Source organism: Acinetobacter sp. TR11, assembly GCF_027105035.1.
GTDB lineage: Bacteria > Pseudomonadota > Gammaproteobacteria > Pseudomonadales > Moraxellaceae > Acinetobacter.
The window spans coordinates 805,681-1,267,053 of sequence record NZ_CP114256.1; the positions used below are offsets into that span (position 1 = coordinate 805,681).

Consider the following 461,373-nt stretch of genomic DNA (forward strand, 5'->3'; position numbering starts at 1 on the left):
GATCCTTCCAGATCCAAAATTTAGCAGCCAAACAATCGCTAAATTCATGAACCACGTAATGCAAGATGGTAAAAAATCTATTGCTGAAAGTATCGTTTACGGTGCTTTAGACCGCGTTCAAGAAAAAAACAAAGTTGACCCAGTTGAATTTTTCGAGACTACTCTTGAAAAAGTTCGTCCTATGGTCGAAGTAAAAGCACGCCGTGTTGGTGGTGCTACTTATCAAGTACCTATGGAAGTGCGCCCATCCCGTCGTACTGCCTTGGCTATGCGTTGGTTAGTAGATGCTGCTGCTAAGCGTTCTGAAAAAACGATGGCTTTACGTCTTGCTGGTGAGTTGCTTGATGCAGCTGAAGGTAAAGGTTCTGCGATCAAAAAACGTGAAGACGTGCATCGTATGGCTGAAGCCAACAAAGCCTTCTCTCACTACCGTTTCTAAGCGGATAAAACAGTCCCTAATCAGGAGAATATTCATGCGTACAGCAGCTAGATTCAACATTGTTTTCTATCAAAGTGGGAGCTTTGCGGGTATTTAAGTTGCCTGCTTGAATATTTGTACGCATCAATTTAATTGATGCGTCCTGTTTTAAATATAACATTTAGGAATGTAGACATCATGGCTCGCCAAACTCCAATTAGTAATTACCGTAACATCGGTATCTCTGCGCACATTGACGCAGGTAAAACAACTACAACTGAACGTATTTTGTTCTACACAGGTGTATCTCACAAGATTGGTGAAGTACATGACGGTGCAGCAACAATGGACTGGATGGAACAAGAACAAGAGCGTGGTATTACAATTACCTCTGCTGCGACAACTTGTTTCTGGTCTGGTATGGGTAACCAATTTCAACAACACCGTATCAACGTAATTGATACACCGGGACACGTAGACTTCACGATCGAAGTTGAACGTTCTATGCGTGTTCTTGATGGTGCGTGCATGGTTTACTGTGCTGTAGGTGGTGTACAACCTCAGTCTGAAACTGTATGGCGTCAAGCAAACAAATATAAAGTGCCTCGTTTAGCATTCGTGAACAAGATGGACCGTACAGGTGCAAACTTCTTCCGTGCTGTTGAGCAAGTTAAAACTCGTTTAGGTGGTAATCCTGTACCTATCGTTGTGCCAATCGGTGCTGAAGATACGTTTGCAGGTGTTGTTGACCTGATCGAGATGAAAGCGATTATCTGGGATGAAGCATCTCAAGGTATGAAGTTTGAATACGGCGATATTCCAGCTGACCTCGTTGATACTGCTGAAGAATGGCGTACCAAGATGGTTGAAGCTGCAGCTGAAGCTTCAGAAGAATTAATGGACAAGTACTTAGAAGAAGGTGATCTTTCTAAAGAAGAAATCATCGCTGGTCTTCGTGCTCGTACATTAGCATCTGAAATTCAAGTAATGCTTTGTGGTTCTGCGTTCAAAAACAAAGGTGTTCAACGTATGTTGGATGCTGTAATTGAATTCTTACCATCGCCTACAGAAGTTAAAGCGATCGAAGGTATTCTTGACGATAAAGATGAAACTAAAGCATCTCGTGAAGCATCTGACGAAGCACCGTTCTCTGCACTTGCGTTCAAAATCATGAACGATAAGTTCGTAGGTAACTTAACTTTCGTACGTGTTTATTCTGGTGTTCTTAAACAAGGTGATCCGGTTTATAACCCAGTTAAATCTAAGCGTGAACGTATCGGTCGTATCGTACAAATGCACGCGAACGAGCGTCAAGATCTTGAAGAAATCCGTGCGGGTGATATCGCAGCGTGTGTAGGTCTTAAAGACGTTACGACGGGTGATACATTATGTGATGAGAAGAACATCATTACTCTTGAACGTATGGAATTCCCAGAGCCAGTAATTTCATTGGCTGTTGAACCAAAAACTAAAGCTGACCAAGAAAAAATGTCTATCGCTTTAGGTCGTTTGGCTAAAGAAGATCCATCGTTCCGCGTTCGTACAGATGAAGAATCTGGTCAAACAATTATTGCTGGTATGGGTGAACTTCACCTTGACATCATCGTTGACCGTATGAAGCGTGAATTCGGTGTTGAAGCGAACATTGGTAAACCAATGGTTGCTTACCGTGAAACGATCAAAAAGTCTGTTGAACAAGAAGGTAAGTTTGTTCGTCAAACAGGTGGTAAAGGTAAATTCGGTCATGTATATGTTCGTTTAGAACCTATGGATGTTGAAGAAGCTGGTAAAGAATACCAATTCGCTGAAGAAGTTGTCGGCGGTACAGTACCTAAAGAATTCTTTGGTGCGGTTGATAAAGGTATTCAAGAACGTATGAAGAATGGTGTATTGGCTGGTTACCCTGTTGTGGGTATCAAAGCGACATTATTCGACGGTTCTTACCACGATGTCGACTCTGACGAATTGTCGTTCAAAATGGCAGGTTCTTACGCATTCCGTGATGGTTTCATGAAAGCAGATCCTATCTTGCTTGAACCAATCATGAAAGTTGAAGTAGAAACTCCAGAAGACTACATGGGCGATATCATGGGTGACTTAAACCGTCGTCGTGGTATGGTTCAAGGTATGGACGATCTTCCTGGTGGAACTAAAGCAATTAAAGCAGAAGTTCCATTGGCTGAGATGTTTGGTTACGCGACTCAAATGCGTTCTATGTCTCAAGGTCGTGCGACTTACTCTATGGAATTTGCTAAATATGCTGAAACTCCACGTAACGTGGCTGAAGGCATCATCGCTAAGTTCCAAGCTGGCGGTAAAAAAGGTGACGACGAGTAATCTTTCGATTACTATATTACCCAACTAAAATTTAGTTAAAAAACCAAGTGCTCATGGGCGACCCTCATGAGCAGTTTATAAAGGAAGATCATCATGGCTAAAGCCAAGTTTGAACGTAATAAACCACACGTAAACGTGGGTACAATTGGTCACGTTGACCATGGTAAAACAACTTTAACTGCTGCGATTGCAACTATCTGTGCAAAAACTTACGGCGGTGAAGCGAAAGATTACTCACAAATCGACTCAGCTCCTGAAGAAAAAGCACGTGGTATTACAATTAATACTTCACACGTAGAATACGATTCTCCAATCCGTCACTACGCTCACGTAGACTGTCCTGGTCACGCCGATTATGTTAAAAACATGATTACTGGTGCTGCTCAGATGGATGGCGCGATCCTTGTGTGTGCTGCGACTGATGGTCCAATGCCACAAACTCGTGAACACATCCTTCTTTCACGTCAGGTTGGTGTACCATTTATTCTTGTATTCCTTAACAAGTGTGACCTTGTTGATGATGAAGAATTACTTGAATTAGTAGAAATGGAAGTTCGTGAACTTCTTTCTACTTATGACTTCCCAGGTGATGACACTCCAATCATCCGTGGTTCAGCGCTTCAAGCATTAAACGGTAATGACGGTCCTTACGGTGAAGCATCAGTTCTTGCACTTGTTGAAGCGCTTGACTCTTACATCCCAGAACCAGAACGTGCAATCGACAAAGCATTCTTAATGCCAATCGAAGACGTATTCTCTATTTCTGGCCGTGGTACTGTTGTAACAGGTCGTGTTGAGTCTGGTATCGTTAAAGTTGGCGAAACAGTTGAAATCGTTGGTATCCGTGACACAGTTGTAACGACTGTAACTGGCGTAGAAATGTTCCGTAAACTTCTTGATGAAGGTCGTGCGGGCGAGAACTGTGGTGTTCTTCTACGTGGTACTAAGCGTGAAGACGTACAACGTGGTCAAGTACTTGCTAAACCAGGTACAATCAAGCCGCACACTAAATTCGATGCAGAAGTATACGTACTTTCTAAAGAAGAAGGTGGTCGTCATACTCCATTCCTTAACGGTTACCGTCCACAGTTCTACTTCCGTACAACTGACGTAACTGGCGCAATCAAGTTACAAGAAGGCGTAGAAATGGTTATGCCTGGTGACAACGTTGAAATGTCAGTAGAGTTAATCCACCCGATCGCAATGGACCCAGGTCTACGTTTTGCGATCCGTGAAGGTGGTCGTACTGTAGGTGCTGGTGTTGTTGCTAAAGTAACTGCATAATCGCTTAGAGTAATAAAAAAACACCCCTTTGGGGTGTTTTTTTATGTCTATTGTTCGACAATCTATCTTTAATAGTGTCCTAAACTGATACCTTGCTGTCCTAAACTGCACTTAATTCATCGCAATAAAACCGTAATATAAAACACAAGAAAATGAACAAAAGTACTAAATGGAAATTTTCCATTTAAAAGGAGTCAGAAGCATGAATGCTAAAGTAAATATTTCAAATCGTGCAGGTGCAAGTTTTCCAGTACGTCGTATGAATTTTGATTTTGATCAAGTGCCAGAATATTGGATGGATGGTTCGGCTGGCTTAACTCATTTCATGACTGGTTTGTCTGCATTATTCCCAGATGGCGAGAAATTATTTATTGATGCTGTACGTGCTGTACGTTATCACCCAACTATTAAAGATAATGCAGAACTACAAAAAGAAATCAGTGCTTTTATTGGTCAAGAAGCAATGCACACTCAAGAGCATGTAAATTTTAATGCTTCTGCACAAAAGTATGGTCATGATGTTAGATCTTTAGAGCAGATTACAGGACGTTATATCCAATTTGCGCTTAAGAATTTTTCAAAAATCGTTAAACCGTTTGGTATGACAAGAGAAATGGTTGATCTAACGGCAACTACAGCGCTAGAACATTTTACTGCAACGATTGCTTCTGAATTGTTACGCAATAAACACATTCAAGATTTAATGACAGATGAGACCATGTCATATATGTGGTTCTGGCATGCAGTTGAAGAAAATGAACATAAAGCAGTGGCTTACGATGTATATGAGTCAGTATTTGGAACTGGATTGAAAGCATATAGTTTACGTACTACAGCACTTGTATTTGCTATGGTTTTAATCTTTATTCTTCAATCTTATTTTACTTTACGTCTACTTCAGCAAGATAAAAAACTAAATCTGAAAGAATTAGGCATGATTTACAAATATGCTTATAGTCCATCAAAAGGGATTATTACAGGTATGGCGGGTGAAATGTTGGCTTACTTTAGACCACGTTTTCATCCAAATGATTTAGATACCGTAAAATTACTTAAAGATTGGAAGGCGAAATTAGGTTTTTAAATTAAAACATCCATTAGCTAAACCTATGTAAAAAGAGCAATAAAATTGCTCTTTTTTTATTTTGAATATTACATTGAATAGACTTTTTTAAATCATACTGACATGTCCTAAGATGATGCTTTTCTGACCTTATCTGCACTTATTTAATGCGTTCAAAGAAGCGTATAAATAAAGCATAGATAATTTTTAATCAAATATATCCATTGGGTAGGAGAATAAGGTATGAATGCTAAGGTCAATATTTCAAACCGCGCTGGCGCTAGTTTTCCTGTACGCCGAATGGATTTTGAATTTGGCGAAGTGCCGCGCTATTGGGCAAATGGTGATGCTGCTTTAACACATTTTATGACTGCACTTTCAGCACTGTTCCCAGAAGGTGAACAATTTTTTGTGAATAGTACCCGTGCAGTTAGAAATGATCCAAAACTTACTGATCCTCGATTACAAAAAGAAATTAGTGCTTTTATTGGTCAGGAAGCGATGCATTCTAAAGAGCATTTGGCATTCAATGCAGCTGCTCAAGCTTATGGTTATGATGTGCGTAAATTGGAAGCACAAACGGGTAAAGTCATTCAATATGGAGTTGCTATAATTACTAAATTATTAAAACCATTTGGTTTTACAAAAGAGATGATTGGTTTAACGGGTACTTGTGCCTTGGAGCATTTTACATCAACGATTGCTGAAGAATTATTGTCTAACCCAGATATTCAATCCATGTTTATGGATGAGACCATGTACCATTTATGGATGTGGCATGCAGTTGAAGAAAATGAACATAAAGCGGTAGCATTTGACGTTTATGAAGCGATGTATGGGCAAGGATTTAAAGCTTATTTTATGCGTTCATTAGCTTTAGTGATTGCAATGGGTTTAATTTTTATTACCCAGTCATATTTCACGGCGACTCTTTTAAAAACTGATGGCAAACTTACATGGCGAGATACCAAATATATGCTCAAGTTCATGTATGGCTACAAAGGTTTTATGACACGTCAAATTCCAACGTTATTGGCATTTTTAAGACCAAAATTTCATCCGAATGATGATGATACAACAGCTTTATTGAATAAATGGCGTGCTGAATTAGGCTTTAATATGAGTTAATGAAAATGGGCAATTAAAATTGCCCATTTTTTTATTCAAATTTACAATCAAATTGCTGATAATCTGCGTCAATATTTTATAGAGTGATAGATCGTGATTCGATTGATGCAAGAGCGCGATGTAGACAGTGTTGTTGCAATTGAGCGTTTAGTACAAACACATCCTTGGTCGAAACAACAATTTCAAGAATCTTTAGCTTCATATCAGTGCACGCTCTATGAGCAGTCGAATCAGGTCGTTGGGTTCTGTATTTTGCAGCCTGTTCTAGATGAGGCCAATTTATTACTGATGGCGATTCATCCAAGCCAACAGGGCAAAGGTCTTGGATACGAGTTGTTAGATTATTCAATTCAACTTTTAAAAAATAATCCGATTCAAATTTTTTTAGAAGTACGTGAAAGCAATCTTGCTGCAATTCGTTTGTATGAAAAAACGGATTTTCATCAAATAGACTTACGCAAAAATTATTATCCCAATTTAGATGGTACAAAAGAGCATGCTGTGATTATGGTCAAAACATGCACTGATGATTTTGCCGCTTTATTTAATAATTAAGTTATCCCACTCCGATGGTAGTGTCGTCATTAATGAATTTCCAAGTTGATGAATCTCTTTTTCTGAGAGTGGGCGGTTAAGGCGGCGCCATTGCCCATCTAATAATAATTCCAGTGGCGTATATTGTGATTTATAGTTCATTTTAGCTGAGTGAGGCACCCAATACCCTAAATATAGGTAATCTAAATTTAAAGTGCTGACATATTCAATTTGTTTAAGAATCGCAAAAACACCAAGTGAACGACGTTGTTCTTGAGGATCAAAAAAAGTATATACAGCAGAGAGACCATCATCCATTAAGTCACAAGTAGAAACGGCAATAAGTTTCTGATCATCCCAAAGTTCGATGAAAAAACTTTCTGTACAACTGTGAACGAGGAATTTTTCAAACTGATCTAATGTCGCTGGATACATATCGCCATCTGCATGACGCTCGTTAATATAACGTTCATACAAATTATAATGCTGTTGAGTGGCTTGCGAAGTTGGCAAGATACTCATTGTTAAATCTTGATTACGCTTCCATGCCTTTTTCTGGCTGCTATTCATTTTAAATTCTTGAATCGGAACGCGACAAGATAAACATTGACGACATAAATTGCATTCAGGGCGATAAACAAAATCACCACTACGTCGAAAACCGACACGCGAAAGTTCAGACAATGTCACCACATCAATACGCTGAATCGGGTCTAAAAATACCATCCGAGCTGACTTATTATCAAGATAACTACAGTCGTGTGGCGGTGTTATATAGTACTGTAAGTCATTTAAAAGGGACTTGGGTTGGTATGATTTCATTAATCTCCCTCCAAGGTGTTAATCCATTAACCGTCTAATTTTGCAAAAACTGCTATTGTTTTACTTGAAAATACACGTTCTTGATAACTTTTCCAATTGATAGAGGGGGCAATAATTACATCTTGTAACGATTTTAGGTAAACTTGGCGAGAAAGTGTACGCGCACCTAAGCTTAAAAGATGGTCATTGACCAGTTGGCAATCAATCCAAGGAAGCTGATTTTCTTGACCGATCAACATGAGTGTATAGAAAGCCATTTTAGAAACGTCGGTTTCAGTACTAAACATGGACTCACCAAAACAACCTTTTCCAATCGTTACACCATATAGACCACCAACCAATTTTTCTTGGTGCCAGACCTCAATGCTATAGGCATAACCCGCCTTAAATAGAGAACAATAGCCTTCGATTATATCTTCACTAATCCATGTTTCATTCGCATAGCTGCGGGGGAGTGAACATGAGCGTATTACATCTTCAAAAGCATGATTCACTGTAATCCGATAATCATGTTTTTTCATATTTCGAATTAATGATTTACTTGGTTTATATGCATGAGGCTCAATAATGCAGCGTGGCTCTGGACTCCACCAACAAATCGGTTCATCTTCGTTAAACCAAGGGAATAGACCGTGTGTATATGCTTCAAATAAGGTAGAAGGGGAAAGGTCTGCACCTATGCAAATAAAGCCATGTCCTTCTAGATCGGCTTCAATAGGATCTGGGAAAATATATTGTGATAAAGGCAGCGCTTGCATAGTTGCTAAAGTGAATAAGAATGATTCTAAATTAACGCAACTAGAGCGCGTTGACAATCTATTCTAAATTGTCAACGCAAGAGAATGTGGAGATTAGTTTAAATTATCGAGATATTTTTCAGCATCTAGTGCTGCCATACAGCCTGATCCTGCTGAAGTGATCGCTTGACGATAGATACTATCTGCTACATCACCAGCTGCAAATACACCTTCAATAGAAGCGGCTGTTGCATTGCCTGAAGTACCACTTTGAACTTGAATATATCCATCACGCAAGTTCAATTGGTTTTCAAACATGCTGGTATTTGGCTTGTGTCCAATTGCAACAAAGAGACCTTGAACTTGAATATCTTGAGTGCTTGCATCTTGTGTGGACTGAATTCGAACAGCAGTTACACCCGTTTTATCACCCAAAACTTCATCGACTTGATGATTCCAAATAATACTGATCTTACCTTCTTTCTCTTTTGCAAAAAGATGATCTTGTAAAATCTTTTCAGAACGCAAACTATCGCGACGGTGTACTAATGTGACGTGAGCAGCGATATTGGAAAGATACAGTGCTTCTTCAACGGCAGTATTACCACCACCAACCACCATGACATTTTGGTTTTTATAGAAGAAACCATCACAGGTTGCACAAGCACTTACACCTTGACCCATAAATGCAGTTTCAGATTCAAGACCTAAATATTGCGCAGTTGCCCCTGTTGCAATAATAAGAGCATCACACGTGTATTCTTCCATATCGCCTTTTAAGACAAATGGACGAGTTTTAAGATCTACTTCGTTGATGTGATCATAGACAATTTCTGTACCGAAACGTTCTGCATGAGCTTGCATACGCTCCATTAACACAGGACCAGTTAATCCTTCAGGGTCACCAGGCCAGTTATCAACTTCAGTAGTCGTTGTTAATTGACCACCTAATTGCAAGCCTGCAATCAGTGTCGGTTTAAGGTTGGCGCGCGCTGCATAAACTGCCGCGCTATAACCTGCAGGACCAGAACCCAAAATAATTAACCGTGAGTGACGAGCGCTCATTAAAGAACATCCTTTTTATATTGAAACTGTTAAAATTATACGTTAATCCACATCAAAGTGGGGTGGATAATATTGATAAACCTAATCGAATTGAGCTATATCATGGAGAGCATTTACTGATATTTCATCAATGTTTGCAACAACAATGGATGTTAACAACAACAGTAAACAATCGTGCATCTTTTTTGTAAGAACGAGTGCATAATATAAAACTTATTGATCAAGGTCAGTTAGACCTTAATCGATACCTACAAATAACAAATTGGGTTACAGGACTGTATATGGCTGCGGTGTCAAGTGTTTATGCACAACGCTTTTTAATGACATTATTTTTGATTTCTTTTGGCATTTATCTATTTCTTGCCACAGTAACCTACACACCTTTTGATCCAGGTTGGATGCATATTTCAAGTGATACGCAACAGGTCTCAAATGCAAGTGGTGTTGCAGGTGCTTGGATTGCAGATTTGTTATTCGGTTTTTTAGGGTGGGCAAGTTTGTTCATTCCTTTATTTCTATTTATCGAAGCAATTCAAGTATGGTGGCCTAGAAGTTTTTTAAATCGCCCATTCCGTTATGCAGCACAGTTCTTCTTGATTCTGTCCATTTCTAGTTTGTTGTATCTACATTGGAATGTCCCAGCAGATACTTTAGAAAATGCAGCAGGTGGTATTATTGGTTATGAGTTGGGTCAGAGCCTTTCTCAGCTTTTAACCATCTATGGCGCAACATTTTTTTTACTCGCTTTTAGTATTTTATTATTCACTTTAGCTTTTGGTATTCAATGGAATAAAACTTGGGCAACATTAAAAAATACGCCAGCATATTTACAAGATTTGTTTTATAAAAATATACCTCAACACGAATCTGCTTATGATTTGACTGAACAATTAGTCCCAACAGAAACACCAACTATAAAGCAAAAAGCTCCACTCCAAGCGGCTGATTCAAATATTGTAGAGGCGAATGATGCATCCCAAAATACACAGCACAGCATTGCAGCTAAAACAGCATCGACAGACAATTCACATCATCAATTATTAGCCGAAAAACTATTTGCTGATGTTGTTGCCAAAGAGCAGCAAAGTGTTCAATCACAAGAAGTATTATCAACAGAAGATTTTGAGCAAACTTTAAAACAAGCACATCAACTTGCAGCCGATAGTCAGCGCTTAATTCAAACAGGTGAAGTATGGCGTGCATTACAACATGATGATGTGAGTCATAAACAAGAAATTGATGCACTTTTGCGAGCGGCAGATGATGCTATAAATCCTTCATCTCAATATGTACACTCAGCAACGGAAGTTTCTTCTGTAGCAGTGCAACGTCCTCATCAGAGTCCAGTCGATTGGAATGATGACCAAATATTCGATGAATTATTGGCTGCTGTTCCTAATAGTAAAACGGCTACGGATGTACATAAGCCATTTATTCAAGAACCGCGATCAACGGCTAGAAATGAAAGTGATGAAATTGACTATGATATTGAGTTAGATTCAATAGAAGTTCAATCTGTACCGCAAGCAACGGCAGTTCAGTCGCATCATACGATCAAAAACATGATCTCTGACGATAAGCAAAGTATTTTGGATGAAGGCTTTGATGAATTTGAAGATTTGTTCATTGAAGACAAACAACAGCAATCTGTATTGCAAACTCCGAGCTACGCGCAGTCTTCGGCTTTTGTAAAAGCACCTATTGAGATTGAAACGCCTAAAGAAAGTTTATCAAAAGAAGCATTTATTGAAGCATGGCAAGAAACTGCGGGTAAAATTGAAGAAAATTTTGATATCGAAGATGATTTTGATTTAGATGCGCCGTTAACAGATTCATTTGGTCGTCCAATGTCTCGTGCGATGCAAGTGGCTCAAAAACGTCGTGATTTACCAACTTTGCCAGGTTTAGAATTATTGGACAAGGTAGATCCGAATAAAAAGGTGAACTTTACAGCTGAACAATTAGCTCGTTTGTCTGAACTTCTAGAAATTAAATTACAAGAGTTTAACGTCAAAGCTCAAGTGATGGAGGCTCAACCTGGGCCTGTCGTGACACGTTTTGAACTAGATCTTGCACCGGGTGTAAAAGCATCTAAAGTGACCAATATTTCACGTGACTTAGCACGTTCAATGTCAATGGCATCTGTTCGTGTGGTTGAAGTGATTGCTGGAAAACCTTATATCGGCATTGAAGTCCCAAATAGCAGCCGTGAAATGGTTCGACTGATTGAGTTGTTAAAGACACCTGCATTTGAAGACCCAGCGGGTTTACTTTCGATGGCGATGGGGAAAGACATTTCAGGTAATCCTGTGATTACTGATTTGGGCAAAGCACCGCATATGTTAGTTGCGGGAACAACTGGTTCTGGTAAGTCAGTAGCTGTTAACTCAATGATTTTATCGATGTTGTTAAAATACACGCCTGATCAATTGCGTTTAATTCTAATCGACCCAAAACAGCTTGAATTAGCTAACTACAATGATATTCCACATTTATTAACACCTGTTGTTACAGATATGAAAGATGCTGTAAGCGCATTGAATTGGTGTGTCAATGAAATGGAGCGTCGTTATAAGCTAATGTCTTTTCTAAAAATTCGTAAATTGGCTGACTATAACCGCAAAGTGGAAGAAGCGATTGCCAATGGCGACGATTTGATTGATCCAACTTGGAAAGCTAGTGATTCAGTTGTAGGGGAGCGTGCACCACGATTAGCTCCTTTACCATCGATTGTGATTGTTGCAGATGAATTCGCTGACATGATTATGCAGGTTGGAAAAAAAGCTGAGGAGATGATTACTCGGCTTGCTCAGAAATCTCGTGCAGCAGGTATTCATTTACTACTTGCAACACAACGTCCCTCAGTTGACGTCATCACAGGCTTGATTAAAGCAAATATCCCAACACGTGTTGCATTACGTGTAAATAGTAAAATTGACTCTCGAACAATCCTTGATGCAGGTGGGGCAGAAGATCTATTAGGGCACGGTGACATGCTATTCTTAGGGCCAGGTAAAATCGAACCTGAGCGTGTGCATGGTGCGTTTATTAGTGATGATGAGGTGAACCGCATCTGTGACGCTTGGCGTGAACGTGGTGAACCAGATTATGTCGATGAAATCTTAACCCCATTTGATGAAGAACCAACTTCACGTGGTTTTGAAGATGGTGATGGTGACCCAAGTCGTGATGCACTTTATGATCAATGTGTTTCTTTTGTTTTAGAGACACGTAAGGCTTCAACTTCATCGTTACAACGTAAATTTAGTCTTGGCTATAACCGTGCGGCGCGTATCATTGATCAGATGGAAGAAAATGGGATCGTGAGCTCGATGGGAGCAAACGGTAAGCGCGATATTCTCGTTTAATAAGAATATTCCACTAATAAAGCCCCTCTTTAGGGGCTTTATTGTTATAGGTTTATCAATTTTATATGGTAATAATCACGTTTTTTATTTAAGCTTATTGTTTAAAAATTCAAGCTAAAGGGTGAGCCATGTTTGTTGCATTATGTACACTCATTTTTATTCATTTTTGTGCGCTTATCACTCCAGGACCTGATTTCTTCTTAGTTTCTCAAACCGCTGTCAGCCGTTCTCGTAAGGATGCGGTATTGGTTGCATTTGGTATCTGCCTGGGGGCGATGGTCTGGTCACTTTTAGCCTTGATGGGACTGAATATTATTTTTGAAAAGATGGCTTGGCTAAAACAAGGCCTTTTAGTCGCTGGTGGTTTATATTTATGTTGGTTGGGATACCAAATGCTTCGTTCAGCTTTTTCAAAAGGTGAGCAAAGTATCAAACAGATAGTATTACCTCAGTCGCCTTATTTGTTTTTTATGAAAGGTTTACTCACTAACTTATCGAATCCTAAAGCAGTGATTTATTTTGGTAGTGTATTTTCATTATTCTTAGCCAATCCTTTATTTGATCAGCATCACTCTTTGCTTTTTATTATTATTGCGATAGAAACCTTGCTATGGTTCTTAGTGGTAGCCTTTGTATTCTCATTACCTACATTTAGAACAGCATATCAAAATTTTGCAAAATGGATTGATGGTATTTCTGGTGGGATTTTTACCTTACTGGGCGTTTATTTGATTGGTAGTCGATAAAATAAAGAGATAAAAAAGCCTGCTTTAAGCAGGCTTTTTTATCTTAAGCAAATTTTGCTAAGACTTCTAAGAAACCATCTTTCTGACGTGGAAATTGAGCTATCACGTCATGAATACGCTGTCCTTCAGGATTAGTCGCATTTAAATCGCGACCATCAGCTAAAAATTTGGTAATCAAGCGCTCATAGTCGAAAGGGCGCATATGTTTGAACGCATGATAGAGTACATGGAAGTCAGCATTAACATCTGCTGGTGGAAGTTGGTTGAGGTAGGCAAAAACACGCTCATCTGACCATTCTTCATTGAAAGTTGCTGGCTGTGATAATGCCATGACAATCTCCTCAGTCTTAAAATAATAAAGGCAAAATACGGGACTGAATAATTAACAAAGCATGGCTTTGTTCAGTCGCAATGTATTTTGCCTTTATTTGCGAAAAATCGCTAATGAAAAAACTTCTATCGATCTTCAGGTAAATTGATATTCATTTCTAACATTTCGATATTTGCTTCTGAACGAACTTGCATTTGAATATGCTGTTCATCTACGCCACGAACGTAACGACTGACCACTTGCATGATTTCTTTTTTCATTTGGTCAATTTTGTCTTGGCTTAAGCGGCGGCCTAAACCTTGTTCAGATGCAACAATAACTTTTAAGCGATCTTTGGCAGTTTGTGCACTTGATGGTTTTTCATCACTGCTAAAAAGTTTACTCCAGAATCCTGCCATAATTACGCTCCAAATAGTCTAGCTAACCAACCTTTTGGCTGTACTGCAATGTGTCGATAAGGACGATCTTCGCCAAGGAAACGAGCGACTAAATCATCGTAGGCTTGACCAGCTTTTGCTTCGTCATAAAGAATAACAGGCTTACCTTCATTCGATGCTTGAAGTACGCTTGGACACTCAGGAATAACACCCAAAGTCGGCACACGTAAAATATCTTTAGAAATATCATCAATCGTTAACATTTCTTGTTTGTCAGCACGTTCAGGGTTGAAACGTGTGATACAGAGATGTTTACGGATACGGCCTTCGTTGTGTTCAACTTTTTTAGTTTTACTATCAAGCATACCAATAATACGATCTGAGTCACGCACTGATGAAATCTCAGGGTTTGTCACAATGATTGCTTCATCAGCATGATACATTGCCAAGATCGCGCCACGCTCAATCCCCGCAGGTGAATCACAGATAATATAATCAAACTCTTGAGCAAGCTCATCAATCACACGAGCAACGCCTTCATCACTCAAAGCATCTTTATCACGTGTTTGTGATGCAGGGAGAATGTACAAGTTTTCGATTTCTTTATCACGAATCAATGCTTGTTGTAAGCGAGCTTCATTATTGATGACATTGACAAAGTCATAAACGACACGGCGTTCACAGCCCATGATCAAATCGAGATTACGTAAACCTACATCGAAATCAATCACAACAGTTTTATGACCACGTAGGGCTAAACCTGTTGCAAAAGATGCGCTTGTTGTAGTTTTACCTACACCACCTTTGCCTGACGTTACGACAACAATTTTGGCCACCGAATCCACTCCTATTTATGGTCATACGGCCCTAAAAGGGCTTTTTGGGTGTTTAATAAGTTAAATTAAAACTGTAAGGCTTCAAATTCAAGCTCTTGCTTGTTATTTAAATAAATATGTACGGGTTTTTTGATCATATCTTTAGGAATATCATCTGCGACACAATATGTCCCTGCGATCGAGATTAACTCTGCTTCTAGTGAGTGACAAAAAATTCGAGCTGAAGTGTGCCCACCTGCACCTGCAATGACTCTACCACGAGCATTGCCATAAATGTGAATATTTCCAGACGCAATGACTTCAGAGCCACTATTCATACCCGCATTCAATATAATATCACCTTGATCCTGTACCAAACATTGTCCAGTACGCAAAATCTCATCATGATATGAGGTGATATGCGTAGTCGGTGTTTGTTTTTGTGGTGTTTGTATTTCTGGAGTTTCAGTATTTTTTTCAGGTGCTTGAGCAACGACTTGCTCTTTTGATGCTTTGATACGCTGTAATGGTTGATCAGCAGGCAGTACAGGAAATTGAATCGCCCGTGCTTCATCACCCAAGATACCATCAATCACCGCCATTGGTTGTAAACCAAGATCGATGAGTAGTTGAATTAATGCAATCAGCTCTTGTTCAACGGTACTGTCAATAATGACTAAAGTTCCAAGATAGGAACCTTCATTGAGGGTGCTTGTAAGTTGCTGGCGGATCGCATTATGGTCATTTGTGTCGAATGTTAATCGACTAAAATTCACCATTCTGCCCGTAATCCGTATATCAGCCATAATTTATCCTTAAGGGCTTTTTTAAGCACTCTATTGTGTTAAAGCATGTTGTAAATAAAAGCAAATGCTAGAACAAATTACAGGAATTCTCTAGCTAGATTGGTAAATTTTCTTGTAATCATTCTGCTTTTTTATCCAATTGATCATATTCATGCAAGGTTTGCTGCCATTGCTTGATTTTTACTTGTTTTCGTATGGCTGCGAGGCTCTCAAATACAACTGATTCAACCAATTCTTCTAAGTAGTGATTATCAATATTTAGCTCACTGATTTTTTCTGCGATCAATTGATAATTCTCATTTGGGTTGTGTGCAGAGCCTGCTGTAAAAGGTTCAATCAAACCAATACTAATATTTTCACCTAAACGTTGCCCAATACTTTGAATCTGTTGTTCAATTCTTCCACCAACAAGAGGAATTAAACGTAATAACTGGGTTAGTTCAGGCGTATCTTCAATCGCTTGATTGACAATAATGCCAACTTTTTTCGTAATCATTGGTTGTTGTTCTTGCAATGTTTTTGCTAAGGATTCTTGTAGTAAAGAAGATAGCGCCACAGTAAACAATTGACGATGATGATCAACGAGATCATGAATAATTTTTTTATGACTCGAACTGGTTTCAAGTTCTTGTCGAACGCCATCTATGACCGAAATGACAACGCGATCAGAGAGTTCTTCCATGATGACACTATAGTAAAACGCTGCTTTAATACGAATGTTATCAGGTACAACCTTATACCCAAGTTCATGTAGGCGATAGGCAATGATACCTGCGCGGAATAAACGTAGAAAACGTAAATGGGGAATAATCGCTAAGATTTCATACCAATGAATAAATGGAAAAAACCACCAACGAGCATGGTGTTTATTCACAATCGCAATTGCCCATCGCACGGCAAGTTCAGTGATTAAAAAAATAATAAACCATGCTTCGGTGATAATCACCCAAGGGTGCAAGTAACTACGATAAAACTCAAGCACATTAGGTAAATGGATTGTGTTAAAAAACCATTCGCCAATATTACTCATTAAAAAAAAGTTCATGCCTAAGCAGAACAAATTAAAAACAATAATAAACACCATGAAAATGTCATAAACAAGAAACAGTTTAAAAAACTTACTGTTTGGATTTACAAGGCTATATTTAGAGTTTTGTTTTGAGTCCTGCTGAGTCATGTGGTGAGTCAATTCCTAATGAGACTATTGATAATATTTAGATTTCATTTGTGAAATCAGTTGGTCTTTCTCTGTCCAAATTTGGTCGACCCATTGCTGGAAGCGTTCGCGGTAGATTGGATCATCTTCATAATTTCCACCAAGCACCCAATCTGGAATTTCTATTTTACGCAAATCTACAGCAATACGTGAGACATCACCTAACCAAAAATCACCATAATCTGGTGCACCATCAGGATAGACAATGGTCATATCAACCAAAGCATCAATCTTATCGCCTAAGATGTTTAAAGCCAATGCCAAGCCACCTGCTTTTGGCTTAAGTAAGTTTTGATAGGGTGATTGCTGTTTTGCTTGTTTTTCGGCAGTAAAGCGAGTGCCTTCAAGATAATTGAGTAGTGTAAAAGGCTGACTTAATAATTGTTCACAGGCTTTACGTGCTTCTAACATATCGCGATGTTTCAGTTCTGGGTTTTTAGCCACTTGTTCCTTTGAGTGACGTTTCATCATTGGGAAACCCAAAATCTTAAAGGCTTGCCCAACAAAAGGAATAAAGATGAGTTCCCACTTGGTAAAGAAGCGGGTGAGTGGCATACGTGTGAGACCAAAATATTGATTTACTGTGGTGTCCACCCAACTTTGATGATTACAAATCATCATATAACGACCTTGTAAATTCAGATCGAGCTTTTCATCAATACTAATTTCCCATTTAAGATTTGGTAAGACTTTTTCAATCAGTTGATTATTTATGCCAATCCAACTATTCGCCAACTGAATATTGGTTTCATCTACCTTTTTTGATTTTTTGAATAGCTTGGTGATACCTAATGTCAGGATAGGGGGCCCATGTAAAAAAGTACTTCCTGTGATCACAGAACCAACAGTAAGTCCTTTACTTACCCTTTCTAATAACGATGCTTTTTTATTTGTGGTAGACATAAATCAAACCTTGAGTGCTAATTTTCGATAAAACAATTCTTTTAACTATAAACAACAGATATTTAAATACAACTGTATATTTTTAAATGTTCACAATTTTCATATATTCCAGTACTTATAGATACAAAATCTGGGAAATTAAAATTTTTACCATAGAAGACTTAGATGATTACTTAATTTTTAATAATGTGATATATATCTCATAAGTGTGATTTTATGCAAAATAATAAACAGTGGAGAAAATGTGAGTATAAGATCAAGAAAAGTGCATCAAAATATTACAAAAATATAAATAAACTGTTTATTATTAACAAAATATCAATGGTCTGGCTTGATTTTATCATTCATTATTTGTTCAGACAACAAAATACATAGACAGGAGCTACGCAATGCGTGCATTAGTAATTTCAACATTAGTAGGGGCTGGATTGGTACTTTCTGGTTGCCAAACAATGAGTGGCCAAGGTAACGATATTGGTGGTGTTTCATACGACAAAGCTGCTTTAGGTGCTTTAATTGGTGCTGCTGCGGGTTATGGTGTATCTAAAGGTAATGCTAACTCATCATCTCAAAACAACCGTGCAATTGCAATTGGTGCGATTCTTGGTGGTGCAAGTGGTTTATATCTCGATAACAAAGAGAAAAAATTACGTGAGCAAATGGCAGGTACAGGTGTTGATGTAGGTCGTAATCCAGATGGTTCTGTTCAATTGATCATGCCGGGTAGCATTACATTTGATACCAATAAATCAAATATTAAACCTAACTTCTACGGCACTTTAAACAAAGTTGCACAAGTGTTGGCTGAAGATAACAAGAGTGCGATTCTTGTAACAGGTTATACAGATAATACAGGTAATGATTCAATCAACATTCCATTATCTCAAGCACGCGCTCAGTCAGTTAAAAATTATTTAGCTGGTCAAGGTGTTTCAGGTGGCCGTATTGATGCGCAAGGTTTAGGTTCTTCTAATCCAATCGCTTCAAATGCAACTGCTGCTGGTAAAGAACAAAACCGCCGTGTAGAAATTAGTATTTATGCAAAACAGTAATTATTACTGATTTAAAAGAACCACCTTCGGGTGGTTTTTTTATTGTGTCGAACAGCTTGCGACAAGCTATGGCGTGTTATTTGTATAAGGCATCATAATTTATACATATCCCAAGATTTACTATTGGGATTCTAAAACAGAGATGTCTATAATCATGCTCGAAAACGTGAGAGGTATTCCAAGATGTCATCTGCCAGTCAACTCAATGACAAGCAACTTGAAGCGATGAAATATGTTCAAGGGCCATTGTTGGTGCTTGCAGGTGCAGGTTCAGGTAAAACCTCCGTAATTACTCGAAAAGTTGCTTTCCTCGTACAGCAATGTGGTATTCCAGCACATCGTATTACTGCTATGACCTTTACCAATAAAGCTGCACGTGAGATGAAGGAGCGTGTCGGTAAATTATTGTCTCGTGAAGAAGCTAAAGGACTCTCAGTTTCGACTTTCCATACTTTTGGTCTGAATTTATTACGTTTAGAATTAAAAAACTTACCTCTTAAAGCCAACTTCTCGATTTTAGATGCAGACGACTGCAAACGAATTCTGATGGACTTAATGCAACGTGACAATTTATCAGGTGCAGAGAGTAAAGAACTCATCGCAAAAGCAATGAAAAAAATTTCAGATTGGAAAAATGATCTAGTCTTACCTGAGCAAGCCCATTCAACTTGTGAAACTGTTGATGATGTACAGTTGGCGCATTTGTATCAACTTTATGAACGTAACCTACGTGCCTATAATGCAGTCGATTTCGATGATTTGATTGTAATGCCTGCTCGCTTACTTCAAGAAAATGCTGAAGTCAGAGATAAATGGCAAAACCGTGTTCGCTATTTACTGGTAGATGAATATCAAGATACCAATACTGCACAATATACACTTGTAAAACTTCTCGTTGGTGTGATGGGGCAATTCACCGCAGTAGGTGATGATGATCAATCTATTTATGCATGGCGTGGTGCAAAGCCTGAGAATATGGCTTTATTAAAAGAAGATTTTCATAATTTAAAAGTCATCAAACTTGAGCAAAACTACCGTTCAACCAGCCGTATTCTAAAAGCAGCAAATGCTGTGATTGAAAACAATCCGCATATTTTCGATAAGAAATTGTGGAGTGACAAAGGGCATGGCGAAAATATTCGTGTGATCACGTGCCTAAATGATGATGATGAAGCTGAACGTGTTGTTAAAGATCTCATCACGCATAAATTGATGAATGGTAAAAATTGGAAAGACTATGCCATTTTATATCGTGGTAATTTCCAAGCACGTGTATTAGAAACGCAGCTACGTCAAATGCAAATCCCATATAAATTATCGGGTGGGCAATCGTTCTTTGCTCGTGCTGAGATTAAAGATGTGATGAGCTATTTACGCCTCATTATTAATCCTGAAGATGATAGTGCTTTCTTACGAATTATTAATACACCGAAGCGTGCAATTGGACCTGTCACTTTAGAGAAACTAGGACTATTTGCACAAGAAAATACCTTATCATTATTAACAGCTTCTTCTGATCAACGACTGTCGATGGTATTGCCTAAGAAAGCTGCGACTCAATTACATGAGTTTGCTGACTTTATCGCAACATTTACCCGTGAATTACTCGACGATGATGAGCCAATGCCAAAGGTTCGTCAGATGATTAACGAAGCAGGTTATATCAATTATATCCGTGAACAGGCAGCGACGCCTGCTCAGGAAAAAACCAAGCTTGACAGTATTGAAAGCCTTTATAGCAGCATTCAAAATTTATTGAATCGCACTGATGATGTCGATGAGAAGAATATTGAAAGTGTGATTCGTAAACTGGTATTGCTCGATATGTTAGAGCAGCAGCAAGAAGAAGAAGACACGGATAAAGTGAACTTATTGACGCTACATGCTGCAAAAGGATTGGAATTTCCTTATGTGTATATGATTGGCTTGGAAGAAGAGCTATTACCACATAAAAACTCGATTGCTTCAGAAACCATTGAAGAAGAACGCCGTTTAATGTATGTGGGTATTACCCGTGCTCGACAAGGGCTTACCTTGACACTTGCTGAGCAGCGCAAAAACGGTGGTCAAATGCGTCAAATGACACCAAGCCGTTTCTTAGACGAATTACCACAAGATGATCTAGAGTGGCATGGTCGTAAAAAGAAACTCGCACCGAATGTTGATCCGAAAGAGCAAGCTCAGCAATATCTCGCGAATTTAAAAGCATTATTGAAACGTTAAGAAATAGTCAGTAGGAAGTTGTAATGAAAGTCCAAGTTAAAGTATTAGATGCTCGTTTAGGTCAAGAATGGGCATTGCCTTCATATGCCACAACGGGTTCAGCAGGTTTAGATTTACGTGCCTGTTTAGATACTGCAATTGATATTGCGGCTGGTGAAACGGTCTTAGTCAAAACAGGTCTAGCAATCTATATCGAAGATCCAAACTTTGCTGGTTTAATTTTACCGCGTTCAGGTCTTGGTCATAAACATGGTATTGTATTAGGAAACTTAGTCGGTTTAATTGATTCTGACTATCAAGGCGAGTTGATGATTTCGGTTTGGAATCGTGGGCAGAATACCTTCCGTTTAGAGCCAGGTGAGCGTTTGGCTCAATACGTTTTAGTTCCTGTGGTACAAGCTGAATTTGAACAAGTGCAAGAATTTGTTGCGACTGAACGTGGTGCAGGTGGTTTTGGACATACAGGTCAACACTAATACTGCTTCCATTATCAATTTAAATGCAATGCTTTACTGAAAAGCGTTGCATTTGTCATATTGATTGTTCCCTAGATTTGTATTAAAAAGCAGCTGATGAATTACTTTAATTTTTCTGAACAAGGGTTAATTAATTTTTTAATAGTTCTGTTTTTTTGAGTCAGCTAGTGATTATAAAAATAGGGGTTTACTGTGGATATAAAACATACATTTCCTCTGAATGTTTTTCGCGCTTATGATATCCGTGGAAAACTGAGCAACTTAACGCCTCATGTGATTCATTCAATTGCCTATGCTTTAGCACAACAATATAAAAATGCAGGACAAGATCGTGTTGTAATTGGCTATGATGCACGTCTAACCAGTCCGACTTATGCCAATATTATTCAACAAATTTTTCAAACACAGGGTTTAACAGTTACCAACATTGGATGTTGCTCATCCCCCATGATGTATTACATTGCTCGTGATTTTGGGGGAAATGGAATTATGGTGACTGCAAGCCATAACCCTAAATCAGATAATGGTATTAAATGGATTTTAAATGGTGAACCCCCAACGCCAGACGTGATTCAACAGGTTGGACAACTTGCACAAATTTCTTTGCCAAATGTTCAGCAAATGATTGATTCTGATCATGTGCTACATCAAATTGTGCCTTTGTATTGTTTGCAGTATCAGCAATCCTTATTAGATGATATTCAATTATCACGCCCTTTAAAAATTGTATTGGATGGTTTGCATGGATCAGCAGGTCGCTGTGCAAAACTGGTTTTAGAAAAGTTAGGTTGTCAGGTCATTGCTTTACGTTGTGAAGCCAATGGGGATTTTCCTGATCATGCCCCAGATCCCTCGCATGCTGAGCATTTAACAGATTTACAAGCAGCCATTATTTTAGAAAAAGCTGATCTAGGCATTGCTTTAGATGGTGATGGTGATCGCTTGGTGTTACTCGATGAGCATGCACATATTATTAGCCCAGACCGCTTATTGTCTTTATTTGCACAAATCTGTTTACAACAGCATCCACGTAAAGAAATTGTATTTGATGTGAAATGTTCTCAAATGGTAGCTGATACCGTACAACGTTTGAATGGACAAGCTAAAATGATTCGTACAGGAAGTAGTTTCTTGCGAACATATTTATCTCAGTCCAAAGGCAGTGCAGTATTTGGTGGTGAATATGCAGGTCACTATGTATTTAATGATGGTCGCGGTTTTGGTTATGACGATGGTTTATATGCGGCGCTAAGAGTCATGGAATACCTGACTCAATCAGACAAAGCAAACCTTTCTGCTTTATTAGCAATTTACCCTGAACGTTATTGTACTGAAGATACCTATATCAGCACCCATGATATAAACCCTAAACAAGTTTTAAATGATATTGAAATTCTAAGTCATCGTTTAGGCGCTCGTTTAAGTAAAATAGATGGGGTAAGGCTTGATTTTGACGATGGTTTTGGCATTATTCGAGCATCTAATACAGGTGAGTATTTCACGGTTCGTTTTGATGCAGATAATCCAAATCGATTACGTGAAATTCGCCAAGAATTTGTTTCTATGATGCAAGGTCAATATCCGCAAATTGCACAAGAACTCGCACAGGCTTAATAAGGAGAGGCGCATGTCACACGAGCATATCGGCATTGATAAAGCAAAAATTTTGATTGAAGCTTTGCCGTATATTCAACGTTTTGCAGGTAAAACGTTGGTTGTAAAATATGGTGGCAATGCAATGACTGATCCAGAGCTAGAAAGCTCTTTTGCTCGCGATATCGTGTTATTAAAAACAGTAGGTTTAAATCCAATCGTCGTACATGGTGGTGGTCCACAAGTTGATTCACTGCTTAAACGTTTAGGGCAAGAGTCTGATCGTATTGATGGGATGCGCGTCACCGATCAAGCCACGATGGAAGTGGTTGAAATGGTTCTCGGTGGTAGTGTTAATAAATCGATTGTCAATCTGATTAACCAACACGGCGGTCGTGCGATTGGTTTGACAGGTAAAGATGGTAATTTACTTCGTGCCCGTAAACTGCTTATGGAAAAACAAGAAGCTGATGGTTCAATTTCTCAAATTGATTTGGGTATGGTCGGTGAAGTGACTGGTGTTAAAACCGATGTACTGGAAATGTTTACTCAAGGGGATTTTATTCCTGTGATCGCACCATTAGGTGTGGATGAAGAAGGGAATACTTATAATATCAATGCTGATCTCGTCGCTGGAAAAGTTGCAGAAGCATTAGGCGCTGAGAAATTGATTCTTTTGACTAATATCACAGGCGTATTAGACGAAAATAAAAACTTATTAACTGGATTGAGTACACAAGAAGTAGATCGTTTAATTGAAACGGGTGTGATCTATGGCGGTATGATTCCTAAAGTCGGTTGTGCATTAGACGCGGTCAAAGGTGGTGTCGTGAGTGCACATATTGTAGATGGTCGTGTACCTCATGCAACATTATTAGAGATATTTACTGACCATGGCGTTGGTACATTGATTACCAATCGTGCGAAGCATTAATTTTTGAAAAGTTTGCACAACCTCATAGAATGTGTAAGATCACATATCTTGTGTATAGGTATTTCTTTACTTTTCAAGGATGAATAGTAACAAAAATCTTTTGTTTGACTGACGGCACGTCCTTGATACCGCAGTCAAACGGGCGGCATCCATGCCGCCTCCGCGATAGTTAATAGATGTTGATATTGAATTTAAGTCATGATCTGTTCATCTTTTATTCATTGAAGTGTCATTGAAGCGATTTAAGGTAACTCTAGACATAAGGAGCTTTCATTATGCTAGAAAAATTAAATCATTATCGCCAGACATTAACTTCACCTTTACGTCAAAAGCCGTCACAAAACCAATTCCGTTTTGGGTGGGTGGATAATCTAAAAGAATTACAAGAAGTACAACGTTTTAGAGCAAATCAATTCTCTCATCAATTTGGTATCTCTTTTGAAGATGGGCTAGATCAAGATCTCTATGATTTTGGTTGTGAACATGCGGTGTTACGTGAAAAATGGACGGGTGAAATTGTTGCCTATACACGTCTTAAATTGTTTCAAGGTCATGAAATTGGGCAAAGTTATAGTGCTAAAGAGTTTGATGTCGTTCCAAACTTTTCACATTTGCCAAGTATCTTGGAAATAGGGCGGACGTGTGTACATCCGCAATTCCGTTCTGGAAAAGCATTATCAATGCTCTGGTTGAATTTGGTGCCAAAGGTACTATGGTCTATGCGTGCGAAGTATGTGATGGGATGCGTGAGTATTCATCTTGAAGATAACTTGGCGCGAGCTTATTACACCCATCGTCAAATTCAGCAATTGGCTGAGCATCAAATTATTGATATTCGCTCAAAACGTGCATTCGAACCTGAGAGACCAGAATATAGTTTCCCACAAGATGAACGGATGCCAAAATTATTTGATACATATCTAGGTATGCAATCTAAGCTCTCTAAACAAGCATTTTATGATGAAGATTTTAAATGTTTGGATTATTTTGTTTTCTTAGAAATTAACAAAATTGCCACTTCTTTTGTGATGAATAAAATGGTGCAGAGATAGTTATATCATTGTTAGGCTAATACTGAGCACATATTGAGATTTACAAGATGTCTGTACCTCATGCACAATAGGCACAGATGTTAGATAGTTAGAAGATATGTGCCAGCTATTAGGAATGAATTGCGCGACTCCGACGGATATTACCTTTTCCTTTCGTGGATTTTCTCAACGAGCAGGGGTCACGTCTGATCATTGTGATGGCTTTGGTATCGCATTTTTTGAAGACAAAGCATGTCGTTTGTTTGTTGATAATCAATCTGCGGTTGAATCACCAATTGCAGATTTAGTTCGTAATTATCCTATTAAATCTCGTAATGTGATTGCACATATCCGAAAAGCAACACAAGGCAAAATTACGCTAGAAAATTCACATCCATTTCTACGTGAGTTATGGGGGCGACATTGGATTTTTGCGCATAACGGTGATCTACACGATTTTAATCCTCAGCTTAGTGGTCGCTTTGAACCTGTCGGTAATACAGACAGCGAACGTGCTTTTTGTTATTTATTAGATCAAATGGTTGAAGCATTTGGATATACAGAACCGTGTATAGAGAAAGTTTTTTCTCTATTAGAACGGATTTCACCTGAAATTGCTGAGCATGGTACGTTTAATTTTTGCCTATCCAATGGGCAAGCATTATTTAGTTATGCGACAACTAAACTGCATTGGTTAGTAAGAGAATATCCATTTCAACCTGCGCATTTAATTGATTTAGACGTCAAAGTAGATTTTAGCGAGGTAACAACACCTGAAGATCGTGTTGCTGTTATCACGACGGAACCACTCACACATAATGAATCATGGACTGCATATCAGCCAGGCGAAATGATTTTATTTCAGCACGGGAAACCCATTAAATATGCACTCACACGTGTTAAACGTCTCATTCGAGAAGCAGAAAATCCAAACCTAAAACGCGTGACGAGAGCGGATCAATATTAATAAGTATAATAAAAATTAATAGATGCTATATCATTTATTTATAGTATCTATTCTTAACTATTTATATTTTAATGAAATTATAATTATTTTTCTCGAATTGGTTAAAAAATACTTGAGTGTTTTAATCGGTTAAAATATTTAATTAAATATAAAACAACAGGTTAATTTATTTTATTGAAAATATTTGAAATCTGACAAAAATACTGTGTTTTTATTTAATTGTTTAGCCGATATTATGTCCTTATTCAATAAATCACATTGGTTTTAGGAATCGATATGGGCATGAAATGGTCTACCGAATATAATACAGGAATAGAGGTAATCGATGATCAACATCGACGTATTCTGGATTATATTAATGAAATCGCTGATTTAAAATATTCCCATGATCGTGTCAAAATGAAGAGTGTATTAGACAATATTATTGATTATACACAGTCGCATTTTACCTTTGAAGAAAGCTTGCAAGAAGAAGCAAATTATAAATATCGTGTGCCACATAAACGTGTGCATGATTTATTTATCAAAAAGATAGAGACTTATCGTGAACGTTTTGAATTAGGGCATGAAATTGATAAAGAATTGCATGAAGCACTTTCAAAATGGTTAATCAATCATATTCGGCATGATGATGCTGATTATGTAGGTGCTGTTAGAGAAAATATGGTTGGCATTATTAAAGAAAATGAAAAGAAAAAAGGCAAGAATTGGTTTTCTCGGTTCTTTGCTTGACAATAAAATAATAACAATAAGACCTCTTATGGTAGAAAAATAATAAGGTGAAGATGAGTAAAAAATAAGAGGTCAGATTTACATAATAATAACTAGGCGCGGCAAGTCATCTTTATGGTGATTTGCCTTTTTCTTTGGGTATCTTTTGTTTTGATTTTCAGACGTGACAAAGGCAAAATAGATTGAATATTTCATTGTAAGCTCCATAAAGAAGCACAATGAGTTCAAAGCTTTTTAAGGAATGCAGTATGCAGGACACAACTCTGTCACGCTGGCTTACACCAGTGATGGCGTTTTGCTTATCTTTTGTCATGATTGGCACATTAGCACCAACTGTGGGTATTCAAATTGATCGTCAATTTGATTTTTGGTTATTGTGGCTAGGAACCATGCTTTTATTAGCATTACCGATTGGTTTTCTTGAAATTGCCTTAGCGAGACGTTCACAGATGACCGCGTTACAAGCACTTTCTACTTTAACGCGTGATGCTGATGCTTCCCCGAAATGGCGTTTAGTAGGTTGGTTCGCTGTTGTTTTTGTTCCTTTCTTTGCAGGCAGTATGATAAATACCTCTGCTCACATTGTGACTGAGCAGCTTGCATTAAATCTTCCTGTTCAAATCCTTTTCGCTGTTTTTGCCGTTATAGCGCTTGGTTTATCTTTTATACCGCGCCAATTTTTAATTGGACTTACAACAATTGGAGTCATTGCTGCTTTTATTGGTGCAAATGTGATGGGAACTCAGTTAACGACTTGGCACTGGACAGGTATTGAGTTTAAAGAGTGGGGCAATGCTACAGTGCTTGCTTTAGTCGCAAGTGGTCTAGGTCTAGGATTGTATTGGCAAAGTAGTTTAGCGACAGTGAAGAAACAACAAGCGGTCACAAGTTCAGTCTTTCCGATCTGGGTCGCGCAGCTTATTGCTGTCATTGCATTTGGTTTCTTCTCTACCCAAGCGCAACTTCCAGCATTAGCGTGGGTTTTTGCTGCGATAATGTCTGCTGCATTATTGATCCAATTTGCTAAAGAGCAGTTAGCACAACGCCAACTTGCAATCATTATTCAATGGGGCATTATTCTCGCGGCAATTGCAGTTTGGTCTGTGCCACAAGTTGACCAAGTTTTTAATACTCTATTGATGATTTGGGGACTAGTGATTTGTTTGATTTATGCAGTTTTTGCAGGCTGGATTATGAAGATTAGCCATCTTCGTAAAGCTATGGGTTTTAGTAATGAATTATTTTATAACGTATGGCGTATTGCGGTACGTTTAGTTTTACCGCTTTCAATTTTGATTGCGATTGTCGCAGTTATTGGGCAAGTTTTATAATGGAACAGAAACAAGTTTGGGTTGCATTTGCGACACCTGAACAGCAATTTGTGATTGCCGTTCCATTCAATGAAGGAATGACTGCACAACAAGCGATTGATGCAAGTGGTTTAGCAGAGCAGATAAAACTTCCAGAGATTTTAAATCTTGGGGTATTTGGTAGTAAGATTGAGGTAGATACTGTTTTGCAAGTGGGTGATCGCGTAGAGATTTATCGTCCATTGACGATTAATCCTAAAGATATTCGACGCAAGCGTGCCGCAAAGAACCCTGTTGGGCGTTTTATTAAGGGTAATCGTTTTAGACCATCAACTTCATAAATAAAACCCCTCATGAATGATTCGGTGAGGGGTTTCTTTTTTGGAAACTATTTATAGTTTATAGTGGTGGCGCAGTCAGAATCGCTTCTTTTGATGCTGGTAAACCAGGTTGTGATTCAGGAATCGTATCTAAACCTTCTAGACGTTCTACATTACCATTCGCATCGAAATAAACTTTTAAGTGTTGACCACGCACTGCTGGTATTTTTGCTTTTTTCGCATAAGTCCCTGGGGTGTAGTTGTAGATATAGTCCCAACGTTGTGGATTTAATGGATCTGTAACAGTTGGACTACCCAGTAAGAAACGGACTTGCTGAAAGCTCATGCCGACTTGTACTTGTGATGCTTGTGCTTTAGTTAATGGTGTTCCCTGTGGAATATCGACTTTATAAACACCAAAGACTGAACAACCGCTAAGTACTGAAGTGACGAATAACGCCAGCATGATTTTTTGCATTTTGCTACACTATCCTGATAAATGATGATGCATTTGGTTCAAGGATAGATCATACTGCATCTAAACTCTATTGCCTATTCCAACTTAAGATTTGTTGAGAGACCTTTTTAAATGCCTATTTCCAATCAAGACTTACGCAAAGCTGGACTTAAAGTTACCCTTCCTCGTATTAAGATTTTGGAATTGTTAGAAAATTCAAAACAACATCATTTAAGTGCTGAAGATATTTATAAAACTTTGCTTGAACAAGGTGAAGATGTTGGTTTAGCAACAGTTTACCGAGTGTTAACACAATTTGAAGCGGCTGGCATTATCCAACGTCATCATTTTGAAAATAATCATTCAGTTTTTGAAATCATGCAAGAAGATCATCATGATCACCTTGTTTGCTTAAATTGCAACAAAGTTGTTGAATTTACGAATGATATTATTGAGAAAGAGCAGCATGCTGTTGCAGATCAGCATAATTTTGCCTTAACAGGTCATTCATTAAACTTATACGGTTATTGTAGTGATTCTGAATGCCAAGATGCTTATCGTAAAAAATGAGTTTGATTTAGTTAAAGCTTAGTACTTTACTAAAATTAAACAAATAAAAAGGAAGGTTCTAAAAAACCTTCCTTTTTTAATGTCTTAATTCGAATTATTGACCATCAAAGGTAATATTTCGGCTCGCACTCAATAACTGATCTGTACCTTCTTCTGAAAGTTTAATTGTGAGACGTAAGTCATTAGGTGAGTCAGCATGTTTAAGTGCATCTTTATACGTAATTTCACCTGCTTTGTATAAATCAAATAATGCTTGGTCAAAAGTCTGCATCCCCAATTCTCGAGAACGCTTCATGAGATCTTTGATTTCGTGTACTTCACCTTTGCGTATGTAGTCTGCCAAAAGTGGTGTATTAATCAGAATCTCAATTGCTGCGCGACGTGAATTACCATCTGGCGTTGGAATCAACTGTTGAGCAACCATCGCTTTCAGATTGAGTGATAAATCCATATGCAATTGAGGATGACGATCTGCTTCAAAGAAGTGAATAATACGATCAAGTGCTTGGTTCGCGTTGTTTGCGTGTAGTGTTGCGAGCACTAAGTGACCAGTTTCAGCAAAAGCAATTGCATAGTCCATGGTTTCACGAGAACGAATCTCACCAATTAAGATCACATCAGGTGCTTGGCGAAGCGTATTTTTTAATGCGACTTCAAATGAATCTGTATCAATCCCAACTTCACGTTGAGTGACAATACAACCCGCATGTTGATGTACAAATTCAATCGGGTCTTCAATGGTAATGATATGACCCTTTGAGTTTTGGTTACGGTAACCAATCATCGAAGCTAATGAGGTTGATTTACCTGTACCAGTTGCGCCTACAAAAATAATAATGCCACGTTTGGTCATGGCAAGTTCTTTCAGCACGCTAGGGAGCTTGAGTTCATCCATGGTTGGAATGACAGTCTCAATACGACGTAAAACCATCCCAGGCATATCACGCTGTTGAAAAGCACTCACACGGAAACGTGCCGTTTTTTCACGATTGACAATCGCAAAGTTGCATTCACGTGTTTCAGCAAATTCTTTACGCTGCTTATCTGACATAATTGAATGAAGTAACTGACCAACGACTTCACCTGAGAGTTTAGATTTTGAAACAGGCACAATTTGACCGTTGATCTTCATTGAGGGTTCAACATCTGCAGTGACAAATAAATCAGATGCACTTTGTTGAATCATTAAATTGAGTAAATCATTAAAGTCCATGATATTTCTCTAATCCGTTTATTATTATAGGAATGACTCAGGTTGTTTTGCTGCAGTACGTGCAACTTGAGGGCTAATAACGCCTTTTGAAACTAAGGTCTTAAGACTTTGGTCAAGTGTAGTCATACCGTAGTTTGCACCCGTTTGGATGGCAGAATACATCTGAGCTACTTTATTTTCACGTACAAGGTTACGAATGGCTGGAATTCCAATCATGATTTCATGCGCTGCAACACGACCACCACCATTTTTCTTCAATAATGTTTGAGAAATAACGGCTTGTAGTGATTCAGAAAGCATGGCACGAACCATATCTTTTTCTTCGGCAGGGAATACGTCGATGACACGGTCAATGGTTTTAGCTGCAGAGGTGGTATGTAGGGTACCAAAAACCAAGTGACCTGTTTCAGCCGCAGTTAACGCAAGTCGAATGGTTTCTAAGTCACGCATCTCACCGACAAGTATGATGTCTGGGTCTTCACGAAGCGCAGAACGAAGTGCGGCATTAAAACCATGAGTATCACGATGCACTTCACGTTGGTTAATCAAACATTTTTTAGATTGGTGTACAAATTCAATCGGGTCTTCAACTGTTAAAATATGGTCATAACGGTTTTCATTAATATAATCAATCATCGCAGCGAGCGTCGTTGATTTACCAGAACCCGTAGGTCCTGTAACCAAAACGATACCACGTGGATAATCACAAATTTCTTTAAAAATTGAACCTAAACCAAGGTCTTCCATGGTTAAAACTTTAGATGGAATGGTACGGAATACTGCGCCAGCGCCACGGTTTTGGTTGAATGCGTTCACACGGAAACGTGCAATATTAGGCACTTCAAATGAAAAATCAGTTTCGAGATCTTCTTCATAATCACGACGTTGTTTATCATTCATGATGTCATACACTAAGCGGTGTACATCTTTATGTTCTAGTGCTGGTAAATTAATACGACGAACTTCACCATCGACACGAATCATTGGTGGCATACCTGATGAAAGATGTAAGTCTGAAGCACCGTTTTTAACTGCAAATGCTAATAATTCTGTAATATCCATGATTTCCCCGAAACAATCAAAATGCCTCATTCTTTTATAGAATAATATACGGCTTTCACTCTGTGTTACCAACATATTATAGAATGTGAGAGAAAAAAAGATTTTGTAAGTGAGAACTGTGTCAATGAATAAATCTGAGCAATTCCGTCAATCTGTTTTAAATCAAATAGAGCAAGCCTGCCAGCTGGTAAAACGTGATCCTTCTACTGTGCAATTGTTGGCTGTTTCAAAGACTCATCCGAGCCAAACCTTACGAGAAATGTATGCTGTTGGTCAGCGTTGTTTTGGTGAAAATTATTTGCAAGAAGCCTTGAATAAAATTGATGAGTTACAAGACTTAGATATTGAATGGCATTTTATTGGTCATGTACAACGCAATAAAACCAAGCATTTAGCAGAAACATTTGATTGGGTGCATGGAGTTGATCGTTTGATTATTGCAGAACGTTTATCCAACCAACGTTTAGAAAATCAAAAACCATTAAATATCTGTATTCAGGTAAATATTGATGGGCAAAATTCTAAAGATGGTTGCCAACCAAATGAGGTTTTAGAATTGGTTCATCAAATCAGTCAGCTTCCAAATATCCGTTTACGTGGATTGATGGTGATTCCTGCACCTGAAAATTATTCTGCATTTATCGATGCCAAAGCCTTATTTGATGAAGTTAAGTCTCAGCATGCACAGCCGCAAGACTGGGATACATTGAGTATGGGCATGTCTGCCGATCTTGAAGCTGCGATTGCAGCAGGTTCAACTATGGTCAGAGTAGGAACAGCATTGTTTGGTGCACGGGATTATTCAAATATTTCATAATGAGTTAATTACTTCTTTAGTTCAGAGAATAGAGAAGTAATTACAATTATATAAGATTTATACACTGTTGAAAAAAATGGCTTAATTTAGAATAATTCGTTGATCACTTATATGATGCTCATATTAAGCGATTAAAAATTATTTGCTCATAATGATAAGAACTCAATTTAGGGTTAATTTAAAATGAAAAAAATCTATTTCTTAATCTCATTTATTTTATGTTTATTTTTAGCTGCTTGCAGTAAAAAAGAAAGTGAAATCGTTACTGAGCAGAATGCTCAAGTTGCGGCAGATGAAAAACTGGGTACAAAATGGGGAGATGAAGTCACTTCACATGTGACTGAGGTGAATTTGACGCGTTTATCTGAACAGCCGATTGCTGAATCACAAGTCCGTTATGCTAATAAGCAATACCAAGGCAAAATGGTGAATAGTATTTCTTTGGCAGCAGGGAAAATTAGTTTTTCTGTTGTTAATGATAATAATCAAGAGCTTCCCTTATATAGAGATGGTCAAAATTATTATCTTTCAGGTAAAAATGGCCAGAGCTATCAATTAAAATATGAAAATCATACCGACAACACTTATGAAGTGGTTGCAAGTGTAGATGGTATGGATGTACTAAATGGAAGTACTGCTTCACGCAATAATTCTGGTTATGTATTACATCCGCACAGCGCAATTCAGATAGAAGGTTTCCGTAAGAGCGACTCCGCAGTGGCATCTTTTACTTTTAGTCAGCCTGAAGATGCTTATGCTGCAAATTCGGATCATGGTTCAATTCAAAATACAGGCATTATTGGAACAGCAATTTATCAACTTGAATCTCCTGATTCAAAAGATGACATAAAAGATTCATCTCAATATGCACCGCCACCTAAAGCTTTTCCTGCGGATAAAAATAATTAAATAAATCAACCATATTGATGAATGTTTTGGTTGATTGAATCTATCCCACCACCTCAATCCGACTTGAACCTGATCCAATCGGTTGCACCTGAATCTGCACAGGAATACGCTCATGCATTTCTTGAATATGGGAAATTAAAATGACTTTACGCCCTTGGCTTTGCAGTTGGTCTAAGGCATTCATCACCATATGCAACGAAGAGGCATCCAGACTCCCAAAACCCTCATCAATAAACAGGGATTCGATTTTCATAGAACCAGAGGCCATATTGGCAATCGCCAAAGAAATCGCAAGGGCAGTCAGGAAAGACTCACCGCCAGACAGGGAGGCCACTGAACGAGTTTCTCCATCCATATCGTGGTCGATAATCGCCAAACTAAGTGAGTTATCCAAACGTTTTAAAGTATAACGCTGGGACAACATGCTGAGTTGTTGGTTGGCATATTCAAGCAGAATATCCAGATTATATTGCTGGGCTAAATCACGGAAATTCTTACCTTTGGAATCGCCAATTAAACTGGAAATCTTATTCCAACGGTGTTCCTGCTGCTGAATCTGTTGGATTTGATCTGCAAATTGTTTTTGTTTCGCTAAGTTTTGCTGATGCAATTCGATTTGAACTTTATATTGATCTCGTTGTTCAGCCAAAGTTTGCATATTTTCAATAAGTGTAGTGAGCTTAGAAATTAATATTTCAAATGCAATTTCAGGTTGATGTTCAAGGTGTTGTTTGAGTTGTTCTTGAACGGTTCTCATCCCTGCTTGTAGATCCGCATAAGTACGTTCAACTTTTAAAATATCTTGTTTTAATTGTTGTTCTTGCTCGTGAGAAATCGTACTTAGTTGTTCTAATATTGCATATGTAAAATCAGTATTTTGGTTTAACCATTGCTGAACATGGGTGGTCGCTTGCTCAGCTTGTTTTTGCAGTTGAGAGTTATGAGCAAGACATTCTTTTAGTACATTATTTGTAATTTCAAAATCTTGTCGGATTTGATCAAAAATTTGACGTGCATTTTTAAATTGCTTTTGTAGATGTTGTTGGTTTTGATCAAAATCGTCTAACCATTCATGTGGCTTTTCAACGGTATTTTGCGTGATTTCAAAAATAACTTGGATTGCAATATCGCTATTTTTTTTGCCTTCAATGGTTAAATTTTCAATATGCTTTGCAGCTGAATGAATTTTTTCCTGACCAAATTTAATTTGCTGTACACATTGTTGATGTTGTTGAGTGGTTTGATCGAGTTGTTTGTTCAGATCATTTCGCTGTTTTAATGTGAGCTGACGTTGTTGCAAGCAGTTTGAAACGTGTTCTGCGGCATTTAATGTAGATTGCATCCACATTTGTTTTTCTGTGTCATTCAACAAACTTACGATATGCTGAATATTTGATTCGGCTTGTTGAACATTCGATAAATGCTGCGTGGTTTGTTGAATCGATTGTACAAGCTCATGACGTCGCTTTTGAGCATTTCCATGTGAAGTTAAACAGTCTTCAAGCTGTTTTTGAGTTTGTTGAGTATGCTCTTTTTGAGCCTGAATGATTTGAGTTAACACATCATGATTTTTTGAAAAATCAAAGGTGATATGAAGCGTTATAAGTTGCTGTTCAAGCTCAGATTGAAGCTGTAGTCGTTGAGCTGTGAGAGTAGCCAGTTGTTTTGAATTGGCATCCATTGATGCTGTTTGCTGAGTGAATGTTGTTTGTAACTTTTGCCAAGTTTCAAACGCCACTTTTTCAAACTCAAGTGCTTGATGCTCTTGTTGTTCTTGTAGTTTCAATAACTCATCAGAAAAAGCTTCCTTTTCAGCATATGGGTGATGTTTGCTGCCACAAACTAAACAAGGTTCACCATCGACCAAATCCGCTCTCAGTTTTTCAATATTTTTAGTATTCAGTAAACGTTGCTGTTGCAAGATTTTTTGCAGTTGTTCACGTGCATTTTTTTGTTCTTGGTAATTCGTTTCGGCAGTTTTGAATTCAGTTTGAGTCTGTATAATTTGCTGATTTAGCGTATTTTCCCAGCTCGTTAATTTGCAATTTTCAGCATCAATCTGTTGAAAATTGTGCCATTGATGTTGAATCACATTGAATTGATTTAACTTTTGTACAAGCTGATCACGCTCGATGCCTAATGTTGTAATTTTTTGATTAAGTGCATCATCTTGACCGAATTGTATTGTTATTTCTTCAAGTTGTTTCTGTTTTGCCAAAAGTTGCTGATTGGCATGTTGCACATCACCATAATTTTTTTCAAATAGAGCGTAACTTTGAATAAAGCGTTGAATTTGAGAGATGTGTGCTGAAAGGGAATCATCCAAAGAACCAAAATGATTGGATGTTTCTAACTGCGCCGTATGTTGAGAAATACTGAGTTGTAATTGTTTAAGCTGATTTTGAACTAATTGTTCCTGATCAAGATGGGGAATCTGTTGATTCTCTAACTCTTTAATATCACTTTGAGCTTTACGAAGTTGCTCACCCAAAAGACGACGGTCAGCAATACGATCGCGTACCAATTTAATTTTGTCTTGATGCTGAGTCTCAAATTGTTGTAGTTGATTGTGCTCAGTATCTATTTTTTCAAAGGCAAATTTTTCAGTATTGTATTTCTGTTCAACTGTATTGAAATCTTGCTGTGCTTTGAGCAATTGAGGTTGTAATTTGCCAAGATCAGCATTGAAATTCTTATGTTGAATGAAATATGGATGAATAGAAGCAAAGCGTTCAAGTTGGTGTAATTGTGCTTTTTGCGGGGCGAGTGCCTCAATATGTTGTTGTTGAAGGTGCAATTTTTGCTGACGATCTTGAATATCAGCTTCTAGTTTTTGTTTTTGCTCGAACCACTGTTGTTGTTGATTGAGCTGAACTTTGTCAGCTTCCAACTGTTGAACCTGTTGTTGTATCTGTTGGAACTGACTTTGTAATTCGGCAATTTCTTCATCAGAACGGATTTCAATATGACCGAGCACATTTTCCAGTTGCTTGCGTTGATCAGCTATTTCTTTGGTCTTCGCATAAGCCAGTTGTCCAATTTTGGCAAAAATACTGGAATTGGTCAGATATTCGAGTAATTCACCTCGCTCATTATCACGTGCCTTTAAAAAAGCGGTGACTTCAGACTGCGCCAACAGTACCGCACGGGTGAATTGCTCAAAACTCAGTTGAGTAATCTGTTGAATATGCGCTTCAACTGCTTTGGTTTTATCTGCAATCACCACGCCATCGGTCAGGCATTTGAGTGAGCGTTGTACACTTTGCAATTTGCCACTGGCATTTTCACGGGCACGTTTAATTTCCCAACGTGCGAGGTAATGTTTCTGATCTTGTGCCACAAAACACAGTTCGGCAAAACCATGCCCAGTTCCACGACGTAGAACCGTTAAAGGGGAGTTTGTGAGTAGTTCAGAACCATCGACATCTAACAGCTTGCCGTCACTTTCTTTAAGGCGGGGAATTTTATTAAATAACGCCAGACACATGGCATCTAAAATTGTAGATTTACCTGCACCCGTTTTTCCGACAATGGCAATCAGTCCTGCATTTGCTAAAAGCTCAGTTTCAAAATCAATAAAATGTTCACCTGCAAGCGATGCCAAATTTTTAAGTCGAATTGATAAAATTTTCACGGCAAATCCTTAAGCAGTTTGGTCATCTTCAAGTTTTTTCTGTGCTTCAGCAACGAGACTTAAAAAGTCTTTGGTCACTTCATCATCAGCGTGATAGCCCTTTTTCTCCCAAATTTGCTGAAATAGTTTTTCGGGTGTCGGAGGTTCTAAGCTAATACTCTGCTTGCTCTCTGCATTGCTTTCATTGGATAGATATTGTCTGGAAATGCGAACCAGTCGATAGCGATCTTTGGGCAATGCATCTTCAAATTGTTGTCGTAAATTGGGCTGTGGTGGCGTCGTGGTGTGATATTCGATATCGACATATTCACGTTGTTCAAGATTTTCGATCGGTTCATTTGGTAGATTGCGAAGGCGTTGCATGACTACGGTGAGTTCATCTTTAATTTTATGCAGTTGAATACTTCGGGGTATTGGCAAAGCTTCAAAGCTAAACGCGTCTTCATTTTTTTTAGGATCAATGGTGACTTCAACCACTTGATGTTTATAGTTGATTTCACTAAATGAAAGTGGAATGGGTGAGCCGCTATAACGAATATGGGGATGTTGTACTTTTTGTGGTTTATGCAGATGTCCAAGCGCTACATAATCAATACTGTCATCAAACAGCGTAGTCGAAAGCGCTTCTTCATTGCCAATAATAATGGGGCGTTCAGAATCCGAAGTTTCTCCACCTTGCATGTGGGCATGTGACATCAGGATTAGGGCTTGATCATCGGTTTTACGACGTTTGGCTTCCTCTATTAATTGTTGGTGTAGGTAGGCAATCGCATTTTGGCTATTGGTGGTGTGTTCATTAAAACCTGTGATTTCAGCTGAACGCAGGAATGGCAGGGCAATACACCATGCCACAATCTGTTTTTGTTGATCATAAATCGGCAAAATGAGACGTTCTAAATTAAGCGTTTTATCTTTGTTCCAACGAATCACACCGACTGTTTTGGCATTATATTTTTCTAATAAAGGTTCAACTTGTTCAATGCGATAACCTGAGTCATGATTGCCAGCAATCATTAAGGTTTGCATCTGTGGGGCAAGCTCATGGGCATCGGCAAGAAATTGATAGAGTTGTTTTTGTGCCTGTGAGCTCGGGTTGATTACATCAAAAACATCACCTGCGATGAATAATGCATGCGGCTGTTTGGCTTTGATCTGCTCAAGTAACCAAGCCAAGAATTGTTCATGTTCGTAGTGGCGGGAATGATTATAAAAAAACTGCCCCAAATGCCAGTCAGACGTATGAAAAAAACGCACGGTCATAAATGAATCTAATGATGAAATGAATGAGAATAAGGTAGCACGGATTCAATCAAAAAGCAGAGCTTCGCTAAGTAGAAAATACCTACAAGATATGCCTTGATCATTCTTAAACGATCAACTAGTTTGGTATCAAAGACATCATTATAAAATGAGGAAATAGAAAATGAGCTTAGGAAAAGTCAGCCGCGAAATTATTGATCATATTATGTTGATTGGCTTAAACCGAGTGGCAAAACGAAATGCCTTTGATAGTCATATGATTGCAGATTTATCTTTAGCTTTAACCGAATATGAAAATAACCCTGAATTACGCTGTGCTGTCATTTTTGCACATGGTGATCATTTCACGGCGGGTTTAGACCTTGTTGAATTACAACCCAAAATCCCTCAAGGAATTTTTAGTTTCGAAGAAGGTCAAATTAACCCTTGGGGTGTCGGTGGTCGGCATCGAACTAAACCTGTGATCGTAGCTGTGCAAGGGATTTGTTATACCGCTGGGGTCGAATTGATGTTGAATGCAGATGTCGTCGTCGCTAGCGAAGACACGATTTTTGGTCAGCTTGAAGTGCTACGTGGAATTATGCCTTTTGGTGGCGCAACCGTACGTTTTGTGCAGGCAGCAGGGTGGCAAAAAGCCATGCCATATTTATTGACAGGGAAAACCTTTGATACTCAGAAAGCCAATGAATTGAATCTCGTATCTGAAATTGTTGAAAAAGGTAAGCAGCTTGATCGCGCTATTGAGATTGCACAAGAAATTTGTATTGCTGCGCCACTTGCATTGCAAGCATTGTTGGCTTCAGCAACTGATGCGGTCACTCAGGGAGAGGTTTTTGCATTTCAGAATATGGACAGTTACCTTAAGCCATTATTTGCATCGCAAGATGCTCAAGAAGGCGTACGTGCCATGCTTGAGAAACGTCCACCACAGTTTAAAGGTCAATAAAAATAAACCGACAATTCATGTCATTGTGAATTGTCGGTAAATATTTCTAAAAATCAGAAGAAAGAAGTCGTGATCTGTTCCACTTCATTTGTTTCGTGAAACCAAATGAAAATGGATTCTGCCAATACATTTTGATTGAAAGCTTCTGGAAGAAAAATCAAATAATCACCGCAGCCATTGTGAGCGAAAGCAACTGCTTGTTCAGGGAAGCCATGCCATGTTCTTGCAAGTTTGGTTTCATGAACAATATGGTTGCATGTACGCATTTTTCTTTTTTGATCAGACTCATCAAAGAATGGAAAAAGTTGCCAATCATCTTCTGCAAGAAATAATTCACCACCATTTTCAATCATCATTTTATTTTTAAACGATGTAGGAAAAGTAAGATTCAATACTTGTTCAGCCGCAGTTATATACTGTTTGTCTATTGGGAATGGCATAACGATTTATCTTCGCTCAGGTTTATATTGTGATTGTATTCTTTTCAATGCATGAAATAGGTAGTGGTGTCTTTCTGGAGAGAGTCCAAGACCAAATGTGATAGGCTGATTTGCCTCAATGACAATTTGAGCTTGCTGTTTATTGGATGAGTTCTTTGAACGGTTTTCTCTAATTCGACTAACGTCATGCCAATTAAAGTATTTTGATTTTCCTATTCTGCCAATTCCAGTAAAAACACGTCCACCTTGTTGATTAATGGTGAGCTCGATTTTACCGAATAGCATCATCAGTGTAAGTGAACCAAAAATGATGGTTCCAATCAGAAAGGGGATACCAAATAAACTTTGTAAAAGGCTAAATTGTTGTTTTGCGATTTGAGTACCATAAATGCCACCCAATGAGCCACCAGACCAAATCAACATAAAGGGTACTAAAAAGAAGGCAATCGGGCTTCTTAGTGTTGCACCCAATTTTATTTCTTGCAGATTGTTTTTATACCAAGTACCACGTGGTGGTTGATTGATATCAAACGCATATGTTGGCGTATCAAAATTTTCAGAAACACGAAAAATATGATTGCAAACTTGGCATTTCCCCATATCCGTTTGGATATTGATATTTTCATTTACAACGTCAACCTGACAGTTTGGACATTTCATTTTTATAGTGCTTAACTTGCTTAATTTTATGAATTTTAGTATAGCATTGTCATTTTGCATTCTCATCAATTTCATATCGAGCAAAGACGTGATGATCTAAATTCAGGAAATAGCTTTGCCAATAACAGTTACAGCACCCAGTGGATGGTATGGCATCGGGCATTGCAATATACTGTCGTGAACACTTTTGTTTTAATAGGATAATATTCAATTGAAAGATTTTCTATTTTCCTAATAGTCTTAACTGAACACAGATGTGGATCGCATTGTGAACTTGAAAATTGAATTTCAATAGATATGACATGGTTTATATTCTGATTCTTTTATTTTTGAGCATTATAAAAAATAAAAACCGACGATTCGAGTGATGATAAATCGTCGGTCAAAATCTTTTTCAACGGCTTTGGCTGCTAACAAAGCCATTGTTAAAGATGGAGAGTCATAATGAAAGGTCACCGAAAAATATTGCGGATGCCGTGCAATGAACATTCGGTTGCTGCGACCTTGTACCCTATATAACGCTGCTAGGTGTGGATTGGTTGACATAAAAATGAAAAAAAAGTGAAAAAAATTTATAATTATTTTTGAAGTAGATTAGATTTGGTTTATTTACATGATTTCATTGCGTTTGTATTACCTTTGGTTTTTTATTGTGTGCTTGATTTCTAGCCTAATCGCTGGAGTCATCGCTGCAATTTTACCTAATAGCATTGGAGGAGTGCTTACAGCTATTCCTTATTTAATTGCAATGATTTTTGTTTTATTCAAATTTCTAAAAAAACAACATCGCGCACCAACCCTCTCGGAAAAGAAACGATTAAGCCTTGGATTTAGCCTCATTTTTTGGGGTTACAATGCATGTAGCTTACTTTTAGGATTGTTTATTTTTGCACGTAAAGATCCCGACGTTTGGCAAAATTTTATTTTATATTTCAAGCAACCCATGTTTTTAATTACTGTCGTTGCAATTTGGTTGATGATTGCAGCACCGTTATTTTTAATTACATATTGGTTTTATGGCGCACAAGCACAACGGATGGCGAACAAGATGTTTAAGGTATGAGTAAAGTTCACTTGTAATTCACCTGTATTCTGCTAAAACTTTTAATAAGATTCATTTTTGATAGATCAATCCATGAAAAAAATGACGGTATTGGTGACAGGTGCAAGTGGGTTTATTGGTTCTCATCTTTTACCTTTTCTATTGAAAAATAATTTTCAAGTGATTGCACTGACACGACAAAAAAATAAAGCTTCTTATGATTCAGATTTAACATGGGTGAATGATTTAGATGAAATCAAAGTCATTGAAATTAATTATGTGATCAATTTGGCTGGTGAAAATATTGGTCAAAAACGCTGGACTAATCAAAGAAAAAAACAACTGATACAAAGCCGAGTTGATATGACTGAACAGCTTTATCAATGGTTACAGCAAAAAAGTATTTTCCCCCAATGTATTATTTCTGGCTCAGCAATTGGCTATTATGGTATTGATCCTCAAGAGCATTGGGTGGATGTTTGTGATGAAAATATGCCTCCGCAAGCAATTTTTATGTCTGAACTTTGCCAAGCTTGGGAGCAAACTGCATTAAAATTTAATCAACAAAATACTAAAATTATCCGTTTAGGTGTTGTGTTTGGTAATGGTGGTATTTTGCCGCAGATGTTATTACCCATCAAATTAAATGTGATTGCCAAGATTGGATCAGGTCAGCAACCTATTGTTTGGATTCATATTCAAGATGTTTTATCTGCTATCCATTTTTTGATGCAGCTTGAGGCTTCGCAAAAAGTATATAATTTAGTCGCACCTGAAAAAATAAATCAGCACGCTTTTGTTAAAGTTGCTGCAAAAATTCTCAAACGTAAGCCTTTACTTTCGATGCCTAAATGTGCCTTTGAAATGGCTTTAGGCGAACAATCACAATTAATTTTAAATGGCCAATATGTAATACCGCAGGCATTATGCAGTCATGGTTTTAAATTTCAGTATCCAAATTTAGAGCAAGCCTTAACTGAAATATTATTGGATCACTAAATTTTTTTTCTTCAAACGACTTGGTGAATATGCACTTGGGTCAACAATTGGTGCTTGTTTTAAAATGAGTTGGCGTAACAATTGCGCTGAACCAGCCCCCATACATAGACCATTGCGGAAATGTCCGAAATTTGCCCATAAGTTGGCTATATCAGGCATTTCACCAATATAAGGAATGCCCTGAGGTGAACTAGGACGTAAACCTGCCCAGCGGCTCACGATGGGGAATTGTTTTAACTCAGGCACCATGTCTAAACATGCATTTAAAATATCTTGCTGTGTTTGCTTATCCACAGCCGTACTAAAACCACAGTCAGCCATACTCGAACCACAGACAATATGACCATCTTGACGTGGAATGAGATACATCACACGGTTCATACACATGGTAGGCAACCAGTTTTCAGGTGTTTTGAACAGCAGCATTTGTCCCTGTATCGGATGCACAGGAATTTTTCGATGTATGTGTTCTTCCCAATATTGACTCCATGCGCCCGAGGTCAGAACAACATGATCAGCATGAAAAACTTGACCATTTGGGGCTTGTATCCCGTGTACTGTTTTATTTTTAACAATCAGTTGATCAATTGGGCAGTGTTCAAAAAAACGAACTAAGGGGTGCTGTTTAAGATAGCTGATGAGAGATTGTAATAAACGAGGATTACGTACATTCGACAGTTGTGGGAAATGAATGGCTTGTTCAAATTGTTCTGAAATATGAGGATTTACTGCTTCAAGTTGTTTCCGATCTAACAAATCACACTGCTGCATTGGCTCATGATGAGTTGATGCGTAATTGAGTCCAACTTCAAAATCTTCTTGATCAAAAATCAACATACCTGTGTCGTGGATTTGAAAATCAATTCCCGTGATAGGCAGAAGTTTTTCATTCCACATTTGATACAGCGATTTACCGTATTGTGCAAGTTGGTTGACTTCTGGTGCATATCGCCACGGGTACATCGGGGAAAGAATTCCACCGCCTGCCCATGAGGCAGCCTGACCTGCTTGTTGTTGATCAAAAATATCAACAGAGCAACCTTGTTCAGCAAGTTCTAACGCTGACATCAAGCCGCTAATACCCGCACCAATAATGGCAATATGCATAAAAAATTAAACCAATTTAAAAATTCACCTCTTTGATATTAAAGAGGTGAGGAGTGTTTTAGCTCAGCAAGGGAGATTGCTATCTCATCTCTTTGAGTTTACGCGCTGCTTCTTCGGCAAAATAGGTCCAAATACCATCTGCACCCGCACGACGGCAGCACATCAATGACTCTAAAATCACGCTTTCAGATAACCAACCATTTTGAATCGCTGCTGCAAGCATGGCGTATTCACCGCTGACTTGGTAGACAAAAGTCGGCACGCCGAAGGTATCTTTCACTTCACGAACGACATCCAGATAAGGCATGCCCGGTTTTACAATCACCATATCTGCACCTTCCTGAATATCAAGTGCAATTTCATGTAATGCTTCGGCACGATTGCCGATATCCATTTGATAATTATATTTATTTGCACCTTTTAAATTACTTGCTGAACCCACTGCATCACGAAAAGGACCATAGAAGCTTGAAGCATATTTTGCTGAATACGCCATGATATTGGTATAGATAAAACCATTTTGTTCAAGTGCTTGGCGAATCGCACCAATGCGTCCATCCATCATGTCACTAGGAGCAACAACATCAGCACCTGCTTGCGCATGACTTAAGGCTTGTTTGACTAGGCATTCAACCGTTTCATCATTTAAAACATAACCCGTTTCATCAATAATACCGTCTTGACCATGTGTGGTATAAGGGTCAAGTGCGCCATCGGTAATCAATACCATTTCTGGTAATTCTTTTTTCAGTAAGCGACAAGTGGCTTGAACCAAACCATTTTCATGCCATGCAGCTTCCGCCGTTAAACTTTTGTCTTCTTGTGGCGTTACTGGAAATAAAGCAAGCTTTGAAACACCGAGTTCGAGCAAATTTTCTGCTTTTTTGAGTAATAAATCAGCAGATAGACGCTGCACATTTGGCATGCTTGGAATATCTTGAGTTTGTTGTTGTCCCGGTAATACAAATACTGGATAAATCAAATGATTAGCTGTGAGTTGTGTTTCACTGACCATGGCACGAAGTTGGTCATTTTTACGGATACGGCGCATGCGAGTCGCGGGAAAAGCGGGACGATTGAACGTATAAGTCATAACAATCTCGATGTTCAGTATTACACTATAGGAATAATTGAAATATTTAAGTCATGCTAGGGAGAGCTTAGCGGCTAAGTTCAATTAAATATCCTCGCTATTGTAGCCCCATAATTTTAGATTTGTACAAAATAATGGGATGTTTATCGTTCCTTTGGATTTAGACAGCGTATGAATGATGTAAAGAAAAACTGGACAGGCAATATTCAGTTAGGTGCTAAAGCCGATCATGACGTGGTATTAAAGCAGCTTTGTAAAGCATTTAATTCTTCACCATTTTTTAAGCATTGTGGCATGAGCATGCGCGTTGTTGATGATCAAATTGAAGGTTATATCGAGATGCAGCCTGAGTTGGTCGGTAATGTAGCCTTCCAAATTTTGCATGGTGGTGTTGCTGCGACATTGCTGGATAGTATTGGTGGCGTGGTTGCAATGGAACAACTTTATCGCCGTGCAACCCCTGAAGATTTACCTGACACGATTAAGAAAGTATCGCGTTTAGCAACTGTAGATATGCGTGTTGATTATCTTGCTCCGGGTCGTGGTCAGTTTTTTACTGCGCGTGCGGAAACATTACGCTTAGGACGTAAAGGCTGTACCATGCGTATGACGATGCTCAATGATGAAGCTAAACCAATTGCAACGGCAATCGCTTCTTACGCCTTTTAAGTATAGTGTTCGATATGAAAGCGTCTTTTGACGCTTTTTTATTGTTTAAATGAAAGTGAAGTAAAAATAATTATCAAAATATAAGAATTGAACGCATCAGTTATTTTTTTTATTCTCGTCATATGATTTTTTATCGTTAAAATGCGATTTAAATTTTTGTTTGTATTTTGATCTTAGGTTTTAACAATTGGTTAAGTTAAAAAAACTAGACTGATCGGCTGATTAAACCAAAAGTTAAAAATCCCTTTAATTTTCAGGAATAACATATGACTGACGCCCAAGCTAATCAACAAGATATTGCTGCTAATTCGGCATCAGATGATGCAATGAAAGCAAAACGTAAAAAGTTTTTAGGATTTTTCGCACTTATTCTTATCCTTGCAGCAATTTTGTATGCTATTTGGGCGTTGTTCTTTCATCATGCTGTCAGTACCGATAATGCCTATGTTGGGGCGGAAACGGCACAAATTACCTCAATGGTGAGTGGGCAAGTCGCTGAAGTTTTGGTGAAAGATACCCAACAAGTTAAAAAGGGTGATGTTCTCGTTCGTGTAGATGAGCGTGACGCCAAAATCCAGTTGGCACAAGCACAAGCCGAATTGGCAAAAGCGCAGCGTCAATACAAGCAAAGTCAAGCCAATAGTAGCTCATTAAATTCTCAAGTTGTGGTTCGCAATGATGAAATTAATAGTGCACAAGCACAAGTAACTAAAGCACAAGCAGATTTTGATAAAGTTAACTTAGAATTAAAGCGTCGTAATGAACTTGCTGCTTCAGGAGCGATTTCTAAAGAGGAATTGAGCAAAGCGCAAAGTGCTGTATCGACAGCACAAGCAAGCTTAGATTTAGCCCAAGCGGGTTTGGCGCAAGCAACTTCAAGCCGTAAAGCCGCAGAAAGTACACTTGCTGCAAATGAAGCATTGATTCAAGGGGCAAATGAAGCATCAACACCTGATGTTTTGGTTGCAAAGGCCCATGTTGAGCAAGCAACGCTTGATTTAGAGCGTACCGTTATTCGGGCGCCTGTTGATGGTGTGGTGACACGCAAGAATATTCAAATTGGACAACGTGTTGCACCAGGTACTGTGATGATGTCAGTGGTGCCTGTATCTGCGCTGTATGTCGACGCAAACTATAAAGAAAGTCAGCTTGCTAAAGTGAAAGCAGGGCAGAAAGTAACGCTTCGTTCAGACCTCTATGGTGATGATGTTGTTTATCACGGTGTTGTTCAGGGATTTTCGGGTGGAACAGGAGCTGCTTTTGCTCTTATTCCCGCACAAAATGCGACAGGAAACTGGATTAAAGTGGTACAGCGTTTACCTGTACGTATTACACTTGATCCAAAAGAACTTGCAGAACATCCATTGCGTGTAGGGTTGTCGATGCAAGCGGACATTGATCTCGCATCGAAGTAATCAGCCATGAAAACGCAGAATCCTTTTGCAGAACTTAGCGGTGGGCGGTTACTGCTCGCCGCATTCGTCATTGCACTTTCCAACTTTATGGTGGTGCTAGATACCACCATTGCCAACGTTTCAGTCCCCCATATTACAGGGAACTTAGCTGTTTCTAGTTCACAAGGGACGTGGGTGATTACCTCTTACGCCGTTGCTGAAGCGATCTGTGTTCCACTCACAGGTTGGTTAGCTGGACGTTTTGGCACAGTCAGAGTTTTTGTTTTTGGGCTAATCGGCTTTACTATCTTTTCATTTTTATGTGGTTTAGCAACCTCATTAGAAATGTTGGTATTTTTCCGTATTGGTCAAGGACTTTGTGGTGGTCCACTCATGCCACTCAGCCAAACCTTGTTAATGCGAATTTTTCCACCAGAAAAACATGCACAGGCAATGGGACTTTGGGCAATGACCACTGTCATTGGACCTATTCTTGGACCAATTTTGGGTGGTTTAATCAGTGATAATCTGTCTTGGCACTGGATTTTCTTTATTAATATCCCTGTGGGAATTTTCTGTGTATTGGCAGCCATCCGCTTGCTGTCTGTAGCAGAAACTAAAACTGAGAAATTACGAATTGATGCAGTTGGTTTAGGTTTGTTAGTGCTTTGGATTGGTGCTCTACAATTGATGCTAGACCTTGGGCATGAACGAGATTGGTTTAACAGTGCTAGTATTATTGTTTTGGCATTGACAGCAGTTGTTGGCTTTATTGTTTTCATGATTTGGGAACTCACAGAAAAGCATCCTGTGGTTAACCTGTATGTATTCCGTCATCGAGGTTTTGCCGTTTCTGTTTCAGCATTGGCATTTGGCTTCGGTGCATTCTTTGGCAGTATCGTTTTAATTCCGCAATGGTTGCAAATCAATTTGGGTTATACCGCCACGTGGGCAGGATATCTGACTGCAACTATGGGTTTTGGTAGTTTGACGATGTCGCCAATTGTTGCGAAGTTATCAACCAAATATGACCCAAGAGCATTGGCTAGTTTTGGATTAGCATTGTTGGGTGTGGTTACGGTCATGCGAGCTTTTTGGGTTACAGATGCAGACTTTATGTCGTTAGCATGGCCACAAATCTTGCAGGGTTTTGCAGTGCCATTTTTCTTTATTCCACTGTCAAATATTGCGATGGGTTCTGTCTTAGCTCAAGAAATGGCTTCTGCCGCAGGTCTAATGAATTTCTTGAGAACAATGGCAGGGGCGATTGGCGCTTCAATTGCAGTGACAATTTGGGATGATCACACGAAAGTAGCTCGTAGTGAAATGGTGAATAATTTGCACCCACAAGAAGTGCAAAATACGTTGCTTCAAAATGGTTTTTCACCTGATGCAACACTCGCCACGATTGCAAATTTAGTTGATAAAGAAGCGATTACAATTTCAGCTAATCATGTGTTTATGTTATTAGCAATTGTATTTATTTTTGCGAGTGCATTAATTTGGATGAGTCCAAAACCTAAAGCAATTACGGGTGGACCTGCACCACATTAATTTTGATAGATAATCAATTTTTCTTTAAAAAACTCGGATTGATTCATCCGAGTTTTTTATTTAAATCTGATGTGAGTGTTTATACCGTCCAGTGGCTTTGTTGCACAAAGATTTGAAATGCAAAGCGTCCCTAATTGAGCCAAATTTAAGGCGTAACTTGGGTAAGGGGCGGCGTTTTATTTCTTCTCTTTTCATTTCTTTGTATCCCTGCGGTTTCAATTTTTCTTCAAGGATACACGTAGGGATACACGGCGAGCAATATTATATAAAGTTATGATCAGTTATATATAGGCAAGAAAAAAGGCTTAAACCATTATAGTTCAAGCCTTTTAGTCTTATATATCCCCATATTCGGGCATATAAATTTGATGGCGTCAATTGAACTAAAAACATAAAAACTTGAATTTTATAATATTTTTAATTTAATAAAAATTATGTGATACATATAGTGATACAAAGTCGATTTAATTAACTATGAAACCTGAGTTTATACAATTATCCCAACTTTTCACAAAATCTGTTTCATGATAGTAAATACTAGCTTTCAAATTATCTTTTAATGCCTTTTTCATTTCTAATGAACGTCCATCAAGTTGGTCATCCGTATATTCAAGATAGTAATATTTGAGTAAATATGAAAACCCTGAGCCATCTCTAATTGATTGACTATCCCCATATTGATCTGCAAACTTTGCCAAATTAGCGAAATCAAAACTGCTAGAATTGTATGACCACTGACCTTTGACATAAATAGTCAATAAATTCATAAAAGTATCTAAAAATTCTTTTTCAGACATTCGGCTAGGATTCATTGATTTTTGTTCCATAGCTAAGTAAATGACAGCCATTACTGTAGATACAGAATGATTAAGATGGTTACTTATTAAAGCTAATTTCTGTAGAATTCTAGTGAGATCTCTCGAATTAAGATTAAATACTGCGGATAAAATTAAAATATCATTATCATTTAATCTCAATCCGAATTTAGTAAGATAGGTTCTAATTACTTCAATATAAGTGCCACTCTCCCTTTTTGGGAATTTAATGTTCAAATCAATGAATTTTTCTAAGTAACTATTTGCTGATCTAAAGCCATAGAAACTGTTTATAGATTCTTCTAATTGAGACTTATTTGTTGAGAGAATAAAAACAATATTTGGAATATCAAAGAAGTGTTTAATCCGCTCAATCAGTTTAATTGAAAACTCTGGCTTACACCGATCAAGTTCATCCACAATAAAGACCAAAGGTTTTTCTAGATCTTTAACAAGCTTCGTAAGCTCATCTTTAAAAAAACCAAGTTCATTTTTACTTTTATTATAGTCTTCAACTAAATTTGTGAGATGTTCTCTTAGCTTTTCTTCTAGTAATTCACCCGCTTTTTCTCCAAATTCTCCCGTACCGTCTTTAATATCTTTTAAAGTTTGTGTAACTGTTGAACTAAAATGTCCAGCACCCATCAATGTCATTGTTAATGACCACAAAAGCATAGGCATATTAGGAAGAATTGCATGATAGGCACTAACTAACTTTTCTTTAAAATCATCCGAAACAGTTTTATCAGCTTTAACAGCATTAAGGATTTCCATTGATAAAATTAGAAATGGATCTTCCATAAAATCATGCATAAAGGCATCAATATAAATAACCTTGTACTCATTGGCTTCTAAACCAGCTTTCCAATTTTTGACAAACCAAGTTTTTCCTGCACCCCATTCCGCATCTAATGCAATTGTCGCCCCACATTGCAAGTTAGAAATGAAATGAGTTAACTTTTCACTTAGTTGCTTACGTCCCCATAGATCTCCTTGAAATGGTACTGTAATTTCTTCCTCACGATCTTTGATAAATTTAGTTGCTACATTCATTCTTATTCCCCCTTTTAAGTATTGCTCAAAGTATAAGATATCCATCTAAATCGCAATTTTTTTGAATGGTATACACAGACCATGTTGTTAATTTTATAAGACTTCACTCTTTTAGATAAATTATAGTTAACTAAATATTAAGTTTAAGCATGTCCCTATGCTTTCCCATTTAAATCAAAGCTTATATTTATTTAGACAAGTACCTTTAACAAATCCTTGAAAGAATGCTCCATTGTTTTTTAATCGTCCTTGCATAAAATCATTTTTTTCAATTTCAATCATGCCGTTATTCAAAGTTTCTTCAACACTTTTTAAAGTGCCGACAACAGGCTCAAGATTCAAATTTTTATGAATCGTTTGAATGTTAGAAAAAGCTTGCTCATGTCCAAATCCATTTGCCACTCTATTAACGTAATAATCATAGGCAAAATCACAAAACTTAGTAGCTAACTCATTATATTGTTTAATTTCTATTTTACTCATACTTTCTTTTTTTAACCTAGCTTCTGCTTTTGCTTGTTCATATTTTTGTTTAGCTTCAATTTGACGTTCATCTTCGAGACGTACTTGCTCAGCTTTTTCTTTTTTAACCCTTTCTTCTTCCTCTTTTTTTTGTTTTAAAAGCCTTTCTTGCTCAAGTTTTTCTTGTTCTCTAAGTTTCTTTTGACGCTCCGCCTCTTCTCGTTTTCTTTTTTCTGCCAACTCCAATTCTTTACCGCCACATCCAGTCGATACGTAATATAGATCATACATATATACTAAAGCGCCATATTCAGCAGATCGAATAAATGGTAATTTATCGTATGCATATAGAAATGGTACAAACCCCTTGTATGCCCCATACTGATTTTTATAATTGATTTCACCACACACTGATTTTTTACCATCTAAATTGGTTACGACACGAACTTTTCTAAATTGTGCTGAGAATGGATCATCAATATTATCTTTAATTTGTGTCTTAGCAGTATTAATCAAACCTGCATCATTAGCTTGTACATTTGAAATTGCCAACAAGACTAACGCAGTTAAAAATAGTCTACGCATATTTTCCATTTGAAATTTAACTTGAAATATAAAGTATATATCTAATAATTTGTATCTTGCCATAACAATAATAAGAATAGTGCTTATATAAGTTATTAGGCAGAATCATTTCATACAAAGCGCCGTGAACCTTACCATTACAAGCCTACGGCGTTCTTGTAGCTATAAATTAACTACAGCAATTTTACGAGTAATGCTTAAAGTTCTTAGCCAAGTTACAAACTGCATTCACCACCATTCTGTTCAATTCGGCATTCATTTCTATATCTGGAGCCAACTTTCTCCAATTCCGTTGTGAATCCAAATATGCTTCTTTCTCCATCCCATAGACATCAATTTTGTTCATATAGACACACACTTGATGACTCGATGCTTCTGCTTTTAGATGTGTAAATCTAAGCCCTTTAAAGCTCTCCAACAACAATTGTCTGATGTTTGAAAATGAGTTATTCATCCGTGAGAGTACAGGCTTTTTAATATTCTTCTCCGCACGAATTCTCCATTCACTTTCTTTCAACGGCGTACCATTTTGATCAGTCTGCTTTTGGTATATATGCCAATACTCATCAGCTAATCTATGATTGATGCCAATATTGAAACCATCTTTTAACTTTCTATGGAGCACAATCGGATTAACAGGAATCGGGACAAATACGCCTGTTTGCGTTTTAAAGACTCTTAAATTATTTGCAGTACTAGGAAGCCTGAGGGACTTTAGAAGCGCCGTAGCAAGCCCTAGATGCTTATATCCGTAGAAGTCTAAAGCGACCTCTAACTCTACAATTTTCATACTCTGATGAAGCAAGCCAAAATGATCTAAACATCTCAGCCGTTCCTTTAAAAGCTTAAGCGAATTCATGTCATGCAAACGAATTACATAGCCATTCAAGCTGTCTTTGATGTAATGTCTAATCCCAGTTTTCTCAGTTAAAAACTTTTTAATATCATGTCGAGTAGAAGGTTTTGTAGTTTCAAAATAAAGATCTAAAAAATCCACTTTCGCTCTGATCTTAATATTCATAGCCTTAAAATCGTAGCTATTAATATTGGAATAGATCTTTGTTTCTAACTCATCAGCTTGTTTGGCATTTTCTGCATATCGTTGCTCTAAAGCTTCCCATATATCGAATGACACCGCCTCACCCACATGGAAACTAAATCCACTCTCACGATTCGATTCTTCACATCGGTCAGACCTTGCTTTTAATAAATTCAGCTCAAACCGAATTTCATTTAACTTGGCATAAAAATCCGTAAGGGTAAGTTTCTCTTCATCAATTTGAGACAACAGATTCATCAAAGCCTGATATTCATCACCAACTTTCAAATTCAACATAATGCACAACCTATTTTTTAAGTAAAAAAAACGGTTCAATCCATTGAACCGTTTCGCCATCAATATTCCTTAATTAATCAATCAAAGAACTCTCAAGCCTTTTAATTTCTGCATCCACATCTTCGTTTAACTTATCTAACAGACGATTAAATGACTCACTATCTTTAAGAGATCCCGTCATTAATTCATCAAAGTTCGGCTCAGGAATTAAGTGCTCTAACTCCTCCCAATTAATTTCCAAATTAAGATCTTGCCAATGATCTGTTGCTCTAACTTTATCAAGTACAGTCAAAGCAATCTTTGTTGCCACGTGTTTTTGCATGTCCATGATTATCTCCTTTAGGACTTAATGTTTTGTGTGAGTAGTTGATGCTCGAATGAATGCATCAAGTGTTAATTGGGTATAAGCAACTTTGCTATTTCTTAGCTCGAACCTAAGCTTGTAAACTTCTTTAGAAGTCCGATTATTTGCCAAAAATGAATACCACTGCTTCTCAGTTTTAAAAGGCAACTTTTTGGCTAAATACTCTGAGGCTTGCGGTCTTGTGAACCATGTATTTTGATAATTCACGATTGCGCCTTTCTTTTGTTATGCCATTCAACTAATTCGGCATAGCTAAAGAACACTGGTGCTTGTCTTGATTCACCGTATTTAATCGCTCGAGGGAACGAGGGATCTCTGCGCATGAGCATTCGCAAGGTGTCTCTCGACACATCTAGCATTTGACATGCTTTTGAATATGAGATTTGGAGGGGATTCATTTGCTAACTCTCACCTTACTTGATGTGAGAATTCTGAAATAATTTTTTAATGTAGGAAATTTAGTTGCGTGGGAAGCTCCCACGCAATGCCATTTTATTGTTTATGTTCAGCAAACAATTCTTTTAATTCTTTCCATTTTCGAATTGTATCGGGGTCAGGGATAGTTACATGCCCCTTAATTTTTAATTCAGATTGCTTTTCTAAAATCCTAGGCAAATTTTTTGTCAAAAGAATATTCACATTAAATCCCAATTCTTTTTTTGTTATTAAGGGATTTTTTTTAATTTCTTTCTTAGCAAACCACAAACCTATATCTTTAATTGTCCTTGCTTTTTTAGTATGACCTATAATTCCATCAGTATTAGGCTTTCGAACAGGAGAAGGAATATTTTTGATCTGTTTTAGATCAAACAATAAATCTAAGACATTAATTCCCAAGCCTAAATTAAAGCTGTTTAATACTTTAGCTAACTCAATTGGATCTTTTGAGATGGTACTACAATCTAGAGATTTAAAAGGTTTATCTAAAATTACATACTGAGAAGAGCCCCTCATATAACCTGTCGTTGATGCAATCTTGATATTGCCATTAATTTTCTGAAAACAATTCAGAAGCTCATTCAGATTAAGCGAATCTATGCCTACTTTATAAATCTTTTGATCATCATTCTCAATTCCTAATACAAAATATTCATCATCTCCGCCTAACTGACTAACTTGCAGAAAGTGATTTTTATACTTTGAATCAAACTTAATTAAAACATCTAAATATCCATTGCTAATATAGTGTAGGATAGTGAATTCATTTGAAGTTTGCTTTGTGGCTTTACCGATTTCCGTTATAGCATCCAAAAAGTTTACCAACACTCTTTCAACCTACTTTCTTACTAAACTGAATTACTTTCATATCCGCCAACTCTTCAAGATAGTCAGCGTACCACTGCATTAAGCGAGCACGATCTTCTAAATATTGAGCTTTGTTATATACGCCCGCCACACCATCTTTAACGTGCGCTAAAGCAGATTCAATGTGGCGCTCATCAAAGCCTCGGTTATTTAAAAGCGTACTAGCAATATGCCTGAAACCATGTGGAGTCTGACGCCCCTCATACCCAAGACGGCGCAATGCCATAATGAAAACCGTATCCGACTTAGGCTTATTCTTATCTGATCGACTCGGGAAAAGAAAATCTGATTCTGAATGAATGCTCTTAAGTTCATTAAGCAATTCAATTGCCTGTGTAGGCAAAGGAATTGTATGCTCACGGCGTTTCTTCATTCGAAAATCAGGAATAGTCCAAAGCGCATTTTCTAAATCAAATTCTTCCCATTTAGCTTCACGTAATTCACTCGGCCTACAGAACAACATAGCTAAGAGTTGTAAACCGATACGGCTATCTAGTGTAGGATAATTATTGATAGCTCGTAAAAGTGCAGGCAATTCATTTTCAGACACATGCGCCATATTCTCTTTTTTACCTTGAATAAGGTATTTCTGCATTCCTTCTAGCGGATTGTAGTCAATGCGACCAGTGACTTTTGCATAGTCATAAATGTCACGACACATTGCACACATACGCTTAACTTGCTCATAAATCTTTTGTTCAAGCTGAATGCGCTTTAGATACTCCATCCATTCAATCGGTCGGATAGAAACAAATAAGCGTTTTCCGAACATTGGGAATATATGCTTCTCTAACGCACCTTTGTTACGTGTCATGGTATCGGATACCCATTGCGTTTGCTTGGTATCAAGCCATTCACGAGCTAAAGCTTCAAAAGTAGCATTATTGGTTTCAAGCTCTTTTATCTTTCGCTCTTGCTTGCTGACAATAGGATTTTCGCCATTGCCGATGTCATTCAATAATTCTTGAGCTTTCTTTCGAGCAAGTTTGCCTTTAATCGCAGGATAACCACCTAACCCAACCCAAGACCATTTCCCATCAGGCTTTTTATATCTTAATTGCCAAGACTTGTTTCCATTCTTCTGTACAAAGAAATACAGCCCATTGCCATCTAACTCCCGATAATCCTTATCTTCAGGTTTTAGATTTTCCAATACGGTATCTGATAAAGGGCGCTTTTTAATATCCGAACGCTTCATTTTGTATCACAGTGGTTTCAATTATTTATCAATGATACACGATGTGATACATGATACAAACTCATATACTCGGTTAAGCTCAGTTATATACAGGCATAAAAAAAGGCTTAAACCCTTTAGATTTAAGCCTTTCCGCTTCATATCACATCATATTCAGTTATATAAAGCTAGGTATTTGGTGGAGATGGCGGGAGTTGAACCCGCGTCCGCCAGCACTACACTCGAGAATACTACATGCTTAGATATCGTCTATTGTTTTAACACCAAGCGACCCGACGAACAGGGTACAAGGTGCGATCCTCTAAGTTTGGTATAAAGCCCCGAGGCTTGACCTTATACGGACTTGTGTGCGTGCGCTTCGGTCGGGTTCACTGACCACAAGTATTCAGTGAAGCGGACAAGCTGCCCTTAGGCAGCTAGAGCGTAAGTTTCGTCGTTTGCGACTATTAAAATGCAAATTTTATTTACGAGAGAAAATGCGCTCTCGGCATGCATCTATGAGCTTCATCACCAGCGTCGAAGCCAATAACATCCCCATATATGAACGAACATCATAGCATAAATATTGAAAATTTAAATCTAAATTTACAGGCTTTGAGGTTTGTGGTTGAAAACTAATCTAATTGAAATCATAAATTAATAGCATATCTTTAAAGAATTAGCTTTTTAAGGTTTAGTTAAATTGGAACTTCAAAGACGGAATATGCATTTATATCCCTTCATTAAAACAATTGCATATCACTCGGCAGCTTAGGTTAATGCCATCCACCACCTAAAGCCCGAATAATATCTACACTGGCAATCATTCGACTACCATGAAGCTGTGCAGCGAGTTGCTCTTGCTGCAAGATACTCCGATCCGAATCAATCACATCCAGATAGTTGATACTGCCTTTAAAATAACGCAAATGTGAAAGCTGATTGGCATGTCGGGATGAACAAGTGCTTGACCATGTGCCTGTATGTACTGATACAGAATACATTGATCAGGCAGTTCATATACTGATTAAATCCTTATTTTACATTTCAAACTGTTTGGCGGTTTTGATTTGGGTGAGGGTGATACTGAAAGTCCTACTTTCGGCGGTTTTGGTTTAGGTGATGAACCTTAAAAGAATGTCTTTTCACTCTTAATGTATTTTTATGAAATAGAAAGCGATAAGTATTTTTATCGCCTTTTTACATTTTCAATACTAGTTATATACAGCGCTACAAATTTAAAGAAATATGAATATGCGAACATATTCAAACTGCTTAGTTTTTAGGATTTTAAGGTTCATAAAAATTTTTATCAGTTTTTAGCTGTTTATTTTATCGGACTTTTGCCTGTATCACTTATGAGTTTTTTAAAATTAACTAATTTAAGATATGTGGATTCAAGCGATGATACTGTTTTTTAAGTGTTGAATTGCAGTATATGCATTCTTTGTTTGATCAACCAGTTGGAATCGTTTTGAAATTCTATTCTCAGTTACTTTAAGTAGAACAAAGTTTAGGTATTCATCGTAATAACGGGAGTTTTATGTTTTCACCCTATATCCATGCATTTGCATTGTTTTTTTCATTATTGAATCCGTTCCTGATGAGTGTCTACATGGTCGGGATGATTCGGAATACCGATGTAAAAGTATTTAATAAAGCATTGATTCAAGGGAGCTTAATCGCTTTTGCTGTTTTTGCATTATTCGCATGGGGGGGCGAGAATATTTTTAGTCGCTATCTAAATGTAAGATTTGAATCTTTCCAAATATTTGGTGGATTAATTTTTCTTGTAATTGGTTATCGTTATGTGTTTCAGGGTGCAGAAACAATCGGTGAAATGCGTGGCGCTCCTGAGCATTTGGCAGGTACGATCGCTATGCCTTTTATGATTGGACCGGGAACAATTAGTGCTGCGGTTGTCACAGGCGTGAGTGTTCCATTTGGAGGAGCAATTGCTGTGATTGCCCTCACATTGGCGTTAACTTGCAGTATTCTTATCGCGATGAAATACGGACACGATCATTTACGCTACAAGCATGCTAAGTATATTGATCGTTACTTTGACATTATGGGGCGTTTATCTGCCTTACTGATCGGTACAATTGCTGTCGATATGATCGTTAATGGTGTGATGGGACTCATTCGATCTACAAATTTAAATTAAATTATCAGATATAAAATTTTGTATGATCAGTATTTATTTGGTTGATAACACATTGTTAATTTTAGATAAAATCTAATAAAAAGAGGTTGTATGTAATCCTACTGAAATAATGTTTCGATCTATCATAAAAATAGTTGATGATGTTTTATACATTTATACGTATTTTTACGTTGAGGAATGAACGATAATACACATGTTGTATTCTCCTATGAGTTCTCCTATGTATCCATTAGATCAATTGAACCAAGCACCTGATGATCAGTCAGAGCTTACAATGTCAGTTTTAATGACACCTGATATGGCAAACTTTTCAGGTAATGTTCATGGTGGAGCAATTTTAAAACTGCTTGACCAAGTTGCTTATGCTTGTGCAAGCCGTTATTCAGGCAGTTATGTTGTGACATTGTCTGTTGATAAAGTTAATTTTAAAGAGCCAATTTACGTTGGTGAATTAGTCACATTTTTAGCGAGTGTTAATCATGTAGGACGTACTTCTATGGAAGTCGGCATTCGTGTAGAAGCACAAAATATTCAAAAGCGTACAATCAGACATACCAATACATGCTATTTCACCATGGTTGCTGTAGATGAGGAGCGTAAACCTAAAGTTGTTCCGATATTAAAATTAGATACGGATTGGAAGCGTTGTCGTTTCGAAGCTGCAGAACAGCGTAAGGACCTACGTTTACAAGAAGTACAGCAACCTTCTTGCAGTATCTTCAAGAAATCTAGCCAGTGTTGATTTATTCATTACATTCCTAGTGATCTAAAAAAAGATCGAACCGCAGCATGGTTCGATCTTTTTTTATTTGTAAAGATGAGTCAGATCATTACAAATGTTGTTCTAAAGGGTCTGGAGGAACCTGAAGATCAAATTATTTACTAACGGTCGGAGCAGCCGTTGTTGCTGCATCACTTGCTGTTGTGTCTGTTGTAGCTGGATTTAAAGTTTCAGGTTGCTCCTGAGTTGATACCACGACTTTCTCTTCGGTGGTTTTGGTGCTATGTGATTTGTCATGAGCCGAAGCTGCAAATGTTGTTGCCGCTGTTAAAGCAAATGTTGTCGCAATTAAAGTCTTAATGAGTTTCATGTTTGGCATCCATATTTGAACTTAATTAAAAAATTACAGCTTCAATTCGAGAGATGAATCAGAACAAATCTTGAATTTCTGCATGAGGTTTATGCTAAGTGCCTAAGTTTTTTATAGCAATATTCTTAACAATCTTTTACGCCAAGCTTAACAATAGCGCATCATAAAACGCGGTTTTGTGATGTGCTTGTAAAGTTAAATGCCTGAACCTATCAATAAAATGTATATAAATATGTATTTTTGATTAAAAAATAATCTACAATTTTACGTGTTCTAAACAAGATCTTTCTTTTGCAAAGAGTTTAATAATTGGATAAAACATTTAAATTTTAGTTTTAAATAGTATTTTTAGATTAATTTTGTGATTAAATTATCTTTATTTTTGTTTTAATTGAATTATTTCGTAAATTTAATTCTTTATTTTATTTCGCATATTTTTCACTTTAGAATGAAATAAATTTTTAATGCGAGTAAATCGTGAAGTTCATTGCTCCCAAAATTGTTCCTACTCACATTATTTCTGGTTTTTTAGGTGCAGGTAAAACAACGCTATTGCAGCATTTATTAACCCAAAAGCCTGAAAACGAAGTTTGGGCTGTTCTAATGAATGAGTTTGGGCAAATAGGTGTTGATCAACAACTGATTACCCAACAACAAGGCTATGCTGTCAAAGAACTACTTGGTGGATGCTTGTGCTGTAGCAGTCAACTTCCTATGCAAATTGCACTGGCTCGCTTACTCAGTGAAAGTAAACCTGATCGTTTATTTATCGAACCAACGGGGTTAGGTCATCCTGCACAATTACTGGAACAACTGACCGAGCCGCATTGGCAAAGCAGTTTAAATATGCGTGCTTTGGTAATCGTTGTGGATGGAAGTCGTCTACATGATGAAGATTGGGTTAAACAAAACTTATATACCGATCAACTGAAATCTGCACAAATCGTAGTCCTCTCACATATTGATTGTATGTCAGTAGCAGATCATCAAGCCTATGCAGCTTTAAAACAAGAATATGACACTTATGTCCAGCATTGGATTGAAGTTGAGTGTGGCAAAATTGAATTATCTCAGATTGATATTGTGCAACAACCTGTACAACGTAAGATCCAACCTTTACTCAAGCTACAACAAACACAGGCTATCGAGCCTCTGTTAGAAATAAAACAACTTCCATATCATTATGTAGAAACGGCTCAAGGTTATACCGTTGCAGGTTGGAAATTGCCTAAACGCTGGCAATTTAAATTTTTTGAACTCTTAGATTTGTTGTGTACGCAACAAAATTGGATTCGCATCAAAGGCATATTTAATACGGATCAAGGTTGGAAAAGTTTTAATTTTAATCCTCAACAATTTAACTATAAGTCTGCCGAAGAGAGTATTGATAATCGAATTGAAATTATTTGCCAATCCGAACAAGATTGGTTGGTGTTTGAAACACAATTAATAAATTGTCGTCTTGATCTAACTGATGCTCAAAATGATTAAAGCCAACATTTTTTGTAATAAAATAGAGTATGCTTAGCGCCAAATTTGAGTACACCGTATTTAAGAGTATTTTTTATGGCGCTAAAAGCAACAATATATAAGGCAGATCTGAATATTGCCAATATGGATCAGCATATCTATGCAGATTATCAGCTAACACTTGCCTTACATCCGTCAGAGACTATTGAACGTTTGATGGTTCGTATTCTTGCTTATGCACGTTATGCCGATGAGCGATTAGAATTCACCAAAGATTTGTTTGAAACGGATGAGCCTGCGTTATGGCAAAAAGATTTAACAGGGCTTTTAGAAAATTGGATTGAAGTCGGTTGTCCATCTGAAGATAAAGTGAAAAAAGCTAGTGCTCGCTGTAAAAAAGTGGCTGTGATTACCTATGGCTCACAAGCTGCTGATTGGTGGCAAAAAAATACCAAGATTAAGACGTTGAGTAATGTGGAGGTCTGGCAATTAGCGCCTCAGACTACACAGGCACTTGAAGGCTTATGTGAACGCACGATGCAATTACAGCTTAATATTATGGATGGAGAGTGGACTTTGTTGAGCGATAAAGGTCAAGTCGATATTCAATGGTTACAATTGCAATAAATCAGGTTGGGAGTAAAAGATGAGCGCTGAATTACAAATTATTGATTTAAAAGTAGGTGAAGGTAAAGAAGCTGTTAAAGGTGCTTTAATCACAACACACTACACGGGGTGGTTAGAAGATGGTACTCAGTTCGATTCTTCAATTGACCGTGGGAATTATTTTGAGACTGTGATCGGTACAGGGCGAGTAATCAAAGGTTGGGATCAAGGCATCATGGGAATGCGCGTTGGTGGGAAACGTAAGTTAATCGTACCTGCACATTTAGCTTATGGTGAACGCAAAATGGGAAAAATTATTCCAGCAAATTCAAATCTGACTTTTGAAATTGAATTATTTGATGTTAAAACGCGCGACGAGTGATTTAGTCTCAATGATGCAAAGCATGATGGTATTGATTTGATTGCTTAATTCATGCTTTGCAAAAAAAAGTACAAAAACAATACAAATCAAAAAAATGATTTAATTCTAATATTTTGATTTTTAATATTTTTATTTTAATGTGCTTTTTTCAACAATCTGCTTAAAATGATTGATTCTGTAGATGGTTCTGTATATCTTTTAAAGAAAGGGCAATGTATTCTGAATCAAAGTTTTTATAATAAATGTGATGTTAATTTACCTTTTGGAAAAAATTGCTTTTAATGTTGCCATCCATGATCAGCAGATTCATAAACATGGCGAGGTAAATTATAAAAAATCTATGCTTGTGTTAACGAGCATCAAAAAATTGAGTGAGTGAGGCAGCTATGAATGATTATTTGGATATTACCGCTTCTGAGCTATTAAAAGAATTACATAATTTTTTCTTGATTAATACTTATAATGGCGCTGAAAATGGTTTTTGGGTCAATGAAAAAGCATTGATTGATAAGGATTATTGGATGGATGGAGAGAACAAGGTCGAGATTCTCCGAGAGTTGAGTCCTTCACATCAGCATTCACATCCTGACTATCGAATTACCTTATTATCTCCATTAGAAGGGAATGTCGTCTTGCTACAATACGATGGCGTGAATAAAAAAATTCAGACATTCCGTCGTGGTGAATGGGTAAACCGCTTATATAAATATTTTTATCAAAAAGAACGTTATTATTTACAACAACTTTCTGAGCATCCAAATTTTCAGCTCATTGAATATTAAGCTTATATATTTAGCTCATTAGGTTCTTAATACGTATCGTGTTAGGAACCTAATCACATATGGCTAAAATATTGATGTATATTGCGATAAAATTTATAAAATATTTTTTTAAGATTATTTTCAGTTTTTAAAATTATAAATACAATCCTTGCTCCCAGCTGACTCGCTAAAAATCTTATTTGTCCACAAATTGTAAGATGATTCATGCATGATTCGCGCTCAGCCATTTTCGAATATTGAGAAGATATCTCTATGACAACACGTTTAGTGTCTCCGACCTTAAAAGCATTTTTAGGTCTAATGATTGGTTTAGTTGCGACTACAGCAACTTTTGCAGAAAATTCCAAAATTGATGCGACAACGTTAACCGTCATTGGTTATCATGAAATTACCGACCATAAAGATGCACTCATCCCAAGTTATGCAGTAACAGCACAACAATTCAGCGAGCACATCGATTGGTTACAAAATAATGGTTATCACTTTATCAATGTCGATCAACTGATTAAAGCACATCAGGGCAAATACACTTTACCAACTAAACCTGTGTTATTGACAGTAGATGATGGTTATCAGTCTTTTTATCAAAATGCCTATCCAATTGTACGTGCGAAAAAAATTCCAGTTGTATTAGCAGTTGTCGGTTCTTGGTTAGAACCAAAAGCTAATCAGAAAGTGGACTTTGGTGGGGAAGAGATTACGCGCAATAAAATTTTGAGTTGGAATGAACTCAAAGAAATGCAAAATAGTGGCTTAGTTGAGATTGCAAGTCATAGCTACCATTTGCATCGAGGAGTAAACGCAAACCCTCAAGGTAATTCAGAACCAGCAGCGATTACTCGAATTTATGATTCAAATACGAAAACTTATGAAAGTGATGCAAATTATCAAGCACGTGTTTATCAAGATTTAAAGAAAAATAATGAATTATTGCAGGCACACGGTTTACGTTCACCACGTGTCATGGTTTGGCCTTATGGTCGTTATAATATGCAATTAGTTCAAATTTCTAAACAATTGGGTATGCCGATTACCATTACTTTGGACGATGGTGCTGATCATGCAAAACAATCGATCCAAAATATGGGGCGTATTTTAATTCAAGGAAATATGTCAACCAATGCCTTGGCACAAGAAATAAAGAACCGCGAACTGAATTTGAACGATAATAATCGTCCGCAAAAGATCATGCATGTGGATTTAGATTACATCTATGATCCAGACCCACAACAACAAGAGCGTAATTTAGGTAATCTTTTAGATCGTATCAATGGAATGGGAGTCAAGACAGTTTACTTACAAGCATTCTCAGATCCTGATGCAAATGGCTCTGCGGATATGGTGTATTTCCCAAACCGTCATATTCCAATGCGTGCGGATTTATTTAACCGAGTAGCTTGGCAAATTCAAACACGTACGCCAGTACAGCGTTTGTATGCTTGGATGCCTTTACTTGCATGGGAATTACCTAAATCAGATCCAGTGTCAAAGGATTTAGTTGTCACGCAACAAGCAAAAGCGGGCGAGCATTTGAATATGGGATATATCCGCTTAAGCCCATATTCACCAAAAGCAAGACAAACCATTAAAGAGATTTATCAAGATCTTGCAAAATCAACGCCATTTGATGGTCTATTATTCCATGATGATGTGACATTGTCGGATTATGAAGATGCAAGTCCTCAAGCCTTAGCAGCTTATGCAAAGCAAGGTTTACCAACGGATCTTGCTCAAATACGGGGCAATGATGACAAATTGCAGAAATGGACAGCATATAAAACGCGGACATTAGACGATTTTGCAATGGAGCTTGCTGGTAAGGTGCGTCAATATCAACCTTATTTGATGACGGCACGTAATTTGTATGCGCAAGTTGCCCTTAACCCGTATGCCGAAAATTGGTACGCACAATCTTTGGAAGAGTCATTAAAACGCTATGATTTCACAGCGATTATGGCAATGCCTTATATGGAACAATCGGATAATCCCGAAAAGTTTTATACGGATATTATGAATCGAGTGAAACAATATCCAAACGGGATTAAAAAGACAGTGATGGAATTACAAGCGATTAACTGGCGTAATGATCAGAAGATTCCTTCAGAAGAAATGGCAGCAACAATGAAGTCGCTTTATCAACAAGGTGCGATGCACATTGCATATTATCCTGACGATCCGATTAAAGAACACCCAGATGTAGAAACTATGCGTAAGGCTTTTGCTTTAAAATCATCACAATTAGTACCATAACGGAGTAATGTGTCGATGAGTATAATTGCTTTATTATGGGCTTATGCCATTAAGTTTGTGTTTTATTATCCATTATTTATGTCTTATTTATGGATGGTAGGGGCAATTATTTTCTACTGGAAAGAGCGCCAAGATCCTCCATATCAGCAGCCAGAAACTTTGCCTGAATATCCTAAAGTTGCTGTACTCGTTCCTTGTTTTAACGAGGGTGATAATGCAGAAGAAACCATTAGTCATGCTTTGCAATTAGATTATCCAAACTTTGAAGTGATTGCGATTAATGATGGTAGTTCTGATAACACGGGCGAAGTGCTGGATCGTCTCGCGGCGCAGCATGAAAAATTACGTGTTGTGCATCTTGCTCAAAACCAAGGTAAAGCGATGGGACTGCAAGCGGGTAGTTTAATGACGGATGCTGAGTTCTTGATTGGTATTGATGGTGATGCGTTACTAGATCCTCATGCAGCACAGTGGATGATGCGCCATTTCCTCGAAGATCCAACTGTGGCAGCCGTAACAGGGAATCCACGTATTCGTACACGTTCAACATTATTGGGACGAATTCAGGTTGGTGAGTTTTCTTCGATTGTTGGCATGATTAAACGAGCGCAACGTACTTTTGGTCGTTTATTCACTGTCTCTGGTGTGATTACAGCCTTTCGTAAAAGTGCTGTACATCAAGTTGATTATTGGTCTCCCAATATGTTGACTGAGGATATTGATATCACTTGGAAATTACAACGTGCTGGTTGGGATGTTCGTTTTGAGCCAAATGCTTTGGTTTGGATTTTGATGCCAGAGACTTTTAATGGTTTATGGAAACAACGTTTACGTTGGGCGATGGGTGGGGCACAAGTTCTGATTAAGAATATTGATGTGTTCTTTAAACCAAAACTTAATTTTCTCTGGCCATTAATGTTAGAGCTTTGCTTAACATTAGTATGGTCATATTTGATGCTGATTATGGCTGTCATGTGGTTGTTACATTTCGTATTTACTATACCAGCCCTTGCCGTCGTCAGTTCGCCATTTTTACCATACGGTAGCGGAATTTTATTAGGTGCGACTTGCTTAATTCAGTTTGCTTTAAGCAAATGGATGGATAGTCGTTATGAACCAAGCTTAGGGAAAAATTATTATTGGATGATTTGGTACCCGTTTGTATTTTGGTTAATTACGATTACTGCTACAATCGTCGCCTTTCCAAAAGTGCTATTTCGCGCTGAAGAAAAACGCGCCCGTTGGATTAGCCCAGATCGTGGAATTCGCTGAGTCGCAAGATTCATTTTGCTGAGACTAGAAATGAAAGCAAATAGTTTGATTATCGATGTACGTCGCCAACTCCCATGGCATAAGCGTTATTTTTCTACGACCACAACAGCAATGATGTGGGCAGGTTGGCTGCTATTATGGCGACCATTTATTTTGGTTTGGGTGTTAATTGAACTGCAAAAAACGCATCTTGCACAACGTTTAATGGCTGCATTCAGTCAAGGTCTTGAGCACGGAATTACAGCACTTTTCATGTGTGCGGTAGCATTATTATTATGGGGGCTTTTACCTTCAAAACGCGTACATAAAAAACATGCAATTGAAAAAGCACTACCTGATTATGCACGTTATTTTGAGTTGCCTGAACAAGAAATTCAAGCTGGTCGCCAACAAAAAGTAACCACGCTGCATCATGATGAAAATGGTAAGATTATTCGAGTTGAGTGAAATTTATTCGATTGAGAAGTATAAATGCCTTAATTTTAATTAAGGCATTTTTCTATGCTTGTCTTAAATTTTAGACATAAAAAAACCAGCTTACGCTGGATTTTATTTGCACCATGTTTCATTAGTTGAAAAATGGTGCCCGAGGCCAGACTCGAACTGGCACGCTTTGTGGGCGGGGGATTTTAAATCCCCTGTGTCTACCGATTTCACCACTCGGGCATGTCCGCAATAATAGAGGAGACTTTAAAACTTGGCAAGAGTAAAAAGCATTAATTGCTTTCTTTTCAATCAATTCATGTGTTTATCAGATAAAAATTAAGCATTGTCATATAATTTTCATGATTATTTCATCAAACTGAGATCAAACTTTCATTTATACAACTTAGTTTTAATTACTCAAAGTAATAAAATTAAGGTAGCTATCCAAATGACAGCAAAAATTTCACGACGGGAACTCATTCAAAAAAGTTTATTCGGTTTTGGGGCATTGTCTTTATCTGCGGGATTTACAGGATGTAATGACAGTTCAGATCAAGAAACAGCGACATTACAAGTTAATTTTGAACATGGCGTTGCCAGCGGTGATCCACTACAGGATCGCGTGATTTTGTGGACACGCTTAACACCAAGTGATAGCAGTGCACGGTTGCAAGTCACTTGGGAAATTGCGTTAGATCAGCAATTCAAGCAAATCATTAAAACCGATAAAGTCACTACCGCTGCTGCACAAGACTTTACTGTAAAGGTAGATGCAATTGGATTAAAACCAAATCAAAGCTATTTTTATCGTTTTAGTTTTGGCGATAAGATTTCACCTATTGGGCAAACCAAGACTTTGCCAACCAGTACATCTAAAGTCAGTTTTGCAGTGTGTTCATGTTCGAATTATCCAGCAGGATATTTCTATGTTTACCGTGAAATGGCAAAACAAAATGTAGATGTAGTGATTCATCTAGGCGACTATATTTATGAGTATGGTGCTGATGGTTATGCGACAGAAGATGCAACGAAATTAGGGCGTACGCTTCCTGCGGATAATAATAAAGAAATTATTAAATTAGATGATTATCGCAAACGCTATGCTTTATATCGTAAAGATAAAGACTTACAAGCTTTGCATCATCGTCATCCATTTATTGTGATTTGGGATGACCACGAGTTAGCCAATGATACTTGGAGAGAGGGTGCTGACAATCATACTGAAGAAACAGCAAATGCAAAGAATGAAGGTAAATTCTCTGAAAGAAAATTAGCAGCATTACAAGCTTATTTTGAATGGATGCCAATTCGCCCAATTGATGATCAGCATATCAAGATTTATCGACAATTTGATTTTGGTAATCTCGTTCAGCTCACCATGTTGGATACACGCATTATCGCGCGTGATAAGCAATTAGATTATGCAGATTATATGACCGCAAATGGTTTGTTGAATGCTGCAAAATTCCAAGCGGACTTAACCAACCCTGCACGTACTTTGATGGGATATACCCAACGGGATTGGCTACTCGGAAAACTTCAACAATCTAATGCGACATGGAATGTTTTGGGTCAACAGATTCTGATGACTAAAATGCTGGTACCTGCTGAGTTACTGTTTGCGTTGGCAGAAATTACTGCGGGACATCCGAGTGATGAAACTTTGGAAAAAATGAATGCACAGATTACAGAGCTGATTACGCTGAAATTCCGTTTGCAAAAAGGTGATCCGACGCTGACTGCACAAGAAAAAGCGCGTGTTTTAACAGTTGCACCTTATAACTTAGATGCATGGGATGGTTATTTTGCTGAGCGTGAAATTTTATATGGAACTTTGGCACAGCTAAAGAAAAAAGTGGTGGTGTTGGCAGGAGATACCCATAATGCATGGTCATCGAATTTATACAGTAAAGATGGTGCTTTTGTCGGGGTGGAGTTGGCAACCAGTTCAGTATCTTCACCGGGCTTGGAAAAGTATTTAAATATTCCACTAGCGCAGCTACAACAGTTTGAATTTAACTTCACCACATTAATTGATGAGTTGAATTACTGCAACCTGAATCAACGTGGTTACTTAATTGTTCAATTTGATGAAACTCAGGTTCAGTCACAATGGATTTATGTCGATTCAATTAAGAAAGCTGAATATGTTGTTGATACAGCTAGACAATATCAGCTCAGTTTTGATAAGAATTTGTTGCCAGTGAAAACGGCACAGCAAGTTGCGTAAACGATTGATACATCGAGCCAAACATTAATGTTTGGCTTTTTTTATTTATTAAATTACAGACATAAAAAAACCAGCTTAGGCTGGATTTTTATTTGCACCATTTTTCATTAGTTGAAAAATGGTGCCCGAGGCCAGACTCGAACTGGCACGCTTTGTGGGCGGGGGATTTTAAATCCCCTGTGTCTACCGATTTCACCACTCGGGCTTTAAAACCAAATTTGGAGGCGGGGGTCGGAATCGAACCGGCGTACACGGAGTTGCAGTCCGCTGCATGACCATTCTGCCACCCCGCCATCATTTGGTGATGCACATATTAGCAACCTTTAGAAAAAAAACAATAGTGTTTGCCGTGAATATGCACATAAAAACAACATCTAAAAGAATATTGGTCAAATTATCATGTATTATTTACGCAATTGATTCATACCCACTTTGGAGATGCGCTGTGGCATTGGTTTTAGACGGTCGTGCGTTGGCAACACAAATCGAAGCTGATTTGTTGGTTCGTGTAGAAGCATTAAAAGCAAAAACGGGACGTACCCCAATTTTGGCAACAATTTTGGTTGGTGATGATGGTGCATCGGCAACGTATGTGCGTATGAAGGGTAATGCATGTCGCCGTGTCGGTATGGATTCACTGAAAGTTGAGCTTCCAAAAGAAACAACAACAGAGCAATTATTGGCTGAGATTGAAAAATTAAATGCTAATCCAGATGTACACGGTATTTTGTTGCAGCATCCAGTGCCTGAACAAATTGATGAAAGAGCATGCTTTGATGCGATTTCATTGGCGAAAGATGTTGATGGTGTAACTTGTCTTGGTTTTGGTCGTATGGCAATGGGTGAGGCAGCTTATGGTTCTGCAACTCCAGCAGGCATCATGACGATTTTAAAAGAAAACAAGATCGAAATCGCAGGTAAACATGCCGTAGTTGTTGGTCGCTCAGCGATTTTAGGCAAACCAATGGCAATGATGTTGTTACAAGCCAATGCAACCGTAACAATCTGCCATTCACGTACTCAGAATTTAGCTGAATTGGTAAAACAAGCAGATATTATTGTCGGTGCGGTGGGTAAAGCTGAGTTGATTCAAAAAGACTGGATCAAGCAAGGTGCAGTTGTTGTTGATGCTGGTTTCCATCCACGTGATGGTGGTGGTGTCGGTGATATTCAATTGGTGGGTATTGAAGAGATTGCTTCTGCTTATACACCAGTTCCAGGTGGTGTAGGGCCGATGACGATTACGACTTTAATTCGCCAAACTGTAGAAGCCGCTGAAAAAGCCTTAGGTTAAATATCCACTTTAAGCCCTTCTGAATAGAGGGGTTTTTTAAGAATTAAAGAAATATGAGTTGTACATTTCAATTTGCGAAAGCACCTGAACAATTGCTTAAAGCCCTACATGACGTTATTCCAAACACAGAATTACTGGCTCAGCAACTGCCCGAAACTCCAATTTCATTGTGGCTCATTCCACCTGTTTTTCCAACTGATCGTTTGGATGATGAGGTGATTCGTCGTATTTGGAATGAGACGCCGTATTGGATTTTCTGTTGGGCATCTGGTTTAGCGATGGCACAGTGGCTACTCGCTGAGCCACATCATGTTAAAGATAAAGTGGTCTTAGATTTTGGTGCAGGTTCGGGTGTAGTTGCAATTGCTGCAAAAATGGCAGGTGCTAAGCGTGTGATCTGTTGTGATATTGATCCAATAAGTCTTGCGTCATGTCGTGAAAATGCTTTGTTGAATGATGTTGAACTTGAGTACTTGGATGATTTATATAAAGCCGAGCAAGTGGATGTATTGCTCGCTGCGGACGTGCTGTATGACCAGTGCAATCGTTTCTTCTTAGATGAGTTTCTTAAGTTCGCACCTGAAGTTTGGGTTGCCGATAGCCGAGTTAAAAACTTTAGTCACCCTCAATATATGAAAATTGATGAACGCAGTGCAACGACTTGGCCTGACTTAGATGAATCCAAAGAGTTTAGAAATGTGAGTTTTTATAAAACGCTGTGATTACAGCGTTTTTTTTAAGCATCAAAAATGATTAAACCAAAATTTTTGATTTTGAGCATTTGATAAATTAGGTTTTATGATAATGACTCTTTGCGATGATGATATGAGCATACCAGTTTACTTTTGGCGAAGATTTTTTCCGCTGTAGATCAGAATAAACTGGTGGGGACTCTGAGTGTACTGAACTGAAAGGAATTCAGTCTTAGTTTGAATAAACTGTATTTATCCATCTTTAGACAGATCTGAAGATGTTTGCTGATAATAAGATAAAGCAATCTTTTAAATGAAAGACATGGTAATGAATAATCTATTGTAATCAAATACCATATTACAGATATGGTATTTGATCTTTGATTTTGTTAAGAACAAGTATAGCGAATGACTTTAAGTGTAGTCGGGCGTGCTTCAAGTGCTTGGCGTGTTGCATATCCTTCACTGTTATTGAAATCAGGTGAATTAGAAAGTCCAAAAGTTGCACGACTATTTCCAAGTTTTACAGCGTATTGTTCTTGTTGTGTAGGATTCATAATTTCATTGACGCTGAGTATTGAAATTTTATAAGTTTTTCCTATGCCTAAAACTTGATTACAAGCATGTTGTAATTTCTTTTGATCTAAATCTTGATTGGTACGTGCTGCAAGAGTATAAGCAATCGTGGCTGAAGTTGTTGTTTTATTTTCTATTTGATAGCCCGTCACGCCGTTAAATTTGTGTGGTGTACTTTGACATGCAGTGATAACAAGTGCACTTGTAACGATAATGAATAAATTGGTTTTTTTCATATCAATGATCCTATTATTTCCATAATTAGTATGGCATAAAATAAGGTTGTTATTGTGAGTAATCTTTACAACTCGGGTTATTCATCGTATTGAGGTTCAAAGTTAAAGAAAGAATTTTCGTTTTCGAACAATTTTGCATATAATCTGCCAAGTTTTTTATTTAATACAGAAGTCGTTGCTTTATTGCAGTATTTTTGCCCGTTTTAACGGGCATTTAGTTTATTGGTCTGCGATAAGGCAAGTCTGGATAGGTGTGTCATGATCTCTACAGATAGTCAAAAAAAATATGTGGTTGCGTTTGACCAAGGTACAACAAGTTCACGAGCAATCGTGTTGGATCATGATGCAAATGTTATCAGTATTGCTCAGCGTGAATTTACGCAAATTTACCCACAGCCAGGTTGGGTTGAGCATGATCCTATGGAAATTTGGGCAACTCAAAGTTCTGTTTGGGTTGAAGCGTTGGCGCAAGCAGGGATTTCAAGTGATCAAATTGCTGGAATCGGGATTACTAACCAACGTGAAACCACGATCATTTGGGACAAGAAAACTGGTAAGCCGATTTATAATGCTATTGTTTGGCAAAGCCGTCAAAGTAATGAAATTTGTAATCAATTACATCAAGATGGTTGGGATGATTATGTTCGAAAAGTAACGGGTCTAGTGATTGATCCATATTTTTCAGCAACAAAAATTAAATGGATTCTTGATCGTGTTGAAGGAAGTCGTGAGCGTGCGGAGCGCGGTGAGCTTTTATTTGGTACGGTGGATACGTGGTTGATTTGGAAATTGACCAATGGTCAAGTTCATGTGACTGACTATACCAATGCTTCACGTACAATGTTGTTTAATATAGAAACATTGGAATGGGATGACAAACTTTTAGAAGCCTTAAATATTCCTAAAGTCATGTTACCTGAGGTTCGTGGTTCTTCTGAAGTGTATGGATACACACATACCATTAGCGGTCAAGAAGTTGGAATCCCAATTGCAGGTATTGCGGGGGATCAACAAGCGGCATTATTTGGACAAATGTGTGTAGAGGTTGGGCAGGCTAAAAATACCTATGGGACGGGTTGTTTCCTGCTGATGAACACAGGGAAGCGTATTGTTCAATCTGAACATGGTTTACTGACGACGATTGCATGTGGTGCAAAAGGTGAAGTGAACTACGCTCTAGAAGGTGCTGTGTTTAATGGTGGATCATGTGTGCAATGGCTGCGCGACGAGCTTAAAGCAATCAATGATTCTTATGATTCTGAGTATTACGCAACCAAAGTAAAAGACAGTAATGGCGTGTATGTTGTTCCAGCCTTTACAGGTTTGGGTGCGCCGTATTGGGATCCAACCGCACGTGGTGCAATTCTCGGAATCACACGTGGTGTGAGTATTGAACATATTATTCGTGCGACACTAGAGTCGATTGCTTATCAAACACGTGATGTATTAGATGCAATGCAACAAGATTCTGGCGAAAAGTTGCGTACACTACGCGTAGATGGTGGTGTAACAGCAAATAACTTCCTGATGCAATTCCAAGCGGATATTCTTTCGACTTCAGTTGAACGTCCAGCAATGAAAGAAACCACGGGAATGGGAGCTGCTTTTTTGGCTGGTTTAGCTGTCGGTTTTTGGTCGGATTTAAACGAGTTGAAGAGTAGGATGTCAATCGAACGAACCTTTACACCAGAGTGCAGTCAGGATCAAACTGAAAAACTGTACAAAGGTTGGCTAAAAGCTGTCGGACGTACTCGAGATTGGGCAGAAGATTAAGCTAAAATAGTCGGATATAATATGCCGTAAATAACACAGGATTGATGAGCATGAGCTTGATACTACGCCAACAAAAAACCATCGAATTAGTACGAGAGCGTGGTTATATTAGTATTGAAGAACTTGCTCAACATTTCGATGTTACACCTCAAACTATTCGTCGTGATATCAATCAATTGGCAGATGAAGGGCTATTACGGCGTTATCATGGCGGCGCTGCGCATGATTCGAGTGTTGAAAATACTGAATATACAATGCGTGTCGGGCATATGCTTGAGCAAAAAAGAACAATTGCTGAAGCTGTTGCTGCTGCTGTTCCAGATCATGCTTCATTATTTATTAATATTGGTACAACAACTGAAGCAATTGCTCATGCCTTACTCAATCACACGGGCTTAAAAGTTATTACTAATAACCTGAATGTTGCAAAAATCCTCAGTACCAAAGAAGACTTTGAAGTGTTGATTGCCAGTGGTCGTGTGCGTCCAGATGGTGGCGTCATTGGTCAAGCAACCGCTGATTTTTTTAAACAGTTTAAAGCGGATTATGCGCTTATTGGGATTAGTGGAATTGAAGAAGATGGCACATTGCTTGATTTTGACTTTCAGGAAGTGTGTGTCTCTCAAGAAATTCTTTCAAGTGCACGCCAAGTTTTTTTAGCTGCGGATAGCAGTAAATTTGGGCGTAATGCGATGATTCGACTAGGCTCACTTAAGCAAGTGGATTGTATTTTTACGGATCAACAACCGAATGAAGAATTTATAAAAACCATCCGAGACTTAGATGTTGGTTTGATTGTTGCTAAATAAATCTTCATTTTCGAAAAATTGTTACTTTTCTTGAGTTAATCAATTTAACTCAAGATATATTCAATAAAAATTATATTTTTCTTATAAATAAATGCGATTACTGTGTTTCTAAACTTTTAGTCTCTCCACTGAATTTTACCATTTATCTAAAAATGTCGATAGATTGGCATTTTTTGATCTATTTTTCATTGTTTATTTTCGATTTATATGTTTAAATTTTCATTATCGAAAAATAATGAAAATTTGCGGTGATTTATGCAAACTTCTCCTCAGACAAACGAAAGAATTTATGACCTTGCTGTGATTGGTGGTGGTATCAATGGTGTTGGTATTGCGGCTGATGCTTCAGGACGTGGTTTGTCGGTATTCTTGTGTGAAAAAGACGATTTAGCCAGTCATACTTCGTCTGCAAGCAGTAAGCTTATTCATGGTGGTTTACGTTATTTAGAGCACAAAGAATTCCGTTTAGTGCGTGAAGCATTAGCTGAACGTGAAGTGCTATTGGCTAAAGCTCCACACATTATTCGCCCAATGCGTTTTATTATGCCGCATCGCCCACATCTTCGCCCTGCATGGTTGATTCGCACGGGTTTGTTCTTCTATGACCATTTAGGTAAGCGTGAGAAATTATTGGGTTCAAATAATGTCTATTTTAAAGAAGATAGCCCTTTAAATTCTGCGATAACACGTGGTTTTGAATATTCTGATTGTGCGGTTGATGATGCTCGTTTGGTCGTGCTCAATGCGATGCATGCCCGTGAAAAGGGTGCTGATATTGTAACTCGTACTCGTTGTTTGTCTGCACGAAGAGATGGGCAGTATTGGGTTGTTGATTTAGAAAATGAACATGGTCAATTCCAAATTAAAGCAAAGGTATTGGTCAATGCTGCTGGACCTTGGGTCGCACAATTCATCAAACAAGATTTAGAGCTCAAATCACCTTACGGTATTCGCTTGATTCAAGGTAGTCATATTATTGTGCCGAAGCTGTATGAAGGCGACAAAGCATTTATTATGCAAAATGATGATCGCCGTATTGTGTTCGCAATTCCGTATTTAGATCAATACACCATGATTGGAACTACAGATCGTGAATATCAAGGTGATCCTGCGCAAGTACAAATTACTCAAGCAGAAACAGACTATTTGCTTGAAGTGAGCAATGCACATTTCAAAAAACAACTTACTCAAGCGGATGTTATTTGGACATTTGCTGGGGTACGTCCACTTTGTGATGATGAATCGGATAATCCTTCTGCAATTACGCGTGACTATACTTTAGCTTTATCTCAAGAGAACGATGAACAAGCGCCATTGCTTTCAGTATTTGGTGGAAAGTTAACGACTTATCGAAAATTAGCTGAGTCGGCTATGCAGCAGTTAAAAGCATTCTTCCCTGAAATGAAGGGGAGTTGGACTGCAACAGAAGCTTTACCTGGTGGCGAAAATATGGAGTCTGTTGAACAGTTGATGCGCGAAATTCGTGCACAAGTCACTGATGCATCAGAAGCTTTAGTTAAGCGTTGGGCATCAGCTTATGGCTCACGTATTTGGAATATTCTAGGCGAGAAAAGTTCTGTTGAGCAACTTGGACAGCACTTTGGGCAAGGTTTGTATGCACGTGAAGTGGATTATTTATGTACTGCTGAATGGGTAACTACCAGTCAGGATGTATTGTGGAGACGTTCTAAACTAGGACTTAATTTCACGAAAAAAGAAACTGAAGCTTTGGATGCCTATCTGATTGTAAACACTCATAGCAACGAAGCGGCTTAAAAAATCGTATAGCAGTATCAAAGCCCTGTCTAAAAAGCCCTTTATCTAAATAACCTGAGTTCGGCGAACTCAGGTTATTTACTGATGGAAGTGCAGGGTTGTTTTTTGGAGTGCGAATGTTGTTATTTATTTGATGCATTGATGATTTAAATTATTTATTAATTGATACTTGATTTTAGAGTGTTTTGATAAAAACCGAACATGGGAAAATTACTCATTTGGTTATTTGGGGGCTGAGTGGGGTTGTTGTCGTAGCAGCTAATTGCATGCAATTAGCGCTCCGTTAAATAGACACGAGGCATCCATTTAACGCCTGAGTTAGGTGCTCTTAAGTGCATAGTTCCCATCATTTGTGGAAATATCTCCATAGCTGTTAGCTGGGTAATAAAGGAACGATCCTAAATAGCAAAGCTCGTTTCCGTTCTTAATAACTAGCTCATAAGAATGCCCATCTTTCCACTTTCCAGATGCTTCTAGTACTAAATAAGTATCTTCTTGAGCAATTGAAGTTTCGTCAATTTTCATTCCATAGAAATTGATATATTTCCATATATCAGACTTTGATTCCAATAAAGGTTCAATCAAACCAACAGCATGCTTAAAGCTTTCACAAGCAAGGAAAAATGCAGATTCGATCTTAGACTTAAGATCTTCATTGAAGTTTAACGACTCAATTAGATTTAAGTGTTGATGATTGATTTCCCGGAAGTCATCAATGTGTAATCCTATGTATTCATTTGTTAGGGGAAACCATACTTCTCCTTCCAGAGAATAATCACTCATTTTCAAATTTTTTACGGTTTCCATAGATTCCTCCTTGTCCACCTAACTTAAAATTAACTGGCACGTCCCCACAGCAAACTCAAACCTGAGACGTACCTCAGAACGATAAAAAAAGACACTGTAATTGGTTGGGTACTTGTCGCTGTTGATGCAGAAGTTAGTTTTGTTAGCGGTTATTTGAAATTTTTTTCTCAAGATATTCAATTCCTTTTAGAATTTCATTTCTATTTTTTGATAATTTTAACCATTTCGGCAGCCTACTTTCTAAATTAGCATTAGACCAACCAGTCTGTTGATTTTCTTGCCTCTCTCTTAGTGATGCGCCTATATAAGACTTCAGCCAAGATAGATGTTCAAGATTGTAAGCCCACAACTCCTCGCCACAACAAGCTACATTAAGCCACAAAGGAAAGTGAAAACACCAATCTGTGTTTGCTCCTATCCCTAAAACTCCTTTCTTATAGTTTTCAGCATTATTAGAAAACATCCTTACACCAGCTTGAGTGCAAGACCAGTCTTTAACATATCCACAATTCGAGCAACTAATCCTTGTTATTGTTTCATCTGGCGATGCTGCAACTATCGCCATTTTTTGACATTTTGGACAATGCACAAAGAAATGAGTAGCAAAACTCTCTAAGAAAGTTGAACCATCCTTGAATCTATTATTCATAAAAATCTAACGCCGAGTTATGCTAAACTTTTCATTTCAATGGGAAATGAAGACCGCTTTTCAAGATTTTTTAAATACTCCAATACCGATTCTGGCAACATTAAACCATGCGATTGCGCCCAAGTAAAAACATGATACGCATAAATATCAGCGATAGTAAAACATGAGCATATATACCCAGAGCTAGAGATTTGCGAATACAAAGGCTTTATATTGTTAGTTACGCGCAGAATTGATTCAGCATAAGTGCCTTCTGGCCAAGTATAAAAAGCCTTTAAAGAAGATGCTTGCTGAGCAACCCAAAGATATGACTCAACTTCTGAAAGTAAGTAGTAGATAAAATTACGAAACCTATAGATTTCCTTTGCATCAAAAGGAATAAGATCAGCTCTTGAAGCAAGAGAAACAAGGTACTCCATGATTGCTAGTGATTCTGTGTAAAGCTCGCCGTTGTGTTCAATAGCAGGAACTTTCCCCAATGGATTAAACTTTTTTATTTCCCTTGGTGTAATACGAATAACTTGGTGCTCTAAACCAAGTTCATTCAAAAGCCAAAGAATGCGCTCCGCTCTTGATCGAAATGTATAAGCATATAAAGTTAACAATTAAATCTGTTCTCTATTCGTGGTAAGCATAACGTTGAGTTAGGCGAAGGTCGCCATAGACAACAGGGCAGGGTCAACCACATAGTCGCCGTTGGTAATTCAACGTGGAAAACCGAAGTCTAGTTTTATGCGCGGCGGAATGTTGTTGAATGGCGTGGATGAATTTCTTGCGCCATTGTTGCCAACCACGATGAACGTAAGTGGCGAAGAATGCGTAGGGATGCCCCCTGACGTTCTGTCCCTCAAGTACTTGCCTAAGCATGTCGAGGTGCTCTGCATTCCAAGCCCACAGCGTTCTTCCACCGACGGAGACTTGGTGGTACGGAGCAGGCAGTTGAGCGTAATGTTGATTGACCAGGCGCAGGAAACAATTTGTGCAGCGGATTGAAAATATGGGTTCATCCCAAGATGGAGACGTGTCTCCAACGATTAGAGTGCCCTGATCGTAGAGCGGCTCGGTGGCGACAGCGCATCCGCCACAACTGGGGCAGACAACTTCAATTTTCGTTGGGCGTTGCTCATGGTCGTAACGCACGTGACTACTCCCACCGCCAGTGCGGGATGACTTCCTTGGTTTCCGTTCAGTGGGTAGACGCATAACTACCCGCGTAAGGCGCAAGCACCCTACAACAAAATAAATAAAAACTCAGTAATCACTGAATCCAAAAATAACATAATAAGTGGCTGGGTGCTTGTCGCACTTGACGCAGAAGTTAGAAACGTACAAGGCACAAACACACATTACACCGATAGTAAACCTAAACAACATTTACACCAACAATACTACTAAAAATTTGTCTTTAAAATAAAACCAGTTATAAAAATAACTTTACAAAGCTTCTACTTTTGCCACATTTGAGCATAAACACCCACAGACATCGTAAGTTATATTCTAATTTTCGGCATTACTGTTGTTAAACTTATTTTTTGCTAATAAATAAAGCATAAAACCAAAAGGCAATAACAACCAAAGTACGCCCCAACCTATAAAAATATAGGCCAAACCAACACCGCCTAATCCCAAAACAATTAGACCAAATATCATCTGTATTGCCAGCTCACCAAAGAATTCTTTGAGAGCTTCTTTGCTTTCAGCCTTCATGTAATTATCCATTCACTCTGTAAATTCTAACTACTCTTATGCGGCAGAAGTGACACATAAGATTCCAAATTCTGTTGCATAAGACACCTGATTGATTAAAAATTAGGCAAAAATAATTGATTTATTTGAACTTAAAATTATCATTAAATAATAAAAATAACAAGGATAATAAAATGCCAGTTCAACAGCCCAAATTGCTTGATTTAGTTAGGCAGCGTATCCGTTATAAGCATATGAGTTATAGGACTGAACAGGCATATTGTGGTTGGATAAAACGCTTTGTTATTTTCCATAAGATGCGCCATCCGCGTGACATGGGGCGTATGGAAGTGGAGTCTTATTTATCACATTTGGTGAATGTAGGTAAGGTTGCTCAATCTACTCATCATCAAGCACTTTCAGCTTTACTTTTTTTATATAAAGAAGTGCTGAATATCGAGCTGCCTTGGCTGGATGAGTTAGATAGACCAGCCAAGCCCAAACGATTGCCTGTCGTATTGACACATCAAGAGGTACAGGTGGTTCTTGAACATCTATCAGGCATTCATTTGTTGATGGCTAAATTGCTGTATGGCACAGGAATGCGATTAACTGAATTATTACAGTTACGCATTAAAGATATTGATTTTGAGCTACAAGAAATTGTCATACGTCAAGGTAAAGGTGATAAAGATCGTATCACCATTTTACCTAAATCTATTCAGCAGGAGCTTAAACTGCAAATAGAACAAGCTAAGATTCTGTTTAATGAGGATCGAAAATACAATAAATCTGGTGTGTATCTACCTAATGCTATTGAGAAAAAATATCCAAAAGCAAATGTCAGTTTATCTTGGTTTTGGGTATTTCCTGCATCCAATGAATCTACTGATCCAAGGACAGGAGTTTTTAGACGGCATCATATTTATCATCAAGGCTTGCAACGCGCATTCAAAATTGCTGTGCAGCAAGCAAATATCACAAAATTTGCTACACTGCATACTTTAAGGCATAGCTTTGCCACACAAATTTTGCGAAACGGCTATGACATCCGAACCGTCCAAGAGTTATTGGGGCACGCTGATGTTAAAACCACAATGATCTATACCCATGTACTTAATCGTGGTGGTTTGGGGGTGAAAAGTCCATTAGATTCTTTCTGAGAAAACCTGATGTTCTTTCCTTAGATCATTGTTTTAACGATGAATCAGATATTTACCAACATTATTCTAGCGTGATTGATTTCGCACTATGAATTTTGGTATTTACGACCACCCAAAGCGTTATTGTTTTCTCAACTATTTATAAATGTATTGCACTTCTTTACTAAATCCGTCAAATAAAAAGGTCGCCGAAGCGACCTTTTCAAATCTCTCCTAATCCCTCTTTAATCAAGAGGGAAACTAGAGTGATTAAGCAGATTTAACAGCTGCTAATAATTCATTTTGACGATCTTTCAGCGCTTGCGGTAAGCGGTCACCAAGTTTAGTGAATAACTCAGTGTGGCTTTCAAGCTCTTTGATCCATTGATCTTTATCTTGAGCTGTAACAGTGTTGAATTGCTCTTTAGAGAAATCAATACCAGTCCAGTTCAACTGTTCGTAAGTTGGAACATAACCGATTGGAGTCTCAGTCGCTTCAGCACGACCTTCACAACGATCAATGATCCACTCGAGAACACGCATGTTTTGACCGAAACCAGGCCATACGAAATTGCCTTCAGCATCACGACGGAACCAGTTTACGTTGAAGATTTTTGGTAATTTATTACCAGCAGCTTCTGCTTTAGCGCCAACTTCTTGGCCAAGTTGTAACCAGTGACCGAAGTAATCAGCCATGTTATAACCAGCGAAAGGAAGCATTGCAAATGGGTCACGGCGAACAATACCTTGTTGACCAACAGCAGCAGCAGTTGTTTCTGAACCCATTGTTGCAGCTTTATAAACACCATCAACCCAGTCAAAAGCTTCAGATACTAAAGGTACTGTATCTGCACGACGACCACCGAAGATGAATGCAGAAATTGGTACACCCGCTGGATTTTCCCAGTCAGCATCGATAGAAGGGCATTGACCAGCTGAAACCGTAAAGCGAGCATTTGGATGAGCCGCTTTTTCACCTTCAACGTGAGGCTGACCTTTCCAGTTGGTTAAGTTTGCTGGAACTTCTTTAGAAAGACCTTCCCACCAAATTTCACCGTTATCTGTTACAGCAACGTTTGTATAGATAACATCTTTAGTTAATGTAGCCATACAGTTCGGGTTGGTTTTGGTATTTGTACCAGGTGCAACACCGAAGAAACCCGCTTCTGGATTGATTGCATATAAACGACCATCTTCACCTGGTTTGATCCAAGCAATATCGTCACCTACGGTTTCAATCTTCCAACCTTCGTAACCTGCTGGTGGAATTAACATTGCAAAGTTCGTTTTACCACACGCAGAAGGGAATGCTGCAGCGATGTAGTGTTTCTCACCTTGTGGATTGGTTACGCCTAAAATAAGCATGTGCTCAGCTAACCAACCTTGCTCACGACCCATTGCAGAAGCAATACGTAAAGCTAGGCATTTTTTACCAAGTAAAGCATTACCACCATAACCAGAACCGTAAGACCAGATTTCACGAGTTTCTGGGTAATGAACAATGTATTTTTCATTGTTACATGGCCAAGCGACATCTTTTTGACCATCTTTCAATGGAGCAGCAACGGTATGCACACATGGGATAAACTCACCATCTGTACCTAATACGTCATAAACTGCTTTACCCATACGCGCCATTTTTGTCATGCTGACAGCAACGTAAGGTGAATCTGTTAATTCAATACCGATATGAGCAATATGGCTGCCTAAAGGACCCATTGAGAAAGGAACAACGTACATGGTACGACCTTCCATTGCGCCATCAAATAAGCCGTTTAATTTCGCACGCATTTCAGCAGGCGCAACCCAGTTGTTTGTTGCACCAGCATCTTCTTGATTTTCAGAGCAGATATATGTGCGATCTTCAACACGAGCAACATCAGAAGGGTCAGAATTTGCAAGATAAGAACCAGGATGTTTTTCTTGGTTAAGTTGTTGCATGGTGCCGTTAGCGATCATCAAGTCGATCAGACGTTGATATTCTTCCGCGCTTCCGTCACACCATTCGATTTTTGCTGGTTTGGTTAATTTTGCAATTTCTTCCACCCATGCAATAAGCTTAGGGTGACGAACGAATTCTGGTGCGTTCACTTGGGTCATGGTGATGCCTTTTTAAAGTGTGTACGACGTACAGTTCTATTCATTGGATGACAATGAAAATAGATGAAGTAAAAAAAGTGGCTGTATTAAAGCATAAAATCGTAAAAAAAATAAGACTACCGTGCTTGATAGAGTCTTAATCTAAGAGTGTATATTTATGGGTAAAATATTGTTTTTGCTTAAATTGATTATTTTCTAGTCCTATATGTAATTTTTTTATGTGTATTATTTTTATTTTAAATTATTATTAAAAACAATTAGATAGGTTTGTTTATTTTTTTGAGAATTATTATTGATAAATTGAATAATGCTCATCCAAAATTTACATAAACAAACTTTTAATTGTTGATTTTATAAACAAAAATACTGGTGATTTATCTTTAAGGCTGTTAGGTATGACTCAGAATTTACGGCCCTTGTCCATAATTTACAATCAAAAATCTGGCTTTCATGCAGCACAGCAAGAAGACCAGTATGAAGCTCTTATGGCTTTTTGGAGTCAAAAAGGATTTGAAATTCAGGTATTTGAATTAAATTCGCACATTAATTTTGATGAAATGATGAATAATGTTTTATCTCGACATCAACAGGAACAGGCGCGTGGGGTAGTTGTTGCTGCAGGTGGCGATGGTACATTAAATGCCGTAGCAAAAAAGTTAATGCATACCAATATTCCAATGGGAATAATGCCCTTAGGTACGTTTAATTATGTTGCACGTGCTTTAGATATTCCGATTGATGTGGCTCTAGCAGCAGAAGTAATCGCAGTGGGTCAACCGCGCGAAGTTCATGTTGCAACGATTAATGATCAAATTTATTTGAACAATGCCAGTTTAGGTTTGTATCCTTTATTCATTAAGAAGCGTGAACTTTATAACCAGTATTTAGGGCGCTTTCCTCTACATGCCTATACTTCGGCGTTAGATGTGTTACTGCGCGAACATAAATCATTAAAACTCGCACTCACAGTGGATGGGAAAAAATATCCTGTAGCTACTCCACTAATATTCTTTGGTAATAATCAGTTGCAATTAGAGGATATGAAATTAAGAGTTGCCGAATGTGCTGCAAAAGGCAAGTTAGCTGGAGTTGTTGTTGCTAAAAGTGACCGAATCAGTTTATTAAAAATGCTATGGAGACTTGTTCAAGGGGAAATTGATCAAGCATCGGACGTCTATTCTTTTTGTGCCGAACAAATACAGGTTGACTGTAAAAAGGCCAAACTTACTGTTGCAGTCGATGGGGAATTAGTGGATATGCAACCACCTTTAACGTTCTCAGTAAAAAAATCAGCCTTGAAAGTGATGGTTCCAAATGTTGTTACACCTATCTGATCTACATTTTGGTACTGAGCGTGAAGAATGTATTCAAGCGATACAACTGTTTTGCCAACAAAAATGCCCAGAGGCAATTGTAATCAGTGGTGATTTAACCCAGCGTGCGCGTTTCAAGCAATTTTATGATTGCCGTCAGTTTTTAGATTCTTTGCATATTCCATATCTTGTTGTGCCGGGTAATCATGATATTCCGCTTTATCATGTCTGGAATCGCTTCTTCTCTCCATTTGTACGTTACCAAGCGTTTTTTGGCCGTTTAGAGTCTACTTTAGAAACGGAGCATTTTTATATTGTTGGCATGAATAGTATTCGTCGGAGATACCATACCCGAGGGCATATTTCCCTTGAGCAAATTTATGAAACGGATACCAAGCTAAAAAATGCACCCACAAATAAAATAAAATTGGTCACTTTCCATCAGCCTTTTTATACCTTCCCAAATGAGCATGGAGATAAAGATTGTCCTGTGCTTGCTAAAATTGCATTAGAACGTTGGGGTGAGACAGGGTTGTTTGGTTTATTACATGGGCATCTACACAAAGTTGCAGTTCATGATTTAAATCAAATTTTTCAATTGGGATTTAACCATCCTATTTTAGATATTCATGCTGGAACAGCAACTTCAAATCGTTTGCGTTTTGGGTTTTCAAATAGTTTTAACTTGATTTTAGATGACGGAACAATCGAGCATTACTGGTTTGATGAAAAACAGAAAATTTTTCTTCGATCATGAAATGCTGCTTAATTCAGCAAGATCATGTGATTGTGTTTAAAAAAACATCTTTAAATAGATTTTTTTTTAATTTCCCCCTTGAAGCCATTTTTTTTAACCCCACAAAAGTGGCATATCAAAATTTTATATGTGTTGCCATGAATTGGCGACATACATTAATCAATAAGACTAAGTCTGATGGAGTTAAATATGAGCAACATTCGTCCATTACATGATCGTGTTGTGATTCGTCGCGTAGAAGAAGAAACTAAAACGGCTGGTGGTATTTTACTTCCAGGTTCTGCTGCTGAGAAACCTTCTCAAGGTGAAATCATTGCAGTAGGTAATGGTCAGATCACTGACAATGGCGTTCGTGCTTTAGACGTTAAAGTAGGTGACAAAGTATTGTTCGGTACTTATGCAGGTACAACGGTAAAAGTAAGTGGTGAAGAACTCTTGATCATGAAAGAGTCGGACATCTTAGCTGTGCTTGAAGGCTAACTCGACACATAACTCAAATTTATTTTCAGATTCAGTATTTAAAAAGATTCGGAGTTTAACATGTCAGCTAAAGACGTAAAATTTGGTGATTCAGCTCGCTCAAAAATGATTGCAGGCGTAAACGTACTTGCAGATGCAGTAAAAGTAACTTTAGGTCCTAAAGGCCGTAACGTTGTGATCGACCGTTCTTTCGGTGCGCCACACATCACTAAAGATGGTGTAACAGTTGCGAAAGAAATTTCTTTAAAAGACAAGTTTGAAAACATGGGTGCTCAACTTGTTCGTGAAGTTTCTTCTAAAACCAATGACATCGCAGGTGACGGTACAACAACTGCAACTGTTCTTGCTCAAGCAATTTTAAATGAAGGGATCAAATCTGTAACTGCAGGTATGAACCCAATGGATTTAAAACGTGGTATCGACATCGCAGTAAAAACGGTTGTTGAAAATATCCGTACCAATGCAAAACCTGCTGATGATTTCAAAGCAATTGAACAAGTAGGTTCAATCTCTGCGAACTCTGACACAACTGTTGGTAAACTTATCGCTCAAGCGATGGAAAAAGTAGGTAAAGAAGGTGTTATCACTGTAGAAGAAGGTTCTGGCTTCGAAGACGCTTTAGACGTTGTAGAAGGTATGCAGTTCGACCGTGGTTATATCTCTCCATACTTCGCGAACAAGCAAGATACTTTAACTGCTGAACTTGAAAATCCGTTCATTCTTCTTGTTGATAAAAAAATCAGCAATATCCGTGAATTGATCACAGTATTAGAAGCTGTTGCTAAAACAGGTAAACCACTTTTGATCATCGCTGAAGATGTTGAAGGCGAAGCGCTTGCTACACTTGTTGTGAACAATATGCGCGGTATTATCAAAGTATGTGCAGTGAAAGCCCCTGGTTTTGGTGACCGTCGTAAAGCAATGCTTCAAGACATCGCGATCTTGACTGGCGCGACTGTGATTTCTGAAGAAGTCGGCATGTCTTTAGAGCAAGCTTCTCTTCAAGACCTTGGTACTGCACACAAAATCACTGTATCTAAAGAAAACACAGTGATTGTTGATGGTGCGGGTAATGCAGCACAAATCGCGGAACGTGTTCAACAGATTCGTGCGCAAATCGAAGAATCTACTTCTGAATACGACAAAGAAAAGCTTCAAGAACGCGTTGCTAAATTAGCGGGCGGTGTTGCAGTCATCAAGATTGGTGCAGCAACTGAAGTTGAAATGAAAGAGAAAAAAGACCGTGTGGATGATGCACTTCATGCAACTCGTGCAGCAGTTGAAGAAGGTGTTGTTGCTGGTGGTGGTGTTGCACTGGTACGTGCTGTAAACGTATTGGATGGCTTAAAAGGCGCGAACGAAGATCAAACTGCAGGTATTAACATTTTACGTCGTGCGATTGAAGCGCCACTTCGTCAAATCGTTTCGAATGCAGGTGATGAGCCATCAGTTGTAATCAATGCAGTTAAAGCGGGTGAAGGTAACTTCGGCTATAACGCTGCAACTGGTGAATATGGCGATATGTTGGAAATGGGTATCCTTGACCCTGCTAAAGTAACGCGTTCTGCACTTGAGCACGCAGCTTCTGTTGCTGGTTTGATGTTAACAACTGAATGCATGATTACTGACATTCCAGAAGATAAACCAGCTGGTCCAGATATGGGTGGTATGGGTGGTATGGGCGGAATGATGTAAACTGCTCACTGATATCTTAAATTTTTGTAATTTAATATGATTTAAGATATTGATATTTAACTTACTCATGATGTTACTCACATATGAGTTTGTTACAAAAAAGGTCACAAATGTTATTTGTGACCTTTTTAATTTTATAGGCCTACTACATCTCTTAAAAAAGACGTCATTATATTAGATAAGAATTTAACTATTGGATGAATGAGAATATTCAAAAAATGCGCCTGAGAAAAATCAGGCGCTTTTGACTTAGAGCAACATCTATTTCATTCTAACGTAAGAATTGAGTTTTCCTCATTTAGAATACAGGTAAGGACATAGCTATTAAGCCAGTAGTTTTTACGTCCATCTTTTATTGGTCTTTTCACGCGACCGGTTTTAATTCGATCATATAACTCTTTTTCAGATATATTCATTCTTAATGCAAATTCCGCAGTTGATACACGTCGCTCTGTATTAGTAAGGTCTATAGATATAACCATTAAATCTCTCCTACAATATAATTTTAAGAGGAAATCTCTTGAACTAAAGGCTATCAAATTAATTAAAAAAAAGATGAGATATGTTTAAAAAAATAAAAAAAACTTATTTTTTTATTATATCAGTAAATAATCTTTTGTTCGTTGTTGGTAATAACAACGTCGACTGCTTAGCTCATTTAAAATAAATGAGCTAACGTATACTACTTTTTCTTTTAATCTATGGATTTGTTATAAAAAGGATTTTTGGGGTCAGAAAAAATAATATTTTTCTTATTATTAAAATCTATTCCTTCTTTTGAGAATTTAAATTCTTTAACTTCTGATTCTAAAAAAAGCTCTTTTCTAAAATAATTTTTAATTTGATAAAGCTCTATCATTTTAAGCGTATTCTCAAGATAATTCATTTCAATATTTTGTGATTTAAAAAATGATATAAGCACACTGCCGATAAAAAATTTCTCATGATTCTCTTTCTTCCTATCTTTTATCTTCTGATCTCTTTGCTTATACGAATTATTCAAAGTTTTTTTAATTTCATTGTGTGCTTTTTGCTTAATTTCAGCTGGAATTTTTCTATTGTAATTTTTTAGCATCCTTAGTGCTATTTTTAATCTTTCATCAGTTTGAGAGAAAGGGTCTTCATATCCACTAAAATCAACAATGTCCTTTTCAATATCAGAGCGATCACTCTTTTTGATTGAGCAGATAGTGTCCATTACTTCTTCTAATCTATTTAATTCTAAAACTTTATGATATTTATTTCTCAAATTTTTAATGTCTTCTTCTGTAAATTGATTTGCAGTTTTTGAACGAATCAATTGTAGTATTAACTCATCTGAATGAGTACGTTTTGCTATTTGCCTTAAGTATGTTTCAACACTTAAAATAATTTCATCTACTGTTAATCTAGCTCTAACCATTTTTAAACCATCTGTATTTAAGAAAGTTTTGGTATATCACAGAGTCTTAAAAAAAATCGTCATATGTTGAGTTTTTCAAAAAAAATACTCTTCTTTTAGTTTTAACTGTTAATTTTTGGCTGTTAATGGTGGGACAGATAAAAAATCTTTTTTGCGAATGCAAAAAAGATTTTTTATATCTCGTTTCCGTGTCTTTTAAATTTCGCTTCGCTCTCTTTAAAAGACACTTCTCCTCGTGCTGCGCAGCACTTTTAGTTTTAAGCAATTGATTATTATATAATTTATGCGTTACTCATGTTTTAGATTTACTGTTTCTACATACAAACAAAACACACAACTAAGTTATTGTTTTTATTATGTAAATTGAAATTATGGGAGTGGCATTGCTCATGCGTTTTAATTGAAAAATATTTTTTTTCATTTTTCTTCACGAAACGAATCATGAATTTTTAAAATTTTGTAGGATCCGATATCCCAGTTAAATTAATATCGGAAGTAAAAATGTATTATTTTCATTTAAGTCACAACGTTAAAGGTGAGAGTCAAATAAAATTAAGTGATGGTGATTCAAAATGTCGACTCTCAAAAAGTGCATATCACTATATTACGCGTACTTTATATTTTTCAAAGCATAAAAGTGAGATTGAAGAACTTGAATATTGTGCGTCTTATAATATGCCGATTTGGTCTGAAAATAATCCTGCAAAGTTTTGGTATGCAGCAGATCAATATACAAGTGAGACTAGACGAACCTCTTCACATATTACAATCGCTTTGCCCAAAGAACTGGATAAAAATCGCCGTATAGAGTTGTCTGAAAGATTAATGTATGAATTTTGTGGTCAATATAAAATGCCATCAACAATCGCAATTCATAATCATGTGGCTGCGCTCGATGGGCAGTCAGAACAGCCACATTTACATTTATTATTTTCAGAAAAAAGTATGTTGGATAATATTCAACGTTCTCCAGAGCAGTTCTTTAAGCAATATCGTCAAAAAAATCCTGAAAAAGGAGGTGCATTAAAAATCACGGCTGATGTGCTTGGATTTGGTCGTAATATATTATTTCACTACCGAACACAAACTGAAAAAATAATAAATGAATTTTTAGAAAAATATGCACCCACAAAAATTATAGAAATTCATGGTATTGAAATCGAAGTGAGCAGTGCAGTATCGTGCTTATCTAATGAAGATTATAATAAAAAACATGGAACCCATTTAAAAGATGTCCCACAAATTCCGAGGTCATTACTCTATAGCACTGATCCTGAAGATCAAGACAAGGTAGCAGAATATAGAAAGAACATTCGGGAAATTCGTCAAAATAATCTGTATGAACTTTATAAAAATGAGTATGAGCTAGCGTTGGCTAAAAAACGTGAACAGGAAAATCAGAATAGACCCCAACTTGTTCAATCTAAAAAATTTGATTTTGACTTCTAATATATTCTCATTAATAAACCAAAGATGATGACTGCTCACAAGCAAACTCAATGGAATGTATTATTCCTTCTTCAGCCTTTAATTAAATCAGTTGATCTGTTTATATACTTTCTATGGACGGATCAACTGAATTGGTCTTAGTGCAATTTGACCTATTTCTTAAAATAGTTTTCCATCTGCAATTGTTCAAGCGTATGCCATTGATAACGCTCATGCCCTGCAAAATTTTGTTTGATATATACAATATGTTGAAGAATTCGCTTCTGATACTTTAACAGTTGTTGAATGCGCTGATCATCATAATCAATATCTACCCGTTGTTGCCTCAGTGCTTGATAAAAGCAGCGATAGTCCATATCCATATTTTTTAATATTTCCTTGGATGCCGCAGGGTGGAGTGGTTGGCTTAATCCTGCAACTGAATAAGATTCACGCATGACAAGGTCGGGGCGTATACGGGATTCCTTTGCCACTTTTAATGTTGGTGCAAATCTATTTGATCTAACCTTGATATTTTGAAATGCCTGTTGAATCGAATTAATTAGTGTGCTCGGTTGAACAGTATGTGCTGGTGCTGACTTTTGTAATCTTGGTGCAGCGACTGGAGCAGAAATGGGTGATTTCACTTTAGCCTGATGATCTTGTTGACTGTCGACTTTGATGAATTGTTTGAGTTTCTTATAGTTAATCGTATAGAAATTGGTTTGTAGCCATTTATTCTGTGCCAACTTTTCAATCACTAAAATTCCAGCCCGTTTTAATTTAGCCACAATTCTTTTAATCGTTGAGATGCTATATACACCGAGCGTGGTTTGCCACTGTTCATAACTATGGAACCAATACTTTTTTCCATTAAAGGTTTTTCCTTCGTTATTTTCTAAAAAGTAATGCAGCTTCTGTAAAAAATTGGCGGCAGCCACGCCAAACGCTTTGGCAAGCGTTGGCGAAGCAATCAGAGGATAGTCTCCAGAAATCAGGAGGTTATTATTCTTATTGGTTTTGGACATGATTCGCCCCACGTAGCACACGTTGTGCACGTTCAATCATCTTGTGACGCTGATGTGTACGAAATGCCCAGAGCGACGATAAATTATTATTTTGATTGAGCTTTGCAACTTCAAGAATTTGCTCATCAGTCATTTCATGAATACATTCTCGAATGATTCGATGGGCTTGTTCAAGTTCTTTGAGTAAGGAATTGGCGGTGTCAACAGCAATATAAAGATTGGCGAGTGTTTGACGCTGAGGATTTGAAATTGATTTGCCAAGTTCAACAATCAGTTGCGAGGCTTGTTTTTTAGGTGTGCAAGTGTTTGCACCATGAAGAATTGCGTTCATAGTCGTTTCCTTGTAGATAAGTTTTAACACTTACCGCCAGCACTTTCCTACGGTGATGGTGGCAGCTTAACAGGAGTAGGAAATACCGTTCTACAAGGTACGGCCAGCATAAAGCTGTCCTGTCAAGCCGCCATAACGACAGCTAAACAATAGACAAAAAAATAGTCGCATAAGCGACATTTGTTTGCGCTTGTAGATATTATCAGGTTTCCTACGCCTGAACACAGATTTTGCTGTGTAGAGTTAGCTTAACTGGGTATCGCTTGAGCTGTCAACGCTTTGACTGGATCTTTTTACATATCTTAACATTAAATAATTCATTGATTCTGCTGGAGATATTTTTAAATTTCTGACGGCTGGGAATTTGATTGTGAATCATGTTTATGGTGGAGTATTGAGCATAAACTTTAATGTTTGCTGTGTTTTTAAAAGAAGTGATGCAAATGATGATCAGAATTTTAATCCATCAAATCGAGGCTGATTCGCTAAAAGAATGAGTTAAATAAATCATCGATTGTTCAGGGCTTCAACAACCATTAAGACTTTCTCTAAGCCTTCTCTGGTTTGAATTTGCTGAATGGGGACACCATCAGTTGCGGTATTGAATGCATTCATAAAATAATCAATCCATTCAGAATCACCGCCCGTGAGTGTTGATAAACTTTGATAAAGTCGTATCAGCAATAATCCAGCTTCACTATGTGCAGATGCGGGTTCTAATACAGCTGAGAATTCGATTTGGCTCATCGACGTGAGATCGAGACCCATCACGGCAGCAAGTTGTGTTTGGCTAAGACCGAGTAAATCCGCGGTATTCAATACGGCTTCTGCTAAAAACGTTGCTGTACTAACAGAGTTCATTCAATCGGCCCGCTTAGCTTTGCTGATTATTTATTCTATCTTATTTACAGCATATAACTGAAGAAGAGGGAACTTCAGTTTGCTCGCTTTAAATCAGCCTTTGCAAATTTCAATCTTCTCATTAACAGCTCATTAGGCATTGATTCATATCTATTGGTTGAATGTAAAAGCTGAGCTGCGCCTGATTTAATTCTTTATTTTATTGTTTTATTTTAATAGAGAACAACAGTCCATTTTAGCCTCATCCATCAAAGCAAAATGAGCTAATCGATCGGACGAATTTGACCTTATGGGAAAAATCAAAGACTTAATGCGATTACATTTGGCGAATCTAAATGTATAGATTTTAGTGCTTTGTAAAATTGACTAAAGCGCTGGATAAAATTAATAAGGGCTCGCTGGCCTACATTGCCAGCGGGTTTTAGCAGACCCTTCGTAAACAAAGAAAGAGTACAAAGTTTGACTTTGTATTCTGCTGTACCCACTCGTCCCTCTTTTCTCTATGGTAGGACGGAAGGGGGACGTCTTTGTACGTGCTGGATTCTTTGTTTACCAGTCTGCTAACCCTCTTTCGTTCTGCCACCATTATTTAGCAGTAATCGGTAGGACTTCTTTTCTAAACAAAGGAGCTTCTTATGCTGTATCAAACTTTTTTGATTTGTGCCTCACCCCATGTTCAATCTTGTTGTGCTTTGCAACGAGGGCGATACGGCTAATTTTTATTATTCGTCTGTATTCAAACAATATTTTTACAAGAACAATCCAACGGTGGATGGCTAAGTCACGCCTATAAAAAATAAACCTTTTTATATCTGCTGGTGATTGTGCATTGCATTGAACATGCGGGAAACAACCATGACTGAATTAAGCAAACCCAAAATCATACCCATTGAACACCGTCCACAAAAATCTAAGCTCTTTATAAAATGTGTGGTCTTACCCATCGTGATCTTTCTCATCGTTGCCAAAATCTTCTCTTTTGGTGCTTTCGGTTACATCTTCTTTGGCTTTGACCTGTTCTGGTTTGTGATCCTTTACTACCTTTATGAATATGGAAATACCTACTTTGACGGGATGACTGAACAACTCAAGCGTCAAGGAGAAACTTTTAACTACCAAAACCGTGGTGTCTGGATTAATAGCCAAGATAAAACCATTATTCTGTTTGATCAGCCTGATCAACGCCTCGTGAAATATCCCTTTGATTACATCACCTCCGTTGGACACTACAACTTAGTCGAAGATAACTTTAGAACCACGACCACTGTGATTAGCAATCCAATGATGGGAACGCATGTCAATCAACAGGTCCATCGCACACCGATGAAACGAGAGTTTCAAGTCAATATTGGTACACGAGATCCATTCAAACCGAATTACAGTCTAAAAGTCCTATTTCCATGGCGTAGTCCACAAATGGCCAGTGAAATCCGTCAGCTACTATCAGCGGATCATTATCAATAACCGATGTTAAACGATTAAAAATAAATAAATATTTTACACGAGCACTTCTTGCGGGTAGCCAAAGCCCGTAGGAGATGCGAGGATGATTAAAATGAAATTTAGATTTAAACCACTACTGATCAGCAGTATGACATTGTTGATCATGCAGACTGTGACGGCTCAACCCGTGTCTATATCTAAGCCATTCACCTTAGAGCAGGGCTTAACTTGTCTGGATTGGGCTAAGAACGAACAATCCTTGAGTAACCACTTAGCCTTGATGGGCAACGAAATGAAATGGTCATCTGGAATCACCTCATTACAGCAACAATTTCAACAGCAGTACCGCAAACAAAAGAACAGCGTCATCAATGATCCTGATGATGAAAATTTCTGTGAAGATTGTCCTGAAACAGAAGTTTATTTACCCAACAGCAAAAGCAATCCCATCAAAAAGATTGAAACCTTAGTGCACGTCAGTGTTGCAGGGGCAAAAACTGCAATCTATCGTGCTGATGACATTAATACTACCAAACAAAAGATCGAGGATGGATTAAATATTCAATTTAGTCGCTATAGCGGACAACAATTAAAAAGCTTTAAACAGCAGTGGGATAAAGCTTCAATGCATGATGATCAAAACAGAAGCAAGACCCACAAAGTCTTTCAGCAATATCCACATTTAAAGGTCTTTGATGGAGAAGTCTTCCACAATCAAAAGGTCTATACCCCCAAACAAATTTATATCTATAGCCAGCCCTATAAACGAGATGTATCTGATCCGAATGACATGATTGCTTTTATTAGCCTTTATGACAATCCAGTAAATCCATCACAACACATCTTACAGTGTGGCTTTATAGACAATGTGTTTTAACAACTAAATTAAGAGTCTATTCAAATGAAAAAATTAATATTTGCAGGATTATGTTTAAGTCTTTCAACCTTGGCTAGTGCAGGCGTAAAAGAAAGCTTAGTTGGTAAACGACTAGTCTTAGATTTACCCGATGTAGAATGTGCAGGCTTATCCTTTTCCAAGAATGGAAAAGATGCTGCAATGTATGCAGAAATAGGGCAATGCCAAGATCCATTACCATTAAGAGTAAGATGGTTGGATGACAAGACTTTCATTCTGATTGAGAAAGTACGAAGCAATGAAGTTTCTCCACCACGTACTTATTTATACCGAGTAAAAAGTTACCAGAAAAATGGTGTTGAATTGACGGATATCTCGACAGGCTGGGGAGATCATAAAGATACGACCATCAGTTATTATTTTAAATAAAGAGAAGGATTAGCAGCTTAGAGAATTCGTTAAAAACAATGGATCAACGATAAATTAAAGGTTTAAAACAATGAACTACTACGCAGAGGACCCCTTCTAGGTAATGTGACCTGGGAGGCAATATGAAAAAGCTGAAATTTCGGTACCTACAACCTGAAAATACTCACCCTAATGACGGTATACGAGAACGATACCCTCATCTGAGAAATGTGTATCATAAAAAGTTCAGCACACGTCAAGAACGTAGTTTTTATTTTCTTCATTTGATTGAATATAAGAACTATCCTTTAAAACTTCGTGTTGCACGAGGTACGGGCTTGCCTGATGAAAGGGATGATCTGCCAGCTTATGTCTATACAGTAGCAAAAAGTTGGAAGCATAATTCAAGAAGGCGAAAGCAATATAAAAGTTAGAGGGGATGAAGATGTTCAATTGGTGAAACTATTGCGTGGAAATTTTGGTGTTTGTATAAGCTGATTAAATGGAACGCTATGTTGTACTGAAAACTAAAGTTTTGAGTTCTTACGATATAAACACAAGGGGGGAGCTGTTCACCTCAAGGGGCACTTGTTTTAAAACTTTAGCTGTGTAAAGCAACCACTCAATACATTGGTTATGTGATTTTGCACGAACTTTGTAATTTAGCCGAACATAACCAGAATGGGCTTTTCTATCAACATATGAGTCAGCCAGTACTTTCTATAAAGAATTGCTTCAAAAAACTTCTAAGAGTATGTTTGAGATAAATACAAAATTATGGACAGTAGATTTCAGTTTTAACCAGTGTTGATCAGTCAGGATTGTACGGAGCATAGCCAGAAGTAGATTTAGTTTGACGATTGAATTTTAGTTTCTCGCTATTTTTTACACAGTAAATGTCAACAGACTCTAATTTAGAGTAACTTGAATATAAACTTATGAACTGAATTTACTTACTTTGTGCTTGAAAATAAGAATAGAAAATAATAATGTAAGTCATTGATGATATTGATATATAAAATAAATGGAATTACTTGATAATTACTATAATGAGCTCTGTGACCTCATCTATAATATCACTTTAGAGAAAAATGGCTGGTGATCCTAGACAGTATCGTGGACAACCGATCCCTCTAAATTCTTGAAATATTTCTGTTCAAAGGCTTCTGGACTTAACCAGCCATTTGCAGAATGCCTTCTGATTCGATTGTAGTAAACTTCAATATACTCAAACAAGATAGCATTTGCCTCTTTTCTCGTAGAAAATACACTGCCATGTACTACATGCCCCTTCAGGGTATGGAAGAAGCTTTCGGTCACTGCATTGTCCCAACAGTTTCCTCGTCTAGACATGCTTTGAATACAGTTATTCGTCAATAATAGCGCCCTAAAATCACGACTACAGTACTGACTACCTTGATCCGAATGCACCATGACACCCGTTGGATAACCCTGACGAGCCATTGCATAATTAAACGCATCACACACCAATTGGCGGTCTATTCGATGGCTGGTTTGCCAACCCACAATACGACGGCTGAATAGATCTAGCATCACACATAAATACAGCCAGCCTTCTTTAGTTCGGATATAGGTAATATCCGTTGTCCAAACTTTATTAGGCTGAGTAACTGTAAATTGACGATCCAACAAGTTAGGCGCTGTAGGCAAACGATGGTTTGAATCAGTCGTATGCTTGTATTTACGTGCAATCCTGCTACGTAAACCAAGCTTTTTAAGCATTCTTCCAACGGTTCGTTCGCTCATGCTGTAACTTAAATCATGCATGTCATGTACTAATGAAGGTGCACCCAATCGTGCATGATGCTGCCAATATACGGCTTTTAAATCATTATATTTCTGCGCTAGATTGGCCTGGCGTTTTCGCCAGGCATAATAGCCTGAAGTGCTGACACCCAGGCATTTACAGGCAGAAGATACAGTGACTTCATTCACATCCATATCTTGAATTACCGTGTACTTTTCTTGGCATGATCTGTCAGAAAGTACACATGCGCTTTTTTTAAGATGTCATTGGCTTCCTTGAGCTGTTTGACTTCTTTTTCTAATTCCAAGATCCGCTGTTGTTCAGGAGAAAGTTGACGTTTGCTTGAACCTACTGGATTGGCTTCACGAATCCATTTATCTAAGGTTGAATAACCCACACCTAATTTATGGGCGATTGCAGCTATAGGCTCGTGGGAGTTTGAAAGTGCATGATCAATTGCTTGCTGTTTAAATTCCGGACTAAAACGTTTAGCCATTTCTTGGATCTCCAAAGATTGAAGTTACGTTATCTTTAGAGGGACATGCTGTCCATTATTTTGGCTAGGATCACTTTTTTCCAATGACATTTTCAGCGATGAAGATACCTTCCTTTTTTACTGCAATACCGTCAAAAAGCCAAATATCAGAATTTCCAGCCCCATAAGCCCATTTCATTGAGAAGGGGATTTCATCCTCTCTAAGTATGAGCTCAATTACTTCAAGGCGATGACTTATATCTTCTAATTCATAAAAATCAAGATCGCCCTTAAATTTATTATTCATGTTTTTAAATCTCATTAGACTTGTGTTTCAAAACTATAAATATAGCTATAAGTGATACATGTAGGTGTGTCAGTTGTTTATGAAACAAAGCCCCAACTATCTACATGATCAGCCCACCATTGCATCATAGTTTTACGATCATTTAACCATTGAGCATGATTGTATGTCGCCCGTGTTTTATTATCCGAAACGTGGGCAAGCTGTATTTCAACCCAATCCTTATTAAAACCATTCTCATTTGCAATTGTTGAAGCTGTTGCTCTTAGGGCATGCATGCTGAATTCTAATTTCATATTATGAAGGGCAGTATTTAATGTAGTTTTACCCATCATTTCACCATCTTCACCTGCAAAAATATATTCGCTATTGGGGTAAAGAGCAAATTGCTCTTTAATGATTTGTATGGCTTGATTTGATAAAGGGACAACATGCATTCTGTTCTTTTTCATATTACGCTTTCCAGCCAAAATATCAGCCTGTGATACTGCTGGAATAGTCCACGTCCTATCTTCAAAATTAATATATTCCTTTTTGCCTCGACGTATTTCAATGCTTCTAAGCCATGTATATGTTGCCACTTTGATAGCATTCCTTGTACTAGTAGAGCCACCGTATGTATTGAGCTTAGACATAAGTTCTCTTTTTTCAGATTCGGTCAAGGGTCTGGCATGAGTTACTTCTGGCTGCTTTATGTAGCCTCTAAGGACGTAGGTAGGGTCAATAGAAATACGTTTTGTGATAATCGCATATTCCATGACTTCACCTATTATTTGCCTAACAAAAATTCCCTTAACTTCCCCTGTACCTCTTCCTGATTTTTTGATTCTTGCCATAGTACTATCAAGAACATTTTTAATATCAATCGAGTCGATCTCATGAATAGGTTTATTACCGATAAGAGGATAAACATCTTTCTCAAAATAACTGCTGCGGCGTTGTTCCCATTCCTTTGATTGTTGAGTTTTTCGAGAATTCATAAATTCGTTGGCGACTAAAAGGAATGTACCATTATTTGCTTTGATTGCTTCAAGGCGTTCTTTTTTCTGGTGGCTTATTGGGTCTACTCCTTTAGCGAGTTGTTCTCGATATTCCATTGTTTTCAAGCGAGCGTATGTTAAAGTAATTTCGGGATATTGACCGATTGTGAGCATTTTTGCTTTAGTAAGAAATCGGTAGCGATAACGCCAGAATTTGCTACCAGATGGGCGGATTTCTATACAGAGTCCTGAATGATCAGCCACGCGGTATAATTCTTCACGTGGCTTTAAGCTTTTGATTTTAAGATCGTTTAGCATGTGATGTGAGTAACGGTATTTTAGAAAGTGCTTACTCACAATCTTACTCACAAAAATTGGTAATTGCATGTATCACATTGTTATGGAAAGTTAGAATAAAAATATATTTAAATCAATTGGATAGATTGTAATGTAATTTGTATTTAGTGAAGGTTAGATTATTAATTGGCATGATGTAATTACATCTTCTTCCTAGATTAAAAAAATCCCTGCTAATGCAGGGATTTTTTTTATTTATAATGACTTATCGAAATAAAATAATCATCCATGTAAAAAATATAATCGCAAGAGAAACAAATTGCGCAGCACTGCCCATGTCTTTTGCATTTTTAGAAAGTTGGTGTTTTTCTAAAGAAATACGATCAACTACAGCTTCAATTGCTGAATTAAATAGTTCAACAATAATTGCAAGCAAACAAACAGCCACCATGAGTGCTTGTTCTAGGGCTGATACATGAACAAAAAAACTGATTGGGATCAAAATCAAATTAAGTAAAAGGACTTGTCTAAATGCAGCTTCATGACTAAACGCTGCTTTAAACCCTGCAAGGGAATAGCCTGTTGCATTAAAAATACGTTTGATACCACTTTTGCCTTTGTAGGGAGAGTAAGGCGTCATAATAAAACTGCTTATGAAGAAAACACTACTATTATAAAATTAAAAATAAGACAGAGGATTGGCAATAAGTCGCATGATTGCATTAAAAATGTAGTGTTTATGGCCATTTTAACTGCAACATTCAGATTTGATTTGTCAATTTCCTTTGCGCTAAGGATAATAAGCACATACAAATCGATGGAAAGTATTGCATGAAAATTATCGCAGATGAAAATTTGGCATTTACCGATTATTTCTTTGCGGAATTTGCAGAAATACAGCATAAAGCAGGGCGTACACTCACGCATGTAGATGTACAGGATGCAGATGCACTTTTGGTTCGGTCTGTGACCAAAGTGAATCATGCCTTAATTGATCAGACCAAGATTCAATTTGTGGGTAGTGCGACAATTGGTACAGATCATCTAGATATTCAAGCTTTGGAACAGCAGCATATTGCATGGAGTAATGCTGCGGGCTGCAATGCGCAAGCCGTTGCTGAATATGTGATTACTGCTTTATTGCATTTGAATATCGACTTATTAGAACAAGAGAAAGCTTTTACATTAGCAATTGTTGGCTTAGGCAATGTAGGGAGTCGACTCGCAGTGATGGCTCAATTGTTGGGTTGGAATGTGATTGGATATGACCCTTATGTGCAATTAAGTCATATTGAAAATGTTTCATTTCATGAGTTGTTAAAACGGGCAGATGCGATTTCAATTCATGTGCCTTTAACCTTAGCTGGTGATTATCCAACGCAACACTTGTTTAATGATGCTACGTTTGCTGCAATGAAAGCATCCGCAATTTTGATTAATAGTGCGCGTGGACCCGTGATTCAACAATCTGCATTGATGAGCGATATTAAAAAAAATAATCGTAAAGTTGTCTTGGATGTCTTCGAGTTTGAACCAGAGATTCCAGCGCAATTGCTGGATTTATTGGCTTTAGCAACACCACATATTGCAGGGTATAGCCTTGAAGGCAAAGCGAGAGGAACGCAGATGATTTATGAGGCATTTTGCGATAAATTTTCTTATGAAGCCTCAAAGCGTTTTGAGAGTCAATTGCCTCAAGTAGAACAATATTTCGGGCAGCAGGATTTAAAAGCTGCGCTTAAACAACATCTCACTCAGATTTACGATATTGCTGAAGATGATAAACAATTAAGAGCTTGTGTTCAAAATGCTAAAGTTGAACAAAAAGCATTTGATTTACTTCGTAAAAATTATCCTTTACGCCGTGAATGGGCGGCACACGGTGGACCAAAAGCATGAGCCAAGATATGAAATCCTATCAACCGACTTGTTCTATTGAGGCATTAAAAGCACGTGCAGAGATGTATCAAAAGATTCGTCAGTTTTTTGCGGAGCGTAAGGTATTAGAGGTTGAAACGCCTGTTTTGTCTCAAGCAGCTGTAACCGATGTTCATTTGGCATCTGTACAAGTACAACGTCATATTCATGGCAAATTAAATACCCAATACTTACAGACTTCACCTGAATTTCCAATGAAACGTTTATTGGCCAGTGGTAGCGGAGCAATTTATCAAATCTGTAAAGTATTCCGTGATGATGAGCATGGGCGTAAGCATAATAGCGAATTTACCATGCTGGAATGGTATCGACCAGGTTTAGATTTAAAAGGTTTAATGCATGAAACAGCGGATTTACTAGAAGTGTGTTTGGCACATCGTTTTGGTGAAGTTCGTCCGTATATTTTGAGTTATAAGCATGCTTTTCAAGATCGTTTAGATATTAATCCTTTACAAGCGACTTTAAAACAACTTAAAGAAACTGCGAATCGTGTAGGACTCAATCTTGATTTAGGAAATGATCGCTTGGGTTATATGGATTTATTGTTTTCGCATTTCGTTGAACCAAGTTTAGGCTTTGATGCACCTGTATTTTTAACTGATTTCCCGCCTGAAATGGCATCTTTGGCTAAGGTGAAAACAGATGAGGATGGTGAATTAGTCGCAGCACGCTTCGAGGTATACATTGAGGGTTTAGAGCTGGCCAATGCCTATGATGAGCTTTTAGATGCCAAAGTTTTAGCTGAACGTTTTGATGCCGATAATATCGAGCGTGCTCAACAAGGATTACCCATTATTCCAACGGATCAACATTTGTTAGCAGCGTTACCAGACATGCCAGCGTGTTCAGGAATTGCACTTGGAATTGATCGTTTACTGATGGTTGCGATGAATAAGATGAAAATTGATCAAGTGATTAGCTTCCCAGCGGAGATCGCTTAAAAACTTTGATCTTTACATGCTTATAAAAACTGCATCAATAATTGAATTAACTCACTTTGCCGATGCGTTTTGGTTTTCTTGAAAATCGCTTGTAGATGTTTTTTGACAGTATCAGCCTGAATATCGTGTGAGAGAGCAATTTCTTTGGTGGTTTTACCCTCAAGTAATTGCTCACATATTTTGTGTTCTACAGGTGTGAACATAAAAAGCTGAGTACATATTTCTCGTTGATATTTAGGTTTATGTTTTAAACCAGAAAATGTGGCGAGTAAAACTGGACGTAGACCAAAAATCTTGTGAGTTTTTTCTGGACTTAATAAATCCAGTGTTAAGAATAAATGATCATCAACCATCATAATTTTGCTACGTTCAGCGTAGCTTAAGTCATGATGGCGCTTATGTTGGCGTTCTAGCTCAATCAGGTTTAACTCAAATTGTTGTTGGCTACTATCATTAAATACAAAACGACGTTGTTTGATTTGGATCAGTTTACTATTTTCCAATAGCTGTTTTGCTTCTGTATTTAATTCAAGAATATCTCCATTCAAATTAATAATCGCAATTGGCTGATTCATTTTTTGAATTAATTGTGACCCGAGTAAGGTCATTGTCGAGTATTCAAAATGATGTCGATATTGTTGAATTTTCTGCTGTAGTATCGGTAATAATTCATAAATCGGCTGTAATTCAGAACAACTCAAAGCACCTCGTTCGGGGCTAGTCAAAAATGAAAGTATGATACAAACTTTATGATCATAAAGAATTTGTATTGCTGAACAAAAACGTAAATTTAGAGGTTTTAATACTTGTTGATAGACTTGAGTTTGAAGAATTTCATCTTCTGTGAAATGTTGAAAACAATGCATCCAACCTTGCATTGGAGCCACTAACATTTTGTTTAAGCGAGGATCATCATCTATATCTAAACGAATTTGTTTTAGTGCGGCTTGTTCAAGTTGATGTTCATCAAAATCAACGCCATGATGAACACTAAAAGATAGCGCTTGTACTTCAAGATCAACTGCGAGTAGTTGAGAGGCTTGTAGATTAAAATGTTGATTCAGTTGTTCTAATAAAATAATCCAATCATCAGCATGCTGCACCTTATTTAAGATTTCCATGACAGTGCTTTGTTGGCTTAGATCCATTCAAAAATCTCATTAAAATAAATAGAATACATTTCCATGTAGTTTATATGGGTTTTAATTAAATGAAATCAGTAACTGAAATATATTCTAGTTTTATTTATACAATTTGATGAGATGAATCATTTGAAAGAAAAAATTGAATAAACTTTACGGTTTGATAAAAATGCCTAAGCCTTATCAAAGCCTAGGCGAGATTGAATTTAACAACGTCCTTTTTTAGCCTGTCCTGGAGGACAAAAATCACCATGACGATCATGGTGATTGTCTGGGTCAACAATCCACGCTGCCATGAGGAGTATGCACTGCACAGGCAGATAAGCTAAATGTGATTAAAGTACTGAAGCAAAGCGGTATTATTTTCATCATTACATCCTATTTTTATTGCTTTCTTATTTACTTTAAATTGATCCAAACTTTTCGACTAGCGTAATGACGCATGTTTTGAATAGAGATTTGAATCATTCGACTGTACGTAAAATAGTTCTAAATCCCACATGGGTTGCTGCCAAATCAAACTCTTGTGGATAACGACTACTGTTTCGATAGCGGGCGCAAAAGTTGGAGGCACATAAAAAAGAACCGCCTTTAAGTACATATTGCGTTGCGGTACTATTTTTTTGACGCAGTTCCGCATAATTACCCATGTGTTGATCATGTGCGCCGTGATAAGCAGAAGAGGTCCATTCCCAGACATTGCCAATCATATCGAATAACTTAAAAGCATTAGAAGGATAACAGCCGACAGGCGCCACACTTTGAAAATGGTCCTCAACGCTATTCTGGAAAGGAAACTCACCTTGCCAATAATTGGCTTGTGGATGTTGATGTGTATCTTGTGGCGCTTGGTGTAAAGGAGTATCGCTTTTCGAACCTGCTTTGGCGGCATATTCCCATTCTTGCTCAGTAGGTAAATCCCGACCTAACCAAACAGCATAGTGCTCAGCATCATTTTTAGTGACATAGCGAACAGGTTCAGAAGGAAGAGGGGCTTGACCTGCTGCACCATTAGGATTTTTCCATGTGTAATCTGATTTCAGCTGCCACCATTGGTTTGGAGTGTTCACATTCGGTGAAAATACCGCAGCCTGTTTTTGTTTTTCTGCATCGGTGATGTAGTTTGTAGCTTTCACAAAACTAGAAAATTGGGCAACCGTCACTTCAGTTTGGTCAATCCAAAAACCATCTACTTGACGTTGTGGTTTGCCAAAATTCAATTCATCAGGATAGGCAAGATTTGAACCCAGTTGAAACGAACCTTTAGGAACCCACACCATCCCAGAGGTTTTACTGTTTTGCCATGCATTGGGTAAGCCTGAATATTGTTGGCATTGTTGTAATGTGCCAAGTTGTGTCTGTGTCTGTGTCTGTGTCTGTGTCTGTGTCTGTGTCTGTGTCTGTGTCGTGGTTTGGGTATGTGGATGACGGCTATCAGGCGTAACTTTACTACAGCCTGTCACAAGGGACAGGCTACAGATTGATGCGAATAAGAAAATAAACTTCATTTAATGTTGTATTCCTTGACGCCATTTTGTTGGGTGTATTGGTTATACACATTCACCAATTCTTGTAACTTGGCTGGATTATCCTGAGCAAGGTTTTGGGTTTCTCCGCGATCATTTTTGAGGTTATACAATTCCCAAGACCCAGTTCCTAGCTCTGATTTGCCTTGTAATGCAATTTTCCAGTCGCCTTGACGAGCATATTTACTACCATGTAGTTCATCTGCGAAATTAAAGTTCACTGGGCGAATGGCTTGGGCTTTATTGTCGAGTACAGGTTTCCATGAATAACCGCTTGGCGTATTGATTTGACGGCCTTTGTATTGACCTTGTGGGACGGCAATATTTGCGTAGTCGAGCACGGTTGGGAACACATCCAATACTGAGGCAAAACCATGATGCGTGGCTTGAGCCTTGGTTTGATAGGGTAGTTTTACAATTGCAGGTGCGGTAGTTGCACCTTCGCCCGCTGTATCTTTCCATAAATGAAATGGCGCAGCGCTGACTTCTGCCCAGCGTGGTCCAACATAGTGATAAGAGCTTGATGTACCTACGTTATTTACGCTGTTATCAAAACCTGATTCCGCTCCATAATTGCCACGAATAAAGCCTTCTGCACCATTATCCGAAACGAAGAAGATTAAGGTATTGTCATATAGATTATTACGTTTCAGATATTGAATCACACGACCAATATTGGCATCCAAATTTTCGACCATGCCTGCATAGATTTCCATTCTGCGCGCTTCTAAAGCTTTTTGCTCAGTTGAAAGCTCATTCCACTTGCCATATTTTTGCGGTACATTTTGTGTGGCGATTGGTTCAGCTGCTTTAAAGTTTGTTGGAATTAATCCGAGTTGTTTTTGGCGGGCTATGCGTGCATCGCGGATTACATCATAGCCTGCATCATAAACCCCACGATAACGGTCACGATATTCAGCGGGTGCTTGCAAAGGCCAATGTGGTGCGGTGTAAGCAGCATAGGCAAAGAACGGCTTGCCTGAGTTTTTACCTGATTCTAGATAGCTGATCAGTTTGTCGGTGAAGTAGTTGGTAGAGAAGAAATCATCAGGTAAGGATGAAATCGGAACTTGTTTGCCGTCTTCTGTATAAGTTGCATTACGCTTATAGGCATTCGGTGATTGTTTAAAATGTAGATCTAAGCCTTGTAATAGGGTAAATGAATGATCAAAACCTTTGGCATGTGCATTGGTTGCATCGGTTAAACCCAAGTGCCATTTACCACTGATATAGGTTCGGTAGCCATTGTCTTTCAATACTTCTGCAATAGAGAGAGAACGCTCATTCAAATAGCCCTCATAACCAGCTTGACCTTTTAGATGCTTAGGTGTGAGTTCAGCCATTGCACCAATTCCCGCTAGATGATGGTCAGTCCCCGAAATCAATTGCGAGCGTGTTGGTGAGCAGGTCGGGGCAGTATGATAATCCGTTAAAATACGACCTGCTCGGGTTAGTTCATCAATATTTGGTGTATGAATTTCCCCACCAAAAGAGCCTAAATCGGAATAGCCCAAATCATCTGCCATGATGAACAAAATATTGGGTTGCTTCTTGGTTTCAACCACAGTATTTGAATTATCAGAATCATTGCTGCAAGCTGAAATTGACAAGCTAAATAATGCAATAGAAAGTGTGCTAAGGAGACAGTTACGAGACATTAGAATCGACTTAATTTTATAGAAGAATTATGGCGAGTTTAGAGCGATGATTTTTATGATAAAAATAATTAAAATTTGATTATTAATCTTAAAAAAAGAAAAGCCCCAAAAAAGGGGCATGTATGATAAAAATTAAAATGGTATTTGAGTGAGTTGATTTAAAAAGTGCGGCAGTACTTTAGGTTCTAATAAAATTGTCATGACAACACCATACGCTGCTCCCCATAAGTGAGCACTATGGTTGATATTTGTGTTGCCTCTTTTGCCAGACCAAATACTATAAGCGACATATAAAATGGCAAAAATAATCGCAGGAACGGGAATAAAGAAAACGAAAATGAGCTTCCATGGTTGAAACAGAATATAAGCAAACAATACTGCAGAAACAGCACCAGACGCACCTAAACTTGCCCAATGAATATCATGTCGATGTTTAAAATAACTTGGTAAAATTGCTGCAATTAATCCACCTAAATAAAATAAGACAAAGCCTGTGTCATAAAAAAACTGACGATAAAAGCTTTCTATAATATTGCCAAAGAAGAACAGCGTGATCATGTTAAAGAGTAAATGAGTACCATCAGCATGAACAAAACCATGTGTGATAAAGCGGTCATACTGTCCACGTTGCAGTGCAGGTGGCCAAAAAATTAAACGATTCATCACCGTTTGATTTGAGAAGGCTAACAAGGAAATCACAACTGTAATGATGATCAGTGTCACAGTATGACTAAAGGGTAGATGTAACATAAATGTTTTAAAATTGATCAGTGTCTTAGCAATAATGCCATCAAAAACTTAATAAACAATGATCTTGCATAGAATTCCTACAAAAATGGTTGATTTTTTTTTATTACACTCCATCTTCGGTTAAGATAACGACATCAGCTTGAGGAATATTGTTATGTCGACTGAGAACACCAACACTGCCATTGCAGAAGAAATCCCAAACCTTTTGATTACTCCCTCTGCGCAAGAGTATTTAAGTGATTTATTATCAAAGCAAAATACTCCAGGGATTGGCGTTCGTGTTTTTGTAGAGCATCCAGGTACACCGCGTGCAGAATGTTGTATGGCATATAGCGCACCTGATGAAGTGGTACCAACAGACTACAAACAGGAATATCCTGATTTTCCTGCTTATGTTGATGCACCATCCATTCCATATTTATTAGATGCTGTCATTGACTACAACAAAGATCGTTTTGGTGGTCAATTAACTTTCCGTGCACCAAATTCGAAAGTGCCACGTGTTGGCCCAGATGCATCAATTGAAGAACGAATTACCTATATTTTACAATCTGAGATCAATCCAGGTTTAGAAGGTCATGGCGGTAATTGTAGTTTAGTTGAAGTAAAAGATGATCCTGAGCATGGTCTTACAGCTGTGTTAAAATTTGGTGGTGGTTGCCAAGGTTGCTCAGCGATTGATGTTACCCTTAAACAAGGTGTTGAAACGACTTTACAACAGCATGTTCCAGAATTAAAGCGTGTGGTTGACCAAACTGATCACTCTCAGTCAGAGGGTGCGTACTTCAAGTAATAAAACTTGAAATTTATTGCATTATAAAAGCCCTGAATAGGGCTTTTTTTATTGTTTATTTAGTCAAATTTTATTTGATCATTATGTTCGTGAATGTGTAAGTTGAATTAAATAATGAAAATACAAATAATAATTATTATCATTTATATTGAGTTTTATTGTTTCTTTGTTAGAATCTAGCGTAGTTTTTTAGCAAATCTTATGATTTATCTTAATTAGGTGGGAATATGTCTAATAAAATAGCACGCCATACATTACTCGCGACTTCGATTCTGAGTGGCATGATGACGTTTGCATATGCAGCAGAAACTACAGTTAATCAAAGTGGATTGGTTGAAAAATCAAATGAAAACGATGTTGTTAAACTGGAGACAATTGTTCTAACAGCAGAGGAACAAATTAAACAATCTCTCGGAGTTTCTAAGATCACTGCCGAAGATTTAGAAAAAATTCCAGTACGTAATGATATTTCTGAATACGTTCGTCGTATGCCAGGCGTTAACTTAACAGGGAATAGTGCAACAGGTCAGCGTGGAAATAATCGTCAAATTGATATTCGTGGTATGGGGCCTGAGAATACACTCATTTTGATTGATGGAAAGCCTGTTTCCTCACGTAACTCTGTACGCTATGGTTGGAAAGGAGAGCGTGACACACGGGGAGATTCAAATTGGGTACCAGTAGAAGCAATCGAGTCTATTGAGGTTTTACGAGGTCCAGCAGCAGCTCGTTATGGTTCTGGAGCGGCGGGTGGTGTCGTCAATATTATTACTAAGAAAGTAACGAATGAGACACATGGTTCCATTGAGCTATATAGCAATCAACCTGAAGATTCAAAAGAAGGCGATTCTACTCGAGCAAGTTTCAATCTAAGTGGTCCAATCATTAAAGACATTTTATCTTATCGTTTATATGGTAATTACAATAAAACTGATGCAGATGCAGTAGATATTAATAAATCAATTGGCAGTCAGGCTGCTGGTCGAGAAGGGGTTAAAAATAAAGATATTGCTGGGCGCTTAGCTTGGCAAGCAACTGATGAACAAACAGTATTGCTTGATATTTCTTCTGGTCGCCAAGGCAATATTTATTCTGGAGACTCTCAATTAAATTCAAATGCAGAAACCGATCCAATTCTTTCTCAACTTATCGGGAAAGAAACCAATACCATGTATCGAGATAGCTTGGCGCTAACTCATGAAGGAGATTGGGATTGGGGCAAAAGCAAATTGGTTGCGCAGTACGATAAAACACGTAATAAAAGACTTCCAGAGGGTTTAGCAGGAAGTGTTGAAGGAAAAATTAATAATTTAAATGATCGTGTTACATCTAAACTAGACACTTTTAGATTGAATGGTGAGCTAAATATTCCACTTGAGTATTATCTACCCCAAGCATTGACCTTAGGTGTCGAATGGGTGGAAGATAAATTCACTGATCGGACTTCTACAATACAAGGCAAGGATCAAAGTGGTGCTGGCTATGGCGATCAGCTTGCTAAAGGTGATCGTAGTAAAATGGAATCACGAATTGCATCGGCATATATTGAAGATAATTTCAAACTTACAGATATGACCGATGTTGTGGTCGGTTTACGTTTTGATGATCACAGTAAATCAGGCTCAAACTGGAGTCCAAGTTTAAACATAACGCAAAAACTAAATGATCATTTTACTTTGAAAGGGGGGATTGCCAAAGCCTATAAAGCCCCGAATATGTACCAAAATGCTGAAGGTTATTTATTAAGTACCAATGGTAATGGTTGTCCAGCAAATATTGCTTCGCGCTGTTTATTACAAGGTAATGGCGATTTAAAACCAGAAACTTCAATCAACAAAGAAATTGGGATTCAATTCCAAAAAGATGTTGTGAATGCTAGCTTAGCTTGGTTCCGTAATGATTATAAAAATAAGATTGTTGCTGGAACAGACATTGTTGGGACTGTGAATGGTTCAAGTACAAGTGCAAATGGAGGGGTTACGCAAACGACTTGGAATATTCTTCGTTGGGATAATACACCAGAGGCATTGATTCAAGGGTTTGAAGGGAGTTTAGGACTAGATTATGGCAATATCCGCTGGACCAACAATTTCACTTATATGATGGACTCTAAGGATAAGAAAACAGGAAATCCTTTGTCACTTGTTCCAAAGTATACGATTAACTCAATTTTCGATTATGACATTACGGATCAATTGGATGTGAATTTTGTTTACACTCAATATGGTCGTCAAAAATCACGTCAATTCGCAGAAAATAGGATTGAAGCAGGTGTGGGTTCAGGTGGTACAAGTAGTGCGATTAAGCCAAGTGATGTAAAAAGTTATAGCTTAGTCGGTTTAAATATGGGCTATAAATTTAACAGTCAATTCAGCACTCGTCTTGGTGTAAGTAATTTATTTGATAAACAAATTTTAAGAGATAGTAACTCAATCAGTCAAACATATAACGAACCGGGGCGGGCTTATTATGCAAGTTTAAAATATTCATTCTAAGCAAACAACGATAAAGCAAGGCACTTTAAGTGCCTTGTTTTTTTAGTATTTCATTGACTTGTTCTGAGTAATAAAATTTTTCTAGATGTGCGCGTGCACGTTGTTTTAAATATCCAGTTTGAATCACTTGCTGTAGCACGGGCGTGAGTAAGTTATTTAATTCATTCTGAATTAAATCTTCATCAATATTTAGATCACGCAGTAACAAATCGAAAGTTCTCTCTTGGTTTCTTGCGTACCACGCATAGACTCCATCATGAATCTGCTGTTTCAAGTAAGGCGTTTGGCGAATATGATCCCAAATTTCATGACCTAATCCCACGGTTTTAGGTAAGTCTTGAACTTCAAAGTAGTTTCGTAATACTGAAATCGGCATCAGTTTAATTTTATGCCAAAGATTTGCTTGGAAGTGATAGAGCTTGTCATCATTAAAATGTTGATTTAAAACTCTTTCACTCATTTGGCTGATCTTTAAAATATTCTTTTGTAAATAATGTCCAATGGTCTCATTGAGATTTGAATCTGTGACTGACTCTAAAACGGATTTACCCATTTTCATAAAATGCCCTACGCCAGGAACGCGTTTAGACATGACTGAATTATCTAGATAATCTTGAATTGAATGCTGGATAAGCTGCGTAATCAAGGCTGAAAAGGCTGGATTATTGACGATAGTTTGAATTAAACGTTGCCGATGTCCCGCTTTTCCTGCAACGTATTGTGCAATTGAGTCGATGGTCAATACAGGAATAACCTCTTCAATCCTGGTGGTATCATTGAGTGGATGAATGAGAGCGAAACGAATATGTTCAGCAATTTGCTCAATTAAAAATGAACTGGCTGGCGTAGCGAGAATTTGTTTCTCGATCAGTTTAAATATTTGTTCAAATGACCAAATATGTTGTAGTTGTTGTAAACGTAACCAATGATAGAACTGTTTAAATTCATATTGAATGGTTTCTGATTGTGCAAACTCTTGATCTAGAAAATCAAGTTGTGCATCTATTAATTGTTCTATCATTGGATGTTTAGACATAAAATCTCAAATTCTTAATTAAGTTTATGGTGAAGGGGCAGTTGCAGGCTTTTGTGTTTGGATCTTGCTCAAGAACGGTAAATATTGTTGAACGACCAATTGATCTGCTTCCAAGATGGGCATATGCCCCACATTATCTAAAATCACAGGTGCTTGCGCATTTTTCAATAATGATTTTAACTCAGGTGCTACTTCGACATTAATAATTTTATCTTGCTTACCCCATAAAATCAGGGTGGGAGCATCAATTGATTTTGCAAGCAGAGCAAAAGAATCTGGAGTAAACAATTTATTGAGTGCGATCACTTGATCTACCATCTTCTGTGTTTGCTCAACTTGACCAATCATCATTTTTTCCTGTGCTTGAGCAATTTCTTTTGGAATAAATGGCGGAGCATACATCGCCTGTTGCGTCAAGAAATTAAAGTCACCTTTTTTACTGACGATCATATTTTTCACATGGTTCGGATCTTTGAGATAAGGTGTTGTTGCTGACTTATATACACCTGCCGCATCAACCAAGAATAGGCTTTTCGTTTCAAAAGGATATTGACCTGCGTATAGCATTGCAATCGATCCACCAAGTGAGTGACCTGCAATATGTGCTGGACCTGTCAAATTTGCGGCTTCGATAAAACGACGTAATTTTTCAGTCACATTCGGAACTGAATAATCAAAGTCTTTAGGAACTTGCGTTTCGCCACTTGCAGGTAAGTCAGGGATAATAACATGGTAATTTGCCGTTAATGCATGTGCGACACGATTCCAGTTATCACGACTACCTGCTAAACCGTGAATTAAAATGACGATCGGTTTTCCTGCTTGACCACCTTCACTATATGACCACGTAATATCGCCCACTTTTAATGTCTTGGTTTGTAAGCCAGCCCAAGTACGTTCTTGTTGTAATAAGTTTTGAAAACTCATTTCTATTTCAGCAGCTTGAGTAGAACTTACAGCAATAGTTGCTAAGCTGAATGAGAGCAAAGTGGCAGTGATCGTTTTTCGGAATGGTGTTGAAAACAGTGTTTTGGTCATGATTGTTCTATCCTTGATTTATTTTTAAACCAATTGATTATTCTAGAAGTTTGGAGTGGAGTCATTTGCATAATCTACAGATGTATGGAAATTCTTGCCAATGAAATCATAAATTTTCCACGATTTAACTGATTAAAAGATTACTCATCAATGATGATAGTTTCTATTTTTGTCAGTGACTTTCGAAGATGCGCACATTAAACTATTTGCTCATGTCAATCATAGATGGATGTACGCATGCTCACCGCTCAAGAAGCCTTAGAACGTTTAAAATCTGGTAATGCTCGTTTTGTTAAAGGGGAAACGACCCAGCAAAAATTGCTCACTCACCAAGAGCGTGCTGAAATGGCAAGTGAACAAAATCCTTTTGCTATCGTCTTAGGATGTTCTGATTCGCGTGTACCTGCCGAAATGGTATTTGATCAAGGTTTAGGTGATTTATTCGTTATCCGAGTTGCTGGAAATATTGTTGCACCCTCTCAGGTTGGTAGCGTTGAATTTGCAGCAGAGCGTTATGATTGTGCAGTCGTCGTCGTATTAGGTCATAGTCACTGTGGTGCAATTCAAGCAACCATTGGTACTCTAATGAATCCTGATCAACCGCCGTCATCAAATTTGATGTCGATTGTGAACCGAGTACGTCCTTCAGTAGAAATTTTGATGCAAACTGACTTAAAAGATGATTTGAAAAAATTATCTGCACATGCAGTTCGCTCAAATGTATTTGCTTCTGTTAATCAATTACGTCATGGATCAACCGTGTTAGAAAACTTAATTGAAAAAGGTAAAATGATCGTGGTTGGGGCAGAATATTCGCTTGAAACAGGTGAAGTGACGTTCTTTGATTTTTAATTAAAATCGAAGACTCTAAAAAATAAGAGGTGCCTAAAGGGCACCTTTTATATAGGGATAAGCCAAATTTAACAGGATAGGTTGGGCTTTGGCGTTTGGGTGAATTTGATCATTTTGGATTAAATGTTTATGTCCCGCGACACCTTCGAGGAAGAAGGGAAGTAATTTGATTTTAAATTGCTGACTTACAACTTTATAATTATTTTCAAAAGCTGTGCTATAGGCTGTCCCATAATTTGGTGGTATTTTCATACCGAACAGTAAAACTGAAGCTTTCTGTTTTTGGCTGAGTTGTACCAATTCTGCTAAATTTTTTTGAATCATTTGGGGCGGTTGACCACGTAAGCCATCATTTCCACCTAACTCAATTACAACAATTTCAGGCTGATAAGTTTGTAATAATTTAGGCAATCTTGCCAAAGCACCACTTGTAGTTTCACCACTGACACTTGCATTGACCACTTTATGCTGTTTCGGATACTGTTGATCTAAACGCTGTTGTAATAGGTTTACCCAGCCTTGTTTGGCATCTATGCCATAACCTGCACTGAGACTGTCACCCAAAATTAAAATAGTCTTTGCTGAAACGAGTGTTGGTAATACGCCAATCGTGATGATTCCAAATGTTTTGGATAGCGAAAATAAAACTTTAGATATTTGCATTGCACTTCAAATTTGTCCTAAAGGATACGTGACATCATGCCACAACCGATTATTTCTGCCCAAAAAGTTACACAAAATATCCACATTAATCAGCAAAGATTAACCATTTTGAAAAATATTGATTTAGATATTTATCAGGGGGAACAGATTGCGATTACGGGGCGTTCAGGTTCTGGCAAATCAACATTATTAGGCATTTTAGCGACGCTTGATCGACCGAGCATGGGTGAGTTATGGGTCTGTGGACAAGCGGTACATACCTTAACAGAAGAACAGCGTGCTCAAGTTCGCTTAGAAAACATTGGTTTCGTATTTCAATCTTTTCAGCTTTTACCGCAGCTCAGCGCACTCGAAAATGTGATGTTACCCTTACGTCTTCAACCTGATTTCAATTTTAAACAAGCTGAAAAAAAGGCATTACAATGGTTGGAACGTGTTGGATTAGTTCGTCAGGCACAGCAAACCCCTAAAGTTTTATCGGGTGGTGAGCAACAACGTGTTGCGATTGCTCGAGCCTTAATTGCTGAGCCTAAGATTATTTTTGCAGATGAACCGACAGGTAATCTGGATGGACAAACCGCAGCAGAAATTGAGCAACTGTTATTTGATTTAAACAAAGAGTTAGGAACAACTTTAATCCTTGTAACGCATGATCAAAGTTTGGCAGCCTTGTGTCAACGACATGTCAAATTGCTTGACGGTCAAATCCAAGAAATTGTAAAAGTGCAGGAGGGCGTATGAGTTCAGTCCTCAAGCCACTGCTTTTGCAAAGCTTCCGTACAGGAGGATTGTATTTACTGATCATTGCTCTGTCTTTGGCAATCAGTGCCACCACTGCATTAAAATTTAGTAATACTCAAGTCCAAAATGCAGTTTCATTGCAAGCTGCTGAAATGCTAGGTGCAGATTTAGTTTTGTCTGATAATGACCCTATCCAATCAAAGTGGATACAAAAGGCCCAACAACTTCATCTAAAACAGACACCTGTCACTTTGTTTGGATCAATGGCACATACCCAAGATCAATTTGTAATGGTCAATGTCAAAGCTGTCGATGAACATTTTCCACTGCGTGGTAAATTAGAGATTCAACCGAGAGCGAAATCTATTCAACAAGGTGAAGTTTGGTTAAGTCCAAGAGCAATTGATCTATTAAAAGTAAAAGTGGGGGATCAGGTTGCAATTGCTGATGGCAAGTTTAAGGTAACAGGTATTATTGAGCATGATTCTAATCAGGAATTGGGCTTCTCAGGTTTTTCACCAACTGTGATTATTCATCAAGCAGATATTGCGAAAACCAATGCTATTCAGGTTGGGAGTCGGATTGATTATCGTCTGTTGATGGCGGGTGAGCCAAAACAAGTTGAAACATTTAAGACCGTTTTTAAACAAGAAACCAAGCATGAATCTGATCCCAAAGTTGATCAAAATCGTGGTCAGCAAGCAGAGAATAGTGAACAAAGTTCATTGAAACTACGTGATGCGAGTCAATCCAATACTCGTTTGATGAAACCCATTGAAAATCTGGATACCTTTCTACAGCTTGCCAACCTTTTAACGATTCTGTTGTGTGGGATTGCGATTGCTTTAACTAGCCAACGTTATGTGCAACAAAATCAGGATCATATTGCTTTGATGCGTTGTCTCGGTGCGAGTAAACGACAGATATTAGTCGCTTATATGATATTGCTTGCGATTGTCAGTGCCTTATCAATTGTGATTGGAAGCTTAATCGGAATTGCGTTGGGATATGGTTTGTTGCAATTGATGTTGCAACTGATTCCACAATTACAACTCAGCTTTGCTATTGCTGATTTGCTTATGGCATTACCCATTGCAATTTTTACTAGTGTTATGGTGTTAATTGGTTTCATTTTGCCAAGCATTTGGGAGTTACTGAATACGCCACCAATTCGTGTTATTCGTCAGCAAGAGCGTTCACGTAAATCCTATATCATGATGTTTAGTGTCGGTATTGCGAGTTTGGTCATATTTAGTTTGGTGCTGAGTGATAATTTAAAATTAAGCTTATTGGTCTTATCTGCCATATTAGTACTTTGTGTGACTCTATTTGCTGTGATTTGGTCATTACTGAGAGCAATTAAGCAGTTGAAACATCCTTTATCTGCTTATGTTCGAATCCCACATCAGACAGCCTTGCAAATTACTGCGCTTGCATTAGGTCTCAGCTTAATAACGGTTCTAAGTGTTTTAAGAACGGATTTATTAGAGCGTTGGCAGCAGCAATTGCCTGAAGGTACACCGAATCAATTCGTCTATGGTTTACCTCCTTTTGATATGCCACAGTTCAAACAACAGCTTGAGCAGAATAAGTGGCAAACGACGCCTCTTTATCCCAATATTCGGGGGCGATTAGTTGCTAAAAATGGACAGGCATTTAGCACTGAATTAATTCAACAAAATAATTCTTTACGGCGTGAGTTGAATTTGACACAAGCGGAACTTTATCCAAAAGATAATCTTATTACTCAAGGGAATCCAAAGTTTACCCAAGTTGGACAAGTGTCGGTAGAAGAAAAATTGGCTACTGAATTGGGGATAAAAATAGGCGACCAATTAAGTTTCAGTTTGCCTGAGGGAACATTACAAGCCACCGTTATTAATTTGCGTTCTGTTGAATGGGAAAGCTTTAGCCCTAATTTTTTCTTTATCTTTTCGCCCAAAACCATGGATGAAAATGCAGGAAGCTATTTAGGCAGTTTTTATGTTCCTACTGCAGATCAGCCAAAAATGGTGCGCTTGATTGAACAATTTACCAATACCGTATTTATTGATGTTGGGCGTGTTTTAGATGAAGTGAAACGTTTAATGAATATATTGGTTCAGGTGGTGACAGTACTGGCAATATTGGTTGGATTGTCTGGAGTTTTGGTTCTTATTGCTTGTCTAAATGTTTTAATGGATGAGCGCCGTAAAGAAGTGGCGTTATTACGATCTTTTGGTGTCGCAAAAAATAAATTAAAACAGATGCTCAGTTTAGAAATCGGTTTTATTGGCTTGGTGGCAGGAATTGTGGCATGCCTTTTTGCTGAAGTGATTAGTGCGATTGCCAGTTACAAGATGCAAATGGCAATCCAATTTCATCCTGAAATTTGGTTAATTTTACCGCTCAGTATGATGCTGTTATGTATGCTGATTGGTCGTTATCGACTGAGTTATTTATGTGATATTCCACCGTTACAGAGTTTGAGAGAGATGAATCAATCTTAAAAACTTAACTGGTTTTGACGCAGGATTTCACTCCATAAGGGATGAAGTCCTGTGCTTAACTCATTACAGTAAACATAAAATCCGAGCGTTAATAAACTAGCTAAAACCAGTGCAATGATTTGTAAGATAACTCGATGTTGAGTTTTATGACTGAAATACCAAGAGCCTGCAAGTAAAGCACCCATGATCATTCCACCGATATGTGCTGCATTATTAATACCTGAAACAGTAAAGCCAAAGGCAAGGTTAATAGCCATAATCAATAATAATGACTTTTTATCTAACCAAAAACGTTGTTGGGGTAAAGGTGGAAATAAAGAAACAGTTGTGAGCGCAGCACCTAAACCCATCACTGCGCCAGATGCACCAGCACTGATATGTGGAATGAGGGACGATTGAAGTCCCGCAAGGCGATCAAAATGTTGTAATAATTCATAGCCGTCACGAATACTGAGATAACTGGAAAGAACGCTACCCATTAAACCCGCGAGAAAATACAGCGCAATATAATAACGACGACCAAAAAGTGGTTCAGCAACACTCCCGAAAATATACAGTGCCCACATATTCAGCATTAAATGGATCAGACCGAAATGGAAAAACATACTGCTAAACAGACGTTCGGGCTGTCCAGAGAAGGTGAGTGGTGTAAAATCTGCTCCCCAAGTAATTGCATCCATAGGGGAAGGGTCGGTAATATTCACACCTGAAAGAATTTGCCAGCCAAATAAACCAACATTGATGGCAATTAATAATGCTGTAAACCACCATATCTGTATTTGCAACTTTTGAGTAATTTGTGGTGGAGTGGTTTCAGTCATATGTTTATGCAAGTTATTACGATATAAAAATAGCTTAGCATGAATTTGTTGCCCAAGGAGTGATGCGCTTTAATGAAAGCCTTTTTAGCACGTGCAGTGATGTTGATTATCGGTATCATTCTTCTCATTCAGCTTTGGATTTTTAGTAGCTTGGTGTGGTGGAGAACGCAGCCCGTTGAAACAACGATGTTTATGCGTTGGGATTACCTGACTGACTTTAAGCCAATTCAACAAGACTGGCGTGATTATGATGATATTAGTGATAACTTTAAGCATGCAATTTTGGCTGCTGAAGATGCTAAATTTATTCATCATCATGGTTTCGATTGGGCTGGGATTCAATTTGCATTAGAGCGTAATAATGAAAAAGGGGAAGTCGTTGCAGGCGGTTCCACGATTTCTCAACAGCTCGCAAAAAACTTATTCCTTTATAATCAGCGTTCATTTATTCGTAAGGGGCAGGAAGCTGTTGCTACATGGATGATGGAACGTATGTGGTCAAAACGTCGAATTTTAGAGGTTTATATGAATTCGGTCGAGTTTGGTCAAAATATCTATGGTGTTGAAGCTGCTGCACAATTTTATTATGGTAAGAGCTCGAAAAGTTTAACGCGTGAGCAAGCTGCTTTTTTAGCTGCTTTACTACCAAATCCTAAGTATTATCAAGACCATCGTAATGATCATAAGTTACAGTTTCGTAAGCGTGTGATTTTAAGGTATATGAATAGTACACAAATTCCACAATAATTCAGATAAATTAAAAAAAGCTCAATATTTTTGGGCTTTTTTACCAAATTGACATAATTTTGCAGCATACTTAAACCGTGTTTTGATGAATGATAAAGCGACAAGGTTCAGTATGAATACTGCAGTGACGACAACAACGCCAATAGAATATACTTATAATGATCGATATATAAATCGTGAACTTTCAATTCTCGATTTTCATTTACGCGTACTTGAGCAAGCAGTTGATCCTCTCCACCCATTATTAGAAAGAATGAATTTCCTGCTTATTTTTTCAAGAAATTTAGATGAATTTTTTGAAATTCGTGTTGCAGGAATGATGGAGCAATTAACTTTAGGCAATGAAAGTCGTACACCAGATGGTTTGACCCCTAAGCAAGTGCTCGATCAAATTTCTAAAACAGCACATGCTGCAATTGAACGACAATATCGTATTTTAAATGAACAAATTTTACCAAAATTGCGTGAGGAAGATATTTGTTTCTTACGTCGTGGCGAATTGACCCCAGCACAATCTGCATGGATTAAAAAATATTTCCAAGAACAAGTTGCACCCGTTTTAACACCGATTAGTCTTGATCCAGCACATCCATTTCCACGTTTAGTCAATAAAAGTTTAAACTTTATTGTAACGCTGGAAGGTAAAGATGCGTTTGGTCGTCAGATTGATCTTGCGGTTGTGCCTGCACCTCGCTCTTTACCCCGTGTGGTTCGTTTACCCGATGAGCTTACGGATGGTAAAGAGCATCATGTCATGTTATCTGCCATTATTCATGAACATGTTTCAGATCTATTCCCTGGTATGACGGCAACAGGTTGTTATCAATTCCGTGTGACGCGTAATGCCGATTTAGCCTTAAATGAAGATGTTGAAGATTTAGCAAAAGCTTTAAAAGGTGAGTTGAGTTCACGTCGTTTTGGACGTGCCGTTCGTTTAGAGGTTACGCATAATTGTCCAAAGCATATTTATGAATATTTGTTGGATGAATTTGATTTAGAAGAAGAACAGCTTTATCGCGTAGACGGTCCTGTAAATTTGGCGCGATTACTTTCTAATTTTAAACGTCCACATTTACGCTATGACTCACATACACCAGTGGTTCCAAAAGTATTTAAAAAGACTGAAAGTATTTTTGCTGCGATGCAAAAGCAAGATATTTTATTGCATCACCCATTTGAGTCATTTGCACCTGTAATTCAATTATTGCGTGAAGCAGCACGTGATCCGCAAGTTTTGGCAATTAAACAAACACTTTATCGTAGTGGTGCAGACTCAGAAATTGTTCAAGTCCTTGCCGAAGCAGCGCGCAATGGTAAAGAAGTCACTGCTGTGATTGAGTTACGTGCTCGTTTTGATGAAGAGTCAAATATCGAAGTTGCCAATGTGCTGCAAGAAGCGGGTGCTGTCGTTGTATATGGTATTGTCGGCTATAAAACCCATGCCAAAATGATTTTAGTCGTGCGCCGTGAGAATAATAAATTAGTACGTTATGTACATTTGGGTACAGGTAACTACCATGCCACGAATGCACGTATTTACACCGATTATGGTTTAATGACGACAGATAAAGATCTGTGTGAAGATGTACATCGAATTTTCCAAGAGCTTACGGGCATGGGGAAAATGGCAAAACCGAAAAAGTTATTGCATGCACCATTTACATTACATGCTCAACTAATCAACTATATTGATGAAGAAATTGCGAATGCCAAAGAGGGTAAATCGGCGCAGATTATTGTAAAAGTGAATGCGTTAACCGAAGTACAACTCATCAATAAGTTATATGAAGCATCGCAAGCAGGCGTACAAATTGACTTAATTATTCGTTCAATTTGTTGCTTACGTCCGGGTCTCCCGAACTTGTCAGAGAATATTCGTGTTCGCTCAATTGTGGGAAGATTCTTGGAACATACACGAGTTTATTATTTTAGTAATAATGGTAATCCTCGTATTTATTGTTCAAGTGCAGATTGGATGGACCGTAATTTATTTAATCGTGTAGAAGCATGTTTCCCGATTGAAGATCCTGCACTGAAAAAGCGTATTTATCAACTTGGTTTAATGAATTACCTTAAGGATAATCAGCAAGCGTGGTTATTACAAGGTGATGGTGTCTGGGATCGCGCTAAACCAGCACAGGGTGAGGAACCGCACAACGCGCAACACACGTTACTTGATGCGATTAAATAGATCTAAAAAACCGACCTTAAGGTCGGTTTTTTGTAAATATAGATTAGTTGGTTTTAATTTCTAAGACCAACTGATTGACTAAATCGGCAGCTTCCAACTCTCTAATTTGTGCCACATTGCTCCCTGCCCAAAATGCGCCATAACTAAAATCTTGGTGAGTATTTGCAATACTCATTAGTTGTTTAGCTAGATCATAAGTATAAGGATAGGCTGGCGTTTGAGGTCGATTTGGTGAGTCAATCAGTGTATGCCAAGTCCCCACTAAACCACGTGCTGGACGACCCGATAAGCTTGAACTGATTTGTGTAATCGATTGACTGAATAAAGCTTTTCGATAGGCTGCATTCGCACTCGAACTTTTACATTGCACAAATGCTGTACCCAATTGAACAGCAGCAGCACCTAATTTCAACATCGATTTTGCTTGATCACCATTCATAATACCGCCAGCAGCTACGACAGGTAATTTACAATGTGTTGAGATGAGTTGTACGAGATCACTGGTTTTAATTGCTGCATCAAAAGTTTGATTAAAAATGCCTCGGTGTCCTCCAGCTTCAATCCCTTGAGCAATAATAATATCAATACCCGCCGCCTCAATTGCTTTGGCCTCGATGAGATTGGTTGCAGAAACCATGGTGATAATTCCTGCTTGTTTTAGTGCAGAAATTTGATGAGCTTTGGGAATGCCGAAATGGAAACTGACAGCTTTGGGTTGGGTTTGTAAAACAATATCCAAATAATCATCGCTGTCTAAAAAGCTAGGATATATACAATTCAGTTGTTGGGGTGGTTGTGCATCAAATTTTTCAAAATGAGGGCGTAGGTAGTTGATCCATTGTTGTGCTACATCTTGATCAAGCTGTTCAGATTGATGACAAAAGAAGTTCACCTGAAAAGGTTTATCAGTTAATGATTGAGTTTTAATAATCTGTTCTTTAGCTGCTTCAGGTGTGTTTGCACCTAACCCAAGAGCACCAAGAGCGCCTTGGTTAGACACCTCCGCTGCAAGTTCAGGTGTGGAAACACCAGCCATTGGTGAAATAAAAATGGGATGTTTAATTTCTAATAATTCTAAAATAGTCATATTCTTTACCTACATCATTTTTATTCAACATAGCTTAAATGCTTAAAAAATGGCAAATAATAATGGCTATTTCTTTAAAGAATGATCAAAACTTATGTTATTTAAATAGATATAAAGATGCTTGGCTAACTGTGTAGCCAAACATCAAAACATTGGATTAAGAATAAGCCAGCATGAGCAAAGCCTTAAATATGCCTGCGATCAAAGCTAGACCTAAAAAGCCAACAAACCAAAGCCCAATAAACCATTTTACTTGTGAAGATTTCATTTGATTTAACCTCAATGATAGCCTTGGTCACCAACACGAACTTTATCTCTAAAAATCCAGTAACCCCAAAAGGTGTATGCCAAAATGATAGGAATCATCACGACAGCACCAATTAATGCAAACATTTGACTATTTCGTGGCGCAGCAGCTTCCCAAATCGTAACTGATGGGGGAATGATGTTGGGCCATAAAGTAATCACAAAGCCTGAGTAGGCGAGGAACATCAGCACTAGTGTGTAGAGAAAAGGCTTATGTTCATTTCGGTTTAGGCAAGCTCGCCAAGTTAATACGGTAAAAATAATCACCAAGATTGGAACAGGGCTAAAATAAATCAGTTGTGGCACAGTAAACCATTTCGCTGCAATTGCAGGTTGGCTATAAGGTGTATATAAACTGACAGCAGCAAAAATAATGAATAAAGCAATAATTAATTTTGGCATCAGCTCATACATTTTCTCTTGTAGACCATCATCAGTTTTCAAAATTAACCAACCACAGCCTAATGCAGCATACATCACCACCACACCTAGGCCTGTAAACATAGAAAATGGGGTAAACCAGTCAAAACTACCACCAACGTAGATTCCATTTTCAGTTTTTAAGCCCTGAATATATGCACCTAAAATCATTCCTTGGAGAAAACTAGCAATCGTGGAGCCTCCGATGAATGCCAAGTCCCAGAGTGCTTTGGTCCGATTGGCTTTAAATCTAAACTCAAAAGCGACACCCCTAAAAATAAGGGCAATCACCATGAGCGTAATCGGCATATATAAGGCAGAAAGCACAGTGGCATAAACGATTGGGAAGGCAGCAAAAAGACCTGCTCCTCCTAATACCATCCATGTTTCATTGCCATCCCAAACAGGCGCAACCGTATTCATCATGACATCACGTTCTTGTTGATCCTGAATAAAGGGGAACAAAATACCGATCCCAAGATCAAAACCATCTAGAACAACATATATCAAAACACCTAATGCAATAATCATTGCCCAGATCAGTGAAATATCCATGTTTATTCTCCTTTCTCATGATCATTAGATTCAAGACGTTCATCTACAGCACTGAGAGGGCGCATTGGTGTTTTAAAATGCCCAACACCACCTTGTTCCTCTATAGGTGTATGAATAAATTGTGGTCCTTTATGCATGAGTTTGAAGATGTAATAGATGCCTGTACCAAATACAACAGTATAAACAATGACAAAAATAATCAGGGTAATACCGACTTGATCAGCTGATACGCTAGACAGCGCATCTTTAGTTCGTAACACACCATAAACAACCCATGGTTGGCGACCTAGCTCGGTCGTAAACCATCCTGCTAACAATGCGATATAGCCTGTAGGTCCCATGATTAATGCAAATTTATGGAACCACTTTTTCTCGAATAACTGTTGCTTCTTGCGAAGTAAAAAACCAATCAAAGCGAGTAGAACCATGAGTGTGCCGAGACCCACCATGATACGGAAACTCCAAAATACCAAAGTCGAATTTGGACGATCTTCTGGTGCAAACTCTTTAAGACCTTTAACTTGACCATCTAGACTGTGAGTTAAAATGAGACTACCTAGATAAGGAATCCCAACTGCATATTTGGTCGTTTCAGCTTGCATATCAGGGATACCAAATAAATACAGAGGCATCGCTTCATCTACATTGGTTTCCCAATGTCCTTCCATTGCAGCTAATTTCGCTGGTTGATGCTTTAAAGTATTTAAACCATGATGATCTCCAATCAAAACTTGTGCAGGTGCAGCAAATAGAATCATCCACATAGCCATAGAAAATGATTTTTTAACTAAAGCATCCCGACGACCACGTAATAGATGCCAAGCAGCAGTGGCTGCAACAACCAAAGCTGAAACTAAAAAGGCTGCAACAGCCATATGTGCAAATCGGTAAGGGAAGGAAGGATTGAATACGATGGCAAACCAATCAGTCGGCACAATAATGCCATTTTCTATTGCGAAACCTTGAGGTGTTTGCATCCAACTATTTGAAGATAAGATCCAAAACATTGAAATACATGTGCCTAAAGCAACCATAAATGTAGCAAAAAAGTGTGCCTTTTCACTGACACGACCCCAGCCAAATAGCATGACGCCGAGAAAGCCAGCTTCTAGGAAAAAGGCAGAAAGCACCTCATAGGTTAACAGTGGGCCAGTTACACTGCCCGCAATCCGAGAAAATTCACTCCAGTTAGTGCCAAACTGATAGCTCATGACTACACCTGAAACGACACCCATACCAAATGTGACTGCGAAAATTTTTAACCAATATTTATATAAATCTTGATAAATCGGATTGTGACTTCTAAGCCATTTCCACTCTAGTACAGCGAGAAAACAAGCGAGACCAATCGAGGTTGCAGGGAAAATAATATGAAAGGAAACCGTAAAAGCGAACTGGATTCGTGCCAGTTCTAATGCCGTTAAGCCTAAATCCATGATGAATCCTCCATTTCTCTGATCAAAATATTTTGATTAACAGATTGAAAGAGTGCTTTTTTAAGGGTGTGTGTAACACGCTCTTGCTGAAAATCAGCAAAAGAAAAATGATTAAGCATAGATAAACTCACATTCTCAATAATTGATTAAATAAATGAATACATTGAGAAAGTAGAGGGCGGGGCTCGACCTTGAGGGATGAGAAATAGACGTTGTAGTGAAAAGAAGAAACCAATAAATACTTGATACAAATGCAAGTAACGGACTTGTACACGCACGAATACTTCTTTAATCCCAAGTGTGGGTGGTGCAACTAAGTGTCCATAAAAGAAACAAAAAGGACATTGGTGATTTAGATCGTGATGGTGCTGATCAGAATGAGAATCTGCTTGAGGCTGATCTAGATGCAAACTGTGGTGATCAGTATGTAAAACTTGTTCCGAATGTAGATGTAATTTTTGTTTTATTTGGGTAGACAGAAGCAAAACAGTCTCACATGCAGGGGAAATTTGATATTCCTCTGGCAATAAAGGCTGTAAAAAAACAGCGATCTGTAATGCTATTGTTGCAAAAGCCAACAATATCCTAAGTCGATGTATCAAGACACTTCTCTACATTGGACATTTCAAACCAGAAAGTTAGTTTTTGGTTAATTCAGACCATCAAACTAGGCTTTCTGCTATATGTCATCATACACCTAATTTTGAAAAAAATCTTAATGATGCTTGGGATATATTATTAATTTGTAGTTTGATTGATTGGTCAAAATAAAATGGCTATCTTACAAGGGTTGCACATTAAATAATGAGCCCACCCAACTTGAAAATGCCATTGCGATCACGCCCCAAATCACTATTCTTAGGCTTCCTTTAAGCATCGATGTGCGTGCAAAATAACTCGATAAAGCGCCTAGAACTGCCAAAGACAGAACACCCGTAATTAAAACAGTTTTTGATACCCATTCATTTGAACTTAATAAAATAGCGAGCATGGGGAGTGCTGCACCACATGAAAATGATGCGGCAGAAGATAATGCTGCTTGAATGGGATTTGCAGCCGTATTTTCGTGAATTCCAATTTCATCGCGAGCATGTGCGCCAAGTGCATCATGTGCAGTTAATTGAGTTGCAACCTCATGTGCAAGTTCAGGATTTAAACCCCGTGAGATATAGATTTCAGTCAGTTCTTTTAATTCAGCATGAGGGTTTTTCTCAAGTTCTTTAGCTTCTCTTCGAAGATCAGATGTTTCTATATCTTCTTGTGACTTAACCGAAATATATTCTCCTGCAGCCATAGATGTAGCACCTGAGATTAATCCTGCGATACAGGTAATCAATAAAGTATGAGAACTAACACCGCTTGCAGCCACCCCCATAACTAAACTCGTGACGGAAATGATTCCATCATTCGCCCCAAGAACTGCGGCACGCAGCCACCCTGAACGTTGCATAACATGAAGTTCTGAATGATGTGAATGTGACATAGGCTTACTCTTAATTAATTAATATTGTTAAAAATATTAAAGTCATTTATCTGTGATTATTGCTAAATTTTTCAATGATTCATCAACTTATCATACTTATAAAATAACTTATATTCACGATACTGTGATGATCTCTTGGTTATAATATGTGAATAATTTGATATTTTAATGCTTTTATTCTTCTTCTTCGAAGTTTTCGTTGTGAACCATAATTATTTGAAAATAAACCTTCATACACACATTATTTAACTTTAGTGTAAGAAGGCTATTGGACTAGTTTATGATAATGCTTGGAAAGCTTGAATAGCACGCTCTCGACTGGTTTTTAAGTCAACAATTGGATGAGGATAATCTAATTTCAATGCGGTATTTTGGGCATAAGGCTCATGAATGCGTTTGGCATCTAGTTGAGTTAGTTCTGGTACCCAACGTCGAATATAAACGCCATTTTCATCGAACTTTTGCGATTGGCTAATTGGATTAAAAATTCGGAAATAGGGAGCTGCATCAGTTCCAGTGGATGCACACCATTGCCAACCGCCATTATTTGCAGCTAGATCGCCATCAATCAGGTTTTGCATGAACCATTGTTCACCTTTACGCCAATCAATTAATAGATTTTTAGTTAGGAACATGGCACAAATCATGCGAACTCGGTTGTGCATCCAACCTGTAGAAAGAAGTTGACGCATACCCGCATCAACAATTGGAATACCTGTTTGTCCTCGTTTCCATTTTTCAAAACCTTCGCTATCATCACGCCATTGAACATTCTGTGTTGCAGCTTTAAAAGGCAAGTGCTTAGAAACTTGTGGAAAATCAAATAATATATGTTGATAAAACTCACGCCATAATAATTCATTTAACCACGTTTGTTGTCCTTCGGACTGGATAACAAAATCACCTTGTTGATGTCTAAATGCTGCTTGAATGCACTGACGAATTGAAATAATTCCAATATTTAAATAAGCAGAAAGTTGACTAGTTCCTTTAACCGAAGGGTAGTCCCGTAAAGCGTTATATTGAATAATTCGTTTTTCAACAAACTGATTGAGTAGGTTTTTCGCATGTTTTTCACCCACTCGCCATTCACTCGCATTTTTGTCTTTAATTTTGTCAGCATAGTGGTTTTGGATGTGCTGTAAATCTGTTTGGTGTAGTTGACAAAAATCAAACTCTAAGGTTGCTTGGGTTTCTGGGATTGGATAACACTGAGGTAAACCGAGCTCTAAGCGCTGATAGCAACTTTTTTTGAAAGCACCAAAAACTTGATAGGGTAGATTCGATTGAGTTCGAATACTTGCAACTGGAAACAGCGTTCGATCTTGAAACAGTATAAGTTCTTTTTTTTGACGATTTAAACTTTGTTGTACTTCATTATCGCGTTTGAGTTCATTGAAGCCAAATTCAATATTGGCATACACATTTTCAAATGGTAATTTTTCTGCGAGATCAACAAAAAACTCCGCAATGTCATCCCAAAGAGGTACAGTAAATATGAGTAAAGGGATCTGTAGTTTGGAAAGTTCTGTTTTTAGCTCTAAAAGTTGGCGTAAATAAAAATCAATTTTAATATCCGCATCGTCATGACGTTGCCATTGTTCAGGTGACAGAATACAAATCGCTATACATGGACCATTCTGACGGGCATGCCATAAAGCAGCCTGATCACGGACGCGCAGGTCTTGGCGGAACCAGATTAATTGATAAGTATTTGACATAGCAATTCTATAAAGTTCTTTAAAAATTATTATTTATATTTTATAGGTGCTTATGTGAAGAAAAAGCAAAGCCGAGGCTTTGCTTTTTGAGATGTTCTAATTCAAAAATGAATTAGTGGTGGTGACCACCTGCACCGTGAACGTGACCGTGATCTAATTCTTCTTGAGAAGCATCACGGATTTCAACGATTTCAACTTCAAATGTTAAATCTTGACCAGCAAGAGGGAAGTTTGCATCAACAATAACGTTTTCGCCTTCAACTGCTTTAACAGTTACGATTTGAACGCCATCATCAGTTTGAGCTTGGAATTGCATACCCGCTTGGATATTGTCTACACCTTGGAACATTTGAGCTGGAACTTCTTGTACGAGGTCTGGGTTATATTCGCCGTAACCTTCAGCAGCTGGAACAGTTACAGTAAATTTTTCGCCTACTGTTTTACCAAGAAGTGCATTTTCTAAACCTGGAATGATGTTGCCCGCGCCGTGCAAATATGCAAGTGGTTCACCTTGAGATTGATCAAGTGTTTCACCCTCAGCGTTTGTTAAAGTGTAGTGGAATGAAACCACGTGGTTATTTGCAATAGCAGTCATGTTGTTTGATCCATTCAATCAATTTAGGTGTACATCATAAAGTGAAAAATAGATTTTGTTGACTATTTTCCACTTTTTGAAACTATTTCGTTATAAATGGGAACGAAATAGAAAATTTCAACTCAATAAAGTTTAATTTTTGGACGTACACGACGTGTCAGAAAATCTTTCATGGTCAGCATTCCTGCTTGGGTATAACCATGAATATTGGCTTGATGTAATCGATACAAAGATACATACATTGTTTTGGCAATAAAACCTTGTACGCTTACATCACCGAGTAATTCTCCAACAGCCTGATTACTGCTTAATGAAACCAAAGAGCCTTTGTCACTGAAATTAAACATAGGTTGAGGTGAGCCAGATAAACGAGCGGCCATAGCATCTACCAAGAATGTCGCTTGTTGGCTGGCGACCTGTGCACGTGGTCCTAATGGAGGTTGACGTGCATCAAGCTGACAATTTGCACAATCCCCAAAGGCAAATACATTTGGATCTGAATAAGTTTGTAATGTCGCATAGACCATTAAACGATTAATTTTATCGCGTTTAAAATCTGTAAATGACTCCAAAACTTTAGGTGCTTTGACACCTGCCGCCCATACAGTAATGTCCGAATGCAAAACATGACCGTTGCTAAAATAGACATTTGATTCATCGACTTTTTGCACTTTATGTTGCGTCAGAATGTTGATGCCCATTTTTTGTAATTGTTTCGCGCTATGTGTAGCTGTTTTTTCATTGAGTGCAGGCAAGATACGATCTGAGGCTTCGATCAAGGTAATTTTAACTTGCTTTGGATTAATTTTCTTTAACCCATAACGATAAAAATTCTTCGTGGTTTCAATTAGTTCAGCCGCTAATTCAACACCTGTCGCACCCGCACCCACGATACCAATATTCAAGGCACGTTCAGTTGCTTGGTTTTGCGCTTCAATATAAAGATGGAATAAGTCCTGTTGGAAAATATCGGCTTGTTTGCGACTATCTAAGAAATGACAATTTTCACGTACACCTTCAGTTCCGAAGTCATTTGAAACTGAACCAACAGCTAATATCAGTGTGTCGTAGCTAAGACTCTGAATAACAGGAGTATGTTCTTTAGAAAGTTGAGGAGGTGAAATCGTAATTTGTTTTTGATCTTTATTTACGTTGATTAAGGTTCCAAGGATGAACTCAAAATCATGTTTTTCTGCGTGAGCAAAATAATTGGTTTGTTCTTCGTGAGGATTTAGTGAGCCAGCGGCAATTTCGTGTAGGAGAGGCTTCCATATATGCGTGAGATTTTGGTCGATTAGGGTAATTTTGGCTTTCTTTTTCCTGCCAAAACGTTCACCTAATTGTGTTGCAAGCTCTAAACCACCTGCGCCACCACCCACAATCACGATATGATGTAAGGTTTTGCTCATGATTAACCTAATTATTTTTGTGAAAGGATGGTTGGATTATGCCATCCTTTTTTCAACATTGTATGATTAATCTTGATAAAAATAGTAGGTTTTTTTATCCTTGATTTAAAGGATAAATTTTGGCAGCTTTGACATCATTTGTTGAAAAAAACGAGAATAAGTTCGCAAACCAAATCATAATTTTTTGAAAAATATTCGCTTCCTCAATTTCCACGTTATTTTCAATTTGTAAGCTACGAATTAACTGATTATTTTGATAAACCGTCACTGTGGCCAAATTCATGACTTGCGTCAATGGTGCTGTTAAATGCTGTTCATTGAGTTTGATATTGACGTGTGTTTTTGTCGTTTCAAGTGGTTCAATGGTTTTGATTTGCTGGTTTGTATCAAGCAAATGTATACGTTGTGTGAGTAAATCAAAACTATTTAAATCAATTGGTGTCGCTTGATCGTATAAAGATGTTGTTACGATAGTGGGTTGTTGAGTTTCAACTTTGAAAATTTTTAAAGTTGATTTGATGACAGGAAGTTCAGCAATTAGCTTTTGTTTTGGAATCACTTCTTCATCGCGTGTGTATGTATACGCTAAATTCATTAATTTATGCGCGACTTCAGCCCGTTTTACCGCACTTGGTGTTCCAAGTACCACTACAATCAAACGACGCTTATCAACATGTGGATTTAGAGTAGGGCGCTCAGCGGTTAAAGCCAAGTTGTAACCTGCCGCCTTGGTATAACCTGTTTTTAAACCATCTGCTGTTGGATCCATTTTTAATGCAAGATTTGTTGCACGGTGGAAACGTTGGTTATAGCTAAAACTTGGCATTTTTGAATAATGTAAATATTCAGGTGTCTCTTTTACGATCGCTTTTGCTAATAAACTCAAATCTGCTGAAGTTGAGTAATGATCTGTCATGGTGATACCCGCAGGATTACTAAAATGGGTATCTTTCATTCCTAAGGCTTGGGCTTCTTTATTCATTCGTGCAACGAACTGTGGAACACCACCTGAAATTTTTTCAGCAAGCGTAACTGCTGCATCATTGGCAGACATGACAATCAGTCCTGCTAAAAGTTGATCAACAGAAATTTGTTCACCAGCTTTTAAATACATTTGGGATTCATCCCACATGACCGTACTCACCACAGGTGTTGCGGTTAATACCTCTTCCTTACGTAATTTACCAGCTTCGATTTCTTTCAAAGCAATATAAGCCACCATCATTTTGGTGAGCGATGCAGGCGAACGTTGAACATGACTATTATGTTCAGCAATGATTTGACCTGATTGAGCATCTACGATCGACCAAGCTTGCGCTTCAACCGTTTCAGGAGCGATATTAAGTAAATTGGCATGTACTAAATTGGCACATAACAGACTAAACAACGTAAAGAGCGAGAGGAGAAATTTCAAGAGAACACCTAGTGCAGCCGATCCAATGGCATGGAAAGCGAAAAAAGCATGCTATGACTTTTTTGTTGCAGAATCCAGCAACTTTTGCCAACAATTAAGACATCTACGCATGACTTTGTAAAAAAATGCTAAGCTGTGTGAAACTGTTCCTATTTTTATGATCTAAAACTATGTTGCACTATCAAATTGAGTTTGACGATTATCGCCAACATCTTATTCATGTCACACTTCGTTTCCTCGCTAATCCGAACCAAGAACTTTGGTTACCGACATGGATTCCTGGCAGTTATTTGATTCGAGAGTTTTCAAAACATATTGAATCAGTAAAAGCATCTGATGAAGCAGGGCGGTTACTTAGTATTAAGAAAACGGAAAAGAACCGTTGGCAATTATTCAATACAGATCATGAATTGATTACGGTTGAATATGATGTCTACGCTTATGATTTGTCGGTACGAGGCGCATATGTTGATCAAACTCGCCTATATGTAAACCCTGCTTGTGTTTGTTTAGGTTTAATCGATCAAGAACAATCACCATGTGAAGTTGAAATTTTCTTACCGCATGAATTAAAACACTTTCAAATTGCAACAGGTTTAACTGCTAAGAGTTTGGTGAAAGGACGCTATACTTTAAAGGCAGATAACTACGATCAGTTGATTGATAGTCCATTTGAGTTGGCAGAGCAAAGCCGTTTTAGCTTTGAAGCAAATGGTATTCCGCATGAGTTTGTGATTTCAGGTAAACACAATACAAATCTAGAGCGCTTACAAACTGATATTCAGCAAATCTGTCAGACTGAAATTAAGATGTTCGGTTCTGCACCGTTTCAAAACTATACCTTTATGACTATGGCAACGGGCAATAGTTATGGCGGTCTAGAGCATTGTAATAGCACTAGTTTGATTACACCACGTGATGATTTGCCGAAAGCAGATGAAGCTGAAGAACCGTCTAAAGATTATCAACGTTTCTTAGGTCTGTGTAGTCATGAATATTTTCATTCATGGTTAGTGAAGTTTATTCGTCCTGAAAATTTTACGAATTATGATCTACATAAAGAAGGCTATACGAGCTTATTGTGGATTTTTGAAGGCTTTACTTCTTATTACGATGATTTAATTTTATTACGCAGCGGCGTGATTTCTCAAAAATCTTATCTGGATTTACTTAAAGCACAGATTGAGCGTTATTTGCAAAACCCAGGGCGCTTTATTCAGTCTGTTTCAGAATCTAGTTTTGATGCATGGGTTAAATTCTATCGTCAGGATGAAAATTCAAATAATGCAGCAACCAGTTATTACAACAAAGGTAGCTTAGTTGCGCTTTGCTTAGACTTGGGCTTACGTTTACGTGGTTCAAACTTAGATGCCTTGATGCGCCGTTTGTATGAAAATACCCAAAATGGCATTCAGGTCAATGAACGCACGATTTTTGAATTGTGTAATGAATTGACAGGGGATAACTGGATTGAACAAATTAATCATTTGATCAATACCACTGATGAATTGCCATTGGATCAACTATTCCCTGAGTTTGGTTTGAGCTATATCGTTAAAAATGACAAAGCATTACCTTTTGGCTTAAAAGTGCTAGATAAAGCGGAAGGTGTCATCGTGCAAAATGTTCGCCGTGATAGTGCTGCTGCACAAGCTGGTTTGTCTGCTAACGATGTCATTATTGCGATTGATGGTATCAAAGCATCAGAAAAGTTGTTGGCGAAGTATGCAAAACAAAAAGGCACATTTACAGTTTATGCATTCCGTCGTGATGAGCTCCTACAGTTTGAACTGCATGCTGGAGAGAATCCTCTGAATTCGGTTGAGTTAAAAGTTGAGGATCAAACCAAATTAGAGGTTTGGTTGAAAGGTTGATGCAATTGATAGCGTTGTACGCACCGTTAGCATAAATCGTTGTGTGAATGAGGGAACAGATTCAGTGTCCCTCATTTGTATATCAAAATTTGGTGGTGTTTCAAAATGTATGCTGATCATTTTAACATCACTATACAAAACTGTGGTTAATGTAAAAGAATCCAAGATTAAAAGCTTTTACATGATTCAATACCTTCTTCGAAAAACAGCATGTTCTTCTTACTGCTCGCCTTATGCGGTGTCTTAATCGGCAGTTGTTTCCTTCTATCCCGACTGTATAATATTTCCCTTCTTGGTCCGGCTTAAAAATTTTGATGAAACTTTCCCAATGATCACTCGATATACAATCATAAGTAATACCCAGTTCTTCTAAACGGTTTTTTAGCCTTTGTGCTGTATGAGCATCTCTTCCTCCCCATACAAAAGCCACTATTTCTCCGCTACTTCTATCATAGACGTACTGTAGCCAATGCTTATCTTTCTTGTTGCCTACAAATGTCCAAAATTCATCAACTTCCAAGCATTTATAATGAGTTCTTTGAGGAATTATTTCATGATTTGATTGTGTAAGCGTTTTAAGTATCTTGCCAATACTAAACCTCGTAATCTTTGCAATATCCCGAATGCCACAACATCGCACAAGCATAAGCAAAATCAATTTGACCGCTTTTGAATGACAGCCTAAATACGTCAAATTATGGTCACCCACAAACTGCCTATTACATTCTTTACAACGATAGTTTTGCTTACCATCGTGTTTAATGCCATTCTTCTTTATACTTGTACTCTGGCATCGAGAACAATGAAGTTCTATTTCGATTTTCACACATTTAAATATAGCTGAATTGTTCCTCGTTGCCTCCTTTTCTTATGAGCATACTTTTTAGAACACCACCAGAAACTAAACAGCTAGGTTATTACAAACTCATTCTTGATATGGATTATCAATTTTTGGATGAATTTTTTGTCATTTTTGAAAATCTATAATGAAAATTGAGCAGACAAAAAAGATTGAAAATAAAGAAACACCTAGATCAACTGATCATTGCTAAAATATAGGTTATTAGAAATGGAGAAGCTTGATGCAGTTGATGCCATTACCACAATGTCAGTTACAGTGTGGTCGTTTTACATTGGATTTATCCCAGCCACAGATTATGGGTATTCTTAATGTAACACCTGACTCATTTAGTGATGGCGGAAAGCACCATCAAAAAGATAAGGCAGTTCAACATGCCTTACAAATGATTGAAGATGGGGCAAAGATTATTGATATTGGTGGAGAATCTACACGTCCAAATGCATCGCCTGTAGAGCTAGAAGAAGAAATTCAGCGTGTCATTCCTGTGGTTGAAGCATTATCCAATTATGATGTAATCATGTCGATTGATACCAGTCAGCCTGAGGTGATTCGAGCTGCCGTGCAAGCAGGTGCGCATATCTGGAATGATGTTCGTGCTTTAACTCGTCCACAAGCTTTAGAAACGGCGGCTGAATTAAATATTCCTGTGGTGTTGATGCATATGCGTGGTGAACCGACCAATATGAATCAGTTGGATCAATATCAGGATGTGACTGAAGATGTGATTCATGAATTACAGCAGCGGCTTAATCAAGCAATTGCGGTCGGGGTAAGCAAAGAAAATATTATTATCGACCCAGGTTTCGGTTTTGCCAAGAATGCACAACAGAATTTTCAATTGCTGAATGAGTTTTGGAAACTGAATCGGATGGGGTATCCGATCTTGTCAGGGTTGTCGCGTAAGCGTTTTATTGGAGAAGCTCTAAACGGTGTACCTGCGCAGGAACGTGCCGTTGGAAGTGTCATGGGGCATCTACTGAGTATTCAGCAAGGCGCTAGTATTGTTCGAGTGCATGATGTTAAAGCCACTAATGATGCGATAAAAATTTGGAATGCGATGCGTTTAGCTCAGTAATTACAGAGAAATAATGAAGATAAAGATACATTCCAATACGATGTATCTTTATCTTTTTGCATACAATCACTTCAATCTTGTCATTCATTTAAAAGACATAAAAATTGGGGGATTTTAATATGCATCAATCTACAAAAATACTGACCTTAACCTTGCTAACTTCCATGATGATCGCCTGTGGTAATCCAGTAAAGGAACGTAGCCATGTAGTCGCTCCTGCGTCTTTGGTCATGTCTAATATGGCAGCGGATAGTACTCGAAAGATGATTGCTCCTGCTGCTTACATGGCAGTAATGCCTAGTCCAGAAAGAGTGCGACTAGAACAGAATACTGAAAAATATCAAAAGAATGAGGTCAATCCTATTTATCGGGTTGCAGATCAAGCAGTTTCAACCTTTAGTATTGATGTAGATACAGGTAGTTATACCAATACACGCCGTTTCTTGAATGATGGACGTTTACCACCTGTTGACGCCGTTCGTGCTGAGGAAATGATTAATTATTTTGATTATCAATATCCGCAGCCAAATAATGTACATCCATTTTCAGTCAGTACTGAAACTGTCGACTCGCCGTGGAAAGAAAATGCCAAACTGATCAAAATAGGGATTCAAGCCAAAGATTTAAGCACCAAACAATTGCCGCCTGCCAATCTGGTATTTTTGGTTGATGTTTCAGGCAGTATGGATGCAGCAGATAAACTTCCATTAGTTAAACAAACTTTGCGTTTACTCACTGAGCAACTCCGACCTCAAGATAAAGTCACCATCATTACTTATGCGAGCGGCGAAAAATTGGTATTAGAACCGACAGCTGGTAATGAAAAAGATAAGATTCTAGCAGTGATTAATACATTACAAGCAAGTGGTGCAACGGCAGGAGAACAAGCGATTCAACTGGCTTATAAGCAAGCAGAAAAAGCCTTTGTGAAAAATGGTATTAACCGCATTTTACTGGCGACAGATGGTGATTTTAATGTGGGTATTACTGACTTTAGTACTTTAAAAGGCATGGTCGCTGAAAAACGTAAAAGTGGTATTTCCCTCACAACATTAGGTTTTGGTACTGGAAACTACAATGAACAGCTCATGGAACAATTGGCGGATGCAGGAGATGGTAATTACAGCTATATTGATAATAAAAATGAAGCGAAAAAAGTGGTACAACGTCAGCTTTCATCGACACTTGCAACGGTTGCTCAAGATGTCAAAATTCAGGTTGAATTTAACCCCGCGACGGTAAAAGAATATCGCTTAGTCGGCTATGAAAACCGTATGTTGAAACAGGAAGATTTTAATAACGATAAAGTTGATGCAGGTGATATTGGAGCAGGGCATAACGTAACAGCAATTTATGAAATCGTTCCAGTTGGACAACAAGGCTGGCTCAATGATTCACGTTATCAGGCATCGACAAAAACAGATACAACGAAAAAATCTGAATATGCGTTTGTAAATTTGCGCTATAAATTGCCAAATCAAGAGAAGAGCATTCTTTTAAACCAAGTTGTAAAAGCTGAAAGTAAGTCCCTTGCTCAGGCCAATAGCGATACTCGTTTTGCCATTGCAGTGGCTTCCTATGCACAGCAGCTAAAAGGTGGGCAATACAATGCTGCTATGGGCTGGGATCAAATTATTCAGTTAGCTCAGCAATCTGCAAAACCAGATCCTTACCAAATGCGTGAGGAATTTATAGAGCTTGCCAAGATCGCAAGAAGTTTAAGCGCTAAAAAAGACTAAATTATCTTTTTAAAAAGCGGTCGGAAAGATCGCTTTTTTTATGTCTAAATATCGTGATTTGTATGAGATTATGTTATAAGCATGGCGTTTTATTGGCATATTATTTTATTTATGTTCGAAGATCTCCTTCTCCCCATGTTTGATGATGAATATTATCCTGATATTCTCGTTGCCGAAGTTAAACAACAGGTTAAACACTTTTCCAAAAAAGTGAGTCGCTCAGGTTTAACTGAAGCAGAAATATATCATTTTGCTCATCATACAATGATCGCAATTAATGAGATGAAACCCCAGTTTGAAGACCTAGATTCAAGTTTAGATGATACGGCTGCGGATTACATTGCTGAAGCTATGATGATGATTGTGCAAGAAGCAGGTTATTTTGAGATTGAAATGGAACAATTGATTGCAAATCGAGAGTGGTAAAATTCACTCTCGATGTTTAGAAATTATAATTATTCCTTATTTGAAATATCACTCCAAAATTTAGGTAAAGTAATTTGACCTGAAATCCATGCTTCAATTTTAGGTTGTTTAATTTTTTGATAATAAATACTTTCGGTCTGAATCAGTAAGCCTAAAGTATCGCCTTTATTTAAACGTCCATTAATACTAGGTAATTCAATAGTTTGATTTTCTTTCGATGCTGAATCTTTATTAGAAATAACTTGGTCAAAAGTATGTTTTTTGCTTGGATTCAATGCTGTTGTTTGATCATTTAAAATAGCATATTTACCCGTTTTTCCAGATTTAATGGCCATAGAAATAAACAGTGTTGGTTCTACTTTATTATTTGGCGTTTCGATCTTTAAAGTGAGTTGTGGTGTACCCGTGATATATGCCAATTCAGTTATTGTATGGATCGGAGCAAACACAGCTTGCGAATTCTGAGGTTCAATCCAAGTTTTATTTAAGGTGTAATGTGTCGTTGCATCTAAATCTTTGAGCTGCTGAACGGGGCTTTTATCAACACATAACTCAGGTAAATCATTTGTTGTGGCTTGGTCTTTGAGTTTTTGATCAAACCATCCCACGATCGTGTCTTGTAATTTATATTTTTTTTGATTTCCACAGGTGACAGATTTACCAATATACCAAAAAGGAGTATCACCCAATGGAGAATGCTGTGCAAATGGTTGTAAATGTCCGCCTTGTACGCCGAGTAAATGGACTTCATGCTGCGCTTTCTGAATACATTGAGCCGCTTTAACGCCTTCATTAAAAGGAAATAAAACATCTCTAAATCCTTGAATGATGAGCGCATCTGCTTGAGGGGCTTGTGCAGTTTCACAAAACCAACTGGCTTGATGCGTTTTTAGAAAATGATAGGTCGATTGTTTTAATTGTCCTTGCTGCGTATCTTGATAAGCTTGTTTAAGTTCTGGATCAAATTTGTTCCAATTCCACCAATCCCCAATCAAATTTAAGAAACTTAGCCAATCTCCTTTTGGAACGCCATTGGGTACAAGGCTATCGACGATATCGTACCAAGTTGTGATTGGTACAATTGCTTGTAGGCGAGGGTCTAAAGCAGAAGCAATGTATTGCACACCGCCTGCATAAGATTCGCCAATCATACCTGTACGAACACCATTTTGGTTTTGTGCGAGTTGTGGCAAATTTTTTTCAGCCCAGTTCATAATGCTAATCACATCTTGAGCTTCTTTTTCAGGATCCGTTAAGCGGATTTTACCCTGACTATTTCCATGACCACGTTGATCATAGCTGATTACCCAATAGCCATTTTTCCACGCTGTTTTGGCTACTTGACCAGTCGGAAGTAAAAAACCGTACAGACTGAGTTCAGGTCGTTTCATGCGAGATAAACCAAAACCATGGGTATGTAGCAGCAAAGGAGCTATTTGTCCTGCTTTTAAATGAGGTTGATACACTGTAAAGGCAATGATTGTTCCATCGGATGTGATTGTTTTTGCTTGAAAATAACGTTGTTTTAATTCTGTTGGTTGCGATTGAATTTTTTGAGGTTGAATTGTCGCATTGACACAACCTTGTAATAGCAAAAAAATGCCAAAGCAAAGCCATAAAATATTTGAACGCATAGATTCTTTCATCCTTGAGCAAATCTGTGGGAAATTCTAACTGGATGGTGTGTAGTTTACTGTGTCAAACTCGCCGAGACTATAAAAGGATAGGTCATTTTACCGACCTACCAGTTTTATTCTATTTTATCTGACGTGAGTTGGAGCGATAAGCATATAAGAATAACCCTGCACACAAGAAAATTAAACCTAAAATTAAGTGTGAGTTCAGTGGTTCATGATTGAAAAATATGCCCCATACACTTGCCAATACGGGGGTGATAATTGTAATTAACATGACTGTGGTTGGGTTGAGTTTTTGAATCAGATTGAAATAAAAAATCATCGCCAAAACTGATGAAAATACTGCGCTATACAACAAAGCAAGACTGACTTGTAGACTTGGAAACTGTACTGGTGCTTGAGCGATAAAGAAGGGTAATAAACACAGATAGCCAAACCATGAAATTAGCGTTGATCCTGTCGTTTGAATAATTGGGTGAATCTCCGCACCAATTTTTGCAACGAGAAACATGGAGATCACATAAAGTAAGACGGCAATAATTTCATAGCTAACACCAATGATATCCATTTGAATGTGATCAGAACCTATGCCCAGCGTGAGTGATAAGCCTAAAATGGCAATTATTAGCCCATACCATTGGCGTTTTAGAAAATGCTCACGTTTTAAAATAAAAACCGCAATCAAGCCAGACCATAAAGGTGCCGTTCCATAAATAATCGAGATCATTCCTGATGAGACTTTACTTGCACCCATATAGCAAAAAGCCATTGAACCAAATAATCCAAGCGCACCCGCCGCATAACTCATCATGGCTTTAAAGTTCAAGATAAGTTTAAGTCTGAAATAAAACAGACAAAGCAACGCAAGTGGAATGGCGAGGCTGAATCGAAGAAATAAACCCCAAGCCCAATGAATTTCATGCACAGTCCAGACGGCTGCCAATGGTGTAAATGACCAGATCAGCACAACTGCAATAAATTGACCGACTGTAGCTAGGCGAGGGTGAGTAGGGGCTACAGTCGGTTGAATCTGTGTCGTTTGTATAAAATTCTTTTGCTGAAACTGTGTCATGGAAATGCTCCTGTTGTCGTTGTGATTGCAACGCTGTATTTGAGTAATTAAAAATGAAGGCAATAAAAAAGGTCGCTCTTGAGGCGACCTGTACTTTTCAAATGATGCGCTTGTTAAATTGTCATCGGATGAAAGAGATATGCAAAGTCACCGTGCATAAAAATGCAGACACGTCGCCACATTGGATTGGCGGGAATGCAATCCTTAATGTGAATAAGACGAGTGGGTGAAACCTTGCGAATCAACATGAGAGAAATTTTAAAATAAGCTTTACATTTTTATAGCATAAGGCTTGAGTGAAAAATAGCCTTTGGCTTTAAAGCTTTAAAAATATGGCGAATAGAAGCGCATCAGATCAAGATTTTTTGGCTTGCTTAAATAAAGAATATTTCCATAATGTTGTCATTCGGATTTTCAAAGTAGTTTGCTCTTGTCTTCTTTAGAAATTATTGCCGTTATTATTAGTGTGATCGGTGTTGCACTCACGATAAAACGGAATATGTGGTGTTGGTGGTTTAATTTTTTGGCATTTATTTTATATGCTTACCTTTTTTTCACCTTTAAATTATACGGCGAAACGATTTTACAATTCTTATTTATGCTGATGAATTTCTATGGTTTTTATTATTGGCTGAAAGGTAAACGCCAAGACCATGAGATTCGGATTGAACCAATTGCAGCCAAAACGGTATTGATGCAAATGTGTTTAGCAGCAATTGGTGGATTATTATTTGGTTTAACACTTAAACATTTTACCGATGCTGCTGTACCGATCTTAGATGCGCAACTTGCTGCATTTAGTTTATTGGCAACCTATTGGACGAGTCGTAAACATATCGCAACGTGGGTACTTTGGGTATTTGTCGATATTGTCTATGTCGGTATGTTTATCTATAAAGAATTATTTTTAACTGCAGGTTTGTATGCTGCTTTTGTTTTGTTAGCAGCTTATGGTTGGTGGCAATGGGAGCAAGTTAAGCAGAAACAGTTGATGTCTCAAACATAAATAAAGGCAGTCAAACTGCCTTTATTTAGGAGTCTTGGATTATTTAGAGGTACTGAGATAACTTTGTACCGCTTGACGACCTAGCGCAGGGTCATCCGTGAATACACCATCTACGCCAGCCTTGAAGTAAAGTTGCATTTCCTTGATTGAACCTGTCTCACAACGCTCGGCTGCTTTGGACGTATCCTTACTACATTTTAAGCTGTCTGGTAGGAAATTATTTTCAGGGCGGAAGGTATAAGGATGTACTTTTAAATTGACTTTATGGGCATCTGCGATAAAAGAGGTGGTCTGTGTCATTGCGGCATCTTTAAAGACATAGACTTTCCATGGACCCACACCATTGGCGTAGGTCGAAACATCTTTGAGGCCTTGTGCCGTTGCTAGATCTGCATAGGTTTTAGGATTGTTTTGTGCAACATAATCTGCTGGTCTTGCTTCAGGCGAATCATAGAGCTGAATCAATTGTGCATGCTTAACACTCTTATGTAAATCGAGTTGGTTTTTTAAATATTTTAAATTTCCAACTTCAAAAGACTGTAAATAAATAGGGGCAATATCCCGGCTATATTGGTATTTGGATAAGGTTTTTAACAAAGTATCTTCCATTGCCAAATTTTGTTTTTGGAAATAGGTCGGGTGTTTGGTTTCTGGATAAAGACCAATAATTTTGCCCGTTTTTTGATAATGCTTTGCAGCTAAATCAATGATTTCATCGAGTGTCGGGATTTCAAATTGATCATTATATTGCGTATTGGCAGCACGATACTGGGGAATACGCTCACGTGCTTTGAGCTGTTTTAGCTCGGCCAAAGTAAAATCTTCAGTAAACCAACCTGTTAAACTCACGCCATCAATGGTCTTGGTTTTTTTACGGTCTGCAAACTGAGGAAGCGTTGCAACATTGGTTGTGCCGCTGATCTCATTTTCATGGCGAGCAATCAATATGCCATCTTTGCTTGATACCAAATCTGGTTCAATAAAATCAGCACCATCATCAATGGCTTTTTGATAGGATGCAAGTGTATGTTCTGGTCGAAGTGCGCTTGCGCCACGATGTCCGATGACCAAAATTTTCGGTAATTGATAACTCGATTGAGTGCTACTGTTTTGATCATTATTGTCATCATTACAACCCACAAGGCTGATGAGGCTAAGACAAACAACTGCTTTTTTTAACATTATGACGCTCAAATGTTTTTATTAAAGTCGTTAGTTTGTCGTGGAAATTTGTCAAGTGGATGACAGTTAAGTGATCGTTTTATGAAAATAATGAATTTTTTCAACTGAATGTTTGAAATTCAATATCTCATTTCAGGCTTTGATAAAGCGGGGTATGGAGGAAGATTATGACTTCTGTTTCCAATAAGGCCAATTTACTTCAGGCGTAAAACGATAATCACGATCTAACCAATAAGATTGCGGTGAAGCAGTTTTATTTTTAAGTCCCATGATGTGCATTAAATTGTTATCGAGTTCTGCTGTATTGAGCATTTTGTCTTTATTGACACCCGTGACTTGCATATTGTCATACCACATAATCACAGGAACTTGGTATCCTGCTTTTGTATTTGGGCTGTGACCAGCATAGTCAATTTCATGACCAACTTCATTTCCGTGATCTGAAACGACCATAAAAGATCTAAAGTCAGAATTATTATCAGCCTTTAGATCATCTAAAAATCTGGCAAGCAAGGAGTCTTCATATAACACTGCATTATCATAATCATTGCGTAGTGAACGAACCCAAGGATCAATATTGCGATTCTTGAGGTCGAGTTCGACAGCATCATTACTGTCTCCAGTAAATTTATTAAACGCTAATGGGTAACGTTCTTGGTAATTTGGATGTGCACCAATCAAATGAAGAATAATCAGTTTTTTAGGATCTGGATCTGCAAGAGCTTGTTGATAAACGGGAATAAGCTTTTCATCTAATGAATTACTACTTCTTCCTGATCGTGTATTTTTATAAACAGCCTTATCTGCATAAGAACCAAATAATGAAGATAAATAACTATCGTCTTGATTGCTTAACCAATAAATTTTATAGCCCGCTGCTCGAGCGTAAGCTAAAACGCTTTCTGAAGAATATTGATCATGTGCAGATGCAGGACTTTCAGTCAATAAAACACGTAGTGCATTAATCGTTGAAGGAGAAGGTGAAAATGCATTACAAAAGATTTTTAACTCATCCAGTTTTTTTGCTAATTCTGGAGTCGTCTCACGTTGATAACCACAAACACCTAAATTTAGACTTGTTAAACTCTCTGAAAGAACTAATACATGTGTTTGTTTCTCAACCTGTTTTTTTGTCAGAGTTAAATTTTGTTTTGCACTGATGTCCCATTGTCGGTGTACATTTTGATGCTGTTTAATTCTATTTTTAAAATCCTGAAGTTTTGTTTGATAGTCTGACCAAAAAATGATGGGATGAACTTTACGTGATGGCTTCATTAAATAGCTTGTTATTGTTAATAAAACAAGTAAAACGATACAACTACGATAAATTCGACTCTGCCACATTTGATCAAGATGGTGAGCTTTAATCAGTTTGAAAGTAGAAATACTGTAAATAATTAGCAAGCAAAGTAGGCTAAAAATCACACTTAAGATTGTGCTTAAGTGTAGTTGTATGAATTCCCGCGTTTCCTGCTGACTGGTATTAGCAATTGCTTCAATAATAAAATAGGCTTCATTATCACTATTAAATAAAAACCACGTACTCGAACGTAGTAGTACATCAAGCCAAGTCGCAAACCACCATAAAACTGTAAGTCCATACCAATATTTTTTTTGTGTTTTAATGGCAAGCAAAATTAAACCTACACCTGGCAAAGAAAGAAATCCCAGTCTTAGACCATCAGACAAATTACCAGCAATACTGAGTATCCCCCCAGTAATTAATGCGGGCAATAGAATTAGGAGCAGAATATTAAAATGTTTAAAACTGGCCTTCATATATGCCTAGAAAAATAAGGGAGCAACAGGGAGCGTGCTACTATCGGTTTAAGTAAGTGGAGTGTCAATCTAAAATTAAGAAGTATTTGATTGAATAGTAAATTAAATTTTTGATCCCATTTTTTTTCGATGAAATATGCTGATGATCAATAAAAAAATCCATTATTTCTCCGTAATTTTCGCTTTTTGCAATGATATGTTAATAAGGATGGTGTTTCCTTGAAAGCTCGGTAATGATCGTAGATTGAAAGAGCCTCTATTTTCCTATCTTTTTGAAAAGATTGACTGTTTCCACGATGGAATGAGCAGCCATGCTATCTAAATTTTTTATTGAGCGTCCAATTTTCGCAGGTGTGCTTGCCATTATTGTTATGGCATTAGGAATACTCGCAATTCTGAATTTGCCAGTTGAACGTTATCCTGATATTGCTCCACCGAAAATTACAGTATCGACCAACTATAGTGGCGCTGATGCCAAAACAGTTGAACAAAGTGTAACTCAAGTTTTAGAGCAGCAAATCCAAGGTCTCGACCATTTACTGTACTTTAGTTCAACCAGCGATGCAGCTGGTCGTAGCCGTATTACGATTAGTTTTGAAAATGGCACAAATCCCGATACAGCACAGGTTCAAGTACAAAATAAAATTAGTGGCGTGATACGCCGTCTCCCAGATGCGGTACAACGGCAGGGAGTAAATGTCACTAAGTCCTTGGGTGATACCTTTATGGTAATTGGACTGTATGACAGCACAGGGCAAGCAAATAATATTGCGTTGTCTGATTATCTATCTACGCATGTCCTTGATAATTTAAATCGGATTGATGGCGTCGGTGAAACAGATGTTTTTGGATCGCAGTATGCAATGCGAATTTGGCTAGATCCAAATAAATTGACTCAATATAATTTAATTCCAAATGATGTCGTTACCGCGATTACTACACAAAATACACAGGTTGCAGCAGGTGCGATCGGAGATTTGCCTGTTGTTCAAGGTCAATACTTGAATGCAAAAGTAACAGCAGGTTCTCGCTTAAAGACGATTCAAGATTTTGAACAAATTATTGTGAAATCAGATGTATCTGGAAGTTTTGTTCAATTAAAAGATATTGCTCGAATTGAATTAGGGGCAGAAAATTATCAATCTTTTAATACGATCAATGGTTATCCAGCTGCAGGTCTTGGCATTTCTTTATCTTCGGGTGCCAACGCAATTCAAACATCTAAACTTATTCATCAAACTTTAGATGAACTCTCTAGCAAGCTTCCAACAGGGTATAAGATCGTTTATCCAAGAGATAATACTCCCTTTGTGCAAGAATCTATTAAAGAGGTGATTAAAACACTTGTCGAAGCAATTGGTTTAGTTATTTTAGTCATGTTTCTTTTTCTTCAAAGTTGGCGCGCGACGCTTATTCCAAGTATTACTGTACCGATCGTGATTTTAGGGACTTTTGCCGTACTTGAATTACTTGGATTTAGTATTAATACCTTAACTCTTTTTGCATTGGTGCTTGCGATTGGTTTGTTGGTTGATGATGCAATTGTTGTAGTAGAAAATGTTGAACGGCTTATGCATGAGCAGCATTTGTCACCCAAACAAGCAGCCGTTGAATCTATGCAAGAAATTAGCGGTGCATTGATTGGAATTACGATGGTGTTAACAGCCGTTTTTATTCCAATGTCTTTCTTTGCTGGTTCAATTGGAGTTATCTATCGTCAGTTTTCAATCACTTTGGTTGCTGCGATGGTCTTATCTTTAGTAGTCGCCTTGGTGCTTACACCCGCTTTATGTGCTTTGATTTTAAAGCCAAACCATCAACCTAAGTCATGGGCGATTCGGTTCAATAACGGGATAGACACACTTAAAAATAAGTATTTATCTCTAGTGCAAAGCATGCTTCGTTATAAAATCTCTGTATCTGTGATTTTTATTGCATTAATTGCCGTATTTGCTTTGTTCTATAGCAGTCTGCAAAGTAGTTTTTTACCAAAAGAAGACCAAGGAATATTAAGTGTTCAATTTAAATTAGTGGATAGTGCACCACTTTCAAAAAGTCAGGAGGTCGGTGAGGCAATTCGTCAGTATTTTCTTCAGAATGAAAAAGCAAATGTCAATTTAGTGCTTATTCGCTACGGACGAAACAATTCTGGTACAGGGCAAAATCTTGGACAAGGCTTTGTTTCATTAAATCATTGGGAAGACCGCACTGGGAAGAAAAACTCTGCTGAAGCTATTCGCAAGAGAGCACTTAAATATTTTAGCCAATTTCCCGATGCACAGATTAATGTGACATTGCCTGCTTCTGTAAATGGATTAGGCGCAACAGATGGAATGGATTTATGGATTCAGGATATCAATGGGCAAGGTGAACAATTCCTTGATCAAAGTTTTAAACAGTTGCAACAGCTGGGACAAAAATATTCAAGTTTTGAAAACTTAGATAAACAATCCACTGATAGTAAAGCTACTTTGAATGTGAAGATTGACCATAAGCAAGCGATGGTAAATGGTTTAAATCTAAATGAAATTAATAGTACTTTGTCGACCGCATGGGGTGGGACATATGTGAATGACTTTATTGACCGTGGTCGAATTAAACAAGTTATTTTACAAGGTGATGCACCATTTCGTTCTAAGCCTGAAGACTTATATAGTTGGTCAGTACGTAATAATCAAAATCAAATGGTTCCTTTTAGTTCATTTTCAACGACATCATGGGGAGGGACACCAAGCATTGTGCAACGCTATATGGGATACAGTGCTTTGCAATTACAAGCTAACGTTGTCAGTGGTCAATCTTCAGGCCAAGCCATGAAAGATATTGAACAGTTGGTGGGTCAACAAGAAGGCTTAGGTTTGCTATGGACTGGGCTTTCTTATCAAGAGCAGCAATCGACTAATCAAGCAATTTGGCTATATTTAATTTCTATTGCATTTATTTTTCTATGTTTAGCCGCGTTGTATGAAAGTCTGCGTATTCCTATGGCTGTGATGACCGCAATTCCTTTAGGGATTGGCGGTAGTATTATTTTTGCCCATATTTTTGGTTTACCAAATGATGTTTACTTTCAGATCGCTTTACTTACAACAATTGGCTTATCCTGTAAAAATGCAATTTTGATTGTTGAATTTGCAGCGATGGCACAAACACAAGGAAAAAATGCCATTCAAGCAGCACTACAAGGTGCAGGGCTGCGTTTGCGTCCTATTCTAATGACGTCTTTTGCATTTGGCGCGGGAGTTATTCCACTGGTTTTTGCATTTGGAGCAGGGGCTGTAAGCCGTCAGGAAATTGGTATCAGTGTTTTAGGTGGTGTGATATTCGGGACAGTGTTGGTACTGATATTTATTCCATTTATGTTTGTACTTGTTGCTAATATCTTTAAACCTAAAGAAGAAATTGAAATTTTTAAATAAAAATAATGAAAGCCAAGCAATAGAAATGAATTATTCATGGATTCATTTAAGACATGAATTGTTCATTTTTGTTGTGTAAGTTGAGAATATAAAAAAATATTTGTAGTATGGCTCTGCCGTATAAACGGTTTAACTAGGTTTAATGCCCTAAATGGACACGCAGAGTTGTAGTTTAATCCAAATTACACATTTTTATATTCATCAAAATCTGAATGAAGCTTCTTATTCGACAATAAAATAATTTGTTGCGTTTAGCCTTTCATTGCAGATGATTTGTAGTGAAGAGGCAGAAATGAGCTACAATAACTTTTTATATTTATTAAGCGACGCACTCAAAAATAATCATATTGATCTTGCACTTGCATCAGTTAAAACCTTTCAAGCCATCGATATTGCAGATGTATTAACACAGCTTTCTGCTGAACAAAGTCAATTGCTGCTCACACATTTATCTGATCGTGCCTATGTCTTTTCCTATCTTCCTCCCAGTGAACAAGTCAAACTCGCCCAAGCCATGCCCAGAAATATTTTGGCTGAAATTATTGGCGAAATGTCCTCGGATAAACGTGCGGACGTGTTCAAATGTTTGGATCAAGAACAACAAAATGCGTTGTTGCCTGCTTTGGCACAAGCAGAACGCGAAGATATACGTCAACTATCTTCCTATTTAGAGGGAACGGCAGGCTCAATCATGAGCTCGGAATATGCGACTTTAAAACCGAATATGACGGTCAATGATGCGATTAAAATGCTGCGTCTCGAAGCTCCTGATACCGAAATGATTTATTTCGCTTATGTATTGCATGAAGCACGCAAAATTCTCGGGGTTTTATCTTTAAAGCAACTGATACTTGCGCCTGAAGAGCAAAATATTAATGAGCTCATGGAAACCAATGTCTTAACCGCTTATGTGGATACAGACCAAGATGAAGTGGCAAAAATCATTGCACGTTATGATTTATTAGCACTGCCGATTATCGATCATCAAAACATGATGGTCGGAATTGTGACCTATGATGATGCGATGGACGTGGCCAGCGAAGAGGCCACCGAAGACTTCTTAAAAGTTGGTGCGGTCAATGCATCATCTAAACTTAGTATTAAGTCAGCACCCATTTTGCAGCTTTATCAGAAGCGTGTTTTTTGGCTGGTTTTCTTGGTGTTTGGTAGCTTGTTGTCAGGGATTGGTATTGCTCATTATGAAGATGTGATTGCAAAAAATCTTGTATTAGTATTCTTTTTACCACTATTGGTGGGAAGTGGAGGCAATGCTGGTTCGCAATCATCGACCCTTATGGTGCGTGCTTTAGCGACAGGTGATGTGCAATTTAAAGACTGGTTCCATCTGCTCGGACGGGAATGTTTGGTCGCTTTATGTTTAGGGGGAACTATGGCGGTTGCCGTGTCATTGCTGGGTTATTTCCGTGGTGATGAGATGGTAGCTTTAGTTTTGGCGCTGAGTATGATGGGCATTGTATTGATGGGCTGTCTAATAGGAATGAGTTTACCGTTTATTTTAAACAAAGCTGGACTCGATCCCGCCAGTGCTTCCGCACCCTTGGTCACCTCGATTTGTGATGCGACAGGTGTGTTGGTGTATTTATTCATCGCCTCGATGATTTTATTCTGATTGGTAATAATAATTGTACCGACAAAATCGAAAATCTGCTTTATTCTCAAGCATAAACATGGTTTTTAGGTTAAGTGAATGACTGCTCCAATAGAACAAAAAAAATTAACTCAGCAGCAAGCGATTGCTGTTGAACGTGATTTAGCAAAATTTGCCAATACCATGGACAGTTTGGTTCGGATTCCGTTCACCAAACAAGGTGTTGGAGCCGATGCTGCACTGAGCACCATTCCATTTGCAGGTGATATCGCAGGTTTTATTCTAACCCTGTATGCATTTAAAAAGGCGAGGGAGGTCGGTGTACCACAGCATAAATTGAAGGGTGTGGTCAAACTGGCGATTATGGATATGTTGGTCGGTTTTGTACCGATTGTCGGTACCTTATTTGACGTATTTATTCGTCCAAGTCGCAAGACACTGGAAATCGTACATGACCATATCCGTGAGGAATACCAAGTGCACAGTGATATTCATGTGGTGCATCCATTCTTGCATGAATCCCTAGAACAAAAGCAGAAAACTTCAGCTTTCTGGCGTAATCCGATCGTAAGTTGGATTTGGTTACGTATCCCAGATTTATTGGGTATTGCCGTACTAATTTTATTGCTTGTTGCAGTTTGGGCAGGTTTTAGTTATCTGTGGCAGTTTTATCAATCTTTTCAAACACACTAGATTTTAAGCAAAAATAAAGCCTCCATAACGGAGGCTTTATCATTTATCTGATACTGATTATTGAACATTTAATTGCTGTATAGCGGCAACACGTTGTTCAATGGTTGGGTGAGTTTGGAATAAAGCCGCTAAGCTAAAGCCTTGTTCCTTACCTTCCGCAATTGCAAATGCTTTCATTTCTTTTGGCATTTGATCTGGCATTTCTGACTCTGCCTGTAAACGAAGTAGAGCAGAAATCATGGCTTGTTTGCCTGCTAAACGTGCACCAGCTTCGTCTGCGCGATATTCACGTTGACGCGAGAACCACATTACAATCGCAGAGGCCAAAATACCAAATACGATGTCGAGTACAATCGTAATGGCAAAATAAGCAAGACCAGGTGCTTCACCATCTTCACGACCGAATACATTACGGTCAATAAAGTCACCTGCAATACGTGCAAAGAACATCACAAAGGCGTTCACTACACCTTGAATCAATGCAAGGGTCACCATGTCGCCGTTGGCAACGTGACCGATTTCGTGCGCAAGTACAGCACGAAGTTCATCTTTGTTCATACGCTCAAGTAAGCCTGTCGAAACAGAGACTAAAGCATCATTTTTATTCCAACCTGTCGCAAATGCATTGGATTGGTAAGAAGGGAAAATACCCACTTCAGGCATTTTAATACCTGCACGTTGAGAAAGTTGTGCCACTTCTTGTAGTAACCAAGCTTCTGCTTGACTACGAGGAGCATTTGGGTCAATTAATTCAGTTCCAGTGGTTTTTTTCGCCATCCACTTCGACATGAATAAGGAAATTAAAGAACCCACCATACCAAAGACAAAACAGACGACTAAAAGGTTGCCTAGATTCAAGCCACCCGCGCCATGGTAACTACCGACACCGAAGAGTGACAAGATAATGCCAGCTACAACCAGTACCGCGAGGTTGGTCAGCAAGAACAAACCAATCCGCATCATTGAGAAAATCCTCTTATAAATAAAAACTGATCTGATTTATAAATTATAAATCATAACGCTAATATGCAGGGCGAACCCTAAAAATTCAAGCAAAAAATGAGCGTAGATACATTAAGCTAATAAAACAATAGAAGTGTTTTAAGAAGGGGGAAACGACTAATTTATTTGAAAAAAACAAATAAAATCATGATGTGAGAATAAGTGATTTCTTTGTTTAATCACTTACTCGGATTCGTGCAGAGGCAGTTGCATTGGCTGTGGTATATGTGGCTGGTGCATCTGTAAAAGTACCATCGGCCAATGTGATAATTTGACGGCTATATTGTTTAGGTGCGGACATAGCTTCTGAATTTGAAGATGTATAATTTGCCGATTGAGCAATCACTTGAGTGTTTGCATTATTAGAACTCGAAGTTGAACTTAGACCTGATGAATAGAGATTTTGAAAACGACTCGTGACACGACGGACATAATCTTGTGTTTCACGAAATGGCGGTATTCCACCGTATTTATCAATATTGCCTTCACCAGCGTTATAAGCAGCAATAGCAAGTTGCGTATTGCCATTAAAACGTTTTAACAACCAACTTAGATATCTCGCACCACCAAAAATATTTTGTTGAGGGTCGTAAGCATTACTCACATTAAAACGACGTGCAGTTGCAGGCATCAGTTGCATTAATCCTTGAGCACCGACAGGGGATCGCGCATTAATATTAAAACCTGACTCAGTATGCATAACGGCTTTAATCAGACCTTCTGAAACGCCATGCTGTTGCGATGCTTGACGGATCATCTGATCAAAAGCATTTTTATTACGACTATAACTTGGTAGAACAGAGGCTTCACTTGCCCCCCAGTTACTATAGCTATGAATATTGCTATCAGGATAATAGGTCGCTTTAATCACTTTTAGGTGATTGTATTCAGCTTTCTTTTTATTGGTCAGTAAAGTTGTACCATTATCATCTTTAAATTGATAAATGGTTTGACCAGCATAACTAGATACTGTCGTATTTAAAAAACCGATTGTCCCCAAAAAAAGGACGAAAATATATTTTGTTTTGTCCATCATTATAATATTCACAAAAGATGAGCATGAGTTCTTCACAGCAGTGTAACAAAAAAAAGCATAAAAAAAACTTTAGCTACAATTTTTTTATTTCCACTGTCTTACAAAAAGCAAGTCGATTTGTGCGAATGTTCAGCAAAAAAAATTAAATTATTTTTTTTAAAATCTAAGTCTTGACATATTTAAAACATTGTTTTTATTGAATAAAAATCATTGGTTAAAAAATGATCAATTTGATTGTAAGCCTTGTTCTCACATAAAAATACTTTGTCAATAGTGAAGAAATCCACAATTTTATCCACAGCTTTTGTGGAAAACTGTGGAAAAGTTTGAAATGTAAGCAATCCAGACCGTTTTGACATAATTCGGTCAGAATTTTACCAGTATGAAACTTAAATATGACGATTGCACGAAATTGAAAAATTCTTTAGGTGCGCATCTTTTCGGAATCGGATAAAATCTCGCGGTATTTTTGTTTATGAGTAAATCACGTCTATGTACGCGCCAGTGGAGTCCAACCAAGGATTTAATTTTAAGCCTGAGCTTCCGACGAGTTCGGCATATTATCGCCTGTTGAAAAAGCTTCGTCGTCAAGTAGGGCATGCAATTCGTGATTACAACATGATCGAAGATGGCGACAAAGTCATGGTCTGTGTGTCTGGTGGTAAAGACAGTTACACGTTGCTTGATATTTTATTGCAGTTTAAACGTATCGCGCCGATTAACTTTGATGTTGTGGCTGTGAATCTTGATCAAAAACAACCAGGGTTCCCAGAAGATGTTTTACCACGTTATATGGAAGAAAATAACATTCCATATTACATTCTTGAAAAAGACACTTATACGATAACTAAACGCCTAACGCCTGAAGGTAAAACCTACTGTGCGGTATGTTCACGCCTACGCCGTGGTTCGTTATATGGCTTCGCACAAGAAATCGGTGCAACCAAAGTTGCATTAGGTCATCACCGCGATGACATTATGGCAACTTTCTTTTTAAATTTATTCCATGGCGGTAGCTTAAAAGCAATGCCACCAAAACTTCTTTCTTCAGATAAAAAGAATATCTTGATTCGTCCTTTGGCTTATGTCGAAGAAAAAGACATTATTAAATATGCTGATCTACGAAAGTTCCCAATCATTCCATGTAACTTATGTGGTTCACAAGAAAATTTACAACGTGCAATTATTAATGACATGCTACGTGAATGGGATAAACAACATCCAAAACGTTTACATAGCATCTTTGGCGCCTTACAGAATGTATCGCCTTCACAATTGGCTGACCGTGAATTGTTTGATTTCGAAGCCTTAGATGGGCAACGTGAATTTGATATGAAAGACCCTGAAGAGATGAAAAATCGTCTTGATGTAGTGAACTTGAGTTTTGCTGCTGAATAAAATGTAAAACTTTTTGAAAAGGCACTTATTTAAGTGTCTTTTTTTTTATAAAAAAGAGCGAAAAAGTGAATTCTTCGTACAAAAAGCCATAGCCTAAAATAAAAATTACGTGCTATAACAGGGCACAAGCAAATTGCTTCATTTAATGTTATCTGGATAGATGACACAAGAAATTGAACAAATATATTTGAGGAATAATCATGGCTGCATTTTTAACTGATGATTGGTTTGCAACTGTTGAAAAACTTACTGCTGAAGCGGGTGATTTAAATTTACCACCAACACTTGCGAATTTAGCGATTAATTTAGTTGTAACAGATGCAGATGGTAATACCGAATTGGCTTTAGATGCTGGTAAAATCCAAAAAGGTTTGTCTGCAAATGCTAAAACAACTTTAAACATGGATGCTGAAACATTACGTAAAGTATTCTTAGAGTTTGATATGGCTGCTGCGATGCAAGCGTTTATGACTGGTAAGATCAAAGTACAAGGCGATATGTCTCAACTTATGGCTTTACAAACAGCGAAGCCAAGCCAAGAACAAAAAGATTTATTCAAGAAAGTACTTGAGCAAACTGCTTAAGTACTTTTCTCATAAAAAAGCTTACCGAGAGGTAAGCTTTTTTATTTTCAACTTAGACATCAATACGACTGTTGGTCTTTAAATGTTCTAAGTAAGTTCGAATACGTGTTACATATTGAACTGCTTGTTTATATCGACCATTTCGCGCTTGGTTACGCTGTAAGTAATCATATAAATTTACCCATTGATTTGGGTTTTTCCCTTGGGTTTTGATTCGGTTTTGAATCTGATTGACTGCACCTGGTCCCATGTTATAGGCGACCAAAGCATACCAATTACGGTCTGGATAAGGGACATTCGAAAACTGATCTAGCATCAGATCAAAATATTTCGCACCACCTTGAATACTTTGTATTGGATCAGATCGGTTGCTCACACCCATTGCTTGAGCGGTACTATTGGTCAACATCATCAAACCACGTACGCCAGTGGGAGAGACTGAGGTGGGTTTCAGATAAGATTCTTGATAGCCAATAGCAGCGAGCAAATGCCAATCTAAATTATATTTAGAGGCACTTTGTTTAAAGCTTGCTTTATAAATTGGCAAACGCTGATTCAGGTCTTTTTGAATCGTAGACCATGCTTCAGGTTTAACCACATTGCGATTATAAAAGGAAGCAAGTTGTTGGGTTGTACCAAGCAGTTTGCTTTGACAAACAAATCCACTTGCAGTGAGCGTTAACGGATCATCAGCTTGCTTAAGTACCCAATTGAGCTGAGGATTTAATCCATTTTTACTTAAAGTAGCTTGATCACCACAACTTGCAGAAAAAGACACAAGTTGTTTACTTTCAATGGCCGCTAAATTTGCAGTTGTCATAGCAAGATTAGCTTTACCTTGAGCAATCCATTTTAATGCAGTTGCATTATCAGGAACCGTTTTAAAATCGAGTTTGACATTTAAACTCTGGGCATAATTTCGTGCTAAATCGTAGCCAAAACCATGCAAAAATTGCCCGTCTTTAAATACAGTTGTTGGGTTTTCAACAGCAACTACCGTTAATGTATTGGTTGTTACAACTGTATTATATTGATGTGATTTTTCTGCGTTCAAACTATTAAAGGGAAGGATTGCAATTCCTAATACCATCGTTTGAAAGGAAAGTTTAGAAGATAAAGAGTTAAGGCTAGGCCTCGACCCAGAACTTGAATTACTGTGCATGTTGTCTCCGCTACAGGTAATTTATGCCCAAAAAGTTCAGCAAAACAAAGCTTTAACTTTTAAAAGTTGATAAATTCAATAAGGGTGGGCAAGTCATGACGCCATTCAAAATGACATAGGATTAATGGGAGAAATGATGTTCGTGTTACACATCATTCACAAAGTGTACAAAAAACAAACAAAATCAACTTAGGGGCGCATATTAAGCGCCGAAAAAAGGATTGTCAAATTTTGATCAATAAAAAAATGAGAAATACCTCACAAATGCATGATTTGAAAAAGAATAAAATTTATACACTGTTGTCATGCTAAAATAAGGAATACAATGCAAAAACTTGTAAATAGAATGTTGTTTTAACGTATTTGAACCCATGAAATCGAACTTAATTACGCGAACTGGACATGATTTATTGGTTGCCGAGTTGAAAAGACTATGGCATGACGAACGACCAGAAATTACTAAAAAAGTAAATTGGGCTGCAAGTTTGGGGGATCGTTCAGAAAATGCAGATTATCAATACAATAAACAAATACTCAGAAAAATAGATCGTCGTGTCCGGTATTTAGGAAAACGTCTAGAAGAATTAAAAATTGTCGATTATATGCCTGAGCAAGAGGGCAAAGTTTATTTTGGGGCATGGGTTGAGATTGAAAATGATGACGGAGAACAAAAAAAATTACGGATTGTTGGGATAGATGAAATTTATGATCATCATCCCCAGCATATTTCGATTGATTCTCCAATGGCACGTGCATTATTGAGCAAAGAGGTGGATGATGAGGTGGAAGTCATTACTCCATTAGGAAAAAAAGTGTGGTATATCAACTCAATTTGCTATGAAAAATCTAAAAATGTTTAAATTTTTACTGTTTTGATTTTATTTTGAGCATTTGATTGATTATTTTGAATAAAAGATTTGCCAATTCTAATTTTTATTTATATGATAGCCGCCATTGGAAGCGTGGCAGAGCGGTTTAATGCACCGGTCTTGAAAACCGACGAGGGTGTGAGTCCTCCGTGAGTTCGAATCTCACCGCTTCCGCCAAATATCTAAATAAGCCCTTGTTTTTACAAGGGCTTATTTTTTATCTGTGGTTTTACCCCTCAACCTATACCTCATCAAACTTTGGATTTAATTACATTTGATATTCCCAAGTTTGAAATTCCGTTGGTTGACTAGAAACTTGATTTAGTAATTGTTTTCAACTTATAGCAAAGTTGTGGTAAATGATGGTTTTATATGCTCTGATTCATAGTAGTAATGATTCAAAGGATAGAGCATATGTTTAAAAAATCTTTTCCATTCCTTGAAATTGATATCAGTACGATTGTTGCTTTTAGCGAATGGTTCAAAGCGTTTATCATGCAGGTCATTGGCAATGGTGATAAGTTGAATTGAATCCTTTTCGTATCTATCGCGAAATTGACTTAAATCAATATTGAAGTTAATTTCTGCATTTGGTTTAGCTTAAACAAGAATATTGACCTAACATTGGTCTGTCATTGTTCTTTGAATACATAAAATTTTATCTAAACCAATGTGATGAATGTGGTAGACAAATTTTTGATGTAATCGTTTCGCTGCTTGCTGTAGTAGTTTTATGTCACAGCCTAGGACATTAATCTCACAGTAAATTTTAAAACTAATTCGTGAGACTAGTGCTGAATTGTACTGTCTGAATAGCCGACCAAGATGACGAGTGCTTTCTTGGCTTAGTAACCAGTGTCTTCTTTTTCTGCTCTAATTTAACCCCATTGCATCCTATATAAAACGTAGATGTCTTATTACTTAATATGATCATTACTGATCAGAGAACTTTCTTTAGTTTGATAAATTCAGTTTGATTTAAGCTAATTCAGTTAACTTAAAAATACGGTAAAGCCGTACAAGTATAGTTACACCTTTCGCCACATTTCCAGATGTGGCTTTTTTTTAATCTGCTTAACTTTAATTATCTAATACTGTAAATATTCTGTTCCGTTTACGATGGTTTGTTTAAGTCAAAAAATTTTGGGTGGTGTTCTAAAAAGTATGCTCATAAGAAAAGGAGGCAACGAGGAACAATTCAGCTATATTTAAATGTGTGAAAATCGAAATAGAACTTCATTGTCCTCGATGCCAGAGTACAAGTATAAAGAAGAATGGCATTAAACACGATGGTAAGCAAAACTATCGTTGTAAAGAATGTAATAGGCAGTTTGTGGGTGACCATAATTTGACGTATTTAGGCTGTCATTCAAAAGCGGTCAAATTGATTTTGCTTATGCTTGTGCGATGTTGTGGCATTCGGGATATTGCAAAGATTACGAGGTTTAGTATTGGCAAGATACTTAAAACGCTTACACAATCAAATCATGAAATAATTCCTCAAAGAACTCATTATAAATGCTTGGAAGTTGATGAATTTTGGACATTTGTAGGCAACAAGAAAGATAAGCATTGGCTACAGTACGTCTATGATAGAAGTAGCGGAGAAATAGTGGCTTTTGTATGGGGAGGAAGAGATGCTCATACAGCACAAAGGCTAAAAAACCGTTTAGAAGAACTGGGTATTACTTATGATTGTATATCGAGTGATCATTGGGAAAGTTTCATCAAAATTTTTAAGCCGGACCAAGAAGGGAAATATTATACAGTCGGGATAGAAGGAAACAACTGCCGATTAAGACACCGCATAAGGCGAGCAGTAAGAAGAACATGCTGTTTTTCGAAGAAGGTATTGAATCATGTAAAAGCTTTTAATCTTGGATTCTTTTACATTAACCACAGTTTTGTATAGTGATGTTAAAATGATCAGCATACATTTTGAAACACCACCAAATTTTGATCTCTGAGTAGCCTAAGCAAGTTTACATCCTAGAAAGACCGCTATCGTATAAAATGAATTATATAAAATTGTAGATCAATCACTTATGTTTTAAGGGAGATTAAATTTCTCCCTTGTTTAGATCATTTTCTTATAATACTTCATCTTAAAAAATCACAAATTTTTCATCTATAACATCTTAATATCATCCAAATATTTAAATTCTGATAACAGATGATTGATAGTCATCTATTGCATGAATTTTTGAGTTTAATTCTAAAAAGTAAGGATGATTTTGTGATTCAGACAGCTCAATATCTCGATGGTGATATATCTAGAATTATTGAAATGGCTTGGGAAGACAGAACCCCATTTGAAGCGATCTCACGTGAATATGGTTTGAATGAATCAGCTGTAATCCGACTTATGCGGCTTCATTTACAAACCAATAGCTTTAAGCTTTGGCGGAAGAGAGTAAGTGGACGTAAGACAAAACATTTGCAGTTACGTTCACCTGAAGTGTCTCGTGGTTATTGTACACGCCAATACAAGCATCATTGAATAAGATCAGTGACAAATTAGAAGTTTTCGTTCATAACTAATTCTACAGTATAGATTTTATTTATATAGATCAATTGCATATCACTAAGGTAAAGTAATGTCTAATTTATCAATTGCTTATATTTTTCAACAACAGCAGCTTTTAGTGGATCAAGATTTCCAACTTCCTCAAGTCGAAAGATTGCATAACGATCTGGCGTTATCAAGTGATCATAAAGTGATTGCTCGAGATTTATCTGAAAATGAAACTATTCCTGAAGGATTCGATTTTGTACCGATTCGTCAATTAGTCCAGTTTTGGAATAAGACGCAATTTGAGCAAGCAAGTCGAGCTATACAATTACTTGAATGGCGACGTAATCATCAGTTTTGTGGTCGATGTGGAACTAAAACCACCCAGAGCATTGAGCAGTTTGCGATGGTTTGTTCAAGTTGTGGCTATACACAATATCCAAAAGTGAATCCATGTGTCATTACGATTATTACACGTGGGGATAATGAAATTCTACTCGCAAAAAATGCACGAAATAAAACGCAAATGTATAGTTTGATCGCTGGTTTTGTTGAGGTAGGGGAAACATTAGAAGATGCCGTTCGACGTGAGACATTTGAGGAAGTAGGCCTACATATTAAAAATATAAAATATTTGGCAAGTCAGCCTTGGCCATTTCCAAGTAATTTGATGGTTGCATTTAAAGCAGATTATCAAGCGGGCGAAATTGAATTACAGCAAGATGAGCTTAGTGATGCTCAATTTTTTAAATTTGATCAACTTCCAGAAATCCCATTTAAAGGCAGCATCGCCTATGCCATGATCATGCATATCATTCATGGTACAGCAGTCGCCGATGATACGAGTGATGTGTGTTGACAAAAACGGAGAGTTTAACTTGGTAAACTAAACATACTCATCAGGAGTTTACCATGAGCAAAAAACAAAAGATTTATACGACAGAATTTAAAGCTGAAGCAATAAAAGCCATTGAGGAAAATAAAGGTAATGTTTCCGAAACAGCGCGACAACTCGGTATTTCCATGCAAACCTTATCAAATCGGTACAAGAAAGCAAAGTTTGGGACATTAGCAGGAACACAAGAATATTTGCCCGATCTTGTTGCTCTACTCGAAGAAAATAAGAAACTCAAACAACAACTCAAAACTGCGGAAATGGAAAAAGAATTTCGGTGGTTTTTCAAAAACTATGCTGAAAAAAACAAGCTGAACTTTGATAAAATAAGGAAATGCAAATCACCCTACAAATCAAATGTCCAGCCTGCCTGAGTAACCGTATAAAGAAAAATGGCAAAAAGTGGATGGCAAAAATTACCAATGTAAAGATTGCAAACGTCAATTTATTGGTGACCACGCACTGAGCTATCAAGGTTGTCATTCAGGTATCACGACAAAGATACTCCACTTAATGGTAAGAGGTAGTGGTGTAAGAGATATTGAAGAGGTTGAACGTATCAGCATTGGCAAAGTATTGCGTACTTTAAGTCAATCAGAATATCAGCTTCATGCTCAACAAAGTTATTACGAATGTCTTGAAGTAGATGAGTTTTGGACGTTTGTGGGTAATAAGCAAAATAAACAATGGCTGATTTATGCTTACCATCGCGAATCTGGAGAAATTGTTGCTTATGTTTGGGGTAAGCGGGATTTAGCAACGGTTCAACGTCTTAAAGCTAGACTTAAAAAGCTTGGGGTTCAATATACTCGAATTGCGAGTGATCACAGGGATAGTTTTATCACAGCATTTCAATGTTGCAAGCAAGTGATGGGTAAGTTTTTTACCGTCGGTATTGAAGGTAACAATTGTAGAATTCGTCATCGAATCAGGCGTGGATTTAGGAGAAGTTGCAACTTTTCTAAAAAGCTCGAAAATCATTTTAAAGCCTTTGATTCGACTTTCTTTTACATTAATAACGTATTTGTTTAACGCCAGCATACTTTTTGAAACACCACTGGCTTTTTAAAGTTGGCTGCATAGAATCTCCCAAGTCGAAGAGTCCTGTTTTTTCAGCACACATCAATACCAATTGTTACGATTGTTTCGGTCAGGATGGATATAATTTAAACAGAGTATTTATTTTCTAAATAACCAATCACCTTTTATATACTGAGATATATGCAGATTTAGGTGTCTATTGGTGTAAATTATGCACTTCGTTTAAGGTGATTTTAATTCCATCTTGAGCAAAGAAAATTTGATATTTGATAGATCATCGAAAGAGTAAGGTATGCCCGCAAATCCTAGTAAAATCCAGAAACCTTTATATATTCCCTATGCTGGGAACGCTCTTTTAGAACTTCCACTCTTGAATAAAGGTTCAGCTTTTTCGACTGAAGAGCGTGAGCAGTTTAACTTACATGGACTGATACCTAACAATATCGAAAACATCGAAGAACAAACGCAACGCTCTTATCAGCAGTACTTGTCATTTGACAATAACTTGAATAAGCATATTTATTTAAGAAATATTCAAGACACAAATGAAACACTTTTTTATAATTTATTGAGTCAGCATTTAGATGAAATGCTACCGATTATTTATACCCCAACAGTAGGGGAAGCATGTCAGCGTTTCTCGGATATTTATCGCCGCCATCGCGGAATTTTTATCTCCTATGGCGAACGTCAATACATCGATCAAATTATTCATAATGTGAATAAGAAAAATGTCAAAGTGATTGTCATTACCGATGGTGAGCGCATCCTTGGTTTAGGTGATCAGGGTATTGGTGGTATGGGAATTCCAATTGGAAAATTATCTCTATATACCGCATGTGGAGGTATTAGTCCTGCTTATACGTTACCGATTACGATAGATGTTGGTACAAATAATCAAGAATTACTCAACGATCCAATTTACATGGGATTGAAGCAACCTCGAATCAGAGGGGAGCAATATTACCAATTTGTCGAACAGATTATTTCTGCTGTGCGTGAACGTTGGCCGAATGTGTTGATACAGTTTGAAGATTTTGCCCAAATTAATGCAATGCCATTATTGACTCAATATCGAGATAAAATTTGCTGCTTTAATGATGACATTCAAGGAACTGCAGCAGTTACAGTTGCCAGTCTAATTGCTGCATCTAGAGCACTTGGTAAACAACTTAAAGATCAAACCATTACTTTTGTTGGTGCTGGTTCAGCAGGATGTGGTATTGCTGAGCATATCGTTCGGCAAATGATGGATGAAGGGTTGAGCGATCATGAAGCCCGTTCACGTATTTTCATGGTTGATCGCTTCGGTTTAATGACTGATCAACAGCCCAATTTACTCGACTTTCAACAAAAACTCGCAACACCTGTGAATGCAATTTCAGAATGGGAATATGCAGGACAAGAGATTGCGCTACTTGATGTCGTAAAAAATGCTAAACCAAGTATTCTGATTGGTGTATCAGGGCAAGCAGGTTTATTTAGTGAAGAAGTGATTAAAACTTTGGCTAAATATTATAAGCATCCGATTGTTTTGCCATTATCTAACCCGACTTCTCAAGTAGAAGCTCAGCCAAAAGATATTATTGAATGGACGCAAGGTGCTGCAATCGTTGCGACAGGTAGTCCTTTTGCACCAGTATATTTCCAAGGTAAAACTTATACGATTGCTCAGTGTAATAATTCTTATATTTTCCCAGGAATAGGCTTGGGTGTGATTGCGTGTGGTGCAAATCATATTAGTGATGCAATGTTGATGGCTGCAAGCACAGCATTGGCAGATTGCTCACCGCGTTTAAAAAATCCAGCTGCAGATCTATTGCCAAATATTAATGACATTCATCAAGTCTCCAAATTCATTGCTTTTAAAGTTGCAAAAGCTGCTATGGCAGATGGATTAGCAGTACCCATGAGCAATGATGTGCTGAAAAATGTGATTGAAGATAATTTTTGGACACCTGAATATCGAAATTATCGCCGAGTTACTTTTTAATTGAGCAAGGTTTAGTCCGATTGCTGAAACGTAAATGTAATTCTGTAATCTAGAACAAAACAAAGCAAAACCTGACTGATCTTGAATGATCTTTCAGGTTTTTAGCTTATTATTTCTTTCATAAAACTATCTGTTATATTTTTTTTATAAAATCTGTATCTACCTTTATCATCTGTATTCATTCAAAGTATAACGAGGTTGATATGAATGGGCTAAATATGAGTTTTTTAAAAAAGAAAAATAATGCGAGTTTTGTGTTTTTTATTATCACACTCTATGCTTTTATCGGTTTTGGTTTAGGCTATATTATTTGGGAATATTTTCTTTAAAATCAGCTTCAAGCCTGATTTATAGGACTGTTCAGCTATTGATTTAATACAGCAAATTTAAGCTTGCGAATCTGTTTCGCTACAATGATCAACATCTACTGGATGCTGCTTGAGTTATATTCATCCAGCCATTCAAAATAATGAATAATATTCATAGCTCTTCATTAGAATAAATCATTTTATTCATAGATTTTTGTTCTGTACTCTAAAAATAAGCCGTATTTTAAAAATTAAATAAATGATGATTTGGGACGATGATCATCACATGTTCATCTTTTGAAATAATAAAGAGTGTCTGAATGAAAAAACTCGATTTTGCAATTATAGATCCGCATATCCATCAATGGGATCCATACCATACTCCACATTCTGCTGCCTTGTTGGTTAAAGCTTTGGGGAATTATCCCCGTGTGATGGATAAAGTTGTGCGATTCGTTAAACCGAAACCACTTTTAGACACGCTAGGATTAACTGAATATGCGTTGAGTCCTTATCTCCCTCAAAATTATCATGAAGATATGCGACATCATGCGATTGAAAGCGTAGTACATGTCGAAGCAAATTGGCATCATCATAAAGGCTTTGGTGTTGTTGAAGAAACCAAATGGATTCAACAATTAAATTTTAAAGACCAAAATTTAAAGCTAGGTGCAATTATTGCCACTGCTGACCCGCGAGATCGAAAATTTAAACAGATTTTAAAAGCGCATCAAGATGCCAGCCCTCTATTTAAAGGTATTCGTAAAATGGCTTCTTGGCATGAGGATTCTGGTATTTATCGTTGGTGTGATCAAGCACATTTATATCAGTCTAAAAAATTCCTTAAAGGCTTTGAACAACTTGCCAAAATGGATTTATCTTTTGATGCGTGGACTTATTCAACACAAATTTCAGAAATTACAAAATTAGCGAAACAATTTTCTCAAACACCTATAGTCGTTGATCATTTGGCAACACCCGCAGGGCTTTTTGGTGCTATTGGCAAAAAAACTGGTCAAACACCTTCACAACGTGCCGCAATTTTCCAGCAATGGCAGCATGATTTGGCAGTTTTGGCTGAGCAAAAAAATGTTTATGCCAAGATTTCTGGACTGATGATGCCCGTGTTGGGACACCGATTTTATCAACAATACCGTACTGCAACCGTCTATGAAATGGTGAATTTATTAACACCATTGATTCAGCATGCAATACAGGTATTTGGTCCAGATCGAATCATTTTTGCTTCAAATTTTCCTATGGATAAAGCAAATGCAACGCTAAGTGATTTGATCCAAGCTTATATTGAAATGATTACACCTTATGGTGATCAAGCGATGTATTCCATTTTTAGACAAAACGCTGCCAATTTTTATCAATTAAATTAGAGTCATCATATGAAAAGTTTTAATCAAAAGGTTGCTGCAATTACGGGTGCAGGTTCTGGAATCGGTCAACAACTTGCAATTTTATTAGCACAGCAAGGCGCTGATTTAGCTTTGAGTGATGTGAATGATCAAGGTTTAGCTGAAACATTATCTTTAGTAAAACAGTATCCTGTGAAAGTCACTTTAACCAAACTAGATGTTTCTCATCAGCAAGCTGTACGTGAATGGGCGGAGAATAGTTTCAAAGATCATGGCAAAATCAATTTGATTTTTAACAATGCTGGCGTTGCATTAGCAAGTACCGTAGAAGGGATGAGCTATGAAGAAATGGAATGGATTTTTAATATTAATTTTTGGGGTGTTGTCTACGGCACAAAAGAGTTTTTGCCTTATTTAAAGCAAAGTGGTGAAGGGCATATTATTAATATTTCTAGTTTATTTGGACTCACTGCGCAACCTTCTCAAAGTGCTTATAACGCAACAAAGTTTGCAGTGCGTGGTTTTACCGAATCATTACGCCAAGAATTAAATATGCAAAATAATGGTGTCAGTGCGACTTGTGTGCATCCAGGTGGTATACGAACCAATATTGCTAATAGTGCTCGTATGAGTGACAGTATCCGTTCTTTGGGTATGAATCCGGCAAAGGCTAGTCGATCATTTAATAAAGTCCTGAAAACCCCACCAGAAGAAGCTGCAAAAATCATTTTAGAGGCGGTCAAACATGACAAAGCTCGGGTATTGATTGGGAATGATGCCAAGATTTTAGATTTGATTCAGCGGATTACACCAACTCATTATTCTCAAGCATTAGATTTTTTAACCAAAAAAACTTTGAAAAAAAGTTAAAATATTCTTCAATTTAAGGATGCTCATTTAATTTGTGTGAGCATCCTAGTTAATTCATTTTAATGTGAATCATCATCTATCATTATGTTTTATATGTAGACAGTAAAATGCTGGTTTCACTATTATAAATACCTGAAATATTTCGAATTCGTTCGAGTGCCTTGTCAAAATTTTCTAAACTGTCGGACTGTAATTCAACCAAAATATCCCATTTCCCGTTTGTAGTATGTAGGCGTTCAACGGCTGATTCTAGGCGTAATTCACGAATAACCGCTTGCGCTTTGGTTCCTTCCACCATGATATTCATCCAAGCACGGATAATATTTTTTTCCACATTTGGGCGGAAGCGTACAGTATATCCCGTGATGATGCCCGTCGATTCCATATATTCAATTCGCTTTTGTACCGTTGCTCTTGATACACGTGTTTTTGCAGCCAGATCTGTAATTGAGATCCGAGCATTATCTTTGAGTAAACCTAAGAGAATATGATCAATATTGTTCATTTTGATACTTGCTATTAGCAAATTGATAAAAATTAATTCATTTTAATCATTATAAAGAATTTTGTGAATCAATTTGATTCTTAATAATAATCAATATACGAAGCCCCAAACATTTTTTTCGAATGAATCAAGAGATCTATGTTGACACGGAACGATGGGGTGAGCGGAAACCTTTGCAGTAAGGGAATCTGTAGATAACAGGGACAATTGATTAATTAAGGAAAAGATGATGTCTTTATCATATGCGGCTCAAAATGGTAGTGCTTGGCAAACCTTTCTCACTCAAGTAGATCGTGTAGCACCTTATTTGGATGCCGACCTCAGCAACTTTATCAACACACTGAAAACACCAAAACGTACGCTAATTGTTGATGTGCCAATCGTGATGGATGACGGCACAATTCGTCATTTTGAAGGCTATCGTGTACAGCACAATCTCTCTCGTGGTCCTGGTAAAGGTGGTATTCGTTATCACCAAGATGTTGAATTGAATGAGGTCATGGCGTTATCAGCATGGATGACCATTAAAACTGCGGTGCTTAATCTCCCATTTGGTGGCGCAAAAGGTGGTATTCGTGTTAACCCTAAAGAACTTTCAACACGTGAATTAGAGCGTTTAACTCGTCGTTTTACTAGTGAAATTAGCCCAATTATCGGCCCACAAATTGATATTCCTGCACCTGATGTTGGTACTAATGCCAATATCATGGGTTGGATGATGGATACTTATTCAAGTATTAAAGGTCATACGGTTACTGGTGTTGTAACTGGAAAACCTGTGCATTTAGGTGGTTCACTCGGCCGTGTTCGTGCAACAGGTCGTGGCGTATTTGTTACAGGTATGCAAGTTGCAGAGCGTATCAAATTACCTATCGAAGGTAGCAAAGTTGCGGTTCAAGGTTTTGGTAACGTAGGTAATGAAGCTGCTTATTTGTTTAATCAGGCAGGTGCAAAAATTGTTGCTGTGCAAGATCACACAGGCACAATTTTTAATTCTGAAGGTTTTAACGTAAAAGCATTACAAAAGCATGTTGCTGAACAGGGTGGCGTGAAAGGTTTTGCTGAAGCTACTGTGATCTCGGATGAAGAATTCTGGGATGTCGATATGGATATTCTGATTCCAGCAGCATTGGAAGGTCAGATTACGGTTGAACGTGCACAAAAACTCAAAGCGAAAATTGTGCTTGAAGGTGCAAACGGACCAACTTATCCAGAAGCAGATGATGTATTCGTTAGCCGTAACATTACTGTAGTTCCTGACGTAATTTGTAACGCAGGTGGTGTAACCGTCAGTTATTTTGAATGGGTTCAAGATATGGCGAGTTATTTCTGGAGCGAAGATGAAATTAATGAGCGTCTTGATAAATTAATGATTCAAGCCATGAGTGATGTGTGGAATACCGCAGCGCAGAAAGAATGTAGCTTACGTACTGCAGCTTATATTTTAGCGTGTGAACGTATCCTTAAAGCGCGTAAAGAACGCGGTATTTTCCCTGGTTAAAACCATTCATACAGTTAAAGCAAAGGGCTTGTTGAGTGTTCAACAAGCCTGAATATCCAAACAGGAAGTGAGTAAGTAAAATGAGCGATGTCGCAATTACACGTAGCAATTTTAATGATTGGATGGTGCCTGTTTTTGCTCCAGCAAATTTCATTTTGGTTCGTGGCGAAGGTTCTCGTATTTGGGATCAAAACGATAAAGAATATATTGATTTTGCAGGTGGTATTGCGGTTAATGCTTTAGGTCATGCACATCCAGTTGCGGTGAATGCTTTAACAGAACAAGCTCAAAAACTTTGGCATATTGGTAATGGTTATACTAATGAGCCAGTATTACGCCTTGCAAAACAATTGGTTGAAAGTACATTCGCTGACAAAGTGTTTTTCTGTAACTCTGGTGCAGAAGCGAACGAAGCAGCATTAAAACTGGCACGTAAAGTCGGTTTAGTCAGTGGTAATCCAAATAAAAATCATATTGTTGCATTTAAAAATGCATTCCACGGTCGAACTTTGTTTACCGTAACAGCAGGTGGACAACCTAAATATTCTCAAGATTTTGCACCTTTACCGGGTGGAATCGAGCATACGGCATTTAATGATTTAGATGCTGCTAAAGCTATTATTACTGAAAATACCTGTGCGGTGATCGTAGAACCGATCCAAGGTGAAGGTGGTGTGTTACCAGCCGACATCGAATTTTTGAAAGGCTTACGTGAATTGTGCGATGAGAAAGGCGCTGTGCTGATTTTTGATGAAGTACAAACAGGCGTTGGTCGTACAGGCTCATTGTATGCCTATATGAATACTGGCGTAACTCCAGATATTTTAACGACGGCAAAAGCCTTAGGTGGTGGTTTCCCAATTGGTGCAATGATTACTACAGATCATTATGCCAACATGTATGCGGTGGGTGATCACGGTACGACTTATGGTGGTAATCCATTGGCTTGTGCAGTGGCTGGTGCGGTGTTTGAATTTATCAATACACCAGAAGTTTTAGACGGCGTTAAAGAACGTCATCAATATTTCATCGATGCTTTGAATAAAATCAATGCTGAATATGGTTTATTCAAAGAAATTCGCGGTCAAGGTCTATTAATTGGTTGCGTACTGAAAGATGAATATGCAGGCAAAGCAAAAAATATCGTGACCTTAGCGGGTGAAGAAGGCTTGTTGGCGTTGGTTGCAGGTACTGATGTCGTACGCTTTACTCCTTCACTCATTATTCCAATGGAAGATATTGACGAAGGTTTAAATCGTTTTGCTCGTGCCTTAGCACGCCTCTAAATCTTGTTGTGAGCATCTAACCATGATGATTGTTAGACATGCAGCGCATCGGGACTTAGATGATATTTATCGTTTAGCGCAAAGAGCAGGAGAGTCGGGCATTGGCTTGACCTCCCTACCAGAAAACAAAGAAATTTTAGCTGAACGTATTACACGTACGACTCACACTTTAGCGGGTTTAACCGAAAAGTGTGAGGCAAGTTATTTGTTTGTTTTAGAAGATACCAGTATTCACAAAATTGTGGGTGTGAGTGCGATTGAAGTTGCAGTTGGTTTAAAAGAACCATTTTACAACTTCCGTGTAGCAAAACAGGTGCATGCCTCTAAAGCCTTAAATGTGTATAAGACTTTAGATACTCTTTTTTTAAGTAATGATCATACTGGTTGCAGTGAACTCTGCACTTTGTTCCTTGATCCTGAATACCGCAAAAACCAAAATGGTAAATTTTTATCAAAAGTACGTTTTCTGTTTATTGCTGCCTTCCGTTCTTTTTTTGAAGAAAGATTGATTGCTGAAATGCGTGGTTTCTCGGATCAAAATGGACAATCACCATTTTGGGATTCGCTCGGTTATCTATTTTTCAATATGGATTTTGCAGCTGCGGATTATTTAAGTGGTGTAGGACAAAAAGCGTTTATTGCAGAACTCATGCCGAGATTTCCAGTCTACGTTGATTTGTTGACCTCAGAAGCGCGTGCTGTGATTGCTGAAGTACATCCACATACATTGCCTGCGGCAAAAGTGTTGATGTCAGAAGGGCTTAAATATCAAGGTTATGTGGATATTTTTGATGCAGGGCCAACACTGGAAGCCAATATCGCTGAACTACGTGCAGTCAAAGAGAGTCGTTTGCTCAACGTTAAAATCACTGAGCAAGTTGAAACGACAGAAACTCATTTTTTGGTTGCGAATGACCAATACCAAGATTATTGCGTGTTGTTGATCAATAACAAAATCACTGAAAGTGACACTTTGCAGATGACAGCAGCACAAGCACAAGCACTGAATATTGCTGAACACGATCAAGTACGTGTTTTAGCATTAGAAAAAATGGAGAAGAACTAATGTCACAAGGTGCATTATTAATTAATGGTGCTTGGATCCAAGGACAAGGAACCGCATTCAGTAAAACCAACCCGGTTAACAATCAGCAAATTTGGGCAGGTCATGAAGCCAGCCAAGCTGATGTTGAGCAGGCATGTCTTGCTGCTCGTCAGGCATTTCCTGCTTGGGCACGTATGCCTTTAGAAGATCGTATCGCAATTATTGAACGTTTTGCGAGTCTACTTGAGCAGAATAAAAATGAATTGGCTCAAGTGATTAGCCAAGAAACCAGTAAACCACTTTGGGAAACATTGACCGAAGTGCAATCGATGGTTGGCAAAGTCGCGATTTCAATTCGTGCTTATGATCAACGTACGGGTTTCAGTGAAACTAGAATGCCAGATGGTATTGCTTCACTACGTCATCGTCCACATGGTGTTTTGGCTGTATTTGGTCCATATAACTTCCCAGGCCATTTGCCAAATGGTCATATTGTTCCTGCATTGATTGCAGGTAATACCGTAGTGTTTAAACCAAGTGAACTCACCCCTTGGACTGCGGAAGAAACGGCAAAGTTATGGCAGCAAGCAGGTTTGCCGAATGGCGTATTGAATATCGTACAAGGTGGGCGTAGTACAGGTGAGGCACTTGCTGCGGCTGAACAAATTGATGGTTTGTTGTTCACAGGTAGTGCGAATACAGGTTATCACTTGCATAAGCAAATGGCGGGCACACCTGAAAAAATCCTTGCTTTGGAAATGGGTGGCAATAATGCCCTCATTATTGATGAAGCAAGCAATATTGATGCGGTCGTGAATTTAGCTATTCAATCCGCTTTTGTTTCGGCAGGACAACGTTGTACTTGTGCACGCCGAATCATTGTCAAGCAGGGTGCAAATGGTGATGCTTTTATTCAACGTTTTGTGGAAGTCGCGAAAAATCTAGTTGTTGGTGAGTGGAATGCTGAACCACAACCATTTATGGGTGGTGTGATTTCTTCTCGTGCTGCTGAACAAATGTTAGTAGCACAAACTAAACTGATTGCTTTAGGCGCAAAACCATTATTAGAAATGACACGTCCACAAGCAGACAGTTCATTGTTGACCGCAGGTATTTTAGATTTAACACAGGTCGATGGTATTCCTGATGATGAATACTTCGGTCCATTGACGACGATTTATCGCTACAACACTTTTGATGAAGCATTAAGCATCGCCAATAACACTCGATTTGGTTTGGCGGTTGGTTTGGTTTCACCTGACCGTGATTTATTTGATCGTGTGTTAGTTGAAGCACGTGCGGGTATTGTGAATTGGAATAAACCATTGACTGGTGCTTCAAGTGCAGCACCATTTGGTGGAGTAGGCGCTTCTGGTAATCACCGAGCGAGTGCCTTTTATGCAGCAGATTATAGTGCTTGGCCAATGGCATCATTGGAAAGTGATAACGTGACGCTTCCTGCAAAATTATCACCGGGCATTGTGCTCTAAGACGGATCGCATCGGGACACATGGAGAATAAAATGTCTGGTTATGAAATCAATTTCGATGGTTTAGTTGGTCCTACGCATCATTATGCGGGCTTATCATTTGGTAATGTGGCTTCAACTAAAAACCGTAATAACGCATCAAATCCTAAGCTTGCTGCAAAACAAGGCTTGAAAAAAATGAAAGCCCTTGCAGACTTAGGGCTTAAACAAGGCGTGTTTGCACCACAAGAGCGTCCGCATGTGCCAACATTGCGTCGTTTAGGCTTTACAGGTAGTGATATTGATGTAATTGCTCAAGCCATGCGTACTGCACCTGCTTTGCTATCATCATTGAGTTCAGCTTCATCGATGTGGACCGCGAACTCGTGTACGGTATCGCCATCGGCTGACAGTGCTGACGGGCGAATGCATTTTACTGCTGCAAACCTAAATAATAAGTTCCATCGATCAATTGAGCATCATACAACGACTCGTATTCTTCAAGCGATGTTCAAGAATGATGTCTATTTCGCGCATCACGAAGCATTGCCAGAAGCTGCTTTATTTGGCGATGAAGGTGCAGCCAATCATAATCGTCTAGGCGGTGCTTATGATCAGGCTGGCGTGCAAGTTTTTGTTTACGGTCAACAACAACTTGGTGGTACGGTTGCACCACAAAAATTCCCTGCACGTCAAACGCGTGAGGCGAGTGAAGCGATTGCGCGTTTACATCGTTTAGATGCAAAGCGTACTGTATTTATTCAGCAAAATCCTGACGTGATTGATCAAGGCGTATTTCATAATGATGTGATCGCCGTGAGTAACCAACAGGTGTTGTTCCATCACCAACATGCTTTTTTAAATCAAGCTGCAGCCTTAGATGAAATTCGTCACAAGATGGCCGAAATTGAACAAGAGTTTGTTTCGATTGAAGTGCCTGAAAGTCGAGTGAAGGTTGAAGATGCTGTTTCAACTTATTTATTCAATAGTCAAATCTTAACCCGTGCTGATGGTGGCATGAGCATCGTTGTACCAGAAGAATCTCGTCAGAACTCAGCCGTTTGGAGTTACTTAAATGACATGATTCAAATGGGAACACCAATTGACGACATTAAAGTATTTGATCTGCGTGAAAGTATGCGGAATGGCGGCGGACCTGCATGTTTAAGACTTCGTGTTGCTGTAAACGAAGCTGAGTTGAATGCAGTCAATCCAAACTTGTTCATGAATGATGCTTTGTTCAAAACACTGAATCAGTGGGTGGATCAGCATTATCGTGATGAGTTAACGCAGGATGATTTGGCTGATCCAAGTTTATTGATTGAGAGCCGTACTGCGCTAGATGAACTCACTAAGATTTTAAATTTAGGCTCGGTTTATCACTTCCAAAGATAAAACAGCAAATAACAGCTTTTAAGGATGAAAGTACATGGTTGATCTACTCGCATTGACTTTAGCGCAACAGGAACCTGAGCAAATGCAGGGTGAAACAGTTGAGTTTACATGGCAATGGCTAGGTGAAGGGTTACTGCAATGTACACCTAAAACAGCGTATAGAAAAACCATGGTGCTTTCTGCTGGAATTCATGGTAATGAAACAGCACCGATTGAATTATTGTCTCGCATCATTAGTGACCTATTTGCTGAGCATTTAAAATTAGCGGTGCGTGTACTCTTTGTTTTAGGTAATCCTAAGGCAATTCGACAAGGTGTTCGTTATCTCGAAAATGATATGAACCGAATGTTTTGTGGTGCATATCAGCAGTTAGCACAAGATGATGAAACGCATCGAGCAGCACAATTAGAACAGTTTACTTCAGAGTTTTTTGAGCAAAGTCAGTTTGAAGCACAGCGCTATCATTATGATATGCACACTGCAATTCGTGCATCATTACTGCCTGTATTTGCATTATTTCCCTATCAAACACAGCCCTATGATGACTTCCTGATTCAAAGTTTGAATGCTGCGGATTTGGATGCTTTGGTGTATCACAATGCGGTTGGAAAAACCTTTACTCATTTTACTGCTGAACGATGTCAAGCGGCGAGTAGTACCTTGGAGTTAGGCAAAGCAAAGCCGTTTGGTCAAAATGATTTAGCTGAATTTGCGAGTACGGATCAGGTTTTACGTGCGGTACTTTCAGAGCAGGCTTTGCCATGTAGACAAAAGCCAAGTATTCGCCAATTTAAGGTGGTGGACTCCGTTCTAAGGCAGAGTGACGATTTCCAATTGCAATTAAGTGCTGATGCACCTAATTTTTCGACCTTTCAGAAAGGTGAGGTGATTGCAACTCAGCAAGCAGGCAATTATGTCGTCGATAATCAACAAGTTTGGATTTTATTTCCAAATCCAAATGTGAAGATGGGCTTGAGAGCTGGACTGGTTTTAAAGGAAATTGGGTAGCATACACTACATCGACTTTTAAAAAATGGATGTGATACGGAATAGGCGTAAATGGAGTTTGAATATGGATGTTCAGTAGAAAACAAAAGATCGGAAAAAATATCCATTGGATATTCATTTTTATGAAGTGGAAAGCAAGGACAGGTTGTCATAAAAAGATAGTTGGAGTGATCGTGTATGATTAACAATATGGAAGTGGGTAAGCCGCTAAAACGTGCCATGACGAAACGTCATTTGGTGATGATTTCATTAGGTGGTGCAATTGGAACGGGCTTATTTTTAGGCTCAGGTGATGTGATTTCACAGGCAGGTCCCATTGGTGCGATTCTCTCTTACCTGCTTGGTGGTATCATTGCCTACATGGTGATGCTGTGTTTAGGTGAGTTGGCAGTACAGATGCCAGTTTCGGGTTCATTTGGTGAATATGCCAGAACCTATATTGGACCAGGCACGGGCTATATGATCACATGGTTGTATTGGTTGACGTGGACTGCAACATTAGGTACTGAATTCACAGCTGCAGCTTTACTCATGCAGGAGTGGTTTCCTTCCATATCCATGTGGACATGGACCTTATTATTTGCAGCACTGGTCTTTACGCTGAATGTGAGTTCCACTCGGTTATTTGCTGAGTCGGAATTTTGGCTATCTTTGGTTAAAGTTCTCACCATTATCTGTTTTATTGCATTGGGCCTAGCCGCTATTTTTGGCTTGATCTCCTATCATGGTCATGAGTCAGCACCGCTGTTTAGTAAATTGACCGAGCATGGTTGGTTCCCAAATGGTATTTACCCAATTTTTGCCACAATGCTGATCGTTAATTTTGCATTCTCTGGTACAGAACTGATTGGGGTTGCCGCAGGGGAAGCTGAAGAACCTGCGAAAACGGTACCGAAAGCAATTAATGCTGCAATTTGGCGTTTATTGATTTTCTTTGTTGGTACGATTGTGGTGATTTGTGCATTACTGCCTTATGAAATGGCAGGACTCAATGCAGAAGGCGTAAGTAATAGTCCATTTGTAACGGTATTTAATTACATCGGCATTCCATATGCAGAAGATATTATTCGTTTTGTGATTATTACTGCACTTTTATCGGCTGCTAACTCAGGCTTATTTGCTGCTTCTCGAATGATGTGGTCATTGTCAGCGCAGAATCAACTTCCTAAAGTGTTTGCTAAATTGACACGTTCAGGTACGCCAATTATTGCCATTATTGTCACCATGTTTGGTGCAATTCCTGGTTTATTATCTGAACAATTTGCGCCTGAAACCATTTTCAAAAATTTACTAGGTGTTGCTGCTTTTACCATGGTTGTGGTTTGGATCTCAATTTGTGTGAGCCAATTTAACTTCCGTAGACAATGGATCAAATCAGGTAAAACTGTCAAAGACCTTAAATTTGCTGCACCATTGTTCCCACTCACACCAATTCTAGGTGGAGTATTCTGTGTCATTACTTGTATTAGTATGGTGGCAGACCCTTCAATGCAAGTAGGTTTTGTCTGCTGTGTTTTATTTATGATTGCCTGCTATGTAAGCTACTATATGTTTTATAAAAACAAAGCTTAACTGTACAATTTAATATTTCATAAAAGACGAATCCTTACTCAGAATCTTTGAGTTGAGATTCGTCTTTTTTACTTTAGGAAATGATCATTTGGCTGTTTATAAAATATAAAAAACTTCAAATAGAGATGACAAAAAAAGAGCAAGTGCCGTAGTACTTGCTCTTTTCATTTGATTTAGGATATTTACTTATAGGTAAAATCGCTACTCATATTTTAGAAGAATCCAGCAGGTTTGGTTGAATAACTCACCAATAAATTTTTGGTTTGTTGATAGTGATCTAACATCATTCTGTGGTTTTCACGACCAACGCCTGATTTTTTATAACCACCAAATGCAGCATGGGCAGGATAGATGTGGTAACAGTTTGTCCAAACACGGCCTGCTTCAACTGCTCGACCAGCGCGGTATGAAGTATGTGCAGAACGAGCCCAAACCCCAGCACCTAAACCATAGATGGTGTCGTTTGCGATTTTGATGGCTTCATCAAAATCTTTGAAAGTTGTTACAGATAGAACTGGTCCAAAAATTTCTTCTTGGAAGATCTGCATCGCGTTGTGTCCTTTGAAGACAGTTGGTTCGATATAGAAACCTTCACCTACTTCTTGTCTAGCACCACCACCCGTAAGAAGTTCAGCACCTTCTTCTCGACCCGTGTTAATACAACGTAGGATTTTTTCCTGTTGTTCTTGTGAAGCTTGCGCACCAACCATTGTTTCAGTATCAAGTGGATGTCCAACTTTGATACGTTTCACACGCTCAATGGCTTTTTCTAAGAACTTATCCGCAATACTTTCTTGAACCAATGCACGAGATGGACAGGTACAAACTTCGCCTTGATTAAGTGCGAACATTGCAAAGCCTTCAAGTGCTTTATCAAGAAAATCATCCTCTTGATCCATAACATCTTCAAAGAAGATATTTGGAGATTTTCCACCGAGTTCTAAAGTCACTGGAATAATGTTTTCAGTGGCATATTGCATGATTAACTGCCCAACTTGGGTTGAACCTGTAAATGCAATTTTGGCAATACGAGGACTAGTGGCAAGTGGACGACCTACTTCGGCACCATAGCCATTCACAACGTTTAATACACCAGCAGGTAAAATATCTTGGATTAACTCTAAAACGAGTAGAATGCCTACAGGTGTTTGTTCTGCTGGTTTTAAGACAACACAGTTACCTGCGGCAAGTGCTGGAGCAAGCTTCCATGCTGCCATAAGGATTGGAAAGTTCCACGGAATAATTTGACCAACAACGCCTAAAGGCTCGTGGAAATGGTAAGCAATCGTATCTTCATCTATTTCTGAAATGCCACCTTCTTGTGCGCGAATACAGCCTGCAAAATAGCGGAAGTGGTCAATTGCCAATGGAATATCGGCAGCAAGTGTTTCTCGAACAGGTTTACCATTATCCCAAGTTTCTGCAACTGCAAGATATTCTAGATTCTGTTCTAGTCTATCTGCGATTTTAAGTAAAATATTTGAACGTACGGTTGGTGAACTTTTGTTCCACTCAGCTTTTGCTTTGTGTGCTGCATCTAATGCGAGTTCGATATCTTCAGCTGACGAACGCGGTATTTTTGTAAATACTTTGCCATCGACAGGAGAGACATTATCGAAGTATTCTCCTTTTATAGGTGCTATCCATTGACCGCCAATAAAGTTCTCATATTGAGCTTTGAATTGAACCTTTGAATCAGGTTGATTAGGATCGACATAACGCATATATATATTCCTTTGCTTATAATTGATCTGTTAAGCATCTACAGCTTTGGTATAAGGTACTTTTGTACGCTATTTGATTAGGATATAACTGGGAAGGTTGGAGAAAGGTTGGAAACCGTGGTCATTAGTAAGGGATACACAAATGTTTACAAAACGAGACCTATTACAACAACGAACATCAATTGATCAACTTAAGCGACACAATAGTTTGTCGCCGCAAGGTGCTGAAATGTTAGGACAAAGTATTGCCAGTTCTTGGCAACGCTCAGCATCTTCTGCTATTCCAAAGGAGCGCTTGGCAGCTCCTTTATTGGCACAACATAAGAAAGCAAAAACGACTTTAGATTTAGCATTAGAGGCTTGTTCAAATGATCTCAGTCATATTGCGGCACAGTCATCTATGGTCATCGCCGTTGGAGATGTTGGGAGTACAATTATTTGGACCGCATCGAGCACGCAGATGCAAAGCGCCGCTGAAAAGGTACATTTTATTGCAGGCGGTCAATGGGCAGAAGAAGAGGTTGGGACGAATGCCTTAGCGCTGTCTTTAAAGACTCAACAATCTAGTTGTGTGTTTTCAAATGAGCATTATATGGAGTCTGTACATGACTGGGTTTGTTATGCTGCACCAGTGATTGACCCATATTCCAAACAAGTGTTAGGTGTCGTGGATTTATCTACAACTTGGAAAAATCACAATACGCTCGGTGTATTGGCTGTTGAGCGTTGTGCATCTATTATTCAAACTGCTCTGATTGAACAGCAACGTCAGCGTTTATATATTCGCGCTTTCACTTCACCGCAGGTCATGTTTAATAATAAATCTTTAGTTCTAACACCACGCCAGATCGAAATATTGGCAATCTTGGCACTTTGTCCAAATGGCTTGAATCTGGAAAACTTGCATCAAGCTTTATATGGCGAACGTAAGGTGAGTGTTGGAACTTTGAAAGCTGAAATGTCGCAATTACGTGATATTTTAGGCGGAATGTTGGGTTCACGACCTTATCGTTTACTGGCAAATGTAGAGGCTGATTTCTTATATGTCGAGCAGGCACTCGATTCAGGTTACATTGCATCAGCACTACAATTGTATAAGGGTATTTTCCTATCAAAAACAGAAAGTCCTTTCCTGTGCGCATGGCGAGATTGTCTTGAATCACGTCTCAGTGATATGATTTTTAAAACCAAAGAAATTGATGTATTGCTAAAACATGTTGCTCATTTTCCTGAAGCAATTGACGCCGTTGAACGCTTAATTGAGTTGTTACCCTTAGACCATCCTGCACATCAATCTTTAAATAAATTTAGAGATATATCCTAGGGATAGTTTTTTAATTCCATATGTTTTCATGATTGATGTCATTGGAAAAGCTTGTAACCTGTTATGCGGCATGAAAATATCATGAGTCAACTTTTATGCTGATAACGTAATAACTGGCAAAATGTCAGTACTTTTTATGCTTAATTTTTTATTTGAAATAACGGTATAAAGCATACGCTATCTTTTCATTTCTATGCTGAATATTAAGAAAAAAATAGCGAGAATGATTGGTGCAGTCTCGCTATTTTTACAGTGAATATGAACTACACTTAGTTTTCTAATGTGTTTTTATAGATTTTTCCATCTTTCATAATGATCTTGAAATTGGTTTCTGGATCAGCCACTAAATTGATATTATCCAATGGATTACCCTCTACCAAGATGAGATCTGCATACGCACCTTCAGATATCTCACCAAGTTTTCCATCCTGATAAGGATTTCTTTTGCCGCTTAAATAGAGCAGTTGAGCATTATCGTAGGTTGCCATTTTTAACACTTGGTATGGTGAGAACCATCTTGTCATTTTAGCCAGTTGTTTGCCTTGTTTTGCTGCTAAAGATGGGTCAAACAAGCAATCTGTACCCCAAGCCAATTTCACATGATATTTTTTTGCTAAATTATACGCATTATCTGTCCCTTGGGTCATTTCTAGCTGTTTTTTTCGATTGGCAGAGCCTTCAGGAAAAGGGATTGCTTCTTCATCATCTAGAAAAGGTTGTAGGCTCCACCAAACGCCTTTTTCTGCCATTAATTTTGCTGTTTTATCATCGAGTAATTGACCATGTTCGATAGATTTTACCCCTGCATCAATTGCCGTTTTCACTGCATGGGGAGTGTAAGCATGCACTGTTACATAAGTTCCCCAATTAGCTGCTGCATCGACAGCGGCTTTAAACTCTACTTCAGTATACTGAGATACATCGAGTGGGTCATAGTTGGAAGCAACGCCTCCACCTGCCATGAGTTTGAGCTGGGTTGCACCTTGTCGTAGTTGCTCTCTAGAACGAATTAAGACTTGATCTGCGCCATCTGCAATCGCTGCCATACCATTCCGTTCTTGATAAGACAGTTCTCCAATTTTGCGAGGAACATCGGTTGGGAAACCAAAATCACCATGACCTCCCGTTTGGGAAATAAAAGCACCACTTGCGAAGACTCTTGGCCCATTGACTAAATTGTTATCTATCGCTTTTGCCAAAGAAAGCGCACCGCCGCCCAAATCACGAACAGTCGTGAAACCTCTTAATAATTGTTTCTCGGCTGATTTTGCTGCGAATAAATTGATAAATGCAAAATCAGAGAGTAATGCTTGTTGTTGAGGAATACTGTCGAACATCAGGTGTGCATGGTTATCAATTAAGCCAGGGATTAAGTATTTGCCTTTGGCATCTATGATTTTGGTCAGTCCACTGCGATTTGTGATGATGGCATCAGCGCTAATTTTTTTGATTAAATTACCTTCGATGAGTACATTGCCCTTTATAATTTTATTATCTTTACCATTAAATATATTAACGTTATTTAATAACACCACCGTTTTGGCGTCTTGTGCAAAAGTAGTACTGCTACTCATCAGGGCAAGAAACATGAGTGCAGCGATTTTTTTTAGGTCATTGAATTTATCAAAAATTACTATTCTATTCATTTGATTCTACTGTTTTTAATGATTAGTGATATCACCTTAGCATACTGCTTGTTGTGAATAAATAGTGTGCAGATAATTGATATTGTTGGAGTCAAATCATTTAATTATGAGGCTCTAAAAGTATGGCTAAGCGTTATTAGATAGCAATTATAGTACTTACATTTGAGTGTTTGCGTTTAGAGCACAAGTATTTTTCTAAATGTGTATTTTTCAATAGCATCAAGACCTATTTCAAAACTAGACATTCTCATATTCAGTCTAGCGAGTGAAACTAAAGGCAGTGAATTTTTGCTTATGTATGCAGCATTTTTACGTATTGGATTAAACGTTTGAGAGCGATGAGATTAAGTTTGCAAGTCAACTAAACTTTGTGAATAAAAGCGATGTAAATATCTAATGGTTAAAATATTGGTGGGGCTGGTTAAAAAAAAGGGAATACCTTTTCAGGGATATTCCCAAAATCAAGTAAGCCGACGGTCGGAGAGATTCGGCTTACTTTTCGGGGAAAGCTTGAATAATTACAATGCTGCTTTAAAAATTTCAACAACTTGAGCGTGTGTTGCTTTACGAGGGTTGGTCAGCATACATGCATCTTTTTGAGCATTCTCTGCCATAATTGCAAGGTCTTCAGTTTTCACACCAAGTTCAGTTAAACCAGATGGAATGCTGATAGATGATGAAAGTTCACGAATCGCATTAATTGCTGCATATGCTGCTTCAGTCTCGGTGAGTCCATCTGTGTTGACACCCATAAGCACCGCAATTTTTGCATAACGGTCTTGGCAAGCAATTAAATTGAATTCACAAACATGAGGCAGGAGTACAGCATTACATACGCCATGCGGTAGGTTGTAGAATCCGCCTAATTGATGAGCCATGGCATGGACATAACCTAGAGATGCGTTATTGAATGCCATACCTGCAAGGTATTGTGCATAGCTCATCGCATCCCGTGCTTCAATATTTTCACCATTTGCGACAGCTGGGCGTAACCATTGACTAATCATGGTAATCGCTTTTTCTGCACAGGCATCAGTGATAGGATTTGCTGCAGTTGATACATAAGCTTCAACAGCATGTGTAAGTGCATCCATTCCCGTTGCAGCGGTTAAACCAGCAGGTTTAGCCACCATCAGTTTAGGGTCATCAATTGCGATGAGCGGAGTACAACGCCAGTCTACAATTGCCATTTTCACATGCGTATCTGTATTGGTAATAATACAGAAACGAGTCATTTCTGATGCAGTACCCGCAGTGGTATTAATCGCAATAAGTGGGGTCATTGGTACTGTACTTTTATCAATACCTTCATAGTCACGGATATGACCACCACCTGCTGTAACAAGCCCAATCCCTTTTGCACAATCGTGTGAGGAACCACCACCTAAAGAGACAATAAAATCACAGCTATTGTCGTTATAGGCTTCTACACCATTATGTACATTGATGTCAGTGGGGTTGGGTTCCGCGCCTGGAAAAATGTGGCTGTCAACGCCTGCATCTTTTAAAAATTGTGCGATTGTGTCTGCGACACCAAATTTAAATAAGCCTTGATCAGTTACGATCAGTGCTTTTTTTGCACCAAGATTCTGTGCTTTCGCACCGATTTCTTTTGCACAGCCTGGTCCAAAGAGAGATACACAAGGGATGTAAAAACCGTTAGTTTGATCTGCAATATTTTTAAAAGCCATGGAGCGATTCCTTCTTCCATATTCCATTGTTTGTTATTCAGTGATCTCATCACTGTAGGCTCAGTATGCAAGGCTTAAAATTTTTTCCTACCTACCAAAAACCTACCAAGAAATGTCCCAGACTGTTTAAATGAAATAATATAAATTTTTATCTCAGCGCAATCGATGCATATTAGAAAATTAAATATCTGTATTTTTACTGAATATTGATGTTTTTAAATAATTGTTTTTTAATGTAATAAAGAGTAAATCTCACATTTTATTCACGGTTTTATCTCTATAAATTGTTTAGTTAATTTTGATAAAATCAAGAGGATAAAATGAAAGCTAAAACTTTATTGGGCATGACAATATTGTCTGCTGCAATGACTGCTGTTGTAATACCAATGCAAGCAAATGCTGAAAAACCCTCTGCTGTCGATAAAATTGATGTGAATCAATATGCTGGAAAATGGTACGAGATCGCTCATTTGCCAATGTATTTTCAACGACACTGTCTAAGTGATACGACTGCTGTGTATACACTTAATTCTGATAAAACCATTGGGGTTTTAAATAGCTGTAGAACTAAAACAGGGCAAATGGATAGTTCACAAGGTGTGGCTTATCCTGCTAATAGTGGGAATAGTAAATTGAAAGTTAGTTTCTTACCTAAAGGTTTACGTTGGCTGCCATTTACGAAAGGCGATTATTGGGTTTTACGCGTAGATCCTGAATATAAAGTTGCATTGGTAGGTGGGCCATCGACGAAATATTTATGGCTTCTTTCTAAGACACCAACAATTGATGACGCTACTTATAATTCATACCTTGAAACAGCTAAACAACAAGGTTACGACTTATCTAAGCTCATCAAAACTCCTCATCGGACACCATAAGTTCTTAAAATTTAATCAGGTATCTCAGTTGGATACCTGATTTTTACTATTAATTTTAGCTTGTGATTTACATTTTTTAGAGCAATATTGAACTTCATTCCAACATCGTTCCCATTTTTTACGCCAAGAAAATGTGAGGTGGCAATTTAGACAAACTTTCTCGGGTAAATGTATTTTTTTATGCATTTTTAGAGTTCTTCGATTTGATTTTGAAGATGGGAGGCACGTTTTAAAATACGATTTTGTTCAGATAATTCTAATTTATCCCATTGCTTATACATCATTGTCATCCGCGGATTTGAACTAAAAAAGACTCGATTTCGATGTAGAAAGTCCCAATATAAACTGTTGAATGGGCAACTATCATGATCAGTTTTGGTTTTTACATTGTAATGGCAGTGTTGACAGTAATTAGACATTTTATGAATGTAATTACCTGATGCTGCATAAGGTTTACTTGCAACAAGACCAGCATCTGCAAATAAAACCATTCCATGAGTATTTGGAAGTTGTACCCATTCAAATGCATCAGCATAGACACTCAAATACCATTCATTGACTTGCTTGGGTGAGATGCCATTCAATAATGTGAAATTACCAATCACCATCAAACGTTGAATATGGTGAGCATAAGCATTTTCCAAAGAGTTTCTTAAACATTCATGCATACATTGCATTTTTGTTTCAGCAGTCCAAAAATAGCTGGGCAAGTCTCTTTTAGCATTTAATTTATTGAGATCACGATAATTCGGCATGCACAGCCAATAAACGCCGCGAATAAATTCACGCCAACCTAGTATTTGTCGAATAAAACCCTCAGCAGCGTTCAACGGAATTTGGTTATTGTAATAAGCTGATTCAGCAGCATCACAAACTTCTTTGGGTGACAGTAATCCACAGTTTAGGTAGGGAGAAAGGAGGCTATGGAACATATAATCTTGTTGGTTGACCATAGCATCTTGATATTGACCAAAATGGACTAATTGATATTGGATAAAATGGTCAAGGGCTTGAAGAGCCTGTTGACGTGTAGTTGCCCAGTTGAAATGATCAATTTGACCAATATGATCTTGAAACTCTGCTTTAACTAAAGCGATCACATCTAAATCAATCTGGTCACGAGTAAAATATAAAGCAGGAGAGATAGTGGGCGTTCCATTCCACTTTTGACGATTATCACTATCAAAATTCCATTTTCCTCCAATTGGTTTATCCGCTTGCATCAAATAGCCTGTTTGCTGTCTTAACTTTCGGTAGAAAAACTCCATCCGTAGGACTTTGGTAGTTGAACTCCATTGTTTAAAAGCTTGAATCGAAGAGAAAAAACGATCGTCTATAAGGATTTGTACGGGAATGTTGAGCTCTTTTTCCCAACTATTTTCGATTTGATATTGTAAGCGGTATTCTCCACATTCGGTTATGACTAAACCTTTTGCATCTTGTTTATCTAATTGAGATTTAAGAAATTGAAGAAAATTGTTTGTTATTTTTGAACGGTCAAAAACTTGATAACGAACAGTCCATCCTTGTTGTTTAAGATGTTTGGCGAAATGCCGCATTGCACTAAAAATGAGTGCAATTTTCTGAGGATGATGTTTTACGTAGGTGGTTTCTTCAACCAGTTCTGCCATTAAAATCACATCTTCATGCTTATCAAGTCGTTTTAATGTAGCGATTTCTTCAGAAAGTTGATCACCTAAAATTAAACCATAGCGCATAAGCTTTCACGCTTAAAAATTTGAATATAGTTTTTCGGTTGTAAAGTTCTTGTGAATACTGCAATTCTTTTAATTGTATTGGATTGAGAGCTTTTAAATTAAGCAATATGGGCATTTAAATCAACAGCTAAACTTGAATATAGACTATGAAATATTCTCAGTGAAATAAACAGGTGACATCAAACGTGCATCTAATTTTTGACCGCAACAATTACAGCTCAGCGTTGGTTGAATGACATTGCCACAGCTTTTGTGTAAGTAGCGAAGTTCTGGGAACTGTTTATCTTCATTCTGCCATAAATTTCCCCAAACACTCATCGAGACAATGATGGGATAAAGTGCTAACCCTTTTTCTGTCAGTTTGTATTCATAGCGTTTGGGAGCTTCGTGGTAAAGCACTTTTTCAAAAATCTTGTTTTCAACCAAGCGGTTAATACGCTCAGTAAGCAAGTGTCGCGTGATACCCAACTGTTTTTGGAAGTCATCAAAACGTCGTGTTGCCATAAAAGCATTACGAATAATTAACAAGGTCCAACGATCACCAAAAATGGATAATGTCCTTGCAATTGGACAGTTCATTTCGCCGAGTTCATGCCATTTCATTGCTTACACCATCGGTTTGTCTTTAGAGGAAGCAAGCTGTCATTTTAGGACAACTTTAGCCACCATCACATCTACTTTATTGACAAGCTATTTTAGCATAGTTATTTTGTTCGCATAAGTTCCTTTTTGGAACTTACTATTTTAAGATGAATTCTTGAGGTGAGTTATGTCTATGTCAGTGTTGAAAGAAAAATCAAAGCAAAAAACACCTGCATCATTCCCAGTACGTCGTATGGATTATGAGTTTCAGGATATGCCCAAGTATTGGTGTAATAATGAGCCAGCGTTTACCCATTATTTCACGGGTTTGTCTACATTGTTTCCAGAAGGAGAGTCTTATTTTGTGCGATCAGTTCGTGCCTTACGAGATCGAATTAAAAATAATGAACAGTTAGATCGTGATATTGGTGCATTTATTGGTCAGGAAGCCATGCATTCCAAAGAACATCATGCATTTCATCGAAGTGCGCAGCAGTATGGTTTAGATCCTGAATCATTAGAAAAAACCACAGGGATTATTCTGAAAGCGATTGAGCGAACCTTTCCCAAAAAATGGAATTTATTGGTTACCGTAGGTTTGGAGCATTACACCGCCGTTCTTGTGGTGGAAATGATGAAAGATGTGAATGAACTCATGACCGATGAAACCATCCGTAATTTATGGTTATGGCACAGCGTTGAGGAAACAGAACATAAAGCAGTTGCCTATGATATGTATGAATATTTATATGGCAAAGGATTGGCTGCTTATATTCCGCGAGTTGCTATTTTTACCTTTAGTTTAGCCATGATTACCGTCATGTCGACGGCATATCAAGTCGTGCTTTTGAAGCGTGATCAACAATTATTAAACTTAAAATCATGGCGTAAATTTGCACAACATGGCAGAGAAAAATATAAAGTTTTCATTCCTAAATTTTTAGATTATTACCGTTTTAATTTTCATCCCAATGACAGCGATGAGTCTGAAATCGTCGCAAAAACCAAAGTAAAAATTGGATTATCCCAAGTCGAAAATCATTTACCTGTTTAAGTTCGAGGAATAAACCATGCAATCACAAGCATCAAAAGCAAGTTGGGCGATGATTCCTCGACAAGTGAAATTTGAATGGAATGATTCGCCCTTACATTGGATTCCACAAGATCCATTAGCCAGTCATGGTGTTAATCATTTTAGTTTTACCTTGGTTCGTGGCGAGTATTTTTTCTGCCGCATGTTCAATAAAGCATTGCCATTGATTGAAGATGAAAAACTAAGAGAAGATACGAAAATTTTTATCCGACAAGAAGCTATTCATTCTCAAGCACATAAAAGCTCAATTGACGCATATTTAGTTCGTTATGGCGTTGATGTAGAGCAGCAATATAAACGTGTCGTCAATCTATTTGATCATGTTTTAGCTGACAAACCTTTAGGGTTTAAGTTACCGAAATCATGGCAAAGACCTTGGCTGAATGCACGTGTTGGGCTTGTGGCTGCTGCAGAACATTTTACCTCTGCAATTGGTGAATATGTTTTGACTCGTTCCGATTGGGAAGCTCGTGGGGGTGATCCTGTGGTCAGTGATTTATTCACTTGGCATAGCGCCGAAGAAGTTGAACATCGCACGGTGGCTTACGATGTTTATCAGCACATTTCTGGAAATTATCTATTGCGTATTGCGGTGATGGCAGTGACAGCACCTATTTTTACTTACCTGATGGCAGCGGGTACGGTTCAGCTTGCGCAAGATGATCCATTGATTCCGAAGCAGCAAAAAAGCTTATGGCGACCTGCGTTTTGGAAGGCTTGGCATCGTTCGGATTTAAATGGTTATATGCCCGGTCCTGTATGGTTTTTTACCACCAGTTTACGGTTCTTTAAACCCAATTATCATCCGTTCTACGAAGCTTCAACCGAGCTTGCGCAAAGCTATTTGGCTCAATCTGCGGGTGTACTTGCTCATCAGCAAAAAGCAGAGACTTTGACACAGGTGCAGTCATGAATCATTTTGAAAAAACCAAGCATTATGTGCTTTCAGGCAATATCTGTTTAGCTGCTTATCATTGGGGGCGTTTAGATGCGGATCGAGAAACAATCGTATTGGTACATGGTTATCCTGACGCTGCTGATGTCTGGCAGTTGGTTGCCGAACGTTTAGCCGTTGATTTCAATGTGGTTGCTTATGATGTAAGAGGCACAGGATTATCTGATATTCCTGAAACCACGCAAGGCTATGCTTTTGATTATTTAGTACAAGACTTATCCCAAGTCATTCAAGCAATGAGTCCAGATCAAGCTGTTCATTTAGTTGGTCATGATTGGGGCGCTTTACAAGCTTGGGAAGCCGTATTAGGGGATCGTTTAAAGCCTCAAATTGCGTCTTATACCGCATTAGCACCGAGTGCGGATCATGTGGGTTGGTGGTTTCAGCGTCAATTGGCTCGACGAAATTTTCAAGGCTATTTAAATGTCGCTAAGCGCATAACCGCATCTGGTTATATGGCGATGTTTCAGATGCCGATATTGCCAGAACTGACGTGGCATTTAGGTTTAGATAAGTTGTGGTCAACGCTTGTGGGTTATTTAGAAAATACCACGGTCGAAGCAAGCCCAACACAACTGAGAAATGCAAAGAGCGGTTTGGGGCTATATCGTCAGAATTTAGTAAAACCACTTTTAAATCCTTCACGTCGTCGTACCACCATTCCTGTGCAGATGTTGTTGATGAATCAAGATCCGTTTGTACCCTTATCGTTGAGTCAAGGGATGCAGGAGTGGGTTGAGGATATTCGCTATGCCGAAGTGAGCGCAGGGCATTGGGGAATTCTAAGTCAACCACAGCCGATTGCAGAAAAGATTCAGCAATTTGTGCAATCCATTTCACAGCGTAGATCAAAGCAAATTGCTTAAACACTTTATTTCACATAGAAAATGAGATCAAACAGATGAAAACTCCAAATCAAATGACGGGTTTAGAAATCATGCAGGCATTTCAACAAGGTTTAGTGCCGCCACCAGGAATTGCTAAAACAATGGGTATGGAGGGTGTTGCTGAAGTTGAATATGGGCGGATTGTATTTATTGCGATTGCAGATGAACGGCATACCAATCCTTTAGGGGGCGTACATGGTGGTTTTGCTGCAACAGTATTGGATTCGGTGACGGGTTGTGCAACGCATACTGTGCTAGCAGCAGGTGAGGGTTATGGTACGACGGATTTAGCCATCAAAATGTGCCGTCCAATGCCATTTAATAAAAAACTCATTGCTGAAGGAAAAGTGATTAATGTTGGACGCAATTTGGTGATTTCTGAAGGTTATCTGCGTGATGAGGAAGGAAAATTATATGCCCATGCCACAGCAACCAATATGGTGATCCGTACTTAATCAATGTATTAGGCAGTATGTAGGTTCTGAATCGAAACTAAAATAAATTGTTGGAGATGAAAGATGCAAACCAATTTTTACGCTCGTCATTTCAATAAAGTAATGACTTTAATGGGATTGGGTTTTATTTCTTTTTTTGGTATTGCTTTATTCGCCATACTATTTGGTTGGACTGATCATTTATTAAAAAATGAGGTCGGAAGACTGATTTTACGTTTAATTCGATGGGGCGGTGTAGAACCACATGCTGAACACTATGAAGCCATGATCTCGATTATTTATGTTGTTTGGGGATGGTTTCTGCTCAAGATTGCCAAGTTTCCTGAGAAAAATATCGCATTCTTGGATTTTACCGCAATCGCAAATATAGGTCATTTCGGATTAATGACAGCAATGGCATTGGTCATGCCGAATGAAAAAATACATCTATTGGGCGATTTGCTTTTAGGTTGGAGCATATTGGTGTTATTTATCGTATTTTGGCTTCCGACTCGCCGAAGTATTTTGCAAGAAACACAATAATTGACAGGAAAAAAGAATGAAAAATTCAGTTGTTTTACATCAGTGGGAAATTTCACCGTTCTGCCAAAAAGTTGCTCGAATGTTGAAGTTCAAAGGCATTGCCTATGAAACCGTCAATTATAATGGGGTTCTAGGTGCGAAAGTGCCGATGTTGAGCAAAGTCGGTAAAGTACCTGTATTGGATATTAATGGTCAACGGATTCAAGACAGTACGCGTATCGCTCGTTATTTGGATGAGACTTATCCTGAATTACCTCGTTTATATCCAGTAGATCCTTTGCAAAAAGCCTATGTTGAACTTTGGGAAGATTGGGCGGATGAGCTGCTATATTTCTATGAAATTCATTTCCGCGTGAGTGATGCTGACGCGCTTAATCATGCTGTGGCAATGAGTGCTGAAGGTCGTCCAAAGCATGAAGTTATTTTGATGAAACCGTTACTAAGAACCTATCCAGAATATTTTCTATGCAAAAGTAGCCTTAAAAAGGCTAAATTAATGAACTGAAGGCTCGTATTTAGGTGCTTTTCACAGTTTTTCCAAAGCCTTCTACATTTTTCTAACCAAGCAAATGATCTTTCCACAACCCAGCGTTGTGGTATGACTGCAAATTTATGTAATTCACTTCGTTTAGCAACTTCAACTCGCGCTCTGATTAAATCATTAACAGCCAAAGAAAAGGGTTCGCCTGTATAACCACCATCAACAAGTACAACCTCTACATTTTGTAAGGTGTCTCTATGTAAAGTTATGGCATCTAATGCACCTTGACGATCTGTTTTATCTGCTGTCGTAATAAATATTCCATGAGGCAGACCTTGAGTATCAACAATGATATGTCTTTTAATCCCTGAAACTCTTTTACCAGCGTCATAGCCTTTATTACGTGCGGTATCTGTGTTTTTTACACTTTGTGAATCAATGATGATAAAGCTCGTTTGTTCTTTCCGTCCATTGTTGATACGGGCCTCGCCAACCACATTTTTTTAAAGCCTGCTCAAGTATGCTAGGTTCAGTTTCTGATGGTTTTCTATTCCAAATCGAGAAGTAATAATGCACAGTGCTTTTAGGTGGAAAGTCTCGAGGAAGCATACTCCATTGACATCCACTTTTTAGAATATAGAGCAAGGCGCAAAACACTTCATAGACATCAACGACTCTTGGACGCGTTTGTTTTCTTCCGCTCAATAGTAACGGTTCAATTTCTTTAAAGGCTTCTCGACTAATGTCGCTGGGATATGGTTTTCTCATGGGGGAGAATTTAACAAATTATTTTTCCAATTGCCAAAAAAGAATGAAATTAATATTGGATAGGTTCTAAAATCAGCGCTGAGTTTGCAACTAAAAATGCAAGGTACAGGACGTATGGCAAAAGCAGATATTGAAGCTGAGTTTATACGACATTTAGAACGCATCGAATTGGTTTTAAGCAATACAGGTTGGCTCGTTGGGGATGTGCAAACACTAGCTGATATTGCAGTTGGTTCACAGCTTTTGGAAATCGTGCGGACGAGTAAAGTATGGGGTGCAAAAATTAAGAGCTATTCACATATTGCACAATGGATTGTCCAATTATGAGTGTGCCAAGTAACAGCTTAAAGCTCACCAATCCGATACCATGTGCAGTGGTGATTGGTGTAGGCGCTCAGCAAGGCATTGGTGCGGCAGTGGCACGACGTTTCGCACAAGCAGGTTTAAAAGTCTATGTGGTCGGGCGTACTTTGCAAAAAGTTGAAGATGTCGCTGCTGAAATTCGATTACATGGTGGAACGGCAATCGCGAAATCTTTAGATGCGGAAGACCCTGTCCAAATTCAGATTTTGTTTGACTCGATCAATCATTCAGATGAACAGATTGCAGCAGTGATTCATAATGTCGGTGGTAATGTTCCTTCAATTTTCCTAAAAACGTCGCTTCAGTTTTTTACGCAAATGTGGCGTTCTACTTTTTTATCTGCCTATTGGGTATCGCAAAGTAGCCTAAAGATTTTTGAACAGCAACAAAAGGGCACGTTGATCTTTACTGGAGCAAGTGCCTCAATGCGAGGAAAACCATTTTTCGCAGCTTTTACCATGGGGAAGTCAGCATTAAGATCATATGCTTTAAATCTTGCACAATGCTATAAATCGCAAAATATTCATGTGGCGCATGTGGTGGTTGATGGCATGGTCGATGGTGATCGTGTCAATAAGGCTTTATTTGGCTTAGGGCGTTTGGCTCGGTTGACGCGTGGAACGGGTGGTTTAAATATCGAAGCAATTGCTGAAAATTATTGGATGCTGTTTCAACAAAGTAGTGATTTGTGGACACATGAATTGGATCTACGTCCGTATCAGGAGCGATTCTAAGATGAAGAAAATATTCACACGATTGTTTCAATCACATCTCAAGCAACAGTCTTGTATTGTTCTCTTCGGCGATGATATTCAAGCTTTGAGCCAAGTTTGTATCGAACAGCAGAAGCATAAAGCAATACATGTTTATCAGGTCTTACATGATACCAAGCAAAAATCGGTAAAGATTGAATCTCAAAATTCTGAATTGACGTTTGTCTCTTTGAACTTAATCAATCAGGCGGCTTTAAAAGATTTGATGCAGCATATTCGACGGCAAGCACATCAGATTGAACTATGTATATTTCAGCCTAGCTTTCATCCGTATCCTCAAAAAGAAACTGACTTCACTCAACAGATTGAACAACAGTGGCAAAATACGGGACTAAGTGCCGTCAGTGTTTCACAAATCATGATCAAGCAGATGCTTCGTCAGCAAGGTGGGACATTGATTTTTCTTGGAGGGCAACCGACGATGGCAGCACATATCGATCTTCTGAGTCAAAGCATGTTTGCAGGTGTTCGAGCATTATCACAATCGTTGGCGAGAGAGTTTCATCCGAAAGGGATTCATATTGCGTACTGTATGCTGCCTGATTGGGATAGCCAAAATAAGGCATTGATGACATCAGTTCAAAATCTTTGTTGGCATATTCATCAACAACCTGAGTCGACTTGGAGTCAGGAACTTAGTATTAATATTTAGTCCATGTTGCAGGTGATGATAAATGAAAAGCAGCCAGTTTCTATGTGAGTTACATTAATCATCTAATTTTTTTGGCATAGCTATTGCTTGATGCTGATTGAAAAATATCTATGTCCACACTCTAGAAATATATAGAAAGTATTTTTCGTCTGATTCGTTCCTGAAACATATTTCACGATATTTTTTGTGTTTTTGGAGTGAAATCTTTTGCTTATCGCTATATTTTTGAGAATATATCGTTAAGTATGAAGTATATTTCATCATTCAGGTCTCAATAAAATTAGAATCTTTAAAATGCGATCTTTGCAAAAGGGGAAAAGGCTTCATAATTTGGGTTGCACTAGATTGAGCTGTTTTTTTAATTTCTGTAGCAAACTGGTATGAACTCACATTAGGTGAAATGGAATTTCATCATGCTGTGAGATTTTATTTTGATTCATAACACCATTAAGAATAGCAAAGCCCTAATCTCTGTTATTTTTAGCATATTTTTATCTTTCGATATGTTTTTAAAAATATATCGATTTATGAGGAAAAGTGGCATGTCGATCAATATGAAAGTGATCCGTGTTTTATGTTCTATCTTTGGTTGTAGCGTATTTTCTAGTAGCAATGTTTTTGCGAATGAGTCTGTAACGGTCTATGCCGCAGCAAGTTTGACCAATGCGGTGAATGAATTAGATGCAATCTACGAACAAAAAAATAAAGTTAAAGTAAAGACTTCGTATGCGGGTTCTTCAATGCTAGCTAAGCAGATTGAAGCAGGTGCACCAGCTGATGTATTTATTTCGGCCGATGTGCAATGGATGGATTATTTACAGAATAAGCAGCTTGTTTCAGCAAGTGATCGCGTGAATTTACTGGGTAATCATCTAGTAGTGATTACCCCGAAAGACCGCCCAATTAAATTAAAAATGGATAAAAACGTTGATCCGAATAAAGTGATTCAAGGTAAACTCTGTACGGGCGATACCAAAAGTGTGCCCGTGGGTAAGTATGCAAAGCAAACGCTTACATCATTAGGATGGTGGGATAAACTTGAGCCACGTTTGGTGGAAACAGAAGATGTGCGAGCTGCTTTGAATTTTGTAGCGCGTGGTGAATGTCAGGTGGGTATTGTGTATGCAACCGATGCTGCAATTAGTAAAGATGTGGTCGTCGCAGGTATATTCCCTGAGAATACGCATTCACCGATTATTTATCCGTTGGGTCTCGTCAAGAAGAATGCTGAGTCGATGAAATTCTATAAATTTTTACAAAGTAGTCAGGCAAAGACAGTATTTAAAAAATATGGTTTTAGCGTAAGTAAGTAACTGAATCATCATGCTGACTCCTGAAGAACTCGATGTACTTAAGCTGTCATGTAAAGTGGCAGCAACCTGTCTTATCTTTAGTTTGATTCCTGCTATTTTGATTGCTTGGGTTTTGGCTCGAAAAGAGTTCTTGGGAAAATCTCTGTTTGAAACGGTGGTGTTTTTACCTTTGGTTTTACCTCCCGTCGTACCAGGCTATTTGCTGTTGCAGCTGTTTGGCAATCGAGGACTTTTGGGGCAATACCTTGCACCCTTGGGTCTAGAGTTTGCTTTTAATTGGAAAGGGGCTGTGTTGTCTTCTGCGGTGATGGGCTTTCCCTTATTGGTACAATCAATTCGACTCGCCATTGAACTGGTCGACCAGCGTTTAGAAATGACTGCAAAAACCTTAGGTGCATCTTCCTTCGGGGCATTTATGCAGGTGACATTACCTCTTGCCAGTAGTGGTATTTTGGTGGGGAGCATTTTATGTTTTTGCCGAAGTTTGGGTGAGTTTGGTGCAACCATTACCTTTGTAGGCAATATTGCCAGTGAAACACGGACATTGCCTTTAGCGATGTATAGTCTGATGCAGCAGCCTGATACTGAAGCAGCAGTATGGCGATTGATTATCTTGTCTTTGTCTGTGGCATTTTTTGCGTTGTGGTTTGCGCAATGGTTCAATCGTTATCAAAAAAATAAGCGTGGGCATTAACGATGATTGATTGTCATATCCAACTCAAACAAGGGCAATTTGATCTTGATCAACGCTTTCAGTCTGATCAGCCCGTGATTGGTTTATTTGGAGCTTCTGGTTCAGGCAAAACCACGATTTTACATAGCATTGCAGGTTTAGTTACGCCGCAAGCAGGTTGGATCAAAATCAAAAATCAAACATGGTTTAATCAGGCACAGAAAATTAATCTGACTACACAACAACGTCGTATTGGTCTTGTCTTTCAGGATGCGCAGTTATTTCCGCATAAAAACGTTAGGCAAAATCTATTGTTTGGATTTAAGCATATTCAACCGCAGCAACGTCAGTTTGAAGTGGATTATATTATTGAGTTACTCAAGTTAGAACATCTGATTGAGCGAATGCCCATCAAGCTATCTGGCGGGGAAAAACAGCGTGTCGCATTGGGACGAGCACTGCTGTATTCGCCACAATTGTTGTTATTAGATGAGCCACTTTCTGCATTGGATGCAGCACATAAAGCAGAAATTATTCCTTTTTTTCAAAGGGTCAAACAGGAATTAGGCATTCCGATGATATATGTCAGTCATGATAAATCTGAGATTGAGCAGCTCACTCATGAAATTTGGTATCTATAAATAGCGCTGTAATAAAGCCAGAAATTTCTGTACTTCCTCATCATTGACCTGATCAACATCTTTTAATACATGCTCTTTCAAGTGTAATTCCATCAGTTGATTCATTAAACCATTGACTGCGCCTTTGACCGCAGCAACTTGCTGTAATACGTCTATACATGAACTTTCAGGATTTAATAAGGACTTTTCTACTGCCGTCATTTGTCCTTGAATCCGTTTCACACGATTTAAAATTTTCTTGTCATGGTGTAGATGAGACATACTTTTTTTCCAAAAAAATATATACTAGGGGGGAGTATATTTTAAAGCTAAAACAAATGCAGCATACTAACCTAGAACGCCGTCATTCTCATCAGTTTGATCAAGGAAATCCTTTAGCACAAAAAAGAATTCTCATCGCTACAATCTTGACCGCGATCATGATGGTGTTTGAAATCTTAGGGGGATGGTTGTTTAACTCAATGGCATTGCTCGCTGATGGTTGGCATATGAGTTCACATATGCTGGCTTTAGGTCTAGCTTATTTTGCTTATCGAATGGCACGTCATTATGCCGATGACCCACGCTTTAGTTTTGGGACATGGAAAATAGAAATACTCGCAGGGTATAGCAGTGCGATTTTGCTGATGGTGGTTGCTTTATTGATGGGGATTCAGTCCATCGAACGATTATTTCATCCTGTCACGATTCATTTCAATGAGGCCATTCCAATTGCAATCATTGGGCTGATCGTCAACCTGATCTGCGCATGGTTATTACATGAGGGTGGGCATGAACACCATCATCATTCGCATGAGCATCATCATGACGATCATCATCACCCACATGATCACCATCATCATGATTTAAATCAAAAAGCCGCATTTCTACATGTGGTTGCGGATGCAGTGACTTCCGTGCTCGCGATTATTGCTTTATTTGCTGCGAAATATTTTAGCTGGAATTTTTTAGATGCCTTGCTTGGAATTATTGGCGCATTATTGGTTGCGAAATGGTCTTGGGGACTTATGCAAGAAACAGGAAAAACATTAATCGATGCTGAAATGGGGCATCCTGTGGTGCAAGAAATTAAAGAGGTGATTGCCGAATTTCCACAAGTTGAGATTACAGATTTACATGTGTGGAAAGTCGGAAGAGGCAAATTTTCTTGTATTCTTGGATTAGAAACAACGATGTCTGATCTTAATCCTGATCAAGTCAAAGCTGCATTGGCAATTCATGAGGAAATTGTGCATGCATCGGTGGAAATTCATCATATTCAATAGATTGGAATGACTAGAGTTGATTTATGCATCAACTCTAGTGAGGATTTTTATACAAATAGGTATAGAACTAAACCACAAAGTGCAGAAGCGAAAATCACATAGAGCACATTTATTTGGAATTTAAACAGCGCAATTATTGCAGCAATTGTGATGATTGCCGCTTCATAATTAAAAGCGTGATCGAAACCCTGTGGCCACAACACATGATAACTAAAGAACAGTGCCAGATTGAGAATAACCCCCACGACAGCAGCGGTAATTGCCGTAAGTGGTGCAGTAAATTTAAGTTCATTATGAGTGGATTCAATAATCGGAGCACCTGCGAGAATGAACACAAAGGAAAATAAAAAAGTAAACCATGTAACAATGACAGCACCGAGTGCACCCGCCAAGAACAGATGATCTGCACCTAATAAGGCATGGTTAAAGCCCCCTAAAAACCCAACGAATGCAACCACCATAATCAGTGGGCCTGGGGTACTTTCACCCAATGCCAGTCCATCAATCATTTGGGTTGGACTGAGCCATGAATAATGATTCACCGCACCTTGATACACATAAGGTAATACGGCATAAGCTCCACCAAATGTCAGTAATGCAGCCTTGGTAAAGAACCATGCCATTTGGGTATAAGCATGTTGCCATCCTAAGCTCAGGGTTAAACTGATCATTGGGATACACCATAATAATGCTGCAATAACGAGGATTTTAGTCAGTTGAGTCCAACGGAAAACAGCATGTGCAGGAGGTGGTGTATCATCGTCAATGAGGGCTGCGCCATAATGTTTCTGCTTGCTTTGATGGGCGCTTTGAGTTGCAAATAAATGCGGTTGCTTTTTACTTAGCAAATAGCCCAGTATCGCGGCACTCAATACAATCAATGGAAAGGGAACATTGAAGAAGAAGATTGCGATAAAAGCAGCAGCGGCAATCAAATATAAGAAATTATTTTTGAGTGAACGACTGCCAATACGATAGGTTGCATGAAACACAATCGCTGTGACCGCAGGTTTGATGCCATAAAATAATCCAGCAATAATCGGCACATCACCAAACTCAATATAAATCCATGATAGGGCGATCAGAATAAATAAAGAAGGTAGAACAAACAGAATGCCTGCAACTAAGCCACCTGCGGTTCGATGCATCAACCAACCAATATAAATGGCGAGTTGTTGTGCTTCAGGGCCAGGTAAAAGCATGCAATAGTTGAGTGCATGTAAGAATCTTTTTTCAGAAATCCAACGTTTCTGCTCGACCAGTTCTTGGTGCATCACAGCAATTTGACCTGCTGGCCCCCCAAAACTAATAAAGCCTAATTTCAGCCAAAATAAAAAGGCTTGCCAAAAAGAGATGCTTACTATGGGGTGGTCTGGTGGGTTGATCTGTTGTTGCATGATTATTCTCGAAAAAAATTGGCATATAAGCCATCAAAAACGTAATTGGATAATTCTAATAATTGCTGATCATCTTGGATTTTACTTCTTAGCCCCTGAATCACTTTCTCAATTCCAATGGCTTCAGGTGGTTCAATACCTCCCACATCAAGGAAATGCACAATCTCTGCAATTTTCTTTAATGCAGGTTTTTGATGCAGTGAGAAGCTATGCAACAGCACTTCAAAGGTAACCAAATGCTCAATATGGCTAAACGTAGCGCCATCAAAGTCAAAGCCTAAAGCAGATGATGGGCAGTCTGTCGGCGCTTCTAACCATAGGAATGTTGCATGAGGGTCAATAAAGTTTTGAATGAGCCAGGCCGAGGCTAAGCGGTCAATCCAAGGTCGTTTTCGGGTTGCCCACACTTTGTTTTGAAAGTTTTCTTGCAGTAGAGTTTGGATATTGCCTTGGTTCATCTGAGGTTCATTGATTTCGCCTAGACGTAGAATAATTTGTTCAAGGCTATTTATTTCATTACTGGTCTGTGTTTTGGCTTCGGTTGGGAAAAAGTCAATTTCAATGAGTGAATCAAGATTTTTGCGTAATTTACGAATCTGTTTTAGGGATTCTTTTTTATTGATTTCATTTAGATTTTCTCTTAACCCAATCAACTGCTGATAAAGCAAATCATATTCATCTTTGCGACTAAACATTTCAGCCAAATTGAGCTGTTCGGTCGAAGTCGTTTGAAAAATATAGGCTGTACCATGCTCTGAAATGAGGTCATTCGCAATCGGTGTAAATTTTTCTGAATGCTCGGCAGGTAAGAGGTAAACACCGTCTCTGAGTGTTGCTGCGCCACTTGCTTTAATTGACCGCCATACTCGCATACGGGCAGTGGTGCTTTGAGTGGGGAGTGATGAAATGAGTAATGATATATTCATGTAATATACTCAACAAATTTGTTATATATATTACATATAAAATTAATTTTATAAATCTAAAAATTGCATATATTCATGTGTTTTATATCGAAGTGATTTGAAAAATAGATGACAGAGGGCGAATTATTTTGATTTCTATATCTAAAAAATACATAAATAACGCATTTTTTCTTATTTTTAATCATAAAGCATGCCGCATACCATAAACTGATATTGTTGAAAGATCATCTAATTATGGGCATTAAGAACGCTAAGCCGTTAATTGTTACAGCGATCGTCCTTGTGGCGATTGTTGCTTTTATTGTCTATCAAAATCAAAAAGATGCTGCACCTGTTCAGTCTAAAAGCAACAAGGCAGTGGTGATTGCCTATCAAACTGGTGTGGATCCAACCAAGGTTGCACAAGCCAATGGTGATTATGAACGTGATAGTAATCAAGCAATTCAATGGCGCAAATTTGATGCAGGTTCAGATGTGGTCAATGCATTAGCTTCGGGTGATGTGGTGATCGGCAATATTGGTTCTAGTCCTCTGGCTGCTGCTGCAAGTCGTGATTTACCAATTGAAGTCTTTCTTGTGACGGCTAAATTAGGCGGTTCAGAGGCATTGGTGGTGAGTAACAAATCAGGCATTAAAACCCCTCAAGATTTGATTGGTAAAACCATTGCCGTACCATTCGTTTCAACCACGCATTACAGCTTATTGTCAGCGCTCAAGCATTGGAATATTGCGGATAACCAAGTCAAGATTATTAACTTACGTCCGCCTGAAATCACAGCAGCTTGGGAGCGTGGTGATATTGATGCGACTTATGTTTGGGAACCTGCATTAAGTAAAGTCAAAGCCAGTGGTCATGTATTAACAGATTCGAAACAAGTCGGCGAGTGGGGCGCACCAACCTATGATTTATGGGTGGTTCGTAAAGACTTCGCTGAAAAAAATCCAGAGTTCTTAAAAGCATTTGTAAAAACCAGTTTGAAACAAGTTGAAGCGTATCAGCAGGATCCAAAAGCATTTGAACAAAATGCGGACAATATCCAGAAAATTGCTCAGCTGACAGGCTCTGATGTGAAAGATATTCCCTTACTGTTGTCAGGCAATATTTATCTGAATGGTCAGCAACAACACGCGACTTTAGCGGGTGAGTTCGCCAAAAATATTTTCGACACAGCAACTTTCCTCAAAAGCCAAGGCAAGGTGGATCAAGTAAAACCTGATTATCAAGGTAATGTCACAACCCAATTCTTACAGCCATAGGAGATCTAAATGAGCGTATTAGCTGCCGAGCATCTTCATTTAACCTTTCCAAAACAGACCGTGCCTGTATTACAAGATATCAATCTGAAGGTTGAAGAAGGCACTTTGACTGTGATTTTGGGGGAGTCTGGTTGTGGTAAAACAACATTACTGAATATTTTGGCGGGTTTTCAAAAGCCAAGTTCGGGGCAGATTACACTGGATCATGAAGTGGTGACTGCGCCAGATGCACGCCGTGCGGTGGTATTTCAGGATCATGCGCTATTACCTTGGTTAAATGTCTCTGAAAATATCGGTTTTGCTTTGCAGCTCAAAGGTTTGAAAGCGCAAGACATTCAACAGCAAGTCGATGCAATTCTTAAAATTGTCGGCTTGAGTCATGTGGCTAAAGCCAATATTTGGGAATTGTCAGGTGGTATGAAACAGCGCGTTGGTATTGCACGTGCCCTGATCAGCCATGCGGCATTCATTTTGCTGGATGAACCTTTTGCTGCGCTTGATGCTTTTACCCGTGAAACTATGCAGCAGTTGGTTTTGGATTTATGGATTGAGCAAAATAAATCCTTTTTCCTGATTACCCATGACATTGAAGAAGCACTATTGCTGAGTAATCAATTGGTGTTGATGACGGCCCGTCCAGGTAAGATTGTCGAAACTTTAAAACTGGATTTCGCTGACCGTTATAAGCAAGGTGAATCGATCCGTGCAATTAAATCTGATCCTAAATTTATTCAATTACGCGAGCAATTGTTTGAACGCCTGCGTGTGCAGAAACAGGTAGGGCATGAGGTGGTTGTATGACAGGGCAAGCAAAGAATACAGCCTATGAGGTGAGTAAGGTCGAGGAACTACAATCGATAAACCAAGCACAGTCGGGTTCTATTTTTAGTCCAATTGGTGCTTTCTTTATTCATCATCGTAGTTTAGCACTCAGTCTTTCCAGTGTTTTGAGCGTATTGGTAATTTGGTATTTGATCACGGCATTAAAAATTGTTCCGAGTTTATTTTTGCCAAGCCCACAAGCGGTATGGCAGAAGTTCCTTGAAGTCAGCCAGCAAGGTTTTATGAAAGCCACCTTATGGCAACATTTGGCAGCAAGTATTTCTCGTGTTTTGTTGGCTTTAGTTGCCGCGATTGCCATTGGTGTGCCTTTAGGTTTATGGATGGGGCTGAACAAATGGGTGCGTGCAGTACTGGATCCTTTGGTTGAGCTATTGCGTCCAATTCCACCCTTGGCCTATTTGCCACTATTGGTGATCTGGTTTGGGATTGGTGAAACCACCAAAGTGCTTTTAATTTTCTTTTCGATTCTTGCACCTGTGATTATCAGTAGCACCCATGGTGTACTCAGCCATCAGCTCAATCGTGAACGTGCCGCTTTATCTTTAGGGGCAAGCCAATCCCAAGTGTTTTGGCATGTGATTCTGCCGACGGCCTTACCGCATATTTTAACGGGTATTCGTATTGGTTTAGGTGTGGGCTGGTCGACTCTAGTGGCTTCGGAATTAGTCGCAGCAGATCGCGGTATTGGTTTTATGGTGCAGTCTGCGGCACAGTTCCTGATCACCGATACAGTAGTTCTGGGCATTATTGTGATTGCGATTGTCGCTGTTAGTTTTGAATTGTTTTTGCGTTGGTTACAGAAGCAATTATCTCCTTGGTATGGCCAACAGTTATAAGTGTGAGTAGTACAAGATGACCTTAAATATTGAAGTTATTAAACCAACGATTGGTGCAATTATTCACGATGTTGATTTAAACACGGCTGATGAAAATACGACGCAACAAATTCAACAGGCTTTGCTGGATCATCATGTAATTTTCTTCCGCAATCAGCAGCTTGTACCTCAGGCGCAAGCTGAGTTGGCACGTAGCTTTGGTTCTTTGCATATTCATCCGATCTATCCATCTATCGATAATGTGCCTGAAATCATTGTATTGGACAGTTGGAAACAAGACTTACGTGACAATGAGCTTTGGCACACCGATGTGACTTTCAGCCAGAAACCGCCATTGGGTTGTGTATTACAAGCCATCAAGATTCCACCTGTCGGTGGTGATACGCTTTGGTCGAGTGGCGCAGCTGCATTTGCTGCATTGGATCAAGGTTTACAGCAAAAGTTAAAAGGCTTAACCGCAACACATGACATCCGTCAGTCTTTCCCGATTGAGCGTTTCGCGCATAACGATGTTGAGCGTAAAAAACTGGAAGAAACCTTTAAGCGCAATCCTCCTGTTGTTCATCCTGTAGTGAGAACGCATCCAGTAACGGGTCAGCCGATTTTGTTCGTGAGTGAAGGATTTACCACGCGTATTAATGAGCTGGATGAGACTGAAAGTGCTGAATTGCTACAGTATTTATTTGCGCATGCCACCAATGAGCAGTTTCATTTACGTTGGCAGTGGCAGGCAGGTGATGTAGCGATTTGGGATAATCGTTGTACACAGCATAAGGCTTTATTTGATTATGGTGAGGCGCATCGGATTATGCATCGTGCCACGATTAATGGTGATGTGCCGTTTTATCAAGCGGCAAGTTAAGGCTTTATTTAGATTAGAAAGCTTGGGTAAATCCTGAGCTTTTTTATTTTACGGTTCGATAGTTTCTGTGGAATCTTACTGAGATATTACCTTATTTCGGAATTTGCCTTGGCTTCCTCTCTTACTTTTCAGGGATGAAAAGTAACAAAAATCCTTTGTTTGGCTGATGATACTTCCTTGTATCACAGCCAAACTGGCGGCATCCATGCCGCCGAGCGCGGTAGTGAATTTTTGCGAGAATTTAAAATTACAAGAAAAAGCATTTACGGTCCGGTTTTATCTGCATCTGTGCTTGGAAATTTCTAGACCGTTTGATTCCTAGGCATTAAGTAAAATGATCTCTTGTTTATAAACCGAAGGCGCTTGTCCGGTCCAGCGTTTAAAGGCACGTCGGAATTCACGTAATTCGCTAAAACCTAATTGCAGGCTAATCTCACTCATGGATAGGTTCTGTTCCAGTAATTGCTTAGCTTTACGCTCCAACACATTTTGCCGAATTTGTTGAAAACTCAGCCCTTCTAATAATAATTGCCGTCTTAAATGCCGTTCGCTGATACGTAAATGTTCCGCAGCTTGCAGCATCTCGAAACGTTCAGGTAAATGTTGTTCAATCAAATGATCGAGTAAATGTACATAGCCGACTTGATTGAGCTGGTCGATTTCTTTTAAGGCCTGCTCACAGATTTGGATAGCAGTTGCGTAGTTGGCAGGGCTGTAATTTTTTAAGCTGCGCTGCAACAGGCTAGTGCTAAAACGCATGATATTTCTATCACTGTTAAATTGGATTGGGCAGCCAAAGATATGGCTATATTGTTGTTGATATTCGCTTGATAAATAGCTGATCTCAAGGCTTATTACATCATCATGATCGCCTAGCATCGCATTTAAACAGGTGATGATGCTGCTAAATAATTCATCATAGAAAAAGGCTTTCAGTTCATTGCAGGGATAGGGTTCAGTGACTTCCAATTCACAAAGATCAGCGTGGATAGAAAAGTCGATATTCAAGACACTGCCCGAAATCCGATGGTAGCGTAGCGCAATGTCTAAAGCATCTGCAACGGTTTTACAGGATTGCATGGCAAAGCCCAAAATCCCCATCGAAATCAGACCTTCGCTACTGCCAAGTTTTAAGCCTAGGTTAGGTTGTTGATAAGCTGTCATGGCTTGACGAACAACATCACAGAGTTGGCTAAAACGAACCACACCTTGGGTTTGCTGTATTTGTGCAATGTCTAAACCTGAATTCTGAAACCATGCAGCATAATCCCACTGTTGCTGCTCTGCATAATGGATCAGGCTCGCCAGAATGGTGGGTGGAATAAATTGCTGTTGATCATTTTTATCGCTGCTACGTATAGGCATAAGTCCGTTTTGCCCCCCAAAGAAAAGTGTCTTTAACCCTGTTGGGTATCGCATAATTTTGATTAACTTTCAACATGCTTTAACACAGTTAGAAAAAGAATTGAAAAAGGAAAGCACCAATGTATCAGGTGGGTTGGGATAAGCAGCAAATTAAAATAACACCGAAAGGTTATGCCATGTTTGGTTATGGGCAATGGTCTCATCGTGCCTATGAGCAGCGCACAGCTTTATTTGCACGTAGCGTGAGTATTGTCGATCAACAACATAACCGATTACTCATCTGTTGTCTGGACATAGGCTGTATTACCCATGCGATGCGTAGCCAAACAGTAGCGCGACTCACAAAAATTCTAGATTCACCATTTGATGAAAATCAATTGGTGTTAATGGCCACTCATACTCATTCTGGGCCTGGCGGTTGTGGGCATGAAGCTTTATACAACATGCCGACACCGGGTTTTGTGCCTGAACATTTAAATGCCATTGTAGAGGCACTTGTACAGAGTATTCAAAATGCGATTGTTTCTGAACAAGACACCGAGATTTTCTTGGAGGTTCAACATTTTCCAGAACAGACACCTGTCGCATGGAATCGTTCAATCAAAGCCTATAATCGGAATCCAGAAGTTCAACCACGTACCGAAGCTGAAACGCATTTAGCCTTGAACCGAGAAATGCAGCTGATTGGTTTCTATCGTGAGCAACATCTACAGTCCTTTATTTCCTTATTTGGGGTACATGCAACCTGTTTGGGAAATTCTTTAAACGCTTATGATGGTGATAATAAAGGTTATGCAGCCGCATTTTCGGAACAAGCTTTAATTGAGCAAGGGATTCAAAATCCAGTCACGATTTTTGCCCAAGCCACCGCAGGGGATGTATCCCCACATTTTCATGGCAAAGATCAGCTTAAGATTCGCAATCAAATTAAAGGCGAACAGGAATATCAATACGCGCAACAAAATGGACGTTATCAAAGTGAATTGGCTTTGACAGCCTTACAATCAAATATTCCTAAAAATTTGCAGAAAGTCCAAGGCAAGATTGATGCCGTTATGTCCTATGTAGACCTGAGTAATATTGAGATTCCAGATGAGTTTGCAGCGGGTCAAAAGCATGCAAAGACCAGTCAGCCTTGCCATGGTACGGCTTTTTTTGCAGGAACACCTGTCGATGGTTTAGGTGCGCCAAAAGTTTTAATTAAAGGGATGCAGTTTTTAGCCGATCAATTTCGCAAACAAAAAACTAAGCATCCCAAAGCAGCTGATTTTGCAGAATATCAACAGCTGTATGCCTCTCAAGGACCAAAACAGATCTTACTGGAAGCGGGTACTAAAAAAATTCTAGGTCAGCCGATTGGTTTTCCACCGAGTATTCTTGATCCGTTGATTGCAGAAATGAACCGACAGGTCAAAGCTGGTGCAATTCAGCACAGTCCTTTAGTCCCAAGTGTAGTTCCCTTACAGATTGTACGATTAGGTCAATTGGCTTTGATTTGCTGTCCGGGAGAATTTACCACTATTGCAGGGCGAAGAGTGGTCGACACCGTTAAACAGACACTTGCCGTACATGCTTCAATTGAAAGCGTTTGGTTAGCATCGTACTGCAATGATTATATGGGTTATGTCACGACCTATGAAGAATACCAACAGCAAGCTTATGAGGGTGGGCATACCTTATTTGGTCAATGGACATTGGCAGCTTGTCAGAGCAAATTCAAAGAATTAGCAGAACAATTATTATTAGAAAAAACTAAACGTCATTACGATGAAATGACACGACCACAGCCGATTCCAGAAAACGAACTCGCAAAACGCACTAATCATGGCAATTTAAAAACTGCCGTTAGCCAAGGAGAGGCGGTATGAGTAATTTAACACAAGGCATCTGGACGAACTGGTCAGGCTTTCAAAAAGCCAAGCCACAACAGATTTTACAACCAGCCAATGTGCAAGAGCTACAGTCCATTGTTAAAGCACAACAAAAAATACGGGTAGTCGGTGCAGGGCATTCCTTTACGCCGTTGGTGTGTACCGATGCGACCTTAGTATCTTTAGATCATATTGCAGGCATTGCATCGACTGATCTTGAACGATGTCAGAGCAATATTTATGCGGGTACACGATTATACGATTTAGATCAGCATTTACAGCAGCAATCCATCAATCAGGCTTTGATGAATCAGGGTGATATTGATCAGCAAAGTCTGGCGGGTGCGGTTTCTACAGGGACGCATGGTACAGGAGCCGATTTGCATTGTATTTCGGCTTATGTTGAAGCTTTTGAGTTATTGACGGCATCAGGTGAAATCCTAAAATGCAGTCGCACAGAGAACCCTGAAATCTTTGCCGCAGGGCGGGTTTCTTTGGGTAGCTTGGGAATCTTAACCAAGATCACTATGCAAAATCGCCCACGCTATAAACTCAAAGAACATATTCAACTTTGTCCTGTAGAAGACATGATGCAGCATATTCAGCAATGGAAGCATCAGCATCGACATATCGAGTGCTTTGTGTTTTCCCATGAAAAGCAGTTGATGCTGAAAACCTTGGATGAGACCGATGACGAGGTTTTGCCACGCAAAGAGAACTTTCCATCGGATGATACTTTACTGACTTTATGTTCTGAGTTGACCAAAAACTTTCCTTCACTGAATCCTTATTTACAGAAGCTGTTAGGCATCTTTGTCAAACCGACCACCTATGTCGATTGGTCGAGCAAGATATTTCCAACACCACGTAATACCAAGTTCAATGAAATGGAATATCAGATTGCTGTTGATCGTGGAGTTGAATGTCTGGATGAAGTATTGCATGCCTTAAGAAAGTATAAAGTCGCCACCTTTTTTCCGCTCGAATTTCGCTTTGTCAAAGGCGATGATATTTGGCTCAGTCCGTTTTATCAGCAGGACTCGATTTCGATTTCAGTGCATCAATATCATAAGCAAGACCCACGATTGATTTTTGATGTGGTTGAGCCAATCTTGCAAAAATATCAGGGTCGTCCGCACTGGGGTAAAATGCATCATATGACCAGCACACAGCTTCGGGCTTTATATCCAAAGTGGAATGATTTTATGGCGTTGCGTCAGCAGCTTGATCCAGAAGCCAAGTTTTTAAACCCCTATCTGGAAAAGCTGTTTTTAGGTTAAATAGATTTTTTATGAGTTAAAAGTATTTAACGGAATCATATCGAGTTCTCATCCAATTAAGGGTTAAGCTTTCAGCTAGACTTACTTTGATTTTGGCCTGAGAAATGTTTGAAGCTTCTAAGATGTATTTAAACGCTTGCCTTTGCCAAAGCTTTAGTTGCTTTGGCTTGTAGACGACATTCCCTTGTATAAGATGGTTTTTTAGGATCAGGATTAAATAAAAAAGGTATAGCCATGTTGGATCATTATTTTAAACAACTCAATCTTGACCTAAAAAAACAGGGGATTGCGACTCCGCAACTTATTGTGGATGCGGCTGCGTTAAAACAAAATATCCAACATGTTCAGATTCGTCTTGCTCATGCCAAACATTTAAAAGCCCGTTTGGTGGTGAAATCTTTAGCGAGCCTAGACTTGCTCAAGTTGCTATCTGAACAGATCAATACACAACGCTTTATGGTATTTCATCAACCGCATCTTGTTTCGATCTTAGAAAATTTTGCCGAAGCGGATATTCTGTTGGGTAAACCAATGCCTGCTCAAGCAGTATGTCATTTTTTTGATCAGCATGCAGAGTGGTCGAATGCCAAAATTCAGTGGCTGATTGATACCAAACAACGCTTACAACAATATCTTGAGATTGCTCAGCTCTATTCTCTGTGCTTGGATGTGAATATTGAGATTGATGTTGGTTTACATCGTGGAGGAGTACAGTCCGCACAGCAATTGACGGAAATTTTAAAGTTGATTCAACAGCACCCCCAGTATTTAAAGCTTTCTGGTTTGATGGGCTATGATGCGCATGTCACTAAAATTCCAGCCATCATTAGAAAGCCTGAATTGGCTTATCAAAGCTCGCAGCAGACCTATGCCGATTACCAAAAGCTAATTAAACAGCAGTTCCCAACGTTGTGGAGGGATGAGCTTTGTTTTAATGGTGGTGGCAGTCCAACCTTTAGCTTTCATACCACTGAAAGTGTCTGCAATGACTTGTCTTTTGGTTCAATGCTATTAAAACCAAGTGATTTTGACAGTGATTTTTTAAAGGCATTACAACCAGCATTGTGGATTGCTGCACCTGTATTGAAAATATTGCCATTTACCCAGCTACCATCAATGTCTTTATTGGATAAATTGCCACATAAGTATAAGGCACTGTTTATTTATGGCGGCTATTGGCTGGCCAATTATGTATATCCAAAACAAGCACATACTCATGCATTGTATGGACGAAGTAGTAATCAGGAGTTGGTGAATGTACCGAAGGATTGTAATATTCAAGTCGATGATTTTGTATTTTTAAGACCAATGCAGAGTGAAGCGATTATTCCTCAATTCTCAGAATTAAAACTATATCAGCAACATGTTTTTGAGACATGGCAAACTTTCCGTGAATGAAAGGCTGTTGAGCGGCTGAACTTTAAAATACATCAGTTAAATGGCAGCTTTTTGCTTCAGTCAGATTTTCAATGGAATAAACCAATAGAATATTGGTATCTTTTTCGCTTTTATAAGCTGCAATCACTTCTGCATAAATCGGCTGTTTGAGTGTCGTGGCTTTGGATAGAAAACTTGATACTGCCTTTTGCTTCGACCAATCGGCATCTTTCAATACATATTCATTCTGAGTAAGATCGCATCGCGTTAAAATGGCTTTTTTATCCTGAACGGTTAATGTGCCAATAAAAATATCCATCGTTTCTTTGGGTTCGGTTGAATTGGCAAAGGCGGTTAAAGGATGAACTAGGCTATATGCCAGTAAAGAAAATATAAGAGACATTTTTTTCATTGAATTTTTCCTAGCGATCAAATCAACTGTAAAAATAACATGGTCGAGATGCTAATTTAATCAGTTTCTTTGACGCAAGGAAATCGTTGAGTCGGAACAGTGGAAAGTGTTGCTACAAGACAACATATTGATTAAGTCGAATCATTAAAAACGATAGCCAATTTTTAGACCGTAGGCGATTGCGCTGTTATTTTTAAAATCAGCTTGTTCTGCGATCGACTTAACACCTTCAACTGGGATGTAATACGTACCATCTTCCGCAACCGCATCACCTAACCAGAAGTATTTCATTCCACCTGCAATAAAATAATTCGGTGCAGGGTTGAACTGAACACCTAAGCCAACGCCCCAAGCGCCTTTAGTCGGATTTAAGGTGGATGCAGGATTGCCTGTACCTGAGTCCCAACTCACTTCAGTGGATGCGCTCCATTGTTCAGTAAATTGATGCCCAAGACCCAAAGTCGTAGCCCATTGATCTTTTTGGTAGCTGTCTAGATCAAAGCCACCTGTATAAGCTCCTCCACTGATTAAGGTCGTCAGATATTCAGTCATCGCACCAAACTGAGTCGGACGAATATGGAATTCCTTCCAATTGACCCAACGGAAATTGGCATAGGCGAGCGTGTCTTTATAGACACCTGTTTGAAAATCAATATTGACGGATTGTGGTGTGCTAATGCTGGTTTTACTTGCTGCGGTAACTTCCAAAGGCTGACCAAACATAGTTTCAGTCACTTGCATATCGTGGTCGATCTTAGAGCGATAGGTCACGGCTACTTTCAAGGCAATATCTGGGATTTGATAACTCAGACCTGCCAGCCAGCCCACAGCATGGTTTTGTTTAAATTTCGCATCATAGCCATTAAAGGCTTCGCCATAGGAGTTGCCACGAAGTGCCACATCACCTTTGACCGATTGATAGACAGCACCGCCATAGACTTGAAAATTTCTAAAAGGATTGACACCTAGAATCATGCTAATGCTTTCAGTATCAACATTGACCGATGTACCTTGCTGGGTAAATTTATTGTCCGAAAAGGTATTATTCGATTGCATCGGATAGCGAATGTCGGCACCAAAAGGCTGGTCGTAGAGCAGACCAAAGCTGATTCGATCAGTCAGTTGCAGCTTGAGTGCGGCACTATAATATTGAAAGCTATTGCCCATATTGCCTGAGTTAAGATTGTTCGGATCATTGACCAGTTCTGGACGATTACGAATTTTTCCTGAAATGTCAGCATCAACAGCTGTGGCATTGACCTCGACATAATTGCCATTTTCCAGAAAAGGAAGAATGGATTGTCCCGATTGATCCAGTGCTGCTGCGTGGTTAAATGTACTCATGCACATTCCACACAGAGCAATCACCAGTGGGTTGAGTTTCATATTGATCATCCTTGTAAAACCGTGTCTTATTCTTAAACATGCTGTTTTTATTGACGGTCATCTTCTCGCTTTCATTGGAAAGTGAATGCAATGCCTTAGTTTGAGTGAAACATCTTTTAAATATATGGAATAGGGTTGGAGATCATCAATATGGGGGGCAAGTCGGTCATATCTATAAATTTTAGGCAATAAAAAACCTTGTATCGAGACACAAGGTTTTTTCAATTCAAGCAAATCGTTATTGTTTCACAATCAACACAGGAATATGGGATTCAGTTAAAACAGCACGCGCTACACTACCCAGTAATAAGCGTTTTACACCTGTACGACCATGTGAACCCATAATAATCAGATCCGCACCGACTTCATCAGCGACAAAAATAATTCCTTCACTCGCTGCACCATGCTGAATTTTGGTTTGAACCTCAATTCCATCGCGAATGAAAGATTGAGCAATATCTTGTAGTTGGGTTTTAGCATGCGCTTCAGCCTGCATAAAATGATCAGTAATGGCTGGTGCAACTTGATAAAAATCAACACCGACATATGGATCAACAGCCACCACGCTGAGTACAGTTACTTTTGCCCCTGATAATTTTGCTAAAGACAGTGTATGTTCAACTGCTGCATAAGAAATTGGAGAATCATCAACCGCGACTAAAATATTTTGATAAGACATATTTACTCCTTATAGTTTATCGTTGTAAAAGATAAAAGTATAAGAAGTTGATAACATATTGAACTCTGTCTAGCAAATGGGACGATCATCTAAAACCTATGATAACGCTGAAAATAATCTAGAAATATAGGAAATCCCTCAGCAAAATATGGGTCTAAGAGAATCTCTGTATTTTTGTAATTTTTCTTCATATTTATAGGCATAGGAACATCCGTGTTACTCAGTTTAGAAGCATTCAAACAACAAAAATTTGATCAAGTCGCTGCCAAAATTATGGCTGATCCAGAAGCTTATTTGGCATTTGATTCGGTTTCAGATTTTTATAAAGCCGTATGGTTGGATGAATTTCCACAAGGGACAACATGGTCAGCCACAGGATTGGATGATGGTGCAGAGCAGTTTTATGCAGTCATCCAATATGGCAATCACTATCTCTATATCAGCCGAATGGAACGAGTAACGGTAAAATTAGGTATAAGACATCATTACAATAAAAATTATTAATCCGATCAGTCATTAATTTTTACGTGTTCAGATTCTGTGATTGAAATGAGAATGATATAATTTTCTGCGATGATAAAACCTTAATTAAAACTAAACGGAAATTTAAAAAATGGCACATCAATTTACGGTAAATGAAACAATTCATGGCGTTTCAATTGAAGATTTTTCAAGATTAGTTGCTATGACTTCATTGCATGAAGCAGTGTGTAAACGTATTCCAGGTGAAAACTTAGAAATTATTGAATCGGCTGTAAAGGGTGATATTTATACCTTACGTCGTGAATATAATCTTGATGTAAATATCCCAGATGTGGCTAAAAAATTATTAAAAAATGCATTTCGTTTAAAACGTTCTGATATTACCGATTTGAAAAATTTAACATCAACGGTAGAGCTAGGCGCAAACTTACCTTTAGAAGCAAAAGCTGAACGCAAGGTGACAGGAAACAGTGAAAAAGTAGACATTGCACTGACTTGGACTGTTAAAGTTAAAGTACCTTTGATTGGTGGTATGCTTGAAAAGCATGCAGAAGGCGAAATTCGTAAATTTAGCCAACTAGAGATTGAAATTGTAGAAGAAGAATTAAAGAAAAACCTATAATTCTGAATAGATTGAAAACTCTCCGTAAGGGGAGTTTTTTATTTTAGAAACGCAGAAAATAGGGCAGGATTGAAAGAATCACTCCGATGACACTTAGCAACGCTGTACTCTCGATAAAGTATGGGTAAATCATGAGGACGAGACCACAGACTAAAGGAACGGTCATCTTTTGTTTTTTGCCATACATAAAATAGCCTAAGCCAATCGACCCGAAGATAACACCTAGAAAAAGTTGGGTTGCGTTCATTGTGTTTTGCCATACCTTATTTTTATTGCGCATATACTATGGCAAGATTCTTAAATGAAAATTATAGAAGCTCAACCTAATATCAAATAGTATGTAATTCACTATCTGGTCAAAAATAATAAGGTCATCTAATGAGTGTGATTTTACCTGTAGCACAACGGGGTGAGAGTGTTTTAGAACTTCAAGCTGCTCCTGTCGCGGCAAGTGAATTTAATAGTGAATGGTTAATGCAATTAGCTTCAGCAATGCACTGTACCATGCTTGAGCGCAATGGTGTCGGAATTGCAGCGCCACAAGTTTATATTTCCAAACGTGTGATCATCGTTGCTTCGCGATCAAATCCACGTTATCCCGATGCACCTGAAATGGATGCCGTAGTAATGGTCAATCCTGAAATATTAGAGTTTTCTCAAAGTACCTGTTTGGGTGAAGAAGGTTGTTTGAGCGTACCAAATGAGCGTGGGCAGGTTGAACGTGCTCAGGCAATAAAAGTGCGTTATTACACTTTGCAAGGTGAAGTGATTGAAACGGATTTTGAGGGTTTCCCCGCACGAATTGTTCAGCATGAGGTGGATCATTTGGATGGGATACTGTTTGTAGAACGAGTGAGTTAGGTTTATTGGTTAGACATTAAAAATATATGGTGAGCCTTGGCAATTGCTTGAGACATTAAAAAAATTACAAAAGCTATAATTTGAATATTATCAGTACTCTGTATTATAAAATTTAATTGATATGAACACTTTAAATCTTTAAAGGCAGACAACCATGAAAACGCCACTTCCTGATTATTTGGCACACGTAATTGATGCCTGTGATACTGATAATAGCGGTCGTCTAGCCGATTATATTCCTGAGTTAGCCAATGCCAATCCCAATCGGTTGGCTTTGGCATTGTCTACTGTAGATGGTGAAATCTATTCGGTGGGCGATGATGAGATCGAGTTTACGATTCAATCTATGTCTAAGCCTTTTACTTATGCCTATGTGCTACAAAAGCTTGGAATAGATGCAGTATTAGACAAAGTGGGTGTTGAACCTTCTGGCGAAGCATTCAATGAGATTTCACTTGGGAACGATCGCCGTCCAAAAAACCCAATGATTAACTCAGGTGCAATCACCACACATTCATTGATTCCAATCAAAGAAGGGCTACAAGGTGCAGAAATTCTACGTGAGTTTATGAGCGAACTGGCTGGGCGTGAACTACGTTTTGATGAAGCTGTCTATCAGTCCGAGGTAAAAACTGCCTATCGAAATCTTTCGATAGGATATATGTTGCGAACCGTCGGGATTTTAGAAACTGACCCAGTGGATATTGTGAATGGTTATATTCGCCAATGTTCGATTTTGGTCACGGTGAAAGATCTTGTACGGATGGGGAGTGTTCTTGCCAATGGTGGGGTTGATCCTAAAACAGGTAAACGATTATTGAATCGTGTAGTGGTACGCCAAGTCCTCAGTGTGATGATGAGTTGCGGCATGTATGATGCCGCTGGTGATTGGCTCACAACGGTTGGTATCCCAGCCAAAAGTGGTGTGGCAGGTGGGATATTGGGTGTATTGCCGGGGCAGGTCAGTATTGCAGCTTTTTCACCAAAGTTAGATGAACACGGTAATAGTGTTCGTGGTATTGATATTTTAGAACGGTTATCACGTGACATGGGCTTACATTTGATGGAAGGCACATCTTCGGCACAAACCATTGTACAAAGCCATTATCTGACAGGGAAAAATGCGTCATTAAGTGTGTATGTGCTGCGCGGTGTATTGAAATTTACTGAAGCGGAAATGTTGTTACGGACCTTGCAATGCGAACCTGTCAATAAAAGTTCTATTGTGATTGATTTAACCCAGATTTCATTGATTCATGATGTCGGAAAACGGATGTTTTTGGAAGGTATCGATCGTTTGATCGATGATGGTCATACTTTACTTTTGGTTGATCCTGAGCAGCGTCTGGATCATGCACGAACGCATAAAGATCGGGTGTTGCATGTTTATCAGAATCTTGAGGATTTGATTGAGAAGCATAAAGAGCTGTAGAAATAAAGACTTTATAACATTCCTAATGTTTATCGTTTTGGCTAACGTAGGGTTTTGAAAATCCATTAAATTTATTTGGCTAGGCGAATTCTTGTGGAGAGGATATAAATGTTTTGATAAAAGCTATTTCATAGCATAATAGATGAGAAGATCATAGAACGTGTGTAGGAAGAAAAATGAGTAATTTTGATTTATTTTCAGATGAAAACAATAGAATATATGAACCTATTAAAATCATAGATAAAGACTTGTATTTGGAACTTTATCCGGATTTTTTTTCATTTGAAGAGAGTGATAATTATTATCAAATATTATTTAATGAAATCCCATGGCAACAAGAAGAAATAAAATATTATGGGACAGTTTATAACTTACCGAGACTTACAGCTTGGTTTGGTGATAATGGAAAGGAATATAAATATTCTGGGATAGTTGTTAAACCATTTCCATGGACAAAAGTTTTATTAGAAATTAAGAATAAAGTGGAAAGTATTACTGGAGAGAATTTTAATAGTGTGCTCCTAAACTTATATCGTGACGGAAAAGATAGTATATCTGCACATAGTGATGACGAGCCAGAATTAGGGTTAAATCCTATTATTGCTTCGGTAACTTTTGGTGCCGAGCGAAATTTTTTATTCCAAAATAAAAAAAATAAAAATCTTAAACATAAAATTTTATTGAAGCATGGTAGTTTGGTAGTCATGAAAGGGGAAACTCAAAAAGAATGGCTACATTCTATTTCAAAAACTTCTGCTTGTATTAGCCCACGTATTAATTTAACATTTAGAAAAATTAAGAATAATGGAATTAATAATGCAAGATGCAGTATGGAATGAAATTTGTGAACATTATGATTTGAGTAATGATGAAGATAAAAAAAAATTTCTTGTGGATCTGAAACCTCATGTTAGAGAGCTGCGCAAAGCGTTTTCTCCTATAGAAGTTGATCCTAATTATTGTAATAAAGAGTATTTTGATATTTGTTATCTTTTGAGATATTTCCCAACTTATTCTCAGTTGATTTCATATTTTTTAAGTTCTATTAATTTTAATGTTAATATTTTTTTAAAAGAAGGTAAGAATGTCTTAAGGATTAGTTTTTTTTGTTCTGGTGCTGCACCAGAAAGTTATGGTTTATCTAAATTTTTATTAAATTCCTGTGAGGAGCTAATTTATATAGATAGTATTTTCTTAGATAAGAATTTAGAGCAATGGGAGAGAGCACGAAATATATGTGTAGACTTCACTGAAAAAATGGCTGAGCAGAGTTTTCCCCCAGCTAGATATGAAAACATAAATAATATTAATTTGGATTTTAATTGTGATGTTAACGATGAGGTTTTGGAGATAGTTTCTGAGTCCGATATCCTAGTTTTTCAGAATTGTCTTAATGAGTTGGATACTGAAATTTTTCAGGAAAACTTAAAGAAAGTTTATTTTTCTATGAACTCTGACGCTTGTTTAGTTTTATTAGATAGAAGTAACTATTCATCTAATATGTCAGTAATGGATGAGGTGTTACAATTTGTTGAAGAGGAAGGTGGGTATGTTTATGATTCTCAAGAAATTGTTTTTGATTGCCGGCAGTTAAATGATGAAATGCCATCCATTATAAAAGAAAATTTATTCTATGGAATATCAACATATTATGATGATCATGATGGCTTAATTTTAGCTAAAGATTTAAGGTATAGAGCTATTCTAATTTCAAAGTCTGAGTTACCTCTTTCTATTGATGAGTAACTTATTTTATCATGATACATTTTTGCTCATAAAAATATGAGCAAAAATGTATCATACTGGTTTCGTTAATCAACTAATCGAATCATCTAAATTCGGTGCTAACCAACGCTTCGCTTCATCTAGTGTCCAACCTTTACGCTTTGCATAATCCTCAAGCTGATCTTGAGAGATTTTGCCGACGTTAAAATATTCACTTTCAGGATGCGAATAATAGAAACCACTGACAGAAGACGGCGGCATCATCGCAAAGTGTTCAGTCAACTTAGTACCAATCTTCGCTTCCGAACCTAACCAGTCAAATAACACTGCTTTTTCAGAATGCTCAGGACAAGCAGGATAACCTGGCGCAGGACGAATACCGACATACTTCTCTTTGATCAATTCTTCATTGCCCAAAGTCTCATCGGCTTTATAGCCCCAAAATTCTTTACGAATACGCTCATGCAAATGCTCCGCAAATGCTTCGGCAAAACGATCCGCTAAAGATTGAACCAAGATCGCAGAGTAATCATCACCTTTGGCTTTATATTCATTTGCCAATTCTTCAGCACCAAAGATCGATACAGTGAAACCACCGAGATAGTCAGTATTGTCTTTCGAGGTACTAATAAAGTCAGCTAAAGATAAATTTGGTTTGCCTGTGACTTTGTCAGATTGCTGACGAATATGCTCAAAGGTATGCGTAACTTTTTGACCAGATTCATCAAACACGCTGACGGTATCTGCGCCTGTACGTTGTGCAGGGTATAGACCAAATACAGCACGGGCATCAAAACGGTTATTCTCGATAATGTCTTTCAGCATCTCTTGTGCTTGATTATATAAATCAGTGGCTGCTTCACCAACAACTTCATCTGTCAGGATTTTCGGGAATTTACCTGCCAAGCTCCAAGAGATAAAGAATGGTGTCCAGTCAAAATATTCAACTAGTGTTGCCAATGGATAATTGGTAATGACTTGCGTACCCAAAGTGTTTGGAATTGGTGGCACATAGTTGTCATCCACCTTGAAACCATTTTCAATCGATTCGGCATAGCTGAGTTTGGCTGCTTTTGGTTGCTTATTGGCTAAACGCTCACGAATCTTGGCATATTCAGCACGATGTTCTGCAATAAAGTTGCCACGCATTTCTTTCGAGAGCAGGGTAGTTGCAACACCCACTGCACGTGAAGCATCGGCCACATAGATCACCGCATCATTTGAATATTGCGGATCAATCTTCACCGCAGTGTGTGCTTTCGAAGTGGTTGCACCACCAATTAATAAAGGAATGTTAAAGCCTTTACGTTGCATTTCTTTGGCAACAAACACCATTTCATCCAAAGATGGGGTGATCAAACCAGACAAACCGATGATGTCACATTTCTCATCAATCGCAGTTTGCAGGATTTTTTCCGCAGGTACCATCACACCAAGGTCAACAATGTCATAACCATTACAGCCCAAGACCACGCCTACAATATTTTTACCAATATCGTGTACGTCACCTTTTACAGTCGCCATGAGAACACGACCTTTAGACTGGCTTCCTGTTTTTTCAGCTTCGATGTACGGATTCAGCCAAGCGACAGCTTGCTTCATCACACGTGCAGATTTCACGACTTGAGGTAGAAACATTTTACCTGAACCGAATAGGTCGCCAACCACGTTCATACCATCCATCAATGCACCTTCAATCACATCGAGTGGACGCTTGGCTTTTAAACGGGCTTCTTCGGTATCTTCATCAATATAAGTGGTAATACCTTTGACTAAGGCATATTCAAGACGTTTTTCAACTGACTCATTGCGCCATTCAAGGTTCTCAGCTTCACGTTGTGCGCCACTATGACCACGGAACTTCTCTGCTACTTCAAGCAGTTTCTCTGTGGCGTTTTGACCTGATTCACCTTGGTTTTGGTTCAGAACAACATCTTCAACCGCATCTTTGAGTTCTTTGGGAATATCATCATAAATCGCCATTTGACCAGCGTTCACGATCCCCATGGTCATGCCTTGTTTGATGGCATGGTAAAGGAATACCGAGTGAATTGCTTCACGTACTGGTTCATTACCACGGAATGAGAAGGATACGTTGGATACACCGCCTGAAATCATGGCATGCGGTAGGTTTTGTTTGATCCAACCTGTGGCTTCAATAAAATCGACGCCATAGTTATTATGTTCTTCAATCCCTGTTGCGACTGCAAACACGTTTGGGTCAAAAATAATATCTTCGGCAGGGAAGCCCACCTCATTGACCAAAACATCATAAGAACGTTTACAGATTTCACGCTTCCGTGCAGCGGTATCTGCCTGACCTGTTTCATCAAATGCCATGACAATAATCGCAGCACCGTATTGACGGCATAGGCGAGCCTTTTCAACAAACTCGTCATAACCTTCTTTTAAGGAAATCGAATTGACAACGGGTTTACCTTGTACACATTTTAAGCCTGCTTCAATGATTTCCCATTTCGATGAGTCAATCATGATCGGTACACGAGAAATATCTGGCTCAGATGCCACAAGATTTAAGAAATGTACCATCGCATTTTGCGAATCGAGCATTCCTTCATCCATATTAATGTCGATGATTTGTGCGCCAGCTTCGACTTGTTGCTGCGCCACTTCTAATGCTTCAGCAAACTTTTCTTCACGGATGAGACGTAGGAATTTTTTTGAACCCGTGACGTTGGTACGTTCACCGACATTGACGAACAATGAATCATCATAAATATTAAATGGTTCTAAACCACTTAAACGACATGCAGGCTTTGTTTCAGGAATCTGACGTGGTTTTATATCTTTAACCGCATTGTAAATGGCACGGATATGATCAGGCGTGGTACCACAACAACCACCTGTAATATTGATTAAACCACTTTCTGCAAATTCTTTGATGAACGCTGCTGTTTGTTCTGGTGTTTCATCATATTCACCAAAGGCATTTGGTAAACCTGCGTTTGGATGGGCAGAGACAAACGTATCGGCCACATCAGCAATGGTTTTCACGTGCGGACGCATGGCATCCGCACCCAAGGCACAGTTAAAACCAATTGAGAGTAAATCACCGTGGCGAACCGAGTTCCAGAACGCTTCAGCGGTTTGACCTGTTAAAGTACGACCTGATGCATCGGTAATCGTGCCTGAGATCATTAACGGAAGTTCATGACCAAGTTGCTTAAATACTTCTTTTACTGCAAAGATCGCCGCTTTACAGTTCAAGGTATCGAACACAGTTTCAATCAAGATGATGTCTGCACCGCCTTCGATCAAGGCATGAGTGGCTTCGATATAGTTTTCTTTGAGTTCATCAAAAGTAATGTTACGGAACGCAGGATCATTTACATTGGGTGAAATGGAACAAGTACGCGAGGTTGGGCCAAGTACACCTGCAACGAAGCGTGGTTTATCTGGGGTTGAATATTTGTCACATGCCGCACGTGCTAGACGTGCTGCTTCACGGTTGATCTCTGGAACGAGGTCTTCCATGTGATAGTCAGACATTGAAACGCGTGTGCCATTAAAGCTGTTGGTTTCAATAATATCTGCACCAGCATCTAAATAGGCTTCATGAATCCCTTGAATAATTTGGGGTTGGGTTAAAACCAATAAGTCGTTATTGCCTTTTAGGTCTGATGCCCAGTCTGCAAAACGTTCACCACGATAATCTTCTTCTTCTAATTTATGGCGCTGGATCATCGTTCCCATTGCACCGTCAATAATGAGAATGCGTTGAGCAAGAAGTGATTTTAGGGTGGCAAGCGTGGACATAAGGAACCCCAGTAGATAATCAATATAAAAAAGCAGGGGCATTGTAACAGAAGCGCAGAAAAAGCGCGTATTTTCAGCATTAGCTTGAGGTGATTCATTGGTTCAAATGGAAAATGTCATAAAACTTTCATGAAATTGCAATAATTTCGGTGAATAATGCCTAAGAAGACGACATGTATTTTGAAATATGACAACTAAGTTTTATATTTCGTTGTGTTTGTTGCAAAATCAGACAAATAGTTCTGAGTAAAATTTTTTTGACTTAAAGTATTGTTTTTATACGGTTTAAATGAATATTTAGATGATTTTTTCTTTGAAAAATACAAAAAAATGTAAGAAAAATATGAAAATTTGGCTTCATATGACAGTCCTTTGTCATATAATTGTCATAATTTAATTAAACAATACAGAGGATTTTATTATCCTCTTACCGTCTACATGAATTCTAATCTTCCTCCTGTTTCGGATTCACCGCTTGCCAGTTCTACGGCAAAATCGACGAATGTACATGTACCAACACCGAAATTTTTTATGCCGGTGTTTTTAACAATTATTATTGCAACACTTATTTATATTGGTTTTCAGGTGAGTGCTGACTTAGCGCATGTACCACCTTTGAGTTTATATTCAGTTATTCTTCTATCTACGGCACTTTTCATTGCTTTAGGCTTTGAATTTGTCAATGGTTTCCATGATACCGCCAATGCGGTTGCAACGGTCATCTATACCAATGCATTACCTGCACCCGTTGCAGTGATGTGGGCTGGTTTCTGTAACTTCCTTGGGGTTATGGTAGCGAGTGGCGCAGTTGCGTACGGTATTATTGCTTTACTTCCTGTTGAACTGATTATGAATGTTGGCAGTGGAGCAGGTTTTGCGATGGTTTTCGCACTGCTGATTGCTGCGATTCTTTGGAATCTAGGAACGTGGTTTCTTGGTATTCCAGCCTCAAGTTCACATACCTTAATCGGTTCGATTTTAGGTGTAGGGATCATGAATCACTTGTTAAATGCCTCAACAGGTACAGCAAGTGGTATTGATATGGATCAAGTGATCAAAGTTGGTAAAGCTTTATTATTTTCTCCATTAATCGGTTTTGCATTTGCTGCAATCGTATTTTTGTTGGTGAAAACAATTTTCAAGCGTCAACTTGAACTTTTCCAACCACCTGAAGGCAATAAACCACCGCCACCATTAATTCGTGCGATCTTGATTTTCACTTGTACTGGTGTAAGTTTTGCACATGGTTCAAATGATGGTCAAAAAGGTATGGGCTTGATCATGTTGATTTTGATTGGTCTAGTTCCTTTAGCTTACTCATTGAACAAGAGTTTAGATGCTGAGCATTTACAATCATTTGAGCAACTTTCAACTCAAACAGCAACTGTTTTAAATGTAAATCAGAATGAGTTTTCAGATGAGAAAGCGCGTGCTGTATTGACCAAATATATTCAAACCAAAGAGCAAACGGCTGAAGTTGTACCTGCATTGGCAAGTATGACAGCGCACCTAGGTACACGTGTTGCAAATTATGGCGATCTTAAAGCGATCCCAGAAGCTGCGGTCAGTGAAATTCGCAATGATATGTATTTGAGTACGACTACTTTCAAGCGATTAGATAAAGCGAAAGCTTTGCCAGAAATGGATAAAGACCAAGCCAAAGTGGTAAAAGAATACCGTAGTAATCTTGATTCATTCCTACAATATATTCCGAATTGGGTTAAAGTTGCGGTGGCACTTGCGCTTGGCTTAGGTACGATGGTGGGGTGGAAGCGTATTGTGGTTACAGTGGGCGAACGTATTGGTAAGAATCATATGACTTATGGTCAAGGGATGTCTGCTGAACTTGTTGCAATGACAACGATTGCTGCTGCTGATGGTTTAGGTATGCCAGTTTCAACAACTCACGTTCTAAACAGTGCTGTTGCGGGTACGATGGTGGCAAACAGATCTGGTTTAAATTTTGCTACAGTGAAAACCATTCTTTCAGCATGGATATTTACATTGCCAGCAACGATTTGTTTATCTGGTGGCTTATACTGGTTGTTCTTACAGTTTGTATCATGATTTGATTTGTTTTAAAGCTAAAATCATTTTAAAAAGCTTTGCCTCGGCAAAGCTTTTTTATGGGTCATAAGATAGCGATAGATACGGACACAAACCAAGAATATTAGGCTCTAACTCAAATAGATTTGTTCTAATTTGAATGCCTGAATGCCTGAATGCCTGAATGCCTGAATGCCTGAATGCCTGAATGCCTGAATGCCTGAATGCCTGAAGTAATGATTGTTCCTAAATAAGCGAAGAAGATCTACGTGAACCTATTACAAAAAAGTTTTATTCCCCAAACGAGGAATATTTTTATTCTTGATTATCCGCTAAGATAACTGAGATATACAGTTTACTTAACTGCCTGTTTAAATCTATTTAAAAATATAGGCAATCGAAATTAGGGTTTACACTCCGCCATTCTCCAAAATAGAGAGTGGCTTTTTTTATTTCTATCTCTAAACATCGATAAAAAAAGAGCTGTCGAAACAGCTCTTTGCATGTATTACATGATGTTCAATTCAATTAAGCTTGTTGAATACCCGCAACAACCCAATCTTGTTGCGAACCAGCAGGCTTAACAAAATGCCAAATTTCGGTGAAAGGTTGTGGCAAACTATTTAAATCTTCGCTCACTGTTCCAGTAAAACGTACGCTAACAACGTACTGACCATTTTCAGTAGCCCTATCTACAACCATTGCGTTTAGATTACTAAATTCTGCAACATCTTGGTCTTGGTTGGCCATAATGTCACTGTACATAGATGAATAAAGTTCAGGCGTTAAATAACGACGAATTTCTTCAATATTACTGGCACTATTCACTGATTGAATATGATTAAAACGCTGACGAGCTACACGTAAGAACGCAGCAGGTTCAGTACCATCTGGTAACTGATTGCCATTACTCATTGATGCACCACCAAATGGTGCTTGAGGAGCAGCCGTACCGCCACCGACAGATTGACCAAAAATATTGGTATCGTCACCTGCAGGCGCTGTATTTTGGCGACCAAAATTATTTTGACCGTTATTATTTGGCGCATAAGGATTGTTTGCAGCTACTTTTTGTTTACCGCTGAATTTACGGAAAATAAAGAAAGCACCGCCTGCGATCAGTAATAACCAAATCCAAGTTGGGACTCCACCTTTTTTCTCTTGCTCTTGGGCTTGTTGTGCGGCTTGAGCATTCGCTGTTTGCTGATCAGTGGCAGTTGGGTTATGTGGTTTATCATCAGCTAAAGCATTAGCTGCAACTGCACCTACCGCTGCACCTGCTACACCAGCTGCAACCATTGAACCAACACCAGGACCTGATTTTTGAGGTGCAGTTTGTTGTTGAGCAGGAGCAGCTTGACGTGATGGTTGATAAGATTGGCTAGATGAACTAGATCTGCTCATACCGTGGCTTTTTCCACCACCTGCACGTTTTGCTTCTGCAAGTGGTGCAGCAACCAATGTTGCCATTAAAAGAGCTGCCATCAAGCCACGCTGGTGTACTTGCATCGAAAATTCCTATTTAAATCCTATTTGTAAGTGTATTTATGCAGGCATTCACCTGTAATTTCAACTATAAAAATATGTTTTTTTATGTCAACTCGTCACTCAATTGCATTGCTTCAGTGAGAGCCTCATGTAAGCGTGCAACGGCAATGATTTGAACGCCATCAATAGATTTTTGCGGTGCATTAGCTCTTGGTAAAATGACATATTTAAAGCCATGCTTGGTCGCTTCTTTTAATCTTTCTTGACCATTCGGTACAGGGCGAATCTCACCAGACAGTCCAACCTCACCAAAAACTGCCAATTGTTGTGGCAGGGCTTTACCTCTTAAACTTGATGCACAAGCCAATAAAACCGCAAGATCAGAGCCAGTCTCGGTAATCTTTAAACCACCCACTACATTGACATAAACATCTTGTCCAGATGTTTGAACGCCACCATGACGATGCATCACTGCAAGTAACATATTCAAACGGTTTTGTTCTAAGCCAAGTGCTACTCGACGTGGTTGCCCATGTGCATCATCAACTAAGGCTTGAACTTCGACGAGGAGAGGGCGCGTTCCTTCACGGCTGATCATGACAATTGAACCGGGAATCGCTTCATCATAACGACTGAGAAAAATTGCAGATGGATTGGCAACTTCTCGAAGTCCTTTGTCTGTCATGGCAAAGACACCCAGTTCATTCACTGCACCAAAACGGTTCTTTACAGCACGGATCATGCGATAACGTGAGTCAGATTGCCCCTCAAAGTAAAGTACACAATCCACCATATGTTCTAAAACTCGTGGACCAGCTAATGCACCTTCTTTGGTGACATGACCTACAAGGAATAAAGCAGTACCGCTATTCTTTGCAAACCGAGTCAAGAGGGCAGCAGACTCACGAATTTGTGAAACACCACCAGGCGCAGATTGCAGAGTTTCTGTATATAGGGTTTGAATTGAGTCAAGAATTGCAATAGCAGGACGTTCGTGTGCCAATACTTCACATATACGCTCGACACAAGTCTCTGCCATAACTCTGAGTTGGTCTGTGGGCAGATCTAAACGTTGAGCACGTAAGGCAACTTGTGAAAGTGATTCTTCGCCTGTGACATAAAGAGCTGAACTTTTCTTACTAGCCATGTGAGTTGCGGTTTGCAATAAAATTGTTGATTTACCAATACCTGGATCACCACCAATCAGTACAACAGAGCCTGTAACCAAACCGCCACCGAGTACACGATCGAATTCGCTAATACCTGTCTGTAGACGAGTTTCATGTGAAACTGAGATTTGATTAAGGGTTGTGATATTAGCACTTTGACCAGCATAACCACCGCCCATTTTAGGCTGAGCTCTATGACTAACTGTTGGTTCCAGTCGAACTTCTACTAGACTATTCCATTCGCCACACTCAGAACATTGACCAGCCCATTTAGAATGATCTGCACCACATTGTTCACATCGATAAACAGTTTTAATTTTTGCCATATATAAAATTGAAAATTTGCGATAAATTAGTTAAAAAGTAGAGTAATTACGGAAAAGATCAATATCGTTCATTTTCTTGATAAGGAATTAAGATTAAACGGTGTTTTCGTAATTGACTGGTTAAAGGGAAGTGCTCAGAAAATAACACGATCTAAGACTTTTACAAGTAAGATATAGTAGGTTTTTGAGTCGAAAATTCTTTAAATTCACTTTTCCACGGAAGGTCTTTGAGCATTTGCTCATTTGTTGTCATAAGAATTATATTCAATGGCATAAATATTGCTAATGCTCAGACAAATGAAAATGTATCAATTGATATATTTTAAAATTATACAAAAGGTTGGTGTTTATGAGTGCAGCAGAAATTGTTGATTGGATAAATAGTATTATTTGGAGCAAAGCTCTGATCTATTTATGTTTAGGTGCAGGTTTATTTTTCTCCGTCGTAACAAGGTTTGTTCAAGTTCGTCAGATCAAAGATATGATAGGGCTACTCATTAAAGGAGGCTCATCAGCACAAGGTATTTCTTCGTTTCAAGCACTCGCTGTTTCACTCTCAGGTCGTGTTGGTGTAGGTAATATTGCAGGTGTAGCAGCAGCAATTGGTTTTGGTGGACCAGGTGCGGTCTTCTGGATGTGGCTTGTTGCATTTTTAGGAGCGAGTACTGCTTATGTTGAATCAACCTTAGGTCAAATTTATAAAGTTGAATATCAAGGACAATATCGTGGTGGACCCGCTTTTTATTTTGATAAAGGTCTAGGTCAGCGTTGGTTGGGTATTTTATTTGCGATTGCCGCGATCATTTCATGTGGTTTGTTTTTACCCGGTATTCAAGCAAATGCAGTAGGTAATGCTTTCACACAAATCACAGGTGAAGGTGCAATTGTTTTTGGAAATGTCGGTACCTATAAACTACTCGCTTTAATTGTGATTGTAACATTACTTACAGTCATCATTTTTGGTGGTATCAAACGTATTGCAAAATTCGCTGAATTTGTAGTGCCGTTTATGGCGGCTGGCTATATTGTAATGGCATTAATTATTGTCTTTATCAATATTGATAAGTTACCTGGTGTGATTTCCTTAATTTTCGCTGATGCCTTTTCTCCTATGGCAGGTCTTGGTGCTGCAATTGGTTGGGGAGTAAAACGTGGAGTGTATTCTAACGAAGCAGGTCAGGGTACAGGACCACATGCCGCTGCCGCAGCTGAGGTAGAGCATCCTGCTCAACAAGGTTTAGTACAAGCATTTTCAATTTATATCGATACATTATTTGTTTGCTCAGCTACTGCATTTATGATCCTTATTACTGGAATGTACAATGTTCAAGGTACTTTAGAAGCTGGTCAATTTATTGTACAGAATGTTGCTGCAACAGCTGAAATTGGCTCTCCTGCGTTTACTCAAATGGCAGTAAGTACAGTATTTGGTGGTTTTGGACAAATCTTTGTTGCATTAGCTGTATTCTTCTTCGCATTTACAACGATTGTTGCGTATTACTATATCGCTGAAACCAATATTACTTATTTAAGTTATATTACTAAAACTCCATCTTTATTATTTATCACCAAATGCTTCATCATTCTTTCTGTTTCATATGGCGTAATCAGTGCAACAGGTTATATTTGGGGAATTGGAGATATCGGTGTAGGTTTAATGGCTTGGATTAATATCATTGGTATTATTGTCACTTACTTCATTTGGAAACCAACGATTAAAGCGTTGAGAGATTATGAAGAGCAACAAAAAGCAGGCGTTAAAGAGTTTACCTTTGATCCTGTTAAGCTCGGCATTCGTAATGCAACCTTCTGGGAAGAACGTATTAAAAACAAACAAAAATAAGTATTAAGTAGTCGAAATATAACTTTATATTTCAATAAAAATAAGCAGCGATTACCGCTGCTTATTTTTTTAAACCTAATAAGTCACAGTATCTGTAAGCGACTTGATTGTATTGTCCTATTCTAGTGCGTATCATCCGATACAATTTTTATTTCACTTGAAATATTGAGTAATACAGGCAGAAGTTGTTGAACTGAAAGCGTTTCAAAAACGTGTGTTAAAAAAAGATGCCTAATAATGGTGCAGATTGTTTTGATTCGATTTCAGGTTAACGTACAACAATACTGGAGATTTTTTGTAAAATGTCGAATCAAAATCTGAGTGAAGCAACCGATCAAGGCAGACTCCACCGTAGTCTCTCTAATCGACATCTTCAACTGATTGCAATTGGTGGAGCAATCGGAACGGGATTGTTCATGGGGTCAGGCAAAACCATTAGTTTAGCTGGACCATCTATTTTATTCATTTATGGCTTGATCGGTATCATGGTGTTTTTCGTCATGCGTGCCTTAGGCGAATTACTTCTATCCAATTTACACTATAAATCTTTTATTGATTTATCCACTGATTTAATCGGTCCTTGGGCGGGTTATTTTGTTGGATGGACATATTGGCTATGTTGGGTCACGATTGGTATTGCCGACCTATCAGCCATTATTTACTATCTTGAATTTTTCAATGGGGGTGAGTCATTTACTCCATTGGGCGGATTGTTGATTAGTAGTGTTGCGATTCTATTTGTACTGGGATTAAACCTTGTCACTGTAAAACTATTCGGTGAAATGGAATTCTGGTTTTCAATGGTTAAAATCACAGCAATTATTGTTTTAATTGCGGTTGGTTTATGGATGATCTTTACGGGGTTCACTAATGCTGCTGGTACAACGGCGAGTATTAGCAACTTGTGGACACATGGTGGTATGTTCCCTAAAGGATTAGATGGTTTCCTCGCAGGTTTCCAAATTGCAATTTTCGCCTTTGTGGGTGTGGAGCTTGTCGGTACAACTGCTGCTGAAACACAAGATCCAAAACGTAACTTACCGAAAGCGATTAACTCAATTCCAATTCGTATCATTATTTTCTATGTATTGGCATTGTTTGTGGTGATGTGTGTAACACCTTGGGATCAAATCAACCCTAAAGTCAGCCCATTCGTAAACATCTTCTCACAAGCGGGTATTGCTTCTGCGGCGATTATTATGAATTTGGTGGTGTTATCTTCAGTGATGTCATCAATGAATAGTGGTGTATTTTCAACCAGTCGTATGTTGTTTGGTTTATCAACGGATAAGCAAGCACCAAAATTATTTGGAAAACTTTCTAAATCGGCAGTTCCTGCAAAAGCATTAATCTTTTCTTCGATCTGTATTTTTATCGGTGCTTTTGTTCAATTCGTTTATAAAGTAAAGACAGGCACCAATGATGAAGTGACTGCATTTACTTTAGCGACCACTTTATCGACTATCTTGTTTATCTGTGTCTGGATTGTGATTATGTGGAGTTACATTAACTACCGCAAAAACCGTCCTGAGTTACATGCACAATCAACTTTTAAACTTCCTGGTGGTGTGTTTACTTGTTGGGCGGTCATTGCATTTTTCCTTGCAACGATTTATTTCCTTGCATTGGATGAAACAACTTTGGAATCATTAAAAGTGAGCCCAATTTGGTTTATCATTTTAGCGATTGGCTATTTCTTTGCGAAAAAGAAATAAGCTAGACGAGTTTGAATGAAAAAAACGCCAGCATAAGTTGGCGTTTTTTTATGTTTAGACTTTAGCCTGTGGGTTGATCACGCTATACTGCTGCGAATTGTAAAAGTTAGGTGCTCAGATGCGTCAAGTCATTTGTTCGATCGGTTTATTACTGAGTAGTGTGGTACTTACTGCATGTGGTCAGTCAGGGGCATTGCAATTACCTTCTGATATCAATCATGACAAACGTGCAAAATACTTGCTTTATAAAAATGAAACGTCTCAGGCTAAAACGTCATCTGATGATGTGAAAGCTGAAAACCAAGCAGCAACATCTTCAACAGTATCACAGACAACCTCACCTTAAGTTTGTAAATAAGGACATCTTCATGAGTTTCACTCGCATTAATGGAGTATTGCATGCTGAGCAATGTTCATTAGATCAGCTCGCACAGCAATTTGGCACGCCTTTATATGTTTACTCAAAATCTACATTTGAGAAGCATTATTTAGATATGCATCGTGCCTTTGATTTTATTGATCATCAAATCTGTTTTGCGGTGAAGTCAAACTCAAATATCGCTGTTTTAAATGTCTTGGCAAAACTTGGTGCAGGTTTTGATATTGTGACGGGTGGTGAACTCGCTCGTGTACTTGCAGCAGGTGGTGAGCCATCAAAAATTGTGTTCTCTGGTTTAGGTAAATCAGAAGCAGATATTGAAAAAGCATTAACTGTCGGCATTGCGTGTTTCAATGTTGAATCTCATGCTGAACTTGATCGGATTCAAAAAGTAGCAGCGAAATTAGACAAGAAAGCGCCGATTTCATTACGTGTAAATCCAGATGTGGATGCGAAAACTCATCCCTATATCTCAACAGGTCTGAAAGAAAACAAGTTTGGTATTCCAAGTGATACGGTGAATGAAACGTATCAATATGCCGCTTCATTACCCAACCTAGAGATCGTTGGAATTGACTGTCATATTGGTTCGCAATTGACAGAAACCAAACCTTTCGTTGATGCTTTGGATCGTGTCATTGTAATGATTGAGCAGTTGAAAGGCTTGGGTATCAACCTCAAACATATTGATATTGGTGGTGGTTTAGGTGTTCGTTATAAAGACGAAACTCCTCCAAGTGTTGCTGAATATGCCAATGCCATGCGTCCAGCTTTAGAAAAATTGGGCTTGAAAGTGTATATGGAGCCAGGGCGTAGTATTTCAGCTAATGCGGGTGCTTTATTAACCAAAGTTGATTTATTAAAACCAACCAATCACCGTAACTTTGCCATCATTGATGCAGCGATGAATGACTTAATTCGCCCCGCTTTATATGAAGCATGGATGGATATCCAATCTGTGAATCCAAATCCTGATGTTGAAGTTAAAACTTGGGATTTGGTTGGTGCAATCTGTGAAACAGGTGATTTCTTGGGTAAAGAGCGTAATTTAGCACTTCAAGAAAATGATGTCCTTGCTGTATTAGGTGCAGGTGCCTACGGTTTTGTAATGAGCTCGAACTACAACACCCGTGGTCGTGCTGCCGAAGTTATGGTCAGTGGTGATCAAGCCTATTTAATTCGTGAACGTGAAACCATAGAATCACTGTGGGAAAAAGAACGTTTATTGCCTGAGGAGTAAATTGAGATGTATTTAGAATTTACCAAAATGCATGGTTTGGGCAATGATTTTATGGTCGTTGACCTGATCACGCAGCGAGCTTATTTAGATACTTTAACCATTCAACGTTTAGCCGATCGTCATTTTGGTGTGGGTTTTGATCAACTTCTGATTGTTGAACCACCTGATTTTCCAGATGTAGATTTTAAATATCGTATTTTTAATGCAGATGGTTCTGAAGTAGAACAATGTGGTAATGGTGTACGTTGTTTTGCTCGCTTTGTACATGAGCGTCAACTGACGACCAAAACTAAAATTCGTGTACAAACTAAAGCGGGTATTGTTGAGCCTGAATTGGGTGCCAATGGGTGGGTTCGTGTAAATATGGGACCACCAAAATTTCTTCCAGAAGAAATTCCATTTCTTACCCAAGAACATGAAGATATTGAAGGCTTATACGCACTAGAACTTGCAGACAATCAAAGTATCAATATTGATGTTGTGAACATGGGTAATCCTCATGCTGTGACTATTGTGCCTGATGTATTAACTGCTGATGTTGAGCGTATTGGCCCACAAGTAGAATCACATACACGTTTTCCTTCACGCGTGAATGCTGGATTTATGCAGATCATTGATGAAAAGCATATTCGGTTACGTGTGTTTGAGCGTGGTGTTGGCGAGACTTTAGCTTGTGGTACAGGAGCTTGTGCAGCAGCGGTCAGTGGTATGCGCCGTGGTTTACTTGCCAATGAAGTTGAAGTTCAGCTTGCAGGTGGTAAGTTGCATATCGCTTGGCGTGAAGGTGATGTGGTGTGGATGACAGGTCCAACTACGCATGTCTACGATGCGCGTTTGGATTTACGATATTTCCAAGGCTGATGATCTAAGGTTTAAGAAAAAAGCGCGTTGATTGGAACGCGCTTTTTTATAATCTATCTTTTACTAAAGGCGAGTTTGAGTGCAAATAAAATAAAAATACTGCCTGTAATTCGATCCGTGTATCGAATAAATTTAGGTTGCTTTAAATAAGCGGAAATGGACTGCATCGCAGCAATTAGAAAAATTGACCAGATTAATCCGATTACTACATGTATCATCACAAGACTCATGGTCCAAATGACTGGAGATGCAGACTGTGGAATAAACTGTGGCAAAAAAGAAATATAGAAAATACCGACTTTTGGATTGAGTAAGTTTCCCCAAAAACCTTTCATAAACCAATTTTGCGTTGTCACTGCTGAATTATTTAAACTCGCAAGTTGGCTACGAGGTTTTAAAATAAGATTGAGTCCTAACCATGTTAGGTAAATTGCCCCTATCCATTTCAAAGCATTAAAAGCAAGATCCGAAGTCATCAACAATGCACCTAAGCCACAGGCCACGATCACTCCCCACACAATACAACCTAGATTAATTCCTAAAGCTGCTTGAAATGCTTTCGTTTTGCCTTCAAGTGTTGCGGTACGGATGATGAGTGTTGTATCCAGACCAGGAGTAATCGTAAGAATGGAGATTGCAATGAGATAGGGGATAAGCAACATTGACATGGTGATGGCGCTACAAAAAACTTGAAATATATTGTATTACACAGCTATATATACTTCGAGATTTGTTTAAAGATAAATCAGAAGAAAATTTGTTAAAATACAAGTTGGTCGATATTCCAAGATGGAGAGAAATTTGGAAACTCCTACAAAACTTCTTTCCATGTGGTTAAAAGAACGCATTATTCAAAATCAATCGGAACATACGATTGCAGCATATCAACGTGATTTAACCGATTTTTTAAAGTTTTGTGAATACAAAAAGCTACGATTGGAAGATGTCGAAGCATCTGATTTAAGGGAATACTTGGCTACACGAGTTGAGCAAGATCAATTGAGTTCGAGTAGTCTGCAACGCCATTTAACATCAATTCGTCAGTTTATGAAGTGGGCTGAGCAAGGTCAGTATCTACAACAAAATCCATCTGAAGACTTTCGATTAAAGCGCCAGCCGCGTCCTTTGCCAGGGATGATTGATATTGAAACAGTGAATCAGATTCTAGATCAGGCAGCGCCGGAGAAGCCGATCGAACAACAATTATGGCTACGTGATAAAGCAATGCTTGAACTTCTTTATTCCAGTGGATTGCGCTTAGCCGAATTACAAGGGTTAAAGATTAAGGATATTGATTTTAATCGACAATTGTTGCGTATAACGGGTAAAGGCAATAAAACGAGAGTTGTGCCGTTTGGAAGCAAAGCAAAAGCAAGTTTGATTGAATGGCTTAAAATTTATCGGATATGGCAAGGCAGTTTTGCAGCAGATTCGGCGGTATTTATCTCACAACGAGGAAATACATTACAACCTCGTCAAATTGAAAATCGCGTTAAATTGCAAGCACAAAGAGCAGGTGTTAATGTCGATGTACATCCGCATTTATTACGCCATTGTTTTGCCAGCCATATGCTTTCAGCAAGCGGTGATTTACGCTCAGTGCAGGAGATGTTAGGACATAGTAATTTATCAACGACCCAAATTTATACCCATGTTGATTTTGATCAATTAGCAAAAGTCTATGATCAAGCCCATCCGCGAGCACAAAAAAATGAGTGAACAACAAGAAACAGCTTTATCGTTGGATAATGAAGTATTTATTCAATGTGCGAATTATATTGAGAAGATTTTATTTCAATATCAAACAATAATAGGTGCAGACTATCAAGGTTATTTGAATCATTGTAAGCGTGTGGCTGTTTGCTGTTTAATCCTAGCCCAAGATGATTGCCAACAAACCCGTGACAAAATTGCGATTGCTGTTGCTTTTCATGATATTGGTATTTGGACAGCAAAAACGATTGATTACATTCAACCCTCTGTTCAGCAGATGAGGCAATATCTTGAAATCAATCAATTATCTGATTGGCAAAATGAACTAGCTTTAATGATTACGGAGCATCACAAGCTAACAGCTACCGAATGTGATGAATATCCCTTAGTTGAACATTTTAGAAAGGCTGATTATGCCGATTTTTCATTAGGATTATTACGTTCAAATATTCCCTTTCAAACTTTTAAATATTTAACGCAACAATATCCGAATTGTGGTTTTCATAAGAATTTAATGTTTCTTGGGTTTAAACGTTTTTTGCATAAGCCTTGGAGTCCATTGCCAATGTTTAAATGGTAATTGCGGTATTCTTTTTTGAGTAAAATTAGATCATAAAAGATACATGATGTTGCAAAGTTGAATGTTTAATAACCGACTGTTTTTTTTATTTGTAGTTGCAATTTATTGAACAGACATTCTTACTTTATTGCCAAGTTTTTGCAAAATGTAAATTGGATTAAGATTTATCAGAAATGATCGGTTACAGATCTTTTGTACGTGTTTTTATATAGCCAATTTAGGTGGTTGAATTATATAAAATATTAGCTAAATCAAAGCCTAATATAAGTGCTGAAAGTATAACAATATTTATATGCTGAATAACTCATCAAAATTAGTGAACTGAGCATTTCATCTTTTTTCCAGTCATAGCGAAAATTGTGACTTGACCGAAATGCCAAATACATTGCAAGATAGAGCACCTAAAAAGTTTCGATCGAAGAGTTAGAATGCTCTTCACTACATTTACTTGCTTAGAACAGCCGAGGATTACATGAAGGCTCTTGTCGCTGTAAAACGTGTGGTTGATGCCAACGTTAAAGTTCGTGTTAAGCCGGACAATACTGGGGTTGACCTTACTAACGTTAAGATGTCAATTAACCCATTCTGTGAAATCGCAGTGGAAGAAGCGGTTCGCTTAAAAGAAAAAGGAACGATTTCAGAAATCGTTGTTGTTTCAGTGGGTTCTAAAGACGCGCAAGAACAAATTCGTTCTGCAATGGCTTTAGGCGCTGACCGTGGTATCTTAGTTGAAACTGCTGATGAAATTGGCGCTTTAGAAGTTGCTAAAATTTTAAAAGGCGTTGTTGATGCTGAAAAACCAGAACTTATTCTTCTTGGTAAACAAGCAATTGATGATGACTCTAACCAAGTAGGTCAAATGCTTGGTGCTTTACTTGGTGCTGGTCAAGGTACTTTTGCATCTGAAGTTAAAGTTGACGGCGGTAAAGTACAAGTTACTCGTGAAGTTGATGGCGGTTTACAAACTGTTGAGCTTGGTCTTCCAGCAATCATCACCACTGACTTACGTTTGAATGAGCCACGTTATGCTGCTCTTCCAAACATCATGAAAGCGCGTAAAAAACCGCTTGATACTAAGTCTCCTGCTGACTATGGCGTTGCAACTGGTACTAAACTTAAAACAGTTAAAGTTGAGGCACCTGCTGAACGTAAAGCTGGCGTACAAGTTAAGTCTGTAGACGAACTTGTTGAAAAATTGAAAAATGAAGCGAAAGTGATCTAATACAGAAGGATAAAATCATGAGTATTTTAGTTATCGCTGATCACAACAACCAGTCACTTAACGGTGCAACTTTAAACGTTGTTGCGGCAGCTCAAAAAATCGGTGGTGATATTACTGTATTAGTAGCTGGTTCTGGCGCTCAAGCAGTTGCTGATGCTGCTGCTAAAGTTGCTGGTGTAAGCAAAGTATTACTTGCTGACAATGCTGCTTATGCGAACCAATTGGCTGAAAACGTTGCCGGTTTAGTTGCTGACATCGCGAAAGGCGGTTACAAATACGTATTAGCTGCATCTACAACAACGGGTAAGAACATTCTTCCACGTGTTGCTGCACTTCTTGACGTAAGCATGATTTCAGACATCATTGCTGTTGAATCTGCAAATACTTTCAAGCGTCCTATCTATGCAGGTAACGCAATCGCAACTGTTCAATCTGACGAAGCAATTATCGTTGGTACAGTTCGTGGTACAGCATTTGATGCTGTAGCTGCTGAAGGCGGTTCTGCTGCGGTTGAAGCTGTTGCTGAAGCGAAAGATGCTGGTATTTCTACGTTTGTAAGCGAAGAAATCGTGAAACTTGATCGTCCAGAATTAACTGCTGCGCGTATCGTTGTTTCTGGTGGTCGTGGTGTAGGTTCTGGTGAAAACTATCACAAAGTACTTGACCCATTAGCTGACAAGCTTGGTGCTGCTCAAGGTGCTTCACGTGCTGCTGTAGATGCAGGCTTTGTACCAAACGACTTCCAAGTTGGTCAAACTGGTAAAATCGTTGCGCCTGATCTTTATTTAGCAATCGGTATCTCTGGTGCGATTCAGCACTTAGCGGGTATGAAAGATTCTAAAGTTATTGTTGCAATCAACAAAGACGAAGAAGCGCCAATCAACAGCGTTGCTGACTACTGGTTAGTTGGTGATTTGAACACTGTTGTACCAGAATTGGTATCTAAACTTTAATTCTCTGAATTAAGTTTGAAAAAACCCTTGTGCAAACAGGGGTTTTTTATGGTCGAGAGATTAGAAAAAATCATTATTTGTTGTAAAACAGCAACGATCAGACCTAAGTAATCAGAAAGTAAAAAAAGTTTGCTTCAATTAAAAAAATAATTTTGCAAAATATAGGGAGATGCAAAATGAAAATAAACTCGTTATCTCAATGGGTTTTGGGGGTGTTTTGGGCAGTGTTGGCGAGTACAACTGTTTATGCAACTGATTCGATCGAAGGGTATTGGAAAAGTATTGATGACCGTACGGGTGAACCTTTATCTATCATTGAATTTAAAAAGAAAATTGATGGAACTTATTCTGGAACGATTGTTCATCGTTACCCCAACGTTAGCGGTGTGATCTTAACGCATTGTGTGAAATGTGCTGCGCCAAATACGAATAAGCCTATTCTAGGAATGGAGATTGTTTCTGGTGTGACCAAAGATCCCAAAAACCCAAACAAATATAATAATGCGACTTTGTTAGAGGTTTTGAGCGGTCGTACTTATCAGGGTAAGGGGGAAGTGACCAATAATGGCCGTTTGCTCCGAGTGCGAGCATTTAAAGGCGTTTCGCTATTTGGGAGGAGCTCTGTATGGGTGCGTACTGTTGCACCTATGGATGTCGAGGTTAAATCACCTTAATTCTTACAGGTCTCAAACGCTCCGAAAGGAGCGTTTTTATGTTAAAAATAGGAACAAATAAATGAGAGTATTACCGATTAATTATACTTTTAAGACCTATTTTCAGATGCTGGTTCTTTATAATCAGTGGGCAAACCAAAAGTTATTTTCTACGCTCATCAGCTTAACAGAGGAGCAATTAAATCAAGATTGTAAAGCTTATTTTAAATCCCTTATGCAAACGGCAAATCATGTATTGGTAGGAGATATACTTTGGTTTGAGGGTATCAAAGGCGTTCTTGCATCAACGTATACTTTGGATGAGATTCTTTATAATCAACTTGCCCAATTAGAGAATGCTCGAATTGCACATGATCAACGTCTGATTAATTTTATCCATGAACATGATGAAGTTTCATTCCATCAAATGATTACTTATGTCCGCCGAGGTCAAGTTTATACTGAGCCTTTGATTGAAATATTGGCACACCTATTTAACCATCAAACGCATCATCGAGGTCAAATGCACAGCATGATCTTTGAGCTAACAGCAAAGCCCTTGAAGCTAGACTTAATTTTCTTTCAAAGAGAATATGCCTATTTATATCGCTGATTAGGATAACAAAAGGACATAATGACTATACCATGTGTTAATTGCATGATTAATAAATGATATTTGTAATAAGGGGATGAGATTTCACATTTCCATGTAGGAAATTCAATACTCCAATCATTATTCATAAAGGTAAGATTGTCAGTCAGTTTCCATGAGATGTATTTAATACCGTATTTGAGTATTTCTTCTAAGTTTTCAGATGATTCTAATGTATGTAATGTGTTGATGAGTTGTTCAGTAATATAGTTTTCAATTTTGCCCGATGGGAAAATTTCAAGATCCCAATGAATATCACCTTTATGTAAAGAAATAGTCTCCTCTGTAGATGGGGTGCAATGTATATTAGAAAAATAATCTAAATGTTGTGCTATAAGACTTTGTTCTAAAAGCGCTGTATCAATTTTTCTGTGTTTGTTTTTTATGGGAAAAATACGTTGATAAAATACATTTGAAAATGGTGCATTGCATATCATACGACCAATTCCAAAAAGCATATTACGATTTTCGTCATTATAGTATTTGAACATACGTTTTGAGACACGGTAACGATATTCTTGATTTGGTTTTGACATATTATTTTCTAAATAAATTTTTGCTTAATGGTTTTATGTAAATTCTATATAAATAAAGAAAATACGACAATCTATTTGTATCAAAAGCTCCCAGTTGAGGAGCTATTTATGCTATAATTTTTCGCTATATTTTTTAATTTTAGTTCAAGTTTCTGAGCTAATTTTTTGCAAGATTGAATACATAAAAACAAGTAGAGCCATCTACTTGTAAACAAGGAGTATGCATGAGCGTATCGGAAATTAGACCGATTGCCATTGAGGACGAACTCAAGCATTCATATCTAGATTACGCGATGAGCGTAATTGTATCTCGTGCATTACCAGATGTGAGAGACGGTCTTAAACCTGTTCACCGTCGTGTGTTGTTTGCAATGCATGAATTGGGCAATGATTATAACAAAGCATACAAAAAGTCTGCTCGTGTTGTCGGGGACGTGATCGGTAAATATCACCCTCATGGTGACATTGCAGTATACGAAACAATTGTTCGTATGGCGCAGGACTTCAGCTTGCGTTACATGTTGGTTGATGGTCAGGGTAACTTCGGTTCTGTCGATGGGGATAGCGCAGCAGCAATGCGTTATACCGAAGTTCGTATGCAAAAACTTACCCATGAAATTTTGGCCGATCTAGAAAAAGATACGGTTGATTGGGAAGATAACTACGACGGTTCTGAGCGTATTCCTCAAGTCATGCCGACACGTATTCCAAATCTTTTGATTAATGGTACGACGGGTATTGCAGTCGGTATGGCGACCAATATGGCGCCGCATAACATGACAGAAGTCGTGAATGCATGTTTAGCCTACGCCAATAACCCGAATATTTCGATTGAAGGCTTGATGGAACACATTACGGGTCCAGATTTCCCTACAGGCGGTATTATTTACGGTAAATCAGGCATTGTTGATGCCTATCGCACTGGTAAAGGCCGTTTGCATATTCGTGGTAAATATCACTTCGAAGAAGATCAAAAAACGGGTCGTACGACGATTGTCTTTACTGAGATTCCCTACCAAGTTAACAAAGCAAAAACCATTGAGCGTATTGCCGAGTTAGTCAAAGAAAAGAAACTTGAAGGTATTTCTGAACTGCGTGATGAGTCTGATAAAGACGGTATGCGTATTGCGATCGACTTGAAGCGTGGTGAAAATGCAGAAGTTGCAGTGAATAACTTATTCCTGCATACCCAACTTCAAAACTCGTTCAGCATCAACATGGTTTGCTTAGACAACGGTCAGCCTAAGTTGATGAACCTGAAAGATATTATTGCGGCATTTATTCGTCATCGCCAAGAAGTTGTGACTCGCCGTACCATGTTCGAATTGCGTAAAGCACGTGAGCGTGGACATATCTTAGAGGGTTTAACGGTTGCTTTGGCAAATATTGATGCCATTATTGAAACCATTAAAACTTCTGCAAACCCTGCTGAAGCGCGTGAGCGTTTACAAGCAGGTGAGTGGGCAGGTGGCGGTGTGGTTGCATTGCTTGAAAAAGCAGGTGCGATTTCTGTTCGTCCAGATGAGATTGAAGGTGAAGATCCAACTCGTCCATTTGGTTTGTCTGGTGAGATTTATCGCTTGTCACCTACGCAAGTGGCAGCAATTTTAGAATTACGTTTGCACCGTTTAACGGGTCTCGAACAAGACAAGTTACATGCAGAATATTCTGAGATCTTAGGTCAAATCGCTGAATTAACAGCAATTCTCAATGATTTTAATTTATTGATGAATGTGATCCGTGAAGAGCTTGCTTTAATCTTGCAACAATATGGTGATGGGCGTCGTACTGAAATTGTTGAATCAGGCGTTGATTTCTGCCGTGAAGATTTGATCCCAGAAGAACAAGTGGTACTGACTGTTTCTCAAACAGGTTATGCGAAAACTCAACCACTTTCTGACTATCAAGCACAACGTCGTGGCGGTCGTGGTAAGTCTGCAACCTCGATGAAAGATGATGATATTATTCAACATTTAATTGTGGCATCCAACCATGCAACAGTTTTATGTTTTACCAATGTTGGTAAAGTGTATCGCTTAAGAGTGTTTGAAGTTCCGCAGGCTTCACGTGGTGCGAAAGGTCGTCCAATTATTAATTTGCTTCCATTGGATGCGAATGAGACTGTGACGGCAATCTTGCCATTGACTGAATTCCCTGAAAATCACTATGTATTCATGGCAACGGCATCAGGTACGGTTAAACGTGTTGAATTAGCACAATTTAGCAATGTTCGTTCAAATGGTTTACGTGCGATTGAGTTGAACGAAGAAGATACTTTAATCGGCGTTGCAATCACTGACGGTAATCAGCAGATCATGTTGTTCTCGAACGAAGGGAAGGCAATTCGTTTTGCTGAAACAGATGTTCGTGCGATGGGACGTACGGCCAAAGGTGTTCGTGGTATGCGGGTCAAATTGGCAAGCAGTACGATCGACGTTGAAGATGCTGATGTTGAAAATGATGACAGCGATGATAATGATGATTCATCAGATTCAACTGTTGTCAGTCGCATTGTTTCACTTGTGGTTGTACCTGAAACGGGTGAAGTACTGTGTGCTTGTGCAAACGGTTATGGTAAACGTACACCAGTGGATGACTTCCCAACCAAGAAACGTGGTGGTAAGGGCGTGATTGCAATCAAAACTAGCGAACGTAATGGTGAGTTAGTTGGTGCGGTATCAATTGATGAAAGCAAAGAACTGATGTTGATTTCTGATGGTGGTACATTAGTGCGTACGCGTGCTGCCGAAGTTGCAACCACAGGTCGTAATGCACAAGGCGTTCGTTTAATTCGCTTAAGCGATGCTGAAATCTTAGTCGGTGTGGTTTCGATTGAAGCTGTAGAAGATGACGAAGAGTTAGAAGCTATCGACGTTGTTGAAAGTATTGAGCTTCAAGCAGCAACTTCTGAAGAAGTTGTCGCTGAGCCGAAAGATGATACGCCTGAAGCGTAAGTCATCTAAGATCATAAAAAAGGAAGCTAATCAGCTTCCTTTTTTATTGGTTTCATCATCACCAACCGATAGTAAGAACATGCTAATAAAATTGCAGCTACCGTCGCAAGATAAATAAGTTTAGGAACAACAATAGATGTTGCGACACCCATTTGATTTAATTGCACAAACATTTGCACGCCGTGCGTAGAAGGAAGTAACCATGCCAACCATTGCATCCATTCAGGCATAGCGGAATGTGCCCAAGCTGTACCTGTTAACAAAAATAGAGGCACAGAGGTCACAACAATCAAATGTCCAACACGTTCGGGCATATCGACCAGAGAACCAACTAGCATCGCTAAACCAATAATACAACTCACATAAATCGGAACAGCGAATAACATTCCCCCAAAATTACCCCCATGCGGATATTCATATAACCAAAATGTAAAGCCAAATAAATAGAGACAGCCTAAACATCCGATGGTTAATATTGCGGCAAAAATCGCAAAAAATTCTGATCGCTTCGCCACCCAACCTTTTTCTCGATAACTGGCAATCAACATGGCAAGCCCAAGTAATATGGTTTGATGAATGATAAGACTGGACACAGCAGGAAAAATATAGCTGCCATAGCCAGATAATGTATTAAATAAAGGAATTTGATGAATTGAAATCTCAGGGGGGAATGAAGAAGCATGCCCAAATTTTTCTAAATATTCTTGTAAACTCGCTTCAATTGAAGTCGCTAGACCAATTCCCACTTCTTTGGTTCGAATGAAATAGGCTGTACTGAGGTAAAGTCCGATTCCGCCCATTTCACCACGTTTTAAGCTATTGGTTAGATTGTCTGGTAATAATAGAATACCTTCAGCTTTTTGATTTTTTACGAGTTTCTCAGCCTCTAAGAAGTCATCGGTAACTGTTGTGATTCGAATATGTGGACTATTAGCAGCTTGACTAATAATTTTTGAAGTTAAAATACTTTGCTCTTGGTCAACAATCACAATTGGTATATCTGCTGCCGACTGAGCTTTATAAGCAGTAGGGTAAAAAAAACTATACATGATTACAGCTGCAATCAATGTGGTAAATACAGAACTATTTGCAACAATATTTTTAAACGTTTGGATGTAATAGAAGCAAAATGATTTCATTGATTTTGCTCCTGAATATTTTTCTTCAATAAACGAATACTTAAACCTAGATAAAGAGCAGAGAAAATAACTAAAATGCCAAAAGGAATGAGAGATACGGAAATATCACTACCAATCACCCATTGCTCTGTTTGTAGTTTCGCATAAGGCGTATACGGAATAATCATTGACCAAAATTGAGTAAATGCTGGAGCATTATTCAGGGGTAGGGTAATTCCTGAAAAGCTTGGTGATGATCCGCCATAAAGTGCAATAAAACCAAAGGTTTTAGGTAGATCTTTGGTGGCTAAAACCACTGTGCTACTGATGACAGCATAAGAAAAATAAAGTAAAAATTGTGCAAGCAAAATCAGGCTGAGTGAACCTGCAATAAAGTAGCCACGAATATGCGCTAACCAAAACATCCAGCACCATGTCCACGCACAAAAAATAAAGACATAGACCAAAATTTTGCCCAACAGGCTAGAAATAATTTGTTTTGAATTTACCCATTCAGTTAAGGTTTTCCTTTTAAATTCCTGTCCGATCGCAAAAGCCACACAACAGCAAAGCAGTAAATGCAAAACTGCGGGTACCATGAACGGCTCAAGGAACAGTTCATAGCTCATATTAGGATTATATAGTGTAGAAATTTTGATATGAGGAGTCGGAACATCCAAGTAGGGGATTACATTTGATAAGTAACTCTCTCCCATATAATCTGCCATACCGTTTAATGTACTCATCAACATCGCAGAAGAAATGGTATTCCCAATACTAAAAAAAGATTGATTGTAGGCAATACTAATTTGTGCATCTTGTGCTTGTACTAATCTTTGTTCTGCGCCATCGGGGATTAAAACGAATCCCCATGCTTCAGTTTTATTAATAAGCTGTTCGGCTTCATCTTTGCTAGTGGTGATGGTTTTTACTTGTAAAGTATGATTGATACTCAGTGCATGAATGACTTTACGGCTCATTTCACTTTGATCTTGATCAATCACAACGATAGGTAAATGCTCAGCTTTACCCGATGCAAACATATTGCCAAAAAGAAGAATCACCAACAAAGGGGCAATGATCGCCATAAAAAAATCAGCTTTATGGCGTTTTAAATAGCGCAATTCCCGAAGCATTACTGCAAACATCGGTTATTTTGCCTCTGCAATGTTAAATAAAACACTCATACCGACTTTTAGGTCTGGAATGGTTTGTTCTGATACTAAATGAAATTTGAAACTACGAATATCATAACCGCCAGTTTGTCTTGTTGTCTTAATCGTTGCAAAATCACCTTCGGCATCAATTTTTTTCACTTTAAAATTTGCTTTACGGTTGAGTGCAGGAATAAAACCTTCCAGAGTTTTAGTTTTATAAATTGAGCTATACATGTCTTCACGGACATTCAAACTTACCCATAAATCATGGTCTTCAAGAATGCTTACTACAGGGATGCCTGTTGCGACCAACTCAGTTGGTTTGCCGTAAGTTTTAGAAACAGTGCCATCAGTCGGTGAATATAGTTTGGTTTCTTCGGTTAAAGCATTGGCTTCTTTAACCGCTGCTTGAGCCATAGCCACTTGTGCATCAGCAGTTGATTTTTGTTGCTCCGTACTGCCTCGTTGAGCGCGTGCGTATTGTTGATAAGCTGCTTCTGCAGTTTCACGTGCCGAAGTTTGGGCGGCTAACATTTCATCACGGCGTTGACGAGAAATGACACCTTGTTGAAATAAATTTTCACCACGTTTATAAGTGGTTGCTGCCAAATCAGCTTGGGTTTTCATTGCTTGCCAGTTGGCGTATAAGGTTTCGATATTCTCTTGCTGAGCACCACGATATACGGTTGAATGAAATGCTGTGGCACTTTGTAAAGCTGCTTGTGCTTGCTCTTTCTTTGCCTCTAACTCTGGACTAACAAAACGAACCAAAGCTTGTCCTTTTTTGACGGGTTGTCCATCAGTGACGTAAAATTCTTCAATACGGCTTGGAACTTTGGTGCTGATATGTACTGTTTCTGCTTCAACACGACCTTGTAATTCAATGGTCTGAGGTTGATAAGCTTTCCATAGACCATATGCAATTAAACCGAATAATAAAATAAGGATAATTAACCCAATAAGTTTGAATTTTCCATTTTTAGATGATTTATTCGGTGGAATTTTTTTATCCAAAGGTGCTGTTTCAGCTTCTACTTTTTCTGTATGTTCAATTAGAGAAACAGGCTCAGATGCTGCTTCTTTTGTTTGAGCATCTGTTGTTTGGTTGACTTGATCTGTATCACGTTCTGAATTGGATGATGATGGATTCTGGCTCATAAATTTCTCCAATTAGCGGATATAGTCAGTACGTGGTTGATTAACGTAAAGCTTAAATTCATCAATAGAACCATAGCTTTGTAATAAGGTAGCTAAAGATAAAATATATTTATATGAGTTAAGTGCCATTTCAGTTTTTAAAGCACTCAAAGCATTTTGTGCATCAATCACTTGCGTTGCAGTGCCCATACCTTCTTTAAATGAGAGTTGTTGAATGCGTAAATTCTCTTGTGCTGCTTTGGTATTCTGCGAGAGTAATTGATGACTATTTTGCGAAGAACTTAATTCACTATAGGATTTATACAGTACATTTTCGACTTCTTGTTTTGTCCGTTCAGTCATAAGCTCTGCTGCATATTTTTTGAGCTCTGCTGCACGGATATTTTTATTATTGTCTATACCTGAGAATAAATTGTATTTTGCCATCACACCAACAATCCAATTTTCTTTGCTATCTAAGCCGTATTCTCCAAAAGCAAAAACACTTGGTTTTTTAGAGGCTTGTTGAACTTTCACATTTTCATTGGCTAATTCAGTATCTATTTGTAGTTTTTTAATCAAACTTGAGTTCTGATCATAATTTGCAAGCAATTTATCCAAAGAATGATTCTGAGTTAAATTCACAAAAAGTGGGGTGCTTAGACTGACACTTTCTTTGGTTTGTAATAGATTCTGTAAACTAAATTCGCTCGCTTTTAAATTAGACTGTGCATTTTGGTAAGTACGTTCAGCATTATTGCGTGCAACTTCAAATTGCATACGCTGTCCCTTGTTAATAAAACCTTGTTTTTCAAGTTTTAGCGCATTGTTATAATGTTCTTGCATGGCATTCAAATTAAATAGTGCTGACTTGGCTAATTGTTGTTGTAATTGCACATTGAAATAAGCCTGAATCATTTCGAAACGTTGTGTATCTTGCTGTTGTTTTTCACTAATATTTGAGCGTTTTGCTTGAATGGTGGCGATTTGTTTAGCGCTATTAATTTTTCCACCTGTATATAGCGGCATAACCATTGAAACTGAAGTACGAACATCATGATCTTCAACAGTGACATCTAAGTTATTTGGAACTTTATTTAAACCATCGCTAACAACTTGATCAAAACCTTGGCTGACCTGATCGATGGCTTCGGGAGGTAATACATTTTGCCATTGAGATAGTTTTTCATCAAAACCATTTGTTAATGAGTTTTCTAAACGACGTTTACTTGATTCAAGAGGCACGCTCGTTTCACTATGAAATGCATAGGCTCGAGCATTTAAATCAATTCTTGGTAAGCCTAAATTTTTAACAGCTTCCATTTCTAATTGCGATGCTTGCTGTAAGGCTTGTTGCGCTTGAGAACTATAAGCATTTTGCACGACATATTGTTCAGCTTGGCTATAACTGAAGGTCTGAGCAAATGATGGTAATGAAAATAGGGTACAACTAATCAGGCTCATACATAGGCTGAGCTGTTTTGGAAACCGTTTGAGCTGAAGGCTCGGTCGATCATGTCGTTTCAACATAAGAGCATGTCGCAATTTAATAATATCCTCGGATAGTCTAAATTATTTTTATAAAATTGAAATATTATGTTTTTAATTAAATAGTTATATCACTTCAATTGGTGTATTGAATTTGTAAAAAATAGAGTTTTTAATCTATAAAGAAGAATGGGATTTAAACTGTGATCAGTGAATAAAATGCATCAAAATAATCAAAAGCAGATTAAAAAGATATATATGTTTTTTACACGAAAATTTAAATATTTACTCGATAAGCTGCTGCAACCTTCGCTAATCTATGATTAAATCCCCATTTCAATTTGTTTCACTTTGACAAGGGAAAACTCATGCGTGCTTATAATTTCTGCGCTGGTCCTGCTGCATTACCTACTGCCGTTTTAGAGAAAGCTCAACAAGAAATGTTGGATTGGCAAGGTAAAGGTTTGTCGATCATGGAAATGAGTCATCGTAGTAGTGACTATGTTGCTGTCGCGGAAAAAGCTGAAGCAGATTTGCGTAAGCTCATGAACATTCCTGAGAACTATAAAGTATTGTTCTTACAAGGTGGAGCATCGCTTCAATTTTCAGCAATTCCTTTAAACTTGCTCGGCAAGAATGCGAAAGCTGATTATATTCATACTGGTATTTGGTCTGAAAAAGCGTTGAAAGAAGCAAAACGTTATGGAGATATCAATGTAATTGAAGCGGGTACGCTCATTGATGGAAAACATGCCATTACTGAGCAAAGCATTTGGAATCTTTCAAATGATGCTGCTTATGTGCACTATGCGGATAATGAAACGATTGGTGGTCTACAATTTGCAGGTGTACCAGACGTTAATACGCCGTTGGTATGTGACTTTTCTTCAAGCATTTTGTCTGCGCCATTAGATGTCAGCAAATTTGGTTTAATTTATGCTGGAGCACAAAAGAATATTGGCCCAGCAGGTTTAACGATCGTTATTGTGCGTGATGATTTATTAGATCAAGCAAAACCTGAAATTCCAAGTATCTTGAAATATTCAGACCAAGCCAAGAATGATTCAATGGTGAATACACCTGCGACTTATGCATGGTACTTATCAGGTCTCGTATTTGAATGGTTACTTGAACAGGGTGGGGTAGATGCCATGTATCAAGTCAACCAAGAAAAAGCAAAATTACTCTATGGTTATATTGATTCTAGTGATTTTTATAACAACCCAATCGCGATTCCGAATCGTTCAATGATGAATGTGCCATTCACGCTTGCAGATGAAGCACTTGAGAAACTTTTCTTAAAAGAAGCTGAGCAAAATCATTTGCTGAATCTAGCAGGTCACCGTTCTGTGGGTGGTATGCGTGCCAGTATTTACAATGCTGTACCATTAGAAGGTGTACAGGCATTAGTTAACTTTATGGATGAGTTCGCGAAACGTCATGGTTAAGCAATAAAGTATAAAAAAAGCTCTCATCATTGAGAGCTTTTTTTATACATATAATCTTGGTCTAATAATCAGAATAAGCCAATATGATGAAAAATGAGCGCAGCTAGAAACATACCTAACAAAAAAAAGCAAAATGCGCCAACATCAAGTTTAAGCCCGTGATCACTTGCATGAAGCAGACTGGTGGTCGTTTGTTCTGGTATAATTTTCATTAGAACGCCTAGAAATGCAATTTATGTGATTTTTTGTCACTTTATACCAGTTTTAGCATAAATATTCGCCTGAATCCATAGGTTGCCGCGAATATATTCGCCAATGTTAAAGTTTTTATACAAATCATTTTTTGTTGCAATTCGAATTAAAATTGCAGGTAAATCATCTTCTAAAACTAAGGTCACATCATACAGTGTATATTCATCTTGCATAAATTGCATGGTTGTTTTGCCAACGATATTACCTTGGAACCAAGCTTCATCTTCTTGACCTAATGTTTCACCATACAAATATGCCACCATTTTAGAAAAATCAACGGTTACAGGTTCGTGATCTTCAGGTGTTTGTGGTTGCCAGTCGTTAATCAGCTCCTGTAAGTTTTCTGGTGCAACACCATTATGTTCAGCCAAAATAGCATTTAAAGCACGATGATGTTTAATCGATGCAGGGTCATCAACAATGATTTTCTCATTTTCAGCAACAGTTTCTAATTCATATGCCCAAGCATTAAATTGAACTTGATAAGTTTGATTTTGATCATATTGAGCATTATTCACACTGAATAAATTATCAAATGCGTAAATAACCGTATTTTTATTTAAGCTTAGACGTAATACGGCTTGGGTAGCCGAATTACAGGTAATAATACGCTCAATATTTGCCTCATATTTATATGGGCTTTCAAAACTTGGGAAGGCTGTTTTTAATGCGCGTGGTTTTTGATTTTCAACCGCAATAATTTGATTAATAGATATTGCTTGACCACTGGGTCCCTGAATCAACCAAAATGCTTGATCCATCTCTTGTTCATCTTCACATAGGCCCATCGGCATGACAGGTGCATCAAGTGCCAATCCTAACCATTTGGGAACATCAGTTTCAGGTGTATCTGTCAGTAAGTTCCAATGCTCAACATGATTACCGAAATTTTGATCTTGAATTTTAATAGTTTCTGGACTGTTTTGATTTTTCATAAAGCATGATGCTAAAAAGATTGAACTTATTCTATTAAATCGAGGGTAACATCCATTTTTCAAGTCTGGATATGTAATTCATTAAAAATTAATTCAAATTTCTGTTTTTGATCTCAAATCTAATCAATCAAATGGATAACAGCAATTAGTCGAATGATGCTAACTCTACTTTTACCGTAATCTGCTACACTATATTTTTATTTTTATGAGCTTGTGCCAACGTGCTGCCATTTAAATTATGGGTAGATGCGGATGCTTTACCTAAAATTTTACGTGAAGTGATTTTACGTGCGTCTGATCGTTATCAGTTAGAAGTTACCTTTGTCGCTAATCAGAATGTTGGGATTACGCCATCTCTACGGATTAATTCGATTCAGGTAATGAGTGGGGCAGATCAAGCAGATAAAGAAATCGTAGATCGTATGCAAGAGAATGATATTGTCATTACACAGGATATTCCGCTTGCAGCACAAGTGATTGAAAAAGGTGGAATCGCAATTCATCCTCGGGGTGAAGTCTATACGACAGCAAATGTCAAAGCACGTCTGCATTTACGTGACTTTATGGATACTTTGCGTGGAGCAGGTGTCCAAACAGGAGGACCACCGCCTATTTCAGAACGAGATAAACGTGAGTTTTCGAGTTCTTTAGATCAAACGATTTTCAAACAAAAACGCAAAACTGCTTCTTGAGCTGAATATGCCATCACGTATTAATTTAATGCTCACTTATGGTTTGCTTGTGTTTATTTGGGCGACCACACCTTTAGCAATTGTGTGGAGTGTGGCCGATCTACACCCAATGTGGGCATTGGTTTTACGCTTCTTTATCGCTTTGCCTTTGGCAGTGCTTGTATTGCTACTGTTAAAAATCGAATTTCCAAGACATAGAGTCGCGTTATTGAGTTATATCGCAGGTTCTTTAAGCTTGATCGGTTCCCAAATTTTTACTTATGCAGCAACACCTTATTTAAGTTCTGGGTTGATTGCATTGATGTTTGGCTTAGCTCCGATCATGGCTGGGCTGATTGGAAGATTTGGTTTTCAACAAAAGTTAGCGAGTTTGCAGTGGTTGGGGATGGGAACCTCAATTATTGGATTAGCGATGATTTGTCTGAGTGGAAGTCAAAAGCATGTGCAGCCGATAGGTATTGTTTTCATGCTGATGAGTGTTTTTGCATATTCGCTTTCTATTTTTCTGGTGAAAAAAATCAATGCTGATGTCCAACCGATGGCTCAAGCAACCGGTTCAATTTTGGTTTCAACAATCTTAGCCATATTATTACTCCCTTGGATTTGGCAACATGCACCAACGCATTTTCCTTCGACAAAATCATTGTTAGCATTGACTTATACTGTTGTAATGGCTTCATTAATTGCGATGTTTTGTTATTTTAAGTTGGTACAAAATTTGAAAGCCACCACCTTGTCACTGACGACGGTGATGACCCCAATGTTGGCAATACTCATAGGTGCCTACCTCAATCATGAACAATTATCTGCACAAGTTTTTGTTGGGGCAAGCATCATTCTATTAGGTTTGTGTGTTTATTTTTATAAAGATTTTAATACCTATCGCCGTTTGAAAATATGAAAACGACGTTTTCATATTTAATTTGGGTTGCTCTCAGTTTGTTGTGAATCTTGAATACTTTCCGCTAATTTGGCACGATCTTGTGGATTAAGGGTAATGAAATAAGCACCAATACGGAATTTACCTTGTTCATCTGCTGAGCTGTAAGCAACTTGAGCAGTTGCTGCGATATGAAAGTAGTTTTCAGGATGACTCAACGTAATATGAATGTAGGTTCCTTCATTAAGATATTGTGAGCTGAAGAAGCTCAAGCCATTCTCGGAAAAGTTAACTTGTTCAGGTACTGGTAGTAGGGATTGCACGATATTGTCGTAAAAAGACCCAGTAATCAGATTCAGTTTTTGATTGAAAAGGGATAATATGCGAGCAATTTGTTGATCTTTTTCATTTAATTGTTCTAATTCGTAGCGAAATGCATGATCAAATTGATCTAATTCAGCAAGTAGTAGAAAATAGCGTGGCAATACAAAGTGAGAATCATAAGGATCATTCAGCGCAACGTCGTCAGGAATGACTTGATAGTTGATTCTTAACACAGCATCAATACGAGACATCACTCGACGTTCAGAGTTGTCCTCAACAAGCTGATGTTGTGAATTTTCCATAATAAATCACCTCGGACTAGATGGTATGTTTAAGCCAATTTCGCTGTATATAGGGTTGAGATACACTCGTGCTCGGCGAAGTAATCATTTTATTTCTTTTATTGCCTTGGTTTCCATGATCGGTTTAACCCTTGGCGTTGCTGTCCTTATTACAGTACTTTCTGTTATGAACGGTTTTGACCGTGAATTAAAAAATCGTGTTCTTGGAATGGTTCCACAAGCCACAGTTTCTTCTACTCAGATACTAACAGATTGGCCTGAGCTTGTAAAAAGAGTTGAACACCATCCGCATGTGACAGGTGTTGCACCATTTACTCAATTGCAAGGGATGTTAACCGCTCAAGGGCAGGTTGCAGGAATTATGGTGACAGGAATCGAGCCTGAATATGAAAAGAAGGTTTCAATTATCCAAAATCATATGGTGGCTGGTGATTTAAATGCGTTGAAGAAAGGTGAGTTTGGTATTGTTCTTGGGAAGGACATGACCGATGCGCTTGGTCTCGGTTTAAATGACAATGTTACCTTAGTCTTGCCAGAGGCAACACCATCACCAGCAGGTGTGGTACCACGCTTTAAACGTTTTAAAGTCGTGGGAATTTTTAGTGTAGGCGCAGAAGTTGATTCGATGGTGGGTTATATCGCCTTAAATGATGCATCAACACTTTTGCGTTTACCTGATGGTGCACAAGGTGTGCGGTTAAAGTTAGATGATATTTTCGCTGCACCATCGGTTGCAGATGATATCGTGAAACAACTACCAAGTAATTTCTACGCATCGAATTGGACGTATACGCACGGTAATCTTTTCAATGCGATTCAGATGGAAAAAACCTTAGTGGGTTTACTTCTTGTTCTGATTATTGTAGTTGCTGCATTTAATATCGTTTCATCTTTAGTGATGGTCGTAACAGATAAAAAATCTGATATTGCGATTCTGCGAACTCTAGGTGCTTCACCGTCCATGATCACTAAAATTTTTATGGTACAAGGCACAGTGATTGGTGTCATTGGAACGATTGCAGGAACAGTGTTAGGTGTAACTTTAGCATTGACCATTAGTGATATTATTTCTTGGTTCAATACTGCTCTAGGTTTGAACTTGTTTGATGCCTATTTTGTTCACTATCTGCCTTCATATCTCAGATGGCAAGATGTTACGGTAATTGTTACTGTTTCATTATTGATGAGCTTTTTGGCGACAATTTATCCTGCATTACGTGCAGCCAAAGTTCAACCTGCTGAGGCATTACGTTATGAGTAAGATCGTCTTAGAAGCCAAAGATATTTATAAGCATTTTGATGATGGTAAAAGCAAAGTTGAAGTGATTAAAGGTTTATCACTTCAAGTAAAAGCAGGCGAATTTGTTTCCATTGTCGGTTCTAGTGGTTCAGGTAAAAGTACGTTATTACATGCGCTTGGTGGTCTAGAGCAACCTTCGCAAGGTCAAGTTTTTTTACAAGGGCAGCGTTTTGATAATTTAGGCGAAGCAGAGCGTGGTTATAAGCGTAATCAATATTTAGGTTTCGTTTATCAATTTCACCATTTGTTGCCTGAGTTTTCTGCTTTAGAAAATGTAGCCATGCCTTTGATGCTACGTAGTGAAAGTAGTTATAAGGATGTTAAAAGACAAGCAGAATATCTACTTGATCGTGTCGGTTTATCGCATCGTTTAGATCATAAACCCGGTGAATTATCGGGCGGTGAGCGTCAACGTGTGGCTTTGGCGCGTGCATTAGTGACGAAACCTGCAGTTGTATTAGCAGATGAACCAACTGGTAATTTAGATCGTAAAACAGCATTGAGTATTTTTGAATTGCTGACTGATCTCAAAAAAGAGCTGAATATGGCGATGTTAATCGTGACTCATGATGAGCAATTGGCTCAATCAGCAGATTCGATTTTGCATATGCAAGATGGTTTATGGATTGATCCAAAATAATTTATTTTGTTTAATCTCTTGTTAAAGCCCTGAAAACGGGCTTTAATTTTGCGTTCAGAAAAATCAAAAACTTAATTAAAAAATTACATGTTAAAAATTATTTTATTGGGCTGGATTGCTGGTATTGCAGTCATGGGATTTCATCTTGATTTTATCGAGCTGACATGGTGGATTTGGTTGGCTATTGCAATCCTGATCTTTAGCTTTTGCATATACAAGAAAGAATCCTATTTTTATCGACCTTTTTATAAAGCACTTATTTTACTCAGTGCAAGCTGGGGATTGTTTACAACAGGATATCATTTTGCAGATTCCGCATTAGAACAAAGACTGCAATTAAAAGAGTTTCAATCACAATCCTATGAAGCAATTGTTTATATTAAAAGCATAGATGAATTGAGTGATGATGGTCATAAACAAATTGCTGAAGTACTTAATCGACATAAGCAACCTGTTAACTGGTTACTTTATTTAAAACAAGACAAATATCAGTTTAATCAGAAACAAAGCTTAAAGTTAGGTCATTATTATCGAGTTCATGGTCAAATTAAACCAGCGCATAGTTATGCTGTTGTGGGTGCATTTGATCAGGAAAAATGGTTTTTGCAGCAAAATATAATGTCTGCATTTTCAGTGCAATCTATTCAACCTTTAAGCTTTGATGAAATTTACCGTTTGGGTTATCAAGGTCACTTAAAGCAACAGCAAAGCTTTTCTGCTAAATTTTTATTAAGCGTTGAGATGAAACGTTTAGAATTTCGGCAAATGTTACAAGCATCTAAGCTTCAGCACAAAGGTTTACTTTTAGCCTTGCTAACAGGTGATGAAAGCCTGTTATCCAATACATTGAAACAACAATTTCAACAGCTTGGAATTTCGCATTTGTTAGCGATTTCTGGTCCACATGTGTTGATTTTTGCATTCATGTTGTCTTGGTTGATACAACGTCTCATACAGCATTACTGTCCACATTTATACTTATGGCAGCCTAGACAAATTTTATTATTATTGCCATTTTTACTCAGTGTTCTGGTGTATGTGGCATTTGTTGGTTTTGAGATTCCAGCAATCAGAACTTTATTGACTGCTTTGCTTGCAAGTATTTTTCTCTTCTTTCGTCAATCGATTCGCCCATTTAGCTTATTGATCTATAGTGCCAGTATATTATTACTTTTTGATCCTTTTAGTATTCTATCCGCTGGTTTTTGGCTGTCATATGGTGCGTGTTTTATTCTACTTAGAGTTTATCAAACCATTGCACAATTACCGCAAGATCAGCCTATTACGTGGACTCAAAAAATATTTTTAGCTGCTAAAGTTTTGGTTGAATCGCAATCTAAGATCTTTATCGCCTTATTACCATTGGTCTTGATTTTCTTTCAGCAAGTTTCTTGGATTGCACCTATAAGTAACTTAATTGCAATTCCTTTACTTGGTGGCGTCGTTGTGCCATTGGATATTTTGGCTGCATGTATTTGGCTCATCATTCCTGCATTAGGACAGTTTTTATTTCAAATTAATGATTTTTTATTATCTATATTGATGTCAATTTTAGACATCTTGCAACATATTGCACCGCATTTATATGGGGTAAGTTATACACCCTTAATGATGGTATCTCTAACCCTTGGTATGCTTATTTTATTTATGCCGAGGGGGACGATTCCTAAAGCTTGGGCATTGATTTGTTTTTTACCTATATGTATAGGTGTAAAGACTCAACCTACGGTTTTAAATATTTTAGATGTTGGACAAGGGCAAGCTGTATTTTTACAACATCCCGAACAAATCTTTATGATTGATACAGGGGGTTCTTACAATGAAAATAAATTTAGTTTAGGAGAGCGGGTTGTTATTCCATTTATACGGCAACAAGGTGTACGCCATATCGACCATTTAATCTTATCTCATCTTGATCAAGACCATAGTGGTGCTTTTCCTATTATTCAAAAAAACTTTGAAATATCTCAAGTACAGTCAAATGAATATGACCAAAAAATGCAGTTCAAAAATAATTTCTCATTTTGTCAGCAAGGTCAGCATTGGTCCTATCAAAATCTAAAAGTTGAAATTCTATCCCCTAAATCAGATGAGCTTACTCATGCAAAGGATCAGCAAAATGAGTATTCCTGTGTGGTGTATTTGCAGTTTTTAAATGCCCAGCCTTATCAAAACTTCTTAATCATGGGAGATGCAGGTTGGGAGGCTGAATATAAATTAATGCAACAATATCCCGATTTAAAAGTAGATGTTTTGATCTTGGGACATCACGGGAGTAAACATAGTTCTGCTTATGATTTTTTAGCGACTTTAAAACCTAAGCTTGCGATTGCCTCGGCAGGGTTTGATAATCGTTATGGTCATCCCAGTCAAGAGTTGAAAAATCGTCTACAGGCACTACACATTCCATTGTTAACTACGGCTGAAGCAGGGACAATTCGTTTTGTTTTTGAAAATGGTCAGGTTGAGCTAAGGCAGCAAAGACAACAAATTAAATGGTTGGAAAGAAAATAACTTAAATATTGTAATATTTTCATATCACAATATTTATAGGATTAAAGCTGAATATTTTCTTGCTTACGAACTTCAGCAACTTTTGCTAAAGCTTCGTTGACATCAATATCATAAATTTTGTGTAGGCTAGGGTTTGCACTGAATCGTTTATAACTCCAGTGATAATGCATTGGAAGGCGTTGGATTAAATTTTCCAAAGTTTGATGAATAATAAGCGTACCATCTTCGGCATTGCCTTCATAAATTTGAGGATTGATACGCTCGATATGTATGTCAAATCCACCTTGTTCATTCCTCAAAGCATAAAGGAATAAAGTTCGTGCTTTTGTTTTTTGAATTAACTTTGCGCTTAAACTACTCGATGCTAAGGGAATACCAAAATACTTAATCATTTCACCACCGTGATCAGGGGTGTGATCAGGTAAAATAACAGTTGTACCACCTTGTTTTAATGCTTTAAAAATCTGACGAACTCCACTTTCATCAGTGGGTACTAAATTCGCTTGATTACGGCTACGTGCATCACGAACAAAACGATCAGCATCAGGATTTTTCACAGGCTTATAAAGGATAGTCATCTGAGTATGTTTAGATAGCCATGCATTCATCACTTCCCAAGTACCCAAATGAGGCATAATCAGGACAAGTCCTTTTTTCTCTGCGAGGGCTTCGTGAAAATAATGCTCATTATGAATCTTGTGAATGCGCTGAATATTTTTCTCATTTGAAGCTCCCCAAATGCTCACAAATTCAAAATAAGAGGTTAATTCATTTTTAATGGCTTGTTTTTTTAATTGATTTATTTCTTGTTGAGATGCTTCAGGGAATGCGATCTGTAAATTCAATTGTATAATTTTTGAGAGTTTAGAAAGCTGGAAGCTATTGAGCAATAACGCAACAAAGCGTGCGATAAAACGACCTAATTGAAGTGGTTGATGACTCAGAAATTGTATGAGACGGTAATTACTATTTGTTGATTTGGGGTGTGCCATATATCAAACATTAAAAAAATTACAAGAGGAGAGTATAACGTATAAAATAATTATAAGTTAAAACAAGTTATTTAAACAGTTTTCTATAAATCAGCGTATATAATAAATTCACTTTACAATACATTGGATTGGAATCTTATGTCCGATTGGCCACCAAAACCACAAAATGAACCTACAAATAGCAATAATGTGACAGGCAAAGAATGGCAGATTTTAGAAAAAGCTGTTTTGGCTTCTGTCGAAGAACAACGTCGTAGCCGCCGTTGGAGCATCTTTTTTAAATGCTTAGGTTTTGCATATTTACTTATCGTATTGATTGCAATGACTAAAGGCTGTTCGACCTCAGCAGAGAAATCAACCACGGATGTTAGCAGTGACCATTTAGCTGTTGTTGATATTGTTGGAACAATTGACTCGTCAAGCAGTCAATCTACAGTCAATAGCGAAGATACCAATAAGGCATTAAATCGTGCATTTGAGGCGAATGGAAGCAAAGCTGTTGTTCTAAATATTAACTCTCCTGGTGGTTCACCAGTGCAATCTGATGAGATTTGGCAAGAGATTCGCTACCTTAAAAAACAACATCCAGATAAAAAAGTCTATGCTGTGATTGGTGATATGGGTGCATCAGGTGCTTACTATATTGCTTCTGCGGCAGATGAGATCATTGTGAACCCATCAAGTTTGGTTGGTTCAATCGGTGTGATTATGCCGAATTATGGTTTGAGTGGTTTAGCACAAAAACTAGGTGTTGAAGACCGTACTTTAACTTCTGGGAATAATAAAGATATTCTGAGCATGACGAAACCAATCAATCCTGCACAGCAAGCACATGTACAAGCGGTTTTAGATAATGTGCATACACACTTTATTAATGCAGTCAAAGAAGGTCGTGGTAAACGTTTGAAATCGAATGATCCTGCAATTTTCTCTGGTTTATTTTGGACAGGTGAGCAAGCGATTGCACTTGGGATTGCAGATCGTAGTGGTAGTATTACTACGTTGATGCGTGATCTTAAAGTAGATCAGAAAGTGGATTATACCGTTCAACGTAATCCATTAGAGTCTATTTTAGGGCGTATGGGTACGAAAATTGGTGAGGGGATTAGCAGTTCTCTTACAGCACAATTGGAAACCCAACAAAACGCAAAAATACAATAATGTATAGATAGTCGTGTATTTCGATTAAAGCTTGGCTTTATTGAAAAATATATTGTTCATACTCAGGCTGTGATCATTCACAGCCTTTTTTATTTTAAACGTAACTGGACAGTTCTCCCTTTTAAATTGCAAAGCATTTGCAGCGCGAGATAATCGACCCATCAACACATAAATTAAAAGACAAGCTTATGAAACCTTTGATTCATTTTGCACATGCCAATGGTGTTCCTTCTAAAGTTTATCAGAAGCTATTTGAGCAGTTAAAAGATCAATATGACATTATTTATGTTGCAGAGATTGGCACTGATAAACGTTATCCAATTACGCATGGGTGGCGGCATTTAGTTGATCAAATTATTGATAGTATTGTGCAGCAATCACAAGGTCGAAAAGTCATTGGTCTAGGGCATTCATTAGGTTCTGTATTAACGCTAATGGCATCTTATCGTCGTCCTGAGTTGTTTTCTCAAGTGATTATGCTGGATCCACCATTTATTATTGGTAAAGCATCATTTGCTTTTCATCTTGCTAAAGTGTTTAAACCTAAATTGGTCGATAAAATTACGCCAGCAGGTCTATCAGTACGTCGCCGTGATCATTGGGAGTCTCGTGAACAAGCCGCAGAGCTGTTGAGTTCAAGAGGATTTTATCAACACTTTGATGCAGATTGCTTTCAAGCTTATATTCAGCATGCTTTGAGCAATGATCCATTGAAGGGTGGAGTGACTTTAACCATTCCGAAAGTGGATGAGGTTGCAATGTTTAGAACGACACCATCGATGTGGTGGTTACCTATGCCAAAACCTAGAGTACCTGTTCATTTGGTTGTTGGTCGTGATAGTGTGTTCTTAAAAGAAAAACTTCCTCAAGTTGCTAAACGGAAATTGGGTATTCCTTTTTCAGTTGTTAATGGTGGACATATGTTCCCATTAGAGCATCCGATTGAAACTGTGGAAAAAGTTAGAAGTTTGATTAATAAATAAGCTAAAAATAGTAAATTCAACCAAGTGCATTATAAAAAGACTTGGTTGAATAAATGGAAAATAAGAAATGCGATTTATTCAAATAATTTGCAAAGAAAAGAAATGGAAAGTTTATGCTTTAGGCGCATATGCGGTGCTTATTCTATTTTTCTATGGTGTGCAGTATTTTTATTATCAACAAACACAAGAATTATTGTGGTTAAGTTTAAATACAGTCGCAGGACGCTTGGTACAACATCCATTCATTTGGTTATTTTTTATTGTTGATATATTTCCTGTTTTATTTGCATTTTTATGCAATCAAACGCAATATAAAAAATATTTTAGATGGTTTGTATTTTTTCTCATTATTCCTGTAGATTTATTTTATTTTTGGGAGGTTGGGCTGCCATTTAACTGGATACTTTTCAATCTATTGACTGTCGGTATGCTAAATTCACAGCAGCATATCAGAACGTAAAAAACGCACCCGAAGATGCGTTTTATTTTTAGAATTGAGCAAACTGAATTGGTCGTTCTAAAGGTTTTTTATTGAAATAGGCTTGACCGTTTGTCCAAGTGAGTTGACCGTTACATAACCACTCTGCAACTTGAGGGTAGATAAAATGTTCCAACTTATGTACACGTTGCGCTAGGCTGTCTACAGTATCATGCAAACTTACTTGAATTGCAGATTGCGCAATACTTTGTCCAGCATCAAGTTCAGCAGTGACAAAATGAACGGTGCAACCATGCAGGCGATCTCCAGTATTTAATACGCGTTGATGTGTATTAATCCCTTTATAAACAGGGAGGAGAGAGGGATGGATATTTAACATTTTACCTTGCCATTTGCTGACAAAGTTTGGTGTTAAAATACGCATAAAACCTGCAAGAATGACTAAGTCAATTTCCCAAGCAAGCAATTGCTGATGCATCGCATCGTCAAAGCTTTCTCGATTTGGATAATCTTTATGTGAAATAACAGCGGTTGCAATATTGGCTTTCTCAGCACGCTGCAATGCATAGGCATTAGCTTTATTTGAGAGTACACCAATGATTTGCCCCGATAGATTTGCATCTATCAGGGCTTGTAAGTTGCTACCATTGCCTGAGACAAGTACAGCAATTCTCATTATGCAAAGATCACGCGAATTTTTTCGTCTGCACCTTCAACTGATTCAGCATTTTCTTGGATATGACCAATTTTCCATGCTTTTTCGCCTAGAGTATTTAATAGGTCAATTGCTTTATCAGCTTCGCTCGCATCAACAGCGATTACCATACCAACGCCACAGTTAAATGTACGATACATTTCAAAACGTTCTACGTTACCTTCACGTTGTAACAACTGGAATAATTCAGACCATTCCCAGCTTGATTCATCAATGACAGCTTGTGCGCCGTTTGGAAGAACGCGAGGTAAGTTACCTGGTAAACCACCGCCAGTAATGTGTGCCATTGCATGCACATCAACTTGTTTGCAAAGTTCTAAAACAGGTTTTACATAAATACGTGTTGGTTCCATTGCAACATCTGCAAGTGGGCGACCATCAACGATTTGATTTAAATCAACGTTCTTAACATCTAAAATTTTGCGTAGTAATGAGTAACCATTAGAATGAGCACCACTTGATGCAACACCGATCAGTACATCACCAGATTTTACTTTAGTGCCATCAATAATTTTACTATGCTCAACTACACCAACAGCGAAACCAGCAAGATCGTAATCTTCGCCTTCATACATACCTGGCATTTCAGCAGTTTCACCACCAACAAGTGCACAGCCAGCAAGTTCACAACCTTTACCAATACCCGTTACTACATTTGCTGCAACATCAACATTCAAATGACCTGTTGCATAGTAGTCTAGGAAGAATAATGGTTCAGCACCACAAACGAGTAAATCGTTTACACACATTGCCACAAGGTCTTGACCAATTGTGTCATGGCGATTTAGGTTTAACGCTAAACGTAATTTTGTACCTACACCATCTGTACCAGAAACCAATACAGGTTCTTCATAGCCTTTTGGAATTTTGCATAGTGCACCGAAACCACCAAGACCGCCCATTACTTCAGGACGAGTCGTGCGTTTTGCGACTGATTTGATACGATCGACCAGTGCGTCGCCCGCTTCAATGTCGACGCCCGCATCTTTATAGCTTAAACCAGTATTTGGGGTAGAAGTTGAGTTGCTCATAGTGAAGTCTCCGCATTGGCGGCAGATTATAACCTGAATATACGAAACTCTTATGTTATTTATGCTCGAAAATGCTATCTTTAATTAAATTTTTTTTCCATTTATAACGATTACACGAAAAAAGGCTAGATTTTATGCAAGATCAGGTACTACGTCGTATCTTTATCCTCGCAGGACTCGCATTACTACTTTGGGTGTTGTATCTATTAAAACCAGTTGTATTACCATTTGTTGGCGCTTTTTTTATTGCCTATCTCTTTAGTCCCCTTGTAGATGTCCTTGTAAAAATTAAATTACCTCGTTGGTTGGCGATCAGTCTCGTCTTTGTTGGGATTGGCGTAACCTTAACAGTTGTTTTATGGTTCCTTGTTCCATTGGTTTGGAAGCAATTAATCTATGCGCGAGATAGTATTCCAGCTGGTATACATTGGGTAAATGCGACATTTCTACCTTGGGTATCCCATACTTTTAATGTTGTCCCAATGGAGTTGGATACAGAACAGATTTCTAAAGCAATTATGGAATACATTCAAACGAATTACAGTGCAGATAGTATTCAAGTCATGGCTTTACGTTTAGCACAATCTGGTTTGAATTTTATTCAATTAGGTGGCGTATTTATTTTGATTCCTATCATTTCATTCTATTTCTTACTTGATTGGGAAAGAATGTTGCAAAGTATGCGTCGTTTAATACCTCGTCCATATGAAGAATCAACCTTAGTGATTGTTCGTGAATGTCATAGTGTGCTTGGAGCGTTTGTTAAAGGTCAGTTCCTCGTAATGCTATTATTAGGAATAGTGTATGCCGTTGGCCTGCAAATCATTGGTTTAGAAGTTGGTTTAATTATTGGAATGATTGCTGGTTTGGCCAGTATTATCCCATACCTAGGCTTTGGTGTTGGTATTATCGCGGCCGTGATTGCTTCATTATTCCAGTTTGGTCTTGATTGGATGCAGTTACTTTTAGTGGGTATTGTATTTATGATTGGGCAAATGGTCGAAGGATATATTTTGCAGCCTTTCTTACTTGGTGACAAAATTGGTCTATCTCCTGTTGCCGTTGTATTTGCGGTACTAGCTGGTGCTCAACTGGGTGGTTTTTTAGGGATGCTGATTGCTTTGCCTGTAGCGGCTGTGATCGTCGTGTTACTTAAACACGTAAGAGATAATTACGAAAAAAGCCGGTTTTACGGATATCCAATAGAGGTCAGTATTCCACATGGTGAAATTCAACGTATAAATGTTGATGCTGGTGATGTAGAACTTGATATTGAGATTAAAAACTCTCAAGATAGCGAAACTTCACATTCAAATGATCTAAAGTAATTGAGGAACAAATTAACGATATGCGTCAACTACAACTAGATATAGAACCACAGCTCGATGCGCGAATTAGCGATTTCTCGGGGCCAGGCTGGGGTCATGTAGTTGATGCGATACGACAGTTACATACTGGACTGGTAAATCGCTTTTATGTTTATGGCGGTGCTGGTACTGGTAAAAGTCATTTACTCTCTGCAATTTGTGATTCATATTTAGAATTAGGTCGTCGAGCAATAAAAGTCTCATTATTAGAATTATTAGATGCACCAATTGAAGCGATTACTTCATTAGAATTTTATGATTTAGTGGCATTAGATGATATTGATGCAATTAGTGGTGTACCTCATTGGCAAAAAGCTGTTTTTCATTTAATGAATAATCATGAGGGACAACTGGTCTTTTCATCTCGTGTAGCGCCGATAGAATTAAAATTAGAATTACCTGACTTACAGTCGAGACTGACTCAAGCGGTGAGTGTCAAAGTACCAAATGGAAGCTCATATACGGATCGACAGGCTTTATTACACTCTGTCATGACTAGGCGAGGAATTCATTTTGACCAACAAATTATTGATTATTTGTTGAGTAATGGGCCACATCAAGCTTCTATTTTATTACAGACATTAGCCCAACTTGAAAAGATGTTGAAAGGTGAGAAAACAAAGCTCTCAAATACAACGATTAAGCAAATTTTTGCTCTGATTGATGAATATCACTAATCGCATAAAATTTCTTGAGTAATTTTGACAGCTATGACAAAGTACGCACAAAGGAATGTCGTTGCAAATTTGTAGTTTGCAATACTAAGAAAAATGAAAAATAGAAGGAGAACGGTATGCTCAAACGGACGCTTGCCTGCGCTTTATTTGCGATTACTGGACATGTATATTCTGCGGATATTCAAGTTACAACATTAGTTGATGAAGACAAAGATGATACCGTTTGTTCATTACGTGAAGCTGTAACATTCTTAAATAATCGTACCCAAAAAGAATTTGAAAATGGTTATCATGGTTGCGGTAATAAAGATGCTTCATCGATTATTATCCTAGAACGTGATAAAGAATATACACTAAATAAATCTTTAGAAATCAAGGCTTCGTTAACGATTAACGCTGCAAGTAGTGGTAATTTTAATGATAATAAGTTTGGTTTAAATAATCCTACGATAAAAATGGTTGGTAATGATCGTTTGTTTTTAATCGATGATGGGAGCGTAGAAAAAGAATTAATTGAAGTTTTTTTTAATGAATTAAATTTAAAAGGATCATCAAGTAAGGTTAATGATGGTGGTTTAATTTATAATCGTGAAGCACTAAGCATAAAGTATTCTAAATTAACAGATGGTTTAGCTACTAGAGGTGGTGCTATTTATAATGCAGGTATTTATTCAAGCACTCAAAAAACAGCAGGTTTTGTTAATTTAAATAATACTCTTCTGCAAAATAATAAAGCGGATAAAGGTGCGGCAATTTATAGCGAAATGCCACGATATATTATCTCTCAATCTGTAATTAGAGATAATGAAGGCAGTTCATCTCCAGAGGGAGCGATATTATATGTTCAAACTGGTTTTACTGATGAAACAATTGGTGCAGCATTAACCACAGGTATTTCAGGTCTAAGAAATACAACTATTTTTCATAATAAAGGTGGATTTATTGCCAATATTCGTGAAGGTATGATTCTAAATAATATAACAATGATCAAAAATGCCGCTGGTTTGTACTTGCAAGCACCTCAATGGACTTCTAGAATTACCAATGGTACAACTACTACGACCAAAAAAATTCCAAGTGCATATATTTCTAATAGTATTATTGTTGATAATAATGACAAAAATTGTACCTTAGCGGGCGGTGATGAGTCTGTAATACAAAGCAATTTAGTTGGTGCAGAATGTAATTTAAATGCTCCAGCAAATCGTCCAAATTCTATTTGGAATAAAAATGATCCGAAACATCAATTGATTGCTGGTGGTGTAAATGATGAAGGTGTTTGTAACGCACCGCCTGCTGATGGTTTATTATGTCCTTACTATACACCGAAAGATCAAATGTTAGGTTTTTTTAGACCTCGTTTATTAATGTCTTATCTTAAACTTTCAGATTCATTAATTGTAAATAAAGGACGTATTTATAGTGATGGTACGACAGTTGGTTTTGCTGGCTGTGAGACGGTAGACCAAAGAGGAAAAAATCGAAGTGGTTATGATGAGTTTTGTGATTTAGGTTCAGTTGAATTAATTGTTGATCGTGGGAACATTTCGATTGCAGGTCAAGATATTTTATATGGTCAAGTCGCTAAATTTAGTGTTGCTGATGACCTATTGGATGGTGAGCTATTAGATCAAGAGTCTTGTAAAGCTATTTTAAATATGGAAAAAGACAAGAATGGACAACCGTGGCAACCAGGTTGTTTGGAAATTGTACAAACACAAACTCCATCTAAAGGGAAATTAACATTAGATCAAGATGGAAATGTGATTTATATACCTAATGGAAATTGGCATGGTGCTGATAAGTTTAATATGCGCATTATTACTACGACTACACGTTTTAATGATGTGTCGAATTACTATCTGACTATTCCTGCGACAATTGTCCAAGATCCACCAAATAACTTTGAAAGTAAAACTGTTAATGTTGGTGGGGGAGGTATTGGATTTTCTGCAATTTTCATATTGTTGGGATTAATTGGCTTACGACGTAATAAAGCTTAATTAGGGATGATTTAATGATGAAAAATTATAAAAAAGGGATATTAGCTACCTTAGTTGTTGCGACAATGCCATTAATTGCTGCAACTAGCGATGATACTATTAAAGTAACAACTTTTGCTGATGAAGATGGCGAGAACGCAAATGCATGTTCATTAAGAGAGGCGATAGAAACAGCTAAACGACGTACGCCTTTTGGTGGTTGTACAATTTCTGATATCTTACCCTCTACTACAAAACAGATTCAGCTTGAAGAAGGGACTTATGTTCTAAATAAAGAATTAGCACCTATGGTAGATGTAGTGATTTTGGGTGCTACACCAGCAAATTGGGAAAAAAAGAATGTAATTACTAATCAATATCCAGCTCAGACTCCCATTAAAACAATAATTGATGCGAATCATAACTCACGTATTTTTAATACAGCAGTTGGTGGAAAAACATTAGCTCTTAACTATGTCACTTTAAAAGGAGGGCGAGCAACAACTGAAGGGGGTGCAATCTATGCTGGTAATAATGTAAGTCTTCAGTATACTCAAATTTTAGATTCTCAATCAAACATTGAGGGTGGTGCTATATATCTTGCTGGCTCATCAGCGTCTTTAACTGTTTCGAATAGTCTAATTGATGGTAATAATGCGCCAAAAGGTAGCATTATAGGAATGACTTGTATTAATGATCAAAAGTATCCTAAAAGACCAATAACGATTAATTATAGTAGTTTGACTAATAATGGAACTGCTAATTCGAGTAGTATGTTAGAACTTTGTGGTGAACCAACAGCAATATTAAATACGAATACGATTTCTAAAAATACAGTTAATATAGCTACTGGAAATTTAATTAAATTTAGTGGTGATACTAAAGCTGGTAATGCAGATAATAATACATCAAGTATTTTAAGTAAAAGTAGTGGTTTAACACTAAATAGTAATACGATTGTTGAAAATACTGCAAATACAGTTTTTTTGTATGATGCTTTAGGCTCTAAGAGTTTAACATTTAATATTATTTCTCATAATACTAGTCAATATGCATGTCGTTATTTACTAGGTAAAGCATCGGATTTAAAAGATGCAAAAATTATTGCAGACTATAATGCTATAGCAAAAACTGGTTCTAATATTTGTGACTTACCAGATGATATTATACCAACAACAAATAATCAGAATGTCGATGTAAGTTCTATCTCTAATATTAGAGAATTACTTGGTCCGATACAAGAACCAACTGAATATACAGCATTTATGCGGTTGTACTATCCGCAGAAAAATTCAGAATTAGTTGATGTAAGTAAACTAGGGGCAGATGGATGTAGTCAACTCGATCAACGAGGAATTGCGCGAATAGCAGATGGAACTTTGTATTATAATCCTAGTAGTCGTAACAGTTGTGACATTGGTGCAGTGGAGTTGATGAAATTTACTGCGGGTGATTTGGAGGATTTATCTAACACTTCTATCTCGGCTCTTGTAGCAGGTTATCAGAAAAAAGTTGATGATTTTGATTATTTAGTAAAAAATCCTGATGATTCTGGTCTTCTCACATCAGATAAAGAAAATCTCGAAATCTATAAAAATCTTTTAGAAAAGACAAAAGCTAATTTACATTATCGTGCAATTTATATTGATTTGAAAAATTACAAATTACCTTTGCCAGAAGAAGTTGAGCAAGCTGATGGTACTCACAAGTTAAAATTCTTCGATAAAGATTTATATGACGTAACAACTGAGCCTTTATTGAGAGGGCAGATTGAAAGTCTAGCTGATATTGATAAGGACCCAAAAAGAAAAGATCCAAATTTAGTTTGCTTATGGAATAAAGATTTAGGTCAAATAATTCTTTATCGTAAAGATGGGAGTATTACTCAGGCCGGTGATAAGGAGTTCTGTAAATATACAATTAAGTCTAAGCCAGGTAGTGCAACATCTGTCGAATCTTCAGGTTTAATCAAAGCCCGTTTTAACAATATTGCTCCTGAGGCCAAAGATACATCTGTTACCTTGAAGTATCAGCAAAAAGAAACAGCCACGCTAAATTTATTGAATTTTGCGAATGATAATGGTGACACTGGTGAAGGTGGTCCAGGTCCAGAAAGTAATCCTAATAAATCTCCTTTCTGGAAAAATGACAAAGGTGTTGAATTACCAATCCGTTTGTCTAATGTACCTAAAACGAATTTAAAAGTAACTGCTGATCGTGAAGGTTCTTGCCCTGTACCAGATCAAGAGCAAACTTGCTATGGTGGAAATATTTATATTCAAGAAGTAAACGTATTTAATAAGTTTAATTATGAATTTAATTATCAAGTTTATGATAATGATGAAACACCTATGCTTTCAAATAAAGCAACCGTGAAAGTTATTAGTACTGCAACCACCTCAGATGATACTCGACCTGCGAAAAGCGGCGGAGGGAGTATGGGTATTTTCTCTGCATTAAGTTTGTTGGGTTTACTAGCATATCGTCGTTATAAAAAGTAAGATTGAATAAAAAAGAGCGCTTTAAAAGCGCTCTTTTTTATACTTTCAAATTATAAATTAAATGCATATAGCAAAAGAGTAATATTTAAAAGTAATTAGTGTTCAGAGTATTTGCTTAAATATTCTTCACGGATGTTTACTTTTTCTTCGGCAGTGGCATTTTGCATACGTTTACGCAAAGTATTACGCTCTTGAGTTCCCAGTTTTTGCCAAACATCACGCATTTTTTGTTTTTCATCTTCTGGAAGCTGGGTAAACCACTCCATTCGTTGTTGTAGCTGAGAACTTTGGTCTGTTGGAATTTCTTTTAGGCTTTGGTAACGTTTAATGAGAACACGTTGTTCTTCTGGAGATAAATCATCCCAAGCTTCTTCTGCGGTTGGTTTATTTGATTTTGAGAACACCCAAAAACGCTCAGAACCAGCAAAACTTGTTTGAAGTAAGCTGAGTGTACACACAACAATTGCTATTTTCTTAGCTGCCATGTGGAACTTTATCCTCACCAAGTACCATCAACATTTCCATATCTTCAACCATTTGTGGTGAAAGTTTTGGATTTACGACGACCTGACTTTGTGGTTTATCGGTCAGTTGTAGAGAGCTTGGTAATACAACGATGCCAGTAAGAGCTGCTGCTAAAGCAAAGCCTCCCATTTTCCACAGACTATAATAAGAGGTTGGTTTCTTTTGAATAGTGTCTAGAACATGGTTCATCACTAACATTTTTTTGTGATGTTGCTCTTTTGCTAGTTGATCGAGTTTGGAAGTCACTGATTTAGTGAACTCATCTTTATTCATTTGATGACCCTCCCGTATGTGGATTTAAATGCTCTAAAGCAGTTCTAAGCCCTTGGATTGCACGATGATAATGGGTTTTTACACTACCTTCACTGCAATTCATAATTTGAGCGGTGGTTGCCGTATCAAAACCTTCCCAGGCTCTTAACATAAATGCTTGTTGCTGACGTACTGGTAATTGATTAATTGCTGTTTGGATTTCATCCATTGTGACTTCTTGGGTTAGAAATTCGAATGGATTTGGCGTAGATTCATCTACGACATCAACAACTTCCTCATCATCGTCTAAGCTAATTTTTTTGAATAATGAGAAAGGAGTCGCTCGACGCGCTTCTTTGCGCCTCCAATCCTGTAATTTGTTATTTAAAATGGTATAAAACAATGGATACCATTCTTCAATACTTTTATCTGAATATGATTTATGCAATGAGATAAAGGCTTCTTGTACCAAATCCATCGCAATGCCTTGCTGTCCCTGTGTTGCACTTTCCATCATCACAAGTGCACGACCTGTAACGTCTTGCATAAAAAAACGCAGACGTTGTTCAACCGTACTACAATCAGTACCATTTTCAGTTCGAGCCTGTTTCGGTGCTAAATCCATAGAGATGGAAAATCCTGTCATGGATACCCACCATTATTTCAATTCATTAATCATATAACGTTGAAAATGGTGGATGCGTTGACAACTTAAGCAATTATTTTATGAGTGTAATGGATTTTTTCATTAAAAAAATCGTATTTAAAATAATTTAACGTTTTTATTGACGTTGGCGAACCATTTCAAAAAAGCAAATTGAACCTGCAATCGCAACATTGAGAGACTCTTGTCCACCAGGTTGGGGGATAGCAACAGCTTGAGCATGTTCTAAAGCATAATCGCTCGCACCTTGTCCTTCATTGCCTAAAATCCAGACACATGTTTGTGTTAAATCCTTTGTGTATAAATTTGTAGACTGATGTGAGCTTGTAACAAACACAGGGATTTGAAATTTAGGAAGAATATCTGTTAATTGAAAGTTTTCAAAACAATGTAGGCTAAAGTGAGCGCCCATACCTGCTCTGAGAACTCGTGGTGACCAAAGTGAAGCAGAGCCTTGTGTACAGATTACCTGTTTAATATTGGCTGCGGCAGCCGAACGCAATAGCGTACCAACATTTCCAGGGTCTTGAACATTTTCTAAGATTAAAGTATCAGCTTTAAAATCAATTGTTAATGATGTTTTCGGGAGATCGACAATTGCTAAGCAAGGTAGTGTTGTGCCTAAAGTACTCAAATCTTTATAGAGCACTTCACTAATCACAAATACATGGCCTTGGTGCAATTCGATTACTTTTTGTAGATCAGCATGTTCTAGTGCTTGTTCTGTTGTAAATAAAGAAAAAAGTTTTTTCTGTTGTTGTAGCCATGCTAAGCAGAGATGTGTGCCTTCTAGAACGGTTTGTTGATGTTTTTTTCGAGCGCTGTTGAGTTCAATTAATCCACGCAAATGTTTAATTTTCGCATTGTCTTTTGATTCTAAAAAAATGACTGCCATGAAAATATACTCAATAAAATAAGACATTTAACTAATGTGATGACGATGAGGTGTTATGCCGAGTTCTCATCTTGTTTGAGGGGGTACTGTGTCTGATATTTCAGTTGATATATTTCAACTTGATACGGGTTTTGCCTATTTTTCTGTTAGAGAAATTCAGCAAAACTTGCGCTATGAATAACGTAGCGCAAGCTCAGTAAAACCTAAATCATCTTTATTTTTACCAAAGCCTGAGTTGCTTTGGTTTACTCAAGTTATGAGTAATGATGCTTCTAACGATTAAAACTTCAAAATAAATTTTAGCCGATTAATGATAGCTTGTTACGCGTTCAACTTCATTTTTAGAACCAATAATAACAGGGACACGTTGGTGTAATTCTGTCGGTTGGATTTCCATAATACGAACACGACCTGTCGTAGAAGCACCGCCAGCTTGTTCAATTAACATGCTCATTGGATTTGCTTCATACATTAAGCGCAAACGACCTGCTTTTTTAGGATCTTTTAAATCATAAGGGTAAAGGAAGATACCACCACGACATAAGATACGGTGGATATCACCGACCATACATGCGACCCAACGCATGTTAAAGTCTTTTTCACGGACTGATGTTTTTCCAGCCAGTAGTTCATCAATATAACGTTTCACTGGATTTTCCCAATGACGTTGATTTGATGAGTTGATGGCAAATTCTTGTGTATCTGCTGAAACTTGTACTTGTTCAGTTGTAAGTAGAAATGCTTGAGACATTGGATCAAATGTAAAGAATGCAACACCAGCACCAACAGTAAGTGCGAGCATTGTTGATGGGCCATAAAGCACATAACCAGCAGCGACTTGTTCTGTACCTGCTTGCATAAAGTCAGCCGATTGAGTCACTGAATTTTGAGCAGGAAGGATTGAGAAAATTGTACCCACACACATGTTGATGTCGATGTTGCTCGAACCATCGAGTGGATCGAATAACACTAAATATTTGCCATTTTCTTGAGCAGGTGTGAAGTCATCTAACTCTTCAGAAGCTAATCCACCTACTTGTGGATGTGCTTTTAATGCATCAATCAGATAATCATTAGAAATAACATCTAATTTCTTTTGAGTTTCACCCTGAACATTTTCATTGCCAGCACTACCTAAGATGCCAGCCAAAGCACCTTTTTGTAGTGCTTGGTCAATCGTTTGGCATGTTGCAGCAATTGTTTCGATGACTTGTGCCAACTCTGGTGTCAAATTCCCATTTTGTTGTTCTAAATATTGGGACAATGTAAGGTTTGACATATTGAATCGCTCCGATTTAGCCGCGTCAAAGAATTGAGAAAAAGAATGTGGCTATTCTAGATGAGATCGCTCAAAAATAGAAATTATCTTACTTTATTTATGTTGCTTTTATGATTACAAGTATTCTATTACATGCTATGTTGGTCGGATACTAAACAGGAAGTTTGGAGAGGAACGATGTCAACCAAAAAATTTGAAGCTACCCCCACGCCAAGCGAATCAATTAGCTTAGATACGATTTCGAAAGAAAATGTCCAAGATGCTTGGAAAGAGTATGAAGCAAAGCCTGAATATAAAGAGTTTAATAAACACGATATGATTGAGTCGATGCAACCTCAGCCGAAGCCAGAGTCTTCATCATAATTAAAGTGATAATAAAAATGCTCACATCATGTGAGCATTTTTATTGGAAACTGAAATACTAAATGATTATTTTAATAATGGTGGTACGGCTTCATAGTTAATTTCTACACGACGATTCTCTTTCCAAGCCGCTTCATCATGTCCTGTATTTACAGGTGCTTCTTTACCATAGCTCACAGCTTCGAGTTGCTGAGGGCTTACACCATTGGTAATTAAATAACTTTCAACAGCTTTCGCACGACGCTCGCCCAAGGCCATATTGTATTCACGCGTACCACGTTCATCAGTATGACCTGTTAATGCGACACGAGAATTGGCATTTGCAATGAGAAATTGAGCATGTGCTTGAAGTGTTTGATAGTCATCATTTGATAGATCGCTGCTATCGTAATCAAAGTGAACGACACGTTTCGCTAAAAATGCTTTGTTCGCGGCAGTTACCCCTTTTGATGAAGCGCCAGCCAAGTTTTGTGCATTTAATGCAGCATCTTCACTTAGTCCGTCAGTGCTTACCGTGGTTGAGGTATTTGGTGCTGTATTGCCCGCTGTGATTTCAGCAGCAGGTTTACGGCTTGCACAACCTGTGAATGCAATTGTCGCCGCCAACAATGGAAGTGTCAGGTATTTAATATTCATGTGATTCTCCAATTGATCAAATTTATTTTGGTGCCCAAGCTGGTTCACGAACTTCACCTTGTTCGCTTGGTAAATTCATACGGAAACGACCATCTGTAGACATAATAGAGAGTAAGCCGCGGTTACCTTCACGTGTTGCATAAACAACCATCTGCCCATTCGGAGAGAAACTTGGTGATTCATCTAAACTGGTTGGTGTCAATATATTAGTAATCCCTGTACTAATATCTTGCAGTGCGACTTTGTAGTTACTACCACTTGGTCGATGAACTAAAGCAATCTTTTTACCATCAGCGCTTAAAGTACCCCGTGCATTAAATGCACCTTTGAAGGTTAGACGTTTGACTGAACTATCATCAAAACTATAGCGATAAATTTGTGGAGAACCGCCACGATCTGAGGTGAAAATAAATGATTTTCCATCAGGTGCATAACGTGCTTCAGTATCAATCGCTGAGTCATTGGTCATACGTTGTAGTTGGCGCGTATTTAAATTCATCTGATAAATTTCAGGATTACCATGCATAGAGGCAGTGAAAAGCATGGATTGCCCATCAGGTGAGAAGCTTGGTGCACCATTTAAGCCTTTAAAGCTCGCCAAAACCTCACGTTGACCTGTTGCTAAATCTTGAATATAAATTGCAGGGCGTTTAGTTTCGAAAGAGACGTAAGCAATTTTTTTAGCGTCAGGTGTCCATGTTGGGGAGAGGATTGGATCTCGTGATGACAGTACCGTTTTAGGCTGTTCGCCATCCGTATCAGCAATTTGTAATGTATAGCGTTGAGCAGGGGTTTCTGGATTACGTAATACATAGGCAATACGACCGCTAAAATCACCAGCAATACCAGTCAGTGCTTGGTATATCGCATCACTGATCATATGCCCAGCTTGACGAACGCGATTACTTGGTACGGTTAGAACTTCGTTTAATAAATATTGTTGTTTTTGTATATCATAGAGTTGGTAATGGATTTCAAATGTGTTCGCATCGATGGTTTTAATTTGACCAACTACCACATAGGGCACACCTGCATTTTGCCAATCACCAGCTTGGATTTGGTTGATGCTTGCAGTTGCAGGTAAGTTTTGAGATGCGCTTGTGAATCGACCTGAACGATTTAAGTCATTCTCAATAATTGGGTAAAGCGAGCTGTCATTTGTAAAAGGGATAATTGCAATTTTAGGCGCTTGTTCAGGCGCTTTTGCAATTTCAAGGTGTAATTGTGCAAAAGCTGCTGTCGGAACAATTGCGCTGATCGCAGTAAAAACTGCCAGAGAGATGAGGTGTTTACGAGTCTTATCCATAGTTGCAATTACTTGTGTTCGTATTTTTGTGGCTGTTGATTTTTTAACATAGTTACATGCTTTGTTCTATTAAAAGCATGTAACGTTAACTATTCATTACTGTTTTGCAATGAATGTAATTGTGACGCGACGAAGTTGCTTCACAATATCTGGATCATCAGGCATTGGTAGGGGGGATGCTTGTTTTACTGCGGCTTCTACACTCGCTTTTAAATCTGAATCGCTGCTATTCGCAACAACTGATATTACATTCCCGTTTGCATCAAGTGAAATATTAACTGTAATTGATTTTCCTTGAGAAGCTAAAGGTACTTCCCAAGCTCTGCTAATTTTGCTTTTAAACGCTGCTTTAGTGGAGTCTGCAATTCGTTTAACATCCGCTTTTTTTTGAGCTGCCTCTTGCTCTGCCTTTTTAGCAGCCGCCGCTTTTGCATCTGCTTCGGCTCTTTCGGCATCCGCTTTGTCTTTAGCTGCTTTATCAGCAGCGGCTTTGTCTTTAGCAGCTTTATCCGCAGCAGCTTTGTCTTTAGCTGCTTTATCAGCAGCGGCTTTGTCTTTAGAAGCTTTATCAGCAGCGGCTTTGTCTTTAGAAGCTTTATCGGCAGCGGCCTTGTCTTTTGCAGCTTTATCAGCAGCAGCTTTGTCTTTAGAAGCTTTATCAGCAGCAGCCTTGTCTTTAGCTGCTTTATCAGCAGCGGCCTTGTCTTTAGCTGCTTTATCAGCAGCGGCTTTGTCTTTTGCAGCTTTATCAGCAGCGGCTTTGTCTTTTGCAGCTTTATCAGCAGCGGCTTTGTCTTTTGCAGCTTTATCAGCAGCGGCTTTGTCTTTAGCAGCTTTATCAGCAGCAGCCTTGTCTTTAGCAGCTTTATCAGCAGCAGCCTTGTCTTTAGCAGCTTTATCAGCAGCGGCTTTGTCTTTAGAAGCTTTATCGGCAGCGGCCTTGTCTTTAGCTGCTTTATCAGCAGCAGCTTTGTCCTTTGACGCTTTATCAGCAGCAGCTTTGTCTTTGGCGGCTTGCTCTGTTTTGCGTTTTACTTCCTCATCAGCACGTTGTTTCTGAGCTTGAGCTTCTGCCCGTTTTTGACGTTCTTCTGCTTGTTTTGCTTGAGCTGCTGCTTCTTCAGCTTTCTGTTTTTGTTCTGCTAATTGAGCTTGTTTTTGCTGCTCAGCTTTTTGTTTAGCATCAGCGAGTTGTTGTGCAGTCGGCGTTGGAGGGGTGATCGGAAGATTTTCAGGTTGAGTGTTATCTACAACAGGGCTTAATATTTCTTCCGCTTGATTTTTAGTAGCCGTTTCCTGTTCTACAGGTTTAGCCATCGGCGGTGGCAAATCTTCTGGTTTAACTAAAATTGTGGTCAGTTTTTTAGGTTGCTCAGGCGGTTTACTTAGACCTAAGAAAAGCAAGCCAACAATCGCAATTGCATGTACCCCAAGGGTAAAACCTAGCGCAATTGCATTTTGTTTAAAAGGTGGCTCTTGAAATTTTTTCATAACTTATTTTAATGGATCTGTCAGTAAACCAACTTGAGTTAAACCTGCTTCTTGTAAACTTGCCATGAGTGATACAACTTCACCATAAGGACGAGATTTATCACCATTGACCAATACAGTGAGTTGTTTATTTTCTTGTTCTGCTTGCTTTTGAGCATCACTCAAAATAGTTTCAAGCTGTTCAAGTGAAAGAGGCTCACTATCTTTGTGGTCTTGGTATTGCAAATAAATATTGCCATCTTTGCCAATCGTTACCATTGCAGGCATATCTTTCGATTCAATAGGATTATTATTGGCTTGGGGCAGATCAACTTTGATACCGCTGGTAATCATAGGCGCAGTGACCATGAAAATGACTAAAAGTACCAACATGACGTCAATATAGGGTACAACGTTCATATCACTTTTCAGTGGTTTTTTGATACGTTCAAAACGTCCAGATCGTTGAATTGCCATTATGCATCTTCCTGTGACGATCTAATCGCTTGACGCTGTAAAAGAGCGACCATTTCTTCTGCAAATAATGCACGATCTGAATAAATTGATTCGCTTTTTGCAGTGAAGTGGTTAAAAGCAAGCACAGCAGGAATCGCTGCAAATAAACCGATTGCTGTTGCAATAAGTGCTTCTGCAATACCTGGTGCTACGGTTGCCAATGTAACTTGATCAACGGCGGCAAGACCGATAAAGGCATTCATAATGCCCCAAACCGTACCGAATAAGCCGATATAAGGCGCAACAGAGCCGATACTTGCAAGTGCCCCCAAACCTTGTTCTAAACCACCTTGATCACGACTTAGACCGACACGAAGAATACGTTCAGTACCTTCGATGGTTTGATTGGTATCTGCTTTGCGTTTCTGTAGTTTAAAAAACTCACCCAAACCCTGATAGAAGATGTCTTCTAAGCCGTTACGTTTGGAATTTAACTGAGCGTTGTTATAGAGCGTATTTAATTCGGCACCTGACCAGAACATTTTTTGAAAATGCTCATCATTTTGACTTGCTTTTTTAAAGCCCATCTGTAATTTGGCAATCAAATACCAGCTAAAAATTGATGCCAGTAATAGGATTAGCATGACCAATTGCACGACTGGGCTGGCTTGTAAAATCAGGTCAGAAATATGTAGAGAAGATTCTAAATTAGTTGCCATAAGTCACTGTGCCGAAAAGTTTATTTTTAGTCCTGTGCTAATTCTTTTTGAATCAGATCACGTATTTCCTCAGGAAGTCTACGCGGCATAAGTTCTTTGTTTAAACACGCCAACGTAACCTCACCTGAAGCCAGCAAGATTTCACCACGATAAATATTTTGTTGCAACACAAAAGATGCGGCTTTACACGAAATAACACGTGCTGTAACGGTAATTAAGTCATCCATTAATATTGGGCGTACATATTTCACCTGAATTTGATGTACAACGAAGTTGTAGTCTTGTTGATGCCAGTAATGATCGACGCCCGCTGCACGTAGCCATTCAGTACGTGTACGTTCCATAAAACGAATGTGATTGGCATGGTAAACAATACCGCCTGCATCTGTATCTTCGATATATACACGAATATTAAATTCAAAATGATTAGCCATATCCTTAACCTATTTCTGCATACTGCAAGCAATTGAGGGAATGATATTGCGTCAGTCTGAGGATGGGAATAGTAATAAATAACATATTAGACTTCTTTCATAATTGTTTAGACTGCCTTTATTTTCTTCTATTAATGAGAAAATAAAGGATTTATAAAAGAAACCTAATAATTTCATTCAGGCGGTGTCATACCAAACTGTAAATACGCCATATTGGTTGCAATACGACCACGTGCTGTTCGCATGACATAACCTTGTTGGATCAAATAAGGTTCGATCACATCTTCAAGCGTTCCACTGTCTTCTGCCATCGCGGCTGCTAAAGCTTCAACACCTGTTGGACGACCTTCAAAACGCTCAAGTAACATACTGAGATAACGACGGTCTAAAGTATCTAAACCATCTTTATCTACATTCAGCATATCTAAAGCACGTTGTGCCATCTCTTGTGTCACTTCACCCGTGCCTTTCACTTGCGCATAATCTCGAACACGACGTAATAAACGATTGGCAATACGTGGCGTACCACGCGCACGTCGTGCAATTTCTGTTGAGCCTTCTTTGGTAATCGGAACATCCATGAGATTTGCCGAACGAGTGACAATATGGGTTAAATCCTCAACAGAATAGAATTCTAAACGCTGAACAATTCCAAAGCGGTCACGTAAAGGCGAGGTGAGTAGCCCCGCACGCGTTGTTGCAGCAACTAAGGTAAATGCTGGTAAATCTAATTTAATTGAACGAGCAGCAGGACCTTCACCAATCATGATGTCCAGTTGATAGTCTTCCATTGCTGGATAAAGAATCTCTTCAATGACAGGAGATAGACGATGGATTTCGTCAATAAAGAGAACATCACCTTCTTCCAAATTGGTCAGCATCGCGGCTAAATCACCAGCTCGTTCCAGCACAGGTCCTGAGGTAGATTTTAAATTGCCGCCCATTTCGCGCGCGATAATATTCGCTAATGTGGTTTTACCTAAACCCGGTGGACCAAAAATCAAGGTATGGTCGAGTGCTTCACCCCGACCTCGTGCAGCACCAATAAAGATTTCCATTTGCTCACGTACCACTGGCTGACCAATATAGTCTTCAAGAGAGGTTGGGCGAATCGCACGATCAAAATGATCTTCTGGTTTTTCAGAACCACTGATTAAACGGTCTTGCATAATGAATTCAGTCTATCTTTATTTATTCAATGATTTAAGCGCAGCTCGGATAATATCGCTTGCTTCAGTAAAGTCAGCTTTAACAGCTTGAATTAGTTTTTGTGCTTCAAGTGGTTTATAGCCCAGTGATTGTAAAGCGGCTTCTGCTTCTGCAACAGCAGAGTTTCCAGTGAACTGTATTTGGGTTGATGTTGAATTATTTGAAACGGTCGTACTTGAGAATGCTTTAAAACGATCACGCAGTTCTATCATTAAACGTTCTGCTGTTTTCGCACCAACACCAGGTACTTTAACCAGTGTTTTTACATCACCATGTTCAACTGTATGGATGAGCATATCCACGCTCAATGTTGAAAGAATACCGAGCGCCATTTTAGGGCCGACACCATTGACCTTGAGTAAAGTACGGAAAATAATTTTCTCTTGCGCATCACTAAAACCATACAGTTGTTGCGCATCTTCTCGAACCACCAAATGTGTCCATAAAGTGACTTTTTGTCCTTTTTGTAATTGGCAAAATGTTGAAAGCGGCGTATCTATTTCATAACCAACGCCGTTTACATTAAGCAATACGGTTGGGGCTTCTAGGGCAAACACTTCGCCAATTAAACATCCGATCATGAAATTATCTTCTAAAGTAAAATGATTTAAAAAATTAGGTTGAAATGTTATGAGCAATGTCTTTCATTGTCATAAACAGTTTGTTTGGATATTGGCTCAATGCCTGAAATCCGTATTGTTGATAAAATTCAGCAATTCCATCTTTTGCATCAACTAATACCAGTGGAAATGCCACAATTGCACTCGCTTGATATAGGCGGTGTAAGGCATCTAATAATAAAATTGCCCCTAGACCTTGCTTCTGATAACGATGATCCACTGCCAAACGTGCAATTAAGCCTGCTGAATGCACAGAAGCATGTTTTTTTTGCAAGCTTTGTGGCAATGATGACAGGTCTAATGAGGTCATGGTTAATGTATAAAATCCCATAATCCATGCAGGGTTGACGGGATCAATGAGGACATAGGTTCGGGCATTGTCTTTTTTTGCTTCTTGGCTAGCGATTTGATTTAAATACTGATTCAACACCTGATTTTTGCAGTCAAAACGTTGCCGATCATGCTGTTGTTTATCCAGTAAAATAATATTCATTCTTGTGTTTGATGATAATGTTGAGCCGCTTGTTTGAGTTTTGAATGAACTTGAATAGGTTGATCCAATGCTGTTATTAATGCCAATGCATCTTTTTCATTGAGTTGTAAGCTTTGCTCTTGAATCAGAACTTGTTTAGCCTTTTCAATTGCGGCACTGAGCACAAATGCATTCAAACTTGGCATACCCAATAAATTGGCAGCTTGCAGCAATAACGCTTGTGTTTGCTCATCAACACGAGCTGTAATTCGGGGATGATAGGCTGACATGATTCACCTACTAAATTGAAATTTATGTGCCATTATGGCACACGAATAGTGATTTGTTAATTTAAAAAAAACCTACTTTATTGCCTTGTAACTCTTGCGCCAAGCTATAGGCTTGATGATCTGAGAACTTACTAATAATATCTAGAACTTGCATAATATTATTATAGTGGTTGTTTTGTAGATTTACGCCTGAATGTTGCAAAATTGACATCAAACGCTGCTCTTTAAAGCTTAGAGTTTTATGTGGCATAGTCAGCGGGATAAAGGCATCCAAAATTGTTTGTAAGCTTTGATGCGCAATAATTTCTAAACCAGATTTTTGAGGATGTTCAAAAATTCGATCTCTGGCAAGATTCTTCGCTGTTTGAATACCTATTTCAATATCGGGTGAGCAATATTGTAAAAGACTGCCTTTAAGCTGACCCGTTAAAATTTCATAATGATGTTTAGCAAAAGCAGTGGTGACTTCATCAACTAGACGTTTCATTACACGCCCACGTAAAGCTGCGATTTTTTGCTGCCATGTGGTATGGGGTAAGTGTAATTCTTCTGGTAGACCGAAATCCGCAATTAGATTCAGAAAGATTGGCTCAACTTCGGCATAGTTCAACATGTTCAGAATAATGCCATCTTCTAAATCAATCAGTGCGTAGCAAATATCATCTGCAGCTTCTAATAAATAGGTGAGCGGATGACGGCAATAGTGATACTCGCCAAGTTGAATCAAGCCGAGTTGTTCAGCTAATTGTTTTAAGATTTCTTTTTCAGATTGATAGCAACCAAATTTTGCTCTTTGGTGCGAGGGTGTATCGCCTTGTTCTTCAATCGTTTTAGATAACCACGGATATTTTAAATAAGCACCAAGTGTGGCACAGGTCAAACGCATACCACCATCATCAGGGTGGTAATCAATCCGACTAAGCAAGCGAAGTCCTTGTGCATTGCCTTCGAATTGACGAACATCGGCGGATTCTTCGGGCGTTAATTGGCTGAGAAAGTCACGATGTGACGCATCATCAAACCATTCACGAATCGCATATTCTCCTGCATGTCCAAACGGAGGATTACCAATATCATGTGCTAAACAAGCTGCTTGAATGATTGCGCCAACATCTGCTGGGGAAATCCACATCGGTAATTCATCTTTGATTTTTTCTGCGGCTAACATGCCAAGTGAACGACCAATACAAGAGACTTCAAGCGAATGAGTCAGTCGAGTGTGAATGCCATCATGTTGTGTAAGTGGATGAACCTGTGTTTTTCTATTGAGTTGACGAAAACTTTGGGAAAATATAATTCTGTCATAATCTTTGTGGAAGGGGCTTCGAGCCAATTCGGTACTGCTTTTTTTACTGCCTAAACGAATTGCAGACAGCAATTCCAACCAACGCATTTGTTCCATTCATCATTATTCACTATGAGTTCAAGAGCATCATGCCAAAAAAAAGATTAAAGCACTAGACTAGGGCGACATAAGTCGTCTTGGATAAGTATGTTGTCGTTTATAGTTTTGTATTCAATCATAATTTAAGGCATTTGTTGGTGCGTATATGTTGCTTGTATAAGGTGTTGATGGTGGCGTAAAAGAGTCATTTACAGGCAATGATCAATTCTTTTTTCAGTTTGGTATTTCTACAAAAGAAGAATTGCAAACAAGAAATATGATTTACACAGCAGGCTAAATGAATTGTTACGAATAAATTAAAATGGATAAAGCTACAAGAAATTAAGCCATTTGCAGTAGAAAACTCTGATTTTTAAGATGGATATAGCTAGCTGAAATGAGCCTTTCACAGTAGAATATGCGCTCTCTCATAAGTCACATTGTGGTAGGTTCGTTAGACCCGCCCGTGGAGCCAAAGTCAACATGTTTATCGTGGCCGGTGCATCAGCACATTCTTCTTTTAAGAAAGCTCAACTCTTAAACCGTTTAGCGTCAATGAGTTCTGTTCAATCTTTTGACAGCCAGTGGGTTTATTTGTTTGATCAAGCGCTCAACGAGCAGCAACATCAATCGGCATTACAACTTTTAAACGATGGTCAATCTTTCGAACTTCGCCAAGCTGCAAGTGATGAAATCCAAATTTTAGTAACACCACGTGTCGGCACAATCTCGCCGTGGTCATCTAAAGCAACGGATATTTTCCAAAACTGTAATACGCCAATTCACCGTTTAGAACGTGGTCTGCTATTTACACTAAAAGGTGTGAAAGAGATTTCGAACGAAGTGAAATTGGCCTTACATGACCGTATGACAGAGAGTGTTTTTGCTCAGATTGATGATGCAAAAGCTTTATTCTTAGAAACAGCGCCGAAACCATTGAACTCAATTGATATTTTGAGCCAAGGTAAAGAAGCGTTAGTGAAAGCCAACAATGAATTTGGTTTTGCGCTCTCTGACGAAGAAATTGATTATTTAGTTGCAGCATTTACCAAACTCGGTCGTAATCCAAACGACATCGAATTGATGATGTTTGCACAAGCAAACTCTGAACACTGTCGTCATAAAATCTTTGGTTCTGAATGGACAATTGATGGTGAAAAACAGCCATTATCATTGTTCCAAATGATTAAAAATACCTATAAAGAATCACCAACGGATGTGTTATCAGCATATAAAGATAACGCGTCTGTGATCGTGGGTTATGACACCATGCGTTTTTATCCAAAAGCGGATGAAAATGGTCATTTCGTTTATAAATATAAGAGCCAAGCTGCTCATATTTTAATGAAAGTTGAAACACACAACCATCCAACTGCAATCGCTCCATTTGCAGGTGCTGCAACAGGTTCGGGCGGTGAAATCCGTGATGAAGGTGCAACAGGTCGTGGTGGTAAACCAAAAGCAGGTCTAACAGGCTTTACGGTTTCAAACTTAAATATCCCTGGTTTTGAACAACCTTGGGAAGATAATTACGGTAAACCTTCACGTATGGCATCGCCATTACAAATCATGATTGAAGGTCCATTGGGTGGTGCGGCGTTTAACAACGAATTTGGTCGTCCAGCATTAAATGGTTATTTCCGTACTTTTGAACAAAATGTCAATGGTGACGTGAAAGGCTTCCACAAGCCGATTATGATTGCAGGTGGTTACGGTAACATCCGTCCTGACCATGTTGAAAAAGATGCAATTCAACCAGGTGACTTGCTCATTGTATTGGGTGGTCCTGCAATGTTGATCGGTCTTGGCGGTGGTGCAGCGTCTTCTGTAGACAGCGGTACTATGGGTGAGAGCTTAGACTTTGCTTCGGTGCAACGTGAAAACCCAGAAATGGAACGCCGTTGCCAAGAAGTCATCGATACATGCTGGCGCTTAGAAGACTTTAACCCAATTGTGTCTGTACATGATGTGGGTGCAGGTGGTGTATCTAATGCTATGCCAGAACTTGTGAATGATCATGAGTTGGGTGCAGTGCTTAACCTGCGTAAAATTCCATCATTAGAGCCAGGTATGAGCCCGATGGAAATCTGGTCAAATGAAGCGCAAGAGCGTTATGTGCTTGCCATTCGCCCAGAGTCTTTAGAGCAATTTGAAGAAATTTGTGCACGTGAGCGTTGTCCGTTTGCGGTATTGGGTGAGGCGACTGAAGCGCGTCACTTAACTGTTGAAGATCCTTTGTTTGAGAACAAGCCTGTCGATATTCCAATGCAGGTGATTTTAGGCGGTACACCGCGTATGCAACGTTCGTATGAAACGATTGAGCATACGGGTAACGACTTTGATGCTGCGAAAGTTGATTTAAAAGATGCGATTTTCCGTGTATTGAAAAATCCAACAGTTGCATCTAAATCATTCTTGATCACCATTGGTGACCGTTCGATTACAGGTATGGTTGCACGTGATCAGATGGTGGGTCGCTGGCAGGTTCCTGTAGCAGATGCAGCAGTAACGACTACAAGCTTGCAAGGTTTCACTGGTGAAGCAATGGCAATGGGTGAACGTCCACCAGTTGCTTTGTTAAATCCTGCTGCATCTGCACGTTTAGCGGTTGCCGAAGCAATTACCAATATTGCCTGTGCCAACATTGAACAAATCAGTGATATCAAGCTTTCTGCAAACTGGATGGCTGCGGCAGGTCAAAAAGGTGAAGATCAAGCCTTATTTGAGGGTGTGAAAGCGATTGGTATGGAAATGTGTCCTGCATTAGGCATCGCAATTCCAGTCGGTAAAGACTCACTTTCAATGCGTACCACTTGGAATGATGGTGAAGACAAAGCCGTTACTTCTCCAATGACAGGGGTAATCACTGCATTTGCACCAGTTCTAGATGTTCGTAAAACCTTAACACCTGAACTTAAGAATTTAGAAGACTCAGTGCTTGTACGTATTGATTTATCTAAAGGTCAATTCCGTTTAGGTGGTTCAATCCTTGCACAAGTATATAAAGCGATTGGTTCAGTAACTCCAGATGTTGATAGTTTTGATGATTTCAAAGCATTTTTTGCCTTGATCCAAGACTGGAACAATCGTGGCGTGATTAAGGCTTACCATGACATCGGTGATGGCGGTCTATTGGCGACTGTTGCTGAAATGATGTTTGCTTCACGCTTAGGTGTTGCTTTAGAAAATCAAACCACTGAAAGTTTATTTGCTGAAGAAATTGGTGCTGTACTACAAATCACAGCAGCTGATTGGGCGCAATTAGAAGTTGAAGTTGCAGCATCAAGTTTGAAAGATGCAATTGCAGTTGTGGGCCGTGTCAATACAACCGATCAATTGGCGGTAGATGGCTTGACTTTAGAACGTGCTGAATTACAACAAGCATGGGCAGAAGTATCGCATCAGATCCAACGCTTACGTGATAACGTTGAAACAGCTGATCAAGAATTTGCTTTAATTGCAGATAAAAACCACAAAGGTTTAATTGCTCAAGCAACTTATGACTTAAATGAGCCAGTTGAAGCGCCGTTTATCAATACACGTCGTCCAAACATGGCAATCTTGCGTGAGCAAGGTGTCAATGGTCATGTTGAAATGGCCGCTGCCTTTGATAAAGTTGGTTTCAATACCATCGACGTACACATGAGTGATTTGCTTGCAGGTCGTGTGAGTTTAAGCGACTTCGAAGGTGTAGTGGCTTGTGGCGGCTTCTCATACGGTGACGTAATGGGTGCTGGTGGTGGCTGGGCGAAATCAGTATTGTTCAACCCGAAATTACGTGATCAGTTCGAACAGTTCTTCCATCGTGAGAGCACTTTCAGCTTAGGCGTATGTAACGGCTGTCAAATGATGTCGCAACTTGCACCACTGATTCCAGGTGCAGAGCATTGGGGCCGTTTCCACCGTAATACTTCAGAAGTATTTGAAGCGCGTGCCGTGAACGTTCGTGTAGAAAAATCTGTTTCTGTATTGCTCGAAGATATGCAAGGTTCGATTTTACCAATCGCTGTTGCGCATGGTGAAGGTCGTTTAGTTGCAACAGAACAACAACTTGCAGCTTTAAATGCTGAAAATCAAGTGATCTTGCGTTATGTAGATAGCTTGGGTCATCCAACTCAACACTATCCATTGAACCCGAATGGTTCACCTGAGGCGATTACAGGTCAAACTTCTAAAGATGGTCGTGCAACAGTGATGATGCCGCATCCAGAACGTAACTTCCGTGCCCTACAACATTCATGGAAGCCTGAAGATTGGGCTGAAGATGGTGCTTGGTTACGTATGTTCCGTAACGCACGTAAATTTATTGGTTAATCTGAAGTCTGTGTTTTGAAAGCCACCTTCGGGTGGCTTTTTTATTGAATTGTCTTTTTGTTTTTTTAATTTTTTATTTCTCCCGTTGAAGTTGGTTTAGATTTTGCTTTTATATTTATGTAAAAGTGATATTGTGTAATAAATGCACAAATATCATGCACAATAGAAGAAAGATGGATCACTAAACAAGTTCAGTATCAATACTCATGTATGAGGTGATGACATGATTAAAACAGTTACATACGAAGCAGTCGATAAGTCTGCGTTGCGTAAAAAAGGATGGAAGTTGTTTGCTGTGATTTTGAGCTTGCAATTGATCTTTTTGATTTTGGGTTATATGTTGCAGGTGTGATTTTTGAGAATTAAAAAATCGCCATGAGGCGGTTTTTTCTTTATAAGAATTTTATTTTCACTTTTGATTGGGCAAAAGTAACAAAACCCTTTTGTTAGACTGATGGGACGTCCTGTCCCACAGTCTAACGTGTGACATCCATGTCGCAAGTCATGTGCTCAAATATTGTTAATTATTTTTTTTCTTTTGATATTATGGGTTAGTTATAAAATTTTATGAGATAAAAATTGAAAGATAAAAAGAGCAAATCAAAGATTAATACTGTTTTTGGAATTCTTGTTGGTTTGGTTGGAATAGCTTGTGGTTTATGGCTTTTAATTGTGTTAGAAAAAATAACTGGAGCTGAATTCGTTGCTTTAAGTCTTGGATTTTCCGTGATTGGACTAATTATAGCTTTTGCTTCAGAAGTTCAAGAGTTTTCGATTGCAGGAAATGGCGTCAAAATAAAAGAGTTAAGATCGGAAGCTGAGAAGACTATAGAATAGCTAAAAGAGGCTAGAAAGGAGCTATTTAGATTTTTAATAATGAAGAGTACTGAGTATTTGGTCAGTGATGCATATAATTCAGTGATTGATGAAAGAGTTGATCCATTTATTAAATTGTTTAAAAAAATCGAACAATTTGAATGTATAAACGCTTTAAAACTAGATATTAAAAAAGTACTAGATATTTTGATGTTTGATCAATACATGCAATTAAAAGTTATTCATAAAAAAGAAAAAAATAATATAGATGATTTTAACAATGAAGACCAACCAACCTTTTTATATATAAAACTAAATTCTGAAATAGTTTCGGAAAGAAGAAAAGAATGTTTGGGTGACATAGATATTGAAAGGGATCTAGTTCAAGGAATTGAATGCTATGCAAAACTTTATGCTATAAAAATTAAACTCGATAATTTAGTAAACTGAAATGCTTAAACTTATTTATTACGTTCCAGACTCTCATCTAGAGTCAACCAAACTTGCTGTGTTTGAAGCAGGGGCCGGTGGAATTGGCAATTATGAACATTGTGCTTGGCAAGTGAAAGGAATGGGGCAATTTAAGCCAGTTAAAGGTGCAAATCCATTTTTAGGACAATTAGACGAACTAGATCAACTTGAAGAATGGCGAGTTGAAACGATTGTCTCAGAAGAGAAAGCCAGTGCTGTAGCAAGGGCATTAAAAGCAAGCCATCCTTATGAAGAGCCTGCCTTTGAATTTCTGCAAATATTAGATATTGAATAATTATACTTTTTGAATAAATAAATCACGATCAAAACGATATTGCGGGAAGAACACACCATCTGTAGCCCGTTCACCTGCACCAATCACCATGACAGGATACTGTTGACCATTTAATTTTAAAATTTTACGAACTAAAGGTTCATCAAAGCCTTCCATCATACAGCTGTCAAAACCATAGGCACGTAAAGCCAATACTAGATTTTCACAGGCTAATGCAGTGGTTTTTGTCGCCCAAAGTTGGGTGTCAGCAGGGTTAAAAGCGGTTACAGGTAATTGTTTATCTAAGGTACGCACTACTTTAAATGCAACTTTTTTAAAGTTACCTAATGCATTAAAGTAACCTGTTTTATAATTGTATGGAATAAAACGATAATATTTTTGTACCATCGCAGGAGCTTCAGGAAATGGAAATTCGCTAATATTTCGTTTTGCCATTTCATCAATACGATCTGTACGTGCCACACATACAATTAATTCAGCAGCGGTTTTAGCCGCAAGTTGCCCTAAGCAAGCTTTGACTAATTGTTTTTTCTTACTTGGATTTTGCACCACATAAAAAGTCCAAGGCTGTAAATTTGATGAGTTGGGCGCAAGTAATGCCAAATCTAAGCAATCATCTAAAATTTCAGTTGGAATCGCTTTATCGGTAAATTTACGCACGGAACGGCGACTTTCAATCACTTTGCGAAAGTTAGCCACATCAATATCCTGTGGTGCAGCTTCGTAATAACGATTCTTTTCGGTTTTTGTTTGATCTGTCATGAGCGATGTATTTTCCTTAAGTGTTTATATCCATATTGGGATGCAAAATAAAAAAACCACCTAGTTTTTTAAACTAAGTGGTTTTTCATCATTTCTCAGTTTAATTAGTTAAATTGAGAGAAATCTGGTTTACGCTTTTGCATGAATGCTTGTACCGCTTCCATCATTTCAGGTGAACGTACACGCTGCATAAAGATTTCCGCCTCATCATCTACACAAGCGATGATTTCAGCTAAATCTTGTTTCATCAGTGCTTTGGTTTGCTTGATTGATGCGAGTGGTAAAGCCGCTAAATGTTGAGCTGTTTTTTGAGCTGTTGCATAAACATCTTCAACAATTTCATTGACCAAGTTTGCTTTGACAGCGGTTTCTGCATCAAATTTTTTCGCTGTGAATAACAATTCAGCTGCTTTTTGATAGCCTGCTTGTTTCACCAGTAAGCGACTTGCAGCGCCTTCTGGAGAAAGACCAAGGCTTACGAATGGAATTTGGAACAGGGCAGTATTGTCTGAAAATACGATATCAGCATGTAATAAGATGGTCACACCGATACCAATCGCAACGCCTTTCACAGCAATAATTAATGGCTTAGAAAAACGTGCTGCTGCTTTTAATAATACAAATGGTGGTTGATCACCTGCTTTGCCTTCATGTGGCTTTTGGATGAAGCTCATGAAGTCTTTCATGTCATTACCCGCAGTAAAGTCTTGTTCTGCACCACGGAAAATGACGACACGAACATCTTTACTCGCGTCAGCTTCATCAAAAGCTTGTGCGATCCAGAGGTAAAGTTCACCATAAAGTGCATTTTTTGCTTCTGAGCGGTTAATGGCTAAGGTGAGTACGCCATCTTCTAAATTTGCTTGCAAATGTTGATGAGGTTGTTGAATACAGCTAAGCGTCATCGTACTATCCTTGCTTTAATCCAGATTGATTTTTTAAGTGATCTCATTATGTCGTATATTTGCTTGAATGGCACAACTGATGAGTTCACAAAAAGTGAAATTACGCCTATGTACACATTTGACTATCTTGTTTTTATTGGACGCTTTCAGCCCTTTCATTTAGCGCATCTACAAACGATTGAAATTGCGTTACAACAGAGTCAACATGTAGTCTTAGCATTGGGTTCTGCGCAATCAGAACGGAATATCAAAAATCCATTTTTAGCCACTGAACGTGAGCAAATGATTCTGTCCAATTTTTCTGAGGCGGATCAAAAGCGCATCCATTTTGTGCATGTGATTGATGTTTATAACGATGAAAAATGGGTCAAACAAGTCAAAACATTGGTCAATCAAGTGGTTCAGCCAAATGCAAAAGTAGGTTTGATCGGTCATTTCAAAGATGAATCTTCGTATTATTTAGCTTTATTTCCAGAATGGGAAATGGTGGAGCTAGACAGTCTAAGAGATTCTATTTCAGCCACACCGATGCGAGAAGCCTATTATCGGGGAGAGATTCAAACCGAATTTTTCCCAAAAGGTACGATTGAATTTCTGACTGAATTTAAAAATACAAAAGTCTATGCGGAATTGCAGCGTAAATATCTTGCAGGTGATAAAAGTAATTTAAATGAGTGTTTTTAAGATTTTAGTTCTTTAATCAGAAAATCGATGAAAACACGAATATGGAATGATTCGTGTTTTTTTTGATGGATAAAGTAAAGAAAATGGGCGTGAACTACCTGAAAATTCCGTAAGGACTTCAATAAAATCTCCATTTTTAAGCTCTTTTTCTACAATAAAACGATAGGTTTGTAATAGACAAATAATAGGTACATAAAATGCAAAATAATTCGATAACTGAGATTCAACAGCAACTCGAAAAGTACTTTGATGGTCTGTACTTTTGTGATGTAGATAAATTGAAGAATGTATTTCATTCCGATGCTACTTATATCAATACAACGGATGAGCCTATGCTTAAGTTAGATATGGATACTTATTTCTCTATTGTGGAAAAGCGTATTTCACCCGCATCTCAAAACCAATTAAGACAAGATAAGGTTATTGCGATCAATTTGATTCATGATCAGTTAGCGATGGTACATGTTGAATGTGTGATTGAACCTAAATATTTTTATGATGCACTGACATTGGTACAAAAACAGGGTGAATGGAAAATTATTTCTAAAGTCTTCCATTATCAAACTTTAGCGGATTGATTAAGCATCTTCCCAAAAGATCAGTCGATTTGAAAAAGGATCAGTCATACTGAGTTCTAATGTTTCCCAGTCTGTTTTTTCGATTTGAGGTTTAGCAAATTGATAGTGCTTTGCCTCAAGTTCAGTATGTAACAAAGTAAGATTTTCCCAGTAAATACGAATTGCGCTATGTGGACTCGCATCACCAAAATGTTCTGTTAGGTGGATAATGCAATCATCTTTGGATATTTGTAAATATGAAGGTAAATTGTCTGCAAATTTGTGCTGCCAGTCGAGTTGGAAGCCTAAATAATCTAGATAAAATGTTTGAGCTAATTCAATATCAAAAATACGGAAAATAGGGGTGATTGAACCAGATTGCATTATTCGTCCTTGCTAGCGAACACCAAATTGTTGCGTCCAGTAGCTCTTTTGTTTGGTGGATTGGTCAGATGTACAGGCAATGGCATAGTCGGTAAACTTAGGATGCATTAGATTACTACAATGTACTGGGCTCGTAAGCCATACTGACATCACTTCATTTAAATTTTTTTGTCCTCTTGCAACATTTTCACCGCCACCTCGACCTTTAAATTCAGATTGTTTTAGACGTGCTTTTAAATCTAATCCAGTGCTGCTGCTATGTCCAAGCATGTTGTGACTTGCCATATCTTCGGCATGAGCAAAAGCACTTTGATATAAGTGCTGATTCCATGTTAAGGGTGCAGCAGCAGCGAAATGTTGCTGACCACATTGGCGTGGATGCTGACGAATTTCATTGATGGCATGGATAATCACTTGCTGATAGGCAGGGTTTTGTAAATCTTGGCAATGGATTTCTGTTGTTTCGATTTGAATTTGTGGTACAGAGACTAAGTTTTCTTCAGTCATTGCGGTTTGTGGCGCATTAGCATTACAACCTGAGAGTATAAAAAATAAAGGAAACAAATAAACTAGGCTGCGATAATTCATTGTAAATATCTTTAATTATTTTAATCTTTTTATCATACGTTAAGGTGTAAGCAGTGGGCAATTTACCCATAACAAAAAAGCGAGTACACAACTCGCTTTTTTGTTACTCAACATTATGAAGTGCCTTGCAATGCTTTTAGATCTTCCAATACTTGTTCAGCATGCCCAGCAGCTTTGACTTTGCGATAGCTTTTCACTAACTGTTTGTTGTGAAAAATAAAAGTTGAACGCTCAATGCCCATCACTTGTTTGCCATACATATTTTTTTCTTTAATCACATCAAAATGTTTGCATAACACTTCTTCTTTATCACTAATTAAATCAATTGTGAGTGCTTGTTTTTCAGTAAAATTTTGATGTGCTTTGACAGAATCTCTTGATACTCCAATAATTTGACAATTTAAGGCATCAAATTGATCTTTTAAGCATGAAAAGCCGATCGCTTGAGTCGTACAGCCTGGTGTTGAATCTTTTGGGTAAAAATAGAGTACTAACCATTCATTGGTGAGTTCAGCTAGATTCACTTCACCTTGTGTTGTTGGAAAAGTATGATTCGGTAGTTGAATATTCTCAGACATTTCGATTCCTTCAATAAAACTAAAGTTGGTCTAGTTCAAGTGGTAAAAAAGCATATTCTTCATGATAAACAATATCACCCTGTCGTACAGGAATTGCTTTGTTAAAAATTGGCCCATCAATAACTGTGGTATGGAACTCACCACCTTCGCCACATGGGTCTATCCCGCGATTTTCTAATTCTTGAATATAGTCGAGAGTGAGAATTTTACCCAGATCTTCTACTTTCATGCCTAGTTTAAGATTAACGGTCACGACGATACTGCGAAATCCTAAGCGAATAAACTCCTCAACGACTTCACGGTGAGGACGTAACCAAAGGGGCATACCCAATTTAAGCCCAACGTGTTGAGTTACACGATCATGCCAACAACCATATTTAGGCATATCTAGATCGCCTGTGACCAGTACTTCTGCACCTTGTTGTTTAGCTTGTTTTAAAAGCTCAATAAATTTACTTTCGTAATCAGCCCAACTTGAAGAAGTCGTAAATACAGGTAAACCAATCGCATCTGCTTGTGCTTGAATAATATCGAGTGGCATCGCATGTGAACGAGAGCGTTGACCTTGTTCTTCTAGCATGACAATCAATCCAGTCGCTTTGCCTGTTTGCATGGTATGGTACAGGGCAAGTGAACTGTCTTTCCCCCCACTAAATGAAACAATACATTGTCGTTGATGGGTATTGGTCTTCCATTGATCCTGCATGGTGTAATTCAACTTATTCAAGATAAAAGAAATTTTAACAGAGCTGATAAAAAAGCCTGCATCAATGCAGGCTTTTGGGCTTAGCTCAAAGTTAAGACTTTGGTGCTTGTTTTTGAGCTGATTTCATCGCTTCTTCAGTTAACTTTTCAAGCTTAGAGACCAGTGGTGCACCTAAGCAAGCTTGTACATCTTTATATCCCTGTTGTACAAATGGAAGTGTGTTGGGATTTTTCTTCGCATTGACAGCACTTTGCATTTCCCATTTTTGTGCTTCGGTTACTTTACCTTGAGCTTCAATAGTACAAGAGCAATATTTACTAACTTCTGCAGCTGTTAATTTACCGCCTTTCGCAGATTGGTCTTTACAAACATTAATTAAACCAGCTTTTATATTGGTACTTTTATATGCAGCTTGTAATGGATTATCAGCTGCGTGAGTTGCCATTGCAAATAAAGCAGTCGCTGACATCATTGTAGAAAGAATAAGATTTGATTTTAAAAACTTCATATATTGTACCTAATGATTGCCCTATATCGTTTATTCAGTATAACGTGTAGGGTCCGTAATACCTGCTTCGATGAAACCTTGTTGGCGTAAACGGCAACTGTCGCATTTGCCACAGGCACGTCCTTGAGCATCTGCCTGATAGCAGGATACTGTTTGGCTATAGTCTACGCCATGTTCGATACCTAAGCGTATAATATTCGCTTTGGATAAATGTAACAAAGGTGTTTCAATTTTAAGGGGTTTTCCTTCCACACCTGCCTTTGTTGCCAAACGTGCAAGATTGGCAAAAGCGTCAATAAATTCTGGGCGACAATCTGGATATCCTGAATAATCAACAGCATTGACACCAATCACAATGGCTTGAGCGTCAAAAACTTCTGCTGCTGCAAGGGCATATGAAAGGAAAATGGTGTTACGCGCTGGAACATAAGTTACAGGAATCCCTTCTTGTAATTGTTCAGGTACATCAATGTTATGATCTGTAAGCGCAGAGCCGCCTAAATTGCCTAAATCAATATTAATTACACGATGTTCTACACCTGCACGTTGTGCAAGTGCTTTGGCTGCATCAAGTTCGGTCGTTGAGCGTTGCCCATACATAAAGCTTAATGCAATACAATCATAATTTGCTTGTGCCCAAGCAAGACACGTTGTTGAGTCTAAGCCGCCAGACAATAATACGATGGCACGAGAACGCATATTATTTTCCATGATTCAACCTAAAAATAAATTTGATAAAAGCCGATCTATTTTGCAGAACGGATATGTTTAGTATTTTAACGACCAGATTCATCATTCCATAACAGCTTATGTAACTGTAATTGAAAGCGAACAGGGAGATGGTCATCTAAAATCCACTGTGCTAAATCGCGAGCCAAAGCAGGCAATCCGACAGCACCTTTTTCGATAGCAAAGGCTGGTGAGAACCATACCGTACTTACTTTATCTTGCAACTGAAATTGTTCAAGTTGCTGTTTTGACCACTCATAGTCAGCACGATTACAAATCACAAATTTAATCTGGTCATGTGGGGTGAGATGGTCAAGATTACTATATAAATTACGATGGTCTTCTTTTGACGTTGGTGTTTTTAAATCCAACACTTTAGAAACACGAGGGTCAACTTTCGATACATCTAAAGCACCACTGGTTTCAAGTGAAACTTCAAATCCAAGATCACAAAGACGTTGTAATAAAATCAGACAGTTTGGTTGTGCAAGCGGTTCGCCACCTGTCACACAGATATAAGGTGTTTTATGCTGGCTTGCTGTTTCGATAATCTGTTCAAGGGATAAACGTTCGCCACCTTCAAATGAATAAGTCGTATCACAATAACTACAACGTAAAGGACAACCCGTTAAACGAATAAAAACGGTCGGTAAACCAAAAGTATTCGCTTCGCCTTGCAAAGAATAGAAGATCTCGGTAATACGTAAACCAGCCGCAGGATCAGACACAGGAATTGCAGAAGAGCGTAAGGAAGCCATAAATAGTTACCACAAACAGTTGCTACATAAGCAGCAAGTACATAAAAAAACAAAATCTCTACGACCATAGCTGATCGTAGAGACGAGGAGCGATGAGACTCCGAGAAACGTTATAAATTAGTCTGCGCGTAATAAATCGTTCAAGCTAGTTTTTGCACGTGTTTTCGCATCAACTTTTTTCACGATAATTGCAGCGTAAAGGCTGTAAGTACCACATTTTGATGGAAGGCTACCTGCAACAACGACTGAACCTGCTGGTACGCGACCATAGTGGATTTCACCAGTTTCACGATCAAAGATTTTAGTTGATTGACCAATGAAGACACCCATTGAAATCACTGAACCTTCTTCAACAATCACACCTTCAACGATTTCTGAACGAGCACCGATGAAGCAGTTGTCTTCAATAATCGTTGGATTTGCTTGTAATGGTTCGAGTACGCCACCGATACCAACGCCACCAGATAAATGAACGTTTTTACCGATTTGAGCACATGAACCCACAGTTGCCCATGTATCAACCATGGTACCTTCATCTACATAAGCACCAATATTGACATACGATGGCATCAATACGACATTTTTCGCTTGGAAGCTACCACGACGAGCAACAGCAGGTGGTACAACACGGACACCAGCAGCTTTAAATTGTTCTTCAGTCCAACCTGAATATTTTGTTGCAACCTTGTCATAAAACTGTAGATCACATGCTTCGATTGGCTGGTTGTCATTCAGTTTGAATGAAAGTAAAACAGCTTTTTTTAGCCATTGGTGAACAACCCACTCACCATCGATTTTTTCAGCGACACGAAGTGTACCATTGTCTAAACCCGTTAATGCTTGTTCAACAGCTTGACGAATTTCAGTAGGGCAATCTGCTGCACTATAGTTTGCACGGTCTTCAAAGGCTTGCTCGATGATTGTAGAAAGCTGAGACATGATCTTCATTCTTCCAAAAATAAATTTCCGAGATTTTACACTAATTTGACACAAGAATCTTTGAAAAAAGTCGTTACAATAAATTGTTTTAAATATAAGCAATAAGATTGTAATAAACTCGGAGTGTGTTGTTTTTTATCTATAATTTTTAATTATACAATTATCCTTAATTTGTATCAAAAAATAACAAAAAGTAATCAGTTTCTGTATAAAAAGTTATCTGTCGATCTTTTATGATGCGTATACAGAAACAATTATATTTAATAAGAGCATTTTTGAGGAGACATCAATGAAAGCTTTGCGTGTTGTGTTAGCAGCGAGTGTTTTAACAGTAATTGCAGGTTCTACATTTGCAGCTGATGAGCAAGTTGTGAAGGAATCGGTTTATGCATTCCCTTCTTATTTAAATCCAGTTTCAGTTCGTGCTGAGGTCGGTACAACAGGTTACGGTGGTGCAATTTCCTACCGTGTTAATCCTTATGTAGGTTTAAGTCTTGGTTATAATGGTGGTGATATTTCATGGTCTGATGATGTCAAAATTGATGGCACCAAATATGATCTTGATATGGAGAATAACAACACATATTTGAATGCTGAACTTTATCCATGGGGTGCGAGTCAAAATGCGTTCGCTCGTTCGCTTTATGTAGCAGCAGGTGTTGGCTATCTCGATAATGATTATGATCTTCAAAAACGTACATCAGCAGGTCGTACTTTAACAATTGACAACAATGATTATGAAGTTGTTAATGCTGGGCAAGAGGGTGGTGTACGTGGCAAAATGTCATATAAAAATAACATCGCGCCTTATGTCGGTTTAGGTTTGAATGCACCAGTGTATAAAAATATTGGTTTGTTTGGTGAGGTTGGTGCCTACTACACAGGTAACCCTGATGTAAAACTTGATGCTTACAACTTAAAAGGTGTTAATGGAGCTAAGCCGATTGATCAGGCGGTTGCTGATGAGCAAGACAAAATTGCTAACAAAAGTAAATATGAGTGGATGCCAGTGGCTAAAGTGGGTGTGAGCTTTAAGTTCTAATCCACCAACTCTACATAAAAAAACGAGCTTAAAGCTCGTTTTTTTATGCTCAGATTTAAGGTCAAAATAAATGGTCAATAGTAAAGCCATTAATTTTGTTTGATTTATTCTTCAGGATAAGCAACTTTTTTAAGTTCTTTGATATTTGTTTTTGGCGAACATAAAGAAATAAACTCATAACCATAGCCACGTAAAAGATGTCCTTTACGCACAGCAATCCATGTTGTATTCACTCCAAAAACATCAGTTTTTAATTGTTCTAAACGGTAGTCTTTATCATTGTCATAGGCGACATCATTGACAATCCCAACCCCCATATTGAGTTCTACATAAGTTTTAATGACATCGGCATCCAAAGCGGACATCACGATGTCAGCATGTAGATGAGCATCTTCAAATGCTTTATCAATTTTTGAACGTCCTGTAAAACCACCGTGATATGTGATTAATGGATATTCGGCTAATACATCTAAACTAATTTTATCTAACTTAGTCAAAGGGTGGTCTTTAGGTGTAATGATACTATGATGCCATTCATAATAAGGTACGCTTGCTAAGTTCTCTTCCGTCGTCAAAGATTCAGTTGCGATACCAATATCTGCTTCACCTTGGAGTAGCATTTCTGCGATTTCAACAGGACTCGCTTGTTGTAAAACCAAATGTACTTTTGGGAATAATTTTTTAAATTGATTCACAATCGGTGGAAGAACATACCGTGCTTGGGTATGCGTGGTTGCAATCGTTAATGTACCTTCATCAACTTTATTAAAGTCATCAGCTAGACGTTTAATATTGTCAGCATCGACCAACATCCGTTCCACAATACTTAATAAGGATTGACCGGGTTCAGTCAAACCAAGTAAACGTTTACCTTTGCGTACAAAGAGCTGTACACCCAATTCATCTTCTAAATCTTTGATGTGTTTACTGACACCAGATTGGGAGGTATAAAGTGCCGCAGAAGCTTCAGTTAAATTAAAGTTTTGGCGAACAGTTTCTCGAATAATTCTGAGTTGTTGAAAGTTCATAATAATTTTTCCACATAAAAGATGAGGAACGATCAAATTTATTTAACCGCCCTCAAGATATTATTCTAAGCAACTTGAGTCGTTTGGTCTGCAAATAAATGAAGTTGAGCCGCACTAATCCAGACGGTTTGATTTGGTCTAAATTGATGTAAATTTGCTTCTTCTACACTAAGTAAAATCTCAATGGTACGTCCACTGCAATCTTGTAATTCCGCAATGACTTTGCCCGCAATCCAGACCTCACGTATAAACGTTGCCTTAATCGTATTCGCTTGAGGTCGGGTATGAATATGTAATTCATTTGGTCGTGCAAATGCAATCACTTTTCCTTGCGGTGCTTCCAATGATGTCGGTAATTGAATGCGATCATCACCGATACGGATAATACCGCCTGTATGTTCACCTTCAAAACGATTTGCTTGACCTAAGAAATCAAAAACAAAGGGGGTTGCAGGTTTTTCATACACTTCACGAGGTGAACCGATTTGTTCAACATCACCTTTGTTCATGACGATGATTTGATCCGCAACTTCTAAGGCTTCTTCTTGGTCATGGGTAACAAAAATTGATGTGATGTGTAGTTCATCATGTAAGGTTCGTAACCAACGACGTAGTTCTTTACGAACTTTGGCATCAAGTGCACCAAACGGTTCATCGAGTAATAAAACACGTGGTTCTACGGCAAGGGCGCGTGCTAGTGCAATACGTTGACGTTGTCCACCTGAAAGTTGAGCAGGGTAACGATCAGCTAAGAAACCCAGTTGAACCAAGTCTAATAAGCGCGTGACACGTTTTTTAATTTCGGCTTCTGATGGACGAGTTGCACGTGGGCGAACGCGTAAACCAAAAGCAATATTATCAAACACAGTCATATGGCGAAATAAGGCATAGTGCTGAAATACAAAACCGACTTGACGTTCACGAACATGAATATTGGTCGCATCTTCACCTTCAAGAAGAACCTGACCATGATCAGCAGATTCTAAACCCGCGATGATGCGTAATAATGTTGTTTTTCCACAGCCTGAAGGACCAAGCAAAGCAACTAATTCACCTTCAGGAAAGTCTAAAGAGATATTTTTGAGTGCATGGAATGCACCGAAGTGTTTTTCAATATTTTTAACTTGAATACTCATGTGTTCATTCCTTAGTGATTCGGTTGATGTTCATTTGCTTGGTCTTGGCGTATTTCTAACCAAGTTTTCAAGATCAATGTGATAATCGCTAAAAATGCCAGTAACGAAGACACAGCAAATGCAGCACTAAAGGTATATTCGTTATAAAGAATCTCGACGTGTAACGGCAGGGTATTGGTTTCACCACGGATGTGTCCTGAAACCACAGACACCGCACCAAACTCACCCATTGCACGGGCATTACATAGAATGACGCCGTAAATCAAACCCCATTTAATATTTGGTAGGGTCACTTTCCAAAAGGTTTGCCAACCTGAAGCACCGAGTACAATCGCAGCTTCTTCTTCTTCGGTCCCTTGTGCTTCCATGAGTGGAATTAATTCACGAGCAACAAAAGGAACTGTAATAAAAATTGTGGCTAAAACAATGGCAGGTACGGCATACAGGATTTTAATATCGTGATCCATTAACCAACCGCCAACCCAACCTTGTGAACCAAAAATCAGAACCAACATTAAACCTGCAATTACAGGGGAGACTGAGAATGGCATGTCAATAATGGTGGTTAAGATGGCTTTACCACGGAATTGAAATTTAGCCACAGCCCAAGCAGCCGCTACACCAAAAACTACATTAATCGGTACAGCAATCGCTGCTGTCAGTAAGGTTAGTTTGACTGCCGACAGGGTGTCTGAATCAGTTAAAGCATTGATGTAAACTGAAAGACCTTGTTTAAATGCTTCAACAAAAACCAAAATGAGCGGTAGTATTAAGCAACTTAAGAAGAAAATCAGTGCAATACTAATTAATGTATAACGGACCCATGTTGGTTCACGGGTTGAATCACGAGACTGCAACTTTATGGCTAAAGCATTGCTATTGGTATTTAAACTCATTGTGCAGTTCTCCCTGTACGACGACTCGCCCATGCTTGTACTAAATTAATTAAAAATAAAATGGCAAAAGAGAGAACAAGCATGACGACAGCAATCGTAGTCGCTCCAGCATAATCATATTCTTCTAAACGAGAGATGATCATGAGGGGGGCAATTTCAGTCTTATAGGGTTGGTTGCCTGCAATAAAAATAACGGAGCCATATTCACCGACACCACGAGCAAATGCCAAAGCAAAACCTGTTAATAGTGCAGGGAATAGGATGGGTAAAATGATTTTAGTAATGGTCTGCCAGCGATTTGCACCAAGTGCAGAAGCTGCTTCTTCTAATTCAGTTTCAATGTCGCTCAAAACAGGTTGTACGGTACGTACCACAAACGGTAAACCAATGAAGATTAAGGCAAGCGTAATCCCAATAGGGGTGTAAGCCACTTGAATTCCTAGAGGTTCAAGATATTGACCGATCCAACCTGTAGGCGCATATAACGAAGTTAATGCAATCCCTGCGACAGCAGTGGGCAAAGCAAAAGGTAGGTCGACTAAAGCATCGACAATTCTTTTACCTGGAAAATTATAACGAACCAAGCACCAAGCCAGTAGTATGCCAAAGATTACATTGACTAAAGACGCAATCAATGCGGCACTAAAGCTGAGTTGTAACGATTTTAAAATTCGTTCTGACGTTAAAATTTCCCATAATCCATCCCATCCAATCCCTAAAGATTTGATAAATACAGCTGATAAAGGAATAAGTACGATAAAAGACACATAAGCGAGGGTGAAGCCCAAAGAGAGACCAAACCCAGGCAGCACTCGGGAACGCTGCGACATGATATTTCCTCAAAGAGAAATGTTTGCTAAAGCAAGCAAATAAATAACACTAAAACCAAAAATACTGAGAGCGGAATCTAGGCAAATTTCAAATTAAAATTTGCCTGACTCATTCGAGTTACAGGTTGCAGTTTTTTTTCAGGCAACATGTAATTAAGGATGTCTGGAAAAGGGCCAAATCCAGATGCCACATTGATGTGACCTACTTGCCCCAAATTGATTGGTGTCAGTTTCCAAGCTTGAGCCAGTTGTAAAGCATCGAAATAACCTAACCAAGGATCATTTTCACTGATTAATAAAGTGGTTGGCACATCAATATTAAGCTGATGGAAATACTGTTTGTAATCAGTCAAGCTGTGACGAGCAAAGCCCGCTTCGCCAAACCGTGCAGGATTTGCAGGTGCGACCAAAATTAATTTTTTTACTTTTGTTTGTAACTCTGGATGTTCAGCTAGAGCAGCAACACTAGTTAAACAGCCAAAGCTATGAGCAACAATTTGTATTGGTGCTTCTATAGTTGCAACGGTTTTAACAAACTGAGCAACCCATTCGTTTAAGACGGGTCGGTCCCAATGTTTCTGTTGAACGCGAGAGCTAGACACGAGTTGTTGTTGTAACCAAGATTGCCAATGTTGAGCTTCGCTACCACCAACACCAGGAACAATTACGGTATGAATCATGTCCGCTCTCCTTATTTACCTAATTAGTAAATTATTTTGTGGTGCTGTTGATCTTGACGATTTGATCGAAAATACCGCCATTATCAAAATGAGTTTTTTGTACTTTTGTCCAACCACCAAACTCTTTATCGATCGTGACAAGCTTCAGAGGTTTAAAAGTGGCGTTATATTTCTTTAAAACAGCTGCATTGCGAGGACGATAGAAGTTACGTGCTGCAATTTCCTGACCCGCTGGAGAATATAAGTAGTTCAAATAGCCACGAGCGATTTGTGAATTACCTTTTTTCTCAGCATTTTTTTCTACAACCGCCACTGGAGGCTCAGCCAAAATTGAAAGTGACGGTGTAACAATCTCAAATTTACCCGGTTGTTCACGTACTGCTAGGAATGCTTCATTTTCCCAAGCCAGTAAAACATCACCGATGCCGCGTTCAGCAAATGTAGTGGTTGCGCCACGTGCACCTGAATCAAGTACTTTGGTTTGTTTGTAAATTTGGCGAACAAATTCTTGTGCCTTAGCATCGTTACCACCTTTTTGGTGTTTTGCCCATGCCCAAGCACCTAAATAGTTCCAACGTGCGCCACCTGATGTTTTTGGATTTGGTGTAATAATTTCTACACCTGGTTTAACCAGATCACCCCAATCTTTAATTTGTTTTGGGTTGCCTTTACGCACAAGGAAAACAATTGTTGAGGTGTAAGGCGTGGAGTTATTTGGTAGTTTCTTCTGCCAATCAGCTGGAAGTAATTTTGCATTTTCAGCGATTTCATCAATATCCGCAGCAAGTGCTAGTGTTACGACATCAGCATTTAAACCATCAATAACGGCACGCGCTTGTTTACCTGAACCACCATGAGATTGCTTAAATTCAATATCTTGTCCTGTACGCTGCTTCCAGAATGTACCGAATTGCTTATTAAAATCTGTATATAGCTCACGAGTTGGATCATAAGACACATTTAAAAATTCTTGTGCTGCAAATGAAGAAACTGAGAGTAATGCGGCAATAACACCGACTTTAATTTGAGATAAACGCATGAGAACCCCTTAAATTGGTCTGTATCAACAAACCTTCAATCATTGTTTGGAATATGGATGCAGCATAACGTCAGTTTTTTTGCAAAAAAAATAATTAAAATCGAATTTAATATGAATAAAAAAGAAATATAAAAAAGAGATAAGTTATGCTGATTTTTTGATAATAGATTGGTTTATAGCTAGAAAATCATTATGTTAAAAGCATTTGGTTTTGAATGTTTATTTAAAAAATTAGTTGAGGTCGATTGGGGGGAGTTGTTTTGCATACCTCTGCTTATTTGAGTTGTTTATAAACCATCAGATTCTCAATCATGATAAATCTGGCTAGGTTTCTGTGATCTGGCTTTTCCGAAGATTATGTTTCAAGGTATGATGAGGACAGACTTTAGACTGAACTCTCGATCATGCAGTGTTATAAAAATGGACAATTGATTGATTCGATCCCATTGTTAGATCGAGCCTTCCATTATGGAGATGGTTGTTTTACCACTGCGCGAATTTTTCAAGATACGTTTGAACTAAAACAATTACACTTTGCTCGTTTGGCATTGGCTTGCCAAAGATTAAGTCTTGATGTGGATTTATCGGTCATAGATAGATCCTTAGCACAACTACAACAACAGCATTTTACCTTGAATGGCACGTTAAAAATCGTGATTAGTCGGGGCGAGGGAGATCGAGGATACAGTCTGCCGCTACATGCTGCTGATGTTTATGTTTGGTATTACCCTAGAGTAATGCAAGCTTTTCAACCTGAATGGATTGAGAGTGGGGTGTTAAACCATGCTCTAGGTTTAAACATGCCACATTTAGTGGGTTTGAAAACATTGAATCGCCTAGAACAAGTTGTATTGAAGCAAGAAGCAGATCAGCAAGGTTGGCTTGAAGCACTGGTGAGTGATGTACAGGGTTATATTGTAGAAGGGGTGAGCAGTAATTGTTTTATTCGTATAAATGATCGATGGATTACACCAGAACTTCGTTATAATGGCGTCCACGGCGTCATGCGAGCTAAGATTCTATCTAGTATGAAGCAACAGAATATTGAATGTGAACAAGGTTGTGTAGAGATTCATGATATTGAACGTATTCAAAGTCTATTTTTCTGCAACGCTTTACATCCGATGAAAGCGGTTATTCGATTTAATGGTCGGGCTTTTGAGCAGCAACCCTACCTTGATTTATTTGAAACATTGAAACTTAGCCAGATTGATTAATATGCCAAAGCCACCAACAACCCCAGCCAAAACAAAGAAAAAGCCAAAAGCTCAACCGAAGTCTAAGTTTTCTATCAAATCCTTATTATTTATAATCGTCGTCTTTCTTTTGCTCGTATTCGGTGTGCTTTGGGCAAACTTATTTAAGAACTATCCGATTGAAGGGAAGAAACAAGTTTTAGTCATCTCTTCGGGTGATACTTACTCAAAATTTATTGATCATCTAGCCAAAGAAAACAAAGTTAATTTCCCTATTATTTTAAAGATTTATCAAAAATTTATGATTCATGATAGTTTGAAAGCTGGTGTGTATGAAATCAATAAAGGGATGAGTGTTCGTCAAGTGCTTGATATGTTGTCTGACGCTGAAAATGCACAGATGAATCGTATTTTGGTGATTGAAGGGACAACCTTTAAACAATTACTACAGAATTTAAAGAAAGATCCGAATGTTAGCAAGACTATTTTAGATCTACCACAAGACCAATTATTAAAAGCTTTAGATATTCCTTATTTACATCCTGAAGGTTTATTTGCACCAGATACTTATTTCTTTGCCAAGGGCGAAACAGATAAGAAAATCTTAACGGATTTATATCGTCGCCAAATGAAATCATTAGATGAAGCTTGGGCAAAAAAAGCACCGAACTTACCATATAACGATAAATATCAAGCTTTAATCATGGCTTCGATTATTGAAAAAGAAACCAGTTTAGATAGCGAACTAGAACAAGTTTCAGGTGTGTTTGTACGTCGTTTAAAAATCGGTATGCGCTTACAAACTGATCCAACTGTAATTTATGGTATGGGGGATAATTATAAGGGGAATATCACTCGCAATGATTTACGGACACCAACGCCTTATAATACATATACGATCAATGGTTTGCCGCCAACTCCGATTGCATTACCAAGTAAAAAAGCAATTGAAGCAGCGATGCATCCAGATGACGCTAAAAATATTTACTTTGTTGCGACAGGTAATGGTGGGCATAAATTTACAGCTTCTTTAGAAGATCATAATCGTGCAGTTCAAGAATATTTAACTGCGTTACGTGCAAAGCAAAAGTAGGATGAATGATGTTTATTAGTTTTGAAGGTACGGAAGGTGTAGGGAAAACGACACTCATTCGTAAAATTCATCAGTACTTTGAACAGCAAGGTAAAGAAGTCGTTTTGACCCGTGAGCCGGGTGGAACGCCGTTAGCTGAACAGATTCGCTCTTTATTATTAGCAGTGAATCACGAAGAACAAATGAGTCATGATACTGAGTTGTTATTAATTTATGCAGCACGTGCGCAACATTTACAACAAGTCATTATCCCTGCTTTAAATGCAGGTAAGATCGTTTTAAGTGATCGTTTTACTGATGCAAGCTTTGCTTATCAGTGTTCTGGGCGTGGTTTAAGTCAGGAAAAGTTGCAATTGTTAAATCAAACTTTTGTCGCGAAAATGCCGAATATTACCTTTTGGCTAGATGCCCCGATTGAGCTGGGAATGACCCGTGCTCGAGAGCGTGGTGCATTGGATCGTTTTGAGCAAGAGAAATTAAGTTTCTTTGCTAAAGTTCGTGAGGGTTATGAGACTTTGTGGCAAGCAGAACCTGAACGGATGAAGCGTTTGGATGCAACACAGAATGCGGATGTTGTGTTTGAAGATGCTTTGCAATATTTGAAATAGGCCAGTTCTAATGAATAAAGATCATGATAGCTATCATTTAGATAAGGCAATTGATGCGATATCTAGTCATACTGAACTCGCGATTTTTATTAAGAAATTACGTCAGAACTTTATAGATGATCCAAACAATTGGGAGAATATTAATCTGTCTGATTTTCTTGATGCTTTAGCTTCATGGACTGAAGATATGGACGGATATTATAAAAATACAGATCAGGTTGACCGTTTAGCTCAACCTGATTGGAAAACCTTTGCAGAAATGCTTATGGCTGCTCGAATTTATGAATAATTTTGGAGGCTAAAGATGTATAAGTAAGCATCTTTAGCCTTAATTTTATCATTCATTCACCAATGGTTGTTCCACCTTAAAGTTTGGTGGTGTTAGCACTGTCTTGCGAATCTCGTTTGAGAGTTCTGGATAATCCAGCGTGTAATGCAAACCACGAGATTCCTTACGCTCCATCGCACAACGTACAATCATTTCAGAAACCAAAACTAAATTACGTAATTCGATCAAATTTTTACTGACACGATAGCCTTGATAATATTCGTTAATTTCACGTTTCAGCATTTCGATGCGGTGTAAGGCACGTTGTAAACGTTTAGTGGTGCGAACAATACCCACATAGTTCCACATAGTTGAACGCAATTCATCCCAGTTTTGTAAGATGACAACATCTTCATCGGCATCAGTCACTTGAGATTCATCCCAAGAAGGTACATCTGGAAATTCAAAGCTAATATTATGCTTGCTTTGGATGTCTTCTGCTGCACTCATGCCATACACGAAACATTCAAGCAGTGAGTTACTTGCCATACGGTTTGCACCATGTAAACCTGTATATGAAGTTTCGCCAATAGCGTATAAACCATCTAGGTCAGTTTGGCTATGTTCATCTACAACCACGCCACCACAGGTATAGTGTGCTGCTGGAACAACAGGAATCATATCTTTGGTAATATCAATCCCAAGTTCGAGCAAGCGGGCATAAAGTGTTGGGAAATGTTCGGTGATAAATTCAGGTGATTTATGTGTGATGTCTAACCAAACATGGCGAATACCAAGACGTTTGATTTCATAGTCAATCGCACGTGCAACAATATCACGTGGCGCAAGTTCAGCACGCTCATCAAGGCGTAACATAAAACGTTCACCATCAGGCAAACGTAAATAAGCACCTTCACCACGCATGGCTTCTGTAATAAGGAAAGAACGCGCTTTCGGGTGGTACAAACACGTTGGATGGAATTGGTTAAACTCCATATTGGCAACACGACAACCTGCACGATACGCCATCGTGATACCGTCACCCGTTGCAATGTCAGGGTTAGAAGTATAGAGATAAGCTTTCATTGCACCACCACAGGCCAAAGCTGTGAAAGGGGCTAAGAATGTATGGACTTGTTCTGTCTTTTCATTTAGTGCATATAAACCAATCGCACGATTATTTTTGTCTTGATGACCAAGCTTATGTAATGTGATGAGGTCAATCGCAATATAATTTTCAAAAATTGTAATATTTTTTCGTTCTTTAGCACGTTCGACGAGAGTGGTTGAAATTGCTTTACCTGTTGCATCAGCTGAATGGATAATACGCCGTTGTGAATGACCGCCTTCACGAGTGAGGTGTAATTGCTCATCATCATCTAAAGTGAATTGAACACCTTGCTTTAATAAGAAATCAACAGAAGGCTTGCCGCCTTCGACTGTATGTTTAACGGCATCTAATTCACAAAGATGTCCGCCTGCAATCATAGTGTCATTAATATGTTGTTGAATTGAATCAGTCTCGTCTAAGACCGCAGCAACACCACCTTGAGCATAAAAAGTACTGGCTTCTGTGAGCTCAGCTTTTGCTAAAATGGCAATGTTGTAATGACTCGGTAAAGAGAGTGCAAGACTTAAACCTGCACCGCCACTGCCCACAATTATCACGTCAAAATGGTGAATTGTTTTTAAATCAGGCATGTCGATCTGCTTCAGTTTTAAACGTTCGCTAATGACAACGCTTTTTAACAAAAAAGGCAAGTGCCAATCTGCCTAGAATTGAACGATTTTTTAGCGAATGTAAACAATTTTTACTGATATGAATTGTCAATTACCTTAAAGTCTAACAAGTCTAAGTATTCAATACATCGTTTTAATCTAATATTAAGCTGCCCACGATAAAAAGTTAATAAGCTTATAAATCATGGAGACTTTCTCCATAATTTATTCACATTTCAATATGCTACATCGTTGTATGCATTGAAAATATCAACATATTTTTACGAAGATTACAGTTGGGTTATGATACAAACATAATCTTAATATTCTATAGATCATTAGTACGTAGGTTCTCACTTCATGAAAAGTCGCTATTTACAACAAGGAATGTATGCTGCGGTATTTACGGTTGCTGCAGTACAAGTTAACGCAGCCTCACCAGTAGATTTTTCAAACCTCGTTGAGCAGGTGAGTCCTGCAGTTGTCAGTGTCAATGTTGTAAAAAAAATGACTCAGGAAGAGTTGTTGCAGCAACAAGTGCCTGAAATTTTACGACGTTTTTTTGGTAATCAAGTCATTATTCCTCAACAACAAGGGCCACAAGAAAAAACTGCATACGGTAGTGCGTTTTTTATTAGTAAAGATGGTTATCTCGTTACAAACCATCATGTGATTGAAAATGCGTCTCGTATCAGTATTACTTTAAACGATCGACGTGAACTTGATGCAACTTTGGTTGGTAGTGATGAGCGCACTGATGTTGCTGTGCTTAAAGTAAATGGTGCAAATTTCCCAGAATTAAAAATTGGTAATGTAAACCAGTTAAAAGTTGGTGAGCCTGTTTTAGCAATTGGTTCGCCTTTTGGCTTTGACTATTCTGCTTCAGCAGGGATTGTGAGCGCTAAATCTCGAAATATGAGTGGTGAAACGTCAGTACCGTTCATTCAAACAGATGCTGCATTAAACCCTGGTAACTCAGGTGGTCCGTTATTTAACCAACGTGGTGAAGTGGTTGGTGTGAACTCGCGTATCTTTAGCGGTACTGGCGGTTATATGGGCTTGTCATTCTCGATTCCGATTGATGTCGCGATGGATGTAGTCCAACAGCTGAAAACCAATGGTAAAGTGACTCGTTCTTATCTTGGTGTGATGTTGCAAGATATTGATCGCAACCTTGCAGAAGCGTACAAACTGCCAAAACCAGAAGGTTCACTAATCAATCAAGTTACGCCAAAGTCTCCTGCTGAAAAAGCAGGTTTAAAATCGGGTGATGTGATTTTAAAAATTAATGGTTCTTCTATTTCCCGTACTAGCGATTTGTTAAATGTATTAAATCGCGTAGCACCTAGTCAGACTGTTCAATTAGAAGTATTACGTGATGATAAAGTCCGCACTATTTCAGCAACTTTAGGGACTGCACCAGACGATACGCCAGCCGCTGAGGATAAAAATAATCCAACCAGTGGTCTAGGAATGAGCATTCGTAATTTAACGCTTGAAGAGCAGACAAAATTGGATGTCCGTGGTGGGATATTGGTTCAAGATGTTAAGCGCGGCAGCTTGGCATCATTATCAAACATTGTTGCAGGTGATGTTATCCTTCAAGTAAATGGTACACCTATTTTAAATAGTCAAATGTTTGTAAAAACAATGGCGGCTCTACCAAAAAATAGTGTAGCTCGAGTAGCTATTATTCGCCAAGGTCAGCGTGCAATTTTAGGTTTACGTTTGCCTTAAGCTATTGTTCGTTTTTTTAAAACCACCCTGAAAATAGGGTGGTTTTTATTTTGTAATGTATAAGTGTTTAGATTAGTGTATGCGACTGAGCTTGGATTGACGAAATAAGTAGGTTTATGAGTACTATTTTTGATTTGAGAATAACTGTACAACCTGAACATATTGATGTTTTAGGTCATGTCAATAACGTCATGTATATTCAGTGGATGCAAGATGTCGCAGCAGCCCATATCGAAAGATTAGGTTTAGGTCTAGCTCAATATTTAGAACTCAAACATGCAATGGTGGCGGTAGAGCATCATGTTCAGTATCGGAAAGCAGCACTTGAAGGTGAAGAAGTTATCTTGCGGACATGGTTAGATGATATTAATGCGCTCTATTCCTTTCGTCAGTACGCATTTTACCGCCCAAAGGATCAAAGTATTTTATTCGTAGGCAATACCAAATGGGCGTGTATTGAAATTACAACAGGTCGTCCAAAGCGTATGTCACCGAGTTTTACTCATGCCTACCAACCGATTGGATCGGATCTAAATCCGATGGATTTTTCAACTTTATATGAGTAAATCGAAGGACTGAAATCACCATCTAGAGGCTTTGATGGGGTAATTATTTTGAATACTTTGAAATGCTGTTCTGCTATAATCCCCAACAATTTTGTTAAACCGCTTTGGCTCATGACTTGTCATAAGTTTCGAGCATTCTATTTTGTTAAGGTAACCCATGGCGCAAGCTAAAAAATCCGTAGATATCAAAAATATACGTAATTTCTCGATTATTGCTCACATTGACCATGGTAAATCAACCTTGGCAGATCGATTTATTCAAATGTGCGGTGGCTTACAAGATCGTGAGATGCAAGCTCAAGTATTAGACTCTATGGAGATTGAGCGTGAGCGAGGGATTACCATTAAAGCGGCATCCGTTACTTTGTATTACACGCATCCAAATGGTCAAGAGTATCAATTAAACTTTATTGATACTCCAGGGCACGTCGACTTTTCTTATGAAGTGTCACGTTCTTTGGCGGCATGTGAAGGTGCGCTTTTAGTCGTCGATGCCGCGCAAGGTGTTGAAGCACAATCTGTAGCGAACTGCTATACGGCGATCGAGCAAGGTCTAGAAGTTTTACCGATCTTAAATAAGATTGATTTACCTCAAGCTGAACCTGAGCGTGTCATTCACGAAATTGAAGAAATTATCGGGATTGAAGCAACAGATGCACCGACGTGTTCAGCGAAAACAGGTTTAGGGGTTGAAGGTGTATTAGAGCGTTTAGTCGATGTCATTCCTGCGCCAGAAGGTGATCGTGATGCGCCATTACAAGCGTTAATTATCGATTCATGGTTTGATAATTACCTTGGCGTTGTTTCTCTCGTGCGTATCAAGCAAGGTCGTATCCGTAAGGGCGACAAAATGTTGGTGAAGTCTACAGGGCAAGCTCATCCTGTAACGTCTGTGGGTGTATTCAACCCTAAACATACTGAAACCGATATTTTGGAAGCTGGTGAAGTTGGCTTCGTTATTGCTGGGATTAAAGATATTTTTGGTGCACCTGTAGGTGACACGATTACTTTGTCAAACACACCAGATGTTGCTATTTTACCAGGTTTTAAAAAGGTTAAACCACAGGTCTATGCGGGTCTTTTCCCAATTGATTCAAGTGACTTCGAACCATTCCGTGAAGCACTACAAAAATTACAAATTAACGATTCAGCATTATTCTTTGAACCAGAAAGTTCAGATGCTTTAGGCTTCGGTTTCCGTTGTGGATTCTTGGGCATGCTACATATGGAAATCGTACAAGAGCGTTTAGAGCGTGAGTATGATCTTGATTTGATTAGCTCTGCACCGACAGTAATCTATGAAGCGCTCACCAAAAAAGGTGACATCATTTATATCGACAGCCCGTCGAAAATGCCAGATGGTTCAACAGTTGAAGATTTACGTGAACCGATCGCAGAGTGTCATATTCTTGTGCCACAAGAATATTTAGGTAATGTCATGACCTTGTGTATTGAACGTCGTGGTGTTCAAAAAGATATGAAATTCTTGGGTAATCAAGTTTCAATCACTTTTGAAATTCCTATGGCAGAAGTGGTCATGGATTTCTTTGATAAGTTGAAATCTTGTTCACGTGGTTTTGCATCTTTAGATTACAACTTCGTACGTTTTGAGAGTTCATCTTTAGTTAAGGTTGACGTGTTAATTAATAGTGAAAAGGTCGATGCCTTAGCTATGATTTGTCACCGTCAAGATGCGCGTCATCGTGGTATTGCGTTGGTTGAGAAGATGAAAGATTTGATTCCACGCCAAATGTATGATGTTGCAATTCAAGCAGCAATTGGTGCACAAATTATTGCACGCTCTACCGTAAAAGCCATGCGTAAGAACGTATTGGCAAAATGTTATGGTGGTGACGTTTCGCGTAAGAAGAAACTTCTTGCGAAACAAAAAGAAGGTAAGAAACGTATGAAACAAGTAGGAAGTGTTGAAATTCCTCAGGAAGCGTTCTTAGCTGTATTGAAAGTGGATAGATAAAAAGAGAGAGGCTAGGTAAATAAATTTACCTAGCTGCAAAACGAGCAGCTAGGCTGCGGGAGAGGGCGTGTGGATTTTGATTTTAATTTGATTCTGGTACCAGTTACACTGATTTTTTTTCTAGTGTGGCTACTCGATAAATTTGTACTAAAACAACGTGCAAATAAAGGGCGTGATCAGGAAAATTTTGTTATAACGTGGGCATATGATTTTTGGCCCGTGTTAGCAGTAGTCTTAATCCTTCGTTCTTTCTTATATGAACCATTTAATATTCCATCTGATTCTATGGTGCCCACCTTGGAAACAGGTGATTTTATTTTAGTAAATAAATTTGATTATGGTGTGCGCTTACCGATTGTAAATGCAAAAGTAATTGATGTAGGTGAGCCAAAACGTGGTGAAGTCATCGTATTTCGTTATCCACCCCAACCAACCATTAGCTATATTAAGCGCGTAGTGGGTTTGCCGGGCGATCACATTCAGTTTAAGGCTGGCCAATTAATTATTAACGGAAAGCAAATTGCTAAAGTAGCAACTGAATTTAAACGTGATAAAGATCAATTAGAAACTCCTACAGTTTATTACTTTAAAGAAACATTAGGTGAACACCAACATTTAATTCGTTATTTAGATGGTCGTAATCCTTTAGCAGAACAATTTCAATTTGCAAAGTTACGTGGAGCTGATGCACTCGTTCCATTTGTTGCCAAAGAAAATAATGTTTTTATTCAAAGTAATGGGCAGGATTGGGAAGTAACTGTGCCAAAAGGACAGTATTTTGCAATGGGTGATAATCGAGATCAAAGTGCGGATAGTCGTTTTTGGGGATTTGTCCCTGAAGCAAATTTAACAGGTCGCGCTTTTTATGTTTGGATGCATAAAGAACCTGGTTTTAACCTGCCAAGTTTCAATCGTAATGGTAAGATTAACTAAATAAAAATACATAGGAAGTATAAAGATGCGTAAATCTCAACAAGGAATGTCATATTTTGCAATATTATTTGGAGTGATTTTTTTTGCTATTACCGTTAAAGCAGTCATTGCAATTTGGCCAGCCTATTGGGATGACAAAATTATTGATAATCAGATAATAGCTTTGTTGAAAGAAAGTCCTGGAAATATTACACCAAGTAAATTTTATACTCAGATGGATCAACGTTTAGAGATGAATAATATTCGTGATATACATTTCAAGGATATTGCTGAAGTTACTTATAAAGATGATTTAGTTGTAATGAAAAAGTATGAAGTGCGTAAGCCTTTCGTATTGAATATTAGTTTAGTTATGAATTTTGAGAAGACTTTTGACCAAAAATCTGCAAACCAAACTCAATGATACACGGCTGCAAGGTCGAATAGGTTACCAGTTTAAACAGTTTGAATTGTTAAAACTGGCTTTGACCCATCGCTCGGTCAGCCATAAACATAATTATGAACGCCTAGAATTTCTAGGCGATGCATTGTTAGGAATGATCGTTGCAAATTATTTGTACAATACCTATCCGTTGGAAAATGAAGGTCGTTTAACACGAATGCGTGCGACTTTGGTTCGACAGGAAGCATTAGGAAAAATCGCAAATGATTTGCAACTCAGTCGGTCATTAATTCTAAGCACAGGCGAGCTAAAATCGGGTGGACATCACCGTGAATCGATTTTGGCTGATACGGTTGAAGCCCTTATTGGTGCTATTTATTTAGACAGTAATGATCTCAACTTGCTCGAACGCATTGTGTTAAAATGGTATGAGCCATATCTTGATCATATCGAACCGACAGATCAACTGAAAGACCCCAAATCACGTTTGCAAGAGTATTTACAAGCATGTAAAAAACCTCTCCCAGTTTACGAGGTTGTAGATATTCAGGGTGATGCCCCTAATCAACATTTCAAAGTGGAATGTGATGTAGCGGGATTGCCAAAAATTATAGGCGAGGGCTCAAGTCGTCGTTTTGCCGAACAAACGGCAGCGGCAGAGATTTTAAAATTATTGGAGCAATAACCTGATGTCACATTCAGAAGAAAATAAGCCAGAAGCAACTGAACAGCAAGATGGCAATAATCTAGTTGATCAATTCTTTAGTTCTCAAGGAACAACAATTCCTTCAGATTTTAAAAGCGGTTTTGTTGCAATTGTTGGTCGCCCAAACGTGGGTAAGTCAACTTTGATGAATCATATCCTAGGTCAAAAACTATCGATTACTTCACGTAAACCACAAACCACACGTCATAAGATCGTGGGGATTGATTCACGTGAGAAATCACAGGCGGTATTTGTAGATACGCCTGGGATGCATAAGAAAGAAGTACGTGCCATCAATAAGATGATGAACCGTGCTGCACATTCTGCATTGCGTGATGTGAACTTGGTTTTATTTGTGGTTGATGCACAAAAGTGGACTCAAAACGATGAATTGGTTTTGGAAAAGCTTAAAAATGCAGAGATGCCTGTGATCCTCGTGATCAATAAGCTAGATACTTTCGAAAATAAAAATGAAGCTTTACCGCTGATTCGAGAGCGTGCCAAGCTCATGAATTTTGCTGAAATTGTTCCAGTTTCAGCATTGCGTGGTGCGAATTTAGATCATTTACGTGACACGATTGAAAAATATCTGCCGTATCAACCACCTTTGTATTCATTAGATCAGATTACTGATCGTTCTGAGCGTTTCCTTGCGAGTGAAATCATTCGTGAGAAAATTATGCGTCAGTTAGGTGAAGAACTGCCATATGATTTAACGGTTCAAATTGAATCATTTAAAACTGAAGAAGAAGCCGTAAATGAAAAAACAGGTCGTTTAAAGCCGCCATGTACATATATTGATGCGACCATTTTTGTAGAACGCCAAGGGCAAAAAGCAATTGTGATTGGCGACAAGGGTGGGAAGTTGAAAAGCATTGGCATGGATGCACGTACAGACATGGAAAAAATGTTTGAGCAAAAAATTATGCTAACGCTTTGGGTGAAAGTCAAAGGTGGTTGGTCTGATGATGAGCGTGCACTCAAAAGCTTGGGTTATAGCGATATTTAATCGCATTTAAGATAACGGAAACAGGTATGAAAACAACAATTCGTATATTCGCGATTGTGACATGTGTATTCATGTTACAAGGCTGTATTCACAAGCTTGTGACTGTACCTGTTAAAGTTGCTTATAAGACCACTAAAGGTGTTGTTAAAGGAACTGCTGCGGTTGTTGGCGCAGTGATTCCCGATGGCGATGATGAAGAAAAGGATGAGAAAAAGAAGGACTAGTCTCGTACTATGATGCGCAATGAAGTCCTACATGGTTATTTGATTCATCATCGTAAATATCGTGAAAAAAGCCATATTGTGCATTTATTTACACAAGAATATGGGCGGGTGGATGGGATTCTAAGACAGACCCCACCGCCGCAATATCAGCCTATTCGTCTGCAAGCCACAGGCAAATCTGAATTAAAAAACTTTACAAAACTGGAAATTCTGAATCAACCTGTATTTTTTCATGGTGATGCATTTTTTGCCGGTTTTTATTTAAATGAAATTCTATTGCGACTATGTCCCTTAGAAGAGATGATGCCGCAAACATTTGAACAATATCAGTTGATTTTAGTGCTGTTACAGCAATTGGCGACACACGAACAAGCTGCTGTATTTCTTCGGCAGATTTTGCGTCAATTTGAGCATGTATTATTGGTGGAACTTGGCTACGCTATTGATTTCTCAACAGATGCGAGTCAACAAGACATTCAGGTCAACCAGCATTATCAATTTCAGCTCAATGATGGCTTTCTGCCAGTTTCACAAGCCTCGCGTTCAACACTTGATGGTATGTTGATTGCTTCAATGCAAAGTTATGAAGATGGGCAGGATTTTTCTCACGAACAATTGCAATTATTGGGTAAACTATACCGTCAAATGATTAGCTCCTTGTTGGGTGATCGACCGCTGAAAAGCCGTCAACTTTGGATCCAAAGTACACAAACTTGATATTCCTGATCTATTGAAAATAATGATTCAGGGCTAAACCGATAGGATATTTTTTATGGCTGCAATCTTAGGTGTAAATATTGATCATGTTGCGACATTAAGACAAGCACGTGGTACAACTTACCCTGATCCAGTTCAGGCTGCTTTGTTGTGTGAACAGGCTGGTGCTGATGGGATTACTTTACATTTGCGTGAAGATCGCCGTCATATACAAGATGATGATGTACGTCGTATGCGTCCATTATTAAAAACACGTATGAATTTGGAATTGGCGGTAACTGATGAAATGGTTGCGTTTGCCAAAGAGATTCAACCTCAGCATGTTTGCTTTGTACCTGAGCGTCGTCAAGAAGTGACCACCGAAGGTGGATTGGATGTGATTGGGCATTTTGAAAAAGTGAAGGCGGCAACTGAAGCACTGAAAGCGATTGGCAGTGATGTGTCTTTGTTTATCGATGCAGATTTGGCACAAATTGACGCAGCTGTCGCATGTGGTGCACCCACCATTGAAATCCATACGGGTGCTTATGCTGATGCCGAGACAGATGAGCAGCAACAAGCTGAATTAGCTCGTATTATCAAAGGTGCTGAATATGCAGCAGCTAAAGGTTTAGTTGTCAATGCTGGGCATGGTTTGAATTTGGATAATGTGGCAGCAATTGCAGCAATTCCAGAAATTTATGAACTCAACATTGGTCATTCGATTATTGCTGATAGTGTATTCGTTGGTCTGGCTCAAGCAGTAACAGATATGAAAGCAGCGATTCAGGCTGCTGCGAGATAAGTTGATGAGTAGTGTAAATTATGATGAGTTGATGCAGCCTGTAATCGAGTTTTTGGGTTGTAGTACTCCTCAAGCATGGTTGGATGAAGCTGTTAATAATCTTGATGTATTAATGCAAGATCATGCTAACTGTGAGAAAAAAGCGGCAAGTACGGCCATGAATTTGATGTTCCGCTATAGCTTTTTTACAGATCTGCAAGTGAAATTGGCGCAATTGGTGCGTGAAGAAATGCTGCATTATGAGCAGGTTTTGGAACTCATGAACAAACGTGGCCAAGAGTGGAAGGGTTTGAGTGCAGGGCGCTATGCAGGTGGATTGCGTAAAGAAATCCGTACCTATGAGCCTGAAGCATTGATTGATGTTATGATTATTGGCGCATTTGTCGAAGCACGCTCGTGTGAACGCTTCTATGCGCTGGCACCTGTTGTAGACGATGAGCTGGGGCGTTACTACCGCTACTTACTTAAGTCTGAATCTCGTCATTTTGAGGACTATTTGGCTTTAGCTTTAGATGTTGCAAAAACGGCGAAACTTAAAGATCCAGAAGAGACGATCCAGCAACGGATTGAGCATATTCGTGCAGTGGAAAAGAATCTAATTTTAACGCCAGATGATACGTTCCGTTTCCATAGCGGTGTGCCTAGTCGCTAAACACGCCATTTTTGCATAAATCAATTAAACACGAGGTGTTTTAGACTACTTAGGGTTCTGATCAGCATTTAAAAATTTATAAATATTTTCAAATGGAATGTGGTCGCTAGCATCAGAACCGTAATATGTTTCAATAATATAACCTTGCTCATCAATTAAAAAATCTGCTGGCATAATATCACTTGGATTTTGTAGATTCTTTTTTAAACCCTCAGCCCCAATTATTTTGATGCCTAAAACCCATGAGACGAAATGTCGAAAAACGCTATAAGCAGAGCGTGCCATTGATCGTTCAATACCATAAGCTTGATAGGCGATATTTTCAGGATCGGCGACGATCGTAAAAGGGCGAGGGCGTTTTCTTACAAATTCATTGACTTCTTCATGTGTTGATGAAAAAAATGCAATGATTTCTAAGCCTTCATCCGAAAGTTTTTTATAATGTTGTGTTAATTGGAAAATTCTAAAATTACAAAAAGGACAGTTTGTATCACGAAAAAATGCAAGTAAAGTGCGTTTACCTGAGTCTAGTCGAACTACTCTGCCATAGCTATCTATAAGTTGAAATTTTGGTGCAGTTTCTGGCGATATAAGACGCATTATGATAAGACCATATATTTTTAAAGGTATGCATTGTGTTTAATATAAAAAAACCCATATCAATGATATGGGTTTTTAGAATCTTGGCTCTTCCACCTGGGCTCGAACCAGGGACCTGCGGATTAACAGTCCGTCGCTCTACCGACTGAGCTATGGAAGAATAGTAGATTGGCTCTCCAACCTGGGCTCGAACCAGGGACCTGCGGATTAACAGTCCGTCGCTCTACCGACTGAGCTATTGGAGAATCTGATGCGCATTTTAGGGGTGAATTTCAGATGCGTCAATAAGAATAATAAATAAAATGAATCGTTTGCTTGATAAATATGCTTTTTAATTTTTAATTATAAAAAAACTGCCCGAAGTGGGCAGTTTTTATTCAAGAAATAAAAATTATTTCTCAACACCTGCTGGTTGACCAGCAAGTTTTGCATTTGCATAGTCCCAGTTCACTAGGCTTTCTAGGAAAGTTGCGATGTATTTTGGACGTAAGTTACGGAAGTCGATGTAGTAAGCATGTTCCCAAACGTCGATTGTTAATACTGCAACTTGACCATGAGCAAGCGGAGTATCTGCGTTTGCAGTTTTAGTAATTGATAATTTACCATTTACTTCATCAGCAACTAACCAAGCCCAACCTGAGCCAAATTGAGTTGTTGCAGCAGCAGTAAATTCTTCAGCAAATTTTTCATAGCTACCAAAAGCTTCTTCGATTTTAGCTGCGATTGCGCCAGTTGGTTTACCACCACCATTTGGCTTCATGCTGTTCCAATAGAATGTGTGGTTCCATACTTGTGCAGCATTATTAAAGATACCTGCTTTAGAAGCATCACCAGCAGAAGCTTTGATGATTTCTTCTAAAGTTTTACCTTCAAGGTCAGTGCCTTTGATTAGGTTGTTTAAGTTAACAACATAAGTATTGTGATGTTTATCGTGATGGTATTCTAAAGTTTCGCGAGTGATGTGTGGCGCTAAGTCATCATAGCCATACGGAAGTGCAGGTAAAGTAATGGTTGTCATGTTCCAATCCTTGCAATTGCTGGGTTTTACGTTAAGTGGCTCTATTGTAAATGATTCCAAAGATAATAGGGCAGTCTTTTAAAGAACGATATACAATAAAGGTTCAATTAAAAACGATAAATAAAATCGGATTCGTCAATTCTATTAAATCGGATTATTTAGTTCGAAATAGATAGTTTCTACAGCAAACTGATTTGTAATTGCTTGAGCAAGGCGTTGTACGCCATATCGTTCAGTTGCATGATGACCACAGGCAAAATAATGAACCCCTAATTCTTTGGCTTCATAAAAAGTACGCTCACTGACTTCGCCAGAAATATAAGCATCACAATCTTTTTCTGCTGCTTTATTGATAAAATCTTGAGCGCCGCCTGTGCAAAATCCTACTTTTTGGATTTGAGTTTTCTCACTCGGCAAATGAATCACATTAAAATCAAAAATAGCCTGTAACTTTGCTTTGAATTGTTCAGGTCTAAGTGCATGCTCTAAATAAGCAATGTTTCCAATCGGATGTTTTTCAGATGAATCTAATGCTTCTAAGTTTTTTAAACCGATTAAATCAGCAATCGCTGCATTATTTCCGAGTACTGGGTGTGCATCTAAAGGTAAATGGTAGGCGATCAAAGAGATATTGTTCTGAATTAATTTTTTGATTCGATTACCACGCATACCTGTAATAGGGTAGGCTTCACCTTTCCAAAAGTAACCATGATGGACAAGTAAGACATCTGCTTGCTGCGCAATAGCTGCATTAATTGCATCTTCTGAGGCTGTAACAGCACAGACTATTTTATTTACCTCAGGCGTGCCTTCAATTTGTAAGCCATTGGGTGCGTAATCTTTAAACTCACTAACTTTTAAAGTTTGATTACACCATTGCACAATATCATGCAAATTTGCCATACGATTCCTCAACTGGATGACATTTATAGATTCAGCTTAATAAAAGCATATTTTTAAATGTAACTAAAGCTAGACAAAACTTTTTTAACTTTTACATTGCTTTAAATCAATTTACTTTACAATAACTGAAAGTTGTTGTTCTTCTTCAATAAATAAACTTGTCCATAACATAATTTTGCCTAGAGGATAATAAACGTGCGCCGTGCATTTACATGGTTACCTTGGGTTTTACTCGTTGTTGTTATATTTAGTTTTCTGGCTTGGCAGAAATCACATCAGCCGAAACCAACAGTCGCTGCTGATGGCGTCAAAATGCCTGCTGAAAAGGTTGAACCTCTGATTGATACAACTCGAACAGGTGGGGTGGTTTCGTATAGTGCTGCCGTAAAAGTTGCTGCGCCTGCTGTGGTGAATATCTTTACCACTCAGAAAGTGAAACAGATGAATCATCCTTTGTTGAGTGATCCTGTATTTCGTGAATTTTTTGGTAATCAAGCCCCTCAACAGCCTCAAAATGAAAATAGTTTAGGTTCAGGTGTTATTGTTCGTGCAGATGGTTATATTCTGACGAATAATCATGTGATTGCTCAGGCAGAGCATATTGTGGTGGCATTGCATGATGGTCGTCGTGCTGAGGCGAAAGTCATTGGTACAGATCCTGATACTGATTTAGCTGTGATTAAAATTGAGTTAGACAAGCTTCCTGTTCTACCGTTTAAACTCAGTGGCAATGAAGTTGGCGATGTTGTACTTGCAATCGGTAATCCATTCGGCGTGGGACAAACAGTGACGCAAGGGATTATTTCGGCGACAGGTCGTTCAGATTTAGGTATCAATACCTATGAAGACTTTATTCAAACTGATGCGGCAATTAATCCTGGTAATTCAGGCGGTGCATTAATTGATGTTGCGGGGAATTTAATCGGCGTAAACACTGCGATTTTCTCTCAATCAGGCGGTTCATTAGGGATTGGTTTTGCAATTCCAGCGAAAATTTGTCAGCAAGTATTAAATTCAATTTTGAAAGATGGTCGTGTTGTTCGTGGTTGGTTAGGTATTAGCTTAATTCCTAATACGATGGATGAGGACGTATTGACTGCGAAACCTGTTGGAGTCGTTGTTGCTGATGTCTTGCGTGATGGTCCAGCAGATGCGGCAGGTGTAAAACGCGGCGATAAAATTATTCAAGTCAATAATGAGCAAATTACTTCAGCCTCACATTTAATCAACTATGTTGCACTGCAAGCACCACAAAGTGTAATTGATCTGGTGATTGAACGAGATGGTAAGCAACAGAGCATGCAAGTAAAAGTTGGAGAGAGAAAAACCCAACTAAATGCGCAGTCGCAATATATCCCATTGCCTAAGCCTCAAGACTAATATGATCTTATGATTTAATGTGAATATGAAAGGCTACACAGGTAGCCTTTTTATTTATGAAAAGAAAAAAGCTTGCTGATAAAGGTCGATCAGCAAGCTTTTTGCAAATTTTGGAGTTTTTTATTTTTCATTACATCATCGAAATTTGATGATTTGATGACAGTTTTTTTATAATTAAATTACAACGACTCAATATCAGTATTTATAATCCATTTGCAGCCATAACTTTTGAGTATCTACAGAAAACTCTTCCGCTTGATAATCTGAGATTTTTGCTAGGGCAGACAAACCTTTAATAGGCAAAGCATGAGAATAAGAAATAGAGAATTCTTGACCATAATCCATATTTTTTTCATCACTACGATATTGATGTAGTTCAGTGCCTAATTTACCTTTACCAAATACATTAAAACTTGATGAAATGTACAAATCAGTCAAACCATTCACAGGCGTTGTCAAGAATAAGTCAGCCCATCCGTTAAACTTATGTTTAGTCGCCAATGGGGTTTGAAATGCAATTTTTCCATCATCACTACCAAGTACTTCATAGCCAAGTGCGATTTCACCCAGTGCTGAGCCTTTATCCTTGATGCTATAACCTAATTCTAATGCATAATAATCTGCATCATAATTTATAGGTTGCTCAGCATATTCACTTTGTTTGGCATATTCAGCAACGTATCTAAAATTGTTTTTCTTACCTGTTAAGCGTAAGCCATAGGTTTGATTTGACCAAGCACTTAAATCCTCGAAATCCATCAAATACCCATATATTGTTGCGTTTAACAATGGGTTGTAATTCATTTTAGCTTGAATTAAATGAATTTGACTGTTTTGTTTACCATCTTGGGCTGCTACAAATTTAGGTTTTGCATCTTCACTACCAAAAATAGTATTGACCTGATCAATATAGGCATAATACAAACCAAACTCTTTGCAAGGTTTAATATTTAAACTAATCGCATCAAAGGTTTGATCATTTTGACGCCAAGCTACGGAGCCTACAAAGCGCTGATTATCTAAATTAATAGCTTGACGACCAATACTTAAATCAAACTTTGGACTATAAGCATATTTTAAATAAGCTTGATTCAATTGTAGGTTTTGAGGATCAGGGACTGTACTGTAGTTTATTTCAGCATTACGTGTACTATTGAAATGATCATTAATTTCGACAGTGCCTTCTCCTTGTACAAATGCACTTAAGCCATGCCAAGAGCCAGTTTCCAGTGAAGGGCGTAGTCTCAAAGTCCAAGCATCAGCATTTTTTAGTTGGTTATCTTGGTCAACCAGCTCATAACGTAGGCGACTATCGAGAGAAAATTTAGTTTGGCTTAAAAAGTTATCTGCAGCAAATGTCGTAGTTGTTAAAACACTAAGCATAGCAAAGCTAAGAAGATTCAATTTCATATTGAGACCCCTGAGAGATTATAATTTCTGGATTTAATTTAGATATTGTGCAGGGGAAAGGTAAGTTTCCCCGCACTAAGTGAATGATGATTAAGAGGTGACAGAGTTGCGTTCAAGCACAGCTTGGTCAAACAGTTGTTGTTCTTTCGTTTTATGTTCTACAGAGAAGCGGATGAGAATGACACCGAAAGCGGCCACAGTTACAAGACCACCTAAAATCATGAGGCAAGTTTGAACATCTAGTAAGCCTTTAAGTAGGAAGCCTGCTGCAACCGCACCAACATTACCACCAGCACCAATAATGCCCGCCACACCACCAAGTGCATTACGGTCAATGAAAGGAACTAAAGCATAAGTTGCTCCGCAAGACATATGCGTGAATAGCGCGAAGACAGTCATACTGATAATAGCAAGAGCTACAGTATTCATTTGTGAGAAGAGAATGAGGAACAAGCCTTCACATAAGATAAGAATAAATAATACTTTTGTACGACCATCTAAACCTTTTGAAATCGCAACTTTATCTGAAACAATTCCACCTAAAGCACGAGCGAATAAGGCAAGTAGACCAAAGATACCCGCAGTTAAACCTGCTTCTTTTAAGCCCATGTTGAAGTGGTCGACATAGTACATTGCCGCAATGTTATGAATGAAGATTTCGATACCGAAACATGCTGCGTAAGAAACAAATAGAATCCAAACACGATAGTTACGAGCAGCTTGCATCAAGATAGCAACACCACCTTTCTTACCACTACCAACTTCTACGCCATTCGCACGTAATTCTTTAAAATCACCTTGAGGACAGTCTTGTGTAAGTTTCCAATAAAGTACACCAACAATTACCATCATAATGCCTGGTACAAGCAGCGCAATTCTCCAACCCATTGCTTGTTCAACGCCAAACATCACAATTGCACCGAGAATTAATGGCATGATTGCTTGTGTTGCACCTCCACCCGCATTTCCCCAACCTGCAGAAGCAGCATTGGCTGTGCCGACGACATTCGGTGCAAACATGACACTGGTGTGATATTGGGTGATGACAAAGCTCGCACCAATTGCACCGATTAAGAGACGGAAGAATAGGAAAGATTCGTAGGTATTTGCAGCAGCAACACCGAAAACAGGGATACTGCCAACAATGAGAAGAGCAGTATAGGTTTTGCGTGGTCCATATTTGTCACAGAGTGGACCAACAATCAGACGGATCAGAATTGTGATTGCAACCGCAGCGATATTGATGTTTGCGATTTGGTCTTTGGTTAGATTAAATTCACCTTTGATGACTGGCATTAATGGTGCACAAGCAAACCAAGCGAAGAAACATACAAAGAATGCGAGCCAAGTCATATGAAAAGCACGCATGGCAGGCGTTGAAAAGCTAAATAATTTTATTTCAGTTGCTTTCTTCGCATTTAGATTCATTTTTGAAGACATAACCTTCCCCTGAACTGAACGAAATATATTTTTGCTATGCAATATTTCTGCATACACAAACCGAACAGAACGGACTTCATTGGCCGCCAGCAAATTTTTATGAATCGTCGTTGATTCATGATGATTTTTAAAAGCAAGGAGTGTGCCAAAGAGTAAATTTGATCAAAATTTAAAATTAACTCTATAATTATTAATATATAATTATATTTACAATATTATTTGTATTGATGGATGCTATTTATCAATGAATCTCATATGCTTTATTGATATTCATGTTTCTTCATTATTTCGAAAATGATTGCAATTGGTGCATGTTTTTTATGCATGATGATTTAAAAGGTGGCGATAAATAAAAAAAACAGCCGAAGCTGTTTTTTTAAAAGTTTTATCTAAAAACGATAGCCAACGCCTAAATAAGTAATGAGTGGATCTATATCAATTTTAGTATTTGCTTGGATCAACTCTTTACCTGTATTGCGGTCAGTCACATAGATTTTTGCTTCATTATTCATTTTTGAATAAGAAACTGATCCAACGGCAAACCAATTCGGATTGAAATCATAAGTTGCGCCTACTGTGACAATCGGAGCAAAAGTATCAGTCGCTTCCAATTTGACAATAGGATCTGCTGATGATGTCTTACCATCTAAGGCAGCTCCTGCTTTGCCGTCATGGATATTTTGGATCATGTGGCCAGCTTTTACTAAATCAGATTCTATGCCTGAGTTCATTTTAAGATCATTAAAATAAGCATACATTACACCTGCGCCAACGTAAGGTCGGAATTTATTCACGCCTGATTTACCAAACTGGTAATGGAGTTCTACCGCAGGTAGCCAAGCACGTGCAGTTGCTGCTTTGCCTCCTTGGGTCAGATCTGTGATGTGAAGATCCTGTTTTAAGTCAATATCACCTAAAATAGTACTTGCTGATCCACTCAATGGTGCATATATGTCACCTTTCCCTTTAATATCAACTTTTGGAGGAATTCCTGCCTTAATTTCTAGAGATAAATTATCAGTAAAGTGATAATTCGCCATAATACCGACGGTATCTACATTGTCCGCTTCTAAACCTGTACCTTGGCTTTGCCAGTTGGATAATCCTTTAATGGTAGCTGTACCTGTTGCAAGACCCGATACAGTATCGGTTGGCCATAAATTAATCGCGTCGTAAACGATTGGATTGGAATCTTTGACTGCTGCATCTAGTACGGCTTGTTTAGACACATCACCTACTTTAGATTGTGTTCCCTCAGCTACAGTCGTATTGATATTAATAGGATTTGCAGAACCTTGTGGCATGGCATGTAACCAACCAGCCGAAAGAGAGAAACGTTTGAAACCATCACCATCTTTTAAACTAAAATAAGGTGACTCCGCAAAGCTCATAGTGGGTAGGGTTGCAGCAATACCTATAGCAACACAAAGGATGTGTTTTTTCATAGTGAGGACTCCATGTCCGATTTATAAGGAACTTTTTATTCCCCTTAAAATAAACCTTTTTACTAAATGGTTTGTTTAGTTAAAATTTATAATTGTTATGCTTATGAAGACTTTTGTTTGATTTAGATGAATTGATGAAGAAATTATGAATATGAAAAAAAGCTACCGAAGTAGCTTTTATTTAACGAAATAAATTACATAAAACGAGATAAATCTTCTTCAGGGCGAGCAGTAAGTACTTCGATGCCTGTTTCTGTTACCAAAATGGTATGTTCATACTGAGCTGAAAGCTTGTGGTCTTTAGTAACGACAGTCCATTTGTCACCTAAAAGTTTTGTTTGCCAAACCCCTGCATTGACCATTGGCTCAATGGTAAAGGTCATGCCTGCTTCTAAGCGCATACCCGTACCTTTCTGACCATAGTGTAAAACTTGTGGTTCATCATGGAAGACATTGCCAATACCATGACCACAATATTCACGCACAACACTAAAACGTTCAGACTCAACATATTGTTGGATTGCATGTCCAATATCGCCAAGATAAGAGCCGTGTTTAACCGTAGCCATACCACGATACATGGCTTCTTGTGCAACTTGGCAGAGACGATTCGCAAGAATAGAAGTCTCTCCACCAACGATATACATCATGTTGGTATCGCCGTGATAACCATCTTTAATGACTGTTACATCAATATTGAGAATATCACCATTTTTTAAAACTTTACTTTCAGAGGGAATACCATGACAAACGACATGGTTAACCGAAGTACAAATCGAATGTTGAAATGCTGGGCGACCAGGTGCAGCGCCATAGCCAACACATGCTGGAATTGCTTGTTGTACATTTTCAATGTGATTACGACAAATTGTATCAAGTTCTAGGGTATTTACGCCTGCTTTAATATACGGCTTAATCATGTCTAAAATTTCAGCCGCCAGTTTTCCTGCAACACGCATCTTTTCAATTTCTTCGGGCGTTTTGATTAATCGACGAGGAGCTGTATAAGTCGTGTTCATGATCTCTAAAAACTTTTGGTAATTTACAAGCGTCTATGGTATAAATAGCCGCCTATTTTATCAAATGCTTTTCGTGACAATTTTGCTTATAAAAGTTGTGCGAAAAATTGATGAATAGTTATCAAAAATCCGCACATATATCGACACATTACTCTGGGTGCCTAGCAATAGGTGGAGAATGCGGATATATGGAGGCCTAACCCAAACTTTAAGGTAAAGAAAATGGCAGATTACAACGTAAGCATGCGCGACCTTCTTCAAGCAGGCGCACACTTTGGTCACCAAACTCGTTTTTGGAACCCAAAAATGCGTCAATATATTTTCGGCGCGCGTAACAAAATTCACATCATCAACCTTGAGCACACTGTTCCTGCGTTAAATGATGCTTTGAACTTTGTTAACAATCTTGCAAGCAAAAAGAACAAAGTATTGTTCGTTGGTACTAAACGTGCTGCTTCTAACATCATCCGTGAACAAGCTCAACGTGCTGGTCAACCTTATGTAGATCACCGTTGGTTAGGTGGTATGTTGACGAACTGGAAAACACTTCGCCAATCTATCAACCGTTTAAAAGATCTTCAAACTCAATCTCAAGATGGTACTTTTGCTAAGCTTACTAAACGTGAAGCTTTAGAGCGTACTCGTGAGATGGAAAAACTTGAACGTGCTTTAGGCGGCGTTAAAAACATGGGTGGTTTACCTGACGCATTATTTGTAATCGACGTTGATCACGAAGCGATTGCAATCAAAGAAGCGAAAAACTTAGGTATTCCTGTAATCGGTATCGTTGATACAAACTCTAACCCAGATAACGTTGATTATGTTATTCCTGGTAATGACGATGCGATCCGTGCAGTAACTTTATATGCATCAGCTATGGCAAATGCAATTCTTGCTGGTAAAGAATATGCTCAATCACAAGCGAATGCACAAGCTAAAGGCGATGACGCTGCAAAAGACGCTTCTGAGGCTTAATGCGGTTTGACGCAAGCTTGTCATTTTTGCGACATGTAATGGTGGCAAATTAAGCGTCGAGATTGCAAACGGTCCAGAGTTTCTTTGGGCCGTTTTTGTTGAACAGATTTATTTTCTACCGATTTTAGGAGATCAACATGACTGCAATTACTGCAAGCATGGTAAAAGAATTACGTGACCGTACTGGTCTTGCAATGATGGAATGCAAAAAAGCATTAACAGAAGCAGGCGGTGACATTGAACTTGCGATTGATAACCTTCGTAAATCAGGTCAAGCAAAAGCTGCTAAAAAAGCAGGTAACATTGCTGCTGATGGTGCGATCACTATCATCCAAAACGGTAATAAAGCAATTCTTGTTGAAGTTAACTGTCAAACTGACTTCGTTGCTAAAGACGAAAACTTCAAAAACTTCTCTGATAAAGTTGCTGCTGCTGCACTTGCTGCAAATGAAACTGATGCTGCAAAAATTGCTGAACTTAAGCTTGAAGATGGCGCAACTGTAGAAGAAGCTCGTGTTGCACTTGTTCAAAAAATTGGTGAAAACATTCAAGTTCGTCGTGCTCAAATCGTTGAAGGCGAAAACTTGGCTGTTTATAAGCACGGTTTAAAAATCGGTGTTGTTGTTTCTTACACAGGTGATGCTGACACTGGTAAAGGTATTGCAATGCACGTTGCTGCGTTCAACCCAGTTGCTGTAAATGCTGAATCAGTTTCTGCTGACTTGATCGCTAAAGAAAAAGAAATTGCTGAAGCGAAAGCATTAGAATCAGGCAAGCCTGCAAACATCGTTGAGAAAATGGTAACTGGTTCAGTTGAGAAATACTTGAACGAAGTTGCGCTTGATCGTCAAATGTATGTTATCGATAACGACAAGAAAGTTGCTGATGTATTAAAAGCAACTGGTACAGTTGTAGCTCAATTCGTTCGCTTCGAAGTAGGTGAAGGTATTGAGAAGAAAGCTGAAATGAGCTTTGCTGACGAAGTTGCTGCTGCTCAAGCTGCTGCTGCTCAATAATTTATATTGAATCAGTAAAAGTTAAAAAACCCAGTCATTACGACTGGGTTTTTATTTATGTTAATTTTTTAAAACTATTCACCATACTGTGCTTTAAATTTTGCTAAGGCTTCAATTCGATACTGAATCAGCATTTCACCAATTTCTGCACCTTGAATATGTTCAGGTAAATCCTGTGCTCTAATATTCCGAACAATCTCCATGGCATCCAGAATATACTGTGCTTGTGGGTAAGGACGATCTTCTAAACCTAATCGACCTTTAGCATCACATTCACAAGCTTGCACAAAAGCAATGACTTTTTCTGGTTTTCGTAAAACATCCAAGCGCTGTAGTAAACGCCATACAGTACCAGGTTTCAAATTTTTGATTTGATGGCATTTCAGATGTTCTTTGCAAACAATCAAAGCTAAATTTTTAAGATATGTGGGAACTTTCAAGCGTTCACAAACGTTTGTAACGGGTTCTAATCCACGTTCCTCATGCATGATATGCCGTGGTAATTCCTCAGTTGGGGTAAGTGCTTTCCCTAAATCATGCACCAAGACAGCAAAACGTACATCTAGTCCATAGTTGGCTTGACAAGCTTGTTTTAGCGCCATTAATGTATGAATACCGCAGTCTATTTCAGGGTGGTACTCTGGGCGTTGTGGAATACCGAATAACGCATCTATCTCAGGAAACAGTACTTTTAGCGCATCACAATCTCTTAACGTTTGAAAATAGACATCTGCATGATCTTCCATCAATGCACGAGAAGTCTCTTTCCATACACGTTCAGGTGTTAAAGCATTCAGTTCCCCTGAATTGGCAATCCTTTTCATTAATTGCAAAGTTTCTTCTGCAATTTCAAATCCATAACTGGCATAACGAGCAGCGAAGCGAGCAACACGTAGCACACGTAAGGGATCTTCTGTAAATGCATCTGAAACATGGCGTAGGATTTTCTGATCAAGATCTTTTTGACCACCATATGGATCATAAACTTGTCCAGTTTCATCCATTGCCATTGCATTAATCGTTAAGTCACGGCGAATTAAATCTTCTTCTAATTTAACAGTGGTATCAGTAAAAAATTGGAATCCGTGATAACCAATGCCTGATTTTCTTTCAGTACGTGCTAGTGCATATTCTTCTTTTGTTTTTGGATGAAGAAATACAGGAAAATCCTTTCCAACGGGTTGGTAGCCTTCAGATAATAATTGTTCAGGTGTTGCTCCAACCACAACATAATCTTTTTCATGATAGGGGCGACCGAGTAAATGATCTCGAACAGCACCGCCTACTAAATAAACTTGCATAAAAAACCTCTATTCTTCACACAATCATGCTACAGAATAGAGGTTTTCTCAAGCACTAAGCATAGCTTTTAATGTTAAAAGCTATGCTTAAATTGTATCAGTTTTGGCTTTGCTGAATTTCAGCAACAGTTAAAGCTGTCATATTCACTAAACGGCGAGTTGTCGCAGTCGGTGTTAAAATATGTACTGGTTTTGCAGCACCTAAAAGAATAGGGCCGATTGTTACATTGTTACCAGATGTTGCTTTTAACAAGTTGAATGAAATATTTGCAGAATCCAAATTCGGCATAATCAACAAGTTTGCTGAACCTTTAAAGCGTGAGTTTGGGAATGCAAAATGACGAATATTATCATCTAATGCAGCATCACCATGCATTTCACCTTCAACTTCAAGTTCTGGAGCTTGTTCAGAAAGTAAACGATAAACTTCACGCATTTTCTGAGCACTTGGATCAACTTGATCACTACCAAAACTTGAGTGAGACAGTAAAGCGACACGAGGGGTCATACCAAAACGACGCACTTCTTCGGCTGCTAAAATAGTCATCTCTGCAAGTTGTTCAGCAGTTGGATTGGTATTTACATAAGTATCGGCAATAAACAAGTTGCGATCTTCAAGCATTAATGCATTGAGTGTAAAGAATGTACTACGACCATCTTTTAAACCGATCACGTTTTTAACGAAATCTAAATGGATATCGTAGCTCGCATAAGTACCACATAGCATACCATCAGCTTTGCCAAACTTAACTAGCAATGCGGCGATTAAGGTTGAACGACGACGTGCCTCACGTTGTGCGTATTCAACAGTTACACCTTTGCGTTGCATAATCTGGTGATAATCTTTCCAGAAATCATCATATAAAGGATTGTTTTCTTGATCGACAATCTCGATGTTTACGCCATGTTGTAAACGTAAACCAAGCTTTTTGATGTTGTCTTCGATCACAGCAGTACGACCAATCAAGACTGGCTTAGCTAAACCTTCATCAACTACGATTTGAACTGCACGTAATACACGTTGATCTTCACCTTCGGCATATGCAATACGTTTAGGGTCAGTTTTTGCTTGCGAGAAAATTGGTTTCATTAAGAATGCTGAGTTATATACAAACTCAGAAAGTCTTTGACGATATACAGAGAAATCTTCAATTGGACGTGTCGCAACACCAGAATCCATTGCAGCTTTAGCAACCGCAGGTGCGATTTCTAAAATCAAGCGTTGATCTAAAGGACGAGGAATCAAGTACTCACGACCAAATGATGCAGATTTTTCACCGTAAGTCGCAGCATCTGCTTCAATATGTGCCATACGTGCAATCGCATGTACACAAGCAATTTTCATATCTTCGTTGATCGTTGTAGCACCGACATCGAGTGCACCACGGAAAATATATGGGAAACAAAGTGCATTGTTTACTTGGTTTGGATAGTCTGAACGACCAGTTGCCATAATCACATCTGGGCGAACTTCGTGCGCATGTTCAGGTAAGATTTCTGGGTCTGGGTTTGCAAGTGCAAAAATAATTGGGTTTTCAGCCATTTCTTTAACCATTTCTTTGGTTAAAATTCCCGCTGCAGAAAGACCCAAGAACATATCTGCGCCAGCCATTACTTCATGTAATTGAGTCGCAGAAATATCTTGAATGTAACGTTTTTTCGATTCATCAAGTCCTTCACGTGAAGTTGTTAAAAGCCCACGAGAATCAGCTACAATAATATTCGATTTATTTACGCCTAATGCACAAAGTAAATCTAAACATGACAATGCAGCAGCACCAGCACCTGATGCAACGATTTTAATTTCATCAATTTTTTTATTAACGAGTTGTAAAGCATTCAATAACGCTGAACCTACGATAATACTTGTACCATGTTGGTCATCATGGAACACAGGAATTTTCATGCGTTCACGAAGTTTCTTCTCGATATAGAAACATTCTGGTGCTTTGATATCTTCTAGATTGATACCACCAAAAGTTGGTTCTAATGAAGCAACAATATCAACGATTTTGTCTGGATCATTTTCCGCAATTTCAATATCAAATACGTCAACACCAGCAAACTTCTTGAATAGAACACCTTTACCTTCCATAACAGGCTTAGAAGCAAGAGGACCAATGTTTCCTAAACCAAGCACGGCTGTACCATTACTCACGACGGCAACCAAATTTCCACGTGCTGTATATTTTGCAGCAGCAGAAGGGTCACGTTCAATTTCTAGACACGGAGCAGCAACACCAGGAGAATACGCAAGCGCTAAGTCTCGTTGGTTTACGAGTTGCTTACTCGGTGTCACGCTGATTTTTCCAGGTGTAGGAAATTCATGGTAATACAAAGCGGCTTCTTTTAAAGATTGATCGTCCATCTGAGTCTCGATTGTTCCGATAATAATCAGGCATATACATGGCTGATGATTATATTAAGATAAGTGCACAAGAATATAGCACTAGTTCATGTTTTCGCCCAGTCAAAAAAGCTTATTTTCACTGAACGTATAGGCTTATTGACAATTTATATTGGGTGTAAATTAAACTGCCAAAAAGCTCAAAATATGGTTTTAACTGGAATATCTTGCAATTGCTAGACGCATATGTTGCTGTAAGTATTCAGTTGCATGTACGGCAGTTAAGGGTTTGGCAAATAAGTAACCCTGTAATATGTCACAGTTTTGTCGTTTCAAATATTCACATTGCTGTTCTGTTTCAACGCCTTCAGCGACAACTTTTAAGCCAATTGTTTTACCCATGGCAATCATGGCATTAACAATCGCATCTTGTTTTGGATTACCAATTTTCGAAATAAATGCACGATCAATCTTTAAAATATCAATTGGATATTCAGTTAAATAAGCCAGAGAAGAATAGCCTGTGCCAAAGTCATCCAGTGCAATTGAAATATTACGTTCTTTCAATGCACACAAAATTGTTTTAACACTCTCAGTATTTTCTAAAAATGCTGACTCGGTAATTTCTAACTCTAAATTTTCACCTGTAATAGAGTATTGATCGAGTACGGCATCAATATCATGCAATAACTGACCACGCAAAATTTGTTGAGCAACAATGTTTACAGCAATGTGGATGTTCGTAAAACCTAGTTTTTGCCATTCTTGTAACTGTTTCGCTGCCTCATACAAGACAAATCGTCCAATATCAGAAATTAGACTGGTACTTTCTGCTAAAGGAATGAAAATATCGGGCATGATTAGACCTTTCGTTGGATGTTTCCAACGAATGAGTGCTTCAAATCCATTAATTTGACAATTCTGAGCAGTGATCTTTGGCTGGTAATATACAACGAGTTCATTGTTTTGAATCGCCTTTCTCAAGTCAAGCTCTAAATCAGTATGTTTAACGACGAAGTTAGTTCGCTCACTAGAATAATAGCGGATTGTATTTCCACCTAAGCGTTTGGCTTCTGTTAAGGCTTGCTCTGCATGGGTATTTAAGTTGTCAACTTGACGACCGTGTTCAGGGTAAATCGCAACTCCAATCGAAATACTGACCACATACTCTTGATTAGCGATATAAAAGGGTTTGCTAAAAGCTTCAACAATATTACTGCATAACTGATTAATTGGCGGATGTAACGGTGACATTTCATAAATGATTACAAAATCGTCTGCACTTAAATGTGAGACTAAAAGTGCATCAATATTACTGATACGCAAACGTTGTGCCACTTGCTTCAAAAGTTCATTACCCGCTTGATTGCTGAGTAATTCATTCAAGGCACGGAAACGGTCAATATTGAGTCGGATAACTGCTAAATTTTGTATTGAAGCCTCATTAACCAAATATTGATGCAGTTGCTGGTGATAATAGAAGCGATTAGGTAGATCGGTCAGGGTGTCATAATTGGTTAAATATGATAAACGTTGCTCTTGATGTTTACGCTCAGTTTGGTCAGAGACAATCCCGATATAATTAATCACACGATCTGATTCATCTTTTACAGCGTTCATATGGATCCAAAGGAAACATGATTTTTCAGAAAGATAAGTTTCCTGAAACTCACCTTCGTACTCATGTTCTTCTTGCAAAGTAGCAAGGATAGAAAGATGAAAATTATGATGATGCTGTTTATTTTGTTTAGTAATCTCAAAAAGTTGTTTTTCTAATATGAACTGTTTATCTAAACCCGTTAATTGTTCATATTTAGGATTAACTTCAAGATAGTGGAAGCTATCATCTAGAATAAAGATACCTTCTGAAGCTTGTTCGAATACACTCGCTGCTAATTTTAATCGTTCTTGGTCTTTCTTTTCTTGGTTAATATCACGATGAATACCGACCATGCGTAGGGGGGTCTCATCTTTAGGATTTCTTAAAATGACTTGGCCAACATCATGAATCCAAACCCATTCACCACTCGGTCGTTTAATGCGGAAAGTTTCTTCGTAACGTTTAGTTTGGCCGCATAGGTGTTTGTAAAGTGTATTTTTAACACGTTCAACATCATCAGGATGTACGATTTTATGCAGCAACGAATAGTGATTCTCAGAATCACGTGTTACTTCTTTACAATGAGAATTGGTAATCCCAACAGTGTTATTTTCTAAATTCCATTCCCAAGGTCGAATACCCGCAGTTTCATGTGCAAAAGCCAAATTTTGACGATGTTCCTGCAAACTATTATTTATTTCTGTTAAATCAAAAGTACGCTCGCGAACTTTTTGTTCTAATAAATGATTGTTAAATTGTAATTGAGCTTCAATATCTTTCGATTTATTCACTTCACGTTGTAATTGTTGGCAAAGTTCTTCGGTCCATTGATTGTGTTGTTCAGCTACATCGACCAATTGTTTATTTTTTTCTAAAACTTGGTATAAACGTTGGTGAATTTTAAAAGTTGCTTGCGCACATAAAAATGTCGCAAAGAAAGATGAATAATAAGCAAGATAAAAAAGCGTATGTTCTTGGTCACGATGTAAAATTTGAGAAAAAACTAATGGGGTAATACTTGGAATAAAAAATAAAAAGAAATATTTAACATGCTGGGTAAGAAAGGTCAGAGCAATAATATGTGAGGAGGTAAGTAGTAGTGCTGTTAAAGTTAAAATATGGGAACCAGATAAATTTGGTACATCTTTGATCAAAAAATAATTGATGATAATCGTACTGATACCCAGTAATAATCCTGTGAAAAAGCAAATAATTTGAAAAGCGATACGTGTCTTATGTGCAAACCTAACAGATGAATAATGTTTTATCGAAAAATGACAAATACAATAAAAGCAAAATAAAATGCTCAGGCAAATACTCATCCAAGTCGTAAAAATATTTGTACTAAAAGAATAAAAAAATCCAAATAAAACATAATCTAAGAGAGAAATGAAAAACACACTCAATATAAATAGACGTACATGATTCGTATAGTTAATTTGATCCGTATAAACAAATTGCGGCAAATTTTTTTCATGAGCCCCGAGCATACAAAGAATAGTCCTTTTCATTATTTATCTATGCGTACAATCATTATTTTTTGTAAGCACGATATAGTTTTATTTTAAATTACCGTTAAACCAGATGGAAAGCAATGCAAATACCTTATTTGGTTGAAAAGTGATAATTTAAAATTGATAAAGCTACAACTGGAGCGGTTTCAGTCCTTAAAACCCGATCTCCAATACACCAGTTTTGAAAATGATTTTGGTTAGCAGCATCAATTTCTGCTTCACTTAAACCACCTTCTGGACCAATCAATAGGGCTAAATCAGGATGGCTATTTAGTACCACATTTTCTTGGTCTTTGTTTGGCGCTAACACAAAACGTGATTGTGGTAGCTGTGCCGATTTTACCCAATCGGTTAAACTAATTGGTGCTAAAACATTTGGAACTTTGTTCATTCCACATTGTTCACACGCAGCAATCGCAATTGACTGCCAATGATCTAATTTCTTTTGATCACGTTCATATCTTAACCGCATTTCGCAACGTTCACTAGTCAATAATTGAATAGTTGTGACACCAAGTTCAGTGGCTTTTTGAATCGCATAATCCATACGATCACCTTTGCTCATGACTTGACCTAAAATTACTTTAACAGGTGCTGTTCGATCTATAGGGTTGAATTGATCAATAGAAACAAAAGCATTTTTCTTATTAATTTCAGTAAGTGTTACGATATATTCACCACCTTTTCCATTGAAAAAGATGGCTTGATCTTGCTCTTTTGCACGAAGCACTCGTACCCAGTGATGAAATACCGATTCTGTTAATTCAATCGTATTGCCGGTATTTAATTCTGTTTCGATATAAAAACGATTCATGCTGGGTAAGGCTCGTACAAATTAGTTTAAACCAAGATCAACAACGAGTTGTCGAGTTGGCTCTGTTTGGTTCATTGAGTAAAAGTGTAAGGTCGGTGCTCCGCCAGCAATTAAACGTTCGCAAAGTTTAACAATCACTTCATGGCCGAAGGCTTTAATACTTTCGCTATCATCACCATAAGCAGCAAGTTGTTTGCGAATCCAACGCGGAATTTCTGCACCAGTTCCATCGGCAAAGCGAATTAAATTGCTTGCATTGGTAATTGGCATGATGCCAGGTGCAACGGGAATATTGATACCTTCTTTTTCCAATCTTTCTATAAAATAGAAGTAAGCATCTGGATTAAAGAAAAATTGGGTAATCCCTGCGTTCGCGCCTGCATTCACTTTCTCTACAAAGCGCTTAATATCAGCATCAAAGCTATCAGCCTGCGGATGCATTTCTGGATAAGCAGCAACTTCAATATGGAAATGATCACCTGAATGTTCACGGATAAAGCGAACAAGATCTTGAGCATAAGGTAATTCGCCAAGGCCAACTTGACCTGAAGGCAAATCGCCACGCAATGCTACGATGCGGTCAATCCCTTGTGATTTATATAAATCTAAGAGCTCGGCAATACGCGCTTTATCATCACCAATACAAGAAAGGTGAGGGGCGACGGGCGTGCCTTTGCCATTAAAATCATTTATGGCTGCTAAAGTACGTTCACGAGTAGAACCACCAGCACCATAGGTAATTGAGAAAAACTCTGGGTTTAATCGCTGTAGTTCTTGGTGAACGATACGTAACTTTTCAGCGCCAGCATCAGTTTTTGGCGGGAAAAATTCAAAAGAAATAGGAACACGTTTCGTCATTTCAAATCCTTTTTTAATCGCTTAGACATTATTTTAGAAAAAAGGGCAGTCCGTCAAACGTCTGCCCTAGTTTTCTTAGTATTTATAAGCGTCAGATTTGAATGGACCTTCTACAGGCACACCAAGGTAATCGGCTTGTACTTGCGTTAACTGGGTTAACACGCCGCCAAAGCCAAGAACCATTGCCGCAGCTACTTCTTCATCTAATTTCTTAGGAATCAGTTCTACACGGATTTTCGCAGCTTTTTGATCTTCAGGAAGATCGGCAAATTTCTCAGCAAATAAATGCATTTGACCCAATACCTGATTAGCAAAAGAACCATCCATAATACGTGATGGGTGACCTGTTGCATTACCAAGGTTCACTAAACGCCCTTCAGAAAGAAGGATTAAGTAATCATTTTCATTTTCTGAACGATACACTTGGTGAACTTGAGGCTTAACTTCAACCCATTTGTAACCACGGAGGTAAGCTGTATCGATTTCAGTATCAAAGTGACCGATGTTACACACTACCGCACCTGCTTTTAATGAATCAAGCATTGCCGAATCACAAACATGGTAGTTACCCGTTGTCGTTACGATAAGGTCAGTGTTTTGAAGAAGGTCAAGGTTGATGTCTTCTTTCTTTCCTGTTTGAACGCCATTTTTGTATGGAGATACAACTTCGTAACCGTCCATGCATGCTTGCATTGCACAGATTGGATCTACTTCAGTGACACGTACAATCATGCCTTCTTGACGAAGTGATTGTGCAGAACCTTTACCTACGTCACCGTAACCGATTACAAGTGCACGACGACCAGATAACAACATATCTGTACCACGTTTGATCGCATCATTTAGAGAATGGCGGCAACCATATTTGTTGTCGTTTTTAGATTTCGTTACGGAATCATTTACGTTGATTGCAGGAACTTTTAACGTACCATCACGTAACATTTCATACAGACGTTGAACACCTGTTGTTGTTTCTTCTGTTACACCGTGGATTTTTGCAATCACTTCAGGGTATTTTTCATGAACAAGTAGTGTTAAATCACCACCATCATCAAGAATCATGTTGGCATCCCAAGGTGTGCCATTTACATTGATTTGTTGTTCAAGACACCACATGTATTCTTCTTCAGTTTCGCCTTTCCAAGCAAACACAGGAATACCCGCAGCAGCGATAGCAGCAGCAGCATGGTCTTGAGTAGAGAAAATGTTACATGATGTCCAACGAACTTCAGCGCCAAGTTCTACGAGTGTTTCGATTAAAACTGCAGTTTGGATTGTCATATGAATACAACCCAAAATTTTTGCGCCAGCAAGTGGTTTAGTTGCTGAATAACGCTTACGTAAACCAATCAAAGCTGGCATTTCTGCTTCAGCAAGTTTGATTTCTTTACGGCCATAATCAGCAAGTGAAATATCAGCGACTTTATAATCTGTGAATGAAGCAGTAACCGCGTTCATCAGGATCTCCTAGAAAAATAGTATGGATCATTCTGTTCGCGGATGCCGTTGTTGGTTAACACGAATGTGTAACCGATCGTCGAGCCTGGCAAATTGATTTTTAGTGCTAATCAATCGTCGCAGCATCCCTCGACTGAGCATTATAATACTTGGAAATGACTTTAGTTCCAATGTTAATTTGTTTGACATGACTATAAAATGAAGACTTAGACTGGGATAAGTGATTAAATTTTTTGAATGAACGATCAAGGATTCCAAATCCTTTTGAAATCCTTATGTATGCACAAAAGAGTCACATTAAGCTTTTAAATGATCTTCAAATTCTTCGCCAAGCTGCATGGCTAAGGCATTTCCAGATAAGTCACACGTGACCAAACCGTATTCTTTTTTAAAACTAAAGGTAAAACCTTTATTGTCGGCTAAACTTTTTACTGAATATCCTAATTTTTCTAACCAAATACGAAAAGCCAATAAATTTTTTGCTTTCACAACTCTGTTTTTCATTCCAGAACTCCTTTTAACCTGTATTTATTAATAAGGGTGACCTAAAAATTTTTAAAGGGGGATTGCATATATTTATTTTTCTTCATGTAACTAATGTAAAATTAGATTAATTGAAACTGAAATTAATCTTAAATTTTATCTGATAAAATTATTTAAATAATTGATTTAATTTACTTGTATTGTTTTTTCTAGGATTGGGTTTTGATCCAAAATAAATGTAAAAAATGATTTCACTTTCTACTTTTTAAAAACTAAAGTTTAGCCTTTAAAAAGTAGAACTTTAAAATTAGAACTGATCTTTAAGCGCTCTGATCCGTGCGAAATCTTCGACACTTTCTGTGCGCAAGAACGGATTTGTTTCTAGCTCTAATTCAATTGTACTTGGCAGAGTAATTTGTTCAGCATCTCTCAATGCTTTGACTTCCTTTATGCGTTCTTGTAGTGCAAAATTATGAGGTTCAATTGTTAATGCAAACTCAGCATTTGCAAGCGTATATTCATGTGTACAATAAACTTTGGTTTGTATTGGCAATGCTGCTAAGCGATTTAATGAGTGGTACATTTGTTCAGCGGAACCCTCAAATAAGCGTCCACAGCCCATTGCAAATAATGTGTCACCAGAGAAAAGCGTGTCTATTTCTTCAATAAAATAAACAATATGACCTAGTGTATGTCCTGGTGTGGAGATAATTTCAACTTTTAAATCATTAAAGTTGAAATGGTCGTTATGTTGAAGTGGATTCGATATAAATGAAATTTTACTGAGTTCATCACGTGGACCGAAAACTGGTAAATTTTGCTCAGCCAATAGACCTTGTACACCATCAGTATGATCGCGATGCCAATGTGTTAACCAGATTTGTTTCAACTCAAGTTGATGTTGTTCGCAAAAATCGGTAACAAGTGCTGCTTTTGTAGGGTCAATTGCTACGACTTCTTGCGTACGAGTATCTTCTAATAACCAAATATAGTTTTTTAAGGCATTTTTTACGTCAATTGCATGAATTTTATAATGCATGGCCGAATCCTAAATCTCTGATTTATGTGGTTATTGATGAATAGAGTATTTGAATAATCAAATCACAATTAGTTTAAGTGTAAATGTATAAGAGTGCAAAAGCTTGCGTAAGAATTGATACAGAATGCTGACTTTTTAGGGCATATTATGACAGCTTCAATCATCAAGTATTTTTCAGGTTGACAATTTATACTTTTTCTATAAATATGATATAAAATTTTGATAAATTAATGATTTATATTCATCTTTGGTGGTGTGGAAATACTTAATTAAAGCTAACATAGTTTAAAAATTAGATTTAACAATATTTAACGAAGTAAAACATTTAAAGATGAAATGAAAAATAAATCATAAGAATAAAGTGAGAGCATTATGACTGATTTGGTAGATCATGAGATTGTCGTTATCTTCAAAAAATATTTATATCCTTTGTCTTCCAAACTCAGAGAAATGTTGAATGAGCATTTTAGCCATCAAACAGAACGTCGTGGTTGTGGTTATACTCAAGCCACTCGTGTGATTGCTGAATTTGTTTCACAGCCACGTGATATGTTGGGATTCCAAGATTTTCGTATTTTTGAAGACTACGAGGTAAAAGGATTGAAAAACATTTTAAATCAAAGTTCTTCATATGGTTTAGTGTTGGAAACTTGGCGTAATTTGGATATTAATATTGATGTGCAACAATATTTAGAACGTTCTAATTCACAAGATACATTTACTCAGAATTTGCAACAAGAAGTTGATTTTCAAGCGAAGCTTAGAAAAATCCATCAATATGCAGAGCTTGAAGAAAGCATTTTAATTTGCCAATTACTTGCAGATATTATTCTTCCACAAACAATTGATCAAATTGAAATGATTGAGTGTCATTCACTAGAGGAAAAGCCGAAGGTTGGCTCATGTCCGATGGCAGAAAAATTTTTCTTGCGAATTGCACATCATCGTTTATTGCGACAAGGTGAAATTAATATTTTTGTGGATGATAAAGGTTTACCCATCATGATGGAGAAACTGAATATGGGGGATAATCACTCCTGTATAAGTCTCGTGCCATTGATGATGAATGGGGTGCGCTTACCAGCAGGAAGTCTTTTCTCTGCAAGTTATGAAGTCGATGCGCTGGAAAAGAAGCCTAATAAACAATATAAAGGATATGTGATCCCAATTGCTCAAATGAATGGTTTTTGGTTTTTACGATTAACGACACTGGCTGTTTCGCCAAAAAACCGTGCGCGTGCGTTTGGGTATCATTTTAAACAACAGGTAGATAATGGATTATTTAGACCTGATACGACGGAACTAAGTCAACTGATTGAGATTGCAAAAGATCAAATTTATGTAGGGCATCCATGCTAAAAGCTTGTTACGCACCACGCTATTTTGCAAGAACACATACCAATAGTATGGAAAAACTGACAGCCGTCGCTGAAGTGCTGCGCACTCGTCGAATGGTTGATTTAATTGATCCAGGTTTAATTGATACTGAGATATTAAAAAAACTACATAACCCAGAATATGTGGAAGCCTTTTTATCGGGAGAATCTGCATTTGCTACTATTCAGGGTTTTAAACCTTGGAATGAGCAATTACGGGATGCCATCCTGTCGGTGCAAGCGGGGCAGCTTTTAGGAGCTGAGATCGCATTGAAAGAAGGGATTGCTGCAAATATTGCACAAGGTTTTCATCATGCGAGTTATGAATCTGGTGCAGCATATTGTACTTTTAATGGCTTGGCATTGGTTGCCAAACAATATCCTGAAAAACGGATTTTTATTTTAGATTGTGATCAACATGGAGGCGATGGCACAGCAATATTTACCAATCGAATGACCAATTTGATTAATTTTAGTATTTTTGGAGTTCGTTTCGGTTGTAAGGCTGGTGAACGTAGTTTGACTCGCTATATTCATCCTAAACAGGGTAATTTTGATTTGTATCGTGAAGCAATTTTTGAAGCATTTCAATATGCTTCCCGTTGGGATGCTGATTTAATCATTTATCAGGCAGGGATGGATTGTCATCAACATGATAAATACGGTTCGAAATGGTTTACCACAGAATTGTTGTTTGAGCGTGATCGTTTAGTTTTTGAGATGGCAAAAAAAATGAAAATTCCATTACTGTTTGTATTGGCGGGTGGGTATCAAGAACTGGATGATTTAGTGCCTTTGCACGTCAATACATTCAAAGCTGCAAATGAAATTTACTTTCCTTGAAATAGTAGAAAGATACAAAAAAGCCCTCAAAATGAGAGCTTCGTCTTATGCTGTGATTAGCGTAATTTTGCTAACCAATCACCAAATGATTGAACCAGTTGAACTAAAATTAGCAGTACAATCACGGTTAAAATAACAACACTGGTATCAAAACGTTGATAACCATAGGAAATAGCTAAATCACCGATACCTCCTGCACCAACTGCGCCAGCCATTGCAGTTGCACCAATTAAGGAAATCGTCCCTGTGGTCAGATTCAAAATTAATGAGCTACGTGCTTCGGGGATAATAAATTTAAAAATGATCTGCCAAGGTGAAGCTCCCATTGCTTGAGCGGATTCAATAATACCTTCATTCACTTCAAGTAATGAGGTTTCAATTAAACGCCCTAAATACGGACCTACATAAATGGTGAGGGGAACAATCGCAGCCCACGTCCCAATAGATGTACCAACGAGCATTTTAGTCAGTGGAATAACGGCAATCAATAAAATGATAAAGGGTAAAGAACGTAGTGCATTTACAATTGGGTTGAGAAAATAATAGATTGCTCGGTTTTGTAAGATACCACCTGTGCGAGTGACCACTAAAGTTACCCCTTGAATCAATCCCCAAATACAACCAAAAAGCAATGAGAAAAAAACCATTTGAAAGGTTTCTTGTAATGCCGTGACGAATTGATCAATTGAAAGGGAACTGTGCCAAAACGGCGCAGAAGCTTCAGTAAGCCATTGTACGATTAAATCTCTCATTGGCTGACTCCAGACTGTTCAACTTTCACGCCTTGTTGCTCAAGAAACTTAATAGCGTTTTGAATAGTCGCTGAATCACCCAAAAGTTGAATAAACATCTGTCCAATCACAGTGCCATTGATTTCAGTCATGTTGGCAAAAAGAATATTTAGGCTCAAATCAAATTGCTTAATCACAGCTTGAATTACTGTTTCTTGAGCAGATGTCCCCAAGAATTGCAGACTATAAATACTATTATGATGCTTATGTTCAAGGGTATTGAGGATATTAATTGGTAACTGTTGTTGTAAAACAGTTTGAATGAAAGTCTTTGTAGTCGAATGCTGAGGTTGACTAAAAATATTGAGGGTAGGGCCTGTTTCAATCACATGGCCTGCCTCCATCACTGCAACATAATCACAAACAGATTCAATTACGTCCATTTCATGCGTGACCATCACAATGGTGATATTTTGTTCTTTATTAATCTTTTTTAACAGTGCTAAAACGGATTGTGTGGTCTGAGGGTCAAGTGCAGAGGTCGCTTCATCACAAAGTAAAATTTTAGGATGGTTTGCAAGCGCACGTGCGATACCCACGCGTTGCTTTTGTCCGCCTGAAAGTTCATCGGGATAGGCATCTTTTTTATGTTTGAGATCGATGAACTCTAATAGCTCCGCTAGACGCTTTTCGCGCTCAGCTTTGCTATGTCCCAATAATTTGAGTGGCATTTCAATATTTTCAGATACTGTTTTAGTTTGCAGTAAATTGAAATGTTGAAAGATCATGCCGATATTTGCACGTTCTTGACGAAGCGTACGCGCATCCATTGCAGTAAAGTCTTTCTGATTGATAATTACCTGTCCCTGCGTTGGGCGTTCAAGCAAATTAATCAAACGAATCAACGTACTTTTACCTGCACCACTATAACCAATAATGCCGAAGATGCTGCCTTCTGGGATCTCTAAATTAATTTGATCCAGTGCGTTGATCGTTTGACCTTTCAATTGATAGTGTTTCGAAATGTTTTTAAATTGGATCATGTTCGTCAGTACTAAGCAAAAAAGAAAAAACAGGCAAATATCTTTGCCTGTTTCATTGAAAATATTATATTACGATTTTGCTTCACTGAGATAGCTTGTCGGTTTGTTTACATCAACTTTTGTACCCGCAAAATGTTCTTGCACATATTTTTTCACAGCTTCTGTATGATAAAGTGCACCAACTTTTTGTAGTACTGCATCGTCTTTACGAGATTCAGCAGTTGCTAAAACATTGACATTCAATTTAGTACTTTGATCAATTGGTTCGTAATAGATTGCATCTTTAAGAACGTTCAAACCACCTTCTAAAGCCAAGGTGTTGCCTAATAAAATCGCATCAACTTCGTCTTTTACACGTACAGCTGTCGCCATTTGAATTGGCTTGATTACGATTTTTTTACTATTTTCGATAATGTCAGCAGGCGTGCCTTTCACAGGATCGAAATCAGCTTTTAATTTGATTAAACCTGCGCTTTGTAAAAGTAACAATGCACGTGATTCATTTGCGCCGTCATTTGGGATTGCAATGGTTGCGCCTTGAGCAAATTCTTCAACTTTTTTGACTTTGCTTGAGTAAATACCCATCGGTTCTAAATAAGTCGTAGAAACAGGTGCAATCTTATCTTTATTTGCCGCATTAAAAGCAACAAGGTAAGCGTAAGATTGGAAGGCATTAATATCAACTTCTTTATTAGCAACAGCTGTATTCATGGCAACATAGTCAGTGAAGTTTTTGACTTCAAGTTTAATACCTGCGGCTTTAGTTTCAGGTAAAGTTGCAATATAACGCCAAATATCAGCATCTGATCCAGTAGATGCCATAACAACAGTTTGTAATCCACCAGCATTTGCTTTCTGCTCAGTAGATGCGGTATCAGGCTGTTTACTGCATGCTGCAAGTAATAACACCGATACACTTAAAAAAAGGCTAATCAGCTTTTTCATGTATAAATCCTAGTCGGAACAATGCCGAGAAAATCTTCATTCCTCTAGCATCAGGAATCGTAATGGTTTTGTATGTTGTAAATTGGCATCATCATTCAAAATTATTTTAGATTTTGAATCTAAGACGTTTTACAACATTGAAAAATAGATGATTGTTCTTGTCCTACTCTAGTGCTACTAGATTAAGAAGAAGAGCCAACCAAATTATTCTTACGCTAAATCTTGAAGTAGATGAAATGTCACAATTTAAAATTAATATTCTAAATATATGATAGTGATTAAAAAGAATCTTAACTATAGTTAACAATTCATCTATTAATTTACCAATCATACCAATAATTTAGATCTTGTTATAGTAGTTGTGCTAGATACTTCACAATCTAACGGTATGATTATTTAAGGAAAATTATGTTCTAAGTAAATATAAATGAATGATAGTTTTATAAATTTTTCTGAATACAGATTGCAAATGGTTTACTTTAAATTGGATATATATTTTTCTGAATTTGTTATTTATATAATGAATATAGATGCTTGATTTATGCACTATTTGTGAATAAAAAAGCCTTCCAGAGAAGGCTTTCTTTCATCGTGATAAGGCTTATTCAGCTTGTTCACGTGCAATCGCACGGTAACCAATATCGCTACGATATTGCATACCTGTAAATGTTACTTGACCACATACTTCTAAAGCATTGATCTGTGCTTCAAGTACAGTATCACCTAATGCTGTTACACAAAGAACGCGACCACCAGCTGTGATGATATGGCCATCTTCTGTCGTTGCCGTACCTGCATGGAAGATCTTAGTATCTTCAGGAGATTGTCCAATACCAGAAATCACATCACCTTTACGTACAGTGTCAGGGTATCCTCCAGCTGCAAGTACAATACCGATTGATTTACGTTCATCCCACTCAGCTTCTTTTGGAAGATTGCCCGCAATACCCGCTTCAACCAAATCAACCAAAGATGATTTTAAGCGCATCATAATCGGTTGTGTTTCTGGATCACCGAAACGACAGTTAAATTCAATAACGCGTGGTTGACCTTGTTCATCAATCATTAAACCAGCATATAAGAAGCCAGTATAAACATGACCATCTGCTGCCATACCGTCAACAGTAGGGCGCATTACTTCGTTCATGACACGTTCAAACACTTCTGCCGTTACCACTGGTGCAGGAGAGTAAGCACCCATACCGCCAGTGTTTGGACCTTCATCGCCTTCAAAAATACGTTTGTGATCTTGTGAAGTGGCCATTGGCAAAATGTTGTTGCCATCGATCATACAAATGAAGCTTGCTTCTTCACCAGCGAGGAACTGTTCGATAACAACACGTGAACCTGCATCACCAAACTTGTTACCCGCAAGCATATCGTCAATCGCAGCAAAAGCTTCTTCGTTGGTCATTGCCACGATTACGCCTTTACCTGCAGCTAGACCGTCCGCTTTAATTACGATAGGTGCGCCATTTTTTTCAACGTATGCTTTTGCCGCATCCACTTCAGTGAAAACGTCATAAAAAGCGGTAGGAATGTTGTGGCGTTTTAAGAAATGTTTGGCAAATGCTTTAGAACCTTCAAGCTGTGCAGCATACTGGGTTGGGCCCCAGATTTTTAAACCTGCTTCACGTGCAGCATCTACTACACCATTGACTAATGGTGCTTCAGGACCAACAATGACCAATGCAATATCATTTGCTTTTGCAAATGCGATGATTGCTGGATTGTCTAGAATATTAAGCTCTACGTTTGTACATTTATCTTCTGTTGCCGTGCCTGCATTACCTGGCGCAACGAAAACTTGTGTGACTTTTGCATCTTGTGCGATTTTCCATGCAAGTGCATGTTCACGGCCACCGCTACCCAAAACTAAAATATTCATTATTAAGTTATTTCCCTTTTTCAGTATCTAAGAATATACCTGTTCAGAATAAAAAAGTCCCTCTTAACCTCTCCCTTGCGGAACTACAATCGTTCCTCATCTCCTAAGAGGAGAGGGAACCCATATTGATATTGGTGTAGTCTCCCTCCTTTTAGGAGGGAGATTTAGAGGGAGGTAAATAAGATGGAATTTTTAAAGTAGTATTAGTGACGGAAGTGACGCATGCCTGTGAACACCATGGCAATACCAGCTTCATCCGCTGCTGCAATGGTTTCTTCGTCGCGCATTGAACCGCCCGGTTGGATAATACATTTAATACCAGCCTTAGCTGCATTATCAATACCATCACGGAATGGGAAGAATGCATCAGATGCCATTACCGCACCTTCAACCACTAAACCTGCATGTTCAGCTTTAATCGCTGCAATACGTGCAGAGTTGACGCGGCTCATTTGGCCAGCGCCTACACCAATCGTTTGACGATCTTTTGCATAAACAATTGCATTTGATTTCACATATTTCGCTACTTTCCAAGCAAAGATCAAATCATCAATTTCTTGTTCAGTTGGCGCACGTTTGGTCACAACTTTAAGATCATCTTTAGTGATCATGCCTAGATCTTGGTCTTGAACCAATAAACCGCCATTCACGCGCTTATAGTCAAGTTGTGCTGCACGAGCGTCAATTGCTGGAAGCTCACCACACACCAACACACGTACATTCTTTTTCGCACCTGTGATTTCAAGTACACCATCCGCAATGCTTGGTGCAATAATCACTTCAACGAATTGACGATCTACAATCGCTTGTGCAGTCGCAGTGTCCAATTCACGGTTGAATGCAATGATGCCACCAAATGCTGATTCAGGATCGGTTGCATAAGCAAGATCATAAGCTGCTTTGATACCATCCAATGAAACAGCAACGCCACAAGGGTTTGCATGTTTAACGATGACACAAGCAGGCTTCGCAAATGATTTCACACACTCAAGTGCTGCATCGGTATCTGCAATATTGTTATAAGAGAGTTCTTTGCCTTGTAATTGCTTCGCAGTAGACACAGATGCTTCTTTTGCATTTTCTTCTACATAGAATGCTGCGTTTTGATGCGGGTTTTCACCATAACGTAAATCTTGTGCTTTATTTAGTTGGGTATTGAAGGTACGCGGGAACAGATCCGCTTCGCCTTCAGTTTTGCCAACACGCGCGCCTAAATAAGATGCGATCATGCCATCGTATTGTGCTGTATGTTCAAACGCTTTTACCGCGAGGTCGAAACGAGTTTCGTAAGAAAGTGCGCCATTTGCTTTTAATTCAGCAACGACCGTGTCGTAATCAGTTGCATTCACGATAATGCCTACTGAAGCATGGTTCTTTGCAGCGGCACGAACCATCGTCGGACCACCGATGTCGATATTCTCGATTGCATCTGCAAGTGAACAGTTCGGTTTTGCTACTGTTGCTGCGAATGGATACAGATTTACAATCACTAGATCAATCGGATCGATGTTGTGTTCTTGCATCACTGCTTCGTCCAGACCACGACGAGCTAAGATGCCTCCATGAATTTTTGGATGTAATGTTTTTACACGACCATCCATCATTTCAGGAAAACCTGTATGTTCAGAAACCTCTACTACGGCGATATTGTTGTCTTTAAGCAACTTATATGTACCGCCCGTAGATAAAATTTCTACCCCTAGAGCTACAAGATTTTGAGCGAATTCAACGATTCCGGTTTTATCAGATACAGAGATTAAAGCACGTTTGATAGTCATGATTTTAGTCAACAGTTTGAAGTCTACAGATTGAAAATAAAAGGCAAAAAAAATGCCCACGAGAACGTGAGCATTTTATCAATTATTCACTCATTAAACCGTGAGCTTTTAACTTTTTGCGTAAAGTTCCGCGGTTAAGGCCTAAAATCTCAGCGGCACGTGTTTGATTACCGCGAGTATATTCTAAGACCACAGATAAAAGAGGTTTCTCCATTTCTGCTAAAACCATGTCATAAACTTGAGATGGTTGCTCACCTTGCAATTGTGCAAAATAATGACGAACTGCGCGATCTACATGGATGCGAAGAGCGACATCAGATTGAGCCGTAAAAATAGGAGATTTGCTATTCATGCGTTTTAATCCGAAAAATCAAAATATCACTTGGGTAAAGTGATATAAATGTGGTCTAAATTACTGAGTCCTGTTTTAGATCCTAAAACAGTGACTCTAAAACAATGGGACTATTAGCTTGCCACAAATCCTCGAATTGTGTAAAAAATAAGCGTAACAATAGTTAAATATTTGTTACAGCCTACTTTTAAAAACAAAAAAACCAACAATGCGCTTATGTGTTAGAAGCACAGTTCGTTTAACGATTTTATTGTCTATAAATAACGAGGAGTAAGTGGGTTAAGCATTCGTGGCGCGTATCATACCACTGTCTGCGAAAAAGTGAGCAAATTAACTGCACTTTTTTTTATTTTTTTGTCATTTTTTTACGCTTTTAAGGTTGTACAATTTCTAAACTATAATCATCGAAGCTTTTTTTACTCTTTGGTACTGTAAATTCGAATCGAAAAGGGCTATTCGTTGGGATTCTTTGGATGCTTTTTAAACTATCCACTAAATAATCTTGTGGCTTTAGCGTGATATCGGTGATGACTTCTCCATTTTCTTTTAGAATCACTTTAATAGAGGGGATCACAAGACTATCTTTGTGACGGTTTACTAATACACCCGTGAAGCTTGTTTCATCTTTGCCTACACGTTTAATTTTTACTTTTTCAAAACTAAGAAATTTATATTGTTCATTTTTTATTTTGCACGTTACTACATTGCAGGCATAGTTAAAGATGCGATTCAATGCTGGACTATCATGCATGAGTTTTGGATTGAACCATAAAATCTGAAAAGCAAAAACTAGAATTAATGCAATATTGCCTAATCCCCACAATGTGTAATAAAGCCAGCCATGTTGTTTATGATTTTGTTCATGGTCAATTAATAAGTTATCTTCTGATAAGTTCAAATTAGGCAATGCCGTAACGGGTTCAGTATTAAAGTAATTTAAATTATTTAAATAAGTCAATAAATCAATATTTGAGTTCTCAATTTTCTGATCAAAAATACTCAAAATTTGCATTTGCTTCTCAGCAAAAGAACTATCGGGTTGAATCGAAGAAAATAATGAACGATTTGGTGGTGTTGGGGTTGTGTCAGCCGTTTCAGAATCGATTAGATTCGTTAATGCATTAAAATTAATGATACATTTTGGGCAACAAACCATGCCCTGTGCAACGCTAAGTTGTGAAAGGGTTACTTTATACACGGTTGAGCATTTAGGGCAGCGGGTTTGTTTTTCACTCATAAGGAACAAATTTCTCAAATTGTTGTTTTACGTTTTCCTGAGATGCGACACCAGTTCTCTTCACGTTTTTCGATCTGTAATACATCAAAAAATTCAGAGTAAACACTAGAAACATCAGCAACTTGCTCTTCGATTACACCAGCAAGTGCGAATTCACCCTCATTTTTCAATAAAGTTGAGAATTCAGGCGCAAGTGCCATTAGCGGTGCCGCTAAAATATTCGCGACAAGTATGTCCGCTTGTTGTTGTTTGAATTCTTGCTCAAACTCTTCAGGTAATCCTACATAAAGACGCTCAAGTACACCATTTAATTCTGCATTTTGTTTTGTAGCTAATACTGCTTGAGGATCGATATCAGTGGCATAAACTTTTTGAGCACCAAGCAATAAAGCTGCAACGCCTAAAATGCCTGAACCACAGCCGTAGTCAATGACGATTTTATCTTTTACATCGGTTTTGCCTAACCATTGTAAGCATAGGAACGTACTTGCGTGATTTCCCGTACCAAAAGCAAGACCTGGATCAAGTTTAATATTTGTTGCATCAGCTTCAGGTGGCTCTAACCACTCTGGTACGATCCAGTATTTCTCGCCAATTTGGATTGGCTCGTAATAGTCCATCCATGCGCGTTCCCATACTTGATTTTCTAAATATTCATGACGCATCGGAACGTTAGGGAGTTGCACTTTGAGGAAAGCCTCTAAGGTATCAACATCAATAGGATCATCTTCTTCTTGTTGATAAATTCCAGTAACAATAACTTTATTCCATAGTGGCGTTTCACCCGGTAATGGTTCAAGAAGTGCCTGATCTTCAGCATCATCCAAAGTCACACTCACAGCACCTAGAGAGAGAAGCAGTGTTTCAGTAAGCTCAACTTGATCTTGATCAACGGTAATATGAATTTGTAGCCAGTTCACAGGAAAACCTAAGTAAATGTATTTGGGGGTATTGTAATAGATTCAGCTTGCCTAAAGGGATTATAAAATAGGCAGATTACAATTTTAAGATCTTTTTTTTGAATTTAGTGTGTTGATCACATCAAATATGATAAAAGAATGCGCTTAGGTCACATTCTTTTATCATTTTAAATATTTATAACTTTCCTATTTGCACAAATCTATGGTGTTTGTACTGAACTTACTGGACGAGGTGCGGACTGAGTTTCTGAAATTTTGCTTTGAGTTTCAGGTGTCGCGTTGTTAGCAGGCATCGGTGGCAGTAATGCTAGTTTTCCAGCTTCATTCGGTTCACATGTGCCATTATAAACAACACCTTTATAAGCAAAAGAAACTATATCACCTTGTTTTTTGCTTTTACAAACTTGTTGATACTTTTGAGCTTGAGCATCAACAGTCGATTTAGCATTTACTTGTGCAGTTAGAGCTAAACATAGGCTACAAAGAAACGATGAAATTAAAAACTTTTTGTTCATATCATTTTCCTAAAGTATTTTATGCATTAATTAGAATAAGAAATTCATTCAGTAAAACAGTGGCGATCAGGTTAATGATTGTGTGGCGCTTTGTTAACCATAGAAGAAAAATGCAACAGAAGGTTTCTTTTTGTGTGTTTTGTATGCAGATTATTGATTTCTAGTGAATAAGAATATTGACGGTTTTTGTCAACTTAATATGAAAAATCCTGTATAATACTCTGTCATTTTTTGAATACACATTTACCACTATGCACTATCCTAAAGTTTACGACGTTATCGTAATTGGTGGCGGTCACGCTGGTACGGAAGCGGCACTTGCTGCAGCACGTATGGGAAGACAAACATTATTGTTGACGCATAATATTGAAACTTTGGGACAGATGAGCTGTAACCCTGCGATTGGTGGTATTGGTAAATCACATCTTGTTCGTGAGATTGATGCCTTAGGTGGTGCAATGGCACTTGCTGCGGATAAAGGTGGTATTCAATTCCGTATTTTAAACTCTCGTAAAGGTGCTGCGGTTCGTGCAACGCGTGCGCAAGCTGACCGTGTACGTTTTAAAGCTGCAATTCGTCATACCTTAGAAAACCAAGCCAACTTGGATATTTTCCAACAAGCGGCAGATGATCTTATTGTAGAAGGCGATACCGTTAAGGGTGTTGTGACTCAAATGGGCATCCGTTTTGATACCAAAACTGTGGTATTGACGACAGGTACATTCTTGGGTGGTGTGATTCATATTGGTCTACAAAACTCAAGTGGTGGTCGTGCGGGCGATCCACCGTCAATTGCATTAGCTCATCGTTTGCGTGAACTTAAATTGCCAGTAGGTCGTTTAAAAACAGGTACACCACCACGTATTGATGCGCGTACGGTTGATTTCTCTGTGATGACGCCACAGCCAGGTGATTTCCCATCGCCTGTAATGTCATTTATGGGTAATGCATCCATGCATCCTGAACAGGTGAATTGCTATATTACCCATACAAGTGAAAAAACCCATGAAATTATTCGTGGTGGTCTAGATCGTTCACCTATGTATACGGGTGTAATTGAAGGTGTAGGCCCGCGTTATTGCCCATCAATTGAAGATAAGATTCACCGTTTTGCTGATAAAGATTCACATCAAGTGTTCTTGGAGCCAGAAGGCTTGGATACGCATGAACTTTATCCAAACGGGATTTCAACATCATTACCATTTGACGTACAGTTCAATTTAGTTCGTTCGATCCGTGGTATGGAAAATGCGCATATCTTGCGCCCAGGCTATGCGATTGAATATGACTATTTCAATCCACAAGCATTGAAATTTACACTTGAAACCAAAGCGATTCAAAATCTGTACTTTGCTGGTCAAATCAACGGTACCACAGGTTATGAAGAAGCGGGGGCACAGGGTTTGCTTGCTGGTTTGAATGCTGCACGCCGTGCGTGGGAACAAGAAGAGTGGACACCAAAACGTGATCAAGCTTACATGGGCGTATTGGTTGACGATTTGATTACACTTGGCACCAAAGAGCCGTACCGTATGTTTACCTCGCGTGCGGAATATCGTTTGATGTTGCGTGAAGACAATGCTGATCAACGTCTAACATCTATTGGTCGTGAGCTTGGCTTAGTGGATGATGAGCGTTGGGCTGCATATAGCGAAAAAATGGAAGCGGTTGAGCGCGAAACTTCTCGTTTACAACATTTGTGGGCTGCGCCAAACAATCCAATGGGTAAAAAATTCGTTGAAATGACGGGTGCTGATCTTAGTAAAGAATGTAGTGCGATTGATTTATTAAAACGCCCAAATATCAATTTCAGTCAAATTGCAGAATTAACGGGTTCTGAGGTTTCAGAGCAAGTGGGTGAGCAAATCGAAATTGCGGTGAAATACGAAGGCTATATTCATCGTCAGCATGAAGATGTTGCACAGTTAAAGCGTCTTGAAGAAACCAGAATTCCATCTGATTTTGAATATGATGGTATCTCTGGTTTGTCACGTGAAATCACCTTGAAGTTAAAAACAGTTCGTCCAGAAACTTTGGCACAAGCTAGTCGTATCCCAGGTGTGACTCCCGCAGCAGTACAATTATTGATGATCACCATTCGCAAAAACAATATGGCGAAGAAATCAGCATAATTCTTGTATAAAGTTACGTGTTAAAAATACCCTCTTTTTATAAGAGGGTATTTTTTTTAATTTTGTTCTTAACCATTTATCTATGGGAAATTGAATGAAGAATTGGCTCATTTTATTTATCGCAATTGTTGCTGAAGTGATTGCTACTTCTGCTTTAAAAAGTAGTGAAGGGTTCACTAAGCCGATTGCATCTATTGTTGTTGTACTCGGTTATATGATTGCATTTTATTGTTTATCTCTCACATTGAAAACAATTCCCGTTGGTATTGCTTATGCGGTATGGTCGGGTGTTGGAATTGTTTTGATTACCACCGTGGCATGGTTTGTATTTGATCAGAAGTTAGATGTTTGGGGAATTATTGGGATTGTACTGATTATGAGTGGTGTACTGATCTTAAACTTATTGTCGAAAACGAGTTCTCATTAATCAAATAAAAAACCGAGCTGATATTTGCTCGGCAGATTAAAATCATGTTCACTTTATCATTTACAAAGCGATTTCAATCCCTTGACGCAAATTGTGCTGATCTAGTTGAGTATTCGCATCAATTTTTGCATAGGCTTTAGGTAATACACGGCGAGCAACACGATTCACTTTTTTTTCTAACCATAATGGCATTTTGATGGCTAGAGGGTTTGTTTCCGTATGCGATACATCAGTTAAAACACGTGTTCCCATAATATAGTCAAACCAAGGCTTGGTTATACACCAGTTGGCATTTTGGTTACTGGTCATGTGGTGGTCATAATGCCACGGAATTCGTTGCTTGGCGTATTCAGGGTCTAAGTGTGATTTGGCATGAACTTTCCAATAATTCCAAATACCATAATACAAACCAGCAGTAAAAAAAGGCGCAACGGGCAGGAAAATTGTTGATGCTGCTGCTAGACCGATAAGTGCTGATTTTTCATTATATATTTCAGAATTTTTAAACATTGATTCTGCATAACCTTCATCATGAAAGCTATTTAGGCGTGCGCGTTTGTGGTGAGCAATATGCGTGAAAAATGGACTGTTTCTATTTTTGCTTGGAAATTCATGCAACCAGACTTTATGAAAATACCATTCCATACCATTTGCAACAAAGATACCTACTAGAAAACCAATCATGTGAGATGACCTCGTAAAACATGCTTCAGATTTTAAGAAAATCACGATCAAAAGTTTTGACCGAGCTGACAGTTTTAATCTGCCTATCAAATCAAATTATTTTTTTTCTTTGTCGATAAGCAGTCGGTGTTTCTCCAGTCCAACGTTTAAATGCTCTAGAAAATGCAGATGGTTCAGAAAATCCTGTTAAGTAAACGATTTGATCAATATTCTCTTGTGTCTGAGATAACAAGCGTCTAGCTAAACGTTCAAGATAACCCGCAATCACTTTTTCGTAGCTAGTATTAAGTAAATGTAAATCAGCCCTTAAGCTGCGAGCGCTACGATTTAAATGTTATGCGACTATGTTTTGGTCAAATTCGCCTGATTCTAGTAAACCGTTGGCTAGAATTCTTTCTATCTGCTGGATGAGTTGATGTTTGTTAAGGCGTTCAAGTTGAGATTCTGCATGATGCTCGTGGATTTTTAATAATTCAGGTTCATATGCAGGTGAGGGAATATTTAATAGTTGTTGATCAAAGCAAATATAACCATCTGTTTGTCCGAGTTTGACAGGACAGCCCCATACTTTAAAATATTCTTCTTGTGTTGCACCTTCTTGATAAGGCAAACCAATTTCAATCGGTACAAAAGTATTTTCACTCATATATTTTAAAAAATTGAGTAAAATTCCAATCTCACATTCTAAATAATGTCGAATTGGATGATTAAGACCAGAAATAATTGTAGTCGTTTCATTTTTGAATAAAAGCTTAAATGACATTGCGTCTGTCAATAATGCTTGATAGCGAATCGTTCTTTTTAGACCTTCGCCAAAGGTTGGGCTACTGAGAAAAAGATATTCAATTACTTGCCCACGAAAGGCGGGAACATTGATGCAATATGCAAACCAACATTTTGATCTCGACTGATTTCTGCTGCTGCATGCCAAAAACGTGATTGAGTTGAATTATCACGGCGGACAAATTTATCAGGAGCTTGATCGGGTAAATGTACACTGGCAAAAATGGCTGCTGCGTCTAGATTCATCTTTTACATGGTTTGATAAACCATCCATAAAAAGATGCCTGCATCACTGGTTTTTTTTGAAGTCATAAAACAGGGTAAGTATTCGTTTTAAAACAATATACTATTTTTATGATCAAAATGAATTGTATTTTATAACAAGGTGAAAGAAAGGCACTTACAGCAAGTAAGTGCCTAATCGACTTATTCAGTCACTTCTACAGTAACACTATAAGTATAGGTTTGAGTCACAGGTTGTTTGGTATTATCAGGGTTTGCTTCAGGATAAGCGGCTGTAATTAAATAAATACCAGCTTCATTAAATTTAACTTCAACTTCACCTTTTGCATTGGTTTTCACATGGGGTTGTTCACGTTTTGCATTTGGTTGATAGCTACTTGCACCTTTAAAGACATCAACTTCTAAGTTAGGAACAGCTTTGCCATCCATTAAAACTTGTGCTTTAAGTGATTCACCAACATATAATTCATTTGGATGTGTTAAAAATTTAAACTCAAAACCTTTATTTTCAACTTGTGGAGTTTGGCTTGGTTTGCCTTTCGTTACAAAACTTTCGGCAATATAATAATTGGTGGTTTGTATTGTTTTTGCATTGGCTGGAACTTGGTCTTCAGCAACAAAACGAGGTGGTTGATTCGCAGGTGCTTGTTGAGGTGCTTTTTGTTCAGCATTTGCTTGGGGTTGTTGCATTGGTGATGCATTTGCAGGGCGTGGTGCGCGTACACGTAACCAATGACCATCCACTAAAGCATATTTGGTTGGATTACCTACAGCATCTTTGGTTCGGATACGGTAGGTTCCTTCATTGGCTAAAGTGAATTCAGCAATATTAAACTTTTTCAGTTCTGCTGCTGCATTAAGTGATGTCGTCTTTCCATCAGGGCTTGTAACTTGGTAACTCGTTTTAAAGTTTCTGCTTGGAACAAAGAATTTTTCTACAGTGATACTACTTTGGAAACTAACATTGTCTGACTTACTATCAAATACTTCTGGCAATAAAAAAGGGCTAGCAGTATGGGCAAAACTTAATGTTGGTAAGGCAGAAAGTAATGCAATCGTAACCAAATGACGCATGAAGAATTCCTTAAAAGATAAATAAGCAAAAACGCACAAGATTTGTGACAATCTACTTGATAACGAGTATCAATTGCAATATTATTTCGATAAATTTTTAATCGTCAAGCTGAAACACTTGGATTGGCAATTAAAAAAATATTTCCCTCGCTTATGTGAAGCCTAATTTTGATTAATGTCATTGATTTTATTTAATAATATAGTCATTCATTCTGCCAAAATTTTGCTGAAAACAAGATGAGCATTAAGATAAAGTTAAGAGCATTATTTTGAATCTATTGATCAATAGATTTTAGGTAAATCTTGGAGAATGGAACCCTAGTATGTCATCAACTCAACAACTTTCTCGTCCAGTACAGATACTCTTTCGTTTATCACCGTTGATGGCAGCGTTGGCTGTATTCATGTCACCAATCACGGCGACTCAAGCAAATGAGCCGAGTCTCAGTGAAAATGCAATACAACAGTTATCTGAGTCAGCTCAAGCACCAAGTTATCGTTTTCATCAAGATCATGTGCTAGGTACATCTTTAGATGTTGTGGTCACTACATCTCAGCAACAAGATGCAGAAAAGGCATTACAAGCGATTCAGACAGAAATTGCTCGACTTGATCAAATTCTTTCAGTTTGGCGTGCTGATAGTGAAATTAGCCAATTAAATCGTGAACACCAAATTTCTGCTTCATCTGAACTTTATGAGGTTGTTGCGGCTTGTGAGCAATGGCGCAGTGCAACATGTGGTGGTTTTGATGCGCGTTTAGGGCAGTTGATTCAGTTGTGGGAACAAAGCAATCAAGTCCAACGCTTGGATGACAATACTCAAGAATCATTACTGCGTCAGTTACAAACGCAAAGTATTGAACTGAATCCTGAAACGAAACAAATTAAAACACCTTCAGCAGTTAAAATTGCACCTGATGCTTATGCCAAAGGTTATGTGATTGACCGTGCTTTGTTGGCAGCAAAACAAGCTGTACCACATTTACAAGGGATTCTGATTGATATTGGCGGTGATATGCGTGTTTGGGGGCAATCACCTCAACAAGCGGGTTGGAAAGTTGGTGTACAAGACCCGAATGAACGTTTTGATAATGTTGCACCAACTCAAGTACTCAACCTTAAAGATCAAGCTGTGGCTTTTAGTGGTCAAGGCTATCGTGGACTCGCAAATCAATCGCATTTGTTAAATCCACATACAGGACAACCGATTCAAAACGTTGAACAATGTGTTGTGGTTGGACAGTGTGCTGCTGATTCAGATGCATTAGCAACCGCATTAACTGCAATGCCTGCACATGAGGGGATGCAACTGATTGAACAACTCGTCGGTTATGAGGCTCAACTTGTTGCAACTGATGGCACACGTTATCAAAGTTCAGGATGGTCATCTTTAATGGATGCCAATCAACCTGGAATGATGCGTCATGTTGCAGCGAATGGTGCAGCAACAGCTTGGCCAAAAGGCTATCAAGCTCAGTTAGAAGTGAATATTCCAAAGATCGCAGTAGACAACTACCGTGCGCCTTATGTCTCGGTTTGGGTAACAGATAGTGATAAAAAGATTGTGCGTACACTGGCTGTCTGGGGTAAAGATGAGAAGTGGATTAACTCTAACTATGTTTGGTGGCGTCGATATGGTCGTCAAATGCCAAACTTAGATGCTGTTGCAAAACCTTCACGTCAACCAGGACAGTATAAGTTGGCTTGGGATGGTAAAGATGAAGCGGGTAAAATAGTGAATGCAGGTAAATATATTATCCATATTGAAACTTCGCGTGAGCATGGTGATCATTCTTATCAAACCATTGAGTTGAATGTCACACCAAAAGCTGCAACACAAACGCTGCCTGCTCAAGCAGAAATTGGTACAGTTAAATTGAATTTCCAACGTGGTGCTTAAGCTTTAGCATCACTCCATCTATGAGGCTAGTCCCTTGTATCAGCGCCGTGATTTTTACCGCCATGCACGTTATGTGCATGGTTGGCTTTCTGCCTTTGCCTTTATCGTTTTGATCTTCTTTGCTGCTACAGGTTTATTTCTCAATAATCCTGATTGGTTTAAATCAAAAAATGCAGAGCAAACGACCACATTCACTTTACCGCCAACCTTGGTTGCGTCTCTGCAAAAACAAGAGAATCCAAGCCAAAGTATTGTGGAATATGTTCGTACAAAACAACCTTTGATTGGTCGTTATAAAAGTAGCGAAGTGATGGATGGTGAAGTCATGATTCGTCTCGAAAGCCCCGCAGGTTCAACCGACTTGTGGGTGTTGCTCGATAATGGTGATGTTGAAATTACACAAAAATCAGCTACTCCTGTTTCACTATTAAATGATCTACATCGTGGCAAAAACGTTGGAACAGCTTGGCATTGGTTAATTGATATCAGTGCAATCATCATTATTTTATTGTCGTTGGCAGGTTATATCCTGTTTCTGACTATTAAAACCCGTTTAGTGACACATCTGCTTTTAACAGCATGTAGTTTATCGGCAATTATTCTGCTCATTTGGTCTGCTATTTAAGGTGAAAGGATGACTCAAGCTGTACTGACGATTATTGTGATATTGGCAATATTATTGAGTCTACATCTTTTTATAATCGTTTGGTTGTTATGGCAACAACGTCATGCGAAGCAAAAAGCCAATCAAGATCATCCTGCTTATTTAGTGGTGTATGCAAGTCAATCAGGTCATGCTGAATCTTGGGCAAAGCATACGGCTGAACAATTGCGTTTAATTGATCATCACACTGCAATTCGAAATATTCAAGAACTGAGTATTGCTGATTTAACCCAACATCAACATATTTTATGGGTGGTGAGTACTTATGGCGAAGGGGATGCACCTGATGCCGCCCAGTCATTTGTCCATAAAATATTGTCCCAATCTTTAGATTTATCGCATTTATCCTTTGCAGTGCTTGCATTGGGTGATCAACGCTATGCGAATTTTTGTCAGTTTGGAAAAACACTAGAACAATGGTTATTGAAGCAGCAAGCTCAGGCTCTATTTTCGACTGTTTGTGTCGATCAGCTTAATAGTCGTGATTTAGAACAATGGTTGCTTGGTCTGGAGCAATTAACCACCACTCAATTTTCAGCGCTATCTCTTGAAAAAGAGCATGTGGAATTAAGATTTGCTCATCGCCAATGTTTGAATAGAGGCAGTATTGGGGAAGCAATTTATAAAATCCAATTGATTCCTGAACAAGATTTGGTTTGGTCATCAGGTGATATTTTAGAAATTCAATGTGAAAATAATACGGCTGATATTCACGATTTTTTAGCAGCACAACAGCAAAAAGATGCAGTGGATTTCATCCCTCAACTACGCCGCTTAAATTTAAGAAAATTACCGCCTAGAGCTTCGCTTTCATTCGCAGAATGGATTGCACAGTTTGAATCATTAGCTCAACGTGAGTATTCGATTGCGAGCTTACCTGAAAATGGTTTAATCGAATTGGTGGTGAGGCAGCAACAGACTGAATCAGGTTTAGGACTAGGTTCAGGTTGGTTGACGGCGGGGTTGGAACACAACCAATCGCTGCAAGCCAATATACGTCATAATCCAAGTTTTCACTTAGTTCATGATGAACGACCGCTGATTTTAATTGGCAATGGTACGGGAATTGCTGGTCTAGTTGCGCATTTACGCCAACGTGAGCATTGGGGATATAAAAATAATTGGCTAATTTTTGGTGAAAGACAGCAGCAGTTTGATCATTTATACCAAACAGAGATTCGATATTGGCAGCAGCATGGTTTTCTGGATCAGGTGGATTATGCTTTTTCACGTGATCAGGCTGAAAAAGTCTATGTGCAAGATTGTCTAAGAACACAATCGGTTCAATTACAGACATGGATTGCACAAGGTGCAGCGATATATGTCTGTGGTAGCTTGCAAGGCATGGCGAGTGGTGTGGATCAAGCACTAAAAGAGATTCTAGGGTATGAACACCTAGAACAGCTTAAACAGGAACAGCGTTATCAACGAGATGTGTATTAAGTCTTGCGATTAATCGAATTAGGCTAAGACTAGTGCTTTAATCTTGTCAGCTTTTTCAAAATGATCAAGCCGATGCTCTATGATCCACCAATGGGCAGCTTCCATTAAGCGTTCAGGATCATCATTTTTATTAGCAAAGAAAGCATAAAAAGAAAGTCCGACGTTATTGCCTTTTTTGCAATTTTTTCATCGCAGACCTGCACGATTTTAGCTTTGAGTTCGGCTCTCATATTATCCTTTATTCATTAAAGAAAATAATATGCAGATCATAGCATTCCCAATATCGAAAATTCTCATAGTTAGATTTTTAATATCTATTTTGAAATCTAAAAAGCCAGCTATTTTTATAACTGGCTTTTGTTGATCAAGAATCAATGCAGTCTTGGTGGGAAAGTTAGAACTTTTTCTCAATAGAGAATTGGAAACTAGGCATGCCTTGGTTTGTTCTTGCTTGATATAAACTACCATCAGATTGGTTGGTCAATCGTTCTTTATAATCTGTGCTTAATACATTGTTCAGATTCAAACTTGCTGCCCAACCATGAGTAAAGCGTTTAGTTGCACTTAGATCTACACCAAATCGTTCATTGGTGGTTCGATCATAAGGTTGATTATCTAAGCCGCGAGTGAATTCAGGGGTATAGCTCACATTGATACTGGTAGAAAGTTGCCAAGGCTTAAAGTTATAAGATAAACCTGCGCTTGCATTATAGGGTGCAACATCACTCACTAAACGTTGATTGTGTTGTTCATCTTCAACTTTGGCACGGATGGTTGATACTTGACCATTCAGCATAAATGAATGACCCGCATCTGTTTGTTTTAACGCATAACGCCCAGAAAGCTCAACGCCGTAAGTTGTTGCTTCATTTTGGTTTTGTGGGCGTTCAACATAGCGAGAGCCTTCAAGGGCAATCACCTTTTCGATGTAATCTTTAATTTCGCGATGATATGCAGTTAAACTCATACCACCATTCGCTGAGTCATATGCCAGTGTTGATTCAGCAGCACGGGTTTTTTCTGGTTTTAAGTTTGGATTTCCACCACGATCTGGATTGTTTAATGAACCAGCATCACTATCTGTAGAAACAGTCACATTAGAAATGAGACGTTCGGTTTTTGGTGTGTTAAATGCTTGGCTGAGATTTGTTTGAATTGACCATTGTTCGGTCAGATCAAAACGATAAGCCAGTACTGGACTCAAATGCTGATCTTGATAATCGACTAGACCTGAGCGATTTAACCATTCTTGGCGCGCACCTAAGGTAATCGTTTGTCGATCTGTAAAATGCCAGCTTCCTTCAGCATATAAAGCATAGCGTTGTTCGTCTAAACTTTCGCTTACATTACTATCTAGATTATTACTACGTAGATCAGCCCCAAATTTAATTTGACGATCTGGGTCTAATTTACGCATACCATCATAAGCTAAACCATATTCATTAATGGTTTCATCCGTGTAAATGGTATTTTGAGGTGAATGTGTCAGTTGAGTTTCTGTTTGGCGTTCAACAGATAATTTGATTTTATCGCTGAGATCTTTGTCTTTGCGTTCATAGCGTGTATTTAAACGGATGCTATCATTTTTATCATCTTGAGTTTGATTTGCTGAGTACCCATCCATTTTAATATTGCGATAGAATAATTCAGCGCTTAACTTTTGTTGATCATCAAGATCATATTGCAAGCGAGGGGCAAACATTTGCATGGTGCGATTGACAGTACGTGCTTGTTCACGTATTCCAGTTGCCGTCTCAGTTTTAGTGAGTGACGTATTATCAATCCACATTTGATTTGCAGATACACTATATGACCATGCATTGTCACGACCATCAGCTTGAATATTAATTTGTTTATTTTCAGATTCTTGCTGATTACTATTGCGTAGACCATAACCTACTTTTACTGAACCACTTATACGATTATCCAGTGGTTCTTTTAAAATAATATTGATCACTGCCGATGATGCAACTGAAGCTTGAGCAACACTTGGTTGTTTAACAATCTCAATACGTTCAATCATTTCAGGGGTAATGGTGTCAATAATAGACATTCCACCACGAGGGCCACCTTGCACTGGTTCACCATTGATTAAGAATGTCGGGCCAGCACCACCACGAAAACGCATTCCAGAAGCACCGCTACCACCACGAGGACCTTGTCCAGGCGTTGGAAGTTGAAAACCTGCCGCACGGCGTAAAGCATCCATGACGGATTGATCGCCATATTGCAGCATTTCATCTCGGGTAATCACTGTCTTTGGAACTGCACTGATGTCATCATCTTTTTGTTTTTGTGGCTCTGCAGACGCTTTAAAAGAAAGAGTAGGTAAAGTTTGAACTACTGGTTCGGCAGATGGAGGCGTTGTGTTGGTATCGGCAGCAAAAATTGAAGAACTTATACTGAGTAATGCCGAACTGAGTGCGCTTAATTTTCCATAGTAGAGAGGATGTTTCATTTTAAATGCCCCAAAAAAGAATCAAATTATTTTGCATGTAGCCTAATGTAAAATTGTGTAGAAAAATGGAATTTAGCTTAAATAAGCCTCAGATTTAAAAAATATTTTTTAATCAGTTATGCGCTATTAAATAGCATGATTTCATAAAAATTGACTGCTAAATAAGCTGAGGCAAAGAATTTATGTAAAATATGATGAAAATAAGAATTATTTTCATTAATATTGTATTGTTTTTTATATTTTAAGTTTTTCTTAATATTTGTCTGATTTTTTGTTTGGAATTTTTATGACATCTCGATATGTTACGCTCTCTCACAAGCCTATTTTTAGATTTAGTGCATTAAGCTTAATGCTCTTACAAGCGCAGTACTTATTTGCCAACGAGAACAATACTCAGGCTGCGGTTATGCCAACCATTAAAATTGAAGCGATGAGTGAGCTTGATCCAATCAAAAGTTACATTGATTATGATCAAGCCAGTGTGACTCGAAATGGACTAAAGAAAAAAGATATTCCTCAAACGATTGATACCATTGATGTTCAGAAATATAAAATCTATGGTGCAAATGATTTAAGTGTCATGTTGCAGGGAACACCTGGTGTATCAACAAGTTATGACATGCGTGGAGATGGTATTAATCTTCGGGGATTTAATGCAGATACTGGCGATATCTATCGTGATGGTATTCGTGAAAGTGGTCAAGTTCGCCGTAGTACTGCAAATATTGAGCGTATTGAAATATTGAAGGGACCATCTTCTGTGCTTTATGGACGTAGTTCAGGCGGTGGGGTGATCAATATGGTCAGTAAATTTGCCAACTTTGACTCTAAAAGCTCAGTTGGTATTTATACGGGTTCGTACGATAACTATGGTACGACTGTTGATTTGAATCAAGTTGTAACGGATAACCTCGCATTACGTTTGACAGGAGAGTATGGCGAATCAGATAGTTTTCGTTCAGGAATTGAAAATAAAATTGAAATGTTGTCACCAAGCTTTACCTATAAAAATGATGAAGGTCTCACTTGGACAATGCAATATACCTACGATAAGTTACATCGAGTGCCTGATCGTGGTCCATCATTTTCTGCCCTTCCTCAAGGCACTTCCATCAAAACAGGTTTCGCACAAGAGGGCGATTATGTAAATGATATTTTACAGGTTGCTCGTTCTGATTTGAATTATGAATTTGCGCCAAAATGGAATTTTCACTGGGCTGTGAGCTACCGAGAGGCTCAACAAAACTTTGATCATTTCTACTTGGGAGGACTTTGCACTACTGAAAATACCGTGATTGCAAATGCGGGTTCATGTAAGGGGCATGTTGGTGAAATTTCGCAAATTTATTATTGGCAGCAAACCAATAACAAAACCACCAGTAACACTTTTGATATACGTGGAGAGTTTGATACAGGTGCTCTCAAACACAACGTATTGGTTGGTGCTGACTGGACATACGAGCAACGAGAACCACTTTTAGCAAACCAAAATAAAAATGGTTCTGCCATATACGGCTATGTAAACCCGTTAACAGGAGATCGAACCAGTTCTAGAGGGACAGGTGATTTAAATATTAGAACCCATAATTACTATCAGAATGAAGCTTATGGTCTATTTGTTCAGGACTTAATAAGTTTCAATGATTATTTTAAAATCATGTTGGGTGGTCGTTATGACTATTTTCAATCCGAAACAACCAATCGTCTGAAGACTAGTGATGCTTTGGATTATCATCGTAGTATCGATGGCGAAAGCTTTAGTCCGAATGTTGGTTTTATTTGGCAACCGATAGAGAGCCAAAGTTTTTATGCTTCCTATAGCAAAAGCTTCGCACCTTTTGGTGGGCGTGTCAGTGTTAATGTGGTCTCTGGAGATAGCAAGTTAAATGCTTTTGATGCCAAGCCACAATATAACGAACAATATGAAATTGGGGTAAAAAGTGATTGGCTTAATGATCGATTGAATACCCAGCTTTCGGTCTATGATATCCGTAAAAATAATATTCGCTACCAACCAGATCCAGACAATAAGCCAAATGATTGGGTTGTTGGGGGACAACATCAGTCTAAAGGTGTGGAGTTTAGTTTTATCGGACGCGCGTTAGATAATCTTTTTGTTCGCGGTGGTTATAGCTATATGGACACTGAGGTGACAAAAGACAATAAGACCGCAAATATTGGTAAGGTGTTGAACAATACACCACGTCATACAGGTAACGTATTCGTGCGTTATTTACCTACAGATAAAATCTATGGTGAAATCGGAGCAACTTATGTCGGTGATGCGAAGATATATTCAAATGGCAGTTTAGATAATAAGCCTATCGATTTTCAAGGATTCACGCGTTTAGATGCTGCAATTGGCTATAGTGCTGATCCATGGAATGTGACTATTGCTGTAAATAACCTAACCAATAAAGACTATTGGCGCTCAGAGTCAATGCCTGGAACACCACGTAATGTTCTAGTTCGATTGAATTATCAGTTTTAAACTTGTTTAGATCGCATATGAGTAAAAGCATCTTTAGTTAAACTAAAGATGCTTTTTTATTTGATTTTTGATAATAATCCATCTTTAATTTTAACAAATGTTATAAAAATACTTAAATTTCGATCTATCTTATTGAATTATATAAAATGGAATTGCTTTAAGAATATAAATAATTTAAGATCTATTTGGGTGAAAAATGTACAAAATCAATTTATAAACAATCATATAATTGTGAATTATTTCTAATTTGTGATTATTTAATGTTAATTAATTCTCATTTTTGTTTATTATTGTTAATATTCAAGAAAAGCATACAATAGAGATAATAATAATGAAGATATTCCTTCCATTGCTTGTTGTTTGTTCGATTGTTGTTTTGGGTTACGCTGCATATGTAGATGCCCAAGATAAAAGACGCCAAGAGCTTACGAAAATTGTAAATGATGCGGAACACAGTTTGCATATGATCCAGAATAATCCTAATTATACCAAGCATACACATTTGTCATCGTATAAGAACAATCAATAGTCATTGATATTAATCAATAATTATTGCAATTCAGTGTATGTGTCTTTCTAGGATGTATGATAACTAGGCTTTTTTTGATTTGAAGCCATCAAGTTTTGCTTAGAATCTGTTAAAATATTTACCATTGAATAAAAAGCTGCATCTCGTTATGCAGCTTTTTACATTTTGATAGCGGGTCAGATTTATACATCTTGTCGGTGTCACAAGCATTCGGCTGGCATAGAGATTGCTTTATCGTTGTGTATGCCATTTCGCAAATTCAAAAAAGATTGAAATGCAAGTGTATAGATTTCAATTCCTAAGATCTCAGATTTTAACAGGTGCTATGTTATGACAACGCCTAATGCTTCGGTTGGTGTTTTAGAACGCTTATTTAAATTAAGTGAGAACAAAACCAACTTCAGAACAGAAGTTCTAGCGGGTGTAACTACATTTTTGACGATGTGTTACATCATTATTGTAAACCCACTTATTCTTTCCGAAACTGGAATGGATCATGGTGCTGTGTTTGTTGCAACCTGTTTAGCTGCTGCTATTGGTTGCTTGGTAATGGGGATTGTTGCCAATTATCCAATCGCACTTGCACCGGGGATGGGCCTAAATGCGTATTTTACCTATTCGGTCTGTTTAGGCATGGGTGTACCTTGGCAGACGGCGCTTGCGGCTGTTTTTGTTTCAGGTTTAGTCTTTTTGGCAATCAGCTTTTTTAAAATTCGTGAAGCAATTGTCAATGCCATTCCTATGTCGCTTAAATTTGCGATTGGTGGCGGTATTGGTTTATTCCTTGCCCTCATTGCGCTTAAAAATGCAGGCATCATTGTAGACAATCCAGCGACTTTAGTTGGTCTGGGAAATATCAAGCAACCTACGGTTTTACTGGCTTTATTTGGCTTTTTAATGATTGTGGTTTTACACCAGTTAAAAGTTCGTGGTGCGATCATCATTAGTATTCTTGCTGTGACTGGAATAGCGACAGCTTTAGGCTTAAATGAATTTAAAGGTGTTGTTGGACAGATTCCATCGATTGCACCCACCTTTATGCAAATGGATTTTGAAGGTCTATTTACTGCAAGTATGGTTGGGGTGATTTTTGTCTTCTTTATTGTCGATTTATTTGATAGTACAGGGACTTTAGTTGGTGTATCGCACCGTGCAGGTTTACTACAAGATGGTAAGTTACCTCGTTTGAAGAAAGCGTTGTTCGCTGATTCAACAGCAATTGTTGCAGGCGCAGCATTAGGTACATCTTCAACCACGCCTTATATTGAATCTGCATCGGGTGTTGCTGCGGGTGGTCGTACGGGTTTGACTGCTGTTGTCGTTGCATTCTTATTTATTGGCTGCTTATTCTTGGCGCCGTTAGCTCAATCTGTTCCAAGTTTTGCAACAGCTCCTGCATTATTATTTATCGGTGTGTTGATGATTCAAGGAATCACACATATTGATTGGGATGATATTACAGAAGCAGTGCCTGCATTTTTAACGATTGTATTTATGCCATTTACGTATTCAATTGCGGATGGTATTGCAATGGGCTTTATCAGTTATGCATTGGTTAAGTTATTTACGGGCAAGGCAAAGACCGTTCCTTATATGGTTTGGATTATTGCTGCACTGTGGGTATTTAAATTTATTGCATTTGGTGGCTAAGCCATTTAAAAGTTATTGATAAAACCTTTAGAGGGTGTACCGAACAGGCAACACCCTTTTTTATTTAGACCTGGAGTTAATATGAATCAAGTCGAGCTGATTCGTGCTTTACCCAAAGCCGAATTGCATGTGCATATTGAAGGGACTTTTGAACCAGAACTGATGTTTGCAATTGCACAGCGTAATCAGATTCAGATTCCTTATCAATCGGTTGAAGAAGTAAAGCAAGCGTATAACTTTCATAATCTTCAATCTTTTTTAGATATTTATTATGCTGGTGCGAACGTGCTGGTGTATGAACAAGATTTTTATGATCTGGCTTGGGCATATTTTGAGAAATGTGCTGAAGATCGTGTCGTGCATACAGAGATGTTCTTCGATCCACAAACACATACTGAGCGTGGGGTTGAATTTGCAACGGTACTGGCAGGTTTAAAGCGAGCTTGTAAAGATGCTCAGGAAAAATTAGGGATTAGTTCTGAATTGATCATGTGCTTCTTGCGTCATTTAAGTGAAGAAAAAGCATTTGAAACACTTGAGCAAGCCTTGCCATTTAAAGATGACATTATTGCAATTGGTTTAGATTCGAGTGAAGTTGGACATCCTCCAGCAAAATTTGAGCGTGTATTTGCTAAAGCCCGTGAAGCTGGTTTCTTGATCGTGGCACATGCGGGTGAAGAAGGCCCACCAGAATATATCTGGGAAGCTTTAGACTTGTTAAAAGTAAACCGTATTGATCATGGTGTGCGTTCTGAAGAAGATGAGCGCTTAATGGCGCGTTTAATCGCTGAGAAAATGCCTTTAACAGTTTGTCCTTTAAGTAACTTAAAGCTTTGTGTTGTAAAAGACATGGGTGAGCACAACATTCGCCGTTTATTACAAAAGGGTGTGCATGTTACTGTAAACTCGGATGATCCTTCATATTTCGGTGGTTATATGAATGATAACTTTGTAGCAATTCAGCAGGCTTTAGATTTATCGAATGATGAGCTTAAGCAACTTGCAATTAACTCTTTTGAGGCGTCCTTTATTTCTGATGACGAGAAACAGAAATGGATTGCGGAAGTGAAAAAGATTTAAATGTAAAAAAACCGCGTTAAGCGGTTTTTTTATGTGTCAGGATTTATTTAGGTTGGCGCAACATACTCAATAAGACATTATCTTTATCAATGATGTGATGTTTTATTGCTGCTAAAGCATGACCAACAATAAGTAAACCTGCAAACCAAGAAAGATAAATGTGTAATGGTTTCACGATTTCAAGCAGGTCAGGATTGTCTTGAACTAAGCGAGGAATTTCAAATAAATATAAAACAGGAGCTGGATGTCCAGCACTCCAACTAAATAAACAGCCTGTAATGGGTAGTGCGAGTAGCATGAGATATAATAAGAAATGCCCAACATGTGCCAATATTTTCATGGTCGGAGACATTGTGTCAGGTAGCTGTGGTGCAGGGTGGGTATAACGCCAAAAAATTCGAATCACAACCAGAAAGATAATGGTGGTCGCTATATTTTTATGTAGTGTAATAACATTCCCTTTAAAGCTTCCATCAACGTCATAGCTGAGAAAATTGCCACTATAAAAGCCGATCAGCCAAGCAGTGATAAAAATAACCGCCATCAGCCAGTGTAAAATTTGCGCTGTGCGTGTGTAATATTGTGCTGAGGTTGACATCGCAACATCCTAGCGGTGAGATATGAGTTTTACAATTTTAAATAGCTCATTTTTCTTCATATACAGCGTATATGTAACAGAGCGTTTTATGCTTGGAACAGTAAGTGGAATGCAACGTCATTGTTATATTATGTAAAGAATCTACACAGTCATTTCTTTCAAGTGATCCTTTAGGCACAATACGCGTGCTAAAATTTTGGATACAGGTTTGAGTTCGTGAAAAAATTATTTTTTATTGTGCCTATGTTATTTGCTTTAAATGGTTGTGTTGCGCCAAATACTAATAATTCCACTGCAACAACATCTCAGCAGTTGGGTGTGACGGCATTAAAAATTGCAGTGAATGCGAAATGTATTAATGAAATACATACATTACCCGCATGGAAAACAGCAACTCGTTTAATGACATCTGAGCAACGTGAAAACATTCAGACGAATGTATGTGGCTGTGTTAGTGAAAAAGCACCAAATAGTGTAACGACGATTGAATTGGCAACAGCTGCGATTGATCCTACGGCACGTGCAACGATTGTGAATCAAGTTGTTTCTAAAACAGTAAATGCCTGTGTCGCAGAGGTGTTGAGAAAATAATGAGTTTAGAGATAAGACTGGTGATTAAATTGGTCTTATTTCAATTGATCGCAATAAGGTTATGTTTATTTTGTAAACTTTAATTATGTTATCTGAAATGTAGAATAAGATTTAAAACTCATTATAAATAATACAATAAGGTGAGTGCATGTATAACCATAAATTTTTTTTGCTTTAGTTTTGACTTTTATCTCATCATTATGTGTAGCGCAAAATGCCGAGCAACATAGTTCCCACATGGTAAATTCAGCCATTCAAGTTGCTGCCCAAACAAAATGTAAACATGATCTTGATGATTCCGCGGATTGGAAAGTTGCGAGTAAATTAATGACCAAGAACCAAAAACAACAGAAAAAAAAGCAAATTTGTAAATGTATTGGTAAAAATGCACCTACTGTATTATCTCCATCAGAGCTTGCTTTAGCGGCAGTGGATTCAAAAGCTAGAACAGCATTAACAGGCGTTGCTGTCGCAAAAACGATGAACGCTTGTGTATCAGAAGTGATAAAATAGAACAGTTTAAATAAGTTGTAATTAGTTGCTCTGAAGCAGCTGATCTTTGTGAGTAATATCATGTTTGTTGCTGGTGTAGATGAAGCAGGGCGTGGGCCTTTGGTAGGTTCAGTTGTTGCTGCTGCGGTAATTTTAGATCCCAATAATCCGATTGAGGGTTTAAATGATTCTAAAAAATTAACTGAAAAGAAACGTGAAAAACTTTTCTTAGAAATTCAAGAGAAAGCCTTAGCTTGGTCAATTGCAGAAGCTTCTCACGCAGAAATTGACGAAATTAATATTTTACAGGCAACTTTTTTAGCCATGCGTCGTGCTGTAGATGCTTTAAACATTTTGCCTGAAAAAGTGATTGTTGATGGCAACCAAATTCCGAAAGGAATTGAAATATCGTGTGAAGCGATTGTTGGTGGGGATGCAAGCCATGCTGAGATTAGTGCAGCAAGTATCTTGGCTAAAGTAACACGTGACCGTCAAATGCATGAACTAGATCAGCAATACCCTAATTATGGTTTTGCAAAACATAAAGGCTATCCAACTAAAGCACATTTTGAAGCAATTGCAGCGTATGGCGTGATTGATCAACATCGTCGTAGTTATGCGCCAGTAAAAAAAGCACTGGGTTTATAAATATATAATTGAGTCTCCATAAACAATTAAAGCGACTAAAGATTAGTCGCTTTAATTGTTAGAGAAGAATTCTGTACATTAACGATTGAAGTTATTATGTCGAGTGAAATCGTTATTATCTTCTTCAAAAGAAAGTTGATAATCTTGATCAAGATGTTGTAAATGCTCATGCATAGCACGTTCATGTTGGATACGTTGGTAAATTTCCTCACGATGCACGGAAACTTCTTTTGGAGCATTTACACCAATACGCACCTGATTACCTTTTACGCCAAGCACAGTAACACTGACTTGATCCCCAATCATTAATGTTTCTCCGACACGACGGGTCAGAATCAGCATGTTTATCTCCTTGCTAAACGCTTAAACTTGCGACAGGGAATTCATTGTTTGAAAGCACAGCCTTAATATACAGAAAATTCTAACAGAAATATGTAAAAAACAGCTTTTTTTCGTAAGTTCTGCCAAGTTCTTCTGAAAAACCTCACAACTTAATATAACAGAGCCACTGTAATAAAAACTATAGTGGCTCTGTATTTTTTACTATTTACTTGAAAGTAAATATGCTTATTGTGCTATGAATTAAGCACGTGCGCTGCTTTCGCCATGTTCACGGTCTAAACCAAAAGCAGTATGTAGGCAACGTACAGCAAGCTCTAGGTAGTTTTCTTCAATGATGACAGAAATCTTAATTTCTGAAGTAGAAATCATGAGGATATTAATGCTTTCATCTGCAAGAGCTGTAAACATTTTGCTTGCTACACCAGCATGTGAGCGCATACCTACACCAACAATAGACACTTTTACGATGTCATCGCGAGTGACAACTTCACAGCCTTCTATGCTGCTTGCTGTTTGATCCAAGATTGCTTTAGCTTTAGCAAGATCATTGCGATTTACAGTAAAGGTAAAATCAGTAGTACCATCTTCTTCAACATTTTGGATAATCATATCCACTTCAATGTTGGCATCACTAATCGGTGATAAGATTTTAGAGGCAATGCCCGGTTCATCTGGAACACCCAAAATCGTTAATTTTGCTTCGTCACGGTTAAATGCAATGCCTGCAATAATTGGTTGTTCCATGTCGTCTTCTGCCTCAGTCGTGATTAGTGTGCCTACGTTTTGTTTGAAATCTTCATCAAATGCGCCGTCATTGTCATTATCAAAGCTTGATAATACACGTAATGGAACCTGATATTTGCCTGCGAATTCAACCGAACGAATTTGTAAAACTTTTGAACCTAAAGATGCCATTTCAAGCATTTCTTCAAAAGAGATACGGTCAACTTTTTTCGCTTTAGGTGCTACACGAGGATCAGTGGTATAAACACCATCCACATCTGTATAAATTTGGCATTCATCTGCTTTTAAAGCGGCTGCAAGTGCTACGCCAGAGGTATCTGAACCACCACGACCTAATGTTGTGATATTACCTTCAGCATCAAAACCTTGGAAACCAGCGACAACAATCACACGACCAGCGTCTAAATCATTGGTCATTACATCAGTATCAATTGATTCGATACGTGCTTTGGTAAACGCGCTGTCAGTTTTAATCCCAACTTGACGTCCAGTGTATGATTTAGCTTCTACACCAATTGAATTCAGTGCCATAGCTAACATGGAAATCGTTACTTGTTCACCCGTAGACACCATTTGATCAAGTTCACGTGGGTTAGGGGTGCTAGTAATGGCTTTAGCAAGCGCAAGTAAGCGGTTGGTTTCACCACTCATTGCCGATACAACCACGACCACTTTGTGACCATGATCATGCCAACGCTTGACACGATGAGCAACATTTAAAATGCGCTCAGGAGTACCCATAGAGGTACCGCCATATTTTTGAACGATTAATGCCATAGTTGTTCCATATAAGCCATGACCCTGAGAGGCATCAGGGTCAGTTACACAAAAGTGAAGTTGTTATTATTGCTCAAGCCAAGCAGGCAATGCTGCAATCACTTGATCAAACTTCTCGTTAAGTGGCGCGCCACCTTGTGCTAAGTCAGGTTTACCACCACCTTTGCCACCAAGCTCTTGAGCTAAATGTTTGATGATGTCACCTGCTTTTAGAGTTGCAGCGTATTGTTTAGCGACGGATGCGATTAAACTCACTTTATCACCTTCAACACCAGCTAAAATAATGACTGCATCTTCCAATTTTGATTTTACGCTGTCATGAAGATTGCGTAATGATTTGGCATCTAAACCTTTTACCGATGTGATAAGCGTTTGACGACCCGCAATTTCTTTCACTTGATCTAAAAGCTCAGCCGCTTGGAAGCTGGCTAATTTTTGATTCAATTGTTCGATTTGCTTTTGTAGGCTAGAAGCAGTTTCAACAATTGCTTCAACTTTCTCTACAGTTTGGTCTTTTTGCGCTTTCAACAAACCGTTAATGATTTGGATATCTGTTTCTGCTTTTTGAACTGTTTCAAGTGCTTTCGTACCCGTCACGGCTTCAATACGGCGAACGCCCGCAGCGACACCACCTTCAGAAGTGATTTTGAATAAACCAATGTCACCTGTACGTTTAACGTGAATCCCACCACACAGTTCGATTGAGAAGTTTTTATCTTCAATCACTGAACCCATAGACAGTACGCGAACTTCTTCACCATACTTTTCACCGAACAGCATCATCGCGCCTTTCGTTTTAGCTGATTCAATATCGAGCAGTTCAGTTGTTACAGGAGTGTTGGCAATCACTTCGGCATTGACTAAACGTTCAATCTGTTGCAATTGTTCAAATGAAACAGGTTGGTCATTGGCAAAGTCGAAACGTAAAATATCGCTTGCAACCAAAGAACCTTTTTGCTGAACGTGATCACCTAAGATTTGACGTAAAGCTGCATGGAGAAGGTGAGTGGCAGAGTGGTTGCGCGCTGTTGCAGCACGAATATCCGCTTTAACGGTTGCTTCAACATTCTGAGTTGCTTTGAGGCTACCCATGGTCACGAGACCTTGGTGTACAAAAGCACCACCAGATTTTTTGGTATCTTGAACTTCGAAAATACCTGTATCGTTTTTGAAAATACCTGTATCACCGATTTGACCACCGCTTTCTGCATAGAAAGGGGTTTGGTTCAATACGATGAGTGCTTCGTCACCTTCGTTGATTTCATCAACCTGAACGCCATCTTTATAGATTGCAACAATTTGACCTTGGCCTTGAGTTGCATCATAGCCATCAAATTGAGTTTCACCTTCAACTTTAACAATGCTGTTGTAATCAACTGCAAACTTACCTGCATCACGTGCACGTTGACGCTGAGCAGCCATTTCAACTTCGAAGCCAGCTTCGTCAATCGTAAGATCACGCTCACGTGCGATATCAGCAGTTAAGTCAGTCGGGAAACCATATGTATCATAAAGTTTAAATACAGTTTCACCAGCAATCACATTACCTTTAAGTTGAGCCAATTCACCTTCAAGTAATTTCAAGCCTTGTTCAAGTGTTTTAGCAAATTGCTCTTCTTCTTTAAGCAATTGTGCTTCAATGCGTGCTTGCTGTGCAGCAAGTTCAGGATATGCTTCACCCATGACTTCAATCAGAGGTTGTAACATTTTGTAGAAGAATGAACCAGTCGCACCGAGCTTGTTACCATGACGCACTGCACGACGAATGATACGACGTAACACATAACCACGGCCTTCATTTGAAGGGTTTACACCGTCAGCAATCAAGAATGAGCATGAACGTGCATGATCTGCTATCACTTTTAAAGAAGCTGGGTATTCAACTGGTTTATTTTGACCTTGCGCTTCAGCCTCAATTGCAGTGGTATCTAAACCAATGATTTCAGCAGCTGCTTTTAATAAGTGTTGGAACAGGTCAATTTCGTAGTTTGAATTTACATGTTGCAATACAGCAGAAATACGCTCCAAGCCCATACCTGTATCTACAGATGGTGCTGGAAGAGGGTGCATTACACCATCCGCAGTACGGTTAAACTGCATGAAAACGTTGTTCCAGATTTCGATGAAACGGTCGCCATCTTCTTCAGGTGAACCTGGTAAACCACCCCAGATATGATCGCCATGATCATAGAAGATTTCAGAGCATGGACCACAAGGACCTGTATCGCCCATTGCCCAGAAGTTATCAGATGCGTATTTGCCACCTTTGTTATCGCCAATACGAATGATACGTTCAGCATCGATTCCGATTTCTTTGTTCCAGATATCAAATGCTTCATCATCGGTATGATAAACCGTGACATATAAACGATCTTTCGGTAAGCCTAACCATTGTTCGCTGGTTAAAAATTCCCAAGCAAATTTCAGTGCATTTTGTTTGAAATAATCACCGAAAGAGAAGTTACCTAACATTTCAAAGAAAGTATGATGACGTGCGGTATAACCTACGTTGTCGAGGTCATTGTGTTTACCGCCTGCACGCACACATTTTTGTGATGAAACAGCACGTACATAATCGCGCTTTTCTAAACCTAAGAAACAGTCTTTAAACTGGTTCATACCAGCATTGGTAAATAGCAAAGTTGGGTCGTTGGCAGGAACGAGAGAACTCGAAGCAACACGTGTATGCCCTTGCGATTCGAAGTAACGCAAAAATGCTTCACGGATTTCAGCGGATGTCATAAAACGAGTACTCACAACCAAGCGTCCATAATTTTAAAAAGTGCTAAATTATAACGGAAAATACCAGTCCAACCAACGATTTTACAAGCAATATCATATAAAACTGTGTTTAAGCTAAAAATCTATATTCAATAGCGCTGTTCATGTTTTACCATATAGCATAGAAAAGATGATGTTTTGATGAATAAGGGCTCTGCATGCAACGTATCGCTATTAATGGATTTGGTCGAATTGGTCGAAATGTATTACGTGCGTGGTTTGAGAGTCCAAAGCAATTTCAGTTTGATATCGTCGCAATCAACGACATTGCAGACGTACAAACTTTGGTACATTTGTTTAAATACGATACCACCCATGGACGTTTTGCAGGTCAAGTTGAAATTCAGATTGAAAATGAGCAGATATTTTTAAATATTCAGTCCAATCAACGACAGTTAAAATTACAAGTCTTTAAGCAAGCACAACCTGAATTGCTCTCTTGGGCAGATTTAAAAATAGATGTGGTATTGGAATGTACAGGTCTATTCCGTTCACGTGCTGATGCAACTCGCCATGTCGAAGCAGGGGCAAAGCGGGTCATTATTGGGGCTGCGCCTTTTGATTCGGTCGATGCTGCAATTGTCTATGGTGTCAATCACAATGATGTGAAAGCAACTGATCAAATTATTTCCAGTGTTTCATGTACCACACAGGCATTAGTACCATTAGTTAAAATTATTGATGATGCTTTTGGTATTGATACGGCATTAATGACAGAAATCCATGCGGTTACAGCAGATCAATCGGTATTAGATCACGCACACCGAGATTTACGTCGTGCGCGCGCTTCAGGACAAAATATTATTCCAACAACTTCGAGCGCATTAGGGGCATTAAAACAAGTGATGCCAAAAATGGAAGGCCGAATTGATGGTTATTCTATTCGTGTTCCAACCATTAATGTCGCAGCAATTGATTTGAGTTTTGTCTCGCATTCAGCCATTACAGTGCATAAAATTAATCAAGTATTGAGCAAAGCGGCACAACTTGATTATGCGCAGATTATGCAAGTGACAGATGAAGATTTGGTTTCAAGTGATTTTAATCATTCGCCCTATTCTTTAATCGTCGATTTAACTCAAACCATGGTGGTGGGTCATCAAGCCAAAGTGTTTGCGTGGTATGATAATGAATGGGGATATGCGAATCGTTTACTTGATTTGTGTGAATCTTTTTGTCGTTAAATAGATCATATATTAGAAATAAAATTTGAGGATAAAATTATGACATTGATGTTGATTTGGGGCTTCCTGATTGTTTTATTGGTGGCTGTTGCTTTTTTATTTTGGTTTCAGTTTAAGACATCAACAATAGTACCAAACCAAGATACACACGTTTTACAACTTGAGGGAAAAGTTGTACATCTAGAGTTGCATCTAAAAAAGAGTTTGGAAATTATGCAAGATTTAGCAAAGAAGATGCATGTACAACAAGAAGTTTTAGATAGAACTGTGGCAAATATCGCAGCATTGGAGAAACAAAATGCTGAGTTAGTGAATGTGTTGGAAATCGTGGTGAAGGGCGGTAATAATAAAGGTCTCTAATTTAGCAATACTCTTATGAAATTTTGAGTATAAAAAACCAAAATACAAAAGATTTAGTGGACTAAAACAATTGATTGTCATTCTATAGACAATATGTGATTTTTCCAAAAAATTATGTTCAGATTTATGAGCAAGTGTTCTTCTTTACTTTATTTATACTGAGGTATATTGGAATTGGTCGTTCAAATATTGGCCGAATCTTATATAAAAACCTTAGGTTTGATATATTGATTGACTAATTTCAATCTATTGAATTAACTCGTTAATTGTAGTTTAAAGATTCAAGATAAAGAGAATTGAATCAATCACATTTCTTCAAATTCTCAGGTGCATCATATAAATCTTCGTGCTACACTACGCTGAATCGGGCATTCACCCGATTTTTTTATGTGGTTGCTTTTTGTGTGGATGCCTCCACATTGAACAGATTTTAGGTTTGAACATGACCATTTCAGAGACATGGTTGCTCCCTGATGGGGTAGCAGATGTATTGCCCGAACAAGCGCAAGTTGTTGAAGCTTTGCGTAGACAAGCATTAGATTTTCTTGCAGTTCGCGGTTATCAATTGGTATATACACCATTTATTGAATACATCGAATCGTTATCTTCACTTTCAGAATCAAATCAAGACTTAGATTTGGTTACATTTAAAGTTATTGATCAACTTTCAGGTCGTTTGCTTGGTGTCCGAGCGGATATGACACCGCAAGTTGCACGTATTGATGCGCATGTTCGACCAATTGAAGGTGTAGCTCGTTATTGCTATGCAGGTACAGTCCTTCATACAAAACCGCAAAACTTTAATGCAACACGCGCTCCACTCCAGTTGGGTGCGGAGCTATATGGTCATGACAGCATCGAAGCTGATGTCGAAATGATTGATGTTATGCTTGGTTTGTTGGAAAAAACAGATAGTTTACAAGGTGTTCACCTAGACTTAGGTCATGTTGGTTTATTCCGTAGTCTGGTTAAGCGTGCTGGTTTAAATAAAAATACTGAAAATCAGCTGTCTGATTTATATCAGCGTAAGGCTTTACCAGAATTAGAAGAATTTACTCAAGACTTGCCAATGGGTACTGATTTTTATGCTCTAGGTCGTTATGCGAGCGATCTAGAAGCTTTGCAAGCACATTTAAGTCCAGATGTTTTAAATGATGTTGATTTTAAAAATGCGTTTGATGCATTGAGAACAACTTTTGCAGAAATAAGATCTCGCTGGTCTAGTCTTGATATTGGTATAGATGTCATTGAACTGCGTAGTTACCACTATCATACGGGTTTGATGTATGCCATTTATGCGCCTAATCGCGCTGCGCCACTTGCTCAGGGTGGGCGTTATGATGGTATTGGTGAGCACTTTGGTCGTGCTCGTCCAGCAACAGGTTTTAGTTGTGATTTATATGCTTTAGGCGCTACACAATTTGCTGAAATTGAAACAGTTGTCGCTCCTAAAGGCAATCAACAAGATCTATTGAATGCAATTGCTGATGCACGTACTCAAGGTTTAAGTGTAGTGCAATTGTTAGGTAATGATGATTTAAGCTCTGTACCTTGTGCGACGCATCAAATGGTGTCGCAAAATGGGCAATGGGTAATTGAAAAAATTTAATTGCTAAGTTTAAAAAAAACTTAGCTTCCAATTTTAACAGCATGATGTAATGAGGCTATTATGGGCAAAAATGTTGTGGTACTGGGTACCCAATGGGGCGACGAGGGTAAAGGTAAGATCGTCGACCTGCTCACAGATCAGGCGGCTGCGGTCGTACGCTATCAAGGTGGACACAATGCAGGTCACACACTTGTCGTCGGTGGTAAGAAGACTGTATTACACCTCATTCCATCAGGTATTTTACGTGAAAACGTATTGTGCTTAATCGGGAATGGTGTTGTTCTTTCTCCTGAAGCATTAATTAAAGAAATGGCAATTCTGGAAGCGGAAGGCGTACCTGTTAAAGAGCGTTTACGTATTTCACCAAACTGTCCTTTAATTTTGCCAAACCATATTGCACTAGACCAAGCACGTGAGAAAAAACGTGGTAATGCCAAAATTGGTACAACAGGTCGTGGCATTGGTCCAGCTTATGAAGATAAAGTTGCACGTCGTGCTGTACGTGTAGCTGATTTAATTCGTGGTGGCGCATTACTTGAAGAAAAACTTAAGGAAATGCTAGAGCTGCATAACTTCCAACTTTCTCAATTCTACGGTGTTGATGAAGTGAAGTTTGAAGATGTACTTGAGCTTTGTAATCAATGGCGTGAAGTGCTTGCACCATTAGTGATTGACGTGACCAAAGTGTTACATGATTACCGTAAAGAAGGTAAGTCAATTATGTTTGAAGGTGCTCAAGGTTCGTTACTTGACATCGATCATGGTACTTATCCGTTTGTAACAAGTTCTAATACAACCGCTGGTGGCGTAAGTTCTGGTTCTGGTATGGGCCCATTACATTTAGATTATGTATTAGGTATTACTAAAGCATATACAACACGTGTTGGTGCTGGTCCATTCCCAACTGAGTTGCACTACGATGCTGCTACAGATACGGGTGATGCGATTGGTCGTCATTTAGGTACTGTGGGTCACGAATTTGGTGCATCTACTGGTCGTCAACGTCGTTGTGGCTGGTTCGATGCTGAAATCCTACGTCGTTCAGTTGAAGTAAACTCATTATCTGGCATTTGCTTGACTAAGCTTGATGTATTAGATGGTTTAGAAGAAATCAAAATCTGTGTAGGTTATGAAGATGTTGATTCAGGCTGTGCAGGTTCTTCTGATGCAATTTCATTTGAAAGCTTAAAACCAATCTATGAAACAATGCCAGGTTGGAGTGAATCAACTGTTGGTTTGACTCAAATTGATCAACTTCCTGCAAATGCATTGGCTTATGTGAAACGTCTTGAGCAGTTAATTGAATGCCCAATTGATATTGTTTCTACAGGTCCAGACCGTGCGGAAACAATTGTATTACGTCATCCATTTTCAGCATAAGCTGATGTGAGGATTGAAAAGCTCCCGTATGGGAGCTTTTTTATTTTATAGATTTAGTTATTCAAACGGCCTAGCAAAAAATCAGCTTTTGATTTCAATCTTTATTATTTCACAGCTTAAAAAATCCTCGTTATATTAACGATACATTCAAACAAAGAGGGCTTTAATGATGACGAAAAAGAGAATCCGTTACAATGGATATGAATTAGCATGCCAATGTTAATTCAATCCAAAGTGATGAATGAGGTACAAACCAATTTTGATCGGGCGGGGAGCGAAATTGGTTTGAACATGTTTAATATAATAAGAACAAACCTTAAGCTTAAACATAAGACTGATAAAAGATTTAAGAGAACTGAAAGGTTCTCTTTTTTATTCAGTATTTTCCTCAACCTCTTTCACTGCATTATAAGCAGCAGTAGGTTCAATATTTAGTAGTTTTTTGCCAAAGCTTCTGAGCCACCAAACCAGTTGAGAAGTAAAAGGAACTGTTGCACTAACCTCAACAATATTTTCTTCTAACGGCGTAATCTTTTGGTCTTTACTTAACTGACTTTCATAAAAACTTTTTGCTGTATTTTCTGTCATCGTCAATTTGAGTTGAATCTGTTCAGTCGGTTTGTTGTAATCTACACGGAAACCAAGCGCACCAGATTCAATATAGTTATCAATATCAAAATTTACGGGATGTAAAGCACGGCTATCAAGTACAGTTGCTGCTTTAAAGCGGTGCAAGGCAAAAGTTTGTACTTCAGTTTTATCATTTCTGGTACAGATTAAATAAATTACTGCACCTTTTTGAACCAAAGCTAAAGGATTTAAAATATAGGACTTATCTTCGCCTGAATTGGTTCGTGCTTTATATACACATTCAATTTGTTTATCTTGTAGCAAGCCTTCATAAATTGCTTGTTGAGCTTGTTTATCAACCATCGGAGGGATTAATGGTTGCGAAGCAGGAACAATACGAACGCGATTGATCCATTGTCTGACATTGTTTTGTGTAGACAAACTACGTTTTGCCAGATCAAACCAAGGTGTCATTTCCTCAAGTAAACTTGGCGGAAGTAAGTGTCTTAAATGCTCTTCTACCATCATAAAAGTTACAGCTTGAGAGCTGGTCATATGTGGCAAGCTTTGGATTGGTGCATCTGAACGCCAACGCCAACCTTGCGGTACAGTCTTATTGCTTTCAATGGGAAAGCGTTGAGCAATCTGATTTAAATCCCGCTGAATGGTTCTCAGGCTAATTTCGATTCCTTCACGTTGTAATGTTTCTTGTAATTCACGTGTCCCCATCCATTTCCCTGTAGAAAGACGAGACAATATCTGCCATTGGCGATAAAGGCTATTGGAAGTTTCTTTTTCTTGTACGGATGACATAAGCGTAATACGTAATTTAATGGTCTAAAGCAGACACAATAAAAAAACTAGCACTATTTAGCAAGCCTATGATCTTGAGATTACGTATTTACGACTGAAACAACTGTCGATTTATTGAATGATCTTAAGTCTGATGAAAAAAATAATCGCTTTATATAAGTGGCATTGAAATTGCTTATTTAAGATATAAATAAATGATGAGACGAGGTTTCTATGTCAGAACAAGAACACCACCTACATGTCAGTGCGGATTATTATACTCAAGAGCAAACGGCAGCGGTATCAGTCCATTCGTCTACATTTATCCCACAGCTTAGTGTCAGCACAAACTTGTTTGAACAGCTTAAATCTGAGTTTTTTAACGAGATGCTTGATGACAAAAGTTTTAATGCGGAAGCTTCGAAAAAAATTGAACAGTGGTTGAGTATTCGAAGTCTCGATGAGTTACGAACACTTGGGAATCAAGCGAAGCAACATTTCCTTTATCAGGGAATCACATTTAATGTTTACGGCGATCAAGAGGGTGCTGAGCGAACCATTCCTTATGATTTGATTCCAAGAGTGATTGAAAAGAAACAATGGGAAAAAATTTCATCAGGTTGTGCACAACGCGTGAAAGCACTCAATTCATTTTTGGATGATATTTATCATGGGCAAAATATTTTAAAAGAGGGGCTTATTCCTGCTGATCAAGTGATTACGCATGAAGCATTTCAGCCACATATGTTAAATCATCATCTTAAAGGGAAGGTTTATTCACAAATCAGCGGTATTGATATTATTCGTGATGGTCAGGGTGATTTCTTCGTACTTGAAGATAACTTAAGAACACCGTCTGGCGTATCTTATATGATTGAGAGTCGTAAGATTAGTCAAAAACTAATGCCTGATTTGTGCATCAGTAACAATTTGCAAGGTATAGAACAATATCCAACTTTATTAAGAGCAATTTTAGAAGAGAATGCTTATGTGGATAATCCACTTATTGTGGTATTAACACCGGGTCGTTTTAACAGTGCTTATTATGAGCATTCATTTTTAGCACGAGAAATGGATGTGCCATTAGTCACAAGTCGAGATTTATTTGTTGAAAATGATCGAGTGTTTGTTAAAACAATTCGTGGTCGTCAGCAAGTTGATGTGATCTATCGCCGTGTCGATGATGACTTTCTTGATCCGTTAACTTTTAGACCTGATAGTACATTAGGCGTCGCAGGCTTGATGTCGGCTTATTTGCAAAAAAATGTTGTGATTGCAAACGCACCAGGTACAGGTGTTGCTGACGATAAATCAATTTATCCTTATGTTGATAAAATGATTAAGTTTTATTTGGGTGAAACAGCAATTTTAAATAATGTTCCGACATATCAATGTCGTGACCAAGAACAATTGGATTATGTCCTTCATAATTTAGAAAAATTGGTCGTGAAAGAGGCTCAAGGTTCGGGTGGTTATGGCATGTTGATTGGGCCGCAAGCAGATCAGCAACAAATTGAACTATTTAGACAAAAAATTATTGAAACACCACACTTATATATTGCGCAACCCACTTTAGCGCTTTCGGTTGCACCAACATTAACGTCTGAAGGGGTTGCTGAGCGACATATTGATTTACGTCCATTCGTTTTGAGTTCTCCTTACCGTACTGAGATTGTGCCGGGTGGTCTGACTCGAGTTGCGATGCAAGCGGGTTCTTTAGTGGTTAATTCTTCTCAAGGCGGTGGTATCAAAGATACATGGGTTGTAGAAACATTACATTCTTGAACGTTTTCCTTAAGAGTTTTAGTCCAAAGTATCTGGCCTAATGCCGTACTTTGGGAAATTTGATCATATATAAGGGAGGACATTTATGGTTTTACTTAATTCAAGCGCTCATCATATTTATTGGTTAGGTCGTTATTTATTTAGAATTGGTCATGTTGCTAGCCATTTGCCATTTTGTGATGATGAACAAGCAGCAGGTTTTGCTCAAGCGCTTTGTTTACATATTGATGATGCTGATAATCTGAATAATTTTATGCTAGATCATCAACAACCCTATTCTTTATTGAGCCAGCTTGAGATTGCTCGAGATAATATTCAAGAATTACGTGGTTTACTGACAGCTCATACTTATGCTGAGCTGAATCATATAATTAAAAATGCAGTATCTGATGGTGAAGAGATTCAAGCCGTCGTAGGGAAGTGTTGTGCTCTCTTAAAAACAGAACAAAACGATGTTTTCTTATTCTTTCATGTTGGACAATGTATTGAAAAAATTGATACGCATTTCCGTTTTCAACATAATATTCAGGATGTTATAGCTTCGATTGATCCGATTATTGAACAGTTATTTGAACTAGGTTGGGATGACTTGCAGCCAAATTGGCAGATTCTAAAAGAGCAACCTTATTTAAATCAGTTTTATGCTTTCACCTATAAGCTAGAAAATCAATTTGAGGCATTCTCATGAAACTCATGGTGAATCATCAAACGCACTATCGTTATACGCAAGTTGCTCGAAATAGTGTGCAATCGATTAAAATGATGCCGCAGAGTTCTATGCACCAAAGCATAGAAAACTGGCATATTAGTGTGCCGGGACAATATTCATGTCAAAGAGACGCATTTAATAATTTATGGATTACTGCAACTCAGAGACATGAATATCGCTACTTGACCATTATGGCGCAAGGTGTCGTTGATTTATATGCAACAGAACTCGGTTATGTAGAAACGGATGTTTCTCCAATGCTTTTTTTGCAGCGTACCATGATGACGTGTTGCGATCTAAGTATGCTTGATTTTGCTCAGGCAGTGGTCAAAGTAAAAGATCGTAAGCATTTAATACTTTTATCTGAGAAAATTTTACAACAAGTTCAGTACCAGCCTGAGACCACCTCAGTGACGACTTCTGCAATTGATGCATTTCATGCAAGACAGGGTGTATGTCAAGATCATGCACATATTTTAATTGCGATGTGTCGTGGATTACATTTACCAGCTCGTTATGTATCTGGCTATATCTATGATGAAAATCAACCGCACCTAGCCAGTCATGCATGGGCTGAGGTTTTTGTAGAAAATGAGTGGTATTGTTTCGATGTAAGTAACCAGATATTTACCCCAAAAAATCATATTTATGTCGCAGTTGGTCGTGATTATCTAGATGTTGCACCAATTCGAGGTATCCGTGAGCAAGGTGGGGTGGAAAGTATGATATCTACGGTTCAAGTTTTGGCTTGTTGAAGGTAAGAGAAGAAGAGATGACCTATTGTTGTGCATTAAGATTAGAGCAAGGTTTGGTATTGATTAGTGATACTCGAACTAATGCAGGGGTCGATCATATTTCTGTATTTCGTAAATTACATACCTTTGGTGTTGAAGGTGAGCGTTTTATTGCATTGCAAACAGCAGGTAATTTAGCAACAACTCAAGCTGTCATTGGTCATTTACAAAATGCTTTAGCATTGCATCAAGAGCCAAATTTATATAGCGCAAATACCATGTTTGAAGTTGCTGAATTAATTGGAAAGACTTTGCGTAAGGTGCTTGAGGATGTTACGACTGATACTCAGGAACAGATGAATTATTCCTGTAGTATTTTGGTCGGTGGACAGATACAAGGTGAGGAGATGCAACTTTATAATGTCTATCCTCAAGGCAATTTTATTTGTGCCACTACTGATACACCATATTTTCAGATTGGTGAAAGTAAATATGGAAAGCCAATTTTAGATCGTGCACTGCACTATACGATGCCATTGGATGATGCGTTACGTTGCAGTTTGATCTCTTTTGACTCAACATTAAGGTCTAATGTTTCTGTTGGATTACCTTTAGACGCGTTGGTTTATCATAAAGATAGTTTTAAAATCCCTGAAGGAAAACGCATCCGAGAAGATGATCCTTATTTTACTCAAATTAGTAAGCAATGGTCTGAAACCTTACGCCGTGGACTTCAAGAGTTGCCAAAACCTACGACTGATTATGGTTTGTAATCATCTAAGAAAAATCCAAGCAAAGGCTTGGATTTTTTATCTGTTTTAAATCACTTTTCGAATGGGTCTATTACTTAACCGACATAATAATTCGTAACCAATGGTGCCGTTTGCCGCAGCGACATCATCGACGAGTCGATGTTTGCCCCATAGTTCTACTGTAGTACCTAATTCAGCTTTAACCTGAGTAACGTCAATCGCAATCATGTCCATGCTGACACGACCAATAACAGGAACAAGTTGTTGATCAATCGCAACGAAATTTGGTTTTAAATAAGCACGTGGGTAACCATCACCATATCCAATGGAAACAATGGCAATATTTGATGGGTATGAAGCCGTAAAGCTAGAACCATATCCTACAAATTCACCTTGTTGAATTTGATTGAGCGCAATGATTTCTGCACTAAAGGTCATTACAGGCTTTAAATCAAGTTCATATATATTTTTGTCAGCAAATGGACTTGCGCCATAAAGCATGATACCTGGGCGAACGAAATCGAAATGCAATTCAGGATATTTATAGATCGCAGCAGAGTTACAACACGATGCTAAGATAGGGGCGCATGCTTCTTTGACATGGAGAAATTGCTGCTTTTGTTGTTCATTTAAAGGGTGATCGGCATCTGCATTGGCAAAATGCATGGTGAGGACACAGCTAAAGCCTTCCGATTTTAAACGTTGGATGACATCGATAATTTCAGTCACTTTAAAGCCTAAACGGTTCATTCCGCTATTTAGCTTGACCCAAACTTTTAAGCCCAAAGCATTATAAGCTTGCTTATGCTGAATCAACCATTCAACTTGCTGACTTTGATGAATCAGGCATTCGAGTTTGTACTCAATTACTTGTTGCATTTCGTCTTCTGAAAATATGCCCTCAATCAAGGTGATTGGCTGAGTATATCCGAGTTGCCTGATCTCTAAAGCTTCTTCTAAACAGGCGACACCAAAGGCATCTGTTGCATCCAAGGCGGCTAAACAGTCTTTAACTCCATGTCCATAGGCATTGGCTTTGACCATACTGACAATTTTTGAATGTGGAGCAAGTTGTTTAACACGATTTAAATTATATTGTAGTGCATCACTATCAATATAAACTGTTGCTTGGCGCACCCTGATTTCTCCTTTGGGTCGACATGGAATATTTAAGGCAGATCAATAACTGAGGGACTATTCCTCGTCATCGTATTGAGCATAGAACTCAGGTGAAAGGTTACTAAAGCGAGTGTATTGACCTTCAAAGGCAAGACGCACTGAACCAATTGGACCATTACGTTGTTTACCGATAATAATTTCGGCTGTACCAGCTTCTTTAGACTCTTTGTTATAGACTTCATCACGATAGATAAACATGATCAAGTCGGCATCTTGCTCGATTGCGCCTGATTCACGTAAGTCTGACATCACAGGCCGTTTATTTGGTCTGTTCTCCAAACTACGGTTCAACTGAGACAGTGCAATGACAGGGCATTGCATTTCTTTGGCCAATGCTTTTAAGCTTCGAGAAATTTCGGAAATCTCACCCACACGGTTATCGCCCATGCCCGGCACTTTCATCAACTGTAAGTAGTCGACCATGATACAGCCGATTTTTCCATCATGCATTTTGGCAATACGTCGCGCACGCGCACGAAGTTCGGTTGGCGGCAGAGCAGAGGAATCATCGATATAGAGGTGCATTTCTTGTAATTGAAGAATAGTTCCTGTGACTTTGGTCCATTCGTCTGCATCAAGATTACCTGAACGTAGATGACCTTGATGGACTTTACCCATTGCTGAGATCAAACGCATAGCAATCGAATCTGCTGGCATCTCCATTGAGAATACGAGAGCAGGTAAGCGGTTGTATTGCAGTACACTTTCAACTAAGTTCATGGCAAAGGTAGTTTTACCCATCGAAGGGCGGGCTGCAACAATAATCAAATCCCCAGCTTGCATACCTGAAGTTTTATTATCTAACTCTAAGAAACCTGTGGTTAAACCTGTAATGTTGCCATCTAATTTAGAAAGTTCATCGAGTTTAGAAATCACATCAGCAGTGACAGAGCTAATCGATTTTGGCCCTGAATCTTTCTTGTTATTGTTATGCTGTTCGGCCAAAGAGAAAATACTGGTTTCTGCTAAATCTAGGATCTCACTGACAGGGCGACCTTTAGTGTCATAAGCATTTTGCAAAATATCACTACTGACTTTAATCATTGCACGTAGTGTTGAAAATTCTTTAATTTTATTGGCATAGATTTCAAGATTATAAAAACTTGAAGGTGAATCTGCCATCAATTGCATTAAATATTCTTCACCACCAATTGCATCAAGCAGGTTCTGTTTGAGTAACCAATCATTGACCAATACAGCATCATAAGGCGAGTTTTCTTGTGCTAGTTTTTCGATGGCACGATAAATATATTTATGACGTGTCGCATAAAAATCATTTTCTTTAAGCAAATCGCTGACTTGTTCAAATGATTCGGCAACTGTCATTAACGCCGCTAATACAGCTTGTTCAATTGCGAGATTGTGCGGTGGTGTACGAAATTCTTTTAATTGACCTGAGTCACTCACTTTACTCTCTGTGTTTGGAGAATTTTTCGTAAAATTGGCATTCGCCTGTGACATAACAAGACCTAATAAAAAGATGAAACTGTAACGACTGACTATCTTAATCCAAATGGATGCAGACAGGAGAATTTAATTGGAAGAAAATTGTTTAATTGGTGGAAAAGTAGAGTGTACTAAAATATAAAATTTTAGACATAAAAAAAGAGCATGTAAAAACATGCTCTTTTCTTTGCAGAAATTACTCAGATACGATAGTAACGAGAACTTCAGCAACAACATCATGGTGCAATTGGATTGCGATGTTGAATTCACCAGTGTGACGAAGCGCACCGTTTGGTAAACGAACTTCTGCACGGTCAACAACAAGACCAGCATTAGTTAAAGCATCAGCGATGTCACGAGTACCGATAGAACCGAAAAGTTTACCTTCGTCACCAGCTTTCGCAGTGATTACAATGTTAACTTCGTTCAATTGTTCAGCACGTGCATTCGCAGCAGCTAATACTTCAGCTTCTTGTCTTTCAAGTTCAGCACGACGTGCTTCAAAAGCAGAAGTGTTTGCTTCAGTAGCAGCGACTGCTTTACCTTGAGGAATCAAGAAGTTACGACCGTAACCAGCTTTAACTGATACTTTGTCGCCTAATTTACCAAGATTCTTAATGCGTTGTAATAAGATAACGTCCACAGCTCACCTCACTTACTTATGGTTGTCAGTGTACGGAATCAAAGACAAATAGCGAGCTTGTTTAATAGCTAACGCTAATTGACGTTGATAACGAGCTTTAGTACCTGTAATACGGCTAGGAACAATCTTGCCGTTTTCAGTGATGTACTGTTTTAAAGTGTCGATATCTTTGTAGTCGATGTACGCAACATTCTCAGCTGTAAAGCGGCAGAACTTGCGACGACGGTAAAAACGTGCCATTGAGGTTCTCCTTATTCAGCTTCTTGAATTGCTTGTTGTGCTTCTTCACGTTGAGCTTTACGCGCACGTTTTTCTTCAGCACTCTTAGCAAGTAAAGATTCTTCAGTAATTGCGTTTTCACGACGGATAATGATGTTACGAATGATTGCATCGTTATAACGGAACAATTCTTCTAATTCATCAAGAGTCGTTTGACCACATTCAACATTCATAAGAATGTAGTGTGCTTTGTGAATCTTGTTGATTGGGTAAGCCAATTGGCGACGGCCCCAATCTTCTAAACGGTGAATTTGACCTTCAGCTTCTTTGATCTGAGAGATATAGCGTTCAACCATACCTACAACTTGATCGCTTTGGTCTGGGTGTACCAGTAGTACGATTTCGTAGTGACGCATTGTCAGCTCCTTACGGTTTAAGCAGCCCCTAACTAAAAAGTTAGAAGCAAGGAGTCATAACTAAAAAGTTATGTCGCAAATTGCGAAGCTGGGATTTTAGACACATTTCATTTAAATCGCAAGTAAATTCATGTTTTAGATCGAAGTAAAAAGATGACATAGCCTTTAAAATGAGGGTCATTAAGATTGTTTGAGTTATTTTGACGTAACCCATTTTGTACAAAACCGATTTTGTAAGGCAGTTGCATTGCAGAGATACGTTTTAAATATTGTGGGTAATTGGGAATGGTGGTTGTACCTTGATAGGTTTGGATCACCAGTTCACTGATATTATTTTTCAAAATAGTTAAAGTTTTCTGATCCTTAAAATTTGTCCAGTCAAGTAATCCTGTAATGCTAAGTTGATAGGAGGGAGGGAGTCTTTTTCTGAAACTTTCTAGAAAAAGGGCATATTCTTTTAAATCATGGGTTTGACTGTCGAAATCAATTTGAATTCCCTGAACTTGATTCCCTTGATTTCTCCAATGTTCTAAACGTTTGAAAACAGTTTGATAGTTTTGTTCGTTCCAAACCAGATGATGTGTTCGAAAAACTAACCAAATTTTCTGACGTGGTAATTTGAGGATAGAAACACCTTGTGGGATCAATATAGAACTATGTTTTTGTTTTGAATATCGAATTTCTCCTTGCAAAATATACAGTTCTTTTGCCTTACTTAAGTAAGGCGCAGATTGAATGTTTCCCCAAATCCAAAATGAATCGAAATGATTGGCATCAATTGTTGATGTTGCGGATTGTGCAGGTTGGCAAGCAAATAAGTTAAAAATAAAAAAAGTGAAAATGATTGCTTTCAGCCACTTCAACATCGTCAATTACCAATAATATTTCAGTGATTTTGCCCAAATGCTATTTGGATAATCTGTTTTGATTTGATCAAACCATTGTTTGCGGACAGATTTGTTTACTTCATTACCACCACAATCATTAATACCACTCGGCGCATAACATTGTATTGCGCGATAAAGGGCGTAAGCTTGTAAATCGCTTTTGCTTGATGATTTGATGAGATCTTGATAAATCTGACCACGAGCAAAAATTTTGCCTGAAAAATTTGATGTTTGTTTTTCATTATAAGAAAGTTGCTGCAACGAATATCCTTGTTCACTACGGAAATATTCTCCTAAGCAAACATTTAATAATTGATCTTTAGGTGTTTGAGCCAATTGATTAACTAAAGTCTCTAAATTTGAGCATTTTAGTTGCGGTGTAATATTCGCTCCATTCCAAATGAAATTAGAAAAATCTGGTTTGTTTTTTAATTGTTCATTATCACTGTTATAACCTTTGTATTGCATGGCATTTTTGGGCATAAAAGCATAGCTTTGTTTAAACAATTCGAATTGTTGATGTACTAAGCTTTTACTCAGAAGGGTGTAGATCGCAGCTTGTTTTTGATCTATGTTACTTTGATCAGATTGAATTAATTTTTGCAAACTGTTTGTATCTGCGATTTGGGTAATAAAATTTCTCTGTAGGTTCGGCTGAGTAATTTGAGCTTTTTTTCCTATAAATGCTGAATAGTCCTGTTTTATTGCCAAATGATTGGATAATGCTGTTTCAAATAAACCGCGTTGATAGCTGTCTTTGGCCTGTGCAAGTTGCTGACGCCAATATTCTTCAGCATTTTGAGGTTGTCCAATTTTTTCTAAAATTTGTCCTCTCAAAAAAGTTTGGCTTAACTGCAAATAACTACTATTTTTAGCATTTGCTTTAGCTAAGTAATTTTGAGCTTCTTGAGCTTTATTTTGAACAAAAAATAAGTGAACAGCTTGTAAATATTGAAATAGTTCAGGTTGGGTTTTGAAAAAATCTTTTTGTGCATTCAGTTGTGCCCAAGAAATCGGACGATAATTCTCTGAACTCGATTCACGCATATGCATCAAATCATATACTGCCAAAAAGAAAGGGTCTTTTAGATTGTTAACATTAAAAGCTGAGCTATCGAACACTCGGCGATCAATTTCGGCGGGAAGTTCACTCATTTCCAAATTATAAAATTTTGATGTTGGGTTTTTGAGTTGCCAGACAATTTCATTAACCAATAAATCTTGGCGTTTTGAAAGCCAAAAACCACGACGCATAAAACCACGCGCACTCGCGATATATTGTCCATTTGGATAGGCTTTGAGGTAAGTGGTGATATTATCCAAAAATTGTTTGAGTAAATTTTGGTTAATATTGTCTAAATAAACATCACCATATTTGTCTACACCAGTTGCATAGGCTGAATTGAGTGATGTCCGAATTAACATATATTGTGATGTTTCTTTTAACCACGTATCTTCAATGGTGGTTAAGGCGGTATAAATTTTAGTCGCTGCTGAATAATTGCTATTATAAAACAGAATACTCGCATTTAAATAAGAAGCATATTGACGTGTTGTGATTGACCAATTGGGATTAATCGCAATCAATTCAATTTTGTCACCACACTGATTCATTTTCTTGCGTTCAGAAATCAAAATTTGCTTTTCTAGATTTGGAATTACTTTATTATTTTGCACTTGTGTATTAAAAGCTTGATTACCTGAATCAAAGCTCGTGCAACGTTCGTCAAAAACGGTGTCATTTCTTTCTAATAGTTTTCTTTGATTTGGCATTTTATTCTGAGTCAGAGATGACAGATTCGCTGCATCAAAAGGTACCGTTCCATATACCGCATCCCATAAATTGGCATCAGCTGTCATTGGCTTAATTGTTGCAAGCCCTAAGTCGCTGAGTAGTAACGTCATATTTGTTTGACTATCATTTGCTGGATATAACACAGGAAGATTGCTACAACCGTTTAAATTTTTGTCATTTATGGCAAGGTTTGGCTCGCAAAATTGCTCTACACCAGCATAGGTGATTGGGCTATAGTAAATTGCCAGTGAAAGCGAAGAATAGACAATTGATTTGAATATAAATTTGTTTTGTAGTTTCATTTAGGCAATAAAGGGTGAAATGTTTTTATTGCACGAAATGATAACAAGTGAAGCGGGGAATAAAAAGACAGAGAAGTCTCTATCTTTTTAAAAAATAGGGAGGAAGGGTGCAGGGCTTTTAAATGTAAAGCTAAAGCTCAAACTCATCACAGTAATTAAGATTACTGAAAAAAGGAAAAAGCGTTTTGCCCAAAGCTGATCATCTTCAGCTTTAAATCCTAAAATACCAATGTAAAACCAGTAAATACAAAGTGCATTACAGATGACCAAGAAAATAAGATTGGTATATCCATATATATACAAAGCATTCATCGCAACAGTGAATAAAACCACATAGATCAGCGATTCGATTTTAGTTCTATGAATAGAACGTGCAACAGGTAAAATAGGCACGCCTGCGTTTTTGTAATCTTCAAAACGATAAATCGCAATTGCCCATGAATGCGGCATTTGCCATAAGGCATATGCAATAAAAATGAGAAGAGCAGCCATATCGAAATGATGACTTACAGCCGTATAACCAATAACAGGTGGACTCGCTCCAGAAATACTACCAATCACGGTTTGATGGATCGTGGTACGTTTCGTCCACAAACTATAAAAACCGACATAGACGACAAAACCAATAATTGCGAATAAAAATGCATAGGCATTCACATAGAACCAGAGCATGCTAAAACCAATAACACCTAAGACAAGAGCATAAAACATCGCAATAGTAGGAGATATGGTTTTCTTAACAAGAGCACGATTCATTGTGCGTTGCATTTTTTGATCGATATCTTGATCAATTACATTATTGACTACACAACCAGAAGCAACCACAAAAGTTGTTCCAAGTAATGTAATTAATAATAAGAGGAAGTCTATAGAGCCTTGGGCGGCTAAAAAGAAGCCGCCCAAGGTGGTAATAAAATTACCGAAGAGAATTCCTGGTTTAGTCAGGAATAAATACTTTTTCCACATGACAATCAGTTTAGATCATCATGTTGTAGTGTAGGTAATTCATAATCCACACAGAGCCGACTAAAAGTACAGCGATACATAAAATTGTGTAGATAAATGCAATAAGGTTCCAACGTTGTTCAGATGATGTATTCATGTGTAAGAAATACACAAGTTGTACAATTACCTGAGCAACAGCAGCGATTGCAATAACAGTAACTAAGATGCCACGGCTAAATCCGCCCGCCATCACCATCCCGAATGGGATGATGGTGAGGATAACAGATAGGATGAACCCAACAGTGTATTGCTTAAAGTTACCGTGCGACGCACCTGCAGCATTATGGTCATGACCACTCATTAGAGAACTCCCAGTAAGTAAACGACGCTGAATACACAGATCCAAACGATGTCAAGGAAGTGCCAGAACAAGCTTAAGCAAGCAAGACGACGTGTATTCGCTAATGTCAAACCATTCTTTTTGATTTGATACATCAATACCAACATCCACACTAAACCAGAGGTTACGTGAATACCGTGTGTACCAACCAAAGTAAAGAATGATGATAAGAATGCACTATGCGTTGGACCATGACCTTCATGTACAAGGTGATGGAACTCATTGATTTCCATACCGATGAAGGTTGCACCGAAAAGGAATGTGATAAATAACCAAGTAATCACTTGATTCACATTCTTTTTATAAGATGCAAGCACTGCAAAGCCAAACGTTACAGAAGAGATCAAAAGGGCAAAGGTTTCACCTAATACATAACCCAATGATTCACTGAATAAGTCTTTTGCACTTGGAGTACCTGGTGGAATATGACTGCTTAATACAGCGAACGCAATGAAGAGTGATCCGAAAAGAATCAAGTCACTCATCAAATAAGTCCAGAAACCAAAGACCGTTAAGTCTGTATCATCATGTTCGTGATGACCGTCATGACCGTGGTTGTCGTGATGAAGTACTTCAGCCATTTCCTTAGTCCTTCTTCAAGTGTTTTTCAAGTAAAGCATAGCGTTCGTTTTCAATACGCTCAACTTCAGCAGCGGGAACATAATAATCAACATTCTTCGTGAATGAGCTTACGATCAAGCTAACAACTGCAGCAACGAATGAAACAACGACTAGCCACCAAATATGCCAAATGAGTGCAAAGCCCAATACAGTAATGAACATTGCAATGACAAAACCAGCAGCACGATCAGTCGGCATGTGGATGTCTTCATATTTAGTATCACGTGCGTATGCTACACCATTTTCTTTGTCAGTCCAGAAACGGTCAATACCGCTAGCATCTGGTACATGTGCAAAGTTATAGAATGGAGCAGGAGATGACGTTGCCCATTCAATGGTACGGCTATCCCATGGATCACCTGTGTAATCCATGTTGTCCTTACGTTGTAAGAAACCAACGATGATTTGCATTAAGAAACATGCAATACCAATTGCAACAAGAACAGCACCAAATAATGCGATTGCTAAGTATGGGTCCCATTCTGGGTTGTCATATGTATTCAAACGACGAGTCATACCCATGAAACCAAGGATATAAAGCGGCATGAATGCAAAATAGAAACCGAAGAACCAGAACCAGAACGCAGCTTTACCCCATGCTTCGTTGAGCTTCCAACCAAACATTTTCGGCCAATAGAAGATGATGCCGGCAAACATACCAAACACCACACCACCGATAATTACGTTATGGAAGTGAGCGATCAAGAAGAGTGAGTTGTGTACGAGGAAGTCCGCAGGTGGAACCGCCATTAATACACCAGTTAAACCACCGATACCAAATGTGATTAGGAAGCCAAGCGTCCATAACATTGGAGTAGTAAAGGTGATGCGACCTTTATACATTGTGAATAACCAAGAGAAGATTTTCACACCTGTAGGAATCGCAATAACCATGGTCATGATACCGAAGAACGCGTTAACGTTCGCACCAGCACCCATGGTGAAGAAGTGGTGAAGCCATACAACGAACGCAAGTACAGTAATCGCAATCGTTGCATACACCATAGACTTGTAACCGAACAACGCTTTACGAGAGAAGGTTGCAACGATTTCTGAGTATAGACCAAATGCTGGTAATACCAAGATATATACTTCAGGGTGACCCCATGTCCAGATCAAGTTCACATAAAGCATTGGACTACCGCCAAGCTCATTGGTGAAGAAGTGGAAGCCGAAGTAACGGTCTAGCGTCAACATTGCAAGTGTACCTGTTAATACAGGGAATGATGCAATGATTAATACAGCCGTACAAAGTGAAGTCCACGTAAAGATTGGCATATCCATCAATTTCATGCCAGGCGCACGCATTTTAATGATGGTAACAAAGAAGTTAACACCAGATAAAAGTGTACCAAGACCAGAAACCTGAAGAGCCCAGATGTAGTAGTCAACACCAACACCAGGAGAATATTGAATGCCAGATAGAGGAGGGTAAGCCATCCAACCAGTCGCAGCAAATTCACCCAATACTAATGAAACCATCATCAAACCAGCAGCACCAGCGAATAACCAGAAGCTTAAAGAGTTTAATAATGGGAAAGCAACGTCACGTGCACCAATCTGTAAAGGTACAGAGATGTTCATCATACCAACAACAAGACCCATTGCTACGAAGAAGATCATGATTACGCCGTGTGCCGTAAAGATCTGATCGTAATGGTCAGGATGTAGGTAACCTTCACCGCCGCCTTTCGCGAGGAAAAGTTGTAAACGCATCATGATCGCATCGGCGAAACCACGCAAAAGCATGACCACAGATACGATGATATACATGATACCGATTTTCTTATGGTCTACTGATGTAAACCATTCATTCCATAAGTATCCCCATTTTTTGAAATAGGTAATACCGCCAAGAACTGCAATTCCACCAAGTGCCATAAGGACCATGGTGACAAGTACAATTGGCTCTGTTGGGATAGAGTCCCAACCCAGTTTACCAAAAATCATATCCATGTCTTATTCCCCTTGAGCAGCGTGTTCAGCTGCAGCATGAGTTTCTGCTGTTGCATGTCCAGCAGAGTGGTCAGCACCGTGATAGTTACTCATATAGCGGTTGATGATTGTTTCAAACAACTTAGGCTCAACAGAAGAGTAATAAGTCACAGGGTGTGGCTTAGTCGGGAACGGTTTCATTGCTTCAGCTTTAGCAACTGCTTCTTCATCACCAGCAGCTTTAGCACGATTCACTAAATGCTCGATCTGATGCTTAGAACGATCACCATCTTTAAGCGTTGCTAACTCAGCTTGGTCAAGTGTACCTTTTTGAATCGCTTCAGCATTGATACTTGTACCATTACCAGCTTTAACAGCTTCTACCCATTTTGCAAATTCAGCTTCAGTTACACTGTGTGCTTTAAAGCGCATTTGAGAGAAACCGTAACCTGAATAGTTTGCTGAGAAACCACGGAATACACCTGGTTCATCTGCTAACAAGTGAAGGTGAGTTTGCATACCCGCCATTGCATAGATCTGACCACCTAACTGTGGGATGAAGAACGAGTTCATCGTAAAGTTAGACGTAATCTTAAAGCTTACAGGCGTTTTTTCTGGGAAGCGTACTTCGTTTACCGTTGCAATATTTTGCTCAGGATAGATAAAAATCCATTTAAACTGTTCAGCGACAGCTTGAATAGTTAATGGTGCTTTATCTGATTCTAAAGGACGGTAAGGGTCGTACTTGTGGGAACCCCACCAAGTTAACCAAGCTAAAATACCAATAATAATGACAGGAACACCCCAAACAACGATCTCAATTGTCGTAGAGTGTGCCCAAGTAGGTTTATAGTCTGCATCTTTATTCGATGCGCGATATTGCCAACCAAACCATAATGCCATTACGATTGATGGAATTACCACCAATAGCATTAGATAGATCGCAGTCATCATCAGGCTACTTTGACCTTGACCAACTGGACCTTTATTGTTTAGAAGTACCATATCACCACCACACCCAGTTAAGAGTGCAGCCATCGTTGATAAAGACAATACAGCTAAAATCGTTTGTCTCATTTTACAACCTCGGTGAAGAGTCCCATTCCCTAATTAAATTATGGGATAGCGATTAAAGTGTCGCATGATTGATAAGAATTTTTTGTGAAATGCTTAGCAATCATGCGACACCGCTACGTTGTTGGGCATTATGCCTCATATTGAAAAACTAAGCTATATCTAACACGGTCAGAAATACTTGTTTTAAAACCCGATTTATTTTGTAGGAATTGTTATTTAATTGTATATCTTTTCTATAAATATCAATTTTCTATGTAAGAAAAGAGGAATAAATCCTCTTTTGCTTAGTTAATTAAAAATTATTGCTTTACGACCTTAGTTTTTGCCAATTTATCATGCAAAGTTTGACGATTTTTATTAAATGCAAAGAAAGCATAGTCGATAATGGTAATAAATGGCATAAACAATAAATTCAGAATGATAAATAAAGCACTTCTCAACCAAAAAGCTCTAATCGTATTGACTGACGCATGTGTTTCAGCATCTACGATTTTAATTTTGGTTGTTTTTTTACCAATGCTTTGTCCTGATTTTGCAATTAAAAAAGCTTGTAGCATCAGCATAAGGATCAAATAAACAAAAATACTCATCCATGCTTCATTTGGAATAAGCTGCATAAGTTGCTGTTGTAATTCAACAGCTTTGCTTGATGCGACTTGAGCAGCTTGTAATTGTTTCTGAATCTCGAATAGTTCAGCATATTGACTTTCATTGAAGAAGAAAGATGGGATTGCTGCCATGGGCAACCAAAGTGTTAAATCAATTACTTTGGCAAGTAAACGTGAGTGAAAAGAAGCAAGTTCAGTCGGTTTTTGTTCAACTTTGATTTTAAAAGCTGACTGCTCAGTTTTATTGTTAATTTGATGATTGAATGATGAATAACCTACAGGTTCGTAGACAAGTTTTCCTTGAGTGAGTTCGCCAAGAGTTTTCCATTCACTCATACCTTCGTGCCAAACCAAGTCTGTAAGTAATACTTGTTGGCTAGAAAGCATTTGGTTCAGTTGGTCTAAACTATAAGGCCCAGCTTGTTGGTTATTACGAGCCAAGTAAATTTGCATAATTAAAAATTCTCAATGACTAAAGATGAAAAAAGACCCTACGAAAGGGTCTTTTTTAAAAAAGACTAAGCTTTCTTGATTTGTTCTTCAGCAAGGAAGAACCAAGTATCAAGCACTGAGTCAGGGTTAAGTGACACAGATTCAATACCTTGTTCCATGAGCCATTTAGCAAGGTCAGGGTGGTCTGAAGGGCCTTGACCACAAATACCAACATATTTCCCTGCTTTACGGCATGCATGAATTGCCATAGAAAGAAGGGCTTTAACCGCTGGATCACGCTCATCAAATAAGTGAGATACGATACCAGAATCACGGTCAAGACCAAGTGTTAATTGTGTTAAGTCATTTGAACCAATCGAGAAACCATCAAAATGTTCAAGGAACTGTTCAGCCAATAAAGCATTGGTTGGAAGTTCACACATCATGATGATTTTTAGACCATTTTCACCACGTTTTAAACCATTTTGAGCAAGCAACTCAATCACACGTTTTGCTTCAGACACTGTACGCACGAATGGGATCATGATTTGAATATTGGTTAAACCCATTTCATCACGAGCTTTTTTCAAAGCACGGCACTCAAGTTCAAAACAGTCACGGAAGTTGTCAGATACGTAACGACTCGCACCTCGGAAACCCAACATCGGGTTTTCTTCTTCTGGCTCGTATAATTTACCGCCGATTAAGTTTGCATATTCATTTGACTTAAAGTCAGACATACGAACGATGACTGGTTTTTCAGCAAATGCAGCTGCAAGTGTTGAAATACCTTCAACTAATTTTTCTACATAGAATTCGATTGGCGAAGAATAACCTGATGTACGTGTCATTACAGCAGCACGCGTTTCACGTGGTAGGCTGTCAATATTGAGAAGCGCTTTAGGATGTACACCAATCATACGGTTGATGATGAATTCAAGACGTGCAAGACCAATTCCTTCATTTGGAATTTGAGCAAAATCGAATGCGCGGTCTGGATTACCAACATTCATCATGATCTTAAATGGAAGTTTTGGCATAGAATGAATTGAGTTACGTTGCACTTCAAAATCTAATGCACCTTCATAGATAAAGCCTGTATCACCTTCAGCACAAGAAACAGTGACTTCTTGACCATCGGTTAATACTTCTGTTGCATTACCACAACCCACGATTGCTGGTACACCTAACTCACGTGCAATGATTGCAGCGTGACAAGTACGACCACCACGATTGGTTACAATCGCTGCAGCACGTTTCATTACTGGCTCCCAATCAGGGTCAGTCATGTCAGATACAAGAACATCACCGTCTTGTACTTTATCCATTTCTTTAATCGAAGTGACAACACGAACTTTGCCCGAACCGATACGTTGACCAATTGAACGACCTTCACAAATGACAGTGCCACGTTGTTTTAATAGGTAACGTTCCATTGTGCCGACATTTTGACGGCTTTTAACAGTTTCAGGACGTGCTTGAACGATGTAGATTTGACCATCATCGCCATCTTTCGCCCATTCGATGTCCATTGGCGAACCGTAATGTTGTTCAATAATCAATGCTTGTTTAGCAAGTTCATGCAATTCGTGATCATTTAATGCAAACTGTTGACGTTCTGGTTTTTCAACATCAACGACAACAACGGATTTACCTGCTGCGCCTTCTTCACCATAAATCATTTTTTGGTGTTTAGAACCGAGGTTGCGGCGTAAAACTGAATGTTTACCTGCATTTAAAAGTGGTTTAGATAGATAGAATTCGTCAGGGTTAACAGCTCCCTGAACAACCATTTCACCCAAACCGTATGATGCAGTAATAAATACCACATCACGGAAACCTGATTCTGTGTCTAGCGTAAACATTACACCTGCAGCACCAGTCTCTGAACGAACCATACGTTGTACACCCGCAGATAGGGCAACAACACTGTGTTCAAAACCTTGATGTACACGGTAAGCGATGGCACGGTCATTATAAAGCGAAGCAAAAACTTCTTTAATTGCGATAAGAACGTTATCAATTCCGCGAATATTTAAAAAAGTTTCTTGTTGTCCTGCAAAAGAAGCATCAGGTAAATCTTCTGCAGTCGCAGAAGAACGTACAGCAACAGCGATGTCTGGATTACCGTTTGAAAGTGCTGTAAACGCGTCACGAATTTCTTGTTCTAAATTAGCAGTAAGTGGGGTATCAACGATCCATTTACGGATTTTAGCACCTGTCTCTATAAGTGCGCTTACATCATCAACATTTAGCTGCTCAAGTTCAGCCTGAATTCGAGCATTTAAGCCGCTTTGATCCAAGAACTCACGATAGGCAGCTGCAGTTGTTGCAAAACCACCAGGTACCGATACACCAGCATTGGATAAATGGCTGATCATTTCACCCAAAGATGAGTTTTTCCCACCTACGAGTTCGACATCGTGTTTCCCTAATTTTTCCAGACCGATTACGCGCGCTTCCAAAGTATTTACTCCACTTTTTTTGCAGTATGAATGACCATCATTGGTATGAAATTATACGAATGTGCTTAGATTTAGTATTTTACTAAGCGACAGTCATGTTAGATGAGTTTACTATAAAGATTATAGAGCACTAAGACAAATGTTTAAGGAGAATTTTGATGCCTGAAAGTAAACAAATTAAACGGAGTGTATTTTTTATTTCGGATGGTACTGCAATTACCGCAGAAACCCTTGGACATTCACTACTTGCGCAATTTCCGAATGTCGATTTTGATATTCATATTATGCCTTATATTACCACTGAAGAAGCTGCAATGAATGTCGTTGTTGACATCAATGGATGCCAATCAAGAGATGGATGTTTACCACTTGTTTTTGACACATTGGTAGACCCAAATGTCCGTGAAATTATTAATACAGCTAAAGCCGTAAATTTGGATGTTTTCGAGGGATTGATTAGTAAACTTGAGCAAGAGTTGGGGACACCACCGACAACTTTAGTTGGACAGACCCATGCTGTAACAGATTCTGAATCTTATAAGGCTCGTATTGATGCAGTACATTTTGCATTAGACAATGATGATGGTGCTCGAACTCGTCATTATGATAAAGCTGACTTGATTTTAGTTGGCGTTTCTCGATCTGGGAAAACACCAACCTCGATTTATTTATCATTACAGTTTGGAATTCGTGTTGCGAACTATCCTTTAACTGAAGAAGATTTAGACGATAATCGCCTACCTGCTGTGCTACGAGCACACAAAAATAAGCTCTTTGGTTTAATGATTGATGCTGAGCGGTTGGTCGCTATTCGTAGCGAAAGAAAAGCCAATAGTCGTTATGCAAGTTTCAGTCAATGCCAAATGGAATTACGTGCCATAGAGGGTATTTATATTTCTGAAGGTATTAAGTATTTGAACGTCACTGAAATGTCGATTGAAGAAATTTCAACGCGTATTTTACAGTTGACTGGTTTAAAGCGTCGTATTGGATAATTGTGCCATTCAAAAAGCGTAGAATTGTCTACGCTTTTTGAAGAATCCAATCCACAGGAAATAATAATGAAAAAAATTGTCTTTTTATTATCGCTAATTTTAATTTCAGAAACACACGCGGAAACGTTAGCTGAATTTGAGGAAAAATTAATTCAACACTATACACAAAAAGACTTCTACGAAGTGAATCAAACGATTGAGTCAGAAGTAGTCGCAAAAATAGAAAGTGATTCTAGAAGTTTTAATTATACTTTTCCTATATTTCAAGACCAATATAATCTACGTATTCATTATTCACCTGATAAACGTTTAAAGTTTTATACTTTCGATGTGGGAAGTGGAGGTACTATGGGGGAATATTCTTCTTATGTGCAAACTCAAAATGAACGGAAATTTACTTTAATGCCTATCGATACGGGCTTTATCTTAGATGTAAAACAATCTGATTTCGTTAAACAACCTATTTATTTGGTTGAAAACTATTATAAAGGGAGTAGTTGTATCGGAGCTTATGCAATTCATGCGTTTCAACCTATTAAGACAGGGAGAATTCAGCCGATAAAAATTTTTCAGACAAAGACAGCAAAATTTGATCACATCAAAGTCGATTTTGACTGTAAAAATCACGAAGGACCGAGTGATATACCTGATTATATTCGAATGGATAAGAATTTGAATAATATTGATATTATGTTGTTAGATAAAAATTATAAACCACAAGGAAAATATTTACGTTACAGTAAAAACAATACTGTTTATCAATATGTCGGTGTGGTGGAGTAAGCATTATTGTTGTGAATAATGCTTACTTGAAAATGAGAAATTATTTGTTTTTAATATCCATCAACAAACTAAAGTTTTCTAATCGTTTTTCAGTATCATAAATATCACATGTAAAAATGAATTCATCAACATCGTATTGACTAGCAATCTTATTTAATCCAGCTTTCACAGTTTCTTTTGAACCAATTTGTGCCATCGCATAAAAATTTTGAATCGCCATCTGTTCTGAAACTGAAGCCAATCCTTCAATTGAATCAATTGGTGGTCTCAACTTTAGGCTATTGCCACGAATCAAATTTAAAATTCTTTGATAAGAACTAGTTGCTAAATATTGTGCTTCTTCATCAGTTGCCGAAACGACTGTTGGTACGCCCATTGAAACATAAGGTTTATCAAGATATTCAGATGCTTGAAAATTCTCACGGTAAATTTCGATTGCTTGACCTAACATACGTGGGGCAAAATGTGATGCAAAAGAATAGGGAAGTCCGAGCTTTGCGGCCAATTGTGCACTAAATAAACTTGAGCCAAGTAACCAAACAGGGACATGGGTATTTTGACCTGGCGTTGCAATTATTTTTTGATTTGGTTGTGGTACTTTGAAATATTGCAAAATTTCCATTACATCTTGAGGAAATTGATCTTCAGTTTCTTGACGCCCGCGTCGTAATGCACGCATCGTCATTTGATCAGTTCCTGGAGCACGCCCCAAACCAAGTTCAAAACGATTTGGATAAAGTGTTGCTAAAGTCCCGAATTGTTCTGCAACAACTAATGGTGCGTGATTAGGTAACATGATGCCACCAGAACCTAAGCGAATTTTTTGTGTATTTGCTGCGATGAATCCTAGTAAAACTGCCGTTGCGGAACTCGCAATTCCATCCATATTGTGATGTTCAGCTAACCAGAAACGTTCATAACCAAGCTTTTCAGCATGTTGAGCAAGTTCTAGTGCATGACGAAGTGAAAATTCAATACTTTTATCGTCTCTGACAGGAGCTAACTCCAAAATTGAAAATTTAATCTCTTGTAGTGACGTCATTTTTTGACTCTCAAAATCATATATCGAAATAATACGATATTAGATTGTTTTTGTATATCGAATATTGTCGATATTTGTTGCGAATTGGATAAAATAAAAAAAGCGCCCGAAGGCGCCAATAGAGAAAGTGTTAGGATTTGATGATTAATCTTTATACCAACCACGGTGATAGCCATTATCATGACGGTAATGATGACGAGATTTATAGTATCTACGATCATCATAAGAACGACGGCTGTCATAACGGCGCTCATCGTAAGAACGACGATTTTCGTAGCGACGGTCTTCTTCACGATCTTGACCAACTTTTTGACCTAAAGCAGCACCACCTGCTGCACCCAAACCAGCGCCAATATAGCCGCCATTCGTTCCACCGACATTACGTCCAACGGTGTAACCACCAACACCACCTAGTCCACCACCAATCGCGGCTTCAGTGCGATCACGTTTATTGCTTGATGCCGCAGCACCACCAGCACCACCAATTGCGGAACCAATCATGGCACCCGTATTACCGCCAAGTTGTTTACCAACTGCTGTACCAACAATACTACCGAGTGCTGAAGTTGCTGCAACACGTGCTGTATTATCTGCATGTGCAACAGTCATCATTGAAGAGGTTGCCAAGATGACGCTACATAACCACATATTCGATTTCATGGTGAAACTCCTTATCCATTCTTTTGGACAGTATTCTTTTGCTTGAGACAAATGTAACAAGACTTTTAAGTGAAAATATGGAGCGCAATAGGATGATTGAGAGAGTTTGGCGAGAGTTTTGTATATGTTCTATTACAAATGAACAGATTGTGAATAAATTATAAAAAATAAGAATGAGTATGCTGTAAGCAACGATGCCTACCTGAATCGAGTACAATAGACTTAGTTTGAGATGAGGATGTAGTTATGCTGTTGGAAAAAATTTTGCAATCGCAAGGCTTTGGTTCAAGAAAGTATTGCCAACAGTTAATTAAAAATGGTTCTGTGCAGATTGATGGACAAGTTTGTGAAAACCCTAAACAGAATATAAATACGGATCAGCTTTGCTTTCAAGTATTTGGCGAAGAATACCAATATCGAGAACATCTCTACATTGTTTTAAATAAACCGAAGGGTTATGAATGTTCACATCAGGCAACGCACCACAAAAGTGTATTTAGCTTACTACCTGAAATTTTGATCCATCGGGGTATTCAATGTGTGGGAAGGCTAGATCAAGATACCACAGGATTATTGTTATTGACTGATGATGGTCAATATTTACAAGCCTTAACCAATCCGCGTAAGCATGTGCCAAAAGTTTATCATGTAACGACTGCCGATCCGATTTCAGCTGAGCAATTAATGGCTTTAGAACAGGGAGTTGAGCTAAGGAATGAAAAAGGTATTTATGCCGCAACCAATGTTCAACTATTTTCCACACATCAATTGGCAATGACAATTCATCAAGGTGTTTACCATCAAGTTAAACGTATGCTTGCAGCAGTCGGAAATAAAGTTGAGCTTTTACACCGCCAGCAAATCGGATTACTTGAGCTTCCTGAATTACCAGAAGGTGAATGGATGTATCTTACATCTTCTCAAAAACGATTGAGTCAAAATATTGCCTTAGATGTCGAATAACTATTTTAAAAAACAGTGAAAGGTTTTGAATTCATCATCTTGAATAAATCCCATTTGTTCATAAAGACGGCGGGACTCATAATTATTTTTTTGTGTTTCAAGACTAATTCTTTGTGCATTTTCATGGCGAGCAAAAAGGATTGCGGTGTCAATTAATTGCTTAGCCGATCCTTGTTTTCGATAAGATGGGGTTACATAAACATCATCTAAAATATAATAGGTTTCGCAAGAAACAGATGAAAAAGCAAGGTACAGTAAAACAAAGCCTGTGAGGACATCATCTTTAACGTGAATGAAAATGACACTATCTTTATTTTCGAAACGATGTTTTAGAAATTGATAGGATTGTTCAACATTGGATGATGTACCATAGAATTGACGGTATTCATCAAACAAGACAGCAAGTTGGTGAAGATCTTCTTTTGTTGCTCGTTTAACAATCATTCCTGTCCATCCTTGCACTTATAATTTTATTTGGACTGTCAGAATAACGAAAAAATTTAAGCTTAAAAAATAAAAACTTGTTTATAAATGCAACATTGTTAAGTTTTGTCACTTTCGCCTAACAGTGCATTCAATTCTTCAAATAGGTCTTCATGATCGTCTTCAACATCCAAGTCTACAGCAGCAGGATCATTTATTGCTGCATTTTTAGATTTACGAAGCTTAAGTAACTGCTCCATATTGATGTTTTGGTTTTCAATTGCAAACGGGATCGACTTCGTCAGAACGACTTGCTTAAAGAAAAGACGAACAGCTTGAGCAGGGGATATACCGAGCTGCTTAAAAACAGCAAAAGCTTGTTTCTTTTCCTGTGAATCAAGGCGAACTTGATAAACTTCTGTTTTTCGCATACAGAATACGACCAAATATTTTTAATTATCGTCATGTATTCTAAACCATTGCAATGTAATTTCAATATTTTTGAAGTGAAAAAATAGAAATTTTGTCATTACATTGTATTTACAATGTCAATTCAAATTTAGAATTAAAATGCATTTCTTGATTTAAAACAGGATCTATAAAATAAATCTGTTTTGCCAATAACTGGAGTGGTTGTTCAAAGTCATCATCAGCTTTATGTGCGACAACTGGATAAAAAGGATCATTTAAAATTGGAATGCCTAAGTAATTAAGGTGCACACGCAATTGATGTTGTTTCCCTGTCTTGGGTTTAAGCTGATATTTTGCATAATGTTGATTGTGTTCCAAAAGCTCTATCAAAGTTTCAGAATTTTGAGGTTTTTCAGAATTAATTTTCATCGTGTAAAACGGCTGACCTTTTTCTAAATGGAGCTGTAATATTTGCGGGAAATGTAATTCAGCTCGATAAGCTGCAATCGCATGATAGATTTTTTGTACTTTTCGATCTGCAAAAAGCTGTTGGTATATTCCTCTTTGTTCTGGCTTTTTGCAGAATAAAACGACACCTGCTGTTTCTCGATCTAATCTGTGGATTGGCGTCAGTGCTTCATAGCCTGTTTGTTTCTTTAAGCGGACGAGTAATGTTTCTTGAACGTATTGTCCTGTCGGTGTCATTGTCAGAAAGTGGGGTTTATCAACGACGAGTAAATTTTCATTTTCAAATAAAATCTCATGCTGAAATGGGACGGAAACTTCATGAGCAAGAAAACGATAATAAAAAATATGGCTATTAGGCGTATAGTGACTTTCTATGCTTAAGATGCCACCATCAGCCGCATAAATTAACTGATCAGCAAAGCGTTGCTGCCATTCGCTTGATTGAATATGTGGAAAGTGTTGGCAAAGATAAGCAAAAATGGTAGGTGCAGAAATGTCATGGGGTAAAAAGACTTTACTGGCACTGACACCGTTGATTAAGGGGGGAGAAAAGATAGATGCAGTAGAATCAATCATATTTAGTTAGTAAGTGATCAAGTTTATTAAGATTGCTGATTTTTATAGATATCGTGTTTAGTTTTTATCTCCTGATAGCATTGAGTACAGACAACAGCCATATTATTAAAGTTATGGAATGAATCTGTCATACCATTCTCCTGAGTAAAAACATATTCACATGCCAAACACCAGCCTTGTGGATTCGTTGGGGTAGAAACATTTTCAATAAAACCCAGAGGATAATTATTGTTATTTTGAATCAAATGTCCGCATACGACAGCAGCATAATTTTGACCATGACATTCGCAATGTATAAATAAAGATTCAGAAGACATTTCTATCCTTTAATATTTAGCTCATGATTGCATTAAAAAGAATCAACTTCTTTCCATAGATTAGGCTTTACCTCAGGGCGATGTTATCATAGTCAGCATCCCAATTTTATTCTATTTGCCATGTCATATTCAGTGAAATTTACTTTAAATCATGAACAAGACACTCAAAAATTTGCGCAGGTGCTCTCAGAACAAGTGCATTCAGGCGTTATATATTTGATTGGTGATTTAGGCGCTGGGAAAACGACATTTACGCGTTATTTTATCCAGAATCTTGGACATCAAGGTTCAGTAAAAAGTCCAACTTATACCTTGGTTGAACCCTATACCATTCAAGGCAAAGAAATTTTCCATTTCGACTTATATCGTTTAGATGATCCCTATGAATTAGAACTGATGGGAATTCGTGATTATTTAGAAACACCAGATGCTTTATTCTTATTTGAATGGCCTTCAAAAGGTGGAGATGAAATTCCAAAACCTGATGTAGTGATTGATATTCAAAAATCAGATGATGAATTGACTCGGTTTGTCACGCTAACCACTGAATCCGAATCTTTATCTCAAACTTTGCAGGAACAATTGAATGGCGCATGATTCAACTCGTCGTATTCATACCCTTGATGCTGCCTTAGCCAACCAGATTGCTGCGGGTGAGGTGATTGAACGTCCATCATCAGTTGTTAAAGAATTATTAGAAAATGCAATCGATGCTGGCGCAACCGAACTTATTATTCGCGTGGCGCAAGGTGGTTCGACCCTGATTGAAATCATTGATAATGGTCATGGAATTCATCCTGAAGATTTACCATTAGCGGTGATGCGGCATGCGACAAGTAAAATTAAAACATCGGAAGACTTGCATGCAATTGTTAGTTTAGGCTTTCGTGGAGAAGCATTAGCTTCGATTGCTGCAGTATCACGTTTGACGTTGACCAGTAGCCAAGATGAACAAGGCGTGGGTTATCAGGTTGAAGTGAATGGAACAGCGTTTGATCATCAACAAATACAGGCTGTTGCAGCACAAAAAGGTACACATATCCGTGTACAAGATTTATTTTTCAATGTGCCAGCGCGCCGAAAGTTTTTAAAAAAACCAAGTACAGAATTTGGTCATATTGAAGAAATAGTCCGCCGTTTGGCTTTGACTCATTTTGAAATTCGTTTTGTACTCGAACATAACGATAATATTCGTTTAAATTTGCCGATTGCTGATAGTGGTGAATTACGTTATCAGCGTGTCCAGCAGTTGTTAGGTCAACAGTTTATTCAAAATGCATATTGGATTGATGCTGAAAGTATTAATATGCGTTTGTCTGGTTGGTTGGGGCATCCTTCCGACGCAAGAGCACAGGCTGATATGCAATATGTCTATGTAAATGGTCGTATTGTCAAAGATAAAACCATTTCGCATGCTTTGCGTATGGCCTATGAAGGTATTTTGCATGGGCATCAACACTCCTCTTATTTGTTGTTTTTAGAAGTTGACCCTGAAAATATTGATGTGAATGTGCATCCAACCAAGCATGAAATTCGTTTTCTGAACCAGCGTGAAGTACATGAATTTGTACGGCATTATGCCAAAGCAACCTTGTCTCAATTTCAAACCGCAACTGCTGATTTAGCACAAGCGATGAAAACAGATGAAGCTGAGGCAGAAAACTTTAATTATCAGCCTCAGCCAAAATACCAAGAACAATTCAATTTACATCGAGCAGTAGCAGAGCCTGAGCGACAAGCCAATCAGCAGGTTATTGTTTCGACAGATTTACTCACTGAGTTTAATCAAAGCCGCCCACAGGCAGTACAGTACAATTCAACAGCTCAAGAACCTCGTTATAACGGTTCTGCACAGTTAAATAATGCACTCAAAAGCTATTTAGCGCCTTTACGTGAAGAAACAGAAGATGAAAATGATCAAGGCCTATCACGTGTGGATGAGTTTCCTTTGGGAATTGCAATCGCACAACTGCATGGCATCTATATTTTGGCGCAAAATACTGAAGGTCTGATTATTGTAGATATGCATGCGGCACATGAACGTATTTTGTTGCAGCAGATGAAGTCGGCATGGGATAAACCTGAGTTTTGGACTTCGCAACAACTGCTGATTCCTAAAGTTGTTTCCATTACGCGAATGCAAGCGACTCGCGTTGAAGATTTACAACCACAATTAGAACGTTTGGGTTTGGAAATTGATCAATACGGCGATGATCAGGTGATTGTGCGTGGTGTGCCTGCCATTTTGCATAAAGCTGACTTTAGTAATTTAATTCCAGAATTACTAAATGATCTTGATCCAAATGATGAAGCCAGGGGGCTATTACAAAAACGTGATGAGCTTCTTGCTGGTATGGCATGTCATGGTGCTGTAAGAGCACACCGACAACTCAGTCTTTCGGAAATGAATGCTTTATTACGTCAAATGGAACAAACTGAATTTGCCAGTCAATGTAATCATGGGCGTCCAACTTGGCGCGCATTTCCATTGCATCAATTAGATAAATTATTTGCTCGAGGAGAGTAGTTTTACATGTCAAATCAATTGCCCGTCATCAATCTAATGGGGCCTACCGCAAGTGGTAAAACAGCATTGGCATGCGAACTCTATGAACGCGGTAATTTCGAATTGATTTCTGTAGATTCGGCTTTAGTTTATAAAGATATGGATATTGGGACTGCTAAACCCACAAAAGAAGAGCAACAACAATATCCGCATCACTTAATCGATATTATTACTCCATTGGACGTATACTCAGCAGCACAATTTGTTGAAGATGTTTGCCCATTAATTGATGACATGCATTCGCGTGGCAAAACACCAATTTTAGTGGGCGGCACAATGCTATATTTTAAATCGCTACTTGAAGGATTAGCTGATAATCTACCAAATGCGGATCAAAGTATTCGTGATGCGATTCTTGCTAAAGCTGATCTTGAAGGCTGGCAGTCTGTTTATGATGAATTGGCTTCTGTTGATCCAATTGCCGCACAAAAGTTCAAAGTTTCAGATAAACAAAGAATTATTAGGGCATTAGAAGTTTACCGAATTACAGGTGAACCAATAACAAAACTACAGGCAGAGCAGCCTAAAAATCAACCATATCGTTACAAATTTCATAATTACGCATTGATGCCAGATCGGGTAGAATTACATCAACGCATTGAGCAACGTTTAAGCAAAATGTGGAGTATTGGATTTTTAAATGAAGTAGAGGAATTAATTAAAAAATACGATTTAAATGATAATTTACCATCCATGCGGTCTGTGGGTTATCGTCAAGCTTTAGATTTTTTATTAAAAAGTGACCTAAGTCTCAAAAATAAAGTAGAAATGGAGAACAAAGCATTATTTGCGACACGGCAACTTGCCAAACGTCAATACACTTGGTTACGTTCTTTGCAAGAAATACACGATTTTAAAACTTACGTCACGATAAAGCAGGCGAAAGAAGACTTGCGAAACTTCTTTGGATAAAGCAAAATTCGCAGGCTGTCTTTTTATAATTTTTAGCTGAAAAATAAAGATAGTTTTTTTGCGCTGATTTAAAATTTTTTTGGAGTTAAAAATGTCTAAAGGTCAAACTTTACAAGATCCGTTCTTAAATTCTCTCCGTAAAGAACGTATTCCAGTTTCTATTTTCCTCGTGAACGGTATTAAATTACAGGGGCATATCGAGTCGTTTGACCAATATGTAGTTTTATTAAAAAACACTGTAAGCCAAATGGTTTATAAACACGCGATTTCTACAGTTGTTCCTGCACGTAATCCACGTCCAGCTGGCGCTCAAGGTGCTACTGGTGGCTTCCCAGCTCAAGGTGCTACTGGTGGCTTCGGTGGTCAAGGTTCTACTGGCGGATTTGGCGGTCAAGGTGGATTTGGCGGTCAAGGTGGTGGCTTCGGCGGTCAAGGTGGCTTCGGTGGTCAAGGTGGCTTCGGTGGTCAAGGCGGCTTCGGTGGTCAAGGTGGCTTCGGTGGTCAAGGTGGCTTTGGCGGTCAAGGTGGCTTTGGTCATCAAGGTGGCTTCGATAGCGAAACTAAATTTGAAGATGGTCAAGAAGACGAAAATAATCGTTAATTGATCTATGATCTTTTAAAAAAGCCAGTCTAATAATAGACTGGCTTTTTTTTGTGTGTTTTTAGATAGCTAGAAAAAACTATGGAAATGATTGTTGCAGCTGCATGTTGTAGTGTATTGGTCTCGATTCTTTTAAAATATCTAAAAGCTAAAGGTTTTGATGTTTTTCAAATCATTGCATGGAATTATTTGAGTGCCAGTCTTTTATGCTTTTATTGGTTTAAAACCGATATTACTCATATTTCTCTCAATAATACGCCTTGGTGGTTAATTCTTGTTTTAGGTCTATTATTACCAAGTATATTTTTATGCTTAGCCAAGTCCCTACAATTTGCTGGTATCTTAAAAACTGAAATTGCCCAACGTTTAGCGGTGATATTGTCGTTATTAGCAGCTTATTTTGTTTTTGGTGAGCAATTTAGCCAATTAAAATTAATCGGGGTCGTTTTTGGAATTATTGCAATTTTAGCGATCATTATCGGACAGGCCACCGAGCAGGCAAGTAAAGGCATGAGCTTAAAATCAGCCTTATTTTTGTTTAGTGTTTGGGCGGGTTATGCAGCTATTGATGTATTATTAAAATATAGCAGTAGTTTAGGTTTACAGTTTGCGGTCACGCTAAACTTAACTTTTATTACAGCCTTTATTTTATCTATCATTTATATCGCCATCACTCAACCGAATTGGCAACCTAAAAACATTTTTATGGGATTATGTTTGGGTGTACTGAACTTTGCAAATATTGCTTTGTATGTTAAAGCACATATGATTTTCAAAGAAACCCCAGCCATTGTCTTTGCTGGTATGAATATTTTTGTCGTGTTACTTGGCGTGCTTAGTGGCGTAGTATTATTTAAAGAACGCTTAAAAGCTTATACCTGGATTGGACTAATTAGTGGTGTAGTTGCAGTCATGTTATTGGCTAAAGCAATGATGAATTAAAACAATGGGAGTAAATTGAGTCACTCCCATTGGATGAGGGATTATTATAAACGTGTAAAAACAACCTCATTAGATAGTCGTGATTTAGGTAATTTGGCATTAAAGTCATTTTCGCTGCGATAGCCGAGTGAAACAATAACAGATGCTTTTAAGCCTTTTTCAGTTAACTCGAATTCTTTATTGATTAACTCTCTGTCAAATCCTTCCATTGGTGTTGCGTCGATTCCTTCTAGTCCTGCAGCAAAAAGCAGTTGCCCAAGTGCTAGATAGGTTTGATTTTCCATCCATGCAGGAAGATTTTTCAATTCATTACGATAAAATTCAACATAGCCTTGGCGTGTGTCACGTTGACCTTGTTTGGCTGTCTCATCTTTAAAACGACCACTGACATCATCTTGCTGTAATAGTTGTTCTAAGTATTCAGCAGAAATATCAGTACGCGTGCAAAATACTAAGGTGTGGGAAGAGTTTAGAACTTTAGCCGCGTTATAGATGTAATTGCCTGTTAAAGCTGATGCAATACGTTGTTTAGCTTCATCTGTTTCAGCAATTAAAAAATGCCAAGGTTGAATATTTACGGAAGAAGGGCTGAAACGTAATACTTCTAAAAGTTTTTCAAACTGCGTTTGAGGGATTTTTTTCTCTGAATTATAAGCTTTTGTCGCGTAACGTGTTTTTGCTGTAACTAAAGTGTCCATCTGTCACTAACTCGATTTAAAATTTTAATTTATTTTACTTGATCTAAATTCCACGAAAAGTAGCTAAATGTGATTTTTATATAGATTTAAGTCGTATGTGAATGAACTATGATTACTAAACTGACTGAAGGTTTAGCGAAGTAATAACAAATGTTTTATAAAATGGTTAAAGATGAAGAAACAGATGAGTACGACTATTCAATAATGATCAATAGAACCACTGTTTAAAATCTAATTGATAATTTTCTTGCTTATTGAGTTCTAAAATCCAAGCGGAATCTGCACGCCAATCACCTAAAACAATACGTTGTTTATTCAATACTTGATGAATTTCAGGGCGATGAGTATGACCATGAATTAAATAATCGACAGGTGCGATGACTGATTCTACTGCTTGTGTATTCACATCCATAATATCATAGCTTTTCATTTGCTTAGTTTCACTACTTTTCTTACGGAAACCATTAGCAAGTTTTTGTCTAAAACTCAAAGGAGTGCGTTTTAAGAAACCGAGTAAAATGGGGTTGCGAATTACTTTGCGAAAACGTTGATAGGCAATATCGTCTGTGCATAAGGCATCACCGTGTTCGAGTCGAAATTTTTTGTGATCAATTTCGAGTATATAAACATCAGGTAATAGAATACCGTTAAATTGCTTTAAGAATTTTTGACCTAAGGCAAAATCTCGATTACCCACTTGGAAATACACTTGATTGCCTGCTTCAGCGAATACTTGTAAAGCGCTGACAATTTCATCTAACCATGGCGCAGTGTAATCATCACCAATCCAAGCATTAAACCAATCACCTAGAATATAAAGTTGGGTATTTTTATTTTGATACTCTTTCAATAAAGCCAAAAACCCTCGAACGAGTCGAGGGTGATCAGGTGACAAGTGTAGATCTGAAATAAACAGGTAGGTCACACTTTTTTCCTTTTAATCTCCCTAAATCCCTCTTTAAAAAGAGGGACTTTCCTCCCTTTATAAAGGGAGGTTAGGAGGGATTATTACTCAGCAATAATTTTAGCTGATTCAATCACAACGTTCTCTAAAGGAACATCTGCATGGTAACCACGGTTACCCGTACGCACACCTTTAATTGCAGCTACAACATCCATACCTTCTACAACTTTACCAAATACCGCATAACCCCAGCCTTGTGCAGTTGGCGCTGTGTGGTTTAAGAAAGAGTTATTTTTTACGTTGATAAAGAATTGAGCTGATGCAGAATGAGGAGCTTGCGTACGTGCCATAGCAATTGTGCCTTCATCGTTGCTTAAGCCGTTGTCAGCTTCATTTTCGATTGAGTCACGTGTTGCTTTTTCTTTGAAGTTTTCGTCCATGCCACCACCTTGGATCATAAAACCATCAATCACACGGTGGAAAATTACGCCGTCATAGAAACCGTCGCGTACATATTCTAAGAAATTTGCAACCGTTTTTGGTGCTTTTTCAGCGTTAAGCTCAAGAACAATACGACCTTTGTTGGTATTTAATTCGACTTGAGGAAAACTCATTACATTAATCTCCTAAACATGGGCTTGTGACCATGGGTTTTTGGTTGAGAGAAGCATAAGCAAACTGTAAACTACAAGGCAAGTAAAAAACGTTAAAATCTTTCAGAAAAAGCAAAGATTGCGTTTTATTTCCTATTTTTTTAACTGTAAGAAGTGATTTACACCCTATGAAGCCAAATGATGTTGTTTCAGAACTGCCAAAGACCCCGACACCGAATACTCAAACCACTGTCGACGCCGCGCAGCAAGAACAACAGGCAGGCTTGGATTTTGTACGTCAAGTGATTACAGATGACTTAAATCAAGGTCGTACTCAAAAAGTTGTGACTCGTTTTCCACCTGAGCCAAATGGTTATCTACATATTGGTCATGTCAAAGCGATTTGTCTCAACTTTGGTATTGCTGAAGAATTCGACGGTTTATGTAATTTACGTTTTGATGATACAAACCCAGATGCCGAAGAACAAGAATATGTTGATGGTATTGCCAATGATGTGAAGTGGTTAGGTTTTAACTGGAATGGTGAGCCTCGCTATGCATCAAGTTATTTCGATCAACTTTACACGTGGGCTGTTCAATTAATTGAACAGGGGGATGCCTATGTGGACTTGCAAACACCTGAAGAAATTAAGTTGAATCGTGGTAGTTTCATTGAGTTAGGTAAAAACTCGCCATATCGTGATGCTACAGTTGAGGAAAACTTAGCGCGTTTCGAACAAATGCGTAATGGTGAAATCCAAGAAGGTGGTGCTGTTTTACGTGCCAAAATTGATATGGCAAGCCCGAATGTACATATGCGTGACCCGATTCTTTACCGCGTATTGCATTCAGAGCATCATCAAACAGGTGATAAGTGGAAAATGTATCCAATGTATGACTATGCTCATCCATTGTCAGATGCAATTGAAGGGATTACCCATTCACTCTGTACTTTAGAGTTCCAAGATCACCGTCCATTCTATGATTGGGTTGTGGAGAAAGTTCATTCTCCTGCTGTACCGCGTCAATATGAGTCATCACGTTTAAATATAGATTATACGATTACCTCTAAACGTAAATTGCGTAAATTGGTTGAGGGTAACCATGTACAGGGTTGGGATGATCCGCGTATGCCAACTGTAGTGGGAATGCGTCGCCGTGGTTTTACCCCAGAAGGTTTACGAGATTTCTGTAAGCGTGTGGGTGTATCGAAAACAGATGGTATTGTGGATGTGGCAATGCTTGAGTTCTGTATTCGTCAGTCTTTGGAAAATGCAGCAGCACGTGGTATGGCTGTATTGAATCCATTAAAAGTAACCTTGACTAATTTACCTGAAGAATTAGATTTAACTCATTCACGTCATCCAAATGTTGATATGGGTGAACGCGTTATACCGTTAACACGTGAAATCTATATTGATCGTAAAGACTTTGAAGAGGTTGCACCAAAAGGCTTTAAACGTTTGATTCCAGAAGGCGAAGTGCGTTTACGCCATGCTTATGTGATCAAGTGTGATGAAGTAATCAAAGATGCCAATGGTGAAGTAATTGAGCTTAAATGTTCAATTGATCCTGAAACGTTAGGCAAAAACCCTGAAGGTCGTAAAGTCAAAGGGGTCATTCATTGGGTCTCTGCAACGAAAGGTATACCTGCTGAAATTCGTATTTACGATCGTTTATTTACTGAAGCAGCACCAGATGCGACGGATGATTTCTTGGCAAATCTAAATCCTGAATCATTGAACGTGGTACAGGCTGTGATTGAACCTGCATTAGCACAAGCGAAGCCAGAAGATCGTTTCCAGTTTGAGCGTGAAGGTTATTTTGTTGCAGATCAACATGATCATCAAGTTGAAAAACCTGTGTTTAACCGTATTCTTGATCTTAAAGATAGTTTTAAGGCTGAGAAGAAGTAAGTTTCAATCAGGGATTTATATTCGTTCTTAATATTTATAAATTTTATAATAGTATTCATCTAAAAACCCAGCTTTAGAAGTTGGGTTTTTTAGATGAATCATTTATGGATTGATGTGATAAAAATAAATTACCATTGAAATAAGTAGAAGAACAGATATGAATAAATAGGTATTGATAGAGTGAAAACTCTTTATCAGCTTAAGCATATTCTATAGTCCAGCTAAAATAAGATGAATGCTCATATTCTATTGTCTTATCCAAAAATAGCTTGATTGTAATGTCGTCTGTTATTGGTCTTAATGTGTGATTATGTAAGAAAAGTTTGAAAAGTGTAATATTTTTAGTGTATTTTTTGCTTAAAACCACTCAATTGATATAATTATCGGCTGTGACAAGCATATGCAATTTGAGTGGTTATATGGATTTAATTATTTATTTTATCTAAAAATGTTTGGACAATTGTTCGGCATTGCCTTTCCAATTGCGCTGCATAATTTAAATTATCTTGTCGTAACTGAGGAATTGATAAGCCTGCATGCCGTATTTCACACGTATGCCCAATGAGCCATTTCTCAAAACTGTGTTGGTTTATCTCAAGATGAAATTGTAAAGCTAAGATGTTATTCCTGATAGAAAATGCCTGATTGGGATAAATTGCCGAGCTTGCAAGTAATGTCGCATGAGGTGGTAAATCAAATGTATCGCCGTGCCAATGCAGAACTTCAGTGTTTTCAAGTGCAGATAAGGGATTATGCTCAACGGCTTTGATTTCCAACTGACTCCAACCAATTTCTTTTTGATGACCTGCGTAAACTTTTGCACCTAATGCGTGTGCGATTAATTGTGCACCTAAACAAATACCAATAGTTGGTTTATTCGCATTCAAGCGTTGCTTGAGGCCTTCAATCTCTTCTATAAGAAAAGGGTAGTCTTCAGTTTCATAAACACCAATTGGTCCACCAAGAATAATGGTAAGACCTTCATAATTTAAAGCGGGTTTAAGATCATCTACACCTGCTTCGAAATAACGAACACGAAAACCGAGTTGATAAAAAATATCTTCTAATGAACCTAAATCTTCAAAGGCAAGATGCTGAATTGCATAAACTGTTTTAGGTAAAGAAATTGAAGTATCCATAATCTGAGTAATCACTATAAATAGAGCTTAATTAAGGCATTTTTTGTTCGAGCCAAGAAAATAAATCTTGATAGACTTTCTCTCGCACAGGCGGTGCAGACAAGACCAAATCATGTAAGCCATTTTTGATTGCTAAGGTTTGTACATCACCTTTCATTTTCTTTGCATTGTGTGTCATATCTTTGACATCTAAAATCACATCACTTTGCTGTGCATCAACACCCCATTTTTTTGGATATTTGGATTGGTGTGAATGCATAATCAAGGTTGGAATATTTAAACTAATACCGCGATGGATTTCTTTTTGTGCTTTGTGGATCGCACGTACAAAACATAAATGAACAAAAGGGAGTGATTTGGGTTTCCAATTTAAGTTGAAATCCCATTCACCATAGAAATCTTTATGTAGGCTTGGTGTATACCATTGATTTAAGCCACTTGGGAATTTTGCATTTGGTAAACGTTCGCCAACTTCGCTTAATAAGGGAATACCAACTTTTTTCTCTATTACACTTTTATAAAAATCATAAAAAGGACTGTTGGTCCATAGTGCTTTAATCAGGCGGTGATCTGGGTAATGTGCGGCGTAGAGCGTTGTAATTAAGCCGCCCGTTGAGTGCCCAGCAAGTAAAACTTGATTGTGATTTTCTTGGCCAATAATTTCGAGTGCTTTAGTGATTTCAGCATCATATTCACGTAAGTCGAGTAGATAATAAAACTTCTGATGCGGTAATTTTGAGCGACCATATTTTCTGAGATCGAGAGCATAAAAATCATAACCATGCTGGTTAAATTGTTCTGCCATTTCTGTTTGGAAAAAATAGTCAGAAAAACCATGAATATATAGAACTGCTTTCTTGGTGGCTTGAGCTGATTTCTTGCGAACTAATGTTGCAACGACTTTCCCATCATAATCATCAGCAAAATTTAAAGTGAGTTGCTGATAATCTTCTCCCAATATATCTGTTTGATATTTATATGAATTTGAAATGTTCATTTTTATATCTAATCTGAATTAATTAAGAAACACATTAAATGAAAATGTTTGGATGTCAATGTAAAAGTGAGATACAAACAGTTCTCAAAATCAGTTTGAGTTTTTACTTTTACAAAAAAATCGTTAAGCTATGTGCTGTTGTTTTTGACTGAAGAAATTATGAAACAAGAGACTGCACTGAAGTTACTTAAAGCTGGGGAAAATGTTTTTTTAACAGGTTCCGCGGGTGCAGGAAAAACCTATACGCTAAATCAATATATTCACTATCTTAAAGCGCGAAAAGTCCCCGTTGCGATTACGGCTTCTACTGGGATTGCGGCTACGCATATGAATGGAATGACCATTCATACGTGGGCAGGGATTGGAATTAAAGATCGTTTGAATGATGATGATCTGAAGCGTATGAAAGAGCGTAAATATCTAAAAGAGCATTTAGAAAATGCCCAAGTCTTGATTATTGATGAAATTTCAATGCTGCATGCCAAACAGCTTAATTTAGTCAATCAGGTGCTTAAATACTTCAAAGAAAGTGATGAAGCTTTTGGTGGAATTCAAGTCATTGTTGCAGGTGACTTTTTCCAGTTACCACCAGTAGGTAAGAAAGATGAAAGTAATCGAGATAAATTTTGCTTCATGTCTGAAGCGTGGGTTGAAGCAAAATTTCGGGTTTGCTATTTGACTGAGCAACACCGTCAGGATGATGAAATTTTAAATCAGATATTAAATGCGATTCGAGCACAGAGCATTCAGCAGAATCATATTTTCGCATTACAACAATCGCGTCAGCACGATATTGGCGAAACCTTTACCCGTTTATACACACATAATATGGATGTGGATAACATCAATTATCAGCATCTGAACGAAATTGAGAATGAAAGTCATCAATTTAATGCTATTTTAGATGGTAATGAAAAATTAATCGAAACACTGAAGTCCTCGGTACGCGCACCTGAAGAATTGACCCTTAAAAAGCATGCCAAAGTGATGTTTGTCAAAAATAACTTTGATATGGGCTATATCAATGGCAGTTTAGGTGAAGTGATTGGTTTTGAGGAAGATGATAAACAAGGGATTTTACCAAAAGTCAAATTGACAGATGGAACGACATTACTTGTTGAGCCAGAAACATGGTCAATTGAAAATGAAGCAGGCAAGGTGATTGCAAGTTATCAGCAAATTCCTTTACGTTTGGCATGGGCAATCACTATTCATAAAAGTCAGGGTATGACTTTAGAAGCAGCAGAAATTAATTTAACGCATACTTTTGAAAAAGGTCAGGGTTATGTGGCTTTGTCTCGGTTAAAGTCACTAACTGGACTGAAATTGCTTGGGTTTAATGAACAAGCATTAGAGTTGGATAGTTTAGCAATTAAAGCAGACCGCCGTTTTCAGGAATTATCGACTGAAGCAGAAGTGAACTTTGAAAATATTGATCTAACCCCACAGCATAATGCCTTTATTCGTCATTGTGGCGGCACGCTGAATGCAGCTGAAATTGCACGTAATGAGAAAAAACTTTCGAAAGGCGAAAAACAAAATTATGCAGCAGCGACTTTAGAGGAAACGCGTGCTTTATTTGAAGATGGATATGAAATTGAAGATATCGCGCATGAGCGAGGGCTAACGCCTGCAACGATTATTAACCATCTCGCGCGATTGCATAAAGAACAAGGATTAGATATTTCCATTGCTAACCCTGGTGATGAAGTCGTTGAAGAAGTTCGTAAGATTTATAAACGTTTGCATAAACGTAAAAATCCAGAACATTTTACCGATGATGGTTCAATTAAGTTACGTCCAATTGTGGAAGCTACAAGTCCACGTATGGCTTATGATCAAGTCCGTTTAGCTTTATTGTTTGTTGAATAGGGCGAATCAAATGCCTCATATGATTGTTCACTATTCAGCAAATTTAACAGCGTTAGATCCGCTAGAATTGCTCAAAGACCTAAATACAGTGTTGCTTAAAACTGAGCTGTTTAGCGTAAATGATATTAAGTCTCGTGTTTTTAAAGATGAGGTATTTTTAATTGGGTTGGAGGATCATCAAGAAGGTTATGTTCATCTAAAACTTTATATTTTGAGTGGACGAACCCAAGTTCAGAAGCAAGCAGCAGGTGAGGCATTACTCCGATTGTTAGAACAAAAAGGTTATCTAAAAAATGAGGCTGAATATTCAATTCAATTATGTGTTGAAGTGATTGATATGCCAAAAGAGAATTATTTTAAGGCGACGATTTAATTTGATTTGAAAATCCGCAATTCTGATCAAGTTTACAGAATATGAATCTTGCAAATTAGCTTTCATCAAATGAATTGAGTTAAATGTATGACGCTATATGATCAGAAGTTGCAACGTGTATGTGAGTACATCCAGCAACATCTAGATGATGAGCTAGATCTGAATACGTTGAGTCAAGTTGCATCACTATCTAAATTTCATTTTCATCGCATTTTTGTAGCGAATACAGGTGTGAATCTGATGAAGTTTATTCAGTTGTGTCGTTTAAAACGAGCCTCATTTCAACTTGCATTTTGTACAGACACCAAAATTATTGATATTGCTTTACAGTCTGGTTTTGATAGCCCTGAAGCATTTAGCCGCGCTTTTAAACGTTCATTTGATCAAACCCCAAGTGCTTTTAGAGAACAGCCCCATTGGCTATCTTGGCATGAAAGGTTTATTTTTTATTTACCTCCGAGAGAAATCATGATGAACGTTAATATTGTAGAAAGAGCAGAAGAGAAAATCGCATTTATTTCTCATCACGGTGCACCAAAACGTGTATTTGAAACGGCAGCACAATTTATTCAGTGGCGCAAAGAAACGGGATTATCTCCTATAGCAAAAAGCCGCACCTACGGTATTCCATTTTCTGACCCTGAACAGACTTTAAGTGATGAATTCCGTTTTGATATTGCTGGAACAATCACGGCGGATATCCCTGAAAATACATACGGTGTAAGCACAGGTACTCTTCCCAAAGGCAGCTATGCCGTTATTCGGCATTTGGGCAGTCACGATCATATTAAAGACAGTGTTTACTATCTATATCGGGACTGGTTACCACAATCAGCGCGTGAAGTAGGGGATTTCCCTATATTTTTTCACTACCACAACTTTGTTCATGATGTAGATGAATGTGATTTGATCACAGACATTTATTTATTACTGAAATAGCTCTCAAGCTCTGCTAATTAAGCAGAGCTGAATTATAAAATTTCAATATCTACATATTGCTGAATCAAATTGTCATCGAGCATGTGTATGTAATCTAAAAAAGCGACATTAAAGCTTCCAACTGTTTGAGCATGGTCATATGCCAGTTTGCCTGCAATAGCAAAATGAATATGTGCAGCAAGCGCCGCAATGGTTGAATTCGTTACTGCATGATAAGCAGCGGTTAATGCACCTAGAGCGCATCCTGTTGCAGTAATTTTAGGCTGTAAATGGCAACCACCATTTACTTTGATTACCATATCGAATTGTTTGGAAATGATATAGTCAGATTCACCAGAAATCGCAACACACTCAGTATGCTGTAACAAGCTTTTTGCTTGAACATAAACATCATGGCTATTTAGAGTGCTATCAACACCTTTGGATTGAATTTGACTACCTGCCAGCGTACTGATTTCAGAAGCGTTACCACGAATAATACTAGGTTGAAACTTAAGTAATTGATCAACAGTTTCACTACGCCATTTCAGAATTGATCCATAGCCAACAGGATCGAGTACCCATGGTCTTTGTTGCTGTTGTGCCGTTTTGGCTGAAATCAGCATCGCTTGAGTTTGTTCAGTCGTCGGTGTACCAATGTTGATGCTTAAAGCTGCACAAATTTTTGTAAAATCTGCTGCTTCAAATGGATTGTCGATCATTGCGGGCGATGCACCAGCTGCAAGTAAGATATTTGCGACGTAATTATTGGCGACACTATTGGTAATACATTGTACCAATGGGGCTTGTTGCTGAAGAGCTTGCCAAGCTTCAATCACTTGCTCAATGAGTTGTTGTTTTTGTGACATTCATCACCCCTTAAAAATTTAAAAAAATAATAGTTTAACGCGTAAAGTAGTGGTCTTGATGCTTACATCGACGACAAATCAATGATACATAGTCTGTAGCATCATAATCGACTACAAGATCATTTGAACCGCAATACATGCAACGCTTTACTGCATAAAAATTTAAACGAGGTTCGATCTTGCGCCAAGATTTCCAGACAGGCTGAATAAAAACACTCTCGTCATAACCCAAAAATTTAAATAATAATACTTCGCTCATTTTACTAAATGGAATGGTATATGGGCGAGGTAATGTCGTGGTTTCCCAACGTTCAGCCAAAGCGCGTTCACGATATTGTTCTAATGTCTTTTTGAGTAAGTTGGTATTAATAAATTTATCGTTTCTTGGCTGCAATGCTTTTTGCTTATAGAGGTACTCTAACGCAGTTTGAATTAAGTAAAAAATTTGACCCACTGCGAGCCCTTCCATCAGACGATAGCAAAAGGCTTGAAATGAGCGATTGCCAGCGATTTGAATGCCCCAAGTTCTACAATAAAATTGCATGAACTGGACGATTTCTTGATAAAGAATCAAATACAAAGCATCTTTAACTTCATCTGTCGTTTTGAAGGGAATACCTAAACTTAGATTCTCATAAAACCAATGGCGCAATTGTTGGGTTACACTAAATAAACTCGGATCAGAATAACCATCAAGCCGAAGATTAAGATAAAAATGTTCTGTTTCTAGGCTCGAATCTTGTGATTTAAATATGCCTAATTTGAGTAACTCTTGAACGAGTTGATTTTGAAATAAATAATTGGGGGTGAAATCATGATATTTAATGTTCTTCCAGTGGATGAATTCATCATGCTGTACATCTTCACGAGCATAACTGTCCAACAAACTGAGTAAAAATAATTTATGCATAAAGCTGAGTTGATTCAGGCTATAAATCACTTCATCTTTGACTTTGTATTTACGTTGTTCTTGTAAAATGGTTTGTTGAGTTTGTTTTTTGCGCTGAGCGGTGCATTGAGCACAATGGCAATTCAGTTTGCTGTCACTTTTAAATACACGATGTTGGCAATGACTACATTCATGAAATTGGAATTCTTGTGAGTATTGCTCAGCTTCAATCCAGAACATGGATGCTTGGCACAATGGACAATGGCTACTTTCATCTAACTGCTTTTGCAGAATCTGTAAATCCATTGACAATAAACCTATATAACCACGAAATGAAAGGATTATACATTGCTCGTGCTCGGAGTGAGAAAAAGATTATTTGCACTGAAAAAGTAGTTTTGTATTGAGATTTAATCCACTGAATTTTATATAAAAGCTAAGCAGGTGGCTGATCTATTTTTTAAAGTATGGTAAATTTTTGCCCCATATTAAAAGATGTTATTAAGTTTGTTTATAGAAGTAGAAAGAGATAAGGATGAATAATCAAATATTGTTGAAATGCTCTATTGCATTAATTGCTTGTTTTACAAGTATTCTCTCATATGCAAGTTCAATTGAAGGCTATTGGCGCAGTATTGATGATCGAACGGGTGAGCAGTTGACCATCATTGAAATCAGGAAAGCACCAGATAATACCTATCGCGGAAAAATCGTTTATATCTATCCGAATGCGCAAGGGGCGATCGTAACACATTGTGTTAACTGTCCACCGCCATATACAGGAAAGCCACGTTTAGGTTTAGAAGTTTTAACTGGTTTGGTTGAAGACCCCAATAAAGCAAATAGTTTTATTAATGGGCGCATCTTAGAGAGCAAAACTGGAAAAGTGTACAAAGGTAAAGCTCGATTAAATGCAGATGGTAAGCATTTAAATATGCGCGGTTATGTTGGAATTTCGGCTTTGGGTAGAAATACGGTTTGGATACGCACAGTTAGTGCGAACCCGTAATCATTTCTTTCTTATTATGTGAGTTGCTTAAAATTCATTGTGATTTTAAGCAATTAAATATCCACTCGTCTTGTTGACTGTCTAAGAACATTGGAATAAAAATATATTAGATGGATCTACTTTGCACTTAGGGAGAGCATATTATGCAAAAACATTCACTCATGAAAGGAATCGTGGGAATTTCATTTGCCCTATTCGCAACTGCTAATTTCGCGATGACACCTGAAGGCTTTTGGAAAAGTATTGATGACCGTACGGGTGAACAGCTTTCAATCGTAGAAATTAAAAAGAAACCTGATAATACTTATACTGGCACAATCGTATATCGTTACCCAGTACCGGGTGGTGGCACGGTATTAACCAATTGTGTGAAATGCCCTGAGCCTTTCAAAAACAAACCTATTTTAGGACTTCAGATCGCATCAGGTTTGCGAGAAGATCCTAAAAATCCAAACCATTTTATTGACGGAAAAATACTCGAACCTAAAACGGGCAATCTTTATAAAGGCAAAGCTCAGTTAAGTGCTGATGGTAAACGTTTACGTATGCGTGGATATATGGGGATTTCTGCTTTAGGTCGTACCCAAGTTTGGATTAGGACTGACAGTGCCAATCCTTAACCCTGTTGAACAAATAAATTTGGTTCAATATCAGGGTTTATGTCTTAATGAATTTATGTCTAATTATATTTTAGCCATTTTATGAATTCATCTATTTAGATCAGTTTCAATGCTTTGATATTGAATCAAAGAGGTTTTTTTATGCTCTATCCTAAGAGATCGAGCATAAAAAACATTTTCCGTATTCAAAATGTTGAGGCTTGTATGTATAAAAATTCATTAAAGAAATGCCTAATCGGAATGGCATTGGTTATTACAAGTGTTGGTAGTTATGCAAGTTCAATCGAGGGTTACTGGAAAAGTATAGATGATCGTACGGGGGAGCAGCTTTCAATTGTCGAAATTAGAAAAGGCACTGACGGTTATTATCATGGCAAGATTGTCTATCGTTACCCTAATGCACACGGTATTAAGTTAGCCAATTGTGTTAAATGCCCTGAGCCATATACTAATCATCCAATCCTTGGCTTAGAAATCTTATCAAAGCTTAAAGATAACCCTGATAATCCAGATGCGTATATTGATGGTAGAATAATGGAACCAACCAGTGGCCGGATCTACAAGGGTAAGGCACTTGTAACGAGTGATGGAAAACGTTTACGTATGCGTGGTTATATGGGAATTTCAGCATTAGGTCGAACAGTGGTCTGGTTGAGAACAGATCGTGCAAGCCCTTAAAATAAAACTGTGATATATCAGGTCAAAGAATTTGTTTTTATTTATTTTAAAATAATGTTATTCATTACATGAATTTTACCAGTTGGATCAGTTGTTTTTTAAGCAAAAGGACTAATTGGTAGCGTGAAACTTATCTGAAAATATGGTAAGTTTCAATAATTAAACCTATAAATATGAATGGGTTGGCTTTTAAAAAGACGGGGTTAGTATGCTAAATCAAATGTTTCTGAAAGGAATCATGGGAGTTTCTATTGCTTTTTTAAGCATGACTGCTTTTTCAGCTTCGATCGAAGGTTATTGGAAAAGTATTGAAGAACGTACAGGTGAGCAACTTTCGATTGTTGAAATCCGTAAAGGATCAGATGGTCGCTTTCATGGGAAAATTGTTTATCGTTATCCTAATGCTCGTGGTTTTTCCCTTGCGAACTGTACCAAGTGCGCAGCTCCAAATACCAATAAGCCAATTCTTGGCTTAGAAATTTTATCAGGTTTTAGAGAAGATCCAGATAAGCCAGATTCATATATTGATGGTCGAGTATTAGAAGCAACAAGTGGTAAAGTTTATAAAGGTAAAGCGGTCGTAACGGGTGAAGGTAAACGTTTACGTATGCGCGGTTATATGGGCGTTTCTGCCTTAGGTCGTACAGTCGTCTGGTTACGAACAGATAGTGCAAATCCTTAATTAGTGTAATAAAAAACCTCGAAAATATTTCGAGGTTTTTTATTAAATGTAAAAGTTAAACAGGGCATGGTAAGTTTTCGTCCTCCTGACCGATTTTTTTGGCTGCAATAAGTGCTTGTACTTTTTTACTCGGCAATTTTTCTTTGCCAAGTGCATCATAAGTGTTCACAATGTTGGTCACTTCTAAGGTTGTCAGTTCAATTCCTTCTGCTGTTAAAAAAACGGAAATTACATGATGATCGACGCCAGCTTTTGCAAGATCATGGATCGCTTTAATATTTTCTAAACGGTATAAGTGTGCTTTTAATTCCATCGTCTTAACCCTCGCTTGATTTATTGTATTACCTACATTGGCATATAAATTTAAGCAATAACCGTGCACAAAATGTAAAACTCAGGAAAAAAATGTAAGTTGCGCGATAGAACGCAATTGGTTCTGTATTTTTTATTTAAGATTGGAAAACGATGTTGTAATTTTGTCTAAATGATCGGGCAATTTGCAGATCAAATTTGAAAACCTGAATAGTAAACCCAATAAAATTATTAAAACTGATACCGAGCCGTAAAGACAGGTTTTATAAGTTGGCGTATGATCTGATAGAGTTTCACCGATACTTCTGACAAAAGTGATTTGTCACAAAAATTTAGGTGAAATAAGGCATGATTTGTGCAACCGAATGACTTTAATCAAGAAGTCTTGCTAACAAGACCATCTAAACGACATGATGAAAGATAAGGAATACTGATGAATATTGCGGCACAACCTCCCGTACAAGCAGATCAAACCATTTACCTCAAAGATTATCAAAAACCATCTTTCTTGGTTGAATCAATTAACTTAGATATTCAAGTCTATGATGATCATACGATTGTTGACTCAACCTTAGTGATGAAACGTCAAACGACTGGCGCTTTGGTGCTTTTGGGGCGTGATCTTGAATTAAAATCGGTTCAATTGAATGGGCAAGTCCTGAGTGCAGAGCAATATCAGTTAGATAGTGAACAATTGGTGATCACTGATGCACCAGATCAGGTCATTCTACAAACTCAAGTGATCATTCATCCAGAATCGAACACGCAGCTTGAAGGTTTATATAAGGCGGGTGATTTATTCGTTACCCAAAATGAACCTGAAGGTTTCCGTAAAATTACCTTCTATCCAGATCGTCCTGATGTATTGGCTGAATTTACTACCCGTGTCGAAGCTGATAAGAAATATCCAGTATTACTTGCAAATGGTAACTTATTGGAAACAGGTGAGGTTGGTGAAGGTCGTCATTTTGCGATCTGGCAAGATCCGACCAAGAAACCAAGCTATTTATTTGCCTGTGTGATTGGTGATTTGGCAGTATTGAAAGATCGTTACACTACGTCTGAAGGTCGTGATGTTGCTTTAGAAATTTATGCAATCGAGAAAGATATTCCGAAATGTCACATCGCAATGGAAGCATTAAAGCATTCGATGCGTTGGGACGAAGAACACTATGGTCGTCCGTATGATCTCGATAACTACATGATTGTCGCGGTCAGTCAGTTCAACATGGGTGCAATGGAAAATAAAGGTTTGAATATCTTTAATACCTCATGTGTGCTTGCCGATGAGGAATACACCACTGATGCTGCGATTATGCGAGTTCAGTCAGTCATTGCACATGAATATTTCCATAACTGGACAGGCAACCGAATCACCTGTCGTGACTGGTTCCAATTGTGTTTAAAAGAGGGCTTAACAGTTTTCCGTGATCAGTCTTTCTCTGAGGATTTACAATCAGCGGCCGTACAACGAATTGATGATGTAGCGGTATTGAAATCACATCAATTCCCAGAAGATGCTGGCCCATTATCGCATCCGCCACGTCCAGATCATTTTGTCGAAATCAATAACTTCTATACTGCGACAGTGTATGAGAAGGGTGCTGAAATCAACCGCATGATGGCAACGTTATTGGGTAAAGAAAAATATCGTCAAGGGACTGATGAATATTTCCTGCGTCATGATGGGCAAGCAGTCACAGTTGAGGACTGGGTTGCTGCATTGAGCGCAGGTTCAGGGGTTGATCTATCTAACTTCCTTACATGGTATAACCAACCAGGTACGCCAAAGTTAGAAGCGAAAGGTGAATATGATGCTGCTGCACAGATTTATCGTTTAAGTTTCAAACAAAGCTTGAAAGCACATCCAAAATATCCAAATCTCAAGGCAGTGCCAATTCCTGTGGCTTTAGCCTTATTTAATGCCAATACAGGTGAACAATATACCTTGCACAGCACTGATCTGTTTGTGAATGAAGTCAAAGATGGCGTGTATTTATTTGATCAAGATGAAGCAACAATTGAATTTACAGGGGTGACTGAGCAACCTGTAGCTTCGTTATTACGTAATTTCTCTGCACCTGTCAATTTGGTGTTTGATTATTCCAATGATGATCTTGCATTTTTGATTCAGCACGAAACCAATGGCTTTAATCAATGGCAAGCGACACAAACTTTATTGGAACGTATTCTTTTAGAAGACCATAAGGTGGATACCTATATTCAGGCAATTAAAAATACCTTGCCAGACTTAGTGAATAAAGATCCGTTATTGGCATCGCGTTTATTTGATGTGCCAAGTGAAAACTATTTAGGCAGTCGTATTGATCAAGACTATGAACCTGAACTGATTCGTGAAAAGCGTGAAGCTGTGCTAGATCGTTTAGCACGTGATTTAGGTTCATTCTGGAAAGAGACTTATTTGGCCTTAGATCCAGACCAGCAAAAAGAGTTTTCTTTAGCAATGGGCGTACGTTCATTAAAGAATATCACTCTGAATATGTTGGCGCGTCAAGGCGATGAGTCTGTGTTTGATTTGGCTTATACCCAATATCAACAAACAGGCAATATGTCTGAACGTTTAGGGGCATTACGAGTTCTAGTCTGGAATGATGCACCGCAAGCACAGGCTGCACTCGCAGATTTCTATGACCGTTTTAAAGATGAAGCCTTGTCTTTAGATCAGTGGTTTAGCATCCAAGCATCGAATCCATGTGCGACAGCGGAAACGATTGAGTATCTGACTAAGCACGCCGATTATGATTTGGGAACACCGAACCGTATCCGTGCAGTGAGTGGGGGACTTGCTGCAAATCCAGTGAATACGTGGAGCTTTGGTGTCGATCATTTTATTGAGCTTGCCGCTTATTTGGATGAGAAAAACCCAATTTTAGGTTCGCGTTTATTACAAGTGCTGTCACGTTGGTACACCTTGGCTGAACCACAACGTAGTCAGGTGCAACAGGCGCTTAAGGCGTTGCAGCCTAAAGTAAAATCGAAAAATGTAGCAGAAACATTGAACAGTTTACTCAGTATTTAATTTACTGATTGAATGAATAGGAAAAGGATGTCGTCAGACATCCTTTTTTATTTGACAATTAATATTGTCAAAAATAGTATGGAAATCATTCAAATGTAACGGATGACTACAATGGAAATAAAAACAATCACATTACCGACACGTCAAATCGAAGTTGAAGTGTATGTACCTGCACAAAGCTCTGAAAAAACGCCTGCGATTTTATTGCTACACGAGTTATTTGGTATCCTCGATGTTTATAGGGAAGATGCACAAGACTTGGCTGATCGAGGTTATTTGGTTTACGTGCCTAATTTATTTAGTGGTGGTGCAGTCAAATATTGTATTCGTGCTATGGTGAGTAAGGCAGGACGTATCAATTCAGCGGACAGTGAAGTTAATCAAGAAATTCATGTATTACTCGATGCATTAAAGGCAGACCCAAGATCTAATGGTCGCTTGGGTATGTTAGGTCAATGTTTAACAGGTGGTTACGTCATTCAAATGGCAAAGCGCGAAGATATGTTAGCACCTGTGGTTTATCATCATTCTCTGGGGATTCAAGGTGCTGGTGTTCCAAACAACGAGTCTCTGGATGAAGTTCGCATTCTACAGGGACATTGGTCTACGGTTGATCCATTTTGCCCAGCGACCAAACGCAATAAACTGATCCAGCAATTGGGTGATCGGGTTGAAGCTTATACTTATAATATGCCGCATGGTTTTCGTAGTGTCAGTCGAGGACTGCCTGAGGCGAAAATGGTTTGGCAACGTACCATTGATTTTTTTGAGCGCGAGTTAAAACAAAATATTGTATAAATGCTATGCTAATAAAGCGATTATTTATAAGCATTTATGTCTATAGAAATAGAAAAGTGAGGGGAAAATGTCACATAAATATGAATATGCAGGTTTTTGGATACGTTTAGGTGCATCTATTATTGATAATATTATTATTATGGTTGCATTAGTGCCGATTGGAATGTTGATGGGTTGGAACTCTATGTATTCATCTGAGATGACCTCAACCGCAGATTTGCTTTGGCAAATTTTAATGGCCGCTTTCTGTGTATTCTGTTGGGTTAAATTTGCTGGAACTCCAGGTAAACGTTTGTTGCGTTTGAAAGTCTTAGATGAAAGGACTGGAGAAAATGTCACAGTTGGTCAAGGGATTATTCGTTATATCGGTTATTTTCCAGCAATATTAGTTCTATTTATTGGTTTGATTTGGGTGGCTTTTGATTCTAAGAAGCAAGGCTGGCACGACAAAATGGCAAAAACAGTAGTCGTTAGAGAACTTTAATTTAGAGTGAAATTCTCTCATGTAATGAAAAATTCATACGATAGGGCTTGTGGATCAATTCGCATGTCCTATAATGCCATTGAGTTTATTCACGGAGATCCTAAATGGGAAGTTGTTCGAGGTTCGGGTTTAATAAAGGATTAAGCAAAAGCGAATACTGAGCAAGTGAGCTATTTAGGTCGGCTATCTTGCAATGAGATAGCTTTGTTAAATATTCTAAACCCTCCTATAAAATTTTGCTGTATCCGCAAAATTTATTGTATTGACTGCATCCTGTTTAGTTTCTCACCTAAAAAAGACGGCACTTGGTCTTATCAAGTCGTACCTGCCTGTAATCTCAATCAAAATTTAGAAGTATCTTTGGGCTATCACTCAAGTAAAGATCAAGATCAGATTCATGGCTTTTCAGTTCAAGCAAAAAGCATTTTAAGGCCAATGGAGAATGATTGGGGTGTTGCCAGTAGTTTACAGCTATCCCGTGATGATGTTGCTCATCATGGGGATTTAAACTGGTTTTTGAATGTTCCTGTCAGTTTTCAACTCTTAGATCAACGTTTAGCATTGGATACCAATCTAGGTTATCAGCCTGTCCGTTGCTTTTATTCTCGGTGCATTGATTGGATTTGAACGTCAATATCGACAACGTACAGCAGGACTTAGAACAAATGTTTTAGTTGCTGTGGGAGCGGCGATTTTTGTAGATATTGCAATTAATTTGACTGAAGCTGATGGAGCAGTTCGGGTGATTGCTTATGTTGTTTCAGGAATTGGTTTCTTAGGTGCAGGTGTGATTATGCGCCAAGAAGGCAACATTCATGGTTTAAATACGGCTGCGACATTATGGTGTTCTGCTGCTATCGGTGCTTCGGCAGGCGCTGATTTGATTGTTGAAGCGATACTTGCAACTGCTTTTATTTTAGCTGCGAATATTTTGTTAAGACCTATTGTTCATGCCATAGATCGCCGCCCATTAGATGATGAGGCAGAAGTCTTACATGTCATCTATATTATTTGTGATCGTACTCAGAGTAAGGTAGTCATGGACGAGCTGAATCTAACTTTGAAACATCATAACTATCCTGCCAAAGATATTGATGTAACGCCGTTTGGTGAAAAAGAGGTTGAGATCGAAGCGACACTGATTGCGAGTTCAATTGAGGCTGAAGATGCGCTGCATATTATTAATCATCTGAACGTGATGCCACAAATTCGTCAAGCTTTCTGGGATAAAAATGCAATTAACTAAGTTATGTATATCAATATTTTAAATAGTTCTATTGAGAATAACTATCTCGTAATTGATATATAAGTCTTTTATTGTTTCACATACAATAAAATCAGATAAATAAAAATGAGAACAGTATGAGTTCAGAAGTACACTCAATCAGTTTAATCGCGCCAGTTGTTTTATTGGCTGCGGCTGTAATAGCCGTTCCTATTTTTAAACGAATTGGCTTAGGCTCAGTTCTTGGTTATTTAATTGCTGGCTTAGTTATTGGCCCATTTGGATTCGCATTTTTTCATGATTCTGCTTCGATTCTACATATTGCAGAGCTTGGTATTGTCATGTACTTATTTGTGATTGGGCTGGAAATGCAGCCCTCACATTTATGGAGTCTAAGGCGTGAGATTTTTGGCTTAGGAACTTTGCAAATTATTGCTTGTGCTTTGGCATTAACAGGTGTTGGGCTCTTATTTGGATTTAAATGGCAAGTTGCATTTATTGGTGCAGCAGGTTTTGTACTGACGTCTACCGCAATTGTGATGCAACTCTTGGGTGATCGTGGTGATATTGCACAGCCACAAGGTCAAAAGATTGTCGCAATTTTATTATTTGAAGACTTATTGATTGTTCCTTTACTGGCAATTGTTGCTTTTATGGCACCGAATCATGTAGTGGAAAGTACCTCAGCACGTTTAGAAAATATAGGTATTGGGTTGATTGCAATTGCAGGTTTAATCGCCGCAGGTTATTGGTTGCTCAATCCTTTATTTAGATTACTCGCTGCGGCAAAAGCACGAGAAGTGATGACGGCTGCTGCACTTTTAGTGGTTTTGGGTGCTGCTTTATTGATGCAAGTCAGTGGCTTATCTATGGCAATGGGGGCATTTCTTGCAGGCGTGTTGCTATCAGAATCAACTTTTAGACACCAAATTGAAGCCGATATTGAACCATTTCGAGGAATTTTATTGGGGTTATTTTTTCTTGGTGTTGGAATGTCACTAGATTTATCGGTCGTGAAGCAAAATTGGCAACTGATTGTGAGTGGCGTTATTGCAATGATGTTTGCTAAATCACTCATGATTTATATTGTTGCTCGTTTGACCAAAAGTCGGCATACCGAAGCTTTGGATCGTGCTTTATTGATGGCTCAAGGTGGTGAGTTTGCCTTTGTTCTGTTTTCCGCGGCGGTCACTGCTCAAGTGATTGATAATACAGTTAAGTCGAATCTAACAGCAATTATTGTACTGTCTATGGTACTGACCCCAATCTTAGGCATTCTTTTTAAACGATTTACCGAAACCAAAGATTCAGTTTCTCTTGATAATGTCGATATTGCTGAAGGTCTAAGCGGCAGTATTCTAATGATTGGTTTTGGTCGTTTTGGTCAGGTAACCAGTCAATTGCTTTTGGCAAGAGGAGTTGATGTCACGATTATTGATAATGACATCGACATGATTCAAAACGCAGAAAAATTTGGTTTTAAAATCTACTACGGCGATGGTTGTCGTCTCGATATTTTGCATGCTTCAGGTGCTTCGACGGCAGAAGCAATCGTCATCTGTGTCGACAGTAAACAAACAACCAATCGAATTGTGGAATTGGTGACACATGAATTTCCATTAGCCAAAGTCTTGGTTCGTTCTTATGATCGGGAGCATTCACTACATTTAGTCAAACAACAAGTCGATTATATGATTCGTGAAACCTTTGAATCTGCGATTAAATTCGGTGAAGTCATTTTAGAGCAATTAGGTGTCGATGAAGATGAAGTTCGCATGATCTCAAATGAAATTCGAGAACGTGATAATGAGCGTTTTGAAACAGAAATTGCTGCGGATGATGTCTATGCTGGGGTGGGTTTACAGTACTCACATTCTCATCCTCGACCTACAGCACCATTGATTCGTCCTAAACAAGCAGGACGAATTTTAAATGGTGAAGAAACTGAAAAGGATGTAGAAGATAGGTAAATCGACTTTGAAATAAAATGGATTGAAATAAGTCTTAGCTAGACTAAGACTTATTTTTTAATTTAAATTTGAATAAAACTAAAACAAAAATACCCAATAAAAGCCCCCAAAATGCAGAACCAATTCCGAAAAACTGAATCCCAGATGCGCTACATAAAAAGGTGAGTAATGCTGCTTCTCGTTCTTCTACGTTTGCAAAAGCCACTGCAATGTTATGGCTAATCGTGGCAAATAGGGCAATACCTGCAAGTGCAACAATAAAAATAGGCGGAAATGACATGAGTAAGCTGACTAAGGTTGCAGCAAAAAGCCCCATTAAAATATAAAACAAACCACAGCTTATACCTGCAATATAGCGTTTGCTCGGATCAGGATGCACTTGATCATCTAAACTGACCGCTGCACTAATCGCGGCTAAATTTATCGAGAAACAACCAAAAGGGGCGAAAATCGTATGTGCAATACCTGTCCAGCCTACTAGTTGATTGACGTGTGGGTGATAACCATAACTTTTGATCATGGCGATACCAGGCAAATTTTGAGAAGTCATATTGATGACAAACAAGGGTAAGGCTAGACCCAGTAATGCAGACCATGAGAATGAAGGTTGCATCCATACAGGTTGGGTGAAAGACCAAGTAATTGAATGCAATTTGAAATCAATAAATAGAGGGCAAATCATTGCACCTAAAATCACTGTCAGCACAATGCTATAACGAGGTAATAAGCGTTTTGAAACAAGATAAATTGCCAACATGCTCAAGATAAAACCGAGCTGACTTTCTAAGCTGCTAAAGATTTGAATCCCAAATTTTAATAAAATTCCTGCAAGCATGGCACATGTGAGGCTTTGAGGAATATGCGCCAACAGCTTTTGAAAAATGCCTGAAAATCCAACGATTGCGATCGCGACGCCACAAACTAAGAAAGCACCAATCGCTTCATACAAATCATAATGGCCAGAAGATGCAATAATTAAAGCAATTCCGGGCGTCGACCATGCGGTTGCGACAGGGTATTTATATTTCCAAGATAAGATGAGTCCTGATAATCCAATCGCTAAACCTAATGCCCAAAACCAAGAGCTAATTTGTGCTGTATTTGCACCGAGAGATTGCGCCCCTTGAATGACCAGTACCGCAGAAACACTTATTCCAATCAGAAAGGTAATAAAACCAGCAAAAATGGCAGGAATCGAAAAATCTTGAATTAGACGTTGCATCAATGCATCTATACTTGATTAAAATTTGTTGAAAAGTATATCGTTAATTCGGCGAAAATCGTAGTTTTAAAATGATTGAATGAGTTGACCATATGATCAAAACAGAGTTATGCAAGGGTAGAGGTTGCTAGTCGTAATCCAAATATAAAGAATAAAATGCCTACGCTACAAACACCTCCTGCGGCAAGTTTGTAATTATGTTTGAAAAAGTCTGCTAATTTAACACCTGAAAAAATCAAAGCAGTCAGATAGGTAAAACTGACCAGTTGCACAATGATGGCTAAGGTTAGAAAGCTGAGTGCTGGATAAGCATAATTGGGTTGTACAAATTGCACGAAAAAAGACAGGAAAAACAGAATCGCTTTAGGATTGAGTAAACTGATACTGAGTGCGGTACGATAGGGATGAATTTGATCTAATCGTGGTAAATTAGCCATTTCTGTAGGGTGTGGAGGCTTATTCCATGTCTGATAGGCACTTTGTAATAGTTTGAAGCCTAGATAGGCGAGATAACAAGCACCTGTTAACTTGAGAACGATAAATAAAATCGGAAAGGCTTTTAATAATGATGCCGCACCTAGAACCGTACACAGGATTAAAATAGAATCACCTGTGAATACGCCACATGCCGCAGCATAACCTGTACGAATACCATAGCGTGAAGCGACGGACATCACATATAAAGAGTTTGGGCCAGGCAATAACACAATTAAGATTGTACCAATAATGAAAGTGGTTAAATCTGTTATGCCGAACACAATCTACTCATTAAAAAAACCGATTTTCGCTAATATAACAAAAATCGGTTTTTATAGGTGAAAAATAAACTAATTAAGGTCGAATCTCTGCATCAATACCAAAAGATTGACGCAGTAATAAACTCAAATGATCACGTGCTTTGATAAAGCCATCAATACCACCTTGTAGTAATTGGAAAGCCATTAAATCTTGCTCAAGTTCAGCTTTAAAACTTTCTTTGGTTTGAGCTGTACGTTCAATTTTCTCAGCTTGTTGCGCCGAAGTTGGGCTAAGTTGAGCTTCAACAACCTGTTGATCTTGTTCAAGTTGAGCCAATAGATTTGGTGCAATTGTGAGTAAGTCACAACCTGCTAAACCAAGGACTTGTGCTGTGCTACGGAAACTTGCTCCCATGACCTGTGTCGCAATGCCGTGTTGTTTGTAATAGTTATAAATTTTCTTGACTGAAAGAACACCTGGATCGTTTTCGATTGGATATTGCTCAACGCCTTCCGCTTTTTTATACCAGTCTAAAATACGACCGACAAAAGGAGAGATCAGGGTAACTTTTGCATCTGCACAAGCTTGAGCCTGATGCAAACCAAATAATAATGTTAAGTTACATGGAATCCCTTCAGCCTCTAAAACTTTAGCTGCTTGAATACCTTCCCACGTTGACGCGATCTTGATCAAGACACGAGATTGCTCAATACCATAGTCTTGGTAAAGTTTAGAAAGTTCACGCGCTTTGGCAATCGTCGCATCAGTATCATAAGAAAGAGAAGCATCGACTTCAGTTGAAACACGTCCATCGATCAATTTTAAAATTTCAACGCCAAACTTCACCGTCAAAATATCAATGGTGCGTTCAATCAGTTCATCACTTTGATAGCCTTCTTGTTTTGCTTGTGTATAAGCATCTTCAATCAGTTGCTTACTTTCAGGTTGTTCAGCCGCTGCTGTAATAAGTGATGGATTGGTTGTTGCATCTAAGGGACGAAATTTTTCAATCGCTTCTAGATCACTACTATCGGCAACAACGGTTGTTAAATTTTTTAATTGGTGTAATGCAGTCTGAGTCATTGATATAGCGTTCTTACTTAAACAAAATTATGGATAAGTTCTTTATAGCACAATCTACAGGAAAGCAAAGCATCGCTTTGAATACATTTAAACCTGAGTGATTTACTCTATTTTCTAGGTTGCTGACGTAGTTGTCGAATGTGCTCAATCAAAAATCTAGCAGCAATACCTAACTCGCTTTCTCGACTCCAGACTAGATCGACGTAGTATTCAAACTTTGGGGTGAAATCATAAAGTTCCAAAACTTTTAGTTTTTTCTTTAGTTCGGGATTCTCATTAAACATTTCTAAGGGTAAAACTCCCCAACCTAAATTCCGAATAATCATCATACACGCAGAATGATGATTATCTGTGCGCCAATAATCTTTAGAAAATAGTAGTTCTGGCTTGATGCTATGGTTACGGCTAGCCACCACGATTTGGCGCGTCTGCACCATTTGCTCAAAGGAAATTTGCTCAAATTGAGCTAAAGCATGACCTTGAGCAATCACTGGAACAAGAGCTTCTCGTTTTAATTCAACAAATTGTTCACGACTATCTAATTGTTCTCGTTCAAACATGAGTGCAAGTTGTGCAGATTGATCGAGCAACATCTGTAAAGCATCTTCTTGAGGAGCAGAAAAAATATTAATCGTCAGATTCGGAAAATGTTGTTCAAGCAACGTAATGTAATCTGTCCAATTGGTATGCAGTAATTCAGAGACTACGACAATGTTTAAGGTTGACTCTAGCCCAGTGCTGAGCGCATGAGCATGCTGTTTCCATTGATTTATTTCAATCAAAAGTTGTTGAGTTTTCTCGTATAAAACCATTGCCGCAGGTGTTGGTGCAGGTTCACGTCCAATTCGCTCGAATAAATTTAGATTCAGATCAATTTCTAAATTGGCAATTGACATGCTCACTGCCGAAGGAACTTTGCCGAGTTTCCGTGCAGCCGCCGAAAATGAGCCTGTCTCAATGACAGTTTGAAACATCAGAAGTTGTTCTTGATTAATATTCATCTGTCAAAAAAACTGAAAAAACCTAATTGGATTAATCAAAATTATAAAAATAAGGTGGTGTTTCAAAATGTATGCTGATCATTTTAACATCACTATACAAAACCGTGGTTAATGTAAAAGAATCCAAGATTAAAAGCTTTTACATGATTCAATACCTTCTTCGAAAAACAGCATGTTCTTCTTACTGCTCGCCTTATGCGGTGTCTTAATCGGCAGTTGTTTCCTTCTATCCCGACTGTATAATATTTCCCTTCTTGGTCCGGCTTAAAAATTTTGATGAAACTTTCCCAATGATCACTCGATATACAATCATAAGTAATACCCAGTTCTTCTAAACGGTTTTTTAGCCTTTGTGCTGTATGAGCATCTCTTCCTCCCCATACAAAAGCCACTATTTCTCCGCTACTTCTATCATAGACGTACTGTAGCCAATGCTTATCTTTCTTGTTGCCTACAAATGTCCAAAATTCATCAACTTCCAAGCATTTATAATGAGTTCTTTGAGGAATTATTTCATGATTTGATTGTGTAAGCGTTTTAAGTATCTTGCCAATACTAAACCTCGTAATCTTTGCAATATCCCGAATGCCACAACATCGCACAAGCATAAGCAAAATCAATTTGACCGCTTTTGAATGACAGCCTAAATACGTCAAATTATGGTCACCCACAAACTGCCTATTACATTCTTTACAACGATAGTTTTGCTTACCATCGTGTTTAATGCCATTCTTCTTTATACTTGTACTCTGGCATCGAGGACAATGAAGTTCTATTTCGATTTTCACACATTTAAATATAGCTGAATTGTTCCTCGTTGCCTCCTTTTCTTATGAGCATACTTTTTAGAACACCACCAAAAATAAAATGGTGCATATCCAAACAAAAGAGTGTTATAAAATGTTGATTTCCAGAAGAAGACTCATTCATGCAATTAGCTATGAAGTGATCTTATTGGTCATCATCGCGATTGCGTTAAGTTTTATTTTTAGTATGCCACTCGAAGTAACAGGTATTTTAGGTGTAATCATGGCTGTCATTTCGGTGATTTGGAACATGATTTTTAACCATTATTTTGAGAAAATTGAACATAAACATCAGTGGAAACGAACGATTCCTGTGCGTATTTTACATGCGGTTGGCTTTGAGGGTGGTTTGATGCTTGTGACCATTCCAATTATTGCCTATATGATGAAGATGAGTTTTATTGATGCATTAATTTTAGATTTTGGTTTAACGATGTGTATTTTGGTATATACCTTTATCTTCCAATGGTGTTATGACTTGATCGAAGAGCGGTTTTTCCCGAATGTAAAATTTGCATCTTAAACAAGAGTGAGATTTATAAATCTCAAGAAAATTTAAGCTACGGAATAGGGTCTGTTGAAGATTATTCCGTAGCTTATTTTATCGAATATAAATCGTTTCTTTTGGCAATAGTAGACGTGCTGCTTGCATTTTATTTTGTTGGATTAATCCATGAATCTGATGTGCAAGTGGTGTAATGTCTGTAATCGAAACAATCCATTGATTGACATAGCGTTGAACAGCTTCTTTACTCAGTCCGATTTGTATCGCTCTATGCTCAAGTGGTTGTAATAATAGATCACGTTCAGGATCCCATTGAATTCGTACAGGTGAATGATCTTTGCGTTGTTGCCATTTTTCTTCGCTTAATGACGGATCACGATGACTGAGGCAGCTATGTGCCAATGCCCATTCAAAACCTTCAAGGGTGATGTCTATAGCTAAAATGCGATTTTGCCCATCATCTTTAAATCCCCAGCCAGCACGATACATCATCCAAAGGAATGAGGGTTTAATCCATGTCATTCTTTCCATTTTAAATGGTGGTGAAACAAACGTTTGATTAAGAAGGGCGGCATTTGCAATAGCATCAGAATAAGCTTGATAAACACGAATCGTCTGATCGTTATAAACAGCTCGGATTTGCTGGGTGGGAATATTGGTTATCATGGGTGTGGATTAAATTTCTCTCTTAGTTTTATTGAAAAAATAATTTTAAATATATGGTTTATAAGTCAAATCTTATTGAGTAACCAATTGGTTTATTCACGTTAAATGATGTTGATAGGATAGGGAATAAAATAGCCTAAGTAAACTTAAATCGTTTGGGTGATCAGTCGAATTTATTCTTCAAGTAAAAAACTCCATGCTAAACTAAGCGCATTGTCTTTTCGATTACATGATTTTCTCTATGTTTCAACAAGAAATTTCTCAATTAAACTTAAAACAATTCAAAGCAGGCGAAAAACGCTGGATTGGTTCCTTACTTGGATCGTCAGCAGCATTATTATTCAAAGAAATTGCCACGCAAAGTTCAAATCTATATGTGATTGTTGCGAGAAATAATCAGCATCTTGCTCAGCTCGAAAGTGAACTCGAATTTTACGGGATAAAACCAACGATTTTTCCTGATTGGGAAATCTTGCCTTACGATCGTTTGTCTCCGCATCAAGATATTGTGTCTGAACGTTTGGCGATTTTATCGAATATGCCACAAAAGGGTATTCTGCTGGTTTCTGCAAGTACTTTGGCTCAACGTGTTGCACCATATTCATGGGTGGTGGGTGAACACTTTGATATTAAAGTTGGACAACGACTTAATTTGGAAGTGCAGAAAAAGCAACTGGTGCAGGCAGGTTATCGTTTGGTCGATACTGTTTATGATCATGGGGAGTTTGCTGTTCGTGGTAGTATCATGGACATTTATGCATCTGGACAAGATCAACCGATTCGAATTGATTTATTTGATGATGAAATTGAAAGCTTAAAATTTTTTGATCCAGAAACGCAAAGAACCACTGAATCTTTAAAAAACTTCACCGTTTTACCTGCAAAAGAATTTCCTTTAAAAGAGGGACGTTCTACCTTTAGAGATCGTTACGCAGAAAGTTTTCCAACTGCGAATCCTAAGAAAAACCCAATTTATCAAGATGTACTTGAAGGAATTGCAACACCGGGATTAGAGTTCTATTTACCTTTATTCTTTGAGAAAAAGGTGATGGAAGCGCAAAGTATGCTTATGACATACTTACCAAAGAATTGCGTTGTCATTACAAATAACGAAGTTGAAGATGAATTAATCAATTTTTGGAAAGAAGTGGTTCGTCGTTATGAAGATCGCCGTCATAACATCGACCAACCAATTCTTCCACCTGAAGAGCTTTTTTTAATGCCAAATCATGTGTTACAGGCATTAAACCAATTTCCAAGGATTTTAGCTTCAGCAGAAGCATTTGACGAAAAAGTAGGTGTTTTAAATCTTGCAGCAGAACAACCACCAAAGCTTGCAGTTGATCCTAAAAAAGAACAGCCCTTTGAAGCAGTTAAACATTATATTGACCAAGTTAAACATCCTGTTTTATTGGTAGCAGAAAGTGCAGGTCGGCGTGAAACCTTAAAAGATGCATTACGTTCGGTTCTAGGCGACATCCAAAATGTAGAGAGTTTTGTTCAATTTCAGAAAGACAAGCTACAAGTTGCAATCACAAGCGCGCCATTAGATCGCGGACTCGTGCTAAGCAATCAACTCTCAGTCATTTCTGAAAATCAACTCTATGAACATCGGGTAGTACAACGACGTCGTAAGCGTCAGCAAGAAGTTTCTGAAGAATTTCTTGTTCGGAGTTTAACTGAACTCAGTATTGGTGCGCCTGTAGTACATATCGATCATGGTGTTGGGCGTTATGCAGGCTTAATTACCTTAGAAATTGATCAACAGGATCATGAGTTTTTACAGCTCGATTATGCAGATGGTGCGAAAGTCTATGTGCCTGTCACTAATTTACACCTGATCAGTCGTTATAGTGGTGGCGATCCTGACTTAGCACCTTTACATAAATTAGGTACAGATACATGGAGTAAAGCCAAGCGGAAAGCTTTAGAGCAAATCCATGATGTTGCCGCAGAGTTATTACATATTCAGGCACGCCGTCAATCGAAACCGGGTTTTGCCTTTGAATTGGACCATACGGGATATATGCAATTCTCTAGTGGCTTTGCCTATGAAGAGACTTTAGACCAAGCCAATGCGATTGAAGCAACCCTCCATGATATGCAGCTTGCCAAACCAATGGATCGTTTGGTCTGTGGTGATGTTGGTTTTGGTAAAACCGAAGTGGCGATGCGAGCAGCTTTTGTTGCAGTCCAAAACAACAAGCAAGTTGCGGTATTAGTTCCTACTACGCTATTGGCACAGCAGCATTATGAGTCCTTTAAAGATCGTTTTGCTGATACAGCGGTGCGTATTGAAGTGCTGTCTCGTTTTGGTAGTAATAAAACGCATCTGAAAACAATTGAAGACTTAGCTGAAGGCAAAGTTGATATTGTGGTGGGAACACATAAAATCCTGCAAGAAAACATTCAATTTAAAAATCTAGGTTTAATGATTGTTGATGAGGAACATCGTTTTGGTGTTCGTGATAAAGAACGGATTAAAGCTTTACGTGCCGATGTGGATATGCTGACACTCACAGCGACACCGATTCCACGAACTCTGAATATGGCATTCTCTGGGATGCGAGATCTTTCGATTATTGCAACGCCGCCTGCCCGCCGTTTAGCAGTCAAAACTTTTGTTCAAGAACATACGGATGACTCAATTAAAGAAGCGATTTTGCGTGAGTTGTTACGTGGTGGTCAGGTTTATTTATTACATAATGAAGTTGAAACCATTGAAAGAGCAGCAGAAACGATTCGTAATTTAGTCCCAGAGGCACGTGTTGCAGTTGCACATGGACAAATGCGCGAACGTGAACTTGAGCAGGTCATGCAGCAGTTCTATCACAAAGAATATAATGTTCTTGTATGTTCAACCATTATCGAAACGGGTATTGATGTACCGAATGCCAATACCATTATTATTGAACGTGCAGACAAACTGGGTTTAGCGCAGTTGCATCAATTGCGTGGTCGTGTTGGACGTTCGCACCATCAAGCGTATGCCTATTTATTGGTTCCATCGCTAAAACATCTCAAAGGCGATGCAGAAAAACGTCTTGATGCCATTCAACGTGCTTCAACACTGGGCGCAGGATTCATGCTTGCAACTGAAGACTTGGAGATTCGGGGTGCGGGTGAATTACTTGGTGAGCAGCAAAGTGGTTCGATGCAAGCAATTGGTTATAGCTTGTATATGGAAATGTTAGAGAAAGCGACCAAAGCCATCCAAAAAGGCAAAACACCAAACTTTGATGCACCTTTGTCATTAACTGCTGAAATTAACCTACATATGCCAGCATTGATTCCAGATGATTATTTGGGTGATGTGCATCAGCGTTTGTTGTTCTATAAGCGCATAAGTAATACGGATACACAAGAGAAGCTTGATAATATTCGGATGGAACTCATTGATCGCTTTGGCATTCCACCACAGTCAGTCAAACAATTGTTTAGTGTGCATCAATTGCGTTTGAAGGCAGAGCAGTTAGGGATTACTAAGATTGATGTCAATAATAACGGTGGATACATTGAATTTTCGCCGGACACACCTGTGCAGGCAATCAGTATTATTCAATTAATGCAAAAGAATCCAACCTATTATCGTATGGAAGGTGGTCAACGCTTAAAGATCACAGTGCAAATGGCTGAGTACGATAAGCGGATTCAGTTTATTGTTGATTTGTTAAATAAATTGCTAAATGAGCTGCATAGTTAGTTGAAAAGTATATTTTTTGCTGACGAATTGAACAGCTTGGATTCCCTTTAAGCAAAGAATTTGCTTTTTGTCGGATGTCGATGTAATAAATAAGGAAAATCATTGTTATTTGTAATCAAACAGGCGACTAATAATATTCACATCAAAACTGATGTGATAGTATTGATCATCATTATTATGCATCATTTATAAAGATATGTTTAGTTTGCATCCACAACTTGCTCAAGATACATTTTTTGTAGGCGACTTTCCGCTTTCAACATGTCGTTTAATGAATGATATGCAATTTCCATGGTTGATTCTTATACCACGTGTACCAGGAATCACCGAGTTATATGAGCTTAGCCAAGCTGATCAGGAACAGTTCTTACGTGAATCAAGCTGGTTATCTAGCCAATTGGCACGCGTATTCCGTGCAGACAAAATGAATGTTGCAGCACTCGGTAACGTTGTGCCACAACTGCATTTCCATCATGTTGTTCGTTATCAAAATGATGTTGCATGGCCTAAACCAGTTTGGGGAACGCCAGCCGTACCTTATAGCAATGATGTACTTGCACATATGCGTCAGACATTAATGCTTGCATTACGTGGTCAAGGCGATATGCCTTTTGACTGGCGTATGGACTGATTTAGAAAATAGAATAAAAAACAGTCTTCTATAACAAGGAAGGAGGGTAGGGTGTCACTAGACAGGTTAATAGATAAAGAACCTAGACAGTTCGCTTATTTTCATCGTTTGATGGGATATTCGATATTGTCGCTTATTCTGGTAATTTATACGTTTACCTCTCCCAGTGCTAACTATCAGCTTTATATCCTTCCTTTTTTATTGATCCATTTTCTTATTTGCCCCAAATTAGAAAAATCGCTGCAGTACAAATTTGATAAGAATACTGAAAAAAATGTACTTTTTGGATGTGAAGCCATTATTGTTGCGATTGTTTTGGCGGGTTTACATTTAAGTTTAGTTCCTACATTTACCATTTTATTTGCTTTGCTGTATGTCGGTTTAAATAATAAAATTACTTTACCTGCATCATGTTTAATTGGGTTAATCGGTATTCTTTCTTTTTACTTCTGTACTTTTTTTATCTTCGGTGCAGAGGAATATTTTGAACCGACCAATCCAGAACTAACAGTTGTTAGCCTATTTGGTTTAATGATGTTTATTGTGATTGGTAACTATTATCAACATAGAAGAATCAATATTTTAGGACAACAACGTCAGCACTATCATAACCAAATGACACGTTATATTGCCTTTGCAAATCAGCTCAGTCGTTATGCACCATTACAGTTATGGCAGTCGATCATGCGTGGGGAAGCTGAAGCTAAAATTGAATATAAACGTAAAAAATTAACAATTTTCTTCTCTGATATTCAAGGGTTTACTGAGCTTTCAGAAAGCCTTATTCCTGATGATTTAGCTTTTTTACTCAATGATTATTTAAGTCATATGACTGAAATAGCAAAACAGTATGAAGCAACCGTTGATAAGTTTATGGGCGATGCGATTCTCATCTTCTTCGGTGATCCAAATTCTCAGGGTGTTGAACAAGATGCGAAGTCTTGTGTAGAAATGGCGATCGCAATGCGTCAGCAAATGAAATTGTTACGTGAGCGTTGGAAGAAAATGGGCTATCCAGCGTTGCACATTCGAATGGGTATTAGTACGGGTTATTGTCACGTAGGCAACTACGGGGCTTCACATCGTATGGCTTATACCATTGTTGGTCGTGATGTAAATTTAGCAGCACGTTTGCAGTCTGCTGCTGAAGTTGATGAAATCTTAATTGCTGATGACACTCACCAACTGATCAAAGGTGAGTTTTTGTGCGTACCGAAAGTGCCAATTTATTTAAAAGGGATTCAAGGACCTGTTAAAACTTGGCAGGTAATGGAAAAATTCACAGGTAAGAAATCCGATACACAAAAATGGTTTGATTTTGATTATAAAGGCTTCCATCTAGTTTTGAACTTAGAGGAAGTGCAGAATTATGAATATCCAGAATTGGTTGAAATTTTGGAGAATATGGTTCAGCGTATCAAAACACAACAAAAAATTACCAATGCTCAGGGTATTCCAAAACTGACTTTGGATGATGAAGTAAGATAAAAATATCCAATAATTATTGATAGAGTTGAAATAATGTCTGCATTCGTTTCACAGTATCCATTGGCTATTGATGAGAGCATGGTGGGTGAGTATCCTGCTTTGGTAAAGTCAGGTGCAGGTTATTTTTATGATGATGTTCTTGAATATCGAGTTTGGTGTCATCCAGAACGTGGTGCGCTAGATGAATATGAGGGGCAAGATTATTATTGTGCATTTTCCAGTTATGAAGATGCCAAACAGTTTTCCGAAAAAACAGCTGGAGCGGAACATCCTTTGGTTTTGATACGTCAAAGCTGTTGGATTAACGAACCTCAAACAGGCGTATTTACTGCTGATCGTGGAGAACGTTTAACTGAGTGGCAAGTGATTTGGTTGAATAATGCAAAACGACAAGATGGTGATATTGAAAATTTCTTTGCAAAACGTGGAATTGCATTTACAGGCTATCAGGAAGTGATGGATGCGACGCCTTTCACCAGAGATTTTAATCCGCAAGCATACAAAGCATTCCCACAATATTTAGGGGTTATTGCGTGTTCTTGTGTCATTGATGGAAAATTGCCAATACGTTGGGTATCTCATGCAGGCGGAGATTGGCAAATGTATTGTCATGTGGATGCACATGATTTTTCTGAAAATAGTTTGGATTTTGAGCAAAATATTCAATTGACCAATATGGCACAATTACTCAAATATAATCCAGATTTGCAAATATTATATGATCTACCTATAGATAAAGGTGCTTATAGAGATCATGTAGAGTCTATTTGGCAATATTTTGATGATTATGATGTTGATCAATAAATTTAAATTAAAAAAACTCCTCTAATAAAGAGGAGTTTTTTTATGAATAAAGCTTAGTGATTTTCCGAAGCATGATTAATTGTGTATTTCGGAATTTCAATTTCTAAATCTTCATCAACAATCTCTACCTGACATGACAGGCGAGAGTCAGGCTCTAAACCCCATGCACGATCAAGTAGATCTGCTTCAACATCGTTCATTTCTTCAAGGCTATCGAATCCTTTACGAACAATCACGTGGCAAGTCGTACATGCCGCAGACATGTCGCAAGCATGTTCAATTTTAATGCCTTGTTTCAATAAGCTTTGGCATAAATTGGCGTTTTGTTCGACTTCAAATTCTGCACCTTCGGGGCAAATGAGTGCATGAGGAAGAACTTTAATACGTGGCATATTGATCACCTATACCTTTAGTTTGAGTTTGACCAATCTTCAAGTTTTGTACCTTTTAAGGCATGGTCAATATGTCGATTCATACGAAGTGCCGCAAAGGCATCGCTGTGAATTTTAAGTTGTTGAACAGCATGTTCAATCGCTGCAAGCTCATCGGTTTTAAGACGAGCTTTTAACGCTTCAGCAGCAAGCATCAAGTCACGTGCCTGTTGCTGAGAAAGTAAGTCAGTATCTGCTTTTAACGCTTGCTCTAATGCTTCTAACTCACGTTGTGCTTCAACTTTGGTCTCTTGCAAATGGCGAAGTTGTTTATCTTCCTCAGCATATTTGAAACCATCAACCAAGAGGCGTTCAGTATCCGCTGCAGATAGACCATAAGATGGTTTGATATCAATTTGCGCTTGAACACCAGAAGTAGTTTCTTTTGCAGATACTGTCAGTAAGCCATCTGCATCAACTTGGAAGGTCACTTCAATACGTGCTTGACCCGCAGTCATTGGTGGGATGCCATGTAAAACAAAGCGACCCAATGAACGACAATGTTCAACTAAATCACGTTCACCTTGTACCACATGAATCAACATGGCAGTTTGACCATCTTGATAAGTGGTAAATTCTTGGCGACGTGCGACTGGAATTGCAGTATTACGTGAAATCAATCGTTCAACCAATCCACCCATGGTTTCTAGACCAAGAGAAAGTGGTGTGACATCAAGTAATAATGAACCATCTTGACTGTTGCCAATGAGCTGGTTGGCGGTAATTGATGCGCCAATCGCAACCACTTCGTCTGGATTGATCGTACAGAGTGGTTCACGTTCAAATAATTCTCGCACTGCTTTTTTAACTGCATAAGAGCGAGTCGAACCACCGACTAGAACGACATGTTCAATTTCATCGAGATTAAGTTTGGCATCACGTAATACACGCTTGCAGACACTCATGGTTTTATCGAGTGCAACTTGAATAATTGATTCAAATGTTGGACGGTCTAAAGTGAGGCGATCATCCAATAACGTTAATTCAGCAGTGTCATGGTCAGTTAAATATTCTTTGGCTTGACGTGCAGCGACAACAAAAACAGCATATTCTTCATCGCTTAAAGTTTCGATATTAAGCTGTTTTTTTGCCCATTTTACGATTAAACGATCAAGGTCATCACCACCAAGCGCGGTATGTCCACCAGTCGCAAGAACTTCAAAGACACCTTGTGAGAAACGTAAAATAGAAACGTCAAATGTACCGCCACCTAGGTCGTAAATCACGTAGTTACGATCTGTGCTGAGGTTGGTTTCTTGATCTAGTCCATAAGCAACGGCTGCGGCAGTTGGTTCATTCAATAGACGTAGAACATTTAAGCCTGCAAGTTGCGCTGCATCACGTGTCGCTTGACGCTGTGCTTCATCAAAATAAGCAGGAACAGTAATCACTGCACCATTTACAGGGTTATTTAGACTAGCTTCTGCACGATCTTTCAATTGTTTTAGGATTTCAGCCGAAATTTCAACAGGTGTTTTACGACCAGCAGCAGTTTCAAATGCCGGCATTTCATTTTCTGCGCCAACAAGTGTGTAGGGGTGTTGAAACTTGATATCTGCTTGTGAGCGACCCATAAAGCGTTTCACTGAAACAACAGTATTTTTGGGATCAGTCATCATAAACGGCTTGGCTTCATAACCAAACGTCGTTGAATCTTTTGCGTAATGAACAATCGACGGCAGTAATACACGATCTTTGTCATCTTGTAGAACTTTCGGTTTTCCCGATAGCACTGTCGCCACTAAAGAGTGGGTTGTCCCTAAGTCAATGCCGATCGCAATACGATGTTGATGCGGAGCAGTAGATTGACCTGGTTCAGCAATTTGCAAAAGTGCCATGCGTGAGGTATCCCTTGAAAATATTTGGTAACAGCGGATTAAAAATCATCATCGAGATCGAAGCTATCTTCTTCGTCCAACATACGATCTTCAGCTTTATCAATATCATTCATTACACGTTGAAAAAAACGTAGTTTACGAACAGTATCACGAGCCTCAGCCCAATCTTCTTCAGCAAAATCGATTTTAAATTCACGAACTAAACCGTCAATCCATTGCTGAACTTCAACTTTTAAGGTACTAAGTTGCTCGGTAGAGGTGGCCTCATCAAGCTGTTCACGCATTTCGAGTGCAGATTGTAAAAATTCAAAATCGCTAATGGACTGATCCAAGTGATGATCTTGTTTTTTTAAGCCAAGTAAATACGCCGCACGACTATCAACTTGTGAGAGCACTTTATACGCTTGATTGATTTCACTCGACTTGATCAATGCTTGATCTTTGTCAGTGGCTTTATCGGGATGATATTGCTGTTGCAAACTTAAAAATTGTTTTTTTAAAGCTGCTAAATCTATATCGAGTGCTTCTGGTAATTGGAACAACTCAAAATGATTCATGGGAGATGAATTCCGCTATTAATAAATACGTTAAAACAGTGCGGAACACACTGTTTTGACGAAAAGAAAGAGGGTGTTGCTAGTTAGACGGTAAATGATTCACCGCAACCACATTCACCTTTTTGATTTGGATTGTTAAACTCAAAGCCTTCATTGAGACCATTTTTAACATAATCCATCTCTAAACCATTGAGATAAACCAAGCTTTTAGGGTCAACGAAGACTTTAACGCCGAGTTGTTCAAATACTTGGTCATGTGTGTCGATATTATCGACAAACTCAAGTACATAAGCCAATCCAGAACAACCCGAAGTTTTCACACCAATACGAATGCCTTCACCCTTACCGCGATTTTGCAGGTAATTGCTGATGTGAGTCGCAGCATTTTCAGTTAAATGGATCATGAAAACTCCAATATTATTTCGGTCATCAATTAAGCTTTCGCTTTCTTACCACGATAGTCTTCAATCGCAGCTTTGATTGCATCTTCAGCCAATACAGAACAGTGTACTTTTACTGGTGGAAGTGCAAGCTCGGTTGCAATATCAATGTTTTTGATTGATTGAGCTTCATCAAGTGTCTTGCCTTTTAACCATTCGGTAACAAGCGAACTTGATGCAATTGCAGAACCACAACCGTAAGTTTTGAAGCGAGCTTCTTCAATTACGCCATTGTCATCAACTTGGATTTGTAAACGCATTACATCACCACAAGCAGGTGCACCGACCATACCTGTACCTACGTTTTCTGCATTTTTGTCTAATACACCAACATTACGAGGGTTTTCGTAATGATCAATTACCTTTTCGCTATAAGCCATTTCGCTTCTCCAAACCTCGGGGTCAGCCTAATATTAATATGAGGGTTAAAACACTGTTTTCAATGAAGAGTTCAATTCAAACTACAATGAATTAGTGTTCAGCCCATTCAACTGTTGAAAGGTCGATACCTTCTTTATACATATCCCAAAGCGGAGAAAGTTCACGTAATTTCTCAACAGCAGCTTTGGTAATTGTTAACACATGATCAATATCAGCTTCAGTTGTATATTTACCAAAACTGAAACGAATCGAACTATGTGCTAATTCATCAGATAAACCTAAAGCACGTAATACATATGAAGGCTCTAAAGTTGCAGATGTACATGCTGAACCACTTGATACTGCAAGATCTTTTAACGCCATCATCAATGATTCACCTTCAACGAAGTTAAAGCTGACATTAAGATAGTTTGCAACGTTCTCAGTCGGATGACCATTCAAGAACACTTGCTCAAGGTCTTGGAAGCCATTCCAAAGTTTGTCACGTAGGTGGCGAAGACGCTCTTGTTCTGCCTGCATAGTTTTACCAGCAATTTCAAAAGCTTCACCCATACCTACAATTTGATGAGTTGCTAAAGTACCAGAACGCATACCACGCTCATGACCACCACCATGCATTTGTGCTTTTAAGCGAACACGTGGGCTACGGCGGACAAATAGAGCACCAATTCCTTTAGGACCATAAATTTTATGACCAGAGAAACTCATTAAATCAATTTTCATAGTTGAAAGATCGATTTCAACTTTACCAGCGGCTTGTGCAGCATCAACGTGTAAGAATGTTTTATTCGCACGTGTTAGCTCGCCAATAGCTGCTACGTCAGTAATCGTACCGATTTCATTGTTCACCATCATCAGTGAAACAAGAATGGTATCTGGACGTAAAGCTGCTTTCACCATTTCAGGCGTAATTAAACCTGTACGTGGTTCAGGTTCTAAATAAGTAATTTCAAAACCTTGTTCTTCTAGCTCACGGCAAGTATCTAACACGGCTTTGTGTTCGATTTTACTAGTAATGATGTGCTTGCCTTTTGAACCGTAAAACTGAGCAATACCTTTTAGTGCTAAGTTGTCAGATTCAGTTGCACCAGAAGTCCAAACGATCTCACGTGGATCTGCTTTAACTAGGTTTGCAACTTGTTCACGTGCATATTCAGCTTTTTCTTCAGCTTGCCAACCATAGGCATGCGAGCGTGATGCAGGATTACCAAAAGTCCCTTCGAAGGTTAAACATTCCATCATGCGTTCTGCAACTTCAGGAAGTACTGGTGTTGTTGCTGCATAATCAAGATAAATTGGACGTTTCATGTCAAATACCTGTAACCGATAGGAGGGCTGAATCTAAACTTGCTGAGTTTTGGCGAAGTGCAACAGTTTGAACGTTGTCGCGTGCAATCAGGTCTGCAAGAGAGATTTTTGCGAGATAATCGGCAATATGGTGGGAGAGTTCTTGCCATAAGTCATGTGTTAAGCACATTGCACCATTTTGACAATTGCCTTTATGATCGCAACGTGTTGCATCGACGGTTTCATTTACAGCTTCGATAATTTCTAGCACGGTAATTTCAGTTGCATTTCGTGCAAGATGATATCCACCATTAGCACCACGAACACTCGAAACTAACCCATGTCGTTTAAGTTTTGCGAATAACTGTTCTAAATAGGCGACTGATATGGATTGGCGTGCTGCTATTTCGGCAAGCGTGATCGTTTGTTCAGTTGGCTGCAAAGCTAAATCAAGTAGAGCAGTCACTGCGTAACGACCGCGAGTTGTAAGACGCATGATTCGGTACACATGGTTAGACTAGATGTCTAAATTTTATGAATTCCGACTAAAATAGTCAAGTTTTTTAATTGCCAAAATGCGTGTGAAAAGTGAAATATGTTGGAATTATTGTATCCACATATTATAAACGAAAAAGCCTATTAAAATAAAGCTGAATACAGCGAATGAGATATTAATCCAACGTTGGCGTTTTTGCATGCGATGAATGCGGTTTTGATATTGTTTAACTTCAACCAATAATGAGTTGATCTCAGAGCGTTGCTGATCAATTTTATCAAGCAATGGCGCAATTCGCTGCTGAGACGCAATAGCTTCTGCATCACTATCAAATGCATTGAACCATTGTTTCCAATTTGCGAATATACTTGTGAGTGTGAGGTGAGGGATTAAATCCATCACATCTTCTTGAAGTCTTGCATCGCCTAAAATACGCATATTGTAGATACTGCGCTGATTATTAAATACGAAAATTTTAATCAAATCGATGAGTGTGCTATTTATTTCTAGGTCAACTTTTCGATCTAGGGCTTTGATATCAAATAAAATTCCTTTTTCGGTAAATTGGACATAAAAGTCAAAAAAAGGAATATAGCTGTTAATTCGAATGGTAACTTTTTCATCGATAAGCTTTTTCGCTTGCAAGCGTAAAGTTGCATCATGGGTGAGAATGAATGAAAAAAAAGTTTCTAAAACAATGATGACAATGTTTAGCAACAAATGGGGGTGTTTATGTCTTTGTTGCGTATCACTCATAGGTCTCTTTATCCTTGCCAATCACACTATAAATTTCATAAAGCACGTAAATCTGAGTATCCATACTCAATTATTAAAAATAATTTACATGACTTTATTGCTTTGTAGAACAGTTTTTTAAAACGATCAAGTCTTAACTTTGATATTATAAAAACATTTTTATGGTTAAATACGACATACTGTTTGTAAAGTGTTTGGGAGTAATGGTTAATGGACAACTCAAATGTAGAACACCCAACTGATGAGGCAGAGGTAAAAACTAAGCTAAAATCAAAGAGTTCTAAAAAATCTGCCCTTGATTTCAAAAAGTATACGCAACAGATTTGGCTGGCTGGATTAGGTGCTTTTTCACGCGCAGAAGAAGAGGGAAATAAATTATTTGACTCTTTAGTCAAGGTGGGTGAAGAGCTAGAATCCAAGACTGTAGATTTTGCTGATAACACTGTTGGAAAAGTGACTGAAAAAGCCAAAGAATCAGTGACGGATACTAAAGATAAAGTTGAAAAAATTTTAGACACAGGTGTGAATCATTCGTTGAATCGTATTGGTCTAGTCACTCCAAAAGATCTCCAACATATCGAGCAACTTTTAGTTCAGCTACATATTAAAGTAGATGCATTGATTGAAGAAAATAATCAATTAAAGAGTAAATTGAATAAAAAGTAAAAAAATATAGGCACTCGTCTGTTTATGTGGTTTTTGAGTATTTATTTTTACTAAAAAGCCTTTCTAGTATTGCGTTCTCCCCTAAAGCATTGCTATAAAGGCGGCATGGCCTTTTAAACTATAGCCTTGGATCTTAACAAACGATATTAAGAGGATATTTTGTATCATGAATAAATCAGAATTAATTGATGCGATTGCTGAAAAAGGGGGAGTATCTAAGTCGGATGCTGGTAAGGCACTCGATGCAACGATTGCGTCAATCACTGAAGCACTTAAAAGCGGTGATACGGTTACTTTAGTTGGTTTTGGTACATTTAGCGTTAAAGAACGTGCTGCACGTACTGGTCGTAATCCTAAAACAGGTGAAGAGCTTCAAATTAAAGCAAGCAAAGTACCTAGTTTTAAACCAGGTAAGGGTTTAAAAGATTCAGTTGCGTAATCTTTTTAAATCAGAAAACGCACCATTTTGGGTGCGTTTTTTATTTATTGAATGAAATACTTTATTCAGCATTCATTCGCTTTGGTTTTTCAGTTAAAATTGCCCCGAAATAAAATATTGGAATACTTATGGAATCATTTCGTACAGTCATTAAGGGTTGGCTTGGCAAAGTCCTATTAGTTTTGTTTTTGACCCCTTTAGCGCTTGTAGGTATTGAAGGATATTTTAGCGGCAGTAATAAAGCAGACGTTGCGAAATCTGTTAACGGACAAGATATTTCTAATAAAGACTTGGAAAGTGCGACTAAAAATTATAAAGATCAATATTTATCAATGGTAAAAGGTGATGAGTCTCTTTTAAATCAGCCAGTTATTCAGCAAAAAGCTTTAGATGCGCTGATTGCACGCTCTTTATTGCAACAACAGGCGGAAAAGTTAGGTATTTCTTTAAGCGATACTCAGCTAGAGCAAATGTTGGCACAACAACCAAGTTTCCAAGAAAATGGAAAGTTTTCTCAAAAGTTGTATGAAAATTATTTACGTTCAGTCGGAATGACTAACCAAGCTCTAATTGCTAGCTTGCGTCAAGATCATGCACTAAAAATGATTTCATCGACTTTGTTAGATTATGCATTGGTGAGTAAATCTGATTTACATCAGCTTGCGAGTTTGCAAACAGAACAGCGTACTTTGCATTTAGCAAGTATTAAGTTGGACGATTATAAAAAAGGTTTGACTGCGTCAACTCAAGAAATAACAGATTACTACAACAAGCATAAAAATGAATTTAAGCAAGTTGCGAGTGTTGATGTTGATTATGTGGTTTTAAGCCCAGCGTTATTGCCTCAAACTAATTTAAATATTACGGAGGCTGATTTACAACAGGCTTATAAGGCTTTTGTTGAAAAGCAGCAGAAAGATGCAAAACGTGAAGTTAAACATATTTTAATTACAACTGATGCACGTGATGCGGCAGCAGCTCAAAAAATTGCGAATGATGTTTATGCCAAGATTCAGGGTGGAATGTCATTTGCTCAAGCGGCTGCACAATTCTCTGAAGATCCAACTTCAAAAGCACAGGGTGGTTTAGTTGATGCTTATGTACCAGGTATTTTCTCAGCTGACTTTGATAATGCTGTTAATGCCTTAAAGAATGGTGAAGTTTCTAAGCCTGTTAAAACACAATATGGCTACCATATCATTGAAGCAAATGCACCAGCTGCAAATATTCCTTCTTTTGAGACTGAGAAAGCTCGCTTAACAGCTGAAGTACAGAAGGCAAAAACTGCAAATTTATTTAGCGATACTGTAAATAGCTTAAATGAAATGGTTGTGGGCAATGACTCTTTAGAAACAGTTGCTCAAGAAGTGAAGGGTACTCGTGTTGAATCTTTAAATGGGGTGACTTTAACCACGCAAAACCCTTATTTGAGCGATTTAAATGTTAAAGCAAAACTGTTTAATGATGATGTGAAAAACGGTGATCGTAATGCATCTTCTAATATTCAGTTAGCGAATGGTGATACGATTTGGATTAAAGTTCGTAATTACCATGCAGCGGGCGTTAAACCATTAGATCAAGCGACTGCTGAAGTAAAAGCAAAAGTCATTGAAGCAAAGGCGTATAAAGCTGCTCAAGCAAAAATTGCAAAGATTTTAGCTGATTTTAAAGCGTTACCTGCTGCACAAGTTGTTGCAGAATCACAAGTCATTTTTGAAGATGCAGGCACATTTACACGTTCTCAAGGTTTAAAGCGTGCAATTGAGCGTGCTGCTTTCAGCATTCCAGCGCCAACTAAGGAAGGTATGTGGTCTGCTACGACAGCAAAATTACCTAATGAGTTGGTTATCGTTGCAGTTTCAAACGTGAATACTAATGCTGCAAATGAGTTACCGCCAGAGCAAATTACTGAGTTAACTAAGTTGTATCAGCAGTTCCGTGGACAGCAGCTATTAGAAGACTATACTGATTATTTAAAATCAAAGGCGAAGATCAAATAAGTTTGGTCTAAGCTTTAAAATTTAAAAAGCCAGTTCTTATGAACTGGCTTTTTTGTGCATTATAAGCATTATTTTTTCTGAATAAATTTAGCTTCTTCGGATTGTGGATATTGGTTAAGCAACTTCGTTTTATACTGGTTGGCAAGAGCAGTGTTTTTATCGACTTCTTTTGCAATGCTATAAAGTTGATAAACCGCTCGAGATGCTTTTGCTGAATTGGGATAGCGTGTTACTACGATATTATAGTTTTGCTTGGCTGCTTTATAGTCGACAGGTTCAACCGCTAAATAAAACTCAGCCAGCCAAAAGTAAGCATTGCCAACATAAATTCCATTTGGGTGGTTCTTAATGAAATTTTGCATTGGTTGAATGGCTTTTTTTGCCCCACCTTGTTTGTAGGCATCTAGTGCAACCGTGTATGCTGCTTTTTCTAGCTCAATTTGGTTGTTGGTATTGCTCGTGGTAGCAGTATTTGACTTCGGTTGTACAATTGGTGCTTGGATTGTTGAATCTTGTTTAGCTGGTGCTGCAGGGGGTGTTGTTGTTTCTGCTTTGGGTGCTTCAGTTGTAGTTGTATTCTCTGTTTCTGTGTTTTCTTCTGGTGGATCAATTTTTTGAGAGAGTAATTCTAAACGTTGATCTAAATCTGTATAGCGATTTGCTAGTTCTTTTTTCAGTTGCTCAATTGAATTGTCATGCTCTTCTAATTGACCACGTAATTTGCGTACTTCTTCTTCTAGTTTTTGGTTCTTTTGAATGAGATCCCAATTTAGGTTTGAGCCAGTATTAGACATATTTGTATTATCTGCAATCGTCTGGCTGAGTGCACGAGATTCAATGGGAACATTTGCATATAAATGTGCGCTAGCGAGTAGGGCAGTAAAAAGTACGGAATACTTTTTTAGCATAAAAATTCATCCATAAAGTTAAAAAGCCGTGAGCGAACAAGTCCTCATGTTTACTTGTGGCACACTAGATCTATGTTTTTGATTTAGTCATTAAAGCAGCAACTCATTTAAATGCAATAAGCATTTACAATCTTCAAGCATTTTTCGAATAAAGAAATTATCTATTGTTTAATGTTTATACACTTTTAAATTAAATAGATAATATAGAGATAGATTCTGCTGATGAAATAAGCAATTGAATCAAAAAGTCACTTAAAAACAGATACAAGTCTTGCAACTCAGGCAAAAATCTCTATACTTTGTCAGGCAATGGTAGCCCTGCTGGTAGCTTCGCAATTGTACTCTATGAACCCCGCCAGGACCGGAAGGTAGCAACGGTAATAGATCTATGATGTGCCGAAGTAATGCTAGTAGGGCTGCCACCATTTATTCTTCATCGCTCGTTCGAGCAATTGCTTTCATAATTATTCCCATATCAAATCCTCGGTATTGTAAGAATCTAATTTGTCTTGCTTTTAGTTTTGGATCTGTCTCTACATCTATCCCAAATTTCTTTATTTTGAGTTGATAAGCTTGATTTAGCCAATCGACCTCTGAAAGTTCTTCTGTAATAAGTTCTGTATCGAGTTGTTTTGCTTTTAAAGCCTGTTTAATTCTTTGTAATCCTTTACCTTTTCTAAGTTGACTGGCCAATGTGAGTTCTGCAACACGTTGGTCGCTTTGGTAATTTTGTTGTGCTAACTCATCAACTAGATTTGTGACTTCTTCTGGATTGATCGCATATTGATTTAATTTTGCTTCGAGATCTGCTTTGGAATAATCCCGACGTGTAAGAAGGGCGAATGCATAAGAGCGTAATCTTGCACCTGTCAGTGTTTTGGGCTTTTCTATTTTTTCAGAATTAAACAAGTTTTATATCCTCATGAAAGAAAAACGCCCCGAAGGGCGTTTCAGCTTAGCTTTCTAAAAAATCTGGTTCATCTTCATCTTCGGTTTGAGCTGCTTCTTTGTTGTTCTTAGTAAGAAGTTGTTCACGAATGACCTTTTCAATTTCTTGAGCCATTGCTGTATTTTCTTCAAAATGACGAATCACATTATTTTTACCTTGGCCAATTTTATTGCCTTGATATGAATACCAAGCACCCGCTTTTTGTACGATGTCTTGTTGAACGGCAAGATCAACCAATTCGCCTAACTGATTAGTGCCTTTGCCATACATGATTTGGAACACAGCTTCTTTGAACGGAGGCGCCATTTTGTTTTTCACAACTTTAACACGCGTTTCGTTACCTGTGATCTCGTCACCTTCTTTCACTTGACCAATACGACGGATGTCTAAGCGTACAGAAGCGTAGAATTTAAGTGCATTACCACCTGTAGTGGTTTCTGGGCTACCAAACATCACACCAATCTTCATACGGATTTGGTTAATGAAGATCACCATACAGTTAGAGCGTTTCGCATTACCTGTAATTTTACGTAGGGCCTGACTCATTAAGCGTGCTTGTAAGCCCATGTGTGAGTCACCCATTTCGCCTTCAATTTCGGCTTTAGGGGTTAATGCTGCTACAGAGTCGACAACGATTAAATCGATTGCACCAGAACGCACCAACATATCGGCGATTTCGAGCGCTTGCTCACCGTGGTCAGGTTGTGAAACCAATAGATTATCAATATCTACGCCAAGCTTACGTGCATATTCTGGATCTAATGCATGTTCTGCATCGATAAAGGCACAGGTACCGCCATTTTTTTGACATTGAGCAATCGCTTGTAATGTCATAGTAGTTTTACCTGAAGATTCAGGACCATAAATTTCGATAATACGACCTTTAGGTAATCCTCCAATCCCTAACGCGATATCGAGAGTTAAAGAACCTGTAGAAACCGCTTCAACAGCTTGTACAGTATTATCACCTAAGCGCATCACGGTATTTTTACCAAACTGCTTTTCAATTTGGCTTAATGCTGCTTGTAACGCCTTGCTTTTATTATCATCCATCTCAAAACCTCAAAACTTTATCTTCTTAACGACTAACCCAAGTGGATGTATTGAATCTCAACTTGTTGGGACTTGAGTATAGTGGCAGATTCTAGTTGTATATTCCACATCTGATCTGTGCTAATACGACACAAGATGACGCGTCCAAATTAGAAAATTTTATTCATCATGATATGACCATGATTGTACATTTTCTTGTTTAAAACGATTGATATCACGACGATCTTTTTTACTTGGTCGGTGATCAGGTCGGGCTAGATTATGCAATTTTCGCTGTGAAGCATGCAACTCTCTGCGTTCAATACTTTCAGGCGTTTCTTCATAAAGAAGTTGAGCCGTGGGGGCACCACCTCGAACAGCTGATAGTGCTTTCACAACAACGGTCTTTTTCTCAAAACCTTGCTGGATGGTGAGTTCCATTCCAATACGGACGTCTCTAGAAACTTTAACGCGGTCATTGTTGTGATGGACTTTACCACCTTCAATTGCGGCTTTGGCAATAGAGCGTGTTTTAAAAAAACGTGCAGCCCAAAGCCATTTATCAATGCGCATGGCATCCATGCTGTCTGATTCATGCTGTTTTGGCATCTGTTACCTGTAAGTTGGTGTCAAGATAATCAAAGAGATTGGTTAAATGATCAAGAGATGGGTACGCTATTTCCGTGGCGAGTCGAGCTGGTTTAGCGCTAGACGGTTGTAAAATGCTAAACAATTGGTTAATACCAAAACGTTCAGCGCCTTGGAGTACCGCAACCGTATCATCAATAAATATTGCTTGAGCTGGATCAAATGGATGTATTTGTTGTAACTTTTGCCAAAAAGCGACTTCTTCTTTGGCATGCCCAAGCTCTTCGCTACTGATCATGACTTCAAAATAAGGGCTAAGTTCGACATTTTCAAGCTTCAGTTTTAAGCCTGCTCGATCGGCATTGGTCAGTAACCAACAGCGATAGCCTTGAGCTTTGAGTTGTTCTAATAATTCATGACAACCTTTACGTGCGCGAATTTTTTCACGATGTTCATATTGTAGTTGTAAAACATCTACGCCAACTTTAGCAGTCCAATACGCCGAAGAATACCAAGATAGTGTATGCTTATGTTGTTGGTAAAATTGGAATAGTGTTTGTTTACTTTGCTCTAAACTGCATTGATGTGTTTGGGCATGACGTTCAGGTAAACAATGGTTCCAAATGAAATCATCGAAGGCTAAATCGAGTAATGTGCCATCCATGTCGAACATGGCGATAGGCTGCTGCTGTAAATCTAAATATGACATAAGGCTGATCTATGTTTATTAAAACGCTTGCCCCACAAGATCAATTTATTCTGAAACTTGTGCCAATCATGGCGCAGGCAAGTCAAATATTATTGGAAGAATATCAAAATTATTGTGCGGGTGGTGAGTTTAATATTCAGGAAAAAAGTGATGATTCGCCTGTGACTCAGGCAGATTTGAAAGTAAATCGTTTTTTATTAAAGCAGTTAGCGGAAATTACGCCAGAGTTACCAGTGTTGTCAGAGGAGAGTGATTATTCTGCTCGATCTGCTTGGTCACGTTGCTGGATGCTCGATCCTTTAGATGGTACGAAAGAGTTTATTCATGAGCGTGATGAATTTACGATTAATTTAAGCTTGATCGAGGGTAATGAAACGACTTTTGCAATTATTGCCGTACCCTGTGAACAGGTCATGTATATTGGTTATCAGTCACAGTTACCTTATAAGTATAGTTTTAGCCGTCAAGAATGGTTTCAATACAAGATTGAAGAACATGATTTGGCAGCACCACTTCAAATTGGTTTAAGCCATAGCAGTAAAAACCCCAAATATAAAAACTTTATCGAACCAATTTTGCGAGATCGTGCTGTAGAAAGACGTGAGGCAGGGAGTGCCTATAAGTTCTGCATGATGTTAGAGGGTGAAATTGATATTTATCCAAGATTTCATCCAACTTCAGAGTGGGATACCAGTTCAGGACAAGCTTTACTTGAAAGTATCGGTGGTGGATTGATGACTTTGGATGGAAAACCATTTCAATATAATCAGCGTGAGACTGTTTTGAATGGTGGTTTTATCGCGTTTAGAGATCAATATTGCAAAAAAATTGCTTACGAGGCATTGGCGCATTCGGGCATTTTAGATTGAGTCTTCTAGCGTGCGTGGTATAGTGAGCTAAATTTAAGCTTGTATGTGAATATGGCCCTGCATTTATTGCCCAAAAGCATGTTTGAAGCAATTGATTTACTGCCAGATGCTTCAACACCTGTCACTTTGTTTACTCGTCACTCTTTACGTGAGTTGGTGAATGGGCAGGGTTTTGCTGGCTATGACTTGCAATTAACGGAGCAAGGTCGAGATTTGGCTTATGCATGGGGTCAATATCTTATTAAAAATACGGATCGAGCAATTCAGCATTGTATCTCTAGTCCAATTCAGCGTTGTGTTGATACGGCTGCATTAATGATTCAAGGTGCAGATGGGATTCACGAGGCAGTAAATACGCATACGATCGAAATTGTTGAGCAGCGATTGTTGGTAGAACCCGGAAGCTTTGTGCTGGATATTCAGCAAGCAGCCCCTTACTTTCGTAAACAAGGTGCATTAGGGTTTATTAATAGTTTTGTGAACAATGCTTTGCCTGGTATGAAACATCCTATAACAGGCGTTTTTGATGTTTTGGAGCTGTTATATCACACCCATCCGACGCAACATCAAGGTTTAAGCTTGGCTGTTAGTCACGACACCATTATTGCTGCGATCGTTGCAGTGATTTCAGGTCAAACACAAATTGATAAGTCGGATTGGCCTGAGATGATGGAGGGCTTATTTGTGTGGTTTGAAGGTGAGGATTTTAGCAATAGTAAGCTAAAATGGATTTGGCGTGGTCAAAAGCATGAACTGGTCATTAAGGATTTTCAGAATAAATAAGATTTTGGAAAAGTATGATTTAATTGTGCAATTTAAAATTAAGAAACTACTAACGTTGCATTACTAAGTTGAAGACAATAAAAAAGCCCGAAAATCGGGCTTTTTTACATGCATCAAATTAGTTAGCTAAAGCTTTAATTTGAGCGTTTAAGCGGCTCTTGTGACGAGCAGCTTTATTTTTGTGGATGATGCCCTTATCAGCCATACGGTCGATTACAGGTACAGCTGTTTTATAAGCTTCTGAAGCAACAGCATAGTCACCAGCAGCGATCGCATTTACAGTACGTTTGATGTAAGTACGAACCATAGAACGCAAGCTTGCGTTGTGTTTACGTGCTTTAACGTTTTGACGAGCACGTTTTTTAGCTTGAGCAGAGTTTGCCACTCGTGCACTCCTTGAAAATAAGTTGGTCTGGGCGGGCTGAAGTTAAAACCAAAAAATCTTGGCAACATTCACCAGCCCGTAAACAAGTGCCATATTTTGAGGAAACTAAGCCCCGAAGTCAAGCCTTGTGATACTTTTAAGTACATTTAACAGGTGATAATCTTGCAAGAAAACGTTACATTAGGCTTAGTTATGAGTCGGAATAAATAAAAATGAGAATAGGTGACAAAAAGGCAATTGTTATTGGTGCTACCGGGCTAGTGGGTGAAGCGCTAGTGGCTGAATTAGAACAGTCAAATGATTTTAGTTCTGTGACTGTTGTAGTAAGGAAAAATTCAGATAAATTAAAATCTTATAGTAAAGTTACCCAACTTATTCTAGAAGATTTTTTGCTTTTGAATGATGAAGATGTCAGTGCTCATACACATGCATTTAGTTGCTTGGGTAGTACGATCAAACAAGCTGGATCGAAAGACGCATTTTATGCAATTGACTATGAAATTAACGCGCATTTTGCTGATTTAATCCAAGATAAAAATATTCATTTATTGGTGGTCAGTGCCTTAGGAGCGAATGCTAATTCACCAGTTTTCTATAATAAAGTTAAAGGTGAGTTGGAAAACTACTTAAAAAGCTTGTCGATGTATAAGCTCTCAATTTTTCAACCGTCACTCTTAATTGGTAAGCGTAGTGAAGTACGAGTTTTAGAAGATGTGGCACAAACGCTATTTAAATTGGTCGAAAAAACTTGGACCAAGCCGTTTAAATATAAGCCTGTAACCGCAGAACAATTGGCGCATACTATGCTAAATGCAGCTCAAACTCAGACAGCAGCATTCAAACTGTACGATAATTTGATGATACAACAAACCCAATAATGGAGATTTTTCAGTGACTACGATTCCTTTTGTAACTTGCGACTTGTTAGATGATAATCCTGAGAAAGATTTACAGGTCGTAACACCATCTTTAGACGGTAAGTTTTTTAAGAGTTATGGTGCACGCAAGAGCTTTGGTGGGCAGGTTGTAACAGTTAAGTGTTTTGAAGATAACTCACGCGTAAAAGAGCTTTTAGCAACAGAGGGTGCAGGAAAAGTCTTGGTTGTTGATGGCGGTGCATCTATGCGCTGTGCTTTGATGGGCGATTTGATTGCTGAATCAGCTGTGAAGAATCATTGGAATGGTGTTGTGATTTATGGTTGTGTGCGTGATGTTGATGCAATTGCCGAACTTGATTTAGGTGTGCATGCATTGGCTGCAATTCCACAAAAAAGTAATCGTAAGGGCATAGGTGAAGTGGATATTACACTGTATTTTGGTGGTGTGACGATCAATTCTGGCGATTATATCTATGCCGATAATAATGGCATCGTAATCGCGAAAGAAAAACTAGTTGACTGCTAAAGGATAGCAATATGCTCAAAATGGCGAATCATCAATTCAAGGTTTTACAATCTGTTGTTGCAACTTTAATTGAAGGTGGAAGAGGTGTGATGGGAACACCACAACCGAATCAGCCTTCAAAACCATTAAAACTTTATGAGTTTGAAGGTTCACCCTTTTGTCGTCGTGTCCGTGAAGTTGTTACGTTATTAAATTTAGATGTGGAAATTTATCCATGTCCGAAAGGTGGTCAAAAATATCGCCAAATCGTTAAAGAAAAAGGTGGTAAAAGACAGTTTCCATTTTTGATTGATGAAAATACTGGTGATCAACTCTATGAGTCACAAGAGATCATTCATCATCTATTCAAACACTATGGTAAAACTGGGAAAACGCCGAAAAAATTTAGCCATTATCCAAAACTTCCTTATGTTTCAGCTTTAGCATCGGTTGCCAATGCAGCTCGTGGTGTATGGATTAACAAAAAAATTGTTAATCGAGCAGCACCAGCACAATTGCTCGAATTGTGGAGTTTTGAGGCAAGCCCTTATACACGATTGGTTCGTGAAGTTCTGACTGAGCTGGAAATTCCATATATTTTGCATAATGTTGCCAAAGAGCGTTGGCAAGATATAGGGCCAGCAATCTTGCGTTTAAAACCTGGTCAATACATTCCATTACCGAATGGAAAGCGCGAAAAGGTTGTTGAGGTGATGGGACGAGATATTCAAGTGCCATATTTGATTGATCCAAATACAGGCGTGAAGATGTTTGAGTCAGCGAAGATTGTCGATTACTTGAAAAAGCAGTATGGTTAATGAATTACAGAAAAGCATCTTTTAGAAGATGCTTTTTTTTATCAGCGCCGTAGCTTGTTGCTTCTCTGATGTATTTAGCTGTTTAATACAATCGAAATATAGTGATGTGATTTATAAATGTTAAGCCAACTGACCAATCTATTCAAAAGCACCAAAGAGACACCTGAGCAGTTATTTTTAAAAGAACATGCTTTATCATTTGATGTAGAGAAAGGTGCGATTCTGCATGGTGTGGTGCTGAATGAGTTGGGCTTTCGTTTGGAATATTTCTCAAACCGAAAATTAGATCGATTTGATGATCTAGAGAAGCTGTTTAGGATTGCACCGCAAATTAATGAAAAGATTGATTTGGAATTGCACTCACAGCGATTTGTTGAGCGCTTAGGAAATACAGAAGAAAACCTTAAAGAACTCAAACAAGCGATTAAAGTTTTAAATGATTATTATGTGAAGTTTCAAAGACCAAGATAAGTATAAATATTTTTATGAGTTTTAATATCTAAATAAAAAAGCTGAATCATTTGATTCAGCTTTTTAGTATGCAAGCTAACGATTATTTTTCAATAATTGCTGTCACACCTTGACCGCCAGCAGCACAGATCGAAACTAAGATACGACCTGAACCTTTTTGGTTTAAGATTTTCGCAGCAGTCGCGATGATACGACCGCCAGTTGCAGCGAATGGGTGACCCGCAGCTAAAGAAGAACCTTTAACGTTTAATTTGCTACGATCAATAGAACCTAAAGGTGCATCTAAACCTAAACGCTCTTTACAGAATTTCTCATCTTCCCAAGCTTTCAAAGTAGAAAGTACTTGTGATGCAAACGCTTCGTGGATTTCGTAGTAGTCGAAATCTTGAAGTTTAAGGCCAGCACGCTCAAGCATACGTGGAACTGCATAAGCAGGAGCCATCAATAAGCCTTCTTTTTTACCAACGAAATCAACTGCAGCTGTTTCAGAGAAAGTTAAGTAAGCTAGAACTTCGTGACCATTTGCTTTAGCCCATTCTTCAGAAGCTAAAAGTACACATGAAGCACCATCAGTAAGTGGAGTAGAGTTACCCGCTGTCATTGTTGCAGCTTCGCCTTTACCAAATACTGGTTTTAATTTTGCTAATTTCTCAGCAGTTGAGTCAGCACGTAAGTTGTTGTCACGGCTTAAACCTAAGAACGGCGTGATTAAGTCATCGAAGAAACCTTCTTCGTATGCTTTCGCCATTTTTTGGTGAGAAGAAGCAGCTAAAGCGTCTTGATCTTCACGAGCAATACCCCATTCAAGGGCAGTAATTGCTTGGTGATCACCCATAGATAAACCAGTACGTGGTTCACCATTTTTAGGTGCATCCATAAGATCTTTAACGTTAATTTTAGATAAAGCTTTTAAACGATCTTTACCTGTTTTAGCGATGTTGAGCTCAAGCAAAGCTTTACGTAAACCATCACCGAAAGCGATCGGAGCGTCAGATGTAGTATCAACACCACCAGCGATACCTACTTCGATTTGGCCTAAAGCAATTTTGTTTGCAACTTGGAATGCAGCTTGTAAACCAGTACCGCAAGCTTGTTGAAGATCGCAAGCTGGAGTTTCAGGAGCAAGTTGAGTATTTAAAACACACTCACGTGTCATGTTAAAGTCACGGCTGTGTTTTAATACTGCACCAGCAACCACTTCACCTAAACGTTGACCTTGTAGGTTGAAACGCTCAACCAAACCGTTTAATGCAGCTGTAAACATGTCGATGTTAGAAGCTGTAAAATAAGCGCCGTTAGAACGTGCGAAAGGAATACGGTTACCGCCAATAATGGCAACACGGCGAACAGTGTTTTGGCTCATGATTTTATCCTGTTGAACAGAAGGTTTGGTTGTTTTAGCTGGTGCTACTTTTGTAGATGTAGAAGAAGCAGTGCTTTTTGTACTACGACTGTTAGAACGAGGACGAGTCGTTTTAGTTGTCGTACTTGCTGCTTTAGGAGTTGCGTCAGCACTTTTACTTGGAGTAGA

At 38.3% G+C, this 461,373-nt stretch carries 433 protein-coding genes, 6 tRNA genes, 2 other RNA genes and 9 pseudogenes (2 of these 450 cut by a window edge); 229 read left to right on the forward strand and 221 right to left on the reverse strand.

Annotated features, from left to right (window positions below):
• From rpsG to rimI, 6 genes are all read left to right on the forward strand, one after another.
• Positions 1 to 439, forward strand: partial view of a 30S ribosomal protein S7 gene (rpsG, locus tag O1450_RS03910; protein WP_005190966.1) — the 3' portion only. It extends 32 nt beyond the left edge of the window; 439 of the gene's 471 nt are visible here — the last part of the coding sequence; its start codon lies off the left edge, out of view; the stop codon is at positions 437 to 439.
• 177 nt (positions 440 to 616) lie between these two features.
• Entirely contained in the window at positions 617 to 2,755 is a 2,139-nt protein-coding gene (gene fusA / locus O1450_RS03915; RefSeq protein ID WP_050041360.1) for an elongation factor G, read from the forward strand.
• Positions 2,756 to 2,848: 93 nt separating this feature from the next.
• The gene (gene tuf, locus O1450_RS03920; protein ID WP_269229021.1) at positions 2,849 to 4,039 is read left to right on the forward strand and encodes an elongation factor Tu; all 1,191 of its coding nucleotides are present in this window, start codon (positions 2,849 to 2,851) and stop codon (positions 4,037 to 4,039) included.
• 202 nt (positions 4,040 to 4,241) lie between these two features.
• Positions 4,242 to 5,123: a metal-dependent hydrolase gene (locus tag O1450_RS03925; protein ID WP_269229767.1), complete on the forward strand. Its 882-nt coding sequence runs from the start codon at positions 4,242 to 4,244 to the stop codon at positions 5,121 to 5,123.
• 222 nt (positions 5,124 to 5,345) lie between these two features.
• Positions 5,346 to 6,230, forward strand: a complete 885-nt coding sequence (locus tag O1450_RS03930) for a metal-dependent hydrolase (RefSeq protein ID WP_269229768.1) — start codon at positions 5,346 to 5,348, stop codon at positions 6,228 to 6,230.
• Positions 6,231 to 6,323: 93 nt separating this feature from the next.
• Entirely contained in the window at positions 6,324 to 6,785 is a 462-nt protein-coding gene (gene rimI, locus O1450_RS03935) for a ribosomal protein S18-alanine N-acetyltransferase (RefSeq protein ID WP_269229769.1), read from the forward strand.
• Here the strand turns inward: rimI and O1450_RS03940 are convergent.
• The 3 genes from O1450_RS03940 to trxB all read right to left on the reverse strand — a co-directional run bounded on the left by O1450_RS03940 (position 6,771) and on the right by trxB (position 9,388).
• Positions 6,771 to 7,586: an arginyltransferase gene (locus tag O1450_RS03940; RefSeq protein WP_269229770.1), complete on the reverse strand. Its 816-nt coding sequence runs from the start codon at positions 7,584 to 7,586 to the stop codon at positions 6,771 to 6,773. The two genes, rimI and O1450_RS03940, sit on opposite strands and share 15 nt — an antisense overlap.
• A 26-nt stretch (positions 7,587 to 7,612) precedes the next feature.
• Positions 7,613 to 8,344 (reverse strand): leucyl/phenylalanyl-tRNA--protein transferase, encoded by a 732-nt coding sequence (gene aat / locus O1450_RS03945; RefSeq protein WP_269230411.1) that lies wholly within the window; start codon positions 8,342 to 8,344, stop codon positions 7,613 to 7,615.
• Between the two features lie 93 nt (positions 8,345 to 8,437).
• Positions 8,438 to 9,388, reverse strand: coding sequence for a thioredoxin-disulfide reductase (gene trxB, locus O1450_RS03950; protein ID WP_018679648.1), 951 nt, complete (start codon positions 9,386 to 9,388; stop codon positions 8,438 to 8,440).
• Positions 9,389 to 9,669: 281 nt separating this feature from the next.
• On the opposite strand from trxB, the gene O1450_RS03955 reads away from it, so the two are divergent.
• Positions 9,670 to 12,756: a DNA translocase FtsK 4TM domain-containing protein gene (locus O1450_RS03955; RefSeq protein ID WP_269229771.1), complete on the forward strand. Its 3,087-nt coding sequence runs from the start codon at positions 9,670 to 9,672 to the stop codon at positions 12,754 to 12,756.
• A gap of 128 nt (positions 12,757 to 12,884) precedes the next feature.
• Positions 12,885 to 13,502 (forward strand): threonine export protein RhtC, encoded by a 618-nt coding sequence (rhtC, locus tag O1450_RS03960; RefSeq protein ID WP_004663452.1) that lies wholly within the window; start codon positions 12,885 to 12,887, stop codon positions 13,500 to 13,502.
• Positions 13,503 to 13,545: 43 nt separating this feature from the next.
• Here rhtC and O1450_RS03965 read toward each other — a convergent pair whose 3' ends face one another.
• The 6 genes from O1450_RS03965 to O1450_RS03990 form a co-directional block, all read right to left on the reverse strand.
• Positions 13,546 to 13,833: a PA4642 family protein gene (locus O1450_RS03965; protein ID WP_005158274.1), complete on the reverse strand. Its 288-nt coding sequence runs from the start codon at positions 13,831 to 13,833 to the stop codon at positions 13,546 to 13,548.
• A 125-nt stretch (positions 13,834 to 13,958) separates the two neighbouring features.
• The gene (minE, locus tag O1450_RS03970; RefSeq protein ID WP_004663449.1) at positions 13,959 to 14,231 is read right to left on the reverse strand and encodes a cell division topological specificity factor MinE; all 273 of its coding nucleotides are present in this window, start codon (positions 14,229 to 14,231) and stop codon (positions 13,959 to 13,961) included.
• 2 nt (positions 14,232 to 14,233) lie between these two features.
• A complete protein-coding gene (gene minD, locus O1450_RS03975; protein ID WP_269229772.1) occupies positions 14,234 to 15,046 on the reverse strand; it encodes a septum site-determining protein MinD in 813 nt (270 codons plus the stop codon).
• Positions 15,047 to 15,111: 65 nt separating this feature from the next.
• On the reverse strand, positions 15,112 to 15,831 hold the full coding sequence (gene minC, locus O1450_RS03980; protein WP_005217839.1) for a septum site-determining protein MinC: 720 nt from the start codon (positions 15,829 to 15,831) through the stop codon (positions 15,112 to 15,114).
• 118 nt (positions 15,832 to 15,949) lie between these two features.
• Positions 15,950 to 17,008: a preprotein translocase subunit SecA gene (locus O1450_RS03985; RefSeq protein ID WP_269229773.1), complete on the reverse strand. Its 1,059-nt coding sequence runs from the start codon at positions 17,006 to 17,008 to the stop codon at positions 15,950 to 15,952.
• 24 nt (positions 17,009 to 17,032) lie between these two features.
• Positions 17,033 to 17,950: an acyltransferase gene (locus O1450_RS03990; RefSeq protein WP_269229774.1), complete on the reverse strand. Its 918-nt coding sequence runs from the start codon at positions 17,948 to 17,950 to the stop codon at positions 17,033 to 17,035.
• A gap of 389 nt (positions 17,951 to 18,339) precedes the next feature.
• Between O1450_RS03990 and O1450_RS03995 the strand changes: the two genes are divergently transcribed.
• The 10 genes from O1450_RS03995 (at position 18,340) to O1450_RS04040 (ending at position 28,609) form a co-directional block, all read left to right on the forward strand.
• Positions 18,340 to 19,002, forward strand: a complete 663-nt coding sequence (locus O1450_RS03995) for an OmpA family protein (protein ID WP_269229775.1) — start codon at positions 18,340 to 18,342, stop codon at positions 19,000 to 19,002.
• A 183-nt stretch (positions 19,003 to 19,185) separates the two neighbouring features.
• Entirely contained in the window at positions 19,186 to 21,225 is a 2,040-nt protein-coding gene (gene rep, locus O1450_RS04000) for a DNA helicase Rep (protein ID WP_269229776.1), read from the forward strand.
• A gap of 23 nt (positions 21,226 to 21,248) precedes the next feature.
• Complete coding sequence (dut, locus tag O1450_RS04005) at positions 21,249 to 21,701, forward strand: dUTP diphosphatase (RefSeq protein ID WP_005158245.1); 453 nt, start codon at positions 21,249 to 21,251, stop codon at positions 21,699 to 21,701.
• A gap of 192 nt (positions 21,702 to 21,893) precedes the next feature.
• Positions 21,894 to 23,315: a phosphomannomutase/phosphoglucomutase gene (locus O1450_RS04010; RefSeq protein WP_269229777.1), complete on the forward strand. Its 1,422-nt coding sequence runs from the start codon at positions 21,894 to 21,896 to the stop codon at positions 23,313 to 23,315.
• 13 nt (positions 23,316 to 23,328) lie between these two features.
• Positions 23,329 to 24,228, forward strand: coding sequence for an acetylglutamate kinase (gene argB / locus O1450_RS04015; RefSeq protein WP_269229778.1), 900 nt, complete (start codon positions 23,329 to 23,331; stop codon positions 24,226 to 24,228).
• 275 nt (positions 24,229 to 24,503) lie between these two features.
• Positions 24,504 to 25,280, forward strand: coding sequence for a GNAT family N-acetyltransferase (locus O1450_RS04020; protein ID WP_269229779.1), 777 nt, complete (start codon positions 24,504 to 24,506; stop codon positions 25,278 to 25,280).
• A gap of 97 nt (positions 25,281 to 25,377) precedes the next feature.
• The gene (locus O1450_RS04025; RefSeq protein ID WP_269229780.1) at positions 25,378 to 26,226 is read left to right on the forward strand and encodes a class II glutamine amidotransferase; all 849 of its coding nucleotides are present in this window, start codon (positions 25,378 to 25,380) and stop codon (positions 26,224 to 26,226) included.
• 276 nt (positions 26,227 to 26,502) lie between these two features.
• On the forward strand, positions 26,503 to 26,958 hold the full coding sequence (locus tag O1450_RS04030) for a bacteriohemerythrin (protein ID WP_269229781.1): 456 nt from the start codon (positions 26,503 to 26,505) through the stop codon (positions 26,956 to 26,958).
• A gap of 248 nt (positions 26,959 to 27,206) precedes the next feature.
• Positions 27,207 to 28,289, forward strand: a complete 1,083-nt coding sequence (locus O1450_RS04035; protein WP_269229782.1) for a hypothetical protein — start codon at positions 27,207 to 27,209, stop codon at positions 28,287 to 28,289.
• Complete coding sequence (locus O1450_RS04040; RefSeq protein WP_269229783.1) at positions 28,289 to 28,609, forward strand: RnfH family protein; 321 nt, start codon at positions 28,289 to 28,291, stop codon at positions 28,607 to 28,609. The genes O1450_RS04035 and O1450_RS04040 overlap by 1 nt, the downstream gene beginning before the upstream one ends.
• 58 nt (positions 28,610 to 28,667) lie before the next feature.
• Here O1450_RS04040 and O1450_RS04045 read toward each other — a convergent pair whose 3' ends face one another.
• Complete coding sequence (locus tag O1450_RS04045; RefSeq protein ID WP_269229784.1) at positions 28,668 to 29,066, reverse strand: outer membrane protein assembly factor BamE; 399 nt, start codon at positions 29,064 to 29,066, stop codon at positions 28,668 to 28,670.
• Positions 29,067 to 29,177: 111 nt separating this feature from the next.
• Here O1450_RS04045 and fur point away from each other — a divergent pair, with 111 nt between their 5' ends.
• Positions 29,178 to 29,615 (forward strand): ferric iron uptake transcriptional regulator, encoded by a 438-nt coding sequence (gene fur / locus O1450_RS04050; protein WP_004663428.1) that lies wholly within the window; start codon positions 29,178 to 29,180, stop codon positions 29,613 to 29,615.
• A 94-nt stretch (positions 29,616 to 29,709) separates the two neighbouring features.
• On the opposite strand, the gene O1450_RS04055 is transcribed toward fur, so the two are convergent.
• Positions 29,710 to 30,828 (reverse strand): PilT/PilU family type 4a pilus ATPase, encoded by a 1,119-nt coding sequence (locus O1450_RS04055; RefSeq protein WP_004663427.1) that lies wholly within the window; start codon positions 30,826 to 30,828, stop codon positions 29,710 to 29,712.
• A 24-nt stretch (positions 30,829 to 30,852) separates the two neighbouring features.
• Positions 30,853 to 31,890 carry a type IV pilus twitching motility protein PilT gene (locus O1450_RS04060; protein ID WP_269229785.1) on the reverse strand — a complete coding sequence of 346 codons (1,038 nt, stop codon included), beginning with the start codon at positions 31,888 to 31,890 and terminating at the stop codon, positions 30,853 to 30,855.
• Positions 31,891 to 32,014: 124 nt separating this feature from the next.
• Between O1450_RS04060 and O1450_RS04065 the strand changes: the two genes are divergently transcribed.
• Positions 32,015 to 32,707 (forward strand): YggS family pyridoxal phosphate-dependent enzyme, encoded by a 693-nt coding sequence (locus O1450_RS04065; RefSeq protein WP_269229786.1) that lies wholly within the window; start codon positions 32,015 to 32,017, stop codon positions 32,705 to 32,707.
• A 183-nt stretch (positions 32,708 to 32,890) separates the two neighbouring features.
• Positions 32,891 to 33,616 (forward strand): hypothetical protein, encoded by a 726-nt coding sequence (locus O1450_RS04070; protein ID WP_269229787.1) that lies wholly within the window; start codon positions 32,891 to 32,893, stop codon positions 33,614 to 33,616.
• Between the two features lie 40 nt (positions 33,617 to 33,656).
• Here O1450_RS04070 and O1450_RS04075 read toward each other — a convergent pair whose 3' ends face one another.
• Entirely contained in the window at positions 33,657 to 37,250 is a 3,594-nt protein-coding gene (locus O1450_RS04075; RefSeq protein WP_269229788.1) for an AAA family ATPase, read from the reverse strand.
• Positions 37,251 to 37,259: 9 nt separating this feature from the next.
• Positions 37,260 to 38,510, reverse strand: coding sequence for an exonuclease SbcCD subunit D (locus tag O1450_RS04080; RefSeq protein ID WP_269229789.1), 1,251 nt, complete (start codon positions 38,508 to 38,510; stop codon positions 37,260 to 37,262).
• Positions 38,511 to 38,673: 163 nt separating this feature from the next.
• Between O1450_RS04080 and O1450_RS04085 the strand changes: the two genes are divergently transcribed.
• Positions 38,674 to 39,456 (forward strand): crotonase/enoyl-CoA hydratase family protein, encoded by a 783-nt coding sequence (locus tag O1450_RS04085; RefSeq protein WP_269229790.1) that lies wholly within the window; start codon positions 38,674 to 38,676, stop codon positions 39,454 to 39,456.
• A 53-nt stretch (positions 39,457 to 39,509) separates the two neighbouring features.
• Here O1450_RS04085 and O1450_RS04090 read toward each other — a convergent pair whose 3' ends face one another.
• A complete protein-coding gene (locus tag O1450_RS04090) occupies positions 39,510 to 39,896 on the reverse strand; it encodes an SMI1/KNR4 family protein (RefSeq protein ID WP_269229791.1) in 387 nt (128 codons plus the stop codon).
• Between the two features lie 6 nt (positions 39,897 to 39,902).
• Positions 39,903 to 40,556: a hypothetical protein gene (locus tag O1450_RS04095; protein ID WP_269229792.1), complete on the reverse strand. Its 654-nt coding sequence runs from the start codon at positions 40,554 to 40,556 to the stop codon at positions 39,903 to 39,905.
• A gap of 613 nt (positions 40,557 to 41,169) precedes the next feature.
• Here O1450_RS04095 and O1450_RS04100 point away from each other — a divergent pair.
• A complete protein-coding gene (locus O1450_RS04100) occupies positions 41,170 to 41,619 on the forward strand; it encodes an ABZJ_00895 family protein (RefSeq protein WP_269229793.1) in 450 nt (149 codons plus the stop codon).
• A gap of 72 nt (positions 41,620 to 41,691) precedes the next feature.
• Positions 41,692 to 42,597 carry a TIGR01777 family oxidoreductase gene (locus tag O1450_RS04105; protein WP_269229794.1) on the forward strand — a complete coding sequence of 302 codons (906 nt, stop codon included), beginning with the start codon at positions 41,692 to 41,694 and terminating at the stop codon, positions 42,595 to 42,597.
• On the opposite strand, the gene thiO is transcribed toward O1450_RS04105, so the two are convergent.
• On the reverse strand, positions 42,583 to 43,704 hold the full coding sequence (thiO, locus tag O1450_RS04110) for a glycine oxidase ThiO (RefSeq protein ID WP_269229795.1): 1,122 nt from the start codon (positions 43,702 to 43,704) through the stop codon (positions 42,583 to 42,585). The two genes, O1450_RS04105 and thiO, sit on opposite strands and share 15 nt — an antisense overlap.
• A gap of 79 nt (positions 43,705 to 43,783) precedes the next feature.
• The gene (hemB, locus tag O1450_RS04115; RefSeq protein WP_269229796.1) at positions 43,784 to 44,797 is read right to left on the reverse strand and encodes a porphobilinogen synthase; all 1,014 of its coding nucleotides are present in this window, start codon (positions 44,795 to 44,797) and stop codon (positions 43,784 to 43,786) included.
• A 171-nt stretch (positions 44,798 to 44,968) separates the two neighbouring features.
• Here hemB and O1450_RS04120 point away from each other — a divergent pair, with 171 nt between their 5' ends.
• From O1450_RS04120 to O1450_RS04130, 3 genes are all read left to right on the forward strand, one after another.
• Positions 44,969 to 45,466 (forward strand): thioesterase family protein, encoded by a 498-nt coding sequence (locus O1450_RS04120; protein WP_004663409.1) that lies wholly within the window; start codon positions 44,969 to 44,971, stop codon positions 45,464 to 45,466.
• A 266-nt stretch (positions 45,467 to 45,732) separates the two neighbouring features.
• Complete coding sequence (locus tag O1450_RS04125) at positions 45,733 to 46,881, forward strand: HlyD family secretion protein (RefSeq protein ID WP_269229797.1); 1,149 nt, start codon at positions 45,733 to 45,735, stop codon at positions 46,879 to 46,881.
• 6 nt (positions 46,882 to 46,887) lie between these two features.
• The gene (locus tag O1450_RS04130; protein ID WP_269229798.1) at positions 46,888 to 48,414 is read left to right on the forward strand and encodes a DHA2 family efflux MFS transporter permease subunit; all 1,527 of its coding nucleotides are present in this window, start codon (positions 46,888 to 46,890) and stop codon (positions 48,412 to 48,414) included.
• 464 nt (positions 48,415 to 48,878) lie between these two features.
• Here O1450_RS04130 and O1450_RS04135 read toward each other — a convergent pair whose 3' ends face one another.
• The 8 genes and pseudogenes from O1450_RS04135 to O1450_RS04175 all read right to left on the reverse strand — a co-directional run.
• A complete protein-coding gene (locus tag O1450_RS04135; protein ID WP_269229799.1) occupies positions 48,879 to 50,282 on the reverse strand; it encodes a KAP family P-loop NTPase fold protein in 1,404 nt (467 codons plus the stop codon).
• 174 nt (positions 50,283 to 50,456) lie between these two features.
• On the reverse strand, positions 50,457 to 51,338 hold the full coding sequence (locus O1450_RS04140) for a hypothetical protein (RefSeq protein WP_269229800.1): 882 nt from the start codon (positions 51,336 to 51,338) through the stop codon (positions 50,457 to 50,459).
• 175 nt (positions 51,339 to 51,513) lie between these two features.
• Positions 51,514 to 52,665, reverse strand: a complete 1,152-nt coding sequence (locus O1450_RS04145; RefSeq protein ID WP_269229801.1) for a hypothetical protein — start codon at positions 52,663 to 52,665, stop codon at positions 51,514 to 51,516.
• Between the two features lie 73 nt (positions 52,666 to 52,738).
• The gene (locus tag O1450_RS04150) at positions 52,739 to 52,993 is read right to left on the reverse strand and encodes a hypothetical protein (RefSeq protein WP_104492180.1); all 255 of its coding nucleotides are present in this window, start codon (positions 52,991 to 52,993) and stop codon (positions 52,739 to 52,741) included.
• A gap of 528 nt (positions 52,994 to 53,521) precedes the next feature.
• Positions 53,522 to 54,280, reverse strand: a complete 759-nt coding sequence (locus O1450_RS04160) for a hypothetical protein (protein WP_269229803.1) — start codon at positions 54,278 to 54,280, stop codon at positions 53,522 to 53,524.
• Between the two features lie 19 nt (positions 54,281 to 54,299).
• Positions 54,300 to 55,532 (reverse strand): tyrosine-type recombinase/integrase, encoded by a 1,233-nt coding sequence (locus O1450_RS04165; RefSeq protein WP_269229804.1) that lies wholly within the window; start codon positions 55,530 to 55,532, stop codon positions 54,300 to 54,302.
• Between the two features lie 176 nt (positions 55,533 to 55,708).
• Positions 55,709 to 56,068, reverse strand: a transfer-messenger RNA (tmRNA) gene (ssrA, locus tag O1450_RS04170).
• Between the two features lie 219 nt (positions 56,069 to 56,287).
• A pseudogene (locus tag O1450_RS04175) lies at positions 56,288 to 56,526 on the reverse strand (RND transporter); the annotation flags it as partial.
• Between the two features lie 528 nt (positions 56,527 to 57,054).
• Here O1450_RS04175 and O1450_RS04180 point away from each other — a divergent pair.
• Complete coding sequence (locus O1450_RS04180; protein ID WP_269229805.1) at positions 57,055 to 57,678, forward strand: MarC family protein; 624 nt, start codon at positions 57,055 to 57,057, stop codon at positions 57,676 to 57,678.
• Between the two features lie 220 nt (positions 57,679 to 57,898).
• A complete protein-coding gene (locus tag O1450_RS04185; protein ID WP_269230412.1) occupies positions 57,899 to 58,420 on the forward strand; it encodes an acyl-CoA thioesterase in 522 nt (173 codons plus the stop codon).
• 133 nt (positions 58,421 to 58,553) lie between these two features.
• On the opposite strand, the gene O1450_RS04190 is transcribed toward O1450_RS04185, so the two are convergent.
• The gene (locus O1450_RS04190; RefSeq protein ID WP_269229806.1) at positions 58,554 to 58,769 is read right to left on the reverse strand and encodes a hypothetical protein; all 216 of its coding nucleotides are present in this window, start codon (positions 58,767 to 58,769) and stop codon (positions 58,554 to 58,556) included.
• A gap of 477 nt (positions 58,770 to 59,246) precedes the next feature.
• On the opposite strand from O1450_RS04190, the gene O1450_RS04195 reads away from it, so the two are divergent.
• The 7 genes from O1450_RS04195 (at position 59,247) to pgaD (ending at position 65,978) form a co-directional block, all read left to right on the forward strand.
• Positions 59,247 to 60,260, forward strand: coding sequence for a CobW family GTP-binding protein (locus O1450_RS04195; RefSeq protein WP_269229807.1), 1,014 nt, complete (start codon positions 59,247 to 59,249; stop codon positions 60,258 to 60,260).
• Positions 60,261 to 60,335: 75 nt separating this feature from the next.
• Positions 60,336 to 60,866, forward strand: coding sequence for a YaeQ family protein (locus O1450_RS04200; protein ID WP_004663390.1), 531 nt, complete (start codon positions 60,336 to 60,338; stop codon positions 60,864 to 60,866).
• 19 nt (positions 60,867 to 60,885) lie between these two features.
• Positions 60,886 to 61,227, forward strand: a complete 342-nt coding sequence (locus O1450_RS04205) for an FKBP-type peptidyl-prolyl cis-trans isomerase (RefSeq protein WP_005217778.1) — start codon at positions 60,886 to 60,888, stop codon at positions 61,225 to 61,227.
• 386 nt (positions 61,228 to 61,613) lie between these two features.
• Positions 61,614 to 62,009, forward strand: a complete 396-nt coding sequence (locus O1450_RS04210) for a hypothetical protein (protein WP_269229808.1) — start codon at positions 61,614 to 61,616, stop codon at positions 62,007 to 62,009.
• A 252-nt stretch (positions 62,010 to 62,261) separates the two neighbouring features.
• Complete coding sequence (gene pgaB / locus O1450_RS04215) at positions 62,262 to 64,259, forward strand: poly-beta-1,6-N-acetyl-D-glucosamine N-deacetylase PgaB (RefSeq protein ID WP_269229809.1); 1,998 nt, start codon at positions 62,262 to 62,264, stop codon at positions 64,257 to 64,259.
• A 15-nt stretch (positions 64,260 to 64,274) separates the two neighbouring features.
• Positions 64,275 to 65,531 (forward strand): poly-beta-1,6-N-acetyl-D-glucosamine synthase, encoded by a 1,257-nt coding sequence (gene pgaC, locus O1450_RS04220; RefSeq protein ID WP_269229810.1) that lies wholly within the window; start codon positions 64,275 to 64,277, stop codon positions 65,529 to 65,531.
• 30 nt (positions 65,532 to 65,561) lie between these two features.
• Positions 65,562 to 65,978 carry a poly-beta-1,6-N-acetyl-D-glucosamine biosynthesis protein PgaD gene (pgaD, locus tag O1450_RS04225; RefSeq protein ID WP_005158127.1) on the forward strand — a complete coding sequence of 139 codons (417 nt, stop codon included), beginning with the start codon at positions 65,562 to 65,564 and terminating at the stop codon, positions 65,976 to 65,978.
• A gap of 133 nt (positions 65,979 to 66,111) precedes the next feature.
• Here the strand turns inward: pgaD and O1450_RS04230 are convergent.
• Positions 66,112 to 66,197, reverse strand: a tRNA-Leu gene (locus O1450_RS04230).
• A gap of 208 nt (positions 66,198 to 66,405) precedes the next feature.
• Here O1450_RS04230 and O1450_RS04235 point away from each other — a divergent pair.
• On the forward strand, positions 66,406 to 68,187 hold the full coding sequence (locus O1450_RS04235) for an alkaline phosphatase D family protein (RefSeq protein WP_269229811.1): 1,782 nt from the start codon (positions 66,406 to 66,408) through the stop codon (positions 68,185 to 68,187).
• Between the two features lie 119 nt (positions 68,188 to 68,306).
• On the opposite strand, the gene O1450_RS04240 is transcribed toward O1450_RS04235, so the two are convergent.
• Both O1450_RS04240 and O1450_RS04245 read right to left on the reverse strand, forming a co-directional pair.
• A tRNA-Leu gene (locus O1450_RS04240) sits at positions 68,307 to 68,392 on the reverse strand.
• A 14-nt stretch (positions 68,393 to 68,406) separates the two neighbouring features.
• Positions 68,407 to 68,480: transfer RNA gene (locus O1450_RS04245), tRNA-Cys, on the reverse strand.
• Between the two features lie 152 nt (positions 68,481 to 68,632).
• On the opposite strand from O1450_RS04245, the gene folD reads away from it, so the two are divergent.
• Positions 68,633 to 69,481 carry a bifunctional methylenetetrahydrofolate dehydrogenase/methenyltetrahydrofolate cyclohydrolase FolD gene (gene folD / locus O1450_RS04250; protein WP_269229812.1) on the forward strand — a complete coding sequence of 283 codons (849 nt, stop codon included), beginning with the start codon at positions 68,633 to 68,635 and terminating at the stop codon, positions 69,479 to 69,481.
• Positions 69,482 to 69,534: 53 nt separating this feature from the next.
• Positions 69,535 to 70,203 (forward strand): class I SAM-dependent methyltransferase, encoded by a 669-nt coding sequence (locus O1450_RS04255; protein WP_269229813.1) that lies wholly within the window; start codon positions 69,535 to 69,537, stop codon positions 70,201 to 70,203.
• 359 nt (positions 70,204 to 70,562) lie between these two features.
• On the opposite strand, the gene O1450_RS04260 is transcribed toward O1450_RS04255, so the two are convergent.
• Positions 70,563 to 70,985: a hypothetical protein gene (locus O1450_RS04260; RefSeq protein WP_269229814.1), complete on the reverse strand. Its 423-nt coding sequence runs from the start codon at positions 70,983 to 70,985 to the stop codon at positions 70,563 to 70,565.
• A 258-nt stretch (positions 70,986 to 71,243) separates the two neighbouring features.
• On the opposite strand from O1450_RS04260, the gene glpK reads away from it, so the two are divergent.
• The 3 genes from glpK to glpD all read left to right on the forward strand — a co-directional run bounded on the left by glpK (position 71,244) and on the right by glpD (position 75,343).
• On the forward strand, positions 71,244 to 72,758 hold the full coding sequence (glpK, locus tag O1450_RS04265) for a glycerol kinase GlpK (protein ID WP_269229815.1): 1,515 nt from the start codon (positions 71,244 to 71,246) through the stop codon (positions 72,756 to 72,758).
• A gap of 50 nt (positions 72,759 to 72,808) precedes the next feature.
• On the forward strand, positions 72,809 to 73,567 hold the full coding sequence (locus O1450_RS04270; protein WP_269229816.1) for a DeoR/GlpR family DNA-binding transcription regulator: 759 nt from the start codon (positions 72,809 to 72,811) through the stop codon (positions 73,565 to 73,567).
• Positions 73,568 to 73,822: 255 nt separating this feature from the next.
• A complete protein-coding gene (gene glpD, locus O1450_RS04275; protein WP_269229817.1) occupies positions 73,823 to 75,343 on the forward strand; it encodes a glycerol-3-phosphate dehydrogenase in 1,521 nt (506 codons plus the stop codon).
• Positions 75,344 to 75,661: 318 nt separating this feature from the next.
• Here the strand turns inward: glpD and O1450_RS04280 are convergent, their stop codons facing one another.
• From O1450_RS04280 to O1450_RS04295, 4 genes are all read right to left on the reverse strand, one after another.
• Positions 75,662 to 76,150 (reverse strand): DUF6985 domain-containing protein, encoded by a 489-nt coding sequence (locus O1450_RS04280; RefSeq protein WP_269229818.1) that lies wholly within the window; start codon positions 76,148 to 76,150, stop codon positions 75,662 to 75,664.
• A 142-nt stretch (positions 76,151 to 76,292) separates the two neighbouring features.
• Entirely contained in the window at positions 76,293 to 76,799 is a 507-nt protein-coding gene (locus tag O1450_RS04285; protein ID WP_269229819.1) for a hypothetical protein, read from the reverse strand.
• Between the two features lie 17 nt (positions 76,800 to 76,816).
• Positions 76,817 to 77,404: a glutathione S-transferase family protein gene (locus O1450_RS04290; RefSeq protein ID WP_269229820.1), complete on the reverse strand. Its 588-nt coding sequence runs from the start codon at positions 77,402 to 77,404 to the stop codon at positions 76,817 to 76,819.
• 892 nt (positions 77,405 to 78,296) lie between these two features.
• Complete coding sequence (locus O1450_RS04295; protein ID WP_269229821.1) at positions 78,297 to 78,506, reverse strand: hypothetical protein; 210 nt, start codon at positions 78,504 to 78,506, stop codon at positions 78,297 to 78,299.
• Positions 78,507 to 78,679: 173 nt separating this feature from the next.
• Here O1450_RS04295 and O1450_RS04300 point away from each other — a divergent pair, with 173 nt between their 5' ends.
• The gene (locus tag O1450_RS04300) at positions 78,680 to 79,648 is read left to right on the forward strand and encodes an integron integrase (RefSeq protein ID WP_151826256.1); all 969 of its coding nucleotides are present in this window, start codon (positions 78,680 to 78,682) and stop codon (positions 79,646 to 79,648) included.
• 249 nt (positions 79,649 to 79,897) lie between these two features.
• On the opposite strand, the gene O1450_RS04305 is transcribed toward O1450_RS04300, so the two are convergent.
• The gene (locus tag O1450_RS04305) at positions 79,898 to 81,727 is read right to left on the reverse strand and encodes a phosphoenolpyruvate carboxykinase (GTP) (RefSeq protein WP_004663356.1); all 1,830 of its coding nucleotides are present in this window, start codon (positions 81,725 to 81,727) and stop codon (positions 79,898 to 79,900) included.
• Between the two features lie 395 nt (positions 81,728 to 82,122).
• On the opposite strand from O1450_RS04305, the gene O1450_RS04310 reads away from it, so the two are divergent.
• The 4 genes from O1450_RS04310 (at position 82,123) to groL (ending at position 85,972) form a co-directional block, all read left to right on the forward strand.
• Positions 82,123 to 83,061 carry a diacylglycerol/lipid kinase family protein gene (locus tag O1450_RS04310; protein WP_269229822.1) on the forward strand — a complete coding sequence of 313 codons (939 nt, stop codon included), beginning with the start codon at positions 82,123 to 82,125 and terminating at the stop codon, positions 83,059 to 83,061.
• Positions 83,042 to 83,797: a metallophosphoesterase family protein gene (locus O1450_RS04315; protein WP_269229823.1), complete on the forward strand. Its 756-nt coding sequence runs from the start codon at positions 83,042 to 83,044 to the stop codon at positions 83,795 to 83,797. Before O1450_RS04310 ends, O1450_RS04315 begins: the two co-directional genes overlap by 20 nt.
• A gap of 189 nt (positions 83,798 to 83,986) precedes the next feature.
• Complete coding sequence (locus tag O1450_RS04320; protein WP_005144860.1) at positions 83,987 to 84,277, forward strand: co-chaperone GroES; 291 nt, start codon at positions 83,987 to 83,989, stop codon at positions 84,275 to 84,277.
• Positions 84,278 to 84,337: 60 nt separating this feature from the next.
• Complete coding sequence (groL, locus tag O1450_RS04325; RefSeq protein WP_004663351.1) at positions 84,338 to 85,972, forward strand: chaperonin GroEL; 1,635 nt, start codon at positions 84,338 to 84,340, stop codon at positions 85,970 to 85,972.
• A gap of 266 nt (positions 85,973 to 86,238) precedes the next feature.
• Here the strand turns inward: groL and O1450_RS04330 are convergent, their stop codons facing one another.
• A complete protein-coding gene (locus O1450_RS04330) occupies positions 86,239 to 86,454 on the reverse strand; it encodes a hypothetical protein (protein WP_269229824.1) in 216 nt (71 codons plus the stop codon).
• Positions 86,455 to 86,666: 212 nt separating this feature from the next.
• Positions 86,667 to 87,374 carry a hypothetical protein gene (locus O1450_RS04335; RefSeq protein ID WP_269229825.1) on the reverse strand — a complete coding sequence of 236 codons (708 nt, stop codon included), beginning with the start codon at positions 87,372 to 87,374 and terminating at the stop codon, positions 86,667 to 86,669.
• Positions 87,375 to 87,875: 501 nt separating this feature from the next.
• Here O1450_RS04335 and O1450_RS04340 point away from each other — a divergent pair.
• The gene (locus O1450_RS04340) at positions 87,876 to 88,823 is read left to right on the forward strand and encodes a MobA/MobL family protein (RefSeq protein ID WP_269229826.1); all 948 of its coding nucleotides are present in this window, start codon (positions 87,876 to 87,878) and stop codon (positions 88,821 to 88,823) included.
• Positions 88,824 to 88,975: 152 nt separating this feature from the next.
• Here O1450_RS04340 and O1450_RS04345 read toward each other — a convergent pair whose 3' ends face one another.
• From O1450_RS04345 to O1450_RS04355, 3 genes are all read right to left on the reverse strand, one after another.
• The gene (locus O1450_RS04345; protein WP_269229827.1) at positions 88,976 to 89,830 is read right to left on the reverse strand and encodes a hypothetical protein; all 855 of its coding nucleotides are present in this window, start codon (positions 89,828 to 89,830) and stop codon (positions 88,976 to 88,978) included.
• On the reverse strand, positions 89,814 to 90,161 hold the full coding sequence (locus tag O1450_RS04350) for a hypothetical protein (protein WP_269229828.1): 348 nt from the start codon (positions 90,159 to 90,161) through the stop codon (positions 89,814 to 89,816). The genes O1450_RS04345 and O1450_RS04350 overlap by 17 nt, the downstream gene beginning before the upstream one ends.
• 507 nt (positions 90,162 to 90,668) lie before the next feature.
• Positions 90,669 to 91,022, reverse strand: a complete 354-nt coding sequence (locus O1450_RS04355; RefSeq protein WP_269229829.1) for an antitoxin Xre-like helix-turn-helix domain-containing protein — start codon at positions 91,020 to 91,022, stop codon at positions 90,669 to 90,671.
• Between the two features lie 855 nt (positions 91,023 to 91,877).
• On the opposite strand from O1450_RS04355, the gene O1450_RS04360 reads away from it, so the two are divergent.
• From O1450_RS04360 to O1450_RS04375, 4 genes are all read left to right on the forward strand, one after another.
• Entirely contained in the window at positions 91,878 to 92,486 is a 609-nt protein-coding gene (locus tag O1450_RS04360; RefSeq protein ID WP_002159601.1) for a hypothetical protein, read from the forward strand.
• A gap of 91 nt (positions 92,487 to 92,577) precedes the next feature.
• Positions 92,578 to 93,342 carry a hypothetical protein gene (locus tag O1450_RS04365; protein WP_269230413.1) on the forward strand — a complete coding sequence of 255 codons (765 nt, stop codon included), beginning with the start codon at positions 92,578 to 92,580 and terminating at the stop codon, positions 93,340 to 93,342.
• 24 nt (positions 93,343 to 93,366) lie between these two features.
• Positions 93,367 to 93,750, forward strand: a complete 384-nt coding sequence (locus tag O1450_RS04370) for a hypothetical protein (RefSeq protein ID WP_269229830.1) — start codon at positions 93,367 to 93,369, stop codon at positions 93,748 to 93,750.
• Between the two features lie 122 nt (positions 93,751 to 93,872).
• Positions 93,873 to 94,163: a hypothetical protein gene (locus O1450_RS04375; protein ID WP_269229831.1), complete on the forward strand. Its 291-nt coding sequence runs from the start codon at positions 93,873 to 93,875 to the stop codon at positions 94,161 to 94,163.
• Positions 94,164 to 94,833: 670 nt separating this feature from the next.
• Here the strand turns inward: O1450_RS04375 and O1450_RS04380 are convergent.
• The 4 genes from O1450_RS04380 to O1450_RS04395 form a co-directional block, all read right to left on the reverse strand.
• Positions 94,834 to 95,993 (reverse strand): IS3 family transposase gene (locus O1450_RS04380; RefSeq protein ID WP_269228538.1). Its coding sequence is split into 2 segments (ribosomal slippage): positions 94,834 to 95,759 and positions 95,759 to 95,993, totalling 1,161 coding nucleotides; the frame shifts between segments, so codons are not numbered across the junction.
• 70 nt (positions 95,994 to 96,063) lie between these two features.
• Positions 96,064 to 96,279 carry a hypothetical protein gene (locus tag O1450_RS04385; RefSeq protein ID WP_269229832.1) on the reverse strand — a complete coding sequence of 72 codons (216 nt, stop codon included), beginning with the start codon at positions 96,277 to 96,279 and terminating at the stop codon, positions 96,064 to 96,066.
• Positions 96,280 to 96,356: 77 nt separating this feature from the next.
• On the reverse strand, positions 96,357 to 97,574 hold the full coding sequence (locus O1450_RS04390; RefSeq protein WP_269230414.1) for a tyrosine-type recombinase/integrase: 1,218 nt from the start codon (positions 97,572 to 97,574) through the stop codon (positions 96,357 to 96,359).
• A 244-nt stretch (positions 97,575 to 97,818) separates the two neighbouring features.
• Positions 97,819 to 98,193, reverse strand: coding sequence for a diacylglycerol kinase (locus O1450_RS04395; protein ID WP_269229833.1), 375 nt, complete (start codon positions 98,191 to 98,193; stop codon positions 97,819 to 97,821).
• A gap of 191 nt (positions 98,194 to 98,384) precedes the next feature.
• On the opposite strand from O1450_RS04395, the gene O1450_RS04400 reads away from it, so the two are divergent.
• Together O1450_RS04400 and epmA are read left to right on the forward strand one after the other, a co-directional pair.
• Complete coding sequence (locus tag O1450_RS04400) at positions 98,385 to 99,452, forward strand: 4-phosphoerythronate dehydrogenase (RefSeq protein ID WP_269229834.1); 1,068 nt, start codon at positions 98,385 to 98,387, stop codon at positions 99,450 to 99,452.
• Positions 99,449 to 100,432, forward strand: a complete 984-nt coding sequence (gene epmA / locus O1450_RS04405; RefSeq protein WP_269229835.1) for an EF-P lysine aminoacylase EpmA — start codon at positions 99,449 to 99,451, stop codon at positions 100,430 to 100,432. The genes O1450_RS04400 and epmA overlap by 4 nt, the downstream gene beginning before the upstream one ends.
• Positions 100,433 to 100,452: 20 nt before the next feature.
• On the opposite strand, the gene O1450_RS04410 is transcribed toward epmA, so the two are convergent.
• The 5 genes and pseudogenes from O1450_RS04410 to O1450_RS04430 all read right to left on the reverse strand — a co-directional run bounded on the left by O1450_RS04410 (position 100,453) and on the right by O1450_RS04430 (position 105,508).
• Positions 100,453 to 101,580: a helix-turn-helix transcriptional regulator gene (locus tag O1450_RS04410; protein WP_269229836.1), complete on the reverse strand. Its 1,128-nt coding sequence runs from the start codon at positions 101,578 to 101,580 to the stop codon at positions 100,453 to 100,455.
• 200 nt (positions 101,581 to 101,780) lie between these two features.
• Positions 101,781 to 101,943, reverse strand: a pseudogene (locus O1450_RS04415) (hypothetical protein).
• 95 nt (positions 101,944 to 102,038) lie between these two features.
• Positions 102,039 to 103,082 (reverse strand): formylglycine-generating enzyme family protein, encoded by a 1,044-nt coding sequence (locus tag O1450_RS04420; RefSeq protein ID WP_269229837.1) that lies wholly within the window; start codon positions 103,080 to 103,082, stop codon positions 102,039 to 102,041.
• Entirely contained in the window at positions 103,079 to 104,758 is a 1,680-nt protein-coding gene (locus O1450_RS04425) for an arylsulfatase (RefSeq protein ID WP_269229838.1), read from the reverse strand. The genes O1450_RS04420 and O1450_RS04425 overlap by 4 nt, the downstream gene beginning before the upstream one ends.
• Before the next feature lie 132 nt (positions 104,759 to 104,890).
• Positions 104,891 to 105,508 (reverse strand): rhomboid family intramembrane serine protease, encoded by a 618-nt coding sequence (locus O1450_RS04430; RefSeq protein ID WP_269229839.1) that lies wholly within the window; start codon positions 105,506 to 105,508, stop codon positions 104,891 to 104,893.
• Positions 105,509 to 105,662: 154 nt separating this feature from the next.
• Here O1450_RS04430 and nfuA point away from each other — a divergent pair, with 154 nt between their 5' ends.
• Together nfuA and O1450_RS04440 are read left to right on the forward strand one after the other, a co-directional pair.
• Positions 105,663 to 106,301, forward strand: a complete 639-nt coding sequence (nfuA, locus tag O1450_RS04435) for a Fe-S biogenesis protein NfuA (RefSeq protein WP_004663326.1) — start codon at positions 105,663 to 105,665, stop codon at positions 106,299 to 106,301.
• A 227-nt stretch (positions 106,302 to 106,528) separates the two neighbouring features.
• Entirely contained in the window at positions 106,529 to 108,796 is a 2,268-nt protein-coding gene (locus tag O1450_RS04440; RefSeq protein ID WP_269229840.1) for a TonB-dependent siderophore receptor, read from the forward strand.
• A 25-nt stretch (positions 108,797 to 108,821) separates the two neighbouring features.
• Here O1450_RS04440 and O1450_RS04445 read toward each other — a convergent pair whose 3' ends face one another.
• Together O1450_RS04445 and O1450_RS04450 are read right to left on the reverse strand one after the other, a co-directional pair.
• A complete protein-coding gene (locus tag O1450_RS04445) occupies positions 108,822 to 109,832 on the reverse strand; it encodes a hypothetical protein (RefSeq protein ID WP_269229841.1) in 1,011 nt (336 codons plus the stop codon).
• A 24-nt stretch (positions 109,833 to 109,856) separates the two neighbouring features.
• Entirely contained in the window at positions 109,857 to 110,870 is a 1,014-nt protein-coding gene (locus O1450_RS04450; RefSeq protein ID WP_269229842.1) for an alpha/beta fold hydrolase, read from the reverse strand.
• A 237-nt stretch (positions 110,871 to 111,107) separates the two neighbouring features.
• On the opposite strand from O1450_RS04450, the gene O1450_RS04455 reads away from it, so the two are divergent.
• Positions 111,108 to 111,722: a carbonic anhydrase gene (locus tag O1450_RS04455; RefSeq protein WP_269229843.1), complete on the forward strand. Its 615-nt coding sequence runs from the start codon at positions 111,108 to 111,110 to the stop codon at positions 111,720 to 111,722.
• 33 nt (positions 111,723 to 111,755) lie between these two features.
• Here O1450_RS04455 and O1450_RS04460 read toward each other — a convergent pair whose 3' ends face one another.
• On the reverse strand, positions 111,756 to 112,385 hold the full coding sequence (locus O1450_RS04460) for an arylesterase (protein WP_269229844.1): 630 nt from the start codon (positions 112,383 to 112,385) through the stop codon (positions 111,756 to 111,758).
• 36 nt (positions 112,386 to 112,421) lie between these two features.
• Here O1450_RS04460 and O1450_RS04465 point away from each other — a divergent pair, with 36 nt between their 5' ends.
• Positions 112,422 to 113,126, forward strand: a complete 705-nt coding sequence (locus O1450_RS04465; protein WP_269229845.1) for an ABC transporter ATP-binding protein — start codon at positions 112,422 to 112,424, stop codon at positions 113,124 to 113,126.
• Positions 113,123 to 115,615 (forward strand): ABC transporter permease, encoded by a 2,493-nt coding sequence (locus tag O1450_RS04470; RefSeq protein WP_269229846.1) that lies wholly within the window; start codon positions 113,123 to 113,125, stop codon positions 115,613 to 115,615. The genes O1450_RS04465 and O1450_RS04470 overlap by 4 nt, the downstream gene beginning before the upstream one ends.
• On the opposite strand, the gene O1450_RS04475 is transcribed toward O1450_RS04470, so the two are convergent.
• The gene (locus O1450_RS04475) at positions 115,612 to 116,436 is read right to left on the reverse strand and encodes a rhomboid family intramembrane serine protease (RefSeq protein WP_269229847.1); all 825 of its coding nucleotides are present in this window, start codon (positions 116,434 to 116,436) and stop codon (positions 115,612 to 115,614) included. The genes O1450_RS04470 and O1450_RS04475 overlap by 4 nt on opposite strands.
• A 72-nt stretch (positions 116,437 to 116,508) precedes the next feature.
• Between O1450_RS04475 and mtgA the strand changes: the two genes are divergently transcribed.
• A complete protein-coding gene (mtgA, locus tag O1450_RS04480) occupies positions 116,509 to 117,183 on the forward strand; it encodes a monofunctional biosynthetic peptidoglycan transglycosylase (protein ID WP_004663315.1) in 675 nt (224 codons plus the stop codon).
• Between the two features lie 112 nt (positions 117,184 to 117,295).
• Positions 117,296 to 119,374, forward strand: a complete 2,079-nt coding sequence (gene ppk1 / locus O1450_RS04485) for a polyphosphate kinase 1 (RefSeq protein ID WP_269229848.1) — start codon at positions 117,296 to 117,298, stop codon at positions 119,372 to 119,374.
• A 43-nt stretch (positions 119,375 to 119,417) separates the two neighbouring features.
• Here the strand turns inward: ppk1 and O1450_RS04490 are convergent, their stop codons facing one another.
• The 9 genes from O1450_RS04490 to O1450_RS04530 all read right to left on the reverse strand — a co-directional run bounded on the left by O1450_RS04490 (position 119,418) and on the right by O1450_RS04530 (position 129,800).
• Positions 119,418 to 120,461, reverse strand: coding sequence for an NAD(P)H-dependent flavin oxidoreductase (locus O1450_RS04490; protein WP_269229849.1), 1,044 nt, complete (start codon positions 120,459 to 120,461; stop codon positions 119,418 to 119,420).
• Between the two features lie 279 nt (positions 120,462 to 120,740).
• Positions 120,741 to 121,742, reverse strand: a complete 1,002-nt coding sequence (gene cydB, locus O1450_RS04495) for a cytochrome d ubiquinol oxidase subunit II (RefSeq protein WP_269229850.1) — start codon at positions 121,740 to 121,742, stop codon at positions 120,741 to 120,743.
• Positions 121,743 to 121,744: 2 nt separating this feature from the next.
• The gene (locus tag O1450_RS04500; RefSeq protein WP_269229851.1) at positions 121,745 to 123,178 is read right to left on the reverse strand and encodes a cytochrome ubiquinol oxidase subunit I; all 1,434 of its coding nucleotides are present in this window, start codon (positions 123,176 to 123,178) and stop codon (positions 121,745 to 121,747) included.
• Positions 123,179 to 123,324: 146 nt separating this feature from the next.
• Complete coding sequence (locus O1450_RS04505; RefSeq protein ID WP_004956199.1) at positions 123,325 to 123,756, reverse strand: DUF2946 domain-containing protein; 432 nt, start codon at positions 123,754 to 123,756, stop codon at positions 123,325 to 123,327.
• A 203-nt stretch (positions 123,757 to 123,959) separates the two neighbouring features.
• A complete protein-coding gene (locus O1450_RS04510) occupies positions 123,960 to 124,661 on the reverse strand; it encodes a VIT1/CCC1 transporter family protein (protein ID WP_004912625.1) in 702 nt (233 codons plus the stop codon).
• 278 nt (positions 124,662 to 124,939) lie between these two features.
• Positions 124,940 to 126,382, reverse strand: coding sequence for a cryptochrome/photolyase family protein (locus O1450_RS04515; RefSeq protein ID WP_269229852.1), 1,443 nt, complete (start codon positions 126,380 to 126,382; stop codon positions 124,940 to 124,942).
• Positions 126,383 to 126,494: 112 nt separating this feature from the next.
• Positions 126,495 to 126,977, reverse strand: a complete 483-nt coding sequence (locus tag O1450_RS04520) for an FKBP-type peptidyl-prolyl cis-trans isomerase (RefSeq protein ID WP_004663295.1) — start codon at positions 126,975 to 126,977, stop codon at positions 126,495 to 126,497.
• Positions 126,978 to 127,099: 122 nt separating this feature from the next.
• Positions 127,100 to 128,386, reverse strand: coding sequence for an NAD(P)/FAD-dependent oxidoreductase (locus O1450_RS04525; protein WP_269229853.1), 1,287 nt, complete (start codon positions 128,384 to 128,386; stop codon positions 127,100 to 127,102).
• A 94-nt stretch (positions 128,387 to 128,480) separates the two neighbouring features.
• Positions 128,481 to 129,800, reverse strand: a complete 1,320-nt coding sequence (locus tag O1450_RS04530; protein ID WP_087537017.1) for a D-alanyl-D-alanine carboxypeptidase PBP6B — start codon at positions 129,798 to 129,800, stop codon at positions 128,481 to 128,483.
• A gap of 170 nt (positions 129,801 to 129,970) precedes the next feature.
• On the opposite strand from O1450_RS04530, the gene O1450_RS04535 reads away from it, so the two are divergent.
• Positions 129,971 to 131,674, forward strand: a complete 1,704-nt coding sequence (locus O1450_RS04535; RefSeq protein WP_269229854.1) for a M61 family metallopeptidase — start codon at positions 129,971 to 129,973, stop codon at positions 131,672 to 131,674.
• 130 nt (positions 131,675 to 131,804) lie between these two features.
• Here O1450_RS04535 and O1450_RS04540 read toward each other — a convergent pair whose 3' ends face one another.
• Positions 131,805 to 132,500, reverse strand: a complete 696-nt coding sequence (locus tag O1450_RS04540; protein WP_269229855.1) for an IS1 family transposase — start codon at positions 132,498 to 132,500, stop codon at positions 131,805 to 131,807.
• A gap of 256 nt (positions 132,501 to 132,756) precedes the next feature.
• Between O1450_RS04540 and folP the strand changes: the two genes are divergently transcribed.
• From folP to O1450_RS04555, 3 genes are all read left to right on the forward strand, one after another.
• The gene (gene folP, locus O1450_RS04545; RefSeq protein ID WP_269229856.1) at positions 132,757 to 133,611 is read left to right on the forward strand and encodes a dihydropteroate synthase; all 855 of its coding nucleotides are present in this window, start codon (positions 132,757 to 132,759) and stop codon (positions 133,609 to 133,611) included.
• Positions 133,612 to 133,730: 119 nt separating this feature from the next.
• Positions 133,731 to 135,350, forward strand: a complete 1,620-nt coding sequence (locus O1450_RS04550) for a vWA domain-containing protein (RefSeq protein WP_269229857.1) — start codon at positions 133,731 to 133,733, stop codon at positions 135,348 to 135,350.
• Between the two features lie 111 nt (positions 135,351 to 135,461).
• Positions 135,462 to 135,776, forward strand: a complete 315-nt coding sequence (locus O1450_RS04555; protein WP_269230415.1) for a DUF5713 family protein — start codon at positions 135,462 to 135,464, stop codon at positions 135,774 to 135,776.
• A gap of 29 nt (positions 135,777 to 135,805) precedes the next feature.
• Here the strand turns inward: O1450_RS04555 and O1450_RS04560 are convergent, their stop codons facing one another.
• Both O1450_RS04560 and O1450_RS04565 read right to left on the reverse strand, forming a co-directional pair.
• Positions 135,806 to 137,410 carry a CocE/NonD family hydrolase gene (locus tag O1450_RS04560; RefSeq protein ID WP_269229858.1) on the reverse strand — a complete coding sequence of 535 codons (1,605 nt, stop codon included), beginning with the start codon at positions 137,408 to 137,410 and terminating at the stop codon, positions 135,806 to 135,808.
• Positions 137,411 to 137,531: 121 nt separating this feature from the next.
• Positions 137,532 to 138,485 carry a DMT family transporter gene (locus O1450_RS04565; RefSeq protein ID WP_269229859.1) on the reverse strand — a complete coding sequence of 318 codons (954 nt, stop codon included), beginning with the start codon at positions 138,483 to 138,485 and terminating at the stop codon, positions 137,532 to 137,534.
• A 430-nt stretch (positions 138,486 to 138,915) separates the two neighbouring features.
• Here O1450_RS04565 and pnuC point away from each other — a divergent pair, with 430 nt between their 5' ends.
• Positions 138,916 to 139,491, forward strand: a complete 576-nt coding sequence (pnuC, locus tag O1450_RS04570; RefSeq protein WP_269229860.1) for a nicotinamide riboside transporter PnuC — start codon at positions 138,916 to 138,918, stop codon at positions 139,489 to 139,491.
• A 39-nt stretch (positions 139,492 to 139,530) separates the two neighbouring features.
• Here pnuC and O1450_RS04575 read toward each other — a convergent pair whose 3' ends face one another.
• Both O1450_RS04575 and O1450_RS04580 read right to left on the reverse strand, forming a co-directional pair.
• Positions 139,531 to 140,673 carry a glycerophosphodiester phosphodiesterase gene (locus tag O1450_RS04575; RefSeq protein WP_269229861.1) on the reverse strand — a complete coding sequence of 381 codons (1,143 nt, stop codon included), beginning with the start codon at positions 140,671 to 140,673 and terminating at the stop codon, positions 139,531 to 139,533.
• Positions 140,674 to 140,838: 165 nt separating this feature from the next.
• Positions 140,839 to 142,452, reverse strand: a complete 1,614-nt coding sequence (locus O1450_RS04580) for a phosphoethanolamine transferase (protein ID WP_269229862.1) — start codon at positions 142,450 to 142,452, stop codon at positions 140,839 to 140,841.
• Between the two features lie 311 nt (positions 142,453 to 142,763).
• Between O1450_RS04580 and O1450_RS04585 the strand changes: the two genes are divergently transcribed.
• The 3 genes from O1450_RS04585 to O1450_RS04595 all read left to right on the forward strand — a co-directional run bounded on the left by O1450_RS04585 (position 142,764) and on the right by O1450_RS04595 (position 148,173).
• The gene (locus O1450_RS04585) at positions 142,764 to 145,871 is read left to right on the forward strand and encodes a multidrug efflux RND transporter permease subunit (protein WP_269229863.1); all 3,108 of its coding nucleotides are present in this window, start codon (positions 142,764 to 142,766) and stop codon (positions 145,869 to 145,871) included.
• A gap of 292 nt (positions 145,872 to 146,163) precedes the next feature.
• A complete protein-coding gene (mgtE, locus tag O1450_RS04590; protein ID WP_269229864.1) occupies positions 146,164 to 147,501 on the forward strand; it encodes a magnesium transporter in 1,338 nt (445 codons plus the stop codon).
• Between the two features lie 78 nt (positions 147,502 to 147,579).
• Positions 147,580 to 148,173, forward strand: a complete 594-nt coding sequence (locus O1450_RS04595; RefSeq protein ID WP_269229865.1) for a DUF4112 domain-containing protein — start codon at positions 147,580 to 147,582, stop codon at positions 148,171 to 148,173.
• Positions 148,174 to 148,230: 57 nt separating this feature from the next.
• Here O1450_RS04595 and htpX read toward each other — a convergent pair whose 3' ends face one another.
• Positions 148,231 to 149,136, reverse strand: coding sequence for a protease HtpX (htpX, locus tag O1450_RS04600; RefSeq protein ID WP_269229866.1), 906 nt, complete (start codon positions 149,134 to 149,136; stop codon positions 148,231 to 148,233).
• 214 nt (positions 149,137 to 149,350) lie between these two features.
• Positions 149,351 to 150,211 carry a lytic transglycosylase domain-containing protein gene (locus O1450_RS04605; protein WP_269229867.1) on the reverse strand — a complete coding sequence of 287 codons (861 nt, stop codon included), beginning with the start codon at positions 150,209 to 150,211 and terminating at the stop codon, positions 149,351 to 149,353.
• A 492-nt stretch (positions 150,212 to 150,703) separates the two neighbouring features.
• Between O1450_RS04605 and ttcA the strand changes: the two genes are divergently transcribed.
• Both ttcA and O1450_RS04615 read left to right on the forward strand, forming a co-directional pair.
• Complete coding sequence (gene ttcA, locus O1450_RS04610; protein ID WP_004660841.1) at positions 150,704 to 151,609, forward strand: tRNA 2-thiocytidine(32) synthetase TtcA; 906 nt, start codon at positions 150,704 to 150,706, stop codon at positions 151,607 to 151,609.
• A gap of 200 nt (positions 151,610 to 151,809) precedes the next feature.
• A complete protein-coding gene (locus O1450_RS04615) occupies positions 151,810 to 152,193 on the forward strand; it encodes an SCP2 sterol-binding domain-containing protein (protein ID WP_269229868.1) in 384 nt (127 codons plus the stop codon).
• Positions 152,194 to 152,245: 52 nt separating this feature from the next.
• Here the strand turns inward: O1450_RS04615 and O1450_RS04620 are convergent, their stop codons facing one another.
• Positions 152,246 to 153,355, reverse strand: coding sequence for a transglycosylase SLT domain-containing protein (locus O1450_RS04620; protein WP_269229869.1), 1,110 nt, complete (start codon positions 153,353 to 153,355; stop codon positions 152,246 to 152,248).
• A 371-nt stretch (positions 153,356 to 153,726) separates the two neighbouring features.
• On the opposite strand from O1450_RS04620, the gene greB reads away from it, so the two are divergent.
• The 11 genes and pseudogenes from greB (at position 153,727) to O1450_RS04675 (ending at position 163,210) form a co-directional block, all read left to right on the forward strand.
• Positions 153,727 to 154,215 carry a transcription elongation factor GreB gene (greB, locus tag O1450_RS04625; protein WP_269229870.1) on the forward strand — a complete coding sequence of 163 codons (489 nt, stop codon included), beginning with the start codon at positions 153,727 to 153,729 and terminating at the stop codon, positions 154,213 to 154,215.
• A 96-nt stretch (positions 154,216 to 154,311) separates the two neighbouring features.
• Positions 154,312 to 154,401, forward strand: a tRNA-Ser gene (locus O1450_RS04630).
• Positions 154,402 to 155,440: 1,039 nt separating this feature from the next.
• Positions 155,441 to 156,136 carry an IS1 family transposase gene (locus O1450_RS04635; protein WP_269228460.1) on the forward strand — a complete coding sequence of 232 codons (696 nt, stop codon included), beginning with the start codon at positions 155,441 to 155,443 and terminating at the stop codon, positions 156,134 to 156,136.
• Between the two features lie 375 nt (positions 156,137 to 156,511).
• A complete protein-coding gene (locus O1450_RS04640) occupies positions 156,512 to 156,724 on the forward strand; it encodes a TIGR03643 family protein (protein WP_269230416.1) in 213 nt (70 codons plus the stop codon).
• Between the two features lie 97 nt (positions 156,725 to 156,821).
• Positions 156,822 to 157,595 (forward strand): NAD(+) diphosphatase, encoded by a 774-nt coding sequence (gene nudC, locus O1450_RS04645; RefSeq protein WP_269229871.1) that lies wholly within the window; start codon positions 156,822 to 156,824, stop codon positions 157,593 to 157,595.
• Positions 157,596 to 157,648: 53 nt separating this feature from the next.
• Positions 157,649 to 157,906: pseudogene (locus O1450_RS04650) on the forward strand (transposase); the annotation flags it as partial.
• Between the two features lie 59 nt (positions 157,907 to 157,965).
• A protein-coding gene (locus tag O1450_RS04655) for an IS1 family transposase (RefSeq protein WP_442865395.1) occupies positions 157,966 to 158,663 on the forward strand; the annotation gives its coding sequence in 2 pieces (ribosomal slippage) (positions 157,966 to 158,029 and positions 158,029 to 158,663; 699 coding nt in all).
• A 301-nt stretch (positions 158,664 to 158,964) separates the two neighbouring features.
• Positions 158,965 to 160,665 (forward strand): NAD-dependent malic enzyme, encoded by a 1,701-nt coding sequence (locus O1450_RS04660; protein ID WP_269229872.1) that lies wholly within the window; start codon positions 158,965 to 158,967, stop codon positions 160,663 to 160,665.
• A gap of 218 nt (positions 160,666 to 160,883) precedes the next feature.
• A complete protein-coding gene (locus O1450_RS04665) occupies positions 160,884 to 160,994 on the forward strand; it encodes a hypothetical protein (RefSeq protein WP_087543379.1) in 111 nt (36 codons plus the stop codon).
• Between the two features lie 299 nt (positions 160,995 to 161,293).
• Entirely contained in the window at positions 161,294 to 162,361 is a 1,068-nt protein-coding gene (locus O1450_RS04670; RefSeq protein ID WP_269229873.1) for an amidohydrolase family protein, read from the forward strand.
• A 9-nt stretch (positions 162,362 to 162,370) separates the two neighbouring features.
• A complete protein-coding gene (locus O1450_RS04675) occupies positions 162,371 to 163,210 on the forward strand; it encodes an SDR family NAD(P)-dependent oxidoreductase (protein ID WP_269229874.1) in 840 nt (279 codons plus the stop codon).
• A gap of 82 nt (positions 163,211 to 163,292) precedes the next feature.
• On the opposite strand, the gene O1450_RS04680 is transcribed toward O1450_RS04675, so the two are convergent.
• Positions 163,293 to 163,715: an Lrp/AsnC family transcriptional regulator gene (locus O1450_RS04680; protein ID WP_269229875.1), complete on the reverse strand. Its 423-nt coding sequence runs from the start codon at positions 163,713 to 163,715 to the stop codon at positions 163,293 to 163,295.
• Positions 163,716 to 163,941: 226 nt separating this feature from the next.
• On the opposite strand from O1450_RS04680, the gene O1450_RS04685 reads away from it, so the two are divergent.
• The 7 genes from O1450_RS04685 (at position 163,942) to O1450_RS04715 (ending at position 172,991) form a co-directional block, all read left to right on the forward strand.
• Positions 163,942 to 165,216, forward strand: coding sequence for a Glu/Leu/Phe/Val family dehydrogenase (locus tag O1450_RS04685; protein WP_269229876.1), 1,275 nt, complete (start codon positions 163,942 to 163,944; stop codon positions 165,214 to 165,216).
• Positions 165,217 to 165,296: 80 nt separating this feature from the next.
• Positions 165,297 to 166,502 carry an aspartate aminotransferase family protein gene (locus O1450_RS04690; RefSeq protein WP_269229877.1) on the forward strand — a complete coding sequence of 402 codons (1,206 nt, stop codon included), beginning with the start codon at positions 165,297 to 165,299 and terminating at the stop codon, positions 166,500 to 166,502.
• Between the two features lie 22 nt (positions 166,503 to 166,524).
• Positions 166,525 to 167,568: an arginine N-succinyltransferase gene (astA, locus tag O1450_RS04695; RefSeq protein WP_269229878.1), complete on the forward strand. Its 1,044-nt coding sequence runs from the start codon at positions 166,525 to 166,527 to the stop codon at positions 167,566 to 167,568.
• The gene (astD, locus tag O1450_RS04700) at positions 167,568 to 169,037 is read left to right on the forward strand and encodes a succinylglutamate-semialdehyde dehydrogenase (protein WP_269229879.1); all 1,470 of its coding nucleotides are present in this window, start codon (positions 167,568 to 167,570) and stop codon (positions 169,035 to 169,037) included. The genes astA and astD overlap by 1 nt, the downstream gene beginning before the upstream one ends.
• Positions 169,038 to 169,069: 32 nt before the next feature.
• Positions 169,070 to 170,410, forward strand: coding sequence for an N-succinylarginine dihydrolase (astB, locus tag O1450_RS04705; protein WP_269229880.1), 1,341 nt, complete (start codon positions 169,070 to 169,072; stop codon positions 170,408 to 170,410).
• A 34-nt stretch (positions 170,411 to 170,444) separates the two neighbouring features.
• On the forward strand, positions 170,445 to 171,419 hold the full coding sequence (gene astE, locus O1450_RS04710; protein ID WP_087546860.1) for a succinylglutamate desuccinylase: 975 nt from the start codon (positions 170,445 to 170,447) through the stop codon (positions 171,417 to 171,419).
• A 177-nt stretch (positions 171,420 to 171,596) separates the two neighbouring features.
• Positions 171,597 to 172,991, forward strand: a complete 1,395-nt coding sequence (locus tag O1450_RS04715; protein WP_269229881.1) for an amino acid permease — start codon at positions 171,597 to 171,599, stop codon at positions 172,989 to 172,991.
• 212 nt (positions 172,992 to 173,203) lie between these two features.
• Here the strand turns inward: O1450_RS04715 and exaC are convergent, their stop codons facing one another.
• The gene (gene exaC, locus O1450_RS04720) at positions 173,204 to 174,715 is read right to left on the reverse strand and encodes an acetaldehyde dehydrogenase ExaC (protein ID WP_269229882.1); all 1,512 of its coding nucleotides are present in this window, start codon (positions 174,713 to 174,715) and stop codon (positions 173,204 to 173,206) included.
• 142 nt (positions 174,716 to 174,857) lie between these two features.
• Here exaC and O1450_RS04725 point away from each other — a divergent pair, with 142 nt between their 5' ends.
• Positions 174,858 to 176,039, forward strand: coding sequence for a transcriptional regulator (locus tag O1450_RS04725; RefSeq protein ID WP_269229883.1), 1,182 nt, complete (start codon positions 174,858 to 174,860; stop codon positions 176,037 to 176,039).
• Positions 176,040 to 176,308: 269 nt separating this feature from the next.
• Here O1450_RS04725 and O1450_RS04730 read toward each other — a convergent pair whose 3' ends face one another.
• Together O1450_RS04730 and mdh are read right to left on the reverse strand one after the other, a co-directional pair.
• Positions 176,309 to 177,685 carry a metal-dependent hydrolase family protein gene (locus tag O1450_RS04730; protein WP_269229884.1) on the reverse strand — a complete coding sequence of 459 codons (1,377 nt, stop codon included), beginning with the start codon at positions 177,683 to 177,685 and terminating at the stop codon, positions 176,309 to 176,311.
• 518 nt (positions 177,686 to 178,203) lie between these two features.
• Positions 178,204 to 179,376, reverse strand: a complete 1,173-nt coding sequence (gene mdh, locus O1450_RS04735; protein WP_241335222.1) for an iron-dependent methanol dehydrogenase — start codon at positions 179,374 to 179,376, stop codon at positions 178,204 to 178,206.
• A gap of 344 nt (positions 179,377 to 179,720) precedes the next feature.
• Here mdh and O1450_RS04740 point away from each other — a divergent pair, with 344 nt between their 5' ends.
• On the forward strand, positions 179,721 to 180,254 hold the full coding sequence (locus O1450_RS04740; protein WP_442865411.1) for a lipocalin family protein: 534 nt from the start codon (positions 179,721 to 179,723) through the stop codon (positions 180,252 to 180,254).
• 24 nt (positions 180,255 to 180,278) lie between these two features.
• Here O1450_RS04740 and O1450_RS16540 read toward each other — a convergent pair whose 3' ends face one another.
• The 3 genes from O1450_RS16540 to O1450_RS04750 all read right to left on the reverse strand — a co-directional run bounded on the left by O1450_RS16540 (position 180,279) and on the right by O1450_RS04750 (position 182,575).
• Positions 180,279 to 180,440 carry a DUF2256 domain-containing protein gene (locus tag O1450_RS16540; protein WP_081399873.1) on the reverse strand — a complete coding sequence of 54 codons (162 nt, stop codon included), beginning with the start codon at positions 180,438 to 180,440 and terminating at the stop codon, positions 180,279 to 180,281.
• Positions 180,441 to 180,442: 2 nt separating this feature from the next.
• Positions 180,443 to 181,972 (reverse strand): cryptochrome/photolyase family protein, encoded by a 1,530-nt coding sequence (locus O1450_RS04745; protein WP_269229886.1) that lies wholly within the window; start codon positions 181,970 to 181,972, stop codon positions 180,443 to 180,445.
• 144 nt (positions 181,973 to 182,116) lie between these two features.
• A complete protein-coding gene (locus O1450_RS04750) occupies positions 182,117 to 182,575 on the reverse strand; it encodes a winged helix-turn-helix transcriptional regulator (RefSeq protein WP_004661001.1) in 459 nt (152 codons plus the stop codon).
• Between the two features lie 166 nt (positions 182,576 to 182,741).
• Here O1450_RS04750 and O1450_RS04755 point away from each other — a divergent pair, with 166 nt between their 5' ends.
• From O1450_RS04755 to O1450_RS04780, 6 genes and pseudogenes are all read left to right on the forward strand, one after another.
• Positions 182,742 to 183,608: a metal-dependent hydrolase gene (locus O1450_RS04755; RefSeq protein WP_269229887.1), complete on the forward strand. Its 867-nt coding sequence runs from the start codon at positions 182,742 to 182,744 to the stop codon at positions 183,606 to 183,608.
• Positions 183,609 to 183,624: 16 nt separating this feature from the next.
• Positions 183,625 to 184,560: a metal-dependent hydrolase gene (locus O1450_RS04760; protein WP_269229888.1), complete on the forward strand. Its 936-nt coding sequence runs from the start codon at positions 183,625 to 183,627 to the stop codon at positions 184,558 to 184,560.
• Positions 184,557 to 185,468 carry an alpha/beta fold hydrolase gene (locus O1450_RS04765; protein WP_269229889.1) on the forward strand — a complete coding sequence of 304 codons (912 nt, stop codon included), beginning with the start codon at positions 184,557 to 184,559 and terminating at the stop codon, positions 185,466 to 185,468. Before O1450_RS04760 ends, O1450_RS04765 begins: the two co-directional genes overlap by 4 nt.
• A gap of 35 nt (positions 185,469 to 185,503) precedes the next feature.
• Entirely contained in the window at positions 185,504 to 185,944 is a 441-nt protein-coding gene (locus O1450_RS04770) for a PaaI family thioesterase (protein WP_269229890.1), read from the forward strand.
• A 63-nt stretch (positions 185,945 to 186,007) separates the two neighbouring features.
• Positions 186,008 to 186,466, forward strand: coding sequence for a DUF6632 domain-containing protein (locus O1450_RS04775; protein WP_241335226.1), 459 nt, complete (start codon positions 186,008 to 186,010; stop codon positions 186,464 to 186,466).
• 16 nt (positions 186,467 to 186,482) lie between these two features.
• A pseudogene (locus O1450_RS04780) lies at positions 186,483 to 186,911 on the forward strand (glutathione S-transferase family protein); the annotation flags it as partial.
• Between the two features lie 2 nt (positions 186,912 to 186,913).
• On the opposite strand, the gene O1450_RS04785 reads toward O1450_RS04780, so the two are convergent.
• Positions 186,914 to 187,715 (reverse strand): IS5 family transposase gene (locus O1450_RS04785; protein WP_269228195.1). Its coding sequence is split into 2 segments (ribosomal slippage): positions 186,914 to 187,450 and positions 187,452 to 187,715, totalling 801 coding nucleotides; the frame shifts between segments, so codons are not numbered across the junction.
• A 63-nt stretch (positions 187,716 to 187,778) separates the two neighbouring features.
• Between O1450_RS04785 and O1450_RS04790 the strand changes: the two are divergent.
• The 6 genes and pseudogenes from O1450_RS04790 to O1450_RS04815 form a co-directional block, all read left to right on the forward strand.
• Positions 187,779 to 188,042, forward strand: a pseudogene (locus tag O1450_RS04790) (glutathione S-transferase family protein); the annotation flags it as partial.
• Positions 188,039 to 188,812: an SDR family NAD(P)-dependent oxidoreductase gene (locus O1450_RS04795; protein ID WP_269229891.1), complete on the forward strand. Its 774-nt coding sequence runs from the start codon at positions 188,039 to 188,041 to the stop codon at positions 188,810 to 188,812. The pseudogene O1450_RS04790 and the gene O1450_RS04795, both read left to right, overlap by 4 nt.
• A gap of 1 nt (position 188,813) precedes the next feature.
• The gene (locus O1450_RS04800; protein ID WP_269229892.1) at positions 188,814 to 189,503 is read left to right on the forward strand and encodes an SDR family NAD(P)-dependent oxidoreductase; all 690 of its coding nucleotides are present in this window, start codon (positions 188,814 to 188,816) and stop codon (positions 189,501 to 189,503) included.
• 554 nt (positions 189,504 to 190,057) lie between these two features.
• Complete coding sequence (gene modA / locus O1450_RS04805; protein WP_269230417.1) at positions 190,058 to 190,816, forward strand: molybdate ABC transporter substrate-binding protein; 759 nt, start codon at positions 190,058 to 190,060, stop codon at positions 190,814 to 190,816.
• A gap of 10 nt (positions 190,817 to 190,826) precedes the next feature.
• Positions 190,827 to 191,510 (forward strand): molybdate ABC transporter permease subunit, encoded by a 684-nt coding sequence (gene modB, locus O1450_RS04810; protein WP_269229893.1) that lies wholly within the window; start codon positions 190,827 to 190,829, stop codon positions 191,508 to 191,510.
• Positions 191,511 to 191,512: 2 nt separating this feature from the next.
• Entirely contained in the window at positions 191,513 to 192,130 is a 618-nt protein-coding gene (locus O1450_RS04815) for an ATP-binding cassette domain-containing protein (RefSeq protein WP_269229894.1), read from the forward strand.
• Here O1450_RS04815 and O1450_RS04820 read toward each other — a convergent pair.
• Positions 192,125 to 192,391: a metal/formaldehyde-sensitive transcriptional repressor gene (locus tag O1450_RS04820; RefSeq protein ID WP_241307428.1), complete on the reverse strand. Its 267-nt coding sequence runs from the start codon at positions 192,389 to 192,391 to the stop codon at positions 192,125 to 192,127. The two genes, O1450_RS04815 and O1450_RS04820, sit on opposite strands and share 6 nt — an antisense overlap.
• 56 nt (positions 192,392 to 192,447) lie before the next feature.
• Between O1450_RS04820 and dmeF the strand changes: the two genes are divergently transcribed.
• Positions 192,448 to 193,395: a CDF family Co(II)/Ni(II) efflux transporter DmeF gene (dmeF, locus tag O1450_RS04825; RefSeq protein ID WP_269229895.1), complete on the forward strand. Its 948-nt coding sequence runs from the start codon at positions 192,448 to 192,450 to the stop codon at positions 193,393 to 193,395.
• 47 nt (positions 193,396 to 193,442) lie between these two features.
• Here dmeF and chrA read toward each other — a convergent pair whose 3' ends face one another.
• Complete coding sequence (gene chrA / locus O1450_RS04830) at positions 193,443 to 194,795, reverse strand: chromate efflux transporter (protein WP_269230418.1); 1,353 nt, start codon at positions 194,793 to 194,795, stop codon at positions 193,443 to 193,445.
• Positions 194,795 to 195,718 (reverse strand): chromate resistance protein ChrB domain-containing protein, encoded by a 924-nt coding sequence (locus O1450_RS04835; protein ID WP_241335234.1) that lies wholly within the window; start codon positions 195,716 to 195,718, stop codon positions 194,795 to 194,797. The genes chrA and O1450_RS04835 overlap by 1 nt, the downstream gene beginning before the upstream one ends.
• Before the next feature lie 216 nt (positions 195,719 to 195,934).
• Here O1450_RS04835 and tauA point away from each other — a divergent pair, with 216 nt between their 5' ends.
• The 4 genes from tauA to tauD are packed head-to-tail and all read left to right on the forward strand — an operon-like array spanning position 195,935 to position 199,516.
• Entirely contained in the window at positions 195,935 to 196,975 is a 1,041-nt protein-coding gene (gene tauA / locus O1450_RS04840) for a taurine ABC transporter substrate-binding protein (RefSeq protein ID WP_269229896.1), read from the forward strand.
• A gap of 9 nt (positions 196,976 to 196,984) precedes the next feature.
• Positions 196,985 to 197,776: a taurine ABC transporter ATP-binding protein gene (locus O1450_RS04845; RefSeq protein WP_269229897.1), complete on the forward strand. Its 792-nt coding sequence runs from the start codon at positions 196,985 to 196,987 to the stop codon at positions 197,774 to 197,776.
• Positions 197,773 to 198,654 (forward strand): taurine ABC transporter permease TauC, encoded by an 882-nt coding sequence (tauC, locus tag O1450_RS04850; protein WP_269229898.1) that lies wholly within the window; start codon positions 197,773 to 197,775, stop codon positions 198,652 to 198,654. Before O1450_RS04845 ends, tauC begins: the two co-directional genes overlap by 4 nt.
• A gap of 16 nt (positions 198,655 to 198,670) precedes the next feature.
• On the forward strand, positions 198,671 to 199,516 hold the full coding sequence (gene tauD, locus O1450_RS04855; protein ID WP_269229899.1) for a taurine dioxygenase: 846 nt from the start codon (positions 198,671 to 198,673) through the stop codon (positions 199,514 to 199,516).
• A 318-nt stretch (positions 199,517 to 199,834) separates the two neighbouring features.
• On the opposite strand, the gene O1450_RS04860 is transcribed toward tauD, so the two are convergent.
• Positions 199,835 to 200,935 (reverse strand): AraC family transcriptional regulator, encoded by a 1,101-nt coding sequence (locus O1450_RS04860; RefSeq protein WP_269229900.1) that lies wholly within the window; start codon positions 200,933 to 200,935, stop codon positions 199,835 to 199,837.
• A gap of 65 nt (positions 200,936 to 201,000) precedes the next feature.
• Between O1450_RS04860 and O1450_RS04865 the strand changes: the two genes are divergently transcribed.
• The 3 genes from O1450_RS04865 (at position 201,001) to O1450_RS04875 (ending at position 205,430) form a co-directional block, all read left to right on the forward strand.
• Positions 201,001 to 202,749 carry a neutral/alkaline non-lysosomal ceramidase N-terminal domain-containing protein gene (locus O1450_RS04865; protein WP_269229901.1) on the forward strand — a complete coding sequence of 583 codons (1,749 nt, stop codon included), beginning with the start codon at positions 201,001 to 201,003 and terminating at the stop codon, positions 202,747 to 202,749.
• Positions 202,746 to 204,032, forward strand: coding sequence for a D-arabinono-1,4-lactone oxidase (locus O1450_RS04870; RefSeq protein ID WP_269229902.1), 1,287 nt, complete (start codon positions 202,746 to 202,748; stop codon positions 204,030 to 204,032). The genes O1450_RS04865 and O1450_RS04870 overlap by 4 nt, the downstream gene beginning before the upstream one ends.
• 234 nt (positions 204,033 to 204,266) lie before the next feature.
• Positions 204,267 to 205,430 carry an alanine racemase gene (locus tag O1450_RS04875; protein ID WP_269229903.1) on the forward strand — a complete coding sequence of 388 codons (1,164 nt, stop codon included), beginning with the start codon at positions 204,267 to 204,269 and terminating at the stop codon, positions 205,428 to 205,430.
• 22 nt (positions 205,431 to 205,452) lie between these two features.
• On the opposite strand, the gene O1450_RS04880 is transcribed toward O1450_RS04875, so the two are convergent.
• From O1450_RS04880 to O1450_RS04890, 3 genes are all read right to left on the reverse strand, one after another.
• Positions 205,453 to 205,821, reverse strand: a complete 369-nt coding sequence (locus O1450_RS04880) for a hypothetical protein (protein WP_269229904.1) — start codon at positions 205,819 to 205,821, stop codon at positions 205,453 to 205,455.
• A gap of 144 nt (positions 205,822 to 205,965) precedes the next feature.
• Positions 205,966 to 207,207: a transporter gene (locus O1450_RS04885; protein WP_269229905.1), complete on the reverse strand. Its 1,242-nt coding sequence runs from the start codon at positions 207,205 to 207,207 to the stop codon at positions 205,966 to 205,968.
• Positions 207,208 to 207,445: 238 nt separating this feature from the next.
• On the reverse strand, positions 207,446 to 207,886 hold the full coding sequence (locus O1450_RS04890; RefSeq protein WP_269229906.1) for a universal stress protein: 441 nt from the start codon (positions 207,884 to 207,886) through the stop codon (positions 207,446 to 207,448).
• A gap of 213 nt (positions 207,887 to 208,099) precedes the next feature.
• Between O1450_RS04890 and O1450_RS04895 the strand changes: the two genes are divergently transcribed.
• Positions 208,100 to 208,390 (forward strand): hypothetical protein, encoded by a 291-nt coding sequence (locus O1450_RS04895; RefSeq protein ID WP_269229907.1) that lies wholly within the window; start codon positions 208,100 to 208,102, stop codon positions 208,388 to 208,390.
• A 109-nt stretch (positions 208,391 to 208,499) separates the two neighbouring features.
• A complete protein-coding gene (locus O1450_RS04900) occupies positions 208,500 to 208,991 on the forward strand; it encodes a DUF2505 family protein (protein WP_269229908.1) in 492 nt (163 codons plus the stop codon).
• Between the two features lie 43 nt (positions 208,992 to 209,034).
• On the opposite strand, the gene O1450_RS04905 is transcribed toward O1450_RS04900, so the two are convergent.
• Positions 209,035 to 209,238, reverse strand: coding sequence for an amino acid transport protein (locus O1450_RS04905; RefSeq protein ID WP_269229909.1), 204 nt, complete (start codon positions 209,236 to 209,238; stop codon positions 209,035 to 209,037).
• 131 nt (positions 209,239 to 209,369) lie between these two features.
• Between O1450_RS04905 and def the strand changes: the two genes are divergently transcribed.
• The 4 genes from def (at position 209,370) to O1450_RS04925 (ending at position 213,030) form a co-directional block, all read left to right on the forward strand.
• Positions 209,370 to 209,852, forward strand: a complete 483-nt coding sequence (gene def / locus O1450_RS04910) for a peptide deformylase (RefSeq protein ID WP_269229910.1) — start codon at positions 209,370 to 209,372, stop codon at positions 209,850 to 209,852.
• 154 nt (positions 209,853 to 210,006) lie between these two features.
• Positions 210,007 to 211,284: a glutaminase gene (locus O1450_RS04915; RefSeq protein ID WP_269229911.1), complete on the forward strand. Its 1,278-nt coding sequence runs from the start codon at positions 210,007 to 210,009 to the stop codon at positions 211,282 to 211,284.
• A 176-nt stretch (positions 211,285 to 211,460) separates the two neighbouring features.
• Positions 211,461 to 212,123, forward strand: a complete 663-nt coding sequence (locus O1450_RS04920) for an alpha-ketoglutarate-dependent dioxygenase AlkB family protein (protein WP_269229912.1) — start codon at positions 211,461 to 211,463, stop codon at positions 212,121 to 212,123.
• Positions 212,101 to 213,030 carry a hypothetical protein gene (locus tag O1450_RS04925; RefSeq protein WP_269229913.1) on the forward strand — a complete coding sequence of 310 codons (930 nt, stop codon included), beginning with the start codon at positions 212,101 to 212,103 and terminating at the stop codon, positions 213,028 to 213,030. Before O1450_RS04920 ends, O1450_RS04925 begins: the two co-directional genes overlap by 23 nt.
• A 69-nt stretch (positions 213,031 to 213,099) precedes the next feature.
• Here O1450_RS04925 and metH read toward each other — a convergent pair whose 3' ends face one another.
• On the reverse strand, positions 213,100 to 216,786 hold the full coding sequence (gene metH, locus O1450_RS04930; RefSeq protein WP_269229914.1) for a methionine synthase: 3,687 nt from the start codon (positions 216,784 to 216,786) through the stop codon (positions 213,100 to 213,102).
• Between the two features lie 438 nt (positions 216,787 to 217,224).
• Here metH and O1450_RS04935 point away from each other — a divergent pair, with 438 nt between their 5' ends.
• On the forward strand, positions 217,225 to 218,853 hold the full coding sequence (locus O1450_RS04935) for an inorganic phosphate transporter (RefSeq protein WP_269229915.1): 1,629 nt from the start codon (positions 217,225 to 217,227) through the stop codon (positions 218,851 to 218,853).
• Between the two features lie 507 nt (positions 218,854 to 219,360).
• On the opposite strand, the gene O1450_RS04940 is transcribed toward O1450_RS04935, so the two are convergent.
• Both O1450_RS04940 and radA read right to left on the reverse strand, forming a co-directional pair.
• Positions 219,361 to 220,341 carry a Tim44 domain-containing protein gene (locus O1450_RS04940; RefSeq protein ID WP_269229916.1) on the reverse strand — a complete coding sequence of 327 codons (981 nt, stop codon included), beginning with the start codon at positions 220,339 to 220,341 and terminating at the stop codon, positions 219,361 to 219,363.
• Between the two features lie 82 nt (positions 220,342 to 220,423).
• Positions 220,424 to 221,815, reverse strand: a complete 1,392-nt coding sequence (gene radA, locus O1450_RS04945; RefSeq protein WP_269229917.1) for a DNA repair protein RadA — start codon at positions 221,813 to 221,815, stop codon at positions 220,424 to 220,426.
• Between the two features lie 349 nt (positions 221,816 to 222,164).
• Between radA and O1450_RS04950 the strand changes: the two genes are divergently transcribed.
• The 5 genes from O1450_RS04950 to dapF all read left to right on the forward strand — a co-directional run bounded on the left by O1450_RS04950 (position 222,165) and on the right by dapF (position 227,853).
• Positions 222,165 to 223,658 (forward strand): alanine/glycine:cation symporter family protein, encoded by a 1,494-nt coding sequence (locus tag O1450_RS04950; RefSeq protein ID WP_269229918.1) that lies wholly within the window; start codon positions 222,165 to 222,167, stop codon positions 223,656 to 223,658.
• A gap of 302 nt (positions 223,659 to 223,960) precedes the next feature.
• A complete protein-coding gene (locus tag O1450_RS04955; RefSeq protein ID WP_269229919.1) occupies positions 223,961 to 225,373 on the forward strand; it encodes an amino acid permease in 1,413 nt (470 codons plus the stop codon).
• Between the two features lie 118 nt (positions 225,374 to 225,491).
• Positions 225,492 to 225,719, forward strand: coding sequence for an LPS translocon maturation chaperone LptM (gene lptM, locus O1450_RS04960; RefSeq protein WP_269229920.1), 228 nt, complete (start codon positions 225,492 to 225,494; stop codon positions 225,717 to 225,719).
• Between the two features lie 22 nt (positions 225,720 to 225,741).
• Positions 225,742 to 226,992 (forward strand): diaminopimelate decarboxylase, encoded by a 1,251-nt coding sequence (lysA, locus tag O1450_RS04965; RefSeq protein ID WP_269229921.1) that lies wholly within the window; start codon positions 225,742 to 225,744, stop codon positions 226,990 to 226,992.
• Positions 226,993 to 226,998: 6 nt separating this feature from the next.
• Positions 226,999 to 227,853 carry a diaminopimelate epimerase gene (gene dapF / locus O1450_RS04970; RefSeq protein WP_046739412.1) on the forward strand — a complete coding sequence of 285 codons (855 nt, stop codon included), beginning with the start codon at positions 226,999 to 227,001 and terminating at the stop codon, positions 227,851 to 227,853.
• A 53-nt stretch (positions 227,854 to 227,906) separates the two neighbouring features.
• Here dapF and O1450_RS04975 read toward each other — a convergent pair whose 3' ends face one another.
• Positions 227,907 to 228,521, reverse strand: a complete 615-nt coding sequence (locus tag O1450_RS04975; RefSeq protein WP_269229922.1) for a LysE family translocator — start codon at positions 228,519 to 228,521, stop codon at positions 227,907 to 227,909.
• 160 nt (positions 228,522 to 228,681) lie between these two features.
• Between O1450_RS04975 and xerA the strand changes: the two genes are divergently transcribed.
• The 6 genes from xerA to O1450_RS05005 all read left to right on the forward strand — a co-directional run bounded on the left by xerA (position 228,682) and on the right by O1450_RS05005 (position 233,587).
• The gene (gene xerA / locus O1450_RS04980) at positions 228,682 to 229,572 is read left to right on the forward strand and encodes a site-specific tyrosine recombinase/integron integrase (RefSeq protein ID WP_269230419.1); all 891 of its coding nucleotides are present in this window, start codon (positions 228,682 to 228,684) and stop codon (positions 229,570 to 229,572) included.
• A complete protein-coding gene (locus tag O1450_RS04985) occupies positions 229,565 to 230,146 on the forward strand; it encodes a phosphohydrolase (RefSeq protein ID WP_269229923.1) in 582 nt (193 codons plus the stop codon). The genes xerA and O1450_RS04985 overlap by 8 nt, the downstream gene beginning before the upstream one ends.
• Positions 230,147 to 230,618: 472 nt before the next feature.
• Positions 230,619 to 231,368, forward strand: a complete 750-nt coding sequence (locus tag O1450_RS04990) for an electron transfer flavoprotein subunit beta/FixA family protein (protein WP_004661090.1) — start codon at positions 230,619 to 230,621, stop codon at positions 231,366 to 231,368.
• A 17-nt stretch (positions 231,369 to 231,385) separates the two neighbouring features.
• Positions 231,386 to 232,321: an electron transfer flavoprotein subunit alpha/FixB family protein gene (locus O1450_RS04995; RefSeq protein ID WP_241335262.1), complete on the forward strand. Its 936-nt coding sequence runs from the start codon at positions 231,386 to 231,388 to the stop codon at positions 232,319 to 232,321.
• A gap of 176 nt (positions 232,322 to 232,497) precedes the next feature.
• On the forward strand, positions 232,498 to 232,995 hold the full coding sequence (locus O1450_RS05000) for a DUF2147 domain-containing protein (protein ID WP_269229924.1): 498 nt from the start codon (positions 232,498 to 232,500) through the stop codon (positions 232,993 to 232,995).
• Positions 232,996 to 233,071: 76 nt separating this feature from the next.
• On the forward strand, positions 233,072 to 233,587 hold the full coding sequence (locus O1450_RS05005) for a DinB family protein (protein ID WP_269230420.1): 516 nt from the start codon (positions 233,072 to 233,074) through the stop codon (positions 233,585 to 233,587).
• On the opposite strand, the gene O1450_RS05010 is transcribed toward O1450_RS05005, so the two are convergent.
• A complete protein-coding gene (locus tag O1450_RS05010; RefSeq protein WP_269229925.1) occupies positions 233,572 to 234,162 on the reverse strand; it encodes a hypothetical protein in 591 nt (196 codons plus the stop codon). The two genes, O1450_RS05005 and O1450_RS05010, sit on opposite strands and share 16 nt — an antisense overlap.
• Positions 234,163 to 234,386: 224 nt before the next feature.
• Between O1450_RS05010 and gyrA the strand changes: the two genes are divergently transcribed.
• A complete protein-coding gene (gene gyrA, locus O1450_RS05015; protein ID WP_269229926.1) occupies positions 234,387 to 237,116 on the forward strand; it encodes a DNA gyrase subunit A in 2,730 nt (909 codons plus the stop codon).
• Between the two features lie 26 nt (positions 237,117 to 237,142).
• Here the strand turns inward: gyrA and O1450_RS05020 are convergent, their stop codons facing one another.
• Genes O1450_RS05020 through O1450_RS05035 form a run of 4 tightly spaced genes read right to left on the reverse strand, consistent with a single transcriptional unit; the run spans position 237,143 to position 242,058 of the window.
• The gene (locus O1450_RS05020; RefSeq protein ID WP_269229927.1) at positions 237,143 to 238,255 is read right to left on the reverse strand and encodes an ABC transporter permease; all 1,113 of its coding nucleotides are present in this window, start codon (positions 238,253 to 238,255) and stop codon (positions 237,143 to 237,145) included.
• Complete coding sequence (locus O1450_RS05025) at positions 238,252 to 239,382, reverse strand: ABC transporter permease (RefSeq protein ID WP_269229928.1); 1,131 nt, start codon at positions 239,380 to 239,382, stop codon at positions 238,252 to 238,254. Before O1450_RS05025 ends, O1450_RS05020 begins: the two co-directional genes overlap by 4 nt.
• 3 nt (positions 239,383 to 239,385) lie before the next feature.
• A complete protein-coding gene (locus O1450_RS05030) occupies positions 239,386 to 240,549 on the reverse strand; it encodes an HlyD family secretion protein (protein WP_269229929.1) in 1,164 nt (387 codons plus the stop codon).
• A gap of 12 nt (positions 240,550 to 240,561) precedes the next feature.
• The gene (locus O1450_RS05035; RefSeq protein ID WP_269229930.1) at positions 240,562 to 242,058 is read right to left on the reverse strand and encodes a TolC family protein; all 1,497 of its coding nucleotides are present in this window, start codon (positions 242,056 to 242,058) and stop codon (positions 240,562 to 240,564) included.
• Between the two features lie 326 nt (positions 242,059 to 242,384).
• Between O1450_RS05035 and serC the strand changes: the two genes are divergently transcribed.
• Positions 242,385 to 243,464 (forward strand): 3-phosphoserine/phosphohydroxythreonine transaminase, encoded by a 1,080-nt coding sequence (serC, locus tag O1450_RS05040; protein WP_269229931.1) that lies wholly within the window; start codon positions 242,385 to 242,387, stop codon positions 243,462 to 243,464.
• A gap of 68 nt (positions 243,465 to 243,532) precedes the next feature.
• Here serC and O1450_RS05045 read toward each other — a convergent pair whose 3' ends face one another.
• A complete protein-coding gene (locus O1450_RS05045; RefSeq protein WP_018677158.1) occupies positions 243,533 to 243,676 on the reverse strand; it encodes a hypothetical protein in 144 nt (47 codons plus the stop codon).
• A gap of 36 nt (positions 243,677 to 243,712) precedes the next feature.
• The gene (locus tag O1450_RS05050) at positions 243,713 to 244,651 is read right to left on the reverse strand and encodes a hypothetical protein (protein WP_269229932.1); all 939 of its coding nucleotides are present in this window, start codon (positions 244,649 to 244,651) and stop codon (positions 243,713 to 243,715) included.
• 221 nt (positions 244,652 to 244,872) lie between these two features.
• On the opposite strand from O1450_RS05050, the gene O1450_RS05055 reads away from it, so the two are divergent.
• Both O1450_RS05055 and O1450_RS05060 read left to right on the forward strand, forming a co-directional pair.
• Entirely contained in the window at positions 244,873 to 245,343 is a 471-nt protein-coding gene (locus O1450_RS05055) for a YaiI/YqxD family protein (protein WP_018677160.1), read from the forward strand.
• A gap of 7 nt (positions 245,344 to 245,350) precedes the next feature.
• Positions 245,351 to 246,244 (forward strand): DMT family transporter, encoded by an 894-nt coding sequence (locus O1450_RS05060; protein WP_269229933.1) that lies wholly within the window; start codon positions 245,351 to 245,353, stop codon positions 246,242 to 246,244.
• Between the two features lie 17 nt (positions 246,245 to 246,261).
• Here O1450_RS05060 and O1450_RS05065 read toward each other — a convergent pair whose 3' ends face one another.
• Positions 246,262 to 246,849: a PilZ domain-containing protein gene (locus tag O1450_RS05065; RefSeq protein WP_269229934.1), complete on the reverse strand. Its 588-nt coding sequence runs from the start codon at positions 246,847 to 246,849 to the stop codon at positions 246,262 to 246,264.
• A 25-nt stretch (positions 246,850 to 246,874) separates the two neighbouring features.
• Here O1450_RS05065 and O1450_RS05070 point away from each other — a divergent pair, with 25 nt between their 5' ends.
• The 3 genes from O1450_RS05070 (at position 246,875) to O1450_RS05080 (ending at position 251,303) form a co-directional block, all read left to right on the forward strand.
• Positions 246,875 to 248,110, forward strand: coding sequence for a lipoprotein-releasing ABC transporter permease subunit (locus O1450_RS05070; RefSeq protein ID WP_241335272.1), 1,236 nt, complete (start codon positions 246,875 to 246,877; stop codon positions 248,108 to 248,110).
• Positions 248,103 to 248,789 (forward strand): lipoprotein-releasing ABC transporter ATP-binding protein LolD, encoded by a 687-nt coding sequence (gene lolD / locus O1450_RS05075; RefSeq protein WP_269229935.1) that lies wholly within the window; start codon positions 248,103 to 248,105, stop codon positions 248,787 to 248,789. Before O1450_RS05070 ends, lolD begins: the two co-directional genes overlap by 8 nt.
• 87 nt (positions 248,790 to 248,876) lie before the next feature.
• Positions 248,877 to 251,303, forward strand: a complete 2,427-nt coding sequence (locus O1450_RS05080; RefSeq protein WP_269229936.1) for a DNA internalization-related competence protein ComEC/Rec2 — start codon at positions 248,877 to 248,879, stop codon at positions 251,301 to 251,303.
• A gap of 41 nt (positions 251,304 to 251,344) precedes the next feature.
• Here the strand turns inward: O1450_RS05080 and O1450_RS05085 are convergent, their stop codons facing one another.
• Positions 251,345 to 252,295, reverse strand: a complete 951-nt coding sequence (locus tag O1450_RS05085; RefSeq protein ID WP_269229937.1) for a lysophospholipid acyltransferase family protein — start codon at positions 252,293 to 252,295, stop codon at positions 251,345 to 251,347.
• Positions 252,296 to 252,433: 138 nt separating this feature from the next.
• Between O1450_RS05085 and sppA the strand changes: the two genes are divergently transcribed.
• The 3 genes from sppA to O1450_RS05100 all read left to right on the forward strand — a co-directional run bounded on the left by sppA (position 252,434) and on the right by O1450_RS05100 (position 254,899).
• A complete protein-coding gene (gene sppA / locus O1450_RS05090; RefSeq protein ID WP_269229938.1) occupies positions 252,434 to 253,456 on the forward strand; it encodes a signal peptide peptidase SppA in 1,023 nt (340 codons plus the stop codon).
• Between the two features lie 188 nt (positions 253,457 to 253,644).
• Positions 253,645 to 254,439 carry an alpha/beta fold hydrolase gene (locus O1450_RS05095; protein ID WP_269229939.1) on the forward strand — a complete coding sequence of 265 codons (795 nt, stop codon included), beginning with the start codon at positions 253,645 to 253,647 and terminating at the stop codon, positions 254,437 to 254,439.
• Positions 254,440 to 254,506: 67 nt separating this feature from the next.
• Positions 254,507 to 254,899 carry a hypothetical protein gene (locus tag O1450_RS05100; protein ID WP_269229940.1) on the forward strand — a complete coding sequence of 131 codons (393 nt, stop codon included), beginning with the start codon at positions 254,507 to 254,509 and terminating at the stop codon, positions 254,897 to 254,899.
• 28 nt (positions 254,900 to 254,927) lie between these two features.
• Here the strand turns inward: O1450_RS05100 and purN are convergent, their stop codons facing one another.
• Both purN and purM read right to left on the reverse strand, forming a co-directional pair.
• Positions 254,928 to 255,557: a phosphoribosylglycinamide formyltransferase gene (purN, locus tag O1450_RS05105; protein ID WP_269230421.1), complete on the reverse strand. Its 630-nt coding sequence runs from the start codon at positions 255,555 to 255,557 to the stop codon at positions 254,928 to 254,930.
• Entirely contained in the window at positions 255,554 to 256,624 is a 1,071-nt protein-coding gene (gene purM / locus O1450_RS05110) for a phosphoribosylformylglycinamidine cyclo-ligase (RefSeq protein ID WP_269229941.1), read from the reverse strand. Before purM ends, purN begins: the two co-directional genes overlap by 4 nt.
• A gap of 134 nt (positions 256,625 to 256,758) precedes the next feature.
• On the opposite strand from purM, the gene cxpE reads away from it, so the two are divergent.
• From cxpE to O1450_RS05130, 4 genes are all read left to right on the forward strand, one after another.
• Positions 256,759 to 257,952 carry a chloramphenicol efflux transporter CxpE gene (cxpE, locus tag O1450_RS05115; RefSeq protein ID WP_269229942.1) on the forward strand — a complete coding sequence of 398 codons (1,194 nt, stop codon included), beginning with the start codon at positions 256,759 to 256,761 and terminating at the stop codon, positions 257,950 to 257,952.
• A gap of 20 nt (positions 257,953 to 257,972) precedes the next feature.
• Positions 257,973 to 258,668: a DnaA regulatory inactivator Hda gene (hda, locus tag O1450_RS05120; RefSeq protein WP_004661138.1), complete on the forward strand. Its 696-nt coding sequence runs from the start codon at positions 257,973 to 257,975 to the stop codon at positions 258,666 to 258,668.
• Positions 258,669 to 258,784: 116 nt separating this feature from the next.
• Entirely contained in the window at positions 258,785 to 260,671 is a 1,887-nt protein-coding gene (rbtA, locus tag O1450_RS05125) for a rhombotarget A (RefSeq protein WP_269229943.1), read from the forward strand.
• A 17-nt stretch (positions 260,672 to 260,688) separates the two neighbouring features.
• A complete protein-coding gene (locus O1450_RS05130; protein ID WP_269230422.1) occupies positions 260,689 to 263,151 on the forward strand; it encodes a CSLREA domain-containing protein in 2,463 nt (820 codons plus the stop codon).
• A gap of 95 nt (positions 263,152 to 263,246) precedes the next feature.
• Here the strand turns inward: O1450_RS05130 and O1450_RS05135 are convergent, their stop codons facing one another.
• From O1450_RS05135 to O1450_RS05155, 5 genes are all read right to left on the reverse strand, one after another.
• The gene (locus tag O1450_RS05135; RefSeq protein ID WP_269229944.1) at positions 263,247 to 263,636 is read right to left on the reverse strand and encodes a DUF3106 domain-containing protein; all 390 of its coding nucleotides are present in this window, start codon (positions 263,634 to 263,636) and stop codon (positions 263,247 to 263,249) included.
• Positions 263,626 to 263,949, reverse strand: coding sequence for a hypothetical protein (locus O1450_RS05140; RefSeq protein ID WP_269229945.1), 324 nt, complete (start codon positions 263,947 to 263,949; stop codon positions 263,626 to 263,628). The genes O1450_RS05135 and O1450_RS05140 overlap by 11 nt, the downstream gene beginning before the upstream one ends.
• Complete coding sequence (locus O1450_RS05145; protein ID WP_269230423.1) at positions 263,942 to 264,553, reverse strand: RNA polymerase sigma factor; 612 nt, start codon at positions 264,551 to 264,553, stop codon at positions 263,942 to 263,944. Before O1450_RS05145 ends, O1450_RS05140 begins: the two co-directional genes overlap by 8 nt.
• A 157-nt stretch (positions 264,554 to 264,710) precedes the next feature.
• Positions 264,711 to 265,487, reverse strand: coding sequence for a TrmH family RNA methyltransferase (locus O1450_RS05150; protein ID WP_241335284.1), 777 nt, complete (start codon positions 265,485 to 265,487; stop codon positions 264,711 to 264,713).
• A 307-nt stretch (positions 265,488 to 265,794) separates the two neighbouring features.
• Positions 265,795 to 266,766, reverse strand: coding sequence for a class 1 fructose-bisphosphatase (locus O1450_RS05155; RefSeq protein ID WP_269229946.1), 972 nt, complete (start codon positions 266,764 to 266,766; stop codon positions 265,795 to 265,797).
• 177 nt (positions 266,767 to 266,943) lie between these two features.
• On the opposite strand from O1450_RS05155, the gene O1450_RS05160 reads away from it, so the two are divergent.
• Positions 266,944 to 267,129, forward strand: coding sequence for an NF038105 family protein (locus O1450_RS05160; protein WP_018677181.1), 186 nt, complete (start codon positions 266,944 to 266,946; stop codon positions 267,127 to 267,129).
• 66 nt (positions 267,130 to 267,195) lie between these two features.
• Here the strand turns inward: O1450_RS05160 and pal are convergent, their stop codons facing one another.
• The 11 genes from pal to O1450_RS05215 form a co-directional block, all read right to left on the reverse strand.
• Entirely contained in the window at positions 267,196 to 267,765 is a 570-nt protein-coding gene (gene pal / locus O1450_RS05165) for a peptidoglycan-associated lipoprotein Pal (protein WP_018677182.1), read from the reverse strand.
• 22 nt (positions 267,766 to 267,787) lie between these two features.
• Positions 267,788 to 269,071 carry a Tol-Pal system beta propeller repeat protein TolB gene (gene tolB, locus O1450_RS05170; RefSeq protein ID WP_269229947.1) on the reverse strand — a complete coding sequence of 428 codons (1,284 nt, stop codon included), beginning with the start codon at positions 269,069 to 269,071 and terminating at the stop codon, positions 267,788 to 267,790.
• A 96-nt stretch (positions 269,072 to 269,167) separates the two neighbouring features.
• A complete protein-coding gene (gene tolA, locus O1450_RS05175; RefSeq protein WP_269229948.1) occupies positions 269,168 to 270,562 on the reverse strand; it encodes a cell envelope integrity protein TolA in 1,395 nt (464 codons plus the stop codon).
• 3 nt (positions 270,563 to 270,565) lie between these two features.
• Positions 270,566 to 271,018: a protein TolR gene (tolR, locus tag O1450_RS05180; protein ID WP_269229949.1), complete on the reverse strand. Its 453-nt coding sequence runs from the start codon at positions 271,016 to 271,018 to the stop codon at positions 270,566 to 270,568.
• Positions 271,018 to 271,716, reverse strand: coding sequence for a protein TolQ (tolQ, locus tag O1450_RS05185; protein ID WP_269229950.1), 699 nt, complete (start codon positions 271,714 to 271,716; stop codon positions 271,018 to 271,020). Before tolQ ends, tolR begins: the two co-directional genes overlap by 1 nt.
• Positions 271,717 to 271,742: 26 nt before the next feature.
• The gene (gene ybgC / locus O1450_RS05190; RefSeq protein WP_004661168.1) at positions 271,743 to 272,150 is read right to left on the reverse strand and encodes a tol-pal system-associated acyl-CoA thioesterase; all 408 of its coding nucleotides are present in this window, start codon (positions 272,148 to 272,150) and stop codon (positions 271,743 to 271,745) included.
• A gap of 173 nt (positions 272,151 to 272,323) precedes the next feature.
• Positions 272,324 to 273,319: a Holliday junction branch migration DNA helicase RuvB gene (gene ruvB, locus O1450_RS05195; RefSeq protein ID WP_269229951.1), complete on the reverse strand. Its 996-nt coding sequence runs from the start codon at positions 273,317 to 273,319 to the stop codon at positions 272,324 to 272,326.
• A gap of 18 nt (positions 273,320 to 273,337) precedes the next feature.
• Complete coding sequence (gene ruvA / locus O1450_RS05200; protein ID WP_269229952.1) at positions 273,338 to 273,940, reverse strand: Holliday junction branch migration protein RuvA; 603 nt, start codon at positions 273,938 to 273,940, stop codon at positions 273,338 to 273,340.
• Positions 273,941 to 273,974: 34 nt separating this feature from the next.
• On the reverse strand, positions 273,975 to 274,472 hold the full coding sequence (locus tag O1450_RS05205) for a GNAT family N-acetyltransferase (RefSeq protein ID WP_269229953.1): 498 nt from the start codon (positions 274,470 to 274,472) through the stop codon (positions 273,975 to 273,977).
• Positions 274,469 to 274,741, reverse strand: a complete 273-nt coding sequence (locus tag O1450_RS05210; RefSeq protein ID WP_269229954.1) for a type II toxin-antitoxin system TacA family antitoxin — start codon at positions 274,739 to 274,741, stop codon at positions 274,469 to 274,471. The genes O1450_RS05205 and O1450_RS05210 overlap by 4 nt, the downstream gene beginning before the upstream one ends.
• Before the next feature lie 61 nt (positions 274,742 to 274,802).
• The gene (locus O1450_RS05215; RefSeq protein WP_269229955.1) at positions 274,803 to 276,143 is read right to left on the reverse strand and encodes a deoxyguanosinetriphosphate triphosphohydrolase; all 1,341 of its coding nucleotides are present in this window, start codon (positions 276,141 to 276,143) and stop codon (positions 274,803 to 274,805) included.
• Positions 276,144 to 276,608: 465 nt separating this feature from the next.
• Here O1450_RS05215 and purL point away from each other — a divergent pair, with 465 nt between their 5' ends.
• The 5 genes from purL to O1450_RS05240 all read left to right on the forward strand — a co-directional run bounded on the left by purL (position 276,609) and on the right by O1450_RS05240 (position 282,021).
• On the forward strand, positions 276,609 to 280,439 hold the full coding sequence (purL, locus tag O1450_RS05220; protein ID WP_269229956.1) for a phosphoribosylformylglycinamidine synthase: 3,831 nt from the start codon (positions 276,609 to 276,611) through the stop codon (positions 280,437 to 280,439).
• 223 nt (positions 280,440 to 280,662) lie between these two features.
• The gene (locus O1450_RS05225; RefSeq protein ID WP_252151854.1) at positions 280,663 to 280,791 is read left to right on the forward strand and encodes a KGW motif small protein; all 129 of its coding nucleotides are present in this window, start codon (positions 280,663 to 280,665) and stop codon (positions 280,789 to 280,791) included.
• A 227-nt stretch (positions 280,792 to 281,018) separates the two neighbouring features.
• The gene (locus tag O1450_RS05230; RefSeq protein ID WP_269229957.1) at positions 281,019 to 281,276 is read left to right on the forward strand and encodes a hypothetical protein; all 258 of its coding nucleotides are present in this window, start codon (positions 281,019 to 281,021) and stop codon (positions 281,274 to 281,276) included.
• 39 nt (positions 281,277 to 281,315) lie between these two features.
• A complete protein-coding gene (locus tag O1450_RS05235; protein ID WP_269229958.1) occupies positions 281,316 to 281,705 on the forward strand; it encodes a hypothetical protein in 390 nt (129 codons plus the stop codon).
• A 1-nt stretch (position 281,706) separates the two neighbouring features.
• Complete coding sequence (locus O1450_RS05240; protein WP_269229959.1) at positions 281,707 to 282,021, forward strand: NGG1p interacting factor NIF3; 315 nt, start codon at positions 281,707 to 281,709, stop codon at positions 282,019 to 282,021.
• On the opposite strand, the gene O1450_RS05245 is transcribed toward O1450_RS05240, so the two are convergent.
• Positions 282,022 to 282,783 (reverse strand): nitroreductase family protein, encoded by a 762-nt coding sequence (locus O1450_RS05245; RefSeq protein WP_269229960.1) that lies wholly within the window; start codon positions 282,781 to 282,783, stop codon positions 282,022 to 282,024.
• A gap of 104 nt (positions 282,784 to 282,887) precedes the next feature.
• Entirely contained in the window at positions 282,888 to 283,688 is an 801-nt protein-coding gene (locus O1450_RS05250; RefSeq protein ID WP_241335303.1) for an enoyl-CoA hydratase-related protein, read from the reverse strand.
• A gap of 108 nt (positions 283,689 to 283,796) precedes the next feature.
• Here O1450_RS05250 and O1450_RS05255 point away from each other — a divergent pair, with 108 nt between their 5' ends.
• Positions 283,797 to 284,372 (forward strand): nicotinate-nicotinamide nucleotide adenylyltransferase, encoded by a 576-nt coding sequence (locus O1450_RS05255; protein ID WP_269230424.1) that lies wholly within the window; start codon positions 283,797 to 283,799, stop codon positions 284,370 to 284,372.
• Here O1450_RS05255 and O1450_RS05260 read toward each other — a convergent pair.
• Positions 284,369 to 284,549, reverse strand: a pseudogene (locus O1450_RS05260) (LysR family transcriptional regulator); the annotation flags it as partial. The gene O1450_RS05255 and the pseudogene O1450_RS05260 overlap by 4 nt on opposite strands.
• A gap of 20 nt (positions 284,550 to 284,569) precedes the next feature.
• Here O1450_RS05260 and O1450_RS05265 point away from each other — a divergent pair.
• A complete protein-coding gene (locus O1450_RS05265; protein ID WP_269229961.1) occupies positions 284,570 to 284,950 on the forward strand; it encodes a nuclear transport factor 2 family protein in 381 nt (126 codons plus the stop codon).
• Here O1450_RS05265 and O1450_RS05270 read toward each other — a convergent pair whose 3' ends face one another.
• The 8 genes from O1450_RS05270 to dapD form a co-directional block, all read right to left on the reverse strand.
• Positions 284,951 to 285,313 carry a glyoxalase superfamily protein gene (locus tag O1450_RS05270; RefSeq protein WP_269229962.1) on the reverse strand — a complete coding sequence of 121 codons (363 nt, stop codon included), beginning with the start codon at positions 285,311 to 285,313 and terminating at the stop codon, positions 284,951 to 284,953.
• A 12-nt stretch (positions 285,314 to 285,325) separates the two neighbouring features.
• Complete coding sequence (locus tag O1450_RS05275; RefSeq protein WP_269229963.1) at positions 285,326 to 285,901, reverse strand: CAP domain-containing protein; 576 nt, start codon at positions 285,899 to 285,901, stop codon at positions 285,326 to 285,328.
• A gap of 113 nt (positions 285,902 to 286,014) precedes the next feature.
• Positions 286,015 to 286,479 carry a peroxiredoxin gene (locus tag O1450_RS05280; protein WP_269229964.1) on the reverse strand — a complete coding sequence of 155 codons (465 nt, stop codon included), beginning with the start codon at positions 286,477 to 286,479 and terminating at the stop codon, positions 286,015 to 286,017.
• Positions 286,480 to 286,498: 19 nt separating this feature from the next.
• Positions 286,499 to 287,185 (reverse strand): diphthine--ammonia ligase, encoded by a 687-nt coding sequence (locus tag O1450_RS05285; RefSeq protein ID WP_269229965.1) that lies wholly within the window; start codon positions 287,183 to 287,185, stop codon positions 286,499 to 286,501.
• Positions 287,186 to 287,276: 91 nt separating this feature from the next.
• Positions 287,277 to 287,693 (reverse strand): hypothetical protein, encoded by a 417-nt coding sequence (locus O1450_RS05290; RefSeq protein ID WP_269229966.1) that lies wholly within the window; start codon positions 287,691 to 287,693, stop codon positions 287,277 to 287,279.
• A gap of 30 nt (positions 287,694 to 287,723) precedes the next feature.
• Positions 287,724 to 288,392: a 7-cyano-7-deazaguanine synthase QueC gene (queC, locus tag O1450_RS05295; RefSeq protein ID WP_269230425.1), complete on the reverse strand. Its 669-nt coding sequence runs from the start codon at positions 288,390 to 288,392 to the stop codon at positions 287,724 to 287,726.
• Between the two features lie 77 nt (positions 288,393 to 288,469).
• Complete coding sequence (queE, locus tag O1450_RS05300) at positions 288,470 to 289,180, reverse strand: 7-carboxy-7-deazaguanine synthase QueE (protein ID WP_004661217.1); 711 nt, start codon at positions 289,178 to 289,180, stop codon at positions 288,470 to 288,472.
• Positions 289,181 to 289,297: 117 nt separating this feature from the next.
• Positions 289,298 to 290,119, reverse strand: coding sequence for a 2,3,4,5-tetrahydropyridine-2,6-dicarboxylate N-succinyltransferase (gene dapD / locus O1450_RS05305; RefSeq protein WP_269229967.1), 822 nt, complete (start codon positions 290,117 to 290,119; stop codon positions 289,298 to 289,300).
• Between the two features lie 289 nt (positions 290,120 to 290,408).
• Between dapD and carO the strand changes: the two genes are divergently transcribed.
• Positions 290,409 to 291,161, forward strand: a complete 753-nt coding sequence (gene carO / locus O1450_RS05310) for an ornithine uptake porin CarO (RefSeq protein ID WP_269229968.1) — start codon at positions 290,409 to 290,411, stop codon at positions 291,159 to 291,161.
• Positions 291,162 to 291,265: 104 nt separating this feature from the next.
• Here the strand turns inward: carO and O1450_RS05315 are convergent, their stop codons facing one another.
• The 6 genes from O1450_RS05315 to O1450_RS05340 form a co-directional block, all read right to left on the reverse strand.
• Positions 291,266 to 292,189 (reverse strand): CysB family HTH-type transcriptional regulator, encoded by a 924-nt coding sequence (locus O1450_RS05315; protein WP_269229969.1) that lies wholly within the window; start codon positions 292,187 to 292,189, stop codon positions 291,266 to 291,268.
• Positions 292,190 to 292,254: 65 nt separating this feature from the next.
• Positions 292,255 to 293,325: a sulfate/molybdate ABC transporter ATP-binding protein gene (locus O1450_RS05320; RefSeq protein ID WP_269229970.1), complete on the reverse strand. Its 1,071-nt coding sequence runs from the start codon at positions 293,323 to 293,325 to the stop codon at positions 292,255 to 292,257.
• A gap of 11 nt (positions 293,326 to 293,336) precedes the next feature.
• On the reverse strand, positions 293,337 to 294,221 hold the full coding sequence (gene cysW, locus O1450_RS05325) for a sulfate ABC transporter permease subunit CysW (RefSeq protein ID WP_050041906.1): 885 nt from the start codon (positions 294,219 to 294,221) through the stop codon (positions 293,337 to 293,339).
• Positions 294,218 to 295,051 (reverse strand): sulfate ABC transporter permease subunit CysT, encoded by an 834-nt coding sequence (gene cysT / locus O1450_RS05330; RefSeq protein WP_005215272.1) that lies wholly within the window; start codon positions 295,049 to 295,051, stop codon positions 294,218 to 294,220. The genes cysW and cysT overlap by 4 nt, the downstream gene beginning before the upstream one ends.
• Positions 295,052 to 295,128: 77 nt before the next feature.
• A complete protein-coding gene (locus O1450_RS05335; RefSeq protein ID WP_005161155.1) occupies positions 295,129 to 295,731 on the reverse strand; it encodes an RBBP9/YdeN family alpha/beta hydrolase in 603 nt (200 codons plus the stop codon).
• A gap of 31 nt (positions 295,732 to 295,762) precedes the next feature.
• A complete protein-coding gene (locus O1450_RS05340; protein WP_269229971.1) occupies positions 295,763 to 296,770 on the reverse strand; it encodes a sulfate ABC transporter substrate-binding protein in 1,008 nt (335 codons plus the stop codon).
• A 404-nt stretch (positions 296,771 to 297,174) separates the two neighbouring features.
• Between O1450_RS05340 and pabC the strand changes: the two genes are divergently transcribed.
• From pabC to O1450_RS05360, 4 genes are read left to right on the forward strand one after another with little or no spacing between them, the layout of a single operon-like run.
• On the forward strand, positions 297,175 to 297,987 hold the full coding sequence (gene pabC, locus O1450_RS05345) for an aminodeoxychorismate lyase (RefSeq protein WP_269229972.1): 813 nt from the start codon (positions 297,175 to 297,177) through the stop codon (positions 297,985 to 297,987).
• A 1-nt stretch (position 297,988) separates the two neighbouring features.
• A complete protein-coding gene (mltG, locus tag O1450_RS05350) occupies positions 297,989 to 299,059 on the forward strand; it encodes an endolytic transglycosylase MltG (RefSeq protein WP_269229973.1) in 1,071 nt (356 codons plus the stop codon).
• A gap of 8 nt (positions 299,060 to 299,067) precedes the next feature.
• Positions 299,068 to 299,667 carry a dTMP kinase gene (tmk, locus tag O1450_RS05355; RefSeq protein WP_269229974.1) on the forward strand — a complete coding sequence of 200 codons (600 nt, stop codon included), beginning with the start codon at positions 299,068 to 299,070 and terminating at the stop codon, positions 299,665 to 299,667.
• Positions 299,668 to 299,677: 10 nt separating this feature from the next.
• On the forward strand, positions 299,678 to 299,956 hold the full coding sequence (locus O1450_RS05360; protein WP_269229975.1) for a DUF7660 family protein: 279 nt from the start codon (positions 299,678 to 299,680) through the stop codon (positions 299,954 to 299,956).
• A 48-nt stretch (positions 299,957 to 300,004) separates the two neighbouring features.
• Here O1450_RS05360 and nadB read toward each other — a convergent pair whose 3' ends face one another.
• Positions 300,005 to 301,642, reverse strand: coding sequence for an L-aspartate oxidase (gene nadB, locus O1450_RS05365; RefSeq protein ID WP_269230426.1), 1,638 nt, complete (start codon positions 301,640 to 301,642; stop codon positions 300,005 to 300,007).
• Positions 301,643 to 302,014: 372 nt separating this feature from the next.
• On the opposite strand from nadB, the gene O1450_RS05370 reads away from it, so the two are divergent.
• The 11 genes from O1450_RS05370 (at position 302,015) to O1450_RS05420 (ending at position 311,339) form a co-directional block, all read left to right on the forward strand.
• Positions 302,015 to 303,391 carry a Do family serine endopeptidase gene (locus tag O1450_RS05370; RefSeq protein ID WP_269229976.1) on the forward strand — a complete coding sequence of 459 codons (1,377 nt, stop codon included), beginning with the start codon at positions 302,015 to 302,017 and terminating at the stop codon, positions 303,389 to 303,391.
• A 116-nt stretch (positions 303,392 to 303,507) separates the two neighbouring features.
• Complete coding sequence (locus O1450_RS05375; RefSeq protein WP_005215283.1) at positions 303,508 to 303,957, forward strand: acyl-CoA thioesterase; 450 nt, start codon at positions 303,508 to 303,510, stop codon at positions 303,955 to 303,957.
• 157 nt (positions 303,958 to 304,114) lie between these two features.
• Positions 304,115 to 305,932 carry a translation elongation factor 4 gene (gene lepA, locus O1450_RS05380; RefSeq protein WP_269229977.1) on the forward strand — a complete coding sequence of 606 codons (1,818 nt, stop codon included), beginning with the start codon at positions 304,115 to 304,117 and terminating at the stop codon, positions 305,930 to 305,932.
• A 69-nt stretch (positions 305,933 to 306,001) separates the two neighbouring features.
• Positions 306,002 to 306,865 (forward strand): signal peptidase I, encoded by an 864-nt coding sequence (gene lepB / locus O1450_RS05385; protein ID WP_004661246.1) that lies wholly within the window; start codon positions 306,002 to 306,004, stop codon positions 306,863 to 306,865.
• Positions 306,866 to 306,890: 25 nt separating this feature from the next.
• Positions 306,891 to 307,268, forward strand: coding sequence for a DUF4845 domain-containing protein (locus O1450_RS05390; protein ID WP_269229978.1), 378 nt, complete (start codon positions 306,891 to 306,893; stop codon positions 307,266 to 307,268).
• On the forward strand, positions 307,237 to 307,932 hold the full coding sequence (gene rnc / locus O1450_RS05395; protein WP_269229979.1) for a ribonuclease III: 696 nt from the start codon (positions 307,237 to 307,239) through the stop codon (positions 307,930 to 307,932). Before O1450_RS05390 ends, rnc begins: the two co-directional genes overlap by 32 nt.
• A 4-nt stretch (positions 307,933 to 307,936) precedes the next feature.
• Positions 307,937 to 308,962, forward strand: a complete 1,026-nt coding sequence (era, locus tag O1450_RS05400) for a GTPase Era (protein WP_269229980.1) — start codon at positions 307,937 to 307,939, stop codon at positions 308,960 to 308,962.
• Between the two features lie 26 nt (positions 308,963 to 308,988).
• Entirely contained in the window at positions 308,989 to 309,186 is a 198-nt protein-coding gene (locus O1450_RS05405) for an NF038104 family lipoprotein (protein WP_269229981.1), read from the forward strand.
• Positions 309,187 to 309,195: 9 nt separating this feature from the next.
• Complete coding sequence (gene recO, locus O1450_RS05410) at positions 309,196 to 309,903, forward strand: DNA repair protein RecO (protein WP_269229982.1); 708 nt, start codon at positions 309,196 to 309,198, stop codon at positions 309,901 to 309,903.
• 55 nt (positions 309,904 to 309,958) lie between these two features.
• Positions 309,959 to 310,687 (forward strand): pyridoxine 5'-phosphate synthase, encoded by a 729-nt coding sequence (gene pdxJ, locus O1450_RS05415; RefSeq protein ID WP_269229983.1) that lies wholly within the window; start codon positions 309,959 to 309,961, stop codon positions 310,685 to 310,687.
• Between the two features lie 4 nt (positions 310,688 to 310,691).
• Positions 310,692 to 311,339: a tRNA-(ms[2]io[6]A)-hydroxylase gene (locus tag O1450_RS05420; RefSeq protein WP_269229984.1), complete on the forward strand. Its 648-nt coding sequence runs from the start codon at positions 310,692 to 310,694 to the stop codon at positions 311,337 to 311,339.
• A gap of 45 nt (positions 311,340 to 311,384) precedes the next feature.
• On the opposite strand, the gene O1450_RS05425 is transcribed toward O1450_RS05420, so the two are convergent.
• From O1450_RS05425 to O1450_RS05445, 5 genes are all read right to left on the reverse strand, one after another.
• The gene (locus O1450_RS05425; RefSeq protein WP_269229985.1) at positions 311,385 to 311,939 is read right to left on the reverse strand and encodes a peroxiredoxin family protein; all 555 of its coding nucleotides are present in this window, start codon (positions 311,937 to 311,939) and stop codon (positions 311,385 to 311,387) included.
• A gap of 84 nt (positions 311,940 to 312,023) precedes the next feature.
• Positions 312,024 to 312,099: transfer RNA gene (locus tag O1450_RS05430), tRNA-Asn, on the reverse strand.
• Positions 312,100 to 312,108: 9 nt separating this feature from the next.
• Positions 312,109 to 312,184 (reverse strand) — tRNA-Asn (locus tag O1450_RS05435).
• 146 nt (positions 312,185 to 312,330) lie between these two features.
• Positions 312,331 to 312,957, reverse strand: coding sequence for a superoxide dismutase (locus tag O1450_RS05440; RefSeq protein ID WP_004652711.1), 627 nt, complete (start codon positions 312,955 to 312,957; stop codon positions 312,331 to 312,333).
• Positions 312,958 to 313,101: 144 nt separating this feature from the next.
• Positions 313,102 to 313,860 (reverse strand): Nif3-like dinuclear metal center hexameric protein, encoded by a 759-nt coding sequence (locus O1450_RS05445; protein ID WP_269229986.1) that lies wholly within the window; start codon positions 313,858 to 313,860, stop codon positions 313,102 to 313,104.
• Positions 313,861 to 314,055: 195 nt separating this feature from the next.
• Here O1450_RS05445 and O1450_RS05450 point away from each other — a divergent pair, with 195 nt between their 5' ends.
• Positions 314,056 to 315,240 (forward strand): S1C family serine protease, encoded by a 1,185-nt coding sequence (locus O1450_RS05450; protein WP_269229987.1) that lies wholly within the window; start codon positions 314,056 to 314,058, stop codon positions 315,238 to 315,240.
• 195 nt (positions 315,241 to 315,435) lie between these two features.
• Here O1450_RS05450 and O1450_RS05455 read toward each other — a convergent pair whose 3' ends face one another.
• The 4 genes from O1450_RS05455 to map form a co-directional block, all read right to left on the reverse strand.
• Positions 315,436 to 316,650: an alginate export family protein gene (locus O1450_RS05455; RefSeq protein ID WP_269229988.1), complete on the reverse strand. Its 1,215-nt coding sequence runs from the start codon at positions 316,648 to 316,650 to the stop codon at positions 315,436 to 315,438.
• Positions 316,651 to 316,740: 90 nt separating this feature from the next.
• Positions 316,741 to 318,090 carry an MFS transporter gene (locus tag O1450_RS05460; protein WP_004661267.1) on the reverse strand — a complete coding sequence of 450 codons (1,350 nt, stop codon included), beginning with the start codon at positions 318,088 to 318,090 and terminating at the stop codon, positions 316,741 to 316,743.
• Between the two features lie 389 nt (positions 318,091 to 318,479).
• On the reverse strand, positions 318,480 to 319,535 hold the full coding sequence (locus O1450_RS05465; RefSeq protein WP_269229989.1) for an OmpW/AlkL family protein: 1,056 nt from the start codon (positions 319,533 to 319,535) through the stop codon (positions 318,480 to 318,482).
• 194 nt (positions 319,536 to 319,729) lie between these two features.
• The gene (map, locus tag O1450_RS05470) at positions 319,730 to 320,554 is read right to left on the reverse strand and encodes a type I methionyl aminopeptidase (RefSeq protein WP_004661270.1); all 825 of its coding nucleotides are present in this window, start codon (positions 320,552 to 320,554) and stop codon (positions 319,730 to 319,732) included.
• 222 nt (positions 320,555 to 320,776) lie between these two features.
• Between map and rpsB the strand changes: the two genes are divergently transcribed.
• A complete protein-coding gene (gene rpsB, locus O1450_RS05475) occupies positions 320,777 to 321,529 on the forward strand; it encodes a 30S ribosomal protein S2 (protein WP_004661273.1) in 753 nt (250 codons plus the stop codon).
• Between the two features lie 137 nt (positions 321,530 to 321,666).
• Positions 321,667 to 322,545 (forward strand): translation elongation factor Ts, encoded by an 879-nt coding sequence (gene tsf, locus O1450_RS05480; RefSeq protein WP_004661274.1) that lies wholly within the window; start codon positions 321,667 to 321,669, stop codon positions 322,543 to 322,545.
• Between the two features lie 74 nt (positions 322,546 to 322,619).
• On the opposite strand, the gene O1450_RS05485 is transcribed toward tsf, so the two are convergent.
• The 8 genes from O1450_RS05485 to gloB all read right to left on the reverse strand — a co-directional run bounded on the left by O1450_RS05485 (position 322,620) and on the right by gloB (position 333,959).
• Entirely contained in the window at positions 322,620 to 323,846 is a 1,227-nt protein-coding gene (locus O1450_RS05485; protein WP_269229990.1) for a multifunctional CCA addition/repair protein, read from the reverse strand.
• A gap of 97 nt (positions 323,847 to 323,943) precedes the next feature.
• Entirely contained in the window at positions 323,944 to 326,214 is a 2,271-nt protein-coding gene (locus O1450_RS05490) for an NADP-dependent malic enzyme (protein ID WP_269229991.1), read from the reverse strand.
• A gap of 192 nt (positions 326,215 to 326,406) precedes the next feature.
• A complete protein-coding gene (locus O1450_RS05495; protein ID WP_269229992.1) occupies positions 326,407 to 329,283 on the reverse strand; it encodes an EAL domain-containing protein in 2,877 nt (958 codons plus the stop codon).
• A gap of 115 nt (positions 329,284 to 329,398) precedes the next feature.
• Positions 329,399 to 330,121 carry a 16S rRNA (uracil(1498)-N(3))-methyltransferase gene (locus O1450_RS05500; protein WP_269229993.1) on the reverse strand — a complete coding sequence of 241 codons (723 nt, stop codon included), beginning with the start codon at positions 330,119 to 330,121 and terminating at the stop codon, positions 329,399 to 329,401.
• Between the two features lie 21 nt (positions 330,122 to 330,142).
• Positions 330,143 to 330,979 (reverse strand): methylenetetrahydrofolate reductase [NAD(P)H], encoded by an 837-nt coding sequence (gene metF, locus O1450_RS05505; RefSeq protein ID WP_269229994.1) that lies wholly within the window; start codon positions 330,977 to 330,979, stop codon positions 330,143 to 330,145.
• A 75-nt stretch (positions 330,980 to 331,054) separates the two neighbouring features.
• Positions 331,055 to 332,437: an adenosylhomocysteinase gene (ahcY, locus tag O1450_RS05510; RefSeq protein ID WP_269229995.1), complete on the reverse strand. Its 1,383-nt coding sequence runs from the start codon at positions 332,435 to 332,437 to the stop codon at positions 331,055 to 331,057.
• Between the two features lie 297 nt (positions 332,438 to 332,734).
• The gene (locus tag O1450_RS05515) at positions 332,735 to 332,941 is read right to left on the reverse strand and encodes a hypothetical protein (protein WP_004661287.1); all 207 of its coding nucleotides are present in this window, start codon (positions 332,939 to 332,941) and stop codon (positions 332,735 to 332,737) included.
• A 286-nt stretch (positions 332,942 to 333,227) separates the two neighbouring features.
• Complete coding sequence (gene gloB / locus O1450_RS05520; RefSeq protein WP_269229996.1) at positions 333,228 to 333,959, reverse strand: hydroxyacylglutathione hydrolase; 732 nt, start codon at positions 333,957 to 333,959, stop codon at positions 333,228 to 333,230.
• A 372-nt stretch (positions 333,960 to 334,331) separates the two neighbouring features.
• On the opposite strand from gloB, the gene O1450_RS05525 reads away from it, so the two are divergent.
• Positions 334,332 to 335,318, forward strand: coding sequence for a hypothetical protein (locus O1450_RS05525; protein ID WP_269229997.1), 987 nt, complete (start codon positions 334,332 to 334,334; stop codon positions 335,316 to 335,318).
• Positions 335,312 to 336,178 carry a histone deacetylase gene (locus O1450_RS05530; protein WP_269229998.1) on the forward strand — a complete coding sequence of 289 codons (867 nt, stop codon included), beginning with the start codon at positions 335,312 to 335,314 and terminating at the stop codon, positions 336,176 to 336,178. Before O1450_RS05525 ends, O1450_RS05530 begins: the two co-directional genes overlap by 7 nt.
• Before the next feature lie 56 nt (positions 336,179 to 336,234).
• Here the strand turns inward: O1450_RS05530 and O1450_RS05535 are convergent, their stop codons facing one another.
• The 9 genes from O1450_RS05535 to O1450_RS05575 all read right to left on the reverse strand — a co-directional run bounded on the left by O1450_RS05535 (position 336,235) and on the right by O1450_RS05575 (position 345,587).
• Entirely contained in the window at positions 336,235 to 336,930 is a 696-nt protein-coding gene (locus O1450_RS05535; RefSeq protein WP_269229999.1) for a methionine ABC transporter permease, read from the reverse strand.
• Entirely contained in the window at positions 336,927 to 337,952 is a 1,026-nt protein-coding gene (locus O1450_RS05540; protein ID WP_269230000.1) for a methionine ABC transporter ATP-binding protein, read from the reverse strand. The genes O1450_RS05535 and O1450_RS05540 overlap by 4 nt, the downstream gene beginning before the upstream one ends.
• A gap of 69 nt (positions 337,953 to 338,021) precedes the next feature.
• Positions 338,022 to 338,897 carry a MetQ/NlpA family ABC transporter substrate-binding protein gene (locus O1450_RS05545; RefSeq protein ID WP_269230001.1) on the reverse strand — a complete coding sequence of 292 codons (876 nt, stop codon included), beginning with the start codon at positions 338,895 to 338,897 and terminating at the stop codon, positions 338,022 to 338,024.
• Positions 338,898 to 339,498: 601 nt separating this feature from the next.
• Complete coding sequence (gene purD, locus O1450_RS05550) at positions 339,499 to 340,785, reverse strand: phosphoribosylamine--glycine ligase (RefSeq protein WP_269230002.1); 1,287 nt, start codon at positions 340,783 to 340,785, stop codon at positions 339,499 to 339,501.
• A 203-nt stretch (positions 340,786 to 340,988) separates the two neighbouring features.
• Positions 340,989 to 342,563, reverse strand: coding sequence for a bifunctional phosphoribosylaminoimidazolecarboxamide formyltransferase/IMP cyclohydrolase (purH, locus tag O1450_RS05555; protein WP_269230003.1), 1,575 nt, complete (start codon positions 342,561 to 342,563; stop codon positions 340,989 to 340,991).
• A gap of 82 nt (positions 342,564 to 342,645) precedes the next feature.
• Positions 342,646 to 342,915, reverse strand: coding sequence for a DNA-binding transcriptional regulator Fis (gene fis / locus O1450_RS05560; RefSeq protein ID WP_001086304.1), 270 nt, complete (start codon positions 342,913 to 342,915; stop codon positions 342,646 to 342,648).
• Between the two features lie 373 nt (positions 342,916 to 343,288).
• Entirely contained in the window at positions 343,289 to 344,152 is an 864-nt protein-coding gene (locus O1450_RS05565) for a DUF3426 domain-containing protein (protein ID WP_269230004.1), read from the reverse strand.
• A 14-nt stretch (positions 344,153 to 344,166) separates the two neighbouring features.
• Entirely contained in the window at positions 344,167 to 345,072 is a 906-nt protein-coding gene (gene prmA, locus O1450_RS05570; RefSeq protein ID WP_269230005.1) for a 50S ribosomal protein L11 methyltransferase, read from the reverse strand.
• A 200-nt stretch (positions 345,073 to 345,272) separates the two neighbouring features.
• On the reverse strand, positions 345,273 to 345,587 hold the full coding sequence (locus tag O1450_RS05575) for a hypothetical protein (protein ID WP_269230006.1): 315 nt from the start codon (positions 345,585 to 345,587) through the stop codon (positions 345,273 to 345,275).
• A 251-nt stretch (positions 345,588 to 345,838) separates the two neighbouring features.
• On the opposite strand from O1450_RS05575, the gene mnmG reads away from it, so the two are divergent.
• Complete coding sequence (mnmG, locus tag O1450_RS05580) at positions 345,839 to 347,719, forward strand: tRNA uridine-5-carboxymethylaminomethyl(34) synthesis enzyme MnmG (protein WP_269230007.1); 1,881 nt, start codon at positions 345,839 to 345,841, stop codon at positions 347,717 to 347,719.
• Between the two features lie 94 nt (positions 347,720 to 347,813).
• Entirely contained in the window at positions 347,814 to 348,146 is a 333-nt protein-coding gene (locus O1450_RS05585) for a DMT family transporter (protein WP_269230008.1), read from the forward strand.
• Between the two features lie 60 nt (positions 348,147 to 348,206).
• Here the strand turns inward: O1450_RS05585 and O1450_RS05590 are convergent, their stop codons facing one another.
• The 3 genes and pseudogenes from O1450_RS05590 to O1450_RS05600 all read right to left on the reverse strand — a co-directional run bounded on the left by O1450_RS05590 (position 348,207) and on the right by O1450_RS05600 (position 350,930).
• Positions 348,207 to 348,830, reverse strand: a complete 624-nt coding sequence (locus O1450_RS05590; protein ID WP_269230009.1) for a sterol desaturase family protein — start codon at positions 348,828 to 348,830, stop codon at positions 348,207 to 348,209.
• 91 nt (positions 348,831 to 348,921) lie between these two features.
• Positions 348,922 to 349,925, reverse strand: a pseudogene (locus O1450_RS05595) (AraC family transcriptional regulator ligand-binding domain-containing protein).
• Positions 349,926 to 350,039: 114 nt separating this feature from the next.
• Entirely contained in the window at positions 350,040 to 350,930 is an 891-nt protein-coding gene (locus O1450_RS05600) for a DUF4198 domain-containing protein (protein WP_269230010.1), read from the reverse strand.
• Between the two features lie 323 nt (positions 350,931 to 351,253).
• On the opposite strand from O1450_RS05600, the gene O1450_RS05605 reads away from it, so the two are divergent.
• Genes O1450_RS05605 through O1450_RS05615 form a run of 3 tightly spaced genes read left to right on the forward strand, consistent with a single transcriptional unit; the run spans position 351,254 to position 354,938 of the window.
• The gene (locus tag O1450_RS05605) at positions 351,254 to 352,831 is read left to right on the forward strand and encodes a DUF2271 domain-containing protein (RefSeq protein ID WP_269230011.1); all 1,578 of its coding nucleotides are present in this window, start codon (positions 351,254 to 351,256) and stop codon (positions 352,829 to 352,831) included.
• A gap of 34 nt (positions 352,832 to 352,865) precedes the next feature.
• Positions 352,866 to 353,456, forward strand: a complete 591-nt coding sequence (locus O1450_RS05610; protein WP_269230012.1) for a PepSY-associated TM helix domain-containing protein — start codon at positions 352,866 to 352,868, stop codon at positions 353,454 to 353,456.
• A gap of 9 nt (positions 353,457 to 353,465) precedes the next feature.
• A complete protein-coding gene (locus tag O1450_RS05615) occupies positions 353,466 to 354,938 on the forward strand; it encodes a sulfite reductase subunit alpha (RefSeq protein ID WP_269230013.1) in 1,473 nt (490 codons plus the stop codon).
• An 18-nt stretch (positions 354,939 to 354,956) separates the two neighbouring features.
• Here the strand turns inward: O1450_RS05615 and O1450_RS05620 are convergent.
• Positions 354,957 to 355,168, reverse strand: a pseudogene (locus O1450_RS05620) (DUF6500 family protein).
• Positions 355,169 to 355,332: 164 nt separating this feature from the next.
• Complete coding sequence (locus O1450_RS05625; protein ID WP_269230014.1) at positions 355,333 to 357,396, reverse strand: TonB-dependent receptor plug domain-containing protein; 2,064 nt, start codon at positions 357,394 to 357,396, stop codon at positions 355,333 to 355,335.
• A 286-nt stretch (positions 357,397 to 357,682) separates the two neighbouring features.
• On the opposite strand from O1450_RS05625, the gene O1450_RS05630 reads away from it, so the two are divergent.
• The 4 genes from O1450_RS05630 (at position 357,683) to O1450_RS05645 (ending at position 363,146) form a co-directional block, all read left to right on the forward strand.
• Complete coding sequence (locus tag O1450_RS05630) at positions 357,683 to 359,887, forward strand: TonB-dependent receptor (protein ID WP_269230015.1); 2,205 nt, start codon at positions 357,683 to 357,685, stop codon at positions 359,885 to 359,887.
• A gap of 331 nt (positions 359,888 to 360,218) precedes the next feature.
• A complete protein-coding gene (locus O1450_RS05635; protein WP_269230016.1) occupies positions 360,219 to 360,416 on the forward strand; it encodes a hypothetical protein in 198 nt (65 codons plus the stop codon).
• Between the two features lie 330 nt (positions 360,417 to 360,746).
• Positions 360,747 to 362,066: an NCS2 family permease gene (locus tag O1450_RS05640; RefSeq protein ID WP_269230017.1), complete on the forward strand. Its 1,320-nt coding sequence runs from the start codon at positions 360,747 to 360,749 to the stop codon at positions 362,064 to 362,066.
• Positions 362,067 to 362,147: 81 nt separating this feature from the next.
• Complete coding sequence (locus O1450_RS05645; RefSeq protein ID WP_269230018.1) at positions 362,148 to 363,146, forward strand: adenosine deaminase; 999 nt, start codon at positions 362,148 to 362,150, stop codon at positions 363,144 to 363,146.
• Between the two features lie 43 nt (positions 363,147 to 363,189).
• Here O1450_RS05645 and O1450_RS05650 read toward each other — a convergent pair whose 3' ends face one another.
• On the reverse strand, positions 363,190 to 363,744 hold the full coding sequence (locus tag O1450_RS05650; protein WP_269230019.1) for a cytochrome b: 555 nt from the start codon (positions 363,742 to 363,744) through the stop codon (positions 363,190 to 363,192).
• Positions 363,745 to 363,960: 216 nt separating this feature from the next.
• Between O1450_RS05650 and O1450_RS05655 the strand changes: the two genes are divergently transcribed.
• From O1450_RS05655 to rnhB, 3 genes are all read left to right on the forward strand, one after another.
• Complete coding sequence (locus O1450_RS05655) at positions 363,961 to 364,335, forward strand: hypothetical protein (protein WP_269230020.1); 375 nt, start codon at positions 363,961 to 363,963, stop codon at positions 364,333 to 364,335.
• A gap of 237 nt (positions 364,336 to 364,572) precedes the next feature.
• Positions 364,573 to 364,848: a hypothetical protein gene (locus tag O1450_RS05660; RefSeq protein WP_269230021.1), complete on the forward strand. Its 276-nt coding sequence runs from the start codon at positions 364,573 to 364,575 to the stop codon at positions 364,846 to 364,848.
• A gap of 60 nt (positions 364,849 to 364,908) precedes the next feature.
• On the forward strand, positions 364,909 to 365,475 hold the full coding sequence (gene rnhB / locus O1450_RS05665) for a ribonuclease HII (RefSeq protein ID WP_269230427.1): 567 nt from the start codon (positions 364,909 to 364,911) through the stop codon (positions 365,473 to 365,475).
• Positions 365,476 to 365,553: 78 nt separating this feature from the next.
• Here the strand turns inward: rnhB and csrA are convergent, their stop codons facing one another.
• The 3 genes from csrA to alaS form a co-directional block, all read right to left on the reverse strand.
• The gene (csrA, locus tag O1450_RS05670) at positions 365,554 to 365,817 is read right to left on the reverse strand and encodes a carbon storage regulator CsrA (RefSeq protein WP_004661337.1); all 264 of its coding nucleotides are present in this window, start codon (positions 365,815 to 365,817) and stop codon (positions 365,554 to 365,556) included.
• A 240-nt stretch (positions 365,818 to 366,057) separates the two neighbouring features.
• The gene (locus O1450_RS05675) at positions 366,058 to 367,338 is read right to left on the reverse strand and encodes an aspartate kinase (protein WP_269230022.1); all 1,281 of its coding nucleotides are present in this window, start codon (positions 367,336 to 367,338) and stop codon (positions 366,058 to 366,060) included.
• A 66-nt stretch (positions 367,339 to 367,404) separates the two neighbouring features.
• A complete protein-coding gene (gene alaS, locus O1450_RS05680; protein ID WP_269230023.1) occupies positions 367,405 to 370,095 on the reverse strand; it encodes an alanine--tRNA ligase in 2,691 nt (896 codons plus the stop codon).
• A gap of 182 nt (positions 370,096 to 370,277) precedes the next feature.
• Between alaS and O1450_RS05685 the strand changes: the two genes are divergently transcribed.
• From O1450_RS05685 to O1450_RS05700, 4 genes are all read left to right on the forward strand, one after another.
• Complete coding sequence (locus tag O1450_RS05685; RefSeq protein ID WP_269230024.1) at positions 370,278 to 371,303, forward strand: type I glyceraldehyde-3-phosphate dehydrogenase; 1,026 nt, start codon at positions 370,278 to 370,280, stop codon at positions 371,301 to 371,303.
• A gap of 39 nt (positions 371,304 to 371,342) precedes the next feature.
• Complete coding sequence (locus O1450_RS05690) at positions 371,343 to 371,663, forward strand: hypothetical protein (RefSeq protein WP_269230025.1); 321 nt, start codon at positions 371,343 to 371,345, stop codon at positions 371,661 to 371,663.
• A 442-nt stretch (positions 371,664 to 372,105) separates the two neighbouring features.
• Positions 372,106 to 373,272, forward strand: a complete 1,167-nt coding sequence (locus O1450_RS05695) for an ATP phosphoribosyltransferase regulatory subunit (RefSeq protein WP_269230026.1) — start codon at positions 372,106 to 372,108, stop codon at positions 373,270 to 373,272.
• A gap of 60 nt (positions 373,273 to 373,332) precedes the next feature.
• A complete protein-coding gene (locus tag O1450_RS05700; RefSeq protein WP_004661353.1) occupies positions 373,333 to 374,652 on the forward strand; it encodes an adenylosuccinate synthase in 1,320 nt (439 codons plus the stop codon).
• A gap of 372 nt (positions 374,653 to 375,024) precedes the next feature.
• Here O1450_RS05700 and O1450_RS05705 read toward each other — a convergent pair whose 3' ends face one another.
• On the reverse strand, positions 375,025 to 376,035 hold the full coding sequence (locus tag O1450_RS05705; protein ID WP_269230027.1) for a helix-turn-helix transcriptional regulator: 1,011 nt from the start codon (positions 376,033 to 376,035) through the stop codon (positions 375,025 to 375,027).
• Positions 376,036 to 376,248: 213 nt separating this feature from the next.
• On the opposite strand from O1450_RS05705, the gene O1450_RS05710 reads away from it, so the two are divergent.
• The 4 genes from O1450_RS05710 to O1450_RS05725 all read left to right on the forward strand — a co-directional run bounded on the left by O1450_RS05710 (position 376,249) and on the right by O1450_RS05725 (position 380,015).
• Positions 376,249 to 377,799 (forward strand): circularly permuted type 2 ATP-grasp protein, encoded by a 1,551-nt coding sequence (locus tag O1450_RS05710; RefSeq protein WP_269230028.1) that lies wholly within the window; start codon positions 376,249 to 376,251, stop codon positions 377,797 to 377,799.
• An 85-nt stretch (positions 377,800 to 377,884) separates the two neighbouring features.
• Positions 377,885 to 378,487, forward strand: coding sequence for an alpha-E domain-containing protein (locus O1450_RS05715; RefSeq protein WP_269230029.1), 603 nt, complete (start codon positions 377,885 to 377,887; stop codon positions 378,485 to 378,487).
• Positions 378,484 to 379,263: a transglutaminase family protein gene (locus tag O1450_RS05720; RefSeq protein ID WP_269230030.1), complete on the forward strand. Its 780-nt coding sequence runs from the start codon at positions 378,484 to 378,486 to the stop codon at positions 379,261 to 379,263. The genes O1450_RS05715 and O1450_RS05720 overlap by 4 nt, the downstream gene beginning before the upstream one ends.
• Before the next feature lie 17 nt (positions 379,264 to 379,280).
• A complete protein-coding gene (locus O1450_RS05725) occupies positions 379,281 to 380,015 on the forward strand; it encodes a proteasome-type protease (RefSeq protein ID WP_004661362.1) in 735 nt (244 codons plus the stop codon).
• Positions 380,016 to 380,060: 45 nt separating this feature from the next.
• Here the strand turns inward: O1450_RS05725 and alr are convergent, their stop codons facing one another.
• The 14 genes from alr to ppsA all read right to left on the reverse strand — a co-directional run bounded on the left by alr (position 380,061) and on the right by ppsA (position 395,364).
• Positions 380,061 to 381,131, reverse strand: coding sequence for an alanine racemase (gene alr, locus O1450_RS05730; RefSeq protein ID WP_269230031.1), 1,071 nt, complete (start codon positions 381,129 to 381,131; stop codon positions 380,061 to 380,063).
• A gap of 57 nt (positions 381,132 to 381,188) precedes the next feature.
• Positions 381,189 to 382,634: a replicative DNA helicase gene (gene dnaB, locus O1450_RS05735; RefSeq protein ID WP_004661364.1), complete on the reverse strand. Its 1,446-nt coding sequence runs from the start codon at positions 382,632 to 382,634 to the stop codon at positions 381,189 to 381,191.
• Positions 382,635 to 382,815: 181 nt separating this feature from the next.
• Complete coding sequence (gene rplI, locus O1450_RS05740) at positions 382,816 to 383,262, reverse strand: 50S ribosomal protein L9 (protein ID WP_004661365.1); 447 nt, start codon at positions 383,260 to 383,262, stop codon at positions 382,816 to 382,818.
• Between the two features lie 12 nt (positions 383,263 to 383,274).
• The gene (rpsR, locus tag O1450_RS05745; RefSeq protein WP_000090661.1) at positions 383,275 to 383,502 is read right to left on the reverse strand and encodes a 30S ribosomal protein S18; all 228 of its coding nucleotides are present in this window, start codon (positions 383,500 to 383,502) and stop codon (positions 383,275 to 383,277) included.
• An 11-nt stretch (positions 383,503 to 383,513) separates the two neighbouring features.
• Positions 383,514 to 383,897 carry a 30S ribosomal protein S6 gene (rpsF, locus tag O1450_RS05750; protein WP_167248327.1) on the reverse strand — a complete coding sequence of 128 codons (384 nt, stop codon included), beginning with the start codon at positions 383,895 to 383,897 and terminating at the stop codon, positions 383,514 to 383,516.
• 128 nt (positions 383,898 to 384,025) lie between these two features.
• Positions 384,026 to 384,763: a DUF3142 domain-containing protein gene (locus O1450_RS05755; protein WP_269230032.1), complete on the reverse strand. Its 738-nt coding sequence runs from the start codon at positions 384,761 to 384,763 to the stop codon at positions 384,026 to 384,028.
• Positions 384,764 to 384,769: 6 nt separating this feature from the next.
• Positions 384,770 to 386,881 carry a hypothetical protein gene (locus O1450_RS05760; protein ID WP_269230033.1) on the reverse strand — a complete coding sequence of 704 codons (2,112 nt, stop codon included), beginning with the start codon at positions 386,879 to 386,881 and terminating at the stop codon, positions 384,770 to 384,772.
• Between the two features lie 87 nt (positions 386,882 to 386,968).
• The gene (cyoE, locus tag O1450_RS05765) at positions 386,969 to 387,847 is read right to left on the reverse strand and encodes a heme o synthase (RefSeq protein ID WP_269230034.1); all 879 of its coding nucleotides are present in this window, start codon (positions 387,845 to 387,847) and stop codon (positions 386,969 to 386,971) included.
• 10 nt (positions 387,848 to 387,857) lie between these two features.
• Entirely contained in the window at positions 387,858 to 388,187 is a 330-nt protein-coding gene (locus O1450_RS05770) for a cytochrome o ubiquinol oxidase subunit IV (protein ID WP_004661369.1), read from the reverse strand.
• Positions 388,187 to 388,807 (reverse strand): cytochrome o ubiquinol oxidase subunit III, encoded by a 621-nt coding sequence (gene cyoC, locus O1450_RS05775; RefSeq protein ID WP_018678116.1) that lies wholly within the window; start codon positions 388,805 to 388,807, stop codon positions 388,187 to 388,189. The genes O1450_RS05770 and cyoC overlap by 1 nt, the downstream gene beginning before the upstream one ends.
• A 4-nt stretch (positions 388,808 to 388,811) precedes the next feature.
• Complete coding sequence (gene cyoB, locus O1450_RS05780) at positions 388,812 to 390,803, reverse strand: cytochrome o ubiquinol oxidase subunit I (protein WP_269230035.1); 1,992 nt, start codon at positions 390,801 to 390,803, stop codon at positions 388,812 to 388,814.
• A gap of 3 nt (positions 390,804 to 390,806) precedes the next feature.
• Complete coding sequence (gene cyoA, locus O1450_RS05785) at positions 390,807 to 391,859, reverse strand: ubiquinol oxidase subunit II (RefSeq protein WP_269230036.1); 1,053 nt, start codon at positions 391,857 to 391,859, stop codon at positions 390,807 to 390,809.
• A gap of 299 nt (positions 391,860 to 392,158) precedes the next feature.
• On the reverse strand, positions 392,159 to 392,920 hold the full coding sequence (locus O1450_RS05790; protein WP_269230037.1) for an RDD family protein: 762 nt from the start codon (positions 392,918 to 392,920) through the stop codon (positions 392,159 to 392,161).
• Between the two features lie 65 nt (positions 392,921 to 392,985).
• Entirely contained in the window at positions 392,986 to 395,364 is a 2,379-nt protein-coding gene (gene ppsA, locus O1450_RS05795) for a phosphoenolpyruvate synthase (RefSeq protein WP_269230038.1), read from the reverse strand.
• Positions 395,365 to 395,522: 158 nt separating this feature from the next.
• Between ppsA and ppsR the strand changes: the two genes are divergently transcribed.
• Both ppsR and O1450_RS05805 read left to right on the forward strand, forming a co-directional pair.
• Positions 395,523 to 396,359 carry a posphoenolpyruvate synthetase regulatory kinase/phosphorylase PpsR gene (gene ppsR / locus O1450_RS05800; RefSeq protein WP_269230039.1) on the forward strand — a complete coding sequence of 279 codons (837 nt, stop codon included), beginning with the start codon at positions 395,523 to 395,525 and terminating at the stop codon, positions 396,357 to 396,359.
• A 66-nt stretch (positions 396,360 to 396,425) separates the two neighbouring features.
• A complete protein-coding gene (locus O1450_RS05805) occupies positions 396,426 to 397,142 on the forward strand; it encodes a hypothetical protein (protein ID WP_269230040.1) in 717 nt (238 codons plus the stop codon).
• A gap of 40 nt (positions 397,143 to 397,182) precedes the next feature.
• On the opposite strand, the gene O1450_RS05810 is transcribed toward O1450_RS05805, so the two are convergent.
• Positions 397,183 to 398,184 carry an LLM class flavin-dependent oxidoreductase gene (locus O1450_RS05810; RefSeq protein ID WP_269230041.1) on the reverse strand — a complete coding sequence of 334 codons (1,002 nt, stop codon included), beginning with the start codon at positions 398,182 to 398,184 and terminating at the stop codon, positions 397,183 to 397,185.
• A 144-nt stretch (positions 398,185 to 398,328) separates the two neighbouring features.
• Positions 398,329 to 398,844, reverse strand: coding sequence for a glycine zipper domain-containing protein (locus tag O1450_RS05815; protein WP_269230042.1), 516 nt, complete (start codon positions 398,842 to 398,844; stop codon positions 398,329 to 398,331).
• Between the two features lie 246 nt (positions 398,845 to 399,090).
• Here O1450_RS05815 and O1450_RS05820 point away from each other — a divergent pair, with 246 nt between their 5' ends.
• Entirely contained in the window at positions 399,091 to 399,807 is a 717-nt protein-coding gene (locus O1450_RS05820) for a pseudouridine synthase (RefSeq protein WP_269230043.1), read from the forward strand.
• Here O1450_RS05820 and O1450_RS05825 read toward each other — a convergent pair whose 3' ends face one another.
• The 4 genes from O1450_RS05825 to O1450_RS05840 all read right to left on the reverse strand — a co-directional run bounded on the left by O1450_RS05825 (position 399,808) and on the right by O1450_RS05840 (position 402,002).
• A complete protein-coding gene (locus O1450_RS05825) occupies positions 399,808 to 400,251 on the reverse strand; it encodes a GNAT family N-acetyltransferase (RefSeq protein WP_005215389.1) in 444 nt (147 codons plus the stop codon).
• 98 nt (positions 400,252 to 400,349) lie between these two features.
• The gene (locus O1450_RS05830; protein WP_269230044.1) at positions 400,350 to 400,661 is read right to left on the reverse strand and encodes a type II toxin-antitoxin system RelB/DinJ family antitoxin; all 312 of its coding nucleotides are present in this window, start codon (positions 400,659 to 400,661) and stop codon (positions 400,350 to 400,352) included.
• A 109-nt stretch (positions 400,662 to 400,770) separates the two neighbouring features.
• Positions 400,771 to 401,685 carry a pseudouridine synthase gene (locus tag O1450_RS05835; protein WP_269230045.1) on the reverse strand — a complete coding sequence of 305 codons (915 nt, stop codon included), beginning with the start codon at positions 401,683 to 401,685 and terminating at the stop codon, positions 400,771 to 400,773.
• A gap of 26 nt (positions 401,686 to 401,711) precedes the next feature.
• Positions 401,712 to 402,002: a hypothetical protein gene (locus O1450_RS05840; protein ID WP_018678103.1), complete on the reverse strand. Its 291-nt coding sequence runs from the start codon at positions 402,000 to 402,002 to the stop codon at positions 401,712 to 401,714.
• 120 nt (positions 402,003 to 402,122) lie between these two features.
• Here O1450_RS05840 and tsaE point away from each other — a divergent pair, with 120 nt between their 5' ends.
• The 5 genes from tsaE to O1450_RS05865 all read left to right on the forward strand — a co-directional run bounded on the left by tsaE (position 402,123) and on the right by O1450_RS05865 (position 407,023).
• Entirely contained in the window at positions 402,123 to 402,599 is a 477-nt protein-coding gene (tsaE, locus tag O1450_RS05845) for a tRNA (adenosine(37)-N6)-threonylcarbamoyltransferase complex ATPase subunit type 1 TsaE (protein WP_269230046.1), read from the forward strand.
• Complete coding sequence (mutL, locus tag O1450_RS05850; protein WP_269230047.1) at positions 402,589 to 404,529, forward strand: DNA mismatch repair endonuclease MutL; 1,941 nt, start codon at positions 402,589 to 402,591, stop codon at positions 404,527 to 404,529. The genes tsaE and mutL overlap by 11 nt, the downstream gene beginning before the upstream one ends.
• Before the next feature lie 6 nt (positions 404,530 to 404,535).
• Positions 404,536 to 405,480 carry a tRNA (adenosine(37)-N6)-dimethylallyltransferase MiaA gene (gene miaA / locus O1450_RS05855; protein ID WP_269230048.1) on the forward strand — a complete coding sequence of 315 codons (945 nt, stop codon included), beginning with the start codon at positions 404,536 to 404,538 and terminating at the stop codon, positions 405,478 to 405,480.
• 91 nt (positions 405,481 to 405,571) lie between these two features.
• Positions 405,572 to 406,081 carry an RNA chaperone Hfq gene (gene hfq, locus O1450_RS05860; RefSeq protein WP_213072475.1) on the forward strand — a complete coding sequence of 170 codons (510 nt, stop codon included), beginning with the start codon at positions 405,572 to 405,574 and terminating at the stop codon, positions 406,079 to 406,081.
• 81 nt (positions 406,082 to 406,162) lie between these two features.
• Positions 406,163 to 407,023, forward strand: coding sequence for an EamA family transporter (locus O1450_RS05865; RefSeq protein ID WP_269230049.1), 861 nt, complete (start codon positions 406,163 to 406,165; stop codon positions 407,021 to 407,023).
• Positions 407,024 to 407,067: 44 nt separating this feature from the next.
• Here the strand turns inward: O1450_RS05865 and nfsB are convergent, their stop codons facing one another.
• The 3 genes from nfsB to O1450_RS05880 form a co-directional block, all read right to left on the reverse strand.
• A complete protein-coding gene (nfsB, locus tag O1450_RS05870) occupies positions 407,068 to 407,721 on the reverse strand; it encodes an oxygen-insensitive NAD(P)H nitroreductase (protein WP_269230050.1) in 654 nt (217 codons plus the stop codon).
• Between the two features lie 208 nt (positions 407,722 to 407,929).
• Positions 407,930 to 408,646: a UDP-2,3-diacylglucosamine diphosphatase gene (locus O1450_RS05875; protein WP_269230051.1), complete on the reverse strand. Its 717-nt coding sequence runs from the start codon at positions 408,644 to 408,646 to the stop codon at positions 407,930 to 407,932.
• 83 nt (positions 408,647 to 408,729) lie between these two features.
• Entirely contained in the window at positions 408,730 to 409,239 is a 510-nt protein-coding gene (locus O1450_RS05880; RefSeq protein WP_087547167.1) for a peptidylprolyl isomerase, read from the reverse strand.
• Positions 409,240 to 409,406: 167 nt separating this feature from the next.
• On the opposite strand from O1450_RS05880, the gene O1450_RS05885 reads away from it, so the two are divergent.
• Positions 409,407 to 411,134: a glutamine--tRNA ligase/YqeY domain fusion protein gene (locus tag O1450_RS05885; protein ID WP_269230052.1), complete on the forward strand. Its 1,728-nt coding sequence runs from the start codon at positions 409,407 to 409,409 to the stop codon at positions 411,132 to 411,134.
• A gap of 425 nt (positions 411,135 to 411,559) precedes the next feature.
• On the opposite strand, the gene O1450_RS05890 is transcribed toward O1450_RS05885, so the two are convergent.
• Both O1450_RS05890 and O1450_RS05895 read right to left on the reverse strand, forming a co-directional pair.
• A complete protein-coding gene (locus O1450_RS05890; protein ID WP_269230053.1) occupies positions 411,560 to 412,273 on the reverse strand; it encodes a glutamine amidotransferase in 714 nt (237 codons plus the stop codon).
• Between the two features lie 31 nt (positions 412,274 to 412,304).
• Positions 412,305 to 413,270, reverse strand: coding sequence for an alpha/beta hydrolase (locus O1450_RS05895; RefSeq protein ID WP_269230054.1), 966 nt, complete (start codon positions 413,268 to 413,270; stop codon positions 412,305 to 412,307).
• A gap of 159 nt (positions 413,271 to 413,429) precedes the next feature.
• On the opposite strand from O1450_RS05895, the gene O1450_RS05900 reads away from it, so the two are divergent.
• The 3 genes from O1450_RS05900 to O1450_RS05910 all read left to right on the forward strand — a co-directional run bounded on the left by O1450_RS05900 (position 413,430) and on the right by O1450_RS05910 (position 416,454).
• Complete coding sequence (locus O1450_RS05900; protein ID WP_269230055.1) at positions 413,430 to 415,142, forward strand: AAA family ATPase; 1,713 nt, start codon at positions 413,430 to 413,432, stop codon at positions 415,140 to 415,142.
• A 10-nt stretch (positions 415,143 to 415,152) separates the two neighbouring features.
• On the forward strand, positions 415,153 to 415,515 hold the full coding sequence (locus tag O1450_RS05905; RefSeq protein WP_269230056.1) for a 5-carboxymethyl-2-hydroxymuconate Delta-isomerase: 363 nt from the start codon (positions 415,153 to 415,155) through the stop codon (positions 415,513 to 415,515).
• An 87-nt stretch (positions 415,516 to 415,602) separates the two neighbouring features.
• On the forward strand, positions 415,603 to 416,454 hold the full coding sequence (locus O1450_RS05910) for an AraC family transcriptional regulator (RefSeq protein WP_269230057.1): 852 nt from the start codon (positions 415,603 to 415,605) through the stop codon (positions 416,452 to 416,454).
• Between the two features lie 32 nt (positions 416,455 to 416,486).
• On the opposite strand, the gene thiM is transcribed toward O1450_RS05910, so the two are convergent.
• Positions 416,487 to 417,302, reverse strand: coding sequence for a hydroxyethylthiazole kinase (thiM, locus tag O1450_RS05915; RefSeq protein ID WP_269230058.1), 816 nt, complete (start codon positions 417,300 to 417,302; stop codon positions 416,487 to 416,489).
• Between the two features lie 34 nt (positions 417,303 to 417,336).
• Positions 417,337 to 418,497 carry a hypothetical protein gene (locus tag O1450_RS05920; RefSeq protein WP_269230059.1) on the reverse strand — a complete coding sequence of 387 codons (1,161 nt, stop codon included), beginning with the start codon at positions 418,495 to 418,497 and terminating at the stop codon, positions 417,337 to 417,339.
• Between the two features lie 229 nt (positions 418,498 to 418,726).
• Between O1450_RS05920 and O1450_RS05925 the strand changes: the two genes are divergently transcribed.
• From O1450_RS05925 to O1450_RS05940, 4 genes are all read left to right on the forward strand, one after another.
• Positions 418,727 to 419,200, forward strand: coding sequence for a DUF2147 domain-containing protein (locus O1450_RS05925; RefSeq protein ID WP_269230060.1), 474 nt, complete (start codon positions 418,727 to 418,729; stop codon positions 419,198 to 419,200).
• Between the two features lie 143 nt (positions 419,201 to 419,343).
• The gene (locus O1450_RS05930) at positions 419,344 to 419,820 is read left to right on the forward strand and encodes a DUF2147 domain-containing protein (RefSeq protein WP_269230061.1); all 477 of its coding nucleotides are present in this window, start codon (positions 419,344 to 419,346) and stop codon (positions 419,818 to 419,820) included.
• A 240-nt stretch (positions 419,821 to 420,060) separates the two neighbouring features.
• Positions 420,061 to 420,498, forward strand: a complete 438-nt coding sequence (locus O1450_RS05935) for a DUF2147 domain-containing protein (RefSeq protein WP_269230428.1) — start codon at positions 420,061 to 420,063, stop codon at positions 420,496 to 420,498.
• A 208-nt stretch (positions 420,499 to 420,706) separates the two neighbouring features.
• Positions 420,707 to 421,180, forward strand: a complete 474-nt coding sequence (locus O1450_RS05940) for a DUF2147 domain-containing protein (RefSeq protein ID WP_269230062.1) — start codon at positions 420,707 to 420,709, stop codon at positions 421,178 to 421,180.
• 55 nt (positions 421,181 to 421,235) lie between these two features.
• Here the strand turns inward: O1450_RS05940 and O1450_RS05945 are convergent, their stop codons facing one another.
• A complete protein-coding gene (locus O1450_RS05945; protein ID WP_004652954.1) occupies positions 421,236 to 421,493 on the reverse strand; it encodes a hypothetical protein in 258 nt (85 codons plus the stop codon).
• A 432-nt stretch (positions 421,494 to 421,925) separates the two neighbouring features.
• On the opposite strand from O1450_RS05945, the gene pepN reads away from it, so the two are divergent.
• The 6 genes and pseudogenes from pepN (at position 421,926) to O1450_RS05975 (ending at position 429,009) form a co-directional block, all read left to right on the forward strand.
• The gene (pepN, locus tag O1450_RS05950; protein WP_269230063.1) at positions 421,926 to 424,532 is read left to right on the forward strand and encodes an aminopeptidase N; all 2,607 of its coding nucleotides are present in this window, start codon (positions 421,926 to 421,928) and stop codon (positions 424,530 to 424,532) included.
• Between the two features lie 111 nt (positions 424,533 to 424,643).
• A complete protein-coding gene (locus O1450_RS05955) occupies positions 424,644 to 425,330 on the forward strand; it encodes a dienelactone hydrolase family protein (RefSeq protein WP_269230064.1) in 687 nt (228 codons plus the stop codon).
• Between the two features lie 67 nt (positions 425,331 to 425,397).
• Positions 425,398 to 425,814 carry an RDD family protein gene (locus tag O1450_RS05960; protein WP_269230065.1) on the forward strand — a complete coding sequence of 139 codons (417 nt, stop codon included), beginning with the start codon at positions 425,398 to 425,400 and terminating at the stop codon, positions 425,812 to 425,814.
• 279 nt (positions 425,815 to 426,093) lie between these two features.
• A pseudogene (locus tag O1450_RS05965) lies at positions 426,094 to 426,399 on the forward strand (hypothetical protein); the annotation flags it as partial.
• A complete protein-coding gene (locus O1450_RS05970; protein ID WP_269230429.1) occupies positions 426,395 to 427,060 on the forward strand; it encodes an MgtC/SapB family protein in 666 nt (221 codons plus the stop codon). The pseudogene O1450_RS05965 and the gene O1450_RS05970, both read left to right, overlap by 5 nt.
• A gap of 116 nt (positions 427,061 to 427,176) precedes the next feature.
• The gene (locus tag O1450_RS05975) at positions 427,177 to 429,009 is read left to right on the forward strand and encodes a monovalent cation:proton antiporter-2 (CPA2) family protein (protein ID WP_269230066.1); all 1,833 of its coding nucleotides are present in this window, start codon (positions 427,177 to 427,179) and stop codon (positions 429,007 to 429,009) included.
• A gap of 43 nt (positions 429,010 to 429,052) precedes the next feature.
• Here the strand turns inward: O1450_RS05975 and O1450_RS05980 are convergent, their stop codons facing one another.
• The 5 genes from O1450_RS05980 to O1450_RS06000 all read right to left on the reverse strand — a co-directional run bounded on the left by O1450_RS05980 (position 429,053) and on the right by O1450_RS06000 (position 433,841).
• Positions 429,053 to 430,231 (reverse strand): benzoate/H(+) symporter BenE family transporter, encoded by a 1,179-nt coding sequence (locus tag O1450_RS05980; protein WP_269230067.1) that lies wholly within the window; start codon positions 430,229 to 430,231, stop codon positions 429,053 to 429,055.
• Positions 430,232 to 430,338: 107 nt separating this feature from the next.
• Positions 430,339 to 430,989, reverse strand: a complete 651-nt coding sequence (gene leuE / locus O1450_RS05985) for a leucine efflux protein LeuE (protein ID WP_269230068.1) — start codon at positions 430,987 to 430,989, stop codon at positions 430,339 to 430,341.
• Between the two features lie 73 nt (positions 430,990 to 431,062).
• Positions 431,063 to 432,052 (reverse strand): transaldolase, encoded by a 990-nt coding sequence (gene tal, locus O1450_RS05990; protein ID WP_269230069.1) that lies wholly within the window; start codon positions 432,050 to 432,052, stop codon positions 431,063 to 431,065.
• A 107-nt stretch (positions 432,053 to 432,159) separates the two neighbouring features.
• Positions 432,160 to 433,053, reverse strand: coding sequence for a LysR family transcriptional regulator (locus tag O1450_RS05995; RefSeq protein WP_269230070.1), 894 nt, complete (start codon positions 433,051 to 433,053; stop codon positions 432,160 to 432,162).
• 92 nt (positions 433,054 to 433,145) lie between these two features.
• Positions 433,146 to 433,841 carry an IS1 family transposase gene (locus O1450_RS06000; RefSeq protein ID WP_269228537.1) on the reverse strand — a complete coding sequence of 232 codons (696 nt, stop codon included), beginning with the start codon at positions 433,839 to 433,841 and terminating at the stop codon, positions 433,146 to 433,148.
• Between the two features lie 112 nt (positions 433,842 to 433,953).
• On the opposite strand from O1450_RS06000, the gene aceI reads away from it, so the two are divergent.
• Positions 433,954 to 434,382 carry a chlorhexidine efflux PACE transporter AceI gene (gene aceI, locus O1450_RS06005; protein ID WP_269230071.1) on the forward strand — a complete coding sequence of 143 codons (429 nt, stop codon included), beginning with the start codon at positions 433,954 to 433,956 and terminating at the stop codon, positions 434,380 to 434,382.
• 78 nt (positions 434,383 to 434,460) lie between these two features.
• Here aceI and O1450_RS06010 read toward each other — a convergent pair whose 3' ends face one another.
• Entirely contained in the window at positions 434,461 to 435,030 is a 570-nt protein-coding gene (locus O1450_RS06010; RefSeq protein ID WP_269230072.1) for a DUF4291 domain-containing protein, read from the reverse strand.
• Positions 435,031 to 435,271: 241 nt separating this feature from the next.
• On the opposite strand from O1450_RS06010, the gene mfd reads away from it, so the two are divergent.
• The 4 genes from mfd to O1450_RS06030 all read left to right on the forward strand — a co-directional run bounded on the left by mfd (position 435,272) and on the right by O1450_RS06030 (position 441,656).
• Entirely contained in the window at positions 435,272 to 438,733 is a 3,462-nt protein-coding gene (mfd, locus tag O1450_RS06015) for a transcription-repair coupling factor (RefSeq protein ID WP_269230073.1), read from the forward strand.
• Between the two features lie 196 nt (positions 438,734 to 438,929).
• Positions 438,930 to 439,364, forward strand: coding sequence for an HIT domain-containing protein (locus O1450_RS06020; protein WP_018678066.1), 435 nt, complete (start codon positions 438,930 to 438,932; stop codon positions 439,362 to 439,364).
• A gap of 51 nt (positions 439,365 to 439,415) precedes the next feature.
• Complete coding sequence (locus O1450_RS06025; RefSeq protein WP_269230074.1) at positions 439,416 to 440,852, forward strand: adenylate/guanylate cyclase domain-containing protein; 1,437 nt, start codon at positions 439,416 to 439,418, stop codon at positions 440,850 to 440,852.
• Positions 440,853 to 440,885: 33 nt separating this feature from the next.
• A complete protein-coding gene (locus tag O1450_RS06030) occupies positions 440,886 to 441,656 on the forward strand; it encodes a hypothetical protein (RefSeq protein ID WP_269230075.1) in 771 nt (256 codons plus the stop codon).
• 53 nt (positions 441,657 to 441,709) lie between these two features.
• Here the strand turns inward: O1450_RS06030 and fdx are convergent, their stop codons facing one another.
• From fdx to O1450_RS06070, 8 genes are all read right to left on the reverse strand, one after another.
• Complete coding sequence (gene fdx, locus O1450_RS06035) at positions 441,710 to 442,048, reverse strand: ISC system 2Fe-2S type ferredoxin (protein ID WP_004661453.1); 339 nt, start codon at positions 442,046 to 442,048, stop codon at positions 441,710 to 441,712.
• A gap of 17 nt (positions 442,049 to 442,065) precedes the next feature.
• Entirely contained in the window at positions 442,066 to 443,925 is a 1,860-nt protein-coding gene (hscA, locus tag O1450_RS06040) for a Fe-S protein assembly chaperone HscA (RefSeq protein WP_269230076.1), read from the reverse strand.
• Positions 443,926 to 443,963: 38 nt separating this feature from the next.
• Positions 443,964 to 444,482, reverse strand: a complete 519-nt coding sequence (hscB, locus tag O1450_RS06045) for a Fe-S protein assembly co-chaperone HscB (protein WP_004661458.1) — start codon at positions 444,480 to 444,482, stop codon at positions 443,964 to 443,966.
• 83 nt (positions 444,483 to 444,565) lie between these two features.
• On the reverse strand, positions 444,566 to 444,886 hold the full coding sequence (iscA, locus tag O1450_RS06050; RefSeq protein WP_269230077.1) for an iron-sulfur cluster assembly protein IscA: 321 nt from the start codon (positions 444,884 to 444,886) through the stop codon (positions 444,566 to 444,568).
• Positions 444,887 to 444,915: 29 nt separating this feature from the next.
• Positions 444,916 to 445,302 carry a Fe-S cluster assembly scaffold IscU gene (iscU, locus tag O1450_RS06055; protein WP_004652980.1) on the reverse strand — a complete coding sequence of 129 codons (387 nt, stop codon included), beginning with the start codon at positions 445,300 to 445,302 and terminating at the stop codon, positions 444,916 to 444,918.
• 91 nt (positions 445,303 to 445,393) lie between these two features.
• Complete coding sequence (locus tag O1450_RS06060; protein WP_005215456.1) at positions 445,394 to 446,611, reverse strand: IscS subfamily cysteine desulfurase; 1,218 nt, start codon at positions 446,609 to 446,611, stop codon at positions 445,394 to 445,396.
• Position 446,612: 1 nt separating this feature from the next.
• Positions 446,613 to 447,086: an Rrf2 family transcriptional regulator gene (locus O1450_RS06065; protein ID WP_004661463.1), complete on the reverse strand. Its 474-nt coding sequence runs from the start codon at positions 447,084 to 447,086 to the stop codon at positions 446,613 to 446,615.
• Positions 447,087 to 447,194: 108 nt separating this feature from the next.
• On the reverse strand, positions 447,195 to 447,842 hold the full coding sequence (locus O1450_RS06070; protein WP_269230078.1) for a hypothetical protein: 648 nt from the start codon (positions 447,840 to 447,842) through the stop codon (positions 447,195 to 447,197).
• Between the two features lie 210 nt (positions 447,843 to 448,052).
• Here O1450_RS06070 and O1450_RS06075 point away from each other — a divergent pair, with 210 nt between their 5' ends.
• From O1450_RS06075 to O1450_RS06085, 3 genes are all read left to right on the forward strand, one after another.
• Entirely contained in the window at positions 448,053 to 448,508 is a 456-nt protein-coding gene (locus O1450_RS06075) for a phasin family protein (RefSeq protein WP_004661467.1), read from the forward strand.
• A gap of 166 nt (positions 448,509 to 448,674) precedes the next feature.
• Complete coding sequence (locus tag O1450_RS06080; RefSeq protein WP_004661469.1) at positions 448,675 to 448,947, forward strand: HU family DNA-binding protein; 273 nt, start codon at positions 448,675 to 448,677, stop codon at positions 448,945 to 448,947.
• 128 nt (positions 448,948 to 449,075) lie between these two features.
• The gene (locus O1450_RS06085) at positions 449,076 to 450,947 is read left to right on the forward strand and encodes a SurA N-terminal domain-containing protein (RefSeq protein ID WP_269230079.1); all 1,872 of its coding nucleotides are present in this window, start codon (positions 449,076 to 449,078) and stop codon (positions 450,945 to 450,947) included.
• A 68-nt stretch (positions 450,948 to 451,015) separates the two neighbouring features.
• Here the strand turns inward: O1450_RS06085 and O1450_RS06090 are convergent, their stop codons facing one another.
• A complete protein-coding gene (locus tag O1450_RS06090; RefSeq protein ID WP_269230080.1) occupies positions 451,016 to 451,855 on the reverse strand; it encodes a YbgF trimerization domain-containing protein in 840 nt (279 codons plus the stop codon).
• A gap of 319 nt (positions 451,856 to 452,174) precedes the next feature.
• Here O1450_RS06090 and ffs point away from each other — a divergent pair.
• Positions 452,175 to 452,271: signal recognition particle sRNA small type (gene ffs, locus O1450_RS06095), an RNA gene on the forward strand.
• Between the two features lie 10 nt (positions 452,272 to 452,281).
• Here ffs and O1450_RS06100 read toward each other — a convergent pair.
• The 4 genes from O1450_RS06100 to O1450_RS06115 all read right to left on the reverse strand — a co-directional run bounded on the left by O1450_RS06100 (position 452,282) and on the right by O1450_RS06115 (position 455,133).
• Positions 452,282 to 452,764, reverse strand: coding sequence for a regulatory protein RecX (locus O1450_RS06100; protein WP_269230081.1), 483 nt, complete (start codon positions 452,762 to 452,764; stop codon positions 452,282 to 452,284).
• Between the two features lie 46 nt (positions 452,765 to 452,810).
• Complete coding sequence (gene recA, locus O1450_RS06105) at positions 452,811 to 453,857, reverse strand: recombinase RecA (RefSeq protein ID WP_269230082.1); 1,047 nt, start codon at positions 453,855 to 453,857, stop codon at positions 452,811 to 452,813.
• Between the two features lie 159 nt (positions 453,858 to 454,016).
• On the reverse strand, positions 454,017 to 454,445 hold the full coding sequence (locus tag O1450_RS06110) for an RNA-binding S4 domain-containing protein (RefSeq protein ID WP_269230083.1): 429 nt from the start codon (positions 454,443 to 454,445) through the stop codon (positions 454,017 to 454,019).
• The gene (locus O1450_RS06115; protein WP_269230084.1) at positions 454,429 to 455,133 is read right to left on the reverse strand and encodes an HAD-IA family hydrolase; all 705 of its coding nucleotides are present in this window, start codon (positions 455,131 to 455,133) and stop codon (positions 454,429 to 454,431) included. The genes O1450_RS06110 and O1450_RS06115 overlap by 17 nt, the downstream gene beginning before the upstream one ends.
• An 11-nt stretch (positions 455,134 to 455,144) precedes the next feature.
• On the opposite strand from O1450_RS06115, the gene O1450_RS06120 reads away from it, so the two are divergent.
• Together O1450_RS06120 and O1450_RS06125 are read left to right on the forward strand one after the other, a co-directional pair.
• Positions 455,145 to 456,002 carry a 3'(2'),5'-bisphosphate nucleotidase CysQ family protein gene (locus O1450_RS06120; RefSeq protein WP_269230085.1) on the forward strand — a complete coding sequence of 286 codons (858 nt, stop codon included), beginning with the start codon at positions 455,145 to 455,147 and terminating at the stop codon, positions 456,000 to 456,002.
• A 51-nt stretch (positions 456,003 to 456,053) separates the two neighbouring features.
• Entirely contained in the window at positions 456,054 to 456,785 is a 732-nt protein-coding gene (locus O1450_RS06125) for a histidine phosphatase family protein (protein ID WP_269230430.1), read from the forward strand.
• 118 nt (positions 456,786 to 456,903) lie between these two features.
• Here O1450_RS06125 and rpsT read toward each other — a convergent pair whose 3' ends face one another.
• The gene (rpsT, locus tag O1450_RS06130; RefSeq protein WP_004639414.1) at positions 456,904 to 457,170 is read right to left on the reverse strand and encodes a 30S ribosomal protein S20; all 267 of its coding nucleotides are present in this window, start codon (positions 457,168 to 457,170) and stop codon (positions 456,904 to 456,906) included.
• A 212-nt stretch (positions 457,171 to 457,382) separates the two neighbouring features.
• On the opposite strand from rpsT, the gene O1450_RS06135 reads away from it, so the two are divergent.
• The 4 genes from O1450_RS06135 to O1450_RS06150 all read left to right on the forward strand — a co-directional run bounded on the left by O1450_RS06135 (position 457,383) and on the right by O1450_RS06150 (position 459,842).
• Entirely contained in the window at positions 457,383 to 458,048 is a 666-nt protein-coding gene (locus O1450_RS06135; RefSeq protein ID WP_269230086.1) for an NAD(P)H-binding protein, read from the forward strand.
• Positions 458,049 to 458,061: 13 nt separating this feature from the next.
• The gene (gene rraA / locus O1450_RS06140) at positions 458,062 to 458,574 is read left to right on the forward strand and encodes a ribonuclease E activity regulator RraA (protein ID WP_269230087.1); all 513 of its coding nucleotides are present in this window, start codon (positions 458,062 to 458,064) and stop codon (positions 458,572 to 458,574) included.
• Positions 458,575 to 458,585: 11 nt separating this feature from the next.
• Positions 458,586 to 459,371, forward strand: a complete 786-nt coding sequence (locus tag O1450_RS06145; protein ID WP_269230088.1) for a glutathione S-transferase N-terminal domain-containing protein — start codon at positions 458,586 to 458,588, stop codon at positions 459,369 to 459,371.
• A gap of 117 nt (positions 459,372 to 459,488) precedes the next feature.
• Complete coding sequence (locus O1450_RS06150) at positions 459,489 to 459,842, forward strand: hypothetical protein (RefSeq protein ID WP_269230089.1); 354 nt, start codon at positions 459,489 to 459,491, stop codon at positions 459,840 to 459,842.
• A gap of 82 nt (positions 459,843 to 459,924) precedes the next feature.
• Here the strand turns inward: O1450_RS06150 and O1450_RS06155 are convergent, their stop codons facing one another.
• Positions 459,925 to 461,373, reverse strand: partial view of an acetyl-CoA C-acetyltransferase gene (locus O1450_RS06155; RefSeq protein ID WP_269230090.1) — the 3' portion only. Its footprint extends 78 nt past the window's final position; 1,449 of the gene's 1,527 nt are visible here — the last part of the coding sequence; the start codon falls outside the window, past its right edge; it ends in the stop codon at positions 459,925 to 459,927.

Excerpts from the sequence above, each read along its gene's own strand:
- fusA (WP_050041360.1), top strand. The coding sequence starts at position 617 with ATGGCTCGCCAAACTCCAATTAGTAATTACCGTAACATCGGTATCTCT.
- tuf (WP_269229021.1), top strand. The coding sequence starts at position 2,849 with ATGGCTAAAGCCAAGTTTGAACGTAATAAACCACACGTAAACGTGGGT.
- O1450_RS03925 (WP_269229767.1), top strand. The coding sequence starts at position 4,242 with ATGAATGCTAAAGTAAATATTTCAAATCGTGCAGGTGCAAGTTTTCCA.
- O1450_RS03930 (WP_269229768.1), top strand. The coding sequence starts at position 5,346 with ATGAATGCTAAGGTCAATATTTCAAACCGCGCTGGCGCTAGTTTTCCT.
- O1450_RS03940 (WP_269229770.1), bottom strand. The coding sequence starts at position 7,586 with ATGAAATCATACCAACCCAAGTCCCTTTTAAATGACTTACAGTACTAT.
- aat (WP_269230411.1), bottom strand. The coding sequence starts at position 8,344 with ATGCAAGCGCTGCCTTTATCACAATATATTTTCCCAGATCCTATTGAA.
- trxB (WP_018679648.1), bottom strand. The coding sequence starts at position 9,388 with ATGAGCGCTCGTCACTCACGGTTAATTATTTTGGGTTCTGGTCCTGCA.
- O1450_RS03955 (WP_269229771.1), top strand. The coding sequence starts at position 9,670 with ATGGCTGCGGTGTCAAGTGTTTATGCACAACGCTTTTTAATGACATTA.
- rhtC (WP_004663452.1), top strand. The coding sequence starts at position 12,885 with ATGTTTGTTGCATTATGTACACTCATTTTTATTCATTTTTGTGCGCTT.
- O1450_RS03965 (WP_005158274.1), bottom strand. The coding sequence starts at position 13,833 with ATGGCATTATCACAGCCAGCAACTTTCAATGAAGAATGGTCAGATGAG.
- minE (WP_004663449.1), bottom strand. The coding sequence starts at position 14,231 with ATGGCAGGATTCTGGAGTAAACTTTTTAGCAGTGATGAAAAACCATCA.
- minC (WP_005217839.1), bottom strand. The coding sequence starts at position 15,831 with ATGGCTGATATACGGATTACGGGCAGAATGGTGAATTTTAGTCGATTA.
- O1450_RS03985 (WP_269229773.1), bottom strand. The coding sequence starts at position 17,008 with ATGACTCAGCAGGACTCAAAACAAAACTCTAAATATAGCCTTGTAAAT.
- O1450_RS03990 (WP_269229774.1), bottom strand. The coding sequence starts at position 17,950 with ATGTCTACCACAAATAAAAAAGCATCGTTATTAGAAAGGGTAAGTAAA.
- O1450_RS03995 (WP_269229775.1), top strand. The coding sequence starts at position 18,340 with ATGCGTGCATTAGTAATTTCAACATTAGTAGGGGCTGGATTGGTACTT.
- rep (WP_269229776.1), top strand. The coding sequence starts at position 19,186 with ATGTCATCTGCCAGTCAACTCAATGACAAGCAACTTGAAGCGATGAAA.
- dut (WP_005158245.1), top strand. The coding sequence starts at position 21,249 with ATGAAAGTCCAAGTTAAAGTATTAGATGCTCGTTTAGGTCAAGAATGG.
- argB (WP_269229778.1), top strand. The coding sequence starts at position 23,329 with ATGTCACACGAGCATATCGGCATTGATAAAGCAAAAATTTTGATTGAA.
- O1450_RS04020 (WP_269229779.1), top strand. The coding sequence starts at position 24,504 with ATGCTAGAAAAATTAAATCATTATCGCCAGACATTAACTTCACCTTTA.
- O1450_RS04025 (WP_269229780.1), top strand. The coding sequence starts at position 25,378 with ATGTGCCAGCTATTAGGAATGAATTGCGCGACTCCGACGGATATTACC.
- O1450_RS04030 (WP_269229781.1), top strand. The coding sequence starts at position 26,503 with ATGGGCATGAAATGGTCTACCGAATATAATACAGGAATAGAGGTAATC.
- O1450_RS04035 (WP_269229782.1), top strand. The coding sequence starts at position 27,207 with ATGCAGGACACAACTCTGTCACGCTGGCTTACACCAGTGATGGCGTTT.
- O1450_RS04040 (WP_269229783.1), top strand. The coding sequence starts at position 28,289 with ATGGAACAGAAACAAGTTTGGGTTGCATTTGCGACACCTGAACAGCAA.
- O1450_RS04045 (WP_269229784.1), bottom strand. The coding sequence starts at position 29,066 with ATGCAAAAAATCATGCTGGCGTTATTCGTCACTTCAGTACTTAGCGGT.
- fur (WP_004663428.1), top strand. The coding sequence starts at position 29,178 with ATGCCTATTTCCAATCAAGACTTACGCAAAGCTGGACTTAAAGTTACC.
- O1450_RS04055 (WP_004663427.1), bottom strand. The coding sequence starts at position 30,828 with ATGGACTTTAATGATTTACTCAATTTAATGATTCAACAAAGTGCATCT.
- O1450_RS04060 (WP_269229785.1), bottom strand. The coding sequence starts at position 31,890 with ATGGATATTACAGAATTATTAGCATTTGCAGTTAAAAACGGTGCTTCA.
- O1450_RS04065 (WP_269229786.1), top strand. The coding sequence starts at position 32,015 with ATGAATAAATCTGAGCAATTCCGTCAATCTGTTTTAAATCAAATAGAG.
- O1450_RS04070 (WP_269229787.1), top strand. The coding sequence starts at position 32,891 with ATGAAAAAAATCTATTTCTTAATCTCATTTATTTTATGTTTATTTTTA.
- O1450_RS04080 (WP_269229789.1), bottom strand. The coding sequence starts at position 38,510 with ATGACCGTGCGTTTTTTTCATACGTCTGACTGGCATTTGGGGCAGTTT.
- O1450_RS04085 (WP_269229790.1), top strand. The coding sequence starts at position 38,674 with ATGAGCTTAGGAAAAGTCAGCCGCGAAATTATTGATCATATTATGTTG.
- O1450_RS04090 (WP_269229791.1), bottom strand. The coding sequence starts at position 39,896 with ATGCCATTCCCAATAGACAAACAGTATATAACTGCGGCTGAACAAGTA.
- O1450_RS04095 (WP_269229792.1), bottom strand. The coding sequence starts at position 40,556 with ATGAAATGTCCAAACTGTCAGGTTGACGTTGTAAATGAAAATATCAAT.
- O1450_RS04100 (WP_269229793.1), top strand. The coding sequence starts at position 41,170 with ATGATTTCATTGCGTTTGTATTACCTTTGGTTTTTTATTGTGTGCTTG.
- O1450_RS04105 (WP_269229794.1), top strand. The coding sequence starts at position 41,692 with ATGAAAAAAATGACGGTATTGGTGACAGGTGCAAGTGGGTTTATTGGT.
- thiO (WP_269229795.1), bottom strand. The coding sequence starts at position 43,704 with ATGCATATTGCCATTATTGGTGCGGGTATTAGCGGCTTGATGTCAGCG.
- hemB (WP_269229796.1), bottom strand. The coding sequence starts at position 44,797 with ATGACTTATACGTTCAATCGTCCCGCTTTTCCCGCGACTCGCATGCGC.
- O1450_RS04120 (WP_004663409.1), top strand. The coding sequence starts at position 44,969 with ATGAATGATGTAAAGAAAAACTGGACAGGCAATATTCAGTTAGGTGCT.
- O1450_RS04125 (WP_269229797.1), top strand. The coding sequence starts at position 45,733 with ATGACTGACGCCCAAGCTAATCAACAAGATATTGCTGCTAATTCGGCA.
- O1450_RS04130 (WP_269229798.1), top strand. The coding sequence starts at position 46,888 with ATGAAAACGCAGAATCCTTTTGCAGAACTTAGCGGTGGGCGGTTACTG.
- O1450_RS04135 (WP_269229799.1), bottom strand. The coding sequence starts at position 50,282 with ATGAATGTAGCAACTAAATTTATCAAAGATCGTGAGGAAGAAATTACA.
- O1450_RS04140 (WP_269229800.1), bottom strand. The coding sequence starts at position 51,338 with ATGGAAAATATGCGTAGACTATTTTTAACTGCGTTAGTCTTGTTGGCA.
- O1450_RS04145 (WP_269229801.1), bottom strand. The coding sequence starts at position 52,665 with ATGTTGAATTTGAAAGTTGGTGATGAATATCAGGCTTTGATGAATCTG.
- O1450_RS04150 (WP_104492180.1), bottom strand. The coding sequence starts at position 52,993 with ATGGACATGCAAAAACACGTGGCAACAAAGATTGCTTTGACTGTACTT.
- O1450_RS04165 (WP_269229804.1), bottom strand. The coding sequence starts at position 55,532 with ATGAAGCGTTCGGATATTAAAAAGCGCCCTTTATCAGATACCGTATTG.
- O1450_RS04180 (WP_269229805.1), top strand. The coding sequence starts at position 57,055 with ATGTTTTCACCCTATATCCATGCATTTGCATTGTTTTTTTCATTATTG.
- O1450_RS04185 (WP_269230412.1), top strand. The coding sequence starts at position 57,899 with ATGTATCCATTAGATCAATTGAACCAAGCACCTGATGATCAGTCAGAG.
- O1450_RS04190 (WP_269229806.1), bottom strand. The coding sequence starts at position 58,769 with ATGAAACTCATTAAGACTTTAATTGCGACAACATTTGCTTTAACAGCG.
- O1450_RS04200 (WP_004663390.1), top strand. The coding sequence starts at position 60,336 with ATGGCGCTAAAAGCAACAATATATAAGGCAGATCTGAATATTGCCAAT.
- O1450_RS04205 (WP_005217778.1), top strand. The coding sequence starts at position 60,886 with ATGAGCGCTGAATTACAAATTATTGATTTAAAAGTAGGTGAAGGTAAA.
- O1450_RS04210 (WP_269229808.1), top strand. The coding sequence starts at position 61,614 with ATGAATGATTATTTGGATATTACCGCTTCTGAGCTATTAAAAGAATTA.
- pgaB (WP_269229809.1), top strand. The coding sequence starts at position 62,262 with ATGACAACACGTTTAGTGTCTCCGACCTTAAAAGCATTTTTAGGTCTA.
- pgaC (WP_269229810.1), top strand. The coding sequence starts at position 64,275 with ATGAGTATAATTGCTTTATTATGGGCTTATGCCATTAAGTTTGTGTTT.
- pgaD (WP_005158127.1), top strand. The coding sequence starts at position 65,562 with ATGAAAGCAAATAGTTTGATTATCGATGTACGTCGCCAACTCCCATGG.
- O1450_RS04235 (WP_269229811.1), top strand. The coding sequence starts at position 66,406 with ATGACAGCAAAAATTTCACGACGGGAACTCATTCAAAAAAGTTTATTC.
- O1450_RS04255 (WP_269229813.1), top strand. The coding sequence starts at position 69,535 with ATGAGTTGTACATTTCAATTTGCGAAAGCACCTGAACAATTGCTTAAA.
- O1450_RS04260 (WP_269229814.1), bottom strand. The coding sequence starts at position 70,985 with ATGAAAAAAACCAATTTATTCATTATCGTTACAAGTGCACTTGTTATC.
- glpK (WP_269229815.1), top strand. The coding sequence starts at position 71,244 with ATGATCTCTACAGATAGTCAAAAAAAATATGTGGTTGCGTTTGACCAA.
- O1450_RS04270 (WP_269229816.1), top strand. The coding sequence starts at position 72,809 with ATGAGCTTGATACTACGCCAACAAAAAACCATCGAATTAGTACGAGAG.
- glpD (WP_269229817.1), top strand. The coding sequence starts at position 73,823 with ATGCAAACTTCTCCTCAGACAAACGAAAGAATTTATGACCTTGCTGTG.
- O1450_RS04280 (WP_269229818.1), bottom strand. The coding sequence starts at position 76,150 with ATGGAAACCGTAAAAAATTTGAAAATGAGTGATTATTCTCTGGAAGGA.
- O1450_RS04285 (WP_269229819.1), bottom strand. The coding sequence starts at position 76,799 with ATGAATAATAGATTCAAGGATGGTTCAACTTTCTTAGAGAGTTTTGCT.
- O1450_RS04295 (WP_269229821.1), bottom strand. The coding sequence starts at position 78,506 with ATGAAGGCTGAAAGCAAAGAAGCTCTCAAAGAATTCTTTGGTGAGCTG.
- O1450_RS04300 (WP_151826256.1), top strand. The coding sequence starts at position 78,680 with ATGCCAGTTCAACAGCCCAAATTGCTTGATTTAGTTAGGCAGCGTATC.
- O1450_RS04305 (WP_004663356.1), bottom strand. The coding sequence starts at position 81,727 with ATGACCCAAGTGAACGCACCAGAATTCGTTCGTCACCCTAAGCTTATT.
- O1450_RS04310 (WP_269229822.1), top strand. The coding sequence starts at position 82,123 with ATGACTCAGAATTTACGGCCCTTGTCCATAATTTACAATCAAAAATCT.
- O1450_RS04315 (WP_269229823.1), top strand. The coding sequence starts at position 83,042 with ATGTTGTTACACCTATCTGATCTACATTTTGGTACTGAGCGTGAAGAA.
- O1450_RS04320 (WP_005144860.1), top strand. The coding sequence starts at position 83,987 with ATGAGCAACATTCGTCCATTACATGATCGTGTTGTGATTCGTCGCGTA.
- groL (WP_004663351.1), top strand. The coding sequence starts at position 84,338 with ATGTCAGCTAAAGACGTAAAATTTGGTGATTCAGCTCGCTCAAAAATG.
- O1450_RS04330 (WP_269229824.1), bottom strand. The coding sequence starts at position 86,454 with ATGGTTATATCTATAGACCTTACTAATACAGAGCGACGTGTATCAACT.
- O1450_RS04335 (WP_269229825.1), bottom strand. The coding sequence starts at position 87,374 with ATGGTTAGAGCTAGATTAACAGTAGATGAAATTATTTTAAGTGTTGAA.
- O1450_RS04340 (WP_269229826.1), top strand. The coding sequence starts at position 87,876 with ATGTATTATTTTCATTTAAGTCACAACGTTAAAGGTGAGAGTCAAATA.
- O1450_RS04345 (WP_269229827.1), bottom strand. The coding sequence starts at position 89,830 with ATGTCCAAAACCAATAAGAATAATAACCTCCTGATTTCTGGAGACTAT.
- O1450_RS04350 (WP_269229828.1), bottom strand. The coding sequence starts at position 90,161 with ATGAACGCAATTCTTCATGGTGCAAACACTTGCACACCTAAAAAACAA.
- O1450_RS04355 (WP_269229829.1), bottom strand. The coding sequence starts at position 91,022 with ATGAACTCTGTTAGTACAGCAACGTTTTTAGCAGAAGCCGTATTGAAT.
- O1450_RS04360 (WP_002159601.1), top strand. The coding sequence starts at position 91,878 with ATGACTGAATTAAGCAAACCCAAAATCATACCCATTGAACACCGTCCA.
- O1450_RS04365 (WP_269230413.1), top strand. The coding sequence starts at position 92,578 with ATGAAATTTAGATTTAAACCACTACTGATCAGCAGTATGACATTGTTG.
- O1450_RS04370 (WP_269229830.1), top strand. The coding sequence starts at position 93,367 with ATGAAAAAATTAATATTTGCAGGATTATGTTTAAGTCTTTCAACCTTG.
- O1450_RS04375 (WP_269229831.1), top strand. The coding sequence starts at position 93,873 with ATGAAAAAGCTGAAATTTCGGTACCTACAACCTGAAAATACTCACCCT.
- O1450_RS04385 (WP_269229832.1), bottom strand. The coding sequence starts at position 96,279 with ATGAATAATAAATTTAAGGGCGATCTTGATTTTTATGAATTAGAAGAT.
- O1450_RS04390 (WP_269230414.1), bottom strand. The coding sequence starts at position 97,574 with ATGCTAAACGATCTTAAAATCAAAAGCTTAAAGCCACGTGAAGAATTA.
- O1450_RS04395 (WP_269229833.1), bottom strand. The coding sequence starts at position 98,193 with ATGACGCCTTACTCTCCCTACAAAGGCAAAAGTGGTATCAAACGTATT.
- O1450_RS04400 (WP_269229834.1), top strand. The coding sequence starts at position 98,385 with ATGAAAATTATCGCAGATGAAAATTTGGCATTTACCGATTATTTCTTT.
- epmA (WP_269229835.1), top strand. The coding sequence starts at position 99,449 with ATGAGCCAAGATATGAAATCCTATCAACCGACTTGTTCTATTGAGGCA.
- O1450_RS04410 (WP_269229836.1), bottom strand. The coding sequence starts at position 101,580 with ATGGATCTAAGCCAACAAAGCACTGTCATGGAAATCTTAAATAAGGTG.
- O1450_RS04420 (WP_269229837.1), bottom strand. The coding sequence starts at position 103,082 with ATGAAGTTTATTTTCTTATTCGCATCAATCTGTAGCCTGTCCCTTGTG.
- O1450_RS04425 (WP_269229838.1), bottom strand. The coding sequence starts at position 104,758 with ATGTCTCGTAACTGTCTCCTTAGCACACTTTCTATTGCATTATTTAGC.
- O1450_RS04430 (WP_269229839.1), bottom strand. The coding sequence starts at position 105,508 with ATGTTACATCTACCCTTTAGTCATACTGTGACACTGATCATCATTACA.
- nfuA (WP_004663326.1), top strand. The coding sequence starts at position 105,663 with ATGTCGACTGAGAACACCAACACTGCCATTGCAGAAGAAATCCCAAAC.
- O1450_RS04440 (WP_269229840.1), top strand. The coding sequence starts at position 106,529 with ATGTCTAATAAAATAGCACGCCATACATTACTCGCGACTTCGATTCTG.
- O1450_RS04445 (WP_269229841.1), bottom strand. The coding sequence starts at position 109,832 with ATGTCTAAACATCCAATGATAGAACAATTAATAGATGCACAACTTGAT.
- O1450_RS04450 (WP_269229842.1), bottom strand. The coding sequence starts at position 110,870 with ATGACCAAAACACTGTTTTCAACACCATTCCGAAAAACGATCACTGCC.
- O1450_RS04455 (WP_269229843.1), top strand. The coding sequence starts at position 111,108 with ATGCTCACCGCTCAAGAAGCCTTAGAACGTTTAAAATCTGGTAATGCT.
- O1450_RS04460 (WP_269229844.1), bottom strand. The coding sequence starts at position 112,385 with ATGCAAATATCTAAAGTTTTATTTTCGCTATCCAAAACATTTGGAATC.
- O1450_RS04465 (WP_269229845.1), top strand. The coding sequence starts at position 112,422 with ATGCCACAACCGATTATTTCTGCCCAAAAAGTTACACAAAATATCCAC.
- O1450_RS04470 (WP_269229846.1), top strand. The coding sequence starts at position 113,123 with ATGAGTTCAGTCCTCAAGCCACTGCTTTTGCAAAGCTTCCGTACAGGA.
- O1450_RS04475 (WP_269229847.1), bottom strand. The coding sequence starts at position 116,436 with ATGACTGAAACCACTCCACCACAAATTACTCAAAAGTTGCAAATACAG.
- mtgA (WP_004663315.1), top strand. The coding sequence starts at position 116,509 with ATGAAAGCCTTTTTAGCACGTGCAGTGATGTTGATTATCGGTATCATT.
- ppk1 (WP_269229848.1), top strand. The coding sequence starts at position 117,296 with ATGAATACTGCAGTGACGACAACAACGCCAATAGAATATACTTATAAT.
- O1450_RS04490 (WP_269229849.1), bottom strand. The coding sequence starts at position 120,461 with ATGACTATTTTAGAATTATTAGAAATTAAACATCCCATTTTTATTTCA.
- cydB (WP_269229850.1), bottom strand. The coding sequence starts at position 121,742 with ATGGATATTTCACTGATCTGGGCAATGATTATTGCATTAGGTGTTTTG.
- O1450_RS04500 (WP_269229851.1), bottom strand. The coding sequence starts at position 123,178 with ATGGATTTAGGCTTAACGGCATTAGAACTGGCACGAATCCAGTTCGCT.
- O1450_RS04510 (WP_004912625.1), bottom strand. The coding sequence starts at position 124,661 with ATGTCACATTCACATCATTCAGAACTTCATGTTATGCAACGTTCAGGG.
- O1450_RS04515 (WP_269229852.1), bottom strand. The coding sequence starts at position 126,382 with ATGTCAAATACTTATCAATTAATCTGGTTCCGCCAAGACCTGCGCGTC.
- O1450_RS04520 (WP_004663295.1), bottom strand. The coding sequence starts at position 126,977 with ATGACTGCTATTGCAAATAACCACGTGGTTTCATTCCACTACACTTTA.
- O1450_RS04525 (WP_269229853.1), bottom strand. The coding sequence starts at position 128,386 with ATGAGCAAAACCTTACATCATATCGTGATTGTGGGTGGTGGCGCAGGT.
- O1450_RS04535 (WP_269229854.1), top strand. The coding sequence starts at position 129,971 with ATGTTGCACTATCAAATTGAGTTTGACGATTATCGCCAACATCTTATT.
- folP (WP_269229856.1), top strand. The coding sequence starts at position 132,757 with ATGCAGTTGATGCCATTACCACAATGTCAGTTACAGTGTGGTCGTTTT.
- O1450_RS04550 (WP_269229857.1), top strand. The coding sequence starts at position 133,731 with ATGCATCAATCTACAAAAATACTGACCTTAACCTTGCTAACTTCCATG.
- O1450_RS04555 (WP_269230415.1), top strand. The coding sequence starts at position 135,462 with ATGTTCGAAGATCTCCTTCTCCCCATGTTTGATGATGAATATTATCCT.
- O1450_RS04560 (WP_269229858.1), bottom strand. The coding sequence starts at position 137,410 with ATGCGTTCAAATATTTTATGGCTTTGCTTTGGCATTTTTTTGCTATTA.
- O1450_RS04565 (WP_269229859.1), bottom strand. The coding sequence starts at position 138,485 with ATGACACAGTTTCAGCAAAAGAATTTTATACAAACGACACAGATTCAA.
- O1450_RS04575 (WP_269229861.1), bottom strand. The coding sequence starts at position 140,673 with ATGTTAAAAAAAGCAGTTGTTTGTCTTAGCCTCATCAGCCTTGTGGGT.
- O1450_RS04580 (WP_269229862.1), bottom strand. The coding sequence starts at position 142,452 with ATGAAGGCCAGTTTTAAACATTTTAATATTCTGCTCCTAATTCTATTG.
- O1450_RS04585 (WP_269229863.1), top strand. The coding sequence starts at position 142,764 with ATGCTATCTAAATTTTTTATTGAGCGTCCAATTTTCGCAGGTGTGCTT.
- mgtE (WP_269229864.1), top strand. The coding sequence starts at position 146,164 with ATGAGCTACAATAACTTTTTATATTTATTAAGCGACGCACTCAAAAAT.
- O1450_RS04595 (WP_269229865.1), top strand. The coding sequence starts at position 147,580 with ATGACTGCTCCAATAGAACAAAAAAAATTAACTCAGCAGCAAGCGATT.
- htpX (WP_269229866.1), bottom strand. The coding sequence starts at position 149,136 with ATGATGCGGATTGGTTTGTTCTTGCTGACCAACCTCGCGGTACTGGTT.
- O1450_RS04605 (WP_269229867.1), bottom strand. The coding sequence starts at position 150,211 with ATGATGGACAAAACAAAATATATTTTCGTCCTTTTTTTGGGGACAATC.
- ttcA (WP_004660841.1), top strand. The coding sequence starts at position 150,704 with ATGTACGCGCCAGTGGAGTCCAACCAAGGATTTAATTTTAAGCCTGAG.
- O1450_RS04615 (WP_269229868.1), top strand. The coding sequence starts at position 151,810 with ATGGCTGCATTTTTAACTGATGATTGGTTTGCAACTGTTGAAAAACTT.
- O1450_RS04620 (WP_269229869.1), bottom strand. The coding sequence starts at position 153,355 with ATGCACAGTAATTCAAGTTCTGGGTCGAGGCCTAGCCTTAACTCTTTA.
- greB (WP_269229870.1), top strand. The coding sequence starts at position 153,727 with ATGAAATCGAACTTAATTACGCGAACTGGACATGATTTATTGGTTGCC.
- O1450_RS04640 (WP_269230416.1), top strand. The coding sequence starts at position 156,512 with ATGGCTTGGGAAGACAGAACCCCATTTGAAGCGATCTCACGTGAATAT.
- nudC (WP_269229871.1), top strand. The coding sequence starts at position 156,822 with ATGTCTAATTTATCAATTGCTTATATTTTTCAACAACAGCAGCTTTTA.
- O1450_RS04660 (WP_269229872.1), top strand. The coding sequence starts at position 158,965 with ATGCCCGCAAATCCTAGTAAAATCCAGAAACCTTTATATATTCCCTAT.
- O1450_RS04665 (WP_087543379.1), top strand. The coding sequence starts at position 160,884 with ATGAGTTTTTTAAAAAAGAAAAATAATGCGAGTTTTGTGTTTTTTATT.
- O1450_RS04670 (WP_269229873.1), top strand. The coding sequence starts at position 161,294 with ATGAAAAAACTCGATTTTGCAATTATAGATCCGCATATCCATCAATGG.
- O1450_RS04675 (WP_269229874.1), top strand. The coding sequence starts at position 162,371 with ATGAAAAGTTTTAATCAAAAGGTTGCTGCAATTACGGGTGCAGGTTCT.
- O1450_RS04680 (WP_269229875.1), bottom strand. The coding sequence starts at position 163,715 with ATGAACAATATTGATCATATTCTCTTAGGTTTACTCAAAGATAATGCT.
- O1450_RS04685 (WP_269229876.1), top strand. The coding sequence starts at position 163,942 with ATGATGTCTTTATCATATGCGGCTCAAAATGGTAGTGCTTGGCAAACC.
- O1450_RS04690 (WP_269229877.1), top strand. The coding sequence starts at position 165,297 with ATGAGCGATGTCGCAATTACACGTAGCAATTTTAATGATTGGATGGTG.
- astA (WP_269229878.1), top strand. The coding sequence starts at position 166,525 with ATGATGATTGTTAGACATGCAGCGCATCGGGACTTAGATGATATTTAT.
- astD (WP_269229879.1), top strand. The coding sequence starts at position 167,568 with ATGTCACAAGGTGCATTATTAATTAATGGTGCTTGGATCCAAGGACAA.
- astB (WP_269229880.1), top strand. The coding sequence starts at position 169,070 with ATGTCTGGTTATGAAATCAATTTCGATGGTTTAGTTGGTCCTACGCAT.
- astE (WP_087546860.1), top strand. The coding sequence starts at position 170,445 with ATGGTTGATCTACTCGCATTGACTTTAGCGCAACAGGAACCTGAGCAA.
- O1450_RS04715 (WP_269229881.1), top strand. The coding sequence starts at position 171,597 with ATGATTAACAATATGGAAGTGGGTAAGCCGCTAAAACGTGCCATGACG.
- exaC (WP_269229882.1), bottom strand. The coding sequence starts at position 174,715 with ATGCGTTATGTCGATCCTAATCAACCTGATTCAAAGGTTCAATTCAAA.
- O1450_RS04725 (WP_269229883.1), top strand. The coding sequence starts at position 174,858 with ATGTTTACAAAACGAGACCTATTACAACAACGAACATCAATTGATCAA.
- O1450_RS04730 (WP_269229884.1), bottom strand. The coding sequence starts at position 177,685 with ATGAATAGAATAGTAATTTTTGATAAATTCAATGACCTAAAAAAAATC.
- mdh (WP_241335222.1), bottom strand. The coding sequence starts at position 179,376 with ATGGCTTTTAAAAATATTGCAGATCAAACTAACGGTTTTTACATCCCT.
- O1450_RS04740 (WP_442865411.1), top strand. The coding sequence starts at position 179,721 with ATGACAATATTGTCTGCTGCAATGACTGCTGTTGTAATACCAATGCAA.
- O1450_RS16540 (WP_081399873.1), bottom strand. The coding sequence starts at position 180,440 with ATGCATAAAAAAATACATTTACCCGAGAAAGTTTGTCTAAATTGCCAC.
- O1450_RS04745 (WP_269229886.1), bottom strand. The coding sequence starts at position 181,972 with ATGCGCTATGGTTTAATTTTAGGTGATCAACTTTCTGAAGAAATCGCT.
- O1450_RS04750 (WP_004661001.1), bottom strand. The coding sequence starts at position 182,575 with ATGAAATGGCATGAACTCGGCGAAATGAACTGTCCAATTGCAAGGACA.
- O1450_RS04755 (WP_269229887.1), top strand. The coding sequence starts at position 182,742 with ATGTCTATGTCAGTGTTGAAAGAAAAATCAAAGCAAAAAACACCTGCA.
- O1450_RS04760 (WP_269229888.1), top strand. The coding sequence starts at position 183,625 with ATGCAATCACAAGCATCAAAAGCAAGTTGGGCGATGATTCCTCGACAA.
- O1450_RS04765 (WP_269229889.1), top strand. The coding sequence starts at position 184,557 with ATGAATCATTTTGAAAAAACCAAGCATTATGTGCTTTCAGGCAATATC.
- O1450_RS04770 (WP_269229890.1), top strand. The coding sequence starts at position 185,504 with ATGAAAACTCCAAATCAAATGACGGGTTTAGAAATCATGCAGGCATTT.
- O1450_RS04775 (WP_241335226.1), top strand. The coding sequence starts at position 186,008 with ATGCAAACCAATTTTTACGCTCGTCATTTCAATAAAGTAATGACTTTA.
- O1450_RS04795 (WP_269229891.1), top strand. The coding sequence starts at position 188,039 with ATGAGTGTGCCAAGTAACAGCTTAAAGCTCACCAATCCGATACCATGT.
- O1450_RS04800 (WP_269229892.1), top strand. The coding sequence starts at position 188,814 with ATGAAGAAAATATTCACACGATTGTTTCAATCACATCTCAAGCAACAG.
- modA (WP_269230417.1), top strand. The coding sequence starts at position 190,058 with ATGAAAGTGATCCGTGTTTTATGTTCTATCTTTGGTTGTAGCGTATTT.
- modB (WP_269229893.1), top strand. The coding sequence starts at position 190,827 with ATGCTGACTCCTGAAGAACTCGATGTACTTAAGCTGTCATGTAAAGTG.
- O1450_RS04815 (WP_269229894.1), top strand. The coding sequence starts at position 191,513 with ATGATTGATTGTCATATCCAACTCAAACAAGGGCAATTTGATCTTGAT.
- O1450_RS04820 (WP_241307428.1), bottom strand. The coding sequence starts at position 192,391 with ATGTCTCATCTACACCATGACAAGAAAATTTTAAATCGTGTGAAACGG.
- dmeF (WP_269229895.1), top strand. The coding sequence starts at position 192,448 with ATGCAGCATACTAACCTAGAACGCCGTCATTCTCATCAGTTTGATCAA.
- O1450_RS04835 (WP_241335234.1), bottom strand. The coding sequence starts at position 195,718 with ATGAATATATCATTACTCATTTCATCACTCCCCACTCAAAGCACCACT.
- O1450_RS04845 (WP_269229897.1), top strand. The coding sequence starts at position 196,985 with ATGAGCGTATTAGCTGCCGAGCATCTTCATTTAACCTTTCCAAAACAG.
- tauC (WP_269229898.1), top strand. The coding sequence starts at position 197,773 with ATGACAGGGCAAGCAAAGAATACAGCCTATGAGGTGAGTAAGGTCGAG.
- tauD (WP_269229899.1), top strand. The coding sequence starts at position 198,671 with ATGACCTTAAATATTGAAGTTATTAAACCAACGATTGGTGCAATTATT.
- O1450_RS04860 (WP_269229900.1), bottom strand. The coding sequence starts at position 200,935 with ATGCGATACCCAACAGGGTTAAAGACACTTTTCTTTGGGGGGCAAAAC.
- O1450_RS04865 (WP_269229901.1), top strand. The coding sequence starts at position 201,001 with ATGTATCAGGTGGGTTGGGATAAGCAGCAAATTAAAATAACACCGAAA.
- O1450_RS04870 (WP_269229902.1), top strand. The coding sequence starts at position 202,746 with ATGAGTAATTTAACACAAGGCATCTGGACGAACTGGTCAGGCTTTCAA.
- O1450_RS04875 (WP_269229903.1), top strand. The coding sequence starts at position 204,267 with ATGTTGGATCATTATTTTAAACAACTCAATCTTGACCTAAAAAAACAG.
- O1450_RS04880 (WP_269229904.1), bottom strand. The coding sequence starts at position 205,821 with ATGAAAAAAATGTCTCTTATATTTTCTTTACTGGCATATAGCCTAGTT.
- O1450_RS04885 (WP_269229905.1), bottom strand. The coding sequence starts at position 207,207 with ATGAAACTCAACCCACTGGTGATTGCTCTGTGTGGAATGTGCATGAGT.
- O1450_RS04890 (WP_269229906.1), bottom strand. The coding sequence starts at position 207,886 with ATGTCTTATCAAAATATTTTAGTCGCGGTTGATGATTCTCCAATTTCT.
- O1450_RS04900 (WP_269229908.1), top strand. The coding sequence starts at position 208,500 with ATGGCACATCAATTTACGGTAAATGAAACAATTCATGGCGTTTCAATT.
- O1450_RS04905 (WP_269229909.1), bottom strand. The coding sequence starts at position 209,238 with ATGAACGCAACCCAACTTTTTCTAGGTGTTATCTTCGGGTCGATTGGC.
- def (WP_269229910.1), top strand. The coding sequence starts at position 209,370 with ATGAGTGTGATTTTACCTGTAGCACAACGGGGTGAGAGTGTTTTAGAA.
- O1450_RS04915 (WP_269229911.1), top strand. The coding sequence starts at position 210,007 with ATGAAAACGCCACTTCCTGATTATTTGGCACACGTAATTGATGCCTGT.
- O1450_RS04920 (WP_269229912.1), top strand. The coding sequence starts at position 211,461 with ATGAGTAATTTTGATTTATTTTCAGATGAAAACAATAGAATATATGAA.
- O1450_RS04925 (WP_269229913.1), top strand. The coding sequence starts at position 212,101 with ATGCAAGATGCAGTATGGAATGAAATTTGTGAACATTATGATTTGAGT.
- metH (WP_269229914.1), bottom strand. The coding sequence starts at position 216,786 with ATGTCCACGCTTGCCACCCTAAAATCACTTCTTGCTCAACGCATTCTC.
- O1450_RS04935 (WP_269229915.1), top strand. The coding sequence starts at position 217,225 with ATGAATTCTAATCTTCCTCCTGTTTCGGATTCACCGCTTGCCAGTTCT.
- O1450_RS04940 (WP_269229916.1), bottom strand. The coding sequence starts at position 220,341 with ATGCAAGTACACCAGCGTGGCTTGATGGCAGCTCTTTTAATGGCAACA.
- radA (WP_269229917.1), bottom strand. The coding sequence starts at position 221,815 with ATGGCAAAAATTAAAACTGTTTATCGATGTGAACAATGTGGTGCAGAT.
- O1450_RS04950 (WP_269229918.1), top strand. The coding sequence starts at position 222,165 with ATGAGTGCAGCAGAAATTGTTGATTGGATAAATAGTATTATTTGGAGC.
- O1450_RS04955 (WP_269229919.1), top strand. The coding sequence starts at position 223,961 with ATGTCGAATCAAAATCTGAGTGAAGCAACCGATCAAGGCAGACTCCAC.
- lptM (WP_269229920.1), top strand. The coding sequence starts at position 225,492 with ATGCGTCAAGTCATTTGTTCGATCGGTTTATTACTGAGTAGTGTGGTA.
- lysA (WP_269229921.1), top strand. The coding sequence starts at position 225,742 with ATGAGTTTCACTCGCATTAATGGAGTATTGCATGCTGAGCAATGTTCA.
- dapF (WP_046739412.1), top strand. The coding sequence starts at position 226,999 with ATGTATTTAGAATTTACCAAAATGCATGGTTTGGGCAATGATTTTATG.
- O1450_RS04975 (WP_269229922.1), bottom strand. The coding sequence starts at position 228,521 with ATGTCAATGTTGCTTATCCCCTATCTCATTGCAATCTCCATTCTTACG.
- xerA (WP_269230419.1), top strand. The coding sequence starts at position 228,682 with ATGTGGTTAAAAGAACGCATTATTCAAAATCAATCGGAACATACGATT.
- O1450_RS04985 (WP_269229923.1), top strand. The coding sequence starts at position 229,565 with ATGAGTGAACAACAAGAAACAGCTTTATCGTTGGATAATGAAGTATTT.
- O1450_RS04990 (WP_004661090.1), top strand. The coding sequence starts at position 230,619 with ATGAAGGCTCTTGTCGCTGTAAAACGTGTGGTTGATGCCAACGTTAAA.
- O1450_RS04995 (WP_241335262.1), top strand. The coding sequence starts at position 231,386 with ATGAGTATTTTAGTTATCGCTGATCACAACAACCAGTCACTTAACGGT.
- O1450_RS05000 (WP_269229924.1), top strand. The coding sequence starts at position 232,498 with ATGAAAATAAACTCGTTATCTCAATGGGTTTTGGGGGTGTTTTGGGCA.
- O1450_RS05010 (WP_269229925.1), bottom strand. The coding sequence starts at position 234,162 with ATGTCAAAACCAAATCAAGAATATCGTTACCGTGTCTCAAAACGTATG.
- gyrA (WP_269229926.1), top strand. The coding sequence starts at position 234,387 with ATGAGCGTATCGGAAATTAGACCGATTGCCATTGAGGACGAACTCAAG.
- O1450_RS05020 (WP_269229927.1), bottom strand. The coding sequence starts at position 238,255 with ATGAAATCATTTTGCTTCTATTACATCCAAACGTTTAAAAATATTGTT.
- O1450_RS05025 (WP_269229928.1), bottom strand. The coding sequence starts at position 239,382 with ATGTTTGCAGTAATGCTTCGGGAATTGCGCTATTTAAAACGCCATAAA.
- O1450_RS05030 (WP_269229929.1), bottom strand. The coding sequence starts at position 240,549 with ATGAGCCAGAATCCATCATCATCCAATTCAGAACGTGATACAGATCAA.
- O1450_RS05035 (WP_269229930.1), bottom strand. The coding sequence starts at position 242,058 with ATGTTGAAACGACATGATCGACCGAGCCTTCAGCTCAAACGGTTTCCA.
- serC (WP_269229931.1), top strand. The coding sequence starts at position 242,385 with ATGCGTGCTTATAATTTCTGCGCTGGTCCTGCTGCATTACCTACTGCC.
- O1450_RS05045 (WP_018677158.1), bottom strand. The coding sequence starts at position 243,676 with ATGAAAATTATACCAGAACAAACGACCACCAGTCTGCTTCATGCAAGT.
- O1450_RS05050 (WP_269229932.1), bottom strand. The coding sequence starts at position 244,651 with ATGAAAAATCAAAACAGTCCAGAAACTATTAAAATTCAAGATCAAAAT.
- O1450_RS05060 (WP_269229933.1), top strand. The coding sequence starts at position 245,351 with ATGCCATCACGTATTAATTTAATGCTCACTTATGGTTTGCTTGTGTTT.
- O1450_RS05065 (WP_269229934.1), bottom strand. The coding sequence starts at position 246,849 with ATGGAAAATTCACAACATCAGCTTGTTGAGGACAACTCTGAACGTCGA.
- O1450_RS05070 (WP_241335272.1), top strand. The coding sequence starts at position 246,875 with ATGTTTAAGCCAATTTCGCTGTATATAGGGTTGAGATACACTCGTGCT.
- lolD (WP_269229935.1), top strand. The coding sequence starts at position 248,103 with ATGAGTAAGATCGTCTTAGAAGCCAAAGATATTTATAAGCATTTTGAT.
- O1450_RS05080 (WP_269229936.1), top strand. The coding sequence starts at position 248,877 with ATGTTAAAAATTATTTTATTGGGCTGGATTGCTGGTATTGCAGTCATG.
- O1450_RS05085 (WP_269229937.1), bottom strand. The coding sequence starts at position 252,295 with ATGGCACACCCCAAATCAACAAATAGTAATTACCGTCTCATACAATTT.
- sppA (WP_269229938.1), top strand. The coding sequence starts at position 252,434 with ATGTCCGATTGGCCACCAAAACCACAAAATGAACCTACAAATAGCAAT.
- O1450_RS05095 (WP_269229939.1), top strand. The coding sequence starts at position 253,645 with ATGAAACCTTTGATTCATTTTGCACATGCCAATGGTGTTCCTTCTAAA.
- O1450_RS05100 (WP_269229940.1), top strand. The coding sequence starts at position 254,507 with ATGCGATTTATTCAAATAATTTGCAAAGAAAAGAAATGGAAAGTTTAT.
- purM (WP_269229941.1), bottom strand. The coding sequence starts at position 256,624 with ATGAGCAACTCAACTTCTACCCCAAATACTGGTTTAAGCTATAAAGAT.
- cxpE (WP_269229942.1), top strand. The coding sequence starts at position 256,759 with ATGCAAGATCAGGTACTACGTCGTATCTTTATCCTCGCAGGACTCGCA.
- hda (WP_004661138.1), top strand. The coding sequence starts at position 257,973 with ATGCGTCAACTACAACTAGATATAGAACCACAGCTCGATGCGCGAATT.
- rbtA (WP_269229943.1), top strand. The coding sequence starts at position 258,785 with ATGCTCAAACGGACGCTTGCCTGCGCTTTATTTGCGATTACTGGACAT.
- O1450_RS05130 (WP_269230422.1), top strand. The coding sequence starts at position 260,689 with ATGAAAAATTATAAAAAAGGGATATTAGCTACCTTAGTTGTTGCGACA.
- O1450_RS05135 (WP_269229944.1), bottom strand. The coding sequence starts at position 263,636 with ATGGCAGCTAAGAAAATAGCAATTGTTGTGTGTACACTCAGCTTACTT.
- O1450_RS05140 (WP_269229945.1), bottom strand. The coding sequence starts at position 263,949 with ATGAATAAAGATGAGTTCACTAAATCAGTGACTTCCAAACTCGATCAA.
- O1450_RS05145 (WP_269230423.1), bottom strand. The coding sequence starts at position 264,553 with ATGGATTTAGCACCGAAACAGGCTCGAACTGAAAATGGTACTGATTGT.
- O1450_RS05150 (WP_241335284.1), bottom strand. The coding sequence starts at position 265,487 with ATGGCAGTCATTTTTTTAGAATCAAAAGACAATGCGAAAATTAAACAT.
- O1450_RS05155 (WP_269229946.1), bottom strand. The coding sequence starts at position 266,766 with ATGTCAAACCTTACATTGTCCCAATATTTAGAACAACAAAATGGGAAT.
- O1450_RS05160 (WP_018677181.1), top strand. The coding sequence starts at position 266,944 with ATGTCAACCAAAAAATTTGAAGCTACCCCCACGCCAAGCGAATCAATT.
- pal (WP_018677182.1), bottom strand. The coding sequence starts at position 267,765 with ATGAATATTAAATACCTGACACTTCCATTGTTGGCGGCGACAATTGCA.
- tolB (WP_269229947.1), bottom strand. The coding sequence starts at position 269,071 with ATGGATAAGACTCGTAAACACCTCATCTCTCTGGCAGTTTTTACTGCG.
- tolA (WP_269229948.1), bottom strand. The coding sequence starts at position 270,562 with ATGAAAAAATTTCAAGAGCCACCTTTTAAACAAAATGCAATTGCGCTA.
- tolR (WP_269229949.1), bottom strand. The coding sequence starts at position 271,018 with ATGGCAATTCAACGATCTGGACGTTTTGAACGTATCAAAAAACCACTG.
- tolQ (WP_269229950.1), bottom strand. The coding sequence starts at position 271,716 with ATGGCAACTAATTTAGAATCTTCTCTACATATTTCTGACCTGATTTTA.
- ybgC (WP_004661168.1), bottom strand. The coding sequence starts at position 272,150 with ATGGCTAATCATTTTGAATTTAATATTCGTGTATATATCGAAGATACA.
- ruvB (WP_269229951.1), bottom strand. The coding sequence starts at position 273,319 with ATGCAAGACCGTTTAATCAGTGGTTCTGAAAAACCAGAAGATCATTTT.
- ruvA (WP_269229952.1), bottom strand. The coding sequence starts at position 273,940 with ATGATCGGATGTTTAATTGGCGAAGTGTTTGCCCTAGAAGCCCCAACC.
- O1450_RS05205 (WP_269229953.1), bottom strand. The coding sequence starts at position 274,472 with ATGAATATTATTTTACTGGATAAACAACAGCATGATCGGCAACGTTTT.
- O1450_RS05210 (WP_269229954.1), bottom strand. The coding sequence starts at position 274,741 with ATGTCAGCCTATCATCCCCGAATTACAGCTCGTGTTGATGAGCAAACA.
- O1450_RS05215 (WP_269229955.1), bottom strand. The coding sequence starts at position 276,143 with ATGGAACAAATGCGTTGGTTGGAATTGCTGTCTGCAATTCGTTTAGGC.
- purL (WP_269229956.1), top strand. The coding sequence starts at position 276,609 with ATGTTTATCGTGGCCGGTGCATCAGCACATTCTTCTTTTAAGAAAGCT.
- O1450_RS05225 (WP_252151854.1), top strand. The coding sequence starts at position 280,663 with ATGATTAAAACAGTTACATACGAAGCAGTCGATAAGTCTGCGTTGCGT.
- O1450_RS05235 (WP_269229958.1), top strand. The coding sequence starts at position 281,316 with ATGAAGAGTACTGAGTATTTGGTCAGTGATGCATATAATTCAGTGATT.
- O1450_RS05240 (WP_269229959.1), top strand. The coding sequence starts at position 281,707 with ATGCTTAAACTTATTTATTACGTTCCAGACTCTCATCTAGAGTCAACC.
- O1450_RS05245 (WP_269229960.1), bottom strand. The coding sequence starts at position 282,783 with ATGACAGATCAAACAAAAACCGAAAAGAATCGTTATTACGAAGCTGCA.
- O1450_RS05250 (WP_241335303.1), bottom strand. The coding sequence starts at position 283,688 with ATGACGCTTAGCTGTATTCAACAACCTCATCAACATTTGCAAGCAAAT.
- O1450_RS05255 (WP_269230424.1), top strand. The coding sequence starts at position 283,797 with ATGTACACATTTGACTATCTTGTTTTTATTGGACGCTTTCAGCCCTTT.
- O1450_RS05265 (WP_269229961.1), top strand. The coding sequence starts at position 284,570 with ATGCAAAATAATTCGATAACTGAGATTCAACAGCAACTCGAAAAGTAC.
- O1450_RS05270 (WP_269229962.1), bottom strand. The coding sequence starts at position 285,313 with ATGCAATCTGGTTCAATCACCCCTATTTTCCGTATTTTTGATATTGAA.
- O1450_RS05275 (WP_269229963.1), bottom strand. The coding sequence starts at position 285,901 with ATGAATTATCGCAGCCTAGTTTATTTGTTTCCTTTATTTTTTATACTC.
- O1450_RS05280 (WP_269229964.1), bottom strand. The coding sequence starts at position 286,479 with ATGTCTGAGAATATTCAACTACCGAATCATACTTTTCCAACAACACAA.
- O1450_RS05285 (WP_269229965.1), bottom strand. The coding sequence starts at position 287,185 with ATGCAGGATCAATGGAAGACCAATACCCATCAACGACAATGTATTGTT.
- O1450_RS05290 (WP_269229966.1), bottom strand. The coding sequence starts at position 287,693 with ATGAAGTTTTTAAAATCAAATCTTATTCTTTCTACAATGATGTCAGCG.
- queC (WP_269230425.1), bottom strand. The coding sequence starts at position 288,392 with ATGCGTTCTCGTGCCATCGTATTATTGTCTGGCGGCTTAGACTCAACA.
- queE (WP_004661217.1), bottom strand. The coding sequence starts at position 289,180 with ATGGCTTCCTTACGCTCTTCTGCAATTCCTGTGTCTGATCCTGCGGCT.
- dapD (WP_269229967.1), bottom strand. The coding sequence starts at position 290,119 with ATGTCTCAGCTTTCTACAATCATCGAGCAAGCCTTTGAAGACCGTGCA.
- carO (WP_269229968.1), top strand. The coding sequence starts at position 290,409 with ATGAAAGCTTTGCGTGTTGTGTTAGCAGCGAGTGTTTTAACAGTAATT.
- O1450_RS05315 (WP_269229969.1), bottom strand. The coding sequence starts at position 292,189 with ATGAACTTTCAACAACTCAGAATTATTCGAGAAACTGTTCGCCAAAAC.
- O1450_RS05320 (WP_269229970.1), bottom strand. The coding sequence starts at position 293,325 with ATGAGTATTCAAGTTAAAAATATTGAAAAACACTTCGGTGCATTCCAT.
- cysW (WP_050041906.1), bottom strand. The coding sequence starts at position 294,221 with ATGAGTTTAAATACCAATAGCAATGCTTTAGCCATAAAGTTGCAGTCT.
- cysT (WP_005215272.1), bottom strand. The coding sequence starts at position 295,051 with ATGTCGCAGCGTTCCCGAGTGCTGCCTGGGTTTGGTCTCTCTTTGGGC.
- O1450_RS05335 (WP_005161155.1), bottom strand. The coding sequence starts at position 295,731 with ATGATTCATACCGTAATTGTTCCTGGTGTTGGTGGTAGCGAAGCTCAA.
- O1450_RS05340 (WP_269229971.1), bottom strand. The coding sequence starts at position 296,770 with ATGCGTTTATCTCAAATTAAAGTCGGTGTTATTGCCGCATTACTCTCA.
- pabC (WP_269229972.1), top strand. The coding sequence starts at position 297,175 with ATGCAGTGTTATAAAAATGGACAATTGATTGATTCGATCCCATTGTTA.
- mltG (WP_269229973.1), top strand. The coding sequence starts at position 297,989 with ATGCCAAAGCCACCAACAACCCCAGCCAAAACAAAGAAAAAGCCAAAA.
- tmk (WP_269229974.1), top strand. The coding sequence starts at position 299,068 with ATGTTTATTAGTTTTGAAGGTACGGAAGGTGTAGGGAAAACGACACTC.
- O1450_RS05360 (WP_269229975.1), top strand. The coding sequence starts at position 299,678 with ATGAATAAAGATCATGATAGCTATCATTTAGATAAGGCAATTGATGCG.
- O1450_RS05370 (WP_269229976.1), top strand. The coding sequence starts at position 302,015 with ATGAAAAGTCGCTATTTACAACAAGGAATGTATGCTGCGGTATTTACG.
- O1450_RS05375 (WP_005215283.1), top strand. The coding sequence starts at position 303,508 with ATGAGTACTATTTTTGATTTGAGAATAACTGTACAACCTGAACATATT.
- lepA (WP_269229977.1), top strand. The coding sequence starts at position 304,115 with ATGGCGCAAGCTAAAAAATCCGTAGATATCAAAAATATACGTAATTTC.
- O1450_RS05390 (WP_269229978.1), top strand. The coding sequence starts at position 306,891 with ATGCGTAAATCTCAACAAGGAATGTCATATTTTGCAATATTATTTGGA.
- era (WP_269229980.1), top strand. The coding sequence starts at position 307,937 with ATGTCACATTCAGAAGAAAATAAGCCAGAAGCAACTGAACAGCAAGAT.
- O1450_RS05405 (WP_269229981.1), top strand. The coding sequence starts at position 308,989 with ATGAAAACAACAATTCGTATATTCGCGATTGTGACATGTGTATTCATG.
- recO (WP_269229982.1), top strand. The coding sequence starts at position 309,196 with ATGATGCGCAATGAAGTCCTACATGGTTATTTGATTCATCATCGTAAA.
- pdxJ (WP_269229983.1), top strand. The coding sequence starts at position 309,959 with ATGGCTGCAATCTTAGGTGTAAATATTGATCATGTTGCGACATTAAGA.
- O1450_RS05420 (WP_269229984.1), top strand. The coding sequence starts at position 310,692 with ATGAGTAGTGTAAATTATGATGAGTTGATGCAGCCTGTAATCGAGTTT.
- O1450_RS05425 (WP_269229985.1), bottom strand. The coding sequence starts at position 311,939 with ATGCGTCTTATATCGCCAGAAACTGCACCAAAATTTCAACTTATAGAT.
- O1450_RS05440 (WP_004652711.1), bottom strand. The coding sequence starts at position 312,957 with ATGACAACCATTACTTTACCTGCACTTCCGTATGGCTATGATGACTTA.
- O1450_RS05445 (WP_269229986.1), bottom strand. The coding sequence starts at position 313,860 with ATGGCAAATTTGCATGATATTGTGCAATGGTGTAATCAAACTTTAAAA.
- O1450_RS05455 (WP_269229988.1), bottom strand. The coding sequence starts at position 316,650 with ATGAAATTGAATCTTCTTAGCTTTGCTATGCTTAGTGTTTTAACAACT.
- O1450_RS05460 (WP_004661267.1), bottom strand. The coding sequence starts at position 318,090 with ATGTCTTCAAAAATGAATCTAAATGCGAAGAAAGCAACTGAAATAAAA.
- O1450_RS05465 (WP_269229989.1), bottom strand. The coding sequence starts at position 319,535 with ATGAAAAAACACATCCTTTGTGTTGCTATAGGTATTGCTGCAACCCTA.
- map (WP_004661270.1), bottom strand. The coding sequence starts at position 320,554 with ATGAACACGACTTATACAGCTCCTCGTCGATTAATCAAAACGCCCGAA.
- rpsB (WP_004661273.1), top strand. The coding sequence starts at position 320,777 with ATGGCAGATTACAACGTAAGCATGCGCGACCTTCTTCAAGCAGGCGCA.
- tsf (WP_004661274.1), top strand. The coding sequence starts at position 321,667 with ATGACTGCAATTACTGCAAGCATGGTAAAAGAATTACGTGACCGTACT.
- O1450_RS05485 (WP_269229990.1), bottom strand. The coding sequence starts at position 323,846 with ATGCAAGTTTATTTAGTAGGCGGTGCTGTTCGAGATCATTTACTCGGT.
- O1450_RS05490 (WP_269229991.1), bottom strand. The coding sequence starts at position 326,214 with ATGGACGATCAATCTTTAAAAGAAGCCGCTTTGTATTACCATGAATTT.
- O1450_RS05495 (WP_269229992.1), bottom strand. The coding sequence starts at position 329,283 with ATGCTCGGGGCTCATGAAAAAAATTTGCCGCAATTTGTTTATACGGAT.
- O1450_RS05500 (WP_269229993.1), bottom strand. The coding sequence starts at position 330,121 with ATGAATCGTTTTTATATCGAAACAGAATTAAATACCGGCAATACGATT.
- metF (WP_269229994.1), bottom strand. The coding sequence starts at position 330,979 with ATGACGAAACGTGTTCCTATTTCTTTTGAATTTTTCCCGCCAAAAACT.
- ahcY (WP_269229995.1), bottom strand. The coding sequence starts at position 332,437 with ATGAACGCGGTTACTGCTTCATTCACAGATTATAAAGTCGCTGATATT.
- O1450_RS05515 (WP_004661287.1), bottom strand. The coding sequence starts at position 332,941 with ATGAAAAACAGAGTTGTGAAAGCAAAAAATTTATTGGCTTTTCGTATT.
- gloB (WP_269229996.1), bottom strand. The coding sequence starts at position 333,959 with ATGCATTATAAAATTCATGCAATTGACGTAAAAAATGCCTTAAAAAAC.
- O1450_RS05525 (WP_269229997.1), top strand. The coding sequence starts at position 334,332 with ATGACTGATTTGGTAGATCATGAGATTGTCGTTATCTTCAAAAAATAT.
- O1450_RS05530 (WP_269229998.1), top strand. The coding sequence starts at position 335,312 with ATGCTAAAAGCTTGTTACGCACCACGCTATTTTGCAAGAACACATACC.
- O1450_RS05535 (WP_269229999.1), bottom strand. The coding sequence starts at position 336,930 with ATGAGAGATTTAATCGTACAATGGCTTACTGAAGCTTCTGCGCCGTTT.
- O1450_RS05540 (WP_269230000.1), bottom strand. The coding sequence starts at position 337,952 with ATGATCCAATTTAAAAACATTTCGAAACACTATCAATTGAAAGGTCAA.
- O1450_RS05545 (WP_269230001.1), bottom strand. The coding sequence starts at position 338,897 with ATGAAAAAGCTGATTAGCCTTTTTTTAAGTGTATCGGTGTTATTACTT.
- purD (WP_269230002.1), bottom strand. The coding sequence starts at position 340,785 with ATGAATATTTTAGTTTTGGGTAGCGGTGGCCGTGAACATGCACTTGCA.
- purH (WP_269230003.1), bottom strand. The coding sequence starts at position 342,563 with ATGACTATCAAACGTGCTTTAATCTCTGTATCTGATAAAACCGGAATC.
- fis (WP_001086304.1), bottom strand. The coding sequence starts at position 342,915 with ATGAATAGCAAATCTCCTATTTTTACGGCTCAATCTGATGTCGCTCTT.
- O1450_RS05565 (WP_269230004.1), bottom strand. The coding sequence starts at position 344,152 with ATGAGTGAAAAACAAACCCGCTGCCCTAAATGCTCAACCGTGTATAAA.
- O1450_RS05575 (WP_269230006.1), bottom strand. The coding sequence starts at position 345,587 with ATGAACAAAAAGTTTTTAATTTCATCGTTTCTTTGTAGCCTATGTTTA.
- mnmG (WP_269230007.1), top strand. The coding sequence starts at position 345,839 with ATGCACTATCCTAAAGTTTACGACGTTATCGTAATTGGTGGCGGTCAC.
- O1450_RS05585 (WP_269230008.1), top strand. The coding sequence starts at position 347,814 with ATGAAGAATTGGCTCATTTTATTTATCGCAATTGTTGCTGAAGTGATT.
- O1450_RS05590 (WP_269230009.1), bottom strand. The coding sequence starts at position 348,830 with ATGATTGGTTTTCTAGTAGGTATCTTTGTTGCAAATGGTATGGAATGG.
- O1450_RS05600 (WP_269230010.1), bottom strand. The coding sequence starts at position 350,930 with ATGCGTCATTTGGTTACGATTGCATTACTTTCTGCCTTACCAACATTA.
- O1450_RS05605 (WP_269230011.1), top strand. The coding sequence starts at position 351,254 with ATGTCATCAACTCAACAACTTTCTCGTCCAGTACAGATACTCTTTCGT.
- O1450_RS05615 (WP_269230013.1), top strand. The coding sequence starts at position 353,466 with ATGACTCAAGCTGTACTGACGATTATTGTGATATTGGCAATATTATTG.
- O1450_RS05625 (WP_269230014.1), bottom strand. The coding sequence starts at position 357,396 with ATGAAACATCCTCTCTACTATGGAAAATTAAGCGCACTCAGTTCGGCA.
- O1450_RS05630 (WP_269230015.1), top strand. The coding sequence starts at position 357,683 with ATGACATCTCGATATGTTACGCTCTCTCACAAGCCTATTTTTAGATTT.
- O1450_RS05635 (WP_269230016.1), top strand. The coding sequence starts at position 360,219 with ATGAAGATATTCCTTCCATTGCTTGTTGTTTGTTCGATTGTTGTTTTG.
- O1450_RS05640 (WP_269230017.1), top strand. The coding sequence starts at position 360,747 with ATGACAACGCCTAATGCTTCGGTTGGTGTTTTAGAACGCTTATTTAAA.
- O1450_RS05645 (WP_269230018.1), top strand. The coding sequence starts at position 362,148 with ATGAATCAAGTCGAGCTGATTCGTGCTTTACCCAAAGCCGAATTGCAT.
- O1450_RS05650 (WP_269230019.1), bottom strand. The coding sequence starts at position 363,744 with ATGTCAACCTCAGCACAATATTACACACGCACAGCGCAAATTTTACAC.
- O1450_RS05660 (WP_269230021.1), top strand. The coding sequence starts at position 364,573 with ATGGTAAATTCAGCCATTCAAGTTGCTGCCCAAACAAAATGTAAACAT.
- rnhB (WP_269230427.1), top strand. The coding sequence starts at position 364,909 with ATGTTTGTTGCTGGTGTAGATGAAGCAGGGCGTGGGCCTTTGGTAGGT.
- csrA (WP_004661337.1), bottom strand. The coding sequence starts at position 365,817 with ATGCTGATTCTGACCCGTCGTGTCGGAGAAACATTAATGATTGGGGAT.
- O1450_RS05675 (WP_269230022.1), bottom strand. The coding sequence starts at position 367,338 with ATGGCATTAATCGTTCAAAAATATGGCGGTACCTCTATGGGTACTCCT.
- O1450_RS05685 (WP_269230024.1), top strand. The coding sequence starts at position 370,278 with ATGCAACGTATCGCTATTAATGGATTTGGTCGAATTGGTCGAAATGTA.
- O1450_RS05690 (WP_269230025.1), top strand. The coding sequence starts at position 371,343 with ATGACATTGATGTTGATTTGGGGCTTCCTGATTGTTTTATTGGTGGCT.
- O1450_RS05695 (WP_269230026.1), top strand. The coding sequence starts at position 372,106 with ATGACCATTTCAGAGACATGGTTGCTCCCTGATGGGGTAGCAGATGTA.
- O1450_RS05700 (WP_004661353.1), top strand. The coding sequence starts at position 373,333 with ATGGGCAAAAATGTTGTGGTACTGGGTACCCAATGGGGCGACGAGGGT.
- O1450_RS05705 (WP_269230027.1), bottom strand. The coding sequence starts at position 376,035 with ATGTCATCCGTACAAGAAAAAGAAACTTCCAATAGCCTTTATCGCCAA.
- O1450_RS05710 (WP_269230028.1), top strand. The coding sequence starts at position 376,249 with ATGTCAGAACAAGAACACCACCTACATGTCAGTGCGGATTATTATACT.
- O1450_RS05715 (WP_269230029.1), top strand. The coding sequence starts at position 377,885 with ATGGTTTTACTTAATTCAAGCGCTCATCATATTTATTGGTTAGGTCGT.
- O1450_RS05720 (WP_269230030.1), top strand. The coding sequence starts at position 378,484 with ATGAAACTCATGGTGAATCATCAAACGCACTATCGTTATACGCAAGTT.
- O1450_RS05725 (WP_004661362.1), top strand. The coding sequence starts at position 379,281 with ATGACCTATTGTTGTGCATTAAGATTAGAGCAAGGTTTGGTATTGATT.
- dnaB (WP_004661364.1), bottom strand. The coding sequence starts at position 382,634 with ATGTCACAGGCGAATGCCAATTTTACGAAAAATTCTCCAAACACAGAG.
- rpsR (WP_000090661.1), bottom strand. The coding sequence starts at position 383,502 with ATGGCACGTTTTTACCGTCGTCGCAAGTTCTGCCGCTTTACAGCTGAG.
- rpsF (WP_167248327.1), bottom strand. The coding sequence starts at position 383,897 with ATGCGTCACTACGAAATCGTACTACTGGTACACCCAGACCAAAGCGAT.
- O1450_RS05755 (WP_269230032.1), bottom strand. The coding sequence starts at position 384,763 with ATGTTGAAGTGGCTGAAAGCAATCATTTTCACTTTTTTTATTTTTAAC.
- O1450_RS05760 (WP_269230033.1), bottom strand. The coding sequence starts at position 386,881 with ATGAAACTACAAAACAAATTTATATTCAAATCAATTGTCTATTCTTCG.
- cyoE (WP_269230034.1), bottom strand. The coding sequence starts at position 387,847 with ATGTGGAAAAAGTATTTATTCCTGACTAAACCAGGAATTCTCTTCGGT.
- O1450_RS05770 (WP_004661369.1), bottom strand. The coding sequence starts at position 388,187 with ATGAGTGGTCATGACCATAATGCTGCAGGTGCGTCGCACGGTAACTTT.
- cyoC (WP_018678116.1), bottom strand. The coding sequence starts at position 388,807 with ATGGCTGAAGTACTTCATCACGACAACCACGGTCATGACGGTCATCAC.
- cyoB (WP_269230035.1), bottom strand. The coding sequence starts at position 390,803 with ATGGATATGATTTTTGGTAAACTGGGTTGGGACTCTATCCCAACAGAG.
- cyoA (WP_269230036.1), bottom strand. The coding sequence starts at position 391,859 with ATGAGACAAACGATTTTAGCTGTATTGTCTTTATCAACGATGGCTGCA.
- O1450_RS05790 (WP_269230037.1), bottom strand. The coding sequence starts at position 392,920 with ATGCAAATTTACTTGGCTCGTAATAACCAACAAGCTGGGCCTTATAGT.
- ppsR (WP_269230039.1), top strand. The coding sequence starts at position 395,523 with ATGCCTGAAAGTAAACAAATTAAACGGAGTGTATTTTTTATTTCGGAT.
- O1450_RS05805 (WP_269230040.1), top strand. The coding sequence starts at position 396,426 with ATGAAAAAAATTGTCTTTTTATTATCGCTAATTTTAATTTCAGAAACA.
- O1450_RS05810 (WP_269230041.1), bottom strand. The coding sequence starts at position 398,184 with ATGACGTCACTACAAGAGATTAAATTTTCAATTTTGGAGTTAGCTCCT.
- O1450_RS05815 (WP_269230042.1), bottom strand. The coding sequence starts at position 398,844 with ATGAAATCGAATATGTGGTTATGTAGCGTCATCTTGGCAACCTCTTCA.
- O1450_RS05820 (WP_269230043.1), top strand. The coding sequence starts at position 399,091 with ATGCTGTTGGAAAAAATTTTGCAATCGCAAGGCTTTGGTTCAAGAAAG.
- O1450_RS05825 (WP_005215389.1), bottom strand. The coding sequence starts at position 400,251 with ATGATTGTTAAACGAGCAACAAAAGAAGATCTTCACCAACTTGCTGTC.
- O1450_RS05830 (WP_269230044.1), bottom strand. The coding sequence starts at position 400,661 with ATGCGAAAAACAGAAGTTTATCAAGTTCGCCTTGATTCACAGGAAAAG.
- O1450_RS05835 (WP_269230045.1), bottom strand. The coding sequence starts at position 401,685 with ATGATTGATTCTACTGCATCTATCTTTTCTCCCCCCTTAATCAACGGT.
- O1450_RS05840 (WP_018678103.1), bottom strand. The coding sequence starts at position 402,002 with ATGTCTTCTGAATCTTTATTTATACATTGCGAATGTCATGGTCAAAAT.
- tsaE (WP_269230046.1), top strand. The coding sequence starts at position 402,123 with ATGTCATATTCAGTGAAATTTACTTTAAATCATGAACAAGACACTCAA.
- mutL (WP_269230047.1), top strand. The coding sequence starts at position 402,589 with ATGGCGCATGATTCAACTCGTCGTATTCATACCCTTGATGCTGCCTTA.
- miaA (WP_269230048.1), top strand. The coding sequence starts at position 404,536 with ATGTCAAATCAATTGCCCGTCATCAATCTAATGGGGCCTACCGCAAGT.
- hfq (WP_213072475.1), top strand. The coding sequence starts at position 405,572 with ATGTCTAAAGGTCAAACTTTACAAGATCCGTTCTTAAATTCTCTCCGT.
- O1450_RS05865 (WP_269230049.1), top strand. The coding sequence starts at position 406,163 with ATGGAAATGATTGTTGCAGCTGCATGTTGTAGTGTATTGGTCTCGATT.
- nfsB (WP_269230050.1), bottom strand. The coding sequence starts at position 407,721 with ATGGACACTTTAGTTACAGCAAAAACACGTTACGCGACAAAAGCTTAT.
- O1450_RS05880 (WP_087547167.1), bottom strand. The coding sequence starts at position 409,239 with ATGAGTTTTCCTCAAGTCGAATTAAATACCAACAAAGGTCGTATTGTT.
- O1450_RS05885 (WP_269230052.1), top strand. The coding sequence starts at position 409,407 with ATGAAGCCAAATGATGTTGTTTCAGAACTGCCAAAGACCCCGACACCG.
- O1450_RS05890 (WP_269230053.1), bottom strand. The coding sequence starts at position 412,273 with ATGGATACTTCAATTTCTTTACCTAAAACAGTTTATGCAATTCAGCAT.
- O1450_RS05895 (WP_269230054.1), bottom strand. The coding sequence starts at position 413,270 with ATGAACATTTCAAATTCATATAAATATCAAACAGATATATTGGGAGAA.
- O1450_RS05900 (WP_269230055.1), top strand. The coding sequence starts at position 413,430 with ATGAAACAAGAGACTGCACTGAAGTTACTTAAAGCTGGGGAAAATGTT.
- O1450_RS05905 (WP_269230056.1), top strand. The coding sequence starts at position 415,153 with ATGCCTCATATGATTGTTCACTATTCAGCAAATTTAACAGCGTTAGAT.
- O1450_RS05910 (WP_269230057.1), top strand. The coding sequence starts at position 415,603 with ATGACGCTATATGATCAGAAGTTGCAACGTGTATGTGAGTACATCCAG.
- thiM (WP_269230058.1), bottom strand. The coding sequence starts at position 417,302 with ATGTCACAAAAACAACAACTCATTGAGCAAGTGATTGAAGCTTGGCAA.
- O1450_RS05920 (WP_269230059.1), bottom strand. The coding sequence starts at position 418,497 with ATGGATTTACAGATTCTGCAAAAGCAGTTAGATGAAAGTAGCCATTGT.
- O1450_RS05925 (WP_269230060.1), top strand. The coding sequence starts at position 418,727 with ATGAATAATCAAATATTGTTGAAATGCTCTATTGCATTAATTGCTTGT.
- O1450_RS05930 (WP_269230061.1), top strand. The coding sequence starts at position 419,344 with ATGCAAAAACATTCACTCATGAAAGGAATCGTGGGAATTTCATTTGCC.
- O1450_RS05935 (WP_269230428.1), top strand. The coding sequence starts at position 420,061 with ATGGCATTGGTTATTACAAGTGTTGGTAGTTATGCAAGTTCAATCGAG.
- O1450_RS05940 (WP_269230062.1), top strand. The coding sequence starts at position 420,707 with ATGCTAAATCAAATGTTTCTGAAAGGAATCATGGGAGTTTCTATTGCT.
- O1450_RS05945 (WP_004652954.1), bottom strand. The coding sequence starts at position 421,493 with ATGGAATTAAAAGCACACTTATACCGTTTAGAAAATATTAAAGCGATC.
- pepN (WP_269230063.1), top strand. The coding sequence starts at position 421,926 with ATGAATATTGCGGCACAACCTCCCGTACAAGCAGATCAAACCATTTAC.
- O1450_RS05955 (WP_269230064.1), top strand. The coding sequence starts at position 424,644 with ATGGAAATAAAAACAATCACATTACCGACACGTCAAATCGAAGTTGAA.
- O1450_RS05960 (WP_269230065.1), top strand. The coding sequence starts at position 425,398 with ATGTCACATAAATATGAATATGCAGGTTTTTGGATACGTTTAGGTGCA.
- O1450_RS05975 (WP_269230066.1), top strand. The coding sequence starts at position 427,177 with ATGAGTTCAGAAGTACACTCAATCAGTTTAATCGCGCCAGTTGTTTTA.
- O1450_RS05980 (WP_269230067.1), bottom strand. The coding sequence starts at position 430,231 with ATGCAACGTCTAATTCAAGATTTTTCGATTCCTGCCATTTTTGCTGGT.
- tal (WP_269230069.1), bottom strand. The coding sequence starts at position 432,052 with ATGACTCAGACTGCATTACACCAATTAAAAAATTTAACAACCGTTGTT.
- O1450_RS05995 (WP_269230070.1), bottom strand. The coding sequence starts at position 433,053 with ATGAATATTAATCAAGAACAACTTCTGATGTTTCAAACTGTCATTGAG.
- aceI (WP_269230071.1), top strand. The coding sequence starts at position 433,954 with ATGTTGATTTCCAGAAGAAGACTCATTCATGCAATTAGCTATGAAGTG.
- O1450_RS06010 (WP_269230072.1), bottom strand. The coding sequence starts at position 435,030 with ATGATAACCAATATTCCCACCCAGCAAATCCGAGCTGTTTATAACGAT.
- mfd (WP_269230073.1), top strand. The coding sequence starts at position 435,272 with ATGTTTCAACAAGAAATTTCTCAATTAAACTTAAAACAATTCAAAGCA.
- O1450_RS06020 (WP_018678066.1), top strand. The coding sequence starts at position 438,930 with ATGTTTAGTTTGCATCCACAACTTGCTCAAGATACATTTTTTGTAGGC.
- O1450_RS06030 (WP_269230075.1), top strand. The coding sequence starts at position 440,886 with ATGTCTGCATTCGTTTCACAGTATCCATTGGCTATTGATGAGAGCATG.
- fdx (WP_004661453.1), bottom strand. The coding sequence starts at position 442,048 with ATGCCACGTATTAAAGTTCTTCCTCATGCACTCATTTGCCCCGAAGGT.
- hscA (WP_269230076.1), bottom strand. The coding sequence starts at position 443,925 with ATGGCACTTTTGCAAATTGCTGAACCAGGTCAATCTACTGCTCCGCAT.
- hscB (WP_004661458.1), bottom strand. The coding sequence starts at position 444,482 with ATGAATCATTTTGAGTTGTTCCAATTACCAGAAGCACTCGATATAGAT.
- iscA (WP_269230077.1), bottom strand. The coding sequence starts at position 444,886 with ATGATCCATTTAACTGAAAATGCTGCGACTCACATCAGCAATTACCTG.
- iscU (WP_004652980.1), bottom strand. The coding sequence starts at position 445,302 with ATGGCTTATAGCGAAAAGGTAATTGATCATTACGAAAACCCTCGTAAT.
- O1450_RS06060 (WP_005215456.1), bottom strand. The coding sequence starts at position 446,611 with ATGAAACGTCCAATTTATCTTGATTATGCAGCAACAACACCAGTACTT.
- O1450_RS06065 (WP_004661463.1), bottom strand. The coding sequence starts at position 447,086 with ATGCGTCTTACAACTCGCGGTCGTTACGCAGTGACTGCTCTACTTGAT.
- O1450_RS06070 (WP_269230078.1), bottom strand. The coding sequence starts at position 447,842 with ATGAGTGATACGCAACAAAGACATAAACACCCCCATTTGTTGCTAAAC.
- O1450_RS06075 (WP_004661467.1), top strand. The coding sequence starts at position 448,053 with ATGGACAACTCAAATGTAGAACACCCAACTGATGAGGCAGAGGTAAAA.
- O1450_RS06080 (WP_004661469.1), top strand. The coding sequence starts at position 448,675 with ATGAATAAATCAGAATTAATTGATGCGATTGCTGAAAAAGGGGGAGTA.
- O1450_RS06085 (WP_269230079.1), top strand. The coding sequence starts at position 449,076 with ATGGAATCATTTCGTACAGTCATTAAGGGTTGGCTTGGCAAAGTCCTA.
- O1450_RS06090 (WP_269230080.1), bottom strand. The coding sequence starts at position 451,855 with ATGCTAAAAAAGTATTCCGTACTTTTTACTGCCCTACTCGCTAGCGCA.
- recA (WP_269230082.1), bottom strand. The coding sequence starts at position 453,857 with ATGGATGATAATAAAAGCAAGGCGTTACAAGCAGCATTAAGCCAAATT.
- O1450_RS06110 (WP_269230083.1), bottom strand. The coding sequence starts at position 454,445 with ATGCCAAAACAGCATGAATCAGACAGCATGGATGCCATGCGCATTGAT.
- O1450_RS06115 (WP_269230084.1), bottom strand. The coding sequence starts at position 455,133 with ATGTCATATTTAGATTTACAGCAGCAGCCTATCGCCATGTTCGACATG.
- O1450_RS06120 (WP_269230085.1), top strand. The coding sequence starts at position 455,145 with ATGTTTATTAAAACGCTTGCCCCACAAGATCAATTTATTCTGAAACTT.
- O1450_RS06125 (WP_269230430.1), top strand. The coding sequence starts at position 456,054 with ATGGCCCTGCATTTATTGCCCAAAAGCATGTTTGAAGCAATTGATTTA.
- O1450_RS06135 (WP_269230086.1), top strand. The coding sequence starts at position 457,383 with ATGAGAATAGGTGACAAAAAGGCAATTGTTATTGGTGCTACCGGGCTA.
- O1450_RS06145 (WP_269230088.1), top strand. The coding sequence starts at position 458,586 with ATGCTCAAAATGGCGAATCATCAATTCAAGGTTTTACAATCTGTTGTT.
- O1450_RS06150 (WP_269230089.1), top strand. The coding sequence starts at position 459,489 with ATGTTAAGCCAACTGACCAATCTATTCAAAAGCACCAAAGAGACACCT.